392 protein-coding genes, 11 pseudogenes and 4 riboswitches are annotated in these 405,962 nt (G+C 68.0%); of the genes and pseudogenes, 213 read left to right on the top strand and 190 right to left on the bottom strand.

Annotation, left to right across the window (positions count from 1 at the left end):
• The 11 genes from MTAB308_RS02075 to MTAB308_RS02020 form a co-directional block, all read left to right on the top strand.
• On the top strand, nucleotides 1-1,168 hold a 1,168-nt coding region (locus MTAB308_RS02075; RefSeq protein ID WP_157900888.1), incomplete at its 5' end, for a S8 family serine peptidase.
• A 19-nt stretch (nucleotides 1,169-1,187) separates the two neighbouring features.
• Complete coding sequence (eccE, locus tag MTAB308_RS02070) at nucleotides 1,188-2,393, top strand: type VII secretion protein EccE (protein WP_077097373.1); 1,206 nt, start codon at nucleotides 1,188-1,190, stop codon at nucleotides 2,391-2,393.
• On the top strand, nucleotides 2,390-4,222 hold the full coding sequence (eccA, locus tag MTAB308_RS02065; protein ID WP_077097372.1) for a type VII secretion AAA-ATPase EccA: 1,833 nt from the start codon (nucleotides 2,390-2,392) through the stop codon (nucleotides 4,220-4,222). The genes eccE and eccA overlap by 4 nt, the downstream gene beginning before the upstream one ends.
• A gap of 587 nt (nucleotides 4,223-4,809) precedes the next feature.
• Nucleotides 4,810-6,033: a PPE family protein gene (locus MTAB308_RS02060; protein ID WP_077097371.1), complete on the top strand. Its 1,224-nt coding sequence runs from the start codon at nucleotides 4,810-4,812 to the stop codon at nucleotides 6,031-6,033.
• 82 nt (nucleotides 6,034-6,115) lie between these two features.
• A riboswitch (M-box (ykoK) riboswitch) is annotated at nucleotides 6,116-6,292 on the top strand.
• Between the two features lie 451 nt (nucleotides 6,293-6,743).
• Nucleotides 6,744-8,297, top strand: coding sequence for an IS21 family transposase (gene istA / locus MTAB308_RS02050; RefSeq protein WP_077097370.1), 1,554 nt, complete (start codon nucleotides 6,744-6,746; stop codon nucleotides 8,295-8,297).
• A complete protein-coding gene (locus MTAB308_RS02045) occupies nucleotides 8,294-9,106 on the top strand; it encodes an ATP-binding protein (RefSeq protein WP_077097369.1) in 813 nt (270 codons plus the stop codon). Before istA (MTAB308_RS02050) ends, MTAB308_RS02045 begins: the two co-directional genes overlap by 4 nt.
• Before the next feature lie 206 nt (nucleotides 9,107-9,312).
• On the top strand, nucleotides 9,313-10,518 hold the full coding sequence (locus MTAB308_RS02040) for a PPE family protein (protein ID WP_281253059.1): 1,206 nt from the start codon (nucleotides 9,313-9,315) through the stop codon (nucleotides 10,516-10,518).
• A gap of 932 nt (nucleotides 10,519-11,450) precedes the next feature.
• Nucleotides 11,451-12,740 carry a PPE family protein gene (locus MTAB308_RS02035; protein WP_077097366.1) on the top strand — a complete coding sequence of 430 codons (1,290 nt, stop codon included), beginning with the start codon at nucleotides 11,451-11,453 and terminating at the stop codon, nucleotides 12,738-12,740.
• Nucleotides 12,741-12,803: 63 nt separating this feature from the next.
• Entirely contained in the window at nucleotides 12,804-14,210 is a 1,407-nt protein-coding gene (locus tag MTAB308_RS02030; protein WP_077097364.1) for a PPE family protein, read from the top strand.
• 29 nt (nucleotides 14,211-14,239) lie between these two features.
• Nucleotides 14,240-14,563 (top strand): DUF732 domain-containing protein, encoded by a 324-nt coding sequence (locus MTAB308_RS02025; RefSeq protein ID WP_077097451.1) that lies wholly within the window; start codon nucleotides 14,240-14,242, stop codon nucleotides 14,561-14,563.
• A gap of 138 nt (nucleotides 14,564-14,701) precedes the next feature.
• Nucleotides 14,702-15,409, top strand: coding sequence for an MgtC/SapB family protein (locus tag MTAB308_RS02020; protein ID WP_077097362.1), 708 nt, complete (start codon nucleotides 14,702-14,704; stop codon nucleotides 15,407-15,409).
• Between the two features lie 5 nt (nucleotides 15,410-15,414).
• Here the strand turns inward: MTAB308_RS02020 and MTAB308_RS02015 are convergent, their stop codons facing one another.
• A complete protein-coding gene (locus MTAB308_RS02015; RefSeq protein WP_077097359.1) occupies nucleotides 15,415-16,608 on the bottom strand; it encodes an NAD(P)/FAD-dependent oxidoreductase in 1,194 nt (397 codons plus the stop codon).
• A gap of 63 nt (nucleotides 16,609-16,671) precedes the next feature.
• Here MTAB308_RS02015 and MTAB308_RS02010 point away from each other — a divergent pair, with 63 nt between their 5' ends.
• A complete protein-coding gene (locus MTAB308_RS02010) occupies nucleotides 16,672-17,616 on the top strand; it encodes a sterol desaturase family protein (protein WP_077097357.1) in 945 nt (314 codons plus the stop codon).
• Between the two features lie 97 nt (nucleotides 17,617-17,713).
• On the top strand, nucleotides 17,714-18,388 hold the full coding sequence (locus tag MTAB308_RS02005) for an Rv1815 family serine proteinase (protein WP_077097355.1): 675 nt from the start codon (nucleotides 17,714-17,716) through the stop codon (nucleotides 18,386-18,388).
• Between the two features lie 6 nt (nucleotides 18,389-18,394).
• Here MTAB308_RS02005 and MTAB308_RS02000 read toward each other — a convergent pair whose 3' ends face one another.
• Nucleotides 18,395-18,841 (bottom strand): nitroreductase/quinone reductase family protein, encoded by a 447-nt coding sequence (locus MTAB308_RS02000; protein ID WP_077097449.1) that lies wholly within the window; start codon nucleotides 18,839-18,841, stop codon nucleotides 18,395-18,397.
• A 108-nt stretch (nucleotides 18,842-18,949) separates the two neighbouring features.
• Between MTAB308_RS02000 and MTAB308_RS01995 the strand changes: the two genes are divergently transcribed.
• The 3 genes from MTAB308_RS01995 (at nucleotide 18,950) to MTAB308_RS01985 (ending at nucleotide 21,720) form a co-directional block, all read left to right on the top strand.
• Nucleotides 18,950-19,633 (top strand): TetR/AcrR family transcriptional regulator, encoded by a 684-nt coding sequence (locus MTAB308_RS01995; protein ID WP_216823636.1) that lies wholly within the window; start codon nucleotides 18,950-18,952, stop codon nucleotides 19,631-19,633.
• A gap of 114 nt (nucleotides 19,634-19,747) precedes the next feature.
• Complete coding sequence (locus tag MTAB308_RS01990; RefSeq protein WP_077097350.1) at nucleotides 19,748-20,251, top strand: VOC family protein; 504 nt, start codon at nucleotides 19,748-19,750, stop codon at nucleotides 20,249-20,251.
• Nucleotides 20,248-21,720, top strand: a complete 1,473-nt coding sequence (locus MTAB308_RS01985) for an FAD-binding protein (RefSeq protein WP_077097348.1) — start codon at nucleotides 20,248-20,250, stop codon at nucleotides 21,718-21,720. The genes MTAB308_RS01990 and MTAB308_RS01985 overlap by 4 nt, the downstream gene beginning before the upstream one ends.
• Nucleotides 21,721-21,810: 90 nt before the next feature.
• On the opposite strand, the gene bacA is transcribed toward MTAB308_RS01985, so the two are convergent.
• Entirely contained in the window at nucleotides 21,811-23,730 is a 1,920-nt protein-coding gene (gene bacA, locus MTAB308_RS01980; protein WP_077097347.1) for a vitamin B12 ABC transporter pemease/ATP-binding protein BacA, read from the bottom strand.
• Between the two features lie 92 nt (nucleotides 23,731-23,822).
• On the opposite strand from bacA, the gene MTAB308_RS01975 reads away from it, so the two are divergent.
• The 12 genes from MTAB308_RS01975 (at nucleotide 23,823) to gcvP (ending at nucleotide 37,419) form a co-directional block, all read left to right on the top strand.
• Nucleotides 23,823-25,466, top strand: a complete 1,644-nt coding sequence (locus MTAB308_RS01975; RefSeq protein WP_077097345.1) for an acetolactate synthase — start codon at nucleotides 23,823-23,825, stop codon at nucleotides 25,464-25,466.
• A 106-nt stretch (nucleotides 25,467-25,572) separates the two neighbouring features.
• On the top strand, nucleotides 25,573-27,897 hold the full coding sequence (gene secA2 / locus MTAB308_RS01970; RefSeq protein WP_077097343.1) for an accessory Sec system translocase SecA2: 2,325 nt from the start codon (nucleotides 25,573-25,575) through the stop codon (nucleotides 27,895-27,897).
• 89 nt (nucleotides 27,898-27,986) lie between these two features.
• Complete coding sequence (locus tag MTAB308_RS01965) at nucleotides 27,987-28,616, top strand: CDP-alcohol phosphatidyltransferase family protein (protein WP_077097341.1); 630 nt, start codon at nucleotides 27,987-27,989, stop codon at nucleotides 28,614-28,616.
• The gene (locus MTAB308_RS01960; RefSeq protein WP_077097339.1) at nucleotides 28,609-29,532 is read left to right on the top strand and encodes a DUF881 domain-containing protein; all 924 of its coding nucleotides are present in this window, start codon (nucleotides 28,609-28,611) and stop codon (nucleotides 29,530-29,532) included. The genes MTAB308_RS01965 and MTAB308_RS01960 overlap by 8 nt, the downstream gene beginning before the upstream one ends.
• A 52-nt stretch (nucleotides 29,533-29,584) precedes the next feature.
• Nucleotides 29,585-29,917, top strand: a complete 333-nt coding sequence (locus tag MTAB308_RS01955) for a small basic family protein (RefSeq protein WP_066960535.1) — start codon at nucleotides 29,585-29,587, stop codon at nucleotides 29,915-29,917.
• A 124-nt stretch (nucleotides 29,918-30,041) separates the two neighbouring features.
• Complete coding sequence (locus MTAB308_RS01950; RefSeq protein ID WP_245831199.1) at nucleotides 30,042-30,806, top strand: DUF881 domain-containing protein; 765 nt, start codon at nucleotides 30,042-30,044, stop codon at nucleotides 30,804-30,806.
• A gap of 37 nt (nucleotides 30,807-30,843) precedes the next feature.
• Nucleotides 30,844-31,242, top strand: a complete 399-nt coding sequence (gene gcvH, locus MTAB308_RS01945) for a glycine cleavage system protein GcvH (RefSeq protein ID WP_077097337.1) — start codon at nucleotides 30,844-30,846, stop codon at nucleotides 31,240-31,242.
• Nucleotides 31,243-31,497: 255 nt separating this feature from the next.
• Nucleotides 31,498-31,983, top strand: a complete 486-nt coding sequence (garA, locus tag MTAB308_RS01940) for a glycogen accumulation regulator GarA (protein ID WP_066912535.1) — start codon at nucleotides 31,498-31,500, stop codon at nucleotides 31,981-31,983.
• Nucleotides 31,983-32,729 carry a transcriptional regulator FtsR gene (gene ftsR, locus MTAB308_RS01935; protein WP_077097335.1) on the top strand — a complete coding sequence of 249 codons (747 nt, stop codon included), beginning with the start codon at nucleotides 31,983-31,985 and terminating at the stop codon, nucleotides 32,727-32,729. Before garA ends, ftsR begins: the two co-directional genes overlap by 1 nt.
• 64 nt (nucleotides 32,730-32,793) lie before the next feature.
• Nucleotides 32,794-33,288: a bifunctional nuclease family protein gene (locus MTAB308_RS01930; RefSeq protein WP_077097333.1), complete on the top strand. Its 495-nt coding sequence runs from the start codon at nucleotides 32,794-32,796 to the stop codon at nucleotides 33,286-33,288.
• Nucleotides 33,289-33,595: 307 nt separating this feature from the next.
• Nucleotides 33,596-34,225, top strand: a complete 630-nt coding sequence (locus tag MTAB308_RS01925) for a MerR family transcriptional regulator (RefSeq protein WP_077097331.1) — start codon at nucleotides 33,596-33,598, stop codon at nucleotides 34,223-34,225.
• Between the two features lie 114 nt (nucleotides 34,226-34,339).
• Nucleotides 34,340-34,437, top strand: a riboswitch (glycine riboswitch).
• Nucleotides 34,438-34,562, top strand: a riboswitch (glycine riboswitch). It begins immediately after the preceding riboswitch.
• Nucleotides 34,563-34,596: 34 nt separating this feature from the next.
• Nucleotides 34,597-37,419, top strand: coding sequence for an aminomethyl-transferring glycine dehydrogenase (gcvP, locus tag MTAB308_RS01920; protein ID WP_077097329.1), 2,823 nt, complete (start codon nucleotides 34,597-34,599; stop codon nucleotides 37,417-37,419).
• Between the two features lie 22 nt (nucleotides 37,420-37,441).
• On the opposite strand, the gene MTAB308_RS01915 is transcribed toward gcvP, so the two are convergent.
• The 10 genes from MTAB308_RS01915 to MTAB308_RS01870 form a co-directional block, all read right to left on the bottom strand.
• On the bottom strand, nucleotides 37,442-38,302 hold the full coding sequence (locus tag MTAB308_RS01915; RefSeq protein ID WP_077097326.1) for a haloalkane dehalogenase: 861 nt from the start codon (nucleotides 38,300-38,302) through the stop codon (nucleotides 37,442-37,444).
• 72 nt (nucleotides 38,303-38,374) lie between these two features.
• On the bottom strand, nucleotides 38,375-39,034 hold the full coding sequence (locus MTAB308_RS01910) for a cation efflux transmembrane domain-containing protein (RefSeq protein WP_077097324.1): 660 nt from the start codon (nucleotides 39,032-39,034) through the stop codon (nucleotides 38,375-38,377).
• Between the two features lie 65 nt (nucleotides 39,035-39,099).
• The gene (locus MTAB308_RS01905; RefSeq protein ID WP_077097322.1) at nucleotides 39,100-41,163 is read right to left on the bottom strand and encodes a substrate-binding domain-containing protein; all 2,064 of its coding nucleotides are present in this window, start codon (nucleotides 41,161-41,163) and stop codon (nucleotides 39,100-39,102) included.
• Nucleotides 41,164-41,285: 122 nt separating this feature from the next.
• Entirely contained in the window at nucleotides 41,286-43,475 is a 2,190-nt protein-coding gene (locus MTAB308_RS01900) for a malate synthase G (protein WP_077097319.1), read from the bottom strand.
• A 289-nt stretch (nucleotides 43,476-43,764) separates the two neighbouring features.
• A complete protein-coding gene (locus MTAB308_RS01895) occupies nucleotides 43,765-44,850 on the bottom strand; it encodes a hemolysin family protein (protein WP_077097317.1) in 1,086 nt (361 codons plus the stop codon).
• Nucleotides 44,847-46,217 carry a hemolysin family protein gene (locus MTAB308_RS01890; protein ID WP_077097315.1) on the bottom strand — a complete coding sequence of 457 codons (1,371 nt, stop codon included), beginning with the start codon at nucleotides 46,215-46,217 and terminating at the stop codon, nucleotides 44,847-44,849. Before MTAB308_RS01890 ends, MTAB308_RS01895 begins: the two co-directional genes overlap by 4 nt.
• A gap of 174 nt (nucleotides 46,218-46,391) precedes the next feature.
• A complete protein-coding gene (locus MTAB308_RS01885) occupies nucleotides 46,392-47,828 on the bottom strand; it encodes a GuaB1 family IMP dehydrogenase-related protein (protein ID WP_077097313.1) in 1,437 nt (478 codons plus the stop codon).
• Nucleotides 47,829-47,874: 46 nt separating this feature from the next.
• Nucleotides 47,875-49,341 (bottom strand): NADP-dependent phosphogluconate dehydrogenase, encoded by a 1,467-nt coding sequence (gndA, locus tag MTAB308_RS01880; protein WP_077097311.1) that lies wholly within the window; start codon nucleotides 49,339-49,341, stop codon nucleotides 47,875-47,877.
• A 105-nt stretch (nucleotides 49,342-49,446) separates the two neighbouring features.
• Entirely contained in the window at nucleotides 49,447-50,397 is a 951-nt protein-coding gene (locus MTAB308_RS01875; RefSeq protein WP_077097309.1) for a M56 family metallopeptidase, read from the bottom strand.
• Nucleotides 50,398-50,411: 14 nt separating this feature from the next.
• Complete coding sequence (locus tag MTAB308_RS01870) at nucleotides 50,412-50,831, bottom strand: BlaI/MecI/CopY family transcriptional regulator (protein ID WP_077097307.1); 420 nt, start codon at nucleotides 50,829-50,831, stop codon at nucleotides 50,412-50,414.
• 294 nt (nucleotides 50,832-51,125) lie between these two features.
• Between MTAB308_RS01870 and MTAB308_RS01865 the strand changes: the two genes are divergently transcribed.
• The 12 genes and pseudogenes from MTAB308_RS01865 to MTAB308_RS01810 all read left to right on the top strand — a co-directional run bounded on the left by MTAB308_RS01865 (nucleotide 51,126) and on the right by MTAB308_RS01810 (nucleotide 62,601).
• Nucleotides 51,126-51,542 carry a PaaI family thioesterase gene (locus tag MTAB308_RS01865; protein ID WP_077097305.1) on the top strand — a complete coding sequence of 139 codons (417 nt, stop codon included), beginning with the start codon at nucleotides 51,126-51,128 and terminating at the stop codon, nucleotides 51,540-51,542.
• A 343-nt stretch (nucleotides 51,543-51,885) separates the two neighbouring features.
• Nucleotides 51,886-51,953: riboswitch (guanidine-III (ykkC-III) riboswitch) on the top strand.
• A 120-nt stretch (nucleotides 51,954-52,073) separates the two neighbouring features.
• Nucleotides 52,074-53,237: an agmatinase family protein gene (locus MTAB308_RS01860; protein WP_077097303.1), complete on the top strand. Its 1,164-nt coding sequence runs from the start codon at nucleotides 52,074-52,076 to the stop codon at nucleotides 53,235-53,237.
• Nucleotides 53,238-53,926: 689 nt separating this feature from the next.
• Nucleotides 53,927-54,440: pseudogene (locus MTAB308_RS30190) on the top strand (PPE family protein); the annotation flags it as partial.
• A gap of 204 nt (nucleotides 54,441-54,644) precedes the next feature.
• Nucleotides 54,645-55,187: a PPE family protein, SVP subgroup gene (locus MTAB308_RS29560; RefSeq protein WP_342744135.1), complete on the top strand. Its 543-nt coding sequence runs from the start codon at nucleotides 54,645-54,647 to the stop codon at nucleotides 55,185-55,187.
• Between the two features lie 8 nt (nucleotides 55,188-55,195).
• Complete coding sequence (locus MTAB308_RS01845) at nucleotides 55,196-56,596, top strand: PPE family protein (protein ID WP_077097445.1); 1,401 nt, start codon at nucleotides 55,196-55,198, stop codon at nucleotides 56,594-56,596.
• 50 nt (nucleotides 56,597-56,646) lie between these two features.
• Entirely contained in the window at nucleotides 56,647-58,245 is a 1,599-nt protein-coding gene (locus MTAB308_RS01840; RefSeq protein ID WP_245831185.1) for an APC family permease, read from the top strand.
• 45 nt (nucleotides 58,246-58,290) lie between these two features.
• Nucleotides 58,291-58,593, top strand: a complete 303-nt coding sequence (locus tag MTAB308_RS01835; RefSeq protein WP_077097301.1) for an urease subunit gamma — start codon at nucleotides 58,291-58,293, stop codon at nucleotides 58,591-58,593.
• Nucleotides 58,590-58,904, top strand: coding sequence for an urease subunit beta (locus MTAB308_RS01830; protein WP_077097299.1), 315 nt, complete (start codon nucleotides 58,590-58,592; stop codon nucleotides 58,902-58,904). Before MTAB308_RS01835 ends, MTAB308_RS01830 begins: the two co-directional genes overlap by 4 nt.
• Entirely contained in the window at nucleotides 58,901-60,628 is a 1,728-nt protein-coding gene (locus tag MTAB308_RS01825; protein ID WP_077097297.1) for an urease subunit alpha, read from the top strand. The genes MTAB308_RS01830 and MTAB308_RS01825 overlap by 4 nt, the downstream gene beginning before the upstream one ends.
• Nucleotides 60,628-61,269: an urease accessory protein UreF gene (locus MTAB308_RS01820; protein ID WP_077097295.1), complete on the top strand. Its 642-nt coding sequence runs from the start codon at nucleotides 60,628-60,630 to the stop codon at nucleotides 61,267-61,269. Before MTAB308_RS01825 ends, MTAB308_RS01820 begins: the two co-directional genes overlap by 1 nt.
• A gap of 10 nt (nucleotides 61,270-61,279) precedes the next feature.
• A complete protein-coding gene (gene ureG, locus MTAB308_RS01815; RefSeq protein ID WP_077097293.1) occupies nucleotides 61,280-61,951 on the top strand; it encodes an urease accessory protein UreG in 672 nt (223 codons plus the stop codon).
• Nucleotides 61,951-62,601, top strand: a complete 651-nt coding sequence (locus MTAB308_RS01810; RefSeq protein ID WP_077097291.1) for an urease accessory protein UreD — start codon at nucleotides 61,951-61,953, stop codon at nucleotides 62,599-62,601. The genes ureG and MTAB308_RS01810 overlap by 1 nt, the downstream gene beginning before the upstream one ends.
• Here the strand turns inward: MTAB308_RS01810 and MTAB308_RS01805 are convergent.
• The 3 genes from MTAB308_RS01805 to MTAB308_RS01795 form a co-directional block, all read right to left on the bottom strand.
• The gene (locus tag MTAB308_RS01805; RefSeq protein WP_077097288.1) at nucleotides 62,598-63,983 is read right to left on the bottom strand and encodes an NAD(P)/FAD-dependent oxidoreductase; all 1,386 of its coding nucleotides are present in this window, start codon (nucleotides 63,981-63,983) and stop codon (nucleotides 62,598-62,600) included. The genes MTAB308_RS01810 and MTAB308_RS01805 overlap by 4 nt on opposite strands.
• A gap of 176 nt (nucleotides 63,984-64,159) precedes the next feature.
• Nucleotides 64,160-65,077 (bottom strand): LLM class F420-dependent oxidoreductase, encoded by a 918-nt coding sequence (locus MTAB308_RS01800; protein ID WP_077097286.1) that lies wholly within the window; start codon nucleotides 65,075-65,077, stop codon nucleotides 64,160-64,162.
• 64 nt (nucleotides 65,078-65,141) lie between these two features.
• Complete coding sequence (locus tag MTAB308_RS01795; protein ID WP_077097284.1) at nucleotides 65,142-65,819, bottom strand: SDR family oxidoreductase; 678 nt, start codon at nucleotides 65,817-65,819, stop codon at nucleotides 65,142-65,144.
• Nucleotides 65,820-66,001: 182 nt separating this feature from the next.
• Here MTAB308_RS01795 and modA point away from each other — a divergent pair, with 182 nt between their 5' ends.
• From modA to MTAB308_RS01765, 6 genes and pseudogenes are all read left to right on the top strand, one after another.
• Entirely contained in the window at nucleotides 66,002-66,775 is a 774-nt protein-coding gene (gene modA / locus MTAB308_RS01790; RefSeq protein WP_077097282.1) for a molybdate ABC transporter substrate-binding protein, read from the top strand.
• A 3-nt stretch (nucleotides 66,776-66,778) separates the two neighbouring features.
• Complete coding sequence (locus MTAB308_RS01785) at nucleotides 66,779-67,573, top strand: ABC transporter permease (protein ID WP_108637164.1); 795 nt, start codon at nucleotides 66,779-66,781, stop codon at nucleotides 67,571-67,573.
• A 5-nt stretch (nucleotides 67,574-67,578) separates the two neighbouring features.
• Nucleotides 67,579-68,676 (top strand): sulfate/molybdate ABC transporter ATP-binding protein, encoded by a 1,098-nt coding sequence (locus MTAB308_RS01780; protein WP_077097278.1) that lies wholly within the window; start codon nucleotides 67,579-67,581, stop codon nucleotides 68,674-68,676.
• Nucleotides 68,677-68,772: 96 nt separating this feature from the next.
• Nucleotides 68,773-69,764 (top strand): annotated as a pseudogene (locus MTAB308_RS01775) (alanine and proline-rich secreted protein Apa).
• 145 nt (nucleotides 69,765-69,909) lie between these two features.
• Entirely contained in the window at nucleotides 69,910-70,212 is a 303-nt protein-coding gene (locus MTAB308_RS01770) for a GlsB/YeaQ/YmgE family stress response membrane protein (protein WP_077097441.1), read from the top strand.
• Nucleotides 70,213-70,239: 27 nt separating this feature from the next.
• Entirely contained in the window at nucleotides 70,240-71,268 is a 1,029-nt protein-coding gene (locus tag MTAB308_RS01765) for a zinc-binding alcohol dehydrogenase family protein (RefSeq protein ID WP_077097276.1), read from the top strand.
• 7 nt (nucleotides 71,269-71,275) lie between these two features.
• Here MTAB308_RS01765 and MTAB308_RS01760 read toward each other — a convergent pair whose 3' ends face one another.
• The 3 genes from MTAB308_RS01760 to MTAB308_RS01750 form a co-directional block, all read right to left on the bottom strand.
• The gene (locus MTAB308_RS01760) at nucleotides 71,276-72,016 is read right to left on the bottom strand and encodes a CPBP family intramembrane glutamic endopeptidase (RefSeq protein ID WP_077097274.1); all 741 of its coding nucleotides are present in this window, start codon (nucleotides 72,014-72,016) and stop codon (nucleotides 71,276-71,278) included.
• A 277-nt stretch (nucleotides 72,017-72,293) separates the two neighbouring features.
• Nucleotides 72,294-74,693, bottom strand: a complete 2,400-nt coding sequence (locus tag MTAB308_RS01755) for a phosphoketolase family protein (RefSeq protein WP_077097272.1) — start codon at nucleotides 74,691-74,693, stop codon at nucleotides 72,294-72,296.
• 38 nt (nucleotides 74,694-74,731) lie between these two features.
• Nucleotides 74,732-75,580, bottom strand: a complete 849-nt coding sequence (locus MTAB308_RS01750) for an SDR family oxidoreductase (protein WP_077097270.1) — start codon at nucleotides 75,578-75,580, stop codon at nucleotides 74,732-74,734.
• A gap of 108 nt (nucleotides 75,581-75,688) precedes the next feature.
• Here MTAB308_RS01750 and MTAB308_RS01745 point away from each other — a divergent pair, with 108 nt between their 5' ends.
• A complete protein-coding gene (locus MTAB308_RS01745) occupies nucleotides 75,689-76,210 on the top strand; it encodes a GNAT family N-acetyltransferase (RefSeq protein WP_077097268.1) in 522 nt (173 codons plus the stop codon).
• A 168-nt stretch (nucleotides 76,211-76,378) separates the two neighbouring features.
• Here the strand turns inward: MTAB308_RS01745 and MTAB308_RS01740 are convergent, their stop codons facing one another.
• Nucleotides 76,379-76,876 (bottom strand): DUF427 domain-containing protein, encoded by a 498-nt coding sequence (locus tag MTAB308_RS01740; protein ID WP_077097266.1) that lies wholly within the window; start codon nucleotides 76,874-76,876, stop codon nucleotides 76,379-76,381.
• Nucleotides 76,877-76,901: 25 nt separating this feature from the next.
• Nucleotides 76,902-77,804: an undecaprenyl-diphosphate phosphatase gene (locus MTAB308_RS01735; protein WP_077097265.1), complete on the bottom strand. Its 903-nt coding sequence runs from the start codon at nucleotides 77,802-77,804 to the stop codon at nucleotides 76,902-76,904.
• Between the two features lie 149 nt (nucleotides 77,805-77,953).
• Here MTAB308_RS01735 and MTAB308_RS01730 point away from each other — a divergent pair, with 149 nt between their 5' ends.
• The 3 genes from MTAB308_RS01730 (at nucleotide 77,954) to MTAB308_RS01720 (ending at nucleotide 84,162) form a co-directional block, all read left to right on the top strand.
• Nucleotides 77,954-80,359 carry a CoA transferase gene (locus MTAB308_RS01730; protein ID WP_077097264.1) on the top strand — a complete coding sequence of 802 codons (2,406 nt, stop codon included), beginning with the start codon at nucleotides 77,954-77,956 and terminating at the stop codon, nucleotides 80,357-80,359.
• Nucleotides 80,360-80,452: 93 nt separating this feature from the next.
• Complete coding sequence (locus MTAB308_RS01725) at nucleotides 80,453-81,937, top strand: acetyl-CoA acetyltransferase (RefSeq protein ID WP_077097263.1); 1,485 nt, start codon at nucleotides 80,453-80,455, stop codon at nucleotides 81,935-81,937.
• 110 nt (nucleotides 81,938-82,047) lie between these two features.
• Nucleotides 82,048-84,162 carry an NAD-dependent epimerase/dehydratase family protein gene (locus MTAB308_RS01720; protein ID WP_077097262.1) on the top strand — a complete coding sequence of 705 codons (2,115 nt, stop codon included), beginning with the start codon at nucleotides 82,048-82,050 and terminating at the stop codon, nucleotides 84,160-84,162.
• 6 nt (nucleotides 84,163-84,168) lie between these two features.
• Here MTAB308_RS01720 and MTAB308_RS01715 read toward each other — a convergent pair whose 3' ends face one another.
• The 5 genes from MTAB308_RS01715 to lon form a co-directional block, all read right to left on the bottom strand.
• Nucleotides 84,169-84,894 (bottom strand): DUF72 domain-containing protein, encoded by a 726-nt coding sequence (locus MTAB308_RS01715; RefSeq protein ID WP_077097261.1) that lies wholly within the window; start codon nucleotides 84,892-84,894, stop codon nucleotides 84,169-84,171.
• Nucleotides 84,891-85,526, bottom strand: coding sequence for an HhH-GDP family DNA glycosylase (locus tag MTAB308_RS01710; protein WP_077097260.1), 636 nt, complete (start codon nucleotides 85,524-85,526; stop codon nucleotides 84,891-84,893). The genes MTAB308_RS01715 and MTAB308_RS01710 overlap by 4 nt, the downstream gene beginning before the upstream one ends.
• A gap of 44 nt (nucleotides 85,527-85,570) precedes the next feature.
• Entirely contained in the window at nucleotides 85,571-85,903 is a 333-nt protein-coding gene (locus tag MTAB308_RS01705; RefSeq protein ID WP_077097259.1) for a TfoX/Sxy family protein, read from the bottom strand.
• Nucleotides 85,904-86,008: 105 nt separating this feature from the next.
• Entirely contained in the window at nucleotides 86,009-86,401 is a 393-nt protein-coding gene (locus tag MTAB308_RS01700) for a nitroreductase family deazaflavin-dependent oxidoreductase (RefSeq protein WP_108637163.1), read from the bottom strand.
• Nucleotides 86,402-86,589: 188 nt separating this feature from the next.
• Entirely contained in the window at nucleotides 86,590-88,908 is a 2,319-nt protein-coding gene (lon, locus tag MTAB308_RS01695) for an endopeptidase La (protein ID WP_173842102.1), read from the bottom strand.
• 91 nt (nucleotides 88,909-88,999) lie between these two features.
• On the opposite strand from lon, the gene MTAB308_RS01690 reads away from it, so the two are divergent.
• Nucleotides 89,000-90,130, top strand: a complete 1,131-nt coding sequence (locus MTAB308_RS01690; RefSeq protein WP_077097256.1) for a phytanoyl-CoA dioxygenase family protein — start codon at nucleotides 89,000-89,002, stop codon at nucleotides 90,128-90,130.
• Nucleotides 90,131-90,132: 2 nt separating this feature from the next.
• Here the strand turns inward: MTAB308_RS01690 and MTAB308_RS01685 are convergent, their stop codons facing one another.
• Nucleotides 90,133-91,383, bottom strand: a complete 1,251-nt coding sequence (locus MTAB308_RS01685; RefSeq protein WP_077097255.1) for an alpha-hydroxy acid oxidase — start codon at nucleotides 91,381-91,383, stop codon at nucleotides 90,133-90,135.
• A 19-nt stretch (nucleotides 91,384-91,402) separates the two neighbouring features.
• Here MTAB308_RS01685 and MTAB308_RS01680 point away from each other — a divergent pair, with 19 nt between their 5' ends.
• Both MTAB308_RS01680 and MTAB308_RS30185 read left to right on the top strand, forming a co-directional pair.
• Nucleotides 91,403-91,840, top strand: a complete 438-nt coding sequence (locus tag MTAB308_RS01680; protein WP_077097254.1) for a DUF1810 domain-containing protein — start codon at nucleotides 91,403-91,405, stop codon at nucleotides 91,838-91,840.
• Nucleotides 91,841-92,057: 217 nt separating this feature from the next.
• Nucleotides 92,058-92,183 (top strand): hypothetical protein, encoded by a 126-nt coding sequence (locus MTAB308_RS30185; RefSeq protein WP_281253058.1) that lies wholly within the window; start codon nucleotides 92,058-92,060, stop codon nucleotides 92,181-92,183.
• Between the two features lie 149 nt (nucleotides 92,184-92,332).
• Here MTAB308_RS30185 and MTAB308_RS01675 read toward each other — a convergent pair whose 3' ends face one another.
• The 3 genes from MTAB308_RS01675 to MTAB308_RS01665 are packed head-to-tail and all read right to left on the bottom strand — an operon-like array spanning nucleotide 92,333 to nucleotide 94,757.
• Nucleotides 92,333-93,619, bottom strand: a complete 1,287-nt coding sequence (locus MTAB308_RS01675) for an alpha-amylase family protein (protein ID WP_077097252.1) — start codon at nucleotides 93,617-93,619, stop codon at nucleotides 92,333-92,335.
• Nucleotides 93,616-94,161 (bottom strand): alkylhydroperoxidase, AhpD family, encoded by a 546-nt coding sequence (gene ahpD, locus MTAB308_RS01670; RefSeq protein ID WP_077097249.1) that lies wholly within the window; start codon nucleotides 94,159-94,161, stop codon nucleotides 93,616-93,618. Before ahpD ends, MTAB308_RS01675 begins: the two co-directional genes overlap by 4 nt.
• An 8-nt stretch (nucleotides 94,162-94,169) precedes the next feature.
• Nucleotides 94,170-94,757: a peroxiredoxin gene (locus tag MTAB308_RS01665; RefSeq protein WP_077097247.1), complete on the bottom strand. Its 588-nt coding sequence runs from the start codon at nucleotides 94,755-94,757 to the stop codon at nucleotides 94,170-94,172.
• 101 nt (nucleotides 94,758-94,858) lie between these two features.
• Between MTAB308_RS01665 and MTAB308_RS01660 the strand changes: the two genes are divergently transcribed.
• From MTAB308_RS01660 to MTAB308_RS01645, 4 genes are read left to right on the top strand one after another with little or no spacing between them, the layout of a single operon-like run.
• A complete protein-coding gene (locus MTAB308_RS01660; RefSeq protein ID WP_077097245.1) occupies nucleotides 94,859-95,803 on the top strand; it encodes a hydrogen peroxide-inducible genes activator in 945 nt (314 codons plus the stop codon).
• 26 nt (nucleotides 95,804-95,829) lie between these two features.
• A complete protein-coding gene (locus MTAB308_RS01655; protein ID WP_077097243.1) occupies nucleotides 95,830-96,531 on the top strand; it encodes an EthD domain-containing protein in 702 nt (233 codons plus the stop codon).
• Between the two features lie 9 nt (nucleotides 96,532-96,540).
• On the top strand, nucleotides 96,541-96,984 hold the full coding sequence (locus MTAB308_RS01650; protein ID WP_077097241.1) for a PPOX class F420-dependent oxidoreductase: 444 nt from the start codon (nucleotides 96,541-96,543) through the stop codon (nucleotides 96,982-96,984).
• A 41-nt stretch (nucleotides 96,985-97,025) separates the two neighbouring features.
• Entirely contained in the window at nucleotides 97,026-97,778 is a 753-nt protein-coding gene (locus MTAB308_RS01645) for an enoyl-CoA hydratase/isomerase family protein (RefSeq protein WP_077097239.1), read from the top strand.
• Between the two features lie 12 nt (nucleotides 97,779-97,790).
• Here the strand turns inward: MTAB308_RS01645 and MTAB308_RS01640 are convergent, their stop codons facing one another.
• The gene (locus MTAB308_RS01640) at nucleotides 97,791-97,970 is read right to left on the bottom strand and encodes a (2Fe-2S)-binding protein (RefSeq protein ID WP_077097439.1); all 180 of its coding nucleotides are present in this window, start codon (nucleotides 97,968-97,970) and stop codon (nucleotides 97,791-97,793) included.
• Nucleotides 97,971-98,206: 236 nt separating this feature from the next.
• Between MTAB308_RS01640 and bfr the strand changes: the two genes are divergently transcribed.
• The 11 genes from bfr to MTAB308_RS01585 all read left to right on the top strand — a co-directional run bounded on the left by bfr (nucleotide 98,207) and on the right by MTAB308_RS01585 (nucleotide 108,414).
• A complete protein-coding gene (bfr, locus tag MTAB308_RS01635; protein WP_066912671.1) occupies nucleotides 98,207-98,686 on the top strand; it encodes a bacterioferritin in 480 nt (159 codons plus the stop codon).
• Between the two features lie 77 nt (nucleotides 98,687-98,763).
• Nucleotides 98,764-100,860, top strand: coding sequence for an MDR family MFS transporter (locus MTAB308_RS01630; RefSeq protein WP_077097237.1), 2,097 nt, complete (start codon nucleotides 98,764-98,766; stop codon nucleotides 100,858-100,860).
• Entirely contained in the window at nucleotides 100,857-101,351 is a 495-nt protein-coding gene (locus MTAB308_RS01625; protein ID WP_066912675.1) for a carboxymuconolactone decarboxylase family protein, read from the top strand. Before MTAB308_RS01630 ends, MTAB308_RS01625 begins: the two co-directional genes overlap by 4 nt.
• A gap of 37 nt (nucleotides 101,352-101,388) precedes the next feature.
• Nucleotides 101,389-102,270, top strand: a complete 882-nt coding sequence (locus MTAB308_RS01620) for a TIGR03854 family LLM class F420-dependent oxidoreductase (RefSeq protein WP_077097235.1) — start codon at nucleotides 101,389-101,391, stop codon at nucleotides 102,268-102,270.
• A gap of 22 nt (nucleotides 102,271-102,292) precedes the next feature.
• Nucleotides 102,293-103,645 (top strand): type I glutamate--ammonia ligase, encoded by a 1,353-nt coding sequence (locus MTAB308_RS01615; RefSeq protein WP_077097233.1) that lies wholly within the window; start codon nucleotides 102,293-102,295, stop codon nucleotides 103,643-103,645.
• 13 nt (nucleotides 103,646-103,658) lie between these two features.
• Nucleotides 103,659-104,765 carry an amidohydrolase family protein gene (locus tag MTAB308_RS01610; RefSeq protein WP_108637171.1) on the top strand — a complete coding sequence of 369 codons (1,107 nt, stop codon included), beginning with the start codon at nucleotides 103,659-103,661 and terminating at the stop codon, nucleotides 104,763-104,765.
• Between the two features lie 31 nt (nucleotides 104,766-104,796).
• The gene (locus tag MTAB308_RS01605; RefSeq protein ID WP_077097229.1) at nucleotides 104,797-105,630 is read left to right on the top strand and encodes a lysophospholipid acyltransferase family protein; all 834 of its coding nucleotides are present in this window, start codon (nucleotides 104,797-104,799) and stop codon (nucleotides 105,628-105,630) included.
• A complete protein-coding gene (locus MTAB308_RS01600; protein ID WP_077097227.1) occupies nucleotides 105,630-106,064 on the top strand; it encodes an SRPBCC family protein in 435 nt (144 codons plus the stop codon). Before MTAB308_RS01605 ends, MTAB308_RS01600 begins: the two co-directional genes overlap by 1 nt.
• A 130-nt stretch (nucleotides 106,065-106,194) precedes the next feature.
• Nucleotides 106,195-107,511: a cytochrome P450 gene (locus MTAB308_RS01595; RefSeq protein WP_077097225.1), complete on the top strand. Its 1,317-nt coding sequence runs from the start codon at nucleotides 106,195-106,197 to the stop codon at nucleotides 107,509-107,511.
• A gap of 35 nt (nucleotides 107,512-107,546) precedes the next feature.
• Nucleotides 107,547-108,083: a hypothetical protein gene (locus MTAB308_RS01590; RefSeq protein ID WP_077097223.1), complete on the top strand. Its 537-nt coding sequence runs from the start codon at nucleotides 107,547-107,549 to the stop codon at nucleotides 108,081-108,083.
• A 112-nt stretch (nucleotides 108,084-108,195) separates the two neighbouring features.
• Nucleotides 108,196-108,414, top strand: a complete 219-nt coding sequence (locus MTAB308_RS01585; protein WP_077097221.1) for a hypothetical protein — start codon at nucleotides 108,196-108,198, stop codon at nucleotides 108,412-108,414.
• A 32-nt stretch (nucleotides 108,415-108,446) separates the two neighbouring features.
• On the opposite strand, the gene MTAB308_RS01580 is transcribed toward MTAB308_RS01585, so the two are convergent.
• The gene (locus MTAB308_RS01580; protein ID WP_077097219.1) at nucleotides 108,447-108,905 is read right to left on the bottom strand and encodes a nuclear transport factor 2 family protein; all 459 of its coding nucleotides are present in this window, start codon (nucleotides 108,903-108,905) and stop codon (nucleotides 108,447-108,449) included.
• 65 nt (nucleotides 108,906-108,970) lie between these two features.
• Here MTAB308_RS01580 and MTAB308_RS01575 point away from each other — a divergent pair, with 65 nt between their 5' ends.
• The 3 genes from MTAB308_RS01575 (at nucleotide 108,971) to MTAB308_RS01565 (ending at nucleotide 110,479) form a co-directional block, all read left to right on the top strand.
• Nucleotides 108,971-109,885 (top strand): dienelactone hydrolase family protein, encoded by a 915-nt coding sequence (locus MTAB308_RS01575; protein ID WP_077097217.1) that lies wholly within the window; start codon nucleotides 108,971-108,973, stop codon nucleotides 109,883-109,885.
• Complete coding sequence (locus MTAB308_RS01570; protein ID WP_077097215.1) at nucleotides 109,885-110,232, top strand: hypothetical protein; 348 nt, start codon at nucleotides 109,885-109,887, stop codon at nucleotides 110,230-110,232. The genes MTAB308_RS01575 and MTAB308_RS01570 overlap by 1 nt, the downstream gene beginning before the upstream one ends.
• 61 nt (nucleotides 110,233-110,293) lie before the next feature.
• On the top strand, nucleotides 110,294-110,479 hold the full coding sequence (locus MTAB308_RS01565; protein WP_077097214.1) for a hypothetical protein: 186 nt from the start codon (nucleotides 110,294-110,296) through the stop codon (nucleotides 110,477-110,479).
• A 7-nt stretch (nucleotides 110,480-110,486) separates the two neighbouring features.
• Here MTAB308_RS01565 and MTAB308_RS01560 read toward each other — a convergent pair whose 3' ends face one another.
• The 6 genes from MTAB308_RS01560 to MTAB308_RS01535 all read right to left on the bottom strand — a co-directional run bounded on the left by MTAB308_RS01560 (nucleotide 110,487) and on the right by MTAB308_RS01535 (nucleotide 114,755).
• Entirely contained in the window at nucleotides 110,487-111,809 is a 1,323-nt protein-coding gene (locus tag MTAB308_RS01560) for a cytochrome P450 (protein ID WP_077097211.1), read from the bottom strand.
• A 48-nt stretch (nucleotides 111,810-111,857) separates the two neighbouring features.
• Nucleotides 111,858-112,277: a lipoprotein LpqH gene (locus MTAB308_RS01555; protein ID WP_077097208.1), complete on the bottom strand. Its 420-nt coding sequence runs from the start codon at nucleotides 112,275-112,277 to the stop codon at nucleotides 111,858-111,860.
• 13 nt (nucleotides 112,278-112,290) lie between these two features.
• Nucleotides 112,291-113,124 (bottom strand): SDR family oxidoreductase, encoded by an 834-nt coding sequence (locus MTAB308_RS01550; protein WP_077097205.1) that lies wholly within the window; start codon nucleotides 113,122-113,124, stop codon nucleotides 112,291-112,293.
• A 6-nt stretch (nucleotides 113,125-113,130) separates the two neighbouring features.
• Nucleotides 113,131-113,604, bottom strand: a complete 474-nt coding sequence (locus tag MTAB308_RS01545; protein ID WP_108637162.1) for an SRPBCC family protein — start codon at nucleotides 113,602-113,604, stop codon at nucleotides 113,131-113,133.
• Nucleotides 113,605-113,640: 36 nt separating this feature from the next.
• Complete coding sequence (gene rpfC / locus MTAB308_RS01540; RefSeq protein WP_077097201.1) at nucleotides 113,641-114,063, bottom strand: resuscitation-promoting factor RpfC; 423 nt, start codon at nucleotides 114,061-114,063, stop codon at nucleotides 113,641-113,643.
• 122 nt (nucleotides 114,064-114,185) lie between these two features.
• Nucleotides 114,186-114,755, bottom strand: coding sequence for a chorismate mutase (locus tag MTAB308_RS01535; protein ID WP_077097435.1), 570 nt, complete (start codon nucleotides 114,753-114,755; stop codon nucleotides 114,186-114,188).
• Between the two features lie 43 nt (nucleotides 114,756-114,798).
• Here MTAB308_RS01535 and MTAB308_RS01530 point away from each other — a divergent pair, with 43 nt between their 5' ends.
• The gene (locus tag MTAB308_RS01530; RefSeq protein WP_216823635.1) at nucleotides 114,799-115,422 is read left to right on the top strand and encodes a hypothetical protein; all 624 of its coding nucleotides are present in this window, start codon (nucleotides 114,799-114,801) and stop codon (nucleotides 115,420-115,422) included.
• A gap of 60 nt (nucleotides 115,423-115,482) precedes the next feature.
• On the opposite strand, the gene ag85B is transcribed toward MTAB308_RS01530, so the two are convergent.
• Nucleotides 115,483-116,475: a diacylglycerol acyltransferase/mycolyltransferase Ag85B gene (ag85B, locus tag MTAB308_RS01525; RefSeq protein ID WP_077097199.1), complete on the bottom strand. Its 993-nt coding sequence runs from the start codon at nucleotides 116,473-116,475 to the stop codon at nucleotides 115,483-115,485.
• Between the two features lie 598 nt (nucleotides 116,476-117,073).
• Here ag85B and MTAB308_RS01520 point away from each other — a divergent pair.
• A complete protein-coding gene (locus MTAB308_RS01520; RefSeq protein WP_077097197.1) occupies nucleotides 117,074-118,204 on the top strand; it encodes a DUF7159 family protein in 1,131 nt (376 codons plus the stop codon).
• Between the two features lie 16 nt (nucleotides 118,205-118,220).
• Here the strand turns inward: MTAB308_RS01520 and MTAB308_RS01515 are convergent, their stop codons facing one another.
• The 3 genes from MTAB308_RS01515 to MTAB308_RS01505 are packed head-to-tail and all read right to left on the bottom strand — an operon-like array spanning nucleotide 118,221 to nucleotide 121,089.
• The gene (locus MTAB308_RS01515; RefSeq protein ID WP_077097195.1) at nucleotides 118,221-118,766 is read right to left on the bottom strand and encodes a YceI family protein; all 546 of its coding nucleotides are present in this window, start codon (nucleotides 118,764-118,766) and stop codon (nucleotides 118,221-118,223) included.
• Between the two features lie 13 nt (nucleotides 118,767-118,779).
• Nucleotides 118,780-119,793: an alcohol dehydrogenase catalytic domain-containing protein gene (locus MTAB308_RS01510; RefSeq protein ID WP_077097193.1), complete on the bottom strand. Its 1,014-nt coding sequence runs from the start codon at nucleotides 119,791-119,793 to the stop codon at nucleotides 118,780-118,782.
• 24 nt (nucleotides 119,794-119,817) lie between these two features.
• The gene (locus MTAB308_RS01505; protein WP_077097191.1) at nucleotides 119,818-121,089 is read right to left on the bottom strand and encodes a cytochrome P450; all 1,272 of its coding nucleotides are present in this window, start codon (nucleotides 121,087-121,089) and stop codon (nucleotides 119,818-119,820) included.
• Between the two features lie 187 nt (nucleotides 121,090-121,276).
• Between MTAB308_RS01505 and MTAB308_RS01500 the strand changes: the two genes are divergently transcribed.
• From MTAB308_RS01500 to MTAB308_RS01485, 4 genes are all read left to right on the top strand, one after another.
• The gene (locus MTAB308_RS01500) at nucleotides 121,277-121,864 is read left to right on the top strand and encodes a dihydrofolate reductase family protein (RefSeq protein ID WP_077097433.1); all 588 of its coding nucleotides are present in this window, start codon (nucleotides 121,277-121,279) and stop codon (nucleotides 121,862-121,864) included.
• A gap of 81 nt (nucleotides 121,865-121,945) precedes the next feature.
• Nucleotides 121,946-122,350: a hypothetical protein gene (locus MTAB308_RS01495; protein ID WP_077097431.1), complete on the top strand. Its 405-nt coding sequence runs from the start codon at nucleotides 121,946-121,948 to the stop codon at nucleotides 122,348-122,350.
• Between the two features lie 12 nt (nucleotides 122,351-122,362).
• The gene (locus tag MTAB308_RS01490) at nucleotides 122,363-122,653 is read left to right on the top strand and encodes a hypothetical protein (protein WP_077097189.1); all 291 of its coding nucleotides are present in this window, start codon (nucleotides 122,363-122,365) and stop codon (nucleotides 122,651-122,653) included.
• Between the two features lie 114 nt (nucleotides 122,654-122,767).
• The gene (locus MTAB308_RS01485) at nucleotides 122,768-122,998 is read left to right on the top strand and encodes an Rv1893 family protein (protein WP_077097187.1); all 231 of its coding nucleotides are present in this window, start codon (nucleotides 122,768-122,770) and stop codon (nucleotides 122,996-122,998) included.
• Between the two features lie 3 nt (nucleotides 122,999-123,001).
• Here MTAB308_RS01485 and MTAB308_RS01480 read toward each other — a convergent pair whose 3' ends face one another.
• Together MTAB308_RS01480 and MTAB308_RS01475 are read right to left on the bottom strand one after the other, a co-directional pair.
• On the bottom strand, nucleotides 123,002-124,132 hold the full coding sequence (locus tag MTAB308_RS01480) for a nitronate monooxygenase (RefSeq protein WP_077097185.1): 1,131 nt from the start codon (nucleotides 124,130-124,132) through the stop codon (nucleotides 123,002-123,004).
• Between the two features lie 143 nt (nucleotides 124,133-124,275).
• Complete coding sequence (locus tag MTAB308_RS01475; protein ID WP_077097183.1) at nucleotides 124,276-124,737, bottom strand: hypothetical protein; 462 nt, start codon at nucleotides 124,735-124,737, stop codon at nucleotides 124,276-124,278.
• A 165-nt stretch (nucleotides 124,738-124,902) separates the two neighbouring features.
• Between MTAB308_RS01475 and MTAB308_RS30180 the strand changes: the two are divergent.
• The 3 genes and pseudogenes from MTAB308_RS30180 to MTAB308_RS01460 all read left to right on the top strand — a co-directional run bounded on the left by MTAB308_RS30180 (nucleotide 124,903) and on the right by MTAB308_RS01460 (nucleotide 128,781).
• A pseudogene (locus MTAB308_RS30180) lies at nucleotides 124,903-125,677 on the top strand (PE family protein).
• A 127-nt stretch (nucleotides 125,678-125,804) separates the two neighbouring features.
• Nucleotides 125,805-127,739, top strand: a complete 1,935-nt coding sequence (locus MTAB308_RS01465; RefSeq protein WP_077097179.1) for a flavin-containing monooxygenase — start codon at nucleotides 125,805-125,807, stop codon at nucleotides 127,737-127,739.
• Nucleotides 127,740-127,755: 16 nt separating this feature from the next.
• A complete protein-coding gene (locus MTAB308_RS01460; protein ID WP_077097178.1) occupies nucleotides 127,756-128,781 on the top strand; it encodes an alcohol dehydrogenase family protein in 1,026 nt (341 codons plus the stop codon).
• Here MTAB308_RS01460 and MTAB308_RS01455 read toward each other — a convergent pair.
• From MTAB308_RS01455 to dtd, 3 genes are all read right to left on the bottom strand, one after another.
• Nucleotides 128,778-129,533 (bottom strand): HAD-IB family hydrolase, encoded by a 756-nt coding sequence (locus tag MTAB308_RS01455; RefSeq protein ID WP_077097175.1) that lies wholly within the window; start codon nucleotides 129,531-129,533, stop codon nucleotides 128,778-128,780. The two genes, MTAB308_RS01460 and MTAB308_RS01455, sit on opposite strands and share 4 nt — an antisense overlap.
• Nucleotides 129,534-129,538: 5 nt before the next feature.
• Nucleotides 129,539-130,456, bottom strand: a complete 918-nt coding sequence (locus MTAB308_RS01450; RefSeq protein ID WP_077097173.1) for a class I SAM-dependent methyltransferase — start codon at nucleotides 130,454-130,456, stop codon at nucleotides 129,539-129,541.
• Between the two features lie 66 nt (nucleotides 130,457-130,522).
• The gene (dtd, locus tag MTAB308_RS01445; RefSeq protein WP_077097171.1) at nucleotides 130,523-130,954 is read right to left on the bottom strand and encodes a D-aminoacyl-tRNA deacylase; all 432 of its coding nucleotides are present in this window, start codon (nucleotides 130,952-130,954) and stop codon (nucleotides 130,523-130,525) included.
• 51 nt (nucleotides 130,955-131,005) lie between these two features.
• Here dtd and MTAB308_RS01440 point away from each other — a divergent pair, with 51 nt between their 5' ends.
• The gene (locus MTAB308_RS01440; RefSeq protein WP_077097169.1) at nucleotides 131,006-131,311 is read left to right on the top strand and encodes an MTH1187 family thiamine-binding protein; all 306 of its coding nucleotides are present in this window, start codon (nucleotides 131,006-131,008) and stop codon (nucleotides 131,309-131,311) included.
• Here MTAB308_RS01440 and MTAB308_RS01435 read toward each other — a convergent pair.
• Complete coding sequence (locus MTAB308_RS01435) at nucleotides 131,308-131,802, bottom strand: macro domain-containing protein (protein ID WP_077097168.1); 495 nt, start codon at nucleotides 131,800-131,802, stop codon at nucleotides 131,308-131,310. The genes MTAB308_RS01440 and MTAB308_RS01435 overlap by 4 nt on opposite strands.
• A gap of 398 nt (nucleotides 131,803-132,200) precedes the next feature.
• Here MTAB308_RS01435 and MTAB308_RS01425 point away from each other — a divergent pair, with 398 nt between their 5' ends.
• Nucleotides 132,201-133,469, top strand: coding sequence for a competence/damage-inducible protein A (locus tag MTAB308_RS01425; RefSeq protein WP_483869895.1), 1,269 nt, complete (start codon nucleotides 132,201-132,203; stop codon nucleotides 133,467-133,469).
• 3 nt (nucleotides 133,470-133,472) lie between these two features.
• On the opposite strand, the gene MTAB308_RS01420 is transcribed toward MTAB308_RS01425, so the two are convergent.
• Complete coding sequence (locus MTAB308_RS01420) at nucleotides 133,473-134,735, bottom strand: MFS transporter (protein WP_173842101.1); 1,263 nt, start codon at nucleotides 134,733-134,735, stop codon at nucleotides 133,473-133,475.
• Between the two features lie 52 nt (nucleotides 134,736-134,787).
• On the opposite strand from MTAB308_RS01420, the gene MTAB308_RS01415 reads away from it, so the two are divergent.
• Both MTAB308_RS01415 and MTAB308_RS01410 read left to right on the top strand, forming a co-directional pair.
• On the top strand, nucleotides 134,788-135,855 hold the full coding sequence (locus MTAB308_RS01415) for an amidohydrolase family protein (RefSeq protein WP_077097161.1): 1,068 nt from the start codon (nucleotides 134,788-134,790) through the stop codon (nucleotides 135,853-135,855).
• A gap of 22 nt (nucleotides 135,856-135,877) precedes the next feature.
• Complete coding sequence (locus MTAB308_RS01410; RefSeq protein ID WP_077097159.1) at nucleotides 135,878-136,270, top strand: phage holin family protein; 393 nt, start codon at nucleotides 135,878-135,880, stop codon at nucleotides 136,268-136,270.
• Nucleotides 136,271-136,283: 13 nt separating this feature from the next.
• Here the strand turns inward: MTAB308_RS01410 and MTAB308_RS01405 are convergent, their stop codons facing one another.
• The 7 genes and pseudogenes from MTAB308_RS01405 to MTAB308_RS01375 all read right to left on the bottom strand — a co-directional run bounded on the left by MTAB308_RS01405 (nucleotide 136,284) and on the right by MTAB308_RS01375 (nucleotide 141,441).
• The gene (locus MTAB308_RS01405; protein ID WP_077097157.1) at nucleotides 136,284-137,066 is read right to left on the bottom strand and encodes an enoyl-CoA hydratase/isomerase family protein; all 783 of its coding nucleotides are present in this window, start codon (nucleotides 137,064-137,066) and stop codon (nucleotides 136,284-136,286) included.
• Nucleotides 137,063-138,046, bottom strand: a complete 984-nt coding sequence (locus MTAB308_RS01400; protein ID WP_077097155.1) for an FAD-dependent oxidoreductase — start codon at nucleotides 138,044-138,046, stop codon at nucleotides 137,063-137,065. The genes MTAB308_RS01405 and MTAB308_RS01400 overlap by 4 nt, the downstream gene beginning before the upstream one ends.
• 16 nt (nucleotides 138,047-138,062) lie before the next feature.
• On the bottom strand, nucleotides 138,063-138,527 hold the full coding sequence (locus MTAB308_RS01395; RefSeq protein ID WP_077097153.1) for an Rv1352/Rv1906c domain-containing protein: 465 nt from the start codon (nucleotides 138,525-138,527) through the stop codon (nucleotides 138,063-138,065).
• A 318-nt stretch (nucleotides 138,528-138,845) separates the two neighbouring features.
• Nucleotides 138,846-139,295: pseudogene (locus MTAB308_RS29540) on the bottom strand (Fur family transcriptional regulator); the annotation flags it as partial.
• A gap of 496 nt (nucleotides 139,296-139,791) precedes the next feature.
• Complete coding sequence (locus tag MTAB308_RS01385) at nucleotides 139,792-140,286, bottom strand: SRPBCC family protein (RefSeq protein WP_077097151.1); 495 nt, start codon at nucleotides 140,284-140,286, stop codon at nucleotides 139,792-139,794.
• Nucleotides 140,286-140,927 carry a nitroreductase family protein gene (locus MTAB308_RS01380; protein WP_077097149.1) on the bottom strand — a complete coding sequence of 214 codons (642 nt, stop codon included), beginning with the start codon at nucleotides 140,925-140,927 and terminating at the stop codon, nucleotides 140,286-140,288. The genes MTAB308_RS01385 and MTAB308_RS01380 overlap by 1 nt, the downstream gene beginning before the upstream one ends.
• Before the next feature lie 31 nt (nucleotides 140,928-140,958).
• Nucleotides 140,959-141,441, bottom strand: a complete 483-nt coding sequence (locus MTAB308_RS01375) for a carboxymuconolactone decarboxylase family protein (protein ID WP_077097147.1) — start codon at nucleotides 141,439-141,441, stop codon at nucleotides 140,959-140,961.
• 173 nt (nucleotides 141,442-141,614) lie between these two features.
• On the opposite strand from MTAB308_RS01375, the gene MTAB308_RS01370 reads away from it, so the two are divergent.
• Genes MTAB308_RS01370 through MTAB308_RS01360 form a run of 3 tightly spaced genes read left to right on the top strand, consistent with a single transcriptional unit; the run spans nucleotide 141,615 to nucleotide 144,523 of the window.
• The gene (locus MTAB308_RS01370; RefSeq protein ID WP_245831183.1) at nucleotides 141,615-142,331 is read left to right on the top strand and encodes a hypothetical protein; all 717 of its coding nucleotides are present in this window, start codon (nucleotides 141,615-141,617) and stop codon (nucleotides 142,329-142,331) included.
• Nucleotides 142,332-142,339: 8 nt separating this feature from the next.
• Complete coding sequence (locus MTAB308_RS01365) at nucleotides 142,340-143,782, top strand: class I adenylate-forming enzyme family protein (RefSeq protein WP_077097144.1); 1,443 nt, start codon at nucleotides 142,340-142,342, stop codon at nucleotides 143,780-143,782.
• 27 nt (nucleotides 143,783-143,809) lie between these two features.
• A complete protein-coding gene (locus MTAB308_RS01360) occupies nucleotides 143,810-144,523 on the top strand; it encodes a hypothetical protein (protein ID WP_077097427.1) in 714 nt (237 codons plus the stop codon).
• On the opposite strand, the gene MTAB308_RS01355 is transcribed toward MTAB308_RS01360, so the two are convergent.
• Together MTAB308_RS01355 and MTAB308_RS01350 are read right to left on the bottom strand one after the other, a co-directional pair.
• A complete protein-coding gene (locus MTAB308_RS01355) occupies nucleotides 144,509-145,492 on the bottom strand; it encodes an NAD(P)H-dependent flavin oxidoreductase (protein ID WP_077097142.1) in 984 nt (327 codons plus the stop codon). The genes MTAB308_RS01360 and MTAB308_RS01355 overlap by 15 nt on opposite strands.
• Nucleotides 145,489-145,881 carry a tautomerase family protein gene (locus tag MTAB308_RS01350; protein ID WP_077097140.1) on the bottom strand — a complete coding sequence of 131 codons (393 nt, stop codon included), beginning with the start codon at nucleotides 145,879-145,881 and terminating at the stop codon, nucleotides 145,489-145,491. The genes MTAB308_RS01355 and MTAB308_RS01350 overlap by 4 nt, the downstream gene beginning before the upstream one ends.
• 92 nt (nucleotides 145,882-145,973) lie before the next feature.
• Between MTAB308_RS01350 and MTAB308_RS01345 the strand changes: the two genes are divergently transcribed.
• The gene (locus MTAB308_RS01345; RefSeq protein WP_077097139.1) at nucleotides 145,974-146,843 is read left to right on the top strand and encodes a LysR family transcriptional regulator; all 870 of its coding nucleotides are present in this window, start codon (nucleotides 145,974-145,976) and stop codon (nucleotides 146,841-146,843) included.
• Here MTAB308_RS01345 and MTAB308_RS01340 read toward each other — a convergent pair.
• Nucleotides 146,760-147,692: an alpha/beta fold hydrolase gene (locus MTAB308_RS01340; RefSeq protein ID WP_077097137.1), complete on the bottom strand. Its 933-nt coding sequence runs from the start codon at nucleotides 147,690-147,692 to the stop codon at nucleotides 146,760-146,762. The genes MTAB308_RS01345 and MTAB308_RS01340 overlap by 84 nt on opposite strands.
• 85 nt (nucleotides 147,693-147,777) lie before the next feature.
• On the opposite strand from MTAB308_RS01340, the gene MTAB308_RS01335 reads away from it, so the two are divergent.
• Together MTAB308_RS01335 and MTAB308_RS01330 are read left to right on the top strand one after the other, a co-directional pair.
• Entirely contained in the window at nucleotides 147,778-148,122 is a 345-nt protein-coding gene (locus MTAB308_RS01335; protein ID WP_077097136.1) for a DUF962 domain-containing protein, read from the top strand.
• Nucleotides 148,119-148,661 (top strand): TetR/AcrR family transcriptional regulator, encoded by a 543-nt coding sequence (locus MTAB308_RS01330; RefSeq protein ID WP_077097134.1) that lies wholly within the window; start codon nucleotides 148,119-148,121, stop codon nucleotides 148,659-148,661. Before MTAB308_RS01335 ends, MTAB308_RS01330 begins: the two co-directional genes overlap by 4 nt.
• A gap of 10 nt (nucleotides 148,662-148,671) precedes the next feature.
• Here MTAB308_RS01330 and MTAB308_RS01325 read toward each other — a convergent pair whose 3' ends face one another.
• Genes MTAB308_RS01325 through MTAB308_RS01300 form a run of 6 tightly spaced genes read right to left on the bottom strand, consistent with a single transcriptional unit; the run spans nucleotide 148,672 to nucleotide 152,401 of the window.
• A complete protein-coding gene (locus MTAB308_RS01325) occupies nucleotides 148,672-149,529 on the bottom strand; it encodes a lipase family protein (RefSeq protein WP_077097131.1) in 858 nt (285 codons plus the stop codon).
• Nucleotides 149,529-150,125, bottom strand: coding sequence for a YbhB/YbcL family Raf kinase inhibitor-like protein (locus MTAB308_RS01320; RefSeq protein ID WP_077097129.1), 597 nt, complete (start codon nucleotides 150,123-150,125; stop codon nucleotides 149,529-149,531). The genes MTAB308_RS01325 and MTAB308_RS01320 overlap by 1 nt, the downstream gene beginning before the upstream one ends.
• Nucleotides 150,126-150,162: 37 nt before the next feature.
• The gene (locus MTAB308_RS01315) at nucleotides 150,163-150,606 is read right to left on the bottom strand and encodes an SRPBCC family protein (protein WP_077097127.1); all 444 of its coding nucleotides are present in this window, start codon (nucleotides 150,604-150,606) and stop codon (nucleotides 150,163-150,165) included.
• 36 nt (nucleotides 150,607-150,642) lie between these two features.
• Complete coding sequence (locus MTAB308_RS01310) at nucleotides 150,643-151,647, bottom strand: zinc-binding dehydrogenase (protein WP_077097125.1); 1,005 nt, start codon at nucleotides 151,645-151,647, stop codon at nucleotides 150,643-150,645.
• A 20-nt stretch (nucleotides 151,648-151,667) separates the two neighbouring features.
• A complete protein-coding gene (locus tag MTAB308_RS01305; RefSeq protein ID WP_077097123.1) occupies nucleotides 151,668-152,090 on the bottom strand; it encodes an SRPBCC family protein in 423 nt (140 codons plus the stop codon).
• Nucleotides 152,087-152,401, bottom strand: a complete 315-nt coding sequence (locus MTAB308_RS01300; RefSeq protein ID WP_077097121.1) for an ArsR/SmtB family transcription factor — start codon at nucleotides 152,399-152,401, stop codon at nucleotides 152,087-152,089. The genes MTAB308_RS01305 and MTAB308_RS01300 overlap by 4 nt, the downstream gene beginning before the upstream one ends.
• An 86-nt stretch (nucleotides 152,402-152,487) precedes the next feature.
• Between MTAB308_RS01300 and MTAB308_RS01295 the strand changes: the two genes are divergently transcribed.
• Together MTAB308_RS01295 and aceA are read left to right on the top strand one after the other, a co-directional pair.
• Complete coding sequence (locus tag MTAB308_RS01295) at nucleotides 152,488-153,207, top strand: MBL fold metallo-hydrolase (protein WP_077097425.1); 720 nt, start codon at nucleotides 152,488-152,490, stop codon at nucleotides 153,205-153,207.
• Nucleotides 153,208-153,423: 216 nt separating this feature from the next.
• Complete coding sequence (gene aceA / locus MTAB308_RS01290; RefSeq protein WP_077097423.1) at nucleotides 153,424-155,712, top strand: isocitrate lyase ICL2; 2,289 nt, start codon at nucleotides 153,424-153,426, stop codon at nucleotides 155,710-155,712.
• A 14-nt stretch (nucleotides 155,713-155,726) separates the two neighbouring features.
• Here aceA and MTAB308_RS01285 read toward each other — a convergent pair whose 3' ends face one another.
• On the bottom strand, nucleotides 155,727-158,510 hold the full coding sequence (locus tag MTAB308_RS01285) for a PPE family protein (protein ID WP_077097119.1): 2,784 nt from the start codon (nucleotides 158,508-158,510) through the stop codon (nucleotides 155,727-155,729).
• Nucleotides 158,511-158,886: 376 nt separating this feature from the next.
• On the opposite strand from MTAB308_RS01285, the gene MTAB308_RS28800 reads away from it, so the two are divergent.
• The 4 genes from MTAB308_RS28800 (at nucleotide 158,887) to MTAB308_RS01265 (ending at nucleotide 161,304) form a co-directional block, all read left to right on the top strand.
• Nucleotides 158,887-159,093 carry a hypothetical protein gene (locus tag MTAB308_RS28800; RefSeq protein WP_157900886.1) on the top strand — a complete coding sequence of 69 codons (207 nt, stop codon included), beginning with the start codon at nucleotides 158,887-158,889 and terminating at the stop codon, nucleotides 159,091-159,093.
• Nucleotides 159,094-159,253: 160 nt separating this feature from the next.
• Nucleotides 159,254-159,556 (top strand): hypothetical protein, encoded by a 303-nt coding sequence (locus MTAB308_RS28795; protein WP_077097117.1) that lies wholly within the window; start codon nucleotides 159,254-159,256, stop codon nucleotides 159,554-159,556.
• Nucleotides 159,557-159,709: 153 nt separating this feature from the next.
• Entirely contained in the window at nucleotides 159,710-160,873 is a 1,164-nt protein-coding gene (locus MTAB308_RS01270) for an LLM class flavin-dependent oxidoreductase (RefSeq protein WP_077097115.1), read from the top strand.
• Between the two features lie 110 nt (nucleotides 160,874-160,983).
• The gene (locus MTAB308_RS01265; protein WP_077097113.1) at nucleotides 160,984-161,304 is read left to right on the top strand and encodes a hypothetical protein; all 321 of its coding nucleotides are present in this window, start codon (nucleotides 160,984-160,986) and stop codon (nucleotides 161,302-161,304) included.
• Here MTAB308_RS01265 and MTAB308_RS01260 read toward each other — a convergent pair whose 3' ends face one another.
• Nucleotides 161,305-161,772: an SRPBCC family protein gene (locus tag MTAB308_RS01260; protein ID WP_077097110.1), complete on the bottom strand. Its 468-nt coding sequence runs from the start codon at nucleotides 161,770-161,772 to the stop codon at nucleotides 161,305-161,307.
• 161 nt (nucleotides 161,773-161,933) lie between these two features.
• Between MTAB308_RS01260 and MTAB308_RS01255 the strand changes: the two genes are divergently transcribed.
• The 9 genes from MTAB308_RS01255 (at nucleotide 161,934) to MTAB308_RS01215 (ending at nucleotide 169,850) form a co-directional block, all read left to right on the top strand.
• Complete coding sequence (locus tag MTAB308_RS01255) at nucleotides 161,934-162,833, top strand: SDR family NAD(P)-dependent oxidoreductase (protein WP_245831181.1); 900 nt, start codon at nucleotides 161,934-161,936, stop codon at nucleotides 162,831-162,833.
• Nucleotides 162,830-163,573 (top strand): SDR family oxidoreductase, encoded by a 744-nt coding sequence (locus tag MTAB308_RS01250; RefSeq protein ID WP_077097106.1) that lies wholly within the window; start codon nucleotides 162,830-162,832, stop codon nucleotides 163,571-163,573. Before MTAB308_RS01255 ends, MTAB308_RS01250 begins: the two co-directional genes overlap by 4 nt.
• A 53-nt stretch (nucleotides 163,574-163,626) precedes the next feature.
• On the top strand, nucleotides 163,627-164,367 hold the full coding sequence (locus MTAB308_RS01245) for a DUF899 domain-containing protein (RefSeq protein WP_077097421.1): 741 nt from the start codon (nucleotides 163,627-163,629) through the stop codon (nucleotides 164,365-164,367).
• Nucleotides 164,368-164,379: 12 nt separating this feature from the next.
• Nucleotides 164,380-165,366 carry a sigma-70 family RNA polymerase sigma factor gene (locus tag MTAB308_RS01240; protein WP_108637161.1) on the top strand — a complete coding sequence of 329 codons (987 nt, stop codon included), beginning with the start codon at nucleotides 164,380-164,382 and terminating at the stop codon, nucleotides 165,364-165,366.
• Nucleotides 165,367-165,377: 11 nt separating this feature from the next.
• Nucleotides 165,378-165,959: a TIGR03086 family metal-binding protein gene (locus MTAB308_RS01235; protein ID WP_077097102.1), complete on the top strand. Its 582-nt coding sequence runs from the start codon at nucleotides 165,378-165,380 to the stop codon at nucleotides 165,957-165,959.
• Between the two features lie 94 nt (nucleotides 165,960-166,053).
• The gene (locus MTAB308_RS01230) at nucleotides 166,054-167,889 is read left to right on the top strand and encodes a fatty acyl-AMP ligase (RefSeq protein WP_077097100.1); all 1,836 of its coding nucleotides are present in this window, start codon (nucleotides 166,054-166,056) and stop codon (nucleotides 167,887-167,889) included.
• Nucleotides 167,890-167,938: 49 nt separating this feature from the next.
• Nucleotides 167,939-168,616: a hypothetical protein gene (locus MTAB308_RS01225; protein ID WP_077097098.1), complete on the top strand. Its 678-nt coding sequence runs from the start codon at nucleotides 167,939-167,941 to the stop codon at nucleotides 168,614-168,616.
• 45 nt (nucleotides 168,617-168,661) lie between these two features.
• Nucleotides 168,662-169,030 carry a SpoIIAA family protein gene (locus MTAB308_RS01220; RefSeq protein WP_077097419.1) on the top strand — a complete coding sequence of 123 codons (369 nt, stop codon included), beginning with the start codon at nucleotides 168,662-168,664 and terminating at the stop codon, nucleotides 169,028-169,030.
• Between the two features lie 22 nt (nucleotides 169,031-169,052).
• Complete coding sequence (locus MTAB308_RS01215) at nucleotides 169,053-169,850, top strand: YqjF family protein (protein ID WP_077097096.1); 798 nt, start codon at nucleotides 169,053-169,055, stop codon at nucleotides 169,848-169,850.
• Here the strand turns inward: MTAB308_RS01215 and MTAB308_RS01210 are convergent.
• Complete coding sequence (locus tag MTAB308_RS01210; RefSeq protein ID WP_077097094.1) at nucleotides 169,822-170,589, bottom strand: SDR family oxidoreductase; 768 nt, start codon at nucleotides 170,587-170,589, stop codon at nucleotides 169,822-169,824. The genes MTAB308_RS01215 and MTAB308_RS01210 overlap by 29 nt on opposite strands.
• Before the next feature lie 58 nt (nucleotides 170,590-170,647).
• Between MTAB308_RS01210 and MTAB308_RS01205 the strand changes: the two genes are divergently transcribed.
• A complete protein-coding gene (locus MTAB308_RS01205) occupies nucleotides 170,648-171,124 on the top strand; it encodes a nuclear transport factor 2 family protein (protein ID WP_077097092.1) in 477 nt (158 codons plus the stop codon).
• 214 nt (nucleotides 171,125-171,338) lie between these two features.
• On the top strand, nucleotides 171,339-173,771 hold the full coding sequence (locus MTAB308_RS01200) for a plasma-membrane proton-efflux P-type ATPase (RefSeq protein WP_083746398.1): 2,433 nt from the start codon (nucleotides 171,339-171,341) through the stop codon (nucleotides 173,769-173,771).
• 172 nt (nucleotides 173,772-173,943) lie between these two features.
• Here the strand turns inward: MTAB308_RS01200 and MTAB308_RS01195 are convergent, their stop codons facing one another.
• Genes MTAB308_RS01195 through MTAB308_RS01170 form a run of 6 tightly spaced genes read right to left on the bottom strand, consistent with a single transcriptional unit; the run spans nucleotide 173,944 to nucleotide 177,363 of the window.
• Nucleotides 173,944-174,282 carry a hypothetical protein gene (locus tag MTAB308_RS01195; RefSeq protein WP_077097090.1) on the bottom strand — a complete coding sequence of 113 codons (339 nt, stop codon included), beginning with the start codon at nucleotides 174,280-174,282 and terminating at the stop codon, nucleotides 173,944-173,946.
• The gene (locus MTAB308_RS01190) at nucleotides 174,279-174,746 is read right to left on the bottom strand and encodes an SRPBCC family protein (protein WP_077097088.1); all 468 of its coding nucleotides are present in this window, start codon (nucleotides 174,744-174,746) and stop codon (nucleotides 174,279-174,281) included. Before MTAB308_RS01190 ends, MTAB308_RS01195 begins: the two co-directional genes overlap by 4 nt.
• Complete coding sequence (locus tag MTAB308_RS01185; RefSeq protein WP_077097086.1) at nucleotides 174,743-175,057, bottom strand: ArsR/SmtB family transcription factor; 315 nt, start codon at nucleotides 175,055-175,057, stop codon at nucleotides 174,743-174,745. Before MTAB308_RS01185 ends, MTAB308_RS01190 begins: the two co-directional genes overlap by 4 nt.
• Entirely contained in the window at nucleotides 175,054-175,611 is a 558-nt protein-coding gene (locus MTAB308_RS01180) for a TIGR03086 family metal-binding protein (protein WP_077097084.1), read from the bottom strand. The genes MTAB308_RS01185 and MTAB308_RS01180 overlap by 4 nt, the downstream gene beginning before the upstream one ends.
• 31 nt (nucleotides 175,612-175,642) lie before the next feature.
• Nucleotides 175,643-176,395 carry a DJ-1/PfpI family protein gene (locus MTAB308_RS01175; RefSeq protein ID WP_077097082.1) on the bottom strand — a complete coding sequence of 251 codons (753 nt, stop codon included), beginning with the start codon at nucleotides 176,393-176,395 and terminating at the stop codon, nucleotides 175,643-175,645.
• A gap of 17 nt (nucleotides 176,396-176,412) precedes the next feature.
• Nucleotides 176,413-177,363, bottom strand: a complete 951-nt coding sequence (locus MTAB308_RS01170; protein WP_077097080.1) for a GlxA family transcriptional regulator — start codon at nucleotides 177,361-177,363, stop codon at nucleotides 176,413-176,415.
• A gap of 110 nt (nucleotides 177,364-177,473) precedes the next feature.
• Here MTAB308_RS01170 and tpx point away from each other — a divergent pair, with 110 nt between their 5' ends.
• Together tpx and MTAB308_RS01160 are read left to right on the top strand one after the other, a co-directional pair.
• The gene (gene tpx / locus MTAB308_RS01165) at nucleotides 177,474-177,968 is read left to right on the top strand and encodes a thiol peroxidase (RefSeq protein WP_077097078.1); all 495 of its coding nucleotides are present in this window, start codon (nucleotides 177,474-177,476) and stop codon (nucleotides 177,966-177,968) included.
• A 73-nt stretch (nucleotides 177,969-178,041) separates the two neighbouring features.
• On the top strand, nucleotides 178,042-178,347 hold the full coding sequence (locus MTAB308_RS01160) for a DUF4333 domain-containing protein (RefSeq protein ID WP_245831180.1): 306 nt from the start codon (nucleotides 178,042-178,044) through the stop codon (nucleotides 178,345-178,347).
• On the opposite strand, the gene MTAB308_RS01155 is transcribed toward MTAB308_RS01160, so the two are convergent.
• Nucleotides 178,328-179,296, bottom strand: coding sequence for an NAD(P)H-dependent flavin oxidoreductase (locus MTAB308_RS01155; protein WP_077097076.1), 969 nt, complete (start codon nucleotides 179,294-179,296; stop codon nucleotides 178,328-178,330). The two genes, MTAB308_RS01160 and MTAB308_RS01155, sit on opposite strands and share 20 nt — an antisense overlap.
• Nucleotides 179,293-179,673, bottom strand: coding sequence for an NYN domain-containing protein (locus MTAB308_RS01150; RefSeq protein ID WP_077097074.1), 381 nt, complete (start codon nucleotides 179,671-179,673; stop codon nucleotides 179,293-179,295). Before MTAB308_RS01150 ends, MTAB308_RS01155 begins: the two co-directional genes overlap by 4 nt.
• A 291-nt stretch (nucleotides 179,674-179,964) precedes the next feature.
• On the opposite strand from MTAB308_RS01150, the gene MTAB308_RS01145 reads away from it, so the two are divergent.
• A complete protein-coding gene (locus tag MTAB308_RS01145) occupies nucleotides 179,965-181,149 on the top strand; it encodes an acyl-CoA dehydrogenase family protein (protein ID WP_077097413.1) in 1,185 nt (394 codons plus the stop codon).
• A gap of 262 nt (nucleotides 181,150-181,411) precedes the next feature.
• Here MTAB308_RS01145 and MTAB308_RS01140 read toward each other — a convergent pair whose 3' ends face one another.
• The gene (locus MTAB308_RS01140; protein WP_077097411.1) at nucleotides 181,412-181,702 is read right to left on the bottom strand and encodes a hypothetical protein; all 291 of its coding nucleotides are present in this window, start codon (nucleotides 181,700-181,702) and stop codon (nucleotides 181,412-181,414) included.
• Nucleotides 181,703-181,791: 89 nt separating this feature from the next.
• Here MTAB308_RS01140 and MTAB308_RS01135 point away from each other — a divergent pair, with 89 nt between their 5' ends.
• Complete coding sequence (locus tag MTAB308_RS01135) at nucleotides 181,792-182,694, top strand: NAD-dependent epimerase/dehydratase family protein (protein ID WP_077097072.1); 903 nt, start codon at nucleotides 181,792-181,794, stop codon at nucleotides 182,692-182,694.
• 14 nt (nucleotides 182,695-182,708) lie between these two features.
• Here MTAB308_RS01135 and MTAB308_RS01130 read toward each other — a convergent pair whose 3' ends face one another.
• Nucleotides 182,709-183,530 (bottom strand): alpha/beta fold hydrolase, encoded by an 822-nt coding sequence (locus tag MTAB308_RS01130; protein WP_077097070.1) that lies wholly within the window; start codon nucleotides 183,528-183,530, stop codon nucleotides 182,709-182,711.
• 66 nt (nucleotides 183,531-183,596) lie between these two features.
• A complete protein-coding gene (locus tag MTAB308_RS01125) occupies nucleotides 183,597-184,178 on the bottom strand; it encodes a TetR/AcrR family transcriptional regulator (RefSeq protein WP_077097068.1) in 582 nt (193 codons plus the stop codon).
• An 80-nt stretch (nucleotides 184,179-184,258) separates the two neighbouring features.
• Between MTAB308_RS01125 and MTAB308_RS01120 the strand changes: the two genes are divergently transcribed.
• The 4 genes from MTAB308_RS01120 to MTAB308_RS01105 all read left to right on the top strand — a co-directional run bounded on the left by MTAB308_RS01120 (nucleotide 184,259) and on the right by MTAB308_RS01105 (nucleotide 186,903).
• Nucleotides 184,259-185,071: a class I SAM-dependent methyltransferase gene (locus MTAB308_RS01120; protein WP_077097066.1), complete on the top strand. Its 813-nt coding sequence runs from the start codon at nucleotides 184,259-184,261 to the stop codon at nucleotides 185,069-185,071.
• Nucleotides 185,064-185,918 carry a lysophospholipid acyltransferase family protein gene (locus tag MTAB308_RS01115; RefSeq protein WP_077097064.1) on the top strand — a complete coding sequence of 285 codons (855 nt, stop codon included), beginning with the start codon at nucleotides 185,064-185,066 and terminating at the stop codon, nucleotides 185,916-185,918. Before MTAB308_RS01120 ends, MTAB308_RS01115 begins: the two co-directional genes overlap by 8 nt.
• Nucleotides 185,919-186,032: 114 nt before the next feature.
• Nucleotides 186,033-186,488, top strand: coding sequence for a helix-turn-helix transcriptional regulator (locus tag MTAB308_RS01110; protein ID WP_077097062.1), 456 nt, complete (start codon nucleotides 186,033-186,035; stop codon nucleotides 186,486-186,488).
• A gap of 4 nt (nucleotides 186,489-186,492) precedes the next feature.
• Nucleotides 186,493-186,903 carry a VOC family protein gene (locus MTAB308_RS01105; protein ID WP_077097060.1) on the top strand — a complete coding sequence of 137 codons (411 nt, stop codon included), beginning with the start codon at nucleotides 186,493-186,495 and terminating at the stop codon, nucleotides 186,901-186,903.
• 66 nt (nucleotides 186,904-186,969) lie between these two features.
• On the opposite strand, the gene MTAB308_RS01100 is transcribed toward MTAB308_RS01105, so the two are convergent.
• Nucleotides 186,970-187,224 (bottom strand): hypothetical protein, encoded by a 255-nt coding sequence (locus MTAB308_RS01100; RefSeq protein ID WP_077097058.1) that lies wholly within the window; start codon nucleotides 187,222-187,224, stop codon nucleotides 186,970-186,972.
• A gap of 103 nt (nucleotides 187,225-187,327) precedes the next feature.
• On the opposite strand from MTAB308_RS01100, the gene MTAB308_RS29535 reads away from it, so the two are divergent.
• On the top strand, nucleotides 187,328-187,468 hold the full coding sequence (locus MTAB308_RS29535) for a limonene-1,2-epoxide hydrolase family protein (RefSeq protein WP_245831178.1): 141 nt from the start codon (nucleotides 187,328-187,330) through the stop codon (nucleotides 187,466-187,468).
• Between the two features lie 25 nt (nucleotides 187,469-187,493).
• Here MTAB308_RS29535 and MTAB308_RS01090 read toward each other — a convergent pair whose 3' ends face one another.
• Both MTAB308_RS01090 and MTAB308_RS01085 read right to left on the bottom strand, forming a co-directional pair.
• Entirely contained in the window at nucleotides 187,494-188,966 is a 1,473-nt protein-coding gene (locus MTAB308_RS01090) for an amino acid permease (RefSeq protein ID WP_077097056.1), read from the bottom strand.
• Nucleotides 188,967-189,070: 104 nt separating this feature from the next.
• The gene (locus MTAB308_RS01085) at nucleotides 189,071-190,093 is read right to left on the bottom strand and encodes an NADP-dependent oxidoreductase (RefSeq protein ID WP_077097054.1); all 1,023 of its coding nucleotides are present in this window, start codon (nucleotides 190,091-190,093) and stop codon (nucleotides 189,071-189,073) included.
• A gap of 52 nt (nucleotides 190,094-190,145) precedes the next feature.
• Between MTAB308_RS01085 and MTAB308_RS01080 the strand changes: the two genes are divergently transcribed.
• From MTAB308_RS01080 to MTAB308_RS01070, 3 genes are read left to right on the top strand one after another with little or no spacing between them, the layout of a single operon-like run.
• The gene (locus tag MTAB308_RS01080) at nucleotides 190,146-190,829 is read left to right on the top strand and encodes a hypothetical protein (RefSeq protein ID WP_077097052.1); all 684 of its coding nucleotides are present in this window, start codon (nucleotides 190,146-190,148) and stop codon (nucleotides 190,827-190,829) included.
• A 29-nt stretch (nucleotides 190,830-190,858) separates the two neighbouring features.
• Nucleotides 190,859-191,704, top strand: a complete 846-nt coding sequence (locus MTAB308_RS01075; protein WP_077097050.1) for a class I SAM-dependent methyltransferase — start codon at nucleotides 190,859-190,861, stop codon at nucleotides 191,702-191,704.
• An 8-nt stretch (nucleotides 191,705-191,712) separates the two neighbouring features.
• Nucleotides 191,713-192,546, top strand: coding sequence for a class I SAM-dependent methyltransferase (locus MTAB308_RS01070; RefSeq protein WP_173842099.1), 834 nt, complete (start codon nucleotides 191,713-191,715; stop codon nucleotides 192,544-192,546).
• A 13-nt stretch (nucleotides 192,547-192,559) separates the two neighbouring features.
• Here the strand turns inward: MTAB308_RS01070 and MTAB308_RS01065 are convergent, their stop codons facing one another.
• The 4 genes from MTAB308_RS01065 to MTAB308_RS01050 all read right to left on the bottom strand — a co-directional run bounded on the left by MTAB308_RS01065 (nucleotide 192,560) and on the right by MTAB308_RS01050 (nucleotide 196,862).
• Nucleotides 192,560-193,402 carry a glycoside hydrolase family 16 protein gene (locus MTAB308_RS01065; protein ID WP_077097048.1) on the bottom strand — a complete coding sequence of 281 codons (843 nt, stop codon included), beginning with the start codon at nucleotides 193,400-193,402 and terminating at the stop codon, nucleotides 192,560-192,562.
• Nucleotides 193,403-193,591: 189 nt separating this feature from the next.
• On the bottom strand, nucleotides 193,592-193,780 hold the full coding sequence (locus tag MTAB308_RS01060) for a hypothetical protein (RefSeq protein ID WP_077097046.1): 189 nt from the start codon (nucleotides 193,778-193,780) through the stop codon (nucleotides 193,592-193,594).
• Between the two features lie 755 nt (nucleotides 193,781-194,535).
• Nucleotides 194,536-195,135, bottom strand: coding sequence for a RelA/SpoT domain-containing protein (locus tag MTAB308_RS01055; RefSeq protein ID WP_077097044.1), 600 nt, complete (start codon nucleotides 195,133-195,135; stop codon nucleotides 194,536-194,538).
• On the bottom strand, nucleotides 195,132-196,862 hold the full coding sequence (locus MTAB308_RS01050; RefSeq protein ID WP_077097042.1) for a metallophosphoesterase family protein: 1,731 nt from the start codon (nucleotides 196,860-196,862) through the stop codon (nucleotides 195,132-195,134). The genes MTAB308_RS01055 and MTAB308_RS01050 overlap by 4 nt, the downstream gene beginning before the upstream one ends.
• A gap of 248 nt (nucleotides 196,863-197,110) precedes the next feature.
• Between MTAB308_RS01050 and MTAB308_RS01045 the strand changes: the two genes are divergently transcribed.
• From MTAB308_RS01045 to MTAB308_RS28785, 3 genes are all read left to right on the top strand, one after another.
• Nucleotides 197,111-197,389 (top strand): hypothetical protein, encoded by a 279-nt coding sequence (locus tag MTAB308_RS01045; RefSeq protein WP_077097040.1) that lies wholly within the window; start codon nucleotides 197,111-197,113, stop codon nucleotides 197,387-197,389.
• Nucleotides 197,390-197,930: 541 nt separating this feature from the next.
• Nucleotides 197,931-198,287, top strand: a complete 357-nt coding sequence (locus MTAB308_RS28790; protein WP_157900885.1) for a hypothetical protein — start codon at nucleotides 197,931-197,933, stop codon at nucleotides 198,285-198,287.
• A gap of 35 nt (nucleotides 198,288-198,322) precedes the next feature.
• Nucleotides 198,323-198,520, top strand: a complete 198-nt coding sequence (locus tag MTAB308_RS28785; RefSeq protein WP_077097038.1) for a hypothetical protein — start codon at nucleotides 198,323-198,325, stop codon at nucleotides 198,518-198,520.
• A gap of 71 nt (nucleotides 198,521-198,591) precedes the next feature.
• Here MTAB308_RS28785 and MTAB308_RS01040 read toward each other — a convergent pair whose 3' ends face one another.
• Nucleotides 198,592-199,761, bottom strand: coding sequence for a PPE family protein (locus MTAB308_RS01040; RefSeq protein ID WP_077097036.1), 1,170 nt, complete (start codon nucleotides 199,759-199,761; stop codon nucleotides 198,592-198,594).
• A gap of 26 nt (nucleotides 199,762-199,787) precedes the next feature.
• Entirely contained in the window at nucleotides 199,788-200,087 is a 300-nt protein-coding gene (locus MTAB308_RS01035; protein ID WP_077097034.1) for a PE family protein, read from the bottom strand.
• A 729-nt stretch (nucleotides 200,088-200,816) separates the two neighbouring features.
• On the opposite strand from MTAB308_RS01035, the gene MTAB308_RS01030 reads away from it, so the two are divergent.
• Complete coding sequence (locus tag MTAB308_RS01030; protein ID WP_077097032.1) at nucleotides 200,817-201,776, top strand: GAF and ANTAR domain-containing protein; 960 nt, start codon at nucleotides 200,817-200,819, stop codon at nucleotides 201,774-201,776.
• Here MTAB308_RS01030 and MTAB308_RS01025 read toward each other — a convergent pair.
• Entirely contained in the window at nucleotides 201,773-202,369 is a 597-nt protein-coding gene (locus MTAB308_RS01025; RefSeq protein ID WP_245831192.1) for a cutinase family protein, read from the bottom strand. The genes MTAB308_RS01030 and MTAB308_RS01025 overlap by 4 nt on opposite strands.
• A gap of 139 nt (nucleotides 202,370-202,508) precedes the next feature.
• Here MTAB308_RS01025 and MTAB308_RS01020 point away from each other — a divergent pair, with 139 nt between their 5' ends.
• Entirely contained in the window at nucleotides 202,509-203,201 is a 693-nt protein-coding gene (locus tag MTAB308_RS01020) for a class I SAM-dependent methyltransferase (protein WP_077097031.1), read from the top strand.
• Here MTAB308_RS01020 and mmpH read toward each other — a convergent pair.
• Genes mmpH through manT form a run of 3 tightly spaced genes read right to left on the bottom strand, consistent with a single transcriptional unit; the run spans nucleotide 203,182 to nucleotide 206,226 of the window.
• Nucleotides 203,182-204,258: an MMP endo-(1,4)-3-O-methyl-alpha-D-mannosidase gene (mmpH, locus tag MTAB308_RS01015; protein ID WP_077097028.1), complete on the bottom strand. Its 1,077-nt coding sequence runs from the start codon at nucleotides 204,256-204,258 to the stop codon at nucleotides 203,182-203,184. The two genes, MTAB308_RS01020 and mmpH, sit on opposite strands and share 20 nt — an antisense overlap.
• Nucleotides 204,245-205,003, bottom strand: coding sequence for a class I SAM-dependent methyltransferase (locus tag MTAB308_RS01010; protein WP_077097026.1), 759 nt, complete (start codon nucleotides 205,001-205,003; stop codon nucleotides 204,245-204,247). The genes mmpH and MTAB308_RS01010 overlap by 14 nt, the downstream gene beginning before the upstream one ends.
• Nucleotides 204,997-206,226, bottom strand: a complete 1,230-nt coding sequence (manT, locus tag MTAB308_RS01005) for an MMP alpha-(1->4)-mannosyltransferase (RefSeq protein WP_077097024.1) — start codon at nucleotides 206,224-206,226, stop codon at nucleotides 204,997-204,999. Before manT ends, MTAB308_RS01010 begins: the two co-directional genes overlap by 7 nt.
• Before the next feature lie 408 nt (nucleotides 206,227-206,634).
• Here manT and MTAB308_RS01000 point away from each other — a divergent pair, with 408 nt between their 5' ends.
• On the top strand, nucleotides 206,635-207,402 hold the full coding sequence (locus tag MTAB308_RS01000; protein ID WP_077097022.1) for a DUF1906 domain-containing protein: 768 nt from the start codon (nucleotides 206,635-206,637) through the stop codon (nucleotides 207,400-207,402).
• Between the two features lie 167 nt (nucleotides 207,403-207,569).
• Here MTAB308_RS01000 and katG read toward each other — a convergent pair whose 3' ends face one another.
• The 3 genes from katG to MTAB308_RS00985 all read right to left on the bottom strand — a co-directional run bounded on the left by katG (nucleotide 207,570) and on the right by MTAB308_RS00985 (nucleotide 211,724).
• The gene (gene katG, locus MTAB308_RS00995; protein ID WP_077097020.1) at nucleotides 207,570-209,810 is read right to left on the bottom strand and encodes a catalase/peroxidase HPI; all 2,241 of its coding nucleotides are present in this window, start codon (nucleotides 209,808-209,810) and stop codon (nucleotides 207,570-207,572) included.
• Between the two features lie 48 nt (nucleotides 209,811-209,858).
• Nucleotides 209,859-210,308, bottom strand: a complete 450-nt coding sequence (locus MTAB308_RS00990) for a Fur family transcriptional regulator (protein WP_216823634.1) — start codon at nucleotides 210,306-210,308, stop codon at nucleotides 209,859-209,861.
• 141 nt (nucleotides 210,309-210,449) lie between these two features.
• Nucleotides 210,450-211,724: a L,D-transpeptidase gene (locus MTAB308_RS00985; RefSeq protein WP_077097403.1), complete on the bottom strand. Its 1,275-nt coding sequence runs from the start codon at nucleotides 211,722-211,724 to the stop codon at nucleotides 210,450-210,452.
• A gap of 65 nt (nucleotides 211,725-211,789) precedes the next feature.
• On the opposite strand from MTAB308_RS00985, the gene MTAB308_RS00980 reads away from it, so the two are divergent.
• Nucleotides 211,790-212,530, top strand: coding sequence for a hypothetical protein (locus tag MTAB308_RS00980; protein WP_077097018.1), 741 nt, complete (start codon nucleotides 211,790-211,792; stop codon nucleotides 212,528-212,530).
• 74 nt (nucleotides 212,531-212,604) lie between these two features.
• On the top strand, nucleotides 212,605-214,095 hold the full coding sequence (locus MTAB308_RS00975; protein WP_077097401.1) for an FAD-dependent oxidoreductase: 1,491 nt from the start codon (nucleotides 212,605-212,607) through the stop codon (nucleotides 214,093-214,095).
• Between the two features lie 12 nt (nucleotides 214,096-214,107).
• On the opposite strand, the gene MTAB308_RS00970 is transcribed toward MTAB308_RS00975, so the two are convergent.
• Nucleotides 214,108-215,115 carry a class I SAM-dependent methyltransferase gene (locus MTAB308_RS00970; protein ID WP_425436167.1) on the bottom strand — a complete coding sequence of 336 codons (1,008 nt, stop codon included), beginning with the start codon at nucleotides 215,113-215,115 and terminating at the stop codon, nucleotides 214,108-214,110.
• Nucleotides 215,116-215,369: 254 nt separating this feature from the next.
• Here MTAB308_RS00970 and MTAB308_RS00965 point away from each other — a divergent pair, with 254 nt between their 5' ends.
• From MTAB308_RS00965 to MTAB308_RS00950, 5 genes are all read left to right on the top strand, one after another.
• Nucleotides 215,370-216,725: a PPE family protein, SVP subgroup gene (locus MTAB308_RS00965; protein WP_077097014.1), complete on the top strand. Its 1,356-nt coding sequence runs from the start codon at nucleotides 215,370-215,372 to the stop codon at nucleotides 216,723-216,725.
• 211 nt (nucleotides 216,726-216,936) lie between these two features.
• The gene (locus MTAB308_RS00960) at nucleotides 216,937-217,422 is read left to right on the top strand and encodes a hypothetical protein (RefSeq protein WP_245831176.1); all 486 of its coding nucleotides are present in this window, start codon (nucleotides 216,937-216,939) and stop codon (nucleotides 217,420-217,422) included.
• Nucleotides 217,419-217,619, top strand: a complete 201-nt coding sequence (locus MTAB308_RS29530; protein ID WP_245831174.1) for a papain-like cysteine protease family protein — start codon at nucleotides 217,419-217,421, stop codon at nucleotides 217,617-217,619. Before MTAB308_RS00960 ends, MTAB308_RS29530 begins: the two co-directional genes overlap by 4 nt.
• A gap of 100 nt (nucleotides 217,620-217,719) precedes the next feature.
• Nucleotides 217,720-218,043 (top strand): DUF732 domain-containing protein, encoded by a 324-nt coding sequence (locus MTAB308_RS00955; RefSeq protein ID WP_077097012.1) that lies wholly within the window; start codon nucleotides 217,720-217,722, stop codon nucleotides 218,041-218,043.
• Nucleotides 218,044-218,119: 76 nt separating this feature from the next.
• The gene (locus MTAB308_RS00950) at nucleotides 218,120-218,932 is read left to right on the top strand and encodes an MOSC domain-containing protein (RefSeq protein WP_077097399.1); all 813 of its coding nucleotides are present in this window, start codon (nucleotides 218,120-218,122) and stop codon (nucleotides 218,930-218,932) included.
• 6 nt (nucleotides 218,933-218,938) lie between these two features.
• On the opposite strand, the gene MTAB308_RS00945 is transcribed toward MTAB308_RS00950, so the two are convergent.
• From MTAB308_RS00945 to MTAB308_RS00915, 7 genes and pseudogenes are all read right to left on the bottom strand, one after another.
• Nucleotides 218,939-220,201: a cytochrome P450 gene (locus MTAB308_RS00945; RefSeq protein ID WP_077097010.1), complete on the bottom strand. Its 1,263-nt coding sequence runs from the start codon at nucleotides 220,199-220,201 to the stop codon at nucleotides 218,939-218,941.
• Nucleotides 220,201-221,608: pseudogene (locus tag MTAB308_RS00940) on the bottom strand (NAD(P)/FAD-dependent oxidoreductase). The gene MTAB308_RS00945 and the pseudogene MTAB308_RS00940 overlap by 1 nt, the downstream one beginning before the upstream one ends.
• Nucleotides 221,605-221,820 (bottom strand): ferredoxin, encoded by a 216-nt coding sequence (locus tag MTAB308_RS00935; protein ID WP_077097008.1) that lies wholly within the window; start codon nucleotides 221,818-221,820, stop codon nucleotides 221,605-221,607. Before MTAB308_RS00935 ends, MTAB308_RS00940 begins: the two are co-directional and overlap by 4 nt.
• A gap of 164 nt (nucleotides 221,821-221,984) precedes the next feature.
• Nucleotides 221,985-222,533 (bottom strand): thioredoxin family protein, encoded by a 549-nt coding sequence (locus MTAB308_RS00930; RefSeq protein ID WP_077097006.1) that lies wholly within the window; start codon nucleotides 222,531-222,533, stop codon nucleotides 221,985-221,987.
• 18 nt (nucleotides 222,534-222,551) lie between these two features.
• Entirely contained in the window at nucleotides 222,552-223,202 is a 651-nt protein-coding gene (locus MTAB308_RS00925) for a DUF1345 domain-containing protein (RefSeq protein WP_066912886.1), read from the bottom strand.
• A gap of 41 nt (nucleotides 223,203-223,243) precedes the next feature.
• Nucleotides 223,244-223,915 carry a cutinase family protein gene (locus MTAB308_RS00920; protein ID WP_077097004.1) on the bottom strand — a complete coding sequence of 224 codons (672 nt, stop codon included), beginning with the start codon at nucleotides 223,913-223,915 and terminating at the stop codon, nucleotides 223,244-223,246.
• Between the two features lie 45 nt (nucleotides 223,916-223,960).
• Complete coding sequence (locus tag MTAB308_RS00915) at nucleotides 223,961-224,734, bottom strand: class I SAM-dependent methyltransferase (protein WP_077096993.1); 774 nt, start codon at nucleotides 224,732-224,734, stop codon at nucleotides 223,961-223,963.
• Between the two features lie 170 nt (nucleotides 224,735-224,904).
• Between MTAB308_RS00915 and MTAB308_RS00910 the strand changes: the two genes are divergently transcribed.
• From MTAB308_RS00910 to MTAB308_RS00890, 5 genes are all read left to right on the top strand, one after another.
• Nucleotides 224,905-226,518, top strand: coding sequence for a PecA family PE domain-processing aspartic protease (locus MTAB308_RS00910; protein WP_077096991.1), 1,614 nt, complete (start codon nucleotides 224,905-224,907; stop codon nucleotides 226,516-226,518).
• 169 nt (nucleotides 226,519-226,687) lie between these two features.
• Nucleotides 226,688-228,268, top strand: a complete 1,581-nt coding sequence (locus tag MTAB308_RS00905; protein WP_077096989.1) for a PecA family PE domain-processing aspartic protease — start codon at nucleotides 226,688-226,690, stop codon at nucleotides 228,266-228,268.
• An 81-nt stretch (nucleotides 228,269-228,349) separates the two neighbouring features.
• On the top strand, nucleotides 228,350-229,309 hold the full coding sequence (locus MTAB308_RS00900) for a DMT family transporter (protein WP_342744134.1): 960 nt from the start codon (nucleotides 228,350-228,352) through the stop codon (nucleotides 229,307-229,309).
• The gene (locus MTAB308_RS00895; protein WP_077096985.1) at nucleotides 229,299-230,219 is read left to right on the top strand and encodes a lytic transglycosylase domain-containing protein; all 921 of its coding nucleotides are present in this window, start codon (nucleotides 229,299-229,301) and stop codon (nucleotides 230,217-230,219) included. The genes MTAB308_RS00900 and MTAB308_RS00895 overlap by 11 nt, the downstream gene beginning before the upstream one ends.
• Before the next feature lie 52 nt (nucleotides 230,220-230,271).
• Complete coding sequence (locus MTAB308_RS00890) at nucleotides 230,272-231,519, top strand: HNH endonuclease signature motif containing protein (protein WP_077096983.1); 1,248 nt, start codon at nucleotides 230,272-230,274, stop codon at nucleotides 231,517-231,519.
• Between the two features lie 52 nt (nucleotides 231,520-231,571).
• Here the strand turns inward: MTAB308_RS00890 and MTAB308_RS00885 are convergent, their stop codons facing one another.
• Nucleotides 231,572-232,570, bottom strand: coding sequence for a GGDEF domain-containing protein (locus MTAB308_RS00885; RefSeq protein ID WP_077096981.1), 999 nt, complete (start codon nucleotides 232,568-232,570; stop codon nucleotides 231,572-231,574).
• 279 nt (nucleotides 232,571-232,849) lie between these two features.
• Between MTAB308_RS00885 and MTAB308_RS00880 the strand changes: the two genes are divergently transcribed.
• Nucleotides 232,850-234,364, top strand: coding sequence for an FAD-dependent monooxygenase (locus tag MTAB308_RS00880; protein ID WP_077096979.1), 1,515 nt, complete (start codon nucleotides 232,850-232,852; stop codon nucleotides 234,362-234,364).
• Here MTAB308_RS00880 and MTAB308_RS00875 read toward each other — a convergent pair.
• Both MTAB308_RS00875 and MTAB308_RS00870 read right to left on the bottom strand, forming a co-directional pair.
• A complete protein-coding gene (locus MTAB308_RS00875) occupies nucleotides 234,331-234,612 on the bottom strand; it encodes a hypothetical protein (protein WP_077096977.1) in 282 nt (93 codons plus the stop codon). The genes MTAB308_RS00880 and MTAB308_RS00875 overlap by 34 nt on opposite strands.
• Nucleotides 234,609-235,193: a TetR/AcrR family transcriptional regulator gene (locus tag MTAB308_RS00870; RefSeq protein WP_077096975.1), complete on the bottom strand. Its 585-nt coding sequence runs from the start codon at nucleotides 235,191-235,193 to the stop codon at nucleotides 234,609-234,611. The genes MTAB308_RS00875 and MTAB308_RS00870 overlap by 4 nt, the downstream gene beginning before the upstream one ends.
• A gap of 165 nt (nucleotides 235,194-235,358) precedes the next feature.
• On the opposite strand from MTAB308_RS00870, the gene MTAB308_RS00865 reads away from it, so the two are divergent.
• The gene (locus MTAB308_RS00865) at nucleotides 235,359-236,189 is read left to right on the top strand and encodes an LLM class F420-dependent oxidoreductase (RefSeq protein WP_077096973.1); all 831 of its coding nucleotides are present in this window, start codon (nucleotides 235,359-235,361) and stop codon (nucleotides 236,187-236,189) included.
• Between the two features lie 10 nt (nucleotides 236,190-236,199).
• On the opposite strand, the gene MTAB308_RS29175 is transcribed toward MTAB308_RS00865, so the two are convergent.
• Nucleotides 236,200-236,370, bottom strand: a complete 171-nt coding sequence (locus MTAB308_RS29175) for a hypothetical protein (RefSeq protein ID WP_173842098.1) — start codon at nucleotides 236,368-236,370, stop codon at nucleotides 236,200-236,202.
• Between the two features lie 164 nt (nucleotides 236,371-236,534).
• Here MTAB308_RS29175 and zwf point away from each other — a divergent pair, with 164 nt between their 5' ends.
• Entirely contained in the window at nucleotides 236,535-238,034 is a 1,500-nt protein-coding gene (gene zwf / locus MTAB308_RS00860; RefSeq protein ID WP_077096971.1) for a glucose-6-phosphate dehydrogenase, read from the top strand.
• Here zwf and MTAB308_RS00855 read toward each other — a convergent pair.
• Nucleotides 238,031-239,272, bottom strand: a complete 1,242-nt coding sequence (locus MTAB308_RS00855) for a lipase family alpha/beta hydrolase (protein ID WP_077097397.1) — start codon at nucleotides 239,270-239,272, stop codon at nucleotides 238,031-238,033. The genes zwf and MTAB308_RS00855 overlap by 4 nt on opposite strands.
• Nucleotides 239,273-239,596: 324 nt before the next feature.
• On the opposite strand from MTAB308_RS00855, the gene MTAB308_RS00850 reads away from it, so the two are divergent.
• Nucleotides 239,597-240,376: a PE family protein gene (locus MTAB308_RS00850; RefSeq protein WP_077096969.1), complete on the top strand. Its 780-nt coding sequence runs from the start codon at nucleotides 239,597-239,599 to the stop codon at nucleotides 240,374-240,376.
• 65 nt (nucleotides 240,377-240,441) lie between these two features.
• Nucleotides 240,442-241,341, top strand: coding sequence for an HpcH/HpaI aldolase/citrate lyase family protein (locus tag MTAB308_RS00845; protein ID WP_216823633.1), 900 nt, complete (start codon nucleotides 240,442-240,444; stop codon nucleotides 241,339-241,341).
• Here MTAB308_RS00845 and MTAB308_RS00840 read toward each other — a convergent pair.
• Entirely contained in the window at nucleotides 241,338-241,913 is a 576-nt protein-coding gene (locus MTAB308_RS00840; protein ID WP_077096967.1) for a cyclic nucleotide-binding domain-containing protein, read from the bottom strand. The genes MTAB308_RS00845 and MTAB308_RS00840 overlap by 4 nt on opposite strands.
• 161 nt (nucleotides 241,914-242,074) lie before the next feature.
• Between MTAB308_RS00840 and MTAB308_RS00835 the strand changes: the two genes are divergently transcribed.
• Nucleotides 242,075-243,310 (top strand): osmoprotectant NAGGN system M42 family peptidase, encoded by a 1,236-nt coding sequence (locus MTAB308_RS00835; RefSeq protein WP_077096965.1) that lies wholly within the window; start codon nucleotides 242,075-242,077, stop codon nucleotides 243,308-243,310.
• Nucleotides 243,311-243,323: 13 nt separating this feature from the next.
• Here the strand turns inward: MTAB308_RS00835 and MTAB308_RS00830 are convergent.
• The 3 genes and pseudogenes from MTAB308_RS00830 to MTAB308_RS00820 form a co-directional block, all read right to left on the bottom strand.
• Nucleotides 243,324-244,578, bottom strand: a pseudogene (locus MTAB308_RS00830) (PE family protein).
• A 123-nt stretch (nucleotides 244,579-244,701) separates the two neighbouring features.
• Nucleotides 244,702-245,016 carry a hypothetical protein gene (locus MTAB308_RS00825; protein ID WP_077096963.1) on the bottom strand — a complete coding sequence of 105 codons (315 nt, stop codon included), beginning with the start codon at nucleotides 245,014-245,016 and terminating at the stop codon, nucleotides 244,702-244,704.
• Nucleotides 245,017-245,058: 42 nt separating this feature from the next.
• Nucleotides 245,059-247,821: an AAA family ATPase gene (locus tag MTAB308_RS00820; RefSeq protein WP_077096961.1), complete on the bottom strand. Its 2,763-nt coding sequence runs from the start codon at nucleotides 247,819-247,821 to the stop codon at nucleotides 245,059-245,061.
• Between the two features lie 58 nt (nucleotides 247,822-247,879).
• Here MTAB308_RS00820 and MTAB308_RS00815 point away from each other — a divergent pair, with 58 nt between their 5' ends.
• Entirely contained in the window at nucleotides 247,880-248,524 is a 645-nt protein-coding gene (locus MTAB308_RS00815) for a limonene-1,2-epoxide hydrolase family protein (protein ID WP_245831171.1), read from the top strand.
• On the opposite strand, the gene MTAB308_RS00810 is transcribed toward MTAB308_RS00815, so the two are convergent.
• A complete protein-coding gene (locus tag MTAB308_RS00810) occupies nucleotides 248,521-249,726 on the bottom strand; it encodes an FAD-dependent oxidoreductase (protein ID WP_077096957.1) in 1,206 nt (401 codons plus the stop codon). The genes MTAB308_RS00815 and MTAB308_RS00810 overlap by 4 nt on opposite strands.
• A 294-nt stretch (nucleotides 249,727-250,020) precedes the next feature.
• On the opposite strand from MTAB308_RS00810, the gene MTAB308_RS00805 reads away from it, so the two are divergent.
• Nucleotides 250,021-251,316: an NAD(P)/FAD-dependent oxidoreductase gene (locus tag MTAB308_RS00805; RefSeq protein WP_077096955.1), complete on the top strand. Its 1,296-nt coding sequence runs from the start codon at nucleotides 250,021-250,023 to the stop codon at nucleotides 251,314-251,316.
• 29 nt (nucleotides 251,317-251,345) lie between these two features.
• Here MTAB308_RS00805 and MTAB308_RS00800 read toward each other — a convergent pair whose 3' ends face one another.
• From MTAB308_RS00800 to MTAB308_RS00790, 3 genes are all read right to left on the bottom strand, one after another.
• A complete protein-coding gene (locus MTAB308_RS00800) occupies nucleotides 251,346-252,434 on the bottom strand; it encodes a diguanylate cyclase domain-containing protein (protein ID WP_077097393.1) in 1,089 nt (362 codons plus the stop codon).
• A gap of 225 nt (nucleotides 252,435-252,659) precedes the next feature.
• Nucleotides 252,660-253,136: an SRPBCC family protein gene (locus tag MTAB308_RS00795; protein ID WP_077096953.1), complete on the bottom strand. Its 477-nt coding sequence runs from the start codon at nucleotides 253,134-253,136 to the stop codon at nucleotides 252,660-252,662.
• Nucleotides 253,133-253,840 carry a DUF899 domain-containing protein gene (locus MTAB308_RS00790; RefSeq protein WP_077096951.1) on the bottom strand — a complete coding sequence of 236 codons (708 nt, stop codon included), beginning with the start codon at nucleotides 253,838-253,840 and terminating at the stop codon, nucleotides 253,133-253,135. The genes MTAB308_RS00795 and MTAB308_RS00790 overlap by 4 nt, the downstream gene beginning before the upstream one ends.
• A 98-nt stretch (nucleotides 253,841-253,938) precedes the next feature.
• On the opposite strand from MTAB308_RS00790, the gene MTAB308_RS00785 reads away from it, so the two are divergent.
• A complete protein-coding gene (locus MTAB308_RS00785; protein ID WP_077097391.1) occupies nucleotides 253,939-254,169 on the top strand; it encodes a DUF167 domain-containing protein in 231 nt (76 codons plus the stop codon).
• A 12-nt stretch (nucleotides 254,170-254,181) separates the two neighbouring features.
• Here MTAB308_RS00785 and MTAB308_RS00780 read toward each other — a convergent pair whose 3' ends face one another.
• Together MTAB308_RS00780 and MTAB308_RS00775 are read right to left on the bottom strand one after the other, a co-directional pair.
• Complete coding sequence (locus tag MTAB308_RS00780) at nucleotides 254,182-255,027, bottom strand: alpha/beta fold hydrolase (RefSeq protein ID WP_077097389.1); 846 nt, start codon at nucleotides 255,025-255,027, stop codon at nucleotides 254,182-254,184.
• A gap of 107 nt (nucleotides 255,028-255,134) precedes the next feature.
• Nucleotides 255,135-255,584 carry a YybH family protein gene (locus MTAB308_RS00775; RefSeq protein ID WP_077096948.1) on the bottom strand — a complete coding sequence of 150 codons (450 nt, stop codon included), beginning with the start codon at nucleotides 255,582-255,584 and terminating at the stop codon, nucleotides 255,135-255,137.
• Nucleotides 255,585-255,669: 85 nt separating this feature from the next.
• Between MTAB308_RS00775 and MTAB308_RS00770 the strand changes: the two genes are divergently transcribed.
• Nucleotides 255,670-255,990, top strand: coding sequence for a hypothetical protein (locus MTAB308_RS00770; RefSeq protein ID WP_077096946.1), 321 nt, complete (start codon nucleotides 255,670-255,672; stop codon nucleotides 255,988-255,990).
• Between the two features lie 77 nt (nucleotides 255,991-256,067).
• Nucleotides 256,068-256,256 carry a hypothetical protein gene (locus tag MTAB308_RS29170; RefSeq protein WP_173842097.1) on the top strand — a complete coding sequence of 63 codons (189 nt, stop codon included), beginning with the start codon at nucleotides 256,068-256,070 and terminating at the stop codon, nucleotides 256,254-256,256.
• 20 nt (nucleotides 256,257-256,276) lie between these two features.
• Here MTAB308_RS29170 and MTAB308_RS00765 read toward each other — a convergent pair whose 3' ends face one another.
• From MTAB308_RS00765 to MTAB308_RS00750, 4 genes are all read right to left on the bottom strand, one after another.
• Nucleotides 256,277-256,819, bottom strand: coding sequence for an FKBP-type peptidyl-prolyl cis-trans isomerase (locus MTAB308_RS00765; protein ID WP_077097387.1), 543 nt, complete (start codon nucleotides 256,817-256,819; stop codon nucleotides 256,277-256,279).
• 74 nt (nucleotides 256,820-256,893) lie between these two features.
• A complete protein-coding gene (locus MTAB308_RS00760; protein ID WP_077096944.1) occupies nucleotides 256,894-258,069 on the bottom strand; it encodes a serine hydrolase domain-containing protein in 1,176 nt (391 codons plus the stop codon).
• Nucleotides 258,066-259,538: a biotin carboxylase gene (locus tag MTAB308_RS00755; protein ID WP_077096942.1), complete on the bottom strand. Its 1,473-nt coding sequence runs from the start codon at nucleotides 259,536-259,538 to the stop codon at nucleotides 258,066-258,068. Before MTAB308_RS00755 ends, MTAB308_RS00760 begins: the two co-directional genes overlap by 4 nt.
• Nucleotides 259,535-259,744: a hypothetical protein gene (locus tag MTAB308_RS00750; protein WP_077096940.1), complete on the bottom strand. Its 210-nt coding sequence runs from the start codon at nucleotides 259,742-259,744 to the stop codon at nucleotides 259,535-259,537. Before MTAB308_RS00750 ends, MTAB308_RS00755 begins: the two co-directional genes overlap by 4 nt.
• A gap of 167 nt (nucleotides 259,745-259,911) precedes the next feature.
• Between MTAB308_RS00750 and istA (MTAB308_RS00745) the strand changes: the two genes are divergently transcribed.
• The 3 genes from istA (MTAB308_RS00745) to MTAB308_RS00735 all read left to right on the top strand — a co-directional run bounded on the left by istA (MTAB308_RS00745) (nucleotide 259,912) and on the right by MTAB308_RS00735 (nucleotide 263,672).
• Nucleotides 259,912-261,429 carry an IS21 family transposase gene (istA, locus tag MTAB308_RS00745; RefSeq protein ID WP_077096938.1) on the top strand — a complete coding sequence of 506 codons (1,518 nt, stop codon included), beginning with the start codon at nucleotides 259,912-259,914 and terminating at the stop codon, nucleotides 261,427-261,429.
• Nucleotides 261,426-262,205, top strand: coding sequence for an ATP-binding protein (locus MTAB308_RS00740; protein WP_077096936.1), 780 nt, complete (start codon nucleotides 261,426-261,428; stop codon nucleotides 262,203-262,205). Before istA (MTAB308_RS00745) ends, MTAB308_RS00740 begins: the two co-directional genes overlap by 4 nt.
• Before the next feature lie 324 nt (nucleotides 262,206-262,529).
• On the top strand, nucleotides 262,530-263,672 hold the full coding sequence (locus tag MTAB308_RS00735) for a GGDEF domain-containing protein (RefSeq protein WP_245831168.1): 1,143 nt from the start codon (nucleotides 262,530-262,532) through the stop codon (nucleotides 263,670-263,672).
• A gap of 62 nt (nucleotides 263,673-263,734) precedes the next feature.
• Here MTAB308_RS00735 and MTAB308_RS00730 read toward each other — a convergent pair whose 3' ends face one another.
• Nucleotides 263,735-264,553, bottom strand: coding sequence for an alpha/beta fold hydrolase (locus MTAB308_RS00730; RefSeq protein WP_077096934.1), 819 nt, complete (start codon nucleotides 264,551-264,553; stop codon nucleotides 263,735-263,737).
• Between the two features lie 233 nt (nucleotides 264,554-264,786).
• On the opposite strand from MTAB308_RS00730, the gene MTAB308_RS28780 reads away from it, so the two are divergent.
• Nucleotides 264,787-265,827, top strand: a complete 1,041-nt coding sequence (locus tag MTAB308_RS28780) for a hypothetical protein (RefSeq protein ID WP_157900884.1) — start codon at nucleotides 264,787-264,789, stop codon at nucleotides 265,825-265,827.
• On the opposite strand, the gene MTAB308_RS30535 is transcribed toward MTAB308_RS28780, so the two are convergent.
• From MTAB308_RS30535 to MTAB308_RS00715, 3 genes are all read right to left on the bottom strand, one after another.
• Nucleotides 265,757-266,065, bottom strand: coding sequence for an FAD-binding oxidoreductase (locus tag MTAB308_RS30535; RefSeq protein ID WP_077096932.1), 309 nt, complete (start codon nucleotides 266,063-266,065; stop codon nucleotides 265,757-265,759). The two genes, MTAB308_RS28780 and MTAB308_RS30535, sit on opposite strands and share 71 nt — an antisense overlap.
• Nucleotides 266,066-266,260: 195 nt before the next feature.
• Nucleotides 266,261-267,874 carry a benzoylformate decarboxylase gene (mdlC, locus tag MTAB308_RS00720; protein WP_077096930.1) on the bottom strand — a complete coding sequence of 538 codons (1,614 nt, stop codon included), beginning with the start codon at nucleotides 267,872-267,874 and terminating at the stop codon, nucleotides 266,261-266,263.
• A 37-nt stretch (nucleotides 267,875-267,911) separates the two neighbouring features.
• Nucleotides 267,912-268,310, bottom strand: coding sequence for an alpha/beta fold hydrolase (locus tag MTAB308_RS00715; protein ID WP_077096928.1), 399 nt, complete (start codon nucleotides 268,308-268,310; stop codon nucleotides 267,912-267,914).
• Between the two features lie 100 nt (nucleotides 268,311-268,410).
• Here MTAB308_RS00715 and MTAB308_RS00710 point away from each other — a divergent pair, with 100 nt between their 5' ends.
• Together MTAB308_RS00710 and MTAB308_RS28775 are read left to right on the top strand one after the other, a co-directional pair.
• On the top strand, nucleotides 268,411-268,998 hold the full coding sequence (locus MTAB308_RS00710; protein WP_077096926.1) for a TetR/AcrR family transcriptional regulator: 588 nt from the start codon (nucleotides 268,411-268,413) through the stop codon (nucleotides 268,996-268,998).
• 62 nt (nucleotides 268,999-269,060) lie between these two features.
• A complete protein-coding gene (locus MTAB308_RS28775) occupies nucleotides 269,061-269,498 on the top strand; it encodes a nuclear transport factor 2 family protein (protein WP_157900883.1) in 438 nt (145 codons plus the stop codon).
• Nucleotides 269,499-269,625: 127 nt separating this feature from the next.
• On the opposite strand, the pseudogene MTAB308_RS00700 reads toward MTAB308_RS28775, so the two are convergent.
• Nucleotides 269,626-270,308 (bottom strand): annotated as a pseudogene (locus MTAB308_RS00700) (class I SAM-dependent methyltransferase).
• Nucleotides 270,309-270,523: 215 nt separating this feature from the next.
• On the opposite strand from MTAB308_RS00700, the gene MTAB308_RS00695 reads away from it, so the two are divergent.
• The 3 genes and pseudogenes from MTAB308_RS00695 (at nucleotide 270,524) to MTAB308_RS00685 (ending at nucleotide 273,619) form a co-directional block, all read left to right on the top strand.
• On the top strand, nucleotides 270,524-271,447 hold the full coding sequence (locus MTAB308_RS00695; RefSeq protein ID WP_077097383.1) for an alpha/beta hydrolase fold domain-containing protein: 924 nt from the start codon (nucleotides 270,524-270,526) through the stop codon (nucleotides 271,445-271,447).
• 223 nt (nucleotides 271,448-271,670) lie between these two features.
• Nucleotides 271,671-273,204, top strand: a pseudogene (locus tag MTAB308_RS00690) (GMC family oxidoreductase).
• Between the two features lie 43 nt (nucleotides 273,205-273,247).
• Nucleotides 273,248-273,619 carry an aldo/keto reductase gene (locus MTAB308_RS00685; protein ID WP_245831166.1) on the top strand — a complete coding sequence of 124 codons (372 nt, stop codon included), beginning with the start codon at nucleotides 273,248-273,250 and terminating at the stop codon, nucleotides 273,617-273,619.
• A 129-nt stretch (nucleotides 273,620-273,748) separates the two neighbouring features.
• On the opposite strand, the gene MTAB308_RS00680 is transcribed toward MTAB308_RS00685, so the two are convergent.
• On the bottom strand, nucleotides 273,749-274,237 hold the full coding sequence (locus MTAB308_RS00680) for a DUF3237 family protein (RefSeq protein ID WP_077096920.1): 489 nt from the start codon (nucleotides 274,235-274,237) through the stop codon (nucleotides 273,749-273,751).
• 120 nt (nucleotides 274,238-274,357) lie between these two features.
• Here MTAB308_RS00680 and MTAB308_RS00675 point away from each other — a divergent pair, with 120 nt between their 5' ends.
• The 5 genes from MTAB308_RS00675 (at nucleotide 274,358) to MTAB308_RS00655 (ending at nucleotide 277,375) form a co-directional block, all read left to right on the top strand.
• Nucleotides 274,358-274,984: a TetR family transcriptional regulator gene (locus MTAB308_RS00675; RefSeq protein WP_216823632.1), complete on the top strand. Its 627-nt coding sequence runs from the start codon at nucleotides 274,358-274,360 to the stop codon at nucleotides 274,982-274,984.
• Nucleotides 274,981-275,280, top strand: coding sequence for an SH3-like domain-containing protein (locus tag MTAB308_RS30175; RefSeq protein WP_077096918.1), 300 nt, complete (start codon nucleotides 274,981-274,983; stop codon nucleotides 275,278-275,280). Before MTAB308_RS00675 ends, MTAB308_RS30175 begins: the two co-directional genes overlap by 4 nt.
• The gene (locus MTAB308_RS30170) at nucleotides 275,280-275,564 is read left to right on the top strand and encodes an SH3-like domain-containing protein (RefSeq protein ID WP_077096917.1); all 285 of its coding nucleotides are present in this window, start codon (nucleotides 275,280-275,282) and stop codon (nucleotides 275,562-275,564) included. The genes MTAB308_RS30175 and MTAB308_RS30170 overlap by 1 nt, the downstream gene beginning before the upstream one ends.
• The gene (locus MTAB308_RS00660; protein WP_077096915.1) at nucleotides 275,561-276,205 is read left to right on the top strand and encodes a nitrile hydratase subunit alpha; all 645 of its coding nucleotides are present in this window, start codon (nucleotides 275,561-275,563) and stop codon (nucleotides 276,203-276,205) included. The genes MTAB308_RS30170 and MTAB308_RS00660 overlap by 4 nt, the downstream gene beginning before the upstream one ends.
• Nucleotides 276,206-276,394: 189 nt before the next feature.
• Nucleotides 276,395-277,375, top strand: coding sequence for a threonine ammonia-lyase (locus tag MTAB308_RS00655; RefSeq protein ID WP_077096913.1), 981 nt, complete (start codon nucleotides 276,395-276,397; stop codon nucleotides 277,373-277,375).
• A 428-nt stretch (nucleotides 277,376-277,803) separates the two neighbouring features.
• On the opposite strand, the gene MTAB308_RS00650 is transcribed toward MTAB308_RS00655, so the two are convergent.
• The 4 genes from MTAB308_RS00650 to MTAB308_RS29520 all read right to left on the bottom strand — a co-directional run bounded on the left by MTAB308_RS00650 (nucleotide 277,804) and on the right by MTAB308_RS29520 (nucleotide 281,206).
• The gene (locus MTAB308_RS00650) at nucleotides 277,804-278,445 is read right to left on the bottom strand and encodes a hypothetical protein (RefSeq protein ID WP_157900882.1); all 642 of its coding nucleotides are present in this window, start codon (nucleotides 278,443-278,445) and stop codon (nucleotides 277,804-277,806) included.
• 30 nt (nucleotides 278,446-278,475) lie between these two features.
• A complete protein-coding gene (locus MTAB308_RS00645; protein ID WP_157900881.1) occupies nucleotides 278,476-279,159 on the bottom strand; it encodes a hypothetical protein in 684 nt (227 codons plus the stop codon).
• An 806-nt stretch (nucleotides 279,160-279,965) separates the two neighbouring features.
• A complete protein-coding gene (locus MTAB308_RS00640) occupies nucleotides 279,966-280,589 on the bottom strand; it encodes a GAP family protein (protein WP_157900880.1) in 624 nt (207 codons plus the stop codon).
• A gap of 419 nt (nucleotides 280,590-281,008) precedes the next feature.
• Entirely contained in the window at nucleotides 281,009-281,206 is a 198-nt protein-coding gene (locus MTAB308_RS29520; RefSeq protein WP_077096905.1) for a hypothetical protein, read from the bottom strand.
• Here MTAB308_RS29520 and MTAB308_RS29515 point away from each other — a divergent pair.
• Nucleotides 281,163-281,474, top strand: a complete 312-nt coding sequence (locus MTAB308_RS29515) for a hypothetical protein (protein WP_245831203.1) — start codon at nucleotides 281,163-281,165, stop codon at nucleotides 281,472-281,474. The two genes, MTAB308_RS29520 and MTAB308_RS29515, sit on opposite strands and share 44 nt — an antisense overlap.
• A 766-nt stretch (nucleotides 281,475-282,240) precedes the next feature.
• Here MTAB308_RS29515 and MTAB308_RS00630 read toward each other — a convergent pair.
• The 3 genes from MTAB308_RS00630 to MTAB308_RS00620 form a co-directional block, all read right to left on the bottom strand.
• Nucleotides 282,241-282,444 (bottom strand): cold-shock protein, encoded by a 204-nt coding sequence (locus MTAB308_RS00630; protein ID WP_066969694.1) that lies wholly within the window; start codon nucleotides 282,442-282,444, stop codon nucleotides 282,241-282,243.
• Nucleotides 282,445-282,547: 103 nt separating this feature from the next.
• Nucleotides 282,548-283,825 carry a DEAD/DEAH box helicase gene (locus tag MTAB308_RS00625; protein WP_077097381.1) on the bottom strand — a complete coding sequence of 426 codons (1,278 nt, stop codon included), beginning with the start codon at nucleotides 283,823-283,825 and terminating at the stop codon, nucleotides 282,548-282,550.
• Nucleotides 283,826-284,242: 417 nt separating this feature from the next.
• A complete protein-coding gene (locus MTAB308_RS00620; protein WP_077096901.1) occupies nucleotides 284,243-284,821 on the bottom strand; it encodes a carboxymuconolactone decarboxylase family protein in 579 nt (192 codons plus the stop codon).
• 121 nt (nucleotides 284,822-284,942) lie between these two features.
• Here MTAB308_RS00620 and MTAB308_RS00615 point away from each other — a divergent pair, with 121 nt between their 5' ends.
• Entirely contained in the window at nucleotides 284,943-285,374 is a 432-nt protein-coding gene (locus MTAB308_RS00615) for a cupin domain-containing protein (protein WP_077096899.1), read from the top strand.
• 23 nt (nucleotides 285,375-285,397) lie between these two features.
• Here the strand turns inward: MTAB308_RS00615 and MTAB308_RS00610 are convergent, their stop codons facing one another.
• From MTAB308_RS00610 to MTAB308_RS00600, 3 genes are read right to left on the bottom strand one after another with little or no spacing between them, the layout of a single operon-like run.
• Nucleotides 285,398-286,063 (bottom strand): nitroreductase family protein, encoded by a 666-nt coding sequence (locus tag MTAB308_RS00610; RefSeq protein WP_077096896.1) that lies wholly within the window; start codon nucleotides 286,061-286,063, stop codon nucleotides 285,398-285,400.
• A gap of 28 nt (nucleotides 286,064-286,091) precedes the next feature.
• Entirely contained in the window at nucleotides 286,092-286,805 is a 714-nt protein-coding gene (locus tag MTAB308_RS00605) for a 2OG-Fe(II) oxygenase (protein WP_077096894.1), read from the bottom strand.
• The gene (locus tag MTAB308_RS00600) at nucleotides 286,805-287,317 is read right to left on the bottom strand and encodes a methylated-DNA--[protein]-cysteine S-methyltransferase (protein ID WP_077096891.1); all 513 of its coding nucleotides are present in this window, start codon (nucleotides 287,315-287,317) and stop codon (nucleotides 286,805-286,807) included. Before MTAB308_RS00600 ends, MTAB308_RS00605 begins: the two co-directional genes overlap by 1 nt.
• A gap of 167 nt (nucleotides 287,318-287,484) precedes the next feature.
• On the opposite strand from MTAB308_RS00600, the gene MTAB308_RS00595 reads away from it, so the two are divergent.
• Both MTAB308_RS00595 and MTAB308_RS00590 read left to right on the top strand, forming a co-directional pair.
• Nucleotides 287,485-287,991: an RNA polymerase sigma factor gene (locus MTAB308_RS00595; protein WP_077096889.1), complete on the top strand. Its 507-nt coding sequence runs from the start codon at nucleotides 287,485-287,487 to the stop codon at nucleotides 287,989-287,991.
• Nucleotides 287,988-288,602 carry a methylated-DNA--[protein]-cysteine S-methyltransferase gene (locus MTAB308_RS00590; protein WP_077096887.1) on the top strand — a complete coding sequence of 205 codons (615 nt, stop codon included), beginning with the start codon at nucleotides 287,988-287,990 and terminating at the stop codon, nucleotides 288,600-288,602. The genes MTAB308_RS00595 and MTAB308_RS00590 overlap by 4 nt, the downstream gene beginning before the upstream one ends.
• A gap of 49 nt (nucleotides 288,603-288,651) precedes the next feature.
• Here MTAB308_RS00590 and MTAB308_RS00585 read toward each other — a convergent pair whose 3' ends face one another.
• Nucleotides 288,652-290,004 carry an aldehyde dehydrogenase family protein gene (locus tag MTAB308_RS00585; RefSeq protein WP_077096885.1) on the bottom strand — a complete coding sequence of 451 codons (1,353 nt, stop codon included), beginning with the start codon at nucleotides 290,002-290,004 and terminating at the stop codon, nucleotides 288,652-288,654.
• 109 nt (nucleotides 290,005-290,113) lie between these two features.
• Here MTAB308_RS00585 and MTAB308_RS00580 point away from each other — a divergent pair, with 109 nt between their 5' ends.
• The 4 genes from MTAB308_RS00580 to MTAB308_RS00565 all read left to right on the top strand — a co-directional run bounded on the left by MTAB308_RS00580 (nucleotide 290,114) and on the right by MTAB308_RS00565 (nucleotide 295,286).
• A complete protein-coding gene (locus MTAB308_RS00580) occupies nucleotides 290,114-291,043 on the top strand; it encodes an alpha/beta hydrolase (RefSeq protein WP_077096883.1) in 930 nt (309 codons plus the stop codon).
• Between the two features lie 57 nt (nucleotides 291,044-291,100).
• Complete coding sequence (locus tag MTAB308_RS00575; RefSeq protein WP_077096881.1) at nucleotides 291,101-291,739, top strand: TetR/AcrR family transcriptional regulator; 639 nt, start codon at nucleotides 291,101-291,103, stop codon at nucleotides 291,737-291,739.
• A 218-nt stretch (nucleotides 291,740-291,957) separates the two neighbouring features.
• The gene (locus tag MTAB308_RS00570; protein ID WP_173842095.1) at nucleotides 291,958-292,392 is read left to right on the top strand and encodes an MmpS family transport accessory protein; all 435 of its coding nucleotides are present in this window, start codon (nucleotides 291,958-291,960) and stop codon (nucleotides 292,390-292,392) included.
• Nucleotides 292,389-295,286: an MMPL/RND family transporter gene (locus MTAB308_RS00565; protein WP_077096879.1), complete on the top strand. Its 2,898-nt coding sequence runs from the start codon at nucleotides 292,389-292,391 to the stop codon at nucleotides 295,284-295,286. Before MTAB308_RS00570 ends, MTAB308_RS00565 begins: the two co-directional genes overlap by 4 nt.
• An 84-nt stretch (nucleotides 295,287-295,370) precedes the next feature.
• Here MTAB308_RS00565 and MTAB308_RS00560 read toward each other — a convergent pair whose 3' ends face one another.
• From MTAB308_RS00560 to MTAB308_RS00535, 6 genes are all read right to left on the bottom strand, one after another.
• The gene (locus MTAB308_RS00560; RefSeq protein WP_077096877.1) at nucleotides 295,371-296,153 is read right to left on the bottom strand and encodes an SDR family oxidoreductase; all 783 of its coding nucleotides are present in this window, start codon (nucleotides 296,151-296,153) and stop codon (nucleotides 295,371-295,373) included.
• A gap of 95 nt (nucleotides 296,154-296,248) precedes the next feature.
• A complete protein-coding gene (locus tag MTAB308_RS00555; RefSeq protein ID WP_157900879.1) occupies nucleotides 296,249-296,758 on the bottom strand; it encodes a DUF732 domain-containing protein in 510 nt (169 codons plus the stop codon).
• Nucleotides 296,759-296,865: 107 nt separating this feature from the next.
• Nucleotides 296,866-297,738, bottom strand: a complete 873-nt coding sequence (locus MTAB308_RS00550) for a hypothetical protein (protein WP_077096873.1) — start codon at nucleotides 297,736-297,738, stop codon at nucleotides 296,866-296,868.
• Entirely contained in the window at nucleotides 297,735-298,982 is a 1,248-nt protein-coding gene (locus MTAB308_RS00545; protein ID WP_077096871.1) for an acyl-CoA dehydrogenase family protein, read from the bottom strand. Before MTAB308_RS00545 ends, MTAB308_RS00550 begins: the two co-directional genes overlap by 4 nt.
• 87 nt (nucleotides 298,983-299,069) lie before the next feature.
• A complete protein-coding gene (locus MTAB308_RS00540) occupies nucleotides 299,070-299,435 on the bottom strand; it encodes a DUF1801 domain-containing protein (protein ID WP_077096869.1) in 366 nt (121 codons plus the stop codon).
• A gap of 19 nt (nucleotides 299,436-299,454) precedes the next feature.
• On the bottom strand, nucleotides 299,455-300,474 hold the full coding sequence (locus MTAB308_RS00535) for a zinc-dependent alcohol dehydrogenase family protein (RefSeq protein ID WP_077096867.1): 1,020 nt from the start codon (nucleotides 300,472-300,474) through the stop codon (nucleotides 299,455-299,457).
• Between the two features lie 190 nt (nucleotides 300,475-300,664).
• Between MTAB308_RS00535 and MTAB308_RS00530 the strand changes: the two genes are divergently transcribed.
• The 3 genes from MTAB308_RS00530 (at nucleotide 300,665) to MTAB308_RS00520 (ending at nucleotide 303,167) form a co-directional block, all read left to right on the top strand.
• Nucleotides 300,665-301,474: an acyl-CoA thioesterase gene (locus MTAB308_RS00530; RefSeq protein ID WP_077096865.1), complete on the top strand. Its 810-nt coding sequence runs from the start codon at nucleotides 300,665-300,667 to the stop codon at nucleotides 301,472-301,474.
• A gap of 67 nt (nucleotides 301,475-301,541) precedes the next feature.
• Nucleotides 301,542-302,060, top strand: coding sequence for a nuclear transport factor 2 family protein (locus MTAB308_RS00525; protein ID WP_077096863.1), 519 nt, complete (start codon nucleotides 301,542-301,544; stop codon nucleotides 302,058-302,060).
• Nucleotides 302,061-302,066: 6 nt separating this feature from the next.
• Nucleotides 302,067-303,167 carry an NAD-dependent epimerase/dehydratase family protein gene (locus MTAB308_RS00520; protein ID WP_077096861.1) on the top strand — a complete coding sequence of 367 codons (1,101 nt, stop codon included), beginning with the start codon at nucleotides 302,067-302,069 and terminating at the stop codon, nucleotides 303,165-303,167.
• Between the two features lie 5 nt (nucleotides 303,168-303,172).
• Here the strand turns inward: MTAB308_RS00520 and MTAB308_RS00515 are convergent, their stop codons facing one another.
• The gene (locus MTAB308_RS00515; RefSeq protein ID WP_077096859.1) at nucleotides 303,173-304,171 is read right to left on the bottom strand and encodes an NAD-dependent epimerase/dehydratase family protein; all 999 of its coding nucleotides are present in this window, start codon (nucleotides 304,169-304,171) and stop codon (nucleotides 303,173-303,175) included.
• Nucleotides 304,156-305,127 carry an aldo/keto reductase gene (locus MTAB308_RS00510; RefSeq protein ID WP_077096857.1) on the bottom strand — a complete coding sequence of 324 codons (972 nt, stop codon included), beginning with the start codon at nucleotides 305,125-305,127 and terminating at the stop codon, nucleotides 304,156-304,158. The genes MTAB308_RS00515 and MTAB308_RS00510 overlap by 16 nt, the downstream gene beginning before the upstream one ends.
• 54 nt (nucleotides 305,128-305,181) lie before the next feature.
• Between MTAB308_RS00510 and MTAB308_RS00505 the strand changes: the two genes are divergently transcribed.
• From MTAB308_RS00505 to MTAB308_RS00450, 12 genes are all read left to right on the top strand, one after another.
• A complete protein-coding gene (locus MTAB308_RS00505; RefSeq protein WP_077096855.1) occupies nucleotides 305,182-306,504 on the top strand; it encodes an acyltransferase family protein in 1,323 nt (440 codons plus the stop codon).
• Nucleotides 306,505-306,672: 168 nt separating this feature from the next.
• Nucleotides 306,673-306,990: a hypothetical protein gene (locus tag MTAB308_RS00500; protein WP_077096853.1), complete on the top strand. Its 318-nt coding sequence runs from the start codon at nucleotides 306,673-306,675 to the stop codon at nucleotides 306,988-306,990.
• Nucleotides 306,991-307,143: 153 nt separating this feature from the next.
• On the top strand, nucleotides 307,144-307,926 hold the full coding sequence (locus MTAB308_RS00495) for a TetR/AcrR family transcriptional regulator (protein WP_245831164.1): 783 nt from the start codon (nucleotides 307,144-307,146) through the stop codon (nucleotides 307,924-307,926).
• A gap of 449 nt (nucleotides 307,927-308,375) precedes the next feature.
• Nucleotides 308,376-309,089 carry an MlaE family ABC transporter permease gene (locus MTAB308_RS00490; RefSeq protein ID WP_369829138.1) on the top strand — a complete coding sequence of 238 codons (714 nt, stop codon included), beginning with the start codon at nucleotides 308,376-308,378 and terminating at the stop codon, nucleotides 309,087-309,089.
• Between the two features lies 1 nt (nucleotide 309,090).
• Entirely contained in the window at nucleotides 309,091-309,963 is an 873-nt protein-coding gene (locus MTAB308_RS00485) for an MlaE family ABC transporter permease (protein WP_077096847.1), read from the top strand.
• Nucleotides 309,964-309,969: 6 nt separating this feature from the next.
• Nucleotides 309,970-311,286 (top strand): MCE family protein, encoded by a 1,317-nt coding sequence (locus tag MTAB308_RS00480; protein ID WP_077096845.1) that lies wholly within the window; start codon nucleotides 309,970-309,972, stop codon nucleotides 311,284-311,286.
• Complete coding sequence (locus MTAB308_RS00475) at nucleotides 311,283-312,323, top strand: virulence factor Mce family protein (RefSeq protein ID WP_077096843.1); 1,041 nt, start codon at nucleotides 311,283-311,285, stop codon at nucleotides 312,321-312,323. Before MTAB308_RS00480 ends, MTAB308_RS00475 begins: the two co-directional genes overlap by 4 nt.
• A complete protein-coding gene (locus MTAB308_RS00470) occupies nucleotides 312,320-313,879 on the top strand; it encodes a virulence factor Mce family protein (RefSeq protein ID WP_077096841.1) in 1,560 nt (519 codons plus the stop codon). The genes MTAB308_RS00475 and MTAB308_RS00470 overlap by 4 nt, the downstream gene beginning before the upstream one ends.
• Complete coding sequence (locus tag MTAB308_RS00465) at nucleotides 313,876-315,435, top strand: virulence factor Mce family protein (protein ID WP_077096839.1); 1,560 nt, start codon at nucleotides 313,876-313,878, stop codon at nucleotides 315,433-315,435. The genes MTAB308_RS00470 and MTAB308_RS00465 overlap by 4 nt, the downstream gene beginning before the upstream one ends.
• Complete coding sequence (locus tag MTAB308_RS00460) at nucleotides 315,432-316,607, top strand: virulence factor Mce family protein (RefSeq protein WP_425436161.1); 1,176 nt, start codon at nucleotides 315,432-315,434, stop codon at nucleotides 316,605-316,607. Before MTAB308_RS00465 ends, MTAB308_RS00460 begins: the two co-directional genes overlap by 4 nt.
• Nucleotides 316,601-318,151 carry an MCE family protein gene (locus MTAB308_RS00455; RefSeq protein ID WP_077096837.1) on the top strand — a complete coding sequence of 517 codons (1,551 nt, stop codon included), beginning with the start codon at nucleotides 316,601-316,603 and terminating at the stop codon, nucleotides 318,149-318,151. The genes MTAB308_RS00460 and MTAB308_RS00455 overlap by 7 nt, the downstream gene beginning before the upstream one ends.
• A gap of 209 nt (nucleotides 318,152-318,360) precedes the next feature.
• A complete protein-coding gene (locus tag MTAB308_RS00450; protein ID WP_157900878.1) occupies nucleotides 318,361-318,858 on the top strand; it encodes a type II toxin-antitoxin system Phd/YefM family antitoxin in 498 nt (165 codons plus the stop codon).
• Nucleotides 318,859-319,194: 336 nt separating this feature from the next.
• Here MTAB308_RS00450 and MTAB308_RS00440 read toward each other — a convergent pair whose 3' ends face one another.
• Nucleotides 319,195-319,839, bottom strand: coding sequence for a TetR/AcrR family transcriptional regulator (locus tag MTAB308_RS00440; protein WP_425436160.1), 645 nt, complete (start codon nucleotides 319,837-319,839; stop codon nucleotides 319,195-319,197).
• A 105-nt stretch (nucleotides 319,840-319,944) separates the two neighbouring features.
• On the opposite strand from MTAB308_RS00440, the gene MTAB308_RS00435 reads away from it, so the two are divergent.
• Genes MTAB308_RS00435 through mhpA form a run of 3 tightly spaced genes read left to right on the top strand, consistent with a single transcriptional unit; the run spans nucleotide 319,945 to nucleotide 323,551 of the window.
• Nucleotides 319,945-321,072, top strand: coding sequence for a VOC family protein (locus tag MTAB308_RS00435; RefSeq protein ID WP_077096831.1), 1,128 nt, complete (start codon nucleotides 319,945-319,947; stop codon nucleotides 321,070-321,072).
• Complete coding sequence (locus tag MTAB308_RS00430) at nucleotides 321,069-322,019, top strand: fumarylacetoacetate hydrolase family protein (protein ID WP_077096829.1); 951 nt, start codon at nucleotides 321,069-321,071, stop codon at nucleotides 322,017-322,019. Before MTAB308_RS00435 ends, MTAB308_RS00430 begins: the two co-directional genes overlap by 4 nt.
• Nucleotides 322,016-323,551, top strand: coding sequence for a bifunctional 3-(3-hydroxy-phenyl)propionate/3-hydroxycinnamic acid hydroxylase MhpA (mhpA, locus tag MTAB308_RS00425; RefSeq protein WP_077096827.1), 1,536 nt, complete (start codon nucleotides 322,016-322,018; stop codon nucleotides 323,549-323,551). Before MTAB308_RS00430 ends, mhpA begins: the two co-directional genes overlap by 4 nt.
• A gap of 26 nt (nucleotides 323,552-323,577) precedes the next feature.
• Here the strand turns inward: mhpA and MTAB308_RS00420 are convergent, their stop codons facing one another.
• From MTAB308_RS00420 to MTAB308_RS00375, 10 genes are all read right to left on the bottom strand, one after another.
• Nucleotides 323,578-324,462: a universal stress protein gene (locus MTAB308_RS00420; protein WP_077096824.1), complete on the bottom strand. Its 885-nt coding sequence runs from the start codon at nucleotides 324,460-324,462 to the stop codon at nucleotides 323,578-323,580.
• Nucleotides 324,463-324,643: 181 nt separating this feature from the next.
• A complete protein-coding gene (locus tag MTAB308_RS00415) occupies nucleotides 324,644-325,546 on the bottom strand; it encodes a formate/nitrite transporter family protein (protein ID WP_077096822.1) in 903 nt (300 codons plus the stop codon).
• Nucleotides 325,543-325,812 (bottom strand): hypothetical protein, encoded by a 270-nt coding sequence (locus MTAB308_RS00410; protein ID WP_077096819.1) that lies wholly within the window; start codon nucleotides 325,810-325,812, stop codon nucleotides 325,543-325,545. The genes MTAB308_RS00415 and MTAB308_RS00410 overlap by 4 nt, the downstream gene beginning before the upstream one ends.
• A complete protein-coding gene (locus MTAB308_RS00405) occupies nucleotides 325,809-326,438 on the bottom strand; it encodes an RNA polymerase sigma factor (RefSeq protein ID WP_077096817.1) in 630 nt (209 codons plus the stop codon). The genes MTAB308_RS00410 and MTAB308_RS00405 overlap by 4 nt, the downstream gene beginning before the upstream one ends.
• Before the next feature lie 10 nt (nucleotides 326,439-326,448).
• Nucleotides 326,449-327,516 (bottom strand): acyl-CoA dehydrogenase family protein, encoded by a 1,068-nt coding sequence (locus MTAB308_RS00400; protein ID WP_077096815.1) that lies wholly within the window; start codon nucleotides 327,514-327,516, stop codon nucleotides 326,449-326,451.
• Nucleotides 327,513-327,998 (bottom strand): cyanase, encoded by a 486-nt coding sequence (cynS, locus tag MTAB308_RS00395; protein WP_077096813.1) that lies wholly within the window; start codon nucleotides 327,996-327,998, stop codon nucleotides 327,513-327,515. The genes MTAB308_RS00400 and cynS overlap by 4 nt, the downstream gene beginning before the upstream one ends.
• Before the next feature lie 21 nt (nucleotides 327,999-328,019).
• A complete protein-coding gene (locus MTAB308_RS00390; protein WP_077096811.1) occupies nucleotides 328,020-328,544 on the bottom strand; it encodes an OsmC family protein in 525 nt (174 codons plus the stop codon).
• Between the two features lie 325 nt (nucleotides 328,545-328,869).
• A complete protein-coding gene (locus MTAB308_RS00385; RefSeq protein ID WP_077096809.1) occupies nucleotides 328,870-329,709 on the bottom strand; it encodes a DUF3097 domain-containing protein in 840 nt (279 codons plus the stop codon).
• Nucleotides 329,710-329,788: 79 nt separating this feature from the next.
• Nucleotides 329,789-331,879, bottom strand: a complete 2,091-nt coding sequence (gene glgX / locus MTAB308_RS00380; RefSeq protein ID WP_077096807.1) for a glycogen debranching protein GlgX — start codon at nucleotides 331,877-331,879, stop codon at nucleotides 329,789-329,791.
• Nucleotides 331,879-332,574, bottom strand: a complete 696-nt coding sequence (locus MTAB308_RS00375) for a rhomboid family intramembrane serine protease (RefSeq protein WP_077096805.1) — start codon at nucleotides 332,572-332,574, stop codon at nucleotides 331,879-331,881. Before MTAB308_RS00375 ends, glgX begins: the two co-directional genes overlap by 1 nt.
• 272 nt (nucleotides 332,575-332,846) lie before the next feature.
• Here MTAB308_RS00375 and MTAB308_RS00370 point away from each other — a divergent pair, with 272 nt between their 5' ends.
• Complete coding sequence (locus MTAB308_RS00370; protein WP_077096803.1) at nucleotides 332,847-333,134, top strand: DUF3349 domain-containing protein; 288 nt, start codon at nucleotides 332,847-332,849, stop codon at nucleotides 333,132-333,134.
• Between the two features lie 30 nt (nucleotides 333,135-333,164).
• Here MTAB308_RS00370 and MTAB308_RS00365 read toward each other — a convergent pair whose 3' ends face one another.
• From MTAB308_RS00365 to MTAB308_RS00345, 5 genes are read right to left on the bottom strand one after another with little or no spacing between them, the layout of a single operon-like run.
• On the bottom strand, nucleotides 333,165-334,235 hold the full coding sequence (locus MTAB308_RS00365) for an ABC transporter ATP-binding protein (RefSeq protein WP_077096801.1): 1,071 nt from the start codon (nucleotides 334,233-334,235) through the stop codon (nucleotides 333,165-333,167).
• Between the two features lie 2 nt (nucleotides 334,236-334,237).
• Complete coding sequence (locus tag MTAB308_RS00360) at nucleotides 334,238-335,080, bottom strand: carbohydrate ABC transporter permease (RefSeq protein ID WP_077096799.1); 843 nt, start codon at nucleotides 335,078-335,080, stop codon at nucleotides 334,238-334,240.
• A complete protein-coding gene (locus MTAB308_RS00355; protein ID WP_108637157.1) occupies nucleotides 335,067-335,987 on the bottom strand; it encodes a carbohydrate ABC transporter permease in 921 nt (306 codons plus the stop codon). Before MTAB308_RS00355 ends, MTAB308_RS00360 begins: the two co-directional genes overlap by 14 nt.
• Nucleotides 335,988-335,998: 11 nt before the next feature.
• Nucleotides 335,999-337,321 carry an ABC transporter substrate-binding protein gene (locus tag MTAB308_RS00350; protein WP_077096795.1) on the bottom strand — a complete coding sequence of 441 codons (1,323 nt, stop codon included), beginning with the start codon at nucleotides 337,319-337,321 and terminating at the stop codon, nucleotides 335,999-336,001.
• Nucleotides 337,311-338,315, bottom strand: coding sequence for a sigma-70 family RNA polymerase sigma factor (locus tag MTAB308_RS00345; RefSeq protein WP_077096793.1), 1,005 nt, complete (start codon nucleotides 338,313-338,315; stop codon nucleotides 337,311-337,313). Before MTAB308_RS00345 ends, MTAB308_RS00350 begins: the two co-directional genes overlap by 11 nt.
• 167 nt (nucleotides 338,316-338,482) lie before the next feature.
• Here MTAB308_RS00345 and MTAB308_RS00340 point away from each other — a divergent pair, with 167 nt between their 5' ends.
• Entirely contained in the window at nucleotides 338,483-338,833 is a 351-nt protein-coding gene (locus tag MTAB308_RS00340; protein WP_077096791.1) for a DoxX family protein, read from the top strand.
• Between the two features lie 5 nt (nucleotides 338,834-338,838).
• Here MTAB308_RS00340 and MTAB308_RS00335 read toward each other — a convergent pair whose 3' ends face one another.
• Both MTAB308_RS00335 and pncA read right to left on the bottom strand, forming a co-directional pair.
• Complete coding sequence (locus MTAB308_RS00335) at nucleotides 338,839-339,636, bottom strand: ketosteroid isomerase family protein (RefSeq protein ID WP_077096789.1); 798 nt, start codon at nucleotides 339,634-339,636, stop codon at nucleotides 338,839-338,841.
• Nucleotides 339,636-340,196 carry a pyrazinamidase PncA gene (gene pncA, locus MTAB308_RS00330; protein ID WP_077096787.1) on the bottom strand — a complete coding sequence of 187 codons (561 nt, stop codon included), beginning with the start codon at nucleotides 340,194-340,196 and terminating at the stop codon, nucleotides 339,636-339,638. The genes MTAB308_RS00335 and pncA overlap by 1 nt, the downstream gene beginning before the upstream one ends.
• Before the next feature lie 97 nt (nucleotides 340,197-340,293).
• On the opposite strand from pncA, the gene MTAB308_RS00325 reads away from it, so the two are divergent.
• Nucleotides 340,294-341,289 (top strand): DoxX family protein, encoded by a 996-nt coding sequence (locus MTAB308_RS00325; RefSeq protein ID WP_077096785.1) that lies wholly within the window; start codon nucleotides 340,294-340,296, stop codon nucleotides 341,287-341,289.
• An 18-nt stretch (nucleotides 341,290-341,307) separates the two neighbouring features.
• On the opposite strand, the gene MTAB308_RS00320 is transcribed toward MTAB308_RS00325, so the two are convergent.
• The 3 genes and pseudogenes from MTAB308_RS00320 to MTAB308_RS00310 form a co-directional block, all read right to left on the bottom strand.
• The gene (locus MTAB308_RS00320) at nucleotides 341,308-341,826 is read right to left on the bottom strand and encodes a gluconokinase (protein WP_077096783.1); all 519 of its coding nucleotides are present in this window, start codon (nucleotides 341,824-341,826) and stop codon (nucleotides 341,308-341,310) included.
• Nucleotides 341,802-343,799, bottom strand: a complete 1,998-nt coding sequence (locus tag MTAB308_RS00315; protein WP_077096781.1) for a DUF7064 domain-containing protein — start codon at nucleotides 343,797-343,799, stop codon at nucleotides 341,802-341,804. Before MTAB308_RS00315 ends, MTAB308_RS00320 begins: the two co-directional genes overlap by 25 nt.
• Before the next feature lie 18 nt (nucleotides 343,800-343,817).
• Nucleotides 343,818-345,283 (bottom strand): annotated as a pseudogene (locus MTAB308_RS00310) (carboxylesterase/lipase family protein).
• Between the two features lie 79 nt (nucleotides 345,284-345,362).
• Between MTAB308_RS00310 and MTAB308_RS00305 the strand changes: the two are divergent.
• Both MTAB308_RS00305 and MTAB308_RS00300 read left to right on the top strand, forming a co-directional pair.
• Nucleotides 345,363-346,052 carry a hypothetical protein gene (locus tag MTAB308_RS00305; protein WP_077096779.1) on the top strand — a complete coding sequence of 230 codons (690 nt, stop codon included), beginning with the start codon at nucleotides 345,363-345,365 and terminating at the stop codon, nucleotides 346,050-346,052.
• Nucleotides 346,053-346,172: 120 nt separating this feature from the next.
• A complete protein-coding gene (locus MTAB308_RS00300) occupies nucleotides 346,173-346,970 on the top strand; it encodes a hypothetical protein (RefSeq protein ID WP_077096777.1) in 798 nt (265 codons plus the stop codon).
• 3 nt (nucleotides 346,971-346,973) lie between these two features.
• Here the strand turns inward: MTAB308_RS00300 and MTAB308_RS00295 are convergent, their stop codons facing one another.
• Nucleotides 346,974-347,939: an SDR family NAD(P)-dependent oxidoreductase gene (locus MTAB308_RS00295; RefSeq protein WP_245831160.1), complete on the bottom strand. Its 966-nt coding sequence runs from the start codon at nucleotides 347,937-347,939 to the stop codon at nucleotides 346,974-346,976.
• Nucleotides 347,936-349,168, bottom strand: a complete 1,233-nt coding sequence (locus MTAB308_RS29510) for a cytochrome P450 (RefSeq protein WP_077096773.1) — start codon at nucleotides 349,166-349,168, stop codon at nucleotides 347,936-347,938. Before MTAB308_RS29510 ends, MTAB308_RS00295 begins: the two co-directional genes overlap by 4 nt.
• A gap of 92 nt (nucleotides 349,169-349,260) precedes the next feature.
• Here MTAB308_RS29510 and MTAB308_RS00285 point away from each other — a divergent pair, with 92 nt between their 5' ends.
• Nucleotides 349,261-349,890: a TetR/AcrR family transcriptional regulator gene (locus MTAB308_RS00285; RefSeq protein WP_077096771.1), complete on the top strand. Its 630-nt coding sequence runs from the start codon at nucleotides 349,261-349,263 to the stop codon at nucleotides 349,888-349,890.
• A gap of 15 nt (nucleotides 349,891-349,905) precedes the next feature.
• Here MTAB308_RS00285 and MTAB308_RS00280 read toward each other — a convergent pair whose 3' ends face one another.
• The 3 genes from MTAB308_RS00280 to MTAB308_RS00270 all read right to left on the bottom strand — a co-directional run bounded on the left by MTAB308_RS00280 (nucleotide 349,906) and on the right by MTAB308_RS00270 (nucleotide 352,643).
• Nucleotides 349,906-350,706: a mycofactocin-coupled SDR family oxidoreductase gene (locus tag MTAB308_RS00280; RefSeq protein ID WP_077096769.1), complete on the bottom strand. Its 801-nt coding sequence runs from the start codon at nucleotides 350,704-350,706 to the stop codon at nucleotides 349,906-349,908.
• Nucleotides 350,707-351,789, bottom strand: coding sequence for an NAD(P)H-dependent amine dehydrogenase family protein (locus tag MTAB308_RS00275; RefSeq protein WP_077096767.1), 1,083 nt, complete (start codon nucleotides 351,787-351,789; stop codon nucleotides 350,707-350,709).
• Nucleotides 351,790-351,854: 65 nt separating this feature from the next.
• Nucleotides 351,855-352,643, bottom strand: coding sequence for an SDR family NAD(P)-dependent oxidoreductase (locus MTAB308_RS00270; protein ID WP_066913148.1), 789 nt, complete (start codon nucleotides 352,641-352,643; stop codon nucleotides 351,855-351,857).
• A 210-nt stretch (nucleotides 352,644-352,853) separates the two neighbouring features.
• Between MTAB308_RS00270 and MTAB308_RS00265 the strand changes: the two genes are divergently transcribed.
• Nucleotides 352,854-353,456: a TetR/AcrR family transcriptional regulator gene (locus MTAB308_RS00265; RefSeq protein WP_077096765.1), complete on the top strand. Its 603-nt coding sequence runs from the start codon at nucleotides 352,854-352,856 to the stop codon at nucleotides 353,454-353,456.
• Nucleotides 353,457-353,625: 169 nt separating this feature from the next.
• Here the strand turns inward: MTAB308_RS00265 and MTAB308_RS00260 are convergent.
• Nucleotides 353,626-353,952 (bottom strand): annotated as a pseudogene (locus MTAB308_RS00260) (NAD(P)H-dependent amine dehydrogenase family protein); the annotation flags it as partial.
• 357 nt (nucleotides 353,953-354,309) lie between these two features.
• Between MTAB308_RS00260 and MTAB308_RS00255 the strand changes: the two are divergent.
• The 7 genes from MTAB308_RS00255 to MTAB308_RS00230 all read left to right on the top strand — a co-directional run bounded on the left by MTAB308_RS00255 (nucleotide 354,310) and on the right by MTAB308_RS00230 (nucleotide 359,394).
• Nucleotides 354,310-355,017, top strand: a complete 708-nt coding sequence (locus MTAB308_RS00255; RefSeq protein WP_077097377.1) for a hypothetical protein — start codon at nucleotides 354,310-354,312, stop codon at nucleotides 355,015-355,017.
• Nucleotides 355,018-355,238: 221 nt separating this feature from the next.
• Complete coding sequence (locus tag MTAB308_RS00250) at nucleotides 355,239-356,768, top strand: nitric oxide reductase activation protein NorD (RefSeq protein ID WP_077096763.1); 1,530 nt, start codon at nucleotides 355,239-355,241, stop codon at nucleotides 356,766-356,768.
• Between the two features lie 18 nt (nucleotides 356,769-356,786).
• Nucleotides 356,787-357,575, top strand: a complete 789-nt coding sequence (locus tag MTAB308_RS00245; RefSeq protein ID WP_077096761.1) for a CbbQ/NirQ/NorQ/GpvN family protein — start codon at nucleotides 356,787-356,789, stop codon at nucleotides 357,573-357,575.
• A 30-nt stretch (nucleotides 357,576-357,605) separates the two neighbouring features.
• On the top strand, nucleotides 357,606-357,734 hold the full coding sequence (locus tag MTAB308_RS30165; RefSeq protein WP_255361372.1) for a hypothetical protein: 129 nt from the start codon (nucleotides 357,606-357,608) through the stop codon (nucleotides 357,732-357,734).
• The gene (locus MTAB308_RS00240; RefSeq protein ID WP_077096759.1) at nucleotides 357,731-358,429 is read left to right on the top strand and encodes a hypothetical protein; all 699 of its coding nucleotides are present in this window, start codon (nucleotides 357,731-357,733) and stop codon (nucleotides 358,427-358,429) included. Before MTAB308_RS30165 ends, MTAB308_RS00240 begins: the two co-directional genes overlap by 4 nt.
• A 15-nt stretch (nucleotides 358,430-358,444) precedes the next feature.
• Nucleotides 358,445-358,885: a hypothetical protein gene (locus tag MTAB308_RS00235; RefSeq protein WP_077096757.1), complete on the top strand. Its 441-nt coding sequence runs from the start codon at nucleotides 358,445-358,447 to the stop codon at nucleotides 358,883-358,885.
• An 86-nt stretch (nucleotides 358,886-358,971) separates the two neighbouring features.
• On the top strand, nucleotides 358,972-359,394 hold the full coding sequence (locus tag MTAB308_RS00230; RefSeq protein WP_077096755.1) for a hypothetical protein: 423 nt from the start codon (nucleotides 358,972-358,974) through the stop codon (nucleotides 359,392-359,394).
• A 19-nt stretch (nucleotides 359,395-359,413) separates the two neighbouring features.
• On the opposite strand, the gene MTAB308_RS00225 is transcribed toward MTAB308_RS00230, so the two are convergent.
• From MTAB308_RS00225 to MTAB308_RS29400, 3 genes are all read right to left on the bottom strand, one after another.
• Nucleotides 359,414-361,993: a sugar epimerase family protein gene (locus MTAB308_RS00225; RefSeq protein ID WP_077096752.1), complete on the bottom strand. Its 2,580-nt coding sequence runs from the start codon at nucleotides 361,991-361,993 to the stop codon at nucleotides 359,414-359,416.
• Between the two features lie 22 nt (nucleotides 361,994-362,015).
• Nucleotides 362,016-374,531 (bottom strand): type I polyketide synthase, encoded by a 12,516-nt coding sequence (locus MTAB308_RS00220; RefSeq protein WP_077096750.1) that lies wholly within the window; start codon nucleotides 374,529-374,531, stop codon nucleotides 362,016-362,018.
• Between the two features lie 289 nt (nucleotides 374,532-374,820).
• The gene (locus tag MTAB308_RS29400) at nucleotides 374,821-375,183 is read right to left on the bottom strand and encodes a hypothetical protein (protein ID WP_077096747.1); all 363 of its coding nucleotides are present in this window, start codon (nucleotides 375,181-375,183) and stop codon (nucleotides 374,821-374,823) included.
• A gap of 172 nt (nucleotides 375,184-375,355) precedes the next feature.
• On the opposite strand from MTAB308_RS29400, the gene rbpA reads away from it, so the two are divergent.
• The gene (rbpA, locus tag MTAB308_RS00210) at nucleotides 375,356-375,691 is read left to right on the top strand and encodes an RNA polymerase-binding protein RbpA (protein WP_077096745.1); all 336 of its coding nucleotides are present in this window, start codon (nucleotides 375,356-375,358) and stop codon (nucleotides 375,689-375,691) included.
• Here the strand turns inward: rbpA and lnt are convergent.
• The 3 genes and pseudogenes from lnt to MTAB308_RS00190 form a co-directional block, all read right to left on the bottom strand.
• Nucleotides 375,669-378,504: pseudogene (gene lnt, locus MTAB308_RS00200) on the bottom strand (apolipoprotein N-acyltransferase). The gene rbpA and the pseudogene lnt overlap by 23 nt on opposite strands.
• Nucleotides 378,497-380,029 (bottom strand): amidohydrolase, encoded by a 1,533-nt coding sequence (locus tag MTAB308_RS00195; RefSeq protein ID WP_077097376.1) that lies wholly within the window; start codon nucleotides 380,027-380,029, stop codon nucleotides 378,497-378,499. The pseudogene lnt and the gene MTAB308_RS00195 overlap by 8 nt, the downstream one beginning before the upstream one ends.
• Before the next feature lie 177 nt (nucleotides 380,030-380,206).
• Entirely contained in the window at nucleotides 380,207-380,737 is a 531-nt protein-coding gene (locus MTAB308_RS00190; RefSeq protein WP_077096739.1) for an FxsA family protein, read from the bottom strand.
• A 73-nt stretch (nucleotides 380,738-380,810) separates the two neighbouring features.
• On the opposite strand from MTAB308_RS00190, the gene MTAB308_RS00185 reads away from it, so the two are divergent.
• Both MTAB308_RS00185 and MTAB308_RS00180 read left to right on the top strand, forming a co-directional pair.
• Entirely contained in the window at nucleotides 380,811-381,518 is a 708-nt protein-coding gene (locus tag MTAB308_RS00185; RefSeq protein WP_077096737.1) for a dienelactone hydrolase family protein, read from the top strand.
• A 23-nt stretch (nucleotides 381,519-381,541) separates the two neighbouring features.
• Entirely contained in the window at nucleotides 381,542-382,159 is a 618-nt protein-coding gene (locus MTAB308_RS00180) for a hypothetical protein (RefSeq protein WP_077096735.1), read from the top strand.
• 11 nt (nucleotides 382,160-382,170) lie between these two features.
• On the opposite strand, the gene MTAB308_RS00175 is transcribed toward MTAB308_RS00180, so the two are convergent.
• Nucleotides 382,171-383,025, bottom strand: a complete 855-nt coding sequence (locus tag MTAB308_RS00175; RefSeq protein ID WP_077096732.1) for a type 1 glutamine amidotransferase domain-containing protein — start codon at nucleotides 383,023-383,025, stop codon at nucleotides 382,171-382,173.
• A gap of 5 nt (nucleotides 383,026-383,030) precedes the next feature.
• Nucleotides 383,031-383,417, bottom strand: a complete 387-nt coding sequence (locus MTAB308_RS00170) for a PPOX class F420-dependent oxidoreductase (protein ID WP_077096730.1) — start codon at nucleotides 383,415-383,417, stop codon at nucleotides 383,031-383,033.
• 210 nt (nucleotides 383,418-383,627) lie between these two features.
• On the opposite strand from MTAB308_RS00170, the gene MTAB308_RS00165 reads away from it, so the two are divergent.
• From MTAB308_RS00165 to MTAB308_RS00150, 4 genes are read left to right on the top strand one after another with little or no spacing between them, the layout of a single operon-like run.
• Nucleotides 383,628-384,860 (top strand): DUF1214 domain-containing protein, encoded by a 1,233-nt coding sequence (locus tag MTAB308_RS00165; protein ID WP_077096728.1) that lies wholly within the window; start codon nucleotides 383,628-383,630, stop codon nucleotides 384,858-384,860.
• Nucleotides 384,857-386,002 (top strand): sulfotransferase family protein, encoded by a 1,146-nt coding sequence (locus tag MTAB308_RS00160; protein ID WP_077096726.1) that lies wholly within the window; start codon nucleotides 384,857-384,859, stop codon nucleotides 386,000-386,002. The genes MTAB308_RS00165 and MTAB308_RS00160 overlap by 4 nt, the downstream gene beginning before the upstream one ends.
• Nucleotides 385,989-386,645 carry a TetR/AcrR family transcriptional regulator gene (locus MTAB308_RS00155; RefSeq protein WP_077096724.1) on the top strand — a complete coding sequence of 219 codons (657 nt, stop codon included), beginning with the start codon at nucleotides 385,989-385,991 and terminating at the stop codon, nucleotides 386,643-386,645. The genes MTAB308_RS00160 and MTAB308_RS00155 overlap by 14 nt, the downstream gene beginning before the upstream one ends.
• Nucleotides 386,646-386,677: 32 nt before the next feature.
• Nucleotides 386,678-387,481 carry an SDR family NAD(P)-dependent oxidoreductase gene (locus MTAB308_RS00150; RefSeq protein WP_077096721.1) on the top strand — a complete coding sequence of 268 codons (804 nt, stop codon included), beginning with the start codon at nucleotides 386,678-386,680 and terminating at the stop codon, nucleotides 387,479-387,481.
• A 15-nt stretch (nucleotides 387,482-387,496) separates the two neighbouring features.
• Here MTAB308_RS00150 and cobN read toward each other — a convergent pair whose 3' ends face one another.
• Both cobN and MTAB308_RS00140 read right to left on the bottom strand, forming a co-directional pair.
• Nucleotides 387,497-391,072 carry a cobaltochelatase subunit CobN gene (gene cobN, locus MTAB308_RS00145; RefSeq protein ID WP_077096719.1) on the bottom strand — a complete coding sequence of 1,192 codons (3,576 nt, stop codon included), beginning with the start codon at nucleotides 391,070-391,072 and terminating at the stop codon, nucleotides 387,497-387,499.
• Nucleotides 391,073-391,075: 3 nt separating this feature from the next.
• Nucleotides 391,076-391,744: an alpha/beta hydrolase family protein gene (locus MTAB308_RS00140; protein WP_077096717.1), complete on the bottom strand. Its 669-nt coding sequence runs from the start codon at nucleotides 391,742-391,744 to the stop codon at nucleotides 391,076-391,078.
• Nucleotides 391,745-391,856: 112 nt separating this feature from the next.
• On the opposite strand from MTAB308_RS00140, the gene MTAB308_RS00135 reads away from it, so the two are divergent.
• Nucleotides 391,857-392,678, top strand: a complete 822-nt coding sequence (locus tag MTAB308_RS00135; RefSeq protein WP_425436158.1) for an SDR family oxidoreductase — start codon at nucleotides 391,857-391,859, stop codon at nucleotides 392,676-392,678.
• A 7-nt stretch (nucleotides 392,679-392,685) separates the two neighbouring features.
• On the opposite strand, the gene MTAB308_RS00130 is transcribed toward MTAB308_RS00135, so the two are convergent.
• The gene (locus tag MTAB308_RS00130) at nucleotides 392,686-394,473 is read right to left on the bottom strand and encodes a nuclear transport factor 2 family protein (RefSeq protein ID WP_077096713.1); all 1,788 of its coding nucleotides are present in this window, start codon (nucleotides 394,471-394,473) and stop codon (nucleotides 392,686-392,688) included.
• Between the two features lie 127 nt (nucleotides 394,474-394,600).
• Here MTAB308_RS00130 and cobG point away from each other — a divergent pair, with 127 nt between their 5' ends.
• Genes cobG through MTAB308_RS00115 form a run of 3 tightly spaced genes read left to right on the top strand, consistent with a single transcriptional unit; the run spans nucleotide 394,601 to nucleotide 397,866 of the window.
• Nucleotides 394,601-395,716, top strand: coding sequence for a precorrin-3B synthase (gene cobG, locus MTAB308_RS00125; RefSeq protein WP_077097375.1), 1,116 nt, complete (start codon nucleotides 394,601-394,603; stop codon nucleotides 395,714-395,716).
• Nucleotides 395,717-395,725: 9 nt separating this feature from the next.
• A complete protein-coding gene (locus MTAB308_RS00120) occupies nucleotides 395,726-396,352 on the top strand; it encodes a precorrin-8X methylmutase (RefSeq protein ID WP_077096710.1) in 627 nt (208 codons plus the stop codon).
• The gene (locus tag MTAB308_RS00115) at nucleotides 396,349-397,866 is read left to right on the top strand and encodes a precorrin-2 C(20)-methyltransferase (RefSeq protein WP_077096708.1); all 1,518 of its coding nucleotides are present in this window, start codon (nucleotides 396,349-396,351) and stop codon (nucleotides 397,864-397,866) included. Before MTAB308_RS00120 ends, MTAB308_RS00115 begins: the two co-directional genes overlap by 4 nt.
• On the opposite strand, the gene MTAB308_RS00110 is transcribed toward MTAB308_RS00115, so the two are convergent.
• The 5 genes from MTAB308_RS00110 to MTAB308_RS00090 form a co-directional block, all read right to left on the bottom strand.
• Nucleotides 397,841-400,789 (bottom strand): MMPL/RND family transporter, encoded by a 2,949-nt coding sequence (locus tag MTAB308_RS00110; RefSeq protein ID WP_425436166.1) that lies wholly within the window; start codon nucleotides 400,787-400,789, stop codon nucleotides 397,841-397,843. The genes MTAB308_RS00115 and MTAB308_RS00110 overlap by 26 nt on opposite strands.
• A gap of 38 nt (nucleotides 400,790-400,827) precedes the next feature.
• Nucleotides 400,828-401,259, bottom strand: coding sequence for an MmpS family transport accessory protein (locus tag MTAB308_RS00105; RefSeq protein ID WP_077096704.1), 432 nt, complete (start codon nucleotides 401,257-401,259; stop codon nucleotides 400,828-400,830).
• A 437-nt stretch (nucleotides 401,260-401,696) separates the two neighbouring features.
• Nucleotides 401,697-402,920, bottom strand: a complete 1,224-nt coding sequence (locus MTAB308_RS00100) for a class I SAM-dependent methyltransferase (protein WP_077096702.1) — start codon at nucleotides 402,918-402,920, stop codon at nucleotides 401,697-401,699.
• Nucleotides 402,921-403,238: 318 nt separating this feature from the next.
• A complete protein-coding gene (locus MTAB308_RS28770; protein WP_245831158.1) occupies nucleotides 403,239-404,585 on the bottom strand; it encodes a TylF/MycF/NovP-related O-methyltransferase in 1,347 nt (448 codons plus the stop codon).
• A 237-nt stretch (nucleotides 404,586-404,822) separates the two neighbouring features.
• On the bottom strand, nucleotides 404,823-405,962 hold a 1,140-nt coding region (locus MTAB308_RS00090; RefSeq protein WP_077096699.1), incomplete at its 5' end, for a glycosyltransferase.

The raw sequence follows: 405,962 nt of genomic DNA, 5'->3' as shown, positions 1-405,962 counted from the left end.
GGCGGGGGGGGGCGGGGCCCCCGCCGCGAGCCACTCCGGCGGCACGGTGACGATACCCAGCTATTCCGGCGGTCGGCAGGTGGTCGGCGTTGACAACCCGGTCAACCCGACCGCGCCGCGCCCCCTCGACCCGCCGAAGCCGCCGCCGCCCCCGGCGCCGCCGCCGGGAGCCCCGTCGTCGCAGGCCCCCGACGCCTACAGCGGCATCGCGCCGGACGTCGACATCCTCTCGATCCGGCAGTCGAGCCAGGCGTTCGGCCTCAAGGACGCCTACACCGGAGACGAGGATCCGCAGACGCGGGCAAAGATCGACGACGTCGAGACCATGGCGCGGGCGATCGTGCACGCCGCGAACCTGGGCGCCACGGTGATCAACATCTCCGACGTGACGTGCATGAGCGCGCGCAACATCATCGACCAACGCACGCTGGGTGCCGCCGTGCGGTACGCCGCGGTCGACAAGAACGTCGTCATCGTGGCCGCGGCCGGGGACACCAGCAAGAAGGACTGCAAGCAAAACCCGGCCTTCGACCCCATGCAGCCCAAGGACCCCCGCGGCTGGAGCGGTGTGAGCACCGTGGTGACTCCGTCCTGGTACAGCGACTACGTCCTGACGGTCGGCGCGGTCGACACCGAGGGCCGGCCGCTCACCCAGGGCGGCGGCCAGGGTTCGTCGAGTGTCGCGGGACCGTGGGTCGGCATCGCCGCGCCGGGCACCGACGTCATCGGGCTCTCGCCGCGGGACGACGGCCTGATCAACGCCATCGACGGCCCGGACAACACGCTGCTGGTCCCGGCCGGCACCAGCTTCTCGACCGCGATCGTGTCCGGCGTGGCCGCCCTCGTGCGCGCCAAGTACCCGCAGCTATCGGCGTACCAGATCATCAACCGGCTGGAGCGCACCGCCAGGGCGCCGGCGCGCGGGGTGGACAACCAGGTCGGATACGGCGTGATCGACCCGGTGGCGGCGCTGACCTGGGATGTGCCCGACGGTCCGGCAAAGCCGCCGCAGCAACTGTCGGCGCCCCTGAACATCCCGAAGCCGGCCCCGCACCGCGATATGGTGCCAATATGGGTGGCAGCCGGAGGGCTGACCGCGGCTCTCTTGATTGGCGGCGCGGTGTTCGGGATCGCGGTGTTCATCAAGCGAACACGAAAGCAGCAATGAGGTCGGAGCAGCGATAGTAATGAAGGCTCAACGCAGTTTTGGACTGTCCTTGTCGTGGCCGCGCGTCACGGCCGTGTTTCTGGTCGACATCTTGATCCTCTTGGTGGCCAGCCACTGCCCGGCCTCCTGGCAGGGTGACCACCACATCGCGTTCTGGGTGGGTGTGGGCCTGGCGTCCTTGGTGACGCTGCTGTCGCTGGTCACCCACCACGGGCTGACCGTGACCTCCGGCCTGGCCACGTGGCTGTGGGACTGGTCCGCCGACCCGGGCACCGCGCTGACGGCGGGTTGCACGCCCGCGATCGATCACCAGCGCCGCTTCGGGCGCGACAAGGTCGGCGTACGCCAGTACGAAGGCCACCTGGTGAGTGTGATCGCGGTCGACGGCGGGGAAGAGGACGCCTCCGGGCGCCACCGGCACCGGACGACGGCCGGCATCCTGCCGGTGCAGGCCGTCGCTGATGGCTTGCGCCAGTTCGATATTCACCTCGACGGCATCGACATCGTCTCTATGAAGGTTCGCCGCGGCGGCCCCGAGGTGCGGGCGGCCGAGAAGTCCAAGCTCGATGACTGGGGCCCCGAAGAGTGGGGGGTGGTGAGCGACGAGCCCACCTCCTACGTGCGCCGGACCTGGCTGGTGTTGCGGATGAACCCGCAGCGTAACGTCGCCGCCGTCGCGGCCCGCGATTCGCTCGCGTCGACGTTGGCAGCGGCGACCGAGCGGCTCGCCCAGGATCTCGACGGGCAATCGTGTGTGGCCAGGCCGTTGACCGCCGACGAGCTCGCCGAGGTCGACAGCGCGGTGCTGGCCGACCTGGAACCGACCTGGAGCCGCCCCGGATGGCGGCACCTGAAGCACTTCAACGGGTTCGCCGCGAGCTTCTGGTTGACGCCGTCGGACATCTCCACCGAGACCCTCGAGGATTTGTTGCTGCCCGACGTGGGGGCCGCCGTGATCACGGTCCGGCTCGGCACCAGCGGCCGCCGGCCCCAGCTGGCGGCGTGGGTGCGCTACCACAGCGAAGGCCGGCTCCCGCGAAACGTCTCGTCCGGCCTCAACCGGCTCACCGGCCGCCAGCTGGCGGCCGTGCGCGCCAGCTTGCCCGCTCCGGCGGCCCGCCCGCTGCTGGTCGTGCCCAGCCGTCCGTTGCTCGATGACGAGGATCTAACGCTGTCGCTCGGTCAGATTCGGGAAAGCGCGGCGAGCGTATCCGCAGCGCAATGACGCGGTCGCAATCCACCGCCGAAGACGCCCGTAATGCCATGGTCGCCGGTCTTCTGGCGTCCGGAATATCGGTCAACGGGCTGCAGCCAAGCCACAACCCGCAGGTGGCGGCGCAGATGTTCACCACGGCGACCACCCTTGATCCGGGAATGTGCGACGGCTGGCTGGCGCGGATGCTGGCGGGGGAGCAGACCATCGAGGTGCTCGCCGGCGCGTGGGCCTCGGTCCGGACGTTCGGCTGGGAAACCCGCCGCCTCGGCGTCACCGATCTGCAGTTCCGGCCCGAGGTGTCCGACGGGTTGTTCTTGCGCCTGGCCGTCACCAGCGTGGAGTCGCTGGCGTGTGCCTATGCCGCCGTCCTCGCCGAGGCGAAACGGTACGAGGAGGCCGCGAAGCTGCTCGACGGCGTCGAGCCCCGCCACCCCTTTGACGAGGAAGTGGTCAACTACGTGCGGGGTGTGCTGTACTTCCGCACCGGGCGCTGGCCCGACGTGCTGGTCCAATTCCCCGAGGGAAAGACCTGGCGGCACCCCGAGCTGAAGGCCGCGGGCGCGGCGATGGCGACTACCGCGCTGGCGTCCTTGGGCGTCTTCGAGGAGGCCTTCCGGCGCGGCGAGGCCGCCGTCGAGGGGGACCGGGTTCCGGGGGCGGCCAACATCGCCCTCTACACGCAGGGCATGTGCCTGCGGCACGTCGGGCGCGAGGAGGAGGCCGTCGAGCTGCTGCGACGGGTGTACTCGCGGGATCCGAAGTTCGCCCCGGCCCGGGAAGCGCTCGACAACCCCAATTACCGGCTGGTGCTGACCGATCCCGAGACGATCGAGGCTCGCACCGACCCGTGGGATCCGGACAGCGCGCCGTCGCGCGCGCAGACCGAGGCCGCCCGCCACGCCCAGGAGGCTGCCAAATACCTGGCCGAAGGCGACGCCGAGCTCAACGCGATGCTGGGCATGGAACGGGCCAAGCGCGAAATCAAGCTCATCAAATCCACCACCAAGGTGAACTTGGCCCGGGAAAAGATGGGCCTTCCGGTGCCGGTGACTTCGCGCCACACCTTGCTGCTGGGGCCGCCCGGGACCGGCAAGACGTCGGTGGCGCGCGCCTTCGCCAAGCAGCTGTGCGGGCTCACGGTGTTGCGCAAGCCCGTGGTGGTGGAGACGAGCCGCACCAAGCTGTTGGGCCGGTACATGGCCGACGCCGAAAAGAACACCGAGGAAATGCTCGAGGGCGCGTTGGGCGGAGCGGTGTTCTTCGACGAGATGCACACCCTGCACGAGACCGGGTATCACCAGGGCGACCCCTACGGCAACGCGATCATCAACACCCTCCTGCTCTACATGGAGAACCATCGCGACGAGCTGGTGGTTTTCGGAGCGGGTTATGCCAAGGCCATGGACAAGATGCTCGAGGTGAATCAGGGTCTGCGACGGCGCTTTTCGACCGTGATCGAATTCTTCAGCTACACCCCGGACGAGCTGATCGCCCTCACCAAGCTGATGGCGCGCAACAACGAGGACATCGTCGCCGACTCCGAGGTCGAGGTGTTGTTGCCGTCGTACACCAAGTTCTACCTCGACGAGACCTATTCAGAAGACGGGGACCTGATCCGCGGCATCGACACGCTCGGCAACGCCGGCTTCGTCCGCAATGTGGTGGAGAAGGCCCGGGATCACCGCAGCTTCCGCCTGGACGACGAGGACCTCGACGCGGTCCTGGCCAGCGATCTCACCGAATTCAGCGAGGCCCAACTGCTCCGGTTCAAGGAACTGACCCGCGACGACCTGGCCGAGGGGCTGCAGGCGGCGGTGGCCGAGAAGAAGACCGGATAGTAGCGCCGCCGCCCGTCGCGGCTGCTGACCCGCGCGGTTACTCCTTCGCGGCGCCCGGGCCGAGCAGTTCTGGAATTCGCTGTGCGGCCGCGGCCATTCAGCGATTTCTATGAGTTTTCTATCAATCGGCGACGGCTGCGCGCCTCCGTTGGCGCTGAGTCATTCGTGGTGCAAGCATCATTCTGCGTGCTCGTCACCGAGCGCACTTCCCCACGGAATCGGTTTTGAGAAGGGGATTTAGGTCGATCGCCGCAAGCCGCCCCAAGGTCAGGACGGCCCCTGCCCTCTGATGGGCGACACCCGACCCTCGCCGGTCGCGCCTTGTCGCCTCGCGTCCCGGTCGCCGAGGTGAGCCACCACCGTCGCGGCACGCCCGGGCGTGCCGTGCGCCCCCGACGGGAGGTGGGCGAACTGGCCGAGCTGACAGCGCATGCGGGAAAACTATGACCGTTTCGTTCCGATCCGGTCGCTGCCGGGTCGGACTATTCGTTAAGGAGAAGTCCGATGTCTTTCGTTGGGGCACAACACGAATCACTGGCCGATGAAGTCACCGACGTCACCGCGGTTGGTTAAGGGAGGTGTTGGCAATGGATTTCGGAGCGTTACCACCGGAAGTCAATTCCGCCCGGATGTACGCCGGACCCGGCTCGGCGCCGATGATGGCCGCCGCGACCGCTTGGGCGGGCATCGCCGCGGAGCTGCATACCGCGGCATCGTCGTACCAGACCGTGATTTCGAGGCTGGCCGGGGAAGGATGGCTGGGGCCGGCGTCGGCGTCCATGGCCACCGCGGTCACTCCCTACCTGGCGTGGATGAGCGCCGCCGGAGCGAAGGCCGACCAAACCGCCGGCCAAGCGTCGGCGGCGGCGGCCGCCTTTGAGTCCGCGTTTGGGCTGACGGTTCCGCCGGCGGAGGTCGCGGCCAACCGGGCTCTGTTGACGACGCTGCTCGCGACCAACTTCCTTGGTCAGAACACGCCGGCGATCGCGGCCGCCGAGGCCCAATACGGCGAAATGTGGGCACAGGATGCGGCCGCGATGTATGGCTACGCCGCCAATTCGGCGGCGGCGTCGTCACTCAAGCTGTTCGCGGCGCCGCCGCAGACAACCAATCCCGCCGGCCAGTCCGGCCAGGCCGCGGCCGTCGCCCAAGCCACCGGTGCCCCCGCGGCCTCGGGCGCGCAGGAAACGCTGGCTCAGGTGACATCCGCGATTCCTGCCGCGCTGCAACAACTGACGACTCCCGCGGCGGCCGGCTTTCCGACCAACCTCTGGGACTTCCTGGACTCCAACTTCGTCAACGGGTTCGTCTCGGCCGGATATACCAGCCCCGCCATCCTCCAACAGACGGTTACGGCGGCGATGGCCGACATCAACGCGGTTGCGGTGGGCGGAGCACCGGGGACCACGGCGCTGCCACCCATGGGCGCCGGCTCCGGGAACGCGGGGTGGACGCCGTTGATCACACCGAATGTGCCCTTCAGCTCGACCGGCGCGGCGTTCGACGCAACAGGTTTGCCGGGCGCCGCCCCGATTTCGGCCGGCGCGAACCAGGCCGCGCTGGTCGGGCGCCTGTCTGTACCGCAGAGCTGGACGGCGGCCGCGCAGGTGGCGAACCCGGCCGGCGCGACGTTCGCCGGCGGCGGGTGGACCAACGCCGTCGGCCCCGGCGCCGGCGCTGCGGAAGCCGTCCCGCCGGGCGTTCCCGGCATGCCCGGGATGCCCGCGTCCACGGCCGGCGGCGGGATGGGACATGGGCCTCGCTACGGGTTCCGGGTGACCGTCATGCCGCGCCCTCCGGCGGCCGGATAGCCGCGAGGAAAGGCCGATTTGTTGCAAGCGTGTGGCAGCTAGGCTTGACTGCCCCTACGCTCTGATGCCACGATGGCCCCTGCAAGCACCTCGCTAGGTGAGGCGTCTGCACGGACACAGGCCACTGACCTCGAACGTCGAAAGACGCCCAGGGTCAGGACAGCTCTTCCCGGATTAAGGGTTGAGCCCAAGTGGCTTTCAGCTCGAGTCGAGCCGGATACGCCGTGCGGTGCCGAAGCTCTGACGAGAGGGGTGCGATCGGGCGTCCCGTCCTGACCCTCCTCCCCGTGTGCGAGCCGCGCAGGTAAAAAGGCATCCCCGTGTGCCAAGGCCGTGAGGAGGTGAGAGCGAAATGAGTCTCGACGATATTCCGTATGCCAGATCGACCGTTTCGTTTCCATCCGACCCCGGCTCCTTTCTGACAGTCTGAACGGCTCGCCCCGACAGGCCTCGTCCGCACGCGTCCGCTTCGCGGATTGCGGCTTTGGCATGCGCGGAAGTAACCGGCACTGGCCAGGCGCCCCGGGATCGGCCCTATCCCGTGATGTCGGCTGCCAGGTGAATGGGACCACTTCAGAGCTGGTTTTGCCATGAGCATGGGACCACCTGTTTGCCATTGATGGGACCACTCGACTGGCTGGTTTGCCAGTTATGGGACCACCCGGCGTGGTGTCGGGTTCTTCCGGTAGTTGGGCCGCTGTATTGGCCTGATGAGCTACCGGGAGGTGTCGGTGATCGAGATCGTGGAGATGCTGCGGCTGTGGCTGCAGGGGTTGGGGTTGCGGGAGGTGGCCCGGCTGTCGGGCACCGACCGCAAAACGGTGCGACGCTACGTCGACCGAGCCCGTGCTAGTGGGCTGGACCGCGATGGTGGAGACGGTCAGCTCACTGATGAGTTGATCGCGGCGGTGATTGCCGGAGTGCGTCCGCACCGGCCCAGCGGCAAGAGCCTGGCGTGGGAGACGATCGCTGCAGAGCATGAGCAGATCAAGGCCTGGCTCAAAGACGGATTGACGCTGACCAAGATCCACACGCTGCTTGGGCGCCGCGGTGTGGTGGTGTCCTATCGGACGCTGAATCGTTACGCCACAACCGAATTGGATTTCGGACGCCGTCAAGCCACGGTGCCGGTGGCCGACTGCGAACCGGGTGCGGAGGTGCAGGTCGACTTCGGCCGCCTCGGGATGCTCACCGACGCCAGCGATGGTCGGCGCCGAGTCGTGCAGGGGTTGATCTTTACCGCGGTGTATTCGCGGCACATGTTCGTCTGGCCCACCTACCGCCAGACCCTGAACGATGTGATCGCCGGGTTCGATGCGGCGTGGGCGTTCTTCGGCGGGGTGTTCGCGGTGGTGATCCCTGACAACATGAAAGCCATCGTCACCACCGCGCATGCGACCGAGCCTCGGCTCAACGATGCGTTCCGCGAGTATGCGCAGGCTCGTGGGTTTGCGGTCGACCCGGCGCGGGTGCGTAGCCCGAAAGATAAGCCACGGGTGGAACGCATGGTGCAGTATGTGCGATCGAATTTCTTTGCCGGAGAAGATTTCCGGGATCTCAATGACTGTCGCAGCCGCGCCGAACATTGGTGCGCTCAGACCGCCGGTATGCGCATTCACGGCACCACCCGCCTGCGGCCGGCCGAGGTGTTCATCGGCGATGAGCTGCCCGCACTAGGGCCCGTATCCGACACCGCCTTCGACGTTCCGATCTGGACGCGCCCGAAAGTGGCCCCGGACCGCCACGTCCAGGTCGCCAAAGCCCTCTACAGCGTGCCCGGAGAGCTGGTCGGCAAGCGCATCGAGGCCCGTGCTGATGCACACTCGGTCAAGCTCTATTGGCGTGGTGAGCTGATCAAGGTGCATCCGGTCGTGGCCCCGGGTCGCCGCCATACTGATCCGGCCGATCTTCCCTCTGAGGTGTCGGTCTATGCGATGCGTGATCTGAATGCCCTGCAGCGCAAGGCAGCCGCCCACGGCACCCATGTCGGCACCTACGCGGCAGCGGTGCTCGAGCATCCGCTGCCGTGGACCAAGATGCGTCAGGTCTACCGGCTGCTGGGGCTGGTGCGCCGCCACGGCGCCGAGGAGGTCGACGACGCGTGCCGGCGTGCCCTGGACGCCGAGGTGATCGACGTCGGGCTGATCGAGCGGATCTTGACCCGCGGCGGCGGTGAACAACTGCCCCTGCTACCGAAACCGCCCGGGGCAGCGTCGCGGTTTGTCCGAGAAAGCTCTGATTTCGCGGTGCGGAGGCCTTCATGAGCCCACAGCGCCCCGACGCCACGCCGGCGGTCAAGCCAATCGAGGTGTCCGGCGAGCTCAAAGCGTTGATGCGCCGCCTCAAACTCGGCCAGCTGCTCGACACGCTGCCCGAACGGCTGGCGCTGGCCCGTACCAACCGGCTACCACACCACGACTTCCTGGAACTGTTGTTCGCAGATGAGGTCACCCGCCGCGACCGCGAATCCGCGACCCGGCGCGCCAAGGCCGCCCATCTCGATCCGGCCATGCAGCTACAGGCCTGGGATTACTCCGCCGCCGTGGCTTTCGATCAACAACTATGGGCCGAGCTGACCTCACTGCGGTTCCTCGCCGACGCCTACAACGTGCTCGTCATGGGACCGGTAGGAGTGGGAAAGACGTTCTTGGCCAACGCATTAGGTCACATCGCGGTACGCCGGCATCACAGCGTGCACACCGAACGGGCCGACAAAATGTTCAAACGCCTTCGCGGGGCACGCCTGGACGGCAGCTACGAAGACGAGATGCGCAAACTGCACCGCGTCGAACTGCTGATAATCGATGACCTCGCGCTGCACCGCCTGGCGGCCACCGAGACGACCGACTTCTACGAGATCATCGTCGAACGCCACCGCGCCGCATCGACCGTCATCACCAGCAACCGCGAACCACCCGAGATCCTGACCATGATGGCCGACCCGCTGCTGGCCCAATCCGCGATGGACCGACTGCAATCAGCGGCCTACGAACTCGTCGTCGAAGGCGAGTCCTACCGGCAACGCCAGAAGCCAGGAAACCGAAAGCCGGCCTCTCCGACTGCGTCGGATTGACCGGCAACCACCCCTTCCGCCACTATCAACACACGGCCTACAACCGGAACAACCCGGTCCCATGCTCATGGCAAACCAGAGGTCCCATCACCCTGGCAGGCGACAGTGAGGAGAACTGCGATGTCGTTTATCCATGCGCGCGTATCGGGCTTGGCCGCAATGCAATTCGGCGCGCCCGCCCAGACCGCAACGAGCCGGGAGGGAGGCTGGCGATGATCCTGGACTTCGCGATGCTTCCGCCCGAGGTGAACTCCGGCCGAATGTATTCCGGGGCGGGTTCGGGCCCGATGCTCGCCGCCGCGTCGGGCTGGCATGGACTGGCCGCCGAAATGCGTACCACTGCAACGTCTTACGGCTCGGTGCTGGCGGCCCTGACCGGTGAAGAATGGCACGGCCCCGCGTCGGCGTCGATGGCGGCGGCCGCGGCGCCCTACGTTGCCTGGTTAAGCACGACGGCCGAGCAAGCCCAGCAGGCCGCCACCCAGGCCGAGGCCGCCGCGGCGGCCTACGAGGCCGCGTTCGCCGCCACGGTGCCCCCGCCGGTGATCGCGGCCAACCGTGCCCAGCTCATGGCGTTGATCACCACCAACATCCTGGGTCAAAACACCCCGGCGATCGCGGCCACCGAGGCGCAGTACGCCGAGATGTGGGCCGAGGACGCCGCGGCGATGTACGGCTATGCCGCCTCCTCGGCGATCGCCACCCAACTGAGTCAGTTCATCGACCCGCGGCCGACCACCGACCCCGGCGGGCTGACCGCGCAGTCGACCGCGGTGGCGCAGGCCGTCGCCGCCCCGGCCGGTACCCAGCAGGACGCGCTGTCGCAGCTGATGTCGGCCTTGCCCGCGACGCTCCAGGGCCTGGCCTCGCCGGCGTCGTCCTCGTCGCCGGCGGCGGAGATCGTGGGGCTGCTCAGCGGGTCGGGGTCGGGATCGCCGGCCCTGGACAACCTCTGGGCAGCGTGGGGTCCCAACTCCAACGTGTGGAACACCGTCTTCTCCTCGGGGTTCTACATGCCCAGCAACACCATCGCCCCGTTCCTCGGGTTGGCGGGCCAAGCCGCAGGCGACGCTGCCGGTGACGCGGCCGCGCAGGCCGGCGGCGCGCTCGGTGAGGCCCTGACCGGGCCTGTCGGCGGCATCGGCGGTCTCGGCAACGCCGTGTCGGCCGGCCTCGGCCGCGCCCCGATGGTCGGCGCGATGTCGGTGCCACCCAGCTGGACCGCGTCCGTGCCACTGGCCGGCCCATTCGCGTCGTCACTGGGCGGCACGCCCATGGTGCCACCGCCGGCCATGGCGGCCGGCATGCCGGGAATGCCGATCGGGGCGGCGGGCGCACAACCGTATGGGCGCGCCGTTCCGCAGTACGGGTTCCGTCCCACCTTCGTCGCACGCCCCCCGGCCGCCGGATAGCGCGGCACTGTACGCCACCTCACAGCCGGTGAGTCGGCGGATTGAGCTTTCGGCAACCTGTCGGACACGCCCGGCACACGCAGCGGCGGGACGGGCGGGGCCCCTAGCACGATCAACGGCCGCGCCCGCCTCACAGAAAACTTTCAGCAGCTAATCAGCGGTGTGGCAGCGATCGATGCGTACGCTAGGTGAAATTTAGGGGAGCACGACATGACGATCAACTGTCCATTCGGCGTCGCCGAGGCCCGCGGGCCCACGGCGCGGGCCACCGCCAGCAACATCGGCTGCTCCGGTGGCGCCACCGACTCCGGCCGCGCGTAATTGGCGATTCGGCCAGAATGGCGGACACCGCACTGCGTACACTCAGGACACATATTGGCAAACGCAAATGCGTCCTTCCCGCGGGGTAATGTCGTCCGCGGCCATTAATTAATTCGGCGATCGCACAATAGCAACGCGGGTCGCCGCGGTCATCAACCACGCCAGTTTTAAGCACGCGCGCGGTCAATGTCATGTACGCAAATCGGATAAATTACCGTAGCTTTCTGAAAAGTTGCTGAGTGGTGGCTACTAACCCGCTGCACAACATCTTTAGCACAGCGAGGCGTTAGCTGACCGTCAGCGTACTCACAGCGATAGCGTCCTGATGACATATATTTTTTACGTTAGCCTTACACTCCAGGAACCCGCTCCAAATACGTTTCAATCACGATGATCCAGACATTGGTCAGCGGGGCCCAATGGCGGGGCAGTTGCGCGCCCGGCTTCATTTTCCAGTTAGCGGAGTGGGTCTGTTGGCTTTAAACAAGTTATATCGATCCGTGGATCCGGCGACGGATTCCATGGATTCCATAAGAGCTACGGGGCGGTTGCGGCCGGAGCTAACGAGCCGCGCCTACCATGGCGGCCACTGAGGGGACCGGAGGGCATAGATGTTCGATTTCGGGGCGCTACCACCGGAGATCAACTCCGGCCGGATGTATGTCGGCGCCGGGGCGGGGCCGATGCTCGCAGCCGCGGCGGCCTGGGACGAATTGGCAACCGGGTTGCAGTCGACCGCTGCCGCCTACGGCTCGACGATCGAGGGCCTGGCGGCCGGACCGTGGACCGGGCCCTCGTCCATCGCGATGGCGGCGGCCGCCGCCCCCTACGTGGCGTGGATGAGCGCGACGGGCGCGCAGGCCGAAGAGGCGGCCAGCCAGGCCAAGATCGCCGCGGGCGCCTACGAGACGGCGTTCGCGGCCACGGTGCCCCCGCCGGTGATCGCGGCCAATCGCGCGCTGCTGATGACGCTGATCGCCACCAACTTCCTGGGCCAGAACACCCCGGCGATCGCGGCCACCGAGGCGCAGTACGCCGAGATGTGGGCCCAGGATGCCGCCGCGATGTATGCCTACGCGGCCTCCTCGGCGGCGGCGACCCAGCTAGAGACGTTCGTCGAGCCGCCGCAGACCACCAGCGGCTCCGCTCAGGCCGCGGCGGTCAGCCAGGCCACGAGCACCCCGGCCGCGTCGGTCAGTTCCCAGATCTCCCAGCTGATCAACTCGATCCCGACGGCGCTGCAAAGCCTGGGATCCGGTCTGGCCTCGTCGCCGACCACCGGCTCCACGAACCTGTTGTCGGGACTCTCGTTGCCGCAGTTGGCCAACGTTTCCATGCCGGCCGGGCTCTCCAGCGACCTGGCGAACTGGAACACGATCATGTCGACCGTTGCCTCCGGGCCGTACTCCCTGCAGGGCCTGACTTCCATACCGGGCGGTCCGTTCCTGTCCTTCGGCCAGGTCTACTCCTACGCGCAGAATGGACAGGGCCTCGCCTTGTTCAACACGGTCAAACCCGTCACCGGGGCGCTGGCGCCGCTCACCAGCGGCGCCACCACCCACTTGAGCTCGGCGGTGGGCGGAGCGTCGGCGTCCGGAGCGATGGGCAAAGCCGCGCTCGTCGGAAGCATGTCAGTGCCGCAGGGCTGGACCGAGGCCGCCCCGGCGGTCAGGACGCTCGCGCAAGTGCTGCCCGCCAATGCGGCCGCGCCGGCCGCCGCCTCGCTCGTCGGCGAGGAAGGCGTCTTCAGTCAAATGGCGCTGTCCAGCCTGGCGGGGCGGGCGGTGGCCGCGGCCGGGGTCGGCTCCAGTGCCGGCGGCGCGGCCGGTTCGCTCGGGGGTGTGGTCGCGGCGGATGCCGGCACGGCCACCATCATCGTGATCCCGGCGCTCGAGGAGTGACCGCGATGAGATCGGCAACGGACCACACCACCCAGGCGCGCCCGACCAGGCAAGGGGACTGACATGATTTACGCAGCTTTTCCGCCGGAGTTCAATTCGGGCCGGATGTACGCCGGCCCCGGTTCGGGGTCGATGCGGGCCGCCGCCGCGGCCTGGGACGGGCTGGCCAGCGAATTGCAGTCCACGGTTTCCTCGTATACCGCGGTGATCGACGGCCTGACCAGCGGGGCGTGGACGGGTCCGTCGTCGGTGAGCATGGCCGCGGCCGTGACGCCCTACCTGAGTTGGATGCAGGGCACCGCCGCGCAGGCGGCCGAGGCCGCGACCCAAGCCACCGCGGCGGCAACCGCCTACGAGACGGCCTTCGCCGCCCACGTGCCACCGGAGGAAATCGCGGCCAATCGCAGCCAACTGGCGTCGCTGGTGGCCACCAACGTCTTCGGGCAGAACACCGCCGCGATCGCGGCGACCGAGATCCAGTACGCCGAGATGTGGGCCCAGGACGCCCTCGCGATGGACACCTACGCGAGTTCCTCGGCGGCCGCCTCCAACGTGACGCCGTTCACCGAGGCCCCACAGATCACGAACGCGGGCGGGCTGGCCAGCCAGGCAGCCGCGGTGACGCAAGCCGCGGCCACTCCGGCCGGCAGCGCCGCCTCACTGGTGTCAGCGGCGGCCCAGCCGCTGACGACGGCCAACCCCCTGCTGCAAACCCTCGCCAATCTCAGCAGCGACTACACGAGCACCCTAAACGGCCTGGTGAACTCGCTGTTCGGCCCAACCGGGGCATCGACATACACCGCCCTCTACAACGCCATCAAGACCCCGCTCGGGTTCACCACCGGGTTCAATGACATCGGGTTGCTGATCAACCTTCCCGCGTCGCAGTTCCTCAAATTCGCTCCGCACGCGGCAGCGGCGGGCGCGCTGCCGCGAGATGCGCTGGGAGCCGGGCTCGGGGCGGCCAACTTTGGCCGCGGCACATTGTTCAACTCGGTATCGGGAAGTATGGGCAATGCCGGCACGCTGGTCGGGAAGCTGTCGGTCCCCCCGAGCTGGGCAACGGCCACGCCGGCGATCAGGACCGTGGCCGCGGCGCTATCGGCCGCGGGCCCCGACGCCGTGCCGGCGGCCGCGCTCGGCGAGGGCGGGCTGCTCAGCTCCATGTCCGTGGCGGGAATGCTGGGCAGCGCGCTGGGCGCCGGAGCCCCCACGGTGGTCGGCGGTGCGGGCGTTCGCGGGCGCGTCAAACCGATCAAGGACCTCAAAGACGCCAACTCGCCGGAGCACCTCAAGCGTCTGGTGGCCCAAATATCGGAGAAGCCCGAATGTGTGCAGCACCACAACGTCGATCAAGAGGGTCTGGACGCCTTGCTCGATCAGCTGTCGAAGAAACCCGGCATCCACGCGGTGCACCTGAGAAAGGGTGACAAGCCGCAGGTGGTGCCCTCCGATGCGCAAATGGGCTAGGGCACAAGTCAATTGGGAGAGGAATGAAGATGAGAGTGCTACTGGCTGCCCTCGGCGTCGCGGCCGCACTGGGGTTCGCCGCGCCGGCATATGCCGATCCGCCCCCACCGCCGGAGGGGGACGACGGGGGATTCCTCGCCGCTTTGCAGCAGGTAGGCATCCACTATTCCAGCCCGGACGCGGCGGTCGCGTCCGGCAAGGCCGTGTGCACCTGTCTGAACAACGGCGAATCGGGGCTGGAGCTCGTCCACGACGTCAAGACCCACAACCCCGGGATGGACATGGAGAACGCGTCGAACTTCGCGATGATCGCCGCGAAGTTCTACTGCCCTCACCAACTCTCCAAGGCGTAACGCAGGGCGGCACGCCCGGCCCGCGGTGACGTGGACGTGGCCGCGGGACAACCGGATTGGCTCGGGTCCACCTGCTGTTCACCTGCGCGTGGTTAGCTGCCGCCGACCGGCGCGCGGGCGGGGAAGGAGGGCGCTGCCATGCAGACGTTGAGCGTCGCGGACTTCGCGCTTCGCCTCGGCGTCGGGGTGGGCTGTGGCGCCTTGATCGGCGTGGAGCGGCAATGGCGCGCGCGGCGCGCAGGCCTGCGCACCAACGCGCTGGTGGCCGCCGGGGCGACGCTGTTCGTGCTGTACGCGGCCGCCACCGAGGACAGCAGCCCGACGCGGGTCGCGTCGTATGTGGTGTCCGGCATCGGGTTTCTCGGCGGCGGGGTGATCCTGCGCGAGGGTGTCAACGTCCGAGGGCTCAACACCGCGGCCACCCTGTGGTGCTCGGCGGCAATAGGCGTGCTGGCCGCGTCGGGGCACCTGGTCTTCACGGTGATCGGCACCGGGACTGTCATCGCCATCCACCTTTTCGGGCGCCCACTGGGTCGCCTGATCGACCGCGACAGCACCGATGAGGAAGACGAAGACCTGCAACCCTTCCTGGTGCAGGTGATTTGCCGACCGAAAACCGAAAAGTACGCCCGCGCGCAGATCGTGCAACACGCCAGCGGCAACGACATGACGCTGCGCGGCATCCATACCGGACCCGCCGGCGACGACGAGATCACGTTGACCGCGCATCTGTTGATGGACGGCCACACCCCGGCGAAACTGGAGCGGTTGGTCGCCGAGCTGTCGTTGCAGCCGGGCGTGCGCGCGGTGCAGTGGTACGCCGGGGATCACGCGCAGTCGGATTGACCCGATCAGGGGCGGGCCTGCAACTCCGGCGCGGCGGCCGCGAGCAGCTCGGCGCGGTCGCGGCTCAGCGGCGGGTAAATCCGGCGGGTATTGATCGTCTGCTTGGTGGCCTTGGCCTCCGCGCCCGTCGAGACCACCACCCGCTCCCAGCCCTCGGTGTAGACGGCGCCGGCCGCACCCAGGTCGAGAACCGTGACGTACCAAGGTATTCGAAGGGCCAGCATCGGCTCGCCGAACAGGTCGCTGACGACGTTGTAGCCGGCATAGCGGCCCATCGGGCGCCCGTGTTGACACGACATCACCGACAGGTGCGCGTCGTCCATGCGGGCCGCGGCAACGTCACCCGCGGCGAAGACCGAGGGCACACCGACCACCCGCAGGTAGTCGTCGACCTGCACACGGCCCAGCCGGTCGCGCGGCACCGGTAGCTGCTCGGTCAGCGAGCTGGCCCGCATGCCCGCGCACCACACCACGGTGGCCGCCTCGAGGTGTTCGCCCGACGACAGCGACACCCCGCGCCGGGTGACCTCCGTGACACCGACCGCCGTCCGGGTCTCAACGCCGTTGCGCGACAAGGCTTCTTCGATCACCGGACGCGCCGAGGGGCCCATGTCGGACCCCACCGCGGGGTTGCGGTCGATGAGAATCACCCGCGGGGCTCCACGAGAGAACAAGGCGCGCAGCCGCTTTGGCAGCTCGCAGGCCGCCTCGATGCCGGTCAATCCGGCCCCGACCACGACGACGGTGGCCGCCGCCTGCGTCGCCGCGCCGTCGGCGAGCGTGCGCAGGTGGCGCCGCAACGCGAGCGCCCCGTCGTGAGTGTCGACGTCGAAGGCGAACTCCGGCAGGCCCGGTATGTCGGGTTTGAGCACGTGGCTGCCCGCCGCGAGCACCAGCCGGTCATAGCCGAACACCGCACCGCCCGATGTGGCGACCGAGCGGGCGCCGGTGTCGATGGCGGTCACCTGGGTGGCGACGTGCGCAATACCGACGGGATCGAGGAGGTCCGCGAGCGGGATGCGGCAGTCGCTCAAGTCCGCCTCGTAATTGCGCACCCGGATGTCGTGGAAGCGCTGGGCGCTCAACACGGTGATCTCGACCGTGTCCGCCGGCACGCCGAGCTCGTCGAGGCGCCGGGCGGCGCCGAGCGCCGCCCACAGCCCCGCGAACCCGGCGCCTACTACCACCACAGCGGTCACGTGCTCAACACCTCATTGGTACGGGCCGTTACCAACCTCGGCCGGTGGTCGTAATCTATCCGTGTGAATGCTGTCACCGGGTTCTGGTTCGCGCTGCCACCGCAGATGCGGGATCCCGTGCTGTTCGCCATCCCGTTTTTCCTGTTTTTGCTGACCATCGAGTGGACCGCGGCCCGCAAAGTGCAACGCATCGCGGCAGAGGAGTCGGGCGCGCCACGGACACCCGCGGGCGCGTATCTGACCCGCGATTCCTGGACCAGCATCTCGATGGGCCTGGTCTCGATAGCCACCAGCGCCGGCTGGAAGGCCCTGGCCCTGCTGGGTTACGCCGCGATCTACGCCTACCTGGCACCGTGGCACCTTTCGCCGACCAAGTGGTACACCTGGGTCGTCGCGCTCATCGGCGTCGACCTGCTGTACTACGGCTACCACCGCATGGCCCACCGGGTGCGGCTGGTCTGGGCGACACACCAGGCGCACCACTCCAGCCAGTACTACAACCTCGCCACGGCGGTGCGCCAGAAGTGGAACAACAGCGGCGAGGTCCTGATGTGGGCTCCGTTGCCGCTGCTGGGGCTGCCGCCCTGGATGGTGTACTTCAGCTGGTCGCTGAACTTGATCTACCAGTTCTGGATCCACACCGAGCGGATCGGCAAGCTGCCGCGGCCGTTCGAGTTCGTCTTCAACACCCCGTCGCACCACCGGGTGCACCACGGCATGGACAAGATCTATCTGGACAAGAACTACGGCGGCATCCTGATCATCTGGGACCGGCTGTTCGGCACCTTCCAGCCCGAGCTGTTCCGCCCGCACTATGGCCTCACCAAGCAGGTCGACACGTTCAACATCTGGAAGCTGCAGACCTACGAATACGTCGCCATCGCCCGCGACTGGCGATCGGCAAAGCGCCTGCGTGACCGGCTCGGCTTCGTCTTCGGGCCCCCGGGATGGACCCCGCGCATGGCGGGCACACCCGCCGACGCCGTCCCGCTGGTCACGCCGGGGTAACGCCAGCGCCGTCACGTGCGAAAAGATCAACGAGGGGCGAGACTAAGTCGTAACGTCACCCTTCGGATCGGCAGTTTTCACGGACGGACGGGGGCTCATGGTGCACCGCCTGGTAACGCGCGCATTCGCCGCGTCGGCTTCCGTTGCGGCGTTGGCCGCGTGGCTACCGCCGGTGCCCGCCAAGGCGGACCCGGTGGTATTTCCCGGGATGGAAATCCATCAGGACAATCGCGTCTGCACGCTGGGCTACGTCGACCCGGCGCTGAAGATCGCGTTCACCGCGGGGCATTGCCGGGGCAGCGGGGTCGTTTACGACCGGGAACACAACGTCATCGGCCGCCTCGCCACCTTCCGCGACAACACGCCCAGCGGCACCACCGTGGCCACCGACCAGGTGATCAACGACTACGAGGCGATCGTGCTGGACAGCGGCGTCACCGCCAACAACGTCCTGCCGGGCGGGCGTCCTCTGGAATCCAACCCCGCCGCGACGCTGCAGCCGGGCGAAGCGGTATGCCATTTCGGCGTCGTCACGGGTGAGACGTGCGGGACCGTGGAAAGCGTGAACAACGGGTGGTTCACGATGTCGCACGGCGTCCAGAGCCAGCGGGGCGACTCCGGCGGGCCGGTGTATTTGGCACCCAGCGGCGGTCCGGGGGAGATCGTCGGAATTTTCAACAGCGTGTGGGGAGATCTGCCCGCGGCGGTGTCGTGGCGGGCCGCCTCCGACCAGGTCCGCCAGGACCTCGGGGCGACGACCAATCCGCGTTGACGCGCCCTAACGGGCGGGTTCGAGCACGAACACGGGGATCGCCGGCGCGCCCGTGAGCAGCTGCTCATCGGTGGAGTCCGGCGTCAACCCGCCGACATAATCCTTGACCTGCCAGTACCACCTCCCCAGGTAGCGCCTCAGCACTGCGGGCTTGGCGGCATCGTCGAGCTCGCTGACCCGAGCGCGTCGCCTGCGCCAGCGCGGGCCGACCTCGATGACGCCCGCCGCCCTGACGTTGCGCGCCCACTGTGTGTTCCCCCGCGGTGAGACGAGATAGTCGACGCCGTCGACGGTCAACAGGTTGATCACCACCGCCCGCACTTTTCCGCTTTTGCGGCCGCGGACGCGCAGCGCCCGGGTCCCGGCGATGCTGATTCCCAGCTCGGCAAGCCAGCGGATCACGGTGTTGGCGGCGCGGGCCACCCGGTTCGGTTCTTCGTAGCGCGTGGCCATGGCGTCCTCTCGAAGCATCATGAGAGCGGTGCTCTCGTTGCCGAACACGCTGCCACAGCCCGTTTCGAAAAGCAAGAGCGGTGATCTCGGTTGTGTCAGACTGGCCGCGTGGGCAAACGCCAGGAGTCGCGGGAGCAGATCGAGGCGCGGATCGTCGAACTGGGCCGCCGCCAGCTGGTGGATCGCGGTGCGGCGGGATTGTCGGTGCGTGCCATCGCCCGCGATCTGGGCATGGTGTCCTCGGCCGTGTACCGGTACGTGTCCAGCCGCGACGAGTTGCTGACCTTGCTGCTGATCGACGCCTATTCCGACCTGGCCGACGCCGTGGACCGGGCCCGCGAGACGGTGGGTGACCTGTGGAGCGACGACGTCATCGCCATCGCGCGGGCGGCGCGGCGGTGGGCCGTCGCCCATCCGGCCCGGTGGGCGCTGCTCTACGGCAGCCCGGTGCCCGGATACCACGCGCCGCCCGACCGCACGGTCCCGGCCGGCACCCGCGTGGTGGGAGCCATCTTCGACGCCGTCGCCGCCGGAATCGCCACCGGGGACATTCGGTTGACAAACGACCTTGCGCCACAACCGATGTCGTCGGACTTCGAACGCATCCGCCACGAGTTCGGGTTTCCGGGGGATGACCAGGTCATCGCCAAGTGCTTTTTGTTGTGGGCCGGGGTGCTCGGCGCCATCAGCCTCGAGGTGTTCGGGCAATACGGCGCCGACACCCTGACCGACCCGTCGGCGGTGTTCGACACCCAGCTTCGAATGCTGGTGGACGTGTTGGGCCAACATTGACCCGCGGGAATTAGAACGTGTTCATCGCCCCGTTGCGGGGCCGGCGGGGGCTGTCACGGCAAAGTTTCGTTGGCCCTTTCTGGCGGCGACCGCCCTGGGCTATCCTGCGAGACGATGACCCCTTCGCCTCAAACGCCGACGCAGATCGCATGGGTCACCCCGGACCTGGACGCCACCGAAACGGCCCTCACCGGGCTATTAGGCGTCCGGAAGTGGGTGCGCATACCCGACGTACACTTTGCTCCGGAGACGTGCAGCTACCTTGGCAAGCCCGCCGATTTCGTCGCCAGCATCTCCCTGAGCTACCTCGGGGACATGCAGTTGGAGCTGATCCAACCGGTCCGCGGGGAGAACATCTATAGTGACTTCCTCCGGGACTCGGGGGCGGGGTTGCATCACATCTGCGTGGAGGCGGCGAGCCCCGAACAGTTCGACGCGGTCCTGGCCGAGGCCGCGGGCCAGGGGGCGCCGGTCGTGCAGCAGGGCGTGATGGCCGGCGGCATCCGGTTCGCCTACGTGTCGGCGCGGCAGGCGGGAGTGCCATTTCTTGAAATCGCCTACATCGCGCCCGAGATGAGGGCCTTCTACGACTACATCAAACAGGAGCAGCAGCGGTGAGCACCGAGATTCCAGCGACGATCAGCGCGAGCACGGTGACGTCGTGGTCGGACGACGTCGACGTGGTGGTGATCGGTTTCGGCATCGGCGGCGGCTGCGCGGCGGTCAGTGCGGCCGCCGCGGGTGCGCGGGTGCTGGTGCTCGAGCGCGCGGCCGCGGCGGGTGGCACCACTTCCCTTGCGGGAGGCCACTTTTACCTTGGGGGCGGCACCGCCGTCCAAGAGGCGACCGGGCACCCCGATTCGCCCGAGGAGATGTACAAGTACCTGGCCGCCGTGTCGCGGCAACCGGACCACGCCAAGATCCGCGCGTATTGCGAGGGCAGCGTCGAGCATTTCAATTGGCTGGAAGACTTGGGTTTTCAGTTTGAGCGCAGCTACTTCCCGGGCAAGGCGGTGATCCAGCCCAACACCGAGGGGCTGATGTTCACCGGCAACGAGAAGGTGTGGCCCTTCCTGGAGAAGGCCGTGCCGGCGCCGCGCGGCCACAAGGTGCCCGTACCCGGCGACACCGGCGGCGCCAGCATGGTGATCGACCTGCTCCTCAAGCGCGCCGCGAGCCTCGGCGTGCTAGTCCGCTACGAGACGGGCGCCACCCAGCTCATCGTCGACGATTCCGGCGCGGTGATTGGCGTGGCGTGGAAGCACTTCACCGAAACCGGTGCGATCAAGGCAAAGTCGGTGATCATCGCTGCGGGGGGGTTCGTGATGAACCCGGAGATGGTCGCCAAGTACACCCCCAAGCTGGGGGAGAAGCCGTTCGTGCTCGGCAATACCTATGACGACGGCCTGGGCATCCGGATGGGTGAGTCCGCGGGCGGCGCCACCCAGCACATGGATCAGATCTTCATCACCGCTCCGCCGTACCCGCCGTCGATCCTGCTGACCGGCATCATCGTGAACAAGCTCGGCCAGCGGTTCGTCGCCGAGGACTCCTACCACTCCCGGACCGCCGGCTTCATCATGGATCAGCCGGACAGTGCGGCGTTTTTGATCGTCGACGAGGCGCACCTGGAGCATCCCAAGATGCCGCTGGTGCCGCTGATCGACGGCTGGGAGACCGTCGCCGAGATGGAAGCCGCGCTCGGCATCCCGCAGGGCAACCTTGTCGCGACGCTCGACCGCTACAACACCCATGCCGCGCGCGGCGAAGACCCCGACTTCCACAAGCAACCGGAATTCCTTGCGCCGCAAGACAAGGGCCCGTGGGGCGCGTTCGACATGTCGCTGGGCAAGGCGATGTACGCCGGTTTCACCGTCGGCGGGCTGGCCACGTCGGTGGACGGCCAGGTGCTGCGCGAGGACGGCTCGGCGGTGGCCGGCCTGTACGCGGTCGGGGCATGCGCGTCCAACATCGCCCAGGACGGCAAGGGCTACGCCAGCGGGACGCAGCTGGGGGAGGGGTCGTTTTTCGGGCGCCGCGCCGGAGCGCACGCGGCCCGCGGGGCCGGGGGCGCGCAGGCGCGTTAGGACACCGCGCCGGAGCGCACGCGGCCCGCGGGGCCGGGGGCGCGCAGGCGCGTTAGGACACCGCGCCGGAGCGCACGCGGCCCGCGGACGCTAGACCGGCGCGGGCTCCTTTTCGACCGGGCCCAGCCGCCATTCGCCGCCGCCCAGTAGGTGGAGCTGTTGGTCGTGGTGCTGTTCGACGGTGGGTCGGTGGCTCACGCTGACCAGGACGGTATCCGGCAGCTCGGCGCGCACCAGCTGGTAGAGCGCGAATTCGAGGCCCTCGTCCAGCGCCGAGGTGGCCTCGTCGAGGAAGACGGCTTTCGGCTTGGTGAGCAGGATCCGCGCGAACGCGACCCGCTGCTGCTCACCCGGGGAAAGCACCTTGGCCCAGTCCTGCTCCTCGTCGAGCCGGTCGATCAGCGGGGCGAGAGCCACCTTGGTCAGTACGTCGCGGAGCACATCCTCGGGGACGTCATCCGGCGAGTTCGGGTAGCACACGACGGTGCGCAGGTTGCCCAGCGGCACGTAGGGCAACTGCGACAGGAACATCGTCGCGTTGTCGCCGTCGGGACGGCAGAGCGTCCCCGACGCGTAGGGCCACAGCTCGGCCAGGCTGCGCAGCAGCGTGGTCTTTCCGGCGCCGGACCGCCCGGTGATCACCAGCGCGTCGCCCTCGTCCAACCGCACGTCGAGCGGATCGATCAGCTGATCACCGCCGGGCGTGCGCACCTCGACACCGCGAAGCTCGACCGCTGCCTCCTCGCTCGGCTTGACCAGAATGGTCGGCAGCGCGCGGCCCTGGCTGTTGGCGTCGACGAGCCCGTGCAACCGGATGATCGCCGCCCGAAACGCCGCGAACGCGTCGTAGTTGTTGCGGAAGAACGACAGCGAATCCTGAATGTTGCCAAAGGCCGTCGCGCTCTGGCCGACATCGCCGAAGTCGATCTTTCCGGCGAACAGCCGCGGCGCCTGAATCACCCACGGCAGCGGAACGATGATCTGCGACACCGACCAGTTCCACCCGTTGAAGATGATCGTGCGGCGCACAAACTTGCGGTAGTTGCCGATGATCGGCGTGAATCGCCGCCACAGTTGCGCGCGCTCGACTCGCTCGCCGCGGTAGAAGCCCACCGCCTCGGCCGCGTCGCGCAACCGCACCAGGGCGTAACGGAAGGCGGCGTTGAGTTTCTCGTTGTTGAAGCTCAGCTGGATCAGCGGATGGCCCAGCCAGATCGCGACCAGCGTGGCGACCAGCACGTAGACGAGGACCGTCCAGAACATGGCGCGCGGCAACACCACGCCGAAAACATCCAGATTGCCGGACAGCTGCCACAGGATGGCCGCGAACGAGATGACCGAGGCCACCGCGTTGACCGCCCCGAACAGCAAGGTGCTGCCCGTGCCATTGGACGGGATATTCGGCGTGCCCCCGGCATTGGCGGTGAAGATGTCGATGTCCTGCTGGATGCGCTGGTCCGGGTTGTCGATCGTGTTGTCGATGAACAGGTCCCGGTAATAGGCCTTGCCGCCCAGCCAGTCATCGGTGAGGTGGGCGGTCAGCCAGATGCGCCAGGCAATGATGAAACGCTGCGTCAGATAGATGTCGATCATGAACCGGATGACATACAGCGTCGCCAACACGGAAAAGATCGCGATCGACATCCAAAAGCCATGAATCCCGGACTGTTTGACGTTGTCGTCATCCGCCGCGATGCCCTGGACCGCTTTCTGCACCCCCGTGTAGAGGTCATTGCCCTGATAGCTGAGCAAAACCGTGAGACGCACCGACAGGAGCACCGACAGCAACAACACGCCGAGCATCAACCACACCTTGATGCTCCCCGGACCGACGAAATATCCGCGGGTGATCCGCCAGAACTGCCGGCCCCACGGCGTCAGAAAGCGGAAGGCGACGAGCACGGCCAGCAGACACACCGCCCCTATCGCCCAGGCGATGGCGATCCAGCGCAGCGAATCCATGGGTGCCGCCGACCAGTCGATCGACGGCTTGAACGGCTTTGGGCCCATGGTCGAGGTCTCCTTACGGCCGAGGTGTCCAGCCTGTGCTCAACGAAAATCCTTCGGCGAAGGTACCCGAAGGATCTGGATAGGCTGCGGTAATGAGTACCGACACCATCCCCACACAAACATTGCACGCCGGCCGGCTCATCGCGCGGCGGCTCAAAGCCGGCGGCGTCGACACCGTCTTCACGTTGTCGGGCGGCCACCTGTTTTCCATTTACGACGGGTGCCGCGACGAGGGTATCCGCCTGATCGACACCCGGCATGAGCAGACCGCCGCCTTCGCCGCCGAGGGCTGGTCGAAGGTGACGAGGCTGCCGGGCGTGGCTGCTCTCACCGCCGGGCCGGGCGTCACCAACGGGATGAGCGCCATGGCGGCGGCGCAGCAGAACCAGTCGCCGTTGGTGGTCCTGGGGGGCCGGGCTCCCGCGGGGCGCTGGGGCATGGGCTCGCTGCAGGAGATCGACCATGTGCCGTTCGTGGCGCCGCTGGCGCGATTCGCCGCGACGGCGCAGTCGGCCGGGGACGCCGGCCGGTTGGTCGACGAGGCGTTGCGGGCGGCGGTGGGCGCCCCGTCCGGGGTGGCCTTCGTCGACTTCCCCATGGATCACGCCTTTTCGATGTCGGAGGACGACAATCGGCCGGGCGCCTTGACGGCGCTGCCGCAGGGCCCCGCCCCCGATGCCCAAGCGCTGGACCGCGCCGCCGACCTGCTGGCGGCGGCGCAGCGGCCGGTGATCATGGCGGGCACCAACGTCTGGTGGGGACACGCGGAGGCGGCGCTGCTGCGCCTCGCCGAGGAACGACAAATCCCGGTGCTGATGAACGGGATGGCCCGCGGCGTGGTGCCCGCCGACCACCCGATGGCGTTTTCGCGCGTCCGCGCCAAAGCGCTGGGAGATGCCGACGTGGCGCTGATCGTCGGCGTGCCAATGGATTTCCGGTTGGGCTTCGGCAAGGTGTTCGGGCCGGAAACCCAGCTGATCGTGGCCGACCGCGCCGAACCCGGCCGCGACCATCCGCGGCCCATCGCCGCCGGCCTGTACGGCGATCTCACCTCGATCCTGTCGGCCCTCGCCGGGACAACCGGCACCGCACACCAGGATTGGGTCGCCGGGCTGCGAACGGCCGAGACCGCGGCACGCGCCCAGGAGAAGGCCGAGCTCGGCGACGACCGGACCCCGCTGCACCCGATGCGGGTCTACGCGGAGCTGGCGCCGCTGCTGGACCGGGACGCGATCGTCGTCATCGACGCGGGCGACTTCGGCTCCTATGCCGGCCGGGTGATCGACAGCTATCTACCGGGCTGCTGGCTGGACAGCGGCCCGTTCGGCTGCCTCGGGTCGGGCCCCGGCTATGCCCTGGCCGCGAAGTTGGCCCGCCCCGACCGCCAAGTCGTGCTGCTGCAGGGCGACGGGGCGTTCGGCTTCAGCGGCATGGAGTGGGACACCCTGGCGAGGCACGGCGTGCCGGTCGTGTCGGTGATCGGCAACAACGGGATCTGGGCCCTCGAAAAGCACCCCATGGAGGCGCTGTACGGCTATTCGGTGGTGGCGGAGTTGCGTCCCGGCACCCGCTACGACGAGGTGGTGCGCGCCCTGGGCTGCCACGGCGAGCTGGTCTCCGCGCCGGTCGAGCTGCGGCCCGCGCTGGAACGCGCCTTCTCCAGCGGCCTGCCGGCGGTCGTCAACGTGCTCACCGACCCGTCGGTCGCCTATCCACGCCGGTCGAACCTGGCGTGACGGGCGCCGCCGGGCCGCGACGGTGCGCGGATTGCCACGGATTAGGGCGTGTCGCGGTACAGACACGCGCCCTCGCGCGCGACGCTGGCTCGCGTACCGTTGACCTGTGTCAAAGACCTCCCGGACCCAACCCGGACGCCTGAGTAGCCGGTTCTGGCGACTGCTGGGCGCCAGCACCGAAAAAAACCGCAGCCGGTCCCTCACGGACGTCACCGCCTCCTCGGAGTACGACAAGGAAGCCGCCGAGCTCAGCGACGAGAAGCTGCGCCAGGCGACCGGGCTACTGAAACTCGACGACCTCGCGGAGTCCGCCGACATCCCGCAGTTCCTTGCGATCGCGCGCGAAGCGGCCGAGCGGGCGACCGGGTTGCGGCCGTTCGACGTGCAGCTCCTCGGGGCGCTGCGCATGCTTGCCGGCGACGTGATCGAGATGGCCACCGGGGAGGGCAAAACCCTGTCGGGGGCGATCGCGGCCGCCGGATACGCGTTGGCGGGGCGGCACGTGCACGTGGTGACCATCAACGACTATCTGGCCCGCCGCGACGCGGAATGGATGGGCCCGCTGCTGGAAGCGATGGGGCTGACCGTCGGCTGGATCACCGCGGACTCGACGAGCGAGGAGCGCCGGGCCGCCTACGGCTGCGACGTCACCTACGCCTCGGTCAACGAGATCGGCTTCGACGTGCTGCGCGATCAGCTGGTCACCGACGTCGACGACCTGGTCTCGCCGAACCCCGACGTCGCGCTGATCGACGAGGCCGACTCGGTGCTGGTCGACGAGGCGCTGGTGCCGCTGGTGCTGGCCGGCACCACGCACCGCGAGACCCCGCGACTGGAGATCATCAAGCTGGTCGGTGAACTGGACGCCGGCGCCGACTACGACACGGACTCCGACAGCCGCAACGTCCACCTGACCGACGTCGGCGCCCGCAAGGTGGAAAAGGCGCTCGGCGGCATCGACCTGTACTCCGAGGAACACGTCGGCACCACTCTGACCGAGGTCAACGTGGCGCTGCACGCGCACGTGCTGCTGCATCGCGACGTGCACTACATCGTGCGGGACGACGCGGTGCACCTGATCAACTCCTCCCGCGGGCGCATCGCGCAATTGCAGCGGTGGCCGGACGGGCTGCAGGCCGCCGTCGAGGCCAAGGAGGGCATCGAGACCACCGAGACCGGCGAGGTGCTCGACACCATCACGGTGCAGGCGTTGATCAATCGCTACGCCACCGTCTGCGGAATGACCGGCACCGCGCTGGCCGCCGGTGAGCAGCTGCGCCAGTTCTACAAGCTCGGTGTGTCGCCAATCCCGCCGAATAAACCCAACATTCGCGAGGACGAGTCCGACCGCGTCTACATCACCGCCGCCGCGAAGAACGACGCGATCGTCGCGCACATCGCCGAGGTGCACGAGACCGGGCAGCCGGTGCTGGTCGGCACGCGCGACGTCGCCGAGTCCGAGGAGCTGCACGAGCGGCTGCTGCGCCGCGGCGTGCCGGCGGTGGTGCTCAACGCGAAGAACGACGCCGAGGAGGCCAAGGTGATCGCCGAGGCCGGCGAGTTCGGCACGATCACGGTGTCGACCCAGATGGCCGGGCGGGGCACCGACATCCGCCTCGGCGGGTCCGACGAGGCCGATCACGACCGGGTGGCCGAGCTGGGCGGGCTGCACGTGGTCGGTACGGGCCGGCATCACACCGAGCGGCTCGACAACCAGCTGCGCGGACGCGCCGGGCGCCAGGGCGATCCCGGGTCGTCGGTGTTCTTCTCGAGCTGGGAGGACGACGTCGTCGCCGCCAACCTCGACCACAACAAGCTGCCGATGCAGACCGACGAGGACGGGCGGATCGTGAGCCCCAAGGCGGCGGGGATGCTCGACCACGCGCAGCGGGTCGCCGAGGGCCGGATGCTGGACGTGCACGCCAACACCTGGCGCTACAACCAACTGATCGCCCAGCAGCGCGCCATCATCGTCGACAGGCGAAACACGTTGTTGCGCACCGCAACCGCGCGCGAGGAACTTGCCGAGCTGGCGCCGGACCGGTACGAGGAACTGTCCAAGGACATCTCCGAAGAGGACCTGGAGAAGATCTGCCGGCTGATCATGCTGTATCACCTCGACCGGGGATGGGCGGATCACCTGGCATACCTGGCCGACATCCGCGAAAGCATCCACCTGCGCGCGCTGGGCCGGCAGAATCCGCTCGACGAATTCCACCGGCTGGCGGTCGACGCCTTCGCGTCGCTGGCCGCCGACGCCATCGAGGCGGCCCAGCAGACGTTCGAAACCGCGAACGTGCTCGAAGAGGAGCCGGGCCTGGATCTGTCCAAGTTGGCACGGCCGACGTCGACGTGGACGTACATGGTCAACGACAACCCGCTGTCGGATGACACGCTGTCGACCCTGAGCCTGCCCGGGGTCTTCCGCTGAGTTGAGCCGACGAGTGTGCGGCCAGCCGCGCGCTCGAGGGCGAGTGCGCGGCCAGCCGCACAGTCGGCGTTCGACTAATGTCACGGCTCATGGAGCAGGTGCTTCCGCCCGATCGGGTGCTGACAGTGCCCAACGCCCTGAGCGCCATCCGCCTGGTGCTCATCGGAGTCTTCATCTACGTGCTGCTGTTCGCGCACGCCAACGGCTGGGCGGTGGCGATCCTGATGTTCAGCGGGGCCTCCGACTGGGCCGACGGCAAGATCGCCCGCACGCTCAACCAGTCCTCGCGGCTCGGCGTGCTGCTGGACCCGGCGGTGGACCGCCTCTACATGGTGACCGTCCCGATCGTCCTGGCGGTCGACGGAATCGTGCCCTGGTGGTTCGTCATCACGCTGCTGGTGCGGGATGGGCTGCTCGCGGCGACGCTGCCGCTGCTGCGAAGTCGCGGGCTGTCGGCGCTGCCGGTGACCTACATCGGTAAGGCCGCCACCTTCGCGTTGATGTCCGGCTTCCCGTTGGTGCTGCTGGGAACGGGGGGCGCGGTCTGGAGCCGGGTGCTGAGGGCCTGCGGCTGGGGCTTTCTGGGTTGGGGCTTGTACTCGTACCTGTGGGCATTCGTGCTGTACGCGGTGCAGATGGCGGTGGTGGTGCGCCGCATGCCCAAACTGAAACACGCTGCCCCCCAGCCGGTCGCGCCCGAGGCGGGTGAGCATGGCTGACGCCGACCGCCTGCTCGGCGGCTACGACCCGAACGCCGGCCGCAGCGCCCACGCCGCGGCCCGGCCGCAGCTGATCCCGGTTCCCTCGCTGCTGCGCGCGCTGCTGTCGGAGCACCTGGATCCGGGGTATGCCGCGGCCGCCGCCCGGCGCGGCGGCGCCGATGCACCGCGGCGCGGGCGGGAAAGGGCTTTCGGCTGGCTATGGGAGGCGCTGGCGGCGCTGTTGATCGCCGCGGTATTCGCCGCCGCGGTCGCCCAGGCCCGCTCGGTTGCCCCCGGCGTGCGCGACGCGCAGCAGCTGCTGTTGCAAAGCGTGCGGTCGTCCGAAAGCACCGCGGCCAGGCTGGGCAAGGAGCGCAGCGCGCTGACCGCGAGGGTCGACGACGTGCAGCGCCGGGCGCTGGCGGAGAACGCCGAGGGCCGGCGGCTGCTGACCCGGCTCGACGCGCTCAGCCTGGCGGCGGCCAGCACCGCGGTCATCGGTCCCGGCCTGACGGTCACCGTGACGGATCCCGGTGCCGGGCCGAACCTTTCCGACGTGTCCAAACAGCGGGTCAACGGCAGCAGGCAGATCATCCTGGACCGCGACCTGCAGCTGGTCGTCAACTCGTTGTGGGCCAGCGGCGCCGAAGCCATCTCCGTCGGTGGGGTCCGGATCGGGCCGAACGTGACCATCCGGCAGGCCGGCGGGGCGATCCTGGTCGACAACACCCCCACCAGCAGCCCGTACCAGATCCTTGCGGTCGGGCCCCCGCACGGGATGCGGGACGTCTTCGACAGCAGCCCCGGCCTGCAGCGCCTGCGGCTGCTGGAGGCCTCCTACGGTGTCGTCGTCGCGGTGGACGTCGCCGACGGTCTGTCGCTGCCCGCCGGATCGATCCGGGATGTCAAGTTCGCCAAACAGATTGGGCCCTAGTGAGACGACCTCTCTCCAGACCGCTCCCGCCCGCCGGGTTGGGGTGGCGCGCATGATCGGCATCGCGGCGCTCGCCGTCGGCATCGTGCTCGGTTTGATCTTCCACCCCGCCGTCCCCGAGGCCATCCAGCCCTATTTGCCGATCGCGGTGGTGGCCGCGCTCGACGCGGTGTTCGGCGGGCTGCGCGCCTACCTCGAACGGATCTTTGACCCCAAGGTCTTCGTCGTGTCGTTCGTGTTCAACGTCTTCGTGGCCGCCCTGATCGTCTACGTCGGCGACCAGCTGGGCGTCGGCACCCAGCTGTCCACCGCCATCATCGTCGTCCTGGGCATCCGCATCTTCGGCAACGCGGCCGCGCTGCGGCGCCGGCTGTTCGGGGCATGAGGCCAGCGTGAGCCAGGACCCGCCCGATCGCCCCGGCCTGCAGGACGGGGCCCAAGACAAGGCCCAAGACAGGGAGGGTCGCGAACCCAAGGCGGCCGAAGGTGCGCCGCATGGGCGCCACGAGTTGCCCGCCAAACGCCCGCGCCCCGAGATCGGGCCGGTTCGCCGCACGGGGCTGTCCGGCCTGCTGCGAGGCGGTCGCTCCCGTCTGGGCTTCGGGATCTTGGCGACCGTGCTGTGCGTGCTCCTCGGAATCGCGATCGTCACCCAGGTGCGCCAGACCAAGTCGGGCGATTCGCTGGACACCGCCCGCCCCGCGGACCTGTTGGTGCTGTTGGATTCGCTGCGGCAGCGCGAGGCCACGCTGAACACCGAAGTCGGGGAGCTGCAGAACACGCTGAATTCCCTTCAGGCCTCCGGCAACACCGATCAGGCCGCCATCCAGAGCGCCCAGGCCAGGCTGGCCGCGCTGTCCATCTTGGTCGGGGCCGTGGGCGCCACCGGGCCGGGCGTCACGATCACGATCGATGACCCCGGCCCCGGGGTGTCACCGGAGGCGATGCTCGACGTGGTCAACGAGTTGCGCGCGGCCGGGGCCGAAGCGATCGAGGTCAACGACGCGCACCAGTCGGTGCGGGTGGGTGTCGATACCTGGATCGTGGGTACGCCCGGCTCGTTGACCATCGACACCAAGAACCTGTCGCCCCCGTATTCGATTCTGGCGATTGGCGATCCGCCCACGCTGGCCGCGGCCATGAACATCCCGGGCGGCGCGGAAGACAGCATCAAGCGGGTCGGCGCGCGGATGTCTGTGCAGCAGACCGACCGCGTGGAGGTGACCACCTTGCGACAATCAAAACCGCACCAATACGCTCAGCCCGTCAAGTGAAGTTGCCGTGTGAGAAGCGACCAGAACAGGATCCCCCGTGAGCGATATTCCGTCCGATCTGCACTACACCGCCGAACACGAGTGGGTTCGACGAAGCGGTGAGGACACCGTCCGGGTCGGCATCACCGACTTTGCGCAGTCGGCCCTGGGCGACGTCGTTTTCGTCCAGCTGCCCGACGTGGGCAGCCAGGTGAGCGCGGGCGAATCCTTCGGCGAGGTGGAATCGACGAAATCGGTGTCGGACCTGTTCGCGCCGGTCTCGGGGACGGTGTCGGCGGTCAACGGCGACCTCGACGGCAGTCCGCAGCTGGTCAACTCCGACCCCTACGGCGCCGGCTGGCTCGTGGATGTCCAGGTTTCCGACGGCGCCGAACTTCAGTCGGCGATCTCCGCGCTGCTCGACGCCGAGGCCTACCGCGGGACGCTGACCGAATGACGGTTGCTAATGTGCCTGCCAGCCCCGCTCGCCGACGCGGGCGGCGCACCCGGTCGGGATTTCGATCATCAGGTGGTGGGGGCATCGCGGACCGGTGCGCGGTACGGTCGACAGATCGACACTTGATCGACACGCGAAGGCACTAGACAGTCAAGTAATAAGCAGTACGGGGCCGAGAAAACTCAGGAAACCCAGAGGAGAACCGGGCGTGCCGCCCGGTCGGATAACGCCACAGCGGCCAGTGAGGAGCAGCGCGTGACGGACATGGACTCGGATATGGGCAAAGACCAGACCTCTGACGAAGTCACGGTAGAGACGACTTCGGTCTTCCGTGCCGACTTCCTCAACGAACTGGACGCCCCGGCCCAAGCGGGGACCGAGAGCGCGGTATCCGGGGTCGAGGGCCTCCCGGCCGGCTCGGCGTTGCTGGTCGTCAAGCGGGGACCGAACGCCGGATCGCGGTTCCTGCTCGACCAGCCCATCACGTCCGCCGGTCGGCATCCCGACAGCGACATCTTCCTCGATGACGTCACCGTGAGCCGCCGCCACGCCGAATTCAGGTTGGAAAACAACGAATTTCACGTCGTGGATGTCGGTAGCCTGAACGGCACGTACGTCAACCGCGAGCCCGTCGATTCGGCGGTCCTGGCCAACGGCGACGAGGTACAGATCGGCAAGTTCCGGTTGGTGTTTTTGACCGGACCCAAGCAGGGTGACGACGATGGAGGTTCCGGAGGGTAGTGAGCGCGCCCGATAGCCCGGCTCTCGCCGGGATGTCGATTGGGGCGGTCCTGGATCTGTTGAGACCGGATTTCCCCGATGTCACCATCTCCAAGATCCGCTTCCTGGAGGCCGAGGGGCTGGTGACGCCGCAGCGCGCCGCGTCGGGATATCGGAGGTTCACCGCGTACGACTGCGCGCGGCTGCGCTTCATCCTCACGGCCCAGCGCGACCACTACCTCCCGCTCAAGGTGATCAGGGCGCAACTGGACGCCCAGCCCGACGGCGAGCTGCCCCCGATCGGATCGCCTTACGGCGTACCGCGATTGGTATCGGTGCCGGACAGCCGGGACGACACCGAGACCGGGCCCGACCCGGCGGCGGTGGCCCCGACCCGGATCCGGCTGAGCCGCGAAGACCTGCTGGAACGCTCCGGGGTGGACGAGAATCTGCTGACGGCGCTGCTCAAAGCCGGGGTGATCACCACCGGTCCGGGCGGCTTCTTCGACGAGCACGCCGTGGTGATCCTGCAATGCGCGCGGGCGCTGGCCGAATACGGCGTCGAGCCGCGGCATCTGCGCGCCTTCCGTAACGCGGCCGACCGGCAGTCCGACCTGATCGCCCAAATCGCGGGGCCGGTAGTCAAAGCGGGCAAGACCGGCGCCCGCGACCGCGCCGACGATCTGGCGCGTGAGGTGGCTGCGCTCGCCATCACACTGCATACCTCCCTGATCAAGTCTGCCGTTCGCGACGTTCTGCATCGCTGAGGATTAGACTTCGTTGGACAGCTTGGTGTTCGACGGGCTGAAGACATGCGGAGGGCAGACACAGATGGGCGAAGTTCGTGTTGTCGGCATTCGCGTCGAGCAGCCGCAGAACCAACCGGTGCTGTTGCTGCGCGAAGCAAACGGTGACCGATACCTGCCAATTTGGATCGGTCAGTCCGAAGCCGCCGCCATCGCGCTGGAGCAGCAAGGCGTCGAACCGCCTCGCCCGCTGACGCACGACCTGATCAGGGATCTCATTGCCGCACTGGGGCATTCGCTGAAAGAGGTGCGGATCGTCGACCTGCAGGAGGGCACGTTCTACGCCGACCTGGTCTTCGACCGCAACATCACCGTGTCGGCCCGCCCGTCGGACTCGGTGGCGATCGCGCTGCGGGTCGGCGTCCCGATCTACGTCGAGGAAGCCGTGCTCGCCCAGGCCGGACTGCTCATCCCCGACGAGACCGACGAAGAGGGCAACACCGCCGTCCGGGAGGACGAGGTGGAGAAGTTCAAGGAGTTCCTCGACAGCGTCTCGCCGGACGACTTCAAGGCGACCTAGCGCTCGCCCACCCCCGTCGCGAGCAGTCCCCGGCAACCGCACGAGGTGCGCCCGAACCACGCGATTCTGCGACCGCTCGGCGAAGCACTACGCTGGGACTCGACATCACGGATCTATCTCATCTGGCACCGCGATGTCGACACGCTGGCCGATAGTGCGGCCACACAGCCCCGCAGCGGCCATACTTTCATCACGACTTAAAGGCGCGGCGGCTATCGAAAAGCGTAAGCTCACTAGCACTCGGGCCTGAGCAAACGTGGCTGCGGTGCAGCCAATGAGGACAGCGCGATCGGCGAGAGGAACCACCGTGAGCGAGCAGCCACGTCAAGAGCAGCTGGATCTAGCTGACGGCGCGAACGCCGCGAGCAGCGACCAGGCCGTCACCGCAGCCAGCGCGCCCGTGCAGCCGGGGCTGTTTCCCGACGATTCCGTGCCCGACGAGCTGGTGGGTTACCGGGGGCCCAGCGCTTGCCAGATCGCCGGGATCACCTACCGGCAGCTGGACTACTGGGCGCGCACGTCGCTGGTCGTCCCGTCGATCCGCAGCGCGGCCGGCTCCGGCAGCCAGCGGCTTTACTCGTTCAAGGACATCCTGGTTCTCAAAATCGTCAAGCGGCTGCTCGACACCGGCATCTCGCTGCACAACATCCGGGTCGCGGTCGACCATCTGCGCCAGCGCGGCGTCCAGGACCTGGCCAACATCACCTTGTTCTCCGACGGCACCACCGTTTACGAGTGCACCTCGGCCGAAGAGGTCGTGGACCTGTTGCAGGGCGGGCAGGGCGTGTTCGGCATCGCCGTCTCCGGGGCCATGCGCGAGCTGACCGGTGTCATCGCCGACTTCCACGGCGAGCGCGCCGACGGCGGCGAATCGATCGCCGCCCCGGAAGACGAGCTGGCCTCCCGGCGCAAGCACCGCGACCGCAAGATCGGCTAGCCACCCGTCCTTTGGCGCGAGCGTGCGCGGTTGTACCCGTTTTGCGGCGTGTCGCTGCGCAGACACGCACGCTCGCGGGGGACTGACGAGGGCCGGGTAAACTGGCCTACGCGTCGCACTCGAGCGGGAGAGTTCCGTGGCCGCCAGTCACGGACGCCGAAGGAGCAATACCTCTCCGTCAACCTCTCAGGCACCCGGACCGCGCGAGTTAACGACGCCTCTGGAAAGCGGTGGAGATCCGTAGCGGTCCACACCCGCCGATGGGGAAAGGCGTTCGGGCAGCACCCGGCGCCGAATCTCTCAGGCGCCCGGCGAACGGGTGAAGACAGAGGGAGAGGGCCGCCGCTCCCTCGACCTCAGGAGTTTCGCCCGTGCCCGACCAATCAACGTTCGCCCTTCGGCACATCGGCCCCGACGGCCAGGCCGTTGCGGCGATGCTCAACGTCATCGGTGTCGCCTCGTTGGACGAGTTGGCATCCAAGGCGGTTCCCACCGGCATCCTCGATCGGCTCGACGGCGGCGCCGCGCCCGGCCTGGAGCAGTTGCCGCCACCGGCCAGCGAGGCCGAGGCGCTGGCCGAGCTGCGGCGGCTGGCCGACGCCAACACCGTGGCCGTGTCGATGATCGGGCAGGGCTACTACGACACGCTCACGCCGCCGGTGTTGTTGCGCAACATCCTGGAGAACCCGGCCTGGTACACCGCCTACACGCCGTATCAGCCGGAGATCAGCCAGGGCCGGCTGGAGGCGCTGCTGAACTTTCAGACGATGGTGGCCGACCTCACCGGCCTCGAGGTCGCCAACGCGTCGATGCTCGACGAGGGCACCGCTGCGGCCGAAGCCATGACCTTGATGCACCGCGCCACCCGCGGCGGCGCAAACCGGCTCGCGGTGGACACCGACGTCTTCGCCCAGACCGCGGCCGTGCTGGCCACCCGGGCCAAGCCGCTGGGCATCGAGATCGTCAGCGCCGATCTGCGACAGGGCATGCCGGACGGTGACTTCTTCGGGGTCATCACGCAGCTGCCCGGGGCCAGCGGGCGGGTCACGGACTGGTCGGCGCTGGTTTCCGAAGCCCATGAGCGTGGGGCGCTGGTGGCCGTCGGTGCGGACCTGCTGGCGTTGACGCTGATCACGCCGCCCGGGGAGATCGGCGCCGACGTCGCGTTCGGCACCACCCAAAGGTTCGGCGTGCCAATGGGATTCGGCGGTCCACACGCCGGCTACCTGGCGGTGCACGCCAACCACGCGCGCCAGCTGCCGGGGCGGCTGGTCGGGGTGTCGCTGGATGCGGACGGCTCGCCGGCCTACCGGCTGGCGCTACAGACGCGCGAACAGCACATCCGTCGCGACAAGGCGACCAGCAACATCTGCACCGCGCAGGTGCTGCTGGCCGTGATGGCGGCGATGTACGCCAGCTACCACGGCGCCGACGGCCTGACGGCGATCGCGCGCCGGGTGCACGGTCACGCCGAGGCGATCGCCGCCGCGCTCGGCGACGCGCTGGTGCACGACGAGTACTTCGACACGGTCCTGGCCCGGGTGCCCGGACGCGCCGGGGAGGTCGTCGCCGCGGCCAAGGCCAAGGGCGTCAACCTGTGGCGCGTCGACGACGATCACGTGTCGGTGGCCTGCGACGAGGTCACCACCGACGAGCACGTCGCCGCGGTGCTCGAGGCCTTCGGCGTGGCGCGCGCCGCACCCGTGTGCGCCGGCATCAGCACCCGGACATCGGAGTTTTTGACCCATCCCGCGTTCACGCAATACCGCACCGAAACGGCGATGATGCGCTACCTGCGCACGCTCGCGGACAAGGATATTGCGTTGGACCGCAGCATGATTCCGCTCGGTTCCTGCACGATGAAGCTCAACGCCGCCGCCGAGATGGAGCCGATCACCTGGCCGGAATTCGCCCGCCTGCATCCGTTCGCGCCGGCGGCCGACACCGCGGGTGTGCGCCGTCTCATCGCCGACCTGGAGAACTGGCTGGTGCAGATCACCGGGTACGACGCCGTCTCGCTGCAGCCCAACGCCGGCTCGCAGGGCGAGTACGCCGGCCTGCTGGCCATCCACGACTACCACGCCAGCCGGGGTGAACCGCACCGTGACATCTGCCTGATCCCCTCCAGCGCGCACGGCACCAACGCGGCGTCGGCCGCGCTGGCCGGGCTGCGGGTGGCCGTGGTCGCCTGCCGCGACAACGGCGACGTCGACCTCGACGATCTGCGTTCCAAGGTGGCCGAGCACGCCGACCGGCTGGCGGCGCTGATGATCACCTACCCGTCCACCCACGGCGTCTTCGAGCACGACATCACCGAAATCTGCGCGGCCGTGCACGACGCCGGCGGCCAGGTCTACATCGACGGCGCCAACCTCAACGCGCTGGTCGGGCTGGCCCGCCCGGGCAGGTTCGGCGGCGACGTCAGCCACCTGAACCTGCACAAGACGTTCTGCATCCCGCACGGCGGCGGCGGCCCCGGCGTCGGCCCGGTGGCGGCGCGCGCCCACCTGGCCCCGTTCCTGCCGGGCCACCCCTACGCCCCGGACCTGCCCGGCGGCCACCCGGTGTCCTCGGCGCCGTACGGGTCGGCATCGATCCTGCCGATCACCTGGGCCTACATCAGGATGATGGGTGCACAGGGTCTGCGGGCGGCCTCGCTGACCGCGATCGCCTCGGCCAACTACATCGCCCGGCGGCTCGACGAGTACTTCCCGGTGCTGTACGCCGGAGAGAACGGCATGGTCGCCCACGAGTGCATCCTGGACCTGCGCGGCATCACCAAGTCGACCGGGGTGACCGTCGACGATGTGGCAAAACGGCTGGCGGACTACGGCTTTCACGCGCCCACCATGAGCTTCCCGGTGGCCGGCACCCTCATGGTGGAGCCCACCGAGAGCGAGACCCTGACCGAAGTCGACGCCTTCTGCGAGGCCATGATCGCCATCCGCGGCGAGATCGACCGCGTCGGCGCGGGCGGGTGGTCCGCCGACGACAACCCGTTGCGGGGCGCGCCGCACACCGCTGAGTGCCTGTTGGTCTCCGACTGGGACCACCCGTACACCAGGGAGGAGGCCGCCTACCCGCTGGGCAAGGACTTCCGGCCCAAGGTGTGGCCGCCGGTGCGCCGCATCGACGGCGCCTACGGCGACCGCAACCTGGTCTGCTCCTGCCCGCCGGTGGAGGCGTTCGCGTAGCGCCGGGCGCGCGCCCGTCGGGTCAGCCGAAGCGCTCGATGATCGCCGCCGAGATCCGGTCCGGCGCGTCCTCCTGGATGAAGTGCTTGGCGTCGGGCAGCTCGACGACGACGTGATCGGGAAATGCCGTGCGCATCCGCGGCAGCGTCGGACCGGGCCGAAACGCGAAATCCTTCATGCCCCAGACGAACAGCGCGGGCTTGGCGCCCAGTTTGGCGGGCACCTCGCGGGCGAGCCGGGCCAGCAGGGGATGGGCGGCGAGGATCTGCTTGGGCATCTCGGCCACGCCTTTGCGCGCCTCGGCGCTGGGCTGCACGGCCCGGTAGTGCTCCATCACCGCAGCGCTCGGCCGGTCCCGGGTGCCCGCCGGGATCAGCCGTTCGACGAAGAAATTGCGGTGCAGGACGGCGTATTGCATGGGCGGGCTGGACATCACCCGGCTGAAGGCCTTGGTCGAGAACGTGTCCGCCGGCCAGAACCAGGTGTTGCCCAGCACGACGCCGCGCACCCGCTCGGCGCGCTCGACCGCGACGGCCATGCTGATGGGGCCGCCCCAGTCCTGGCCCATCGTCAGGTAGCCGTCGAGCCCGAGGTGATCGACGAACTCGCCGACCACTTGGGCGTGCTCGTCGATCTTGTAGCCGAACCCCGCGGGCCGCTCCGACAGCCCGAAGCCGAGGTAATCGGGTGCGATGCAACGGAACCGGTCGCGGAGCGCGACGATGATGTCCCGATACAGAAAGCTCCACGTCGGGTTGCCGTGACACAACAGGATCGGCGGCCCGTCACCCTCGTCGAGGTAATGCAGGCGTCCGCGCGAGCCGTCGAACCAGCGCGACTGAAACGGGTAGAGCCGGGGATCCGGGGTGAAATCGATTTGCATGACGCTCCCTTCGGCAACGCCCACGATGCTATGCCGGAGGACTGACGGCGCCTCAGCGTCAACGGGAGTCGGTCAGCATGTGCAGGTTTGGCCGCGCCAGGACTGCACGCCTTGCCAGCCGGCGGCGGCGGCGATGCCCAGGCCGATGACCGGGTCGACCCACCAGGCGCCGGGCCGCGCGGCCGTGACCGCCAAACCGAAGAGCACTCCGGCGGCCTGGGCGGCGCAGAGGTAGTTCTGGGTTCCTTCGCCCGCGGTGGCCCCCGAACGAAGCTCGACAGCGAGCCGGCGCTTGGCGCGGCCGAGGATTGGCATCGCCACCACCGCGGCGGCGGTGAGCGCGATGCCGATCGCGGTGGTTCCTGCGTGGTCGGCGCGCAGCAGGTGGTGGAGGGACTCGGCGGCGACGTAGGGGGCCAGCAGCCAAAACGACAGGGCGACGGCGCGCTGCGCGTTGCGTTCGGCGGTCGGGGAGTGGGTGCGGTCACCGGTGAACCGCCAGATCACGATGACGCTGGCCACCCCCTCGACACCGCTGCCCAGCGCCCATCCGGTCAGGGCGATCGAGCCGGCCGCCAGCCCTTGCCAAAGCCCAACGGCGGCCTCGGTGAGCATCCAGGCCAGGCTGACCCACGACAGCCGCCGCGCCCACCGCGCCGCGCGGAGCCACCGCGAGTCGGGCGCGAGTGGCGGCGACTGACACGCGTCGCAGCAGGGCTCGATAGCGGTCATCGGCAAATGCTATCGCCGCCCCCGGCCGATGCCGTGCCACCTGCGGCGGCCCGGCGGTATCGGCGTCAGCTCAAAAACGTGTTGAGGGCCGCGGCAAGGTCGGGGGACGCCGACGTCGCGAGGTTCTGGTAGCCGCCGCCGCTGAGCTGCGCGACGCCCTCCCACGTCGAGCGGTCGGGGTCGCCGCCGAAATCGATGACGTTGACCGCGATCGGCTTGGCCGGGTCGGCGCTCTTGCGGATGAAGTCCTGCAGGCCGGCGCCGTCCAGGGTCTGATCGGTGTGCGGCCCCGAGGTGATCACCAGGATCGAATTCGCCTGTCCCGCATGGTAATTGGCCTGCATCTCCTGGTAGATCATGCGCAGGGTGGTGAACGACACCGCGCCGCCGGCCGACGAATACTGCTTGTCCAGCGCCGCCGCCAGCGCTGCCGAGCGGGGCTGGCCGTTAACCGGGTCACCCAGCGGTCCGCCGGGCACCTCCGAGCGACCCTCGTGGCCGTCGAAGGTCCACAACGCCACGCTGGCGGTCGGCGGCAACGACTTGATCTTGTCGCGCAGCGCACCGATGACGTTGGCGAGCCGGGTCTTTCCGCCTTCGTCGGCGGGCATCGACTGGTCCAGCATGATCGTGGCGGCCAGTCCGCTCGACGGGGCGGCCATGGCTTCGGCCAGCGTGGCGCGCATCGCGTCGTCACCCACCGACAGGGTGGCGGGCAGCGCCGGGAACGAGGTGACCGGGCTGCTGGGCGGCTTGACGCCGTTGACCCGGAAGCCGGCCTTGGCCAGCTTCGCGAGTTGCTCAGGCTTTTGCAGGAAGCGGGCGAATCCGCTGGCCGCGGAGGTCTGCTCCTGCGTCAGCCACGAGCCGTTCAGCAGCACCGCGGGGTAGTCGGCGACGGGCGCCGGCCCCGGCGGCAGCCAAGAGGCCAGCGTGCCCTTGACATCGGAGAGCGACTGGCCGCGCGCGAACAGCTGCTGCTCGGTGGTGACCACCGCGTGCACCGGCGCGCTCGCCGCGTCGCCGGGCTTCAGCAGCGCGTTCATCGCCTCGGTCAGCGAGTTGTCGGCCAGCTTGGGCTGCGCGCTCAACAACGTGCGCACGGCGCCGGTGCCCTGCGTCGGCGGCGCACCGGCCGGAACCGATGCGGCCGCGACGGCCTCGCCCGCCAAAAGCGCGGCGTCGGCGTTGCCGCTCGTGGGCAGTGCCAGCCGCAGGGACCCCCAGGCCGGCAAGTTCAGGCCGGCCAGCGCGTTGGGGTTGGTTTGCAGGCCGGGCAGCGCCGCCCAGTTCTGGTTGGCCAGGGCCTGCCCGAGTTCGGGCCGGACGCCGAGCATGACCGGCGACGTCACCAGCGAATGGCTTTCGGTGATGGTTTTCTGGCCCGCGGAAGCGGCGAGCCGCGCGGCGGAAACGGAGCTGCCCGGGATCCACAGGGCCGGCTGGCCGCCCAACTCGGCCGGCCACTTGCCGGCGAATCCGTTGAGCACGGCGTCGGAGCCGGCAGGTTTGACGCCGACGACCATGCAGTGATCGCCGACCGGGCCGGCCGTGGAGTTGTAGCTCTCGGCGAGCTGCTGCACGGGCTCGGAGATCGACGGGTCGGCGATGACGGCGACCGACTCCTTGCCGCCGACGCAGCGCGCCGCGGCGCTGTGCGAGCGGTGCGACAACGCGTCGCCGAAAAAGCTCCACAGGATCACGGTGCCCACCACGACGACCACGGCGACGAGCGCGACGATCACCCCGATGCTGACCCCGCGGCGCCCGCCCTCGCTGCGGTGGCCGCCGAGGCGCTCGCCAAGGCCCCGGTGCCCGCCGCGGAACCGGGACGACAGCGACGGCGGGGAGACCGGCGGCTCGGCGCCCGCCGAACCCGGGCTGCGCGGCGGGAATTCCGGATAGTCGTCGGCGGCAGGCGCGAACGTGTCGTCGGCGGGATAGGGATTATCGCCCTCGGCGGGAAAGCCCTCATCGACGTAATCGTCTGCGCGCCAATAATTGCCGTCGGCCGCGGCATCGCGGTGGTGGTGACCCGTGTCGTCGGACGCGTCCTGGTCGTCGGCGAAGTCTTCGTCCGCTGGCTGGTCGACGGCCTCATCCGGGTCGGGCATGCTGTGCCTACCCATACCGGTGCCCGCCGCCTTCCCGTCGACTCATCATGTGAATTGTTTTCATCATGTGAGATGTTGTGGACTCGGCCCAGATTCTAGTCATCGGCCGCGCTACTCACCGCATTGTCGAGCCGGTTTCACCCAGCGGCGGCGCGGGCTTTGAACTCGCGCCGGCGCCGATGCAGGATCGGCTCGGTGTAGCCATTGGGCTGCTGGGTTCCGGACAAGATCAGCTCCTGGGCCGCCAGGAAGGCGACGCTGTCGTCGAAGTTGGGCGCCATCGGCAGGTACTTCGAGTCGCCGGCGTTCTGCTGATCCACCATCGGGGCCATCCGCTCCAGGCTGGCCCGGACGTCCTCGGCGGTGATCACGCCGTGCCTCAGCCAGTTGGCCAGCAGCTGGCTGGAGATGCGCAGCGTGGCACGGTCCTCCATGAGCGCGACGTTGTGGATGTCAGGCACCTTCGAGGACCCGACGCCCTGGTCGATCCAGCGCACCACGTAGCCCAGGATTGACTGGCAGTTGTTGTCGACCTCCTCGCGGATCTCCTCGGGGGCCCAGGCCAGCTCCTTGGCCAGCGGGATGGTGAGCAGTTGATCGATGCTCGCCCGCTTCTTGCCGGCCAGCTCGTTCTGCACTTCGATGACGTCGACCTTGTGGTAGTGCATGGCGTGCAGGGTGGCGGCCGTCGGCGACGGCACCCACGCGGTGCTGGCGCCCTGCTTCGGCTGGCTGATCTTCTGCTCGACCATGTCGGCCATCAGCTCGGTCATGGTCCACATGCCCTTGCCGATCTGGGCGTGCCCGGCGAAGCCGGCGGCCAGGCCGGTGTCGACGTTGTTGTCCTCGTAGCCCAGGATCCACGGCTGGGTCTTCATCGCGCCCTTGCGGACCATCGGACCGGCCTCCATCGAGGTGTGGATCTCGTCCCCGGTGCGGTCCAGGAACCCGGTGTTGATGAACACGATCCGGTCGGCGGCGGCCTTGATGCACGCCTTCAGGTTGACGGTCGTGCGCCGCTCCTCGTCCATGACGCCGACCTTGAGCGTGGTTTGCGGCAGGCCGAGCACGTCCTCGACCCGGCTGAACAGCTCGGTGGTGTATGCCACCTCGTCGGGGCCGTGCATCTTGGGCTTGACGATGTAAATGGAACCGGTGCGGCTGTTGAGCAGCGGGCCGTTGGCGTCGGTGGCCTTCAGCCCGTGGACGGCGCACAGCCCGGTGAAGAGCGCGTCCTGGATGCCCTCGAAGATTTCGTTGCCGTCGGCGTCGAGGATCGCGTCGTTGGTCATCAGGTGCCCGACGTTGCGGACGAACAGCAGCGCGCGTCCGGGCAGCACCAGCTCGCCGCCGTCGGGGGTGGTGTAGTGGCGGTCATGGTTGGGCACCCGGGTGAACGTCTTGCCGTCCTTGTCGACCTCGGCGGCCAGATCGCCCCGCATCAGGCCCAGCCAGTTGCGGTAGGCGGCGGTCTTGTCGTCGGCGTCGACGGCGGCCACCGCGTCCTCGAAATCGATGATCGTGGTGACCGCCGACTCCAGGACGACGTCCTTGATGCCGGCGCGGTCGGTCTTGCCGATCGGCGATTCGGGGTCGATCAGGACCTCGATGTGCAGGCCGTTGTTGGTCAGCAACACCGACCAGGCGGGGGAGCCGAGGTCGCCGCTGTAGCCCACGAACTTCTCGGGCTGGGCCAAGCCGGTGGACTCGCCGCCGAGGTCGACCTGCAGCCGGCCGTCTTCGATGCGCAGGCCGCCGGCGTCCGCCCACGAACCCGACGCCAGCGGCACGGCCTCGTCGAGGAACTGGCGGGCGTAGGCGATCACCTTGTCGCCGCGCACCTTGTTGTAGCTGGTGCCCTGCTCGGCGCCGTCGGTTTCCGGGATCACGTCCGTGCCGTAGAGGGCGTCGTACAGCGAGCCCCACCGGGCATTGGCGGCGTTGAGCGCGAAGCGGGCGTTGGTCACCGGCACCACGAGCTGGGGGCCCGCCGTCGTGGTGATCTCGGGGTCGACGCCAGACGTGGTGATGCTGAAGTCGGCGGGCTCGGGCAGCAGGTAACCGATCTCGGTCAGGAACTCGCGGTAGGCCTCCGTGTCGATCGGCTCGATGACCCGCTGGCGGTGCCATTTGTCGATCTGGGCCTGCAGCTCGTCGCGACGGTTCAGCAAATTCTGGTTCTGCGGAGTGAGGTCGGCGACGACTTTGTCGACGCCCGCCCAGAAGCTGTCCGGGTCGATATCGGTGCCAGGCAGGGCCTCGTTGTTCACGAAGTCGTAGAGCACTTTGGCGACGCGCAGGTTCCCCACCGACACGCGATCAGTCATGTTTCTCCTCCATAAGGGGCTCCGTACTGGGGCACGCGGAACCTCACCGGCCTCAACAGGTATTGACGTCAGCCTACCGACCGGCAACCTGACGACCGTCACCCGGCCGACCCACAACTGCAGGTCACCCGGGTTCCAGCCGCAGCTGTGGCGCCGCGGCGGTCCATGAGGGCCGCTGCTGGCAACGCATGTTCCGCGGGCCGGGACCCTCTGCTTTCCAGCATTTCTTGACTGGTAGCCGTTGGAGATCATACGGCCTCCGCGGGGCCGCACCCGCCGCCCAGGCCGACTATGCGTCGCGCATCGCGCCGACGAGGTCCTCCACCAGATCTTCCATCGCCACCATCGCCACGACTGCTCCAGAGGCGCCGCCGGCCCCCGCGGTCCCGCTGGCCCCGGTGGCCCCGCTATCGGCGGTCACCAGCGCCAGGTGGCTGTTGCTGCGGCGCATCCGCGACAGCGCGTCGGCCAGCGGCAGCGACCGCGGGACCCGCGGCAGCGGTCGCACCAGCGCAAGGTCGATCACCGTCTGCGGATCGTCGCCGAGCGTCAGCACATCCTTGATGTGGACGTAGCCGATGAACTCCGCGTCGAGGTTCACGACGGGAAACCGCGAGTACCCGGTCCGGGCCAGGGCGTGTTCGACCGCGGCCACGGTCGGCCCGGAGTCCGCCGCGGCCACCGGTACCGCCTGGATCTCGGCCAGCGGCCGCGCGACCTGGCCGACCGTGCGGTGGCGCAGCTGCAGCGCCCGGGTCAGCCTGCCGTGCTCCTCGGCATCCAGCAGGCCCTCGGACACCGATTCGGTGATCATCACCCTCAGCTCCGTCGTCGAAACCGCCATGCTGAGGTGCGACTTGGGCTCGACACGCAGCGCGCGCAGCACCACGTTGGCGCACTTGTCGTAGAAGGCAATGAACGGCCGCGCCGCGCGCACGTAGGCCAGGTAGGGCGGAACCAACAGCATCGCGGCGCGCTCGGGGCCCGCCAGCGCGATGTTCTTCGGCACCATCTCGCCCAGCAGCACGTGCAGCGTCACCACGATCGCCAGCGCGATCACCAGCGACACCGTGTGCAGCAGCGCCGCCGGCATGCCGGTCAGCTCGAACGCGCCGCGCAGCAGGTTGGCGACCGCGGCCTCCCCGACGCGGCCCAGCAGCAGCGAGGCGACCGTCACCCCGAGCTGCACGCCGGCCAGCATGGACGGAAGATTCTGGCCGGCGCGGATCACCGTGACCGCGCGCGCCTTGCCCTGTTCGGCCAGCGCTTCGAGGCGGTCGCGGCGGGCCGAGATCAAGGCGAACTCGGCCGCGACGAAGAACGCGTTCACCCCGATCAGCAGGATCGCCAGCAACACTCCCAGCGCGTCGCTCATCGGGGGCCCTGTCCCGCGGCGGTTTCGGCCCGGCTGTCCTGCTCCTGCAGCTCGAGGACGTCGATCCGGCGACCGTCCATCCGAACCACCGTCGCGCGCCAGCGCATCGACGAATCCAGCAGGCCGTCGGCGTCCAGGGCCGTCAGCTCCACCGTCTCCCCGGCCACCGGGATGTGGCCGATCTCGCGCAGCACCAGGCCGCCGATCGTCTCGTAGGGGCCTTCGGGGGCCCGATATCCGGTGGCGGCGGCGACCTCGTCGATGCGCAGCAGCCCGTTCACCCGCCAGCCGGTGCCGGCCGCGACGACGTCGGGGGTGGCGTCGTCGTGTTCGTCGCGGACGTCGCCGACGATCTCCTCGATCAGGTCCTCGACGGTCACCATGCCGGCCGTGCCGCCGTATTCGTCGACGACCATCGCCGTTTGCAGGGGATTGGCGCGGATTTCGGCCATCACCGCGTCGCCGTCCAGCGTCGACGGCACCACCGGAACGTGCTGCGCGAGCGTGGTCAGCAGGGTTTTCGGGCGGTCGGCCGGCGCGATGGCGAAAACCTGCTTGACGTGCACGATGCCGACGGTCTCGTCGAGATCGCCGTCGACGATGGGGAACCGGGAGAACCCGGACTCGGCGGCGGCGCTAACCAGGTCGGCGACGGTGTCGTCGGTTTGCAGCGCGACGATCTTCGACCTCGGCGTCATCAGCTCCTCGGCTGTCAGTTCGCCGAACTCCAGCGAACGCCGCAGCAGCACGGCGGTGGCCGCGTCCATGGTGCCGCTGCGCGCCGAGTTGCGTACCAGCGACGCCAGCTCCTGCGCCGACCGGGCCGAGCGCAGCTCCTCGGCCGGCTCGATGCCCAGCTCGCGAACGATCCAGTTGGCCACGCCGTTCGTCAACCGGATGGCCGGGGTGAACAGCAGCGAGAACAGCAGCTGAAAGCCCACGACGGTGCGGGCGCTCGACAGCGGGCGCGCGACGGCGAGGTATTTGGGAACGAGCTCACCGAACACCATCGACACCGACGTCACGACCACCAGCGCCAGGAACGCGATGATGCCGTCGGCCAGCCGGTCCGGGACACCGATCGAACTCAGCGCCGGATGCGGCAGGTCCGCCACCAGGGGCTCGGTCAGGTACCCCGTGGCCAGCGTGGCGGTGGAGATGCCCAGTTGGGCGCCCGAGAGCTGAAACGACAGCCGCTGCTGGGCGCGCTGGATGAAGCGGTCGCGGCGGCCGCCGGCGCGCGCGTTGGCGTCCACCACGCTGCGGTCGAGCGCCGTCAGCGAGAACTCGGCCGCGACGAAGACCCCATTGGCGAAGATGAGCAGCGCGATGGCCAGCAAGCTGACCACGGTGAGGGCGACGTTCACGACGGCTTCCTGCGGAAGGCCCGGGTCGGTGGCGGGGCCTCGACGCGTGCCTGCGGCACGTCATCCCTTTCCTTCGAGGCGGCGCAGCGGTTTGCTGCCAGCCGAAAACTCACGTGAATTCACATGGTAGCCAAGACGTCCAGCGGGCAGAACGCCGTCGGCGGCTTAGCGCGCTCACCAGCCCAGGGGCAGCGGATGGCCCTCGGCGAACCCCGCGGCCGACTGCACCCCCACGACGGCGCGCTCGTGCAGCTCGGCCAGGGTGGAGGCGCCGACGTAGGTGCAGGTGCTGCGCACGCCCGACGTGATGTGGTCGATCAGGTCCTCGACGCCACCGCGGTCGGGGTCCAGGCCCATCCGCGCCGTCGAGATGCCCTCCTCGAAGAGCGCCTTGCGGGCGCGATCGAACGCGGTCTCGTCGCCGGTGCGCGCGACCACCGCCCGCTTGGACGCCATGCCGTAGCTCTCCTTGTAGGGCTGGTCCTCGCGGTCGCGCATCAGGTCGCCGGGCGACTCGTAGGTCCCGGCAAACCACGAGCCGATCATCACGTTCGATGCGCCGGCCGCCAGCGCCAGCGCCACGTCGCGGGGATGGCGGATGCCGCCGTCGGCCCACACGTGGCCGCCGGCTTCCCTTGCGGCAGAAGCGCACTCGAGTACGGCGGAGAACTGGGGGCGGCCGACGCCGGTCATCATCCGGGTGGTGCACATCGCGCCCGGCCCGACGCCGACCTTGACGATGGTCGCCCCGGCGCCCAGCAGATCCCGGGTGCCCTCCGCCGACACCACGTTTCCGGCCGCCAAGGGCAGACCGAGCTCCAGCTCGGCCACCAGCTTGATCGCGTCGAGCGTCTTGACCTGATGCCCGTGCGCGGTGTCGATCACGAGCAGGTCCACACCGGCCTCGGCCAGCGACCGGGCCTTGGCGCCCACGTCACCGCTGATGCCGACGGCCGCGCCGATGCGCAGCCGCCCGCGGGCGTCGGTATTCGGGGTGTAGAGCCCGGCGCGGATCGCGCCGGTGCGGGTGAGCACCCCGGCCAGCGTGCCGTCCGCGTTGGTCACCGTCGCGACGCCGATCGGCGAGTGCTCGAGCAGGTCGAAGACCTTGCGGGGTTCGGTGCCCACCGGGGCGGTGACGAAGTCGGTCGCGACGACGTCGCGCACCCGGGTGAACCGGTCCACGCCCAGGCAGGAGGATTCGCTGACCACACCGATGGGACGGCCCTCGAACAACACGACGGCGACGCCGTGCGCGCGCTTGTGGATCAGCGCCATCGCGTCGGACACCGAGTCGTCGGGCTCCAGCACCACCGGCGTGTCGAGAACCAGGTCGCGGCTCTTGACGAACTGCACCGTCTGCTGCACCGCGGTGATCGGGAGGTCCTGGGGCAAGATCACGATGCCGCCCCGCCGGGACACGGTCTCGGCCATCCGCCGGCCGGCGACCGCGGTCATGTTGGCGACCACCACGGGAATGGTGGTGCCGGAGCCGTCGGTGCTGGACAAGTCGACGTCGAAGCGCGACGCCACCTCGGACCGGTTCGGCACGATGAAGACGTCGTTGTAGGTCAGGTCGTAGCCCGGCCGGTGCCCGTCCAAGAACCTCATGTCAGTCGGCTTGCCCCCTTTGCGCCCCTTCTATACACGCGAGCCGCTACGCGGGCACTTCGCTGCGGTCACCGCTCCACAGCGTATGGAAGCGCTTGTCCGGGTCGTCGTCAATGCGCCCGTAGGTGTGCGCGCCGAAGAAGTCGCGCAGCCCCTGGGTGAGCGCCGCGGGCAGCCGCTCGGTGCGCAGCGCGTCGTAGTAGGACAGCGCCGAGGAGAAGCCCGGGATCGGGATGCCCAGCTGGGTGGCGGTCACCACGACGCGCCGCCAGCCGTCGATCGCCGCCTCGATCGCGCTGCGGAAGTACGGCGCGACGACGAGCGTCGGCAGGTCGGGGTCTTCGTCGAACGCGTCCTTGATCCGGTTGAGGAATTTCGCCCGGATGATGCAGCCGCCACGCCAGATGGTGGCCAGGTCGCCGGGCGTGATGCCCCAGTCGTATTCGGCGCTACCGGCCTGAATCTGGTTGAAGCCCTGGGCGTAGGCGATGATCTTCGACGCGTACAGGGCCTGCCGGACGTCCTCCACGAATTGCTTTGCATCGCTTGGGTTTTGGCCGAGCTGCCCGGAGGCCAGCCCGGTGGTGGCCTTGCGTTGGGTCACCGAACCCGACAGGGCGCGGGCGAACACGGCCTCGGCGATCCCGGTCACCGGGACACCAAGGTCCAGGGCCGACTTCACGGTCCAGCGGCCGGTGCCCTTCTGCTCGGCCTCATCGAGGATGACGTCGACGAGCGGCTCGCCCGTCCTCGCGTCCTTCTGGCGCAGGACCTGGGCGGTGATCTCGACCAGGAAGCTGTCCAGGTCGCCTTTGTTCCAGTCGTCGAACACGTCGGCGATCTCGTCCGCGCTCTTGCCGAGCCCGTCGCGCAGCAGCTGGTAGGCCTCGCCGATCAGCTGCATGTCCGAGTACTCGATGCCGTTGTGCACCATCTTCACGAAGTGCCCGGCGCCGTCGGGCCCGATGTGCGTGCAGCACGGCACCCCGTCGACGTGGGCGGAGATCTCCTCGAGCAGCGGACCCAGCGACTTATACGACTCGGCGGGTCCGCCCGGCATGATCGACGGCCCGTTGAGCGCGCCCTCCTCGCCGCCGGAGATGCCGGCGCCGACGAAGTGCAGGCCCCGCTCGCGCATCGCCTTCTCGCGGCGAATGGTGTCGGTGTAGAGGGCGTTGCCGCCGTCGATGATGATGTCGCCTTCCTCCATGGCGTCGGCGAGCTCGTTGATGACGGCGTCGGTGGGGTCGCCGGCCTTGACCATGATGAGCACCCGCCGCGGCTTCTCCAGCGCGTCGAGGAACTCCGCGATGGTTTCCGAGCGCACGAACTTGCCCTCGTCGCCGTGTTCTTTGAGCAACGCGTCGGTCTTGGCGACGGTTCGGTTGTGCAACGCGACCGTGTAGCCGTGGTGGGCGAAATTGCGGGCGATGTTCGATCCCATTACCGCCAGGCCGGTGACGCCGATCTGCGCGGTACCGGTCTTGGCGTCCTTGGAAGTCGGGGCACTCATCTGTGGGCCTCTCAGTGTCGGGTAACTACTTCCGAAAAGCTTTCGGTCACACTGTGGCACAGCGGTCACGCATCCGCCCGGGCTGATTGCTCTTCGCGGCGGGCGTCAGAGGTTGAACAGCCGCCGCAGCTCGGTGAGCCACGGGACGACGAGCGCGACGGTGGGCACCACCATGACGGCCGCCGCGGCCAGGTACGCGGCCGCCGAGAGCGTCAGGCTGTTGCCGCGCCCGGACAGCCGCCGCACCCGCAGCACGGTGCTGGGGCCGCCGACGGCCAGGGCGCCCGAGGGCGCCCGCCCCGATGCGCAGGCCACCAGCGCGCGGGCCAGGGGAGTGCGACCGGTTGCGCGTACCGCCGCGTCGTCGGCCAGAAGCTCGACGAGCAGTTGCACCGCGCGCAGCGCGTTGGTGCTGCGCACGAGCCGCGGGAAGGCGGCGTGCACGGCGGTGAACGCCTCCAGCACCAGATCGTGGCGGGCCCGCAGGTGGGCTCGCTCGTGGGTGAGGATCGCCGCGACTTCCTCATCGGCGAGCGTGGTCAGCGCTCCCTCGCTGACCACGACCCGGCTCCGGACGCCGGGCAAGCAGTAGGCCAGCGGCTGCCGGACGTCCAGGATGCGAAGGTCGCGCGTGCGGGCGCAGGGCTGGGCCGCGGCCGCGTCGTGCCCGACCCCGACCAGATCGACGACCATGCGGTGGTGGGCCCGCCGGCGGCGATTGGCGATGGCCACCCGCAGGATGGCGATCATCAGCCGGGCGCCGACTACCACGGTCAACGCGAAGACTGCGATGTAGGCCGCCCACAGCGGCCAGCCGAGCCGGCCGGCGGCGCCGATGACGCTGGCCGTGGGCCGCCCGTCGGGGCCGGGCACGAGCAGCCTGCTGGCGATCGCGATGCCGGCACTGAACGCCGACAGGACGGCGGCCAGTGCGACGGCCTGCCACAGCACCATCGCGGCGCGGGGAGCGCGCAACGGCCACGTCGCGCGTGCCAACAGGGCCGGCGCCGGGCCGACCAACAGCACCGCGAGAACGGTGAAGGCCAGCGCTGACACGCTGCCAGTCTCCCTCAGTCCTCCGCCGCCGCGCCAGCCGACGGCGTGGTGTGGCGTTGATTGGCTTCCAGTTCGGCGAGCGCGCGCCGCAGCGCCTCGGCCTCGTCGGCGCCGACCCGCTCGACGAAGTGGACCAGGGCCGCCTGCCGGTCCCCCGAGTCCTCCGCCTGGGCCAGCGCGTCGACCATCAGCCCGGCGACCAGCTCATCGCGACCGTGCACCGGCGCGTAGCGGTGGGCACGGTCGTCGCGGATCTGGGAGACCAGGTTCTTTTTGGCCAGCCGCTGCAGGACGGTCATGATCGTCGTGTATGCCAGGTCGCGTCGCGCCGACAACGCTTCGTGGACTTGGCGGACGGTTTGGGGCTCGGCCGTGGACCACAAATGATCCATCACGGCACGTTCCAGATCCCCCAGCCGGGTCAGCTTGGCCATAGTGCGTTCATCTCCTGAGCGTCGAAATAAGCGTACTCCGCTTACTACTGACGGTCGTACCAACACGATTCCGAGGCGACTTGTTTCGGTGAAAACGTACCTTGCGAAATTAGGGCAGCCTTGCCTATGCTGGTCTCGGTCGAGCGACAATGACCGCGGCAGGGTCCTGAGGGCTGCAGTGACCCCCGGTCTACTCGATCGGCGAGCCCCGCGCCCCTGCGCGGGGCTCGCCCGTTTTATCCGCAGGCGTTCCGCCCCGGCGGCGCGGGGTCGCCAATGGTGTAGACACATAACGTGCCACCGCCGCCCGACCCGACGTTGCCGCCGAACTTCACCGCGCCGTTCGACACCGAGCTGGGGCTGCGGTTCACCGAGCTGGGTCCCGACGGCGCCCGCGCGCAGCTCGAGGTCACCCCGAAACTGTTGCAGCCGATGGGCCTCGTGCACGGCGGCGTGTACTGCTCGATGATCGAGAGCATGGCCAGCGTGTCCGCCTACACCTGGCTCAACGCGAAAGGCAACGGCGGGAACGTCGTGGGCGTCAACAACAACACCGACTTCCTGCGCTCGATCGGCTCCGGGACGGTGTACGGCAGCGCCGAGCCGATTCATCGCGGCCGGCGCCAGCAGCTGTGGCTCGTGACGATCACCGACGACAACGATCGGGTGGTGGCCCGCGGCCAGGTGCGGCTACAGAACCTCGACGCGTAATTCCCAGCAAGTTCCCAGCAGTCGGCCAGTCGTTACCGAGGCCTTACGGCGACGAGGTTCCCGGTTCCCGAAAATGCCTGTTCCGCAAGGCAATCCCGGCGCCCCCCGATCCGTTCCCGGCCGGGCGCGCATTCGTTGCGTTCGGTCGAGGCTCCTTGGACGCCACGTGCCTGCGGGCGGATGCTCGGACAGCTTCCTGCACTAATCGCGTTGCCCTGCAACGTCTTTGAAGAACGCAGCGGGGGCGCATCCGGATGGCCCACCACGCCCGGGCGGAGCCGATCGCCGCGGCGCGACACGACCCCCGCCGAAGTTGCGGTCGCCGAACGAGCCGGTACCTTCAATAGCGGCGCGCCGCAGGGGCCGCCCGGACGAGTTCGCCGTACCCGGAAAGCGAAAAGACGGCGACCGCGGGATGATGCCTGGCGCGCCGGGTCATTTCAAAGATGGCTCCTGTATCTGCCTTCCGCTTAGACTTCGGTCGCCGGGGCATCCTCCGCCGTGAATTCATTCGCGACGAGAGGAAGTTTGATGTTCAATCCGTTCGCCGGACAGGCTGACATCCCCAACCGGGAAGGCAGCTGGGCGCAGCAGGCGGAGGCGGAACTGTCCACCCGCCGCCATCGCGACGAGATCGAGCGCTGCCTCGCCCACGGCCTGGAAGCGGCCCCCACGATCAACGACCGCACGTTGTCGACCTTTTCGCGCGGCGAGCTGCCGCACTTCGCCGGGGAGCGCGGGACATTCCTGAAGTGCCCGTTCCTGGAAGACGTCAACGATGTGGGCGACGCCGAGGTGGCCGTCTTCGGGGCGCCGCTGGACGCCGGGACCACCTACCGCCCGGGTACTCGGTTCGGGCCGATGGGAATCCGCCGCTCGACCAACCTGTTCGGCACCTATTGCTACGAACTCGGGGTGGACCTGCGTGAACAACTCAACATCGTCGACATCGGCGACGTGGTCACCATTCCGGCCAACATCGAGAAGTCGTTCGACCAGATCAGCACGGCCATGTCCCATGTGGTTTCCAAGGGCGTGTTCCCGGTGATCCTCGGCGGCGACCACTCGATCGGGTTCCCGACGGTGCGAGGCCTCGCCCCGCACATGGACGGCAACGTGGGCATCATCCACTTCGACCGCCACGTCGACACTCAGGAAACCGATCTCGACGAGCGGATGCACACCACACCGTGGTTCCACGCCACCAACATCAAGAACGCGCCGGCCACCAATCTGGTCCAGATCGGCATCGGCGGCTGGCAGGCGCCGCGCGCGGGCGTGCAGGTGGGCCGGCAGCGCGGCAGCACGGTCATCACGGTGGGCGACGTCGAACGCGTCGGTATCGAAAAGATCGCCGAGATCGCGCTCGAAACGGCGTGGAAGGACGCCAAGGCGGTCTATCTGTCGTTCGACATCGACGTGATCGACGCCGGCTTCGTGCCCGGCACCGGCTGGCCCGAGCCCGGTGGCCTGTTGCCGCGCGAAGCGCTGAACCTGATCCGGATGATCTCCGAGCCGGGCCTCAACGGCATCGAGGTGGTGGAGTGCTCACCGCCCTACGACTGGGCCGAACAGACCGCGCTGATGAGCAGCCGGGTCATCCTGGACAGCCTGGCCGTCATGGTTCGGGCCGGAAAACTCGGCAAGAAACCGGCCGCCCTGAAGCGCCACGCGTGGGGGCCGTTTAACGACTAGGTCCCGGATCCGGCAATCCACTGCCTTGGCTGGCAACTAACGCTTGCTGATTGACTCTCTGGCAAAGCCATCGGGGTGTGAATGGGGTCGGCGCCGCAACCGTACTCCGGCGTGCGTCGCAGCACCCACCGCGCGCCGGCTCGGCAACCACCGGCGGTGACCGCGGGGACGCGGACCTACCGGCCAGGCCGTCGGCGACGCAAAGCCTTTCATCGCCGTATCGCTCTGCAGCACAGGCTTTTCCACGACATGACGGCCGCAATCGCGGACGCGACGAAACGGACAGCCGGCCGCCGCGAACCGGCCGGACGCCCGTTGACCCTTGCCGGTTTTGGCGCTGTCCGCGACAGAGCCTCCAGCGGATGCCCGGCCATTCGGTCCACGTCAAAGTCGGCTTTCAGTTAATTCTCAGTGATTAGCCAGCCCCGTTACAGCGAGCTGCGTCACTATGGAGTAATTGTGCGGCGATCTGGACGTGGGTACGGCGAAGTGCACATCGGTGCGGTGTTGTACACGTCGCGGGGGGCACCATATCGCGCGCATTGCCGGGCGTTCAACAGCGTGCGCCTCACCATCGTTCGCGCGGGCCTGGCGCCGGGGACAGCGTGCGCTTGCGCCGGGTCGGCCCACTAGGGGGACTTGTGACGCTGGATTTTGCGGGATTGCCGCCGGAGATCAACTCCGGGCGCATGTACGCCGGGCCGGGCCCGGGGGCGATGGCGGCCGCCGCGGCGGCATGGGATGGGTTGGCCGCGGAGCTCAGCCTTGCGGCGGGTTCGTATCGCTCGGCGGTGGCCGAGCTCACGGGCGGTCCCTGGGCGGGCCCATCGTCGGCCTCGATGCTCGCGGCGGTGACCCCGTACATGTCCTGGATGAGCGCCACGGCCGCGCAGGCCGAGCAAACGGCCGGCCAGCTCAAGTCGGCGATCGCGGCTTACGAGGCCGCGTTCGTGGCGACCGTGCCGCCACCGGTGATCGAGGTGAACCGGGCCCTCTTGGCCGCGCTGGTGGCCACCAACTTCCTCGGCCAGAACACCCCCGCGATCATGGCCACCGAGGCTCAGTACGCCGAGATGTGGGCCCAGGATGCCGCGGCGATGTACGGCTACGCCGGCGCGTCGGCGGTCGCGACCAAGCTGAATCCCTTCGCCCCGCCGCCGCAGACCACCGACCAGGGCGGTACGGCCGCGCAAGCCTCCGCGGTCAGCCAGGCGGCCGCCGCGGCCGGGCCGAGCGCGCGGTCCGGCCTGACGCAGGCGATGAACCTGGTGCCGGCCGCGCTGCAGGGCCTCGGGTCCGGGGGATCGTTCGACCCGATCTCGTTCGTGGAGGACGTCCTCGGCACCACGACCGGCCAGGCGCTGAACACCTTCACCACGGACGCGGGCAACTGGGCCCTGGTCATCAGTGGGCCGTTGTTCACGGCCTCCGGCATCACGCCGCTGCTCGGCGGCCTGTACGGGCTCGCGCTGCCGCAGGCCGCGGCGGTGGCCGGCGACGTGGCACCCGACGCGGGCCTCGGGGCGGGCGGCCTCGATCGGCAAGCTGTCGGTGCCGCAGTCGTGGGCTTCCGCCGCCGGGATCCGGCTGGCCGGCAGCGCGTCCCCGTTGCCCGCCGCCGAGCTGGGTGGCGTCGCCCCGGGCGGGGCCGCCGGGCCGGGGGGCTTCTTCGGCGGCCTCCCGCCGATCGGCAGCCTGGTCAACGCGCCTCGGGGCGAGCAGACGCGGGCACGATCCGGGCCGGGTCAGAAGGTCATCCCCACGATGCCGGGCGAGCAGGGCGCCGACGCGGCCGGCCACACCGCGCCTGCGCAACCGGCTCGCCAGCACGTCGCCAGCGCGCTGAGCGACCGTGAGCGCGAAGAGCTCAGCAAGCTGCGCAAGGAGATCTCCGAAGCCGCGATGGAGCGCGATGCGGCGGCGCGCCTGATCAAGGAGGCGATGCTGTGATCGGCGTCCTGGATTTCGCGGGGCTGCCGCCGGAGGTCAATTCCGCCCGGATGTACGCGGGGCCGGGGGCGGAATCGCTGACGGCGGCCGCGGCGGCCTGGGAGGCGCTGGCGGCGGAGTTGGGTTCGACCGTGAGTTCGTATCGGGCGGTGCTGTCCGGGCTCATCAGCGGCCCCTGGGCGGGCCCGTCGTCGGGATCGATGGCCGCGGCGGTCGCCCCCTATCTGTCCTGGATGACCGCGACCGCAGCGCAGGCCGCGCAGACCGCCGGCCAGCTCGGGTCGGCGGTCGCGGCCTACGAGGCGGCGTTTGCGGCCACGGTGCCCCCGGGGGAGATCGAGGTGAACCGGGCGCTGTTGGCATCGCTGGTGGCCACCAACACTTTTGGTCAGAACACGCCCGCGATCGCGGCCACCGAGGCGCGGTACGCCGAGATGTGGGCGCAGGATGCCGCGGCGATGTACGGCTACGCCGGGGCCTCGGCGGCCGCGACGAGGTTGACGGCGTTCGGGTCCCCGCCGCCGACCACCGACCAGGCGGGCACCGCGAGTCAGGGCCCCGCCGTCAGCCAGGCCACCGCCGCGGCGACCGGCTCCAGCACCCAATCGGCGCTCGCCAACGTGCCGAACCTGCTGCAGGGCATGTCGGCGCCGGCGGCCTCGACCCCCGCGGCAAATCCGCTCATCGACTACCTCAACGGCCCAAATCCGATTCTGAACACGCTGAACAGCTATCCGTTCCAGACGTTCCACACGCTCAGCTCCGGGACGGTCGGATACCAGATCCTCTCCGAGGGGCTGAACTTCGACGCCTCCGGCGCCATGCTGACCCTCGCGCCGCCGGTGGCCGCGGCCTGGAATCCGGTGGTGAACTCGCTGTCGGCACCGACGGCGGCCGCGCCGGCGGCCGGAGCGGCGGCCGGCGCCGGGCTCGCGTCCAACGTCGCGGGGCCGTCCGGCGTGGGCGCCGCCGCGGGCCTGGGGGAGGCGGCCACGGTCGGCAACCTGTCGGTGCCGCCGTCGTGGGGCACCTCCCCGGCGATCCGGCTGGCGGCGACGGCATTACCGGCCACCGCCCTGGACGGCTCGCCGCTGGCCGGGCTTGGCGCGCCGGGAACGTTCTACGGCGGCATGCCCCCGATGGGCCCGGTGGCCAGCGTCGTCAACGCGCCACGCGGCGAGGGGCCACGGGCCCGGTCGCGCCACAAGGTGGTCGCGACGCTGCCCGGAGAGCACGAGGATCCCGCGGCCCCCTGGGTCAAGCCGGGCGCGCCCGGCGACGGTGACGGCGCGATCAGCGAACGCGACGAACTCAACCAGCTCCGCAAGGCGGTCGCGGACGTGACCAGGCAGCGCGATGTGCTCAAGCGCACGGCCGCGACGCTGATCAAGGAGGGCACGCAGAAGTAGTCGCGAAAATCGGATTGTCACAACAGGTTTCGATGATTGGGGTCGGTTCAATGTTTTTCACGAAGTTTGCCGGGTCTGACCAACGCTTGGCGGGCGACCCGGCCGTCGACGGGAGTCCAACGGTCGGGCACGACGGCGCGGACCAGCCCGGGCTGCGCGCGGGTGCGGCCACCGAAATGGCGCCCGATATCACGCACGAGGACGAGGACCTCGCCCAGCTGAAGGCGTTGGGATTCTCCTCGGAGTTCAAACGCGACATGAGCCCGTGGGCCAACTTTTCGCTCGGCTTCACCTACCTGTCGCCCGTGGTCGGCATCTACACGGTGTTCGCGTTCGCGTTGGCCACCGCCGGCCCGCCGATGATCTGGAGCCTGCTGATCGTCGGCGCCGGGCAGATGCTGGTGGCGCTCGTCTTCAGCGAGGTGGTCGCGCAGTTCCCCGTGGCCGGCGGCGTCTACCCCTGGGCGCGACGGCTGTGGGGGCGAAAATGGGCATGGATGACCGGGTGGGTCTACATGTTCTGCCTGCTGGCGCTGATCGCGGATGCTGCCTTCGGCGCGGGGCCCTACCTGGCCGCCATGGTCGGCTTCCGCCCGACGGCCCTGGCCAAAATCTTTTGCGCGCTGGCGGTTTTGGCGGTGGCCACGCTCATCAACCTCACCGGGACGAAGATCCTCGGCTACTTCGCGATCTTCGGCTTCACCGCGGAGCTGATCGGCGCGCTCGTCGTCGGCATCTGGCTGCTCATCACGCACCGCGCCCATGGCCTGGGTGTGCTGTTCCACAGCTTCAACGCCCAAGGCAGCCACAGCTTCCTGTACGCGTTCCTCGCCGCCAGCCTCATCGGCTTCTATCAGTTCTTCGGCTTCGAGGCGTGCGGCGACGTGGCCGAGGAGGTCCGCAACCCCGGCATCCAGATTCCGAAAGCGATGCGCCGCACCATCTACGTCGGCGGGGCCGCGTCGACGTTCGTGTGCCTGAGCCTGATCCTGTCGGTGACCGACTTCGGCGCGGTCATCCGCGGCGAGGACACCAACCCCATCTCGACCGTCCTGCAAAGCGCCTTCGGCGACATCGGGTCCAGGGTCGTGCTGGGCATCGTGTTGATCTCGTTCGTGTCGTGCGCACTGAGCCTGCAGGCGGCCGCCAGCCGGTTGATCTTTTCCTACGGCCGGGACGGGATGATCTTCGGCTCGCGGTTGCTGGCGCGCTTCGATCACAAGAGGCACGTGCCGCCGTTCGCGCTGCTGGCCGCGGTCCTCGTCCCGGCGGCGCTGATCGCCGGGACCATCGTCTCCGAGCACCCGCTCAACAAGCTGGTCAGTTTCGGCACCGTCGGCGTCTACCTCGGGTTTCAGATGGTGGTGTTGGCCGCCCTGCGGGCCAGGCTGAAGGGCTGGACGCCGTCCGGGAAATACCGGCTGGGCCGGTGGGGAATGCTCGTCAACGTCAGCGCCCTGGCCTACGGGGTCGCGGCCATCGTCAACATCTGCTGGCCGCGCACGCCCGACGCCCCCTGGTACGACAACTACGTCGTCCTGTTGATGGCCGGCCTCATCATCGGCTTCGGCCTGCTGTACATGGTGTTGGCGCGCGCCCACGCCAACAGCGACGCCCCCTACGCCGACGCCATCCCGCAGCGGGCCTGACTCGCCGCATCGACCGCGTTGCGGTAATGGCAGGATTTAACGGACATGCTTCTCACGCCGCACGAGCAAGAGCGACTGCTGTTGTCCTACGCCGCCGAGCTGGCTCGGCGGCGTAGGGCGCGGGGGTTGCGGCTCAACGTCCCCGAGGCCATCGCCGTCATCACCGACCACATTCTCGAAGGCGCGCGGGACGGCCGCAGCGTCGCTGAGTTAATGGCCAGCGGCTGTGGGGTGCTCGGCCGCGACGACGTGATGGAGGGGGTACCGGAGATGATCGACGACGTGCACGTCGAAGCGACGTTCCCGGACGGCACCAAGTTGGTCACCGTCCATCACCCGATCTCATGATTCCCGGCGAAATCCTCTATGGCGCGGGCGATATCGAGATCAATGCCGGCGCGCAGCGGCTCGAGATGCAGATCGTCAACACCGGCGACCGTCCGGTGCAGGTCGGCAGCCACGTCCATTTGCCACAGGCCAACGCGGCGTTGTCATTCGACCGTGCCGCGGCCCACGGGCACCGGCTCGATGTCCCCGCGGCCACCGCGGTCCGCTTCGAACCCGGCATTGCCCAGACGGTTCGACTGGTCCCGCTGCGCGGGCGGCGCGAAGTGCACGGCCTGGACCTGAACCCGCCCGGACGGCTCGACCCGTCATGACGCGGCTGTCCAGGGAGCGCTACGCCGAGCTGTTCGGCCCCACCGCCGGGGATCGAATCAGGCTGGCCGACACCAACCTACTGGTAGAGATCACCGAAGACCGCAGCGGCGGACCGGGTTTGGCGGGTGACGAGGCGGTGTTCGGCGGCGGCAAGGTGCTGCGCGAATCGATGGGTCAGGGTCGCGCCAGCCGGGCCGACGGCGCGCCCGACACCGTGATCACCGGGGCGGTGATCATCGACTACTGGGGAATCATCAAGGCCGACATCGGGATTCGTGACGGTCGCATCGTCGCCATCGGCAAGGCAGGCAACCCCGACACCATGTCGGGCGTGCACCCGGGCTTGGTGGTCGGGCCATCCACCGAAATCATCGGCGGCAACGGCAGAATCGTCACCGCGGGCGCCATCGATTGTCACGTGCACCTGATCTGTCCGCAGCTGATGCCCGAGGCGCTGGGGTCCGGCATCACCACCATCATCGGTGGCGGCACCGGGCCCGCCGAGGGCACCAAGGCCACCACCGTCACCCCCGGCGAATGGCACTTGGCCCGGATGCTCGAGGCGCTGGATTCGTGGCCGGTGAACTTCGCGCTGCTCGGCAAGGGAAACACGGTCAACGCCGAGGGCTTGTGGGAGCAATTACGCGGCGGGGCTTCGGGTTTCAAGCTGCATGAGGACTGGGGATCGACACCCGCGGCCATCGACGCCTGCCTGACCGTGGCCGACGCGGCGGGCGTGCAGGTAGCGCTGCACACCGACACCCTCAACGAGATGGGATTCGTCGAGGACACCCTCGGCGCGATCGCCGGCCGTTCGATCCACACCTACCACACCGAGGGCGCCGGCGGTGGGCACGCTCCCGACATCATGAGGGTCGCCGCCGAACCGAACGTGTTGCCCAGTTCCACCAACCCGACGCGCCCGCACACGGTCAATACTCTCGACGAGCACCTGGACATGCTGATGGTCTGCCATCACCTCAATCCCGCGGTGCCCGAGGACCTTGCGTTCGCCGAGAGCCGGATCAGGCCGTCGACGATGGCCGCCGAGGACCTGCTGCACGACATGGGCGCGATCTCGATGATCGGCAGCGATTCGCAGGCGATGGGCCGCATCGGCGAGGTGGTGATCCGCGCCTGGCAGACCGCGCACGTGATGAAATCCCGCCGCGGCGCGCTGCCCGGCGACCCGTCTGGTGCGCACGCCGCCGACAACAACCGCGCGCGACGCTACGTCGCGAAATACACGATCTGCCCGGCCATCACGCACGGCCTCGATCACGAGATCGGCTCGGTGGAGGTGGGCAAGCTCGCCGACTTGGTGCTGTGGGAGCCCGCGTTCTTCGGGGTGCGGCCGCACGCGGTGCTCAAGGGCGGCATGATCGCATGGGCGGCGATGGGCGACGCCAACGCGTCGATCCCCACCCCGCAGCCGGTGCTCCCGCGCCCGATGTTCGGCGCCGCAACGGCTCCCGCCACCTCGGTGCACTTCGTGGCGCCCCAGGCGATCGAAGCGGGCCTGGTCGAAAGGCTGGCCGTCAACCGGCGATTGGTCCCGGTCAAGGACGTCGGCGCCGTCGGCAAGGCCGACCTGCCGCTCAACGACGCCATGCCGAGCATCGAGATCGATCCCGACACCTTCACCGTGCGCATCGACGGCGAGGTCTGGCAGGAGGAGCCGGCGACGGAACTTCCCATGGCACAACGATATTTCCTGTTCTGATGGTCCAGCCAGCTTTGGCCACGCTGCTCGCACTGGCCGACTCACGACTGCCCACCGGCGCGCACGTGCACTCCGGTGGCGCCGAAGAGGCCGTCACCAGCGGGATGGTGACCGACCTGGCCACGCTCAAAGCGTTTCTGGTTCGCCGGATTCGCACGCAGGGGCTGGTCACCGCCTCGGTGGCGGCCGCGGTGCATCGGGGCGATATCTCCCTGGACGCCGCGGACCGCGAAACCGACGCCCGCACCCCGGCCCCCGCGGCCCGGCAGGCCTCGCGCGGCCAGGGGCGAGGGCTGGCACGTCTGGCGCGTCGGGTCTGGCCCGACGCGCACTGGGACGAGCTGGGCCCGCGGCCGCACCTCGCGGTGGCCGCCGGGCTCGTCGGAGCGATGAGCGGCCTGGGGCCCGAGCACACCGCGCTGCACGTGGTCTACACGACGATGGCCGGTTCGGCCACCGCCGCCCAGCGGCTGCTGGCGCTGGACCCCGCCGCCGTCGCCGCCGTCACGTTCGGGCTGTCCGATCTCTGCGAGCGCACCGCCGCTGCAGCCGGCGCCGGGCTGGCCGACCTGTCCGATCCGGTGCTCGACACGCTGGCCCAGCGCCACGCCGAACGCGAGCGTCCCCTCTTCGTGTCCTGAAAGGCTAACCATGTCAACGCATCTGCACGCTCACCCGCACACCCACCACGATCGGCCGAAACGGGACCGGCGGCCGGGAGAACCGCTGCGCATCGGCGTCGGGGGACCGGTCGGCTCCGGCAAGACCGCGCTCGTCGCCGCGCTGTGCCGGCAGTTGCGTGACGAGAAGTCGCTGGCGGTGCTGACCAACGACATCTACACCACCGAGGACGCCGACTTCCTGCGCCGCAACGCGGTGCTGCCCGACGACCGGATCGCCGCCGTGCAGACGGGCGGCTGCCCACACACCGCGATCCGCGATGACATCACCGCCAACCTGGACGCGATCGACGACCTGGTCGCCGGCCACGGCGACCTGGACCTCATCCTGGTCGAGTCCGGTGGCGACAACCTGACGGCCACGTTCTCGTCGGGCTTGGTGGACGTGCAGATCTTCGTCATCGACGTGGCCGGTGGCGACAAGGTGCCGCGCAAGGGCGGCCCGGGGGTGACCTACTCGGATCTGTTGGTGATCAACAAGGTTGACCTGGCACCGTTGGTGGCGGCCGACCTACAGGTGATGGCCCGCGACGCGGACACCGTGCGCGAGGGCCGGCCCACGATCATGCAGTCGCTGACCAAAGATCCGGCGGCCACCGAGGTGCTGGCCTGGGTGCGCGCCCAGTTGGCCGCTGTGACCTGATGCGCTCCGAGGTCGTGCTGGTCGCCTCCCGTGACCGGTCGCCGCGCATCGAATGCCGCGGCGGCGGCATCCAGGCGCGCCGCACCGCGGCCGACACGGTGCACTTGGTGTCCGCGGCCGCCATGCCGCTGGGCGGCGACACCATCGACATTCGGCTGATCGTGGAACCGGGCGCCCGCCTGAAGTTGCGCAGCGCCGCCGCCACCGTGGCGCTGCCCGGGGCCGGCACGCCGACGTCGCACGCCGACTGGGTGATCGAGGTGGCCGGCAGCCTCGACGTCGACCTGGAGCCCACCGTGGTCGCCGGCGCCGCCCGGCACCTGTCCAGCGTGGCGCTGTTCCTGCACGACGGGGGCCTGCTCCGGTTTCGCGAGCGGGTGCAGATCGGCAGATGCGGTGAGCGCGAGGGGTTCTGGTCCGGGTCGCTGCGCGCCGACCGCGACGGCCTCCCGCTGCTGCGCCACCGGGTGGAATTGGGCGCGGGATCGCTGGCCGACGACGACATCTCGGCACCACGCGCCGCCATCAACGAATTGCGTTACCCCGCTACGTGTTTCGAGGCCACCCCCATCGACGCGGGATCGACCGTGCTGGCGTTGGCCGGCGGCGGGACGCTGAGCACCTGGCAGGCCGACCGGCTGGGAGGTTAGCTGGCCCGCCTGGCCGCCGGGCGCTTGGCCTCGGCGGCGAGTACCGCCAGCTGTTCGAGGCGGGGGCGGGCAAACGCCTGCTGCTCGGTGATGGTGAGCTGGCCGCGCCGAGTGCTCAGGAATGTCACCGTCCACGACAGCAGCGTGCTGACCTTGGTCTTGAACCCGACCAGGTAGACCAGGTGCAACACCAGCCACATCAGCCAGGCGATGAAGCCGCTGAACTCCAGCGGACCGATCTTGGCCACCGCGGAAAACCGCGACACCGTGGCCATGGAGCCCTTGTCGAAGTACTGGAACGGCTCGCGGTCCGCCGGGTCGGCGCCGTCCAGTTCGGCCTTGATCGCGGCCGCGGCGTATTTGGCGCCCTGGATGGCGCCCTGCGCCACGCCCGGCACGCCCTCGACGGCGGCCATGTCGCCGATGACGAACACGTTGGGATGCCCGGGGATCGACAGGTCGGGCAGCACCTTGACCCGTCCGGCCCGGTCGATCTCGACCGAACACTGATCGGCGAGGTCTCTGCCCAGCCCGCTGGCCTGAACCCCGGCGGACCACACCTTGCACGCGGACTCGATGCGCCGGGTGGTCCCGTCGGAGTCCTTGACCGTGATCCCGTTGCGGTCGACGTCGGTGACCATCGCGCCCAACTGGATCTCGACGCCCATCTTCTCCAGCCGCGCCGCCGCGCGCTCGCCGAGCTTTTCGCCGAACGGCGGCAGCACCGCGGGGGCGGCGTCGAGCAGGATCACCCGCGCCTTGGTGGAGTCGATGTGCCGGAAGGAACCCTTCAGGGTGTGGGAGGCCAATTCGGCGATCTGCCCGGCCATTTCGACGCCGGTGGGTCCGGCGCCGATCACCGTGAACGTCAGCAGCTTGGCGCGTCGTTCGGGGTCGCGGGACCGCTCGGCCTGCTCGAAGGCGCTCAAGATCCGTCCCCGTACCTCCAGGGCGTCGTCGATCGATTTCATGCCCGGCGCGAACTCGGCGAACTGGTCGTTGCCGAAATACGACTGGCCCGCGCCGGCGGCGACGATCAAGCTGTCATACGGGGTTTCGTAGGTGTGGCCGAGAAGGTCCGAGACGACGAACTGGCCCTCCAGGTCGATGTGCGTGACGTCGCCGAGCAGCACCTGGACATTGCGCTGCCGGCGCAGCACGACCCGGGTGGGCGGGGCGATGTCGCCCTCGGACACGATGCCGGTGGCCACCTGGTACAGCAGCGGCTGGAACAGGTGGTGGGTGGTGCGCGCGATCAGCTTGATGTCGACGTCTGCGTGCTTGAGCTTCTTTGCCGCGTTGAGCCCGCCGAATCCCGAACCGATGATGACGACTTGGTGACGACGCTCGGGTGCAGCAGTGGTTTCTGCCTGCGTGCTCATGTTCGGGCTGCTCCTGATCGGTGGCTCCTGGTCGCGCGAATTCAGTTAGCTACCACGCTAATGAAATCGATACCCGCAAGCCCAGATCGTAAGCATGTGTAATCAAGCACATTGCGCATCGGGCCTGGTCGAGTGAACGTGATACTCGTCATACCCGGCGCACAATGCGTTGTGCGTTACAGCCCGACCAGGGGGCGCAGCGCTTCGCCGGCCGCGCTGATGACGCCCGGCGTGTAGAAGGGCAAATTGATGATCACCCCGTCGATGCCGGCGTCCAGCACCTTGGTCTGGATTTGTTCGGCGACCGACTCGGCGCTACCGACCACCATGCGCTGGGTCATCTCGGCGGGGATCTGGTCGGCCTTGAAGTTCTCGTCGATGACCGCCGTGGTCAGCGTGCTGGTCTCCAGCGTGGCCGGGTCGCGGCCGATCTCCTCGCAGCGCTGCTGCACGACCTTCAGCTTCGCCGGCAGCTCGTCGAACCCGGCGATGACGTTGAGGTGGTCGAAGTGCCGCGCGGCCATGGGGATCGTCTTCTTCTCGCCGCTGCCGCCGATCATCAACGGAATGTGGTCGCGGAAGCGGGGATTGGCCATCGCCTGGTCGACCTGATACCACTTGCCGGAGAAGGTCGGCCGCTCGCCCTTGAGCATCGGCAGGATGATCTGCAGCGCCTCGTCGAGCCGGTTGAACCTGTCGGTGAAGGTACCGAATTCGAAGCCCAGCTGGTTGTGCTCGAGCTCGAACCAGCCGGCCCCGATGCCCAGGATGGCCCGCCCCTGGCTCACCACGTCCAGCGTCGTGATGATCTTGGCCAGCAGGGTCGGGTTGCGATAGGTGTTGCCGGTCACCAGGGTGCCCAGCTGCACGCGTTCGGTTCCGGTGGCCAAGGCGCCCAGCGCGGTGTAGGCCTCCAGCATCGGCTGATCGGGATCGCCCAGCATGGGCAGTTGGTAGAAGTGGTCCATCACGAAGACCGAATCGAATCCGGCCGCTTCGGCCTCGCGGGCCTGAGCCAGGACGGTGGGGAAGAGCTTGTCCACCCCGGTGCCGTAGGAGAAGTTGGGAATCTGCAAACCGAGTCGAATAGCCACGCTAGCTACCGTAGCCACCGCCCCGGCGTCCGAACCAGAGCGTCAACGCGATTTGGATTCAGCCTCAGGCGAAATGAGCCAGCGCGCCGTGGCTGACGTGCAGCGTCTGGCCGGTGATGTGGCGCGCCGCCGGGGTGGTGAGGAACAGCGCCAAGCGGGCCACCTCCGCGGCGGCCGGTGGCGTGGTGCGGGACAGGCCCTCGTAGCCGGGCTGGACGCTGCGTCCGCTGGCCACGGCGTTGATCGTGATGCCGCGCGTGCCGAAAATGCCCGCCTGCCCGGTGATCCAATTGGCCAGTGCCGCTTTGATTGCGGCGTCGACGCTGCCGGCGGGAGGGTTCTCGGCCACCACGCCGATGATGGAGCCACCGGAGCGAAGGTTATCGCCGACGGTCTGCACGGTCAGCACTGCCGACAGCACCGTCGCGTCGAGGGCATGGCGCCATGCGGCGGCCGTGTCGGATGTCGAGTAGGTGCGCGGGTCGCCCTGGTCCCGGGTCGGCGCCGGCACGTTGACGATGGTGTCCAGGTGATGCGGGAACAACCCGCGAACCGATTCCAGGCTGGCCGGGTCGGTGGTGTCGCAGACGATCGCGTCCGCATCGAGCTCCTTGGCGGCGATCTCGAGGTCGTCGCGGCGCGCACCCACCAGGGTCACCTTGTGACCGTCATCGCGGAAGCCCTCGGCAACCGTGCGCCCCAGGTCTGTGTCCCCGCCCGTGACCAGCACTTCCACTGCCATGCCCTCCCTGTCTCGGCCCGCTATGGCATCAATCCACGGTCCATGTTACTGGACAGTAGCTGGCGATGAAATTCCGGACGCGCACGACGCGCGGATAAATTTGCATAACGCTTCGGCCGCCACTTTTTTGCGCCGATTCGTCCGCCAAGCGGACCGCATCCTCGGCGGGATAGGGTGCACCCATGCGGCGGATCGGGATCCTGGCCGGTGCGGTTTCGGTGATGCTGGCCGCGGGTCTGGTCGGGTGCGGTTCGAAATCGCCCTCGGCCCCCTCTCAGGCGTCCGGAAAGGTGGTGGTGTTCGGCGCCGCCTCGCTCAAGCCGGCGTTCACTCGGATCAGTCAGCGGTTCACCGGCGAAAACCCGGGCAGCACAGTCGATTTCGAGTTCGCGGGTTCCTCCGAGCTCGCCACCCAGTTGACCCAGGGCGCGACGGCCGACGTGTTCGCGTCGGCCGACACCGCGCAGATGGACGCCGTCGCCAAGGCCGGGCTGCTGGCCGGCAATCCGGCCAACTTCGCCTCCAACACTTTGGTCATCGTCACCGCGCCCGACAACCCGAAGAGGCTCGGATCCTTCGCCGACCTCGCCAGGCCCGGGCTGGGCGTGGTGATCTGCCAGAACCCGGTGCCGTGTGGGGCGGCGACCCGGCGCATCGAGGACAGCACGGGGGTGCGCCTCAACCCGGTCAGCGAGGAGCTCAGCGTGACCGACGTCCTGAACAAGGTCACCACGGGCCAGGCCGACGCCGGGCTGGTGTACGTCACCGACGCCCGCAGCGCCGCGAACAAGGTGGCGACCGTGGACTTCCCCGAGTCCGCGGCGGCGGTGAACGTCTATCCGATCGCGGTGTTGAAGAACGCGCCGCACCCAGCGTTGGCGCAGAAGTTCGTGGCCACGGTGACCGGTGACGCCGGGCAGAACATCCTGGCCCAGTACGGCTTCGCCAAACCCTGAACCGTGCACCGGCCTAAGGATCTGCCGCGGTGGGTGTACGTCCCCGCCGCCGTTGGGGCCGCGTTCGTGGCGCTACCGCTGCTGGCGCTCGCGATCAAGGTCGACTGGCCGAACTTCTGGTCGCTGGTCACCAGCCCCTCGTCGCAGACGGCGCTGCTGCTGAGCCTGCGGACCGCCGCCGCCAGCACCGCCCTGTGCGTGCTGCTGGGGGTGCCGATGGCCCTGGTGCTGGCCCGCAGCACGGCACGCCTGGTGCGGGTGTTGCGGCCGCTGATCCTGCTGCCGCTGGTGCTGCCGCCGGTGGTGGGCGGCATCGCGTTGCTTTACGCCTTCGGCCGGCTCGGCTTGATCGGGCACTACCTGGAGGCCGCCGGCGTCAGCATCGCCTTCAGCACCACCGCGGTGGTGCTGGCCCAGACGTTCGTCTCGCTGCCGTTTCTGGTGATCTCCCTCGAGGGCGCCGCGCGCACCGCGGGAGCCGACTACGAGGTGGTGGCCGCGACGCTGGGCGCGCGCCCCAGCGCGGTCTGGTGGCGGGTGACCCTGCCGCTGCTGCTGCCGGGCATGACGTCGGGAGCGGTGCTGGCGTTCGCCCGCTCGCTCGGGGAGTTCGGCGCGACGCTGACCTTCGCCGGATCCCGGCAGGGCGTCACCCGGACGCTGCCGCTGGAGATCTACCTGCAGCGGGTGAGCGATGCGAACGCCGCCGTGGCGCTGTCGATCCTGCTGGTGGTGGTCGCGGCGTTGGTGGTGTTGGGGCTGGGCGCGCACCGGCTGGCCGGGTCGGACGCGAGGTAGCCGCGATGAGCCAGTTGCAGCTGCGCGCCGTAGTCGCCGACCGCGATCTGGACGTGGAGTTTTCGGTGTCCGCGGGCGAGGTGCTGGCCGTCCTGGGGCCCAACGGCGCCGGCAAATCCACCGCGCTGCACGTGATCGCGGGACTCGTTCGTCCGGACGAGGGAGTGGTGCGGCTGGGGGATCGGGTGCTGACCGACACCGCGGCCGGGGTGAACGTGGCGACGCACGATCGCCGGGTGGGGTTGCTGCTGCAGGACCCGCTGCTGTTCCCGCACCTGAGCGTCGCGGCCAACGTGGCCTTCGGACCGCACTGCCGCCGCCGATGGTTCCGGTCGACTCGTGCCACCGAGAGGTCGACCGCGAAGCGCTGGCTGCGCGAGGTGGACGCCGAGGGCTTCGCCGACCGAAAACCGCGGCAGCTGTCGGGGGGCCAGGCCCAGCGGGTGGCGATCGCCCGCGCCCTGGCCGCCGAACCCGATGTGCTGCTGCTCGACGAGCCGCTGACCGGGCTCGACGTCGCCGCGGCCGCCGGCATCCGCGCGGTGTTGCGCACCGTGGTCACCCGAACCGGCTGCGCGGTAGTACTGGTCACCCACGAGCTGCTCGACGTGTTCACGCTGGCCGATCGCGTGCTGGTCCTCGAATCCGGCAAGATCGCCGAATTCGGGCCGGTCGCAGACGTTCTCACCGCGCCGCGCAGCCATTTCGGCGCGCGCATCGCCGGCGTCAACATCGTCAACGGCACCGTGGGTTCCGACGGCTCGCTGCGCGATCGCTCCGGCGCCCGCTGGCATGCGACCCCGGCGCAGCGGCTGGAGGCCCACGTCGTCAACGCCGTCGCGGTCTTCCACCCCGCGGCGGTGGCCGTGTATCGGGATCACCCGCACGGCAGCCCGCGCAATACGGTCGAGGTGACGGTGGCCGAACTCGATGTCCGCGGGTCCGGGGTCCTGGTGCGGGGCCGAGAACAGCCGGATGGCGCGCCGGGGCTGGCCGCGGAGATCACCGCGGAGGCCGCCACGGAGTTGCGGCTGACGCCCGGGGAGCGGGTGTGGTTCTCCGTCAAGGCGCACGAGGTGACGCTGTACCCGGCACCGCAATGACCTGCACGGACCCGGCAAGGTTGCACATCGGCAACATCGGCAAAACTGCCGCAAGGCACCCTTGCGTCACAGCCGTAACACGGTAGGTTCGTCGCCATGGAGCAGGTGGACGCGAACTCGACACGTCGCAAGGGATTCTGGGCGACGCTGGCGATCGCCACGGTGACCAGCGCCAGCGCGGTCGCCATCGCATTGCCGGCGACCTCCAGCGCCGATCCCGAGACCCCGACCCCGGTCCCGCCGAGCACGACGGCGGCGCCCGCGCCCGCTCCCGGGCCGGCGACCGCCACCACGCCACCCCCGCCCGGTGCCCCGGGGGCACCGGGCGGGGGTGGCGTGGTGGCGGTCGCCGGCCCAACCGGTCGACCCGAACGCTCCGCCGCCGCCGCCGGTCGATCCGAACGCTCCGCCACCGCCGCCCGTCGACCCCAACGCGGGCCGGATCGGCAACGCCGTCGGCGGCTTCAGCTTTGTGCTGCCGCCCAGCTGGGTCGAGTCCGACGCGTCGCACCTCGACTACGGTTCGGAATTGCTCAGCAAGACCACCGGCCAACCGCCGGCGCCGGGGCAGGCGCCGCCGGTCGCCAACGACACCCGCATCGTGATGGGCCGGCTGGACCAAAAGCTCTATGCCAGCGCCGAAACCACCGACGCCAAGGCCGCGGTCCGGTTGGGCTCCGACATGGGTGAGTTCTTCATGCCCTATCCCGGCACCCGGATCAACCAGGCCAGCACCCCGCTGACCGGCGCCAACGGGATCACCGGAAGCGCCTCTTACTACGAGGTCAAGTTCAGCGACCCGTCCAAGCCGAACGGACAGATCTGGACCGGCGTGGTCGGCTCGCCCGCGGCCGGCAACGCGCCCCCGCAGCGCTGGTTCGTGGTGTGGCTGGGGACCTCGAACGACCCGGTGGACCAGGGGGCGGCGAAGGCGCTGGCCGAGTCGATCCAGCCCTGGACGCCACCGGCCCCCCGCTCCCGCCCCGGCCGCTCCGGCCCCGGGTGCGCCGGCGCCCGCTCCCGCTCCGGGCCAGGCGCCCGCGGGAGAAGTCACCCCGGGCGCCGCGCCGACGGAGCAGCGGGCCTGATCGGACCGACGCTCACTCTGGGATAGGACCCGCGCGCCCAACCGGTGGTAATTGGGCACACGTTTGATAAGCGAAAATGGGGTATTCCCAGAGCACGGCCCAGCGGTCCCGCTTGGGCCGTGCCAGCGATCGCAAGGAGACCCGCATGGACGTCATCGCAGCAACCGAATTTCTCGCCCGCTCATCCACCCTGACCAGCGTCGGATGGATCGGCTACATCATCATCGGCGGTCTGGCGGGCGCGCTCGCCAGCAGGATCATCAGGGGCAGCGGCGCCGGAATCCTGATGGACATCGTGATCGGCATCGTCGGCGCGCTGATCGGCGGCTTCATCCTGAGCTTCTTCGTCAACACCGCAGGCGGCGGCATTATCTTCACCTTCTTCACCGCGCTGCTCGGTGCCCTGATCCTGCTCTGGGTCGTCGGCATGGCGCGGCACCGGACCTGAGCTTGGCGAACCCGGCATGATGGGGTGATGTCCTCGGCGGTGACGACCACGACGATGCGCGCGTGGCGAGTGCGCCGCCCGGGGCCGATGGATACCGGCCCGCTCGAGCAGGTCACCACCCCAGTGCCGCGGCCGGAAGCGTCGGAGCTGCTGGTCGCGGTGCGCGCGTGCGGTGTGTGCCGCACCGACCTGCACGTCACCGAGGGTGACCTTCCGGTGCACCGCGAAAGGGTGACGCCCGGGCACGAAGTGGTGGGGGAGGTCGTCGAGGTGGGCGCCGAGGCCGGTGACGAGTTCAAACCGGGGGACCGGGTGGGCATCGCCTGGCTGCGCCACACCTGCGGCGTGTGCAAGTACTGCCGCCGGGGCAACGAGAACCTGTGTCCGCAATCCCGCTACACCGGCTGGGACGCCGACGGCGGATACGCCGAATTCGCCACCGTCCCAGCGGCTTTCGCACACCACCTGCCGAACGGTTACAGCGACAGCGAGCTGGCGCCGCTGCTGTGCGCCGGCATCATCGGATACCGCTCCCTGCTGCGCGCCGAGCTACCGCCGGGCGGGCGGCTGGGGCTCTACGGCTTCGGCGGCAGCGCCCACATCACCGCGCAGGTGGCGTTGGCGCAGGGCGCCGAGGTGCACGTGATGACCCGCGGCGCCGAGGCGCGCAAGCTGGCGCTGGAACTCGGCGCGGCGTCGGCGCAGGGAGCCGCCGACCCGCCACCGGTGCCGCTGGACGCCGCGATCCTGTTCGCGCCCGTCGGCGAGCTGGTGCTGCCCGCGCTGGAGGCGCTGGACCGCGGCGGCACGCTCGCGATCGCCGGCATTCACCTCTCCGACATCCCGACCCTGAACTACCAGCGGCACCTGTTTCAGGAGCGCCAGGTCCGGTCGGTCACGTCGAACACGCGTGCCGACGCGCGGGCTTTCCTCGACTTCGCCGCGCAGCACCACATCGAGGTCACCACGCCGGAGTACCCGCTGGGAAGGGCCGACGAGGCCCTGTCCGACCTCAGCGCCGGGCGCATCGCCGGCGCCGCAGTGCTACTCGTGTAACCGGGGCTCAGGTCGACAGGTGCCAGACCAGCGCCGCGGCCAGGGCACCGAGCCCGTTGAGCGACCAGTGCAGCGCGATCGGCGCGATCAGGCTGCCGCTTCGCCGGCGCAGCCAGCTGAAGACGAAGCCGGCTGCCCCGGTGGCCAACACCGCCAACGTCACCCCGGCCACCATCCCGGCGAACCCACCGCCGAACAACCGGGTGAAGCCGACGTTGTTGCTGGTGAGCCCCAGCGACGTGGCGACGTGCCAGAGACCGAACAGCAGCGACCCGCCCAGCGCCACGCCCCGAAAGCCCCAGGCCCGGTTCAGCGCGCCGTGCAGCACGCCCCGAAACGCGAGCTCTTCGGGAATCACGGTCTGCAGCGGGATGACGATCATCGAGGCGATCAGGGCGCCGGAGATCGTGGCGTAGTGGTTGTTCAGGAACATCGGCCGGGTCATCGGCAACAGGATGCCCACCGCGATCACCGCCGCCACCGCGCCGACGGCGCCCAGCGCATACCCCAGCCCGGACCTCCAGTGCGCGCGGCCAAGGCCGAGGTCGGCCCAGTCCAGCCCCCTGGCCCGCATCAGCATCACCAGGCCCACGGCGGCGGCCGGAACGGTGGCGATGCTGGCCCACGGCGTGGTGAAGTGCGCGATCAGGTTGGTCAGCACCAACACCGCGACGACCACGGCGATGTCGAGGTGGACGTGGAACAGATGCGGCGCCGAAGGCTGTGCGGCAGCGACGGCATCGGGCATCCGGCAAGTTTACCTGCGCCCGCCGTCGGCCCAGCTCAGTCCTTCTCAGGCCCGCTCGCTCGACTCCCAGGCCTCATCGGTCGTCTCGCTCCCGTCACTCACTGCGCTCGTTCCGCTCGCTCGACTCCCAAGCCTCATCGGTCGTCTCGCTCCCGTCACTCACTGCGCTCGTTCCGCTCGCTCGACTCCCAAGCCTCATCGGTCGTCTCGCTCCCGTCACTCACTGCGCTCGTTCCGCTCGCTCGACTCCCAGGCCTCATCGGTCGTCTCGCTCCCGTCACTCGCTGCGCTCGTTCCGCTCGCTCGACTCCCAGGTCCATCCCGAGATCGCCGGGTCGTCCTCGCCGTGCTCGCGGGTGTAGGCGCGGGCGGCCAGGCGGGCGTCGACCATGCGCTGCCGCAGCACCGCGGCCTGGCTGGCCAGCCCGTCCACCCGGTCGATGACGTCCATCACCAGGTGGAACCGGTCGAGGTCGTTGAGCATCACCATGTCGAACGGCGTCGTCGTGGTGCCGCGCTCCTTGAAGCCACGCACGTGGACGTGCGGGTGGTTGGTGCGCCGATAGGTGAGCCGGTGGATCAGCCACGGGTAGCCGTGGTAGGCGAAGATCACCGGCTTGTCGCGGGTGAACAGCGCGTCAAACTCCCTGTCCGGCAAGCCATGCGGGTGCTCGGACTCGGGTTGCAGCCGCATCAGGTCGACGACGTTGACCACCCGGACGGCCAGCCCGGGCAGCTCGCGGCGCAGGATGTCGGCGGCGGCCAGGGTCTCCAGCGTCGGGATGTCCCCGGCACAGGCCAGGACCACGTCGGGTTCGGCGGTGGCGGTGCTCGCCCACTGCCAGATGCCCAGGCCGCGCGCGCAGTGCGCGATGGCCTGGTCCATGTCGAGGTAGGCCAGCGCCGGCTGCTTGCCGGCGACGATGACGTTGACGTAATTGCGGCTGCGCAGGCAGTGGTCGGCCACCGACAACAGCGTGTTGCCGTCCGGCGGCAGGTACACCCGGGTCAGCTCGGCCCGCTTGTTGGCGACCAAGTCGATGAACCCGGGGTCCTGGTGCGAGGCGCCGTTGTGGTCCTGGCGCCACACGTGCGAGGTCAGCAGGTAGTTCAGCGACGCGATCGGGCGCCGCCACGGCAGTTCCCGGCTGGTGGCAAGCCACTTCGCGTGCTGGTTGAGCATCGAGTCGACGATGTGCACGAACGCCTCATAGCAGTTGAACAGGCCGTGCCGGCCGGTCAACAGGTAGCCCTCCAGCCAGCCCTGGCACAGGTGCTCGGAGAGCACCTCCATCACCCGGCCCTCGGGCGCGAGGTGCTCGTCATCGGGCTCGATCTCCGACATCCACACCTTGGCGGTCGACCCGTACACGGCGTCGAGCCGGTTGGACGCGGTCTCGTCGGGCCCCATCAGGCGAAACCGGTCGGCGTTGCGGGCGATCACGTCGCGCAGGAAGGTGCCCAGCACGCGGGTGGCCTCGTGCGTCCCGGTGGCCGGGCGCGACACCGGCACCGCGTAATCGCGGAAGTCGGGCAGGTCGAGATCGTGCAGCAGCAGGCCACCGTTGGCGTGCGGGTTGGCGCTCATCCGGCGATCGCCGCGGGGCGCCAGCGCGCGCAGCTCGGGGCGCAGCGCGCCGGTGCCGTCGAACAATTCCTCGGGCCGGTAGCTGCGCAGCCATTCTTCCAGCTGCGCGCGGTGGGTCTGATTGTCGTGGGTCTCGGCCAGCGGAACCTGGTGCGCGCGCCAGGTGCCCTCGACCTTCTTGCCGTCCACCACCTTCGGGCCGGTCCAGCCCTTGGGGGTGCGCAGCACGATCATCGGCCAGACGGGTCGTTCGGCCCGGGTGCCGGCGCGCGCCGCGCTCTGGATCGCCGCGATGCCGTCGAACGCGTCGTCGAGCGCGGCGGCCAGTTGGCGGTGCACGTCGGCCGGGTCGTCACCGGCGACCGTGATCGGCCGGTAGCCGTACCCGCGCAGCAGCGCTTCCAGCTCGGGGTGCGGGATGCGGGCCAGCACGGTCGGGTTGGCGATCTTGTAGCCGTTGAGCTGCAGGATCGGCAGCACCGCGCCGTCGGTGACCGGGTTGAGGAATTTGTTGGAGTGCCAGCTGGCGGCCAGCGGGCCCGTCTCCGCCTCGCCGTCCCCGACCACGCAGGCCACCACCAGGTCCGGGTTGTCGAACGCCGCGCCGTAGGCGTGCACCAGCGCGTAGCCCAGCTCGCCGCCCTCGTGGATCGACCCCGGGGTCTGGGCCGCGACGTGGCTGGGGATCCCGCCGGGAAAGGAGAACTGCCGGAACAACTTTCGCAGCCCTTCGGCGTCTTCCTCGATGCCGGTGTACACCTCGCTGTAGGTGCCCTCCAGGTAGGCGTTGGCGACCAGCCCGGGGCCGCCGTGCCCGGGTCCGGTGACATAGATGACGTTGGCGTCGCGGTTGCGGATGACCCGGTTCAGGTGGGCGTAGATGAGGTTGAGCGCGGGCGTGGTGCCCCAGTGCCCCAACAGCCGGGGTTTGACGTGTTCGGGCGACAGCGGTTCGGCCAGCAGCGGGTTGTCGAGCAGGTAGATCTGTCCGACCGACAGGTAATTGGCGGCGCGCCAGTACGCATCGATGAGGGCGAGTTCGTCGTCGGCAAGGGAAGCGGTGGTCGGGGTTGCGGTTTCTGCGGTCACCCGGCCGATTGTCCGCGCCTCAGGTGAACGACGCCCGTCTACTCCTCGCCGCGGGCGCGCGCCTCGTAGGCCCGGCGCTTTTCGACGTCGACGTCGTCGGTGAAGACGTGGTCACCGCCGAGGACGCGGTTGAGCCCCTCGGCGAGGCGGCGCGGCCAGAATTTCTGCGACACCACCATCGCGCCCGCCGTTTTGGTGATCCGCACCCGCGGCTTCGGGTGGGCCACCAGGCTGACGATCGCGTCCGCGATCTCGGCCGGCTCGGCGTTGCGGAAACCCTTCATCCCGGGGGTGCCGGCGACGAGCTCGGTGTTGACGAACGTCGGCAACACCATCGAGAACTTCACGCCGGTCGAGTGGTACTCCAGCCGGGCCGAGTCGGTGAACCCGACCACCGCGTGCTTGCTGGCGCAGTAGGTGGCCAGGCCGACGACGTTGAGCTCCCCGGCCAGCGATGCGACGTTGATGACGTGGCCGGCGCCGCGGGGGACCATGCGCTGCGCCGCCAGCTTGCTGCCCAGGATGACGCCGTAGACGTTGATGTCCAGGATGCGGCGGGTGACGGCGTCCGGCTCGTCGACGATGCGGCCGACCGGCATGATGCCGGCGTTGTTGATCAGCACGTCGATCGGGCCGAGCTGGCGCTCGACCTCGTCGAGGAACTCGGCAAACGAATGCGCGTCGGTGACGTCGAGCTTGCCGTAGACGTCCAGCCCGAGCGCGGCCCCCGACTCCTTCACCCGCACCTCGTCGATGTCGCCGATCGCCACCTTGGCGCCCAGGTTGTGCAGCGCGGTCGCGGTGGCCAGCCCGATGCCACGCGCACCGCCGGTGATCACGATGACCTTGCCGCGGACCTTCAGGCCGATCGATGCCGTGTCTGCCATGGCGGGTCCTCCCCAGAAAAGTTGACGGGTGTCAGGTTGGCGATGGGGTAAGCACAGCACTCGCCGCCACGCCGCGCAAACAGCGCCGCGGAAGCCGATACTGCAACGGTGACCGAGCTGCGGACGGCGGTCCCTGCGGACGCCTACGAGGTGGCCCGGGTGCAGGTGCGGTCATGGCGGTCGGCCTACCGGGGGCTGATCGCTCAGGAATTTCTCGACGGGCTTGAGCCGGAATTCTTCGCTAGCCGCTACACCTTCGGTCGGGTGGGCCTCCGGCTGCCGTCGACCGTGATCGCCGTCGACGGCGCCGCGATCCTCGGCCTGGCGACCACGGGCCTGTGCCGCGACGACGACTGCCCGAATTTCGGTGAGCTGATGGCGATTTACGTCGATCCCGCGCACGTGCACCGCGGAGTCGGGCGGTCGCTGCTGGCCGCAGCCCGGGAGCGGCTGCGCCGCCTCGGCGTGGCGGGCGCGTTGTTGTGGGTGCTCGACGGCAACGCGCCGGCCCGGCGGTTCTACGAACGCGACGGGTGGAGGTCCGACGGAGCTTGCCGCACAACGACTTTAGGCGAGACTTTCGGTTGCGCACTGGTGCGGCAGGTCCGCTACCGGTGCCAGCCACTCTAATCGGCACCCACGACGTTGGGCATGCCGCCCGTTGCCCGGCGCCCTGGTATGCGAACGGCGATAACATTTCAGGAAGGTGCGCGGCGGTGCCCCGACGCCTTCGCAGCGAGATCCTCGGGAGCGTGAATCGCCGGATGCGGACCGCGCCCGCACCGGCCCCCAGCGTTCTCACCAACCAGCGGAGCCCGGGACGCCTTTGAACGGCCCGGTGATCCAGCTCGTGATCCAGCCCCCGTAAAAGCCGCCCGGTTGTGGCACCACGACCTCGCCGCTGACGGTGCAGCGGTCGACTTTCGCCGCCAGCACCGCGACCGCGCCGCGTATCGACGCAAACCCGGGCGACGGGTGCAGGTAGCTCCAGGCGGCCTTCGCTGCGACGGTGGTGGCGGTCACCAAGTCGTAATAGGTGGCCTGCCCTTTCCATTCACACCACGAGCTTCCGGACGCCTGACGCAACGTTCCGCCGGCAAAGGCTTCCCGCGGGAGGTAATAGGTCGGCGGATGACTGGTCTCGAGCACCCGCCATGCCTGCTGTGTCGACGCGATCACCTCGCCGCCCAGCTCCACGGTGATCAGCCCCTTGAACGGCTCCACCCGTGGCGGCCGCGGGTAATCCCACACCGATTCCCGTTCGGACGCGCCCCCTGGGGCGTCGACACGGCTCATGCGCAGTCTCCGACCCGTCGAACCCTCAGTGCAGGGTGAGCCACACCAGGCTACCGGCGCCGACCAGCGTGCAGTAGACGGCGAACGGCGTCAGGGTGCGGGTCTGGAAGTACCGCGTGAGGAAGCGCACGGCCAGGTAGGCGGCCACGAAGGACGCGACGCTGCCGGCCAGCACCTGGCCGCCGATTCCGGCCCCGAGCGGCCCGAACAGGTCCGGGATCTTGTAGACCCCGGCGGCCAGGATGATCGGTGTGGCCAGCAAGAAGGAGAAGCGGGCGGCGTCCTCGTGCGACAGGCCGCGCCACAGCCCGGCCACCATGGCGATGCCGGAGCGGCTGATGCCGGGCAGCAGCGCCAGGATCTGGGACGCCCCGATCAGCAGGCCGCGACGCATCGGCAGCTGGGCCAGCCGGTTGTCGATCGCCTCGCCGCGATGGTCCTCGTGCTCTTCGTCACCCACCGGGGAAACCCGGCGGCGCAGCACCTCGCCGGCGTACAGCACGATGCCGTTGAGCAAGAGAAACGCCGCCGCGGGTACCGGCTTGCCCAGCGTGGTTCGGAAGAGGTGCTCGAGGGCCAAACCGGCCAGCCCCACCGGGATGGTGCCGACCACGATCAGCCAGGCGAGCCGCTCGTCGGGCGCCTGGATCCGGCGGTGCCGCAGCGACGACACGAAGCCGGCGACGATACGCAGCCAGTCCCGCCAGAAGAACACCAGCAGGGCGGCGGCGGTGGCGACGTGCAGGCCAACGATGAACGCCAAGTAGGGCGATTCGGGGGTGGAGACGTTGAGGTCGCGGGCCCATTGCCCGCCCACCAGGGCCGGCACCAACACCGCATGACCCAGGCTGGAGACCGGGAACAGCTCGGTGACGCCCTGGAACGCGCCGACGATCACGGCCTCGACGTAGCTCAGGTGGGCGCTCATCGGCTGGGGTCCTCCATCGGCGGATCGTCGGCAGAACTAACGAGCGTAGCGGGTCCGGATTTCCGCCCGAACCGGCTTGGGTGACTGGGCATTTGGTCACCGCGCGAACACGCGCGGTTAGCTGTGCACGCTCCGGGTACCGTGGGCGGATGGCCGACCCGCTGCTCGAGGGCGTGCGCGTCCTCGACCTGTCGAGCGGCGACGCCGACGCCGTGACCCGGCTGTTCGCCGACCTGGGCGCCGACGTGCTCAAGGTGGAACCCCCCGGCGGCAACCTGGGGCGCGACGAATTGCCGACGCTGGCCGGCGCGAGCATCCCGTTCGCCGTGCACAACGCCAACAAGCGCAGCGCCGTGCTGGACCCGTTCGAGGAGGACGACTGCTACCGGTTGCTCGACCTGGCCGGCGAGGCCGACATCGTCGTGGACAGCGGCCTGGACGGCCTGGCCGGTGCGTTCGGCGCGCCCGGCCCGGACTTGGCCGCCCGCTACCCGCACCTGGTGGTGCTGTCGATCACCGACTTCGGCGCGACGGGCCCGCGGTCGTCGTGGCGCGCCACCGACGCGGTCTTGTACGCGATGTGCGGCTCGCTGTCGCGATCCGGCCCCACCACCGGCACCCCGGTGTTGCCGCCCGACGGTATCGCCTCATCCACCGCCGCCGTGCAGGCGGCGTGGGCGGCATTGGTCGCCTACTACAACCGATTGCGTTGCGGGACGGGAGATTACATCGATTTTTCGCGGTTCGACGCCGTGGTCATGGCGCTCGACCCGGCGTTCGGCGCGCACGGGCAGGCCGCCGCCGGCGACCGCGGGGCCGGGCGGTGGCGGGGACGGCCGAAAAATCAGGACGCGTATCCGATCCTGCCGTGCCAGGACGGCTACGTCCGGTTGTGTGTCATGGCGCCGAGGCAGTGGCGCGGCCTGCGGCGCTGGCTGGGCGAGCCCGACGAGTTCCAAGACCCCAAGTACGACGGTATCGCCGCCCGGTTTGCGGCCTGGCCCGAGATCAGCGCGCTGGTGCGGGCCCTGTTCGCCGAGCAGACCATGAAGGATCTGGTGGCCGCCGGACAGGCGCACGGGGTGCCCATCGCCGCGGTGCTGCCGCCGTCGTGGGTGCTGGGCTCCGAACACTTCCAGGCCGTGGGCGCGATCACGGAGGCCGAACTCGTCCCCGGGGTGACCACCCGCGTCCCCACCGGTTATTTCGTCGTCGACGGCCAGCGCTCGGGCTTTCGCGCGCCGGCCCCCACCGCGGGCGCGGACGACCCGTACTGGCGCGGCAATCCGGTCGTGGTCCCGGCCCCGTCGGGCAGGGTGGGCGACCGGCCGTTGGCGGGGCTGCGGATTCTCGACCTCGGCATCATCGTCGCCGGCGGCGAGCTGGGGCGGCTGTTCCGCGACCTGGGCGCCGAGGTCATCAAGGTCGAAAGCGCCGATTACCCGGACGGACTGCGGCAGGCCCGCGCCGGCGACGCCATGAGCGAGTCCTTCGCGTGGACCCACCGCAATCAGCTCGGGCTCGGGCTTGACCTGCGCAGCGAGCCCGGCAAGGACCTGTTCGGCCGCCTGGTCGCACAGGCCGACGCGGTATTCGCCAATTTCAAGCCGGGAACCCTTGCCGCCCTTGGATTTCCATACGAAACTCTGCGCCGGCTCAACCCGCGGATCGTGCTCGCCGGCAGCAGCGCGTTCGGTGACACCGGGCCGTGGAGCACCCGGCTGGGCTACGGGCCGCTGGTGCGGGCCGCCACCGGCGTCACCCGGCTGTGGACCTCCGACGATCCGGGCGAGGGCGCCGACGGCGCGCGGCATTCCTTCTACGACGCGACGACGATCTTCCCCGATCACGTGGTCGGGCGGGTGACCGCGATCGCGGCGCTGGCCGCGGTGATCCACCGCGATCGGACCGGCCACGGCGCCCACGTGCACATCTCGCAGGCCGAGGTCGTGCTCAATCAGCTCGACACCCTCTACGTCGCGGAGGCAGCGCGGGCCGCGGGCATCGGCCCGATGCGCGACGACACCAGCCTGCAGGCGGTGTGCCCGTGCGCCGGCGACGACGAATGGTGCGTCATCTCGATCGGTTCCGACGACGAATGGCGCTGCGTGGCAAACCTTTTCGACCACCCGCACTGGGCCGACGACCCGCGCTTCGCCACGGGCGAGTCGCGCCTGGCCAACCGCCGCGAGCTGGTGGAGCTGCTATCCGCCCTGACCCGCACCCGCACCCCGGTGCGCGTCGCCGAACTGCTGCAGTCGTCCGGGGTTCCGGCGGGGCCGATGAACCGCCCGCCCGACATCCTGGAAGACCCGCAGCTTCTCGAGCGAAACCTGTTCAGCGACATGGTTCATCCGCTCGTCGGGCGGCCGCTTCCGGCGGAGACGGGTCCGGCGCCGTTTCAGCACATTCCGCCCGCCCCGCAACGCCCGGCGCCGCTGCCCGGCCAGGACACCCGGCAGATCTGCCGAGACGTGCTCCGCATGGGACCGGACGAGACCGAGCGCCTGATCGACGACGGCGTGCTGTTCGTGACCACCCCTGAGAACGCCTGAGCGGTCCGTCAACACCCCGGTGTGCGGCTGTCCGCACGCTCGGGCCCGAATGTGCGGCCTGCCACACACTCGGCGTCCGATAGGTTCAGTCGTGTGACCGTCGATCCCAGGACACCGGTGTTGATCGGCTACGGCCAGGTCAATCACCGGGGCGACATCGACCCCGCGACGCGGTCGGTCGAGCCCGTCGACCTGATGGCCGCCGCGGCCCGCGAGGCCGCGGACCCCCGGGTGCTGGAGGCCGTGGATTCCATCCGCGTGGTGAACGTGCTCTCGGCGCAATACCGCGATCCCGGGCTGTTGCTCGGCCGGCGGGTCGGCGCCAAAGACGTCAACACCCTGTACAGCCCGGTGGGTGGCAACGTGCCGCAGTCGCTGGTCAACCAGGCCTGCCTGGACATCCAGCGGGGCCGGGCCGGGGTCGTGCTGCTGGCCGGCGCCGAAACCTGGCGCACCCGCAGGGGGCTGCGGGCCAAGGGCGGCAGGCTCGAGTGGACCGTGCAGGACGAGTCCGTGCCGTTGGCGCCGGTCAGCGGCGACGACGTCCCGATGGCAGGCGACGCGGAGATCCGGATCGGGCTCGACCGGCCCGCCTACGTCTACCCGCTCTTCGAACAGGCGCTTCGCATCGCCAACGGCGAGTCCGTCGAGGACCACCTCGAGCGCGTCGGCGAGCTGTGGGCGCGGTTCAACGCCGTCGCGGTCGGCAACCCGCACGCGTGGATCCGCAAACCGGTGACCGCCGAGGAAATTCGGCGGCCGGGACCGCAGAACCGGATGATCAGCTGGCCGTACACCAAGCTGATGAACTCCAACAACATGGTCGACCAGGGCGCCGCGCTGCTCCTGACCTCGGTCGAGCAGGCGAAGCGCTTGCAGATCCCCGCCGACCGATGGGTGTTCCCGCACGCCGGCACCGACGCCCACGACACCCCGGCCATCGCCGAGCGCGACGAACTGCACCGCTCGGCGGCGATCCGGATCGCCGGCGAGCGGGCGCTCGAGCTGGCCGGCCTGGGCGTCGACGACGTCGACTACGTCGACCTGTACTCCTGCTTTCCCTCCGCCGTACAGGTCGCGGCCGCCGAGCTCGGACTGAGCGCCGACGACCCCGCCCGCCCGCTCACCGTGACCGGCGGGCTGACATTCGCCGGCGGCCCGTGGAGCAACTACGTGATGCATTCCATCGCCACCGTGGCCGAGTTGCTGGTGGCCAATCCCGGACGCCGGGCCCTCGTCACCGCCAACGGCGGCTACCTGACCAAACACAGCTTCGGCATCTACGGCACCGAGCCTCCGGCCGAATTCCGTTGGGAGGACGCCCAACCGGCGGTCGACCGCGAGCCCACCCGCGACGGCCTGGTCGAATGGGAGGGCGTCGGGACCGTGGAGGCGTGGACGACACCGTTCGACCGCGACGGAAAACCCGAGAAGGCCTTCGTCTCGGTCCGCACGCCCGACGGGTCACGCACCCTGGCCGTCATCGCCGATCTCGCGGCCGCCGAAACGACCGTGCGCGAAGATATCGCTGGCGCCAAAGTTGCCGTCACCGCCGACGGCGCCGCGACGCTGCAGTAGCCGGCCGAATACATCAGCGCAGGCCAGCGCGCCGTCGCCGGGGTAACGGTCGCGTAAGTGCTAGCAACTTGCCTATTGTCGAGACTGGACGTTGGGGGAGGTGGACCCAGGTGCAGATCCTGGTTACCGACGCCACCGGCGCAGTCGGGCGGCTGGTCTCACGGCAGTTGATCGCTGCTGGGCACACGGTCACCGGGATTGCTGGGCGCCCCCACCCCTACCTGGATCCCGGCGTCGAATTCGTTTGCGCGCCGCTGCGCCACCCCGTCCTGCAAGACCTCGCCGACGAAGCCGACGCGGTGGTCCACCTGGCCCCGATCGACGCCGGCGCACCCGGCAGCGCGGACATCGACGGCGTCGCGCGCGTCACCCACGCCGCCGCCCGCGCGGGCGCCCGGCTGCTGTTCGTGTCCCAGGCCGCGGGCAGGCCCGAGCTGTATCGGCCCGCCGAGGAGCTGGTGTCCACCGGCTGGGCACCCAGCCTGGTCGTCCGCATCGCGCCGCCGGTCGGCCGCCAGCTCGACTGGATGGTGTGCCGCACCGTGGCCACGCTGCTGCGCGCCAAGGTCTCCACCCAGCCGGTCCGGGTCCTGCACTTCGACGACCTGGTGCGCTTCCTGGTCGCGTCGGTGAACACCGACCGCACCGGCGTGGTGGATCTGGCCACCCCCGACACCACCAACGTCGTCACCGCGTGGCGTCTGCTGCGGTCCGTCGACCCCCGGGCGCGGCTGAATCGGGTCCGCAGCTGGCCGCAGTTGGCCCCGGCGATGGATATCGCTGCGCTGCAAGAGGATTGGGATTTCGAATTCGGCTGGCATGCGCTCGACGCGATCGCCGACACCGCGCGTGGACTCGTCGGGCGCCGGCTGCACGCCACGGGCGCCGTCAGCCACGACCGCCAGCTGGCCCTCCCGGTGGAGGTCTTTCCGCGCCGTCGACCGTCCGACGACCTGCGCAGCGCGGCCCCCGAAGGCATGGAGGGGGAGTTCGACGACCGGATCGATCCGCGGTTCCCCGTCTTCAGTGCGGCCAGGCTCGCCGGCGCGCTGCCCGGGCCGCTGACCCCGATGACGCTCGACGTCCAGTTGAGCGGTCTGCGCGCAGCCAGCCGGGTCATGGGTCACGTGCTTGCCCTGGGCGGGGTGGTCGACGACGAATGGGGCAGCAGGGCCATCGCGGTCTTCGGCCACCGCGCCTACGTCGGGGTGTCGGCCAACGTGGTGGCCGCCGCGCAGCTGCCCGGCTGGGACCAGGACGCCATCGCGCGCCACGCCCTGATCGACCAGCCGCAGGTGGGCGACGTCTTGCCGTTCGGGCAGCCGAAGCTGGCGGAGGGAGCGCTCGGTTCGATCGCCAAGGCCGTCGTCGCGGCGCGGTCCCTGGCGCTGATGCGCCGGCTGGGGCCCGACACCCGCGCCTACAGCGCGGCCGCTGCGGTGGAACACCTCGATGCCGCGCAGCTGGCCGCGCTGCCCGACGCGGCGCTAGAAGTTCGGGCGCGGCTGCTGCGGGATCGCATCCACCAGGGCTGGATCCTCACGGCGCTGTGGCTGATCGACTCCGGCGTCACCGCCGCGGCGCTGGACCACACCCGGGCCGCGCCCAGGATTTCCGGGCTCGGCACGATCATGGAAAGCACCCGCGTCGCAGCCGAAACCGCCGAGCTGGCGGCGGCGTTGCGCGAAGACCCGCCGCTGCGGGCGCTGGCCGCCGAAGGCAACGTCGGCAGCATCCGCGCGCTGTCACCAGGTACCGCCGGCGCGCTCGATGCCGCCCTCGCCCGGATCGGGCACCGCGGGCCCGGTGAGGCCGAGCTGGCCGGCCGGGTGTTCAGCGACAATCCGGCGATGTTGCTCGTGGCGGCCGCCGAGGTGGCCGAGGCCCCAGCCGCCGCCGGGCCGGCCGCGCCGAGGACGCTGGCACGACGAATGGCCGCCAACGCCCGCGAGGCACGGGAGCTGGCCCACGACAGCACCATCCGATTCACCCATGAACTGCGGATGACGTTGCGGGAGTTGGGGTCTCGCCGGGTCGCGGCGGATCTATGCGACGCCGACGACGATGTCTACTACTTGACCTGTGACGAGCTGGTCACCATGCCGGCCGACGCCCGGTTGCGGATCAAGCGCCGACGCGCCGAACGGGACCGCTTGCAGGCGCAGCGACCGCCCGACGTCATCGACGGGGCGTGGACCCCGGTCGACCCGGTCGGCGGCGCCTGACCCGGATCAACCCAACAGCCCGCGCAGGTACAGCGCGTTGCGTACGGCGTGGCCGCCGAGGTCGTTGTTGAAGTACATCCAGACGTCCCTGCCGTCGCCGTCCCATTCGGTAATCCGGTCGGCCCACTGCCGCAGCTGGTCATCCGAGTAGCAGCCGGCGTAGATCGCGTCCTGATCCGGGCCGTGCATCCGGACGTACACCAGGTCGGTCGTGGCCCGCGGCACGCATGCCAGGCCGGCGCCGCTCATCACCACGTACGCGGCGCGGTGCCGTTCCAGCAACTCGTACACCGCGGGGTCGTTCCAGGACGCATGCCGCAACTCGACGGCCACCCGGATCGACGCCGGCACCAGCGCCAGGAACCCGTCCAGGCGCGCGTCGTCGCGCTGTTGCTCGGGGTGCAATTGGACCAGCAGCACCCCGGCCCGATCGCCCAGCAGCTGCCAGCAGCGTTCGAACCGCTCGATCCAGGGCTCGGGGGAGGACAGCCGGCGGTAGTGCGTCAGCCCCCGATGCGCCTTGACCGACATCTTGAACCCGTCGGGAAGCTGGCCGCGCCATCCGGCGAACGTCGATTCCTTGGGCCACCGATAGAAACTGGCGTTCAGTTCGACGGTGTCGAAAACCTCGACGTAGCGGGCCAACCTGCGCGCGGACGGCAGGCCGGGGGGGTACAGCACATCCGCCCAGTGGTTGTAGGACCATCCCGATGTGCCGATCCGTACGGTCAAGCGGCCACCCGCCGGCGCAGGTCGTCGTCGAGTGCCGCTCGCACGAGTGCGGCCGCCAGCCGCGCATTGGCGCGCGGGGCCAGGTCTCCCAGCCTCGCCGGCTGCGTGGGCAGGCCCAATTGCTTTGCGGCCGCGATGGCGCGGCCGTCGAAGTGCGGACGCACCCAGGTCCAGACGTCCTGCACCTCGCGGAGGAAGATGTCGGCGCCGGTGTCCCCAATTCCCTTGAATGCCTTCAGCATCCGTCTGGCCGCCGCGACGTCATGCCGGCTGCGTTCGGCGATGCCGCGCAGGTCGCCGGCGTACTCGTCGCGCACGAACTCGGCCATGTCGGTCAGGCGGGTGGCCGAGCTTTCGTCGTAGCGCACATAGTGGGCGCGGCCGAAAGCGCTGATCATCGTCTGCCGGTCGGATGCCAGGACGGCTTTCGGGGTGCGCAGTCCCGCCCGGAACAGTTCGTGGGCGGCGCGCACGGCGATGGCGGCATCGATCGGCTTACTGGCCAGCATGCACAGCACCAGCAACTGGAACAGCGGCATCGGCTTGTCGCTGATCTTGATGCCGGCCTCGGCGGCGTAGGTCGTCCCGGCGACCTTGAGCAGCCGCCGCACCAGTCGCTCGCGCTCGTCCATACCGCACCGCTTACCCGGCCCGCGTTGGGGCTAACCGAGCGTGGTCATTTCGGGGGCAGGCTGCGGGCGTACCCGACGCCGCGGGTGACCCTGCCCTGCAGCAGGCGTTTGGTTCGCAGCCCGTCGGCGTCCACGCGTATCCAGCCGCGGGCCTCCCGGCCCGCCATCACCATCGGGCTGACGTAATCCCGCGCCAGCAGCGTGTCGGTATCGTCCGGCGCTACCCGCACCAGCAGGCCGCCCTGGCCGCTGGCGGCCACCGACATGTTGCCGTTGATCAGGAAAGCCAGGCCGCCGAACATGCGCTTTTCCTCGACGCCCCGCTCCGAACCGAGCAGTTCGCGGATGCGGTTCGCCAGGTCTTCGTCGTAGGCCACGGGCCGACCTTAGCCCCGAAGGCCGACAGACACCGAGCCTGTAATTTCGCAGGCCTCTGCCCGCACTTCTCCTGCAGATTTACAGGCTCGACGAATTGCCATGGGTCATCGGTCCAGATCGACCCGGATGGTCAGCAGGTCACTGCCCATCAGCCGCACCACCGCGCTGTTGAGCCGCGGTAGGTTGCCCAGCCGCCGCAGCGGGTCATCGTCGGGCAGCAGGTGAGCGGTTCCGCTGCGCCACTGGCCGTTGATGCGCACCCGGACGGCGGGATCGGCCTGGATATTGCGGACGTAGTCCGAGTGCTCGCCGTGCTCGGAGACCATCCAGAACTGGCCGTCGACGACGCGCCCGCCGACGGCCGTGCGCCGCGCCTGCCCGCTTTTGCGCCCCGTGGTTTCGAGCATGGTCACCGGCAACTGCCGGCCCACCGGGTTGACCACCAGCCGTTGAACGCTGTGCACGAACCGCCGTTTCAGACTCATGCCGCTATTCAACGCCGCCCCTTCCACCGATGTCACGCGCAACGGGAACAGGCGCCGCGCCGCCGGCGGGCGGGTACGCCTGGAAACCGGCGGACGTGTTGGCGCCCAACGGGTCCCCGCGGCACAGTCAGCGCCGAGCGTGACCCCACTGTCACGCTCGGCGCTGAACGTGACGGCAGCGTCACGTTCGCGGCTTGGAACTAGGCCGCCGCCGTCACCGCCTGCGACACCGGTTCCAGCGCCTGCGCGACGATCTCGGCGACATCGACCATCGGCTTCACGTCCAGCGCGTCGAGCACCTCGGCCGGCACGTCGTCCAGATCCGGCTCGTTGCGCTGCGGAATGAAAACCGTTGACAGGCCGGCGCGTTGGGCGGCCAACAGCTTCTGCTTGACGCCGCCGATCGGCAGCACCCGGCCGTTCAGCGTGACCTCGCCGGTCATGCCGACATCGGCGCGCACCTGGCGCCCGGTCGCCATCGACACCAGGGCGGTCACCATCGTGACACCGGCCGACGGGCCGTCCTTGGGCACCGCGCCGGCGGGCACGTGCACGTGGATGCGCCTGTCGAGCGATTTGGGGTCGACGCCCAACTCGGCGGCGTGCGAGCGCACGTAGGACAGCGCGATCTGCGCCGACTCCTTCATCACGTCGCCCAACTGACCGGTCAGCTGTAAGCCCGGCTCACCGTCGGTGGCGCCGGCCTCGATGTAGAGCACGTCGCCACCCAGGCCGGTGACGGCCAGGCCGGTCGCCACGCCGGGCACCGCGGTGCGTTCGGCCGACTCCGGCGTGAACCGCGGACGGCCAAGGTAATCAACCAGGTCCGGCTCGTCGACGGTGATCGGCTCGGGGGTTTCCGCCAGCTTGGTGGTCACCTTGCGCAGCGCCTTGGCCAGCAGCCGCTCGAACTGGCGCACGCCCGGCTCGCGGGTGTAATCGGCCGCGATCTTGCGCAGCGCGGCGTCGGTGACGGCGACCTCGTCGGTGGTCAGCGCCGCCCGCTCCCGCTGCCTCGGCAGCAGGTAGTCGCGGGCGATGGCGACCTTGTCGTCCTCGGTGTAGCCGTCGATCTGCACCAGCTCCATGCGGTCCAGCAGCGCCGACGGGATGTTCTCGATCACGTTGGCGGTGGCCAGGAACACCACATCGGACAGGTCGAGGTCCAGGTCCAGGTAGTGGTCGCGGAACGTGTGGTTCTGCGCCGGATCCAGGACCTCCAGCAGCGCCGCGCTCGGATCGCCCCGATAGTCGGAGCCGACCTTGTCGATTTCGTCCAGCAGCACAACGGGATTCATCGACCCGGCCTCGCCGATCGCTCGCACGATCCGGCCCGGCAGTGCGCCGACGTAGGTGCGCCGGTGCCCGCGGATCTCGGCCTCGTCGCGCACGCCGCCCAGGGCGACGCGGACGAACTTGCGGCCCAGTGCTCGGGCCACGCTCTCGCCCAGCGACGTCTTGCCGACGCCGGGGGGACCGGCCAGCACCATCACCGCGCCGGAGCCGCGGCCGCCGACGACCTGCAGCCCGCGCTGGGCGCGACGCGAACGCACGGCCAGATACTCGACGATGCGGTCCTTGACGTCTTCCAGCCCGTGGTGGTCGGCGTCCAGGATCTCCCGCGCCGCCTTCAGGTCCGTCGAATCCTCGGTCCTGACGTTCCAGGGCAGGTCCAGCACGGTGTCCAGCCACGTCCGGATCCACCCGGATTCCGGGCTCTGGTCGCTGGCGCGTTCCAGCTTGCCGACCTCGCGCAGCGCGGCCTCGCGCACCTTCTCGGGCAGGTCGGCCTCCTCGACGCGGGCCCGGTAGTCATCGGATCCGTCGGGCTCGCCCTCGCCCAGTTCCTTGCGGATGGCGGCCAGTTGCTGACGCAGCAGGAACTCCTTCTGCGTCTTCTCCATGCCCTCGCGCACGTCCTCGGCGATCTTGTCGTTGACCTCGACCTCGGCCAGATGCGAGCCGGTCCAGTCGATCAACACGCGCAGCCGCTCGGCGACATCGACGGTCTCCAGCAGCTGCCGCTTCTGCACATCGGTCAGGTACGACGCGTAGCCCGAAGTGTCGGCCAGAGCCGACGGATCGGTCAGGCTGTTGACGTAGTCGACGATCTGCCAGGCCTCGCGCCGTTGCAGCATCGCCAGCAGCAGCTTCTTGTACTCGGCCGCCAGGGCCTTGACCTCGTCGGTCGCCTCGGCCGCAGGAACCTCGGTCACCTCGACCCACAGCGCCGCACCCGACCCCGACGCGCCGGCCCCGATGTGGGCCCTGCGCTCACCGCGCACGACGGCGGCGGTCCCCCCGCCGGCGATCCGCCCGACCTGCAAGATCTTGGCGATCACGCCGTGCGTCGCGTATCGGTCGTCCAGCCGGGGCGCGATCAGCAGCTCCCCGGATTCGCTGGCCTGCGCGGCGTCGATCGCCGCCCGTGCGGCGTCGTCCAGCTCGATCGGCACCACCATCCCCGGCAACACGATCGTGCCGGTGAACAACACAGGCACTGACTTGGCTTCAGCCATCAATTCCTCCAAAAGTTGAGTCTGATGCGCTTAACCCAGCCCGGTACCCGTTTGTTCCCCGGCGGGGATTCGCTGCGCGCATAATCGGTGCGTGGCACTGTCCTGTCCGGTCGCGGATTCCATCGACCCGGGCATCCTCGAAGCCGCGGTCCAAGAGCTGGTTGCCGGGGCGATCACGTTCCTCGTCGGCGACGACGCGGTCACTTACGCCGTCGACGGCTCGACGATTCGCGTGGAGGAAGGACGCGCCACGCACGGCGACGTCGTCGTGCGCCTGTCCCGGCGGGCCTGGGACGACATGGTGGACCAGGTCCGCACGGTCATCAACCTGTTGCTCAGCGACGACCTCGTCTTCGAGCGGGGAGGATTCGAGCGGCTGGCCGACTGGGATCCGGTGCTTCGCTATCTGCACGCCGGCGTCCCGCCGTACGACCCCGCCCGGGCCGACCTGCAGGGGCGCGACCCACGCGCGGTCTTCACGCTCGACGCCGGCGACGACGAACTGGCGGCTCAGCTACAGACGATGGGCTACCTGCACGTCAGGGAGGTCTTCGCGCCGGAGGAGATGCGGGCCGCCAACCGCGAGGTCGACCGCCTTGCGGCGCAAGCCCGCCCGGGCGACGACCAGTCCTGGTGGGCCACCGCCGAGGACGGCACCAGCGTGTTGTGCCGATTGGTCTACGCGACGTTGCGCTCACCGGTGCTGGCCGCTCTGGAAAACGACCCCCGGGTGCGCCGGCTCGGTACCCTCACCGACCCCGCCCTGCGCGCGGCCCCCGATCGGATGGAAGGCAGCGCGGTGCTGCTCAAAGCGCCGGGAAACACCAGCGGGCTGTCCAATATCCCCTGGCATCAGGATTGCGGCATGGGCGGCCACGGCATCATGTGCCCCGCGCTCAGCGTCGGCATCCAACTCACGGGCTCGGATTCGTCGACCGGCAACCTGCAGGTCGTTCCGGGCAGCCACGGTCAGGCGATGCATTACCGGTGGGAACGGCGGCTGCAGCGGGTGCCGGTCGTGAGCATCGACACCGCGCCCGGCGACGTCACGGTTCACGTCCAGGACCTGATGCACGCCTCGCCGCGGCCGACCGGCGCCGGCGGCCGCCGGACCATGTACGTCAGCCACTACCCGCCGCAGCTCTTCGAACACATCGGACCGGGCCAGGCCTTCAACGACCTGGTGCGCAACCGCACCGAGCAGGTCGCCCGCCTGCAGTAGTGCTACACGGGCCCCAGCCGCCGCAGCTGGGTGACGTGCTTGGGGGAGAGCTCCTCGAGGCAGGTGACGCCGAGCAGTCCCATCGTCCGCAGCACCCCGCCCTGCAGGATTTCGATCGCGCGCGCCACGCCCGCCTCGCCGCCGGCCATCAACCCGTAGAGGTAGGCCCGGCCGATCAGCGTGCACCGGGCCCCCAGCGCGATCGCCGCCACGATGTCGGCGCCCGACATGATGCCGGTGTCCACCAGGATCTCGGTGTTCTTGCCCAGCTCGCGCGCAACCACGGGCAACAGGTGAAAGGGCACCGGGGCCCGATCCAGCTGGCGCCCACCGTGATTGGACAACACGATGCCGTCCACGCCGCGGTCGACGACGGCGCGGGCGTCGTCGAGCGTTTGGATCCCCTTGACCACCAGCTTGCCGGGCCATTGCGCCTTGATCCAGTCCAGGTCGTCGAAGGTGAGGCTGGGGTCGAACATCGTGCTGAGGTACTCGCCGACGGTGCCCGACCAGCGATCCAGCGACGCGAACGCCAGCGGCTCGGTGGTCAGCAGGTCGAACCACCACCTGGGGTGGGGCACCGCGTCCAGGACGGTGCGCAGGGTCAGCGTCGGCGGGATCGTCATCCCGTTGCGGTTGTCGCGCAGCCGCGCGCCGGCGACCGGGACGTCGACGGTGGCCAGCAGCGTGTCGAAGCCCGCGTCGGCCGCGCGCTGCACCAGGGCCATAGATCGCTCGCGGTCGCGCCACATGTACAGCTGAAACCACTTGCGGCCCTGGGGAACCGCGGTGACCAAGTCCTCGATCGCGGTGGTCCCCAGGGTGGACAGCGAGAACGGGATCCCGGCCCGCGCCGCCGCCGCCGCGCCGGCGATCTCGCCTTCGGTGTGCATCAGCCGGGTGAATCCCGTGGGCGCGATCCCAAACGGCAGCACGACCGGCTGGCCCAGGACGTTCCATCCGGCGGTCACGTTGGAGACGTCGCGCAGGATCGTCGGGTGAAACTCGATGTCGCGGAACGCTTGTCGGGCCCGTCTGATGGACAGCTCGTCCTCGGCCGCGCCGTCGGTGTAGTCGAATGCCGCCCTGGGGGTGCGCCGTTTGGCGATGCGGCGCAGGTCCTCGATCGTGAACGCGCTGTCCAGCCGGCGCTTGGTCGCGTCGAGCTGCGGTCGTTTGAACTGGATCAGGGGCGCGAGGTCGCGCACCTTGGGCACTCGTCGCTTGACCGCCTCCCGTCTTTTAAATTCCATACTGTGCCACCGTAGTCGTATGGCATCGGCGAACGACCCCTTCGATCTGAGACGTTTCGTTGCGGCGCAATCCGGGATCTACCGCAATGTCGTGGAAGAGCTGCGCAGTGGGCGAAAGCGGGGGCACTGGATGTGGTTCGTCTTCCCGCAGCTGCGCGGTCTGGGTAGCAGCGCGATGGCGGCCCGTTACGGCCTCTCGTCGCTGGAGGAGGCCCGCGCGTATCTGGCGCACGACGTGCTCGGACCGCGGCTGCGCGAATGCACTCGGCTGGTCAACGAGGTTCAGGACCGCTCGATCATCGACATCTTCGGTTCGCCCGACGACCTCAAGCTGCGCTCGTCGATGACGCTGTTCGCTCACGCGACCGACGACAACCAGGACTTCGTCGCACTGCTCGACAACTACTTCTACGGCCAGGAGGACCCTCTGACCCTGGCGCGGCTGACGGGTCCCTAGTCGCGCTTTCGGTGAAGAACGCGTGCCGCGGTGGTCGGTGAAGCCGGAGAACGGGCGCCGTCACCATCCGCCACAACGGCGGCTGCATTCGTCACCGCCGGCGACAACGTCGTCTTCCTCGGCCGTGGCGGTGAGGCAGCACTCGCGCCCACATCGGAGATCTCGACTAAGGTTCATGAGCGCCATGAAAGGCGACTTGAAGTGAGGAGATTTGCGTATGGCCGACACAGATTGGCTGCTCGAGGCGAAGACGGCGTATGAGCGGGGCAATGCCGCCGCCGCGGCGGCGGCCGCGCTGATCGACATCGCCAACTCACTGAGGACCCAGAAGAAGCACGACTAGGCTTGCCATCCCGCCGTGTTGCCCCTCGTGGTCCGGTGAACTGGCTCGACTCGACCAGAAAACCATTCGCCTCCGACCAAATGTGCGTCGCCTTAGGGTCTTTGAGCTCAATGCCGAGCACGCGCCAGTCGGCGGACGTTATGGTGCGCCTAGGCGGGGCTCAGTATCCGCCAGCCGTGGGGTTCCACAACGACTGTCTCCACGACCTCCTGCGCCGGGGCCGACGATCCCGCGACCACCTGAGCGCAGTCAACCCCGATTTCCGGCAGCGCCACCCGCAGCGGCTCGTCGTCGATGTTCAGCGCGACCACCAGCGCGTCGTCGCCGCTACGGGTCTCGTAGACGTAGTTCCGGTTGGCCTTGCGCAGGGCGGTGGTGGATGCCGCGTGCAGCCATGGGTGTCGGCGGCGCAGGCCGACGAGGAACTGGTGCAACCTCCACATCTCTGCCCCGAACGCGTCCAATTCCATTGGGGGAGAGCCGAACTCCGGACGCACGGCGTCGTCGCCGCCGTATCGCTCCTCCTTGACTCCCCGGAACCCGAGCTCGTCACCGGCGTACACGCTGGGCACCCCGCCGACGGTCAGCAGGATCACCAGCGCGTGCGACACGTGCTCGGGGCGCCCGAGCCGGCTGGCGATGCGGGTGACGTCGTGGTTGCCGATGAAGGTCAGGGGGGCGAAGCTGCCCAGAAACGCGTTGTGCCGCTGCAGCGCCCAGTCCAGCTCGAAGAAGTTGCCGTCGTTGAGGCCGCTCCAGATCGCCTTCCACAGCTCGTATTGGGTCGCCGAGTCGAATTTCGCCGCCTCGACCACCGCGGCGTAGTCGCCGTGGATGAGCTCGCCGACGAACCATGCATCCGGGTACCGCTCGCGCACCCTCGGTAATGTCGCGGCCCAGAACTGCTGCGGCACAATGTAGGCCGCATCCAAGCGCCAGCCGTCGGCGCCGCGCCCAAGCCAGTGCGCCATCACGTCCACGGTGTAGTCGACGACCTCGGGGTTGTCGTGGTTGAGCGTGATGAGCTCCGAGTGGCCCTCGAACGTGTCTCCGCTGAACCAGCCGGGCGCCGCCTCGCGATAGCGCGCGAAATCCACGCCGACGTGGTTGAACACGCCGTCGAGCAGCACGCGCAGCCCGCGGCGGTGGGCCTCGGCCACCAGGTAATCGAAGTCGGCGTCGTCCCCGAGCCGCGGATCGATGCGGAAGTGGTCGGTGGTGTCGTAACCGTGGGTGCGCGAGGAGAAGATCGGCCCGAGGGCGATCCCGGAGGCCCCCAGCGCGATGGCGTGGTCGAACCAATCGACGAGCCGCCGCAGCCGGTGTTGGCTCGGCTGCGGCGGCTCAGACGACCGCGGCGCGGGAAACGCGCCGACGAACCCCAGCGGATAGACCTGCCACCAGATCGCGTGTGCTACCCAGCCCGGCGCCGTCACCGCGAACAGCCGACGGCGGCTGGGGTCTGTGCGGTCACGATCGCCTGTGCCACACCGGAAACGATCGCCGCGGTCTTGAGTGCCTCGTTGATGCTCTCCCGGCTCACTCCCGCCTCTCGCAGCGCACGTTCGTGCGCCGTAACGCAATCCGGGCAACCGTTGATCGACGAGACCGCGAAGCACCACAGCTCGAAGTTCGCCTTCGCCACACCCGGATTCGCGATGATGTTCATCCGGAGCCCGGCCCGCAGGTCGTCGTACTCCCCATTGAGGAAGCCCCGGCCCCGGTAGAACACGTTGTTCATGGCCATGATCGAGGCGGCCCCCAATGCCGCCTGGTACGCCTCGGCCGACAGATAGTCGGCCGCCTCGGCGCCAATCTCGGCCAGCACCTGAGCATTCCGCGTGGCCGCGGCGCTGGCCAGCAGGGTGCCCCAGAGCTGCTCCTCGTTCAGCTCGGTGCTCCGGGTGATCGATCCCAGGTTGAGCTTGAGGTCCTTGGCGTACTCGGGCAGCGCGGCCTTGAGGTTTTCTACGCTCATGTCCCCTCCTAAGCGGAAGCCTTGAGCAGCTCGCCGGCGTCGATCGTCGGGTCGCCCTTGCGCCAGTTGCACGCGCACAGCTCGTCGGATTGCAGTGCGTCAAGGACGCGCAGCACCTCGTCGACATTACGCCCCACGGATCCGGCGGTCGCCGAGACGAATTGGATTTCGTTGTTCGGATCGACCAGGAAGGTCACCCGGTCCGCAACGCCCTCGTTGTTGAGCACGCCGGTCGCCAGCGCGAGCTCCCGCTTGATGTCCGAGAGCATCGGGAACGGCAATTTCTTCAGGTCCTCGTGCTGCGCGCGCCACTGGAAGTGTACGAACTCGCTGTCGATCGAGACACCGAGGATCTGCGCGTCGCGGTCGGAGAACTCGTCGTTGAGCTTGCCGAACGCGGCGATTTCCGTCGGGCACACGAAGGTGAAGTCCTTGGGCCAGAAGAAAACCACGCGCCACTTGCCGGGGTGGTCTTCGTTGGTGATGGTCGTGAAGTAGTCGCCGGGCTGCTTGGCGTCGACCTTCGACAGATCGCCACCGATCAGCGCGGTGAGCTGGTAGGCGGGGAATTGGTCGCCGATCGTCAGCAGGGACATACCACTCCTTATTTGGAATCATTCAAGATTGGCCGTCTGCCACCATGATGCCGCTCGGCCGGTTTGAAGTAAAGGTGATATATCACACTATACTTATAGGCATGTCCGATAAGAGCTATCAGCCGACCATTGCCGGGGTTCGCGCATTCGTCGCGGTCGCGGAAAAGCAGCATTTCAGCAGCGCCGCAACGACTCTCGGCGTGAGCCAGTCGACGTTGTCGCAGGCGCTGGCGGCGCTGGAGGCCGGCCTCGGCACGCAGCTGTTCGAGAGGTCGACGCGGCGTGTCTTCTTGACGACGGAGGGCGCGCAGCTCTTGCCCCGCGCACTGGCCGTGGTCGAGGCCGTAGACGCGTTCACCGCCGCCGCCGCGGGCGCATCCGACCCGCTGCGGGCCGGCGTGCGGCTGGGACTGATACCCACCGTGGCGCCCTACGTGCTGCCGACGGTGCTGGCCGGCCTGGCCGAGCAATTGCCCGCGCTGACCTTGCGGGTGATCGAGGACCAAACCGAACGGCTGCTGCGGCTGCTGCGAGAGGGGGCGCTGGATGCCGCGCTGATCGCGTTGCCGGCCTCGGGCGTGCCGGCGGTCGGGATGACCGCGGTCCCGATTTACGACGAGGACTTCGTGCTCGCGCTGCCACCCGGGCATCGGCTCTCGGGCAAACGCCGGGTGCCGGCGGCCGCGCTGGCCGAACTGCCGCTGCTGTTGCTGGACGAAGGCCACTGCCTGCGCGACCAGGCGCTGGACGTCTGCCAGAAGGCGGGCGTGCGGGCGGACCTTGCCAACACCCGTGCGGCATCCCTGGCGACTGCGGTGCAATGCGTGACGGGCGGGTTGGGGGTGACGCTCATTCCGCAGAGCGCGGTGCCGGTCGAGGCCACCAGAAGCCGGCTGGGGCTCGCGCAGTTCGCGTCGCCGCGCCCGGGACGACGGATCGGCCTGGTGTTTCGCTCCTCGAGCGGCCGCGACGAATCCTATCGGCAGCTGGCCGCGGTGATCGGCACGTTAATCAGCCAGGAACACCAGGTACGGCTGGTTAAATAGCCGCGCTCCGGCGGTAAGTTCGGCCCATGGAAAAAGTCATCGCGGTGCTGATGCGCTCGGAGGCGGACGACGACTGGTGCGCCCGGCAACGGGGCCATGTCGCCGACGCCCTGCTGGAACTTGGCCTGCTCGGGCTGCAGGTGAACGTCCGCGACGGCGCGGTGCGCCATTCGCTGATGACGCTGACCACGATGGACCCGCCGGCGGCCGCGGTGGTGAGCATGTGGACCCAGCAGTGCTATGGCGACCAGATGACGGCGGCGCTCAAGTTCCTCGGCCAGGAATGCGAGCAGCTCGCCGCCTACCTGGTGACGGAGTCGGTCCCGCTTGCCGCGCCACCCACCGAACCCGGTTGCCGGACAACGGGTCTGGCCAACATCGCGTTGCTCCGCCGCCCCGCCGATCTGGACCAGGCGACCTGGCTGGCCCGGTGGCAGGGTGACCACACCTCGGTGGCCATCGAAACCCAGTCGACGTTCGGCTACACCCAGAACTGGGTGGTACGCGCCCTCACCCCGAACGCGCCGGGAATCGCCGGCATCGTCGAGGAGTTGTTCCCCGAGGAGGCGATCACCGACCTGAAGGCGTTTTTCGGTGCCGCCGACGACGACGACCTGCAACACCGGCTCGGCCGGATGGTCGCCAGCACAACCGCATTCGGCGCCAATCAGAACATCGACACGGTGCCGACCAGCCGCTACGTGTTCAGGACACCATTCCGGGATTGAGGACCGCTCATGACAACACTCGACGAGGCAGTCGCGCTGGCCAAGGGGGAAAGCGGCCTGGCGGTCGTCTCGACGATCCGCGCCGACGGAACCGTGCAGGCGTCGCTGGTCAACGTCGGCCTGTTACCGCACCCGGCCGGCGGCGAACCCGCCCTGGCTTTCACCACGTACGGCAGGATCAAGCTCGCCAACCTGCGGGCCCGGCCGCAGCTGGCCGTCACGTTCCGCAACGGCTGGCAGTGGGCGACCGTCGAGGGCCGCGCCGAGCTGGCCGGGCCGGATGACGCGCAGCCCTGGCTGAAAGACGCCGACCAGTTGCGCCTGCTGCTCCGCGAGGTCTTCACCGCCGCCGGCGGCAGCCACGACGACTGGGACGAATACGACCGCGTGATGGCCAAGGAGCGGCGCGCGGTGGTGCTGATCGCCCCGACCCGCGTCTACAGCAACGGCTGAGCCCGGCGAACCGGGGGCACCGCACCCGTTAGGCTGCAGCCGTGACGCTGCAGATCGACGACAACAACCGGGTCCGCACCCTGACGCTGAACCGGCCCGAGGCGCTCAACGCGTTCAACGAAGCCCTCTACGACGCGACGGCCGACGCGCTGCTCGCCGCGGCCGAGGATCCTGAGGTCGCCGTCGTCCTGCTGACCGGCGCGGGCCGCGGCTTCAGCGCGGGCACCGACCTGGCCGAGATGCAAGCACGCATCACCGACCCCGACTTCACGCCGGGCAAGCACGGCTTCCCCGGCCTGATCGATGCGCTCAGCGCGTTTCCCAAGCCGCTGATCTGCGCCGTCAACGGTGTGGGGGTGGGCATCGGCGCGACCATCATCGGCTACGCCGACCTGGCGTTCATGTCGTCGGCGGCCCGCCTGAAGTGCCCGTTCACCAGCCTGGGCGTGGCCCCCGAGGCGGCCTCGTCATACCTGTTGCCGCAACTGGTGGGCCGGCAAAACGCCGCCTGGCTGCTGATGTCCTCGGAGTGGGTCGACGCCGAGGAGGCGTTGCGGATGGGTCTGGTCTGGCGGGTCTGCGACCCCGAGGAGCTGCTGCCCGAGGCCCGTCGGCACGCGGAAGTCCTTGCCGGGCGGCCGATCTCGAGCCTGATGGCCGTCAAGCACACGATGATGGAGCCGATACGTCCCGAGATCACCGCGGCGAGCGCGCGGGAGAACGCTCACTTCGCCGAACTGATGGGCGCCCAGGCCAACGCCGCCGCGCTGGCCGACTTCACCAACCGACGCTGACGGAGAGCCCGACTACTGAGCGGGCTCGAAATCCCGTGAGGCCGCGATGATCGCGCGCAGCGTGCGCCTGCAGCGCCCGCAGTCACCGCCGGCGCCGCACGCTTCGGCAACTTCCTTGGACGTCGAGGCGCCCCGCGCGACGGCGTCGCAGACGGTCTGGTTGGTGGCCCCGACGCACAGGCATACGTACATCAGCACACCCCCCGGGGGCGGACGTAGGCCGAGCGAACATGCCGCATGTTAGTGAAGTCTACCCTAAGTAGGTTAGCGATGCCTAACCCCCGCTGCGTGACTCACGCGACACACTGAGCACAGCCATACCTTCCTGGAAGATTCCAAACCGGCATGGCAAAGTGCTGCTACAGCCCGGTGTTTCAGCCCAAGCCGCCGGGGCCAGCCATGCCAGCCTTCACACCGTAGGAGCGATCATGCAAGGCGATCCGGACGTTCTGCGCCTGCTCAACGAGCAGCTGACCAGCGAGCTCACCGCGATCAACCAGTACTTCCTGCATTCCAAGATGCAGGACAACTGGGGCTTCACCGAGCTGGCCGAAAAGACCCGCGAAGAGTCCTTCGACGAGATGCGCCACGCGGAGGAGATCACCGATCGCATCCTGCTGCTCGACGGGTTGCCCAACTACCAGCGCCTCTTCTCGCTGCGCATCGGCCAGACGCTGCGCGAGCAGTTCGAGGCCGACCTGGCCATCGAATACGAGGTGCTGGACCGGCTCAAGCCCGGCATCATCATGTGCCGCGAGAAGCAGGACAGCACCAGCGCGAACATCCTGGAAAAGATCGTGGCCGACGAGGAAAAGCACGTCGACTACCTGGAGACCCAGTTGGAGTTGATGGAGAAGCTGGGCGAAGAGCTGTACTCGGCGCAGTGCGTGTCGCGGCCGCCGAGCTGACCCGGTCGAGGTAGCGCTTGGTTGCCATCGGTTAACCCTGGGCATTCATAGGCAGCGAACGCCCAGGGAAGGCAGGCATGACGAGCACGACACCAGCGGCGGTTCCGACCGGCCAGCCCGCCGAGTCGCGACCGGGCGACGTCGCGGTCAATCCGCAGCGACGCAATTTCATCTTCGTGGCGGTGCTGCTCGGCATGCTGATGGCAGCGTTGGACCAGACGATCGTGGCGACGGCGCTGCCGACCATCGTCGCCAATCTTGGCGGGGCGGGCCATCAGTCGTGGGTGGTCACCAGCTACCTGCTGGCGTCGACCATCAGCACCGCCCTGGTGGGCAAGTTCGGTGACCTCTTCGGCCGCAAGAGGGTCTTCCAGGCGGCGGTGGTGTTCTTCGTCGCCGGGTCGGTGCTGTGCGGGCTTTCGACGTCGATGGGCATGCTGGTGGCGTCCCGCGCGCTGCAGGGCATCGGGGGCGGCGGGCTGATGGTGACGGCCATGGCGCTGATCGGCGAGGTGATCCCGCTGCGCGACCGCGGCCGCTACCAGGGCGCGATGGGCGCGGTGTTCGGCGTGACCACGGTGATCGGCCCCTTGCTCGGCGGCTACTTCACCGACCACTTCACGTGGCGCTGGGCGTTCTGGATCAACGTGCCGATCTCGGTCGTCGTCTTTTTCGTGGCGGCCGCCGCCATCCCGGCGCTGGCCGCACGAACCAAGCCGGTGATCGACTACACCGGGATCGCGTTCGTCGGCCTGGGCGCCGCCGGCCTGACGCTGGCCACCAGCTGGGGCGGGACCACCTACCCGTGGGGGTCGCCGATGATCGTCGGGCTGTTCGCCGCCTCCGTCGCCGCGCTGGGCGTGTTCGCCTGGGTGGAAAGCCGCGCCGCAGCGCCGATTCTGCCGACGCGGCTGTTCGGCAGCCCCGTGTTCACGGTGTGCTGCGTGCTGTCCTTCGTCGTCGGGTTCGCGATGCTGGGCGCGCTGACGTTCCTGCCGACGTACATGCAATTTGTCGACGGCGTCTCGGCGACCACGTCGGGCCTGCGCACGCTGCCGATGGTGGTGGGGATGCTGATCACCTCGATGGGCAGTGGTGTCCTGGTCGGACGCACGGGCAGATACAAGGTCTTTCCCGTCGCCGGCACCGCGGTGATGGCGCTCGCGTTTTTCCTGATGTCGCGGATGGACCCGTCGACCTCGGCCGTGCTGCAGTCGCTGTTCCTCGTCATCCTCGGCGCTGGCATCGGGATGTGCATGCAGACCCTGGTGCTGATCGTTCAAAACACCTCGAGCTTCGACGACCTCGGCGTCGCCACCTCCGGAGTCACTTTCTTCCGGACGATCGGAAGTTCGTTCGGGGCAGCGATATTCGGTTCGCTGTTCACTAACTTCCTGCACAGCCGCATCGGTCCGGCCCTGCTCGCCAGCCGCGCCCCGGCCGCCGCGGCGGCGTCGCCCGAGGCCCTGCACCGGCTGCCGCGCGCGGTGGCGGCCCCGATCGTGGCCGCCTACGCCGACTCGCTCACCCAGGTCTTTCTCTGGGCGGTGCCGGTCGCGTTGCTCGGGTTCGTGCTGGCGCTCTTCCTGCGGGAGGTTCCGCTGCGGGACATTCACGACAGCACAGTCGATCTCGGCGATGCGTTCGGGATGCCGAACAGCGAGACACCCGATCAGATGCTGGAGGCGGCCATCGCGCGCATGCTGCGCAGCGAGCCGGGCATGCGCCTGCGGAGCATCGCCATGCGCCCCGACTGCCGGCTCGACGTCGCCGGACTGTGGGGCGTCCTGCGCATCAACCGCTACCGGCAGATGTACGGGTCGGCGCGGCTCACCGACATGGGCGAGTACTTGCGCATACCGTTCGAGGTGCTGGAGCCCACCTTCTCCCGGCTCGTCGCCGCCGGGTATGCGCAGGGCGACGGGGACGAATTGTGGCTGACCCCCGCCGGAATGCAGCAGGTCGATTACGTGCATTCGCTGCTGCTGGCGTGGCTGACCGACAAGCTGGCCCGCTCACCCAGCTTCGAGGGCCGGCCCGACCTGCGCCAGGTGCAGGCCGCGCTGGAACGCGTTGCGGGCCGGGTGCTGGCCCAACGCGATTGGCACGAGGAACACCCGACCATGGCGATCAACACCGTGGGTTCTGGGGCTGGGCGTACCATCTCGCCATGAGCCGAATCGGAACGTTCGCTGACGACGACATCTACAGCTGGGCCGCGAAGTCGCCTGACCTCGGCGGCGCCATCGCCAACTTCAGCCAGGCGGTCTACACCAAGAACCGGCTGCCCATGCGCACCCGCGAACTGGCCCGGGCGGTGATCGCCCACGACAACGAATGCACCGTGTGCATGAACACCCGCGACGCCGACGGGCCCGCCGCCGGGGTCGACGAGGAGCTGTACGAGCACGCGCTGGAGTGGCGCACCTGGCCGGGGTACAGCGAGCAGGAGCGCCTGGCCGCCGAGTTTGCGCACCGCTTCGGCACCGAGCACACCAAGCTGCGTGACGACGAAGACTTCTGGAGCCGGTGCAACGAGCACTTCTCCGAGGAGCTGCTCGCCGACCTCGCCATGTCGTGCGCCCTGTGGGTGGGCATGGGGCGGATGCTGAGGACCCTCGACATCGGCCAGTCCTGCATGCTCACCCTGCCCAGCCGCGCCTGACCCGCCGCGCCCATCGCGCCGCGACGCTTAACCATTCGTGAAGATTCGCTTCGGCGTCGGGCTGGGCGCCGACACCGCACCGGATCGGCTCGCCGGCATTGTCGACCACCTGGAGAGCAGCGGGGTGGACTCGCTGTGGTTCTCCGAGCTGGTGTATTCCCCGGCGGTCGACCCGATGGTCGGCATGGCCTACACGCTGGCCCGGACGACCCGGCTGAAGGCGGGCACGTCGGTGGCCGTGCTGCCCGGGCGGCATCCGGTGCTGGTGGCCAAACAGCTGGCGTCGCTGGCGGCGATCGCGCCCAAGCGGGTGTTGCCGGTCTTCGGTCTGCGCCCGGCGATCCCGGCCGAGCGTGAGCTGTTCGTCGTCCCCGACGGGGAGCGCGCCGCGGTGTTCGACGAGTCCCTGCGGGTGCTGCGCGCGGCCCTGGTCGACGACGCGGCCAGCTACGACGGCCGCTATTTCACCGTCAACGGGGCGGCGGTCGCTCCCCGTCCGACGCCGCCGCTGGACATCTGGCTGGGCGGATCGGCGCCGGCGGCGTTTCGTCGCATCGGGGCGCTCGCCGACGGCTGGCTGGGCAGTTTCCTCACGCCGGCCGAGGCGCGCGCCGGGCGCGAGGCGATCGAACGGGCCGCGGCGCAGGCCGGGCGGCGCATCGAACCCGATCACTTCGGCATCTCGCTGGCCGTCACCGACGGCGAGTTGCCCGCGGAGCTCGTGGCGGCGGTCCGCCGCCGTCGTCCGGAAGTCGATCCCGGCGCGCTGATCGCCGCGGGCTGGGAGCAGCTGCACCGACAGCTCGACGCCTACATCGACGCGGGGCTGACGAAGTTCGTCATCCGGCCGGCGGGTAAGGCGCCGCTGGACGCCTTCATCGACCGGTTCGTCGGCGAGCTGATCACCCGCCAGAACTGAGCGAGTTGCCACAATGGCAGCCATGACAGCCACCCCGCTTGCCGCCGCCGCGATCGCGCAGCTCGAGGCCGAAGGCGTCGACACGGTGATCGGCACCGTCGTGAACGCCGCCGGGCTCACGCAAGCCAAGACGGTCCCCATCCGCAAGACCAACACGTTCGCCGATCCCGGCCTGGGCGCCAGCCCGTCGTGGCATGTCTTCGCCATCGACCGGAGCGGCATCGCGTTCACCGACGACGTCGGGGTGATCGGCGACCAGCGCCTGCGCCTCGACCTGGCCGCGTTGCGGATGATCGGCGACGGGCTGGCCTGGGCGCCCGCGTCGTTCTTCGAGCAGGACGGCACGCCCGTCGCCGCGTGCGGCCGGGGCACGCTGGGGCGAATCGAGGCCGCCCTCACCGACGCCGGCCTCGACGCGGCGATCGGCCACGAAATCGAATTCCTGCTGGTCGGCCCCGACGGGGGACGGCTGCCGGCCGTGCTGTGGGCGCAGTACGGCCTGGTGGGCGTGCTCGAGCACGAGGCGTTCGTGCGCGACGTCAACGCGGCGGCCACGGCGGCGGGCGTCGGGATCGAGCAGTTTCATCCCGAGTACGGGGCCAACCAGTTCGAGATTTCGTTGTCGCCGCTGCCGCCGGTGGCCGCCGCCGACCAGCTGGCCCTGACCCGGCTCATCATCGGGCGCGCCGCCCGCCGCCACGGGCTGCGCGTCAGCCTGTCGCCGGCGCCGTTCGCGGACAGCGTGGGATCCGGTGCGCACCAGCATTTTTCACTCACGACGTCGGAGGGTCCGCTGTTTTCCGACGGAACGGGCCAGGCGGGTATGACCCCGGCGGGGGAGAGTGCCGTCGCCGGGGTCATCGGTGGGCTCCCTGAGGCCCAGGGCATCCTGTGCGGTTCGATCGTGTCCGGTCTTCGAATGCGGCCCGGCAACTGGGCCGGGGCGTACGCGTGCTGGGGCACCGAAAACCGCGAGGCGGCGGTGCGATTCATCAAAGGCGGTCCCGGCGCCCCGCGCGGCGGCAACGTCGAAGTCAAGATCGTCGATCCGTCGGCCAACCCTTACCTCGCATCGGCGGCGATTCTTGGCCTCGCGCTGGACGGGATCAGGCGCGAGGCGACGCTTCCGCCGGAGATCACGGTGGACCCGGCAAAGCTCTCGGATTCGGATCGCGACGGCGCGGGCATCGCGGCGCTGCCCGAGTCCCAATCGGAAGCCATTGCCGCCCTTGAGGGATCGGCGCTGCTGCGGGGCATCCTGGGCGACGCCGCGGTCGACATGGTGGTCGCCGTCCGGCGCCTCGAGCATGAGCGCTACGGCGACCTCGACTCGGAGCAATTGGCGGACAAGTTCCGCATGGCCTGGAGCCTGTGACGGGCCGGTCATGGTGTCCGACTCGTCCGCGCTGGCGCAACACCTCGACGAGGTGGCCCTGATCGACCAGCACGCGCACGGATGCTGGTCGACGGCGGGGGACCGGCAGCGGTTCGAGAACGCCCTCAACGAGGCCAACACCGAACCGCTGGTGGGCTCTGGCTTCGACTCCCAGCTCGGCTTCGCCGTGCGCGCCCATTGCGCGCCGATTCTGGGCCTACCCAAACACGTTGAACCGCAAGCCTACTGGGAAAGGCGTCGGCAACTCGGCGAGACCGAGCTGGCGCGGCTATTCCTGCCCGCCGCCAAGGTGAGCGACTGGCTGGTCGACACCGGAATCGGCGCGGATACGGCCGGCACGGCCGAGATGGCCGAATGGTCCGGTAACCGCGCGCACGAGGTGGTCCGGCTCGAGCAGGTCGCCGAGCAGGCCGCCCAGGCGCCGGGCGACTACGCCTCGGCGTTCGAGGAGATTCTGCACCGGCGCGCCGCCACTGCCGTCGGCACCAAATCGATTCTGGCCTACCGCGGCGGGTTTCAGGGAGACCTGAGTGAGCCGTCGGCGGTGCAGGTGGCCGAGGCCGCCGGGCGGTGGCGCGACCAGGGCGGCACCCGGCTGCAAGATCGGGTGCTGCTGCGCTTCGGGCTGCACCGGGCGTTGCGGCTGGGCACGCCACTGCAATTCCACGTCGGCTTCGGCGACCGCGACTGCGACCTGCACCAGGCCAATCCGCTTTTCTTGCTCGACTTCCTGCGGCAGTCCGGCGGTACCCCGATCGTGCTGCTGCACTGTTATCCCTACGAGCGCGAGGCCGGATACCTCGCGCAGGCTTTCAACAACGTCTACCTCGACGGCGGATTGAGCGTGAATCATCTGGGCGCGCGCGCCCCGGCGTTCATCGCCCGGCTGCTGGAGATGGCGCCGTTCCGCAGGATCCTGTATTCGTCGGACGGGTACGGCCCGGCGGAACTGCACTTTCTCGGTGCCGCGTTGTGGCGCAACGGGATTCACCGCGTGCTGCGCGGGTTCGTCGAGAACGGGGATTGGAGCGAGGCCGACGCCGTCCGGGTGGTCGACCTCATTGCCCGGGACAACGCCGCCCGCCTCTACCGCGTTTGACGCCGGGCAACACCGGGGTATACCCGCACTTATGCCGAGCGTTGGGGGTGTCTTGGAGTGGGCCCGCGAACAGGTCGTGTCGCGGGTCCCCAAGGCCGACCTCGATCAGCGGGATCCCGATTACATCCGCGACCAGCTGCCGGGCACCTGGCTGCTGGCGTCACTGTACTTCCGGGCGGACGTGCGGGGCCTGGACCGGATTCCGCCTGAGGGGCCGGTGCTGCTGGTCGGCAACCACAGCGGCGGCAACGTGCCGCCGGACACGTTCGTCTTCACGCTCGCGTTCTGCTCCTACTTCGGGGTCGAGCGGCCCTTCTACCAGCTCGCCCACAACCTCGTCGTCTCCGCGCCGCCGCTGGGCTGGCTGCGCAAATTCGGCACCGTCGCCGCCAACCCCGACAACGCCCGGCTGGCATTGGAGTCCGGGGCGGCGCTGCTCGTCTATCCCGGGGGCGACTACGAGGTCTTCCGCCCGTCCTGGGAACGCCACAAGGTCGACTTCGGCGGGCGCATGGGTTACGTGCGGCTGGCCCGGGAAACCGGCGTGCCGATCGTCCCCGTTTCCAGCGTCGGCGGCCAGGAAAGCGCGCTTTTCCTCAACCGCGGGCAATGGCTGGCCAAGCTGCTGATGGCGGACAAGTTGTTGCGGCTCAAGAGCATCCCGATCTCGCTGGCGCTGCCGTGGGGCATCAACATCAGCGACCTGGCCGGGCACATCCCGCTGCCGACGAAGATCGTCATCGAGGTGCAGGAACCGATCGAGGTCGACGGTGACGACCAGGCGGTGCACGACAAGGTGATGGCCAGCCTGCAGGGCGGCGTCGATCGCCTGGCCGCCCAACGCCGATTCCCGGTGATCGGCTGATGCGCGTCGAACGCCACTGCGTGATCAACGCCGACCGCGACGCGGTCTGGAAGATCGTCAGCGACCCCGACTGCTACCCGTCGTTCATGACGAGCCTGGAGCGATGGGAGTCGTCGAACGACCAGCCCGCCGGCGTCGGCGCGCGCTACACCGTGCACTGGAAGATCGGGTCGGTCCCGGTCGGCGGCCTGGTCGAGGTGGTCGAATTCGACGACCGTCGCGACCTGGCGTGGGTGGGCATCACCGGCGTGAGCCTGCGTGGACGGATCCGGCTGCGCGACGCCACGGACGGCAGGACGAAAGTGACCTTCCGGCTGTCCTACCAGGCGCCCGGCGGCTTGATCGGCTACATCGCCGACCGCATCGCGGTGCGTCAGGTGGGCCGCAACCTCTCGGAAACCCTGAAGTGCCTCAGGAGGCTGGCCGAGTCCTAGCCGTGCCTGCCTCGCCCGCGACGGTGCGCAGAATGTCAGCCGTACCGGCGTGTCGCCGTGCAAACACGCACGCTCGCGGCCGGCGAGAGCCATTACGCTCATGGGCAACCAACCAGGGAGTGTGAGCGCCATGGAGGTCCCCGTCCGGGAGTGGACACACTGGGTGACGGGGTATGGACTCTCGCGCGTCTCGCTGAGGCTCATGGCGCGCCGGGGCGATCCGTTGGCGCAGCTGCTGTCCATCGACAGCAAGCCGGTGCGCGATATTTATCCGCTCGTCGAGCGAGTCCGTGAGCGCGGACGCATGTCGCCGGTGCAGGGGGCCGGCTGGGTCAGCGCCGACGCGCGGATCGTCCGCGAGGTGCTGCGCGACGGCCGGTTCAGGACGCTCAAGCAACGGGATCGCTCGCCCTTCCGGATCGGCCAGTGGATCCTGGCCAAAACCGATCCGTACGTGCTGAATCTCCTCGAACCGCCCTCGATGCTGGTCACCGATCCGCCGGATCACACGCGCTTGCGTCGGCTGGTGTCGCGGTCGTTCACGCCCCGGGCGCTCGACGGACTCCGCGCCCGGGTTCACGAAGTCGCCGACGATCTGCTGCGCGGGCTGGACGGCCGCGCGGAGTGCGACTTGATCGCCGAATACACCACCCGGATCCCCATCGCGGTCATCGCCGAGATGCTGGCGATTCCGCGCGATGAGATCAGCTACCTTTTTGCGGTCAGCGAATGGATCACGTCATTGATCGGCAACGCCGCCGCATCCTGGAAGGACTTCCACACGGCGACGAAGGCCCTGCTCGGGTTCGACCGATACCTCGCCGAACATATCGAGCGGGTGAGGCGAGGCGACGCCGCCGACAGCATCCTGTCCGACGTCGTGCACAACGGGGACCTCACCCAGGTCGAGAACAAGCTGCTGGCCGGGCTGGTGCTCGGGGCGGGGTTCGTCACCACCACCCATGTCCTCGGCAAGGCGGTCGTCGCGCTGCTCCGTCACCCGGATCAGCTGGCCGCGCTGCGCGCCAACCCCGAGGGATGGCCGAACGCGGTCGAGGAAATCCTGCGCTACGACACCACCGGTCAACTCGCGGGACGGGTTGCCACCGAATCCGTTGACATCCAAGGCTATTCCGTGCAGGCGGGCGAAGCGATATTTCTTCTGGTGGGCGGGGCCAACCGCGACCCCGCGGTGTTCGAACGCCCCGAAATCTTCGACACGACCCGCGCCAACGCCCGCGAGCACATCAGCTTCGGCTTCGGTGTGCACGCCTGCCTGGGCGCGGCACTGGCTCGCATGGAGCTGCACATCGGCCTGCAGTCGTTGTTCGAGCGCTTCCCGCAGCTGGCGCTGGCCGGCGACCCTGCCTACAACGGCAGCATCGGTCTGCACGGGCTCACTCACCTACCCGTGTCGCTTCGAGGGGGGAGCGTCGTGGCTTCGTAGGGCTACCCTCGAGGAGTACGAGGGAAAGGCACGCGATGCTCGCAGCGTTCGGATTCGAAGCCCTAGGCGTCGTCATCGGCGACATGTATTTCGTCGACCCGACCCCGCTCGCCGGTCAGGAAACGCCGGAGCGGGGGGTCAGGCTGGAACTGCGGCTCATCGACCGGGCCGCACCACGGGGATCGATCTACGCCGGCATCCCGATCGCCTTCACCCGCCCGGTGTGGCGGGTCGACCTGTTCGGATCGACCGAGAGCCCACCCGGAACGCTGGACCGCGCCCACCACCACCCGCGCTTCAACGGTTGGGAGCCCGGACGCCGGCATTTCGTCCCCGAGTTGTCGGCCGACCCGCTGTCTTGGCTGGCCGATCAGTTGGCGGACCCGGCGGCCGTACTGGCGCGGGCGGGGATCGAAGCGGACGACTTCACCGAAGCCGACGTGACGGGACTCGCCGCCGCGGCCCCGGAGATCGTCGCGGTCGTGAAACGCATGCTCGACGGTGTGCGGGACGGGCAACTGGCTCCTGCCCCCGCCGAGCCCGTTGCCGCCGCCCGCACCGGTTGGCTCTGACCGGCGGGTTGCGGCCTTCCGGAATATCGCCGGCGTCATGGCGGTTACCTAACATGTGTCTAATAGCCGTGACTTCCGGTAGGAGCCACTGACCGTCCCGAAGGCATCCGCCATGTTGCACTTACTGCCCAAGTCCCACTCACTACCCGATAGCCCGGCGCGCGATGTCGAGCCGGCGGCGTCATCCCAACATCACTGGCCCGGCGCGGCGTTCCTCAAGGCAATCGGGCACATTCACCTCGGCACCTCCGAGCCGCGACGGCTTTACCCGCTGCACGAGGCCAGCTATCTCGAGACGGAGCTGATGTCCCGTCTCATGGAGCACCTGTAACCGGCTCGCGATTCGGCGCAGCCGGGTGCGCTTCAGACCAGGCTTGACGCGTCGAACACCCAGCTGGTGTCCGCCGTCGCGAGCGCTTCGAAGTGGTTGGGCGGCGCGAAGCTCACGAGGCTTTGCATGTCCCAATAGTCTTTCCACACCGTGATCTTGCCGTCCTCGACTCTGTGGACGGTGACAAACCGCAGCACGCCCTGCTCGCCGGTCGCGAAAGTCCAAGTCTCCGAGTGCTCGTAGATGACGTCGGAGCCGTTGGACACCAGTACGCCGTCGTGGTTTTCGTAGCCGGCCAGCGGCTCGAGCCCCATCTTGAGCCGCTTCACGATGTCCTCGGGACCGCGCGCCGACAACGCGGGGACCGGCATGTCGACGTAGAGGCAGTCGTCGGCGAGGAACGTCTTGATTGCGTCCCAGTCCCGCCGCGATAGCGCCTGCCACATCCCGACGACGACGTCCTCGACCGCGATCTCAGAAACCTCTGTCATAGCGGCAAATAAACTAGGTTGCTCAACGCGTGTCAACCACGGCTCTGCGGCGGATACTCCTGAGGGTGACCGCGCTGCAGCGCTACCTCGCCGAGGAGATCGCGACCGACCACGTCGACGGCCTGCTCACCCGGCGTGAAGCCCTCCGACGGCTCGCCCTGCTGGGTATCGGCGCCGCCGCCGCGGGCGAGCTCATCGCGGCCTGCGCCAAACGGGAGGACGCGACGAATGCCCCCAAGCCCCCTGCCGGCGAAAGTCCAACCGGCGCAGCGCAACCGCCGGGAGCCAACAACACGCTGCCGACCGCCGCGATCGGCTGGGCCGGGCCGCAGGGCCGGCTGCAAGGGGCGTGGGCCCAGGCATCCGATTCCAGGGGCTGCGTGCTGGTCGTCCACGAGAACAAGGGATTGAACGACTGGGTGCGCTCGGTGGCCGGGAGGCTGGCCGGGGCGGGCCATTCGGCGCTGGCCATCGATTTGTTGTCCGAGGAGGGCGGAACCGGCGCCTTTCAGGACCCGGCGCAGGCCACCGCCACCCTGGGCAAGGTCCCGCCGGACCGATTCACCCATGACCTGAATTCCGGCGTCGCGGAACTGAAGCTGCGCGCGCCGGGGCAAGAGGTGGGCGTGGTCGGCTTCTGCTTCGGCGGGGGACTGGTGTGGCACCTGCTGGCCTCCGGCGCTTTGGGGGTCTCGGCCGCGGTGCCGTTCTACGGTCCCTTGCCCGCCGACCCGGACTTCGCCGGATCCAAGGCGGCGGTGCTGGCGATCTACGCCGCCCGGGACTCCCGCGTCACGGGCTCGCAGGCCGCCGCCAAAGCGGCCCTCGACCACGCCGGGCTGGTCAACGAGATCGTCGTCGAGCCCGACGCCGACCACGCGTTCTTCAATGACACCGGTCCCCGCTACAACGCCGGCGCATCGGCCGACGCGTGGCAGCGGCTGCTGGATTGGTTCGGCCGTTATCTGGCCGGGCAATGATGAGCCTGCGCGCGAAGGTTCTGATCGCAGTCGCGCTCGCCGGGATCTTGGCCGGCGGCTGCGGGGCGCTCGTCTTCGGCTATTGGGGGACCAGCCGCGATTGCCATGCTTGGGTGGACGCGCACGGCTACCAGTTGGTGCGCAACGACTGGTGGGCCAAGACCCGTGGCTGCATCGCGAGAACGCCCGCGGGTGGGGAGCTCTACCACGACGAAGGGTTTCGGAGTAAAGCGGTCGGGTGGGCCTGGCAATTGGGGATTTTCGCGGCCGGCACATTGCCCGCGGTGGTCATCGTCGCGTCCAGTGCGATCCGATGGCGGGGCGGTTCCTCCGGCGCCGACCCCTAGGCGCCGACCATGCCGGCGGAAATCTCGGTGCTGACCACGAGTTTGCTGCATACTTGGCGACGTGACCTTGCAGCGCGATAACTCCGAGGAGACTGCGGCCGACCGGGTCAACCGCCCGCTGACCCGGCGCGAGGCCATCCGGCGACTGGCGCTCGTCGGTGTCACCGCGAGCCCCACCGCGCTCATCGCGGCCTGTTCGTCCGGCCGGGGAGGCTGGCCGAGCCGGCGACGACGCCGCCGCCGCTGAGCCGCCGTTAAGCGTCGACCGGGGCCATCGACCGCGCCGGGCCGAGCGTCACCGGCAGCGTCGACCAACCCCGCAGCACCCGGGTGTCCCGCCTGCTTCCGGTGCCCGCCGACCGCGCTTGCGGAAAGCGGTCGAAGAACGTCCGCAGCCCGACTTCCCCCTCGGCGCGCGCGAGCGCGGCCCCCAGGCAAAAGTGACGGCCCCCGGAGAACGCGAGATGCCTTCCCGCGTTGGGCCTTTCGATGTCGAAGCGGTGCGGATCGGGAAACACCGACGGATCGCGATTGGCGGCGGCCAGGTAGATGACCACCAGATTGCCGCGTGGGATCTGCATGCCCGCCACCTCGACATCCCTGAGCGTCATTCGCGCGGTCAGCTGCACCGGCGAGTCCAGGCGCAAAATCTCCTCGACGGCGTTGGGCCACAGCTCGGGTCGTTGACGCAATGTCTCGAGGTGCTCGGGCGTGTCCAGCAACATGCGAATCCCGTTGCCCAGCAGGTTCACCGTGGTCTCGAACCCGGCCGCCAACACCAGGCCGGCGATCGCCTGCAACTCCTGCGGATCGAGACGCGTTTCGGCGGAACCGCTCTCGGCCATCTGGATCAACTGGCTCATCAGGTCGTCACCGGGGGTGCGCCGCAATTCGCGGAGATGACCGGTGAGCCAAGTGTCGAACCCTTCGATCCCCTCCTGCACGTTCCGGTACTGCCACCACGGCAGGCCGACATCCAGGCTCGGTGCGCCCAATTCACCGAACTCGAGAACGCGGCGCCGGTCCCGCTCGGGCACCCCCAGGATGTCGCTGATGATCGCGACCGGAAGCTGCGAGCAGTACCCGTCGACGACGTCGATAATGCCGTCTCGGACGGCCAGCGTGTCCAAAAGACTGACGGCGGTCTGCTCCACCCGGTCACGCAGCGCGGCGACGGCCCTTGGCGTAAAAACCGCCGACACCGTCTTGCGATAGCGAGTGTGGTCGGGCGGCTCGACGGCCAGCAGCGACGGCGCGCGCAGCGGATGCAGAAAGTCGTCGCGGGTGCGGCGCTCCAGCCAGCGCAGCGGCGCCGGCAGGTTCGAGCCCATGTTCACCACGCGGAAATCGTCGGATCGCAGCAACTCGTGGGCCAGCGCATGATCGGTCGTCAGGTAGTTGATGCGCCCTTTCACGAGCGGGCCGAGGCCACGCAACTCCTCGTAGAACGCCACCGGATCGGCGGCCACCGTGGGATCGGCGATCAGCCTCGCCTGGGGGTCGCCGCGCCGTGCCCCGAACGCCGCGGCGCCTCGGATGAAGCCATGCATCGCAAGCCAGTGCAACCGCTCTTTCACCGCGCCTCCCTCACCTCGGGCCTTCACCCAGGGTAAGCCGCGAAAGGCTCAGCACTCGGCCGTGATCTTGAAGTCCGTGGTCACCGTTTTGTTGGGATTGCTGTTGTTGATGCCGTAGGCGCTGCCGGTGATGGTGTAGGCGCTATTGGTGATTTCGGCGTGCGCATCGCCCACCCCGCCCTGCCAGTAGCTGCCCGTGAACCCGTCGACGTTGCGGATCTTTACCCACTGCGGGATGACCCGGTAGCCGCTGAGCACGACCACCGCTTCGACGTGGCCGTTCTCGTCGCCGATGTCGAGCGTCCGATACGACTGGGCCTGGCTGCAGGCCGCCGGGCGGGCGGTGTGCGTGGTGCCGTCGATGGTGACGCGGGCGGCTTTGCGCGGCATGGTCTGCGCCTGCCCGCACCCGGCGATGCCGGTCGTGGCGATCAGGATGAAAGCGATTGCAAGCAAACGGTTTTGCACCGAGCCATCTCCTTCACTGCCGCTTCGGCATCAGCGCCGGTAGGGACTTGACGATGCGACCCCGCACAAACTCCGGGCTCAGGCCCTTGAGCAGGTCGATCACCCGGATGCTCTTGGGCACGTACCAGTGCAATCGCTTCGGGTGGTGATAGGCCTGCCACGCCGCCTCCGCCACGCTGCTCGCCGGCATCAGCCGCATCATGCCCTTCCTGGGTGCGCTCGCGCGGAGCTCCTCGCCGGACATCGCCGGGCCGCCGTCATCGGAGTGGTTGGCCGTGGTGGTGAGGATGGCGGTGTCGATCAGACCCGGCAGCACGTCGGCGACCCGGACCCCATGTCGCTGCCACTCCACGCTCAGCGCCTCGGTGAGGCCCTTGACCGCGTGCTTGGTCGACGAGTAGACCGCGATGCGCGGCATTCCGTAGGTGCCCGAGGATGACGACGTCGAGAACATCAGGCTGCCGGGAGTCTTCTTCAGGTAGGGCAGCGAGGCGTAGGCGCCCGTCAGCACCGCTTTGAAGTTGACCTCGACGACGCGCATCGCGGCGTCGTACGGAACGTCCTCGAACCAGCCCGATTCGCCGATGCCGGCGTTGTTCCACATCATGTCGAGCCCTCCGCCGGCGTTGCCGGCGCAGAAGTCCGCCAGGGCGCCGTCCAGGGCGCCTTTATCCGTCACATCGACCGCACGCGTCCAGAGCCGCTCGTCACCCAGCTCCTGGCGCAGCGTCGCCAGGCCGTCGGCGTTGCGGTCCACGGCGCCGACCCGCCAACCCTTGGCATGAAAGAGCTTCGCACCCTCGCGGCCCATGCCGCTGCCCGCGCCGGTGATGAAGACCGATTTCACGGCGTGTCAGCCCGCCTCGACCACATCTTTGATGCGGTTCAGGGTCTTGGTCATGTCGCGAACGTTGCGCCGCATGCGCAGGAAGCCCCCGAACAACCAGTAGACGCCGAGCCACGGGGCCGGGCTGAGCCGGAAGGACTCCGTCACGTCGGTGCCGCCGCCACTCGGCGCCAACCGGTAATGCCAGTTGTTCACCGGCCTGTCGCCCAGCATCACCGAGAACCCGAACTCGCGGCCGGGCTCGCACGCGGTGACCTCGCATGTCGTCCAGTACACCGGTCCTAGCTCGTTGCGCCGGACGTGGCCGCGAAACTTTGCGCCGAGGGCCGGGCCGGTCGCGTCACCCAGCCACTCCGCCTCGAACACTTCGGGGGAAAACCGTCCGGTGTTACGAACGTCCGCGATCAGATCCCAGATCTTGTCCGCGGGCGCCGCCATGTGAACCGTCGCCGAACCTTCCATGGGCTGATCCAAACACAGCTCTGCCCTGGGTCATAGGGCGCGGGCCCGAAGTGATCAGTGCGGTACGGCCGCCTGAATGAGCCCGTTGATCATCTGCTTGATGCCCTGAGCCGGATGCGAATACCACGCGATGGGAAGCCCCGAGGCGCTGCCGCACTTCGGCCATGGCTCCAGCCCCTCTTCGGCGAAGACGCGGTTGGCCACGGCGATCTGTTGGTCCCTGGAGGCGGCCGCCGGGTTGCCGACGCCGCCGTATTGGGCCCACGTGCCCGGCTTGAATTGCAGCCCACCGTATTCCCCGTTGCCGGTGTTGGCCTGCCAGTTGCCACCGGATTCGCATTGCGCGACGGCGTCCCAGTTGGGGGCCGTGGGGGCGGCGTTCGCCACACCGGTGGGGAAAGTCAGCGACGCTGCAACGAACCCGCCGACCATCGCGGACTTGACGAGAGGCTTGCAGAGTTTTCTCATGCCAGGCATTTCGCGGAGCGTGTCCGAAGCGTTACCGATTCGAAAATGTCGCGAGATATGCCCTCTAGCAGCGAAATCAGCCCTGTGAGCAGGGAATTCGCAGGTTTAGAAAATCGTGAGAGTTAAATAAATTAGCCCTGGCAATACGACCGGGTCGCCAGCGATAGCGCTTGTTGATAAAGGTCATCCAGTCGTCGGACGCGCGCCACGTCGGCCTTGGCGGCGTCCAGCTCCGGGCCGCAGGCCGGCGAGTGCAACAGGTCCCAGCGGGCCACGATCTGGGCCAGCATCGTCCGGTTGAAGCCGTCGATGGCCGCCCGCGAAGCCGACAGGTCCGGCGCCGCGGACGGCGCGCCGGCCGGCTTCAGCTTCCATCCCGCGAACCGGCTGTACTCGATCGCCTCCGTGGCGTTGATCTGATCGCCGAACACCCGGGCGACGTAATCGGCGTCGATGCCCGCGGCGTCAGCCTCGCCGCGCGCCTGCCCGAGCTCTCGCTCGACGCGATCCGGGTCCTCAATGGCGCCGTGGGTGATCCACTTGGACGCGGCGACCGGCTCGGCGACCTGTAGCCGCTGCGCGGCGGCGTCAACCAAGTCGGTCAGCGCGCCGGCGGGCTCGGCTCGTGCGTGCGTCGCCAGCACCGTCGCCGCCGCCCAGCAGCCGATCAGGACAGCTCGCCCGCAACCCATGGAGACGATTCTGGCCTGACGCCTGCGATTCCCGGAGCTAGCCTGGCCGCTGATGCCACTGATAGCTTCGGCCGCCGCGAATCGCCGCCCCGGCGACCACGGCGCCAACCGCGGCGAATGGTTGCGCTCGACGCCGGTCCGCGCGCTGATCGCCGCCGCGCTGACGGCCTCGCTGCTCCTGGGCGGGGCTTTCCTGGCGGTGGACAGGCTGCACACGACGTCCGGCGACGTGGTGGACCACCCCGCCCACCCGGTCGGCGACGACCAGTCCCAAGCTCAGGTCGTCGAATCGGCCCAACAGATCGTCGCACTGGCCGGGTTGCGGACGGCGTCGGCGGGCTACACCCTGATGTCGTGCAAAAACCGGGACGAGCCGCCGTATCAGGGCGCGATCTATCTGACCTTCGCGCTGCCCGCGGGCGCCCGGCCCGAGGCTTTCTTCCCCACGGTCGCGGCGACGTTGGCCGCCCATGGCTGGACCCGCGGCCTGCCGCCGAACGATCACGCGTTCGCCGAGTCGCTCACCACGGATGCCGCCACGGCGATCGTCTATCTGCAAAACGAAGAGCCGAGCCTGGGTGTGCTCCGCGTTTACGGTCAGTGCCGGGACATGACCGACCACCGCCGCGACGCGACGGCCTGGGTCGACGTCACCGACCCGCTGAGGGCCCCTTGACGCGCTACTGCGCCTGACATTGTCGTCGAGCGCAGTAGCGACCTCAGGTTGGGTGGGTGGTTAGCCGCCGCCCCCGGGGGTGGCGCCGAGGCTGCCCTGCAGGTCGGGCTTCATGGCGTTGAGCTGGGCACCCCAGTACTCCCAGCTGTGCGTTCCGTTGGCATCGAAGTTGAACACGGCGTTGTGGCCGCCGGCGGCGTTGTAGGCGTCGCGGAACTTCAGGTTGCTGCTGCGCACGAAGTTCTCCAGGAACTCGGCGGGCATGTTGGCCCCACCCAGCTCCGACGGCGTGCCGTTACCGCAGTAGACCCACAGGCGGGTGTTGTTGCCGACCAGCTTCGGGATCTGAATGGTGGGGTCGTTGCGCTGCCAGGCCGGGTCGCTCGAGGGGCCCCACATGGCGTCGGGCTTGTAGCCGCCGGCGTCACCCATCGCCAAACCGATCAGGCTGGGCCCCATCCCCGACGACGGGTCCATCAGGGCCGACAGCGAGCCCGCGTAGACGAACTGCGCCGGGTGGTAGGCGGCGAGGATGAGCGCCGAGGATCCGGACATCGAGATGCCGACCGCGGCGCTGCCGGTGGGCTTGACGCTGCGGTTGGCGTTCAGCCATTGCGGCAGCTCGCTGGTGAGGAAGGTCTCCCACTTATACGTTGAGCAGCCGGCCTTGCCGCAGGCCGGGCCGTACCAGTCGGCGTAGAAGCTGGACTGGCCGCCGACCGGCATGATGATCGACAGGCCCGACTTGTAGTACCACTCGAACGCGGGGGTGTTGATGTCCCAGCCGTTGTAGTCGTCCTGGGCCCGCAGACCGTCGAGCAGGTACACCGCCGGGGAGCCGTTTCCGCCGCTTTGGAATTGGACCTTGATGTTGCGGCCCATCGCCCCGGACGGCACCTGCAGGTACTCGACCGGCAAACCCGGGCGCGAGAACGCGTTCGCGGTCGCCGCGCCGCCGGCAAGGCCGATCAGGCCCGGCAGGGTGACAGCCGCAGCTGCACCGACCAAAAGCCGGCGCCCCCAGGCCCGGATCTTCTCGCTCACGTCTGTCATGCCTGCCCCTTGTCCGTGTGTGATCGCGATCTCAGCTGGAATTTACCGGGTTATTCGGCCAAATGTCGATTGGGACGCGGTGTTGTCGCAGTTTCATATCGGTTTCCGACCGAATTTCGCATTGTGGACAAAAGCCGCATCGAGCGGCCATCCCGCCCGAAGCGCCAGGCAGCGGGCCCGCGACGACAAACGCAAGGTGGCGCGGCGACCGCTGTGACGCGCGATGTAAAGGACAGCTCTCGAATGGCGGGGCGATTTGCTCGACACGCCCGACTGGACGCCGATCAGCCGCGCCAGCGCGGCGAACCCCGGTCGGTCATGCGTTTTTTTCGGCGGCCGCAAACGGCGATTTCGGGGTCCGGCGGGCACGGCTGAAGCGCGCTGCGCCGGGCGGGCACGCGCGTGGCCTGCGAGTTCTACGCGAATTCAATACCAGGGCAGCCAGACTTGCGCGGACCGCGTAGGCTCTCACGGAGCAAGCCGATGGAGACCACACATTCCGGTCCATTCCGGCCCTCACGAACTGCCGCGCCAGCGAGCTTTTGGTGCGCAATCGCAGGTGAGGGCGACGGAGGGCCGGGCCGATTGAGGTGCAAGTTTGGACACGGTACTAGGGCTATCACTGACGCCGACCACCGTCGGGTGGGTCCTCGCCGAGGGACACGGCGCAGACGGCACGATCCTGGACCATCAGGAATTGGGCTTGCCCGCCGGCCGCGGGGTGCGCGCCCTGAGCACCGCGGAGCTGGTGGCCGACGAAGTTTTGCGGGTCGACGCGCTGGCGGCCACGAGCGACCGTCGAGTGCGCGTCATCGGGCTGACCTGGAGCGACGAAGCGTCCGCTCAGGCGGCGCTGGTGTTGGAGGCGTTGACCGACGCCGGCCTGGACAACGTCGTGCCGGTCCAGATGCTCGAGGCGGTCGAGACCCTCGCCCGCGCCATCGCACCGGTCATCGGCCACCAGCGGACCGCCGTCTGCATCCTCGAGCATGAATGGGCGACCGTCGTCATGGTCGACACCCATGACGGCGACACGCGAACCGCCGTCAAGCAGGTGCGCGGCGGGTTCGACGGGCTGCGATCCTGGCTGAGCGGGATGTTCGAACGGCCGACTGGCTGGCGCCCCGGCGCGGTGGTGGTCGTCGGCGCGGACAGCGACCTCAACGGGTTCTCGTGGCAGCTCGAAAAGGCTTTGCCCGTACCCGTTTTCGCCCAGACCATGGCGCAGGTGACCATCGCGCGGGGCGCGGCGCTCGCCGCGGCCAACAGCACCGAGTTCACCGATGAACAGCTGGTGGCGCACGTCAGCGAACCCGTCGCCGCGCCCGCGGCGCGGACCCGGAAGTTGTCCTACACCGGCGCCGCGACGGCATTGGCCGCCGGTGCAATCACTTTCGTCTCGTCGCTGTCGCTCGCTTTGGGTATCCAACTCGCCCCGACCAGCGAGTCCGGGCCGGCGAAGCGCGTCGTGCACGCGCCGCCCCCGCAGATCGCCGAGGCCGTCGCGCCGGCCGTCGCGGCACCGCCCGAGGTGGGCCCGCCCGCGCCGAAGCCGAAGGTCCCCGCGGGCGAACCCGCCCCGGAGTCCGGGGCGGGGGGAGAGCAGCAGGGCGCTCCCGACGAGCCGCAGCCGGATGCGAGCGGCCGCCAGACCTACTTGACCCGGGTGCTCGAGCACATCCCGGGCGACGCCGGTGATTCGGCGCCGCCCGCCGCGCCGACGCCCTAGCGGAGCGCGGTGGAGCTCAGGCCTTGGGGTGCACCGCGGTGAAGGACACCGCCACTTCGTCGGCAACCTTCACCGAGCCCATCAGCAGCGAGTAGGGCTTGACGCCGTAATCGGTTTGCCGAACGGTGGATTCGACCGACATTCGCCAATCATCGCCGAGATCCTCTGTGCGCAAGTCGATGACGTGCTCGCGGGACTTGCCGCGAATGTGCAGCTTTCCGGTCAGGCGGTAGCCGTCGCCGGCCTTGTCGATCGTGTCGGCGGCGAAGCGGATCTCGGGATAGCGCTTGGCGTCCAACGATTTCAACGCGTTCGACTTCACCAGGACCTTCTCCGGCCCGGACAGCCCTTTGACCCCGCCCTCGCCGTGCAGCACCTCGAACGAATCGACCTCGACCGTCAGCTCCGCGGTGACCGGTTCGGCGCCGGCCCACGCCACGGTGGCCTCCCAGCGCGTCATCGCGATGGTGAGCCAATGTCCCATTCGCGCCGCCCTCCCCGTGACGCCGGTGCGGATCGACAATTCACCGTCGGATGCGGTCAGGGTCCATAGGTCGGTCACAGACCGACTGTAGTCACATCGTCAAAACGGTCCGGTAGTGCGCTCGCCCCTGTTCCAAGGCCGCATAGCCTTCGGCCGCCTGCGCCAGCGGCAACTCCTCGATCCACGCCCGAACGCCGGACAGGACCGCGAAATGCATAGTGTCCTCGACGTCTTTGGCCGTGCCGGAGGGGTGGCCGACGATGCTCAGCCCCGGCGTGATCAGCTGCACGGGACTGATGGGCAGCGGGTCCGGGGTCACGCCGATGGTCACCAGTTCGCCCTGCGGCGCCAGCCCGCCGACCGTGTCGGCCATGGCCTGGGAGTTGCCGGCGGTGCCCAGGACGACGGTCGCCCCGCCCAGGGCCTGCAGCGCCTCGGCGACGTCACGGCTGGTGGAGTCGATGTAGTGATGGGCGCCCAATTTCTTTGCGTCCTCGGCCTTGCCGGTGCCGCGCGCGATCGCGATCGTCTCGAACCCCATCGCGCGGGCGAACTGCAGGCCAAGGTGGCCGAGTCCGCCGACGCCGAGGATCGCCACCCGATCACCGGGCAACGCCTTGGTGTGGCGCAGCGCGTTGTAGGTCGTGACGCCGGCGCAACCCATGGGGGCGGCTTCCGCGTCGGTGAGCTCCGCAGGAATCCGGGCCAGCGCGTTGGCCGGGGCCGTCACCGATTCCGCGTAGCCGCCGGGATAGTGCCAGCTCGGCACCTTGCCGTTGACGCAGTGGATGAAAAGGCCCTTGCGGCACGGGTCGCAGTGGTAGCAGCACCCGCCGAACCAGCCGACGGCGACGCGATCGCCGACCGCGAAGTCGTCGACGCCGTCGCCGAGTTCGGCTATGGTTCCGGCGATTTCGTGTCCCGGGGTCAATGGCCACGACATGTTGGGGAAGCCGTCGTTGACGAAGGCGCGGTCGGTCCCGCATACGCCGCAGGCGGTGACCGCTATGCGCACCTCGTCGCGCCCCGGCGGCCGCGTCTCTACTTCGGCAAGCTCCAGCGGGCCGCCCGCGGACCGGACCCGGACGGCTTGATGTGTCGGCATTGGCTTAGCGTAATGCGCGACAGGTCATTTGGCGGCGCCGTCGGTGTGGTAGTCGACCTGCCAGTGCTTGATCCCGTTGAGCCAGCCCGACCGTAGCCGCTCGGGCTTTCCGACCGATTCCAGGTTCGGGATGCCGTCGGCGATCGCGTTGAACATCAGGTCGATGGTCATCCGCGCCAGGTTCGCCCCGATGCAGTAGTGCGCACCGGTGCCGCCGAATCCCACGTGCGGGTTGGGGTCGCGCAGGATGTTGAAGCTGAACGGGTCGTCGAACACGTCCTCGTCGAAATTGGCGGAGCGGTAGACCATTACGACCCGCTGGCCCTTCTTGATCTGCACGCCGGACAGTTCGTAGTCCTCCAGGGCGGTGCGCTGGAAGGACGTGACCGGGGTGGCCCACCGCACGATCTCGTCGGCCGCGGTGGCGGGACGCTCCTTCTTGAACAGCTCCCACTGATCGGGGAAGTCGGTGAAGGCCATCATGCCCTGGGTGATCGAGTTGCGGGTGGTCTCGTTGCCGGCCACCGCAAGCAGAATGACGAAGAAGCCGAACTCGTCGTCGGAAAGCTTGTGCCCGTCGATGTCCGCCTGGACCAGCTTGGTGACGAGGTCTTCCCCCGGGTTCTTCGCCCGGTCGGCGGCCATCTGCATGCCGTACATGATCAGCTCTACCGAGGCGGTGATGGCGTCGTTGTTGGCGAACTCGGGGTCCTGGTCGCCGACCATCTCGTTGGACCAGTGGAAGAGTTTCTTGCGTTCTTCCTGGGGCACACCCATCAACCCGGCGATGGCCTGCAGCGGCAGCTCGCACGAGACCTGCTCCACGAAGTCACCGCGCCCCTGGGCGGCCGCTTCCTCGACGATGTGCCGGGCGCGCTCGGCGAGGTCGTCGCGCAGGCGCTCGATGGCCCGGGGAGTGAAGGCGCGCGAGACGATCTTGCGCAGCCGGGTGTGCTGCGGCGCATCCATGTTGAGCAGGACGAACTTGCCGCGCTCGACCTGCTCGCCGACCGTGCCGTCCTTGTAGCGCGGCAGCGCGGTCTTCTCCAGGCTGGAGAAGACGTCGCTGCGCAGCGAGATCTCTTTGACGTCCTTGTGCTTGGAGACCACCCAGAAGCCCCCGTCGTCGAACCCGCCCGCGCCGAGCGGCTGTTCGTTCCACCAGATCGGCGCGGTCCGGCGCAGCTCGGCCAGCTCTTCCACCGGCAGCCGCTCCGCGTGGACGTCCGGGTCGGTGAAATCGAATCCGGGCGGCAGATTGGGGGCCGGCTTGGCCGTCGGCTCTGCGGTTGACATGGCGCACTCCTCGATACGAAGTCCTCTAGGCATCCTTAATGCAAGGAAACCATTGCTACACCACGGTTGGGAAGGACTGGAGCAAGATCGACGACCCGAATTGCAACACGTTCAGCCTCGATGAGTTTCGCGGGCTCGGCCGGTCGGTATGGGAAGCAAGGGCACCGACCGACCGAAAGGGGAGCACATGCGCATAGTTCTCAGCCACTTCATGAGCCTGGACGGCATCGTCCAGGCCCCGGGCGGCCAGGGTGAGGACACCGACGGGGGATTCGCGCACGGCGGCTGGTCCATGCCGTACTTCGAACCGGAGACCATGGGACCCGCCGTCGCCGAAACCATGGCCGAAACCGAGGCGCTGCTGTTCGGCCGGCGCACGTGGCAAACGATGGCGGCCGCCTGGCCGGACCGCGGCGGGGACGCGTTCGCCGACCGCATGAACGAGATCCCCAAATACGTGGCGTCCCGCACGCTCACGCACGACGAACTGAGCTGGACCGGCTCGGCCCTGCTACCCCCCGACGATGCGATCGGCGCGATACGCGAGCTGCGCGCCCGCGACGGCCGGGCGATCCAGGTGATGGGCAGCCCGTCGCTGGCCGCACAGCTGATCGAACACGACCTGGTCGACGAATACCGGCTGATGATCGAGCCGATCCTGCTCGGCGGCGGCAAGCGGCTGTTTCCCGGCGACGGCCGGGCCCGCGCGCTGGAGTTGGTGTCGACGACGGCAACCGGCACCGGGGTGTTGATCTGCACCTACCGGCGTCGCTGACGATCCCTGGCAAACGCGCTTGTGGCTCCCGGTGCAATCGATATGCTTTGTGCAGGTCACCGGCGACAGGTGGGGTGGAACATGATTCGGGAACTGCTCAGCGCCGCTTCGATAGCGGGCATCACGATCGGCATGGCGCCGTCCGCCGCGGCCGATCAGCATTACAACGGTGACGTGCCGGGGATGAACTATCAGGCGTCGCTGGGCGCGCCCTGCGACAACTACGAGCGCTTCATCTTCGGACGCGGCCCCAGCGGACAGGCCGAGGCCTGTCACTTCCCGCCGCCCAACCAATTCCCCGCGGCCACCACCGGCTACTGGGTCGTCTCCTATCCGTTGTACGGCGTGCAGCAGGCCGGTGCGAAGTGCCCGGGCCCGCAGGCGGCCGCACAGTCGGAGGCCGGCCTTCCGATGCTCTGCCTGGGGGATCAGGGCTGGCAAGAGGGCTGGTTCACCGGGGCGGGGTTCTTCCCCCCATCGGGATAGCCGGCTGACGCCATGAACCCGGCTCAGCCCGCCCAGGCGCCGATCCCGCGCTGGCTGCGCTTCGTCCTGGCCTCCGATCGCGCCGGCTCGGCGTGGTACATCGGGGCCGGCTTCTTCTTCGCGCCCGTGCTTGCCGTGCTGTCGCCGTGGCCGGCGGTCACCGCCGCGCTCTGGGCCGTCATCGGGCTGGCCGGGCTGTGGCTGGGGCTGCTCGGCGTCGCGATGGCCGTGGGACTGGCGCGCGTCCTGCGGTCCGGCGCCGAGATTCCCGAGGAGTACTGGCGCACCCTGGTGAACTACTAGGTCGATGGCGGCGACCCGCAGCGCTCGGTCCCCGCAAGCGGGAGGTGCCCCCAACGCGCGCTTGCGATCGCCACTAGAGTCGTACCAAAGGTCCTGCGACAAAAGGAGATTCCGATGGGCTTCAATCCGAAAGACGCAGTCGACGCCGCCCGCGACATCGCCACCAATGCCGTCGAAAAGGCCTCGGACATCGTCGAGCACGCCGGCGACATCCTCCGGGGTGACCTCGCCGGCGGCGCCAGCGGCATCGTCCAGAACTCGATCGACATCGGCACCTACGCGGTGGACCGCACCAAGGAGGTCTTCACCGGCGCGGAGGACGTCGACGACGTCGACGACGAGTAGCCGCTATACGGCGGCGGCCTCGTTCAGCTCGTCCAGCCTGTTGGTCGCTTCCAGGTACTCCTGCACCCACCGCTCGATGACGGTCGCCGTCTTCTCCACCTTGCTGAACTGCCCGACCACCTGACCGACCGGGTTGAACGCAACGTCGACGGACTCGTTCGGGTACCGGTTGGTGGCCCGCACCGCCATACCGGAAACCATGTACTGCAACGGCATACCGAGCGGCTTCGGGTTGTCCGGCTGCTCCCAGGCCTCGGTCCAGTCGTTGCGCAGCATCCGGGCCGGCTTGCCCGTGAACGAACGGCTCCGGACGGTATCGCGGCTGCCCGCCTTGACGTACGCCTGCTGCTGCACCGGCGTGTTCGAGGATTCCTCGACCATCAGCCACTGCGAGCCCGTCCACGCGCCCTGGGCGCCCAACGCCAAGGCGGCCGCGATCTGCTGACCGCTGCCGATGCCTCCGGCCGCCAGCACCGGCACCGGGGCGACCTCCTTAACGACCTGCGGCCACAACACGATTGAGCCCACCTCGCCGCAGTGTCCGCCCGCCTCGCCGCCCTGGGCGATGATGATGTCGACGCCCGCGTCGGCGTGCTTGCGGGCCTGCGACGGTGAACCACACAGCGCGGCCACCTTGAGTCCGGCGTCGTGGATGTGCTTGATCATGTCGGCCGGGGGCGTGCCGAGCGCGTTGGCGATCATCTTCACCTTCGGGTGCTTCAACGCCACTTCGACCTGTGGGGTGGCCGTCGCCTCGGTCCACCCGAGCAGCTGCAGGCTGTCCCCGTCGCTGTCCTCGATCGGCACCCCGTGGTCCGCGAGGATCTTCTTGCCGAAGTCCAGATGCTCCTGAGGCACCATCTTGCGCAGCGTCTCGGCCAGCTCCTCCGCGGAGAGGTGGGAATCCATGCCCTCGTACTTGTTCGGGATCACGATGTCGACCCCGTAGGGGTGATCGCCGATGTTCTCGTCGATCCAATTGAGCTCGATCTCGAGCTGTTCGGGCGTGAAGCCGACGGCGCCGAGCACGCCGAAACCACCGGCCTTGCTGACAGCGACCACGACATCACGGCAGTGGGTGAAGGCGAAAATCGGGAACTCGATACCAAGCTCGTCGCAAATCGCGGTGTGCATGCCTACTCCTGTGGAAGCGTCGCGGTAGAAAGAATTGAAACGTGTTCTAGTTTAGTACGTAGAGCGTTGACGTGGCCAGCCGCCCCCGGCCAGCTCCTCGGCACTACGACGTTTCAGGCGTTTGTCGACGTTTCAGGCCTTTGTCAGATGCCCGCGCGGGCCATCCACAGGATGAGGAACCCCAGCATGCCCGCGACGCAGATCAGGTGATCGCGGCAGATGGCCCGCGCCAGACGGGTCTGTTCGGCCGGACCGCCCGCCCGGTGCCCGAGCCGAACGGCGCTCGGCACCGTGTGCGTCAGCGCCAGCACCACCGGCACCCCCGCGAGCGCGGCCGAGGCCCCCAGCAGCCATGCCGGGTCGTCGCCCTGAGCGGCCTGAAACCCCAACGCGCCCAACAAGATGAGCATGACAATGGCGATGACGTGGCCCATCGGTCGCGACGTGGTGGTCGCGCGGTGGTAGTAATCCGCGATCGAAGAGAGCGCGGACTCGGGCAATTCCTCACCCGCACTCCGATATTGGAGGACCTGGACGTCGAAGATCAGATCCATCCACAAGACCGCGAGCAAAAAGCCGCTGCAGGCCGTCAGTATCGCGGCCACGACGCTCCTTACCTCCGGTTCGGCCGAGCGCCGCAAAACGGATCGAAAATATTTTTCCCCGATTAGCTGCTGCTGGGAAACAGCTTTGAATTGTTGTAAACGTGTCAAATTAGGCGCCCCGGATGCCTACGATCCGGTGAGGGCGGGTTACCTGGAGGTTGACGGATGTCGTTCTTGGTTGCAGTACCCGAGGCCGTCGCGGCGGCGGCAGAGAACGCCGCGGGCATCGCTTCGTCGTTGAGCGCCGCCAATTCGGCGGCGGCCATCCCGACCACCGGATTGCTGGCCGCTGCCAGTGATGAGGTGTCGACGGCGATCGCTTCCCTGTTCGCCAGCCACGGGGCGCAATACCAGGCGCTCAGCGCCCAAGCGGCGGCCTTCCACGCGCAGTTCGTGCAGGCCCTCAACGCCGCGGGCGGCGCCTACGCGGCCGCCGAAGCGGCCAACGCGTCGCCGTTCCAGACACTGGGGCAAGACGTGCTTGGGGTCATCAACGCGCCGACCAACGCGTTGTTGGGTCGCCCGCTGATCGGCCCTGGCACCGACGGCGCGGCGGGGACGGGGCAGAACGGTGGTCCGGGCGGGATCCTGTGGGGCCGCGGCGGCAACGGGGGCTCGGGCGGGGCCGGGCAGGCCGGCGGCGCCGGAGGGGCGGCCGGGCGGCGCCGCTCCCGCCGGCAACGGCGGCAACAACGGCGGCGCCGGCGGCGCCGGCCTCGGGTTCTTCGGCTACGGCGGCGCCGGCGGCGACGCCGGCACCGGCGGCGGTCCGGCCAGCGGCGGCAACGGCGGCAACGCCGGGACCCTAGACATGGGCTCCTACACCCCGTCGATATTCGGCATCGGCGGCAACGGCGGCAACGGTGTCGCCGGCGGGCCCGGCGGCACCGGCGGCCTCGGCGGCTACTTTGGCGCCCCCGGCGCGAACGGAAACCCCTAGCAGCGCACCGGCCGGCGGCGCACTGATCCTTGATCCTCTGCGGCGCAACGGGGTAGCGTGGTGCCGGCAATTACGAAACGCTCGGTAGCGTAATTCGCAGGCCCCGCCTACCGGAAGGATCGGCTTGATGCGCAGCCGCTATGCCGGCCATCCCTTCACCACGCCGACTGACGAGATCGAGGCCGCGCTCGAGGATGTCAGCATCCCGACCCTGCTGCTCTCGCTCGTCCATATCACCGGCGACCCGCGCTTCATCCGTGAGTTCAAGCCCATGGGCATCTTCCTCAACGAGGTTCAGGGCTTCATGTCCGAGGAGGACAAGGCGCGAGCCCGCGCGGCGGCGCTACCCGTGCTCGCCGAGTACCGGGACCGCGGTTGCCCCGAACCCGAACCGCTGAGCCTCGAACTCATACGGGAGATGATGGACTGGGCCGCCTGCGAACACGTCACCGACGACTACTTGCCGCTGATCCTGGAAGAGATGGATCTCGATGGCGCCGACCCGCGGCGTCCGGCCGCCCTTCCGACGGAGTCCGCCGCCAAACTGCCGGTGCTGGTGGTCGGATGCGGGGAGTCCGGGCTGCTGGCCGGGATCCGGCTCAAGCAGGCCAACATTCCCTTCACTATCGTCGAGAAAAACGCCGGGCCCGGCGGAACGTGGTGGGAGAACAGTTATCCCGGCGCCCGCGTGGACGTCGCAAACCATTTCTATTGCTACAGCTTCGAACCCAACAACGATTGGACCCACTTCTTCGCCGAGCAATACGAGCTGCGGGACTATTTCACCCAGGTGATGAACAAGCACGGGCTGACCGAGCACATCCGGTGGAGCACCGAGGTCGTCGAGGCCGAATGGAACGACGCCGACGGGTTGTGGAGCGTCTCGCTGCGCGGCCCGGACGGCCAGACGAGCACGATCGCCGCGCGGGCGGTCCTGACCGCGGTCGGTCAGCTGAACCGGCCCAGTATCCCCGAATTCGACGGCGCCGACACCTTCGAGGGACCGTCATTTCACTCGGCGGCCTGGGACCACTCGGTGGATCTGACGGGCAAGCGGGTCGCGCTCATCGGCGCCGGCGCCAGCGGCTTCCAAATCGCACCGGCGATCGCCGGCCAGGTCGAGAAGCTCACGGTTTTCCAGCGCACCGCCCAGTGGATGTTCCCCAACCCCATGTATCACGATGAGGTCGGCGACGGGGTGCGCTGGGCGATGCGCCACCTGCCCTTCTACGGCCGGTGGTACCGGTTCCTGGTGCTCTGGCCGGGCGCTGACAAAGGCCTCGACGCCGCAGAGGGCGACCCTGACTACGCCGATCAGGACTACGCCGTCAGCGACATCAACGCCGCCGCCCGAATGATGTTCGCGCAGTGGATCACCAGTCAGGTCGGCGAAGGCCCCAACTCCCAAGAGTTGTTGGACAAGGTGTTGCCCGACTATCCCGCCACCGGGAAACGGACGCTGCAGGACAATGGCAGCTGGCTGCAGACGCTGCAACGCGACAACGTCGAGTTGGTGCGCACGCCGATCCAGAAGATCACACCGCACGGCGTCGTCACACAGGACGGCGTGACGCACCAGGCCGATGTCATCGTGTACGCGACCGGGTTTCGCCACACCGACGTGTTGTGGCCGCTGAAAGTGATCGGCCGCAATGGGATCGACCTGCACCGGATGTGGGGAAGCCGGCCGTACGCCTACCTCGGCATCACGGTGCCGGGATTCCCGAACTTCTTCATCATCTACGGGCCTGGAACTCATCTCGCCCACGGCGGCAGTTTGATCTTCCAGTCCGAGCTCCAGATGCGCTACGTCGGCCAGTGCCTGCAGCGGCTGGCCCAGGAGAACCTGCACTCGGTGGAACCAACGGCGGACGCCGCCACCGAATGGCATCAACGAACGCAGACCAAGATCAAGAAGATGGTGTGGTCACACCCCGCGGTCAAACATTCCTACTTCAAGAACGCCGACGGCGAGATCCACACCGTCAGCCCGTGGCGCCTCAACGAGTACTGGGCCGCCGTGCGCCAGCCCGACTGGTCCCAATTCGTTCTGCGGCAATGAAAGTGAGCACACCACCATGCGAACGGTAGTCCTCGACGGGCCACGCAACATCGAGGTCGACACGCGCCCCGATCCGGCACTCCCGGGTCCCGACGGGGCGATCGTTTCGGTCACCGCCGCCGGAATCTGCGGATCCGATCTGCACTTCTACGAGGGGGACTATCCGCTGGCCGCGCCCATGACGCTCGGCCATGAAGCGGTCGGCACCGTCGTCGAAGTCGGACCCGACGTGCGCACCGTCGCGGTCGGCGACCAGGTCATGGTGTCGTCGGTGACCGGCTGCGGCGCCTGCCCCGGATGCGCCACGCGCGACCCGGTGATGTGCTTCTCCGGGTTTCAGATCTTCGGTGGCGGTGTCCTGCCCGGCGCGCAGGCCGACCTGCTCGCCGTGCCCGCGGCCGACTTCCAGCTGCTCAAGACGCCCGAAGGGATCAGCACCGAGCAGGCGCTGTTGCTGACCGATAACCTGGCCACCGGCTGGGCGGCGGCCCAGCGAGCAGACATTCCGCCCGGCGGCACGGTGGCGGTGATCGGCCTGGGAGCGGTGGGCCTGTGCGCCCTGCGCTGCGCATTTTTTCACGGCGCCGCAACGGTTTTCGCCATCGATCGCGTCGATGGGCGGCTGGACCGCGCCGCCGCGTGGGGAGCGACGCCGATCAAGCCGCCGGCCGTAGCGGCCATCCTGGCGGCCACGGGCGGACGCGGCGCCGACTCGGTGATCGACGCCGTCGCCACCGACGCATCCCTGACCGACGCGCTGAACGCGGTGCGGCCGGGAGGCACCGTCTCGGTTGTCGGTGTGCACGATATGAACCCGTTTCCGCTCAACGCGCTGGGCTGCCTGATTCGCAGCATCACACTGCGGATGACCACGGCGCCGGTGCAGCGCACCTGGCCGGAGTTGATCCCGCTGTTGCAATCCGGGCGACTCGACGTCGACGGCGTCTTCACGACGACGCTGCCGCTGGACGAGGCCGCCAAGGGCTACGCGACCGCCGAGTCGCGCTCCGGCGACGAGGTGAAGGTCCTGCTGACGCCCTAACGCCGCATCCGCACTCGGCGGCGGCGGCCCGACGTGAGGCACATCACCGGCCACCCGTGCGCAGCTGCCGCCGCGGCGAGCCCCGAGCGGGGATTCACCGGCCGCGGACACCCGACGACTGACATCGACGCCGCATCCTCGTCACCGTCGGCATAGAAGTAACTGCGCTGCGCCGCAACGCCGTTGGCGGAACAGAATTGCTGTACCGCGGCGGCCTTGGTGGCCCCCCACACGATCGGCTTGACGATCCCGCCGGTCAGCCGCCCGTGCTCGTCGAGCTCGAAGTGGTTGCACTGCACGTTGGAAATGCCGAGGAAGCGCGCCACGGGCACGGCCTGAATGGACAGCGCCGACGAGCTCAGCACGACCGTGTGCCCGCGCTCCTGATGCGCCTGCACGATGTCGTGCATGTGCGAATACAGCCGCGCGGCAACGCGTTCGACGAACAGGCGATCGCCCAGCTCGTTCAGCTCGGTGAGCGACTCCCCACGCAGGTAACCGGCCGCCCGCACGATGAGGTGTTCGAATTCCAACCGACCGAAGCGGTACCGCAGCGCGGCTTCGAACACGCCGAGGAGCTCGCCGAGCCCGGCCTGGCGGCGACGGATCCGATCACCGACGTGAACCGCCGCCGTGAAGCCGTCGACCAACGTGCCGTCGAGGTCGAAGAAGGCGCCGATCCCGGGCCCCGGTGTGCTGGCGCCGATCTCCGCGATGGCGTCGGCGGGCGAGAGCCACGTGAGCGGTCCCATTCGGCTCACCCAGACCGCGTCGCCGTGATGTATTGGGACCGCATGAACGCGTCGATCTTGACGTCCACCGGCGGCGGGGTCATCCCATAGCCGGCCTGCAGGTCGAGCGTGTTGCGGACGGGTTCGACGGCCCAGCCGTGCGCGGCGAGCCATTCCGCGGGGTCGCCCTTGGGCTCGTAGGTGAGGGCGGAGAAGTCCACATCGCCGGACATGTTGACCCCGGGATGGTCGGTCTCGAGGGCGGCGAGTTGCCCACGGTCCAAGCGGGATCCCAGCGCGCCTACGGCGATTCGACTGCCCGGCGCGCTGAGCCCGCTGATCCGGGTGAACAGCGCGCTCTGGGCTTCGTCGGTCAGATAAGGCAACACTCCCTCCACCGACCAGGCGCTGGGAGCCTCGGTGTCGAAGCCTGCCGCTTCCAACCGCCGGGACCAGTCGGTGCGCAAATCGGCCCCGACCTCGACCCTGCGGGCTTTGGGCGTAGCGCCATACTCGCCCAGCACGCGCCCCTTGAATTCGAGTACCTTCGGCAGATCAATCTCGAAAACCGTTGTGCCATCGGGCCAGTCAAGGCGGTACGCGCGGGAGTCCAATCCCGCGGCGACGATCACCGCCTGTCGGATGCCCACCTCGCAGGCCGAGACGAAGAAGTCGTCGAAGAACCGGGTCTGCACACCGTAGAGGCGCGGGAAAGCCGTCTCGTCCTCCGAGGTGCCCGGATTGGCAAGCACGCCCGCCAGATACGGGTCCTGCGCGGCGGCGATGAAAACCTGCGCGTATTCGTCGCGGACCAGCGGCCGCGGGCTGATGGCGTGCAGCGCCCGCCATCCCGCCACCAGCAGCGCGGTGTAGCCCACGCCGCTGACGATGTCCCACTGGTCGTCGTCGGAGCGAAGCGACCCGAATTCGGGCGAAGTGCTCATGGTCGCCCCCTCACGTCAGAGCCGGCCACCAAGCCGACATCAACCAAGGTACCTGCGGTGCCGTCGTCAAATCTCGAGAATCACCGTGACCGGTCCGTCGTTCACCAATTCGACCTGCATATTCGCGCCGAACACGCCCGTCTGCACGTCGGCACCCAGCGCGTTCAGCGCCGCGGCGAACGCGTCGACCAGGGGTTCGGCCACCGCGCCGGGGGCGGCCGCGTTCCAGGACGGCCGCCGGCCCTTCGCGGTGTCGGCGTACAAAGTGAACTGGCTGACCACCAATATCGGCGCGTGGGCATCGGCGGCGGACCGCTCATCGGCGAGAATGCGGAGATACCAGAGCTTTTCGGCCAGCCGTCGCGCCTTGCTGGGGTCGTCGTCGTGGGTGACGCCGACGAAGGCCAACAAGCCCTGGCCAGTTGGCCGGATAGCGCCCACCACTTGGCCGTCGACCGACACCGATGCCGACGAGACTCGTTGCACCAGAACCCGCATGGCCCTCGATGCTGCCAGGCCGGGCTCGAAAACGGTGGGTAGGCTCGTGACGTGTCCGTGCTCGTCGCGTTTTCCGTCACCCCGCTGGGCGTGGGCGAGGGCGTCGGAGAGATCGTTGCCGAAGCGGTTCGGGTGGTCCGCGAATCCGGCCTGCCCAACACGACCGATTCGATGTTCACCGTGATCGAGGGCGATACCTGGGAGGAAGTGATGGCCGTCGTCCAGCGCGCCGTCGAGGCCGTGGCCGCGCGGGCCCCCAGGGTCAGCACCGTGATCAAGGTGGACTGGCGGGCTTCGGCCCGGGACGCGATGACGCAAAAGGTCGCCTCCGTCGAGCGTCACCTGTCCGCCGGCTAGCCCCGCACGGCGTCCCGAAACGCCAGCTCCGCCGCGCCACCGTGGACGGCGAAGACCACCTTTTCCAGCGAGATCCCGCGGTGTTGCCGCACGACCCCGACCATCAGCCGCGCCGCGTCGTCGAGCGGGAAACCGCCTACGCCGGTGCCGAACGCCACCAGGGCCAGCGAGCGGCAGCCAAGTTCGTCGGCCTTGCGCAGCGTGGCACCGGTTGCCCGGGTGATGATCTCGGCCGAGGTCGGGCCGCCGAGCTCCATGGTCGCCGCGTGGATGACGTACCGCGCAGGCATGTCGCCCGCGGTGGTCTCCACGGCTTCCCCGAGCCCGATCGGCGCCTTGGCGGTCGATTCGCGCTGCACGTCGGGGCCGCCGGCGCGGGCGATAGCCCCGGCGACGCCGCCGCCGTGCCGCAGTTGGGTGTTGGCGGCGTTGGCGATCGCGTCGACTTCGAGCTTGGTGATGTCGGCCTGCACCACCTCTAACTCGATCATTCGTTCATTGTCGCGCGACGCGGGCAGCGCGGCGGGCCGCGCGGCGGACGGCGGTGCGGGGACCCGACCGGATCTGGTCCATTTCCGCAGCTCAGGCCAGCTTCATACGAACGGGGAGGGCCAGGCTGGCCTGGCTCCGCGAAAGGCAGGCGCGACCCGTATGACTAGCGAAACACGCGGGGCCGGCGGCCACGGCGGAGCCGGAGGAGCCGGGGGAGCCGGAGGTGCGGGCGGTCAGCCCGGTGCGGGTGGTCAGCCTGGCGAGGGCGGAGCCGCGGGCACATCCGGCCGCGGCGGCCGATCCGGACAACCGGGACGGTGGGCGGCCCGGCCCGATCGGCGTAACGAGGCTGCGGAGCCTCGCGGCGGCCTGAGGCCCGTTCAGTAGGCTCGTGCCGGTGAGCGCACGCGCGGGCATCGTTGTCACCGGTACCGAAGTCCTCACCGGACGCGTCCAAGACGCCAACGGCCCGTGGATCGCCGATCGCCTGCTGGAGCTGGGCGTGGAGCTGGCGCACATCACCATCTGCGGCGACCGCCCGTCGGACATCGAGGCGCAGCTGCGTTTCATGGCCGACCAGGGCGTGGACCTGATCATCACCAGCGGCGGCCTGGGCCCGACTGCCGACGACATGACCGTCGAGGTGGTGGCGCGCTTCTGCGGTCGCGACCTCGTGCTCGACGAGGCAACCGAGAACAAGATCGCCGACATCCTCAAGAACCTGATGGCCCGCTTCGAGGGCGTCGACTTCGAGGCCGTCCGCGCGGCCAACCGCAAGCAGGCCATGATCCCCGCCGGCGCGCAGGTGCTCGACCCGGTGGGGACCGCGCCGGGCGTGGTGGTGCCCGGCAAGCCGGCGGTGATCGTGCTTCCGGGACCCCCGCGCGAGCTTCAGCCGATGTGGCGCAGGGCCATCGAAACCCCGGCCGCGCAAGAAGCTATCGCGGGCCGAACGACTTACGAACAAAAGACGATTCGCATGTTCGGCCTGCCCGAGTCGGGCCTGGCCGAAACGCTGCGTGACGCCGAGAAGTCCGTCGCCGGCTTCGAGCGCCTGGAGATCACCACCTGCCTGCGGCGCGGTGAGATCGAAATGGTCACGCGCTACGAGCCGGACGCCGCGGACGCCTACACGCGGCTCACCGGGGCGTTGCGACAAAGGCACGGGCAGCAGATCTACTCCGAAGACGGCTCGAAGGTGGACGACCTGGTGGCGCGGTTGCTGACCGGCCGGTGGATAGCGACGGCGGAATCCTGCACCGCGGGCCTGTTGGCGGCGCGGCTGACCGACCAGCCCGGCTCGTCGGACTACGTGGCGGGCGGGGTGGTGTCCTATTCCAACGACGCGAAGTCGCAGCTGCTCGGCGTCGACCCGGCGCTGATCGAGAAACATGGCGCCGTCTCCGAACCGGTGGCCCAGGCGATGGCGGCGGGCGCGCTCGAGCGGTTCGGCGCCGACACCGCCGTCGCGATCACCGGGATCGCCGGCCCGGGCGGGGGAACCCCCGAAAAGCCGGTCGGCACAGTCTGTTTCACCGTGATGCTGGCGGACGGCCGCACCGATACCCGAACGCTGCGGCTGCCCGGCAACCGCTCCGACGTCCGCGAGCGGTCCACGACGGTCGCGATGCATCTGCTGCGGCGGATCCTCACCGACGCCGGCTGAGGATCACGCCATTTCGGTTGGCAGGAAGGCGCTTTCGGCGGTGCCGAAGCGAATACCCGTGGCGTCCTTACCGATCAGCGTCAGGAACGCCACGGCGATCAACACCGGCACGATCGTCGCCGCCAGCGCGAAGGGATAGCCGTGCGACTCCGCCAGGCGTTCCTGAATCGGCAAGTTGAAGGCGGCCAGCAGGTTTCCCAGCTGGTAGGTCACGCCGGGGTAGAGTCCGCGGATCGCGTCGGGCGACATCTCGGTCAGGTGGGCGGGGATCACCCCCCACGCGCCCTGCACGCAGATCTGCATCAAAAACGAGCCGAGGCACAACATGGCCGCGCTGTGGGAGTAGGCGAACAGCGGCACGATCGGCAGGCCCAAAAAGGCGCAGAACATGATGGTGTGGCGGCGGCCGAATCGCTGTGACAGCGACCCGAAGAACAGCCCGCCGATGATGGCGCCGGCGTTGTAGACGATCACGATCCACTTGACGGTGACGCTGGACAGACCGGCGCCGTGGTTCGCGGTCGCCCCCAGGAAGGTGGGGTAGACGTCCTGGGTGCCGTGGCTCATCCAGTTGAACGCGGTCATCAGCAGCACGAGATAGATGAATCGACGGACGATCGCGGCGTCGCGCAGCACGTCGCGGATCCTGGTGCTGGTGAGCTTCATTCGATCCTGCGCGGCCTCCCAGACCTCGGACTCCTCGACGCGGTAGCGGATGATCAGGCTGACCAACGCCGGGACGATGCTCAGCCCGAACAACCACCGCCACGACAGGCCCAGCCAATTCATCACCACCAGTGAGGCGACGCTCGCCAGCAGGTAGCCGAAGGCGTATCCCTCCTGCAGCAACCCGGAGAAGAAGCCGCGCCGCTCGACGGGAACCTTCTCCATGGCGAGCGCGGCGCCCAGCCCCCACTCGCCGCCCATCCCGATGCCGTAGAGCACGCGCAGGATCACCAGGACCGTGAAGTTCGGCGCGAACGCGCACAGGAACCCGACGACGGAGTAGAAGATCACGTCCACCATCAACGGAAGCCGCCGCCCGACGCGGTCGGCCCACAACCCGAATATCAACGCGCCGACGGGGCGCATCAGCAGGGTGGCCGTCGTGACGAACGCGACCTCGGCCTTGCTGATATGGAAAGTCTTTGCGATGTCGGCGTAGACGAGCACGACGATGAAGTAGTCGAAGGCGTCCATCGTCCAGCCCAACAGCGCCGCGATGAAGGAGTTTCGCTGGTCGGCGGTCAAGCGTTGTGTGGTCACTTGAGCATCGTGCAGTACCAGTCGGCGATGCGCGAGAGTAAGTTCCGCATACATGCGAATCATCGATGCCGATGGACACGTCGCCGAGAACTCCTCGCTGGCGATCGAAGCGATCAAGCGCTGGCCCGACCACGTCAAGCCCAGCAGCGACGGGCGGCTGCGCTTGACGCTGGAGGGCCGCAACTACCCGGAGGACCAAGGCCCGGGAGCCGGTTGCCCGCCCGAGCACGGCATCAGCAAGGCGCCCGACATCAATTGCCGCTCACCCGAGGGCGTGCTCGGCGACGCCGACCGCGACCACATCGACACGATGGTGCTGTATCCGAGCATGGGGCTGTGCGCGCCCAGCCTCGAGGACCCCGAATTCGCCGCGGGATTCTCGCGGCTCTACAACCAGTGGATCGCCGATTACTGCGCCTCGTCCGGTGGCCGGTTGCGCGGCGTCGCCGTGACCCCGATCGAACACGGCCAGGCGGCCATCGACGTCATGACCGAGGCCAAGGAGCTCGGCCTGGTGGCGACCCTGGTACCGCCGGCGCTCAAGAGGCGCAACCTCGACCACCCCGACCTCGATCCGTTCTACGCGGCCGCCGTCGAGCTGCAGATGCCGCTGGGCGTTCACGGCGCCCCCGGCATCCACCTGCCGAAGATCGGCGTTGATCGCTTCACCAATTACATTCAGGTGCACTGCATCAGCTTTCCGTTCGACCAGATGACGGCGATGACCGCGATGGTGTCCGGCGGCGTGTTCGAGCGCCATCCCCAGTTGCGGGTCGCGTTTCTGGAGGCGGGCGCGGGGTGGGTGCCGTTCTTCATCGACCGGCTGCACGAGCATTACGAGAAGCGGGGGGACTGGGTGGAGCGCGGCTGGCGTCGCGACCCGCACGAATACCTGGCGGCGGGCAACATCTTTGTGACCTGCGAGCCGGAGGAGCCGATCCTGCCCGGCGTGATCGATGTGCTCGGCGCCGACTTCATCATGTTCGCCAGCGACTACCCGCACTGGGACGGCGAATGGCCGGAGAGCACCAAGCACCTGCGCACCCGCGCGGACATCAGCGAGGAGGCCCGCGAAAAGATCGGCGGGCTCAACGCGCAGCGCTTCTACAACCTGAACTGAGCCGGGTGGGAGGATTCACTCTATGGGCCCTTTTCTGCTTCGCGCCGCACTGACCGGACTCGCCATGTGGATCGTCACCCTCTTCATGCACGGGATCAGATTCGTCGGTGGCAGCACCACGCTGCAAACCGTCGCCATCATCTTCGTCGTCGCCGTAATCTTCGGTCTGGTCAACGCGTTCATCAAGCCGGTCGTCCAGATCCTGTCGATCCCGCTCTACATCCTGACGCTGGGGCTCATTCATATCGTGATCAACGCCTTGATGTTGTGGATCACCGCGTGGATCACCGCGCACACCACGCACTGGGGGCTGCAGATCGACCATTTCTGGTGGACGGCGATCTGGGCCGCCATCCTGTTGTCGATCGTGAGCTGGGTGCTGTCGCTGGTGATCCGCGACGTCACCCGCGCCTGAGGCGCCTAAATCTCTAGCGGCCCTGCCAGCGCGGCGACCGCTTCTCGGCGAAGGCGCGGGGACCCTCCTTGGCGTCCTCGGTCTCGAAAACCCGGTCGCTGTGCCGTGTTTCGTTGTCGTAGGCCGCCCCGAGGTCAAGCGCCAAACCCTCGACGGCGGATTGTTTCGTCGCGAAGACGGCGAGCGGTGCGTTGGCCGTGATGCGCTCGGCGTAGTCATACGCGGTGTCCATCAGCCGGTCGGCGGGGACCACCCGGTTGATCAGCCCCATGGCCAGGGCGCGTTCCGCGTCGACCATGTCGGCGGTCAGCAACAGCTCCATCGCGAGCGGGTACGGCATCTGACGGGGCAGCCGGACGGTGCTCCCACCCCCGGCGAACAGGCCGCGCTTGGGCTCCATCACCGCGAAGCGTGCCTCGGGCACGGCGACGCGAATGTCGGTTGAGGTCAGCATCTCGAAGCCGCCCGCGACGCAGGTGCCGTTGACGGCCGCGACGATCGGCTTGTACACCGGGAACCGGTGCAACACGGCGTGGATCGCGTCGTCCTTGTTCCAGCCCTCGGGCTTGGGCAGGTCCCCGGTGAGTTCCGGGATGAATTTCTTGAGGTCGGCGCCCGTGCAGAAGTCCCGGCCGACGCCGGTGATCACGGCGACCCAGGCGCGATCGTCGTCGCGGAACGCCGCCCACGCGCGGGCCAGATCGCGGAAGTGCCCCATGTCCAGCGAATTGCGAGTCTCGGGGCGGTTGATCGTGATGGTCGCGACGTGGGCCTGCAGCGCGTAGTCGATGCTCATCGCCCCTCCGAGTGGCTGACCAAGCGCAGCACGTCGCGCGCGCAACCCCACGACAGGGTCACGCCGTTGCCGCCGTGTCCGTAGTTGTGGATGCAGCGGGCCCGCCCGAGCGGCTCGGCCTGTACCCGCACCGCCGGCCGGTCCGGCCGTAGCGCGGTGATCGTCTCGATCACCTCGGCCTCGCGCAGCCGTGGCTCGATCCGCCGGCACCGCCGCAGGATGCGGTCGGTCACCTCCGGATCCGGGGTCATGTCCCAGCGGTCGGGAATGCTGATCCCACCGCACACCACCCGCTGCGGGTGGGGGAAGAAGCAGGTCCATTCCCGGCCGTGGGTCAACTCGATAAACAGTTGCCGCACACCGGGGTTCGCCAGGACGACGTGCTGGCCGAACAGCGGCCGCACCGAGTCGTCGCCGGTCAGGGCTCTTGCGCCGAGCCCGGCACAGTTGACGACGACCGGAGCGGCGTCGGCGGCCTCGGCCAGCGACCGGACCGGGCGCAACTCGATCTCGCAGCCCGCGGCGGCCAGCCGGCGGGTCAGGTAGTCGAGATAGTGCGGCATGTCGATCATCGGCATCCTGGCGCGGAATCCGGCGCCGAAGCCGTCCGGCACATCCGCCGGATCGGCGGGCCGGAGGTCAGGGATCAGCGTGGCCGCGGGCGAGGCCGCCTCGGCCCCGATGAAATCCCCGACGGCCAGCGCCGGCGCCAGGAGAACGCCCGTGTCCGCGTCGTCGGCCAGTTCGCGAAACACCCGCAGGGAATGCGCGGTCCAGTCCAGAGTCGCCGCGGCGCGTTCCGCCGGGCGAGGCGGTGCCCATACCGCACCCGCCACCACCGAGGTCGTCTCCTGTGGCAGCGCGGCCGTCCACACCCGCACCGGCCAACCCGCCTCGGCCAGGCAGATGGCCGAGGTCAAGCCGCTGACGCCGGCACCGATGACGACAATCTGGTGCGGGTCACCCGCGTCACTTGCCAATCGCGCCGAGCTCCCGTCAGGGATGGGGGGGTGGCGGGCTGTTCTGGCCGCCGAGCAGCCCGTTGAGGATGCCGAGAGTGCCCTGCACACCCGCAGGTGGCGCAGTGGGCGGTGGGGTGGCGTCGGGCGTGAGCTGCCAGGGCTGGCAGCCCGTAGTCTTGAACGCCTTGTCGGTGGGTTCGATCTGCACTACCTGTGGCTTTTTGCTCAGGGCGTTGTCGACGAGGTTGCCGTCGGGGTTGCCCGTCCGCTTCCAGTAGCAGGTGCCGTCGCCGACGGGTCCCGCCGAGCTGTAGATGCCGGGCGCGATGTCGCTTCCCACCGCGAACGTGCCGTCGTGGTCCATCGTGGTCTTCGGCCCGGGTGGCGGCGTCGGCTCCGGATCGGCGCCGGCGACGACCGCCGATGCCGCCCAGCCGGCAAGCAGCACTCCAGCGGCAACAGATCGTGCCGCCACGGATGCTTTAACCTTGAACCCCACGAGGCAGCAGCCTACCGGTGCGAGCGACCCATTTCATCTAGACGTCGACGGGGGCGAAACGGAAGGCTCAATGCGAGGCTCGTTGCTAGCCACTGTGGCATCAGCGATGTCGTAGCGAGCCCCCCCGGCTTTGGCTCCCACCCCGCCTGTCCCAATTCCGGCCGCCTTCAACCCGGTAATGGGCGTGAGCGGGCCGGGGACAAGCCATTCCCCCGGTCCCGGGGCTGGCGCTGGCGTCGGCAACGGCTGGGCATCGCTCGGCGGCGGGTTGCCGCTATCGCCCGAGCAAAGCATGCCGTTGGGGAGTTGCTCTGTGGGACTGTGATCTCCGATGGCTTCAGACACCTCTGACACCGAGCAGCTGGGACAGCGACCCCAGTAAATGACCTCGGCCCCGTCGAGGTGGAAGCCGTTGGTGTCCGAAACGGTCATGCAGGGTGCCACGCCGACGGCACAGTCGACGTCGGCGATGGCCCCGCAACTCCGGCAGACCATGTGATGGTGGTTGTCGCCGACGCGAGTTTCGTAGCGCGCTACCGAGCCCGGGGGCTGAACCCGTCGCAACAGACCGACGTCGGTCAGCGCGTGCAAGATGTCGTACACCGCCTGCCGGGACACGTCGGGCAGGCAGGCGCGCACGGCTTCGATGATCGTTTCCGTGTCGGCGTGCGGGTTCAGGTGCACCGAATGCAGCACCGCGATCCGCGGGCGGGTAACGCGCAGATCGGCCGAACGAAGACGCTCCGCATAGCGCGCCACCGAGGGCACCTGTACGAGGTGAAGATCTTTTCTGGAATTGATCACGCCTCTGCCCTTCTCGTCGGATCGCGAAACCCGTCAACCTCGCAGCGCGAGAACGCACTAGAGCGGTACTGTCGCGGCGCAGCCAAGATTAGGGTCCTTGGGCACCTTGCGGCGCGTTTTGAACCAAAAAGCGACACCCATTTTCGGCGCACGATACTAGTGTTAACCAAACCTTGGGTCCGCGCGACCGGGGGCCTCTGGGTAGCGCAAAGCGCGCTTCGCCGGGTGCGCTGCTGCCGCTGGCGGGCGGCTGATCCGTCGGCGGTCCGCACGACGCGTATGAGTAACGCGGTGCGCCCGCGTCCTCGACGGATTGCACCGTCCCACCTCGGCCGCGAACCTTGCCGCGGATCACCTCGAGATCATCGTCCACGGTGCAGCCCGGGTGGTCACACATCCAGCAGATGTTTGGCCGCACACGACCCGCGGATAGCGGAAAGCGTTGTCAGGGAAGGGATTGTTACGTCAGACGACGTACTTTGCCGGCGTAGCCCAGCGCGTGCTCGTAGGTGTCGAGGTTGTCGCGGGAAATCCTCGCGTGCACCGGACGCTCGAGGAAGAAGCGCAGCACGGGGTTGTAGGCGTGGTAGGTCTCGTGGAAGGTCAGCACGGTGGTGCCGTCGGGCTGCTCCTCGAGTTGGTGATAGCCCTCGGCGCGCGACCACAGCGGCGCGCCGACCGCGACGTATCGCGACAGCTTGTTCATCTCCGCCTCGGTCACGGTTTCCCACGACCGCGCTCTGCCGCCCGACAGCAGGTACTTGGGGACCGGGAAGACGCAGGTGCGGACCAGGCCCTCACCGGCCTCGTTGCCCTCGTTGAGGATCTCCATGCTGCCCGTCGGCCACGTGAGCACCCGCGGCTTCGGCGCGTTCGGCGGAACCGGCGGATGCAGCACCCGCCACACCTTCCTCGGCGGCGCGTCGACGTGGAATCGCACGGTGTAGGACTGCATCAGCGTTCTCCAACCAGATGTCCCCAGGTATCCCAATAAGTGATGGTCTCGGCGGGCGGCCGCCTGGCCGGCCGGAAGTCGGTGCCGATCGTGTAGGCGACGGGGAAAAGCGCGGCCTGGGTTGCCGTGTCCGGGATGTCGAGCAACTCGGCCACCTCGCGTTCCCTGGCCAGGTGCATCGTCGTCCACACCGACCCCAGGCCGCGGGACCGCAGCGCGAGCAGGAAGCTCCAGCCGGCCGGGATGATCGACGCCCAGGCCGAGGCGGCCGTCAGCAGGTTCGAGTTGTCGATGCGGTTGTCCAGGCAGGGGATGACGTGAACGGGAACGCGAGCCAGCGTCTCGGTCAGGGCCAGCGCGCCGGCATACACGCGCCGGGTCTGCGGATCGGACGCCTCCTTGGCCGCATACGCCAGATATTCAGCGCCGACGCCGCGATAGATCTCCGCGATCGCGGCGCGCTTGTCGGCATCGGTGACCACCAACCAGCGCCAGTCCTGGGCGTTGCTCGCGGTGGGCGCCTGCATGGCGAGTCGTATGCATTCGAGGATCACCTCGCGGCCGACGGGTCGGTCGAGGTCGAGGCGGTTGCGAACGGCGCGCGTGGTGCTCAGCAACTCGTCGACCGTCGCGATGTCCATCGGATCCTTACTCGTGTTGGTCGAAGCCCGATCAGAGCTCGATGGCGCAGGACTGGTCGACACCGAGCACCGCCAGGGAGCGGCCCAGGCCAAGGAACACCGCGACGCAGAGCGTCAGATCGAGGATCTCCTCGTCGGAGAACACCCCGCGCAGCCTCTCGAAGAACCCGTCGTCCATCGACGCGTGGTCGTTGGCGAAGCGCTCCGCAAACTCGATGGCAAGGCGCTGACGCGGGGTGTAGCCCGGGTAGCTGGCGTAGGCGGCGACGTTGTCGTAGAGCTCGGGGGCGACGCCGGCGTCCAGCACGGACTGGGCGCGGAAATCCGAGCAGGCGACGCAGTCGTTGATCTGGGCGATTCGCATCCGCGCCAGCTCCCGCTCCTCGGCCGGCAGAATGCTTTGCTCGTATGCGCCCCGGATCATCCGCTCGACCATGCCGCCGAGTTGCGGCCGCAGCGTCCAGATCATGGCGGGTTCGCCGCCGGGACCATCCGGCACATCGAGTCGGGCCATCCGTGAACTCCTGCCCGGTGAAGGTCGTTACCGTATCGAAGCAAACCAGATTCTCGACTCGGCTGTCTAGGTCGGCCAACGCCCCTCATTGTGCGTATGTAGACCCGGCGCGGCGACCGAAGAGCAGCCGGGCTACCGTCCGTCAAACGTGGGCGTTTAAAGCAGAGCGCCCCGTGTTTGGAGGTCTCGGCGTGCTGTACATGCACGAGGTACACAAGGTGCGCGGCCGCGCCGAAGACGAGTTCGAGGCCGCGTTTCGGGACGGCTGGATGCCCATGCTCGGCGCCGACGGGGATGCCCGGCTGCTGTGGTATGCCGATCACGCCCAGGGCAGCGGGCCGGCCTACACCGTCGTCACCGTCACCGCAGTGAAGGACGGGGCGGCGTGGGAAAGGCTCGCCCTGCGGGTGCAGCAGGGCGATTTGCAGAAGTGGATCCGCGGCCTCGACGAACTCCGCCACGAGGTCGAGGCCAAGCTGTTGGTCCCGCTCACGTGGTCGCCCCTGCAGGAAGTGTCGTTCGACGAGGTGCCGACCGACGGCCGGGAGCACGAGCTGACCCTCTACATGGAAGACACCATGTGGCCCTACCAGGACAAGTTCGAGGAATACATCGACCGCTGCGGCGACGTCTACGCCCGCAGCCTGGAGCGGCCGGGTTCCATGCTGACGATCCAGGCGGCCTTCCAGCCCGCCCTGGGCAGCCACCTGCGCCGCGAGGTCATCCTGATGCAGCGCATTAGACGGCCGGAGCAACTGCTCGAACTGCTGCGTACCCACATTCCGTCCGAATACCGGGCACCGGGCACGTGGATGCACGACGCCCTGGATCTGCGCGACCAGTGGACCAGCCGGCTGCTGCGTACCTCCGCGTGGTCACCCCTGTATTAGGCCCGCAGATGAACACCGGGACCATCCTTGACGCCGCCGCGACAGGCGACCCGACCCGGACCGCGCTCATCATCGACGGGCGCTTCATCAGTTACGGCGACCTGGCGGCGACGGTGCGGCGCTGCGCCGCCGCCCTGGCCGCTCGCGGGGTCGTGGCCGGCCAGCGCGTGGCCGTCGTCGACAACGGAAGCCTGCTGTCGGTCGCGACGCTGCTCGGCGCTGCGCGCATCGGCGCCGCCGCCGCGTTGATGAATCCCGCGCTGACGCCGCCCGAGTTGCAAGGGCTCCTGACGAACGCCGGCTGCGCCGCGGTGGCGGTAGCGGGGGAGCCGTATGTCGAGCGGCTCCGTGACGCGGGCGCGCCGACGGTATTGACGGTATCCGACCTCGCCGACGAAGAGCCCGAGCCGGCCCCGCCCACCGACGACTCCGACGCCCGGGACGCCCTGGTGCTGTTCACCAGCGGCACGACGGGGCTTCCCAAGGCCGTCGGCATCACGGGCCGGCGGCTCACCGCGCGGATCACAGGAATGGCGGCTCCCTTCCGGGCCGGAGCCAAACCCGCGATCGGGATGATGTGCGTCCCCTTCTTCCATGTCGGCGGCGCACTCGGCACGCTCGGCGGTCTGTACTCGGGCAATACCTCGGTGGTGCAGCCCCGGTTCGACGCCGGCGAATGGTTGCGTCTGGTCTCGGAGCACCGGGTGGCGACCACCTTCATGGTGCCGACGATGCTGCAGCGCATCCTCGACCACCCGGACTTTCCGAACACCGATCTGACGTCCTTGGTTGCCATCGCCTACGGGGCCGCCGCCGCGCCAATCACCTTGGTGCGCAGGGCGATGGCCGCGCTGCCGCACGTCGCGTTCGCCAACGTGTTCGGCCAGACCGAGACACTCGGGGCGTACACGACCCTGCTGCCCGACGACCACCGCGACCCGTCCCGCGCCGGTTCGGTCGGCCGCCCGCTACCCGGGGTCGAGGTGCGAGTGGTCGATCCCGCCACCGGCGACGACGTTGCGCCCGGAACGGTGGGGGAGCTATGGGTGCACACCACCCAGAACGTGACCGAAGGCTGGCTGCGCACCGGTGATCTCGGGCGCCGAGATTCCGACGGCTATATCTTCCCGTCCGGCCGGCTCAGCGACACCATCAATCGGGGCGGCGAGAAGTTCGGGCCGGTCGAGGTCGAGGAGGCGTTGCGTTCCCATCCCGCGGTGAGCGACGTCGCGGTCGCCGGGCTCGCCGACGAGGAGCTGGGCCAGCGGGTCGGGGCGGCCGTAGTGGCTTGCGCGCCAGTGACACTGGAGCAGCTGCGAGCGCATTGTCGTGAGTTGGTCGCGTACTTCAAGCTGCCCGAGCGGCTGGCGATCGTCGAGGAGATTCCCTACAACGCGACCGGCAAAGTCAGCCGGCACCAGATCGCCGCGCTCATCGTGGGCGAGACCTGAGCCAAACCTGAAAACCCGGGAGTGCCAGTGCTGTTTCTTCATGAGACCCACAAGGTGATCGGCGCGCGGCAGGAGGCGTTCGAGGCCGCCTACCGCGACGGCTGGATGCCGATGCTGGCCAACGAGGACAACGCGCGGCTGCTCTGGTACACCAACCACGCCCATGGCAGCGGGGCGTCCTACACCGTCGTCACCATCACCGGGATCAGCGACGGCGCCGCCTGGGAGAGCCTGGCCCGCCGGGCCCAGACCGGCGACCTTCGGCCGTGGATGCGCGAACTGGACAACCTGCGCCACGAGGTGACGGGCAAGCTGCTGCTGCCGGTCGCGTGGTCACCGCTCCAGACCGTCGACCTGGCCAGCGTGCCCACCACGGCTCAGACCCACCCACTGACCATGTTCATGGAGGACACCGGCTGGCCTCATGCGCCGCTGGACGACTACATCCGCTCCTGGGATGAGATCTATTACCGGCCGCTGTCCCGGGCGCCGGCCAGGATGCGCATCCTGGATATCCAGGCGTGCTTCCAGGTGGCCCACGGCAGCTATCGCCGCCGAGAAGCCATGCTGTGGCAGAAGATTGACGACTCCAACAACTATGCCGCCCTCGTCCACCTGCTCACCAAGGAAGTCCCCGCCGAGCACCGGGCGCCCGGCAGCTACATGTTCGAGGCCCTCAAGTTCCGCGATCAGTGGGAGAGCCGTCTGCTGCGGACCTCGGACTGGTCACCCCTGTACTGAGCTGGGCGCCCGGGGTTTCAGGATCCCGGCGGCCTCACCGACCATCTCGGCGACGACGTCAGCGACGGGTTGGACTCGGCGAACGCGCCCGACCGACTCGCCGACGATTATCGCCGCTGTGTCGAAATCCTCCTCAGCCGTTGCCGTTTCGAAGGCTGCCACCGCCTCTGCGACCGAACCCGACAATTGCTCCTCCTTGCCGTGCCAGGTGTCGAGGAAGGAGTTGCCCAGCGCACGCACCGTGTACTCGCCGGGCCAATCCAACCGCCGCACAACGTCATAGACCCGGGTGCGAACGGTTTCGTCGCCGCTTGCTCCGATGGCGCGCTGCTGGGCCAGCGGCGACACCGACGCCTCCGGAGTCGCCCAGAACCTGGTGCCCACCAGCGCCCCGTCGGCGCCGAGCGCCAGCGCCGCCGCCAGGCCCCTGCCATCGGCGACGCCGCCCGCGGCCACCACCAACGTCTGGGGCGCGCGTTCGGCGACGAGGTCGACGACGTCCGGCACCAGCGTGAAGGTCGAACGGACGGCCATCCCGTGTCCGCCCGCCTCGCCACCCTGAGCCACGATGACCTCCGCGCCCGCGTCCAGGGCCCGGCGCGCGTGCTCGAGGTTTTGTACCTGGGCGATGAGCGGAACGCCCGCGGCGTGAATGCGGTCGCCAAACGGCGCCAGCTCGCCGAACGACAACATGATCGTGGCGGGCCGCCGCGCCAGGGCCTCCTCGAGCAGCCCGGGCTGGCGCGCGATGCTCCACGTGATGAAGCCGCACCCGACCCGCGCCGCGCCGGCCCGGTCGAATTCGCTCTGCAGCCAGTCTCTTTCGCCGTAGCCACCGCCGATGAGGCCCAGGCCGCCGGCCGATGTCACCGCAGCCGCGAGGCGGCCCCCCGAGATTCCGGCCATCGGCGCGAGCAGGATCGGGTGTTCGATCCCGAAGAATTGGGTGAGGCGGGTGTCCAGGGTCATGTCAGCTCCCCGGTAAGGAACTGCGCGCGGCCGTGCCCGAAAGACCAATCCTCATCGCCGTTTTCGGTGATCGAGACGATCAGATCGGCAGGGTCGATCCCGCACCTCTCGGAGAGGCTGAGCGCCAGCAGCTCGTAGAACTTCTCCTTCAACGCCCGGGTGCGTCGCCGGCTCACCATGTGCACGATCACCTGCTGCGCCGACCGGGTGATGCCAAGGCCGGTGTCCCAGGCGACGATTTCGTGGGCCGGATGGGTGCGCACCACCTGGTAGCGGTCGCGCGGCGGCACGCCGAACGCCTCGACCACCGCCTCGTGGACGGCGTCCAGCAGCGCCCGAACCTGCGCCGGCGTGCGGCCCTCGATGAGGTCGATGTACAACAACGGCATTTTGTGTCCCTCTTTCTGTGTCCTGCCTCGACGCTACGACCGGAGAAATCGGCTGTGAAATGCCTGCTGTCATCGATCTATGCTTGTCAGGCATGGGTGCGCTGGACGGTGGCCGAGTCGAGTTGCGCCACCTCCGGGCGTTCGAGGCGGTGGCGCGGCTCAAGTCGTTCACCCGCGCCGCAGACGAACTCAGCATCACCCAGCCGGCGCTCAGCCGTACCATCCAGCAGTTGGAAGACGCGCTGGGCGTGACGCTGCTCGATCGCAGTTCCCGGCACGTCGAGACGACCCGGGCCGGACGGACATTCCTTGATCATGTCGAGCGGGCCCTGGCCGAGCTGGAGCTCGGGTTCGGCGCGGTCCGCCGGCAAGCCAGCATCCGCCTGGGGTTCAGCTGGTTGTTGCCCGACCCCTGGGCCCAGGACACCGTCGCCAGCTTCGAGCGGGCCACCGGGACGGCGGTCCGGTTGGTCCGCACCGACAACACTCTGACGGCGGTGCAGCAGGGAAAGGTCGACGTCGCGGTGGTGCGCGGGCAGGTGGCCTCGACCGCGGTGCGGGTCGTCCACCTGTTCAACGAGTCGAGGGTGGCGGTGTGCTCGGTTCACTCGGCCCTGGCCGAGCTGCCGGAGCTGGCCTGGGCCGAGGTGCCACGGTGGCCGTTGGTGGTCAACACCGCCAGCGGCACCACCGGACCGTGGTCGTGGCCCGCGGGCGCGGGCCCGGAAACCATCGTCGAGACAACGAATTTCGACGAGTGGATCGAATCCGTCGCGGCCGATCGGGGCATCGGCGTGATTCCCGACGTAGCCGTCAGGCGCAACATTCACCCCGGCGTGCGGTTTATCGCGCTGCGGGGGGCGCCCGAAAGCCCCGTCTCACTCGCGTTTCTGCCCCGCGCCCGCAACGCCGTGCTGCGCCGCTTCGTCGAAGCCGCCCTGGAAAGTGCTCAAGCGATCTGAGTGCGCACCCACGGCCGGTTGCCGCGGCGTGTCGTCGCCGTGAGCGCACGCCGCACCGGCGACCGATTGCAGGAATGGCTCCACGACGGCGAGAAAGCCCTGCGGATCGGAGGAGAACACCACATGCCCGGTGTCGAGGATCTCGAGGCGGGAATGGGGGATCGCCGCATGGGTTGCGCGCCCGGCACTCAGCGGTATGGCGATGTCTTTCTTGCCCCACACGACGAGAGTGGGCGCGGACAGGCCGGCCGCGCGGCCACGCAGGTCGTGCTCGGCGGTGGCGAAGCTTCGCCACAGGGCGGCGCCCGTCCGGACGCCCTCGGCCGTCTTGGCCGCCGCGACCGCGCGGGCGGCGATCTCGCGATCGCTGTCGGTCTGGGCCTTCAGGTAGCCACGGACGAACAGCGGAGCGGCCCGGCGGAACACCGCCGGCCTCCCAAGCACGCGACAGGACGCGCGCGACAACGGGTTCCACGGGACAAACCCGCCCGAGTTGACCAGCACCAATCCCGCCACCAACGCGGGTCGGTTGATCGCCAGCCGCGCGGACGCGAACCCGCCGACCGAGTTCCCGATCAGCACGGCGCGCTTCAGGCCAAGGCCGTCGACGACGTCCTCGAGCACGTCCGCGAACAGCGGTGCGCCGGCCTGAAGGGCGGCGTCCACGGGATCGGATTCCCCATGCCCGGGCCAGTCCACCGCGATGGTGCGGTAGCGGCGGGCCAGCGCCTCCACGATCGGGTCGAAGTCGTGCCGGTCATGCAGCGTGGCGTGCAGCAACAAAACGGTTGGGCCACTGCCCAATTCGCGATAGGCAACGCGTCCGGCCCGGGTTCGGATGGTCGTCATGCGGGTCCCTCTCGATGATTGACCGACTGGTCGGTCATCCGTTACGCTACAACGGCGCCACCGCCGTGACAAGGAGGCAATCGACATGCAAACGGCCCCGCCGCCGGAAGCGCCATTCGCCGACAAGATGGCCTACTACCGAACCCAACACACGTCAACCGGGGTCAGGGCAACCCATCTCGTCGGCACGCCGATCATCGCCGCCGGCATGCCGCTCCTGCTCGCCAAGCCGAGAGTCGGCGCCGCGATGTTCGCCGGGGGGTGGGTCATGCAGATCCTCGGGCACCGGCTGTTCGAGAAGAACCTGCCGTCGACCCACCAGGGGTGGATCACCTACCAACTCGCCGGCGTGATCCACGTCTGTGAGCAGTACGGCGAACTGCTGGCCCGCCGCAGCCGACGCAAAGCCGGCCGGGCGGTCACGCGGTGAGGCCCCCGGAGCCGGGACGCAATGCGCTGCTGGACGCGGGCCAGCGGCTGCTGGGCTCGGCCGACCTGGCCCGGATCTCGGTCAACGCGATCGTCGCCGAGGCCGGCATGGCCAAAGGCAGCTTCTATCAGCACTGGCCCAGCCGGTCGGAATACCTGCGGGCCTTGCACGCCCGGTTCCATGACGACCTGCAGGAGTCGATCACCGCGGCGATGGGCGACCTGCCGCCGGGCCGCGACCGGCTCGAAGCCGGGATGAACGCCTACCTCGACGGCTGCTTGGCCGACCCGGCCACCAAGGCCCTACTCGTCCAATCACGCACCGAGGCCGGGCTGAGCGATTTGGTGGCCGCGCGCAACCAGAGTTCGGCCACGCTGATACTGCCGGACCTGGCCGCGCTCGGCTGGGCCCCGCCGGAGCCGGTCGCGGTGCTCCTCGTCGCGGCGGTTGCGGAGATCGCCCTGATCGAGCTGGCCGGCGGGAAGCGCGACAAACAGCTACGCCGCGGTCTGCTTCGGCTCGCGACCCGAACGGGCTAGCAAGTACCCGTCAGGGCTTGCAGGCGGGCTCCAGCGGAAGCACCGGCCCGCCCGATTGCAGGGACAGCAGGTACAGGTAGGTCGCCAGCGAATGTTCGCACAGCACCGAGTATTTCACCAGCACACGCGGCGGAAGCGGCGCCAGCCGTATCGGGTTCAGGTCGTAGCGGGTGAGCACATGCTCATAGTCGACCGGAGGCGGCAACGCGGTAACGACGTCCAGCCGGTTCGCGACGCGAAAGGAATTCTTGACCACCTGGTCGAAAGTGCTTGCAAACAGCGAATCCCCGGTGCGCGGACTGGCATAGGTGTAGACGGCCGGGTCGGTGAATGTCGTGTTCGCCGCGACGTCGAGCGCGAGCAGCGTCGCCAGGGCACCGCCCAGGCTGTGCCCGCAGATCGTGATGGCGCCGACGGGCTGTGAAAATGGAAGCGTCGCAAGCGCTTTGACGAGCGATGGCACCCCCGGGACGGTGGCGGCCCGCAGGGACTGGTACATCTCGGTGAAGCCGTCTTCGGTATGGCCGGCGCCGGCCAGGAAGGGGCAGGGCACCTGGAGAAATTCGGCGTCGTGAATCCATTCCAGCGTTCCCTCGGTGCCGCGGAGCGCGATTGCCACGTCGCCGGTCTTGTTCTCCTGGCAGACCAGTCCGATGGACACCTCGACGTCTGCTCGGGCCGGGTTCATGTCCGTCGCAAGGTCATTGGCGTAGATCGTGGTGACCACGGTGTAGTCGGTGCCGCCGGCGGTCAAGGGCTGGCCCGCCTTGTTCGTCAGATCGCCCGGCGAAATCCCGTAGGTGGCGTTGACGAGCTGGCCGAATTCGATTGCGGTGGTTACATCGAACGCCGGCGGTGTCGAAGGCATCAGCCCGCGAAAGTTCCGGTGAACTGCGCCTGTCCGGACGCGGCCCGAGCGATCGCCTGAGCCGCCCGCGGCCCGGCGAGTCCCGGCGGGAGCTCGTATGTGGCGGGAAGCTGGTAGAGGGTGAACCGGTAGTGGTGCACGCCGGTGCCAGCGGGCGGGCAGGGCCCGCTGTACCCGGCCTGGCCGGCCGAGTTCGGCAGGCCGATCCCGCCGGCGGGCGTCTGACCATCCGCGGTGCTACCGGCGCCGGGAGGGATTCCGACGACAAGCCAGTGCACGTAGGGACCGCGCGGGGCGTCGGGGTCGTCGACAACGAGCGCCGCGCCCAACGGCGCCGACCATGTCAGCGGCGGCGCGACGCCGGCCCCCTTGCAGGTGTACTGCGCGGGAATGGGCGCACCGTCGGCGAACGCCGGGCTGCTGATGAGCAGCGGTCCGTCGGCGGGCGCCTGGGCGACGGTGCGACCAAGGGTGGTCACCTTGAGCGTCGACGAACCCGTCATGCGGCCGCCATCGCTGCCGCCGCACCCGGGCAGTGCCGCCAGCAGCGCCAGACCAGCCGTGATCGATGCGATGCGGTGAAATGTCGATTCCATAGGGGACAGTGTCGCTCCCGAAGCGTGGGTCCGGAAGCTACTTGCCACCCTTGACTTCGAGCACACGCCTGCGCAATCCGTCGGTCGCCGTCTCCATCAGCCCTTTGGCGCCCCGCTTGACGAGGAACCCCGGGACCGGCGCGGACAGGTCGACGGTGAGGTCGAAACGCACCCGGGTGGAATCGCCCTCGGGCGTCAGCGTGTAACGGCCCTCCTGCGCGCGTTGCTGCTTGGAGCTCTCCAGCGTCCAGCCCACGCCGTCGTCGTGGACGGAGTAATCGAGCACCTGCTCGTCGGCGACGCCCACGATCTTCACCGTCTGTCGCGATTTGCTCGGACGGCCCTCGTCGTCGCGCTCCAGGATTTCGACCTTCTTGTGAATCGAGGACCATTCGGTCAGCGACTCGAGGTCGAACAGCACGTGCATGATCTCGTCGGGCGTCGCGTCGATGACGACTTCGCGGGATTCGGTGATAGCCATGACCGACTATGTAGCCACTGTCGCGGTGACAAAAACTCAGGGCACCAGGACGACCTTGCCGACGTTCTCCCGGGCGGCGAGGATGCGGTGGGCTTCGGGCGCCTCGGCGAACGGCACCGCCGCGTGCACGACCGGGGCGATCGTGCCGTCGTCGAGCGCCTTGGCCAGGGGAGTGATCCAGGGCTCGAGCGTGCCGCGGTCGTCCCACAGCCGCAGCATGTTGATGCCGATCACGGCCTTGGACTCCGAGAGCTGGTCCAGCAGGTTGAACCCGCGCAGCATCGCCAGCGCGTGCGGCGCGGCCACGCGTAGCGAGCGCTTCTCCCCGTGCTGCATCGCCGAAACCCCGTAGCCCACCAGCCTTCCGCCCGGGCGCAGCAGGGCATACGACCGTCGCAACGACGTGCCGCCCAGCGCGTCGAGCACCACGTCGTAGGGGCCCAGGCCCTTCCACCAGCCGTCGCGGCGGTAGTCGATGGCCCGGTCCACGCCCAGCTCGGCCAGCTTCGCGTGCTTGGCGGGCGACGCGGTGCCGTGCACTTCGGCCCCGGCGGCCTTCGCGAATTGCACCGCGGCGATGCCGACACCGCCGGCGGCGGCGTGCACCAGGACCCGCTCGCCGGCGCGCAACGACCCGTAACCGTGCAGCGCGGCCCATGCTGTCGCGTAGTTGACGGGCACGGCCGCGCCCTGTTCGAAGCTCAGCGCGTCGGGAAGCCGCACGGAATCGTTTGCCGCGACATTGACGACCTCGGCGTAGCCACCGAATCGCGTGCCCGCCAGCACCCGTTCGCCGACTCGGCCGGCGTCGACACCGTCGCCGACCGCCTCGACCGTCCCGGCCACTTCGTAGCCAACCACCGTGGGCAGTTTCGGAGCATCGGGGTACATGCCGACTCGGGCGAGGTGGTCGGCGAAGTTCACCCCGGCCGCGCGCACGGCGACCCGCAGCTGGCCCGGGCCCGGCGGCGGCGGGTCGGGGCGCTGTTGGACCTCCAAGACCGAAGGGCCGCCGTGCTTGGTGATGACGATAGCGCGCATCGTAATTCCTCCTCGCGGATTCAGGCCTGGGCGGCGGCGTCGGAAAGGCGGGGAAGAACGACGTCGCGCCAGCCGGGACCCATGCGATCGAAGGCCTCGGCCATCCTTTTGTCGTTGAGGTCAAAACCGCTGTGTTCCAAGAACACTCGGGTTCCGGAACCTTCGGGCTCCAGGCGCCAGGTGAGCGTCCAGGCCGCGGTGAAGGTATAGACGAAGCGGTGCGGGGGATCGACCTCGAGCACCTGGCACGGCTGCCTGCCGTAGCCGGGCATGTCCAGGGTGAACTGGTGGCCGACCACCGCGGCCACGTCCCCCTGGGCCCACCACCGTCCCAGCAGCTCCGGTTCGGTCAAAAGCCGCCACACCTTCGCCGGTGGCGCGGCGACGAATTGGTCGACCCGGATGACGGCGGGCGCCCTGCCTGCCACGGGTGTCTCGGTCATTCCAGCTCCTCGGCCGCCTCGGCGAGCCCGACCAGTCGAGCGCGCCAGAACTTCTCGAACGGATGCAGCCACTCGCCGAGCTGCGCCAGCGGTTCCGCGGTCAGACGGTAGATGCGCCGGCGCCCTTGCGGCTCGTCGGCCACCAGCCCGGCGTCGCGCAACACCTTGAGGTGCTCGGCGACGGCCGGGCGGCTGAGCTCGAACCGGTCGCTGAGTTCCCCCGCGGACAGCGGCTGTGCGGTGAGCAGCTCCAGCAGCTCCCGACGCACCGGGTTCGCCAGGGCAACAAACACGCGATCGGCCGCGGCCACCCGGCCACGATATGTCGGGCATTCCCGACATGTCAACTTTTTCCGACATGTCCCACCGCGGCCCCGCTGCGGCTACCGTCCTGTTTGTGCACTTCGTTTGGGAACGACTGACCGACACCGTGCATCGCTGCCGGTTGGCGTTCTGCGACGTCACGATCGGGCTGGTGCGCGGCGCCGACGGAGCGCTGATCATCGACACCGGCACCACCCTCGCCGAAGCCGCCGCGATCGAGGCCGATGCACGACAAATCACCGGGCGCCACGTGACGCACGTTGTGCTGACGCACAAGCACTTCGACCATGTATTGGGTTGCTCGGCGTTCGGCGCCGCCGAAATCTATTGCGCGCCTGAGGTTGTCGAATATCTGACCTCGCACACCGGTCACCTTCGCGAACACGCGCTCAGCTACGGCGCGAAAGCCGCCGACGTCGATCGCGCGATTGCGGCGTTGAAGCCACCCCGGAGCGGGCTCTACGACGCCGCGATCGATCTCGGCGGCCGCACCGTCACGGTGACGCACCCGGGGCGCGGCCACACGACAGCGGACCTGGTCGTGGTGGTGTTGCCCGCCCGGGACGATCAACGCGACCCGGTCGTGGTGTTCACCGGTGATCTGGTCGAGGAGTCCGCCGATCCGTACATCGACGCCGATTCCGATGTGGCGGCCTGGCCGGCAACCCTTGATCGAGTCCTCGAGATTGGTGGTCCCCAAGCCGTGTACGTGCCGGGCCACGGCAAGGTGGTCGACGCCGAGTTCATCCGGCGCCAGCGGGATTGGTTGAGCGCCCGCGGCAGCCCGCGATGAGCGCCGCCGGCGAATGGCGTTGCGGCGCTTGGTGTTGGATGACGGCGCCGACAGGGGATGGCGGTGGGACCGGCCCAACGGGCGCCGCGGGCGCGAAACGCCGGAGTACGGCGGGGCTACAGTTTCGGTTCGGGACTATTTACCCCTGATTGAACCGCTATGTCCGGGGATAAACTCACGGTCAGCGGATTCGTGCTGAAAGAGGAGCGTAACCCCATGGCCATCATCGAAACGGACACCGAGGTCCGCACGCCGTTCGAGCAGGACATCGAGGCTACGCAGCGATATTTCGAGGGCTCCCGATTTGCCGGGATCACCCGCCTCTACACGGCCCGCCAAGTCGCCGAGCAGCGCGGCACGATCCCTACCGACTACACCGTGGCGCGGGAAGCGGCGGCGGCGTTTTACGACCGGCTGCGCGAACTCTTCGCGGCGAAGAAGAGCATCACGACGTTCGGCCCGTATTCGCCCGGCCAGGCGGTCAGCATGAAGCGGATGGGGATCGAGGGCATCTACCTCGGCGGGTGGGCGACCTCGGCCAAGGGCTCAACGACCGAGGACCCCGGACCCGACCTCGCCAGCTACCCGTTGAGCCAGGTGCCCGACGACGCGGCCGTCCTGGTGCGGGCCCTGCTCACCGCCGACCGGAATCAGCAGTACCTGCGTCGGAACATGAGCGAACTGCAGCGCGCGACCGCACCGGAGTACGACTACCGGCCGTTCATCATCGCCGACGCCGACACCGGCCACGGCGGGGACCCGCACGTGCGCAACCTGATCCGCCGGTTCGTGGAGGTCGGCGTGCCCGGCTACCACATCGAGGACCAGCGCCCCGGCACCAAGAAGTGCGGCCATCAGGGGGGCAAGGTGCTGGTGCCGTCGGACGAGCAGATCAAGCGCCTCAACGCCGCCCGCTTCCAGCTCGACATCATGCGGGTGCCGGGCATCATCGTCGCGCGCACCGACGCCGAGGCGGCCAACCTGATCGACAGCCGCGCCGACGAGCGCGACCAGCCGTTCCTGCTCGGCGCCACCAACCTGAAGATTCCGTCCTACAAGGCCTGCTTCCTGGCGCTGGTTCGACGCTTCTATGAGCTGGGAGTCAAGGAACTCAATGGCCACCTGCTCTATGCGATGTGCGACTCCGAGTACGCCAGCGCCACCGCGTGGCTGGAGCGCCAGGGCATTCAGGGCCTGATCTCCGACGCCATCAACGCGTGGCGGGAGGACGGCAAGCAATCGATCGACGACCTCTTCGACCAGGTCGAGTCGCGGTTCGTCGCCGCCTGGGAGGACGACGCCGGGCTGATGACGTACTCCGAGGCCGTGGCGGAGGTCCTCGCGTTCGGCGAGAGCGAGGATGAGCCGACGGGCATGACCGCCGACGAGTGGCGCCACTTCGCCGAGCGAGTCTCGCTCTACGAGGCGAGGGAGAAGGCGAAGGAACTGGGCGTCGACCCTCCGTGGGACTGCGAGCTGGCGAAGACCCCGGAGGGCTACTACCAGATCCGTGGCGGCATTCCGTACGCCATCGCCAAGTCGCTCGCGGCGGCGCCGTTCGCCGACATCCTCTGGATGGAAACGAAGACAGCGGATCTCGCCGACGCGCGGCAGTTCGCCGACGCCATCCACGCCAAGTTCCCCGACCAGATGCTGGCCTACAACCTCTCGCCGTCGTTCAACTGGGACACCACCGGCATGACCGACGAGGAGATGCGGCGCTTCCCCGAAGAGCTCGGCAAGATGGGCTTCGTCTTCAACTTCATCACCTACGGCGGACACCAGATCGACGGTGTCGCCGCCGAGGAGTTCGCCACCGCCCTGAGGCAGGACGGCATGCTGGCGCTGGCCCGCCTGCAACGGAAGATGCGCCTGGTCGAGTCCCCCTACCGCACACCGCAAACCCTGGTCGGCGGGCCGCGCAGCGATGCGGCGCTGACCGCCTCCTCGGGCCGGGCCGCGACCACCAAGGCGATGGGCGAGGGTTCGACCCAGCACCAGCACCTGGTGCAAACCGAGGTGCCGAAGAAGCTGCTCGAGGAGTGGCTGGCGATGTGGAGCGAGTACTACCAGCTCGGCGAGAAGCTGCGCGTGCAGCTGCGGCCCCGCCGCGCGGGCTCGGACGTGCTCGAACTCGGCATCTACGGCAACGGCGAGGAGCAATTGGCGAATGTCGTCGTCGATCCGATCAAGGACCGGCACGGCCGCAGCATCCTTCAGGTGCGCGACCAGAACACCTTCGCCGAGAAGCTGCGGCAGAAGCGGCTGATGACCCTGATCCACCTGTGGCTGGTGCACCGCTTCAAGGCCGACGCGGTGATCTACGTGACGCCGACCGAGGACAACCTCTACCAGACTTCGAAGATGAAGTCCCACGGCATCTTCAGCGAGGTCTATCAGGAGGTCGGCGAGATCATCGTCGCCGAGGTGAATCGCCCGCGCATCACCGAGCTGCTGACGCCCGACCGCGTGGCACTGCGCAAGCTGATCACCAAGGAGGGGTAGGACGCCCTCGCCGATCAGTCCTGGAAGAAGACGCCTGACAGCTCGTAGCCTGCGTTTTCTGCCCCCGAGACCAGGCTGCTCACCGAGAGCGGCAGCGCGCCTGTGTTGAGGAATCCCGAGACACCACCGCCCAGATTGTTGAAGCCGGAAATCAGGTTGCCGTAGTTCTGGTAACCGGAGCCGCCGAGGACCCCGCCCATCGGGTTCGCGTTGAACCAGCCCGACAGCGCCGCGCCGTTGTTGCCGAAGCCCGAGTCGCCGCCGGCTCCCGTGTTGAAGAACCCCGAGGACGGAGCGGTGCTCGAGTTGAAGAAGCCCGGGGCCGACGGGATGTCGATGCCCACGATGGTGGTGCTGGGCAGGTGGATGCTCGGGACAGTGAGCGCCGGGGTGGTGAAGCTGCCGAGCCCGACCGGCGGGACGGTGAAGGGCTGCGTCGTGACCGGAGGGACGCTGACCTGGGGGAGGGTAAACCCGCCCAACCCGATCGAGGGCACCGTGTAAGGCGTCGTCGTCACCGCCGGAGAGCTCACCTGCGGCAACGTGAACCCACCCAACCCGATCGACGGCACCGTGTACGGCGTCGTGGTGACCGCGGGGGTGGAGACCTGCGGCAACGTGAACCCACTCAACCCGATCGAGGGCACCGTGTACGGCGTCGTCGTCACCGCGGGGGTGGAGACCTGCGGCAGGGTAAAGCCACTCAGGGCGATGGGGTCGATGGTGACGCTGGGGATGGTGATAGCCGGCAGGTTCAATGCCGGGAAGGTGAACGACTCTATGGCCACGGGAAAATAAAATCCGCTGACGTGACCGCCGCCGATCGTAATATATGCATCGGGCGCCCCTGAGTAAATGGGATTTCCGTTGATGTCGAAGCCGGAGATGTAGTTACCACCGATCATGGGGTACAGCCCGCTGACACCCGTTTGCAAGAAAGTAATATTGTTGGGAATAAATATGTGAATGTTGTCGATTTCAATCTCGGGCAGGCCGAAATATCCGAGGGTGATTGTCGTGAGTATTCGTGGAGTAGTGAATGGGGCTGTGGTTATCCCGTTTATCGTAATTGATGGAGTTTGTATCGTGGGCAGGCTGAATCCTCCCACGGTCACGCCAGCCGGCGAGACAAGCGGCGGAATCGTCAACGGCGGCAACGTAATCTCCGGCAAACTAAACCCACCCACCGCAACATTCGCCGGCGACGTCAACGCCGGAAAAGTAAACGACGGCAACGTAATCTCCGGTAAACTAAACCCACCCACCGCAACATTCGCCGGCGACGTCAACGCCGGAAAAGTAAACGACGGCAACGTAATCTCGGGCAAACTAAACGCGCCTACCGTTACGTTCGGCGGCGACTGCAACGCCGGAATGGTGATGGGCGGGAGGCTGATGGCGGGCAGATTGAATGCGGGAATGGATATTCCGGGTACTTCGAGCGGCGGCAGCGTCAGGTCGGGCGTCGTGAACGCCCAGTGGAGTCCGCCCTGGCCGATGCCCCGGTAGAGGACGCCGGTATTCAGATCGCCGCCGTTGTATAGGCCGTTATTCATGTTGCCGGTGTTGAAGGCACCGGTGTTGACGTTGCCGGTATTGAAGAAGCCGGTGTTTGCGCTACCCGTGTTGAAGCTTCCGGTGTTGGACGCGCCCGGGTTGAAATTGCCGCTGTTGTAGTTCCCGGTGTCCAGGGTGCCGGTGTTGGCCAAGCCTGCGTCGAACACGCCGGTGTTGACCGAGCCCGCATTGAAAAAGCCCGTGTTGGCCATGCCCGAGTTGCCGATGCCGGTGTTATAGCTGCCGGAGTTCCCGATGCCGAAGTTTCCCGTGCCGGAGTTGAAGAAACCGATGTTTCCAGTCCCGGAGTTGAACAAGCCGAGGTTGCCGCTGCCCGAATTGAGGCCGCCGATGTTGAACTGGTCGATGCCCGCGGGCCCAAGGCCGATGTAGGTGTTGCCGATGCCGATCCGGTTGTTGCCCGTGAGACCGATGCCGAGGTTGTTGTTGCCGGTGTTCCCGATTCCCAGGTTGGCGCTGCCGGCGTTCCCGACACCGAAGTTGCCGGCGCCCGCGTTGCCGACGCCGACGTTGCCGAACCCCAGGTTGCCGAGGCCGACGTTGGAGTTGCCGGAGTTTCCGAAGCCGCCGTTGGAATCGCCCAGGTTGGCTCCGCCGAGGTTGCCAAGGCCCACGTTGGCGTTGCCCACGTTGCCCCCGCCGACGTTGGCGAGGCCCAGATTGAGAGTGGTCGTCTTGGGCGTGGCGGCGGCCGCATTTGCGCCCGGCGGCCGAGTGAACGGCGCCAGGGCCGCGACGGCCTCCGACGCCTCGGCGTGGTAGTTGGACATGGTGGCTACCGCGTGGGCCCACATCTGCTCGTATTCGCCCTCGGCGATCGCGATCGCGTGCGCGTTTTGCCCGAAAAGGTTCGACATCACCAACGTCACCAACTGAGAACGGTTGGCCGCCACCAGAGCTGGCTGCACCATCGCCGCCTGTGCCGACTCGAACCCGTTCGCGATTGCCCGGGCCTGCGCGGCCGCCCGCTCGGCGCCGGTTGCCGCCGAGGCTAGCCAGCTCGCGTGCGGACTGGCCGCGGCCGTCATCGCTGCCGATGACGCGCCCTGCCACGCGCCGTCTGCGAGCCCGGACGTGACCGCCCCGAAGGAGGCTCCGGCCGCGGCCAACTCGGCGGCCAGGCCGTCCCACGCCGTCGCTGCGGCCAACATCGGCGCCGACCCCACACCGGTGAACAGGTTGGCCGAGTTGACCTCCGGCGGCAGCACTAAGAAGCTCATTTATTTCATCCTTTCCCGTCGGATCGGGACAACGAAGCGCACGGCAATATGGCGACGGCCGAGCCCGGCCCGTCGTCAGAGAGCTTTTGGTTGCGCATACGCTAAGCGCATTGGCCCTGGCAGACGAGGCACGTTATTAAATAAATATCTAATCGTTATATAACCGTGATTATATATCGGTCGTCCTGTAAAATTTGTTTACACGGAGCCAAGCCTCTCGAATTCGCGCGATCAGCGTCAATTACTCGGAGATTGTTTGCAAGCGCGATTCGCCAGTGTCCGAGAGGGGCGGCCGCAACCGGACGAAACCTTCGCCCTAGCAATAGTTGCATAGGTGTATAATTGCGGTATTACTCCACGTTGAGAGGAGTGGCTGATGAAGGCACCAACTAAGGCGGCCATCGCGATGTTCGGCGGCGCGGCTGCGGTCGCTGTGACGGTCGGATTCGGTGGCGTAGGCATCGGCCCGGTGGGCAGCGCATCGACGACGACCCAGCCGTCGTCCGTCGCGCCGGCTCCGGCACCTCACGCCGGGGTCCATGCGGCGACCCTGACCGGCTGCATTTCCGGCTCGAACTGCTAGGCCCCGAATCCCCGGCAGCCGCTGGATCGCTCGATCCGGCGGCCCCGTGCATTCCGGGCCGCCGTCGCCATCGGCGGTGTTTCCACCCGTTTGCCGCCGCGCGTGCCCGGGTACGGAGAAGTGGACTGCAAACCAGTGGTGCGAGGGGATTGGGGAAGCGATGAGATCAGGAGCCAGGAACGCCGTCGCGCTGTTGGGCGGTTCGGCGATGCTCGTGTTGGCGGTCGGATGCGGCGGCGGCAACAAGGGGCCGAGCAGCAGCAGCACGACGCCGTCGACCACCACCACTCCCACGTCGAGCGTCGCGCCGTCCACAGCACCCGGTGGGGGCGGCGGGTCGACCACCACCACTCCCACGTCGAGCGTCGCGCCGTCCACAGCACCCGGTGGGTCCGCCGGGGGCGGCGGCGGTGGACCGGGCGGCGGCGGCGGGTGCGTCGGCAACCTCTGCGGCGGCTACTGATCGCTCACCGTCGATGACGACTTGCTCCGATAGCCGGTGGGGCCACGTGAATCTGGCCCCACCGGCTGAGCAGCGTTGTGGGTCGTCCCTTTTGGCCTAACCCAAACGGGAGTTGAGTTATGGTTCTCCGCAACTCGACTGCAAGGGGACACCATGGCCAAGCTCAGGTTTGGATACTTCATCGCCCCGTTCCACCGTGCGGGCACCAACCCCACCCTTGCGCTGCAACGCGATCTCGAGTTCGTCGAACATCTCGACGCGCTCGGCTTCGACGAAGCGTGGATCGGCGAGCATCACTCCGCCGGCAGCGAGATCATCAGCTCCCCGGAAGTCTTCATCGCGGCGGCCGCCGAACGCGCCAAGCGCATTCGTTTTGGCACCGGGGTCATTTCGCTGTCGTATCACAACCCGCTCTGGGTCGCCGATCGGTTGATGCTGCTGGATCACCTCACCCATGGGCGCATCATCGGCGGGGTGGGTCCCGGTTCACTGCCCACGGATTCCTCGATGATCGGGCTGAATCCGACCGACACGCGCGAGCTTCTCGAGACCAACCTCGACATCGTCGTTCGGTTGCTGGCGGGGGAGACGGTGAGCGCGAAGACGCCCACGCACCAGCTCTTTGACGCCAAGTTGCAGCTGGCCCCGTACTCCGAAGGCGGGATACCGCTGGCGGTCGCCGCGGTCGCCTCGCCGACCGGTGCCCGGCTGGCCGGAAAGCACGGCATCGGGCTGTTGTCCATCGGTGCGACGCTCATTGTCGAAGGCTTCGACGCGCTGTCCTATCACTGGAACATCGTCGAGGAGCGCGCCGCGGCATTCGGCACGCAGGTCGATCGCAAGGACTGGAGCCTGGTCGGGCCGATGCACATCGCCGAGACCGACGAACAGGCCCGCGCCGACGTGAAATTCGGCATCGAGTCGTGGTTCAACTACTTCCAGAAGGTGGCGGCCTTCCCCCAGATGACCATGCCGGGCGAACAGCTCGACGAGATGATCGACATCATCAACGACAACGGGGCGGGCGTCATCGGCACGCCCGAGCGGGCCCGCGCCCAGGTGCAACGGCTGTGGGATCAGTCCGGCGGCTTCGGCTGCTTCCTGCAGATGGGCCACGAGTGGGCGAATCCCGCGGCCACCAAGCGATCGGCCGAACTGTTCGCCGCCGAGGTCATGCCCCACTTCCAGGGCCTGGCGCAGCCGACGCTGGACGCCGCGGCGCGGGCCGGGCAGGTGCGCGACGACCTGGCGCAGTCCCAGCTGCAGGCCGTCGAGCACATGGCCAAGAAGTATCAGGACGAGGTCGGTTCGAAGTAGCGGCTCAAGGGCCGAACCACCGCGTGCGGCCGCCCCCGCGCGGGTGATCTCATATTGCGGCGACAGCGGCTTCTCAGCTCGCAGCTAGTCACGGGCGCAAACCTCAGTGCATGACAATCCGGGAAGTCGGCACGCCGCGTCGGCAATGGCAGCGCCTCCAACTGATTTTCGCCGGGGCCGCGGCCCTTGCGACGCTCGCGCTCTTCGGCACGGCGCACCCCGACGTGGCCGTGGCCGCTCCCGCCAGCGGCCCCGTCGGGGGATTCGCCGCCGACGACGGCGACGACCAGGCCCAGTTGCAGCAACAGCTGGCGCAGCAACAGCTGCAGCAGTCCATGCAACAGGCCGAGGAACAAAACGAACAGGCTCAACAGCAGGCTCAGCAAGCCGAGCAGCAAGGTCAATGGGTCGAGGATCACCCCGGCCCGTAGCTACCTGTCGCCGGCCGACTGGCGCTCGGCCGCCTGCACCAGCCGGCCCGAGAAGAACCGGACCGCCCCGCCCATCGCGGCCCGCATCACCGGACCCGTTCCGCGGACTCCTTCGACGAACTCGCCCGTCCAGCGGATGTCGGTGCCGCCCGACTGATTCGGGGTGAAGACCACCTCGCCGAAGTAATCCTTGGCGGGGCTGGGCGGCCCGACCAGCTTGTAGGCGTGCCGGCGGTCCTGCTCGTAGGCGACGGTTTCCTCCTGCACGAGCAGCGGCCACATCCCGACCTTGCGGACGGCCCCGACGCCGCCCGGCGCCGGATCCCCCTGGCGCGTCCAACTCGACTGAAGAACGATGGGCTTGGCCCACTTCGACCAGTTGGCGCCGTCGGCGACCAGCCGGAACAACGTCGCCGCGGGCGCGCTGCTGGTGCGGTTGATTTCGAACGAAAACTTACGGCCCGACATGCCGCGTACCCTACGCGTCGGGTATGGAGCTTCTGCGAGTGCGGTCACGGTGCGGCCGTCCTCGAGCTTGAGCCTGCAGCTGGCAAACCCGGCTCCAGGCAACCCCAAATCTATTCAGGCCGGGTGAATCCAGAGGGACTCGTCGGCGATGACAACCTCGGTTGCCGGCGATCGCCCGCCGCCCCGCGATGAATTTTGGCGTCGAGGATTGTCTATACGTGTATCCGTCGGACTCGATCGCTCGATGGGTCAACGTAAGCCGCCCCCGCGCCTCCCGCGGGGGCTTTTGGTTTGGGAAGGGGTTTGTCGTGAGTGAGATCGCCGACAAGGCAGTCTTGATCACGGGCGCCAACCGCGGCATCGGCCGGGCGCTCGTGGACGAGGCGCTGCACCGAGGGGCGCGGCGGGTTTACGCCGGCACCCGGGATCGTTTTACCGCACCGGACGAGCGCGTCGTGCCGGTGGCACTGGACGTGACGAATCGTGCGCAGATCCACGACGCCGTCGGCGCGGTCGAATCGCTCGACGTGCTGATCAACAACGCGGGCATCGCGCGCTACGACGACCTGAACGATCCCTCGGTCCTCGAGCGGCACCTTGCCGTCAACCTGTTCGGCACGCACGCGGTCACGCGCGCATTCCTGCCGATGCTGATGCGCTCGAGCGGAGCGGTGGTCAACAACCTGTCGATCAACGCGCTGGCGCCGCTGCCGCTCATCCCCGCGTACTCGATTTCGAAGGCGGCCGCGTTCAACCTCACGATGTCGCTGCGCGCGTTCCTCGCGCCGGAGGGCGTGCGCGTCCACGCCGTCCTGACCGGCCCCGTGGACACCGACATGACCCGCGAGCTCGACATCCCGAAATCGACCCCGCGATCCGTGGCGTCGGCCATCTTCGACGCCCTCGCGCGCGACGAGCAGGACATCTTCCCCGACCCCGTGTCGCAATCGCTCGCACGGGGGTGGACCAGCAGCCCGACCAAGGCGCTGGAGCGTCAGTTCGCCGAGCTCGTCGCCGCGGCACCGATGGCCCACCGATCACCAACCAGGAGCACACCATGAACGACCTATCCGGCAAGACCGCACTCGTCGTCGGCGCCAGCCGCGGCCTGGGGCGGGGCATCGCACTGGCTACGGCCGCGGCAGGCGCCTCCGTGATCGCGTTGTCCCGCAGCGCCACCACGTTTCCCGAGCCCGGCGGCGCCGGCAGCATTCAGGCGGTCGTCGCCGACGCCGCCGACTCCTCGGTGCCGGGCAGCCTTCTGGACCGATACGATCCGCAGCTGCTTGTGTTGGTGGCCGGGGCAACCCCACTGATTCGCCCTCTGCAGCACCACACCTGGGAGACGTTCTCGGCCAACTGGAACACCGACGTGCGTATCGCCTTTCATTGGCTGCGGGAGGCCCTGCTCAGACCGCTGCGGCCCGGCAGCACGGTGGTGGTCGTCAGCAGCGGCGCCGCGCTGGCCGGCTCGCCGCTCAGCGGCGGGTACGCCGGCGCCAAAGCCACCCAACGCTTCATCAGCGGCTACGCCCAAGAGGAGGCCGACCGCGCGGGACTCGGCATCACCTTCACCGCGGTGTTGCCGCGGATCACTCCGTTGACCGACCTCGGCCGCCCCGCCGTGCGGGCCTACGCGGCCCGCAATGGTCAATCCGAGGAGGAATATGTCAGGCAGCTCGGCGAACCGCTCAGCCCGGAATCGGCCGGTGCGGCCGTCCTCGAACTGGCGCGGGCGGACACCGCCGGCGTCGCTCCCGGCTACCTGCTTACCGGCGCGGGGCTGCAGCAGCTCGCCTGACGCACCCAAGCGTCGAAAAACACTGCACCACAACCGAAAGGCCAACGATGAACATGCAGGCACCCCCGCTCGTATCGGCGCAGGACTGGGAGACGGCGCGCCGGCAGCTGCTGGTCAAGGAAAAAGAGCTCTCCCGGGCGCGGGACGCGCTGGCCGCCCAGCGCCGCCGCATGCCGTGGCTGCCGGTGGACAAGCCCTACCAATTCGACGGGCCCGACGGCAGGGTCACCCTGCTGGACCTGTTCGCCGGCCGCCGCCAGCTGATCGTCTACCGGGCGTTCTTCGAACCCGGGGTGGAAGGGTGGCCCGACCACGCCTGCCGGGGCTGCTCGATGATCGCCGATCACATCGGCAACCTGGCCCACCTGAATGCCCGCAACACCACGTTGGTGTTCGCCTCCCGCGGCGGTCAGCCCGACATCGCCCGGGTGAAGGCCCGGATGGGCTGGCACATGCCCTGGTACACGATCACCGACGACTTCGACCGCGACTTCGGTGTCGACGAGTGGCATGGCACCAACGCCTTCATCCGCGGCGGCGACCGGGTGTTCCGCACCTACTTCATCAACAACCGCGGCGACGAGGCGCTGGGCACCACCTGGAGTTACCTCGACATGACCGCCCTTGGGCGGCAAGAGGATTGGGAGGATTCCCCGGCCGGCTACCCGCAGAGCCCCGCCTATGCCTGGTGGAACTGGCACGACGCCTACGGCGAGCAGCAACCGCAGTGGTGGGACGACCCCGAACCGGGCGCGCGCAACCCCAACGATCCCCGGCCCCGCCGCGACGCGTGAAAGGCTCTGAGCATGGCGGACGCCGGCATCGATGATTTCGCACAAGTCGCCGAACGGTACCGGCCCGAGCTGCGGGCGTACTGCTACCGCATGCTCGGATCGGTCGACGAGTGCGAGGATCTCGTGCAGGACACCTACCTGCGGGCGTGGCAGGCCTACGCCGGGTTCGAGGGCCGATCCTCAGTCCGGCTGTGGCTCTACAAGATTGCCACGAACACGTATTTGAACGTGTTGCGGACGCGCAAGCGGCGACCGCTTCCCTCCGGGCTCGGCGCCCCGGCCGACGGCGCGGCGGTTGCGCTGGCGCCGGCGCAATCGGACATCCCGTGGTTGCAGCCCGCGCCGGACAGCCTGTTGTACGGCGCCACCGACGACCCCGCAGTCGTCGTGTCGGTTCGCAGTAGCGTCCGCTTGGCATTCGTCGCCGCCCTGCAGCATTTGTCGCCCTTGCAGCGCGCGGTCCTGGTGCTGCGCGACGTATTGGGTTGGCAGGCCGGCGAAGTCGCCGAAATGCTGGAGACGTCCGCCGCCGCGGTCAACAGCGCCCTGCAACGCGCACGCGCGCGGTTGGCCGAGGCCGGCCCGAGGCTCGACGAGCTCGGCGAACCCACCGAACCCGAAGTGCGCGGCGTGCTGGACCGCTACATGGCCGCCTTCGAAAACGCCGATGTCGATGCATTGGCGGAACTGCTACGCGCCGACGTCGATCTCGAAATGCCGCCCATTCCAACGTGGTTCACCGGGCGGGAAGCGGTGTGCGCGTTTTTGGCCCGGGTCGTGCTGCACACTGCGGACCAATGGCGGCTCGCGCCCACCCAGGCCAACGGCGCCCCGGCCCTGGCCATGTACAGGCGGGCACCGGATGGTTCCTATCAAGCCCACGGGCTGGACGTGCTGTCCCTGGTCGGCGGGCGCATCTCGCGCATCGTTGCGTTCAACGACGCGGCGCTGGTCGCAAAGTTCGGCCTGCCCGAGGCCTTCGCGGCGCCGGGGAGCTGAAGGCACCGAGCGTGTCCGACACCGACGAGCGGGCCGTGCTGACAGAAGCGGCCCGCTATCTGTTCCAGAATCTCCTTCTGGTCCGCGCGTCCGACCTCGCGGCGCCGACGCCCTGCCGGGGGTGGGACCTGCGCCGGCTGCTGCACCACGTCTGCGCCTCGTTGGCGGAGGTCGCCGACGTGCTGGCCGCGCGCGACTACGACGAGGGGACCCGGCCGGCGGCGGCCGCGGATCCCGTGAGCGCCGTGCGGGCCGCGATCGTCGACTGTGTGCTCGCAGCCCGGGCGCACAACGCCGCTGCCGGCGTTGCCGGCCGGTGGTGCGAAATCCAGGGCCGGCCGATACCCGCCAAAACCGTTGCCCACGTTGGTGCCATCGAGATGGCCGTGCACGCGTGGGACATCGCCCAGGCTTGCCGAATCGATCGGCCCATACCCTCGGATGTTGCTTCGGCCCTGTTGTGCGTTTCGCCACCCCTGGCCCGCGCCGGGCTGGCCGGGCACGTGTTCGCCGAACCGCTGCCGGCACCGTTGACCGCCACACCGAGTGAGCAGCTACTTGCCCTCTTTGGCCGTCGACAGGCCCCTCGCTGAGCGCGGGCCCGGGCGCAGCTCGTCGTCGCGGGCGTGCAGTGCGTCGCCCCGCGCGGGCGACCGACGGCCCGCGGCGGGCACCTAGACTGCGCTCATGGATTGCGGTTCGGAGCACGGCGCCGCGGCTCCACAGGGCCTGCTACTGATCGAGGACTGCCTGGACGCCGAGGGCGGCGTCGAGTTGCCGCCGGGCACCACCCTGATATCGCTCATCGAGCGCAACATCGCCAATGTCGGTGACGCCGTGGCGTATCGCTTCCTGGACTACGCCCGCTCCGAAGGAAACGCGGTAGAAGTGACCTGGGCCCAATTCGGGGTCCGGTTGCGGGCGATCGCCGCGCGGGTGCAGCGGTTCGCCGGCGAGGGCGACCGGGTGGCGATCCTGGCGCCGCAGGGCATCGACTACGTCGCCGGGTTCTACGCGGCGATCAAGGCCGGGACCATAGCGGTGCCGTTGTTCGCGCCCGAACTGCCCGGCCACGCCGAGCGTCTTCAGACGGCGCTGCGCGACTCCCGGCCGGCCGCGGTGCTCACCACGGCGAACGCGAAAGGGGCGGTGGAGAGCTTTCTCGCCGGTCTCCCGGACCTGGGGAAGCCACAGCTGATCGTCATCGACCGGATACCCGACTCGGCGGGGGAGCTGTACGTGCCCGTCGAGCTGGGCATCGACCGCGTTTCGCACCTGCAGTACACGTCGGGCGCGACGCGGCCCCCGGTCGGGGTGGAGATCACCCACCGCGCCGTCGGCACCAACCTGGTGCAGATGATCCTCTCGATCGACCTGCTGGACCGAAACACCCACGGCGTCAGCTGGTTACCGCTCTACCACGACATGGGCCTGTCGATGATCGGCTTTCCCGCCGTGTACGGCGGGCATTCCACCCTGATGTCACCCACCGCCTTTGTCCGCAGGCCGCTGCGCTGGATCCAGGCGCTGTCCACCGGGTCGAAGCAGGGCCGGGTGGTGACCGCCGCCCCGAACTTCGCCTACGAGTGGACGGCGCAGCGCGGCCTGCCCGCGCCCGGCGACGACGTCGACCTGCGCAACGTCGTGCTGATCATCGGTTCCGAACCGGTCAGCATCGACGCGATCCGGACCTTCAACAAGGCCTTCGCCCCGTATGGATTGCCGCGCACGGCATTCAAGCCCTCGTACGGCATCGCGGAGGCGACCCTGATGATCGCGACCATCGACTCCTCCGCGGAGGCATCCGTCGTGTATCTCGACCGCGGACAGCTGAGCGCCGGTCACGCGGTACGTGTCGCGGCGGACGCCCCGAACGCGGTGGCGCAGGTGTCCTGCGGCCGGGTCGCCCGCAGCCTATGGGCGGTGATCGTCGACCCAGAGAGCGGATCCGAACTGCCCGACGGTGAGGTCGGCGAGATCTGGCTGCAGGGCAACAACGTGGGTCGCGGGTATTGGGGGCTGCCCGACGAGACCCGCCTGGCCTTCGGCGCCACGCTGCGGTCGCGCTTGGCCGACGGCAGCCACGCCGAGGGCTCGACGGCCGGACGGCCCTGGCTGCGGACGGGGGACCTGGGCGTGTACCTCGACGGCGAGATCTACGTCACCGGCCGCATCGCCGATCTGATCACCATCGCGGGCCGCGACCACTACCCGCAGGACATCGAGGCCACCGTCGCCGAAGCCTCGCCGATGGTGCGCCGGGGATACGTGACCGCGTTCTGCGTCCCGGACGGCCGCGAACAGCGTCTCGTGGTGATCGCCGAACGCGCCGCCGGCACCAGTCGCGAGGATCCCCAGCCGGCGATCGAGGCGATCGGGAAGGCGGTGTCGCACCGGCACGGCGTCCCGGTCTCCGACGTGCGCTTCCTGCCGGCCGGTGGCATCCCGCGCACCACGAGCGGCAAACTGGCCCGCCGAGCCTGCCGCGCGCAATACCTCGGCGGCACGCTGGGAGCGCACTAACCAGCGGATGCGAGGCCGCCGGGAGGCGCAGCGGTGGCATCCTGGCGGGGTGGGTTTGCTCATCCGGTTGGCCGAGCTCCTGATCGTGATCCTGCCGCTGACGGGCATGGTGGTCGCCGCGGTGCGGGCGTTCACCGCCAACAAGCGGCGCGCCGAAGAGCCGCGGGAGCTGGATCATACGCGCCCGGCGGAAGCTGTCGGCGCGCCGGTCGGTAGCGCGAATAGCCAAGCGGCGCAATGGCGTTCACTCCGGCGCGTCATCGACGAGCACAACCGCACCGACGCGCGCTGGCTCGAGTACGAACTCGACGTGGCCAAGCTGCTCGACTTCCCGCTGATGACCGACATGCGCGATCCGCTCACGATCGGCTTTCACAAAGCCAAGCTCCGGGCGGACTTCCTGCGCCCCGTCAAGGCCGAGGACCTCCTGGACGATCGGGAGGGCGCGGCGCGGTATCAATCCGCCGTCGAGGACTACGTGACCGCGTTCAACGTCGCCGAGGCCGAGGCCACGCGCAGGCGCCGCAGCGACTTCTCCGCCGAAGGCCGGCAGCGGATCGCGCGCGCCCAGAGCCTGCTGCGGGTGGCCGCGGATCCCGCCGCGGCGCCGCAGGAACGACAAAAGGCATTCGACCTGGCCCGCAAAGAACTCGACGGTCTCATCGTGTTGCCCCCCACGACGCAGGCCGGCATCGAGCGGGGGATCTCCGGCCAGCTGGAGGGATGACTTTCGCCTCTTATCTGTGCAAGCGGCTCGGTGCACCATGACGGCATGATCGCTTACGAGCTGGACAGCGAGCACAACATCCTGCTGGTCCACCCGCAGTCCGCCCTCGACGAGAACGACTTCACCGAACTCGCCAAGGCCGTCGACCCGCAAATCGAGGCCAACGGCGACCTTGCCGGCCTCATCATCAGCGCGCCGTCGTTCCCGGGCTGGGACAGTTTTTCAGCGGTGGTCACCCACTTCCGCTTCGTCCGGGATCACCAGAAACACATCAAGAAGGTCGCGGTGGTCACCGACTCGCACCTCGCGGATGTGGCCGAGCATCTGGGCTCGCACTTTGTGTCAGCCACGATCCAGCACTTTCCCGCCGGGCAAGTTGAGCAGGCGCGGCAGTGGATTATCAACGGATCGTGAGGCGCCGGTCTACCGTTCTCGAATGGCCGTCCCGCCCGACCTCCCCGACGCGCAACCGAGTCTCGCCGGGTACCCGGTCGCGCCGCCGCCGCTTCCGGGTCGAGTCACGTTCGAGCAGCGCTGGGCCGATCTGACGTTCCTGCACTGGCCGGTGCGCCCGGAAGGCGTCGAGGCCCTCTACCCGCCCGGCACCCGCCCGGACGTCTTCGCCGACGGGATGACCTACGTGTCGCTGATCCCGTTCGTGCTGGCCGGCACCCGAGTCGGCACCGCGTTGCCGCTGCCGTACTTCGGCCGATTTGCGGAGACCAACGTGCGGCTCTATTCGATCGACGACGCCGACCGGCACGGCGTGTTGTTCCGCTCGCTCGAAACCTCGCGGCTGGCCGCCGTGCCCGCGATCCGGATGGGCCTAGGCGTGCCCTACACGTGGTCGAAGATGCGGGTGACGCGCCGCGGCGACCACCTCACCTACGACAGCGTGCGCCGCTGGCCCCGCCGCGGCCTGCGCAGCCGCGTGACGGTCGCCGTCGGTGAGGTGGTCGACCCGACACCGCTGGAGGTCTGGCTCACCGCGCGGTGGGGCGCGCACACCCGCAAGGCCGGCCGGACCTGGTGGGTGCCGAACGAGCACGATCCGTGGCCGATGCGCGCGGCCGAGGTCGTCGAACTGAGCGACGAATTGCTGGGCGCGAGCGGGGTGCGACCCGCCGGCGCGCGTCTGCGCGCCCTGTTTTCGGAGGGCGTGCGGGCGCGCTTCGGTCGCCCGCGCCCGCTGGAGGGATCCGCGTTCACGGGCAGGAGTAGCCGCCGTCGATGACGATGTCGGAGCCGGTCATGTAGCTGGACGCCTCGCTGGCCAGATACACATACAGGGCGGTGAGCTCCTCGGGCCGGCCCAGGCGGCCCATCGGGATCTTCGGCTCCCACAGCGCGTGGTACTCCGACAGGGGCTCGACGAGCTCGGTGAGGATGTAGCCGGGGCTGACGCTGTTGACCCGGATTTGGTGCGGCGCAAACTCGACGGCCATGGCCTTGGTCAGGTGGATGACCGCCGCCTTGGAGGCGCAGTAGTGGCCGACCTGCTGCGGAATGTTGATGATGTGGCCGGACATCGAGGCGGTGGTGATGATGACCCCACCCCGGCCCCGCGCGACCATCGCCCGCGCCGCGGCCTGGGCGGTGAGGAACACGCCCGTCACGTTGGTGTCCTGGATGCGCTGAAATTCCTCGGGCGGCATGTCCAGCATCGGTGTGACGGTGATGATTCCGGCGTTGCAGACCGCTATGTCGATGCCGCCCAGCTCCGCGGTCACCCGGTCCACCATGGCGTCGACCTGGTCTGGCCGGGTCACGTCGCAACCGACGGGCACGACCCGGCCGCCGGCCGCCGTGAGCTCCGCGGCGACCTCCTCCAGGGTGTCGGAATGACGGGCCGCGATCGCCACCTCCGCGCCGGCTTGGATGTAGGCCAGCGCCACTTCCTTACCGATGCCGCTGGACGCCCCGGTGATCAGAGCCTTCTTGCCGTGCAGGTCGAACAAGTTCAGCACGCCCATGCGATATCCCCATTCAGAGCAGTCACCTTGAATCGAAACACGTTCTAGTGTGTCCGCTATGGGCAAATTCAGCAGGGCCGAAATCGAGCAAGCCGTCGCGAACTACACGACCGTCGTCGAGGGGTGCAGCGCCTCGGGCGACTGGCGAGCCTTCGCCGATCTCTTCACCGAGGACGTCGTCTACACCGAGCATCACTACGGCGTCTTCCACGGCCGCGAGGCGGTGCGGGACTGGATCGTCGCGGTGATGGCCCCGTTCCCGCACATGCGGTTTCCGAATGACTGGATCGCCTACGACGACGACAACGACGCCGTCGTCATCATGATCAAGAACCTGCTGGACCACCCGACCGACCCGGACGGGGAGCCGTTCTGGTTCCCCAACTGGACCCGGCTGGTCTACGCCGGCGACGGCCTGTTCTCCAGCGAGGAGGACATCTACAACCCGAACCGCGACGCGCCCCGGGTGGTGGCCTCCTGGATGCAGGCCGGCGGGCGGCTCGCGTCGGAGGAGATCCTGCAGCCCAACGCCTAAACCCGAAGGGCGCGAACGCTTGCGGCGCAAGTAATGCCTCTCGGACCCGCGCTGCGCCCCAAATTACGCCTTCTGGCGTCACTAGCATTGTGCAATAATTGCACCCGCCTACTGTATTGGGTCAGTACGCACGGTGTCGGGTTGTGACCGTTCGCGAAGTTCCGCAGCCCGCACAAGAGCCCAAATCGCCGGACCGGAGGCGAAGGAGGCAGCGGTGCAGACCGATGACGAATTGGCGAAAGTGCCGCTGCCGCAGGCATTGATCGAGCTGGACAGCTCCACAGCCGGTTTGACCGCCGCCGAGGCGTTGCGACGGCTCCAGCGTTGTGGCCCGAACGAAATCGTTGAGCGCCACCGCAATCCGGTGCTCGAGTTTTTGGGTTATTTCTGGGCGCCGATCCCCTGGATGATCGAGGTCGCGCTGGCGTTGTCGATCGCCGCCCGGCACTGGACCGACGCGGTGATCATCGGCGTGCTGCTGGCGGTGAACGGCTTGGTCGCATTCTTCGAGGAGCACCAGGCGGCCAATGCGATCGCCGCGCTCAAGCAACGGCTGGCGTCCTCGGCACGGGTGTTGCGTGACGGCGGGTGGGTGACGGTGGCGGCCCGCGAATTGGTGCCCGGCGACGTGGTGCGGGTGCGGCTCGGTGATGTGGTACCCGCCGATCTGCGGGTGCTCGACGACGTCACGCTCGAGGTGGATCAGTCGGCGCTGACTGGGGAATCGCTGGCCGTGAGCCGCGGGCAGGGCCAGGGTCTGTATTCCGGGTCGGTGCTGGTGCGCGGGGAGGCCGACGCCCTGGTGTGTACCACCGGGGCGTCGTCCTATATGGGCAAGACCACGGCGCTGGTGGAGACTGCGGGTACCGTCAGCCACTTCCAGCGCGCGGTGTTGCGCATCGCCAACTACCTGATCGTGATCGCGGTCGCGTTGGTGACGTTGACGATCGCTGTCTCGCTGGTCCGGGGTAATCCCGTGCTGCAGACCCTGGAGTTCGCGCTGGTGGTCACGATCGCCTCGATCCCGGTGGCGCTGCCGGCGGTCTTGTCGGTGACCATGGCAGTGGGTGCTCGCCAGCTGGCGCACCGGCAGGCCGTCGTCAGCCACCTGCCCGCGGTCGAGGAACTCGGCGGCATCGACCTGTTGTGCTCGGACAAGACCGGCACCCTGACGCAGAACCGCCTCGCGGTCGCCGCCCGCTGGACCACCCCGGGCACCTCCGAGGACGACCTGCTTACGGTCGCCGCGTTGGCCTCACGGGCCGAAGACAACGACCTCATCGATCTGGCGATCATTGCCGCCGCGGGTCGACGACCGTCGCTTCAGGTCGAGGAGTTCATCCCCTTCGACCCGGTCCGCAAACGCACCGAGGCGCTAGTGCACGACGGCGACGGTCAGACATTTCGGGTCAGCAAGGGCGCACCCCAGGTCATCGCCGCCCTGTGCGAAGGCGACGGCGCCACCACCCGGCTCAACGATGTGGTCGAACGCTTCGCCACCCACGGGCATCGATCCCTCGCAGTGGCCAGGACCCACGGCGACGGTTCTTTTCGGCTGATGGGCGTGCTGGCGCTGGCCGACCCGCCGCGCGACGACTCCGCGGCCACTGTCACCGCGGCACAGCAGTTGGGCATTGACGTCAAGATGGTCACCGGTGACCAAGTCGCCATCGGCCGCGAGATCGCCCGCCAGGTCGGCCTGGGCGACCAGATTCTCGATGCGGCCACCCTTGACGTCGACGCCGCCGACGACGAGCTTGGCGCCCGAGTGGAGGCCACCGACGGTTTCGCGCAGGTCTTTCCCGAACACAAATACCGCATCGTGCGGCTGCTGCAGGCCCGGGGCCACATCGTCGGGATGACCGGCGACGGGGTCAACGACGCGCCCGCTCTCAAACAGGCCGACGCCGGCATCGCGGTGGCCGGGGCCACCGATGCGGCCCGGGCGGCCGCCGACGTGGTCCTGCTGGCGCCCGGGTTGTCGGTGATCGTGGCTGCGATCGGGCAGGCCCGCGAAATCTTTGCCCGGCTGACCAGTTACGCCACCTACCGCATCGCCGAAACCATCCGGGTGCTGCTGCTGATCACCCTCGCGGTCGTGTTGATGAACTTCTTCCCGGTCACCGCGGCGATGATCGTGTTCCTCGCGCTGCTCAACGACGGCGCGATCCTGTCCATCGCCTACGACCACGTGCGCGGTTCACCCAAGCCCGTCAAATGGGACATGCGCGTCGTGCTGACCATCGCCACGGTGCTCGGCGTCATCGGCGTCGTCGCCACCTTCACGCTTTTCTTCCTCGCCGACAAGGTCTTTGGCCTCAGCCACGACATGATCCGCACGCTGATCTACCTCAAGTTGTCCGTCGCCGGGCAGCTCACCATCTTCCTCGCCCGCACCCGCGGCCCCTTCTGGTCACGGCCCGCACCCGCACCACTGCTGCTGGGGGCCGTCATCACAGCGCAAACGATCGCCACCCTGATTTCCGTCTACGGGGTGGCGATGACACCGATCGGATGGCGGTGGGCCGGTGTCGTGTGGGCCTACGCCGTGTTGTGGTTCCTAATCAATGACCGGATCAAGCTCGCGGCCTACCGCTGGCTCGACCACCGCCGATCCCGTGCTTCCGCAACACCTGACCGCCGTTGAACTCATGGACTCCGAGCCGGAAAATCGTCAGGGCGGCGGACTTTGGCCGGAAATCGCGGCTCGCGTCTATGACGGGATCGGCCGGTTCCAAGACACCCAGAACCCATTTGAACGCCCCGCGCTTGACCGGCTCATCGCCACCGCTCGCGCGTGAGTGTGCCCTTCCTGCTTGCTAAGAATCTGAAACTTGCTGGGCTGCAACGAATGCCAGGGCTTCGCGTAAAAGCGCGGGCCACGTTTCCGGGCGCCCTGACCCGATGGCGGCCCACTCGCGAAACCGCCGACCGGACGGCGCGAATGGCTCGGCCCCACCCGATTCCATCAGCTCGTTGACCCTCGACGCCGGCAGCTTGACGATGAGCGCGGCGTTGCGCCGGTCGAACGAGGCGAAGAATCGGCCGTCGGCCCGCAGGCAGGGGAGGCCCATCATCGTCGAGCGGGTGACCGTGGCGTCGGCCAGCAATGGTTCGGCGACCGCCCAGAAGCGGGCTTCGGTGGAATCGCCGCTCACCGGCGTAGCTCCGCGCGACTTGGCACCCGGCGGTCGGCCCACGGATCGGCGCCGACGTGCTCGCCCTCGGCGGTGCGGCACAGCCGATCGAGGTAGTGGGTCCAGCCGCCGTCGTGAGCCTCCGCGGCCCCGTCGTCGAGGCCGCGATGCACCAGTTTGACGAGCGTGGTGCCGTCGGGCTGCGGTATGAGGTCGACCTCGACTGTGGTTGAGCCGGGCGGGATCCCGACGTCGGCGCGCTCCCAGCCGTAGGTGAACACGATCCGGCGCGGTGGGTCGACTTCGACGTAGCGGCCCGATACGGTGTCGCCGTTGGGATGGGTCCAGCGGACGACGCCGCCCGGCGTGGCGTCCAGGGTTGCGCCCGCGGCCATCCATTGCCCGAATTGCGCCGGGTCGGTGAACAATTCGAAGACACGCTCGGGGGTCGCCCGCACCACAATCTGCTGAATGACCAGCTTCATCGAGCTTCGCCTTCGGCGGCGACGCGCAGCCGTTGCAGAGGCGCGGCCCAGAAGTCATCGAGCAAGGCCGCGACCTCGGCGACGCGCGCCAGGTCGGCGCGATACAGCCGGCGCGTCGCATCGGCACGGACATCGACCAATCCCGCGTCGCGCAAAATCTTGAGGTGCTGGCTCGCAGCCGATTTCGACAGCCCCGCGGCCTCGGCCAGGGCGGAGGCGGGCCGCTCCCGATCCCACACCAATTGCAGCATCGTGCGCCGGCCGGGGTGGGCCAGTGCCCTGATGGCATCCTCGACGGCCGGCTCGGTCATGGTGCGCGGCCCATCGCCGCCAGCAGCCGATCCTGCGCCGAGGCGCCCTCGCCGACCTCCACCTCTGGGCCGATTATCCCGGCTTCCCTTCCGCGCCTTGGCATTTCGGGGAGAAACATTGCCACGCAGGCCTCCACCAGGCCCACATCGAGCCGTTCATCCTGGCCCGTCGCCCGGGCCAAGTCCCAGGTGTGGATCAGCACGTCCATAAAGGTGCCGGCAACGGCGTCCGACACCGGCCAGTCGAAGCCGAGCGGTGACACACAGACGCGCTCCAGCGCGCCGGGGGAGTCCAGGGCGGCCAGGACGCGGTCCACGCGGTCTCGGTAGTCGGTGCCGAGCGCACCCGCCGACGGGCCCGGCTCGACACCCGTCGCCGCCGCGAGCAGGTAGTCCGCGCCCCCGACGAGGTGATCGATCAGCTGCTGCACCGACCACTCCGAGCACGGTGTCGGCCGCCCGAGCTGATCGGGTCCGACCGCCTCGACGACCGCAACCGCGCGATCCGTCGCGGCGCGATAGAGAAGCACGGGAGCGGGCTGGTTGTTAAGCACCCGCTAAATTTAGGGCTCGCTAAATAAGGCGTCAAGCCCCGGCCGCGGCGGGTGCGACGCGCCTGCGCCGGCGCGACCGGACCGCACCCAGCGCCTGATCCCAGGCCAGTAACGTGGTGGCCTTCAGGTTGGCCGGCTTGACGCTGTCCCTCGACAGCAGCGCGGTGGCGGCGGCCTTCGTGGTCGCCGACGCCTTGGACATGTGACCGGAGTCGAACGGCGGCTGCGGGTCGTATTCGATCGCGAGCTGGATCGCCTTGGCGCGGCCTTCCCCGCCGATCTGGCCGGCCAACCACAGCGCCAGGTCCAACCCGGCGGACACCCCTGCGCTCGTGATGACGTTGTCCTCGTGCACGATCCGCTCGTCGGACACGGGGATGACGCCGAAGGCCTTCAGCGCGGGAAGGGCGATCCAGTGCGAGGTGGCGCGGCGGTCCTTGAGCAGGCCGGCGGCCGCCAGGATCACCGAGCCCGAGCACACCGACGCCGTCCAGTCGGCGCTCGAATGCGCCCGGCGCAGCCACTCGAGCAGCGCCTCGTCGCGTGCGTGCACCGGCGTCGACGGTCCGCCCGGCACCAAAATCACGTCGGGGGAAGGGGTTTCGGCGAGCGAGTGGGTGGCGCCGATGACCAGCACGCCGGAGTCGGCGGTGATCGGTCCGGGTTCGTGCCACACGAATCGCACGTCGGCGCCGGGCAGGTTGCGCAGCACCTCGTACGGGCCGATCATGTCCAGCGCGGTAAAACCCGGATAGGCCACGATGGCGATTTGGGTCTGGGACATCGTTGATCCTTTCTCGATCAGGCGAAGGCTTTGCGGTACTGATCCGGCGAGATGCCAACGCGCCGGAGGAAGTTGCGTCGCATCGTTTCCGCGGTGCCGAAGCCGCACCGGGCCGCGATCGCGACGACGGTGTCGTCGGTCTCCTCCAACTGCCGGCGCGCGGCCTCGGTGCGGATGCGTTCGACGTAGTGGCCGGGCGCCTCACCCACCTCGTCGGTGAAGACTCGGGTGAAATGGCGCGGGCTCATCGCCGCGCGGCGGGCCAGGTCCCCGATGCTGTGCTGCCCGCCGGGTTCGGCCTCGATGGCCTCCTGCACCTGGCGGATCGAGGTGCGTTTGGCGCGCGGCATCCACACCGGCGCCGCGAATTGCGTCTGCCCGCCCGGGCGGCGCAGGTACAACACGAGCCAGCGGGCAACCGTCTGCGCGACCTCGGTGCCGTGGTCGTCCTCGACCAAGGACAGCGCGAGATCGATTCCGGCGGTGACACCCGCCGCCGTCCACACCGTCTCCGAGCTGCGGACGAAGATCGGGTCCGGATCGACGTCGACGGCGGGGAACTCGCGGGCCAATCGCCCGGCGAAGGCCCAGTGCGTGGTCACCCGCCGGCCGTCCAGCAGCCCCGCCTCGGCGGCGAGGAACGCGCCGGTGCAGACGGTGACCACGCGCCGGGCTTTCCCGGTGACCCTCTTGATCCAGCCCACCAGCTCGGGATCGGTTCGCGCCTCGTCGACGCCGCCGCCACCCGGCAGCACGACGGTGTCGATGGCGTCGCTCGGGTCGGGCAGCGGTTTCGCCAGGAATCCCAGCCCGGTCGCGGTGGTCACCGGCCGGCCGCCGACCGAGGCCATGAGGACGTCGTACCCACCGCCGGTCAGCAGCGACGCGCCGGTGAACACGTCGTGGGGTCCCACCACGTCGAGCGCCTGAACGCCGGGGAAGCCGACGATCACCACCCTGCGAGTCATGCACTCAGTCTCGGCCCGCACCCGTCATGGCGTCTACGCCCAGTACCCCACGAATTAGGACATGGCGACCTGACCCCAGGCCCCGGTACCGGGCTTGGCAGACTGTGCCCATGGCACAGATAACCTTGCGTGGAAACCCGATCAACACCGTCGGCGAGCTTCCTGCCGTCGGATCCCCGGCCCCGGCCTTCACCTTGGTCGGCACGGACCTGGGCGCGGTCAGCAACGACCAGTTCAGCGGTAAGCCCGTGGTGCTGAACATCTTTCCGTCCATCGACACACCGGTGTGTGCGACGAGCGTGAGGACCTTCAACGAGCGCGCGGCCGCGAGCGGCGCGTCTGTGTTGTGCGTGTCGAACGACCTGCCGTTCGCGCAGGCGCGATTCTGCGGTGCGGAAGGCATCGAGAACGTCAAGACGGGGTCGGCGTTCCGCGACAGCTTCGGCCAGGACTACGGCGTCAGCATCGTCGACGGCCCGATGGCCGGCCTGCTGGCGCGCGCCGTGGTCGTGGTCGGCGCCGACGGCAAGGTCGCCTACACCGAGCTGGTGCCCGAGATCGCGCAGGAGCCCGACTACGACGCGGCGCTGGCGGCGGTCGGCTGACGCCTGTTTGCAGTGCATCGCGGCGGCGGGCTCTGAGCTGGTAGATCGGTGGCTTTGCGTGTTAGCCTCGACGATGGCAAACCGCAGCGCGCCCCTTATCGCGGGCATGGTCGCAATCGTGATCGCGCTGACCGCGTGCAGCCCGAAATCCACGGTCAAACCCGAGGGCGCGGCGCAATCCGTCGTCGACGTCGTCTCCGGCCAGACCGGCTTTCACCCGACCGATGTGCACTGCCCGTCGGGGGTGGAGGCCAAGGTCGGCCAGGAGTTCGACTGCCATTTCACCGGTCCCGAGGGCAAGCCCTACACCGCGCACCTGCGCATCACCAAGGTCGACGGTGAACGGGTCGACTTCGACGTCAGAAGCCGTCCGTCGTAACCGGCCCCAGCCGGTCGGCCGTGGCGGCCAGGACCTCGCGGCACCCGGTCCACATCCGCGCGATGATGTCGGCGGCCGGCGCAATGTCGAGAATGCGGCCGGCCACCTGGCCGGTGTTGGCGACGCTGGCGTCCATGTCGCCGTCGAAGTAGAGGCGCTGGACGCGTTGCAGCGCCTCCGCGCCTGCCGCCAAAGACGCTGAGGCCTCCAGCCTTTCGGCGGCTGGGGTGCGGATCACCCGCATCATCCGTTTCCCGTCGAGGGGCAGTAGCACGGTCGCCGTCTCGTCGGCACGCACGACCGCTTGCTTGAGGTTGCCGTGCACCGGCGACTCCGCCGAGGCCATCAGCCGGGTGCCCATCTGCACGCCCTCGGCGCCAAGGACCAGCGCTGCGGCCATCGATCGGGCGTCGCAGATGCCGCCCGCGGCCACGATGGGCACGTCGACCTGGGCCGCCACCAACGGCAGCAGCACCATGGTCGACGCGCCGAAGCGGTTCTTGAACCCGCCCCCCTCGACGCCCTCCACCACCAGCCCGTCCACGCCGGCGTCGACGGCCTTCTTGGCCGCCGCCAGGGTGCCCACCACGTGGAACACGGTGATGCCCGCGTCGTGCAACCGGTCGGTGAACAGCGCCGGATCGCCGGCCGAGGTGGTGACGAACCGGATGTCGTTGGCGACGAGGAGATCCACCACGGCCGGATCGCGGTTGAACAACAGCGCGATGTTGGCGCCCACGGAACGGTCGGTGAACTCCCGGACCCGCCGGATGTCGGCCCGGCCCTGGTCGGAGGTGGTTTCGATGATCCCCAGCGCCCCGGCGCTGGAGACCGCCGCGGCGAGCTGGGCGCCGGCGATGTAGGTCATCGGCGCCTGGATGATCGGGACGTCGATCCGCGCGAGCTCGCAGACCCGGTTGGGGGCGGGGCCACCGCCGTCGGCGCTCATCGGCCGCGCGGGTCGATCAGGTCGCGGAAGCCGGCCGCGGGGGAGACGGAGGCGCCCAACGCGGCGACCCGATCGGTCAGGCCCTTGTCCGATGTCACCACCCGAATGTCGTGCGGCCGCGGGTCGGCCCGCACCAGCCGGACGATCTGGTCGTCGGCGGAGTTCGCGGCCGCCCTGGGGGCGTACGCGACCTCGATCACCGACGAACCGATGGGGGTCGCCGGCGGCCGCTCAAACACCACGGTCACGTGCTCTCCCTGCGTCGCCGCCCACCGGTCCAGCCTTTCCACCAGCGCGACCATGGCGCGGCCGCGGTCCTTCCACCACCCGTCGGGGCGACTGCCGATCACGTTCATGCCGTCGACGATCCACCGCACAGGCACACGGTAGGGCACACCGGTTGCGGGGCGGTCCCCGAGAGCCGCGGCAAGGCCCGGTGTCCGGCCGTCGCGGTGTGAATCCTGGGCGGTGCGTGTGCACTCACGGCGGCGACACGCCGAGGAACGGCCGCCCAGAACGCACGCTCAAAGCCCTCGGCGCACACTCGACCGGGAAATCGGCGGGCAAGTTCCACGACGGCGACGGTCGCGATGGTATTAATTACGGTCACCGGCACCGGTTTTCTCCACGGGGTGCCGGCGCACCGTAACCGATGAATGGGAACGCCGATGACGTCGTTAGCCGACACGGAGGACCGGGTGGTTTCGCTGGCCCGCGGCATGCGGGACCTGGTGCAGGCGCAGGCCGCCGAGTCCGAGCGGGCGCGCACCCTGACCCCGGCGATCGTCGACGAAATGTGGGCCAGCGGGTTGATGTCGTCGTTCAACCCCGTCGAGGCCGGTGGCGTCGAGCCGTCGTTCACCGAGATGATCGAAACCTGGATCGAAATGGCTTGGCAGGACGGATCGTTCGGGTGGATCGGCATCGCCAATCTGCCGTCGTCCTTCGCCGCCGCGACGTACCTGCCCGACGAGGGCTTCGCGGAGGTGTTCACGGCCCACGACAACCGGGTCACCCTGGGCGGGCAGTTCTTTCCCAACGGGCAGGGCGCCGCGGTCGACGGCGGTTACCGGGTGACCGGGGCGTGGCAATTTGGCTCGGGCATCGGCCACTCCGAATACGTCGCGGCCGGGTTCCTGCCGATGGACGACGGCGAAATGCGCTGGATCAGCGAGGGCTTCCCGGAGATGCGCGTCGCCGTGCTTCCGCGCGAACAGGTCAGCTTCGACGACGGCTGGCACGTGCAGGGCCTCAAGGGAACCGGCTCCTACGACTACAGCGTCCAGGACGTGTTCGTGCCGTCGGCCCGCACCTTCGAGCTGTTCGTCCGGGAGCCGCACCGCGGCCGCTCACCGGCCACGCGGATGGGGCTGATGCCGGTCACCGCCGCCGGCCACGCCTCGTGGGCGCTCGGCGTCGCCAAGAGCATGCTCGACGACGTCCAGGAACTGGCGGCGACGAAGTTCCGGATGAGCGACATGGCCTCGCTGGCCAGCCGCCCGACTTTCCAGAAAGGGCTGGCGCACCACCGCGCGGCGTGGCGCGCCGCGCGCCTGCTGGTGATCGACGCGTTCACCACCGCCGAGGCCGCCGTCGCGGCCGGCGACGACCTGACACCGGCCCTGCGCGCCGACATGCGGGTGGCCGCCGTCTATGCGACCGACACCGCGCGGGCCTGCGCCGAGTGGGCGCATCTGGTCGCGGGCACCAGCTCCATCCGCGAGGGCAGCCGCCTGGAGCGCGCCTTCCGCGACATCTACACCGGAACCCAACACGCCTTCATCAGCGAGAAGGTGGCCATCGACGTGGCGCAGATATGGCTGGGCATCATCGACGACCAGCCCGGTCTGTGACTCACTGACCCCCGCCGGCGTCGGCTCCTTTGGACGTCGAGATCGACGCCACCGTGCTGTCCACTCGAAGTTTTTCGCGCCGGCGTCGATTTCGACGAAGAGTTCACGACGCCAGCTACTGCCATGCAGGGCTGACCGATCCCCCGAGCACAATGCGCAAAACCGGGTAATCGTCGCTTATCCAGACCCTACCGCGCGAATGAGCACAATGCGCGAAAGTCGGGCGGCGTCGTTGTCGCGAAGGCACTTTCGTGCCGTGGCGTCAGACCGACGGCTTCTCGCGCAGCCTCGGCGCGGCCGCCGCCGCTTCCACGTACTCGGTGACGGCCTCGGGCGCGACCAGCCCGAAACGGACCTGCAGGTCGATGGGGTTCAGCCCGAAGTACTCGGCGGCCCTGATCAGGTTGTCGGCCGTGATCAGCCTGCCCTCGCGAGCGGCCTTGTAGTAGGCCGACTTGCGATAACCGAACGCCTCGTAGACCTCGGTGGCGGCGAGGGGCCGGCCCACCAGGTACCGCAAGACCACCGTCGGGTCCTTGTCGCGGTCGTCCATAATCCGAAAACAGTAGCCGACGGCGGTGGACGGCGCCTGCCGTGCGAACACCATCGCTTCGGCCGGAGCGCAGCGCCTACTATCAGCGGATGCGCGGCTCAAAGATCTTGATCACCGGCCCGACCGGTCAACTCGCCACCCCCATCGCTTTGGCGCTGGCGCCCGAAAACGAAGTGTGGGGCATCGCCCGTTTCAGCAACCCCGCCGCACGAGAAGGCCTCGAAAAAGCCGGGATTCGGTGTCAGACCGTCGACCTGGCGGCCGGGGACTTCACCGGCGTCCCGGATGACTTCGACTACGTGCTCAACCTGGCGGTCGCCAAGAGCGGACATTGGGACAAGGACCTCGGCGCCAACGCGGAGTCGGTCGGCCTGCTGATGGCCCACTGCCGCGGGGCGAAGGCCTTCCTGCACTGCTCCTCGGCGGCCGTCTACGACCCGCCCGACGACGAACCCCGGACCGAGCAAGCCGCCCTCGGCGACAACCACAAGTTCCTGTTCCCCACCTATTCGATCTCCAAGATCGCCGGGGAGGTGGTGGCACGGGCGATGGCGCGCATCCTCGACGTGCCCACGACCATCGCCCGCCTCAACGTGCCCTACGGCGACAACGGCGGCTGGCCGTACTACCACATGGAGATGATGCTGGCCGGCATCCCGATCCCCGTCCCGCCCGGCGGACCGGCCCGCTACAACCCGATCCACGAGGACGACATCATCGCCACCGTGCCCAAGCTGCTCGAGGCGGCCTCGGTCCCGGCGACCACCGTCAACTGGTGCGGCGACCAGGTCGTCAGCCTCCAGGAATGGTGCGGCTACCTCGGTTCGCTTGTCGGCAAGGAGCCGGTGTTCGAGGAAAGCCAGCACGCGTTGCGGGGCAACCCCACCGACGGGGAGCGGATGCACGAGCTCATCGGCGGCACGACGGTCGACTGGCAGGACGGGTTGCGGCGCATGGCGGCCAAATTCCACCCCGAGCTGGTCGGCGCGTAGGGACAACGCCGGGGTCACAGATGAGCGAAGAGCCGCTCGGCGAACGCCTCGGGGTGCTCCCGGTGCATGAAGTGACCGCCGGGGACTTCCTCGACGACGTACTCGTTCGCGAACATCCGCGCGGCGCCCCGGTAGTCGGATGGCTCGGCGATCGGGTCGTCCAGCCCGGCGAAGACGACCGTCGGCACCGTGATCTTCGCCTTCAGCGACGGGCTGGGGATGGGCGAGAGCTTTCGGTAGTAGCCGAACGCAGCGTTCAGGCTGGCCGGGTTCGCGAAGCTGACGCGGACCGCGTCGAACTCCTCCGGGCCGGGGTTCCACGTCGGGGACCAGCGCCGGCAAATGGCGGGTAGCGCCGCGAAGTCGTTGCGCGCGAAGCGGTTTGCCGCCCCCGGCAATTTGTACGCCGCGAAGTGGCGAACGCCCCAGAGCTTTTTCAGCGTCGGCTTGAGCGCCGCCGGATGCGGAATGCCGACGACGAACAGCTTTTTCACTCGATCCGGTCCGAGCGCGGCGGCGCCGTACGCGGCCGAGGCTCCCCAGTCGTGCCCGATCACGACGGCATCGTCGGCGCCGAGCGCTTCGATCAGCGCGAGCGGATCGCGCGCCAACGTCTCCTGATCGGCATCCCGGTCGGGAATCGCGCTGGGGTGGTAGCCGCGCATGAACGGGCTCACCGCGCGGAAGCCGCGGGCGGCGAGGCGCGGGCGAAGATCGTCCCAGGTGTGCGCGGTGTCCGGGAACCCGTGCAGCAACAAGACGAGCGGCCCCGAGCCGTCCTCCAGATAGGCGAATCGCAACCCGTTGGCTTCGACGAAACGGATCTCATCGACCATGGCTTGGGACACTACGCGCCGGCGGGCATCGCCGCCGAAAGTGAAAGCGCCGTTCGCCTTCGGATCTTATGCCCCGACCCGCTCGACCGGTTCGACGATCCGGGTCGCCGCCTCGACGGCCGCGGCGCGGCGGCGGGCGACGACGTTCGCGTCCGTGGTCGCGGCGGCCGGGTCCGGCCAATGCGCCCAGGCCAGTCCGATCGCGAACAGGAGCACCAGCAGCTGCTGCGGTTCCCAAGCGGGGTCGACGTGGCCGTCGGCTTGCGCCTGTTCCAGTGCGGCGAGGGCCTTTTCGGGTGGATGCTCTCCGTCGAACTCCGGCTTGTCGAGCGGAAAGCCTTCCAGCTGGGCCCAGGTGATCATCCGCAGGTGTTCGGGGCGCCGCTGCGCCAGGTCGAAGACGCCGCCGACGAACTCGGGCACCGCGTCGGGGCGCAATTCGACGGCGTGGAAGAACTCGGCGCCGTCGGTGGCGACCACGTCCCGAAAGAGGGCCTCCTTGTCGCCGAAGTGCGCGTACAGCCGCTCCTTGCTGGCACTGGCGGCGCGAGCGATGCGGTCGATGCGCGCTCCGGCCAGGCCGTACTGCGCGAACTCGGCGCGGGCGGCCGCGAGTATCTCGCCGCGCAGCTCGGTCTTGGTCCTCACGGGAATATCATAGACAGACGAACTGGTTCGTTTGTTATGGTGGTACCAACAACGCGCTGACGACGACGAAGGAGGCCGTGATGGCCACAACCGATGTGCTGTACGAAGACGTAGCCACGATGCCCAGGGGCGGCCCCGCTGCGTCGTGGCTGGACCGCCGATTCCAGACATTTGCGCTGGAATACCTGGATCGCGACGACGTGCCCGACGACGTCAAGCAGCGGGTGATCGGGATGCTCGACCGGATCGGCACGCTGACCAAGCAGCACGAGAAGTACGCGCGCACCGCGCTCGACGTCGTCGCCGGCATACCGAATCCGCGCATCCTGGAGATCGGTGCCGGGCATGGAAAGCTCTCGGCGCAGATCCTGCGGCTCCATCCGACCGCCACCGTCACGGTCAGCGACCTGGATCCGACCTCCGTGGCCAACATCGCCGCGGGGGAGCTTGGGAAGCACCCGCGGGCGCGCACGCGAGTGATCGACGCGACGGCGATCGACGCCGCCGACGACAGCTACGACCTGGTGGTGTTCGCGCTGGCGTTCCATCACCTGCCGCCGGCGGTCGCCAGCCGTGCCATCGCGGAGGCCACCCGGGTGGGCAAGCGCTTCCTCGTCATCGACCTCAAACGGCAGAGCCCGTTGGCCATGATGCTGTTCCCGGTGATGGCGCTGCCGATCAACCTGGTCCTGCTGCGATGCTCATGGAACTGGCCGGGGCTGCACGACGGGTTCATCAGCGCCCTGCGCGCCTACAGTCCCTCGGCGCTGAAGGCTCTTGGCCGCGCAGCCGATCCACAGATGAACGTCGAATTGCTTTCCAGCCCAACGCGGCTCGGCCCGCCTTCGCTCACCGTCGTGTTCTCCCGTTTGGGGGTCGACGACCGTGGCTGACAACGCGGCCCTGGCCGGCCTCACGGAGCCCAGCGCGCGGGTGCAGACACTGCGCCGGCTGCTCGACAGGGTGAGCGACCGGCTGCATCCGGTCCTCGCGGTTTCCCGACCCTACGTTGACGGCCTGGAAAACCTCCCCGGCGACGGACGGTTCCTGTTGGTGGGCAACCACACCCAGTTCGGCTCCGAGGTCTTCCTGATCTCCGATTCGGTACGGCGCGCGATCCGTACCCGGGTGCGTCCGCTCGCGGAACGCGGTTTTGGGCGGATGCGTGGGCTGCCCGCCGACCTGGTCGAGGCGTTCGGCGCGGTGGTCGGCGCACCGGAGACCGCGCGGCAACTCATGCGCGACGACCAAACCATCCTGGTGTTCCCCGGGGGCGGCCGCGAGATCGCGAAGTTCAAAGGCGAGGAGTACACCCTGCGCTGGCGGGGACGCGCGGGGTTCGCGCGGCTCTCGGTGGAAAACGGCTACCCGATCGTGCCGGCCGGTCTCGTCGGCGGCGACGACGTCTACCGCAGCTGGACTGCCCGCGACGGCGCGTACGGAAAGTTCAGCGAGGCGTTGGGCCGCAGGCTGAACGGGCGATCGGACATGGCGATGCCGTTGCTGCGGGGGATCGGTCCGACCCTGATTCCACGCCCGCAACGCATGTACCTCCGCTTCGGCGCGCCGATCGATACCAGCAGACCGCTGGGTGTCAGCGAGCAGCAGTGGGTCGAGGCCGTCAAGGACCAAACGCAACGAGCGCTGGAAAAGATCCTGGCCGACCTGCGGGCGCTGCGCGCCGCCGACCCGTATCGCAACCTCAACCCGCTGGCGTGGCGCGGCGCGGCCACCCCCTAGGGGCGTCGATTGCCCCGCGCGGCGCTCGCTTCCGCGACACATAACCAGTTGCGAAGACACGCCGACGGGGCTCGCAACAGTTAATGTTTCGCGGCTCGCAGGGCCGGTGGCAACATGGCCGAAGTGACCGCCGGCTCGGCCGAACAGCGACTGCGTGACCTGGCGCTGCTGCGCCGCGTCCGCGACCGGATCGACCGGGACTACGCGCGGCCCCTGGACGTCGAGGCGCTCGCCCGCGGGGTGCACATGTCCGCCGGGCATCTCAGCCGAGAATTCCGGCGCGCCTACGGCGAATCGCCCTATTCGTACCTGATGACGCGGCGCATCGAGCGGGCGATGGCGCTGCTGCGCCGCGGCGACCTCACCGTCACCGAGGTCTGTTTCGCGGTCGGCTGCTCATCGCTGGGCACGTTCAGCACGCGGTTCACCGAACTGGTCGGCATGCCCCCCAGCGCCTATCGGCGCCAGGCGAGCGACGCGACGGCCGGCATACCGCCGTGCGTCGCCAAGCAGGTGACCAGACCGATCAGGAATCGAGAAGCGCGGGTCCGCGGGCCGCACCTAGCCTGACGCCATGGACATCACGATTCACTCGAGCTTCCTCCCGCACGACGACCCGGAAGCCTCCCTGGCCTTCTATCGCGACACCCTCGGCTTCGAGGTCCGCCTCGACGTCGGACAGGGCAAGATGCGCTGGATCACGGTCGGCCCCCCGGGTCAGCCCGGCACGTCCATCGTGTTGAACCCGCCGGCCGCCAACCCCGGCATCACCGACCAGGAGCGCCGCACCATCGCCGAGATGATGGCCAAGGGCACCTACGCGATGCTGCTGCTGGCCACCAACGACCTGGACGGGGCCTTCGAGCACCTGCAGGCCGCCGACGCCGAAATCGTCCAGGAACCAACCGAACAGCCCTACGGGCTTCGCGACTGCGCCGTGCGCGACCCGGCGGGCAACCTGCTCCGCATTCAGCAACTGCGCTGAGCCCGGCAACGGGAAAAGTCCCGAATCCCAAGCGGATTCGGGACTTTCCACTTCCAGCGGGCCGGTTCAACTCCCCTTGGAGTAACGGGTGAGGAAGCCGATGCTCGCGATCCCCGCGACGGCGCCGACCACGGCCCACAGCACCACCTGGAACGCCATGGCCCCGAAGAACCAGCCGAACGTCAACCCGAGGTAGAGCACCCAGATCAGCCGGATCAGGCTCCAGGCCGCAACCAGGCCGGTGGCGATCCCGATGTACAGGCTGCGCTGCCGGTCGACGCGGTTGATCTGCTCTTCGATGCTGGCGGGTACGAGCTTCATTTGTCTGAATTCCTTTCGCGTGGCGCCGCCGGGTTGCCGTCGTCGTTGCGCTAAGTACAGAGCGCCCGATTGGCTACCGATCCCAAGAAAATCTGCGGGATGTGTGGTCCCCACCGAGCGCGTCGACCACGTTGTGTACGACGGCAGGCCGATCCGTGCCCGTGTCAGGGGAGCCTTCGAAATTAGCGGCGACAAGATCGCGGCCTGGCGCAACCACTTCGACGTGCCCAAGGGCGTGTCGTAACGTCACGGCGGTCGGCAGGCGCCGATCAGGGGGCGACGGTCGTCGTCTCGGTGTCGTCTTCGACCGCGTGATTCATCCCCGTCCGGAACCGCCGATACCGCTCGCTGCGTCCGGGCCGGCGCCGCACCGTCAGCCAACCGGCCGCCAGGACCCCGAACCACAGCGGAAACCAGCCCAGGGCGATCGCGGTCTCCCGCTCGGTGCACAACGTCCAGATCACGAACACGAAGAAGACCAGCACGGCCCAGCACATCGCCACGCCGCCCGGCATCTTGTAGGACGACGCGGCATGGCGCGCGGCGTCACGGCGGCGGTAGACGAGGTAGCTGACGATGATCATCGCCCACACGAACATGAACAGCAGCGACGCGATGGTTGTCACGAGCGTAAAAGCGTTCATCACGGAACCGCCGACGTAGAGCAGCGGGATGGACGTCAACAGCAGCGAAGCGGTGAGCAACAGCGCGAGCGCCGGCACCCCGCCCCGGTTCAGCCGGCGGAAGGGGGCCGGGGCGCTGCCCTCGTCGGCCAGACCGAAAAGCATGCGGCCGGTGGAGAATAGGCCGGAGTTGGCCGAGGACGCGGCCGCGGTGGTCACGACGAAGTTGACGACGGACGCCGCGGCGGCGAGCCCGGCCAGCGAGAACATCGTCACGAACGGGGACTCGCCGCTGGGTAGCCGCCGCCAGGGGATGACGGTGAGGATCGCCAGGAGCGCGCCGATGTAGAAGATCGCCACGCGCAGCGGAACGGCGTTGATGGCCCGGGGGAGGGTGCGGCGCGGATCGGCCGTCTCGGCCGCCGCCGTGCCGACGAGTTCGACGCCCACGAAGGCGAAGAACGCGATCTGAAACCCGCCGACCACGCCCATGAACCCCGTCGCGAAGAAACCGCCGTCATTCCAGAGGTTCGCAAGAGTCGCGGGATTGCCTTGCGGCGAAATGAAATTCGTCGCGACGAGGACGGCGCCGACGACGATGAAGCACAGGATCGCGGCGACCTTGATCAACGCGAACCAGAACTCGATCTCCCCGAAATGGCGCACGTTGAACAGATTGAACAGCAGGATCAGTCCGACGGTGACCACGGCCGGCAGCCACCCCGGCAGACCCGGCCACCAGAATTTCGCATACCCGGTGATCGCAACGATCTCCGCGATCGCGGTGACGACCCAGGCGAACCAGTACGACCATCCGATGAAAAAGCCTGCCGCGGGGCCCAATAGATCGGCGGCGAAATCGACGAATGACTTGTACTTCAGGTTCGACAACAGCAGCTCGCCCATCGCGCGCAGCACGAAGAACACGAAGAAGCCGATGATCCCGTACACCACCAGGACCGCCGGCCCGGCGTGCGAGATCGTCCGCCCCGAACCCATGAACAGGCCGGTGCCGATCGCGCCGCCGATCGCGATCAACTGGATATGCCGGTTGGCAAGACCTCGGCGCAACTGCGGGACGGCATCGGCGTCATCGGGACCGGCGACATCGTTTGCCATGGGCGAGGTCCTCGTCAGTTAGGAACCGTTGCTGTCCCGCGCTGGGCGCGGACACCACATGTTTCCTCATTTCCCCGCACCGCGGGTGACGACGGCCGTTGTATCTACGCCGGGTGATCGCCGACCTTGACCACGAGCTTGCCGACGTTCTTGCCGTCGAACAGCATGTTGATCGCCGTGGGCAGCTGCTCGAAGCCCTCGACGACCGTCTCGAGCGGCGTGAGCTTGCCCTCGGCGATCAGGCCCGCGATCTCGGCGTTCGCCTCCGGCGCGCGGCCGAGGTGGTCGAGGACGATGAACCCCTGCACCGTCGCGCGCTGGATGAGCAGATTTCCGAACGCGCGCGGTCCCGGCGCCGGATCGGCGGAGTTGTAGCCGGAGATCAGGCCGCAGAGCGCGACGCGGGCGCCGATGTTCAGCCGCGCGAAGACGGCATCCATGATGTCGCCGCCGACGTTCTCGAAGTCGACGTCGATGCCGTTGGGGGTCGCGGCGGCGAGCTGGGCGGCCCAGTCACCGGCGCGGTGGTCGACGGCCGCGTCGAAGCCGAGCTGCTCGGTGAGCAGCGCACACTTCTCGGGTCCGCCGGCGATCCCGACGACCCGCGCGCCGGCGGCCTTGGCGAGCTGCCCGGCGACCGACCCGACGGCGCCCGCCGCCGCCGAGACCACGACCGTCTCGCCTTCCTTCGGCGTGCCGATGTCGCGGATGCCGACCCACGCGGTCAGCCCGGTCGAACCCAGCGCGCCCAGGTAGGCGCTCGGCGAAATGCCCGCGGCGACGTCGACGGGCATCACGAACGCCGCGGGGGAGACGACCGCGTACTCCTGCCAGCCCAGCAGGCCCTGCACGGTCTGACCGACCGCAAAATTGGGATTCTTCGACGCGACGACCTGGCCCAGGCCGGCCGCGCGCATCACCTCGCCGATGCCCACCGGCGGCAGGTATGTCGGCGTGTCGTTGATCCACATGCGGTTCGTCGGGTCGAGCGATATCCAGTCGACGCGCACCAGCGCCTCATCGTCGCCGATCTCTGGCACCGCCTCCTCGCTCAGTTCGAAGGTGCCCGGGCCGATGCGGCCGGTGGGGCGTTCGCGGAGCAGAAAACGGCGGTTTCTATCGGACATATGCGCACCGTACCCTTCAACAAACGGACCGCCGAGCGAAAGGTTTTGCGCGGTGAACGTGATGTCGCGAATCGTCGTTGTCCCCATCGCCACGCTGACAGCGTTGACGGCGGCCCTGTCGCCGGCCGGGTCGGCCGCCGCGGACCCGCCGCCCACCCAGCAGATCACCGTCGTGGCCGTCGGGCCCGACGGCCAACCGATCAACGGCTACCAGGTGGCGTCCGGACCGGGCAACGTCGGCCAGGCCAGCGACTGCACGACGCCGTCGCCGTCGGCGGTGGCCGACAACGTCTATTACTGTTCGCCAACCGCGGCCGGTGCCGGCACCTGTTGGCCGTCCACGCCCGGATCGCTGTTGTGCGTGGACAATCCCTGGGATAAGAGCATGCACCGGGTGACCTATGACGGTCCGCTCCCGCCCGTGCAGCCGACCGCGACCCCGGACCCGTTCGCGCTGACCCTCGACGACGGCACCCATTGCCTGTTCCGCAACGGCGGCGCCTGGGGTGGGCGGGCCGACGGATACGTCGGCGTCTACGGGTGCGGCCCCCACGGCGGCTCCAATCCCGCGGTGCTGTGGCTGCCCAGCCAGGGCGCCGGAAGTTGCATCGACCGCTCGTCGCCGGCGTGGACGGTCAAGGTCGGTCAGCTCGGCAGCCCCGACGCCGCCCTCCCGCCGCCCCAGACCCGGACGGTGATGGGAGCGTGGTTCGCCGGAGGCAAGGCCGGTCAATAGCCTGGCGCGGGTCCTGCTATAACGCACGTATGTCAGCCCCCAGACACACCATCACCCACGTCTCGGATACGGCCCGTTGGACGGCGTTGCATCGGGCGACCGAATCGGCCCGTCCCGACGCGCTTTTCAGCGACCCACTCGCCGAGCGCCTCGCGGGCGAACACGGCCGCGAAATCGTAGCCAACGTGCCGCGGTCGACCCGCAACGGCTGGTGGCTCGTCGCGCGCACCAAGATCATCGACGACGCCATCGCCGAAGCGATCGCCGCCGGCTGTGACCGGGTGCTGAACCTGGCCGCCGGCCTGGATACCCGGCCGTACCGTTTGGAGCTGCCGGCCGACCTGACCTGGGTCGAGGCGGATCTGCCGAAGTTGCTCGAGGAAAAGACGCAGCTGCTGGCCGACCAGACTCCGCGATGCCGCCTGACGCGGACCGCCGTCGATCTGGCCGACGCGTCGGCCCGAGCCGCGTTCCTCGATGAGGCACTCGCCGGCGCCGGTAAAGCGCTGGTGCTGACCGAAGGCCTGTTGATGTACCTGGAAGCCAGCGACGTCGTCGCGCTGTCGGCGGCGTTCACGCGACCCGAAATCGCCTGGTGGATGCTCGATTTCGCGGGCCCCGGCCTGAAGAGGATGATGAACAAGAAGATGGCCGGCATGCTGCAGAACGCGCCGTTCAAGTTCGCGCCCGAGAACGGCTTGGCCTTTTTCGAGGACCTCGGCTGGCGCACGGTCGAGGTACAAGCGCTCTACGTCGCCGCCCATCGGTTCCATCGCTTGCCGCTGTGGATGCGGCCGATGACCTGGCTGCCCCAGCCGGACCCGCGTCACCCCGGCGGCAGGGTCTGGAGCGCGACCGCGCTTCTTACGCACTGACAGCGTCGATGAGTCGAGCCAACGACAAGGTGGACGCCAGGCTGCTGACGGGCGTTTCGGAGACCGCACTGTTGACCCTCTATGGCAGGGCCGATCAGGCGCGCCGCCCACACCCGATCATCGAGGACCCAATGGCCGTCAGGCTTGTCGAGTCAATCGACTTCGACTTCGAGAAATTCGGTCGCGAAGGCCAGGAGATGGCGTTGCGCTCACTGGCCGTCGACCGGTGCGCGATCGGGTACCTCACCAACCATCCCGAGGCAACGGTCGTCGCACTCGCGGAAGGCTTCCAAACGAGCTTCTGGCGTTTGAACAGCGCACTGCCACGAGCGCAGTTCCATTGGCTATCAGTAGATCTGCCACCCGTCATACAACTTCGACAGCGCCTGTTGCCGCACTCCCCACGGATCACCCACCTGGCGCAGTCGGCTCTCGATTACAGCTGGATGCCCAAGGTCGACACCAGCAACGGTGTATTCATCACCGCCGAGGGCCTGTTGATGTACCTGCAACCGCACGAGGCGATGGGACTGATCGCAGCATGCGCCGCACGGTTTCCCGGCGGCCAGATGTTCTTCGATCTGCCGCCGATCTTCGTCAAGAAGCTGGCTCCGAGGGGGCTGCCGTCGTCCCGCCGCTACCGGGTGCCGCCGATGCCGTTCAGCCTGTCGGCCGGTCAACTGGCGGATCTGGCGAACACCATGCCCGGCGTTCGAGCGGTGCACGACATCTCGATGCCGAAAGGTCGGGGCTTGTTTTTCGGGACCCTGTTCCCCGCGTTCTGGCATTTCGGTCCCACGAAGCCGTTCCGCGGGGCGTACACCCTGCTTGAATTCGGCTGAGCCGCAGCGCGCCCTACCAGACGCGTATCCAGTCGATGAGCATGTCGGCGGGATAGGTCCCCGGCCCGGGGTCACCGCCGCCGGAACCGGCGACCGCGAGGTTGAAGACCGGGAAAACGGTGTAACCGGGCCGGTTGAACGGCCAATCCGGTAGGGAACTCGCCGGTACGTCGAAGTAGGGCTGCGCCCCGTCGGTGTAGTCCTTCCAGAACCGGATCCCGGCGTCGTCCCATTGGGTGCGCCAGGTGTGCCAGGCGCTGTCCACGGCGATGTTGTGGGTCTTCCATTCGCCGCCGTTCGCTTTGGCGTGCACGGTGGTGGCCGAGGGCCAGTTGCCGTTGCCGTACCACTCCATGACGTCGATTTCGCCCTGATCCTCGTTACCCAGCCAGTAGGCGGGCCAAGCGCCGGCGGTCAGGCAGTTGAGCTTGATCCGGGCCTCCCACGTGTGGCCCACGCCGCCGCGCCACAGGCTTTGCACCTTGCCGCTGTAGTAGGTGGGTCCATCCTTGGCGGCGCGCAGCACCAGGTTGGAGTTGCCGTCGAGGAATACGTTGCGGCGATCGTCGCGATACTGCCCGATGTGGTCGGGCTGCTCCCAATATGTCGGGTCCTTGATCGTCTCGCGGGCTTTCGCCACTGACCATTTCGACGCGTCGGGGGCCGAACCGGCCGGGCCGTCGAATTCGTCCTGGAAGATGTAGTTCCCGGCCTGGCCACTGGGCGCGGCGGGCGGTGGGGTCACGGGCGATCCCGGTCGGGGCGGGTAGGCCTGGGCCTTGGGAAGCGGCAGCGCGGCTGCCAGCACTCCGATCCCGGCCGTCAGCATCGCGCGGCGGCGGTCGATCTCTGGCATAAGCAACGCACGATAGCAGCCGGCGCCGTCCGGGCGCGAAACGGGAAATCTTGTCGGTGGCCGTCGTTACCGTGTGGTTCGCCGCCGGACGCGATCGGACGACGGCAGGTAGTGGTTTTGGATTACGCCGAAATTCATGGCCAATTCGGATTCCCGGGCTGGTTAAGCCGCTGACCTGCGGTGAATGTCTCACGAGGCCCCTTCCGTCCGCAGTCCGTCCGCAGGAGTGTCCGCAGTCATCCGTTCTTTGAAGACTTTGGCCACTCTCGCCCTGGTTTTCTCGTCGGCTTTCGGCCACAGCTTCGCGTAGGTGTTCAGGGTGGTGGTGGCGTCGGCGTGCCGCAGCCGGGCCTGCACCGTCTTGATGTTGAATCCCAACGGCGGGCAGCTCCTCACCGTCAGCGACGGCGAGGGCGAGGGCACCCCCGCACCCGCCTGATCCAGCTTCGCGCTCTAAAGCCGAATCGGCAGTGCCTTTTTCGCGCAGACGCCGACTACCGCCGCGGCGATGTCCGTGTCTCTAGGTCTTCAACCGTCAGCGAGCCCTTGTCGGTGCGGTGCTGGGCAGCCACCCGAGGATCGCGCAATCGCCCGGCGGCCGGACGCCCGGCGTGAAGCCGTTACCGGCGATGGTGCGCCCCCGAGGCCCCGGCTGGCAGTCAGAAACGCGGACCACTGAAACCTGCGAGTGACTATTGAGACTCTCGAAACTCGTCTGATTTGAGACATGTTCGGCATCGCGAAAAGCGCCAGGCCGCATGAGGCGTTTGAGCCTGAATCAATCCCAGTATCGCTCCAGCGCTTACGCAGGTCAGCGTGGTATTTAGACCGCAAAGCGCATTTCGTGGCCAAAAATGCCCCATCAGACAGGGGGCGCGGACCGACGCGGGGGGTCACGCCCTCTTAGGGAGGCGAAGCATGCGTCAGAGGCCGCCTAGCGTGAGCCATCCCCAAAAGCCGTGACGCCGACTCGTCGCGCAAGTTCCAGACCGCCGCGAGCCGAGTCCACGTCGTCCTTGTACGCTGCGGATTTTACTTCGCAAATTGCTGTCGCCTGATAATCAGTGAGCCGGACTAGTTTGCCTCAGAAATAACCCCGTACACCATCCCGGCCTAGTTCGGGGCGGTCGCCGTTAGTTTGCGGTGATCATCGTGAAGTCGCGTTCGATCTCCTCGTCGAGTTGGTGCAGTCGGGCGGCCATCTCCCTGAGAGTCTTCAGCGTTCGCGTGTTCGCCTGGTAGGTGGGGTAGGCCAATTCCCGGGAGGCGTTCGCGTGCAGGCGCATGAGCCATGTCGTGATCTGAAGTTCGACGCCCATCTCGGTGGGCAGCTTCCAGGCGTTGTCCGGTAGAGGCCGATAGTCGAAGTGCAGTGCACGGTAACCCGATTCATCGGGCTGCTCGAAGCGGTCGTCACGTTTCACCTGTACCAGTTCCCAGTCGGCAGCCCAGCCAGGTAGCAGGCAGCTAACCTCCTTCAGCAGCCCTTGGTGCGTAACGATGAGCCTCATCCCGATTACATCGTTCAGCGCGTCCTGTGATCTATCCGGGCGTGTGTTGGACTGCTTGCGAACGAGGGACTCCCGGGTCTTGATACGTGTGCTGACGCCGTGACTGTGATCGACGGCGACGGGGAAGAGCGCTGTCAGTCGGTCACGCATCTCGGCGACTGCATTGTCAGCGAAGCGCTGCGCCTGCGCGATCACCTCGGGCGAGAATGTGATCGCGTTCATCCCGCGTTTGAGCCCGTCGCGACTATCGCGGCAATTTCCTCGGCTGTGAAGTGGTGAGCCCTGACGTCCAGCCAGTTGGCATCGATCGCGGGCGCGAACCACTCACGCAGCTTTGTGATGCTTTTGTCGATTTCCTCATGATCCGTCGTCTGGGCTAGCGCCGTACCTCCGAGGTTACCGATCAACAGGATCACCTTATTTTTCAGCCCGTCGGGCTTTAGGGGCAGGTTCTTGACGTCCGTCAACAGCCAGTAAACCCGGGCGCGCTGGCGAAAGCGCAGCCGAGCGGTTGCAAGGATCACGTCGAAGAAAAGCCTCTCGGCCTTGGTCTCGACGATACGGTTCAGCCGATACGACGTCTGCGGGCCGACAAGTTCGGGGTCGCCGGGCGGAAGCGTGGCACAGTCGCCCCACGAGACTGACCACTTCCCAGGTTCGAGTTCTGGCGCACACTTTGTCCGCACGACGTCGTCCAACTGCTCCTTAACCCGCTTGAAGTCGTGCACCTCAGCGACTGGGCTAGCTAGCGTCACCTGATAATGTCGGGACTCGTTGAGCATGACGTTCTTTGGAGCCGCGTCCTGCAACAGTGGCACTTCTGCGATGGTGGCGTTGCCGCGGGGACCACGTTCCTCGGCGAGGTTGAGCACCTTGAATGACTGCTTGTCACCGGTTCGCGGATAGCCGGAGATCGTGCCGCCGGACACAACGCACAATGGGGTGAGGGCAGGGTTCTGCCCGATAGGGATGACTGTGCCGTCAAGCCCGACGTGATTCTGGTGTTTGTGCCCGTGTAACACGAACTGGAAACCGTAGGTGATGAGGTGGTGCTTTAAGTCCGCGGCATCGATGACAGACTCGAAGCGCTTTAACTCAAGCTGTTGGCGCCATAGATGCCCGACATGGTGATGTAGCACGGCTATCTTTGTCAGGTTCCCAAACCCGGATTCGCCGAGTTTTTGCTCTAGCCGTTTCATTAAGGCAGCGAAATAATTCAGCTGGTCTTCGCCGATGCGGCCCGCGTCGACCAGCAGAGAGTTGGCGTAGTTCTCCTCGATTTCCTTAAGCAGCCCTGCCGACGGGTCGGGTGGTTTGTACAGTCCGCGAAGTGTGGCCAACGGCGCTGACAATGCTGGGTCGTTTTCTAGGTAGACGCCGCAGGAAAGGGTCGAGTTGAACGCGAACAGAAGGAGATCTCGTTCGAGGTCGAGGATGAAGGGTTCGCTGGACGTCAGACGCGGTGAGCCGTTTGCATCTAGCGACGCCTTGATGCCCCCAAGTGGTCCTTTGACGTTTAGTTTCACCTTGGCGGCATTCAGGGCGGGGTCATGGTCTGGAATATGGGCATGCGGGAAGGCGTAGATGAAGGCTTGTGCAAAGGCCGCATACCGCTCTCGGTGCCAGCCAGGGCTTTCGTGCACCTTCCACTTGACGTCATGGTTGCCCGGCACTACGAGTATGTGACTCTTATTCGGGAGGACATGCTCGTCGATCCTGTCGTTGAGCCACGAATGGAACGCGTTCATGCCTTCCGGGTTCCCGCGGATTGTGATGTCGCCTGACACGATCACATAGTCCGGAACTGAGGGCAGTTCGCGTAGGTAGGTCGAGAGCCGGGCCAGCATGGACTTGCGTTCCGCTTCCGGAACTTTGTCCTTCAAGTCTTCGTCCCGCAACTCACCAGGACCCGTGTGAATGTCTGTTAGATGGAGGATGGAAAGAGCCATTTTTCCCTCATATCTGACCCATGCCTCGGCCGCGCTTAGCGGCTCACCACGTGATGCGAAGCCTAACTGTTCAGCTTGATTGCGTCACAGGGTTTCGGAAGTCTCTTACGTGGTCGTTTTCGGGGCAATCGTTTGTATTTTAGGTGGGTCGTTCTGACCAGGAGCGCTGATGACGCGCGTTGAGAGCAATGATCAGAATCTGTGGATGTGCCTCGGCGAGGCGTAGGAATGGGCGCACCTTCGCGAGGATGATCATCACGAATCAGGTATTCGATCAAGACCGGCGTTGGCGCGCGGGTTCGGAAGGTAAGCCCTTGCTCACGGTACTGCACGACGCGGAATCGGCCAACGACAAGGACAGCGGTTCGGGTCGTTCATTGTTCGATGAGATCGTGCGTGATGGCGCCCGCAGGATGCTGGCGGCGGCGCTGGAGACCGACACGGTCCGCGCCTGCGCCAGTGTGGTGCGGGTCGGGGTATCGGGCCGACTGACGATGCCCAAAATGCAGCGGTGGAGAAGTCGATGACCGGCTTCCCTCAGACTTGAAGCCGAGCGATTTGTCCGCGTTCAAGCCGGACATCGGCGCGACGTAAGAGCCATCGGCGCCAGAGTCAACTACGCGCAGGCCATCGTCCAGCCCGCCGACGCGATGCAGCACGTCACCGGCGAGCGCCGCGCACTCGATCAATCCCCTGAGGAGTTCCACATACGGCACCCGGCAACACCGAGCGCATAGGAGAGTGGTGTCTGCGCCCGCAAGCCAGGTGAGAACATCGCCGTTTAGCTGGTGCCGCACTTCACACGGCATTTCCGCTTGAGTCGACTAACCATGAAACTCCGGGTCGCGTCTGCGAGTACACGGTTGCTGGCCTTTCATCGCAAACCCCGCTGGGCCCCTGAACGCGCCCGGCAGCAATCTGCGAACTGGGCGGGTGCGACCTCCGCCGTAGGTGGAACGGAAAAGGGTTTGACAGCGGCGCCGCCGTTGGTGCCGAACCCAACCAACCTCAGCAATTTCGCAGGCTCCGTGGTGCGCCCAGGCGACCAGCAACACCAGGAGCACGGTGATGATCACCACCAGCGGCAGCCGGGTGGTCGTATCTGCCCGGCTTGCCGAGCCGTGCTATGCGCCAGGTGCTTGTCGGTGGTCTCCGTTATGGTCACGGCTGGCTGGTTCCTTTCCGGAGGTGGTGGATGTGGTGGTCGTGGTTTTGAGCGTCCGCAGCGCGTCCGCAAAACTGCTGAGCCAGCTCGAACTGCTTGAACGGCCCGAAACCGCTGACCAGGGGGTTTTCGCGCCGCTTGAACAGCTAACGGAGCTAAAGCCCCAGGAAGAAATTCATGGCCAATTCTCACCTTGGCGTGTGGTTTGGTCTCAGGATTGGCAGGGCATTCTGGAATCACGAACCGATAACCGCTGTTGATAGCTTTTGGCAGTTGCTCGGGAGGAGTTGGAATCGTGGCGGATGCACCGGGGGCGACGGTTATTTTCCTTCACTCTCATCCGGCGTGGCTTGCTGCTCGCCGCCTTGAACGAGAGCGCCACGCGGCGATGCGCCGCCATCCGTCTTTTTCGGCCCGTCGGCACGCCGCCGCGTCGGGCGGCCAGGTCACCCGCGACTTCAAGCTGTATTCGAGCACCGACACCCCCGCCTGAATTCGGCTGGCTCAGAAGATATCTCGGCGCGATAACTAATTCGCTCGGGCCATTTCCGGGCAGCCATTTTTCTATCCGGCGGCCGGCGGCTTTGCCATCACCGCGGGCTTGAAACCGTAGGTGGGAAGAATGCGCCCGTATCGGTTCCCGCCTGGCTGCCCGAAGGGGGCCATCGGAAGGGCATTCATGCCTTCCGCCGGGGCCACCGCATTGGTCAGCGCTCCCACCGCGGGATTGGTGATGGCGTTCACCGGCGCCCAGCTCGGCGGCACCGACAACGACCCCAGCGGAAGCGCGCGCCCCAGGCCCGCCGCGACGCCCCCGGCATTCGAGGCGGCATTGGCCGTGCCCGTCCCCGCGGCCGACGCCGCGCCCTCTAGCGCCTTGGCCGCCGGGGCCAATCCCTTCGCGAAACTGGTCATCGCCGTAATACCGTTGCTGACCTGCCCGAAAGACTGCGTCGACTGAATCATCGCCGCCAGTGACGAGACGTACGGCGAGAGATACTTGCCGAACAGGGTCACTACGTCATCGAGCGGGGTGTTCGCCACGATCCAGTCGTCGATCGGCTTGGCCTGCAGCGGTGCGGACAGAGTTTTCAGGATGTCGGAAACCCTGGGGTTGACGACGGAGGCCAGATTGGCGGCGCTCCGCTGCACGACGTCGTTTTCCGCCTTGAAGACGGCGATGGCCTGGTCGACCAACCCGATCGGGTCCACCACCTCGGCCGGCTCCCCGAATTCGCCCAACCGCGACGCCGCCGCCGCGGACGCCGCATAGCCATACATCGCGCCGGCATCCTGAGCCCAAAATTCGAAGTACTCCGCCTCGGTGGCCGCGATCGCCGGGGTGTTCTGCCCGAGCAGGTTGGTTGCGATCAATTCCGCCAGCAGAACCCGGTTGGCCGCGACTACCGGCGGGGGGACGGTCGCGGCGAATGCCGCCTCGTAAGCGGCCGCGGCGGCGCCCGCCTGGCTTGCGGCTTGGGCGGCCTGTTCGGCACTGCCGTGCAACCACGCCACGAACGGTGTGGCGGCCGCTACCAGCGACGCCGACGACGGGCCCAGCCAGGGACCGCTGGTCAGGCCGGAGATCACCGACCGATGACCCGCCGCGGCCAGGTCCAAATCGCCGGCCAGGCCGGCCCACGCCACCTCGGCGGCGACCAACGAACCCACCCCGGGGCCCGCATAGATGCGCGCCGAGTTGATCTCCGGCGGCAACGACCCGTAGTCGACCATCGTCTTTCTCCTAAGTCCCTGGCCGCTCAGCCGGCCGATGCCGCGTTCGCCGCCTCGGTGGCCGCGTATGACGCCGCACTCGTCGCCAGGGTCGCCGCCAGGGCCGCCTGAATCCTGGCCGCGCGCGCACTCAGTTCCTGGAACCGCGCGCCATGGGCGGCGAACTGTGCGGCCGTCAGCAGCGAAACCTCGTCGGCCGCGGCGGGAACAACCCCGGTCGTGGGCGCTGCGGCAGCGTCGGTTCCGGAGTTCAACGCAGCGCCGACCGACTGCAGGTTGCCGGCGGCGGCCGCGAGCGCCGCCGGATATGCGTTTACGAAAGACAATGGATTTTCCTTCCGGGAACAGTGGACTGGGTCGAACATAAACCGGGCGTCGACGGTTGCCGACGCGACTCCTGTCGCATAAATGCCTGATCTTTGCTTTTGCCGAATATTCACGCTGATTTTTACTCCCGCCCGCAATTTTGCGCCAAAGCCTCGGCGCCCTAATCGGCTTTGCTGCTGGCACGGGTGGGCGTCGCACCAGCGGCTTGGGGGCCGATGCGGATCCGGCGGCCGCCGCGCGCCGCCGGCCCCCAAAGCTCGGCGCTCTAGCTGCTCTTTTGCTCAAAGAAAGGGCGTTCGGGCCCGTCGGGAGGCCCCGCGCGACCGCGACCGAGAGCAGGCTGCCGCCCCGTCGATCGGCCGTAACGGGCATTGCCAGCCGCGTCGCCGCCGTCGCCATTGCCAGCGGAAGGTTCGCCGCGGCAGAATATGTGAATTCGACGTGAAGTTTGGGCCCCTTAATAGCGAGACGGAATTAATTTCGGTTTGAAGATATTATTTCTATGAATTAAGCGTGGATGTCTAAAGGAGTTTATGAATTCGGCATGACGTTGGTGGCCCGTTTGTCGCAGGGAAGGGCATGCCCGGGGCTGCCCTGGCACCCGGAACCGGAAATGTCACCAACGACATGGTGACCATGGTGTATGGTCCCAGCCAGTTCGAGGGGTTGATCAAGCAGTCGGTCCACCACGTTCTTTGGCGCGCTCCACGCGGAGCGAGGGGGACCCGATGGCTCTGACTGCCGGCGACGCACCCACTGCAGCGACCCTTTCCCTGGGCGCCAGGCTGTCGCGAACCACCATTCACCTCGCCATCACGGCGCTTGAGCAGAGGCACGGCCTGGATGAGCGGGTCGCCTTCGAAGTGTTGCGGGACGTCTCTCAGCGTCGCAATGTGAAGCTGCGCGCCGTGGCCGCCGAATTGCTGTCGCCCAGCAGCGACGGGCGATCGGGCCCCGCCGCGCCACCGCCGCCCTTGCCGTTCACGATCGGGGGCCGCGCGTGCTCGAACCGCAGCGAGGTGCTGGTGCAGCTGATGCGTGCCGCCGTTACCCGCTGCGGCGCGGAGCGGGGGACCGTTCAGCTCCGTGACCCGGTGCACGGCGGGCTGCAAATCGAAGGCAAGCGCGGCTTCGGCCAGGACTTTGTCGATGCCTTCAGCTACCTGGACGAACCAGGGACTGCGTGCGGGCACGCGTTTGACGATGCCCGACAAGTGGTGGTCGCCGACGTGGACAGCTCGCCGTTGTTCAGCGAATCCGCCCGGGAAATCCTGCGGGCGCACGAGGTCCGGTCGTGCGTGTCGACCCCGATCGTCGACGCCGACGGGAAGGTCCGGGGCATCGTCTCGACCCATCGGCGTGAGCGCGACGCCGTTCCGGACGAGGCCGACCTACACCACGTGAGGATGCTGGCCAACCAATGCGGTCGCTGGCTGCAGTGGTACGACGCCGCGGTGCTGCCCGCGATTGTCGGCGAGGTTCATCAGGCCGCGGCCGCCCAAGCCAAGCGCGCCGGCGCCCGCCGGGCCGCGGACCGTGTCGAGCCGGCGGTCACCATCGCCGCCGCCGCCCGGCTGCTCTCCGACCGCTACGGCGTCGAACCGAGTCATGCCGAGGCGGTGCTTGCGTCGCTCGCCGCCCAGCGCGGCGTCGTACTGGAGGAGCTGGCCGCCCAACTGATCGGCTAGAGTTTGCCCGCGACGAAGTCGGCGGCCTGGTTGGCCATGCCCGCATCGATGTACGCGCTGGCCAGGTGTTGCGGCCAGTTTTCTTTCCAGGTGTTCGGGTCTGCCGGGTTGCAGATGGGATCCGCGCCGTGGCACAGCTCGATGGTCCTGTCGTTGTAGGTCGGGTTGAAGTTCGTGATCGGACCGACCCACTGGCTTCCGTTGCCGAACAGCGCGACGGCGGCGATGTGCTCGTCGATGCCCGGCGGCAGGGGGCTGTCGAAGCCGAACGCGCTGATGGGCGCCGCCAGCACCACGTCGGTGACCGCCGCGCCCAGCGAGTAGCCGCCCAGCACCAGGCGGGTGTTCGGGCAATTGTTGACCATGTCCTGGATGTGATGGCTCATGTCGTTGGCGCCGATGTCGATCTGCGTGTCGGCGGGGTAATTCACGGCGTAGACGCCGATGTTCTTCGACACTTTGGACCGCAGCGAGCTGATGAACGCGTTGCCGAGCGCGCCCACCCCGGGGGACTCATATCGGCCGCGGGCGAAGACGACCTGGACCGGCGGACAGTTCGCCGCGGCTGCCGTCGGCGTCGCGGAGGGCAGCATCGTCAGCCCGGCCGCGATCACGACCACCGCCAGGCCGGCATCAACCCATTTGCGGGCAGACACGCGCACAGCATGATCGTAAAGCGATCGCGACGATCCCGCTGGCCGGAGGCGTGAAGGGGCCAGATAGGTTCGGCTCATGAGCCGCGCCGACGTCAGTCCAACCGAGCGCCTGTTTGCGATGGCCGAGCGGGTGCAGGGCTTCATGCCGCCCGACGAGGGACGCGCGCTCCACGACGCCGCGCTGCGGTACCTCAGGGGCGGCGTCGGCGTCGAGATCGGCACCTACTGCGGCAAATCCACCCTGTTGCTGGGCGCGGCGGCGCAACAAACCGCCAGCGTGCTTTACACGATCGACCATCACCACGGCTCCGAGGAACACCAACCGGGCTGGGAGTACCACGACGCCACGATGGTCGATGACGTCACCGGGCTTTTCGACACGCTGCCCACCTTCCGTCGCACGCTCGACGCCGCCGGGCTCGACGAGCACGTCGTCGCCGTCGTGGGCAAATCACCGGTGGTCGCCCGCGGCTGGCGAACACCGCTGCAGTTCTTGTTCATCGACGGCGGCCACTCCGAAAAGGCCGCGACCGAGGATTTCGACGGCTGGGCGAAGTGGGTGGAGGTTGGCGGGGCGCTGCTCATCCATGACGTGTTCCCGGACCCGCGCGACGGCGGTCGCCCGCCCTACTACCTCTATTGCCGCGCGACGGATTCCGGTCAGTTCCGCGAAGTATCGGCCACCGGGTCGCTGCGGGTGCTCGAACGCACCGGCGGGCAGGCGGGTGCCGCCATCGGCCAGGGCGGGGTCACCAGCCCGGACCGGTAGCCACACATTCGCAGTCGCAGTCCGTCTGCAGCCCCATCGGCAGTCCATCGCCGCGGAAAATGCCGGCGCCTGCCGTGGTGTCCGACAAGGCGTCGGCCGCCAGGATCATCGCCGCGCCGGTCCAGGTGGTGCGCTCCTCGGGCCAGCGCTTCCCGTCGGCGAAAACCAGGCCCGTCCAATAGGACCCGTCCTCTTCGCGCAGGTGCTGCATCGCGGCGAACTGCCGCTGCGCGGCGGTCCGGTGGCCGATGGCATCCAGGGCCATCACCAGTTCGCAGGTTTCGGCGCCGGTCACCCACGGCCGGTCGCCGACGCAGCGAATGCCGAGATCGCCGACCACGAAGTCGTCCCAGCGCTCCCTGATTCGCGCGGCGGCCGCCGGGCCGCGCAGCGCCCCGCCGAGGATCGGGTAGTACCAGTCCATCGAGTAGCGGTCCTTTTCGGTGAACGCCTCCGGATGCGCGGCGATCGCGTGGCCCAGGCGCCCCAGCGCCAGTTCCCACTCCGGTTGCGGTTCACAGACCAGCACCGCTAGCGCCAGCGCGCAGCGGATGCTGTGGAACACGCTGGCGCATCCGGTCAGCAGGGCTTCGGGCAAGGGCCCGTCTTCGCCTCGGGCCCAAGCAATCTCGCCGTAGCCGAACTGTAGGTCGATCACGAAATCGATCGCCTTGTGTACCAACGGCCACATCCGGGCGGCGAAGGACTCGTCGCCGGTGATCAGCACGTGGTGCCATATCCCGGTGGCGATGTATGCGCAGAAGTTGCTGTCGCTGTTGTGGTCTTCGATGACCCCGGCGCGGGTCTGCATGGGCCAGGAGCCGTCGGTCCGCTGCGTGCGGCGACTCCAGTCGAACGCGGCCCGCGCCGGCTCCAGCAGCCCGGCGGCCGTCAGCGCCATCGCGCATTCCACGTGATCCCACGGGTCGGTATGCCCACCCTCGAACCAGGGGATGGCGCCCGACGGCTCCTGGGCGGCGGCTATTGACAGCGCGGTCTGGCGGCATTGTTCGGGTGTGAGAACACCCGGAACGGCCGGCGCGTTACCCCGATGCAACTGAATACCCCGGGGCCGCTTCGCTTTCCGTAGGTCGCGACTTGGTGAAATACATCGCCACGCTCTTGCCGACGAGCGGGTTGAGCAGCGATTCGGCCAGCTGCGTGACCTTGGGCCGTCGCATCAGGTCCCACACCAGCAGCTTGTGGTAGGCGGCCACCGCGGGATGGTCGGGGTTCGACACACCGACAGCACATTTCAGCCACCAGAACGGCGAGTGCAGCGCGTGCGCGTGATGGGTATGCGTCAGCTCCATGCCGCCACCGACGATCTTTCCTCGCAGCTCGCTCGCCTTGTAGATGCGCACGTGGCCACCCTCGTTGGCGTGGTATTCGTCGGAAAGCAGCCAGCAGACCCGCTCGGGAAGCCAGCGTGGCACGCTGACCGCCAGCGTGCCACCGACTTTGAGGACCCTGACCAGTTCGGCGATCGCGGCGTCGTCCTGGGGGACATGTTCGAGGATTTCCGAGGCGATGACGCAGTCGAACGTCTCGTCGGCGTAGGGCAGGCTCAGCGCGTCGCCGAGGACGACCTTCGCCGACGCCGCCGCCGGCGCCTCTCCGGTTTCGGCCATCGCACGCAGAATGGTTTCGACGGAACGCAATTCGGACCCGTCGCGGTCGAAGGCGACCACGTCGGCGCCGCGCCGATAGGCTTCGAACGCGTGCCGGCCCGCCCCGCAACCGACGTCGATCACCTTCGTGGACGGCCCGATAGCGAGGCGGTCGAAATCGACGGTCAGCATCGGGCGATCGCCCGCTCGTAGACCCGCACGGTTTGCGCGGCCACCGCCTCCCAGCTGAACACGCTGATCGCGCGGTCGCGGCCCGCCTTGCCCATGGTGCGGCGCTTCTCCGGCGAGTCCAGGACGTCTCCGAGCGCGCGGGTCAGGGCGTCGACGTCGGCGGGCGGCACCAGCTCGGCGCAGGCGCCGTCGGTGCCCAGCACCTCGGGCAGCGCGCCCACCCGGCTCGCCACGATCGGTGTTCCACTGGCCATGGCTTCCACCGCGGGCAGCGAAAACCCTTCGTAGAGCGACGGAATGCAGGCGACCTCGGCCGAGGCGAACAGCGCGGCGAGCGCCTCGTCGGAAAGCCCGCTGGTGATGTGGACGATGTCGGAGATTCCGAGTTCGGCGATGAGTTTGTGGGTGGGGCCGTTGGGTTCCACCTTGGCGACGAGCCGCAACTCGAGGTCGCGCCGCGTGCGCAACTTGGCGATCGCGTGCAGCAACGTGCGGACGCCCTTCAGCGGGGTGTCGGCGCTGGCGATTGCGATGACCCGGCCCGGTTGCCGCGGCCGCGAACTCGGCTGGAACAGTTCGGTGTTCACCCCCAACGGCACGACGTGCAGTTGTTCCGGGGAGACGCCGAAATCGGCGACGATGTCCGCGGCCGACGACGACGAGACCGTCAACAAGTCGGGGATCCGGCGCGCCACCTGTTCCTGCATCTTGGAAAAGCCATACCAGCGGTGCACCAACGGCTTTCGCCACCACCGCGCGGCCGCTACGTCGAGCACCCGGTCGCGGGTGATGGGATGATGCACGGTGGCCACCACCGGAAGCCCCGTGTCGGCGATCGCCAGCAGTCCGGTGCCCAGGCTCTGGTTGTCGTGCACGAGGTCGAAGTCGTCCGCCCGTTCGGCCAGCAGCCTCGCGACGCGCATGGTGAACGTCCGCGGTTCGGGAAAGCCCGCCGTCCACACCGTCAGGAGTTCCAGCAGGTCGATGGAGTCGCGGATCTCGCTGGGACGCGGCACCCGAAACGGGTCGGGCTCGCGATAGAGGTCCAGGCTGGGCACCTTGGTCAGCCGCACCCGCGGATCGAGCAGCTCCGGATAGGGCTGGCCGGAGAAGACCTCGACGTCGTGGCCCAGGTCGACCAGGCCGCGGCTGAGGTGGCGCACGTAGACGCCCTGTCCGCCGCAATGGTCCTTACTGCGATAGGACAGCAGGGCAATTCGCATACTCAACTCTTATCCGCCGACCAAACAACGCGGGCGACCGCCCCCCAATCCATCGCTCTCAACGGACTCCCGAACCCCGCGACAGCAAACTGGACATGTGTCCAGACTATAGTTCGCCCACCTAAATGACGCAATTGAGGGGGGGAGCGCGGCGTTCGGGTGTGCGCCGATGGCTTCCCGCGTGAGCCGAAGGCGCGATCAGGCGCTGAATCTCGCCCTGGACGCACACTCGAAGCCGCCAGCGCACAAGGGCGTGAACCGTGCGGCTCACCAATTCGCGCAGCCAGGCGCGACCGAGGAGCAATCGGTGGGTGCCGGTTCGAGGCGCCACCACGACGGCCCCCGCACGGTCGGGCCGTCCAATTCATCAAGGCCGAGCACCGAATCTGACTTTGTTACCATCGCGCCGTGCGATCGCTCTCACGGCGCGACGTCCTCAGAGTCGCCGCACCGGTTTTCCTGGGCTTGGGCGCGGCGGCCGCGGCCGTGAACGAGCCCAGGGCGCGGGCCGCCGACACGCGGCTCATCGACTTCGCCGAAAAGAGGATCGCGCCCGAGGAGATCAAAGGCGCCGGCTACGCCGGGGTGGTGAACTACGTGTCCGCCTCGCGGCCGGGCGCGAACTTCGAGGCGAAGCCCATCACCCGCGAGTATGCGGACGCGCTCCGCGCGGCCGGCCTTCAAATCGTCAGCAACTTCCAATACGGCAAGCCCGGCTGGCCCGACCCGTCCGATTACACCCGCGGGTATGACGGCGGCGTGGCTGACGCGCACACCGCCGAGCAACTGCACAACGCGGCGGGCGGGACGGCCTCGGCCCCGATCTTCTTCAGCGTCGATGACAACATCGACGAGAACACCTGGAATGGCCCTGCGGTGCAATGGTTTCGGGGCATCAACTCTGTCTTGGGCGTGGGCCGCGCCGGGATCTATGGCCACGCCCGGGCGTGCGGGTGGGCCATCCGCGACGGCGTCATCGGAAACTCGACCACCCCGGGCCATCGCTGGGCCTGGCAGACCAGGTCGTGGTCGAACGGGGAGCGCGAACCGGCCGCGGTGCTCTATCAGACCGTGGTCAACAGCCCGTCGAACCCGAGTCCGCTGCTGGGCGGGATCAACGTGGATATCGACGACGTCCTGGCGCCCGATTACGGCCAGTGGGACTTCCCGCGCTGAACCGAGCGGCGCGTCACCCCCGCCGCTGCGCCGAGACATAAACGGCTGCGACCTCCAGCGGCGTGTCGTGTGCGTAGGTTATGTGTCGCGCAACGCCCTGGCGCGCCGCCCCAGCAACGCACGACACCCCGCGGACCGATGGCCCACGGGGTGTCGCTTGCCGGCTGTTACTTCAGGTCGAACCGGTCGGCGTTCATGACCTTGACCCAGGCCGCGACGAAGTCCTCGACGAACTTCCCCGCGTTGTCGTCCTGGGCATAGACCTCGGCCAGTGCCCGCAGCACCGAGTTCGACCCGAACACAAGGTCGTTGGCGGTGGCCGTCCACTTCTTCTGGCCCGACTTGCGGTCGACGACGTCGTAGACGTTCTCCGCCGTCTCGGACGCCTTCCACGCGTTGTCCATGTCGAGCAGGTTGACGAAGAAGTCGTTGGTCAGCGTGCCGGGCCGATCGGTGAACACACCGTGCTTGCTGCCGCCGTGGTTGGCGCCCAGCGCCCGAAGGCCACCGACGAGCACCGTCATCTCCGGACCGGTCACGCCCAGCAAGTAGGCCCGCTCCTGCAGCAGCTGCTCCAGCGGCGCCTTCTCGCCGGCGCGGATGTAGTTGCGGAACCCGTCGGCCCGCGGTTCGAGCACCGCGAACGACTCCACATCGGTGCTCTCCTGGGAGGCGTCGGTGCGCCCGGGCGCGAAGTGCACCTCGATCTCGTAGCCGGCGTCCTTGGCCGCCTTCTCCACCGCAGCGGATCCGGCCAGCACGATCAGGTCGGCCAGCGAGACCTTCTTGCCGCCCGACGCCGACGCGTTGAAGTCCTGCTGGATCTTCTCCAGCACGGGCAACACCTTGTCCAGCTCCGAGGGCTCGTTGACCTCCCAGTTGCGCTGCGGCTCGAGGCGCAGCCGCGCCCCGTTCGCGCCGCCCCGCTTGTCGGTGCGCCGGAAGCTGGATGCCGCGGACCATGCCGTCTTGACCAGCTGCGGCACCGACAGGCCGGAGTCGAGCACCTTTTGCTTCAGCGCCGCGACGTCGTTGGCGTCGACCAGCTCGTGGTCGACGGCCGGAACGGGGTCCTGCCACAGCTGCGGCTCGGGAACCCACGGCCCGAGGTAGCGGCTGATCGGGCCCATGTCGCGGTGCAGCAGCTTGTACCAGGCCTTGGCGAACGCCTCGGTCAGCTCCTCGGGGTGGTCCAGCCAACGTCGCGTGATGTCGCGATAGATCGGCGATTCGCGCATCGAGATGTCGGTGACCAGCATCGTCGGGGCGCGACCCGGCCCGCCGAACGGATCGGGGATGGTGCCCGCGCCGGCGCCGTGCTTGGCGACGAATTGCCAGGCATCGCCGGGGCTCTTGGTCAGCTCCCACTCGTAGCCGTACAGCGTCTCCAGGAAGGTGTTGTCCCACTTGGTCGGCGTCGGCGTCCAGACCACCTCCAGGCCGCTGGTGATCGCGTCCTTGCCCACGCCGGTGCCATAGGAGCTCTTCCAGCCCAGGCCCTGTTGCTCGATCGGGGCGGCCTCCGGCTCGGGGCCCACCAGATCGCCGCTGCCGGCGCCGTGGGTCTTGCCGAAGCTGTGCCCGCCGACGATGAGTGCGGCGGTCTCCTCGTCGTTCATCGCCATGCGCCCGAACGTCTCGCGGATGTCGATCGCGGCGGCGATGGGATCCGGCTTGCCCTCGGGGCCTTCCGGATTGACGTAGATCAGGCCCATGGTCGTCGCGCCGTAGGGCTGGGCGAGGCTACGCTCGCCCGAGTAGCGCTTGTTGGTGCCCAACCATTCGTCCTCTTCGCCCCAGAGGATTTCCTCGGGCTCCCAGACGTCCTCGCGACCGAAGGCGAAGCCGAAGGTCTTGAATCCCATCGACTCCAGGGCGCAGTTGCCGGCGAAGATGATCAGGTCCGCCCAGGAGACCTTGTTGCCGTACTTCTTCTTGACCGGCCACAGCAGCCGGCGCGCCTTGTCCAGGCTGACGTTGTCCGGCCAGCTGTTGAGCGGGGCGAAGCGCTGCATGCCCTGGCCGCCACCGCCGCGGCCGTCCTGAATGCGGTAGGTACCTGCGGCGTGCCAGCTCATCCGGATGAACAGGCCGCCGTAGTGGCCGTAGTCGGCGGGCCACCAGTCCTGCGAGTTGGTCATCACCGAGATGACGTCGGCCTTGAGCGCGTCGACGTCAAGCTTGGCGAACTCCGCGGCGTAGTCGAAGTCGTCACCGAGCGGGTTGGCCTGCGGCGAGTGCGGGTGCAGCGTCGATACGTCGATCTGATCCGGCCACCAGTCCCGGTTCGTCAGGGGCGCATGCGATTTCGGCTTGGGGGAGGGGATTGCCGGGTTTTCGCTTTCACTGGTGCTCGCCGTCTTGGCGTCGTCCTGGGGCGGACGGCTTTCAGATGTATCGGATGACACAGTGTTCCTTTCCAGTGGTTGTGATGCGGGCTGCGATCACGGGAGTGATCAAGAATCTGCGGTCGAGCAATCGGGGCACATGCCCCAGTAGATGACTTCGGCCTCGTCCAGGACGAAGCCCTCCAGCACGTGGTTGTCGTCCGACGGGGTCAGACACGGCGCCTCTCCGACCGCGCAGTCGACGTCGGCGATGACACCGCAGGCGCGGCACACGACGTGGTGGTGGTTGTCGCCGACCCGTGCCTCGTAGCGCGCGACCATCCCAAGCGGCTGGATGCGGCGCACCAGGCCCACCGCGGTCAGCGCGCTGAGCACGTCATAGACCGCCTGGCGCGAAACGTCGGGCAAACCGTCGCGCACCGCGTTGAAGATCGTGTCGGTGTCGGCATGGGGATTGGCGTGCACGACATCCAGGACGGCGAGCCGGGGCCTGGTCACCCGCAGATCGGCCATGCGCAGCCTGTCCGCGTTGCTCGCCGATGAGGACACGTGGTCCATATCACTCCCTTATTTGGAATCAGTCAAGACTTTCCCGGGAGAGTGTTGTGCGAATACGCGGTGAACGTTCACCGTCGGGGCGTCGAGCGGCGCGCGGTGCGACGAATAACGTTGAGTGCGAAAACAACTCGGCCTCAAGGCCTAGGACGCCGGCTGCAACGCGCTGCCCTTGCGCCACTGGTCCCAGCTCAGCGTCCAATCGCCGTTCTGGGCCAGCGTCAACGGCGGTCCGCCGCTGTTGCGGACCTCGACCACGTCGCCGGGCACCGAGAAGTTGTAGAACCACTTTGCGTTGTCGGCGTTGAGGTTCAGGCAGCCGTGCGAGGTGTCCCGGTGGCCCTGCGCCCATACCGTCGCATCGAGCTCATGCAGGTAGATGCCGTCGGTGCTGATCTTGGTGGCCCAGTTGATGGTCACGCGGTAGCCGAGGCGCGAATTCTTGGGCAGCCCGAACGTCGAGGAGTCCATCACGACGGGGTTGCCCTTGGAGAGCACGGTGTAAATGCCCGGCGGGGTCCACAACGAGATGGCGTGCCCCGCGACGTCGTCGGTGCCGCCCATCCCCATGGATGTGGGCATGGTGCGGACCAGGGCCCCGTTGTTGAACACGCTGACCTGATGGGTGGCGTCGTCGGCGATGGATACGTGCGCGTCGCCGATCCGGAACGACACTCGCGTGTCGTCCTGCCCGAATAGGCCATCGCCCAGCGCGATTCCGTAGATCTTGGCCTCGGCGGTGACGGTGGTTCCGGGGGCGTAGTAGCGCTCGGGACGCCAGTGCGCGTTTTGCCCGTCGACCCAGAACCACGAGCCCGGCACCGGTGGGTTGGTCGTCACCTTGAGCTGCCGCTCGGCGGCGGCCCGGTCGGAGATCTGCTCATCGAAGTGCGCGACGACCACCGTTCCGACGCCGTAAGTGCCGCCGTCGTGCAGCGCGGCCTCGGCCGTCGTGGTGAAGGAAACCTTGGTCTGGTTGGACGGCCGCAGCGTAGAGAACGACGAAACCTGCTTGGCCGCAACGCCGTTGGACCCCTGTCCGGTGGCGATCAACGTATAGGTGCGCCCGTACCCCAGCGGGACCGTGGGCTTCCAGACGGTGTTATCCGGGGTCATCACGCCCTGCACCGACTTGCCGCTGTCGTTGACCATGCGCACGTCGGTCAGCGTCCCCCCGTCGACCTTCACCAGCACCGGTGCGAGCGGGTCGACGTCGTGTGCGCCCGCGCCCGGCGTGATCGTTATTTGCGCGGCGGCAGGCGTTTTCGCGGAGAGGCCGTGGCGCGGGCAGACGCCGTGCGGGCACCGGGTCAACGACGCCGTCTCGATCGCGCCCATCAGCCCGACGAAGACGAGCACGGCCAACACGAACCGGCGAGGCCAGGCCGCCGAATCGCTGCTTGCGTCGCGTGCGGGCATGCGAATCATGTAGCCCACCGCGTTCGCCCTGAAACGTGAGGCGGCCCGCGAGGGATCATGGCGTCATGGCCGACGACGAACTCGACAGTCTGTACGGTGCGGAGCCCGCCGCCTTCACGGCGCTGCGCACCGAATTGGTCGCCGAGGCGAAGGAGCGCGGCGACGCGGCGGCCGCCAAACGGATCGCGGCGGCGCGCAAGCCGACGACGGCGGCCTGGATCGTCAACCGGCTCGCGCTGCGGCGCAAGGACACCAAAAAGCGCCTGTCCGACCTCGGCGACCGCCTGCGGGCCGCGCACGCCGAGATGGACGGCGAACGCATCCGCGACCTGTCGGCCGAGCAACACAAGCTGATCGACGAACTCACCCGGGCCGCGTTGCAAGCCGCCGACGTGCAGCGGCCGTCGGCATCGGTGCGCGAGGACGTGACCGGCACGCTGCAAGCCGCGGTCGCCGATCCCGACGTCACCCGGCGACTCGGCCGGCTGACCAAGCCCGAGCGCTGGTCGGGTTTCGGCGTCGGGGAAGCGGCGCCCGCATCGGCGCCAGTCAAGCGTTCCGGCACGGCCGCGCAGCGGCGCCTGGACAAGCTGAAGGCGGCCGTCGCCGACGCCGAGCGGGAGAAGGCCGAAGCCGACGACGCCCTGTCGCTTCGTAAGGCCGAACGCGACGACGCGCGCGCGGCCCTGCGCGAAGCCCAGCGCCGACTCGAACGGTCCGAAGCCGCGTATGACAAAGCGGAGGGGGCCAACCGCGCGGCCGCGGAATCGCTCAAAGAGGCGAAAGCGCAGCTCAAACGGGCGTGATCGCCGCCGCGCCGGCGGCGGCGACGTTTTCCCGGCTCCTTCGCGGGTATCAGCCAGCGGTGACTTCTTTGTGGATGGCTGACCGGGCCGAACAGCCTTGGGCCGCAAGCCGGCTTGACGACGGTCCCCGTTCGGCCGACATCATCGTCGTCGGCGCCGGGATCACCGGGCTGATGACCGCCGTCCTGCTGACCCGCGCCGGCATGGACACGTTGGTGCTGGAGGCGCGCACGGTCGGTGCCTGCGCCACCGGAAACACCACCGCCAAGATCAGCTTGCTGCAGGGCACCCAGCTGTCGAAGGTCCTGCCCCGGCACGGCAGGGACGTGGCGCGGGCCTACGTCGACGGCAACCGGGAGGGCCAGGACTGGGTGCTGCAACACTGCGAGTCGCACGGCGTCGCGGTGCAGCGCGAGGACGCCTACACCTACGCCCAATCGGCAAAGGGCGTCTTGTCCGCGCGCGCTGAGCTCAAGGCCTGCGAGGCGGTGGGGCTGCCCGCGGTGTGGGACGACGACGCGGACGTGCCGTTTCCGTACCACGGCGGCGTGCGGCTGCCCGACCAGGCGCAGTTCGACCCCATGAGGTTCCTGGACTCGCTGGCCACCGAGCTCCTGGATCGCGGGGGACGGCTGGTCGAGCACGCCCGGGTCCGGCGGGTGTCCTGGCGCGGCAAGGGCGTGCGCGTGCACGTCAACGACGCCGCAGCGCGCGATGTCGAACTCGAGGCCGGCCAGCTGGTGCTCGCCACGGGGATCCCGATCCTGGATCGCGGCGGCTATTTCGCGCGGGTCAAGCCGAGCCGGTCCTACTGCCTTGCCTTCAAGGTCCCCGGCAACGTCACCCGGCCGATGATGATCTCCACCGACTCGCCGACGCGTTCGGTGCGCTACGTGCCCGTCACCGACGGGGAACGCCTGATCGTGGGCGGGGCGGGCCACACGGTGGGTCGCAAGAAGAGCCCGTCGCAATCGCTGGCCGAACTCTCGGACTGGGCGCGCAAGCATTACCCGGGTGCCGTGCAGACCCACTTCTGGTCGGCGCAGGACTACACGCCCATCGACCATCTGCCGTACGTGGGGCCCATCCTCCCGAACACCGAAACCATCTTCGTCGCAACGGGTTTCAACAAGTGGGGCATGACGAACGGCGCCGCCGCCGCGCTGGCGCTGTCGAGCCGCATCCTGGGCGGGCGGATGGACTGGTCCAGCGCGTTCGCGAGCTGGAGCCCGCACGAACTGTCGGGTCTGCTGACGGCCCTGCAGGCCAACCTCGAGGTCGGGTTCGACCTGGCTAAGGGCTGGATCACCCCGGCACTACGCACCGGCCGCCGCAGCCCGGTCAACGGCGAGGGCGGCGTGGTGAGCGGGCCCCCCTGGCATCTGGAGGCCCGCTGCCGCGTCGACGGCACCGAGCACCGCGTCTCGCCGGTGTGCCCGCACCTGGGTGGGATCGTGAACTGGAACGACGCCGACAACGCGTGGGAATGCCCGCTGCACGGGTCGCGCTTCGCACCGGACGGCACCCTGCTGAAAGGACCGGCCACCCGCGACCTGACGGCCTAGGACAAATCCGATTCAGCCCGACTTCTGATAGACGAGCCAGCGCAACTCGATCGGCGACTCGTCACGCGGGACATCGAACACGTCGAGGCCGCTGGCCCAGCCCTCGAACCAGCCCGTCGGGGGCCAGGCCCCCTCGGGGAGGTGGGCCTTCTCGTACTCGTAGGCCGAATCGTCGGCGATGAGCTCGAGGGGCAGTTGCGCCGCGGCGCCGGTCACCTCGTCCCGGGTGAAGATCATGGTGTTGCACTGCTGCCCGAGTTCCCGCGCGGCGTTGTCGGGGGTGTAGCCCGGTCGCGCCAGGAAGGTGTTGAACACCAGGCGTCCGCCGGGGGCCAGGCAGTCGGCGGCGAGTTCGAACAGGCCGCGCAACTCGTGGGTCGTCCGGAAGTCGGGCACCACCTCGGAGAGCAGCATCAGCTGATATTCGTCGTGGACACCCTCCACCGCGGTGAAGACGTCGCTCTGGATGACGCGCACCCCGAGCTCTTCGCGTTCGGCCTCCGAGCGCATGACGTCGGCGAACTTCGGCGCCATCTCGACCGCGTCGACGGGGTGCCCGAGCCGGGCCAGGGCCAGCGCGTTACGGCCGGTCCCCGCGCCGACGTCGAGCACCCGAAACGTCGCGGGATCGGCCGCTTCGCGCGCCAGCGCCACCACGCGCGCGTCGGGCTCGCTGCCGAACAGCGGTGGCGGCCGGGTGGCGACCCAGTTGTCGTAGTCGGCCTCGACCGTCCGCCATTCGGCTTTGACCTGGTAGTTCAGGCCGGTGCCGAAGGGAAGCTGAAACGAGATCGCGATGTCCGACCGCTGGGAGGCCTTGAACGCCTTCGCCAACTCGCCTTCCAGCACCTTCCTGAGCTGAATCGATTGTTCCGGCGTGTAAGGAACGCCCAGGGTCGCGCAGAGGTTGGCGCACAACTGCACGTACTCGTCGATCATGCCCGGGACGGCCGGCACCGTGATCTGGCCCTCGGCCAACGATCGGCGATACAGCCGCCTGACCATCGCTTCGTGCAACATCGACCGATCGAACGATTTAGGTGGCTCGTCCACCAGACTCTTCTACACGACCCGGTCCGTGGCCGCACGGTGGCTGCCTCCGACACCGAGCCTTAACACGTCCGTCGGCGCGGTATTGGCAACGTTTGGGTACCGGACATGTACTACTGAAGTAAGTGCGACGTTTGCTGGCGCGGTCCTGGCTGTGCCGCCGAGTACACGTCACCGGAGCCGGCCAAATGCGCGGCGGTTCTGAACCGATCGGAGGGAACGACATGGACTACGCAGCGCTGCCGCCGGAGGTCAACTCCGCGCGCATGTACGCCGGTCCCGGATCGGGGCCGATGCTGGCCGCGGCGTCGGCTTGGGACGGATTGGCCGCCGCCCTGCACTCGGCGGCGAGCTCGTATCAGTCGGAGCTCGCGGCGTTGACCGCCGGGCCATGGCTCGGCCCGTCGTCGGCGTTGATGGCCGCCGCGGCCGCCCCCTACGTCACGTGGACGAGGGTCTCCGCCACGCAGGCCGAGCAGGCCTCGAACCAGGCGGCGGCCGCGGCCGCCGCCTATGAGACGGCGTTCGCGGAGACGGTGCCGCCACCGGTGATCGCGGCCAACCGCAGCATGCTGCTGGCCCTGATCGCGAGCAACATCTTCGGCCAGAACACGCCGGCGATCGCGGCCATCGAGGCGCAGTACGCCGAGATGTGGGCCCAGGACGCCGCCGCCATGTACGGCTACGCCGCCGCGTCCGCGCTGGCGACGGTGCTGACGCCGTTCGCGCCCCCGCCGAGGAGCACCAACGCAGGCGGCTCGTCCACCCAGGCGGCCGCCGTGGCGCAAGCCACCGGCACTTCGGCGGGCAACGCGCAGAGTGCGTTGTCGAGCGTCCCGCAGGCGATGTCCGCGGTGCCCAGCACCCTGACCAGCCTGGCGGCGGCACCGGCCCAAGGGACGCCGCTCGACGCGCTCGGCCTGATAAGCGATCTCATTGCGGTCTTCCTCGACGCGCCGGCCAGCGTGGCCGGGCTTGGTATCGACTCGCCAGGGACGCTCGTGGCCCTGCCGTTCGACGTCGTAGGTGCCCTGACCGGTTTCCACACCGACGACATCGTCAGCGGCTGGGCGGGGATCCAGGCGTGGCCGGGCAACGCGGCGGTGCCGCCAACGCCGTTCCCGGTGATCACCAACCTGGCCGGCGGCTCGGCCGTGACGGCCGGCCTGGCCGAGGCGAAAACGATTGGGGCGCTGTCGGTTCCACTGGCCTGGACCTACGAAACCACGATGATCCGGCCCCTGGCCGTCGCGTTACCGGCGGCCACCGCGGCCGCCGCGGACGCCTCCGCCGGAAGCGCGGGAAGCCTGTTCAGCCAGATGGCGCTGGCCGGCATGGCCGGGCGCGCGATGGCGGGTACCACCGGCGGCGCCGGCGGTGGCCCCGGCCGCCGGGAGCGCATCGGGATGCCCACCACGAGCGGGAAGACCGATGGAAAGGAGCCGCCGCCCGAAGCCCCGGCCGGCGGCCCGGTCACCAGCATCGCCGCCGAGCTGCGCGAGCTGGCCTCGCTGCGCGACGCGGGCGTGCTTACCGAAGAGGAATTCACCGAGCAGAAAAAGCGCTTGCTGGCCCATTGAGCCCGTAGCAAATTGTGGATCAGGGCAATAGTTACCATTTGATGGCAAATAGCCTTGGGTATTCGATAGCGTAGAAATGCTGCCGCTGGGTTAACCACGCGTTGCCACTCGCAATATGAGGGGCGGCTGTGCGATTTTCCGCCGACGGCCCCGCCCCCGGGTGCTACGTTTGCATGCAATTCGAATCTACGACTGGCTTTCCCGAGCGATCATGTTCAATTACCGGATCGAGGCCGCGGCGCGCGCCGCGGTGGCGTCCGTGTGCATGGCCGCGGCCTGCCTTCTCGCGGGGGGAAGCCCGGCGGCGACGGCCGCCGACGGCGTCTACGGCGACCCCGCGGCGGCGGCCAAGTACTGGCAGCAGCAGTCTCTCGAGGACAACTGCGGTCTGGTGGCCGTGGCCGACGTGGTCGGCGAGGTCACTGGCCAGTCGCCGTCGGAGCGCCAGATGATCAAGCTGGCCCAGAACACACCGTCGGGGACCAACCCCGGCCCCATTTATGCGCCCCGCGGCGACCCGAGCCACACCAACGGCAACGGCGGCATCGAGATGGCGGACGAGGTCGTCCTGCTCAAGCACTTCGGCATCAAATCGACCATGTTCTGGGACAAGCAACCCGACGACCGCACCGGACTGCCCGCGCTGGAGCACTACCTCAGCGACAACCGCAAGATCATCGCCTATGTGAATTTGTGAATTACGCGTTCATCTGGCGCACCGAGGACCAACGCAAAGACGCCGATCACTTCGTGGTCGTCACCGGGATCGACACCAGCAAGCAGATCGTCCACCTCAACGACCCGGCCGCCGAATCCGCCGACGAGCAGGTTCCCGTCTCCGCCTTCACCGACGCCTGGCGCACCGGCGAGGACTCGATCGTCGTGACGTCCTAATCGGCCCGCCCCAAGTTTCGATATTTTTCATATCCGGTTATCGTGAACACCCATATACTGGCGACACACTCGACGCGGATAACAAAAGAAGGGGTACGCAATGTTTGCACCTCGCTGGCTGGCCAAACTGACTATCCCGGTGATGGTCGGCGCCGCCCTCACCGCAAGCACCGCTATTGCGGCTGCCGACTCCACTGACGACGCATACTTGGCGAAACTGAAAAGCCTTGGATTCAGTTGGCCCTCGGCGAGCGACTCCGACATGATCGCGATGGGACACGCGGTCTGCGCCGACCGGATGGCCGGCAAGACGCCGGATGCGATCGCCGCCGACTTGCACTCCAGCATGAGCTCTAAGGGTTTCTCGTTCGCGGACATGACCGGCTGGGTCAGCGCCGCGGAGTCGACCTACTGCCCGGGCTAGTCACCTCGCTCCACCTGCAGAACACATACTGTTTCCATAACGGTGTGTGCGATGTGCGCTGGGTAGAGAGGTGCAGATGCGGGTGGAGAGTTTGCGCCGGTACCCGGTGAAGTCGATGCTCGGCGAGAGCGTGGACAGCCTGTTCGTCGACGAGGGCGGGGCCGAGGGCGATCGGCGACTGGCCCTGATCGACACCGAGACCGGGCACGTGGCGAGCGCCAAACAGGCGCGACTTTGGCGCGGGCTGCTGAAGTGCACCGCCAGCGCGGACACCGGGCGGGTGCGCATCGAGCTACCGGACGGGACGAACCTGGTGTCCGACGACCCCGTCGTCGATGACACGCTGTCGCGGCTGCTGGGACGGACGGTCCGGCTGGTCAGGCAGCGCCCGGCCGGCGCGACGCTGGAACGCCCGGATCCGGAGAAGCTACTGGAGTTCGGGTTGGACGCATCCGACGCCGAGGTCGGGGGCCGTATCCTCGAGATCGCTCAGGCGACCCCGGGTGACTCGTTCACCGACGAGGCCCCGCTGCACGCGATCACCACGGCCACCCTCGACCACATCGGCGTCGAGGCGCTGCGCTACCGGCCGAACCTGGTGATCGCGACGCCACCGGGCTACCCGCCTTATGGCGAAAGCGACTGGATCGGAAGGGAACTCGTGGCGGGGGAGGCGCGACTGCGGGCCCTGAGTTCCACATCACGGTGCGTGGTGCCCACGCTGGAGCACGGGCCGTTACCCCGAGCCCCGCAGGCGCTCCGCACGCCCGCGGCCGAGAATCGTTGGGACACCGGCGGTCACGGTCCGCAGCCGTGCGCGGGCGCGTACCTCGAAGTGCTGTCGGCGGGCGTCATTCGCGTCGGCGACCCCGTCACCCTAGGGCCATAGCGGCTTTCAGTCGGCGACCCCTGCGAAGTCGACCCACAGGTGTCGCGGCCCGCGGAACACCTGGTTGTGCCGATACGGCGGCGGGTCGACGACCAGCTTCGGCGATTCGACGCGGCGCAGAAAGGTCTCCAGCGCCAGGTTGACCTCCAGGCGCGCCAGCGGGCCGCCCATGCAGGTGTGAATGCCGCTGCCCCAACCGAAATGCTCGTTGTCCTCGCGCAGCGGATCGAAGCGGTCCGGGTTGTCGAAGCGCCGCGGATCCCGATTCGCCGCCGCGTAGACGAGGTGCACCGCCGACCCGGCCGGGATCAGCGTCCCGCCGATCTCGATGTCCGCGGTGGCGCTGCGGCTCGGGAAGAACTGCACCGCCGACTGCAGCCGCTGCACCTCCTCGATGGCGCGCGGGATCAGTTCCGGGCGCTGTCGCATCAGATCCCAGGAGCCTGGGTTGCGCAGCAGCGTCATCACGCAATTGGTGATGGTGTTCACGGTGGAGTCGTGACCGGCGACCAACAGCAGCATGGCGTTGGACGTCGTCTCCTGCACCGACATCGGGCCGTCGGGCCCGTCGTCGTGCAGCAGCTTGGACAGCAGGCCGTCGCCCGGTGTTTGCGCGTACTTGCGCACCAGGCCGCCCAGGTAGTCCTGCAATGCGGCGGTGCCGGCGCGGCCCCTTTCGGCCAGGGCCCGGCCCTCTTCGGTGGCGCCCTCCGGGCCGAGGTCGCTGCCCATCATGAAGTCGAAGATCCAGCCGTGAAACGTCGGCTCGTCCTCGACCGGCACGCCGAGAATCTTGCAGATGACCGCAACGGGTATCGGGTAGGCGAAGTCCTCCACCACATCCAGGCGGGTCTTGCCGCGCGCCTTCACCCGGTCGAGCATCTCGTTGGCGAGTTGCACGACGAACGGCTCCATCCCCGGGATCAGGTCGGGTGAGTGCGGCGGACCGAAATGGCGCATGACCTGGCGGCGGGCCCGGTCGTGATCGGGCGGGTCGGAAACGATGATGCTGGGAAAGCGGCCGTAGGCCTCCATGTGTTCGCTGCCGGCAGCGGGCTTTTCGCCGCCCAGGCCCGCCGGGCTTCGGCGGATGTCGGAGCTGACCCGCGGGTCGTGGGCCAACGCGAGCAGCTCGCGGTAGCCGGTGACGACGTAGGTGTCGGCGGAGACCTTGGCCACCGGCGTTTCGCGTAGCTCCCGGAAGAAGGGGTACGGGTTGGGGCGGTTCTCGAACTTCATCGCCTCGGCCCAAGCGGTTTCGGCGTCCATCATCGGCTCCTGGGGCGGAATTCCGCACCGCGAGAGGTGGGGTCATGTCCGGTCAGCACCACGTCGGGAATGGCGGTCGGTTCGCGGGGGTCGGGGAACGAACCGGGCCGGCATCGGCTCGAAGATGACGGGGCGGTCGTAGCCGGGCGGGGGCGGCGGGAACGGCGCGGACCGCTCGATCAGCGACGCGTAGTACGGCAGCCACTTGCCGTGGTTGAACGTCACCGCCCCGACGATGCGGCCGCGGTAGCCGTAGGCCGCCGCGAACCGGCGTTGCGCGGGCGAGCCCTGCGTGAACACGATCTCGTCCCCGAAAGAGCACACCCCGACGCTCTTGATGTTGACGCCGAACTGGCCGGACCAGAACGACGGCAGCGGCAGGTGCGGCCGCCGTCCCATCTCCAGGCTGATCATGTTGTTGGCCGCCACCTCTGCGCCGAAAACCGCGTTGTCCCAATGCTCTTGGGACATGAACTCGTATTCGTAGAGGACGTGCGGGGCGCGGGCCACGTCGCCGGCGACGAAGATGTTGTCGGTCACCACACCGTTGATGTCGAACGCGCGGCACCCGGCGTCGCACGCCACCCCCCAGAACCCGCTCGCCAGCTGCGCGCCGTCGAGCCATTCGACGTTGCGGATCGAGCCCAGGCAGGCCACCACCACGTCGACGTCGAGCACGGTGCCGTCCGACAGGCGGGCCCGGCGGACGTGGTCGTCGGCGTCTCCGTCGAGGGCTTCCACGGCTACGCCGGTGCGCAGGTCCACCCCAGCGTCGAGCTGCATCCGGGCGGCGATGTCGCCGATCACGCCGCCGAGCGCGCCGGTCAGGGGCGCCTTGCCGCGCTCGGCCACGGTCACGGCAAGGTCGAGATCGCGGCACACCGAGGCGATTTCGGAGCCGACGAACCCCGATCCGACGATGAGCACGCGGCGCGGTCGCTCCCGGAGCGCGGCGGCCAGCCGCGCGGCGTCGTCGCACGTGCGCACCGTGAACAGCCCCTGCAGGGCGGCCTCGTGCGCGTTGAACCATGGGCGCGCCCTGGTTCCGGTGGCGATCAGCAGGCGGTCGTAGTCCACCTTCTCGCCGTTGGCGAGCAGCACCTGGCGGTTGGACCGGTCCAGGCCCACGGCCGCCACGCCCAGCCGCCAGTCGGCGTCGACGGGACGCAGGCGGGGGAGCTTCGTGTGATCAGCGGGCACCCAGCCCTTGAGGACCTGCTTGGACAGCGGCGGCCGGTCGTAGGGTTCGTGCGGCTCGTCGCCGATGATCGTGAGCGGCCCACGGAAGCCTTTCTCCCGCAAGGCTTCCGCCGCCCGCAGGCCGGCCAGCGACGCCCCCACGATGACGATGCGGCCCTCGGCCTTGAACGCATCGACGAGCCGGCCGACGAGCGAAGCGGCCGTCATCGGGTGTCTCGGTCGGCCGGCGGATCGAGCTCCAGGACGATGGCTTGCACGGGGCAGGACGCCGCCGCGCGCAGTACGCGCTGGCGCTGGGAGTCGTCGGGGTTGGGGTCGTAGGCCAGAGCCTCCTCGCCGACCATCTCGAGCACCTCGGGCGCGAGCGGCACGCATTGGGCGTAGCCCTGGCACTTGTTGAGATCGACCACCAACCGCATGTCCCGAGCCTTTCGCCCGTGGGCTACCTGACGCCCCTCGCGCGCACAGTACTTGGCCGGGGCGGGCCGCGACAGCCGTCGCCGGAATTCGCCCGGCCGGCGGCGCTGTCGGTCACCCGCAGAGCCCAGCCCCGGCCAAACCGGGATCGCCGCGACCTACCGGCTCAGCGCCACTTGATGCCGCACCCGATCGACGGCCGCTGATCGGGGTCGACCGGCTGCCCGGCGAGCACGGCGTCGACGGCCGCGCGGACATCGGCCGCCGTCACCGGCTTGTCGTTGCCCGGGCGGGAGTCGTCGAGTTGGCCGCGGTAGACGAGCCGGCGCTCGCCGTCGAAGACGAACGTGTCGGGCGTGCACGCCGCGGAGAAGGCGCGGGCGACATCCTGGGTCTCGTCGTAGAGGTACGGGAACGTCCAGCCGTGAGCGCGGGCCTCGGCGACCATCTGCTCGGGCCCGTCCTGCGGGTAGGTGACGACGTCGTTGCTGGAGATGCCGACCATCGCGACGCCCTTGTCCGCGAGGTCGCGGCCCAGCGCGGCGAGCCCGGCGGCGACGTGCTTGACGTACGGGCAGTGGTTGCAGATGAACGTGACGACGAGCGCCGGGCCCGTCAGGTCGTCGAGGCTGACCGTGGCCCCGGTGGCCGGATCGGGCAGCGAGAACGTCGGCGCGGGGGTGCCGAGGGCGAGCATGGTGGACTCGATGGCCATACCGGCCAGACTAGCCCGCTATAGCTTGGAGCCCAGCCCCGCAACCAGATTGATCGTGACGGCCAGCACCACCGCGCCGAGGAGGTAGGACAGCAGCGCCTGCCGCAACACCGTGGCCCTGATCGACGTCAGCCCGATCTCGGTGTCCGACACCTGATAGGTCATGCCGACAGTGAAGGCCACGTACGCAAAGTCGCGGAACCGGGGCGGCTCGGGGTCGTGAAAGTTGATCCCGCCCGGTTCGTCGACGTAGTAGAGCCGCGCGTAGTGCACGGTGAACAGGGTGTGCACCGAAAACCAGGACGCCGCGACGGCCGCGATTCCGAGCAGGGCGGCCAGTACGGCTTTGGGGCCGGAGTGCGACCCCGCCGCCACCACGTAGCCGACGCCGGCGAGGCTCGCGACGCTCGCCGACACGATGACCGCGTCGGCGACCCACCGGGTCGGGTCCTCGCGGGTCACATAGGCGCGGGTTTGGTCGGCGTCCATGCCGGCGAGGAGGAGCCAGGTCCATCCGACATAGACGCCGGCGGTGACGACCCAGCCGATCAGGGCGAACCGCCAGCCGACCGTGTTGCCGACCGTGACGGCGACGGCAACACCGAGCACCGCGGCTACCAGGATCCGGACCGCGACCGTATCGCGGGACAACGCCACGAGGGATTTCACACTTCCGACCTAAGCATCATCGGAAGCGTGCCCGGACGAAACTAGCCGTTCTGGGGCCGTGGCGGCGCCTGCCCGAGCTTGTTGACGGCGAACGTCGCGGCCTGGTTGACCATCCCGTTGTCGATGTAGGACATGTGCGACATGATGTTGCCGCCCGGGGAGCAGATCGGGTCGTCGGGGGCGCACAGGCTGATCGTCTTGCCGACGAGCGCGGGGCTGATCGTGGGCAGCGGCTGGCCGCCCCACAGCATGCTGGAGAAACCGCTGGTGGGCTCGCCGAACAGGGCGACGGCGGCGACGTGGTCGGCCACCGGGGCGGGCAGCGTCTGGCTGGCCAGGTCGATTACCGTCGAGCCCTGCGAGTACCCGCCGAGCACCATCTTGGTGTTGGGGCAGCTGGCGGCGACGTCCTGGATGTGTGCGCTGGCGTCGTTGGAGCCGGCCGTGGCGCTGTTGTGGTAGTCGTCGTTGGCCGGGTAGTTGACGGCATAGGCGCTGATGGACCGCCCGCCGAGCTGTGCGGTGAGCGAGTCGACGAATGCTTGCCCGACGTTGGCAAGGCCGGGTTCCTGATGGGTGCCGCGCGCGAAGACCACCGCGACGTCGGTGCAGGGGTCGGCGGACGCGGCCGGGGCGGCGAAAGGTGCGCTCAGCGCCGCCCACGCCGTCACGGCCGAAACTCCAACGATGCGGGCAAGGCTGCGTGAATTCATTTCCAAATGCTGACACACCGTCGGCGGCGGCGACGCATGCGGGCCTTAGAGCTCGCCGCGCGCGATCCGGTCGGCGCGCCAGCAACGCGCCCGCATGGGGATGTCGATCACGTCGGCCCCGGGGAACCGCGCCGCCAACGTGGCGCGCGCTTCGGCCAGCCGCCGCGCGCGGTCGTCCGGGGACGCGACGATCACCCTGCTGTAGGTGCCCAGCATCGCGACGGCGTCCTCGACCGTCATGGTCCGGACAAATCGGAACCTCTCACGGGCGATGTGGTGGAAGATCGGCGGCTCCGGAAGGACGACGTCCAGGCGCCGGCGTACCCGCGCGGCCACCTCGGCCGCGGCGGCATCGTCCTCCTCCCCGGGCTGGTGGTCGAGGTTGCGCACCCAATCCACCTCGCGGTCGCGGCTTGTCCAGACCAGGCCGAGCCGGCCGCCGTCGCGCAGCACCCGGCCGATCTCCGGAACGGCCCGTTCGTGGTCCATCCAGTGCCACGCCGACGAGACGAACACGGCGTCCGCCGACGCGTCGGGAAGCGGGATCGACTCGCCACGGCCCTCGACGACACGGACGCCGGGGGATCGCGCGGCCAGCACACTCCGCATGCGCGCATCGGGTTCGACTGCGATGACCTGGGCCGCGTTACCGACCAGGGTGCGGGTGAATAGCCCGGTGCCCGCGCCCACGTCGACGGCCACGCCGCAACCGGGGGGCACCAGCCAGCGCACCGCCTCCCGCGGGGGTTGCGGCCGCAGCCCGTCGTAGTCCTCGGCGATCGACCCGAAGGACATCGCGCGCTCTTGGCGATCGGTCACAACGCCACCGTAGTCGCCGTGCCGCTCACGACCGCTGGCGTGGAAACGTTTGGTAAATACCGAGAATTTCGGGCCGGAGTTTCCTAGAGTCGGCATACCGGCCTGTGGCGTGAGCTGCCCGTCCCCGGTATCAGACGTGGTTGTGGGGTAGAGGGGAAGGACACCGGGGGATGAGTTTCCTGACGTCGCCGCCAGAGATCATCTCGGCACTACTCCATGCGGGCGCCGGCCCCGAGCCGATGCTGGCCGCGTCCGCGGCCTGGGACGGGCTGGCCACCGAATTGGGTTCGGCTGCGCAGTCGTTCTCGTCGATCACCGCCGGGCTCGCCGGCGACGCCTGGCAGGGGGCCGCCTCGGCGGCGATGCTGTCGACCGCGGCGCAGTACACCGGAGTGCTCAGCGCGGCGGCGGCGCAAGCGCAAACCGCCGCGGCCCAGGCCCAGGTGGTGGCCGGCGAGTTCGAGTCCGCCCTGGCCGCCACCGTGCACCCCGCGTTGGTCTCCGCCAACCGCAGTCAGCTGATTCAGCTGGTGTTCTCGAACCTGTTCGGGCAGAACGCACCCGCGATCGCCGCGGCCGAGGCCCAGTACGAGCAGATGTGGGCCCAGGACGTGTCGGCGATGGTGGGCTATCACGGCGGGGTTTCGGCCGCGGCGGCCCAGCTGTCGTCCTGGTCGTCGGCCCTCCAGGGCCTGCCCGCCCAGGCCACCGCCGCGATCGCCGCCAGCCCCGCGGCCGCGGCCCTGAGCCCGGCCACCCCGGCGGCCGCCAACCCCATCGTGGGGCTGCTCGGGGGCGTCGAGAACGAGGCGACCAACGTCGTCGCCCAGGTCGAGCACTACGCCGTCAACATCATCAACGCGCCCACCGACCTGCTGTTCGGCTTCCCCCTGATCGGCGGCGGGGCGGCCGCGCCGCTGGGCGGGTCGATTACCGGCGGGACGGCAACCGCTCCGCTGACGATCTTCGGCGGCACCGAGCCGCTGGTGAACGCCTCCGTGGGCACCGGGTCGGGTATGCCGTTGCTGGTCGACACCGGGTCCACGGGCCTCGTCGTCCCCTTCACCAAGGTCGGGGGACTGTTGGGATTGCTCCAACTCGGCATTCCGCACGGCCTGGGGATCGGCGGCTACAGCGGCGGACTGGACTACGTCTACGCCACCTACAACGCCCCGGTGAATTTCGGCGGCGGCCTGGTCACCTCGTCGACCCCCGTCAACGTCGAACTCTTCGCCTGGCCGGTGTCCATCCAGTCCGCGATGAACAGCGGCTTGACGTTCCAGTCCTTCTTCGCGACCGACGGGGCGTCCGGCGTCCTGGGTGTCGGACCGAACGCGGGAGGCCCGGGCCCGAGCATCCCGCTGCAGGCGCTGCCGTCGCCCTACAACCAGGGCCTGCTGATCAACCAAACCGTGGCCAACCCTTACCTGCAGTTCGGTGCTCAGCCGACAATCCAAGGGCACCCAGTGTTGGCAACGCTCAACGGATCGCCCATTACCAACCTGGAGGTGAGCGTCGCTGGTGGACCGATGCAAACCGTTTCGTCGATCGTTGACTCCGGCGGTGTGGAAGGGACGCTCCCGGCGAGCATTGGCGCGTCACCCGGGCAGCTAATTCAGGTCTACGACAGCACCGGCACGCACCTGCTGTACTCGTACACCTACAACTCGGATTACTTCCCCACGCCGATCTCGAGCGGGTTGATGAACACCGGGAACCTGATTTTCGATGAGCACCCGGTGTACGTCAACTTCGGCAACAACACCTCGACCATTTACGACTGATCTGAGGCGTCGCCGTTGCCGGCGAAATGCCACTCGCGCACAGCCGAATTCCGTTGGCGGAAGGGTGTATTTTCAGGTCGGCGCCCGGGCCATTTCCTAGAGTCTGCCGTACCGGTCGACGCCGTTCTCCAGTCAATCGGGCCGGGCGCGGAGGGGAAGGACATCGGGGATGAGCTTTTTGGTCTTGCCGCCGGAGATCAATTCGATGCTCATGTACGCGGGCGCGGGCTCGGCGCCAATGCTGGCCGCCGCGACGGCGTGGGACGGGTTGGCCGCCGAGTTGGGCTCAGCGGCGCAGTCGTTTTCGTCGATCACCTCAGCCCTGGCCGGCGAGGCCTGGCAGGGGGCCGCCTCGACGGCGATGGTGACGGCCGCCGCGCAATACACGGGGGTGCTGAGTCGCGCTGCGGCGCAAGCGCAATCGGCCGCCGCGCAGGCCCAGACGATCGCGAGCGCTTTCGAGTCCGCCGTCGTCGCCACCGTGCATCCCGCGTTGGTGAGCGCCAACCGCAACGAGCTGGTGCAGCTCCTCGTCTCAAACCTGTTCGGGCAGAACGCACCCGCGATCGCCGCCGCCGAATCCGACTACGAGCAGATGTGGGCCACCGACGTCGCCGCGATGGTCGACTACCACGGCGGCGTGTCGGCGGCGGCGTCGCAACTGACCTCGTGGTCGGCCGCGGTGCGCGGTCTGCCGGCCCAGGCGTCGAGCGCGGCCGCCGCCACTCCCGTTGGCGCAGCGCTGAATTCACTGGCCCCCGCGGCCAGCAGCCCGGGACTCGGGGCTCTCGAGCAGTACGCCATCGCCGCGATCAACGGGCCCACCGAGTTTCTGTTCGGCCGCCCGCTGATCAGCACGGCGCCGGCACCGGGCCTCGGCGGCACCGTCAGCGGCGGGACGGCGACCGCCCCGCTGACCCTCTACGGCGGCGCGGAACCGTTGGTGAACGCCTCCGTGGGCGGCGGGGCACCGGTGCCGTTGCTGGTCGATACCGGGTCCACCGGCCTCGTGATCCCATTCCAAAACGCCGGGGGATTACTGGGAACGCTTCAGCTCGGCCTGCCCAGCGGTTTCGGCATCGGCGGCTACAGCGGGGGAATCAACTATTTGTACGCGACGTATAACGCGCCGGTGAATTTCGGCGGCGGGCTCGTCACCTCGCGGACGCCCGTCGACATCGAACTTTTCGCATGGCCGGCATCCATTTCCGCGGCAATGAACCACGGCCTCACGTTCCAGTCCTACTTTGCTCAAGACGGTGCGGGCGGCGTCTTGGGTGTCGGCCCCAACGCCGGGGGACCGGGCCCGAGCATCGCCACCCAGGCATTGCCCGCGCCCTACAACTCCGGCCTGCTGATCAACGAAACCGGGCAGCACCCGTATCTGCAGTTCGGCGCGCCGCCGACGAACCTCAACCCGATCGCCACGTTCTCCGGGTCGCCGATCGCCACCCTGGAAATCGGCACCGGGCCGCTCGGCGCGGTATTCCCGCAATATTCGGTGAACGCGGTCATCGATTCCGGTGGCGTGGAAGGGACCATACCCACGGGCCTCAATGCCGTACCGGGAGAGCTCATCAGCGTCTTCGCCCCCAACGGCGCGCTGCTGTACTCCTACCTCTACGACGGGACGTACTTCCCGACACCGTCGCCGTACATCATGAACACCGGGGCCCTGCCCTTCCTGGAACACCCGGTGTACATCTCCTACAGCCCCGGTGGCGTCGGGACGACGACCTTCTACCAGTGACCGATCGCTCGTCGCGCAGCGTTTTGCCTCACCGAGACCGGGGGTACCTGCAGGGTCATGGGGTGGGTCACGCTGCACGCGGTGGCGATCGTGTCAGCGTTGCTCGCCGCGTTCTGGGCCGCGCTGGGCATCGTGATTCGGCAGCGAGTCGCCCAGCGTGTTCCCGCTGACGACGCCATGTCAACCGCGGTGACGACAACCGTGCTACGCGATCGGTTGTGGTGGGCGGGCACCCTCGCCGCCGTCGCGGGTTACGTCTTTCAAGCGCTGGCGCTGGCGCACGGATCGCTGCTGTTGGTCCAACCCCTGCTGGTGTCCTCGCTGCTGTTCGCCCTGCCGATGAGCGCCAGGCTCTCCCGCCAACGCATCAGCTGGGCCGAGTGGGGCTGGGCGGCCGTGCTGACCGCCGCGCTGGCGGTGTTCGTGCTCGTCGGACAGCCCCGCGAGGGACACAACCGGCCACCCGTACCGGCGTGGACGCTCGCGCTGCTGATGACCGTGCCGCTGGTGGCGGTGTGCGTGGTCGCGGCCCGTCGCACCGCCGGGCGCGGGCGTGCCATGCTCCTGGCGATCCCCGTCGCGGTCCTGCTGGGGATGGTCGCCGTGCTGACCAAGATCTGCACCCACCGTTTTGCCATCGGCGGCTGGCACGGGCTCATGACCGTCCCGGCCCCTTATGTGCTGGTGGCGTTGGCCGTAGCGCTAACGGTGTTGCAGCAATCGGCATTTCATGCCGGCGCACTGCAGGCGTCGGTGCCGATCATGTTGGTGGGTGAGCCGGTCGTCGCCGTGCTTCTCGGGGTGGTGGTGCTCGGGGAGCATGTGGCGGTGCGCGGCGCGGCGGCGCCGGTGCTCACCGTCGCGGTCCTGGCGATGGTGGTGTCGGCCACCGCCCTGGGCCGCGGTGAGGCGCCCGACGTCAATGCGGCGACGCGGCGGCCGTCCCCGTCCTCGCGGGTGCCCCCGCTGGCGGCCGCCGGTGTCGCTAACGTTGACGTACCCCGACTCGGACCGGACCGAGGTGAACGTTATGAGCCGTAACCGTGCAGGCGCCGCGCCCCTGGTCCTGGCAGCGATCGGGCTCGCGCTCGCCGGGGCCGGCCAGGCAGGCGCCGCGGCGGGCGCGACGGGGTTGGCCCCTACCACCGTGCTGGCCGATGCGCCCCGCATGCCCGAGGGCGCGCAGCCGCAGTTGGCGTCCGACCCCGCCCAGCTGGCCGACGACCTGGTCGCCGACGAGCACGCGCTGCGCGACCCGTCGACGGCCGAGCCCGCGCTGACGGCGGCGGCCAAGCGCCAGCAGGCTGCCTATCGCGCCATCGGGCGACACCCCGAATGGGATGCGACCACACGGCCGCGCATCCCGGCGCCGCTGCTCGATGTCTACGACCGCAACGTCGACGCCCGCCGGCAGCTGACCGCCATGACGCCCGTGCGGGACACGCTGCCCGCGTGGCGCATCGAGCCGCCGGCCCCGGCCGACGAGCTGCTGGGCTACTACCACCAGGCGGAGGCGGACTCCGGCGTCGGGTGGAACTACCTGGCCGCGATCAACCTCATCGAAACCCGGCTCGGCAGCATCGTCGGCGTCAGCACCGCCGGCGCGCACGGCCCGATGCAGTTCTTGCCCGCGACGTTCGCCAGCTACGGGCAGGGCGGCGACATCGACTCACCCCGAGACAGCATCATGGCGGCCGGGCGCTACCTGGCGGCCAACGGTTTTGCCAGCGACCGTGATCACGCCATCTACCAGTACAACCACGCGAACGAATACGTCCGCGCGGTCGACCAATACGCGGCGCTGATGGCCGCCGATCCGTCGACGTTCGGCGCGTACTACCGGTGGGACGTCTACTGCCGCACGACCGCGGGCGACGTCTTGCTGCCGATCGGCTACGCCGCGACGTCGCCGATCCCTGCCGCGGACTACGTGGCGAGCCATCCGCAATAACCCGGCCCTCGTGCGGCCGGGATTTGTCGTACCCCGCTGTGACGATGGGGTCATGTCGTCGGTCGCGTCGTCTCCGTTGGGGGTGAACCATAAGAAGCGCCTGGAGGTGCTTTTCGAGGACTTGGCGGAGTTGGCCGGTCAGCGTAACGCCATCGATGGGCGCATCGTGGAGATCGCCGCGGAGATGGAGCGCGACGAGCTGTGCGGGTCCACGGGGGCTCGGTCGGTGGCGGCGCTGCTGGCCTGGAAGCTGGGCTCGTCGTCGGCCAACGCCCACACGATCACCACGGTGGCGCGTCGGCTGGGGGAGTTTCCGCGGTGCGCGGCGGGCCTGCGGGAGGGGCGGCTGTCGCTGGATCAGGTCGGGACCATCGCCGCGCGCGCCGGGCAGGGATCCGATAAGCATTACGCCGAACTTGCCGCGGTCGCCACGGTCAGCCAGCTGCGCACCGCCGTCAACCTCGAGCCGCGACCCGAACTCGAGTCGGGGCCGCCACCGGAGGCATCGATCACCAAGACCCGCGGCGAGGAGGTGACGTGTTGGCGGATCAGGCTTCCCCATGTGGATGCGGCGAAGTTCGACGCGGCGCTGGCCTCGCACCGCGAGGCGCTGATCGCCGAGTGGAAACACGACCGCGGCGACGAAGACCGCGCATCCGATGTGGCGCCGCCGCTGCCGGGCACCCTCGAGGCGTTCCTGCGGCTGGTCGAGGCCGGCTGGGACGCCGAAGCGGCCCGCCGCCCGCACGGGCAACACACCACCGTGCTGGTGCACCTCGACGTCGCCCAGCGCGCCGCTGCCCTGCATCTGGGTCCACTGCTCACCGAGGCTGAACGCCAATACCTGACGTGTGATGCCACCTGTGAAGTCTGGTTCGAACGCGACGGCCAGCCCATCGGCGCCGGCCGAACCACCCGAGCGATCAGCCGGCGGCTGCGCCGAGCCCTGGAGCACCGCCACCGCGGCTGCGCGGTCCCCGGCTGCGGGGCCACCCGCGGCCTGCACGCCCACCACCTGCGGCACTGGGAAGACGGCGGGCTCACCGAGCTGGCCAACCTGGTCCTGGTCTGCCCCTATCACCACCGCCTGCACCACCAAGGCCACATCACCATCACCGGACCCGCAGACGCTCTCACCGTCACCGACAGCGACGGGCAACCCCTGCAGCGCGGATCACTCGCACGCCCACCCACCCAGGCTCCACCCGCCGTCCCGCCATACCCCGGGCCCATCGGCGAGCGCGCCGACTGGTGGTGGTACGACCCCTTCCAACCCCAACCGCCACCAAACAACAACTAGGCGCTGAAACTGGTTGAGGTATAGACGATTTCGTATCTGCCGAAGGTCGGATCTACAGCGCGTGGCGTAGATCCGGATCCCAGGGTTCCGGAGACCTCTTCTGCTTGGCAGCGTAGAGATCGTCGTCGGCTTCGGCGAACAGCGCGGCGACATCCGCGCTTTCACCCGGTGCCGACGCGGCGCCGACGCTGGTGCCCGGGGTGTGCAGCCGCACGCCGGCGACGAACCGCTCGGCCGCCGTCGGCGTCCGGCCCGCGCGCTCCGCGATGCACACGGCGAATTCGTCGCCGCCGAGCCTGGCCAGAACGGCGTTGGCCGGAGCCACTTTTCGCCACACGCTGGCGCGGCTGATCAGGTGTTCGTCCCCGGCGACGTGTCCGTCGGTGTCGTTGATCCGTTTGAAGTTGTCGATGTCGAGCGCGATGACGGTGACCGTGGCCGCTGACGAACGGGCGCGCGCCAGCAGGTCGGCGGTGGCGATCTCCCAGCCGGCCCGATTCAGCAGGCCCGTGAGGGGATCGGTGCAGGCGGCCGCGACCAGGCTGCGCGTCACCAATCCGAAGGACTCGGCGGCCCCGACGATCGCGACGACGAAGATCAGGTAGTCGATATACAGCCTGGCCGTGTGCGAGACGGCCAGGGCAGCGACCGATGCCAGCGTGAGCACGCCGACCAACAGCACCCCGCGGCGCGGTGAGTAGAACGCGCGCAGGTACATCGCCAGGAACATCGGCGCGATCAGGCAGGCCAACTCGGCGCTGATCGCGACATGGAACGCCATCACGATGGGGGTGGCCACGATCGCCACGGCCGTCGCCGGCGCGGTTTTGTCGGGCCGGACAGCGAGCCACACCAGCGCCGCCACCCCGAGGGCGATCGCCACGATGCCCCCGACCGGATTCCCCTTGGCCAGCCCGTGGCGGATCGGAAACACAGTGGTGAACACCACGCCGTAGGTATAGAGGAACGTGGTGGTGCCCAGATAGATCCGGAGCAGCCGAACCTGGTGTGCGGCGTAAAAGCCGCTTCCCGAATCGGCGCGCAGCCGCAATTGGGGTCGGCGAGCGACCCGACGGCCGAAGGGGCCTGCGAGGCGAAGACCCATTCCGTCACTCTCTGGTCAGATGCGGCTGTGCGGAGGAGCCGCCAATTGTCATCTGAACGGTAATGGATGGGTCGAGCAATGTCCGCAAAAGAAAGGGACGTTTTAATCCGTCCCACTTCAACATATTACGCACCCGGGGGCTTGCGGCAAGACCGGGGTCATGCCTCAAAATCGCTGGTCGAAGCCGGAATCGGAGCGAATCGGAGCGAATCGGGGGTTTGCGAAATGAGCGCGTTGTCAGCGGCGGAGGGAAGGCACGCGGTGGTGATCGCCGGGGCAGGCCCGACCGGCTTGATGCTGGCCGGCGAGTTGGCGCTGGCGGGGGTCGACGTCGCGATCGTCGAGCGGCGCGCCAGCCGGGAGTTGATCGGCGCGCGGGCGGGCGGATTGCACTCGCGCACCATCGAGGTCCTCAATCAGCGCGGGATCGCCGACCGGTTCCTCGCGGAGGGTCAAGTGGCACAGGTCGCGGGGTTTGCCCAGATTCGATTGGATATCAGCGACTTTCCCAGCCGCCACCCCTACGGGCTCGCGCTCTGGCAGACCCACATCGAGCGGATCCTGGCCGGTTGGGTCGACGAGCTGACGGTGCCGATCTATCGCGGACGCGAGGTGACCGCCGTCGCCCAAGACGACACCGGCGTCGACGTGGCGCTATCCGACGGCCGCTCCCTGCGCGCCCGCTACGTCGTCGGGTGCGACGGCGGACGCAGCGCGGTCCGCAAGTCCGTCGGCATCGCCTTCCCGGGTTGGGATCCGACAACGAGCTACCTGCTCGCCGAGGTCGAAATGGCGAGCGACAGCGAGCCGGAATGGGGCATCCGCCACGACGGCCTCGGCGTCCATTCGCTCAGCACGCCGGAGGATCGGGGCCCGGTGCGGGTCATGGTGACCGAGCGGCAGGTGGGCGATACCGGTGAGCCCACCCTCCGCGAGCTGGGCGAGGCGCTCGTCGCCGTATACGGCACCGATTACGGGATCCACAGTCCCCGTTGGATTTCGCGGTTCACCGACATGGCGCGACAGGCGGAGGCCTATCGCGCGGGGCGGGTCCTGCTGGCCGGCGACGCCGCACACGTGCATCACCCGATCGGTGGGCAAGGGCTCAACACCGGCGTGCAGGATGCGGTGAATCTGGGATGGAAGCTGGCCCAAGTGGTCAAGGGGATATCGCCCGACGCGCTGCTCGACAGCTACCACGCCGAACGGCACCCGGTGGGCGCGCGCGTGCTGCGCAACGCGATGGCGCAAATGACGCTGCTCCGCCCGGATGACCGGCTGAAGGCGTTGCGCGACAGCGTGTCCGAGCTCCTCAGCATGGACGAGCCGCGCAGACGGTTCGGCGCGATGATGTCTGGCCTGGACATCCGTTACGACCTCGGCGAGGGGCACCCGCTGCTCGGGCGCCGCATGCCCGACCTTGAGGTGCTGACCGCCGACGGCCCGACGCTGGTGTCCAGCTTGCTGCGCGACGCGCGGCCGGTGCTCCTCAACCTCGGTGCGCTCGGCGAGTTCGACGCCACGCCGTGGACGGATCGAGTCCGGTTGCTTGACGCGAAATATGTTGGTGAATGGGAACTTCCGGCGATTGGCGCCGTGCCCGCGCCAACCGCCGCGCTGATCCGGCCCGACGGATACGTTGCCTGGGTGGGGCAGCGAACCGAGGCCGGACTCGCCGACGCGCTCACCGCGTGGTTCGGGGACGCTCAACGCCGCCCGAACGCGCCGGGCCCGGCGTGAAAGAGCCCGATCAGCAGGACCCCGAGCGCCGTTGCGCAAAACGGCCACAGTGGCTCCCGCCCGTGAAATGCGGCGTGCAGCGTCACCGCGGCGAGCACTAAACCGGCCCATCCCGCAACAACATTGGGGACGGGGCCACCGCCCCACGCGTTCGGGTAACGCTGCCGGGTGATGCCACGCACGAAATGGGGAATGGCGTTGCCGGCCAGCAAGCCGCCCAGGAATGCGAGCGCAAGCGTCGGGATCATGACTTCTGGCGGCCTTTCGCATCGCGCGTGAGCACGGGCATCACCACCGCGTCCACGATCCGCGCGATCTCGGCGTCGTCGAGCGCCTGGCCGGTGACCAGGATGCGCGTGAAGACCAGCGCGGAGGCGATCTCCGACGCCAGCTCGTGATCGGCCCGGTCCGGCAGCTCGCCGCGTTCGATCGCGCGCGCGACGAGCCCGCCGATGACCGATCGCTTCGCGCTCAAGACCTGACCGCGGACATGCTCGGCAAGCTCGCCGTTGTCGCGCATCGCGTTGAGCAGACCCAAGATCAACGCGCCATCTTGCGACGCGAGGCTGTCGCGCATCTGAATGATCGCTTGAGCCAGGTCGCCGCGGAGATCACCGGTATCCAGTTCCGCGGTCGCGGCCGTGCCGTGTCGCGACAGCGCCGCCAGCACCAACTCGGGCTTGCCGGGCCAACGACGGTAGATCGTCGCCTTGCTGGCGCCCGCTCGCGACGCGACCGCGTCGATGGTGAGCCGGTCGTAGCCGGTGGCCGCCATCAGCTCGAGGGCCGCATCCAGGATCGCGTCGGTGCGCGCCTCTCCCCGAACCACTCGGCCCCTCCGATGAACGAAACGGTTTCGTACACTTGGCTTCGACGATAGGGGCAGCGAGGCCGGCGGTCAAGGCGGGAAGGAACCGCGCGTTCGCTCAGTTGGTAGTGCACGTGCCCGGCCAGCAGGCCAAGATCGGCTTGCAGACCACGATGAAAGGCAAAGATGACCGACTCAGCCAGCGGGGTTAGGCCCAGCCACGTGAGGATCGGCGTTCAGCTGTGGCCCGGGGGGACTCCCGACTACCGGACGTGGCGACAGGCTGTGCTGCACGCCGAAGAACTCGGCGCCGACGCCATCTTCGGCTACGACCACTTCCACAAGCCGTTCGTCGACATCGTCGACGGTGTCCCGCACCTGCACGATGAACAGCCGGAAGTCAACAACTTCGAGGGCTGGACGGCCCTGGCGTCCTGGGCGGAGATCACCAGCCGAGCCGAGATCGGCCTGCTCGTCACCGGCATGCCCTACCGCAACCCCGACCTGGTCGCGGACATGGCACGCACGGTCGACCACATCAGCGGAGGCCGCCTGATTCTGGGGGTGGGGGCGGGCTGGTACTGGAAGGACTTCACCGTCTACGGCTACGACTACGGCAGCGTGCGAACCCGGATGGACCAATTCGACGAAGGCTTGGCGCGCATCGAGCACCGGCTCGCCCACCTGACGCCCGGCCCGGTGCGGCACATCCCGATCCTCATCGGCGGCGGCGGCGAGCGGCGGACCATTCCCATCGCTGCGCGCCACGCCGACATCTGGCACAGCTTCGAGCCAATCGACGAATTTCGTCGCAAGAACGATCTCCTCAAGCAACTGGCCTCCGAGGCCGGACGCGACGAGGCCGCCATCGAACGGGCAATTGCCTGGACGGACGCCGCGGCCGCCGACGCCTTCGTCGACGAGGGGGTCACGCTGTTCACCACCGAGATCCACCCGGACGGCAACGGCTACGACTTCTCCGAACTGGAGACGATGCTCAACTGGCGCGATCGATAGCCCGTTACAGCTAGTCCGGCGGCTCCTCCTTGGTGCCGCGGGTGGCGGCGTGTTCCCGCTCGCTGGGCTTGCCGGGAACGTCCTCCGCCTCCCGCTCATTGGCGACCTTCTCGCCGAGCTCGTCGACGATGTCCTCCAGCTGCTGGGCGTGGCTCACGGGGTCTTTGTCGGGGTTCGTCATATCGCTTTCCCTTGCCGATCACGGTCGGGCCGCGGTACCCGTCGCTATTCCATACCCAGCCTCGCGATTGGTAACCACGCCGCGGGGGAATGGGGACTGGGACAACATCAACCGGACGCGTCGCGGGGCTGCACACACGGCGCGGCGATGGAAGTATCGCAAGGGTGGCCACCAAGAAACCGCAAACGATCTCGTACCCGGCGCCGGAGAAACGCCCGCGCCGCCATGAAGCCGAAGCACTCGACCCCCACGTCATCGTCCTCTTCGGGGCGACGGGGGATCTGGCCAAACGCAAGCTGATCCCCGGCCTGGCCTACCTGGACCAGTCCGAGCTTGCCCCCGACATCCAGATCGTCGCGACGTCGCTCGAAGACCTCAACGACGACGAATTCCGCGAACTCGCCAAGAACGCAATCGATTCGTTCGGCACGCACAAGCTCACGGACGAACAGTGGGCCAACTTCGCGAAGATCATCACCTACGTCCCACAGTCCGCCGGGCCCGAGGCGCTCGCCGCCGCGGTCGCCGAGGCCGAGAACAATCTGGGGCCCAACGTGTGCCGGCTGCATTACCTGTCGGTCCCGCCGAAGGCGGCGCGCGCCGTCATCACCATGCTGCGCGACGCCAAGCTCGTCGAGCGCTCGCGGGTGGTGATGGAGAAACCGTTCGGCACCGATCTGGCCAGCGCCGTGGCGCTCAACGACTTCGTGCACGAAACGTTCGAGGAATCCCAGATTTTCCGCATCGACCACTTCTTGGGCAAAGAGGCCGCCCAGAACATCCTGGCGTTCCGCTTTGCCAATGGGCTGTTCGAGCCGATCTGGAACCGCAACTTCATCGACCACATCCAGATCGACATTCCCGAGGCCCTGGGGCTGGACCAGCGGGCGGACTTTTACGAAGAGACCGGCGCCTACAAGGACATGGTCGTGACGCACCTGTTCCAGGTCATGGCGTTCGTGGTGATGGAGCCCCCGACCGCACTCGAGCCTTTCGCCATCAGCGAGGAAAAGAACAAGGTGTTCCGGTCGATGCTGCCGATCAAGCCGTCCAACGTGGTGCGCGGCCAGTACAGCGGGTACCGCGACGAGAAGGGGGTGGCCAAGGATTCCGACACCGAGACGTTCATCGCGCTCAAGGTCGGCATCGACAACTGGCGCTGGGCCGGCGTGCCGATCTATCTGCGCACCGGCAAGAAGATGGCCGAGGGCATCCGCATCATCTCGATCGCCTTCAAAGAGGCTCCGCGAACCATGTTTCCGCCCGGATCGGGCGTGGGCACCCAAGGCCCCGACCATCTCACGTTCGACCTTGCCGACAACTCGAAGGTCTCACTGTCGTTCTACGGCAAGCGTCCGGGTCCCGGCATGAAGCTCGACAAGTTGTCCATGCAGTTCTCCTCGCAGGAGATCGACACCGCCGCCGATGTGCTCGAGGCCTATGAGCGGCTCATCCTCGATGCGATGCGTGGCGATCACACGCTGTTCAACACCGCCGAGGGCATCGAATCACTGTGGGAGCGTTCGGAAGACCTGCTCAACGATCCGCCCGCCGCCAAGATGTATCAGGCCGGCACGTGGGGCCCCAACGCGATTCACCAGTTGATCGCGCCCAACGCCTGGCGGCTGCCGTTCGAGCGGGAGTGGCGCGAAAAGAAGGACTAGCCGGTGGGCTCCGCCGGCTCGGGCGACTGGCCCAGCCACTCGCGCAATTTCGCATAGATCTGAGCGTGATTGAGCAGGTCGAAGTGGTGCAGGCCGGTCAGCGTGAGCCCGTGGTCCGGGTCGAACGGAATCCGGCGCGACTTGCCCTTCCCGGATGCGCTGTGGGGGCGCACCAGGCGGTCGCCGAGCACGGCCCCGACCGGCCCCGGGCCCGCGGTCGTCGCCACGAAGTGGTAGACGGCATGGGGCAGGAACGGCACCTCGTTGCAGCGGTCGCGCAGGAACTCGTCGGGGTCGCACTCGCTCCAGTCCTCGTCGAGCAGGGCGCCGTACCGCAAATCCTTCGTGCCCACGCTGCGGGCGTTGAGGAACGAGGCCAGGCCTTTGGTCTCGGGCAGCCGGGCGAGCGCCCAGGACGCGGCGTGGACGCCCTTCTCCAAATCGGCTCCCAGGTGCGGGGAACCGAGGCAGACGACGTGGCGAACGGCGTCGGGCCAGCCGTGGTGGTGCTGGGTTCCGTAGTGGCACGCGCTGCGCGCCACCAGGCCGCCCATCGAATGACCGATCAGCGCGATCTCTTCGACGGGAACCGGCCACAGCGTCCGCAGCCGATCGATCAGGGCGGCAAGGGATTTCCCGTTGTCGGAGATGTGCAGTCCGGTGTTGTAGCGCAGGTAGACCGGGGTGAATCCCAGCTCGCCGCGCAGACGGGCGCCGTACGGGCTCACCTCCTCGCCGTCGCGCGGCCGTCGCCACCACGACCGTTCGGTCATGCACCAGCCGTGCACGAACACCGCGATCCGCCCGGTGGCTTGCGGGAACGCCTCCGCGACGTCGGTGGCGTTTATCGCGACGGGTTTGCCGTGGCGGCGTATCTGCATCTTCAGCGCGAAACCGTTGCCGCGGTTGGTCAGCTCATCGCCGTAGATCCCGTTGAGCGCGGCGACGAAACCGGCCACCCGGGGGTCTGACTCGACGGTCTCGTCGTCGTCGCGGCCGCGCGCCTCGGCGGCCAGCGCACCGGCCCCGCGCAGCGCGGCCCGAAGAGCGCGATCGACGGCGTGGTAGGTCGCCGCGGCGGTCGTGTTGTGGACGACCTCCACTGGTTTGGCCACCGGGCCGATAGAGCTGAAAACCCGCCGCGCGATGCCGCCGTGCGTGTCGCGCACCAGGCTGGTGAGCACCCGGGTGCCCTCACCGGCGAGGTCGGAGAGTGATCGGATCTCCTGTCCCTGCATGAGCTGCTCCTCCCTGTTCCCACCCAGGGTTCCCACTCCGGGCCCGCCTTAGCCCGCGGCGACACTACATCGTTGAGGGCCGGGCGATCGAAGCCTTCGACGACCTGGATAAAGCCGCCTTACAAACCGAGAAAGCTCATTTTCGGGAAATTGACAGCAATTGTTGACGCAATCCAGTTTGTTACCGGCAGTGGCGCAACTCGGCGCCGGCTGACACGACCAATCAACAAACGCTAATTCGGCTCCCGACGGATCACCGGCTGTTACCATTTGCCGATCGCCAAATGTCTCGGCGTTCGCGACTATTCGGTGGAGGGCGGGGTTATGTCGTTGCTGAGCATCGCACCGGACCTGGTGTCAGCAGCCAGCGGGAACTTAGAGAATCTGGGCGCTGCACTGCGCAGCGCGACCGCGGCGGCGGCTGGTCAGACGACCGCGATAGCGCCGCCCGCCGCCGATGAGGTGTCGGCGGCCGTGACGGCGCTTTTCGGTATGCGTGGTCAAGAATTCCAGGCGCTCAGCGCCAAGGCGGCGACCTTTCACGACGAATTCGTGAACCTGTTGAATGGCGGGGCCGCGCAATATGTGAGCACCGAAGCCGCGAATGCCCGGCAAACGGTGCTAAACGCGGTGAATACGGCGAGTACCGGTGCGGCAGCCGCCAGCCCGGCTCAAACGTTCAGCCAGAGTTTCGGCCCGCTGCAGGTCGCGATAAGCGGGGGCGCCACCGGCGTGGTGGAATCGGTGATCCTGAACAGTCCGTTTGGCCAAGTCGGGTCGTTATCCCTCAGTGGGATCCCGTTCGCTGCGCCCGGCGGCGCGGGCGTCGGGTTGGCCGTGAATGGCACGGGGACCCTGAACACCCCGTTGGGCCCCCTGACGTGGTTGTCGGCGACCGGGAGCGAGTACGCCGGTCCCAGCGGCTTCGGGGCAACCATAGGTGGGCTCACGCCGGTCGGCTACCAGGCAATTTCAGTGACCGGAAACGCTTTGGGCCAGATCACCGGCGGGTCGTTCACCACCTTCGGTTTGGAGTTCTTCTTCCAAGGAACCCAGTTCGGCGTTATTCCGCTGTTCGCGAACCTCCCGCCCGTGCTTTTCTAGCCGGGCCACTACCCCCTGACCTTCCGGGCTCGGCCACGCCGATCGGGACCGCCTACCCTTGCCACGTGAACGTCGAACACCACGGGGCACCGACGCTGCGCCCGCGCCGATCGGCCCTTTACCTGCCCGGCAACAACTCCCGGGCGCTGGAGAAGGGCAAGACCCTGCCGGCGGATGTGTTGATCTTCGACCTCGAGGATGCCGTTGGACCGGATGCCAAAGCCGATTCACGGGCGAAGGTGTGCGACGCGATCTCGTCGGAGAGCTACCGGCCTCGCGAGCTCGTGGTGCGCATCAACGGCCTCGACACCGACTGGCACGACGACGATCTGGCCGCCGTGGCGTCTTCGGTCGCCGACGGGGTGCTGGTGCCGAAGGTCGAGACGGGTGAACAGGTCCACGCGTTGGCCGCGGCGCTCGACAGGCTCGGCGCGCCGGAGTCGCTGCGGCTGTGGGTGATGATCGAGACGCCGCGCGCCTTCCTCAGGACGGAGGAAATCGCTTCGGCCAGCGAGCGCTTGGCCGCATTCGTGGTGGGCACCAACGACCTCGTGAACGATCTGCACGCACTGCACGTCCCCGGACGCGCGCCGGCGCTGACCGCGTTGTCGCTGGCGGTGCTGGGCGCGAGGGCGGCCGGAAAGGCCGTTCTGGACGGCGTTTTCAACGACATCACCGACGAAGACGGCTTCCGCGCCGAGGCCCGGCAAGGTCGCGAGTTGGGGTTCGACGGCAAGACCCTCATCCACCCGTCCCAAATCGCTCCGGCCAACGACCAGTTCGGCCCGTCGCAAACAGAGCTGGCGGACGCCCGCAAGATCGTCTCGGCCTACGATCAGGCACGGGCGGCGGGAAACAGCGTCATCACGGTCGATGGCCGGATGGTCGAGAGCTTGCACGTGCGCGACGCCCAGCGGATCCTTGCCCTTGCCGAGCTCATCTCAGAGCGCGAATCCGCTTCCTAGCGCGCAGCGATCCACTGGGTGAGCGCATCCTCAAGCGCCGCAGTAACACTCACGCCGGCGCCGGTGGCGGCCTCCTCGAACCGTTCGACCAGGCCCGCCGGGACCAAGGCGTCAACCCTGCAGCGGTCCGGTTTTGGCTTTGCCTGCGCACGGACCACCGGCTCGTGTCGGGCGACCGTCGCGTCCATCGTCTCGCGCAGGGCGGGCAGCTCCTCGAGCAGGCCGGCGAGCTCGTCGCGTTCGATGCGGAGCACCTCCGACGGGCCGGTCGTCGTCACCGTCGCGGAACGCAGTTGCCCGCGCCGGAGCACGGATTCCCCGATCACCTCGCCCGGGCCCAGCACGGCAATGCGGTCCTGGCCGACGTACACCCCGGCCTCGCCGCTGAGCATGATGTAGCAGGCGTCCGACGGAGTCTGCTCCAGAATCAGCGGCCACGGCTTGGACCGCGCGATGCGGTGTGCCGCTTCGACGAGACGCCGCAACTCACCATCCGAGAATTTGTCGAACGCATTGAATTGACGTAGCCGGCGGACGTCTTCCTCTTGGTGTCCTTCCGCATCTACTTTCATAGCGGGCTCCTCATGCGCGATGTAAACCCGGACATCGAGGAGCCTAACGTGAATTTGCGGCAATGACGGGAAAGTATTTTCGCGGATTCCCCTGCCAGCCGGCCGGGTCTCACCACCCGGTAGGTTGAACGCGAATCCGGACGACACCGAAGGGAGACACCGTGCGTCAAACCGCGGCCATGGCTGAGGCCGACCGCGCGTGGATGATCGACACTCTGCTCGCGCTGCTGCAGACCCCGAGCCCCGCGGGGCGCACGGACGCGGTGATGCAGCTGATCGGCGACATCTTCAACGGATTTGGCGTGCCGTTCACCCTGACCCGCCGCGGTGCGCTGACCGCCGAACTGCCGGGGGAGTCCGCGACCACCGACCGGGCGCTGGCGGTTCACGCGGACACCATCGGCTGCATGGTGCGCAGCCTCAAAGAAAACGGCCGCCTCGAGCTGATTCCGGTCGGCACGTTCTCGGCCCGGTTCGCCACGGGCGCCCGGGTGCGGATCTTCAGCGACGACCCCGACGAGTTCATCACCGGCACCGTCCTGCCGCTCAAGTCCAGCGGGCACGCGTTCGGCGACGAGATCGACACCCAACCCACCGACTGGAAACACGTCGAGGTCCGCGTCGACCGCAAGGTGTCCTCGCGGGATGACCTGATGCGCCTCGGCCTGAACGTCGGCGACTTCGTCGCGTTGATCGCCAGCCCCGAACTCACCGCCGACGGTTTCATCGTTTCCCGTCACCTCGACGGAAAGGCCGGCGTCGCAATCGCACTCGCGCTCGCCAAGAACATTTCGGAGAACAAGCTGGTGCTGCCGCACCGCACCACGATCATGATCACCATCACCGAGGAGGTCGGTCACGGGGCCAGCCACGGCCTGCCCGCGGATGTCGCGGAACTGGTCTCGGTGGACAACGCGGTGTGCGCGCCCGGCCAGCACTCCGTCGAGGACGGCGTCACCATCCCGATGGCCGACATGCACGGTCCCTTCGACTACCACCTGACCCGCAAGCTGTGCCGGCTCGCCGAGGAACACGACATCGCCTACGTGCGGGACGTATTCCGCTACTACCGCTCCGACGCCGCCGCCGCGATCGAGGCGGGCGCGGAAACCCGGGCCGCGTTGGTTGGCTTCGGGGTCGACGGCAGCCACGGATGGGAGCGCACCCACATCGACTCGCTGGAGGCGGCGTACAACCTGCTGCACTGCTGGTTGCAAACGCCGTTGACGTTCGCCAAGTGGGACGCCAAGCCGTCGGGCAATCTTCGTGACTTCCCCTCGTCCAAGCAGCCCGCGCCGACCGAGCAGTGGGTGCCGCTGGCCCGTGGCGAGCACGCCGAGCCCGGCGAAGCGTCGCCCGGCTCGCACTGGCCGCCGTCGGAGGGCCCTCAGGCCTGAGGCGGCAACAGGCTTACGACTGACCGGGCTGACCGTCCAGACCGAGCAGCAATCCGCCTGCGCCCGCGGCTCCGGGAGCGACGCCGGGGTTTGAGGCATTGCCACCGTTGCCGCCGATGCCGACGAGTTGGGCGTCGCCGCCTCGACCTCCGGCACCGTCGTTGTCTCCCGGGCCACCGTCGCCGCCGTAGCCCCCGTTACCGAACAGTCCGGCCTTGCCGCCGGCTCCGCCGGCGCCGGCGGAAATGCTGGCGGCCCCGCCGACGCCGCCGGCTCCGCCGTCGCCGTAGATCAGGCCGGCATTGCCGCCCGCACCACCGTTGCCCGCGATTTCGCCGCCGCCACCGGGCCCGCCGGATCCGCCGGCCCCACCGAGGAAGCCGCCGTTGCCGCCGACGCCGCCGTTGCCGCCGAAGCTGCCGCTCAGTTCGCCGGTCCCACCGGCGCCACCCGCCGCCGGTTCCTCCGAGGGCAAAACCGAAACCGCCGAGGCCACCGGCCGCCCCCGGGGCAAACAATCCGCCGGCGCCGCCCTGACCGCCCGCGCCTCCGGTCCCGCCGCCGCTGGGCCCGCCCATTCCGCCGATACCGCCCGTGGCGAACAGGCCGCCGGCACCACCATTGCCGCCGGCGCCTCCGGTGGTGGCGGCGACGCCGGAACCGCCCGGACCACCCGCGCCACCGACGCCACCGAAGAGTCCGCCGGCGCCGCCGTTTCCTCCCGCCGCGTTGAAGCCGCCGGCGCCCCCAGCCCCGCCGGTTCCACCGAACAAACCGCCGGCGCCGCCGTTGCCGCCGTTATGGCCGGACAGGCCCGACCCGCCGTTCCCGCCGCTGCCGAGCAGCCACCCAGCGTCGCCGCCGTTCGCCCCGGTGCCCGGCACCGCGTTCGCGCCGTTGCCGATCAGCGGACGGCCGGTCAGCAGCTGGCTGGGCGTGTTGATGGCGGAGATCAGTTCCTGCTCGAGGCTCTGCAGGGGGTTGGCGTTGGCGGCCTCGGCGAGGGCATCCCGCGCCGCCCCGCCGTTGAGCAGTTGCACGAACTCCTCATGGAAAGACGCCGCCTGCGCGCTGAGCGTTTGATAGGCCTGCCCGTACTGGCCGAACAGCGACGACACCGCGGCCGAGACCTCGTCGGCTCCGGCGGCCATGATGCCCGTCGTCGGGATGGCGGCGGCCGCGTGTGCGGCGTTGAGCGCCGAGCCCAGATTCTCCAAATCCGCCGCCGCCGAGGTCAACACCCCGGGAGTCGCCACCAGAAACGACATCGTTACTCCTCCGCCCCTCGCCGCGCGCGAACACCTCGCACACCGCGATTGCGAGGGCAAGATGGGTTGGTTCCGTGGGAGAAACGCTACGGAGGGCCGAGGCCCGGAGAATCAGGGAAATCCCTATATTTCAGCTTGCCGGTCAGCGTTCTGCCCGCTCCACCAGCCCACGGCGGCGCTGATCCGTTCCGGAGGCGCGCCGGCGTCGTTGCAGATGCGGGCGACGACTTCGGCCGACGGGGCCACGAATACACCGAACGCGTAATCGTCTGACGGGATGGCCACCGCCATCAGCAATCGGACCTGACCACTGCGAGCCGAGACTGATGACGCCCGCTCGTTGAGACGGCGGGCGGTTTCGCCGATCCAACGCGCGGGCGCATGCGGGCCATACCATTCGACAAGAAACGGCTCTATTCCCTGGTCGACGATCGCCACCTTTGCAGGCTATTGGCGCGGGCGATCGCATTCATCAGGGATTCACCTACTCATATCGGTTTCCGATTTCCACGCCTGCAGGGCTTGGTAGAGCTCCGCGCGAGACCGGATGTTGAGTTTTCGGTAGACACGGCTGAGGGTGACCTCGACCGTTTTCGGGCTGACGAACAGGGCGGTGGCCACGTCGCGGTTGATCATGCCCGAGGCTGCGAGTTCGGCGACGCGCTCCTCGGCCGCGGTCAGCCCCTGCTCGCGCCGCCTGCCGGAGACGCCGCGCGCCAGTTCGGTCTCGGCGCGCTTGGCCCACGCGGCGGTGCCGAGCCGCTGAAAGGTCTGCGCGGCCTCCTGCAGCGTCGCCGCGGCAGCATCCCGGCGACGCTGACGGCGCAACAGCTGCCCGAGCAGCAGCTGTGTGCGAGCGCGCTCGAACGGCATGGGCAGGCGTTGGTGCTCCGCTACCGCCGACTCGGCCGTCGCCACCGCGGCGGTGACATCGCCGCGCGCGGCTTGCAGCATCGCGCGACAGCGCATCCCCACGGCCAGCGTCCACGCGCGGTCAAGCCGACGGCCGTTGCGCTCGAGCGCCGTTACCAGCGGCTCGGCATCCTCCAAACGCCCGAGACCGACCATCGCCTCGACGGCATCGGGAACGAAAGACGACGAAATGATCTCGCTGAGCTCCGGAAGCGCCTGCACCATCGGCAACAGCGGTTCGAGCGCCCCGAGAGCCGCCGAATAGTCGCCGTCCGACACCTCGATAAATCCGGCCAACGTCGCCGGCCACTCGGCCAATCGCGTTGAGCCGCAACGTTGGCCGGCCTCGATCGCCTCAACGACATCGGAGCGAGCGTCATCCAGGCGGCCGGCGTAGGCGGCGACCGCGGCCCGAAGGGTGCGCGCAATAAACAGGGGGAAGTCACCACCCATCTGGGCTGCCCGCTCCGTCGTTGCATTCGCGGTGATGGCTGCGTCCTCTAATCTGCCAAGCCAGATGTCTACCAGAGCGAGATGGAAGGCGACAAAGATCAGCTCACCTTCCTCGCCCACGGCGAGACATTGCTGACCTTGGTCTGCCAGCTCATTTCGGGCCAACTCAAGCTCACCCGTCCATGCACGCAAGAGCGTCATCTGGACGTGAGGTCTGAATGCCAACGGAACCCGCGCGCTTCGATCCTCCATCTCGACGGCGCGGCGCGCGGCGGACTCATCAAATCCCTTCCCACCCATGAAATCCATCACTGCCCGCATTCCGAGGGCGGAGCTGATGAGATCGTCAAAGCCAAGGCGTTCGCCCTCCGCCACGGCTTGCTGCACACGCTCGTAGGCTTGCTGCGACCGCCCCGCGTTGAGCAGAGCGAACGACAAGCTGATCAGGATGCGCGCTCGCAGGCCGGCGTCTGTGCCGCTGTCGCGCACCGCGGCCTCGAGTAATTCCGCGGACTCCAAAAAGCTGTCCTCGTAGAGGCGAACCAACCCCAACTGATGCAAAGCCCGGGCACGATCCGGACCCGAAGGTAGCGCCGCGACAAGCGGGGCGAGAATCTGCCGTGCCCTGGCCGCGTCACCGGCATCGAAATAGTAGGTCGCACAACGAATCCTTCGACCGGGATCGTTCGCTCCCAGGCTGAAGGCAAGCTCTAGCAGTTCGGCGGCAGCGGCCGGTGCTCCTCTGGCGCGAGCGATATCGGCCGCAGTGTCGATGGCAGCGATGGTCTCCGGCTGTCCGGAGGTGTCCGCCAAGGCGAGGTGGCGCGCGCGCAATTCCGGTTCGGTGACCAGCTGGGCCAGTCGCCGGTGCATTTCGCGGCGACGACGCGGCGGTGCCGCGCTGTAGACGCCGTGCGCCAGGATTGGGTGGGTGAACCGGAGCTGGTTCCCGTCAATGGCCACCACCGCTTGGGCCTCGGCCGCGCCCAGCGACTGCACCACCTGCTCCGGCGTCGAGTCGATCGCCCGCGCCACCACCGGTACGGTCGGGTCGGGAAGGCTGGCCATGGCAAGCAAGACGTCGTCGGCGCCGACCCGGTCGACCCTCGAACGAACCAGATCGTTGAGGCTGCTCGGTAGGCTCAACCCGGATGGGCGGCCCTCGGCGCCGAGCTCGCGGGACAATTCCAACGCGAAAAATGGGTTCCCGCCGGCGATTTCGTGAATGCGCAGCAGCGCGGGCCGTGCAACCGATCTGCCCATCCGGCGAGACAAGACTTGGTGCATTTCCCCGACCGTTAGCGGCTGCAACCGGATTCGACGCACGGCGTCGGGGCTGGGCAGTTGCAGCCGTGCCGCCGCCTCCCCGGTACGGGTCGTGCACACCAAGGCGGCGGCGGCCGGAAGCCTGCGCGCGGCATACGACACCGCGTTGGCGCTGGACGTGTCCACCCATTGCAAATCGTCGATCGCGATTACTACCGCTTTTTCGGCGGCGAGGCGGCCGATCACCGTCACAAACGCCGCCGCCACCGCTCGGGGATCGACCTCTGGGGCCTCCCCTCGGTGACGGAGCAGCGCGCCGTCCAAGGCTCGCCGCTGCGGTGTCGGCAGGTCCGCCCAGACTGCGTCGTCGACCTCGGCGAACAGATCCGCCAACACGGTGTACGCCAGCACCGACTCGGCGGCGGCCGCGCGACAGCTCAGTGTGCGAAACCCGCGCGCACGGCCCTGGTCTAGCGCGTCCAACCACAGCGTCGTCTTGCCGATCCCGGGCTCACCCTCGATGACCAGAGCGGACGGCTGGCGGGGCACGACGTCGAGAAAATCCGCGACGGCTCGCTCTTCGGCTTGCCGGCCGACGACCTGGTCCGCCATGGAGAGAATCCGCCTTAACCTTTTGACGAGTACGCGTGCGTGCGCGGAGTCAGCTCGCTTGGATGCCCCCCGCCACCTGCCTGCGACCTCAAGCGGATGGTCATCACGGGACGATTATCCCTTAGCCGGGCTAAGACAGCAGGCCGAATCGTGGCCGCCGGCGGCCTTTACCGAAGCCACCCGGCCGGATAGTGTCGACGAAGCATTAAATCAATCAATTTATTTATCGGGCGAGTATGACCGGGAGGGCGACATGCCGGAGGGCGTTGCCAACAAAAGCGAAACCGAGCAGCTGGTGCTCGACTTCATCCACGCGGCTTACGGCCAGCACATGAACATCGAGGCGATGGCCGCGCTCATGGCGGATGACTTCGCCTGGCAGCTGCATGTGCCGCTCTCACCCGTGGTTGTCGGACGCGACGCGGCACGCGCCGAGCTGGAGAAGCACAACAGCCTCTCCACCGGCATGATCGAGGGAAGCGAAATTCGCACGATTGTGTCGAGCGGCGACACCGTGGTAGTCGAACGAATCGACGTGAATTCCATGAATGGCGTCACCGTAAAGTTCTTCGTCACGGCCATTTTCGAGGTCCGCAATGGCACGATCACGCACTGGCGTGAGTATTGGGACACCAGCCACGTCGCGCGACAACTCGGGATCGACCCGGCGCACATGTTCGATCCGCTGGCCGGCGACTCCTAGCCGGCGTGTACGTCCGGGGTGCGGACGTGCTCCGGGCGGAAGCCGCGGCCGACGATGATCGGCGGGAGGAACTGCAACGGACCGCGACCGACGAATTTGGGAATGCGGATCGGGGACAGGTCACCGGTCAGATTGGGTTCGACCGCCCGGTTCTGGATGAAGACCTGACCGGCCTGGATGATTCGGGTGGGTAGCTCGCGGCGTTGCTGAACCTTGGCGAGGTCCGCATCGGTCAGCCGGTTTTCGCGAAGTGGGCCGCACAGAACATTCGCCGCGGCGACCGCATCGGCGACGGCGAGGTTGATGCCGACCCCTCCGGCCGGCGACATGGCGTGGGCGGCGTCGCCGATGCACAGCAGGCCTGTGCGCCACCACTTCTCGAGCCGGTCCACCCGCACGTCGAGGTAGCTGGTGTCGTCCCAGGAGTGCAGGTCGTTGACGTGTTCGCGCAGCTGCGGTCGCGCAGAGACCAGACGCTCTTTGAACGCCTCCAGCGAACCCTCGCGCGGGTCGGTTCCCTTGGGCATGAGATGCGCGACCTGCCAGTAGTCTCCCCGGTAGATCATGGCCATGAGCAGGCCCCTGCGGATGACCCCGAACAGCTCCTGGGGGTCGCCGGGTCGCCATTTCAGCCGGAACCACAAGACGTCCATCGGGGAGTGCGCGGCGGCGATGGTCAGGCCCGCGGCGTCGCGCACCGCGGACTTGCGTCCATCGGCGCCGACCACCAGCTCGGCGCGCACCTCGAGGTCGGGCGTGCGTACCCCGGCGACGCGTTCGCCGTCGAAGATCACGTCTTTGACTTCCGCGTTGCGGATCAGAGTGAATTCCGGGTAAGCGCTCGCCTTTTCGGCCAGAAAGTCCAGGAAGTCCCACTGCGGCATCAACGCGATGTAGGGCTGTCGAAAGCCCAGCCGCGTGAGCACGCTGAAGTTGCCGAAGGTGCGAAGCGAGCCGTCGGTATCGAAGGCGACACGCGTGATCTTGGTGTGGGGCAGGCGCAAGAACTCGTCAATGAACCCGAGCTCATCCATGATCCGCAGCGTGCTCGGATGCACCGTGTCGCCGCGGAAATCGCGCAGGAAGTCGTTGTGCTTCTCCAGCACGACAACCCGGACGCCGGCACGGGCGAGCAGAAGAGCATGAACGAGTCCGGCGGGACCGCCGCCGGCTACACAGACCTGGGTTCGCAGAACCGTCATGCGCTGACCCTACTCGCCGACGGTGGCGACCTGGCCCGCCGCGGCGCGGCATCTCTAAGAACGGCGGGGGTCCGCTACGCCCCGCCGTCCCGCACCATGCCCATCGCCGCAAGGCGGTCGTCGAGCTGAAACCTACTGCGGCCGAGAGTGTTTCGATGAGCGCGGGCCGCGGGTTCCGCCGCGTGGGCGTGGAAGTAGCCGTGCGCAACTTAAACGTTATTTAAGATCCTCTTACGATTTCCTTATTATTCGGGTAGGGTCGATTCGGGCTGGTCGAACGATTGCGGGAGCGGAATGAAGCGATTCGATGTCGTCGTTGTCGGTGCGCGGTGCGCCGGCTCACCGCTGGCCACGGTGCTCGCGCGGAGGGGCTTGAGCGTCTGCCTCATCGACCGTGCCAGGTTTCCGTCGGACACGCCGTCGACCCACATCATTCAGCCTTCGGGCGTGCAGGTGCTGGAGCGGCTGGGCGTGCTGGAGGCGGTGCTGGCCGCCGGGGCGGTGCCGCTCGATCGCATGACGATGGTGATCGACGATGCCGTCCGAATCGAGGCCACGGCCGACCCGGCGATCACGACCCCCCGCGGGGTGTGCGTGCGGCGTGTGACGCTGGACGCGTTGTTGGTCGACGCTGCGGCTGCGGCGGGCGCCGACGTTCGCACGGGTTTGCGCGTCACGAACCTGCTCATCGAGGACGGACGCGTCACGGGTGTAAACACGGCCACCGGCGCGATCCACGGACGGCTGGTGGTCGGGGCGGACGGCCGGCATTCAACGATCGCCACCCTGGCCGGTGCCCGCGAATACCACGTCGCGGCCCCCGGAAAGATGTTTGCCTGGGCCTATTTCGAGCATGTGCGCGACCGGGAAGGACACGCGCGCCTCGGTCGCCGAGGGGACCTGGCCTTCCTCGCCGGGCCCACCGACGGTGACCTCTACATGGCCGCGATCGGGATCGATATGGCCAAACAAGCCGAGTTTCACGCCAATCGGGACGCCAACTTCACCGCCGGCCTACGGGCATGGCCCGAACTCGCCGACGTCGTCGGGGACGGTCGACGCGTCGGCCCGATCCGGGTGGTGACGAATTGGCACGGCTACTTCCGGGAGGCGGCCGGGCCCGGCTGGGTGCTCGTCGGCGATGCGGGCCACTTCAAGGATCCATCACCTGGGCAGGGGATCGGCGACGCGTTTCGCCAGGCGTGCCGGCTGGCCCGCTCCATTGAGGACGGGCTGGGCGACACCAGTCCCGACGAGGCCACGCGGCGGTGGTGGCAGTGGCGCGACGACGATGCCTATGAGATGCATTGGCTTGCACATGATTTCGGTACCCCAGGCGCTTCGACACCGTTGAATACGCGCCTGATGAAGGAGGTAGCCGCCGATCCCGTGGCGACACAGATGCTTCTCGGTGTGCTCAATCATGACGTGCGCCCATCCCAATTGTTCACGCCTCGACTCGTCCTCCGCGCCGCGGCGCGCGCGCTGCGCGACAGGCCTGACCGGCTGTTGGCAACCCTCAAGGAGATCGTCGGCGCGGGTAAGCGGAACGCGCTCCGTTCCCGGCGGAAGCGGCCTGTTCCGGCGTGAACTCCGCGAAACAGCGAGTCGGCTAGCCGTCAGGACGTCCGGGCCGCCGCCGGGGAGCGATGGTGCCGCGCCTGGTTTCCACCGCATCGCTTGGCTTCGTACATGGCGGTGTCGGCGTCGGCGACCAGTTGGCGGAACGCCCTTTCGACCTCGTTGCACCCCACGCTGCGCAACGGCAGGGTGGCGGTTCCCACGCTGGCCGTCACCGGCGCCGCGATCGCCGCGATCGCGTGACAGAACCGATGACCCCACCCGTGCGGCGGTTCTGTCGTGACGACGTCCGCGATCAGAAACTCCTCGCCGCCGACCCTGCCGATGATCGCGGTGTCCAGGCAGGCGGCGCTGAGCGCCCGCGCCGCCGCCACGAGCGCCTTGTCGCCCGCCGCATGCCCTTGGCTGTCGTTGACCGCCTTGAAACGGTCCAGGTCGACCATGGCGACGGCCAGAAACATGTGGTCTCCGCCGGCAAGCATCCGCCCGATGATGGCGCGGTCGCAGGCGCGCCGATTCAATAGGCCGGTCAGCGGGTCGCGATTGGCGCGCAATAAGTCCACGCCCAGTGCGCGGACGACGATTTGGATGGCGAATGGCACTATCACGTTGAGTTCGAGCACCAGAAAGTAACCGGTGAAGGCCAGCGTCGGCTCGCCGGCGAACACCAGGCGAATAACTTCGAAGGCCCCCACGGCGCCGGCCAGGCAGAAGTTCAGGGCCATATATCTGCCGGTGTGAAAAAACGCGACGTAGCCACCCGGAACGGCTAAAGCCGAGCACGCCATCAGCGCGACAATCGGCTCGGTCTGCCAGAGGCAGCCGGCGGCCACGCTCGCGCTGCCGGTCATTGCGAAAACGATCGATTGACGCCGCGTGGGCCATCGCGACAACCACACCATCGCCATGCCCAGCCCGACCAGGCCGGCCAGCACGGAAACGGTCAGCGCCGCACGCGGGTAAAACGGGGTTTGGCCCCATATGACGTTGACCGGCCAGAGCGCCAGCGACGCGGAGACCCCGGCCAGGACCCGGCGGGTGTTGGCGCTCAGACCGTGGGCTTGCAGGTAGCCGGTCAACCAGTCGAAGTGGTCCGGCTGTCGCCACCACGCCGCCAACCACCTCATTGACTGCCTTCCCAACGTGTGCCCGGCCGCCCGCACGGCGCCGGTTTGGGTCATCGAGATTTACCAAACTAAACCGGATCGCAGCCTGATTCCGACGAATGCTTCTATTCGACCTGAGGAATGCTTCGGGCGAACAATTTGGAATACAAGTCTGATGTGCGGGCGCACTTTTCGTGGACCGAATACGGGCCGCACCGCATTCGTTCGCGCCGTGAAAGCGGAGGATCAGCGCGCGATCGACCGCTCGAGGGCCGCCAGCGATTCCACCAGGTAGTCCGGGCCGAAGATGGGCATCGCGCCCACCTGGTCACGGAAATCCTGCGGCGTGCCGCTCCAGTCATAGGTGAGGGTGACGTCGGTGCGGTCCCCGTTCGGGGCGAGGTCGTAGCGCCAGGACCAGCCGCCGGGACGGTGGTTGCCCGCGTCGTCGAGCTGGCCGGGCATCCACCCGATCCGACGGTCCTTCTCGAACGCGTTCACCAGGTTGTGGACGACGTAGTCACCACCGGCCTGGGCCAGGAACATGTTCATCGCGAACATCTGTCCGGCGCCGGTGATCGGTGCGACGTCCACCGCGTCACGGACCCAGTCGGTGGGCTCGGTGTCGCAGTGGTGGGAGGGGTCCGCGAGGACCGCGAAGATCTGCGCCGGCGTCGCCGCGATAGTGCGGGTGGCGACGTAACTTTCGGCGGCGGCGGTCATGAGTTGGCCTCTTTCTCCGTGGGCCCGTAGGCGGCCGCGATAGCGGGGGAGTCGAGCCATCCCGAGTATGTGGGGCGGGAGGGCCAACCTTCAGGCGAATCGAGCCATTCCTCCTGCCGGCCCCACGGCAGGATGTCGATCAGCCCGAACGAATGGCTGAGCTGCTCGGTGCCCCGCCCGTTCGTCTGCCACGTGCGATACACGGTGTCGCCGTCGCGCAGGAACACATTGACCCCGAATCCCCCGCCGGGAGGTGCGTCCATGTCGGCGCCGAACGTGCTCTTCGACGACGAGTACCACTCCATCCGGTTGCCGACCCTCCGCTGGTAGGCGAGTGCCTCCTCGATCGGTCCGTTGGTCACGATGACGAACCGGGCGTCGTAGTTGTCGAGGAACTCCAGCCGGGTGAATTGCGATGTGAAGCCGGTGCACCCACCGCACTGCCACTCGGCGCCGTCCGACCACATGTGGTGGTAGACGATCAGCTGCGAACGGCCGGCGAACACATCCACCAGGCGGACGGGTCCGTCGGCGCCGATCAGGGTGTAGTCGGGCAGCTCGACCATGGGCAGCCGCCGACGCTGGGCCGCGATCGCATCCAGTTCGCGGGTGGCGGCCTTCTCGCGCTTGCGCAGTTCGTCGAGCGCGGCGCGCCACGTCGAGTGGTCGACGATGGGGGGCAGGGCGTCTTTGTCCAAGGGCATGGGATTCCACCTTTGCGATCGATTCTTCCTAACGGGTCTGACTCGTGGCGTTCCCGAAATTCATCGGTGCGGATTCGGGCGGCGGTAGCCTTCGCGGCATGAGCGACTCCGTCGTCGTCAACGTCAAGCCCGGCAGCCGCAAGGGGCCCCTTGTCGAGGTCGGTGACGAGGGGGAGCTGACGATCTACGTCCGGGAGCGCGCGGTCGACGGCAAAGCCAACGACGCGGTCACCCGGCTATTGGCAGCCCATCTCGAATTGCCAAGAAGCCGGGTCGAATTGATTTCGGGCGCGACGTCGCGGGTCAAGCGTTTCCGGGTCAGCCGTTGAGCGATGCTCGCACTATGCCCTTACCGAATTCAATGCGGCAATCGCTTCGATCACCGCGTGCGGCTGATCCAGCGAGACAAAGGTTCTCGCGTCGGGCACCTCGATCAACCGCCCATTGCTGAACAACCCGGCCAGGCGCCGCCCGAGGCCGGGGGTAAAGCACCGATCCTCTTGGCCCCAGACCAACGTGACCGGCTTGGTGAATAGGGGGAGGCGGGTCGCCACGTCGGTGAGGTCGAAGGCGGTGACCTGACGGAGCAGCGCCGCGAGGTCGCGGCAGATGCGTGGGTCACTGAGGCAGGGCTGCAACCAGGCGGAGGTGAGGTCCGCCTCGGGCCGCTTGATGAGCAGGCCGAAGCCCAGCGGCGAGTGGCGCAGCGCCCGCCACCGCATTTGCGTGCACAGCGCCTTGATCGAGATGGGGCCGCGAAGAAGGCGGAAAGCGACGTCGAACGGGAACGGCGGGCATTTGTCGAAGGCGTCGCAATTGGTGAGCACCAGGCGGCCGATCCGGTCCGGGTGGGCGTCGACGACCAGCTGGCACAGCCCACCTCCGGTGTCGCTACCGACCAGCGTCACATCGGAGAGTTCGAGGGCGACGATCAGGTCGTTGATCAGCTCGGCGACGCCGGGCAGGGACAGCGCGGTCAAGTCGTGGACCGGGATGGTGTGTGAGCCCAGCGGCAAGGTCGGCACGATGCCGCGGAACCCGCGTCGCGCCAGGCCTTCGGCGACCTCGCGCCACAATCCTCCGTCCACCAGGATGCCGTGGACGAACAGCACCGGCGCGTGCGGTGAATCCTTCGGTCCGAACTCCTGGTATTCGATCGTGGCCTGCCGGAGCGCGAGCTGTGCCATGACGGTCATTCCTCCCTAACAGCGTTTGGTGCCGACCCCACCCGCCAGTGCAGCCCCAACGCCACTGCCAGGTCCACGCCGTCAACTGCCAAACACTGCCAACGGCCTCACGGCTGCAGGTTCATCAGCGCCGCACCGGTCGTCAGGTCCAAGGGAACCGACACCTGGTCGTGCGCGATGACCCAGCGGCCATCGAGCTTCCGAAAGCACATCGTCGCCCGGACCCAGAAGCCACCGCTCCGCGCACCGTTCTTCAACGTGCCGCTGAGCCGATTGAGGCTGTGGGCAAACGCCACGTCGTCACCGACGGTGATGGCGAGCCGGCAAACCTCGTAACCGAGGGGGCACTCGTATGCCGCAAAGACGCGTTCCCAGTTCTTCCGTTTTGCTTCTGCACCCACGTGCCGTAGTGGTGGTTCGATGTCGAACGACACGACGTCGGTCGCGTAGGCCGACATCGCCGCATCGAGGTCGTGGGCCCGAAGGGCGCTAGCCAGCTCGTCAATTAGCCGTCGAATCTCGGCTTCGTTGGTCGCGGGGTCCGATTGAGTCGTCACGGACTCGACGGTAGCCGCGCCGCCCTCTTGACCTGTTCGGCCGCGCTCGGTTCGATGTTCCTATGCCACATGGGGGAGGCTTGCAATGAGGACGTTCGTTCGCCGTCTTGTTCCCGCCGTCATGGCGGCGTTGGCATCGATGGCCGCCGTGACGATCGTGACGCCGGCAGTGAGCAAGGCCGACTGTGCGGACGGCGAGTGGTGGGACCCCACGGGCAAGGTCTGCCGACCGCTCGGTGTCGGGCCACAACCCCTGGCATGCGACCCGGGGCAGTGGTGGGACCCCACGGCCAACGTGTGCCGCCCGCTGGGTGTCGGGCCACAACCGCTGGCATGCGACAACGGCTGGTGGTGGGATCCGGGCGCCAACGTATGCCGCCCGCCGCTGGTACCGCCGGCGAGCTAGCCCCGATGGTGACCTCCAAAAGTCGTGTAGTAGACGCTGGCGTTCCTTCAGCACGCCTAGTAAGCTCATAGCAAATAGTGAACGTACTCGTCTATAATTCGCAGAACGAAGGCGCCATGTACACCGCACCATCGCCTTTTGACGACCCGACTACGCCGATCGACGCGGAAGCATTGCGAGCGTGGTGGGCGCGCCAGCTACGCGAGGCGCAAGCAACGCAGCGACGCAAGCCGCAGCGCGTCGCGTTCATCCGTCAGAGATTGTGATGGCGCTGCACCTCCGCAGCTCAGCTCGAGGCGCTCAGGATCTTGATCGCGAAGACAAGCGTGTCGCCCGGCCGGATGCCCGCGCTGGGCTGACCGTCGGGATAGCCGTCCGCGGAGGTCATTGCGACGGCGACCGTGGACCCGACCTTCTGCCCGGCAATGGCTTTCTGAAATCCGGGCACGACGCCGCCGAGCGGGAAGTCGACCGATGCGCCCCGGTCATAGCTGCTGTCGAACACCGACCCGTCGCGTCCGTTGACGCCCATGTAGCAGACGGAAACCTTTGCGGTAGCGGGGACCGCCGGTCCGTCTCCGCCGTGCAGCGTATGCACCTGGGTCTGGGTCACGCCGAAGGGTGCCGTGACGGTCACGCGCGGAGCCGTCGTATCGGTGGACCCGGTGACCGCGACGCTGCCCGTGGTTCCGGCCAGCGTCCAGTCTGGCGCTGCGCCGGTCGGCGGCGCGGCGGTGGGGCAGGCGCCGGCCGCGGTGGCCGTTACCGGCGTAGCGACCCCAAGAACGGTTGCCGCGACGGCGGCCGCGAGCGCGAGGGAGTAGGACACCGGGGAAGATTTCACGCCGTCACGCTACAGACAGCCATCGACGCCGCTCGTGGCGCCCTCCAGCGCCCCTCGGACTAGCTTGTGATTCCAGCCAGTTCGTTCGCCACCGCATCGAAAGCGCGCAGGGTGTCCAGCATGTGCGGCTCGTGGGAATGCGGCTGGCTGGACAACTTGGCGGCGACCACCTCGGTGGCGCGGTTGATGTAGATCATCTGACCGCACATGCCCAGGCACAACGCCACGTTGTTGCCCGGGTAGGGAATCCACACCTGGTTGCGGTACATCCCGCCGGGCAATTCGGTGTCCTCGGGGCAGGCGGCGAAGGCCTGCCGCGAGTCGGGGCCGCCGTCGAGGGTGTCGGCGATCCACGCGGCCGGCAGCGCCTGCCGGCCGGTAAGCGAGACGCCGTCGCGCAAGAACAGGGAACCGAACCGGATCATGTCGGTAAGGCAGGCGTTGATGCCGCCGTCGAAAAATCCGGTGCCGGCCGGGTCTACACCGATGGTGGCGTCGCATTGGGCGCCGATGCGGCTCCACAGCAGTTCTGACATCAGTTCGGGCATGCGCCCGGCGCCGGCGACCTCGCAGATCCAGCCGAGTGCATCCGTTTCGCACGAGCGATATTCGAACGGGCCGCCGTGAGCCGACTTCTGCCGCAAGGTCAGCAGGAAGTCGCGCAGGGTGGCGGGTGCGTCGGCACTACGCGTGGGCGCCCAGCCCATCGCCTGGTCGAGGAGATGAATCTCCGCGCATGGGTCGTCGTAGTCTTCCGAGAACGCGACACCCGACCTCATGTCCAGCAGGTGGCGCACCGTTGCGCCGGCGTAGCCGCAATTCGCCAGGGCGGGAACGTATTTCGTGACCGGCGCCTCAAGCTCGATCGCACCGGCCCCGTGCAGCGAGCCGACGACGGCGCCCACCAACGACTTGCTCACCGAGAACAGCAGGTGTCGGGTGTCGGCTTTCAGCTCGCCGAGGTACTCCTCGGCCACCATTGACCCTCGATGGGCGACGGCCCACCCGTCGGTCGCGGTGGCGGCCATCACCGCGCCGACGCTGGTGGCCATCCCGTCGGTGGTGGTCACCGGGATCTCCGCGAGGGGAGCGGGACCCGGAGGTATCGCCGCGACCGGCCCGGTCCCGCGCGAGATCAGCGCGGTCGGCACCATGTCTTCGACATGCTGGAACGACCAGTGCGAGTAGGGCGGCGAGAGCCAGTTGTCCAGTGAGATGCCGGCCGGGGCGCTCACGCGCGCGCGACGAGCCGAGAGACGATCGGCGCGGCGGGCGTCAGGGGCGTTGAGACGAACTTCGCCTTCATGCCCTTGACCCAGCGCTGGCAGCGGTCGCTGAGCTGATAGTCGTCGGTTTGCAGGTGCGAGCGCGTGACGAGCACGCCCAGCTGGGCGCCCTCGGAGCGCAAGTCTCCGGGCGCCGCGACGCGCAGGTAAAAAGCTTCGGACCCGTCGAGCAGCGTGGCCCAGTCGTTGGCGGTCCGCGAAAAGGAGACCCGGCCTTCGTCGTCGAGGCGCCATACCCCGGTGCGTGGCGTCGCGGTGAAGATCTCCAGATCCGGCGACGTCTCCGTGATGATCACCTGGCCCCAGACCTCGTCCTCGCCGTAGCCGCGCTCCCAGCGAGCGTTGATGTCGTCGATGTCGAGCTCGTAGTCCACGTCCATGTACTCGAGCAGGTGGAAGAGGAACAGCGGCATGTCTGCGTACGCCTCGGTGGTCAAGTTCGTCATCGGGCTGGCGCCGGACAGGCGCGGATTCACCTCGCCGAGGTAAAGCTCGTCGGAGTCGAGGTCGTGCAGAAGGTCAACCTCGAAGTAGCCGAGGTAACCCTCACGGCGCATGACGTCGCCCAGCTTTGTCACCATTTCTCGCGCGGCGTGCGTCTGGGCGGGCGGCAGCACCTCGTGCCAGATGTCATTGCCACACCAGCTGCCCCGGCTCGGAGTCAGCTCCGAATAACCGACGAGGCTCGTCATCGCGGGGCCCACCACGGTGCCATGGCGGGTCACGGCGCCCTCGAGGCACACCTCGACGTTGCGGATGCGCTTCATGACTTTGAGTTCCTGGCCTACCATGTCGCCGCCGTGCTCGTCCCAGTCACGCTGACCGTGCACAAAGAACGTCCCGCTGCCGGCGTTGCCGTAGGCGATCGAGATGACCAGGTCGTCTCCCAATCCGGCGCCTTGGGCGAGCGCCAGCAGCTCGTCGTAGGAGCCGGCCCGCCCGATCGTGTTGGGCACGCTAGGTATCCCCGCCTCGTCGGCCAGGCGCGTCATGACGATCTTGGAGCCCAGGCGATTGCGCAGCTCGATCGGCGGGTGCATGACCTCGAGACCCGCCTGTCGCGCGAGGCCCTGGATTTCCTCGTTCATCATCACAAAGCAGCACTTGCCACCGGGACCTTTACCCCCGATGAAGTCGAGCGTTTCCGGATCGGACAGCAGGTGGCTGCAGACCTCGTCCATCGAGTCGAAGTCGCGGCGGTCGCGTCGCCGCGGCACGAACACGCGCGAGTGGGTGCCCTCGAACGAGTCAAAGTAGGTCAGGTAGAAGAAGTTTCGAATCCAGCGGTCGACACCTAGCAGGTTGAACGGGGTAGGCGAGATGAAGTACAACGGCACCTTGTTCGTGTGAAAGAACGCGCGGATGTCCGACAGGCCGTTCAGGCGGCGCGGCTCGGACCCGCCGGTGGGCGTACTCATGCTGGCCGCGCTGACATCGGCGCTGTGGTTGGTGCGACGGTGATCCGATCACGCAGCTGCATTGCATAATTGTGCGCCCCGCCCATGGCCGATGTCTGTGCGGGGATGAAAATTCCCCGCTGGATCCGCGCGTCGCCAAACTTTGCGATCGCGCGGGTGTCGGCGGACATGAAAAAATGCCCACTGGCGGACATGGAAATGCCCATTCGCGGCCAATAAGTTCTGCCCACCGGCGGACACGAAAGTGCCCGCAGGCGGCCATGAATCTGCCCAGACCTACCTGATGCTGCTCGGCGCGCCAGCGCTGTGGCGGCCTCTCCTGCGGTTTCGATGTCGATGCCTAGTCGAAACGACAACCCCAGGAGAGACCTACTTGAAGTCTGACGGAGAACTCATGGAAATACTCAATGCCTACGACCTGACCGGGTCCTACCGGGCTGCCGCTGAGCTGTGTGGGTGCTCGCATCACACCGTGAAGAAAGCGGTTGAAGACCGCGACGCCGGCTTGCCGCCAGCCACGCGGCGGGCCCGGATGATCGACGATTGGCGCGACGTCCTGGAGGGCTGGGTCGCGGATTCGAAAGGCAAGATCCGCGGCGACAAAGCCCACGACAAACTCGTCGCGCTCGGATACAGCGGCACCGACCGCACCACCCGACGAGCCCTGGCGGAGATCAAAGCGCAATGGCGACTGGGCAATACGCGGGTGCACCGGCCGTGGATCACCGAACCTGGGCTGTGGCTGCAGTACGACTTCGCCGACGGCCCGCTTGTGGCCGGCCGCAAAATTGTCCTGCTGGTGGCGTGGCTGGCGTGGAGCCGATACCGCGTCGTCGTGGCTCTGCGGGACCGCACCGCTCCCAGTGTCTTCGCCGGCCTGGACCGGATTTTCCGCATTGTAGGTGGCGCCCCGACCTACCTGCTGACCGACAACGAGAAGACGGTCACCACCGGACACGTCGCCGGGGTGCCGGTCCGCAACCGCGCCGCGGTCACCTTCGGCCGCTACTACGGCATCTCAGTGCTGACCTGCGAACCCGCCGACCCCGCTTCCAAAGGTGGGGTGGAGAACGCCGTCAAACTCGCCAAAGCAGATATCGTGCCCACCGAGACCAACCTGCTGCCCCAGTACGACACCTTCGCCGACGTCGAAGCCGCGTGCGCTGAGTTCAACGCCGAGATCAACGCCCGGGTCCACCGCACCACGGGTCGACGCCCCGTCGAGATGCTCACCCAGGAACGCCCCGCCCTGCACGCGGTGCCCGACCTGCCCCACACCGCCGCATTGGGGGTGACCCGTCGGGTCCCGGACAACACCCCGATGGTCACCTTCGACCACTGCCAATACTCAGTTCCAGCAACACTATTGGGCCACACGGTGTGGATCCGACATCACGACAGCGCCGACGAAGTGGTGATCTGCGCCCTCGATGACGGCGGCCCCATCGAGGTGGCCCGGCACCGCCGCGCTGCCCCGGGCAGCCCCGCAATCAACGATGATCATTTCCCCGACCACCGTGACAAGGTTCCCGGTGATTATCGCGTCCATGCCCGCACCGTCTCCGAACAGACATTCCTGGCCTTGGGTCCCGGTGCAGCGGTATGGCTCAAAGAAGCCGCCGCCGTCGGCACTGAACGGATTCTGCAGAAAATGGCCCACGCCGTCGAACTCTCAGCACTGGCCGGCTGCGCTGATGTCGACTGGGCCTTGGGTCATGCCGCCGTGCACGGCCGGTTCGCCACCGGCGATCTCGACTCCATCCTTGCCAGCAAGGGGTTGGATCCCACCCGACGTGGCGCCGGCGAGGACACCTCGCTGGCGCAAGGCACCAGCGGGTGGAACCTGTTCGGCCGCACCATCATTGATGCCCCCGAGGCAGGCATCGCATGACCACCACCACTACTACTACCGCGGCGCTGCCCGCCGACGTCGAAACCTTGATGCGTGGGTTGCGATTGCCGCACGCACGAGCGATCGCCGCCGATGTGCTGGCCACTGCCCGCGCGCAGCGCTGGGATCCCACCGAGGTCATCAAAGCACTGCTGACCGAAGAAGCCGCCGGACGCGCCCGCTCCATGCTGGCCGCCCGCCGCAAAGCCGCCGGATTCCCGACCGGGAAGACTTTCGACGCCTGGGATCCGGGCGCCTCGTCAATCCCGTTACCCACCCAACAGGCGCTACAGACATTGGAATGGGTGGGTCGCCGCGAGAACCTGGTGGTCTGCGGGCCTGCCGGCACCGGCAAGACGTTCTTCTTGGAAGCGCTCGGGCAAAAAGTTATCGAAGCCGGTATGCCGGTGGCGTGGTTCACCCTCGAGCAGATCGGGGTGCTGGTGCGTGCGCACCGTGCTGACGATTCCCTGGGCAAGGCGGTGGCCAAGATCGTGCGCGCGGAGCTCGTCGTCATTGATGACGTGGGACTTCTTCCGGTCGGTGCTGATGCCGCTGAGGGGCTTTACCGCATCGTCGAAGCGGCCTACGAACGCAGATCGGTGGCGATCTCGTCGAATCTGCATCCCAGTGGCTTCGATGAGCTCATGCCCAAGACGTTGGCCACCGCCACCGTCGACCGGCTCCTGCACCACGCGCACCTATGCCAAACCAGCGGCGACTCCGTGCGCCTGGCCCAAGCCCTGCACGGGAAAGGAGTCAAACCCCTGACCTGACACCAGCGAACGACCGGTGGCGGACACACCCTCATGGGCAGATTCGTGTCCGCCACTGGGCAGTTCTTATTGGCCACCTACGAGCAGTTCTCATGTCCGCCCATGGGCAGTTACAGCTGTCCATTGACACGCGGGCGAGAGCACGGGCCGAAGGCGTCCGGAATGTCGTCGAGTGGACCGGCCCCTCAGATATTGCGAAGCGCGTCCAATCGCGATATAAAGCACCGCGCGCAATCACCTGTAATATCGGTCGCTGATCTTGGTGCTGCTTTGCATTGGATTCGCGGCAGTGTTCTCAGGACGGTCGAGGAGGCGTCTCTAGAGGTGGCTTCGCTGCCCGAGTCCCGAAGTTTCGCGGTGTTTCGCCGTCTTGCCGGTGAATGGTGGAATGCGCCCGTCGACTACGCCGCACAGGTCCAGTACTTCGCCAAGAGGTCGATGGCTGAGGCCATCCGAGTACTGATCGGGGTGGGTAATGGTCTGACGGTCGTGACTTCCCTAGCGATTCTTCTTCCCTGGGCCGGACCGGAACGTCTCGTATCTCGGATAGTCGTCGCATCGTTCGCCGTCGTCGTGATGTTTTGGGTGATCCGGTGGTGTTTTCGACCATGGCCCTCACTGCCAATGTCGCGCGCGTTCGTCATCTCGTGCGACATCGGGATCGCGACATTGGCGTTGTACGAACCAACTTGGCTCTCGGGTCTGTACGGGTTCAACGCGTTTACGCAACTCTCGGTGTATCTGCTGTTCTTCGACGGACCGAGATTCCTTGCACTGCACACCCTCTGGATCTTCGCATCGACGGCCGTGTTTGCCATGCGGGCAGCTGCAGAGGCACACTTTGACGGCGTAGTCTTCGCCGTCAGCATCCTGGTCGCGACGACACCGGTCCTCGCCGCACCCGTGGGGATTCAGTTCGGGATCCGAACGCTGCGCAACGACGCAAACGAGTCGGGCACCGATCCGCTGACCGGTCTACTCAACCGGCGGGGCCTGCACCTTTATTTCGCCGATTTGTTGAGCGCTCATCACCCCTCCGGGGGGCAGCTGGCCGTGATGGTCGCCGACCTCGACCACTTCAAAGACATCAATGACACCTTCGGCCATCCGATCGGCGATGACGTCTTGATCCGCACCGCTCGGCGGATCGAGTCTGCTGTGCGCGGCAGGGCACTGGTGGCCCGAATCGGCGGAGAAGAATTTGTCGTCATCGATGTCACCGAGCCTGGTGACACCCAAACAGCCGAACAAGTCAGGTGCGCGATTGCCGCACCGGCCGATCACGCTCCAGTCACGGCCAGCATCGGCGTCACCCATGTCGAGCTCGGCATCTTCACTGCGCCAGAGGCTGACCCGATGGCCCTCCTCGACACCAGCCTCAGTCGAGCCGACCAAGCGATGCTCGATGCGAAACGCAAGGGCGGCAATACGACAGTCCACGTCACGCCCGCTGATCAAGACCGTTGAGTCGTCGGACCGCCACGCGGCACAAAGGCGTACGCCCGATCAGTAAGGGGATGGCCGGCGGATCAGGACGCGATGAACGCGAGCAGATCCGGGTTGAGAACGTCCGCGTGCGTGGTCAGCATGCCGTGCGGGTAGCCGGCATAGGTCTTCAACGCGCCGTTCTGCAGTAGGTCGAGCGCTCGGGGCACCGAGCTGGTGAACGGAACGATCTGATCGTCGTCGCCGTGCATCACCAGGACGGGAACGGTGATTGCGCGCAGATCCTCGGTGTAGTCCTGCAGCCAGGAATCCACGGTCTCATAGTGCGCGTGGGCGCTGCCGGACATGCCCTGTCGCCACCAGTTCGCGATGACCGCCTCGGACGGCTCCACCCCTGACCGGTTGAATCCGTAGAAGGGGCCCTCCGCCACCGCGCGGAAGAATTCCGATCGGTTTCCCAAGACACCCGCCCGCACCGCGTCAAACCACTCCTGGGGTTGCCCGCCCGGATTGTCCTCGCTCTGCGCCATATTCGGTGTCGGGGAGGATACTAGTACCGCCTTGGCGACCCGCTCCTGGTGGCGCGCCACATAACGGGCGACCTCGGGGCCGCCGGTGGAGTGCCCAATATGGACGGCCTCGCGCAAGTCGAGCCGCTCGGTCAACGCGGCCAGGTCGGCCACCCAGTGGTCCACGTCGTTGCGGGTCCCCACCTGCTCGGATCGGCCATGCCCGCGCCGGTCGTGAGCGATCACCCGATAACCCTTGTGCAGGAAGAACATCATCTGCGCGTCCCAGTCGTCGGCTGTCAGCGGCCAGCCATGACTGAAGACGATCGGCTGGCCAGAGCCCCAGTCCTTATAGAAGATCTCGACACCGTCCGACGTGGTGATGGTAGGCACCGTCGTTCCTCCCGCAATCGCCGCTCGCGGGCGCTCCCCGCGATGACTGACAGTCAACCGCAAGCCGCAAGTTTTCCTGCGACCAGCCCGACTCATGAAACCCTGACGGCGCAAAGGCTACTCGTGGATGGCGGTGGCGGCCTGGGTCGCCTGCGGATCAGGCCCTGGGGGTCAAATAGATCTCAACATTGTTCCGCTTCATCCCGCTTCCTCCAAGGTGGGATCATTTGCTGATGGTCCAGGACGAGCCCGAGCAATACCTCGCCGAGGTTGAACATCAAAAAGCAGGGCAGCAGCCCGTTACGGATCTCCCACCGGCAGGCCCGGACCGCGCGGCTGAGTCGCGCCGTTTCGTGGCAACCAGCACGCGAATGCAGACGTGGCTCTTCATCTGCACTTTCGGGTTCCTTGCAGCGTTGGCGGCGGTGTTCGCGGTGATGTTCGTGTTTCCTTCTGCTTTTATCACCGGCTGGGTGGTCCTCGGTCTCATCACCCTCGGGCTAATCCTGTTTGGTGTGGTGGCCGTTCGGCGGTGGGGCTGGAGCAGAAAGGTTCCCGTTTGCATCACGAGCGATGGCCTGACTGTCGAAGGCAGGCCGGGGGAGGTCTTTTCGTTCGAGGGCGCACAGCTGGGCCTGTTCAGTTTCGGGCAGGAGGCCACGATGTCGGGTACGGCGCTTCACCTGCGCTGCGGCTCCCGCCGCTTTGTCCTCGGCGGGCGGGATCATCGCCTCGGCACCGCAACGCCGCTCCAAGCGCCGCCCACTGGGCGCGTCGACGGGTGGTTGCAGGCCGCAGAGTTCGACGTGGTGCTGTCCATGGTCGCCCGCCGCTCTGGGTTGGAGGTACGCGGTCCTGCACCGGGTGAACCGCTTCGCTGTCTGCTGTATCCGCCTCCCAAAACATTGGGGCCATTCGCACCGTTCGCATCCGGGCGGAGACACCAACCGCCGCAACCACGCCTGGCGATCGAAGGGCTTGCTGACGCGATCCGGGTGGTCGACCCGAACACCAACGCGGTCATTGCCTCGGCTTCGCGCACGCAGGTAACCGCGACGCCTGCGAGTTACCGGCACGTCGATCCTGAGCAGTCGTACAACGTACCGGTCCTGGTCGTGCACGTTCCTGGTATGCAACCACTGACCATTCAGTGTCATCGCGACTGGCGCGGCGACGTGCCTAAGCAGAAGACGAAACCCGAATTTAGGGTCTCAGCCGCTGATTCGCAGGCGCTCGTCGAGGAGTTCGGGTTGGCCGCGAACTTGAAACCCTAGCTGGTGACTGTCGCCAGGTGTGCCGAGACGGGGTCCGGTGAGGACACCAGCTTGTGGGGGCTAACCGCTCCTGCAGATCGGAGTTGATGACGCCGGGGTGGACTCGGGCGGCGCGGGCCGCCGGGTCGATGTCGAGAACCCGATTCATCTTCGTCAGGTCGATCATCACGCGGTCCGAACCGGCCATGACTCCGGCGCTGCAGTTCGACGCGCCCCCGCGCGTGACCAACGCGACCATCGTGTTCCCCGGCGACTTTCACGATGGCGACGACCTCGTCGCGAGAGTGCGGGCGCAACACCAGAGCGGGCTGTTGCCCGAAACCCCAATACTCTGTTGCGTTTTCGGCCAGGGTCGTGGCGTCAGTGGCCACCGCGTCGCGGCCACTTAAGACGGCGGCAAACGCATACGATCGTGTCATCCGTTGGCATCCTCCTAGCTGCCGAATCCGCCCGTGACGGGCGTGGTGCGCGCGTTGATCAGGGTGGGTCGGTCGCGGTCGGCAATGCCCGCCTTGACCAACTCGAATACCTCATCGGAGCTGTGTGCTTCGTGGGCGTCGACGCCATAGCTGGCCGCGGTTCCCACGATGTCGAGGCCGGGGATGTCGAGCCCGGGGACGTTCGGGGTCTTTTCCCAGACGCCGAATTCTTTGACCACGCCGTACTCGGCGTTGGACGCCACGACAACGGTGACCGGGATCCTGTATCGCGCCGCGCTCCACAGCGCGGTGATCGCGTAGTGCATCGAGCCGTCGCCCATGAGCGCGACCACGGGCCGATCCGGTGCTGCGATTTGGGCGCCCACCGATGCGGGCAGGCCCCACCCGAGTCCGCCGCCGGCCGCGGACAGGTGCGACAGCGGGTTGCCCGGACGGATGCTTTCGGTCATGGGGATCTCGTTGCTGCCGGCTTCGCTGACCCACAGCGTGTCATCGGGTGCGGCGTGACCGACTGCCGTCCACAGGTCCTCGGGCTTCAGCGGCACCTGCGCCGACACCCGTTCGGGAACCGCCGCGCGCGGGGTGGGGGCGGGGCGTTGGGTCGGTTTCACCGTCGTCGCCAGAGCCTGGGCCGCTTTGCGGACGTCGGTGACGATCGCATCGCCGATGGGGGAGCGGGCGGCTTCGTCGGGATCGTTGGTGATTTGGATCAAGCTTGCGCCCTCGGGTAGGTAAGGCCCGGGCACCAATGGGTAGTAGCGGAACACCGCCGTCCCGATCGTGAGGATGAGGTCGTGGCCGGCGAGAATCTGCGAGATCCAGCCCGCACCCGGCGGCAGCGCGCCGTGATAGAGCCGATGATTCTCCGGGAACCCACTCCAGCCGGTCAACGGGGCAGTGAACACCGGCGATTCGGTGCGCTCGGCCAGTTCGATCACCGCGTCGTAGGCGTCGTAGCGGTCGATATCGCCGCCGACGACGATCGCGGGTGATGTGGCGGCGTCCAATCGTGCAGCGACCTGCTCAGCCAACTCGGTCGGGAAACCCGTCGCATGGGTCACGGTGCGATCGCGCACCACCTTGATATCGGCGAGTTGTTCGTCGGTCAGTTCGATAGGCATGTCGTCCATCGGCAGCGAGACGAAAACCGGTCCCATCGGCGGGGTGGTCGCCAGGTGGATCGCGCGGGCCAGCACGGCCGGGGATTCGCTCGCGATCGCGGGCTCGGCGGCCCATTTCACGAAAGGTTTGGGGGTGGTGGTGGGTTCGTGATTAGTCAGCAGGCAGTACTGGTTTTGCATGTTGCGGCGCTGGTTGCCGGCCGTGATGATCAGGGGCGTCTTGTTGACGTAGGCGTTGTAGATCTGGCCTTGCGCGTTACCCATTCCGGGGGCGGTGTGCAGATTGACCACGGCGGGACGCCGGGTAACTTGCGCGTACGCGTCGGCCATTCCGACCGGAATCATTTCCTGAAGGCCTAGGAAGTATCGGAAGTCGTCGGGAAAGTCTTGCAGCAGAGCCAATTCAGAGGAGCCGGGGTTGCCGAACCAGGTGGTCAGATTGTGTGAGCGGAACAGGTCGAGGATGGCGTCGCGCACTGTGGTCATCGGTGGGCATCGCTTTCTTGCGAAGTTACGAAAGGGATCAGTCGAGTTCCCCGCGCACGGGGTTCAGCGCCCAGTTCAAGGCGAAGTCGGCGACTTCTTCCCATCCTGGTGCGCCGCAGGTGAAGTGGTCTCGCTGGGGGAACAGCTTGTAGGCGGTGATCGCGGTCGAGTGTTCGGCGTTTTTCGTGTAGTTCTCGTGCTGCACCGCCGGCGGCAGGATGTGGTCGCGGACACCGGCGATGAACAGCAGCGGCGCGCGATCGTCGTTGGCGAAGTTGTATGTGGTGGCAGCGTCGTGCGCGAAATTGGCCAGTCCGCCCTGAAACAAGATCCGCCCCGGAACCGGGACGGCGTAACGGTCATAGGCGATCTTAGATTGAGGTTCGCCGAGTGTGTTGGTGAACGCATAGTGAAATTGTGCGGCCGTGATCGGCACGACACGAACTGAGACGCCCGGCATCGCCTGATTCGAACCCGAGATCGATCAGGCATAACCATTCTAAGATACCGATGGTTATGCTATAAATGTTCTTGTCATGAGATATCCGGCAGACCAGAAGGTCAAGGCGCGCGCCGCGTTGCTGCGTGCGGGCACGCGATCGATGAAGGTCGCCGGCTTCAACGGGATCGGGGTGGACGCGCTCGCCGCCGCGGCCGACGTGACGTCCGGAGCGTTCTATTCGAACTTCGCCAACAAGGAAGCGATGCTCGAGGCGATCATTGAGACCGCCGTCGGTGAGCCGTTCGTTTCCGACACGGAGTCCGGCAGTAAGAGCGAGCGCCGGTCGAAGCTCACGGAGTTTCTCGCGGAATACCTCAGCGCCTACCACGTGCAAAACCCGGGCGATGGATGCGTGATGCCGACCCTAAGCGCCGACGTGGCACGAGCCGCAGTGTCCACTCGCGAAGCGTACGAACACAAGATCAGCGCGCTGGCGGGGCGGGTGGCCGACGTGCTCGACGGCGCGGATCGGGAGCGCCGGGCGTGGAGCATCGTCGCGCTGATGGTGGGGGCGGTGTCGATCTCGCGCGCGATGGCCGACCCCACCACGCAGGCAGAGGTGCTCGACGCCGCGAGCGAAACCGCGGACAGGCTTGTTTCACCCGGCAAGCGGCGCACTTGAGTGGAGGCCGCATGTGGGCATCGAGTGCTTGGAAAGCCGCCCTGGCGGGCTCGGGTATCGCAATGGCCTTGGTTTGCGTTGTGCCGGGCGGCAATTCGACCGCCGCGCCGGACGACGATCAAACGCAGCGGCAGCGCACCATCGTCGGCGCGTTCGCGACCGCCATCGTGCACGATGACCATGCGGGGATCGCCGAACACGCCACCCCCGACATCGTCTGGACCATCCCCGGCTCGAGCGTGGTGTCCGGCCGGGCGACCGGAATCGACGACGTCACCAGGCTCGCCGACACGTTTGCCCAGTATGGATTGCACATCTCGCCGCAGGGTCTCGCTTTCGGTCGTGACACCGTCGCGGTCACGTTGCACGACACCGGTGAGCACAATGGCAAGCGGCTCGAACAGGACGTGGTCAACGTGCTAACCATCCGCGGCGACAAGATTTCCGAGGTCACGGCGCATCTAACCGACATCGGTTCGTTCGACGCGTACTTCTCCTAATCGACGCGCCGCGGGAGCTAGTCCCGCGCCGCGGCGCCAGATCGAACCCGGCGCCGGTGTGGGCCACGAGGCGCGCAGCAGGCCACGGCCACTCAGCGGAGATCACGGGTTAGGGGTTCTGTGGCGATCAAGCTGGTTTATGCGCCGAGAGCAGGTAGGCGGGAAAAACCAACCTACCCTTTTCGTCGGTGGCCAGTTGCGGCATCGGCACCGCCGCACCATCGCCATGCACCTGTCCGGCCAGCGCGTGGATGGAGGCGGGCTCGATCTCATCGACGGCCCAGTACTTCGACACGGCGGAGCGCAACTCATCCTCGGTGACGGCATTGATTGGAACCGTGAAATCGTCGGGGAAAGCGCCGTGGGCGAAGACGAGGACGAAGAAGGACGCTCCGGGACCGGCGGCGCGGTACATCGCACGCAGATAAGCATCACGGCTTTCGACCGGCAACGAATGAAACAGTGTGCTATCCATCAGCGTTGAGAAGGGCCGTCGAATCCGGTCAAAGACGTGATGTCGGCGCACAGAAACGTTGCATTGACGATGCCGCGGGATTTCGCGGTTGCCGTGGCCGTGTCGACCGCCGCCCGGCTCAGGTCCACCCCGACCACGATGTGACCCTTGGCGGCCAGCGTCAACGACAACTCCGCGTGCCCGCAGCCGGCGTCCAGGACATCGCCGTGGATGCGTCCTTGGTTGATCAGCCGCATGAAAGCGGGTTGAGGTTCGCCGATGTTCCATGGGGGTGGCCCTACGAAGATGCCTTCCTCGCGGTAGGCACCATCCCAGTCGATCAGTTCAGTAGCCATGCACTGATACACGCGCAGATACGCACGCGGGTTCAAAACCATTCGTGCACATGGCCGCTGCCTTCGCGCGGCGGCGATCCGGGCGACGCGGACCGCCTGAGACCGAATCCGGCGCGCTGCCCATCCCTCCACGGCCTCAACCGACCACGCTAGACATGGAATAGCGATCGTTATATAGTGAGTGTTATCCTACGGGCCGGGTGAAAGGAAAATTCATGGCGAGCGAGCAGCCGTTCGAGTTGGCCGAGTTCTACGCGGAGGTCGGCAGGCGGACCTCGAACCCCAACTTCGGGCTGGAGACCATCCGCGATGTCGCCGACAACATCCACCTGGCTACGAAAGAGCCCGAAGGGGTCACCTATGCCGAAGTGGACGCCGGTGGGGTCGAGGCCTTGTGGTGCATTCCCGTCGACAGCGACCCGGAATCGGTGCTGCTGCACACGCATATGGGTGGCAGCGTGCTGATGTCGATGCACTCCGACCGGAAAGCGGCCGCCCATATTGCCAAAGCGGCCGGCGCGCGCTCGCTGGTGTTGAACTTCCGCCGATCCCCGGAGCACAAGTACCCGGCGCAGGTCGAAGACGTGGACACCGCCTACCGCTGGCTGCTCGATCAGGGCTACCGGCCCGACAAGATTGGCAGTGTGGGCCACTCGATCGGTGGCTTCCTCGCCATCGAACTGGCGCTGCGGCTGCGTAATCGGGGAGATGCGCTGCCCGGCGCTGTGCTGTCCATTTCGCCATGGACCGACGTCACGCTGTCGGGCGAATCGATCGAAACCAATGTCGAGCGGGACAAGCTGCTCACGCGGGGACTGCTCGAGCTGTTCCGGTCGTGCTGGCTCGATGGAACCGGCGTGGAATTCACCGACCCGCGGGTACATCTGCTCGGGGCCGACCTGTCGGGGTTACCCCCCATCGCGGTGTATTACGGCGAGCACGAATTGCTCGCGTCAGACGCTGAGGCCTTCGCCCAAAAGGCAAGGCAGGCAGGCAATGACATTGTCGTCCGACGGGTCGACGAGGGTCAGCACTCTTTCATCATGGGGGCGGGCCGTGTTGACGAGGTCGACCGCGCGATTGCCGAAATGGGCCGCTGGCTGAGCTCTGCGTTAGGAGTTCACAGGGCGGTGGCCTAGCCTCGTGCAACCGTTCGAACCGACCTTGGCAGCGGCCGCACAGCAGATCAGTGCAAGGCCGTCGACTTGCGTTCTTGGCGGCCGCGGTTGGATGCGGAGCAATTCTCCGGTGACGAAGAGCCCCGCCACTCGTCGCTTCAAGAGTGATTGAACTGCAGGCCCTTGCCGCCCGAAAATCTAAGTATCGAGACGTATACCTAGCCAAGCGAATCAGGAGACCTTCGTGACTACTGTATTGGAGCCGACGTACGACGTCATTGTGTGTGGTGCGGGGTCGTCAGGGTCGGTGGTCGCGGGCCGGTTGGCCGAAAACCCCGACATCAGGGTCTTACTTTTGGAGGCCGGCGGCAGCGACGACATTCCCAGTGTGACCGACGCAAGCCAATGGCCAGCTAACCTTGGCAGCGAACGCGATTGGGGATTCATCTCCGAGCCGGATCCGCGGCTTCATGGCCGGGCGATCGCGTTTTCGATGGGCAAGGTGCTTGGCGGCGGGTCCGGCATCAACCTGATGATCTGGGCGCGAGGACACCGGAGCGACTGGGACTACTACGCTTCCGAATCGGGCGAGCCGAGTTGGGGATACGGGCCAGTTCGCGATCTCTATCGGCGGATTGAGGACTGGCGCGGCAGCGGCGAGCCAGATCATCGGGGCAGGGGTGGGCCGGTGTTTGTGCAGCCGGCACCTGGGGCGCATCCGCTCGCCGCGGCGACGCTGGAGGCGGCCAGAGCCATTGGTATTCCCACCTATCAGAGCCCCAACGGACCCCTGATGGAGGAGAGCCGCGGTGCAGCCGTGGCCGATCTGCGCTGGCGCGACGAAAAGCGCCTCTCGGTGTTTGGCACTTACACGGCCCCGCATCTGCAGCAGCCGAACCTGACCGTGGTCTCGCACGCGCTGGTCACGCGTGTGATCTTCGACGGCAACCGGGCTACCGGGGTCGAGGTCGTTCATGGCGGCACGGTGCATCGGGTGGCCGTCGACGCTGAGGTCGTCCTGTCGTTGGGCGCCATTCACACACCGAAGGTGTTGATGCAGTCGGGCATCGGAGACGAAGCCGAGTTGCGTCGGGTAGGAATCACCGTTCGGCAGCATCTGCCCGGTGTCGGGCGCAACCTTCAGGACCACTTCGGGTTCGACTGCGTGTGGGAGTTCCCCGAGAACATCCAGGGCAGCACACAGGTGGGTGCGGCATTGTTCTGGGAATCCGGAGTTGCCGATGTCGAGGGACCCGACCTGTTCGCGTGCTTGGGGCCTTTCCCCAAAGCCACGGCGGAAAACGCCACGAAATACGGTCTGCCCCAAAACAGCTGGGTCCTATTCGGCTCGCCCACCCACCCCCACAGCCGGTCCCAACCCGGCCCACCCTGTGCTCATCGAAGCCAACGCGCTTTCGGACCCCGACGACCTCAAGACCGCCATCTCCTGCGTCGAAACCCTGCGCGAGATCGGCAACTCCGCCGAGCTTCGGCCGTTCGTCGCACGCGAGGTCATGCCCGGCGACCTGACCGGCGCCGAGTTGGAGACCTATCTGCGCGACGCCGTCACCACCTACTGGCACGAATGCGGCACCGCGAAGATGGGCCGCGACCCGATGTCGGTCGTCGACGGACACCTCAAGGTCTATGGTGTCGAGGGCCTGCGCGTCGCCGACGCATCCATCATGCCCCGCATCAGCACCGCCAACACCATGGCCCCCTGCGTCGTCATCGGCGAGCGCGCCGCCCAATTCATCGTTGCAGACCATGACAGCTAGTCGGCAATGATGGAGACGACAAGTTAAAGGAGGGGATGACGGCATGGCCATGGCAGAGCCGCGCGACGACAGACCATCCATAGCAGGTTTGGCGCGAGTGAGCCTGGGTCACTCCGAACTGACGGTACGGCCTATTGGGCTCGGATGTATGGGCATGTCGCAATTTTACGGTGCGACCGACGATGCCGAATCAATCGCCACGCTGCGTGCAGCCGTGGACATGGGCGTGGATTTCTTCGATACATCGGACATCTACGGCGCAGCCGACGGGACGCGGGCAGATATCCGCGGCTTCGAACACTTGATTGGCAACGCTTTGGCGGACGCAGGGACGAGGTGGTGCTTGGCGACGAAATTTGGTGCTCGATTGAACGAGGACGTACCGACAGTGGCGGCCGGCGGGCATGCAGCGTGACCGTCACGCGCTCGTCATGCTGTGGCTGGCAGGTAGGCGGATGATGATTCATCTGATGCAATATGCAGGGGGTTTACCGGTAATCCGCTATATTCGATTCCGCCGTATTCGTCGGCAGGGGAGTGTGCATCAGCGCACTTCAAACCACTCGTCGTGAAGTATGCCATTGCCCGCTGCCCCGTCGCCGACGACCACGCCACGAAAGACCGCGTGCACACGGTTGAGCCAGCGGTACCTCTCGCAGCTGGTCTCAAAGTGCACGGCACCGCATAGCATCGTGTCTTGCCCGAACCCGCTCGACAGGTCGCAACGACCGCCGCCGTAAAGATAAATGACGTGGCCTTCCTCGGTTTCAACTGTGCCGCGGTAATCCATCGTCGCGGTGCCGTCCGCACCGATTACCAACCAGTCGGCACACGCGTGGGGCCTCGCCCGCGCACGAATCCCGCGTCCCTCGAGCCGGCCGTCGGTCATCTCGACGATCGCTCGGGTGCCCACTGGAGTGCCCGGCAACACGACGTATGGGGCCAGAGACCACGCTCCCCGAAACAGCGGAACAAGCGCGGCGTCGTCCTTAGACCCGGGCAGGCGGTCCTTGATGTCTTCGACAAGCGACATTGAGATCTCCCCTCTACCTTGAGGTCTCCAGGTATAGATGCCGGTGCCTTGACATGTCAAGGTACGATTCTGATCGTGACTACCACGAGGACGCGAAGGCCTCCGGACGAGGCTCGGCGTTTGATCCTCGACGCCGCGGCATCGCTTCTTGCCGAGGGAGGCGTGGCTGCCGTAGAGGTACGTGCGGTGGCCGCGCGGGTCGGCATGACCGATGCCGGGGTCACCCATCACTTCGGCAATCGCGAGAAGCTGCTCGGTGAGCTTCTGCGACACGGTGGCCGCCAGCTTAGAGCCGCGCTAGCAGACCTCGTCGCAGCGTGGTTGGACCAGGGCGCCGACCTTCTCAGGCTCGTCGAGTCTCTCGAGGGTGTGTATCGGCGCGGCTACGGTGAGCTCGCGGTAGCGCTGCACGCCGCAGGATGGCGCGACACCGGCGGCGGCATCCTTAATCCGGTCGTTGACGCTCTGCATCAGCTTCGACCACCGGGCAGCTCCGTCGGTGACACGCGGCGCGCGGTCGCGGCGGTGCATCAAGCGATGGCAACGGAGGCGCTCTACGGACGTGCGTTTCGGCGCAGCGCTGGCCTGACTGGCGCCGCTGCCAACGACGCATCCCCTCACGTGCGCTGGTGGGCGCGTCAGCTCGAACTTGCACTTGGCGTCGACCCGGCCCAGCAAAGTCGCCTGCAACCCCGAGCACACCACCGATCCCGCAAGCCGCCGATTGCCTCGGGGCGCAGCGCATGAGTTATGTCCACGACGTCGGCGGCATGCGGGCGGGACCGATCCATATCGATGACAGCGTCGAGTTCCACGACGCCTGGGAGACCAAGGTGTTCGCGATGATGCGGGCCTTGGTCTACAACTCGGTATTCACCCTTGACGAGTTCCGCTGCGCCGTCGAACGCCTAGAGCCCACAACGCATCTCGCGGCCCCCTACTTTCATCGCTGGCTGGACGCTATTGAACGGCTTTGTGTCGAAAAAGGAATACTCACCCAGGCCGAACTGGACAGCATCGCACCCTTCGGTAGGGGAGCGTGATGGCTTTCCTACCAGGGCAACAAGTCCGCACTCGAATCACCATCACCGCCGGACACACCCGACTTCCCGACTACGCACGCGGTCGTATCGGCACCATTCACCGCCACCGCGGAAGCTACCCATTGCCCGACGAGCTTGTAGCTCACGGCCACACCAATCCAGAAGCGCTCTACAGCGCCTACTTCGAGGCCAGCGATCTATGGGGCGAGGGCTCCGGTCATCATCGCGTCTACCTCGACCTCTACGAAAGCTATCTGCAGCCCGTGGAAGGCGAGATGCAGTGAGCCGCAACCATAGCGCTCACACCGATGCACAGCGCGCACAAATCACCGCGGGGGTCGCCGTGCTCGAACAGCGGTTGATCGAGCGCGGCGCCATCACCGGCGAACAGCTCGACGACATCCTTGACACATTCACCCACCGCTTAGGCGCCCATCACGGCGCCCGCTACGTTGCCCGAGCCTGGACCGATCCGCAGTTCAAACGCAACCTCCTGAAAGATGCAACCGCTGTCGTGCGCCGATACGGCTATGACCTACGTGGCGCCTCCAACCGCGAATTGCCGTTCCTGCACTTAGAAGTCGTGGAAAACACCGACGACGTCCACAGCCTAGTGGTGTGCACCCTATGCTCGTGCTATCCGACCGCCCTACTAGGTCCACCTCCGTCCTGGTACAAAAGCATCCAATACCGCGCCCGCGCGGTGCGCGAACCACGCGTCGTTCTCGGCGAATTCGGCACCCATCTCGACCCAGCAGTCCAAGTGCGGGTCTGGGACTCCAACGCCGACTGCCGCTACCTCGTTCTGCCCCGCAAACCCAACGGCAGCGAGCAACTGACCGAAGACCAACTCGCTGCACTGGTCACCCGAGACTGCTTGATCGGCACCACACAGCCCGTTGGGCCATCGCCTCGGCCGAGCTAGCATGCCTCGGCTGCGTCTGCCCCCCGGCGGGGGAGCGGCGCGTGACGGCCGGCCCCTGACATAGACCTCGATCAGTGTCGCGATCTGGAGCCGGTCGTTCGCGACCGCGGTGAAGACACGCTCGCGGGTCCAATCGCACGAGAAAGACTCCAGGCCGAACTCGGGCCGGCGTCGCTACGCTGCTGTGTTATGCAGGAGACGCGCCTCGACACCGCCCGGATCCGGGCGGCTCGTGGGGCGATCGACCCAATTTTTCGCGACACGCCGCTGTACCGATGCGAGGCGCTGGAGCCCGACCTGGGCTGCGCGGTGAGCATCAAGCTCGAAACGGCGAACCCGGTCCGTAGCTTCAAGGCTCGCGGCACCGAGGTCGTCGCGAGCCAGCTCGCCGACAAAGGCTCGCCCGTCGTGGTGTGTGGTAGCGCGGGCAACCTCGGGCAAGCCCTGGCTTGGTCTGGTCGCGCCAGGGGTCTCGACGTCACGGTCGTAGCATCCCGGTTTGCACCAGCAGTCAAGCTCGATCGCATCCGCGCACTGGGCGCGAGATTGGAGCTAGTGGACGGCGATAACGAGATGGCCCGTGCCCGGGCGGCAGCCATCGCGCGGCATGAAGGCATCGGGCTGCTCGATGACAGCTTGGACATCGAAACCTGTGAGGGCGCGGCGACCATTGGCCTGGAACTGGTGGAGGCCGAGTCGTCGTTCGACGCTGTGCTGATCGCTCTCGGGGGCGGAGCGCTGGCTACCGGTGTCGGGCATGTGATGAAGGCCCTCGCGCCTGACGTTGAGGTGATCTGTGTTCAGCCGGCCGGCGCACCGGCGATGACACGTTCGTGGCGTCAGCGCCGCGTTGTCACCACCGACTCGACTGACACCATCGCAGACGCTGTCGCCGGCCGGTGTCCAATTCCGGAGGTCCTCAACGACCTCCTCCTGGTCGGCGACGACGCCGTCTTGGTCCAGGAAGCATCGATCATCGCGGGTATGCGGGTACTTCTGGAGAACGCTGGCCTCGTTGTCGAGCCGTCGGCCGCGCTCGGCGTCGCGGCGATCCTCGAAGACCGTGACCGCTTCGCTGGCCGCCACGTAGTCACCATCGTGTGCGGCAGCAACGTCGACATGGACGCCTATCACCGCTGGGTCGATGCGGCTGCCATCCGCAGGCCTTGATGGCCGCGGCTGATACCCATTCCAATCGAAGCTTGGCGCCCTGTTACTCCAGATGTGCTTGGTCGAAACTTCCACTGCGACAGGCAATCCTGGCCGAGCGCGCCCCCGGGGCGGGGGCGGCGAGGCGAGGCCTCGATCCCGCCGTATTCCTCCAAGCCGACCCGAGAGGGTAGCGACCCTAGCGGTCGGTGGCGGCAGGGTTTGTGCTCAGCCGCTGGTCCTGTGATGCGGCAGGTCGGCTAGAAACTGCAACAGTTCTGTGTTGATCCCGGTGGCGCGCTCTTCCTGGAGCCAATGCCCTGCGCCATCGAGTGTCACCTCGCGGTATGGGCCGGGGAGAGGCGCTATTCGATCCCGCCGCATTCCTCATGCCGTAGGTATCCGGTGGCGTGCGTGAGCCGAGGGTCGAGACCTGGCCTAGTCGGGTATCACCGGGTTGACTCCGAATGGCCATCAGTAGTGGCGCCTTTGGCGGCGTCGGCAACGTTGTTCTTGGCGTCGTCGACGTCAGCTCGTGGTTCCGGTGGTGGGGTGACACCACTCTTAGGCGGCGGGGACGCAACGGGGATCGAATCGTGAACCAGTTTGGCGTAGAAGTTGCGATCTGACATCTGAATCAGCAATCGGGTGCGTTCGAAGGGGAGCGCGACGGCGGCGAGAGCCTTGGCAATGCTGGCGGCATCACCTCCGCTGATGATGTTGCCTTTGAGAACGGCCGCCACCGTCCGTGCATCGCCGCCTTGTAGTTCGAGCGGGTTCTCGGGATCGTCACCGTGCCATTCGGTGAAGGGCACGATCTGCACTTCGCTTCGCGCGCCGCGGAGACGGCGTGGCCAGCCCGGATCATCGATCAGGGCGAGGTTGTTGAGCGTCTGCGCCGATTTCTTTCGGTTTTTCAGCCTGATGCGTACCACCAGGGCGGCGAATTCTTCGCTCTTCGCATCGTCTGGTTTCCAGCGGGTCCGATTCCAGGTGGCTTTCGTCTTGAGCGGGTGCAGGACGCCTAACCCGTAGAGCACGGCGCCACCCACTGGAGTGATTCCGCCGACAATCTTGGCTATGGCCAGCAAACCCGCAACTGTTAGCACTCTTTCGACACCTCAGCAGACGCATCCGACAAGGCGCATCTCGCCGCGAACAAGCTTCCAGCTGTCTCCACAATCTCCCTGGCAGGTCCGCCGTAGACATTTCTCTTTTAGATCCCAACCAACTCCGACTACGCCTGGGTCGCATCCCGCTGCCGGGTCTATCAGCGCCGCATGGAGGACCCTTCCCGTCTTCACGTCCAGGCCCGTGTCCAGCGACAGCAGCCGCGTGTCGTCGGCGTCTTGAATTACTGGCAGGATGAGCTGGAATTCGAGGGAAAAAGATGTGTTCTGGGGGTACGCGACCCACGCGTCGTCCTCGGACGGGATCGGCGCGAACTCAAGCCAGGAGCGCACGTATCCTGGATCGCCTTCTCTGACCTCGGCGAGGAACGCCTCGACCTCCGCACGGCCGAACTTGGGAACACCTGCCCGGCCGGACACGACGAAATCGCTCAACAGGACGGGCCGGGCGAATTCCGGAAAGGGATCGACATTCAGATAGTCAGCGATGTCGTCGACGGAAGCACCCTGCGAAATATCGGCAAACGTAAGGCCACCCAAGGCGTCATCCGATTCGCCGCTAGCGCCGGCTAGCGCCGGCAGCGTATTTACCATTTCGTTCAAGCGCGACACGATTGAGTCGGCGTCGAGTAGTCCGTCGGGCATTGCCCGAGCCAAAGCACCGGCGACGTTCATGATCCTCCTCCGAGCGCGTCCAGCCGAAAGCACCGAGATTGGCTGGAGGAAGCGTACCGACTCGGTGAGCCGCGGCCTACCAAATGCGAGTGGAAATTGCTGTGAATTGTCTGCACGAGCGCTCGGCCTGTGCCTTGATCCGCGGACTGAAATTCGGAACGTGACTGAGCAGCTAAATCCGTACATGTTGCAGGTAGTGATTGGTCCCGCAGCCGATCTCGTGCGTTGACTCCCTTGCCGGCGCCCACTGACCACCGCAACATCGAGGCGCAGTCGGCCGTGGTCGATCAGCTGCGCGAATTTGCTGGCACGATCTGGCGACGTCAATCCCCAGCGGGTGAGGGGTAGAGCTGTTCTATTCACCTTGCGCGGCGATGGGCAGCACTCAAACGGTCGCATTCCCTGCGGCTGTATTTCATTCGTCTGATGAATCAGCGGCGCCCGAGAGCCACATGTGTTGAGCACTACGCGAAACTGTTTGAGCCAGTGGGCATGACGCAACGTGCGAGATTATCAGCTAGTCACGCCAACATTGAAAGTGGTAGCGACGACGACTACTCAGAACGAAATACGTTGCGAAGCACAGTATCTCAAGACCGATGGTAATCTGCCGTATTCGATTCCACCGCCGCGAGTCCGCGCCGCAGGTACGGCAAGCGGGAAGTCCTGCGCGGCAACCGCAAACGATGGGAGGAGCGGTGACCGGCAAGGGGGGCGGGCGATGATTCATCTGTTGCAATACGCAGTGGTTCACTGGATATCGGCGGTATCAAGATGTGTCGAATTCATCGGCGGACGGGCTCGTTTCATATGCCGGCGATCCCATAGAGGACCATCGCGCAACCGAATACGACGAGGAGTGTCGCTGTCAACGCCCGGTGCTGGATTTGCATCCAGTGTCGGAGGCGTTTCAGGAGCGGGTCGATCCGTGGTCGGGCAATGAGATAAGCCAGGATGGGTGCGGCGACAGTCGAATTCGCTAACACCGCGTAGTAGGCGACCATGCCTGCTGCACCAAGGATTGGCGAGTGTAGGGCCCCAACGTGGACACCGACGGCTGCACTGACGGCGAGGACTTTCGCATTCAGCCCGGTGAAGATTCCTGCAGCAGCAGAGGTCTTAGGGCCCATCCTTGCGATATTGTCCTCCCAGCTGCGTGTGCGATCAGTTTTGCCGCGCCGCCGCCATTGCCGCACGCCGAGCATGACGAGCAGCGCGCCCGCTACGATGATCGCCCAGCTGGTCCAGGCCGGTCTGGGCCCGTCCAGACCTGCGAGTGATAGCGGGATATGCATAAATGCGGTCGTGAGTACGGCTAGCGCCGCCTCTCGGCCCGACAAGTACGCGATGCTGGACGAATGGGGTCGGTCGTTGTGAACGAGCAGCACCAACGTCACCACGACGGTTACGGGCGACGAGAGCGCAATCACGAGCGCGCATCCGCCCAGTGTTAGTCCCGAATTCCGTTCATTGCAATACCGTCGAGATAGGACATCGCGGACCAGGAGGGACGATCTGGCCGATTCTCACATGGGCGCGGTGACGCCGACGATCGTCAAGCAGGTAGTGCAGCACCGTGGTTTCGGCGTCGTGAGGAGTGTTGGTGATGGTCACTCTCGGCTCGATAGTGCGCAGGATCGTGTGGGTGACAACAGCAGCACACGAGGTTGGGTCGGCATGGTGGTTCCCGGTTTGTAGGGCTGTGTCTCGACAACGTGTTATGTGGTGAAGCGGCAGGGGAGCGTCTGGGGTCCGCGGATGGCTGGGTTGTCTCGCCATGTTGGGTTACCGCACAGAGTGGATCGGCGAGCTAGGACTCCTTGGAGCGCTGTGGCGGTCTCGAGGCGGGCTAGTGCTGCTCCCAGGCATAGTGTGCGCCGTGGCCGAAGGTGAGCGGTGCTGGCCCGGGCCGGTCTGTTTGGAGTTGATCGGGTGAATTGAAGATGGCTGGGTCGCGGTTGGCGGCGGCGAGGACGACGAGGGCGGGTTCGCCGGCGTGGATGGTGACGTCGCTGAACGTGTGGTCGTGTGTGGTCGTGCGTACCACGGCTTGCGGGGCCGTCGAGGCGCAGCAGCTCGGTGACCAGTCGATCGTCGACGGCGTCGATGGTGTCGATTGGTCGGATGCCGTGGCGTTGGGGTGTCAGGAGGCGAATCATTGCCGTGCCGAGGAGATTTGCAGTGGTTTCGTGGCCGGCGATTGCGATGATGATGGCGGTGGCGACGATGTCGTCGAGTTCGAGATTGGCGCCGGCGGACATATAGCTGCTGAGCATGAACCCCGGATGTTTCAGACCACACAGCAGCTTACTTGACATAATGTCGCTTATCGGTACAACGGATTCGCAGCCGGCAGCCCGACCACGCATCCGCACCGAACGATTGGGACCCCGCAAGCACGGCGCGCCCACATCGCCCTGCATCCATAACCGCACACTCGGACCTGAGCCCGGCCGTTCGATCAATCCTTCGACGACCCGGGCCGCGAGCCTGGAACTCGAACGCCCCGCGGCGGCTGGCCGACCCGTCGCCGAGTCCGCCGACCGCTCCTTCTTCTCCCCACCGCACGACCCCAATACGTCACTGTGACGAATTGGGTTGGTGCGCGCGGTCATTGAACTCTCGCACCACACGTCGGAATGCGCGACCGCGTGACCGCGACCGGCGCTCAGTCCGGCCATCGGGTCGCGACCGACGTCATTGACCGACGTCCTTAATCGACCGCATGGCAAGTGCGCCCGGCAGGGACCCGGGCCTCATCGCTTCACTCCTCCGGGGCGACTCCGCGCCCGTGCCGAGCGGAAGGGTACGTGGGCGTGTTTCATCACGTGACGATTTGCCGCCCCACTCCATCGTCGTTGACGCGCTGGTGAAAACAGCGTCGCAAGCCTGAATTCGGCTTCGCCGACAGGTTGTGTGTCCATGTCGCCGTTGTCGCGATGAGCTCTGGAATCGGTACCAGGTGTCGACGGACAGGATCGGGCACCGAAAGGATTTTCGGCGGCCAATCGCAGGCTCCGGAAAGCCCAGTGGGCTGGTGCGAAGCGATCGCACCAGCCCACTGTCACGAGTGTGAGTTTCCTAGACGGCACTCACTCCGATTGCCTGAGGCCCCTTGGCCCCTTGCCCCACCTCGAATTGAACACGCTGGTTCTCCTCGAGCGAGCGGTAACCGCTGCCCTGGATCTCGGAGTAGTGGACGAAGAGGTCCTTCGCGCCGTCGTCAGGGGTGATGAAGCCGAAGCCCTTTTCACCGTTGAACCATTTCACAGTTCCCTGTGCCATTTACTTTCTTCTCTCATCTAAATGCGGGATGTACCTAAAACATCCACACGATCAAATTAGCACGACCGGTCCGTTCATGAGAACCGTTGTGCAGCTGGGACAATTAACGCTGCGCGGCACCGGGTCGACGGCTACGTCTGCGGCCGGCGGGACGCGGCCGACGCGGCTGCGACGGATGCGCCGCAACCGGCTGCCTCGGAGCGGGAGCGCGGTAGGGCGCCATTTCACCGGCCACCGCGTGCACGGCGGCCGAGTCGACGGTGACCTCCTGGGGAGTGACACGGATGCCCGCGCGGCGCATCAGCGCATGGGTGTCCTTGCGCTGCTCGGGCAGGACGACGGTCACGACGTCGCCGGCGTTTCCGGCCCGCGCCGTTCGTCCGGACCGGTGCAGGTAGGCCTTGTGCTCGGCGGGCGGATCGATGTGCACCACCAATTCGATTCCGTCGACATGCACGCCGCGCGCGGCGATGTCGGTGGCCACCAATACCCGTGCCTCACCGGTACTGAACGCGGCGAGGTTCCGATCGCGCGCCGGTTGAGAAAGGTTGCCGTGCAGATCAACTGCCGGCACACCGGATTCGGTGAGCTGCTTGGCGAGCTTGCGCGCTTGATGTTTGGTGCGCATGAACAGGATTCGGCGGCCGCTACCAGCGGCGAGCCGGTGAACCAGCTCCTTCTTGGCTTGCGCGCCAGAGACGTGGAACACATGGTGGGTCATCTCGGACACCGGCGAGTTGGAGCCGTCGACAGAGTGCAGCACCGCGTTGCGAAGGAATCGGTTGACGAGCTTGTCGACGCCATTGTCGAGGGTTGCAGAGAACAGCAGCCGCTGGCCGCCGCTCGGGGTGGCCGCCAAAATCCGAGTGACACCGGGCAGGAAGCCGAGATCGGCCATGTGATCGGCTTCGTCGATCACGGTGATCTCGATCGAGTCCAGGCTGATCACGCGTTGCCTCATCAGGTCTTCGAGGCGGCCGGGGCACGCCACGACAATGTCGACGCCAGACTTCAGCGCAGCCACCTGCTTGCCCTGCGGTACGCCCCCGAAAATGGTGGTCACACGGAGGTTGTTGGCGGCGGCCAACGGTTCCAGCGCCGCGGTTATCTGGCTGGCAAGCTCGCGCGTCGGCGCCAACACCAGACCCGATGGTCGGGACGGACGGCGGGGATGTCCGACGAGCCTGCTGACCATGGGGATCGAGAAGGCGAGCGTCTTGCCGCTGCCCGTCTTGCCGCGGCCGAGTACGTCACGGCCTGAGAGTGTGTCCGGGAGCGTTTCGATTTGGATGGGAAACGGGTGGGTGATCCCCTGCGCGGTGAGCACGTCGGTGAGTGATTCACGCACGCCAAGGTCGGCAAAAGTTTTGCCAGTAGTCAATGTGATGTCTTTCAGCATCGGGTGTGCCGAGTTGGCGGGGAAGTCCGCGCGACTGTCAGCACAGGGTGGCGAGATTGCCGGTGGGCAAAATCGATCGCCGCGATACGAACTGCGCCAGGTTCATTGCGTCCGCCACTGAATCAGGGCGGGCGCCGGAAGGATGAAGAAGCGTTTCACGACGTGCCGGCTGCCGAGTAAGACAGCCAACGTTGTCCCAAGCATAGCAGCACGGCGCTCCAGTTCCCGCCAACCCGCCGACTGGGCCGGCCCCACTGCGGGTCAATTCGGCCCCTTTCTCCGTGGATGTGGCGGCAACAGAGCGATATATCTGCTTCTACGGTTCACCGCTGGGGGCCCCTTGGGAAGAGAACGGTGGTGGACCGAGCTTCCGATGCTGCCGGGCAGCGGACGAGTCAGCTAGCCCGTCGCCACCACCGATTCGGAGTTCCATGGCGCCAGCCGTTCGGGCGACGCCGGCCTATCGGGGAGATCGTCGCTGACGTCCCAGGAAGCGGCGAGGCGTCCGATGCCCAGCGCGACGGCGCAATGCACGCCGAGTTCCACCAACTGGTCTTCGCTGAAGTGCCCGCGCAGCTCGTCGTAAACCGTCTCGTCGATGGCGAGATGGTTGGTGGCGAAGAGCTCGGCGAAGCGCAGGGCGGATCGCTCGGCGGCCGAGAGGTTTTCGGCGTCGGCCGGCCGTTCCAGCGAGCAGACGGCGTCGTCGTCGAGGCCGTCGTCGATGGCGCTTTGGTAGCGCACCGCCATGCAGCTTCGGCATTGGTTGAAAAACGCGATGCGCAGCCGCACCAGCTCGAGCAACCGGGGCGGCAGCGTCCCGGAGTAGCGCAGGGCCGCGGTCAACGAGCCCAGGGCCTCGGCGACCGCGGGGAGGCGACCCATGATCGCGGCCACACCGAGGTTGATCCGATCCCCTTGACCGAGATCCTGTGTCGGCACCGCGGCGAAGGCTTCGGAAGGCGCGATTCGTGTCAATTCATTGACTCCTCTATCCAGCTGGTTTCTGGATGAACACCGTTCACTGGACACTACGACACTTCATTGCTCTGATAGAAGGACTCTTAGAGGCGGCGGAGTCGGAAGAGAGGCCACATTGATGCGTCCACGCACCGTCGGTGTTCTCCCACTTGTCGTCGCGCTGTCATTCGTCACACCGCCCGGCCGAAGCCTTGCGACGCCCGACAGCGGCGTGAATTCGCAAACCCTCAACCAATCCTCGCAAGACGGAAGAGATTTCATCATTCGCGAAAGCACCATCGCCCCCGGCGGCAGCACGGGCTGGCACTTCCACGACGGCACGTTGGTCGGCGCGATCAAGCAAGGGACGCTCACCCACTACTCCGCCAATTGCTCGGTCGACGGCGTCTACAACCCGGGTGACACGATCAACGAACCTGCGGGGCCCGAGCACGTGCACCTTGGCCGCAATCTGGGCGCAACGCCGGTGATCTTGGAGGTCATCTACGTCCTGCCCTCAGGTAAACCCCTGGCCGAGGATGCGGCAAACCCCGGCTGCCCCTTCGCCTGACAACCACGGCGCGACGAGGCCGCCTAGGGCCCGAACGGTGCTCCGTCGAAGCGCTCGCGGGTCGCGAATTCCGGAACCGGCCGTCGTCGCAGCTTCGTGACCTGGCGCACCGGCCTGCCGAGCGGCACGACCGCGGCGATGGCGTACGAGTCGGGCACGCCGAGCAGCTCCTTGACGCGCGGCTCCTCGGCCACGGCCATCGTGGTCAACACCCCGCCGTAGCCCTCGTTGCGCGCGGCCAGCAACACGTTCCACACGAACGGGTACACCGAGGCCCCGGGCACCACGCCGACCCGATCGAGGTCCTGATCGGTGGCGGCGACGACCGCGAGGTCCACGAGGATCACCAGCACCACCGGCGCCTCGCGAATCGGAGCCGACATCTGCGCGGGCGGCTCGGTCGCCTCGATCGTCGACGCGTCGACGCCGCTCGGCTGCAACGGATTCCACGGCGACTCGCCGTGTGCGAGCTGCGCGATGTAGCGACGGGCGGCAGGCAGTCCGAGGTCGGCCAGGGTCGACCGGGTCTGCGCGTCGCGGAGGACGATCACGCGCACGCCCTGCCGGTTGCCGCCGGTCGGCGCAAACCGGGCGTTGTCGAGAATGCGCGCCAGCACCTCATCGGGAAGCGGGTCGTCGGCGAATTCGCGCACGGCGGGCGTCGATCGCATGACGTCGTAGAGCTCCATGGCACCATCGTGCCGCAGGCGCGGGCGGTCAGGCGGCGTCGTGGAAGATCAAGCCGAGCGTGCACCGCTCCCCGGAGCGAACCACCGAAACCCCGTGCCGCACGGGGGCGGCCGACCAGCCCCGTGTCGAGCGGATCGGCCGTTCCCTGGTGGTGAAGACGTAGCCATGCCCCTGCGGCAGCGTGGTCACGGTGCCGCGTGACTGCGCCCGCGGCCGCTGCTCGACGAGCAGAAACTCCCCGCCGGTGTGGGCCACGCCCGGCGCGTTGAGGTTGATCACGACCTGCAACGGAAAGACGAGGTCCCCGTAAAGGTCTCGATGCAACGCATTCCAGTCGCCAGGGCCGTATTTCAGCAGCAAGGCCGTGGGTTTGGTCTGGCCGGCTCGATGGCAGACGTCCAGCCACTCGTCGAGCGTGTCGGGCCAGGGCGGCTCGCGGCGCAGCTTGGTCCACCAGTCGCGGGCGATCGGCAGGAGCCGAGGGTAGAGCGCCTGCTTCAACTCCTCGATCGGCTGCGGATAGGGTCGCTTGAAGTAGCGGTATTCGCCCCGCCCATAGCGGTGGCGCGTCATGTCGATGGTGGCGCGAAACAGGCCGTCGTCGGGGTAGAGACCGAGCACCGCCGCGCACTCGCTGGGAGTGATCAGCCGCGGAAGCAGGGCGCCGCCAACGTCATTCATATCGGCGGCGACCGCCTCCCAGTCTGCGGTGTCCACCCGCCGGTCCCATTTCGAGGGCATCAGAACAATCTGCCCGCCGCCGCGGGTATCGGCGCCTCCAGGTCGAGCAGGAATCGTTTGCGCTTCAGACCGCCCGCATAACCGGTGAGTGCGCCGTTCTTTCCGACCACGCGGTGGCACGGAACGACGATGCTGAGCGGGTTGCGGCCGACCGCCTGACCGACTTCGTAAGCTGTGGCGCCCTCGCCCAATTGGGCAGCAAGCTCGCCATAGGTGGTCGTCTCCCCGTACCCGATGTCGAGCAACAGTTGCCAGATCCGCCGCTGGCGCGGATTCCCGGCCAGCGCGATCGGCAGATCGAACCGAGTGCGCTGTCGGCCCAGGTAGTCACCCAGCTGCTCGACCGCCCGGCCGAACAGAACGTCGGCGCCCGCCTTCACGCAGCGTCCCAGGGCACCAGCCGTCGGCGGATGCCAGTGGTTCCGGAAGTACACACCCGTCAGCGCATCGCCCGCGGCGGCCAGTGTGAGCTCACCGATTGGGCTGTCGGTCACCGTGTGTCGTGTCTGCATCGCTGCACCTCCTCTCACGGTAAACGATGGGCGGCGCGAAAACGTGAGCTCACCAACCCCTGCCGGCACTAGATTCGTTGAATCTCACGTTCGCCAGCGCACCGGCGTCTTCGGAATAGAAGCCGCTGAATGTCAGGAGGAACCCGAATGCCTGCCCGGGCCTGTTGATGGCGGTCGATCGGCACGTCAAGCCACCGTTCGAGGCCGTGGTGGCCCGCCACGGCGCCACGGTGTGGCGGGTCGTGCGCGCGGTGATCGGTCACGCCGACGCCGACGACGCGTGGTCGGAAACGTTCCTGGCCGCCCTGAAGGCGTACCCGCAGCTGCCGGCCGATGCCAACGTCGAGGCGTGGCTGGTGACCATCGCGCATCGCAAAGCCATCGACATCACCCGCGCGGCGTCGCGACGGGCCGTCCCTGTCGCCGATCCCCCCGACTCCCCCGCCCGCGAGCGGGCCGACACCCACGATCTCGACCTCGACGCCGCGGTGGGTGGGCTGCCCCCCAAGCAGCGCCAGGCGGTGGCATACCACTATCTGGGCGGCCTGCCCTATTCCGACGTAGCAGTGATTCTCGGCGGCAGCGTTGCCGCCGCCCGGCGAGCCGCCGCCGATGGGATCGCCACCCTCCGCCGCACCTATCCCCGTCTCGACACCGCGAGGAACCACCAATGACCACACCCGATCTGACCACGCACTACCCCGTCGACCGCGAGCACCTCCGGCGCCTACACGCCCGGCTGGAACTTGCCGCGCAGGCCGGTGACCTCCTCGACATCGCTTACCGCACGGTGGATTCCGCCGTGGGAACGCTGCTGTTGGCGGCCACCCCCCGAGGCCTGCTGCGCGTGGCGTTCGCCAACGAGGACCGCGCCGACGTGCTGCAGGACCTCTCGGAGCGCATCAGCCCGCGGCTACTCGAGTCGCCCACCCGGCTGGATCCCGTGGCGCGGCAACTCGACGAATATCTCAGCGGCCGTCGCCGCCGCTTCGACGTCGCGCTGGATTGGTCGCTGTCCCAAGGCTTTCGGCGCACGGTCCTCGAACACCTCAGCACCGGCATCGGCTACGGCGACACCGCCAGCTATGCCACGCTGGCCGGGCTGTCGGGCTCTCCCAAGGCCGTGCGCGCCGTGGGCACGGCGTGCGCGACCAACCCGATTCCCATTTTTGTGCCGTGCCACCGGGTGATCCGTTCCGACGGAACGATGGGCGCCTACCGCGGCGGTACCGCAGCCAAGCGCGTCCTGCTCGATCTCGAGCGACATGCGCGAGAGTGCAACTAGCGACGCGTTTCTCGAGTAGCGCCGTCGGTGGTTGCACTTTCGCGGGCCATTAAGCGGGCGGCGACCAGTGCACGACCTTCATCGTGGTCATCTCGTCGAGCAGCTCGGGACCGAAGCCGAACCCGGTGCCGCTGGCGCGGCGCGGCTGGGATGCGCCCCCGGGGGCGCCGCCGAACACGTTGTTGATCTTCACGGTGCCCACGGGCAGGCTGTGCCACGCCTCCTGCGCATGCGCCATGTCGGCGGTCAGCACGGTCGCGGCGAGCCCGTAGCGGTCGTCGGCCGCCTCGGCCAGGGCGCTGGCGAAGTCGGGAACCATTCGCACGGCCGCGACCGGACCGAACGTTTCCTCGCTCATCACCAGCATGTCGGGCGTGCAGTCGGTCAGCACCGTGGGTGGATAGAAGGCCCCCGGCCCCGGCCCCGGTTCACCGCCGGCCAAAACGTGGGCACCGCGCCGGACCGCGTCCTCGACGTGCGCGTGCACCTGATCGCGATGACGCTCGTCGACCAACGGCCCGATCCGCTCGGCCCACGAAGCCGCCTCGCCGGCCAGCGCGCCGACGAACGCATCGGCGATCGACTGGACGACATAGATTCGTTCCACCGACACGCAGATCTGACCCGCGTTGGCGAAGGCGCCCAGCGCGGCCTGGCCGGCCGCCCAGGCGGGGTCGACGTCGGCGTCGACGATCAACGCGTCGTTCCCGCCGTTCTCCAGCAGCACCTTCGCGCCGCGTTCGGCGCAGGCCCGGGCGATGTCTCGGCCGGCCGCGCTGCTGCCGACGTGCGCAACCACGTCGACCCGTTCCGCCTCGGCCAGCCGGGTGCCGACCGTTTCGTCGCCGTCGACTATTTGCAGCACACCATCGGGCAGGCGCGCGGCCAACAGTTCGGCGAACCGCCGGCCCGTCTGCGGGCTGCGCTCGCTGGGCTTGTGCACCACGGTGTTTCCGGTCACGAGCGCCGCACCGAGCAGCCCGGCGGCCACCGCCACGGGATCGTTCCAGGACGTGAGCACCGCTACCACGCCGCGTGGCTGGGGAACCATCAGATCCGTCGCCGACCAACCGCCCTGCAGGCCGCGTCCGCGATGCAACGGCCCAAGCTGGGCGTACTGCATGAGAGTGCCGACTCCAGCGTCCACGCCCCCGAGGGCGTCGTCGCGCAGCTTCCCGGTCTCACGCTCGTTCAGTTCGGCGAGTTCACGCGCGACGGCGCGGACATCGGCGGCCGCCGCCGCGATCGCGGCGGCGCGTTCGGCCGGTGGAGTCCGCGCCCAGCCGGGTGCGGCCTCCGCCGCTCTCCGGATCGCCTCGTCGCAGTCGGCGGGCTCGGTGATGGGCACCTGCGTCACTCTGTCGCCGGTGCGCGGATCCAGGACGTTGATGACCTTGGTCATGGTCGAAGCCACGACCCCGTTTACCCTCTCGGCGCGCGGGCCAATCAGTTATACCCCTGGACAATATTCGCCTCATGTATGGTCGGCGCACCGGACCGAAGGGCACGCGATGGCAAACACGTACGCCGACAACGCCTTCACGTCGCGGCAGGCGTTGGACCCCGGTCTGCGTGCGGCGGCCCGATTCTTGCCCCGCGGCTACGCGCTGCACCGGGGCTACAAGATCCAGCGCCGGCTGATGAACCTGATGGGCAACGCGGGCCGGATCCGCCACGTCCCGGTGGCCGCGGTCAACGAGCACGTCACCGTGCGCCTGCACCGTCCGGCCGGCCTTCCGGTCCGGGCGCCGGCGATGTTGTGGATCCATGGCGGCGGCACGATCATGGGTCACGCGGCACAGGACGACAAATTCCTGCGAAAGCTGTCGCATCTCACCGGCGTCGCGGTGGCCGCGGTGGACCACCGGCTGGCGCCCGAGCACCCCTACCCGATCCCGGTCGAGGATTGTTACGCCGCGCTGCGGTGGCTGGCGAACCAACCGTGGGTCGACCCGGATCGCGTCGCGGTCGGCGGTGCGAGCGCCGGCGGTCATTTCGCGGCAGCCCTGGCGCAGCGCGCTCACGATCGCCGGGACGTGAGCCTTGTGTTTCAGATGCTGGTCTACCCGATGCTCGACGACCGCACCGGCGCCAACCGCGGCGGTCACAAGCGGCTCATGTGGACCGAAACCGACAACCAGCAGGCGTGGCGGTGGTACCTGAACGGTGCCGATCCCACCGAGGCCGCGCCGGCGCGCCGGGAAGACCTCGCGGGCCTGCCGCCGGCCTGGATCGGCGTCGGGACGCTGGACCTGTTCTATCAGGAGTGTCTGGACTACGGCCGACGGCTGCGCGAGGCGGGGGTTCGCGTGCACGAGGAAATAGTCCCCGGCGCGTTTCACGCGTTCGACCAGATCGCGGACAAGGCGCCGGTTTCGGTGAAGTTCTTCGCCAGTCAATGCGATCACCTGCGCGACGCCCTCGCCCCCCGGAGTCCGTGAGGGGCGCCATCGCGGCAAGTTGACTGCAAAGTTTGCGGTTCGTGCAACTATTAGCGGATGGGCAATCACCACTGCAACCCGATGGGCCTGCGCGAGCGGCGCCGCCGCCAGACGAGCGCGGACATCCGCGACGCCGCGGTGCGTCTGGCGACCGGCCGCGGTTTCGACAAGGTGACCATCGAAGAGATCTGCGTCGAGGCGGGAATCTCGACGCGGACGTTCTTCAACTACTTCCCCACCAAGGAGTCCGCGATCGCCTACGGCCCCTCCGACCTGCCCGCCGAGCTGGCCGAAGATTTCGTCGCCGCCGGGCCCGGCCCGTATCGGGTGGTTCTGGCGGAGCTGATCACGCTGGCGGCGCATCATCTCCGCGACCTGCCGCCGCGACGCGAACAGGCCGCCGGCATGCTCGAGCTCGCCAAGACCAGCCCCGCCGTGTTGGCGGCGTTCCTCGCCGAGCTGGAGCGGTTCCAGAACCAGTTGACCGACATCGTCGCCCGCCGCCAGGCGATGCGGCCGGACGACGAAATACCCGCCTTGATCGCCGCACTCGCGTTGACGGCGGTGCGTTCGGGCATCGAGCGCTGGGCCAGCGGTGAGCCGAAGGACGCGGACGACACGCCGATGCCCTACGTGGAAAGCGCCGCCGCGCTCGTCAACAGCATCTTCGCCAGTGACCGCTTGATAGTTACCTAGATCACCTTCCTTTGCATTGTCTGCAAATTGTGCAGGCGGTGTATTATGCTCTGGTGGCATCGGGCGGGGGTTCGGGAGGCGGGGACAGGGTTCCCAGGTTCCGACCGCCCAAACCGATCGCGGCGACGTATGAATGTCGTTGTGACGCAACCTAATACGGTGATCACCGCGAAGGCGACGCACCAACGTTGATTTGACGACGAGAGGAATCCACGCAGGTGCAGCTATCCAAGGCCGTGCGCAACGCGTGGTTGCCGCTGTTGATCGTGGCGGTGGTGGTGATCGGCGGGTTCACCGTGGCGCGGGTCAAGTCGTTCTTCACGGCCAACGACACCGGCGTCCTGACGAGCCCCCGGCAGGAGGATTCCAAGCCGTTCAAGCCCAAGGTCGTCAAATACGAGATCTTCGGCTCGGCCAGTCACGCCAACGTCAACTACCTGGATCTGTCCGCCGACCCGAAGCGGATCGACGATGCGCCGCTGCCGTGGACCTTGGTCCTGTCCACGACCGCCCCGTCGGTCTTCCCGAACCTCTCGGCACAAAGCGACGGTGACCGGCTCGGTTGTCGCATCACCATCGACGACGAAGTCAAAGACGAGAAGATAACCAACGGCGTGCACGCCCTGACCTTTTGCTTGGTGAAATCCGCATGAGCGCAAGCGCCGAACACCCGACCGATGTCCTCCCCGTCGCCAGACACTCCGTCCGCCCGGCGATTCCGCGAATCATCCGACGCTTCGCCGTACCCATCATCCTGGGCTGGATTGCGATCATCGCGGTGCTCAACACGATCGTCCCGCAGCTGGACGAGGTCGGAAAGCTGCGCTCGGTCTCGATGAGCCCGGACGACGCGCAGTCGGTCATCGCGACGAAACACATGGGTGAGGTCTTCCACGAATACAAGTCCAACAGTTCGGTCATGATCGTTCTGGAGGGCCAAAATCCGTTAGGCGCCGACGCCCACGCCTACTACGACCAGATGGTCAGGAAGCTCGACGCCGACACCAAACACGTCGAGCACGTCCAGGACATGTGGAGCGATCCACTCAGCGGGGCCGGCGTCCAGAGCAACGACGGCAAGGCCGCGTACGTCCAGGTCTACCTCGCGGGCAACCAGGGCGAGGCCCTGGCCAACGAGTCGGTCGAGGCCGTCCAAGACATCGTCAAGAGCCTGCCCCCACCCAGCGGGGTCAAGGCCTATGTCACCGGACCCGCCGCGGTGCAAGCGGATCAGCACATCGCCGGGGACCGCAGCCTGCAGGTGATCACCACCGTCACGTTCATCGTGATCATCGCGATGCTGCTGATGGTCTACCGGTCCATCGTCACGGTGCTGCTCACGTTGGTGATGGTCGTCCTCGAACTGTCCGCCGCTCGCGGCATGGTGGCCTTCCTCGGCTACTTCAACATCATCGGGCTCTCCACGTTCGCCACGAACCTGTTGGTCACGCTGGCGATCGCGGCCGCCACCGACTACGCGATCTTTTTGATCGGGCGATATCAGGAAGCCCGGTCGATCGGTGAATCGCGAGAAGACGCGTATTACACGATGTTCGGCGGCACCGCGCACGTGGTGGCCGGGTCGGGGCTGACCATCGCGGGCGCGACGTTCTGCCTGCACTTCACCAACCTGCCCTACTTCCAGACGCTGGGCATCCCGTTGGCCATCGGCATGGTGGTCGTGGTCGCGGCGGCCTTGACGCTGGGCCCCGCGGTCATCTCGGTGGCCTCGCGCTTCCGGCAGACACTCGAGCCCAGGCGGGCACAGCGGATCCGCGGTTGGCGCAAGGTCGGCGCCGTCGTCGTCCGGTGGCCCGGCCCCGTGCTGATCGTGACGATCGCGGTCGCGCTCGTCGGCCTGCTCACCCTGCCCGGGTACCGGACCAACTACAACGACCGCAAATACCTGCCCGCCGACCTGCCGGCGAACGCCGGCTACGCGGCCGCCGACCGGCACTTCTCCAAGGCGCGGATGAACCCCGAGCTCCTCATGATCGAAAGCGACCACGACCTGCGCAATTCCGCGGACTTCCTGGTCATCGACAAGATCGCCAAGTCGATCTTCCGGGTGCCCGGCATCTCGCGGGTGCAGGCGATCACCCGGCCGCAGGGTACGCCGATCGAGCACACCTCGATCCCGTTTCAGATCAGCATGCAGGGCGTCTCCCAGCAGATGAATCAGAAGTATCAAGCGGATCAGATGGCCGACATGCTGCATCAGGCCGACATGATGCAGACCACCATCGACAGCATGGTCAAGATGCAGAGCATCACCGCGCAGATGGCCGACAGCATGCACGTCATGGTCAAAAAGATGCACGAGATGACCATCGACATCGCCGAATTACGGGACCACATGGCGGATTTCGAGGACTTCTTCCGACCGCTCCGAAGCTATTTCTACTGGGAAAAGCACTGCTACGACATCCCGGTCTGCTTTTCGCTTCGCTCGGTCTTCGACGCCCTCGACGGCATCGACACGATGACCGACGACATCCAGAGCCTGCTGCCCGTCATGGATCACCTCGACACCCTGATGCCTCAAATGGTGGCGCTGATGCCCTCCATGATCGAGAACATGAAGGCCATGAAAACGACCATGCTGACCATGTATTCGACCCAAAAGGGTCTGCAGGATCAGCAGAACGAGGCCCAGAAGAATTCCAACGCCATGGGCAAGGCGTTCGACGCATCCAAGAACGACGACTCGTTCTACCTGCCCCCGGAGACCTTCAACAACGCCGAATTCAAGAAGGGCATGAAGAACTTCCTGCCGCCCGACGGCCACGCGGTGCGCTTCATCATCAGCCACGACGGCGATCCCATGACGCCGGAGGGCATTTCGCACATCGATGCGATCAAGAAGGCCACGTACGAATCGCTCAAGGGCACGCCGCTGGAAGGCTCCAAGATCTACCTCGGCGGCACCGCGGCCACATTCAAGGACATGCAGGACGGCAGCAACTATGACCTGTTGATCGCCGGAATCGCCTCGCTGTGCCTGATTTTCATCATCATGCTGATCATCACGCGAAGTGTCGTGGCCTCTGCGGTGATCGTGGGCACCGTCTTGCTCTCACTCGGAGCGTCGTTCGGGCTGTCGGTGCTCATCTGGCAGCACCTGATCGGCATCGAGCTGCACTGGATGGTGCTGGCGATGTCGGTCATCATCCTGCTGGCCGTCGGCGCCGACTACAACCTGCTGTTGGTATCCCGGTTCAAGGAGGAGATCCACGCCGGCCTGAACACCGGCATCATCCGGGCAATGGGCGGAACCGGTTCCGTGGTCACCTCGGCGGGGCTGGTCTTCGCCTTCACGATGATGACGATGGCGGTCAGTGAGCTCACGGTCATCGGCCAGGTCGGCACCACCATCGGCCTCGGGCTGCTCTTCGACACGCTGATCGTGCGGTCGCTGATGACCCCGTCGATCGCCGCGCTGCTGGGCAAGTGGTTCTGGTGGCCCCAACGGGTGCGCCAACGGCCGGTGCCGTCGCCGTGGCCCACGCCGGCGAAGGAGCGCGAATCGTTCGCGGTGGCACCCTGACGTAGGCGAGTCCCCGAGCTTGCGCACAGCGCGTGCTGGGCCCTAATTCCGTCGCGCTGGATGCAGTTTCGATGTGGGGTGGGGCTAGGTGACCCAGTCAGGCTGCTGGCTGGCGTCGACCGCGGAGAAGTCCTTGTGCGCAAGGCCGGCGGTGGTCCCACCGTCAACGACGAACTCGGAGCCGGTCGAATAACTCGATTCGTCGCTGGCCAGATACACCACCAGGTTGGAGACCTCCTTGGGCTGGGCGATCCGGCCCAGCGCGGTGTGGAAGATGTCCTCGGGGACCCACTCGGTCATCGGCGTCTTGATGAGCCCGGGATGGATCGAATTCACGCGTATGCCGCTCGGGCCCAGCTCCAGCGCCACCGACTTCGTCAAGCCCCGGACCGCGAATTTGGTTGCGGTGTAACCGTGGCAGGCGATGGTGCCGGCCATGCCCTCGATCGAGGAGATGTTGATGATCGACCCGCGTCCCGCTTCCTTCATCGGTTTCGCCACGGCGCGGATGCCGAGAAACACTCCGGTCAGGTTGACGTCGAGGATCCTGTGCCACTCGGACAGTTCGTAGTCCTCGACGGTGCCGATGTTCAGGATGCCGGCGTTGTTCACCAGCACGTCGATCCCGCCGAACTCGCCCAACGCGGTGGCCACCGCAGATTCCCATTGCTCGGGTTTCGTCACGTCCAGGTGCACGTAGCGGACCGCGTCTCCGAGCTCGGCCGCGACGGCCTTGCCCTCGTCGTCGAGGATGTCACCGAACACCACCTTGGCCCCCTCGGCCGCCAGCGTTCGCACGTGGGAGGCCCCCATCCCCCGCGCGCCGCCGCTGACCAGCGCGACCTTACCCGCCAAGCGTCCTGCCACCGGTCTTCTCCTGTCGTGCAATGGGTTTGTTGCACCATACATATGCACACAGATGTATGACCAGGGTTTCGCCGAGATGGGTCCGCGCCGAGCCGCTACTTACTACTTGGTTTGTTGGCGGGGTGGTGTTGCGGGCAGTAATCCGCGGTGGCAGCGGCGACGAACATCTGGGCTTGGCCCGGCATAAGTCGATGCGCTCCGGTGATCTGGTCCACCTCGTCCCTCTCCGTGTAGCCGGCGTCGAGATCGTGGCACATCGCGTGTGCCGCCTGCACGCTAAAGGCCGGCGTGCCGAGGTTGACGCCATGGGAAGTAAGGAAGTTGGTGAAGTCTTGGTCCGTCTGGTCGGCACGGGCTACGCCCGCCGGTACCAGCATCAGTGCCAGGATCGTGCCGAGCGCGCCCGCGGATATTTTTGTTTTCCCGTGCTTCATCGTTGTCCCCCAATCGCTTTCAAGGCTGCACATCAATTCGGATCGACACTCAGGCCCGACATTTAACGCCCAATATGGTATCCGTAGGTGATGGTTTTTTATGTCGATAGTGTCTGATGTCAATGATTTTGCCGCCCGAGTTGTGCCTTCGTCAATAAGGCTGTCCGGCACGGGCGTAAGTGAACACGAGATTTAACCCGACGTTTGCTTTTAATTCCCGTTGATTGAATCCGGTCGGGACGCCCCCAGGGTCCGCAACGCCGCGAGCGCGGCCCGAATCAACGGAGATCCACGACGTCGAAGATCGCCGCAGCGGACGTGATCGCCTTATCCGCGTTTCCCTCGTCGTGCAGCAGCATGCGCACGCCGACCCGGCCGCCCGCCCCGCCGTGCGCCGTGCCTTCCACGCGGAAGGGACCCACCTTGCCGCGGGACATGAACATGACGTGCCAGCTGATTACCTGGACCTTCCTGGTCCGGGCAAGCTCGGCGGCCAGGTCGGTCGCGGCGGTCTCGAGTACGACGTGTTGGGGTCCGATGTGCAGCGCGGCGTCCGGCGAGGCGAGTTCGGCGCTGAGCGCCGGCAGCACCCAGCGGCCGTCGTCGCGCTTGGCGGCACCGAAGGCTTTCCACAGCGGCGGCAGGTCGGGCGAGTCCTCGACCACCAGCTCGGTGCCCGAAACATCCATCTTGCCAAGACCTTCCGGCGGGACACCAATGACCGCCCCCTGCCCCTCGTTGAAGGCGATCACGCGGTCGGGATTGTCGGCGTCCACGATCTTGCACCGTCCGTAGCCCATGGTCCGGCCCTGGTGCACGATGCCGGACCCGACGATCTCGATTCTCGTGACGTCGTAGCCGGGGTCGACGATCTGTACCGACGCGATGACCGGATTGGGCACCGCGACCATGTCGGTCTGACATCCCTCCGGCGACGAGATCGCCAGCGGCGCGACCATCAGGCCGCCCGCCTCGTTGCGCATGTCGCGGCGGATGGTGACGGTGTCGTCGGATTCCCCCACGTTCATGGCCGAGTGGTTACGGCCGATGTAGCGGTAGCTGAGCAGACCGGTCCAGCGCCGGAACAACTCCTCGCGATAGGCGTCGGTGTCGTTGGCGAGCTCCCGGATATCACGGAGTTGATCGCTCACTTCTGGCCTCCCTCCGCGGCTTTGCCCCGGCGCACCTGGTTGAACGGCACGCCGCGGTCGGCGGCGTACTCGCGAGGGAAATTCAACACCCGTTCCCCGATCACGTTGCGCGCCATCTCCGTCGTGCCTCCACCGATGCTGGCGATCTGGCGGCCCAGGTAACGCGTGCCGACGTCGAGCAGCCGCGCATCGTCCTCAACCACGGCCGCCGACCCGGCGATGGCGTGGGCGGTGTCGTTCTCGACGTTGTGAACCTCGGCCATGTCGAGCCTGATGATCGATCCCGCGGCCGGGGGCAGCGTTCCGGCGGCCACGGCGTGGAAGACGTGCTCGCTGAGCTGGCCGTGCACCGCACGGTGCACCAGCGCCCGGCCGACCAACTCCCGGACGCGGTCGCTGTCGCCCTGCTTCGAGCGGTCGACCAGCGACAGCAGGTCGATCGAAATGTCCTCCGCCTCAGCGATTCCCGGGCCGCTGGTGTATTCCGAGCCGTCGCCCATGGTGCGCCGCTCGTGGTAGAGCTGTCGCGAGGCGACCTCCCACCCTTTGCCTGGCTCACCGACGACGGCGTCGTCGCCCACGTCGACGTCGTCGAAGAATTCCTCGCAGAATTCGACCGAGCCATTGACCTGACGGATGCGGTTGATCGTCACCCCGGGGTGTGCAAGCGGTACCAAGAACATCGTCAGGCCGTTGTGTTTGGGCGCGTCCCAGTCGGTTCGGGCCAGGCACAGGCCATAGTCGGCAGCGAACGCCCACGTGCTCCACGTCTTGGCGCCGTTGATGATCCAGCGTCCGTCCCGGCGGTCGGCACGGGTGATGACGCCCGCGAGATCCGACCCGCCGCTGGGCTCCGACAGCAACTGGACCAGAACTTCCTCGCCGCGCAGCGCCGCCCGGATGTGGCTGCGCTTCTGCTCCTCGCTGCCCATGTCCAGGATCGTCGCGCAGCAGATGGCGAAGGACGGGACGTTGAGCAGCAGCGGCGTCTCGTAGGCCAGCGCCTCCGCATCGAACGCCTTCTTGTACTCGTAGCCCAGTCCCAGGCCGCCGTACTCCCGCGGAAAGCAGATGCCGGCGAATCCCGCGTCGTACAACTTTTGTTGCAGTTCGCGTGCGCGCCGCCACGACGCCAGTTCGTCGCGCTCCAGGACCATCGCGTCGTCGGAGTCCAGCCGCGGCAGGTTCGCGGCCAGCCAGGCCCTGGCCCGGCTGCGGAATTCCCCGACCGACTCGGCGCTCACCGAATTCGCCTGCGCGTCATCGCCGATCGCCTCCTCGAGCTCGTGCTGGGCGACTGTACAGCACCGCTTGGCGACTGTACAAGCCGCCTAGGGTGCGTTCAGCCTCACCGCGGCGCGGATGAGCGCCGTCAGCGCCTTCTCGTCGATCTGGTCGCCCTCGTGGAAGTCGATGGCACGCCTGGTGTTGCCGTCGAGGCTCGAGTTGAAAAGCCCGGACGGATCGTCCAGCGAGGCGCCCTTGGCGAACGTCATCTTGACCACGTTCTTGTACGTCTCGCCGGTGCAGATCATCCCGTCGTGATACCAGACCGGGACACCGCGCCACTTCCACTCCTCGACCACATCGGGATCGGCCTGCTTGATCAATCTTCTGGTCCGAGCGAGGGTTTCGCCGCGCCAATCACCGAGCTCCTTGATTCGGGCGTCGATCAGCTGCGATGGGGAGTCCGTCACGGTGTCGTGCCTTCCTACGTCAGGGGATGGTGAGCGCGATCTTGCCGACGTGCTGGCCGGCGCGCATCACCGCCAGGGCGTCTTCTAGCTTCTCCCAGTCGAAGACGTGGCTGATATGGGGCTTGATGCCCGCGCTCGACATCAACTCGCACAACTCCCGGTGCGCGCGCACGCTGCCCACCGTGATCCCGACGATGCGCAGATTGTTGAGCATGACTTCCGCGACCGAGACGGGCGCCGTGTCGAATCCGGTCAGTACGCCGATCACGGCGACCGTGCCACCCACCCTCGCCGAATGCACCGACTGCGCGAGGGTGGCGGGCCCACCGAGGTCGACGATCAGGTCGGCGCCCCTCCCACCGGTCAGCCGCTTGACCTCGGTCTCCCAGTCCGGTGTCGCGCGATAATTGACCAGATGCGTTGCGCCCAGGTCTGATCCGATCTGTAGCTTCTCGTCGGACGACGACGTCAGGATCACGGTGGCGCCCAGCTGGGTGGCCAGCTGGACCGTGAACACCGATACCCCGCCGGTTCCCTGGGTGACCACGACGTCACCTTCGCCGATGTGGGCTTCCCGCAGGGCACTCCAGGCGGTAACGCCGGCGCAGGGCACGGTGGCGGCTTCGACGTCGCTCAGGTGCGCGGGCGTCGGCACCAGTCCCGAAGCGTGGGCGACGCGGTACTGCTGCAGCCACCCGTCTTCGGTGTCGCCGGGCAGCTCCCGCTTGGACGCCGGTGTGGGCGGCCCATCGAGCCACGCGGGGTGAAACGTCCCCATCACCCGGTCCCCCACCCGCGGCCAGTCGACCCCAGGTCCGACCGCGACCACTTCCCCGGCGCCGTCGCTCATCGGCACGCGTGGCCACGGTCCGGGCAGCAGGCCCATCAGGTTGACGTTGTCGTGAAAGTTCAGGCTCGAGGCACGCACCCTGACCAGCACCTGCCCCGGGCCGGGTTGCCCGACCGGCCTGTCGACGGTCTCGAGGGGTGCGCCGGGGGCGTTCATCACCATCGCTTGCTGGCGATCCGGAATGCTCATCCGAGACCCGCCTCCTAACTCACGTCGGGCCCGGCGCGTCGTCGCGCCGGGCATACAGGTGCCTAGCATGTGCGCGCGACGGCTCGGCCGAGACCCCGAGTTAGCTGCGCCGCTCGATGGCAAGTAATCTGCCGTCGACTCGCATCGCTGTGCGATTACCGCCCGATGCTATGGCGATCAAGGAATCGGCATGACCGGCACGCACCCGTTTGACGACGCGGTCCACCTCGACGCGATCGACGCCGAGGTTTGGCGAGGCAGGACGCATCCGGAATGGGCCAACATGGTGGGCCCGTTCGGAGGAATCACCGCGGCCATCATGGTGCGGGCGATCGATGTGCATCCCGACCGCATCGGTGAGCCGTTGGCGTTGACGGTCAACTTCGCTGCACCCGTCGCCGACGGCGCCTTCGACCTCTCGCTCCGCGTCGTGCGCACCAACCGCACCAACCAGCACTGGTACGTGGAGCTCAGCCAGGAGGGCGCAGTCAAGGCCACGGCGACCGCGGTGTTCGCGACCGCCCGCGACAGCTGGGCCGACACGGAAGCCCGCCCTCCCAACGCGCCGCCGCCGGAAGCGATCGCGCCCACCGGTATGGGCCACGTCGTGCTCTGGGCAGACCTCTACGACATGCGGTTCGTCGAAGGCCCGCTCCCCGGCGCGGACGGGTTACCCGATTCCTCGTCGACGACGACATTGTGGGCGCGCGATAAGGCACAGCGCCCTGTCGACTATCCGGCATTGGCCGCCGTGTGCGACGTCTTCTACCCCCGGGTCTTCCTGCGTCGCGGCGTGATCATGCCGGCCGGGACCATCTCGTTGACGACCTATTTCCTCGCCGACCGGCACCAGCTCGACGCCGTGGGCGGCGACTTCGTCCTGGCCACCGCCCACGCCCACCGCTTCTCGGGCGGCTACTTCGACCAGAGCGCGCAGGTCTGGACCCGGGAAGGTGCCCTGTTGGCCACCACCCATCAGATCGTCTACTTCAAAGGATGACGGGTTACAGTTTCAGCGTGAAATGTCACGCTCTGCGGAACCGCCGGCCGACCAGGACCGAACCCCAATGACGGAGCAGACCACCGACGCCGGCGCCACCGCGCTGCTGGCCATCGAGGCGATCAAGCAGCTCAAGGCGCGCTACTGCCGGTGCCTCGACGCCAAGGACTGGGCGGCGTGGCGGTCCCTTTTCACCGACGATTTCCTGAGCGACACCTCCGAGGCCGGCGGCAAGCTGATTCGCGGAGCCGACGATTTCGTGGCGTTCACCCGCCGGGGCATCGGACGCCCCGCGCAAGCGACCGCCCACCAGGTGCACGCACCCGAGATCGAACTGACGTCGGCGACGACGGCGCGCGGCGTGTGGGCCCTGCAAGATGTGGTCCGCTTCGGCCCGGGGGTGACCTTGGTCGGCTACGGCCACTATCACGAGACCTACGAGAACGTCGCGGGGCAATGGCTTATCAAGAGCTCCAAGCTGACCCGGCTGCGCGAGGACATCGTCACCCCGGTGTTCTCGATTTACATTTCCGACCGGATCCGGCGGGTGGCCGGCAGGCTCGCCGGGCGAATGATCGAGCGGTAGGTATCGATGACCGTTGGCACCATTTTGATCACCGGCGCGTTCGGCCAGGTCGGCAAGCGATGCACGCAGCTCCTGCTGGAGCGGGGGCGCACCGTCGTGGCGATGGATCTGCGCACCGACAAAACCGTTGCGGCCCAAGCCGAATTGGGCGCCGGTGACTTCGCGGGCGCGCTGCTTCCGGCCCACGTCGACCTGTTGGACGCCGAGGCGGTGCGCGATCTTGTCGCGACCCATCGGCCCGAGGCGATCATTCATCTCGCCGCCATCGTGTCGCCGCCGTCCTACCGCAATCCCGGGCTGGCGCGACGCGTCAATGTGGGCGGCACGGAAAACCTGCTGGCGGCGGCGGCGACGCTGCCCCGTCCCCCGCTGTTTTTGATGGCGTCCAGCGCCGCGGTCTACGGATCGCGCAACCCCTACCGCCACCCGGAGCGGATCACCCCGGACACGCCCGTGCAGCCCATCGATCAGTACGGCCAGGACAAGGTGCTGGCCGAGGCGGCGATCCGGGCGAGTGGGCTGCCGTATGCGCTGTACCGATTGGGCGGGATCATCTCGCCGGATACCCAGGCCGACATCAACGGCGACTACCTGACCCTGATGCGCTCGATGCCCGGCGACAACCGCATGCATGCGGTCGATGCGCGCGACGTGGCGCTGGCGTTCGCCAACGGTGTGGATCGCGAAGCGACGATCGCGGGCAAGGTCCTGCTCATCGGCGGCAACGAGACGTACGTGCTGCTGCAGCGCGACCTCGAGGACGACCTGATGACGGCCGCCGGCCTGGGCCCGCTCGGGCAGTCGGCGAGCCTGCCCGGTGACCCCGGCGACGACCGCGGTTGGAGCTTCACCGGCTGGTACGACACCACCGAGGCGCAGGCGCTGCTCGACTTCCAGGTACACGATTGGCACCAGACCCTGGCCTGGATCGCCGAATCGCAGGGCCGCCAGCGCATGGTGTTGCGGGCCCTTGGCCCGATATTGCGGCCGCTCGTGCGCGCGGGGCTGCAGCTGCAGCGCCGCGCCGAGCGCCGGGGCCCGTACGCCGACCCGTGGGCGCTGATCGAGAAGAAGTACGGCGCCGGGGCACTGGCCGCGCCGGACTGAAGCGCCTAGCTTCGGGCGGCGAAGAACACCGCGGCCTTGCGGATCGAATCCTCGACCGGTTCCGGTTTCCACCCGAGCTCGCGTTCGGCCTTGCCGTGATCGAGGGGCGACATCAGCTCCGCCATGCGCATTCCGGCGTAGGCGAAGGGAAGGTCGCGGCGCAGCACGCACGCCAGCGCGTCGTTGGCCCGCGCGCTGGCGAGCAGCGCCGCCATCGGGATGCCGATCCGCGGTGGGCGTCGGCCCACGGCGGCGGCAGCGATCGAGTGTAGCTCCCGGACGCTCATGTACTTGTCGGAGATGATGTAGCGTTCGCCGGGTCGTCCACGCTCCGCGGCCAAAAGCATTGCGCGGGCGGCATCTTCGATGCCCACGACTTCCGACGAGTAACCGAAATAGAACGGGAACCGTCCCTTGGCGACAAGGGCGAGCAACCATCCGTGCGGGGTCGGCGCCCAATCGCCGGGGCCGTACGTGGTGGATATGCACATCGCCACGCCGGGCAGCCCCTTGTCCCGCGCATACGACAGCAACAGGTTTTCACCGGTCACCCGCGCTCGGATGTAGGCGCCGCCCTGGTCCCAGTTGTGCGGATCGTCTTCGGTGACCGGGCCGGTGTCGCTGATCGCCAAAGCGCCTGCGGTGCTGGTGTACACGAACTTGGTGAGGTCGGCCGCCAGGGCGGCGTCGAGGACGTGCCGCAGCCCTTCGACGTTGGTCCGGAACAACGGCGCCGGGTCACGCAGCCACATTCGCGCATCGACGACGCAGTAGTAGACGACGTCACACCCGCTCATGGCGGCGCGCAGGGCGTCGTCGTCAAAGACGTCCCCATAGCAGCGCTCGACGGCCAGGTCGTCGATCCCCTTCGTGGAGCTGCTGCGGCGCAACATGACTCGGACGTCGGCACCCGTCGCGACGAGCCGGCGCGTGACGTGGGACCCGAGGAAGCCGCTGGCGCCGATCACCAGCTTCTTGGGGGTCCCCACTAGCGGTCGATCCATCCCAGTTGCGCGGCGGCGTGGTGGCCGCCGACGGGCGGGGTCAGCCGGTCGAGCCTCGCCAGTTGGTCGGGGCCGAGCTCGACGGTGTCGGCGCCGACGTTTTCCTCCAGCCTTGACACCCGCTTGGTGCCCGGAATCGGCACGATGTCAGGCCCTTTCGCCAGCAGCCACGCGAGTGCGATCTGCGCCGGGGTGGCGCCCGCGTCGGCGGCGATGTCACGCACCTCGTCCGCGCAGCGGAGATTGTGCTCGAAGTTCTCGTCGAAGAAGCGGGGGTTGGTCTTGCGGTAGTCGGTGTCGGGCAGCTGGCCGGTGGAGCGGATCGCGCCGGTGAGGAAGCCGCGGCCCAGCGGCGAGTAGGCGACGAATCCGATCCCCAGCTCACGCAGCACGTCGAGGACCCCGTCCTCGGGGTCTCGGGTCCACAATGAGTATTCGGACTGCACCGCGGTGATGGGGTGCACGGCGTGGGCGCGGCGAATGGTGTTGACGCCGACTTCGGAAAGACCTATGTGGCGGATCTTTCCGGCGGCGACGAGCTCGGCCAGCGCCCCGATCGTGTCTTCGATCGGTGTGCTTCGGTCGAGGCGGTGTTGGTAGTAGAGGTCGATGTGGTCGGTCGCCAGCCTCTGCAGGGACCCGTCGACGGCAATGCGGATGTTGGCGGGGCTGCTGTCAAGCCCGGCACGGCCGGTGTGGGAGATGAGGCCGAACTTGGTCGCCAGCACCACCTGATCTCGCCGGCCCTGCAGGGCGCGGGCGAGGAGTTCTTCGTTGGCGTAGGGACCGTAGACCTCGGCGGTGTCGATCAGCGTGACCCCGAGGTCGATGGCGCGGTGGACGGTGCGGATCGCTTCGGCGTCGTCGGTTCCCGCGCCGGCATAGGCGACGGACATGCCCATCGCGCCCAGACCGAGGCGTCCGACTTCAAGTTCGGCGAGATGAGCCCGTTTCATGGGCCCATTGTGCGCTGCCCAACCACGCGCCGTGGGACGGGTACCGTTGCGCTCGTGCACGACACCGCGCGACCGGTCCGCAATCTGGCCGTCGACTTCTATCGCGCGTCGGGCGTGGTCCTCATCGTGCTGGGGCATTGGCTGGCCGGCTCGGTGACCTACCACGACGGATCTTTCGGTCGCCAGAACCCGCTCGTCGACCTGCCCTGGACCCAGTGGCTGACCTGGCCGTTTCAGGCGGTGCCGACGTTTTTTCTGGTCGCCGGATATGCCAGCGCGTTGTCCTGGAAGCATCGGCATGAGACCGACGGCGTGTCCCGCCAGACCTGGCTCCGGCATCGATTGGCCCGGGTGCTGGGACCGACCGCCGTGTATGTCGCGCTGGTGTCGATCGTCGTGGTGGCGCTGGGGGTCGCCCACGTGGCCGGTTCGGTGCTGGAATACGCGGGCTGGGCGGTGGCCATGCACCTGTGGTTCCTGGCCGTCTACCTGATCGTGGTGTCGTTAACACCGATTGCGATTGCCGCGCAACGACGTTGGGGTCTCCTGGTGCCGGCGGCGCTGGTGGTGGGAGCCGTGGCGGTGGACGCCCTCGCGATCGGCCTCCACCTGCACCGCCTCGGCTGGTTGAACTACCTGCTGTGCTGGGGGACGTTCTACCAGCTCGGAATCGCCTGGCGCGCAGGCCTGTTGACCGGTCGAAGGACCGCACTGCTCGCGGTGTGCTCGGCGATCGCGCTGGCGCTGCTGATCGGCCTGGGACCCTACCCGGTCAGCATGATCGGAGTTCCCGGGCAGACCATCGACAACACGACGCCGCCCAACGCGGCGCTGCTGGCCTTTGGCTGCGCGCAGGCCGGATTGGTCATGACGCTCGCGCCCGCAGTGAACCGCGCGCTGCGAGCAGGTCCGGTCAAGCGGGCGCTGGCCGTCGCGAACGACAACGTGATGGCGCTCTACCTCTGGCACATGATTCCGGTCGTGATCGTCGCGATCGTCGCCTACCCGGCGGGCCTGCTGCCTCAACCGCCGGAGGGCACGGCGGCGTGGTGGCTGGCCCGGTTGGAGTGGGTGCTGGTCCTGAGCGTGGTGACCGCGATCGAGCTGGGGTTGCTGTGGTGGCGGCGACGCTTCTTCGCCGCCGCGCTGCCCATGCGCGGCGTACCCCTCACGGATCGTTGGGGTGAAGTCTGCATGCTGGCCGGGGTCGCGCTGGCCGCCGCCGGTCTGCACTTCTTCGCCTACCTGGGCTTTGCGCCGGACGGGCGTTTCCCCTGGCTGATCGCGGCGCTCTTCGCGCTGGGGGTGCTGCTGGCCGCGCTTCGCCCCACAAAGGTCGGCCGGCGCTCGCCCGACCCGGCACGCACGACCGGATGAATTCTTTGAGTCTTTTCTGAAATCCGTTTGCCGACCGACCTACGACCCCCTGACAGGGGCCGTAATGCCCTGGTCAGGAGCGGTGCATGGGAGGAGACTTCCGGTAGGTTCGGCACCATTTCGAGCGTCCGGGCCAGACGGAGACAACGTCGCCAAGGGAGTACACCGATGTTAAACAGCCTAACGCTCCACAACAACGAGGTCGCCCAGCAGCGTGCGCAGGACACCGAGCTCCTCAAGGACTCGGGTGTGCACAAGCTTGTCGTCACAGATCGCGACGGCAACTGTTTGGCTTTCGTATTGGCCTGGGACAGCTTCGAATACGACGCCGAGACCGACACTTATGTGTGTGTTGCGGACGGCGACGGCAGGGAGCTGATGACCGTGTACGCCGCCGGCGACATCAAGTCCGCGCCCGGTACGAACATGTATGTGATAACCGCACCGGACGGTTCACCGGCCCCGGGGCATCTCAGGCCCTGCTGACCTTCCGGGCATACCGGCAGCTTTGATCTTGAGCGTTCCGCGCGTCCCGGCCTCCCGGCGCCGTTTCGCGTAGAGAGGCTGAGCTCACGCAGCCTTTACGATCCGTCACGCGCGCGGCATTCGATGGCGCCCGATGCCGCATGACCCTTTCCAGTGCCGGACACGCCCGCGGGCCGGACAAAATCGCGGGACGGGTTTCGGCGAACCTCGGGTTATGATAGACCGTTCGTACGGTTAGTCCACGCCGAAGGGTTCGAGTTCAAGATGCCCAGATCGCCTGGAAGACGCGGCGAAATTCTCGACGCTTTTGTCCGCTATGTCGCCGAACGTGGTTACGACAGAACGAATATCGGCGATATCGCAGACGAGCTGGGCATGTCCAAGGGCACCATCGTGCATCACTTCGGAACCAAGGCGCAGATGTTGCGCGAGCTCGAAGAAACACACCTGGCCCGCCAGCTCGATGTGTTGCGAATGGTATGGGACCGACTGGCCGCGCCACACGAGCGGGTCGCCGCGATCATCTACGCCTCCGCACTGCTGCAGGTGACCGAACGCGACGCGACGGTGGCAAGCCAGCGCGAGGTGGTGCAGTTGTCGGACGACCCGGCCATGCAGCAAGTGCGCAAGTTGCGTCATCAATTGCAAACGCTGGCGATTGACGAGATCCGCAACGGCATCGAGATCGAGGTCTTCCGAAAGGTCGACGTCGAACTGGCGGCGCTGCAGCTGTGGGGATCGCTGGAGTGGATGTGGGTGTGGTTCCACCCCGCCGATTCTCGGACACCCGAACAAGTCGGGGCCGCCTTCGTCGACGTGTTCCTCGGCGGGCTGCTGCTCGACCGGTTGGGGCTCAGTAGGTGGGCGAACCCTGCCGCGGACGTCGTTGCGGTGGTGCGCGAAAGCCTAGCCGCGGCGGGCGCTACCACAGATTGACCGTCTAGCGACGGAATATCGTGTGCCGGACGGCAATTGCCGTCACGCGAACGCGCCCCGGCCGCAGGGAGTGCGGCAGGCATTTCGAGGGCGACCCTCGCGGGCGGCCGCTGATCGGGTTTATTGACTGACCGTACGGTCTAGTGCCATAGTTGCTGGGTGGGGCGAGCAGACGCGACATGCAGCATGGAGGCAGAGACCGCCGATCGGCGTCGGGGGCGAAGCGATGCGCCGCAGCGCGCCTCACGCCCATGGTCGTCGCGCCGTAAGTCACCGCAATCCGCGCAACGCTCGAACTGTCTTCTGCGGCATGGTGTTTCGCGGAGTGTGACGTGGACTCCCATCCTCGGTCGCGATGGCCGGCGCCCATGACTGCCTCCAACGCGATTGGCAGCAAAGCACTCCAGCGGATCCGGCCGGGGACCGAAGTGGCCGGCGGTTTCTTCCGCATGTGCGTGCTGACCGGCAAAGCCCTGCGACAGCCGTTCGAATGGCGTGAATTCATCTGGACCGGCTGGTTCCTCATGCGGGTATCGCTGCTGCCCACCATTGCGGTGTCCATACCGGAAACCGTGCTGCTCATCTTCACGCTCAACCTCCTGCTGGCCGAAATCGGCGCCGCCGACGTCTCCGGTGCCGGCGCCGCGATCGGCGCGGTCACCCAGCTCGGCCCGATCGTGACGGTGCTCGTGGTTGCCGGCGCCGGGGGCACCGCGATCTGCGCCGACCTCGGCGCGCGCACCATCCGCGAGGAAATCGATGCGCTCGAGGTGCTCGGCATCGACCCGATCCACCGGCTGGTGGTCCCCCGCGTCGTCGCCTCGACGATCGTTGCGGTCCTGCTCAACGGCCTCGTAGTCGCCGTCGGCCTGGGGGGCGGCTACCTGTTCAGCGTGTACCTGCAGAACGTCTCGAGCGGTGCGTATCTCTCCACGTTGACGGCGCTGACGGGCCTGCCCGAGGTGGTCATCGCGTTCATCAAAGCCGCGACGTTCGGGCTGATCGCCGGCCTGGTCGGCTGTTACCGCGGGCTGATCGTCCACGGCGGGTCCAAAGGTCTCGGCACCGCCGTCAACGAGACCGTGGTGCTCTGCTTCATCGCGCTGTTCGCGGTCAATGCGGCGCTGACCACCATTGGTGTCCGGTTCGGGACGGGGCGCTGACATGGCCGCGACGTCAGTGGCTACGCCGGCGCGTTTCCAATTTCCGCGGGCCACCCTCATCCGATACGGGGAAGCCCCGGTCCGGGGACTGGTCGAGATCGGGCAGATGGTCTGGTTCGCGATGACCGCGGTCGGGCAGATCCCCTTCGCCCTGCACCGCTACCGCAAAGAGCTGCTGCGGATAGTCGCCCAGATGGGAATGGGTAGCGGCGCGATGGCCGTGGTCGGCGGCACCGCCGCCATCGTCGGCTTCATCACCCTGTCCGCTGGCTCCCTGGTCGCCATCCAGGGCTACGCGACGCTGGGCAACATCGGCGTCGAGGCATTCACCGGATTTCTGGCCGCGCTGGTCAACGTCCGGTTCGTGGCGCCGGTGGCCGCCGGTCAGGCGCTGGCCGCCACGGTCGGCGCCGGCGCCACGGCCGAACTGGGCGCCATGCGCATCAGCGAGGAGATCGACGCGCTGGAGGTGATGAGCATCCGGTCGGTCGCCTACCTGGCGTCCACCCGGATCGTGGCGGGTCTCATCGTCATCATCCCGCTCTACGGGCTGGCGATCACCATGGCCTTCGCGTCCCAACAGGTCACCACCGTTTTCTTCTACGGGCAGTCCCCCGGCACGTACAACCACTACTTCCACACCTTCCTGCGCCTCAACGACGTGGGCTGGTCATTCGCGGAGGTGATCCTGGTTGCGGTGGTCGTGATGACCACCCACTGCTACTACGGCTACAACGCCAGCGGCGGGCCGGTCGGCGTCGGCGAAGCGGTCGGCCGGTCGATGCGGCTGTCGCTGATCACGATCGTCGTCGTGGTGGTGCTGACCGCGATGGCGGTCTACGGAAAAAGCCCGAACTTCAACCTCACGGTGTAACCGCCAATGACAATCCCTGCCCCGAAACCCAAGGAGAACCCGCCACGTATCCCGCCGTACAAGACGGCCGCCGTGGTGTTCTTGGTGGTCGCCGCGATGGTGTTGGCGTTGGTGTGGCTGCAGTTCCGGGGCCGGTTCACGCCGAAGACGCCCTTGACGATGATTGCTCCACGGTCGGGTTTGGTGATGGACACGGGGTCGAAGGTCACCTACAACGGGGTGGAAGTCGGTCGGGTGGCCCGGATTTCGGAGATCCAGCGCGATGGCACACCTGCGGCCCAGTTTGTCTTGGATGTCAATCCCAAGTACATCAACCTGATTCCGGCCAACGTGGATGCCAATATCAGGGCGACCACCGTGTTCGGCAACAAGTATGTCTCGTTGACATCGCCGAAAAATCCAACACCACAACGCATCACGCCGCAGCACGTGATCGACGCCAGGTCGGTGACGACGGAGTTCAACACCTTGTTTGGGACGATCACCTCGATCGCGGAGAAGGTGGACCCGGTCAAGGTGAACTTGACGCTGGCCGCGGCCGCGCAGGCACTGACCGGTTTGGGCGACAAGTTCGGGCAGTCGATCGTCAACGCCAACGCCATCCTCGATGACATCAATCCGCAGATGCCGCAGATCCGACATGACATTGCGCAGCTGGCGGCCCTGGGCGACACCTACGCCAGCGCGGCACCGGACCTGTTGGACTCCCTCAACAACGCCGTGATCACGGCGCGCACGCTGCACCGCCAAGAGGCCGACCTGGATGCCGCGCTGTTGGCCGCGGCCGGGTTGGGTAACACCGGGGAAGACATCTTCCGGCGTGGCGGGCCGTACCTGCAACGGGGGGCCGCCGATCTGGTGCCCACCGCCCGACTGCTCGACACCTACAGCCCCGAAATCTTCTGCACCATCCGCAATTACTACGACGAAGAACCCGCGGCCTATGCGACGACGGGTGGCGGTAACGGTTACGCGCTGAGAACCATGACCGAGCTGACGTCGGGATTGGGCGGCATCCTGACACTGCCGGGGCTGGCCGGCACCGTGGCCACGATGGGGCTGCTCGGGCTGGCCGGACTGGTCGGCGGGGCGCCGAATCCCTATGTGTTTCCGGACAATCTGCCGCGCGTGAACGCTCGCGGCGGGCCGGGCGGCGCGCCGGGATGCTGGCAGACCGTCACCCACGACCTGTGGCCCGCGCCCGAACTGGTGGTGGACACCGGCGCCAGTCTCGCTCCGTACAACCACCTGGAAACCGGCTCGCCGTACGCCATCGAGTACGTGTGGGGCCGCCAAGTCGGGGACAACACGATCAACCCATGAAGATCACCGGGTCCGCCATCAAACTCGGCATCGTCTCGCTGGTGCTGCTGCTCATCACCGCGTCAATCGTCGTCGTGTTCGCTCAGATGCGCTTCAACAGCACCAACAGCTATTCCGCCGAGTTCAACAATGCCAGCGGGCTCAAAGACGGTCAGTTCGTCCGCGCCTCCGGAGTGGAGGTCGGCAAGGTCAAAGCGGTGCAACTGGTCGACGGCGGCCGAAAGGCGGTGGTGAAGTTCGACGTCGACCGCTCGATAACGCTCTATCAGTCGACGACGGCGCAGATCCGTTATCTCAACCTGTTCGCCGATCGCTACCTGGAGCTCAAACGCGGCGAGGGAGAAGGCGCCGACCGGGTCCTGCCGCCGGGTGGCTTCATCCCGATGTCCCGCACGTCACCGGCGCTGGATCTCGACGCCCTGATCGGTGGTTTCAAGCCACTGTTCCGGGCCCTCGACCCAGAAAAGGTCAACACCATCGCGTCGGCGCTCATCACCGTGTTTCAGGGCCAGGGCGGCACCATCAACGACATCCTCGACCAGACCGCGCAATTGACCGCGCACATCGCCGAACGCGACCAGGCGATCGGCGAGGTGGTCAAGAACTTGAACGTGGTGCTGGACACCACGGTTCGGCATCGCAAGGAGTTCGACCAGACCGTCGACAACTTCGAGAAGCTGATCACCGGGCTGCAAAACCACGCCGACCCGCTGGCCGCCGGCACCGCGCACCTCAGCAATGCCGCCGGAACGGTGGCCGACCTGCTGGCCGACAACCGCGCCCTGCTGCACAAGGCGATCGACTACCTGCAGGCCCTCCAGCAGCCGCTCGTCGACCAGAAGGATCAACTCGGCGATCTGATCCACAAGACGCCCACCGCGCTCAACCTGATCGGGCGCAGCATCGGGCTCTACGGGGACTGGGTGAACTTCTACCTCTGCGACCTCACGATCAAGTGGAACGGGCTGCAGGCCGGCGGCCCGGTGCGCACGGTCCGGATCTGGCAGCAGCCCACCGGTAGGTGCACGCCGCAATGAGAACCCTGACGGAATTCAACCGCGCCCATGTCGGGCTGATGGGCATCACCGTGCTGGTGCTCGCGGTCGCCGTCGGCCAAAGCTTCACCAGCGTCCCGATGTTGTTCGCCAGTCCGAGCTACTACGGGCAGTTCACCGACACCGGCCAGCTGAACAAGGGCGACAAGGTGCGCATCTCCGGCGTGAACGTCGGCAAGGTGGAGGGGCTCGACATCGACGGCGACCACGTCCTCATCAAGTTTTCCATCGGCGGCAACACCATCGGCACCGAAAGCCGGCTCGCGATCAAGACCGATACCATCCTCGGCAAGAAGGTGCTCGAGATCGAGCCGCGGGGAAACCAGACGTTGCGGCCGCGGGGCGTTTTGCCGCTGGGCCAAAGCACCACGCCCTATCAGCTCTACGACGCGAACTTCGACATCACCAAGGCCGCCGCCGGCTGGGACATCGACACCGTCAAGCGGTCGCTGAACGTCTTGTCGCAGACCGTCGACCAGACCTACCCGCACCTGAGCGCCACCCTCGACGGCCTGGCCAAATTCTCCGACACCATCGGCAAACGCGACGAGCAGATCAAGCACCTGCTCGCCCAGGCCCATCAGGTTGCCAGCGTGCTCGGTGACCGCAGCGAACAGATCAACCGGCTCTTGGTCAACGCGAAGACGCTGCTGGCGGCGTTCAACGAACGCGGACGCGCCATTTCCGCTCTGCTGCAGAATGTTTCCGCCTTCTCGGCGCAGGTGCAGGGATTCATCAACGACAACCCGAACCTCAATCCGGTGCTGGAGCAGCTACGTGCCATCAGCGACGTGTTGGTGGCACGCAAAGACGACCTGGCTCAAACCCTCACGTACGTCAGCCAATTCGCCGCCTCGCTCGGTGAATCCGTCGCGTCGGGACCCTACTTCAAGATCGTCCTTTCCAACCTGCTGCCGTACTGGATCCTGCAGCCGTTCGTCGACGCCGCCTTCAAGAAGCGTGGCATCGACCCCGAGGACTTCTGGCGCAGCGCCGGGCTACCCGAGTTCCGCTGGCCCGACCCCAACGGCACCCGGTTCCCCAACGGTGCGCCGCCGCCCGCTCCCCCGGTGCTGGAAGGCACGCCGGACCATCCGGGCCCGGCCGTCCCCCCGGGCACGGCGTGTTCGTATACGCCGCCCGCCGGGGCGGCACCGCGGCCGTGGAACCCGTTGCCGTGCGCGGGCATAGACACCGGCCCCTTCGGTGGCAGCTTCCCGGCGCCGATCGACGTCCAGGCCTCGCCGCCGAACCCGAACGGCCTGCCACCGACACCGGGGATCGGGATCGCCGGGCGGCCGGGCGCGCCGCCCCCGGAGCTGCCGGGCACACCGGTGCCGCTGCCCACCCAGGCGCCGCCGGGCGCGCGCACCGAGAACCTGCAACCAGCCGGCCCCGTCCCGCCACCGTCGGCGTTCGCGCCCGGGCTGCCACCGGGGCCACCCGCGCCCGCGGGACCCGGCCAGCAGCTACCGGCCCCGTTCATCACACCGGGTGGCACGGGAGGAAGCGGCGCGGCGGGAGGTAGTCAGAATTGAGCACCGCCTTGAGTTTTCGCAACCTGCGGTCCCGGCGGGTCATCGGGGCGGTCGTCGTCGCGCTGGCTCTCCTGGCGGGGTTCGTCGGGTTGCGGCTGTACGACAAGTTCACCACCAACACCGTGGTCGCCTACTTCCCGTCGGCGAACGCGCTCTATGCCGGGGACAAGGTCCAGATCATGGGCGTTCGCGTCGGTTCGGTCGACAAGATCGAGCCGGCCGGCGACAAGATGAAGGTGACGTTTCACTACGACAACAAGTACAAGGTGCCCGCGAACGCGTCCGCCGTGATCGTGAACCCAACCCTGGTGGCGTCGCGCAACATTCAATTGGAGCCGCCCTACAAGGGCGGTCCGGTAATGGCCGACAACGCGGTGATTCCCCTCGAGCGCACGCAGGTGCCGACGGAGTGGGACCAACTGCGCGAAAGCGTCGCCAACGTCATCGACAAACTCGGGCCGACCCCCGAGCAGCCCAAGGGCCCGTTCGGTGAGGCCATCGAGTCGTTCGCGGACGGGCTGGCCGGTAAGGGCAAGCAGATCAACACGACGCTGAACAGCCTGTCGCAGGCGCTGACCGCGCTCAACGAGGGGCGCGGGGACTTCTTCGCGGTGGTACGCAGCCTGGCGCAGTTCGTCAACGCCTTGCACAAAGACGACCGGCAGTTCGTCGCGCTGAACGCCAACCTGGCCCAGTTCACCGACGAGTTGACCGGGTCCGACCGGGACCTCGCCAATGCGCTACAGCAGTTCGACAGCCTGCTGTCCACCCTACGCCCGTTCCTGGACAAGAACCGGCAGGTGTTGGCGCACGACGTCGACAATCTCGCCAACCTGACCACCACGCTGGTCCAGCCCGATCCACTGAACGGTTTGGAGACCGCGCTGCACGTGCTGCCGACGCTGGAGACGAACCTCAGCCAGATTTACCACCCGGCGCACGGCGCGGTCATGTCCATCCCGGCGATCCCGAACTTTGCCAACCCAATGCAGTTCGTCTGCAGCATGATTCAGGCGGGCAGCCGGCTCGGATACCAAGACTCGGCCGAACTGTGCGCCCAATACCTCGGGCCGGTTCTCGACGCGATCAAGTTCAACTACCTGCCGTTCGGGCTGAACCTGTTTTCCACCGCCGAGACGCTGCCGAAGGAAGTCGCCTACTCCGAGCCCCGGCTGCAGCCGCCCAACGGGTACAAGGACACCACCGTGCCCGGGATCTGGGTGCCCGACACCCCGTTGTCTCATCGGAACACCCAGCCCGGCTGGGTTGTCGCGCCCGGCATGCAGGGCACCCAGGTGGGACCGATCACCGGCGGCCTGTTGACCCCCGACTCGCTGGCCGAGTTGATGGGCGGCCCGGACACCGCGCCCCCGCCACCGGGGCTGCAGACGCCGCCGGGACCGCCGAATGCCTACGACGAGAAGCCCGTGTTGCCGCCGATCGGCGTGCAGGCCCCTCAGGTGCCGATCCCGCCGCCGCCACCGGCGCCGGGCGTGGTCCCCGGGCCGGTCGCCCCGACGCCCGCGCAGGTGGCGGCGACAGGGGCGGGATCGTGACCGCGTTGCGCGCGTTGGGAATTCGGGCCCGGCACCGGGCGCGGCAGGCGGTGGCGCTGCTGGCGGCCGCCGTGGCGCTGACGTCATGCGCCAAGTGGCACGGGATAGCGAACGTGCCGATGCCCGGCGGCCCGGGCAGCGGGCCCGGCAACTACACGATCTACGTCCAGATACCCGACACGCTGGCCCTGAACGACAACAGCCGGGTGCGGGTGGCCGACGTGTTCGTCGGCACGGTGCGCGCGATCAGCCTGAAGAACTGGGTGGCGACGCTGACGCTGCGTCTGGACAAGGGCGTCAAGTTACCCAAGAACGCGACGGCCAAGATCGGGCAGACCAGCCTCCTGGGCTCTCAGCACATCGAGCTGGCCGCGCCGCCCAATCCGTCCCCGCAGCTGCTGAAGGACGGCGACACCATCCCGCTGAGCAACGCGTCGGCCTATCCCACGACGGAGCAGACGCTGGCCAGCCTCGCCATGATCTTGCGCGGGGGCGGCATCCCGAACCTCGAAGTGCTGCAGAACGAGGTCTACAACATCGTCAACGGGCGGGCCGAGCCGATCCGCGCCTTCCTGGGCAAGCTGGACACCTTCACCGCCCGACTCGACGAGCAGCGGGCCGACATCACCCGGGCCATCGATTCCACCAACCGCCTGTTGGCGTACGTGGGCCCCCGCTCGGACGTTCTGGATCGGGTCCTCACCGAATTCCCGCCGCTGCTCAAGCATTTCGCCGACAAGCAGAGCCTTCTGATCAACGCCGTTGACGCGACGGGACGGCTCAGCCAGGTCGCGGACCAGTACCTGTCCGCCTCGCGGGGCGACCTCCACCAAGACCTGCTGGCGCTGCAGTGCCCGTTGCGGGAACTCGGCCGTGGCGCGCCGTATCTGATCCGGGCGCTCAAGCTGATCCTCGTCCGGCCGTTCGACATCGACGCCGTGCCGAAGGCATTCCGCGGCGACTACTTCAACCTGTCGCTGACGCTCGACCTGACCATGAGCTCCGTTGACAACGCGATCCTCACCGGGACGGGATTCTCCGGAGCGCTGCGCGCGCTCGAGCAGTCGTGGGGCCGCGACCCCGAAACGATGATCCCCGACGTGCGCTACACGCCGAATCCCAACGACGCCCCGGGTGGCCCGCTGGTGGAAAGGGCGGATCGGCAATGCTGACCCCTTTCATCAAGCGCCAGCTGATCCTGTTCACCGTCCTGTCCGCGATCACGGCGGTGGTGCTGGGCGGCTACTACCTGCAAATTCCCACCGCGGCGGGGATCGGCCAGTACACGCTGCACGCGGACCTGCCCGCGTCGGGCGGTCTGTACGAGACGGCCAACGTGGCTTATCGCGGCGAAACCATCGGCAAGGTCATCGCGGTGGAGCCGACCGAGACGGGCGCGCGGGTGACCATGCGGATCGCCGACCGTTACCGGATCCCGATCGACGCGTCGGCGAACGTGCATTCGGTGTCGGCGGTCGGCGAGCAGTATCTGGATCTGGTGTCGACGGGGAACCCGGGCAAGTACTTCGCGGCCGGACAGACCATCACCCGCGGCACCGTGCCCACCGAGATCGGCCCGGCGGTGGATGCCGCCAACCGCGGGCTGGCCGCGTTGCCCAAGGACAAGATCGCCTCGCTGCTTGACGAAACGGCCCAAGCGGTAGGCGGATTGGGCCCCGCCCTGCAGCGTTTGGTCGATGCGACGCAGGCGATCGCCGGCGACTTCAAGACCAACATCTCCGATGTCAACGACATCATCCAAAACTCCGGGCCGATCATCGACAGCCAGGTCGATTCGGCTGACTCGATCCAGCGCTGGTCGCACAACCTCGACATCCTGGCCGCGCAGAGCGCGGGAAACGACCAGCACGTGCGCAGCATCCTGACGCAGGGTGCGCCGACCGCCGATCAGGTCAACGCGGTGTTCGGCGACGTGCGCGAATCGCTGCCGCAGACGCTGGCGAACCTCGAGATCGTGCTGGATATGCTCAAGCGCTACCACAAGGGCGTCGAGCAATTGCTGGTCGCCTATCCGCAGGGCGCCTCGGAGGGCCAGACGGTGACGACACCCTTCCCGGGCTACGCCTCGCTGGGCACCTCGCTGACGATCAACCAGCCCCCGCCCTGTCTGACCGGGTTTCTCCCGGCCGCCGAGTGGCGGTCGCCGGCGGATACCAACCTGGCGCCGATGCCGTCCGGAACCTATTGCAAGATCCCGCAAGACGAGCCGGCCAACGCTGTGCGCGGGGCACGCAACCTGCCGTGCGTCGACGTCCCGGGTAAACGTGCGGCGACGCCCCGGGAGTGCCGCGACCCCAACCCGTACGTTCCGTTGGGCACCAACCCGTGGTACGGCGACCCCAACCAGATCCTGACCTGCCCTGCCCCGGCGGCGCGCTGCGACCAACCGGTGAAACCGGGTCAGGTGATCCAGGCGCCGTCGGTCGACAACGGGCTCAACCCGGCGCCCTCGGACCGGATCGCGGGCACCCCGCCGCCCGTCAGCGATGTCTTGCAGCGGCCGGGATCGGGGACGGTGCAGTGCAACGGGCAGCAGCCCAACCCCTGCGTCTATACCCCCAACGGGCCTCCCGCCGCCGTTTACAGCCCCCAGAGCGGCGCGCTGGTCGGCCCCGACGGCATCAAGTACGCGGTCGAAAACTCGACCAAAACCGGCGACGACGGGTGGAAGGACATGCTGGCCCCGCCGCGCTGACCCGCGGCGGCTCACTCCCGTTGATTTACAACGCTTTTCACTGCGTTGCAACCCGTCAACGACGGAAGTCGCGCGGCCCACGGGGCGGTCCCGCCTGCCCTGCCCGCCCGCTCGGCCGAAGTTTGACACTGACCGCACGTACAGTCATATACTGGCAGGACCGGTGCCGCGCCGCGGCCGCCGGGGGACCCTGGCAAGATCGGAGCGAAATGCCGGAAGTGATTGGCCTGGGCCAACTCCGGAGCGACGCGTGTGCGTATCTTGAGCGGGTAGTAGCCGGGGAGGCGATCGACGTGGTCCGTCGCGGCAAATTGGTGGCACGCATCGTGCCCGTCGGCGACTGGCGGGTGGCCCCGATCCCGGCGCGATCGATCAAAAGTTCTGCGCCGGAGACTGGTGGCTGGGTTGGGCTCGAGGAACTGCGAACGCGCGCCGGGCGCTGCTTCGATCGGGTTGCCGCCGGCGAGACCATCTATGTCGTGCGTGGCGGCAAGCTACTGGCGCGGATCGTGTCGGCCGGTGCCCCACCGCTGACCCCGCGGCCGGCCGACGCCGGGCGGCGAATCGACCTCGATGAGCTGCGAAAGCGCGCCGGGCGTTATTTCGACCAGGTCGCGGCGGGGCAGACGATCGAGGTCAGCCGCGGCGGCAAGCTGGTTGCCCACATCGTGGCAGCCGGCGGGAACGCCGCGCGCAAAGGGGCCTGAGGGCTCAGTCACCGCCGCGCCGGTGGGCCGCGGCTTGCATTTGGCGACACCGGCACGTCGTGCGCCGATAGATGTGGGTAGGCTACCCTAAGCAATACATAGGAAGGCTTGCTTACCCGTGCCGCTGAGGTTCCCATTTCATCCCCACGCCGATCCGTCCCGCCGCGCCTGGCTGCCATGCCCGAATTGCGGCTGGGGCCGCAACAAGTGCTCCGAATGCCGCAGTCGCCGCAACTGCGGCGCGCACTGGCAATACTTGCTCAGCAATCGCGCGACGCTGGTCAACCTGCAATGCCCGGGCTGCGCCAACGTGTGGTCGACGGATACCCGCAACCGCTAGGGCTGCGCGAATGGGTCGTCGGGCAGCGGGCGCCGGCAGACCGCGCGCGCCTCGTCGGCGCTGAGCCCGAACAGGCGCAGCACGCTCTCGGTGACGCTGTCGGCGTCCCGAGCGTCGTCGCGATCGGGGTTGTCACGCAACAGCTTTCCGAGCCCGAGCAGCGCGCCGCCGGCGGTCGCGAGGGCGAGTTCGGCGTCGTCGATCGTGAATCTCCCGGCGTCGGCGCCGGCCTTGATGTCCCGCAACGCCCGGGGCGCCAGGCCGCGATCGGACGAAAGCAGCGCCGGCCCGTTGGCCAAGAGGATCTCGCTTTCCCGCGGGCGGCGGCGAAACAGGCGGCCGGTCAGCCGGAAACTGGTGGCAAACGTTTCCGCGGGGTCGTCGATCGACTCGGTGAGCCGGTCCAGCATCGCTCCGTAGGCATCCAGCACGTCGGTGACCGCGGCCTCGAACAACTGCTCCTTGCTGTCGAAGTGGTTGTAGAACGATCCCATTCCGACGTCGGCCAGCCGGGTGATCTCCAGGACCGGCACGTTGAGCCTGCCCTCGGCGATCAGCCGCTGGGCGGCCCCGATCAGCGCCGCCCTGGTGCGCTGTTTGCGTCTTTCCAGGCGGCTGGGCGGCTCCGGACCCTCAGGCATCGCGCTCATCCTTAGCAGTATGCCTCACTTCTGAGGATTTCGTCAGTAACTCTTGCCAAGCGGCCTTCCATATGTGACGATTTCGTCAGTTAGTTTGGAGACGGCATGAATTTGACGCATACCCACCGGCACCTGCACAGCGAGCAGGGGGCGCTGCGCGGCGAACACCCCGGGCGGTCCCGCAACCCGGTGATCAAGGTCGCCGACATCGCCTGGCTGGAGTTCGAGAAGCCCGACCTGACGCGCGCGGAAGCGTTCGCCCGCGCCTTCGGGTTCCACACGGCGCGGCACGACCCCGGCGAGCTGCACCTGCGCGGCACCCGGGCGGGCGGTCCGTGCGTCATCCTGCGCCGCGGTCCGCGCACCCGCTTCACCGGCGTGGCGTTCCGGGCCCGCGACGAGGGCGACCTGCTGCGCCTGGCCGACCAATCCGGTGCGTCCCCGCGGCCCCTTCCGGAGAGCATCGGCGGCCTGTCGGTCGACCTGATCGACCCCAGCGGCATGCCGGTCCGTGTCGTCGCGGGCACGCACGAGCTCCCCGAGCTTCCGGGCCAGCAGCCCCACCTCTTCAATTTCGGCGATGAGACGCGGCGCACCAACGCCGGTCAGCGGCCCCCGCGGGTGCCGGCGCGGGTGCAGCGGCTGGGCCACCTGGTGATTCAGTCGACGAAGTACCTCGAGGCGCTGGACTGGTATCTGGACAATCTCGGCCTGATCGTCAGCGACTTCCTGTTCTTCCCGGGCCAGCGCCACCGGGGGCCGACGATGAGCTTCATCCGTTGCGATCGGGGTTCCACCCCGACCGATCATCACACGCTGGCGATGGCGCTGGGCCCGGCCAACCGCTACGTGCACTCGGCATATGAGGTCAGCGACCTCGACGCCCTGGCCGCCGGCGGCGAATACCTCAACGAGCGTGGTTACCTGCGATCCTGGGGAATCGGCAGGCACATCCAGGGCAGCCAGATCTTCGACTACTGGCGCGACCCCGACGGTTTCCTGGTCGAGCACTTCGCCGACGGCGATCTGTTCGACGACACGCTCGAGCCGGGCTGGGCGCCCTTCACCGCGTCCGGACTCGCGCAGTGGGGGCCGCCGGCGACCAAGGACTTCCTTGGGACCGACCTGAAATCCGCTCGCCGCGAACTGGTGTCGATGATCAGCGCGCTGCGTTCCCGCAACGAATTCGATGTCAACCGCCTCGTCGGACTACTGAAAGTGCCCACCTCATGACCGTTTCCGTGCTGCACACCGCGTCTGAAGCCGGCCACTCCTGGTGGGTCAAGACCGCCAACGGCGCCGCGAAGATCGACACCGCCGCCACCACCACGGCCGGGCTGCTGGCCGACCGGGCGGCGATCCAGGCGGCCGCCGCGAGCACCGACACCGTCGCCGTGGAAGGCCTCAAGCCGATCTCACCGGTGACCAGGCCGTGCCGGGTGGTGGCCCAGATGACCAACTTCGAGTCGCATGTCAGGGACGCGGGCATGGACCCGGCGTCGGTTCCGCTCACCTTCTTCCGCAAGGCGTCGGCGTCGATCAACGGGCCTTTCGACGACATCGTCAAACCCGCGCACGTCCGGCTGCTCGACTACGAGGTGGAGATCGGGTTGGTCATCGGGCGGCAGATCCCCATCGGCACAACGATTTCCGACGCCAACCTCGCCGATTACATCGCCGGGCTGGTGGTCACCAACGACGTATCGGCGCGGGATATCCAGCTTCCGCAGACCCAGTTCTACGAGGCCAAGTCCTACCCGACGTTCACGCCGGTCGGACCCGAGCTGGTCCTGCTGACGGCCGACGAACTGAGCCGGTTCGGCGACCTGCGGCTGCGCCTGAGCGTCAACGGCCGCGAGCGCCAGAACGCGCTCGTCGAGGGCGACATGTTGTACCGGCCGCTGGAGGCGCTGCAATCGCTCACCCAGTTCCAGGAGCTCGCCCCCGGCGACCTGATCCTCACGGGCACCCCGGTCGGCACCGCGCTGAGCGCCCCGCCCAAGCCGATGCAAATGGTCGCGAACCTCTTGCCGCCGGCGGTGAAGTGGAAGTTGTTCTTCTCGCGCCAGGCCGGCAACCGGGACTATCTGCAGGACGGCGATGTCGTGGAGGCGTCGGTCGCCACCGATGACGGAGCCATCGATCTCGGAACCCAGCGCGCCAAGGTCCGATTCGGATGAGCGACAACGCCGTCCGGCGTGTCCCGGTCGTCATCGTCGGCGCCGGGCCCACCGGCATCACCGCCGCCACGCTGTTGGCGCAGCACGGGGTGCAGTGCCTCGTCCTCGACCGCTGGCACGGGGTCTACCCACAGCCGCGCGCCGTGCACCTGGACGACGAGATCTACCGAATCGTCGCCCGCCTCGGCTTCGCCGACGAGTTCGCCGCGACGTCATGGCCGACGCTGGGTTTGCGCCTGGTGGACAACCGATCCGGACGTTCGCGGGTACTCGCCGAGTTTCATCGCGACCCGGCCCGAAGCCCGAACGGCTTCCCGCAGGCCAACATGTTCGATCAACCGGAATTCGAAGCGCTGCTGCGCGCCAACCTCAAGCGGTACCCCAACGCCCAGTTACGCGGGGACGCCGAGGTCACCTGGCTGACCGAGGACGAAAGAGGCGTGCGCGTCACCTTTACCGATCGCTCCGATGGCTGCGTGCACCAGATCGACGCCGACTACCTGCTGGGCTGCGACGGGGCCAACAGCCTGGTGCGCGCGCAGATCGGCTCGGCCATGGCGGATTTGAAGTTCGAGCAGCGCTGGCTGGTCGTCGACGTGGCCTGCGATGCGGATCTGCGGCAGTGGGAGGGCGTGCACCAGGTGTGCGACCCGGTGCGCGCGGGGACCTACATGCGTATCGGACCGGGGCGCTACCGGTGGGAATTCCGGTTGTTGGCCGGCGAAAGCGCCGACGACTTCAAGACCCTGGACGCGCTGCGACCGCTGATCGCACCGTGGACCGCGCACGTCGCGAGCAGCGAACTGACGCTGCTGCGGGTCGCCGAGTACACGTTCCGCGCCCAGCTCGCCGACCGGTGGCGCCGCGGGAACATCTTCATCCTCGGCGACGCCGCGCACCTCACTCCCCCGTTCATCGGGCAGGGCATGGGCGCGGGCATGCGCGACGCGGCCAACCTCGCCTGGAAGATCGCCGGGGTGCGGGATGGCACGTTGGCCGCCGACGTCCTGGACACCTATGAGCGCGAGCGCAAACCGCACGCGCAGCACATGATTCGGCTGGCGCTGGGCGTCGGCTGGGCGATGACCGGCGGCGGCCGGTTGGGCGACGTGGCGCGCCGGGTCGTGCTGCCCCGGCTGCGGCTGATTCCCGGCCTGCGCGACAAGGTGGTCGACTCGACCACCCCACCGCTGCGCGCCTCCGCGCTCGTGTGCAGGTCCCGCCGGCCGCGACAGCTCGCCGGCACGCTGTGCCCAAACCCGTTGCTGCCCAGCGGAAAGCGGCTCGACGACGCGATCGGCACCGGTTTCGCGCTGATCGCCACCGGCTGCCCCGGAGCCGCCGACCAAGAGCTGTTACGCCGGCGCGGCGTCGCCGTCGTGCCCGCGGAACCCGGCAGCGCGCTGGAGGCGTGGCTGCGCCGGGGCCGCGCCAACGCCGCGTTGGTGCGGCCCGACCGGACGGTCATGCGCGCCGGGCGCGACCTTGCGGCGCTGTGCGCCTGGACCGGCAGCGTCTTGCACGGCGGCTAGATCGGCGAGCGCCGGCAGGCGAAAGGCTAGGACTCCGACGGCCTGGCGACGATGACCGGTACCCGCACGGAGTGCAGGACGGTATTGCTCACCGAGCCGAGCAGCATGCCGGTCAGACCGCCCCGGCCGTGGCTGCCCAGGACGACGAGCTGGGCGGAGGCCGCCTCGTCGATGAGGTGGCGCGCCGGGCGATCGCGGACGACGAGGCGATGCACCGTCACGTCCGGGTAGCGTTCCAGCCAACCCGCCAGGCTCTCGGCGAGGCTGCGCTGCGCCTCCTCCTCCACCGTCGCCCAATCCAGATACGGAACTTCGGTCGTGACGTCGCTCCAGGCGTGCAGGGCGACGAGGTCGACGCCGCGGCGCGAGGCTTCGTCGAACGCAAGCCCCGTCGCGCGTTCGGAAATGAGGGAGCCGTCGACCCCAAGGAGCACGGGGCCGTCCTGCCGGTCGGCCAGGCCCTCGTCGTGAACGACGGCGACCGGGCTTTTCGCGTGCCGCACCACCGTCGAACTGACCGAACCGAGCACGCCGCGGGCCAACAATCCCCGTCCGGAGGTCCCCACGACGATCATTTCCGCCTCGTCGGACATGTTGATCAGCGCCGGCGCGGGACTCGAATACACCAACTCCCGGCCGATCGCGACCTTTGCGTCGGCCGGCATCGCGTCCTCGGCAATCTTGACCGCGTGCATGATGGCCTTTTTGCCGTCGTCCTCCAGCCGTACCACCAAGGCTTCGGGATACGGCACCGGCGGATAGGTGGCGGTGGGGGTGGCCACCGCGTGGACGACTGTCAGTGGAACGTTTCTCATTGCCGCGTCGCGGGCCGCCCAGGAGGCGGCCGCATCGGCTGCCGGCGAGCCGTCGACCGCGACGACGATGCCCAGCCGCTTCGTAGTTGTCGACACTTGGTTTCTCCCTTCGTCGACAGCGACGCTATCGGGCGGCGGGCCGTCGGTCGTGAGGCTTTAGTCCTCAACCGCTGAGCCGGAGGACCGTCGGTGGAACCCCTTGGGGCAGTTGGTTTGCCCGAGGGCGACGGAAGTCGTCCCGAAGTAACCGTCTCGTCACCGGTGAGTCGGGCAACGTTCAGATCTGGCGCCGTTGCAGCCGCGCGATGATCCAGAACGGTAGCGCCACGAAGAGTGTGCCGCCGATGAAATTGCCCACGGTAGTGATGCCGATGTTGGTGAGCAAGCCGTCGTGCCCGAAGCCCCAGCTGATTCCGGCGCGTGGCGCGCCGGGGTGAAACAGGTTGAGCAGCAGGGGAAGCCCGAGGAAGCCCACGTTCGCGATCACGTGCTGGGTGCCGCCGATCACAAACGCGAACGGCCCGTAGAACGCGAATGCCATCCGCGCCACGTCGCTGCGGGCCTTGAAGAACATGCACATCGCGGTCTGCAGGAACCAGGTGCACACAACGGCGAGCAACAGCGCGGTCCAGAACGGCTGGCCGGCCTTCAGGGCGCCGACGGTCGCCGCTCGCTCGGCGAAGGCACCCAGGTACGGGCCTCCCGCGGCGCCACAGATCGTGACGAACACGAAGGCGCCGAGGATATTGCCGATGAGGCCGACGACGATCAGAAACGCGTACGCGCCGAGGCTCATGCCGCGTTTCAACACGGCGAGCAACCCGGCGGCCATGTCGGCGGTGATCAGCGACGTGCCGGAGACCAGGATCAGGACGAAGGACATCCCGAACGCCAAGCCCATCAGCAGGCTCGCGACGCCCGGTGTCTTGACCCCGGTACTGACGACCAATGCGAGCAGCGCCCCGAAAGCCACCATCGCGCCGCCGACCAGCGAGCGCATGAAAAACGCCCAGGGGTGCGCGGCCTTTTCCACCGCCATGCCGGCTACCCGGTCCACCATGGCGCCCACGCTCAGCGGCTCAAAGGGGTCCTCGGCGGTGAGCTTGGAGGGCAAGGAAACCACCGTGTCCTCCGTCGGCACCCGTGTTTCCAGTTGCGGCGCCCGCGCATCGATTGTCATACCTGTCGGCCCTTCTTGAAGTCGTTGATCGCGTTGATGACTCGGGAAACGTCCTCGTCGCCGAGCTTCTCCCCGTCGAACACATGGTTGAGCAGGATCTTGAGGTCGAGCATTTGTTGCAGATAGACGAGGCACGGCGGGCACTCCTCGAGGTGCTTGGCGACGATCGGTCCCCATCGCTTCGGGTCGGAGTCGACGAGCTCGTCGACGAGCCGGACGAAGTCGACGCAGTCGATGGCGGGGACTGTGTTGTCGTAGACGGTCATCGTCGATACCGCTTTTCCAATTCGTTTCGGAGATTTCCCCGGGCGCGGTAGAGCAGAGCGCGCTGGGCCTCGGCGGACAGCTCGAGGATGTCGGCGGCCTCGTCGGCCGGCATGCCTACGAGGTCTCGCAGGATGACCAGCTGTCGCTGCCGCTCCGGCAACGCATCCAGCGCCGCGCGCACGAATCCGACGACCTCGCTCGCTACGGTTTGGTCCTCGGGCAGAAAGCGCCGCGACGGCGGAGCGCTCCAGTGCCCGGCATCCGGATGCCCCGCGGGGTGCATCCGGCCCGACAGCGGATCGGCGCCTTCGGCGCCCGCGGCGGCGAGCACCTCGTGGTCGCGAATGCGCGACTCGCGCCGCCGGTGCCGCGAGGCGGTGTTCTTGACGATCCCGAACAACCAGGTGCCCACCGAGGAACGCCCCTCGAACGAATCCGATGACTGCAAAACCTGCACCCAGGCCTCCTGCACCGCCTCTTCGGCCACCACCGTCGAATTGACCATGGTCCGAGCGAAATTCACCATCGGGCCGTGGAAGTCGCGGACCAGCCTGGCCAGCGGGATCCCGCCAACCAGGTGTTCGGATTCGGTGCCCTCCGGTGGCACCACCACCGGAGTCACCACCGTCCGACACTCAGGCGCATCCGGCCAGTTCCCAGCGCAGTTGCCCTTCCGACGGAGACTGGACGGGGATGAACGCCGCCTCGCGGTATCGTCGACTCGCCGACGTCCTGCTCGCGTACCCCTTGCCCCCGGCGGTCCGGATCTCCAAATCGGCGCTGGCGCTGGACAGTTCCGCGGCAGCGAGCCGCAGCGACAGCAGCTCTTTCTTCGTGGGCGCCGTCGTCCCACCGACGGCGGCGGCCAGCCGCGCCAACGTTGCCTCCGCGGCGGCGAGCCTTTCGGCGATCCGGTCGACGTCGGTGGCGAAAACGGCGTTAACCCCCGTCAGGCCTTGCCTGCTTTGTTCCACGGTGGTCCTCGTCAGGCCCAGACACATGGCCGATTGCAGCACAAGGAAAGTCGGGCGCACCGCGCGCAGAAACCCGTCGAAGTCTCGCGACAGCACTTGCGCCGCAGGCACGTGCGCCCCCTGCAGCTGCAGGTACGACGAGGCGGTGCTACCCATTGCCAACAAGTCGAAGTGATCCCCCACGACGACGCCGGGTGTGCTCAACGGCAGTGCCACGATCAGCTTTTCACCGCCATCGGCGCGGGCCGCGGTGACCATCATCGAGTCGGCGAAGAGGTTGCTGGCCCACCTGATCGGGCCGGACACCTCGTAGCCGTCGTCGACGGGTGTCGCCGTCAATTCCAGGCTCCCGCAACCCGCGGCTTCCTTGAATGCCGCAGCCATGCCGGTGACCCCGAGCGCGGTCCCGGCAAGCAGCGGCTCTGCGGCTGCCGCGCTGAAAGGTGTTGCGGCGGTGAGCAAGTACTCCACCGCCATCCGGTGGGCCCACAACGAGAAGCCGGTGCTCATGCACTCTCCGGAGATCCGCCGGATGATGTCGGCCATGTCGGGGAGCCTGCCGTCGGCGTTGCCCGGTGCGCCGACACCCAGGAGTCCGGCCGCGCCCAGCGCGGCGAAGCTGCGCCGTGAGTGATGCTCGCCGCGGTCCAGTGCCCCCGCGTGGGCCCGGATGTCCTCTAACAATTCGAGATCCAATTGGCCGGCCTCGGGATCCATGGTCGCCGTCATTTCGTTACCTCCTGGGCCTGCCGGGCAGCGTGCTGCCACGCGTAATCGAGGAACTTTCCGTCGAACGTGACGACCACCCTGTCGCCGGCCGGGTGCGGGCGTCGTTCAACGCTCATCTGGAAGTTGATGGCGCTCATGATGCCGTCACCGAATTCCTCGTGAATGAGTTCTTTGATGGCCGGACCGTAGACCGCCAGCGCCTCATGAAAGCGGTAGATCGTGGGATCGTGGGCGGTCCCCGGTTCGGATCCTCGATACGGCACGAGTTGCAGAACCGCGACCGCCTCATCGTCGAGGTCGAGCAGCGCTGCGACGGTTGCTGCGTCGCCGGCCGAAAGGGGGTGCTGGCCAAGCAGGGCGGCGACCGCCCACACCGGGTCCTTGCCGATCGATTCGGCGATCTTCGCCCAGGTCAAACCGTGCCTGACGCGAGCCAGCGCGATGACCTGCGCGAGGTCACCCTTCGTCAGTGTTGTTGCCACAGTTAATGTCCCCCACGATGCCTATTCGGTGACCGCGGTCGAGACGACGCTCACCGGGTTGCGGAACGTGTTGACCACCGGCGACCACGCGATCGCGTTGTCGTGGATCTCCTTCAGGGTCGCGTCGTCGGCATCGCCCGCGAGGGTTACCTTGCAGCGCACCGCGCTGAAGCCCAGGCGTTTGCCCTCGGGGGTGTCGCCCACCCCCCACACCGCGGAGATGTCGATGTCGCCTTCCATCTCGACCTCGATCTTGGTCAGGGTCACGCCCCGGTGGGTGGCGTTGGCCAGCAGGCCGACCGAGACGCACGACCCCAAGGCCGCCAGGGCGGTTTCGGAGGGGTTGGGCGCCGAGTCGTCGCCCAGCAGCGCGGGCGGCTCGCCGACCAGCATCGGCGCAAGGTCGCGCACGTAGGTCATGTTGCGAAACCCCGCCTCACAAACCGTCGTCGCCTTCAGCGTCTTCTTTCCCGTGTCGGGGTTGGCCTTGGCGTTGCACGACAGCCGGTCGAGCCCTTCGGCATCGATGACGAGCGCGTCGGTCATGAACTTCCTCCGTTCCCGGTGATTATTGGTTCTTCACGGAGTTAGTGCCCAGCGCCGACCGATGCGTGACGGCGGGCGAAATGGTTTTACGTTGACGACACAACACATCACTTGCCCGAAACATCACGGCCCCGCGCCATTACGGGGCATGCTCCGCTGTTGCTCGGGTGAACAGACTCCGCACGCTGTAGTGGCATTCGTTGGCCGCGAGCGGCGCCGCAGGGGTAGCTGATGTGGCTTGGCCCCCGCGACAATCGAGCGGTCGCCGGCGGCGAGTCGCGTCAGCAGGTGAATAAAATCCCGCGGATCTTTTGGTCCGAAGATTCTAGGGACCGGGCGGTTGTGTCACGAAGTCGATGAGTTCCTCGACGCGGCCGATGAGCGCTGGCTCCAAATCGTTCCAGTCGCGCACGCTGGAGCGAATTCTCCGCCAGGCGCGCGCGATGTCCGCCTGGCCGGAGTGCGGCAGGCCCAGCGCCGCGCAGGCACCGTGCTTCCACTCCAGGTGCCGCGGAACGGTCGGCCAGGCCGCCAGTCCAAGCCGCTGCGGCTTGACCGCCTCCCAGATGTCGACATAGGGATGACCAACGACGAGCGTGTCGGGGCCGCCCGGCCCCCTTCGTACCGCCTCGGCGATTCGTGCCTCCTTCGAACCGGCGACGAGGTGGTCGACGAGCACCCCCAGCCGCCGGCCGGGACCGGGCCGGAACTCCGCCACGACGCCGACCAGATCGTCTATCCCGCCGGGGTGCTCGACGACCACTCCCTCGATGCGCAGGTCCGCACCCCACACCTGGGCGATCAGTTCGGCGTCGTGGCGGCCCTCGACGTAGATGCGGCTGGCCCGCGCGACGCGGGCACGCGCGCCGGGCACCGCGACCGAGCCGGATGCCGTCCGCCCCGTCGCAGCAGGCGCCGCGCGACGGGGCGCGGTGAGGATCACGGGGCGTCCCTCGAGCAAAAACCCTGGGCCGAGCGGAAAGCCGCGGGTATGGCCGTGCCGGTCCTCCAGCTCGACGCGACCGTATTCGACCCGCACCACCGCGCCGACGTAGCCCGTCTCCACGTCCTCCACCACCAGGCCGGGTTCGGCCGGCTGCTCGGTCGAGCGAGGCTTGCGCCGCCCCCCGGCGGCCAGCACATCCGTTCCATAGCGATCAACCACCCGGCAATCCTAGGAAGCGTTGCGGCCAAACGCGGTTGCGGCGCGCCCGATACGGCGGGAACGCTTGGGCATCACCCGGCTAACGACCGGATCGCAGCACCACCGCGGACCGCGGTCGCACCTCCAGCTGGTTCCCGGCTTGTCCGGTTCGGGTGGGGTCATACGAGTCGCACACGATCTCCCACGGGCGCAGCGCAAGGTCTCCCGGGGTGGCGAAGGTCAGCGATTCCCACCAGGCGTTGACGAAGATGAGAAAGTCGTCGTCGACCAACGGAGTGCCGTCCGGGGCGACGTCGGGATCCGTTGTGCCGTCGATGAACAACGCGATGCTGCGCGCGACGGGGTCCGCCCACTCCCGGGGCGTCATCACGGCACCCGACGGCGTGAACCAGCCCAAGTCCGCGGCGGCGATCCCGGTGAGAAAGCGCCGCCTGCGGAAAACCGGGTGGCGGCGACGCAGCGCGATGAGCCCGGTGGTGAACCTGGTGAGCTCAGCGTCGGCCGCAGGCCAGTCAAACCAGGTGATCTCGTTGTCCTGGCAGTAGGCGTTGTTATTCCCCCGCTGGGTGCGGCCCAACTCGTCGCCCCCCAGCAGCATCGGGACACCGCCGGACAGCAAAAGGGTGAACAGGAACGCGCGTTTCTGCCGCGCCCGAAGTGCCAGCACGCCGGGGTCGTCGGTCGGTCCCTCCGCGCCGCAGTTCCATGACCGGTTGTCGTCGGTGCCGTCGCGGTTGTTTTCGCCGTTCGCCTCGTTGTGTTTTTGGTCGTAGGAGACGAGGTCGGTCAGCGTAAACCCGTCGTGCACAGTGACGAAGTTGATCGATGCGCTCGGGCGGCGCCTCTCCGCGCGATCACCGTAGATGTCCGACGATCCACACAGCCGCGACGCGAACTCGGCAAGGCGACCGTCCTGGCTGCGCCACCAGTCGCGCACGGTGTCGCGGAAGCGCCCGTTCCATTCGCTCCAAAGCGGGGGAAATCGGCCGACCTCATAGCTGTCCAGCTGGCCGACGTCCCACGGTTCGGCGATCAGCTTTGCCTGCGAAACCACCGGGTCCTGACCGACGAGGTCGAAGAAGGCGGACACCGCGTCGAAGGCGCCGCGCTCGCGGCCGAGGGTGGCCGCCAGGTCGAAACGAAAGCCGTCGACACCCATTTGCAATAACCAGTAGCGGAGGGAATCCATGATCAGCCGGAGCGTCGTGGGATTGTCCGTGTTGAACGAATTGCCGGTCCCGGTCGTGTCGTAGTAGCTGCCGGGGTCGCTCGGCGCCAGCCGGTAGTAGGCGGGGTTGTAGAGCCCGCGGAAGGCCAGAGTGGGCCCGCCGGCTCCGCCCTCGGCCGTGTGGTTGAACACCACGTCGAGGATCACTTCCAAACCGGCGGCGTGCAGGGCATCGACCATTGCACGAAACTCCGCGACCTCTGCGCCCGCTTCGCCGGCTCGGGCCGCCGCAGAGTAATTTGTCTGCGGGGCAAAGAATCCGATCGTGTTGTATCCCCAGTAGTTGGTCAGACCCCGGTCGACGAGGAATTGCTCGGACACGCTGCGGTGTACGGGCAGCAGTTCCACCGCGGTCACACCGAGATCGGTCAGGTGTTGCAGCGCCGCTTCGTGGGCGAGGCCCGCGTAGGTGCCGCGCAGTTCTTCGGGAACGCGCGGATGGGTCGCGGTGAATCCCCGAACGTGAACCTCGTAAAGGATGCTGTCGGCCAGCGCACGCTGCGGTTTGGGCGCGTCGGCGGGCGGCAGCACGGCGGTGACCAGGCTGCGCGGGACGTGCCTGGCCGAGTCCAGAGCGCTTGGCTGCGAAGGGTTTTCCATCGCGTGATCGACGACCTCCGGCCCGAACCGCACGTCGCCGGCGATGGCGCGTGCGTAGGGGTCCAGCAGTAACTTGGCGGGGTTGTAACGTAGCCCGCGTCCGGGGACGAAGGGACCGCTGACCCGAAATCCGTAGGCCTGCCCGGGCCCGATTCCCGGCACGAAGCCGTGCCACACGTCGCCGTCACGGTCGGGCATCACCAGTTGGGTCTCCGCTTCGTCTGCGTCGAACAGGCACAGGGTCACCGCATCACCGCCCGAGGCCACCGCGAAGTTCGTGCCCCCTGCGTGGGGCGTGGCGCCCAGCGGGTTGGGCCGGCCCGGCACGATTTCGGGTGTCATCATCGGATCCCCTCGGGTTGCCGTGCCCCGATCCGGTCCGTGCCGACCAGCACACGCGTTACCAGGAAGCCGAACACAAATCCGCCGACGTGGGCGAAGAAGGCGACACCGCTGCCGCCGGCCTTGGGTTGGAGGAGCGAGTAGTTGCTCTCGAAGAACTGGTACAAAAACCAGCCACCCAAAAACACCCACGCCGGGATGCCCACCGGGATCCATCCGATCAACGTGCTGATGCGCGAGCCGGGATAGAGCACCAGATACGCGCCCAGCACCGCGGCGATCGCGCCGCTGGCACCGAGAGTGGGCACCTGCGCATCGGACGCGGAGCCGACGAGCAGGGTGATTGCGGCCTGCGTCATCGTGGCCACGAATCCCCCGGTTAGGTACAAGAGCAGGTAGCCGAGCCGTCCGAAAGTGTCCTCGACGTTTTTGCCGAAGATGACCAGGAAGAGCATGTTGCCGAGGATGTGGTCCCACCCGGCGTGCAGGAACATGGCCGTGATCCAGCCGATCCCCCAGGGAACACCGAGGTGGCAGGCGCTGTCGAGGTTGCACGGGTAGAAGGACGCTCGGTCAACCGCAGCATCCCCGTTCGGCAATTCATAGAACAGAAACACCGCGAAGTTGATGGCGATCAGCGTGGAATTCACGATGGGAAATCGGCGGGCCGGAATACCATCCGAGTACGGGATCATGGGGTAACTCCCTGTGGCGGTCGGCACGGGTCTTGGCCAGCTAATCGTCGCGCTCGGCCGCTCGGTCGTCATTGTCGCGGATAACAGTATTTGCGCGTCGGACCTCTGGTTGTTCATCGCCCTACAAAGCGTTAAGGATTCGGGCGCAAGCCTGAAAAATCCATAAATTAGTCGTAAGTAACTGCGTGGTCTTACCGGGCTGATGGCGTCACCACTGCTAGGTTGCTAAGTGCCGTTAATGCACAGCGTGTGGCGGTGAGCGAGGTGGACGTATGGACCTGTCCCATTGGGTGTCGAGCATTGTCGCCTTCGTGCGCGCCGGTTACCCCACCGGCATGCCGGTCACAGGGCATGTGCCGCTGGCGGCATTGTCGCGTCGGCGCGTCTCCAACGACGAGATCACCACCATCACAAGAGAACTGATCATGCGCCGGTGCCCGCCGATCAGCACCGCCGATGTCGGGGTGGCCATCACCCACGTCACCAACGACATGCCCTCGCAGGATGACATCGATCGCGTGCAGCGTCGGCTGCAGGCGATCGGATGCGCCCGCGGCTAGGTTCTGGCGCTTCTGACGCGGCCGCACTGATCAAGGGATTCGGCGCCCGTCCGTGCCGAAGAAGTGCAAGTGCCCAGGCGCGGGATGCAGGCGCACCCGGCTGCCCTTTTCCGGCGGGTGACGCCCGTCGGCGCGCGCGACGACGGGCTGACTGATCACCTTGCCCGAGCCGGTGATTCGACCGTAGAGGTACGCGTCGGCCCCGAGCTCCTCGACCACGTCGACCTCCATCTCCACCCCGAGGCCACCCAGTTCGAAGTGCTCGGGGCGGACCCCCACCACGACCTCGGTTGCGGTGTCGGCCATCTCACGCGGCAGCGCGATCGGCCAGTCCCCCAGCGACACTGACGAGTCCACGATCGGCAGGGTGAACAGGTTCATCGCCGGCGACCCGATGAACCCCGCGACGAACACGTTGTCCGGGTTGCGGTAGAGCTCACGCGGCGTCGCGAACTGTTGCAGCACGCCGTCGCACAGCACGGCGACCCGGTCGCCCATGGTCATCGCCTCCACCTGGTCGTGGGTGACGTAAACCGTCGTGGTTCCCAGCCGGCGCTGCAGCGCGGCGATCTGGTTGCGGGTCTGCACCCGCAACTTGGCGTCGAGATTGGACAGCGGCTCGTCCATCAGGAACACCCGCGGCCGGCGCACGATCGCGCGGCCCATCGCCACCCGCTGGCGCTGCCCGCCCGACAGGTCTTTGGGTTTGCGATCCAGATAAGGCTGCAGGTCAAGCAGTTTCGCCGCGGCGAGCACCTGCTCCCGGATCTGTGCCTTCGGGGTCTTGGCGATCTTCAGCGCGAAGCCCATATTCTGCGCCACGGTCATGTGCGGGTAGAGCGCGTAATTCTGAAACACCATCGCGACGTCGCGATCCTTGGGATCGAGGTTGGTGACGTCGCGCTCCCCGATCCGGATGCGCCCGGAGTCCAGCGTTTCGAGTCCGGCCACCATCCGCAGGGAGGTCGTCTTGCCGCAGCCGGACGGCCCGACCAGAACGACGAACTCGCCGTCGCCGACCTCGAGGTCGAGGCCGTCCAGGGCGGGGCGATCCGCGCCCGGATAGCGCCGCGTCGCCCGCTCGAAACTCACCGAGGCCATGGCTATCCGTTCATTCCGGTGACGGCGATGCCGCGCACGAAGGAGCGCTGCGCGACAGCGTAGATGATGACCAGCGGCACCATGATCAGCATCGAGGTCGCCATGATCACCGGCCAGCGCGCGACGTATTCGCCCCGCAGCCGTACCAGGCCCAGCGTCAGGGTGGCGAGGCTGTCGCGCTGGAGCATCAGCAAGGGCCAGAGGAAGTCGTTCCACACGTTGACCCAGGTGAGCACCGCGAGCACCAGCACCGCCGGCCGCGCGTGCGGCAACAGGATCCGCCAGTAGATCTGCCACGGCGAGCAGCCGTCCAGGATCGCGGCCTCCTCGAGATCGGTGGGAAGCGTGCGGAAGAACTGCCGCATCAGGTAGGTGCCGAACGCGCTGCCGAACAGACCCGGCACGATCATCGACCACGGCGTGTCCACCCATCCCAGGGCGCGCATCAGGATGAACTGCGGGATCACCGTGACCGTCAGCGGCACCATCAGGGTGCCCAGGTACAACACGAAGAGCGTGTCGCGACCCCGAAACCGCAGCCGCGCAAACGCGTATCCGGCCAACGAGCAGAAGAAGACCTGTCCGGCGGTGACGCACCCCGCGTACAGCACCGTGTTGAAGAACATCCGCCCGAACGGCATCAGCGAGAACACCTCGGTGTAGTTCGACCACTGCGGATGCGCGGGCAACAGCCTGGGCTCGGTCACCTCGCCTTCCCTTTTCAGCGAACCCGACACCGCCCAGGCGATCGGGAACAGCCAGACCCACGCGATCGCGAGCAGGGCGCTGTAGACCACCACGGCACGAAACACGGTGCGGGTGAACGCCCGCTCAGCCGAGGCCATCGGAAACCTCCAGGGAACGCTGCCGGGTGAGGCGCAGCTGCACGACGGTCAACACGAGCAAGATCGCGAACATCACCCAGGCCAGCGCCGACGCGTAGCCGAATTCCAGGAAGGAGAAGGCGTGCTGGAACAGCATGATGCCCAGCACGTAGGTCGCGCTTTCCGGCCCGCCGTTCGCGCCGTTGAGGACGTAAACCAAGTCAAACGCCTGGAACGCGTGGATGATCGAAATGACCACTACGAACGACATGGCGCCCCGGATCAGCGGCACCGTGATGAACGCGAACTGCCGGATCTCGCCCGCGCCGTCGATTTTGGCGGCCTCGTAGAGACTTTCGGGCACTCCCTGCATCGCGGCCAGCAGGATCACGGTGGCGAACGGCACGCTGCGCCACACGCTGACGACGCACAGCGACACCATGGCCCAGTTGGGGTCCACCAGCCACGGGATCGGGCCGATGCCGACCCAGCCGAGCATGATGTTGAGCAGCCCGTTGTCGGTGTTGAAGACGAACTGCCACACCACCGCCATCACCACCGATGAGATGGCCAGGGGCAAAAAGACGATGGTGCGAAAGACCCCGATGCCCTTGACCTTCCGGTTCAGCAGCCCGGCCACGACGAGGCTGATGACGATGGTCGGCACCACCGTACCCAGCGTGAAGATCACCGTGTTGCGGATGGCGATGAGAAACAGCGGGTCGGAGGTGAACAGTTCGTTGAAGTTCTTCAGTCCCACGAACTTCGGCGGCCTGAACACGTCCCAGCTCTGAAAGCTCATGTACAGCGAGAACACCAGCGGGAAGATCATGAAGACCGCGACCGCCGTCAGGTTCGGCGCCACGAAAAGGCGCCCGGCCCGCGCGCGCCGCCGCAAAGGACCGGATCCTTTGGCGTTGTTGCGCATACGGAGCGACGTCATGGATTGCGCAGCACCTCGTCGAGGGCGGGCGACAGCCCGGTCAGCGAGGTCGCCGGCCGGGATCCGCGCAGCACGGGTCCGAAGCCGCGGTCCATCAGGGCGACGATCTTTTCCCACGCCGGGGTGACCGGCATCCCATCCGAATGGGCCGGGCCCTGGGTCAGCACGGCGAGGTTGCCGATCCTGTGGTGTGATTCGGCGAAGCCGCTCGAGTTCAGCGCGGAGCGCAGCACCGGCACGAAGAGGGTCGATTCACCGGTCAGCGCCTGGCCGACGGGGCCGGCCGCGAATTTCACGAATTCCCATGCCTGGGCCTTGCGTTGACTGCTCGCGGCGATGGCCAGGCCGGTGGACCCGATGTTGGAGCGGGCGGGCTGCCCTTCCCGGCGCGGCCCCACCGGCAACGGGGTGACATCGAAGTCGAGGTCCTCGGCGCGGATGAACGTCTGGTAGCGCCAGTGGCCACCCATCGCCAGCCCCGCCTTACCCGCCGCGAATAGGTCGGGCGTGGACATCGACTGCACCTCGGATGCGTCGGGCGCCACCCGGTGTTTGTTGGACAGGTCGGCGTAGAACTGGACCGCCTCGATAAAGGCGTCGTCACCGAAGTTGAAGTGGGTCGGATTGGTCAGCGGGGTGGACCACGGCACCCCATTGTTCATGGCGAACAACCCGGCGGAGTAGTACGAGAACCACAGGTTGACGAAACCCCACTGCGTGGCCCGCCCGGATCCGTCGCGTTTGGTGAGAGCCTGGGCGGTTTCCAGGAACTCGGCGAAGCTCCACGGCCGCTCCCAGGTGCCGGGCGGCGGCGGCAGCCCGGCCTCGGCGAAAAGCCGCTTGTTGTAGAACAGGTAGTTGCCCGACCACTGTTCCGGGAGCGCGTACTGGCCCCCGTTGAAGGCGAAGGTGTCGTACAGCGAGGGGATGCTGTCCGATTTCAGTTCCGCCGCGAAGGCCTGGTCGCGCGCGAGCATGGTGTTGAGGTCGAGCAACACCCCCCGGTCGGCCAGTTCGGCATACGTCAACTCCCACGCCATCAGCACGTCCGGGCACTTGCCGCCGGCGCAGAACGTCGAAAGCTGCTGCATCACGCCCGGCGCCGACAACACCGCGCGGACCTTGATGTCGGGATGCCGGCGCTGGAATTCCTCGACGATGCGCAACCTGCGATCCCGCTCGTCGGGATTGGCGGCGAAAAAGAAGGTCAACGCGTCGTCGTCGGGAGCGCAGCCGGCGGCCCACGGCGCCAGCGACGCCGCGGTGAGCGCCCCCGCGCCCCGCAGCAGGCTGCGTCGCCCGAACGGCTTATCGAGCATGGCGCTCCCGAGGTTGCCCGGCAGCCGGCGGCCGAGCGGGCTGTCTCCGATGTCCTTGGTACCCGACCCGGCTGTGGGGTTGCTGCGGCGGCCAGGACGGCAGCGCGAGTACGGCGCGCCGCAGCCGCTCCGGATCGCCGGTGATGTCGATGGTGTGGATGCGGTCGTCGGTTCCCACTCCGATCCGCAGGAGGACTTGCGCGCGGCCGCGGGGCGCGAGGACGACCCCCGGAACACCGTCGATGAGCAGCACGACGCCGGCCCGCGCGCGCCGGGTGAAGTGGCGGGGCTCTTCGGCGACGTCTCGCGCGCCGCGCAGCTCTATCGGCACTCCGGCTCCGACCAGCGCCGGGTCGACCCGGCGCAAGACGTCGGGTGCCAGCAACTCGAGCAGGGTGGCGATGTCGCCGCCCTGGGACGCGGCCAGGAAGGCTTCCACGATCTCGAGATGCGCGCCCGCGCGATCGGGTTCCACGGCCGGACCGGCGTGCAACCGGCCGCGCGCCCGGCTCGCGAGTTTCTTGGCGGCCGCCGGCGATCGGTCCAGCAGGCCGGCGATGGTCTCGAACGGCATGGCGAATACGTCGTGCAGCACGAAAGCGACGCGCTGGGCGGGTGACAGCCGGTCGAGCACGATCAGCAGCGCGTTGCTGACCGAGTCCGCCAACAGCGCGGGCTCGTCCGCGGGGGCCGCCGCGGATCCGGCGAGGCGGTCGAGCTCGTCGGGATCGGCGAGCGGTGCCTCGGCGCGCCGCTTGCGCGCTCGGAGTTGGTCGAGCGCCTCATGGGCGGTGATCGTCGTGAACCACCCGGTGAGGTTGGCCACCCCTTCAGCGCCGTCGACTCCGTGCCGGCTGGCCTTCAGCCACGCCGACTGCACCGCGTCGTCGGCGTCGGCCACCGACCCGAGCAGCCCAAACGCGACCGACCTCAGGTGTCGCCGATCCGCGTCGAATCGCTGCGCGAGATCGACGAGATTCTTTGGTGTGCCCATGGGTCACCTTTCCTGCGCGGGAGTCGTCAAGGAGATGAACGCATCCATCGAACTCTCTGTCGCAAAGGAGACCAGGACATGACCCTACCGATTGTGCGCCGCGACGTGCTCCGCGGCCATTCGGCTCGCCGCTGCGGAAACAGCTGTAGGACAAGGGATTGACTCACATGCATACCGCCTATGTCCTCGTCACGCTGACAACCGCCGTCGTCACGGCCGGAATCGCCGTGGCCGACCTCATCCCCGCCGGGTTCGTCCTGGCGAATTCGGCCGAGGTCGGGGTGCCTCGGTCGTGGTTGGCGCCACTGGCGGCCGCGAAGCTGGCCGGGGCCGCCGGGCTGGTGATCGGGCTGCTGGGCGCGAAGGCGCTGGGCATCGCGGCCGCCGTCGGGCTGGTCCTGTTCTTCGTCGGCGCGGTGATCACGCACCTGCGGGCCCACGTCCTTTACAACATCGCGTTTCCCGGCGCCTACCTGTGCCTGTCCGCGGCAACGCTGGCCCTGATGATCGCGCGCTGAGCTCGTCAGGCCGGAAAGTACCGGATCCGGTCGATCGCGTTGCCCGGCGACGCGGCATCGACGAACACGATCCCGCGGCCGTGGGCCGAGTTGACCGAGACCGCGACCGTGGGACCGGCGCCGATCACCTTGGTCCAGTTGGACCCGTCGAGTTGCTCGACGAGCTCGCCGAGGTCGAGCGGGTCGTCGTCACCCAAAGTTATTGGGGCACCGGGCGCTAACGCAGCCACGGCCGCTGACTTGTCTTTCCGCGAGACGGCGCCGAGGAATGCCTCCGCCCGCCTCTTGTGCCGCGCACCGGCCCGCCGGAAACCGGCCAGGAAGCCGGCGGTTCCCCGCAATCCCTGGTTGGCCAACAGGCCACGGGACAACTGCAGGGCGGGTGCCGCCGCATGCGGGCCGGTCCGCAGGAACTGCAGCATCATCGCCGGCAACTCCCAATAGGCGCGCAATATGCCAATCTTCCAGTCGCCGTTGGCTTCTCGGAGGTCGTAGCGCAGCAGTGCGGGGATGTACATCGTCACCGCCGGGCCCATCGACACCTCGAGCTCGAGGTCGCGCAGAACGGTTGTGCCGAACACGATGTCGAGGTCGCGATGAAACGTGATGCCGCGCGGACCGATGAAGGTGTCGTAGAACCGGCCGATCTGGGCGTGCCCCCGGTGCGGCCGGGATCCCACCGGGTCTTCGATGCGCCCGTCGGCGGTGAACAGCCCGACCCACCCGGCGCGGTCGTGCGCGGCGGCGGCCTGCGGTGAGCGCTCCACCGCGGCGAGCAGCTGCTCGCGGCCCACCGCCACCATCAGCGCCCACCCACGAGCTCGACGCCGGCGGTTCTCATCTCCTCCAACGCTGCCGCGCCGGAGTCCGCCGCCACCGCCGCCGTCAGGTCCACCAGCACCCTCGTGGTCAGGCCGGCCCGGGCCGCGTCCTCGGCGGTCTGGCGGACGCAATGGTCCGTGGCGATCCCGACGACGTCGACCTGGTCGACCCCGCGCCGCCGCAACCACTCGAGCAGCGGGGTGCCGGTTTCGTCGACGCCCTCGAAGCCGCTATAGGCCGCGGCGGAGGCGCCCTTGCGAAAGACGGCCTCGATCGGGGCGATGTCGAGGGCGGGATGAAAATCCGCGCCGGCGCTGCCCGCCACGCAGTGCGGCGGCCACGACGACGAAAAATCGGGGCGTTCGGAGAAGTGATCGCCCGGGTCGACGTGGCAGTCCGCAGTCGCCACGACATGGTCGTAACCGGGCTCGGCGGCCAGGTAGTCGTTGATGGCGGAGGCCACGCGCGCGCCGCCGCGAACCGGCACGGAGCCGCCCTCGCAGAAGTCGTTCTGCACGTCGACGATGACCAACGCTCGCACGGGTCCACCCTAGCCCCGGCGGCCCGCGAGCTGGGCGTTCACCCGGGCCGCCGCGCGGCACGGTTTGTTTGCCGGTCCGCCGGGTAATCCAGCTGCCATGTTGATCCGCAGAATCGCGAGGCCCCTGCTGTCGGCGGTGTTCATCGGCCAGGGCATCGACTCACTCCTCAATCCCAAGCCCGCGGCCGAGGCCGCGGCGCCGGCGGTCGACGGCCTTCGCGCCCTGCCGGACCCCGTCGGCAGCGCCATTCCCAGCGACCCCCAGACGTTCGCTCAAATCAACGCCGCCGTTCAGATCGGCGGCGGACTGCTGCTTGCCACCGGCAAAGCGCCGCGGATCGCCTCGGCGGCACTCGCCTTCACGGTGCTGCCGGCCAACCTCGGCGCCCACATGTTCTGGAGCGAAAGCGACCCGGCGCTCAAGGCCCAGAAGCGCAAAGACTTCCTGACCGACCTGAGCCTGCTGGGCGGGCTGATGATCGCGTCCGCCGACACGGCCGGCAAGCCGTCGCTGGGCTGGCGCGGACGCCAGGCGGCCGAACGGCTCTCCGAACGGGTTTCCTCGGCGCTGCCCGGTTCCTCTGACGGGTCGGACACGTTCGACGAGCTCGGCGAGCGGATCGTGCACGGCCTGCAGGTCGGCGCCGAACGCGGCCGCGAACTGGCCAGCACCGCCGCCGAACGGGGCGCGCCCTACGCAGAGGCCGCCCTCGAACGCGGCCGCGAACTGGCCAGCACCGCCGCCGAACGGGGCGCGCCCTACGCAGAGGCCGCCCTCGAACGCGGCCGCGAGCTGGCCAGCACCGCCGCGGAGCGGGGCGCCCCCCTGGCCAAGAAGGCACGCAAACGCGGCGAGGAACTGGCCAGCACGGCGGCGGAAAAGGGCGCGCCGCTGGCCAAGAAGGCACGCAAACGCGGCGAGGAGTTGGCCGACACGGCCCTAGACCGCGGGGCGGAACTTGCCGAGATCGCGCGGCTGCGGGGCAGCGAGTTCGCCAACACGGCGGCCGCGCGCGGCAGTCAACTGGCCGACGCGGCCCGCGAACGGGTCGCCGACGGGGTCCCCACCCGTCGGCGCCGCCGCCCCTGGTAGTCGCCGCGATCGAGCGCGCTACGGCCCGGCCCGCACCACGAAGGCGTCGACGATGGCGTCGACGGCCTGGCCGGCATCCGCGGTGATACCGGCCTCGTCGGGTCCGAGGGGTTCCAACGCGTCGAATTGCGACCGCAGCAGGCCAGCCGGCATGAAATGGCCGGGCCTGGCGGCCAGCCTGCCGCCGATGAGTTCCGGTGAACCGCGCAGGTGCAAGAACTGCACCCGCGGGCAGTGCGCCCGCAGCCGGTCGCGGTATTTGCGCTTGAGCGCCGAGCAACTCACCACCCCGCCGCCGCGATGGTCGCCCAGCCAGGCGCCGACGGTTTCCAGCCAGGGATAGCGATCGTCGTCGTTCAGCGGTTCACCGGCGGTCATCTTGGCGATGTTGGCGGGCGGGTGCAGGGTGTCGGCGTCCACGAAGGGCACGTTCAGCCGCCGCGCCAACGCCGCGCCCACCGTCGACTTGCCCGATCCCGAGACACCCATCACCACGACGGGCGAGCCGGCGGCTACTTTCGTAGGTTGCGGTTCCATTCCACCCAACCCACGCCGGCGCGGCCGTCCGCCGTGCTGACGCTGACCCACGCGCGCGGAAACTGGCTCACCCGCCCGTCGGCGGCGACCAGGCGCACCGGCGCCTGGCCACGCACCTCGATGTCCGCGGTGATGCCGCCCGGGTTGAGGTCGAGCGTCGCTTTCAGCGGTAATCCGTTGTCGCCGAAGGCTTCCCGGGAGGCGACGGTATCCAGCTCAACGATGTTTCCGCCGGCGTCCTGGGTGTAGCCGATGCTGAACGCCGGCGCGCCCGGGATGCGGATGTTCACGCCGTGCAGGTGGGTGCCGTCGTCGAGGTGCAGCGCGCTCCAGATCCAGTCCATGCTCCACCAGTCGCGCACCCCCCAGGAGTGGTCGCGCTGCCCGGGCACCGCGTCGACGCGGTAGCTCTTGTCGTCGACCGTGACGGTTCCCGTGACGGTGCACGGGATTTCGTAGCGCGTCGTGACGCGATACTGGTACGGGGTGCCGTCGGTGGCCCACACCAGATTCATCGTCATCTCGACCGGGGTTCCCGGCTCGCCGCGCAGCAACGCCGACGGGTCGGGGTACGCCTGGGCCCGCGCCCGCACGTCGACGCGGTAGGCCTCCAGCGGCGCGGCGGCACCGTGGCCGACCTCGAGTTCGTCGGTGCGCAACAGCCACGGGTCCTCCGGCAGCGGCACTTCGGCATCGACGGCGACGGTCGGCAGGCCGGGCCCGCATAGCAGCGCGTGCACCAAAGCCGTGCGCCGGTTGGCGATCAGGCCGATGCGGAACCAGCCGCCCAATCCCTGTGCCGCATCGGCGAAGTCGGCATACCAGCTTTCGCTCCACAGCGGTTCCGCGGTCGGGCTGTGGGCGAGTTCGTCCTCCTCCGCCGGCCGCAGCGGCTCCGCCGTTGCCGCGTCGGGCAGCGTCGCCAGCGCGTCGGTGTCGAGCACGTGGTCGCAGTTGCGTTCCAGCATCGTCATGAACATCCGGTCGCCACGGTCGGTGCGCTCCACCAGCATCGACGAGACGATCGCCATCATCACGCCGAAAAAGCTTTGGCGCCGGACCCCTTCGGCGACGTCGGCGAGGCTGATCGGCGCCGCCGGCCCCAGCGCCTCGTGGTAGGCGTGCAGCAATTCGTCATAGCGCTCCCGGCGGTCCTGCGTACGCAGCGCGCAGCCGAGGAAGTACGCCAGGTCCGTCAGCGCCGGCCCCCAGGACACGGTCTGCCAATCGACGACGGTCAGCGGGCGGTCGGCCCCGGCGGTGCCGAACAACATGTTGTCCAGCCGGTAGTCGCCGTGCACCAGGCCCCGGATCCGGTCCTCCACAGACTCCTGCGCGAGGTAGCCGTCGAACGCGGCCACCAGGCGTTCGCACACGACGCGGTGCTCGGGCGCGATCTCCTCGCCGTAGCGCTCGATGAAGCCGGCGTACAACGGGGCGATCATCGCCTGGTTGAGCGGCGAGTCGCGGTTGAGCCACGGCGCGTCGGCCAGCGACGCGTCGCCGAGCAGCGGGCCGTGCAGCCGCCCCAACTCGACTACGCCGAGGCGGGCCTGTTCGCTTGTCGCACCGGCGATTTCGTCGCCGACAACGGCGGGTCCCGCGTCGCCGAGCAACAGGTCGAACGCGCCCGTCGCGGTGTCGACAGCGGCGTGATAGCAGGGCGCGATCGGCCCGCCCAGGCGTGGCGCGACGTCGCCGTAGAAGCGGACCTCGCGTTCGTAGAGCCCCAGCGCCGACCCCGTCTGCCGGCTCACCGGGTCGGACGCCGCGACCTTCAGCACCACCGACTCGGGCCCCCCGGGGTCGGCGTCGGCGTAGGTGAGCCGGACGCGGTAGCACTCGCTCATCTGGCCGGTGCCGATGCGGTCCACGGCGAAGTCGGCCAGGGGCCCCGTGCCGATCGCGGCGGCCAACCAGGCGGCCGTGAGGTCGCCGGGTCGTTCGATGACTTGCTCAGTGTCGGCATGCATGACGGACAGCGTGCCAGTTCAACGCGCCAGTGAGAAGCCGTCCCACGCCATCCGGCGATGGGGGTGCGGATCGAACTCGATCCGGCTCTTGTGGTCGAACACCATGACGGCGCGGTCGTCCGGGGTGTAGGCCGGCCAGTCGTCACCCGGCGACCCGGTGCGGCTGAAGGACCGCCACCGCCGCTGCACGTGGTTGCTGACCCGCAGCGCCGCGCGTCGATCCGCGGCCGCGGTCAGCAGCGCACCGAACCGGGTGCGATAGACGTCGAAGACCGCCAGCAGCTCGGTGGCATGCGTGGCGCCCAGGCCCGACCAGCGCAGCGTCCGCGGGGCGTAGTCGTACCGGTACAGATACGTCGGCGCGTGCCGGCCGTGGGCCTCGGCGATCTGCCAGGCCGCCGAGCTGAACGCGAAGTCGCCGCCGAGCTGGATGCAGGCCGACGGTGCCGGGTAGTCGGGGTACGCGGCGGTGATGCGTTCGCGGGCAGCGGGTTCCGTGTCGGCCAGCAGCTCTTCGATCATCGACTCGTTCGTCGGCAGCATGCGCAGGAAGCGGGTGAACAGGCGGCCCTCTTCGGCGTTGGTGCCCACGATCAGCGGCACCCGATGCGCGCGGCCGGTCCGCATCGCCTCGACCGGGTCCACGGGCAGCACGTCGTCGCCGAAAACCGGGCCGATCGGGAAGGCGCCGAGCCTGTTCTCCATGCCCTGGTCGATCAGCCGGTGCTGGGTCTCGACAAACTGCGCCGCGGACGCGCGCAGCAACGCGGTGGCCGCGTCCTGCCGGCGGGCGCCGAGCAGGCGGGCGAAGCGCGTCGCGAACTCGGCCGCCGTTTCCCGCGACCGCACCATGCCCGAGGCCGGGCTTTCCGAAATGGCCTGGGCGAACAGGCCTTCGGCCGCGGGCACCGCCAGCAGGGTGGCGGTGATGTGCGCGCCCGCACTCTCCCCGAAGATGGTGACCTTGGCCGGGTCCCCGCCGAATTCGGCGATGTTATCGCGGACCCACTGCAGCGCCAGCACCAGGTCTCGTAGGTAGAGGTTGCTGTCGATGGTGATCTCGGGGGTCGACAGCGACGACAGGTCCAGGCATCCCAGGGCGCCCAGTCGGTAGTTGACCGACACGTACACACAGCCGCGGCGCGCCAGCGCCGCCCCGTCGTACAGCGGCGTGGCCGAGCTGCCCAGGATGTAGCCGCCGCCGTGGACGAAGACCATCACCGGTAACGGCTTGTCGGAGGGGACTTCCGGCGTGACGACGTTGAGGGTGAGGCAGTCCTCGCTCATGGGCTGGTAGCGCCCGACGCCGAGCAGCGTGTAGCGGCGTTGCTGGGGCGCGCAGCTGGTGAAGCCGTGGCAGTGCCGCACACCCGACCACGGCGGCGCGGGCTGCGGGGGATGGATCGCCAGCGGTTTACGCCATCGCGGGTGAAGCCTTCGACGGTGCCGGCGGTCGTACGGGCGCGGATGGTGCGCTCATGCATACCAGTGACGGTAGCTGACAGTGTGCCCGTATCGCGCGGGCAGCGGCCGAACCCCGGGCGTGGCGGTTAGCCTGGCGGGATGCGGATCGCCGCGCTGGTCGCAGTCACGTTGCTGGTCGCCGGATGCTCTCACCCGGCCGGCGACAACGCGGGACGGCCACAAACCACCCCAGAGAGCTCGGCAGGCGCCGCCCCGACGACCACCGCGCCGTCGGGCAGCAAACCGCCGGCACCGGCCGGTGCGCCGGCCTCGGGCGCCGCGATCTCCGACGTCGTCGCCTGGATCGAGGCAGGTCACCCCGCCGACCCGAGCGGCTATCACAGCGCGACGCGGGAGGGCGCCACCACTCCGCTCGGCAACGACATCGCCCTGACCGCCCAGGGCGGCAAAGTTTCCTGCATGACCGATGTCAAGCACACCGGCGGTGCGCTGGCCTGCCTGGTGAGCCTGACCAATCCCCCGCCGCGCCCCGACACCGCCTACGGCGACTGGAAGGGCGGCTGGGTCGACTTCGACGGAACGAACCTGCAGGTCGGGTCGGCGCGCGCCGATCCGGGTCCGTTCCTCAACGGCAATGGACCCGAGCTGGCGGGCGGGGATTCGTTGTCGTTCGGCGACTACCGGTGCCGCGCCGACCAATCCGGGCTGCTCTGCGTGAACTACGCCCACCAGTCGGCGGTGCGGTTCGCGACCGCCGGCATCCAGCCGTTCGGTTGCCTGAAGTCGGCGCCGCCACCGGACGGTGTCGGCGCGGCGTTTCGCTGCTGAGCGGGATCCCTGGCCCAACGACGACTTGTTGCGTGAAATCACGAAGATTTGGCGCAACAACCCGACGCTGGCGGCGCTGAATTTGCCGCACCCGTGGTGTGTGCGTGCGACGATTTGCCGATGGACGCCGACGATCCCGAAAAGCGCATCGCCGACCTGGAACGTCAGCTCGCCGAGCAGAAACGCATCGCCGAGCTGGAACGTCAACTGGCCGAAGCCAAGGCGGCCGCGGGGCACGATCCCGACGACCGCGCACGCCAGTACGCGCAGTCGTTGTGGGAGGGCCTGCGCACCGGCGGACCGGTGGGGCCCGGAGGGCCGTCCGCCCCCGAGATGGCGCAGCACCGAGAGGCTTTCATGCAGGCCGCTGCCCAGGCGGGCCTGTCGCCAGAACAGATCGACAACATCTTCAAGCACGGCAAGGCGACGTTCAAGGTGGGGCATTCGGTCGTGTATTCCGGGCAGGGCGCCACCGCGGACTACGGCACGCTCGCCGGCATCCGACAGCCACCCGGCTTCCCGCACCAGGTCGGCTCGAAGCGCCAAGTCGCGCAGGGCCGCCGCCGGCCGTGGGGCATGCGCGGGTGGCCGGATCGCATCGGGGCGATCATCGGGGCCCTGGGCCTGTGCATCGGGGCCGCCGCGTCGTTGACCGCGACGATGCCGGCGAGCGCGATGTGGACGAGCCCCTTCGTGTGCGACAGCGGATACCAGCTGGCGTACGACACCACCAACTACAGCTACAAACCCGGCCAGTCGGGGACCAGCGTGAGCTTCGAATGCGTCGGCGCCACCGGCTCGTACGAGCCCAGCTGGATCGCGATCGACGCGCTGCAGACGATCCTGGCCGCCGCGGTGTTGGGCGCCGCGGTGGGCGTCGGCTTCCTGATCTGGCGCGCCTTCCGCAGGCAGAGCTGACCGTCAGCCGGGCCGGGTGGCGACGGCGGCGAACAGCTCGCTCATTTCGTCGGCGGGCCCGCGCGGAACGGTGTAGCCGGCTTCGTCGCGAATCTCCTCGAGGTGATCGCGCACGTCCTCGACGGACAGCCCGGGACTGTAGAAACCCGTTGTCCTGCCGATGAAGAACCGTGCGACGTGTCCCGCGCCGGCGGTGTAGATCTCGCCCGAGACCGGACAGTCCCGGTGGGTCAGGAAGGCCGCGACCGGAGCGACGAGCGACGGGTCGAGTTGCGCAAGGTATTGGCCGACAAGGTCATCCAGCACCGCCTGCGCCGCCGCCTCACCGGGCTGCCCGGCGCTCTTCAGGGATTGCTCGAGCATCCGCGTGTATGCGATCGGGGCGATGGCGTTGACCTTGATGTCGTGGGCGGCCCCTTCGGCGGCCAGCACCCGGGTGAAGCCGATCAGCCCCGTCTTGGCCGCCCCGTAGTTGCTCATGCGTTCGGCGCCAAGGATTCCCGCCGCCGAGCAGGTGTTGAGGATCCGGCCGTAGCCGCGCTCCCGCATCACCGACCAGGCGGGCCGCGTCACGTAGAACGCGCCCCTCAGGTGCACATCGATGAGGGGTTCGAGCCGTTCGGCGGTCATGTCCTCGAACGGTGCGTCGCCGACGATCCCGGCGTTGTTGATGACGATGTCCAGCCGCCCCCAGGCGCTCAGGGCGGTGTCGACGATGGCCTGTCCACCGGCGGGATTCGTCACGCTGTGACTGTCGGCGACGGCCTGGCCGCCGGCGCGACGGATCTCGTCGACGACGGCGCTCGCCGCCGCAGCGTCGGAGCCGTCGCCGGTCACCGAACCCCCGACGTCGTTGACGACGACGCGCGCGCCCCGCGCCGCCAGCAGCAGCGCGTACTGCCTGCCCAAACCGCCACCGGCGCCGGTGATCACGGCGACCTGGTCGTCGAACCGCAGGTCTTTGCTCACCAACTGACCGGCAACTCTTTCATGCCGTAGATGTTGGCGTCTTTGAACCTCAGTTCCCCGGGCGCCACGGCCAACTTCAGCCCGGGTAGCCGGCGCGCCAGCGTGGCGAACGCGACCTGCATTTCGACGCGAGCCAGGTTCGCTCCGATGCATTGATGCACGCCGTATCCGAAACCCAAGTGCCCGCGGGGGTTTCGGCCGCACTCGAAGGATTCCGGGTTGTCGACGAATTCGGGGTCCCAGTTTCCGGCGGGCAGGTTCATCATGACGAACTCCCCCGCCCGAATCAGCTGACCACCGATCAGCAGATCTTCGGTTGCCACGCGATCGACCTGACTGTGCACGATGCTGAGGTAGCGCATGAGCTCTTCGACGATGTTCGCGATCACGGCGGGGTCGTCGGTTTGCCCGAGTCGTTCGAACACCTCGGGATGTTCCAGCAGCGCAACGGTTCCCAGCGAGATCATGTTGGCGGTCGTTTCATGTCCCGCCTGCATCATGATCACGCAGTTCATGGCCGTAGTGGCATGGTCGAGTTGGCCGGTAGCCACATAGTCTGTGACCAGGCGGCTGATCAAGTCGTCGCCGGGTTCGCGCAGCTTGCGCTCCACCAACTCCTCGATGTAGGCGTACATGGCCCCGAACGCCTGCCCCTTTTCTGCGTCGGTGGACTTCTGGTCGAGCCCCTTCGTCGTGTTGCGTTGGAAGAGCTCGAGGTCTTCGGGCGGGACCCCCAGCAGCAGCGCGATCACCATTGACGGCACCGGCAAGGCGAATTCGCGCACCAAATCGGCCGGCGCACCGTTGTCGACCATCTGGCCGAGATAGTGATCGACCATCTCCTGGATGTGGTGCCGCATCGATTCGCAACGCCGAAACGTGAAGTTGGCGGTCATCATGCGCCGCAACCGGTGATGCTCGGGATCGTCGGTCCGCGCGAACATCACCGGGACCTTGTTGTCGGCGTCCGTCGGCATGATGGAGTCCGGAATGGTCTTCGCGGACAAGCGCGGATCGACCAACGCCGCCCTGATGTCGTGGTAGCGGCTGACCACCCAGACCGGGTTGCCCTGGAACATGGCCCTTTGCAGGCCGGGTTGTTCTCGCCACTGCGCGAACTCGGACGGGGGCGCGAGCGGGCATTGCCCCGGCCGCGGGACGGGCAGCACCGGAAGATCGGCATCGGGGCAGGGTTCGGCTGTTCCGAGAGATGTGGAAGTTGTTGCCATAAGCCGCGTTTCCCATTAAGTGTCAGACGACTGCCAGTTGTAGAGCCTAAAGCCCGGCCTGGTGGCAGTCAACTGTCGGTTAGGCTGTCCACATGTCCGGCGTTGAAGACCGGCCATTGCGGGCGGACGCAGTACGCAATGTCGAGCGCATATTGCGCGCGGCGCGGGACGTCTATGCCGAATTCGGGCCCGACGCACCGGTGGAGGCCGTCGCGCGCCGTGCGGGGGTGGGTGAGCGAACGCTCTACCGCAGGTTTCCCACCAAGGCCGACCTGGTCCGGGCGGCCCTCGATCAGAGCATCGCCGAGGACCTCACTCCGGTAATCGACAAGGCCCGGCGCGCCGAGGACCCACTGCGCGGCCTCACCCAACTGATCGAAGCGGCAATCTCGCTGGGCGCCCGCGAACACAGCCTGCTGACCGCGGCACGCCGGGCCGGGTCACTCACATCCGATATCTCGGTTTCGCTCAACGAGGCGCTCGACGAGCTTGCCCGCGAAGGCCAGCGAGCCGGCAGCATCCGCGCCGACCTGGTCACCGAGGACCTACCGCGCCTGATCGCGATGCTTTTCAGCGTGCTGGCGACGATGGATACGGACTGCGACGGCTGGAGACGCTATGTCGCCCTTGTCGTCGATGCGGTGGCGGTCAACGAGCGGCAGCCGTTGCCGCCGGCCGCGCCGCTGCGTTATGAGGTCGGGCCCGATAGCTGGCCGCTGTAGGGCCGGGCGAGCGGTTCAGTTGATGGTGACCCCGGCGTCGACCTTGAACTGCAACCCCGTCACGTATCGGGACTCATCGGAGAGCAGGAACAGCACGGCGCTGCTGACGTCGGCCGGCTCCACGGCCGGGGTGGGCATCGCGTTGACGAAGATCGGGATCAGGTCGGACCGTTGCTCACCCAACAGGGGCCCGAACGACGGCGGCACCATCCCGGTGAGTACCCCGGTGGGCAGCACGGTGTTGACGCGCACGTTCTGTGCCGCCAATTCATTCGCCAAGGCCAGCGTCAAGCCGACGACGCCGTACTTCGCCGAGGTGTAGGGCGTCTGCAGCGGAAAGCCTTTGATGGCGCCGGCCGAGCTGACGGTGACCAGGCTGCCGCCACCCTGGTCGAGCAGGTGCGGTATCGCGGCCGCGCAGGTGTTCCACACGCCGATGAGATTGACGTCGACCACCGTGCGCCACTGATCGGCGGTTGTCCTGTCCCAGGGCGCCACCGTGAGCACACCGGCGTTGGCGACCGCCCCGTCGAGACCCCCAAGCTCGCCGGCGCCGTCATCGACCGCGGAGCGCAATTGCGCCTCGTCGCGGACATCGACGATGCGACTCACGCAGCGGCGGCCGAAATCTTCGACCATCCTTGCCGTTTCGGCCAGGTCGTCTTCGGTGGCGAGGGGATACTCGATCTGCGGCAGGGACTGGCAGATGTCGACCAGGACGAGGTCCGCGCCTTCCTCGGCGAGTCGCAGCGCATGGCTGCGTCCCATGCCGCGGGCGGCGCCGGTGATCAGGATGCGCTTGCCCGCGACGCGCACCTACCGCTCGTTCCACATCAGGCCGCGCATCGTCGCGGAGAGCGGGATCTCCTCCACGCCGATCAGTCCCTGCGGCGCGCGGCACACCCAGTCGATCGCATTGACGGCCCGGCCCGCCGTCGAGATGCAGCCGGCATCGGTCGAATCGAAGACAGGGTGCGAAACATGGGTGTTGATTTCCACCCGCGGTTCACCCTCCACGACCACACGGTGCACGCCGGTGTGGCCCTCCGGCGGGAATTCCCAATCCGGCGCCGCCGCCTGGGTGAGCCTGGTGACGTGCTCGAGAGTGATCACCGGCGTGCCGTCACGGACACCCTCAGTGGCGAACCGCACCGCGGCCATCTGTCCGGGCTGCACCGTCATCATGGTGCAGTCGATGCGCTCGGGGGTGAACCAGCGTTCGATGCGCTGGCGCACTTCGTCGAGCTTGATGTCCAGATGGTCCGCCAGGCTGCGGACCTGGCCTCCCCACATCGCCACGATCACGCCGGGCAAGAACATCATCGGCGAGTCGTCGTCGGCTGCCGTTCCGAATCCCATTGCAGCGCCGGTGAACTCGGCGTCGTCGTAGTTTCCGTAGTCGAAAATCTCCTGCACGGTGATCGAATCGACCCGCGTGGTCAGACTGGCCGCCGAGTGCACCAGCGTGTCGCCGGAGAAACCGGGGTCGATGCCGTTGACGTAGAGCGAGGTGTCGCCGGCCGCGCAGGCGCGCTCCAGGGGCTCCCGCAGCCAGTCGTCGGCATGGCGGGGTGTGACCAGCCAGACCATCGAGGTACCCACGACATTGGTGCCGGCCGCGAGGAACGTGGCCATCTGCTCGATGGCCTCCATCGGCCGGGTTTCCCCTTGGGATGTGTAAACCACGCAGTCCGCGCCGAGGGCCACGAGGGCGTCCATGTCGTCCGTGGCGATAATGCCGGTCGGCTGGTCCAGCCCGCAGAGTTCGGCGGCGTCCCGGCCGATCTTCGCGGCGCTGGCGGCGTGCACCCCGACCAGTTCGAGGTCCGGCCTGCCGATGATGGCCCGCAACGAATGCCGGCCGACGTTTCCGGTGGAGAACTGAATGACTCTGCGCACGGTTACCCTCGTCCTTCCAGCGGCGGGTGATGTCCCATCATGACGCGTACGGTCGCGGCACCGGGTCAGTAGTCGGGTATCGGCAGCGGCGAATTGTTCGAGTCGATGCCGCCGTCGACGTGGAAGGTCGCGTTGGTCGCGTAGCAGTCGCGGGTGCACAGGTACACCGCGAGCCGCCCGAGGTCCTCGACGTCGCCCAGCCGATGCAGGGGTGTGGCCTCCTGCATCTTCTCCAGTGACCCGGGCATCAGATCCAGGCTGCCCCGCAGACCGTCGGTGGCGAACGAACCCAGGGCGATCGCGTTGACGCGAATCTTGGGGGCGAGTTCCTGCGCCATGGCGCGGGTCAGCGCTTCGAGACCGCCCTTCGCCACGCAATAGGCGGTCAGCGCCCGGATGCCAAAACGCGCAGAGCCCGAGGAGATGTTGATGATGGACCCGTGTCCGGCACTGAGCATGTGCGGCGCCACCAGCTGACTCATGATGAAGGCGGAGGTCACACACCAGTCGAACGTGTGCCGGAAATCTTCGTCGGTGATGTCCAGGAACCGCGCGTAGGTCGACCCACCGACATTGTTGACGAGAATATCGATGCGGCCGAGGCGCTCCATGGCCGTGTCCACGACGCGTTCTGAGTCCGGACGACTCATCGCGTCGGCAACGATCGCGACGCCCTTGCCGCCCGCGGCCTCGATACCGTCAATCGTGCCAACGATATCCGCCTCGGTACGTGCGGTGCCCACAATCGTGGCCCCGGCCTCCGCCAAGACCCGGGCAATGCCGGCCCCGACACCCTTCCCGGCCCCCGTGACGATGGCCACCTGTCCATCCAGGCGGAACTGCTCCAACGCCATGGCGGGCTCCTTCGATCGTGCGCAATGAGTGCGCGTTCAATCTAGGAACGCTGCTGACTAAAGTCAATGAATATGCCGGATGGGAATCCCTGACGGACGGTGCGGTCTTAGAATGATCAAGTTGTGCAAGCCTTTCTGACGCGGAGGCGGCATAATGGTCTGGTTAGCCTCGGAACTCTTGCATGAGTCAGGTCAATCGTGAGGTAAGAAATGGCTGTGACGGATCGGCTGTCTGCGCGAGAAGCCAAGCGTCTGCAGACGAGAGAGCGTTTGATGGGCGCCGCGATCGCGGAGTTCACCCGAGCCGGGATGGCCGAGGCCGACGTCAGCGCCATCGTGTCGGCGGCAGGAGTCGCCCACGGCACCTTCTTCTTCCACTTCCCCACCAAGGAGCATGTGCTGCTGGAGCTAGAGCACCGCGAAGAGGAACGCATAGCCAAGCAGTACGCCCAATTCCTGATGAAGTCCAAGCACGACCTTGCTTCGGCGTTGAACGAGGCGGTCCGGCTGGTCGTCGGATTGGAACGCCGACTGGGCGATCTGCTCTTCAATGACTTTCTCGCGCTGCACTTCTCCCAAACCCGTCCGCAGACCGAAGACGGCAGGGATCACCCCTTGATCGTTTTGGTCGCCCAGGAAATCGCGCTTGCCCAAGAACGCGGCGAGGCGGATTCACAGGCCAATCCCATGAACAGTGCGGTGTTCTTCCTCTTGGGTCTCTACGCCCTGTTGATCACCACCAACCACTGGCCGACTGGCCACGCCCTGCTCGAAGACTACGTCGCAAGGACATTGCGCGGCCTAAAGCCCTGACCTGCAACGCCTTACACCACTAGCGCACCACACCGCGCAACGGCACCAAACCAAGCTCTTTGTGGGTCAAAAAGCCCGGCGCGGCCTCGCATACGGCCGGAACCGTATTCGCCGGGCCCATAGCGGTCCAGGTGTAGCCGGGCTTGGGGTAATTTCCCTGTGGATCGGCCCAGGCGCCACCCGAGGCGACGACGTTCTTGCCCGAGCGCAACAGGCGGCAGACTTCGTCGGGATCCGACCAGAGCGGCGCGTAGAACACGCAGTCCGCATCCAGCGCTTCGATCTCGGCGTTGTCGGTGGTGGCGAGCACCCCGATCGGCCGGGTTCCCACGAGCTCCCCGGCGTCCTTGCCCACCTTCTCCGGACGGTTACAGAGCACGCCGACCACCTCGAAGGCGGGGTTGTGCGCGAAGTGACGGAGCGCCACCGTCCCGACATTGCCCATGCCCCACTGGATCACGCGGTATTTCTTGTCGGCCGGCGACTCGAGCGTCATTGCTCCTCCTTTGCGTGCACCGAGTGCGCGATGACCAACGGACGGTTCCCAGCCGGCCGCACACCAGGCCGCAACGGGTGAGCGCTCGCTGAGCGTAGGCGTGCCCCGAACGGCCTGTCAACGATACAGAGCTGACTTTCGTCAGTGGAAATTGCAGCGCCATCTACGGGAACTGTCGCAGTACCAGCTAATAGCCCTATGCGATAGCGAGAGCCACGGGATGCCACTGTGGCCGGCCAGCGACTCGAAATGACTTCTGCTGACTATAGTCAGCCTGTTATAGTGCACGGGCCGATCCAATCAGCATGACGGGGAGGGCTCGTGAATCTGCCGAAGCTGCGGCAGCGTGACGCCGGCATGGGCACGGCCGCCGGGTCAACCGGCGCCGCCGCACCGAGCCTGACGATCGACGAACACCTGGAGCGGTCGCAACTCGCGCAGCGTCAGGCCGACAAGTGGCTCGTCGCCGGCAGTCTGTTGATCGGCACCGCCGCCCTCGGCGTTTTCGGCTTGCCGCTATTCGGATGGGGAGTGCGGTTGCAGCGCCGTGCCCAGCGGGACGGCCTCTCTGTACGCCCGATGCTGGTCACGTTGCTCGGCTACCTGGTCATCATCGACGCCGCGATCAACACCGTCGGGTGGGCGCTCGACCTGGTGGCAAGCCACACGCTGCTGGCCCGAGTGCTGCTCAACGGGTGGGGCAACATGTTCGACGCCGGCTACTTCTGGCACTACAACGAACTGTGGATCGGTGGGGCGGCCGGCCCTGGTGAAAAGGCCATGGAAGTCGGTCTCATCCTGACCGTCTTCACCATGCGCATTGCCGCAGCCATCGGCTTCCTGCAAATGAAACGCTGGGGCCATCAATGGATGGTCATCACCTGCTGGATGGGCGTGGTGATCTGGATTACCTACGTGTTCAACATGACCATGTTCGCCGACGTGCGCTTCGCCGGCGTCGTGCTGCCGGTCGTCGGCTGGTGGCTCTACGACATCTTCTACATCACCCCGTTCCTCGCCATCCCGTACCTGCACACCGTCAACCGCGAACTCTTCACCGACTGAGCGTGGCGCGATGAGCATCCTCACCGAATTCACACAGCGACCGGCGGTCGATTCATTAGCAAGGAGGTCAAATCGTGGGCTATGTGTGGGAGATCCTTCGCTACGTCGCCGCCTGGGGTGGCACCGGACTGATCATCTGGTTCTGGTACTGGCTGTTCTCCAACATCGGCACGTTCTGAACCGCGGACCGGGCAAAAGGCGCAGCACGCCGGATTCGGCCCATGGCTGAGTATTCCGATGCCCATGCGATGGCGCTGGAACGGAGCTGCGCCGTCACGGCGGTCGCGCTCAGCGAGCAGCGCCGCGAGGGCGTCCGGCTCATCACCGGCGAACGACGCGGCTTCGGTTTGGACGCAGCGCTCTCCTTCGTCCATGTCCCCTATCCCGCCCCCAATGGCTGGACACGTAGAACGCTGACATGCGGTGTGGCCCTGCAGTGTGCACCCTCGAAAGAACGCATCACCGAATATCGCCTCAACGAGCTATCTGCGCGCGAACTGCGCGCGCTCACGCTTGTCGAAGGTGGCGTCGCCCTCGGCTGGATGGCGTCGCGGTGCCCCGGGCTGCTGCCCGAGGTTCACCGGCTGCTCCCCGAGATCCGCGCCGAAGCCGGTGACATGGATGCCGCCGAAATGCTCAACCGGGCAATCGCATTGGCAGCTACCGGCCAGGCGTTGGCGGTTCATCCGCTGCTGGGCACTTTGCCGCCGGCCCACACAGCACCGCACGGATTGGCCGACAGGTTGCGGCGCAGCTTTGGCAGGATGCCATGGACGACGATGCAAAAACGTCTTCCACGGCCGTATTCGGTTCCCGTCGGCGGCGACGGGGGCGTCCGCAATCCCAACCTGCCGCCACCGAGCCGGCCGCAGGACAACGATCTCGACATCACACCGGACCACCGTCCCGGTATCCCCTATCCCGAATGGAACATGTGGACACAGCGATTCATGCGCGATCACGTCGCCGTGATCGAGACTGCCGACGCCCAACGCATCGGCCGCACGGTGCCCGTCGCCGTCGACGTCCGCAAGTGGTTCGAAGAACACACCCATCGTGCGATGACAAACCGCCTCGAAGACGGGGCCGACGTCGACGTCGACCAATACGTCAGCCATTACATCGACCTGACGACCGGAGCGGCCAAGGAGCCGAGGATATTTCGCGACCTGTTGCCCAGCGGACGCGACGTCACCACGGCGTTGCTGCTCGACGGCAGTTCTTCGCTGGGTGTACACGGCGGCCGGGTTTTCGAGCTCGAACTGGCCTGCGCCGATGCGCTTTCGCGCGCCATGACGCAGGCGCGTGAGCGTCATGGCATCTTTGTATTCACCGGCAACACCCGCCATCGGGTCGAAGTGCACCGTCTGAAGGACTTCGAAGACCGCAGGTTTGTGCCGCCGAGCGGGCTGGGCCTGTCCACCCGCGGGTACACCAGACTCGGTGCACCACTTCGCCATTTGACGAGCCGGCTCCTGGAGCAGCCCTCCGAGCGCCGCCTGCTGATCGTCATAGGCGACGGTCTGATCTCTGATGAGGGCTACGAAGGCCGTTATGCCTGGGCCGATGCCGCGCATGCCGTCGAGGAGGCGAACGATGCCGGGGTGTCGCTGTACTACGTGGGCGTGGGACCGACTCGAGTCGATCCCCTTCCCGAGGTATTCGGGCCTCGCCGGTCGCAACGGATCCGGCGCATAGAGGAGCTGCCCCGGGTGCTGGCCCATGTCCACCGTGAACTCGTCGCCGCGTGACCACCGACTGGGGAAGAGATGACCACCGAGACATATTTCGCTCACGGCAACGAAGTTCAGCTGTTCGAACAGGCCTTCCGCCGGCGCATTCCGGTAATGCTGACCGGCCCGACCGGGTGCGGCAAGACGCGTTTCGTCGAACACATGGGCTCACTGTTGCAACGACCTGTGGTCACCATCAGTTGCCACGACGATCTCACGAGCTCCGATCTCGTCGGCCGCTTCATGGTGACCGGAGGCGACGTGGTCTGGACGGATGGCCCGCTGACCCGGGCCGTGAAAGCCCGTGCGATCTGCTACCTCGATGAAGTCGTCGAAGCTCGGCACGATTCGTTGGCGATCCTGCACTCGCTCACCGACCACCGGCGGTCGCTCTACCTCGACCGCGCCGGCGAGGTGGTGAAAGCACCGGAGGAGTTCATGCTGGTGTGTTCGTACAACCCGGCATATCGCAGCTCGCTGAAGGAACTCAAACCGTCGTTCCGCCAGCGGTTCGTCACGCTGGCGATGCAGTATTTGCCGCCGGACCGCGAGGCCCAGGTGATCGTCGCCGAATCCGGGGTTCCCCTTGCCACGGCCCAACGGCTGGTCGGATGCGCGGTCGCGGTCCGCACCGCCGACGAAGTCTTTCACTTCGAGCCGCCGTCGACCAGGCTGCTGGTTACGGCCGCTCAGCTGATCGCCTCCGGCGCTAGCGAATTGGATGCGGCCGACGCGTGCATACTCGCGCCACTGAGCACCGACGGCGCGGTCACCGACGGTTTACGCGAGGTCGCGGCCGCCAGCCTGGCCGCCTCGAACGCCTAGAGCAGTTGGCCACAGAAAGGAGCAACCGGAATGGACCGACAGGAACAGAAGCGCAAGAGGGCGCTCATCGTCTTCCAAATCTTCATCTACGGCTACCTGCTGGCGATGTTCGGCATCCAGCTCTACATGTCATTCGCCCGCGGGTGGTGGGACCTGTGAATCCTGTTGCCGCGCAGGCGGCAAGGTCAGCCAGCCTCGACGATCACCACGACGAATCCCGCCACGCGCAGCGCCGCGCCGACAAGTGGATGATCGTCGGCGCGGCCCTGATGGGCATGTGGGCGCCGGGCCTGATCGGGTTTCCCATTTTCATGCGTGGGGTATGGCTGCAGCGCCAGGCCCTGCGCGCCGGCCTGTCGGTGCGGCCCATGATCGTGACGCTGATCGGCTATCTGGTCCTGATCGACGGCATGCTCAACAGCCTCGGCTGGGCCCTTGACCTCGTCGCCAACCACACGTTGATCAATCGCGTGCTGATGGTCGGGTGGGGCAACATGTTCGACGCCGGCTATTTCTGGCATTACAACGAGCTTTGGGTCGGGGGCGCGGCGGGGCCTGGCGAGAAAGCCTATGTGGCGGGATTGATACTCACGGTGTTCTCCATGCGGGTGGCCGCGGCGATCGGGTTTCTACAGATGAAGCGGTGGGGCCATCAATGGATGGTCATCACCTGCTGGATGGGCGTGGTGATCTGGTCGGCCTACGTGTTCAACATGACCATGTTCGCCGACGTGCGTTACGCCGGAGTCGTATTCCCGGTGGTCGGCTGGTGGCTCTACGACATCTTCTACATCACCCCGTTCCTCGCCATTCCGTATCTGCACACCGTCAACCGCGAAATCTTCACCGACTAACCAGGGAGCACTGCGATGACCGAAACGTCAGCAACCGAGGCAAAGAACCCGACCGGGGATTCCGGGGATCTCGAGCCGGGGACGACGCCGTACTACGCACGAATGCACAAGTGGATCAAGCGCGCCGTCCTGGTGTGCCTGGTTGCACTGGTCATCGAAGGCGCGTTCACGTTGCCGTTCATGGCGGTCTATTACGGCTACCCCACGCTGAGCCTCACCGAAATCTGCAGTGAGCTGCTGAAGATCCGATACTCGAACGACACCCTGGAGTGCAAGTACCCGTACCCGCCGTTCGGGCCTCCGGAAGGCGCCGAGGGTAAGGCCACAGCACAGGATGTGTGGGGCATCCAGCCGATACCGAAATACCACAGGCTTGGGTTTCGCGAACTCGTCAGGATTCACGACGAAAGGCTCGCCCGGCAGGCCGCGCATCAGCAGCCGGTGCCGCATCCATGATCCCGGTGCCGAGTGTGGACGCCCTCGGCGCTCGGGAGTAGTGCATACTGCCACGCGGGGCGTTGCGGCCAGCTGAAGGAAATGACATGACGGCGGACAATCAATCGTCGCTTCATCACGTCGTATTCGCGGTGGCGCCCGAGCGGCATGCCGCCGCCGCGCAACTGTTCACGGACCTAGGATTCGTCTTCGAGAATTTCCAGCTGACCGAACTCGGCTTGGACATTCACCTCGACTGGAGTCGCGGTATCGAGGTGATCAGCCCGATTCCGGGATCGCCCGGTCCCGTGGCCGCTTCGGTCAACGAGTTCCTCGACAGTCGCGGCGACGGCGTGTACAGCGTGGTAGTCCGTGTCCCGGAGGCCTCGGCGGCCGAAGCCGTGGCCGAGCGCTACGGGGCGACAACGCGGTTCCGGCAGAGCATCGCGGGCGAGGGCTCCCATCTCGACGAAATCGACCTGTCGGTTCTGGGCCTGCCACTGACATTCCTGGCGACGGACATCCCGTAATCGACACCCGGCGCCGAGGTCAGGCTTCGAGCACGCGGATCTCCCCGGTCGTCCCGTCGACCTCGACGAGGGCGCCCGGCGGCAAGGATCTCGTCGCCCCTTGGACGTCCACCACGCAGGGGAAGCCGAACTCGCGAGCCACCACCGCCGCGTGCGACATCGGGCCGCCCAGCTCCGTCACCACGGCCGCGGCGTAGCAGAACGCGGCGGTGTAGCCGACGTCGGTGACCTCGGCGACGAGGATCTCGCCGGGTTGCAGGTCGTCGATGGTCTCGGGTCGCACGATCCGCACCCGTCCCCGCACCCGTCCGCCGCAGACGCCCACCCCGCGCAGGGTGTCCCCGCCGGCCAGCGCCGGCGCCGAGGTCTCCGACGGCTGCCAGCTCCCGCTGAATACCGTCGGCGGGACGACACCGGCCAGCCGGCGCTGTTCGGACCGCCGCCCGGCCACCAGCCTCGCGACGTCCGGTGGGAGACCGTCGAGTTCGTCGACCAGGAGAAAGAACACGTCGTCGGCGCTTTCTAAGATCGCGGCGTCGACCAACCGGCGGCCGTACTCCCGCAGCAGGCCACGCAGCACCCAGTTGGCCCGCACCACTTTGTCTCGCCGCATTTCGCGGTCCCGCAATTGGCGCACCGCCAGAGCCGCAACAGGCTTGGCGCGCAACGGAATCGCCGGGTGCACCGGTTGTGGCGCGGCGGCGGCGCTGAGGGTCTTGGTCACCATGCGGACCAGCAACTCCGGATCGTCGGCATAACTCGTCGACAGCATCTCGAGCTCCGCCGGGCCACGATGGCCGATCAGCGCCAGCTCGGCGAGCACGGCGGCGTGAAACTCGGGCGCGTCGACGGCCAGCTTGCCGATGCGCTCCCCCGGTTCGGCCAGCACGCGCAGCACGTTCGGGTCTCCTTGCGCCGCCGATACCAGCCGCTGCATCGCCTCGACCGACCGCGCGCTGACCAGTTCCGGGCCGGCCGACGGCGCGGTGTCGCGCCCACACAGGCCGCGCAACAACACGTTGTAGGCCGCGCAGAGCAGGAACGACCCCGCCGCCAGCACCCAGCCGTGTACCACGTGGTCACGCGCCAACAGGATCAGGCTGAGCAGCCGGCGACGGTCGAGTTCGGTGAGGTCATCGCCGGCGAGCCGCTCCAACCGATCGACGTCCGCGACGAAGGCCTGGGTGTCTGCGGCCGAACCGGCGCTCAGCCCCACCAGGTTGACGCCGAACACCCCGATGTTGCGCAGGGTCCGCAATTGCCCTCGGATACGGCCGGATTCCAGTGGCGGACGGTCCTCACCGAAGACCGGCAGGGACGCCATGCTCGGGCCGAAGAACCCACTGTTGCTGACCACCGTGGCCGGCTTGATGAACGGCACGGTCTCGGCCATGAAATGCGCGGTCGTGATGGCGCCGTAGAGCCGGTGGGCGAATACCGCGACCATGCGCATGGCGATCTCGCGTTGGATCATTCCCCCCGGCCGCAGCCGTTCGGCGACGCACACGGCGCTGGCCCGCAGCCCGCGCACGGTCGCCGACGCCGACGACGGCGAGAACGGGCCCGGCAGCGCCTCGGACAAGTTGGTCGCCAGGAACGTCGGGAATCGCGGGTCTATCGGTGTATCGAATTCCCCGTTAACCCCTTCCGGCCCGGCCAACGCCGGCGCCACGCCGTCGTTCGCGGGCGCGTCGACGGCGGGCAGATCCTGGATATGGGCCAGCCGCCAAGGCAGCGATATCACCCGCTTGCCCAGCGTCACCCGCCCGCGCACCGCCAGCGCCAGGTCTTCGAGGCATTCGTCGGCGTGCCACGCCGGCTGATATGCCCATTCGTCGTGCAGCCGTGAGGTATCCATCAACGGCGCGGTCCGCACCAGTTCCAGTTCGGCGAACGACGGCAAGCGCGGCCCGCGCAGCGGCACGATGCGACGCCCGAGAGCGGCGGCGATGCCCCGGAAAGTCGGCGCGCCGGGCGCGGCGAGATTGAGGACACCGCCGGGGATCTCGGCGTCAACGACCGCACGGATCAGCAGCCGGAGGGCGTCGTCGAGATGGACCAGCTGCACGCGGCGGTCCGAGGATCCGTTGGGAAAGACCGGCAGCGCCAGCGCCCGGCGCACCCAATTGTCGACGCCGCGACCGACGATGAGCGCGCAGCGGATCGCCACCGATTCGACGTCGGCGCCCGACAGCAGCTCTTCGACGCGGGCGCGGTGCAGGCCCTCGGCGGATGTCGGGTTCGGCGTGGCGGACTCGGCCTTCGGGCCGTCCGCCCCGCCGTAGACGTGTGCCGACGACGGGAAAACAATGCGCCGCGTGCCGCTTCCGGCGATCGCCTCGAGGACGTTGAGCGTCCCGCCGATGTTGACCTGCTCGCTGCCCCTGGCCCAGGCGCAATGCGCGACGACGTCCGCACCGGCGACGGCGCGCCCGACCGCGGCGGTGTCACGGATGTCGGCCACGACGAATTCGGCGGCACTGGGCCAACTTTCGGGCCGGCGCCGGGCGATGCCGACCACATCGTGGCCCTGGGTGAGCAACCGGGCGGCGAGGCCGCGGCCGAGCACGCCGCTGGCCCCGGTGACCGCGACTCTCACGGACTGCTCATCCCGAACATGGCTATTCGTCGTCGTCCTCGTTCAGCAGCGCCGCATTGACAAGCGCGTCGAGGTCCATGCCCGCGATGTCCGTTTCGGTGGTCGCCGCAGGGGCCGCGGCACCGCTGGTGTCGGCCTCGTTCGCCAGCGCGAGCAGCAGTTCGAGCACCCCCGCCTGGCGCAGGCGCTTGACGGGAATGGATGCGACGACGCGCTGGATTTCGGCCTCTCCGGGCGCGACCGCCGGAGCCTGCTGCTCCGACGAACCGACGAGTTCCCGGTACATGTAGCCGGCCAGCGCCGCCGAGTTCGGATAGTCGAAGATCAGAGTCGGCGAAAGCGCAAGGCCCGTAGCGGATTTCAAACGGTTCCGCATCTCGACGGCGGTCAGCGAGTCGAAGCCCAGCTCCTGGAACGCCCGGTCCGGATGGATGGACTCGGGGCTGGAGTTGCCCAGCACGGTGGCGATATTGGACCGCACCAGGTCCAGCAGCACCTCCTGCTGCTCGTCTTCGGGCAGCCCTTCGAGGCGCTGCAGCAGTGCCGATTTCGACTTGGCCGCGGCCAGTGAGTCGTCCACCTGCCGTCGCGTCGGCGCGTTGATCAAATCGACGAACATGGGCGGCAACGTGCCGTTGTCGAACTTGACGCGCAGTGCCGCCAGGTCGATGTGGGCGGGCAACATGAACGGCTCGTCGACGATCAGGGCGGTGTCCATCAACTCCAGCGCCTCGTCGGAGGACATCGCGACGATCCCGTCCCGGCCGAACCGGGCGCGGTCCGCGGTGCCCAGCGCGCCGGTCATCGCGCTGGCCTGATCCCACAGGCCCCAGGCCAGCGAGATCGCCGGCAACCCTTGCCGCCGCCGGTGCACGGCTAACCCGTCGAGGAAGGAGTTGGCCGCGGCGTAGTTGGCCTGACCGGACGCGCCCGCCAGCCCGGCCATCGACGAAAACATCACGAACGCCGACACATCGAGGTCGCGGGTGAGCCCGTGCAGGTTCCACGCCGCGTCGACCTTGGCCCGCAACACCGCGTCGACGCGCTCCGGCGTCAGCGACGAGATGACCGCGTCGTCGAGGACCCCCGCCGCGTGGATCACCCCGGACAGCGGTCGTTGCACCGGGATATCGGCGAGCACCTTGGCGACGGCCTCGCGGTCCGCCGCGTCGCAGGCGATCACCTGCACCTGGGCGCCGGCCGCGGTCAGCTCGGTCACCAGCTCCGCGGCGCCCGGTGCGTCCAGCCCGCGCCGGCTGATCAGCACCAGGTTGCGCGCACCGTGCCGCGCCACGACGTGGCGCGCCAGTGCCGAACCCGCCATGCCGGTGGCGCCGGTGATCAGGACCGTGCCCGCCACCCAGGCGTCGGGCATGCTCATCACGACCTTGCCGACGTGGCGGGCCTGGCTCAGGTAGCGCAACGCCGCGGGCGCGCGCCGCACGTCAAACCTGGTGACCGGCAACGGTTGCAGCGCGTCCTCGCCGAACAGCGCCACCAGCTCGTCGAGCAGCTGCGCGATGCGCTCCGGTCCGGCCTCGAAGAGGTCGAAGGCGCGATAGCGCACCCCGGCGTGGTCGCGGGCGACGGCCGCGGGCTCGCGGATGTCCGTCTTGCCCATCTCCAAGAACACCCCACCGGGGGCAACCAGCCGCAGGGACGCGTCGACGAAATCGCCGGACAGCGAGTCGAGCACCAGGTCCACGCCTCGCCCACCGGTGACCGCGCGGAACTTGTCCTCGAATTCCAGGCTGCGGGAGTCCGCGATGTGGTCGTCGTCAAAGCCCATGGCCCGCAGCGTGTCCCACTTGCCGCGGCTGGCCGTCGCGAACACCTCAAGGCCGAGGTGACGGGCCAGTTGCACGGCCGCCATCCCGACCCCACCGGCGGCGGCGTGCACCAGCACCCGCTGGCCGGGCCGCGCGGCCGCCAGGTCGACCAGCGCATAGCGGGCCGTCGCGAACACGACCGAGGCCGTCGCGGCGGCGGTGTGCGACCAGCCGGCCGGAACCTTGGCGAGCAGTCGCTGGTCGGTGGTGGCGATCGTCCCGGTGCCGTCGGGGAAGAGGCCCATGACGCGGTCGCCGACCGCGAAACGCCCGCCGCCCGAGGCGATCTCGACCACGACGCCGGAGCCCTCGATGCCCATGACGGCGTCGGGATCGGGATACAGGCCGAGCGCGATCATCACGTCGCGGAAGTTGGCGGCGATGGCCGACATGGCAACCCGCACCTGACCGGGGCCCAGCGGCGCGTCGGCATCTCCGATCCGCTCCAGCCGCAGGTTCTCGATGGTGCCGTAACTGCTCATGCCGAGCCGCCATGGCCCGTCGTCGGGCGGCACCAACAGGCCGCTGACGGCGCGGCTGCCGTGCACCCGCGCCGAGTAGACCGTCGCGTTGCGCAGCACCACCTGCGGCTCGGCGGCCGCCAGCACCGCCGCGACCGCGTCGGCATCCAGCGGAGCATCGGTGTCGACGAGCACGATTCGGCCGGGATGCTCGGTCTGCGCCGAGCGCACCAGACCCCACACCGCGGCGCCCGCGAGATCGGTGACGTCCTCCCCCGGCAACGCCATCGCGCCGCGCGTCGACACCACCAGCGTCCCCGCCCCGTCGCGGGCCAACCACGACTGCAGCACCGGCAGCACCGCGCGCGTGGCCGCGTACACCTCCGTCACGACGTCACCGGCCACCGGTGCCGATTCGAATACCACCGCCGTAGGCTCGGCCTCGGCGCCGTCGAGTTCCGCTGTCCCCCAGGCCGACACCGAGACCGGCTGCACCGCGGACAGCGGCTGGGCCGACCAGATGACCTCGAAGAGCCGGTCCGGCCCCGAGTTCGACACCGCCGCCAGCAGCTGCTGATCGGTCACCGGCCGGGCGACCATCGACCCCACCGAGAGCACCGGCAGCCCCAGCCCATCGGCCAGCTCGATCGACACGGCCGACTGGCCCACCGGCATGATCCGCGCCCGCACCGCGGCGGCGCCGGCGGCATGCAGCGACACCTGCTGCCAGGAGAACGGCACCAGCATCGAACCTGCTGGGAGCTCGCCGTCGTCCGACGCCAGGATCACCGCGTGCAGTGCGGCGTCGAGCATCGCGGGGTGAACCCCGAACCCGGTCACCGACACTCCGGCGTCCTCGGGCAGTGCGACCTCCGCGAACACTTCGTCGCCGCGGCGCCACATCGACGTCAGGCCGCGGAATGCGGGTCCGTACCCATAGCCGCGCTCGGCCAGTTGCTCGTAGCCGTCGCCGATATCCAGCGGCACGGCGCCCACGGGTGGCCACGCCGACAGGTCCGCGCCCGGCCGCACCGACCCCGCCCGCAGGAGGCCCTCGGCGTGCAGCGACCAACCAGACCCCGCCTCCGCGCGTGAGAACACCGACACCGCGCGGGCGCCCGCATCGTCCGGGCCGCCGACCACGACCTGAACCGCGACCGAGCCACCCGCCGGCAACACCAGGGGCGCAGCCAAATTCAGCTCGTCGACTATTCCGCAGCCCACCTCGTCGCCGGCGCGGATCGCCAGCTCCACAAACCCCGCGCCGGGGAACAGCACGACGCCACCGACGGCGTGATCGTTGAGCCAGCCCTGCGCGGTGGGCGACAATCGGCCGGTCAGCACCACGCCGCCGGAGCCGGGCAGCTCCACCACCGCGCCCAGCAAGGCGTGTTCGCCGGCGGCCAGACCCAGACCTTCGGCGTCGGCCGGGGCACCGTCGCCGGAGAGCCAAAAGCGCCGCCGTTCGAAGGCGTACGTGGGCAATTCGACGAACCTGCCGGTCCCCAATGCGGCGCGCCAGTCGACGTCCATCCCGGCGACGAATCCTTGCGCGACGGCATTGACCAGTGTCGCCGGCTCCGGGCGGTCCTTGCGCAGCGCCGACATGGTGGTGATCGGGGCGTCCGGGAGCGACTCCTCGATCGCCGCGGTCAGCCCGCCGCCCGGGCCGACCTCAAAGAAACGGTTGGCGCCGGCCGAGTGTACGAAACGCACGCTGTCGGCGAATCGCACCGCCTCCCGAACGTGCCGCTTCCAGTACGCCGCGGAGGCGAAGTCGTCGCCCGCCAGCTGCCCGGTGACGTTCGAGACGATCGGGATGATGGGCTTGCCGACGGTCAGTCCCGCCGCGACGGTGCCGAATTCGTCGATCATCGGGTCCATCAACGGGGAGTGGAAGGCGTGGGACACGGCGAGTCGGTGCACGCGGCGCCCGTCGGCGCGGAGCCGATCGGCGACCGCGGCCGCCGCCTCTTCCGCGCCCGAAATCACCACCGCGGCCGGCCCGTTGACCGCCGCGATACCCACGCCGGGGGGCAGCAGCGGCCGCACCTCCTCTTCGGTGGCCTGCACGGCGATCATCGCCCCGCCCGCCGGCAGCGCCTGCATGAACCGGCCCCGGGCGGCGACCAGGACCGCCGCGTTCTCTAGCGACAGCACGCCGGCAACGTGGGCGGCGGAGATCTCACCGATCGAGTGGCCCAGCACGAAGTCGGGCCGCACCCCCCAGGATTCGAGCAGCCGGAACAGGGCGACCTCCACGGCGAACAGGGCCGGCTGCGCGAATTCGGTCGTGTTGAGCAGGGTTTCGTCGCGGCCCCACACGACGTCTCGCAGCGGCCGCAACAGGTGCTGGTCCAGCTCGGCCAGCACGGCGTCGAACGCCTCGGCGAAGACCGGGTATGCGGCGTGCAACCCCGCTCCCATGCCGAGGATCTGGGAGCCCTGGCCGGGGAAGACGAAGACCGTCTTGCCGGGCGTCGCCGTGCCTTGGACGACGGCGGGGGCCTCGCCGGCGGCCAGCCCGTCGAGGCCGTTCAGCAATTGTTCGCGGCCGGCACCGACGACCACGGCCCGATGCTCGAAGTTGGAGCGGCCGGCCAGCGACCACGCGACGTCGGCGACGTCGAGCTCGCTGCGTTGGCGCAGGTGTCCGGCCAGCCGAGCGGCCTGAGAGCTCAACGCCGCCAATGACTTTGCCGAGATCGCCCACGGCACCACCGGTAGGTCGGGCCGTGGGGCGGCGGGCGCCGCCTCGAGGGGGGCCGCCTCGATGATCACGTGGGCGTTGGTGCCGCTGATGCCGAAGGACGAAACGCCGGCGCGGCGCGCCCGGGTGGCCGGCCAGGGTTGGGCCTCGGTCAGCAACGACACCGAGCCCACCGACCAATCCACGTGCGGGCTGGGCTCGTCGACATGCAGCGTGGCGGGCAGCAGTTCGTGGCGCATCGCCAGGACCATCTTGATCACCCCGGCGACGCCCGCGGCGGCCTGCGTGTGACCCATGTTCGACTTGATCGACCCCAGCCGCAGCGGCTCACCGCGATCCTGCCCGTAGGTCGCCAACAACGCCTGCGCCTCGATGGGATCGCCCAAAGTCGTTCCGGTGCCGTGGCCCTCGACCGCGTCGACCTCGGCCGCGGACAACCCGGCGTTGGCCAGCGCCGCGCGCACCACCCGCTGCTGCGAGGGACCGTTGGGGGCGGTCAACCCGTTGGAGGCGCCGTCCTGGTTGATCGCCGAACCCCGCATAAGGGCCAGCACGGGATGGCCGAGCCGCTGCGCGTCCGACAACCGCTCCACCACCAGCATGCCGCCGCCCTCGGAGAATCCGGTGCCGTCGGCCGCGCCCGCGTAGGCCTTGCACCGGCCGTCCGCCGACAACCCGCGCATCCGGCTGAACTCCACGAAGATGTCGGGCGTCGCGTTGACCGTGACCCCGCCCGCCAGGGCCAGGTCGCATTCGCCCGAACGGAGCGACTGTGCCGCCATGTGCAACGCCACCAACGACGACGAGCACGCCGTGTCCACCGAGACCGCGGGGCCCTCCAGCCCCAGCGCATACGAAATACGCCCCGACGCCACGCTCGACGACTGCCCGGTCAGCCGGAACCCCTCCGCGGCCGGCGCGGCGCCGATGCCGTAGCCCTGCGTGTATACCCCGGCGAATACGCCGGTGGCGCTGCCGCGCAGGCCGCCGGGCTCAATTCCCGCGCGCTCCAGGGCTTCCCAGGACAGCTCGAGGAACAGCCGTTGCTGCGGATCCATGGCCAGCGCCTCGGTCGGGGCGATGCCGAAGAAGGCGGGGTCGAAATCGGCGACGCCGTCCACGAAGCCACCGGTGCGGGTGTAGCAGGTGCCCGGAACGTCGGGGTCGGGGTTGTACAGCCCGGCCAGGTCCCAACCGCGATCGCTCGGGAATTCGGAGAGCACGTCGCGACCCTCGGTGAGCATGTCCCACAGGTCGTCGGGGGTATTCACCCCGCCCGGATAGCGACACGACATGCCGACGATCGCGATGGGATCGTCGCCGGTGGCACGAATCACGGGGGCCTGCTTGATTTCCTGCGGCACCCCGGCGAGTTCGGTGCGCATGTAGCTGGCCAGGCCGTTGGGCGTCGGGTAGTCGAAGATGAGCGTCGGCGACAGGGCCAACCCGGTCGCGGTTTTGAGCCGGTTGCGCATTTCGACCGCCGTCAGCGAATCAAAGCCCAACTCCTGGAACGCCTTGTCCGCGTCGATCGCGTCGGCGCTGGTGTTCCCCAGCACCGTGGCGATGTGCGAGCGCACCAGGTCCAGCAACACGGCGTGCTGCTCGGCTTCCGCCAGCCCCTGCAGGCGTTGCGCGAGAGCCGATTTCGACTTCGCGGCGGCCAGCGTGTCGTCGACCCGGCGCCGGGTCGGCGCGTTGAGCAGGTCGGCGAACATGGGGGGTACCGCGACGGCGTGCGCGCGCAGCGCCCCGAGGTCGATGCGGGCGGGCGCCAGGAACGGTTCGTCGACGATCAACGCGGTGTCGAACAATTCCATCGCCTCGGCCGAGGACAGCGCCAGGATTCCGTCGCGGCCGAGCCGGGCGAGGTCGGCGGCGTCCAGCTCACCGGTCATGGCGCTGGCTTGATCCCACAGCCCCCACGCCAGCGAGATCGCGGGCAGTCCGTGTGCCCGCCGATGCGCGGCCAGCCCATCCAGGAACGAGTTGGCGGCCGCGTAGTTGCCCTGGCCCGACGAACCCACCAGCCCGGCCATCGACGAAAACATCACGAACGCCGACAGATTCAGATCGCGGGTCAATTCGTGCAGGTTCCACGCCGCGTCGACCTTGGCCCGCAACACCTCGTCGACGCGCTCCGGCGTCAGCGAGGTGAGCATGGCGTCGTCCAGCACGCCGGCGGCATGGATGACGCCCGAGAGCGGCCGTTGCGTCGTGATGTCGGCGATCACCGCCGCCAGCGCGACCCGGTCGGCCGCATCGCACGCGACCGCCCGCACCCGGGCCCCGGCGGCCTCCAGCTCGGCGACCAGTTCGGCGGCGCCGGGCGCGTCCGCGCCCCGGCGGCTCAGCAACGCCAGGTCCCGAACGCCGTGGTGCGCCACCAGATGACGGGCCAGTGTCGAACCGGCCATCCCGGTTCCGCCGGTGATCAGCACGGTGCCGCCGGCCAGCCCGGCACCCGGCCCAGTGGGCACGGTCATCACGACCTTGCCGATGTGGCGGGCCTGGCTCAGGTAGCGCAATGCGGTGCGCGCGCGCCGAATGTCAAACGTCGTGACCGGCAACGGCTTAAGGATCCCGGCGTCGAACAGGCCGGCCAGCTCCAGCATCCACTCGTGCATCCGCGGGCGGCCGGGCTCGAACAGGTCGAAGGCCCGGTAGCGCACACCGGGGTATTCCTGGGCGACGGCGTCCGGGTCGCGGATGTCGGTCTTGCCCATCTCCAGGAACGTGCCGCCGGGGGCGACCAGCCGGAGCGAGGCGTCGACGAATTCGCCGGCCAGCGAGTCCAGCACCACGTCCATCCCGGCCACGCCGGTCCTGCCCGTGACCGCCCGGAACTTGTCCTCGAAGTCCAGGCTGCGGGAATCAGCGATGTGGTCGTCGTCAAAGCCCATGGCCCGCAGGGTGTCCCACTTGCCGCGGCTGGCGGTGGCGAACACCTCCAGGCCCAGGTGGCGCGCCAGCTGAACCGCGGCCATCCCCACGCCGCCGGCGGCGGCGTGCACCAGCACCCGCTGTCCCGGCTTGACGTCGGCCAGGTGGATGAACGCCATGTACGCGGTGGTGAAAACCGCTGAGATGCCGGCGGCTTCGGCGTAGGACCAGTCGGACGGCATCGGCACCAACAGCCGCACATCGCCGGGCACCAGCGTGCCGCTGCCGTCGGGGAAGAATCCGTACACCGAGTCGCCGACCGCGAACTCGGTGACCCCGGGCCCGACCTCGACCACCACGCCGGCACCCTCGCCGCCGAGCAGGGCCTCGTGGGTGAACATGCCCAGCGTGATCATGACGTCGCGGAAGTTGGTGGCGATGGCGCGCAGGGCCACCCGGACCTGGCCCGGCTCCAGCGGGGCGTCGGCATTGGGAACCGGCTCCAGTTGCAGGTTTTCGAAGGTACCCGCGGTGCTGATGCCGAGGCGCCAGGGCCGATCGGCGGGGGGCGTCATAATCCCGTCGACCGCGCGGCTGCCCCGCACCCGCGGGCAATGCGCCGCGCCGCCACGCAGCACGATTTGCGGCTCGCCGACCGCCAGCGCGGTGGCTATCGCGCCATCGTCCAGCGGCGCATCGCAATCAACCAGCACGATGCGGCCGGGGTGCTCGGTCTGGGCAGACCGCACCAGCCCCCACACCGCGGCGCCGGCCAAATCGGTGACGTCCTCCCCCGCCAAAGCCACCGCGCCCCGGGTGGCGACCACCAGCACCCCGGAGTCGTGCTCGGTCAACCACGACTGCACGGCGGTCAGCGCCCGGCGGGTGCGCTCATGCGCTCCCCCCACCGGATCATCCTCGGCCGCAACGGATTCGAATACTTGGTGAACGGCCGGCTCGGCGTCGGTGGCGATCGTTGCCGGCGACCAGTTCACCTCGAACAACCGGTCCGGGCCCGCGCCGGACACGGCCGCGCGCAGCTGCCGCTCGCTCACCGGACGGGCCGCCATCGCCCGCACCGACAGCACCGGCAAGCCGAGTCCGTCGGCGAGCTCGATGGAGACCGTCCTGGAGGCCGCCGAAGCTGCCGCCGGCGCGAAGCGGGCGCGCACCGCCGATGCGCCGGCGGCATGCAGCGAGACGCCCTGCCATGCGAACGGCAACACCACTTCCTCGGCCTGGCCGTCGGTTTGGTGACCCACCACCAAGGCATGCATCGACGCGTCGAGCAGGGCGGGGTGCAGGCCGAAACCGGTGACGGCCCCGGCGGAGTCGGGCAGCCGCGCCTCGGCGAACACCTCGTCGCCGCGGACCCAGGTTGCGGTCAATCCCCGGAACGCGGGGCCGTAGTCGTACCCGCGCGCGGCCAGCCGTTCGTAGCAGTCGCCGGGATCGACCGCGACCGCGCCGGTCGGCGGCCACACCGACAGGTCCACACCGGGCTCGATCGACCCGGTGCTCAGCGTGCCCTCCGCGTGGCACACCCAGCCCGAACCGGCGTCGGCGCGCGAGAAGATCGATACGCCCCGCCGGCCGCCCTGTTCCTCGGCGCCCACCACGACTTGCACCGCGACAGAGCCGGACGCGGAATCCTTGGCGGGCAACAGCAACGGCGCCTGCAGCGTCAGTTCGTCGACCGTCGAACATCCGACCTCGTCGCCGGCGCGGATCGCCAACTCCACAAACCCCGCGCCGGGGAACACCGCCACTCCGGACACGGCGTGGTCGGCCAGCCACCACTGCAGGCTCGGTGCCAGCCGGCCCGTCAGCGCCACCCCGCCCGAGGCCGGCAGCTCCACCACCGCACCCAGCAGAGGGTGCTCGCTGGTCGCCTGCCCCAAGCCCGCGGCGTCGGCGGCGACGCCTTCCCCGGACAGCCAAAACCGCCGGCGGTCGAAGGCGTACGTCGGCAGTTCCACGAAGCCCGCGCCGTCGAGCACGCCTCGCCAATCCACGCCCACTCCCGCGCAGAACGCGGTGGCCGCGGAGGTGAGGAACCGCTCGAGCCGGCCGTCGTCGCGACCCAGGGTGGGGACGACGATGGCCTCGGTGTCACCGGCGGCGCAATCATTGGCGGTGTCTTCGATCCCGGCGATCAACGCGGGATGTGGGCTGGATTCGATGAAAGTGCGGTACCCGTGCTCGCACGCGCTGCGCACCGCCTGGTCGAACTGAACGGTCTGCCGGATGTTTCGGTACCAGTATTCGGCGTCCAATCCCGCCGTGTTCAAACGGTTTCCGGTCACGGTGGAAAAGAAAGCCGTGCGCGACGAGCGCGGCTCGAGACCGGCCAGCGCCTCGGCGAGCTCACCGCGGATCGCCTCGACCTCGACCGAATGCGACGCGTAGTCGACGTCGATGCGCCGCGTGCGCAACTCCAGGTCGGCGCAGAAGGCGACGAGTTCGTCCAGGGCCGCCACGTCACCCGACACCACGACGGCCGACCGGCCGTTGACGGCGGCGATGCTGACCCGGTTGCCGTAGGGCGCCAGCAATTCCCGGGCACGTTCGGTGCTGCAGGCGATGGACAACATGCCGCCGGGGCCGGCCAGCGACCTCAGTAGCTTGCTGCGCAGCGTGACCACCCGGGCGGCGTCGCGCAACGACAACGCGCCGGCGACATAGGCCGCGGCGATCTCGCCCTGCGAGTGCCCGATCACCGCATCGGGGCTCACTCCGACCGACTTCCACAGTTCGGCCAGCGACACCATCACCGCAAACAACACCGGCTGCACGACGTCCACCCGGTCCATGCCCGGGGCGCCCGGAGCGCCACGCAGGACATCGGTCAGCGACCAGTCGACGAACTCGGAGAAAGCCCCGGCGCAAGCCTCGATCTGTTGGGCGAAAACCGGTGCGGTATCGAGCAATTCGATGCCCATGCCCAGCCACTGGGAGCCTTGTCCGGGGAAGACGAAGACGGTCTTTCCCGCGGGCGCGGCGGTGCCGCGAACGACCGACACGGGCTCGTCGGCGGCCAGCTCGTCGAGGCCCGCGAGCAACCGGTCCCGATCGCTCCCGACAACGACGGCCCGATGCTCGAAGCTCGACCGGCCCGCCAGCGTCCACGCCACGTCGGCGGCATCGAGCTCGCCGTGGGCGCGCAGATGCGCCGCCAGCCGAGCGGCCTGAGATCGCAACGCCGAGGCCGACTTTGCCGACACGGCCCACGGCAGCACCCCGGGCCTGGGACCGGCCTGCGGTTGCTCGACGGCGGTCCCCGAAACCGGCACGCCCTCCACGATCACGTGCGCGTTGGTGCCGCTGATCCCGAACGACGACACGCCCGCCCGGCGAGCCCGGCCGCCGGCCGGCCAGGGGCGCGCCTCGGTCAGCAGCGACACCGACCCCGCCGACCAATCCACGTGCGGGCTGGGCTGATCGACGTGCAGCGTCGCCGGCAACGTCTCGTGGCGCATCGCCTGCACCATCTTGATGACGCCGGCGACGCCCGCGGCGGCCTGCGTGTGGCCCATGTTCGACTTGATCGATCCCAGCCACAACGGCTCGGTGCGGTCCTGGCCGTAGGTGGCCAGCAGCGCCTGTGCCTCGATCGGGTCGCCCAACGTCGTGCCGGTGCCGTGGCCCTCGACCACGTCCACGTCGGCGGTCGACAATCCGGCGTTGGCCAACGCGGCGCGCACCACCCGCTGCTGCGACGGGCCGTTGGGTGCGGTCAACCCGTTGGACGCACCGTCCTGGTTGACCGCCGAACCCCGGACCACCGCGAACACCGGATGACCCAACCGCTGGGCGTCCGACAACCGCTCGACGACCAGCATCGCGCCGCCCTCGGACCAGCCCACCCCGTCGGCGGCGCCGGCGTAGGCCTTGCAGCGGCCGTCGGGCGCCAGCCCGCGGTGCCGGCTGAATTCGACGAAGACGGTCGGCGTCGCGTTGACGGTCGCACCCCCGGCCAGGGCGAGGTCGCACTCCCCGGACCGCAGCGACTGCACCGCCATGTGCAACGCCACCAACGACGACGAGCACGCCGTGTCCACCGACACCGCCGGGCCCTCCAGGCCGAGCACGTAGGAGACCCGCCCCGACGCGACGCTGGATGTCATGCCGGTGAGCCGATAGCCCTCGATCTCCTCGGCCAGCATCCCGTAGCCCTGCACGATGAGGCCGGCGAACACGCCGGTGGCGCTGCCCCGCAGGCCGGTCGGATCGATCCCGGCCCGCTCCAGCGCCTCCCAGGACAGCTCCAGCAGCATCCGGTGCTGGGGATCCATCGCCAGCGCCTCGCTGGGCGCGATCCCGAAGAAAGCCGGGTCGAAGTCCGCGACGCCGTCGACGAAACCCCCGGTGCGGGCGTACGTCTTGTGGCGCGCGTCGGGGTCCGGGTCGAACAGCCCCGCCACGTCCCACCCGCGGTCGGTGGGAAACTCGGTGATCACGTCGCGGCCGTCGGCAACCATCCGCCACAGGTCTTCCGGGGTCTCGACCCCGCCGGGGAACCGGCACGACATGCCGACGATGGCGATCGGTTCGCTCGACCGCTCCAGCAGCGCACGATTGGTGCGCTTCAGGCGTTCCACCTGAACCAGCGCTTTGCGCAGCGCCTCGGTCGCATGCTGGAGTTGGTCCACCATCTACTAACCTCGCCTAACCCTCACCCGGCATGCGGCCGTTGCCGAGCGTCCGGCCGAGTCACGGAAGTTGCTGCACGAATCGGTCTCGTGGATTTTTCGACCAGCGTCGTGCTGCTCTCCGACCCAGGAATGTCGCTCGTGAGTATGGCCAACTCCGGCACGATTTCAAAAACGTCCGACACTCCCGGCTGCTAGAGGGGACCGGCTTCGCTGGTACGCCCGAGTACGGCTGGTCCGCCGCCCATGGCGCGACTGTACTCGGCTGCCCATCGCTGGTGGTCAAACCGGGTTAGACGGCCGCTCGGCGCCATCCGTCGGCGGCTCGGGCGGCCCGGACCAACACGTCGCACAGGTCGCGCAGTTCCCTCGCCCCGGCCCCCTCGTCCAGCGCGGTGGCGACGTCCTCGGCGGCGCATCGCACCTGGTAGACGCGGTCGGACAGGTCGGCTGCGTCCTCGGCCGACAGCACCACCGCGTCGGCGGGCAGGGCCCCCGCCCCCTCCCGATGCAGGCCACGGGTCAGCGAGGCGCGTTGCTCATAGGCGCGTTGGCGGCACGACTGCCGGCAGTACTGGCGGCGGCGGCCCATGCCGGCGTCGGTCACGTCTCGACCACACCAGCGGCACGGTTGGGGGTGGGAGCGGCGGGTCACGCCTGCCGACTGTAGTCGGCCGCCTATCGCATCCCCGGTATCATTGGGGGTCGCGTCGCGTACGCCGCGTGTCGGCCTGGGAACTACGCCGACCGTCATATCGTTTTCTCAAGCGGAACAGAATTGCACCCCATATCAACGCAGACCCGCAGGACCTGAAGGAGTAGCACGCATGGCCGATCGCGTTCTGAGAGGCAGTCGCCTTGGAGCCGTGAGCTACGAGACCGACCGCAACCACGACCTCGCGCCGCGCCAGATCGCGCGGTATCGCACCGAGAACGGCGAGGAGTTCGAGGTCCCGTTCGCCGATGACGCCGACATCCCCGGCACCTGGCTGTGCCGCAACGGCATGGAGGGCACCCTCATCGAGGGCGACCTGCCCGAGCCGAAGAAGGTCAAGCCGCCGCGTACCCACTGGGACATGCTGCTGGAGCGCCGCACGGTCGAAGAGCTCGAAGAGCTGCTCAAGGAGCGCCTCGACCTGATCAGGTCGCGCCGCCGCGGCTGACCCGCGCCCCCGTCGCCGCTAGCCGCGGTTGTTGGCCCGGATCGCGCGGGGACGGTTCGTTCGCCCCTCGACGCCCCAGCGGGTGACCTTGACCAGCGCCTCGCGGATGTTCGATCCGCTCATCTTGGAGACACCGAGCTCCCGTTCGGTGAAGGTGATCGGCACCTCGGCGATGACGAATCCGCTGCAGACGGTGCGCCAGGTCAGGTCGATCTGGAAGCAATAGCCCTTGGAGTCCACGCCGTCGAGACCAATCGTCTCGAGGACTTCGCGGCGGTAGGCCCGGTAGCCGGCGGTGATGTCGTGGACGCCGATGCCCAGCGCCAGCCGCGCGTAGGTGTTGGCCGTCCAGGACAGCGCCCAGCGCCGCCACGGCCAATTCCGCACCGCGCCCCCCTCGACGTAGCGCGAACCGATGGCCAGGTCGGCGCCGGCGTCGACGGCATCCAGCAGCAGGTGCAGCTGTTCGGGCGCGTGGCTGCCGTCGGCGTCCATCTCGACGAGAACCGAATAGTCCCGGCTCAAACCCCAGGCGAATCCCGCCAGGTACGCCGCCCCCAGGCCGTCTTTCGCGGTGCGGTGCATCACATGCACGCGGTCGGGGTCGGCCGCCGCGAACTCGTCGGCAAGCTGCCCGGTGCCGTCGGGGCTGTTGTCGTCGACGATCAGCAGGTACACGCCCGGGCACGCGGCCTTGAGCCGCCGATGGATCACCGGCAGGTTCTCCCGCTCGTTGAACGTCGGGATGATCACCAGGACGCGCTCGCTGGGACGGCTGCCCGGGACCCGGGGCGCCGGCTGGCCGGTGGTCATGTAGCTCCTCTGTGTTGCCCGAAATCAGGTTGCCCGCCCTCGTCGGACGGAGTGTCGTCATCGTCGCCCTGGTCCGGCGCAGCGTCTTGCGCGGTCGGGACGTCGCCCTCGTCGGGCGGGGGTTCGCCCGGGGGCGTACCGGCGTCTTCCGATCCACCGCGGGGCCTGGACCTCAGGCGAACCGGACGCACGAACCATCCATTGTGCCGTATCCCTACCAGAATGGCCGCTCCGGCCGCCAGCACCAAAACCCACTGCAGGATCGGAGCCCACCGCGTCGCCGGCGTCAGCTTGGTCTTCAGGCGCACCTGCATGTCGAGGTAGCTGGGCTCGAAGAAGTCGGTGCGCACCAGCTCCGCGCCGTCGGGGGCGATGACCGCGCTGATCCCGGTGGTGCCGGCGACCACGACGTAGCGGTCGTGCTCCACGGCGCGGACCTTGGCGAACGCCAGCTGTTGTTCGCTCATCGTCTTGTTGAAGGTGGCGTTGTTGCTGGGGACCGCCAGCAGCTGGGCCCCGCCCAGGACCGCCTTGCGCGGCGCCCGATCGAAGATGACCTCCCAGCAGGTGGACACCCCGACCGGCACCCCGGCGATGTGCACCACCCCGCTGCCCGTGCCGGGCACCATGTGACCGGCCCGGTCGGCGTAACCGGAGAGGTGCTTGAACAGCCACGGCATCGGCAGGTACTCGCCGAACGGCTGCACGATTTCCTTGTCGTGGCGGTCGGCCGGCCCGCTGACCGGGTTCCACACGATGACCGTGTTGGTGTAGGCGGAGGTGTCCGGCGTGCGGCCGGGCACCTCGAGCACCGTGCCGATCAATATCGGCGCGCCAATCGCCGCGACGGCCCGCGCGACCTGCTCGGCGGCGTCGGCGTTGGTGAGGGGGTCGACGTCGGAGGAGTCCTCCGGCCAGATCACGAACTGGGGTTGCGGGGCCACGCCGGAACGCACGTCCTCGGCCAGCCGCAGGGTCTCCCGCACGTGGTTGTCGAGCACCGCGCGGCGCTGCGCGTTGAAGTCCAGGCCCAGCCGCGGGACGTTGCCCTGCACCGCCGCGACGGTGACCGAGGGGTCCCCACCCGCCCCCGCGCCGGCGTGCCGCACCTGTGGCCAGACGAGGACCGCGGCGAACAACACCACGCAGATGCAGAGGCCCGGCAGCACCACGGCGGGCGGCGGCCCCGGGGCTTCGGTGGCCGTGGGGGCGTGACCGGTTTTCCACCACTTGGCGATCTCCACCGCGATCGCGGTGGCGCTGAACCCCACCAGCATGACCGCGGTGGACAGCAGCGCGACGCCACCAAGCTGGACCAACGGCAACAACGGGCCTTGGGCTTGGCCGAACGCCACCGCACCCCAGGGAAAGCCGCCGAACGGAAAGACCGACTTGAGCCACTCCTGGCCGGCCCAGACCAGCGCGAACCAGACCGGCCAGCCGGGCAACCGCCGCACGATGACGGCGCCCAAGCCGAAGAGACCGGGAAAGAGGGCGCACGTCGTCGCCAGCACCAGCCAGGGCACGGCGCCCACCAGCAAGCTGATCCACGGCAGCAGCGGGACATAGCAGGCCAGCCCGAACACGAACCCGTAGCCAAAACCACCCGCCGTTGTGGTGGCCGGACGCGTGAGCACCCACCCCAGCAGCGCGGCGGCGACGACGGCGCCCCACCACCAGTTCAGCGAAGGGAAGCTGGCGAACAGCAGCAGGCCGCCCCCGGCGGCGAGCACCAACCGCGGCAGCCGCGGCACCAGCGCGGCGCGAGCCCCCGGCAGCCGCGCGGCCGTCGCCGTCGCCAGCGCCGCCAGCGCACGACGGGTGAGCGCCCCCAGCCGATGGGCCGGCCCCGGCGCCGCTTCCTCAGGCTCGACGCGGACCTCGAGGGGCTCTTCGTCGCGGTCGGCCTCGGCCTCCTCGCTGATCGGGTCCTCGGAGGCCGCCGTGGGCTCCGGGTCCTGGTCGGATCGCTCCTCGCGTCCGAACCACTCCCTAGCCATGAACGACGGCGCCTCGGTGGACGGTTCGACGGCAGCGCGGCAGGGCGTCCGACGGCCCCAAGCGCGGCAACGCGGGCACCCGGGAGCGCGGATCGGTCGACCAGCGCTGGACGGCGTCGCGGGGCGCGTGGACGTCCAGGGTCCCGGCGTCCCACACGGCGTACGAGGCCGGCGCGCCGGGCACCAGGGTGCCCGTCTGCCCGTCGCGGACGCCGGCCGCCCGCCAGCCGCCGCGGGTGGCGGCGGCGAATGCGGCCCGCGGCGACACCGCGCTGCCAGGGGTGTGGTGATTGACCGCCGCTCGCACGCTCGCCCACGGGTCAAGGCCCGTTACCGGGGCGTCGGAACCTAGCGCGAGGGGCACGCCTTGGGATGCTAACAGCGCAAGCGGGTTGAGCAGCCTGGCTCGTTCGGCGCCGAGCCGCCGCCCGTACATGCCGTCGGCGCCGCCCCACAGCGAATCGAAATTGGGCTGCACGCTGGCGATGACGCCCCACGCGCCCAGTTTCGCGGCCTGCTCGGCGTCGACCATCTCCACGTGCTCGAGGCGGTGCCCGCAGCGCGCGACGGCGGCGACCCCAAGGTCCGCGACGACCCGCTCCAGAGCCGCGACCGCCGCCGAGACCGCCGCGTCGCCGATCACGTGGAAACCGGCCGTCACCTCCGCCTCGGTGCACGCACGCAGATGGGCCTCGACGGCCTCGGGATCCAGGTAGCAGGTGCCGACGCGGTCCGGCGCGTCGGCGTAGGGCTCGTGCAGCCAGGCTGTGCGCGACCCGAGCGCGCCGTCGACGAACAGGTCGCCGGCCAACCCGCGCGCCCCGGTCTCGTCTCTCAGCGCCCGCGCCTCGGCGGCCGTGGTCACCGCTTGACCCCAGTAGCCGATCACCTCGACGCCGTGCCCGAGTTCGCGCAGCCGCAGCCAGTCGTCGAGCCCGCCGATCTCGGGGCCCGCGCATTCGTGCACCGCGACGATGCCGGCCGCCGCGGCGGCCTGCAGGGCGGCGGCCCGGGCTTCGGCCAACTGTGCGGGCGTCAGCAGGTCGCGGGCGACGGCCCGGACCAGGTGGTGCGCGTCGCCGACCAGCGGCCGCTCGGGGGTGAAACCGTCCGCCGCCGGCAGGTCCGCGACCAGCCGCCGCAAAGCCGTCGAGGCCAGCGCGGAGTGGACGTCGACGCGGGCCAGGTAGGCCGGCCGGTCGCCGAGCACCGCATCCAGTTCGGCGGTGGCCGGCGGGGCGTTCTCCGGCCACGACGATTCGTCCCAGCCGTGCCCCCAGACCGGTTGCCCGGGGTGGGCCGCGGCGTAGTCGGCGACCATCCGGATGCACTGGGCGCGCGACGTGGCGGTGCGCAGGTCCAGGCCGCTGAGCGTGAGGCCGGTCGCGGTCAGGTGGATGTGGCTGTCCACGAATCCCGGCGCCACGAAGCCGCCGTCCAGGTCCTCCACCTGGGCGCCCGGGAACTGGCCGCGCCCGACGTCGTCGGTGCCCAGCCAGGCGATGACGCCATCGCGCACGGCCATCGCGGTCGCGTCGGGGTGGGTCGGGCTGTGCACCCGGCCATTGACCAGCAGCGTGGTGGGCGCGCCGGGCTGACGATCGGCAGATGTCACAGGCCAAAACTACGTGCAGCGACCGGCGTCGCGGTCACGGCGATCGCGGGGGCGGGGCCGCCGGTCGAAGCGGTCGCCGCCAACGGGCTAATCCCACCCCGGGTGCCCGGGGAATCCCCCGCGCATCTCGTTCGGCAGGGCGGGTGGCCGGAACTCGCGCACGTCGACGACCTCGCCGTCGATGTAGTCGGCGGGATGCGAGTCGTCGCCCGGATAGCCCCGGCGGGCGTCGGCGCCGAACAGCCTCGCGTCGGTGATCAGCGGCATCCGCCGCCGCAAACCGCGCACCCCGAGCGCGGTCAAGCCGGGGCGGGCGAGCGAGCGGATTCGCGGAACCAGGAGCAACAGCCCCAACGCCGTGGTCACCAGCCCCGGGACCAGGATCAGGACGGTGGCCAGCGTGACCATCGTCCCCTCGCTCACCGCGCCCGGGTCCGTGCGCAACTGCCGGATCTGGCGGACGAGCTGCGAACCCGCCATCGGCGCCAGCACACCCCACCCGAGCAGGAAGGTGGCCAGCAGCACCAGCAGCGTCCAGCCCCACCCGACCGTCGAGACCAGGGCGATGACCGCCGCCAACTCGACGACGGCGTAAATTAACAACAGCCGCGACAACATGTCACGGAAACGTCCGCGGGCGGCCTCCGAGTTCCCCTGGTGGCGTCCGTCCCGGCTGCAGTTAGATGACGCTATGACAACGATTGAGATCGACACGCCCGACGGACCGATCGACGCGCTGCTGGACGTCCCGCAGGGACAAGGCCCGTGGCCAGGCGTGGTGGTGATCCACGACGCGTTCGGCTATGGCCGGGACAAGCAGGCGACCAACGCGCGCATCGCCCGCGGCGGGTACGTGGCCCTCACCCCGAACATGTACGCCCGCGGTGGCCGCATCCGCTGCATCACCCGGGTCATGCGGGAGATGCAGGCGCAGCGGGGCCGCGCCCTGAACGACATCCTGGCGGCGCGCGATTACCTCAAGGCGATGCCCGAGTGCTCGGGGCAGGTCGGCATCGCGGGCTTCTGCATGGGCGGCCACTTCGCCCTTGTCATGTCGCCCAAGGGTTTTGGCGCCTCGGCGCCGTTCTACGGAACTCCCCTGCCGCGCAACCTCGACAAGACCCTGGACGGGGCATGCCCGATCGTCGCGAGCTTCGGCGGCCGCGACCCGCTGGGCCGCGGCGCGCCGGAGAAATTCCGGGAGGTGACCGAGGCCAAGCACATCACCACCGACACCAAGGTCTACCCCGGAGTCGGGCACAGCTTCGCCAACACCCTTCCCGCCCAACCGTTGCTTCGCATCACGGGTTTCGGCTACGACCAGGCCGCCACCGACGACGCATGGAACCGCGTCTTCGCGTTCTTCGGCGAACACCTGGCGGCCGGGGCGGCGACGTAGCCCGCCGGCCTTAAGGTACGACGATGCGCGGGTTGGCGATTCGGCGGCGCGCCGTGTGGGTGGGAGTCGGCGCAAGCCTGGTTGTGCTTGCGGTCCTGATCGGCGTCGGACGCGTGGCCCTCTCCGACCGGGACGCCCGTGCGCCCACCCGGGACGCCGCGAGAACGGTTGCTTCCCAGGCCGGTTCGGCGACGACCTTCAACCCGTCCGAGCAACGGATCGTGGGTTTGCTGCCGCCGGGCTACAGCGCCGCCGCGTGCGCGCGCGCCACCGACCCGTTCCCGACCGCCGTCGCCAGCCTGGACTGCAGCCAAAGCACCGACTCGGGCACCCCGACCTACGCGCGCTTCACCCTCTACGACGACCTGGACGCGCTGACCGGCGATTTCCAGACGACGGCGAGCGGCATGCTGGTCTCACCGTGCCCGGCCGACGACACCTTCCCGTTGCCCGGCACCTGGAGTTACGGACCCAACGCCAACCAGATCGGCGGCAAGGTGGTGTGCGGCAGCATCGCGGACCGCGCCAACATCGCCTGGACCCGCGACGCCCAGCTGCTGTTGGCCACCGTCAACGGCGGGCCGAACCTCGACAGCCTGTACCAGTGGTGGCAGCGCTACGGGATCCTGACGCAGCACTGAAAACCGCTGCGTCACTGCAGCTTCCGCGATACGACCGTCGCGAAGGTGTGCGTGTCACCGGGCCAGCGTGCCGACACGTAGCGGCCGTCGTCGACGACGAACGCCGGGCGCGAGTCGGTGGCGGTGTCACGCACCAGCCCCGATGACTTGAGCCAGCGGTGCGGCGAGCCGCGTTCCACGTCACGGAAATCGGCCGGATCCGCAAGGGCGCGAGTGACTTCCGACTGAACCGACATGTACCCGGCGGGCTGGCCCGGCTCCTCGGTGTAGGTGCGGTAGTAGTTGCGATCCCAGAATCGGATGAGGCGGGTGAGATTCCAGGCGGTGCGCTCCATCGCCCAGGTCAGCGCCGTCGTCTTGCGCCCGTACAGCACCGAACGACCGGTGGCGGGATCGATGCTGCGCGCGGCAAGCAGCACGCCGTGACAGATCGCGGCCACGACCAGCCCGCGGGCAAAAGCGTCCACCACGAGCCGTTGGAGTATGCCGCTGTCGACGTAGCTGCGCATCCCGCGGGCGCGATGGCCGCCCGGCAGCAGCAACGCGTCGATCCCGTCGAGCCCGGCCTGCGACCAGCTGACCGGATGCCGGTATTCGGTCGATGCCACCATGTCCCGATACGCGCGGCGCCCGTCCTTGTTGGCCCGCAATGCCAGCCCGACGAGCGGCACGGCGCCCAGCACGGGCAGCGCCGACCAGATGTCGAGTCCGCGACCGGTCACCATGATGTCGTCGGCGACGCCGGGGGTGCCGCTTTCGGTGGCGAAGACCACCCGATGCCCGCCGTGGGTGAGCACGCGCCAGCTGACGGCGACCTCGGTCGGGTCGAAGTCGCGATCCGGGATCGGGATCAGCACGGTGCCCATTTGTGTTAGCTGGAGACCACTTTCAGCGCGAGGCCGACGTTGTTCTGCATGCCCCCGCGCAGCTTGCTGGCGAAATTGAAGACCTTGCCCATGATGCCGTACCGCCGCCCGATCGCGTCGTAGACGGCGGCGGTTTCCGACTTGTCGAGGATGGCCGCGGTGCCCTCGACGGCCTCGCTGGTCGGGCGGCCGCGCACGGTGCAGGTGGCCAGCGTCACCCGGGGCGTGTTGCGGATCCGCTTGACCTTCCACGATTTTGCTTCGGTGATGACGAGCAACCGGTCGCCGTCGGCCGCGGCCCAGAGGGGAACGGGCTTCGGCCTGCCGTCCTTGGTGAAGGTGGTCAGCAGGATGTACTGCGCCTTGGCGAGGTCGGCGAAGGTGGGCGTCACGGTGTGAGCCTACCTCGCGAGCTGGGGGCCCTCCCGGTCGCGAGCAGGCACAAAGCCGCACGGGAAGGGCCCCCGTGACGCAATTCTGCGTCTGCTCGGCGGGCTCGGCGTTGACATTCGCCTCCGTTAACTGCGATAGTCAGCGGACCTTAACCGTAAATCAGGTTTTCACTTAAAGGGCGTCGTGACGCCGACCGAAGCGGGGACAACGTGAGCGACCCGAGGAAGCCAACGGCGTGGTTGCCGTTCTCCATTGCCGAAGCGGCGCTATCCGGGGACCGCGGCGACGTCGACCTGGCACAGGCCTGGTCGTATCTCATCGAAAGGCTTCGCGAGGCCGGGCGCTCCGTGGAATCCGAGCCGGCCAGCCGAAATCGAGTCGATCTCGCCGCCGGGCTCCGGCATCTGCTGGTCTTGCTCACCGCGGGTATCGACGAGGTGTTGCGCTTCGATCCGGATCCGATCCTGGCGGTGCGACGGACGAGCACCGATGACGTCGTGACTTGGGGAATGGAGTGTCCGGACTGCGTTTACGCCCGCGCCGTGCTGCGCGGCGGGGAAAGTTACCGACTGTTCGGCAATCGCGGCACCGCCCGCTACGTCGGATTACAGACGATGAACGGCATCGCGGCAACGGCGAACGAACTGGTCGACGAGCTCGAGGTGGATGCCGACGGAAACTTCGAAGTGGTGCTGTCAGCCTCCGAACAGACGGGGCGAAAGGGCAATTGGATGCGCATCGACGGCGAGCATCCCACGCTGACGGTGCGGCACTTCTTCTACGACTGGGACACCGAGGTGGCGTCTTCGCTGCGCATCGAGCGGCTCGGCCGCGCGGTGAAAGCGACCAGCCGTCCGGTCGATACGGACCGGGCGGTAGGGAGGCAACTGGTCGCCCTCGGCGACTTCGTCCAGGACAACCTGGCGTTCTTTTTGCAGTTCGGCGCGGCGGCCCCGTCGAACGGGTTCCTGCCACCCATCGACCGCACCGATATCGGAGCCGCCGCAGAGAACAGGCCGGTGATCGGCCGGTGGGAGCTGCTCCCGGGCGAGGCACTCATCGTCGAAGTGCAACCGCCGGAAGGGATTTACTGGAGCTTTTCGGTCGGCAATCCGTGGTGGGAAACCATTCACTACGGGCGCCACCAATCCAGCCTGAACGGCCATCAGGCCGTGGTGGATCCCGACGGCCTCGTCCGAATGGTGTTGAGTGCGCAGGATCCCGGGGTCGCGAATTGGCTCGACACCGCCGGCCACAGCAACGGTCCCATCATCCTGCGCTGCGTGCGCACCAACACGGCGCCGACACCGACGACGCGGGTCGTGCCCGTCGGCGACATTCGGGCGGAATTGCCTTCGGACACCGCGATGGTCAGCCCCGAACAGCGGAAATCCATCCTCGCGGCGCGCCGCCGCGCTGTGCACGAAAGGTTCGGACGATGACGTTCGACGCAGACGAGTTGGAGGAGGGCGCTTGCGCCGCAACCGGTCTCGATGATTTCGGTTCGCCCTACTATCGCGAGGGCCTCGAACGCATCGTTGCGGCGTTGAACACCGAGGCCGACCTCAACGACATGGGCCGCGTCATCCAGCACGCCACCATCAGCAACGCCCTGATCCAACGCCTCAAGATCGAGGCCGCCTACGCTCAGCACCCCGAGATCGACGACCAGGTAGTCGGCGGACCGGTGTTCGTCATCGGATTACCCCGCACCGGGACCACCGCGCTGAGCCAACTGGTGGCCGCCGACCCCCAGTTCCGGTCGTTGCGCATGTGGGAATCCCAAGCACCGACCCCGCCGCCGGAGGCCGCCACCGAGCACACCGACCCGCGAATCGCGCAGGCCGAGGCCGGACTGAAGATGCTCGACGAGATGTTCCCGCTGATGAGAACGATGCACAACTCCGAGCCGACGGCTCCGACCGAATGCCAGGACCTGATGGGAATGAGCTTTCGTACCTTCCATTTCGACGGCGCCGTCCGCGCACCCGAATACCTGGCATGGCTGATGGATTGCGACATGCGCGAGACGTACACATTCCACCGGCGAGTGCTCAAGCTGCTGCAGTGGCACTGCCCACCGAGCCTGTGGCACCTCAAGACACCCGTGCACATGTTTGCCCTCGACGCGCTCGTCGAGGCCTACCCGAACGCCAAATTCCTCTGGAGCCACCGTGATCCGGCCAGGGTGATGGCCTCAGTCTGCAGTCTGATCCAGTACGTGCGCAGCTGGAGTAGCGACCGCAACGACGCCAGGGAACTCGGCGCGGAGCAGGTCGACAGCTGGGTTGAAGCTGTACGGCGCGCCATGGATTTCCGCACCCGGCACGGCGACGAGCGGTTCGCCGACGTTTCCTTCGCCGATTTGCAAACCGATCCGGTACGCGCCCTGCAAACCAGCTACGAATCTTTGGGTCTGAGCTTCACCGACGCCACCTTGCAGTCGGTCACGCGATGGGCTCAGGGACATCGCCCTGGTTCACGCGGTACCCACGAATACGACCTGGCCGACTACGGCCTCACGCCCGACGGTGTTCGGGAGCGGTTCGCCGACTACCTCGCCACCTACGATGCAACCGCCTGATCCCCTCGGCGGTCGTCGCACGCGGCGGCGCGACAAGCTGGCCCCCGACCCAGCGGTGCGCCGCGAGCTCCTGGCCGCCGCGGCAAAGACACTGCGCGAGCAGGGCTTTCAAGGCCTCAGCATCGCCGCGGTTCTCGACGAAGCGGCAGTGGGCACCCGCGCGTTCTATCGGCATTTCGGCTCCAAAGACGAACTGGTGGCCGCGCTCCTCCTTGAAATGGCGCGCGTCGAGGAGCGGCGACTACGACGCCGAATGGCTTTAGCCACCACCGAGATCGGCGCGGTCGCGGCGTGGATCGATGGACGACTCGACTTGGCATTCGACGACAGCATCAGATCAGATTTGCGCCGCGTATCGCTGGAGGCTCAATCGCAGATGTTCGCCTCCCCCAGCCTGGTCCAGCCGGCGTACGAGCAGTTGCTCAAGCCGCTGGGTGCAGCTTTGCAACGCGGGCTGGACGAGGGGGTGTTCCATCACATCGATCCGGTGGCCGACGCGCAAGCTATCCATGCGGTGGTGTGGGCGGGCATCGAACGGCAATGGGCGACCGGCGATTGCGACCGCGACAACGTCCGCGCACGCATCCTTCGCTTCTGCCTGGGCGGGCTGGGCGTGACGGCGCAAGCCATCGCAGAGGTTTGACCAGTCACACACCAACCAGATGGGAGACGCGCATGGACCTGGGTTTCGCGGGATCGACGGCCGTGGTCACGGGCGGCAGCAAGGGTATGGGGCTGGCTATCGCCGAAACCCTTGCGGCCGAGGGAGCCCGCGTGGCGGTGATGGCCAGAAGCCGGGAAGCGCTCGACGCCGCCGTGCTTTCGCTGCGCGAGGCGGGCGCCCCGGATGCCGTCGGGATCAGCGTGGATATGGCCAATGCCCAGTCGATCGCCGATGGCTTCGCCAACGTCTCGGAGCGTTGGGGCCAACTCAACAGCCTCGTTCATACGATCGGGCCGGGCGACGGCTATTTCGAGCAGATGGACGACACGCAATGGGACGAAGCGTTCACGCTCGGCACGATGTCGGCTGTGCGGTCGATCCGCGCCTCGTTGCCATTGTTGCGCTCCGCGGATTGGGCCCGCATCGTGACGCTGTCCGCGCACTCGATTCAGCGTCAAAACCCGCGCATCGTCGCCTACACGGCGTCGAAGGCGGCGTTGGCCAGCATCACCAAGAACTTGTCCAAAAGTCTTGCCAAGGACGGCATTCTGGTCAATTGCGTCTGTCCCGGAACCATTGTGACCGCCAGCTTCACCGAAGTGCTCAAAGACATCCTCGCCGCCGACGGCCTCGACGCCACCAATCCGGTCGACGTCATGACCTGGATCGACAACAACTTCCACCAGCCCTGCGACCTGGGCCGCGCCGGGCTCCCCGAAGAGGTAGCCTCCATTACCGCCTACCTGGCGTCGCGGCGCAACGGTTACGTCACCGGCGCCACGGTCAACGTGGACGGCGGGTCGGATTTCATTTAGCGGCGAGCAACGGAACTAGCCCTCCAGGTCGCCCTCGGTGTCCAGCAGGGCTTGGCGCAAGCCGTCGAGGGTTTCCGGCTGCGGCTGCGCCCACATGCCGCGGCCGGCGGCCTCCAGCAGCCGTTCGGCCATGCCGTGCAGCGCCCAGGGGTTGGATTCGGCCATGAACTTGCGGTTCTCGGGATCCAGCACGTAGCGCTCGGTCAGCTGCTCGTACATCCAGTCGGCCATCACCCCCGCGGTCGCGTCGTACCCGAACAGGTAGTCCACGGTGGCCGCCATCTCGAACGCACCCTTGTAGCCGTGCCGGCGCATCGCCGCCATCCAGCGCGGGTTGACCACGCGGGCGCGAAACACCCGGGTGGTCTCCTCGGACAGCGTGCGGGTGCGGATCGCGTCGGGCCGGGTGTTGTCGCCGATGTAGGCGGCGGGCGCCTGGCCGGTCAGCGCGCGCACCGTGGCGACCATGCCGCCGTGGTACTGGAAGTAGTCGTCGGAGTCGGCGATGTCGTGCTCGCGGGTGTCGGTGTTCTTGGCGGCCACCGCAATCCGCCGGTACTGGCGGTTCATGTCGTCGACGGCCTCGCGCCCGTCCAGGCCGCGCCCGTACGCGAAACCGCCCCAGGCGGTGTATACCTGCGCGAGGTCGGCGTCGTCGCGCCAGTTGCGGCTGTCGATCAATTGCAGCAGCCCGGCGCCGTAGGTCCCCGGCTTGGACCCGAAGATCCTGGTGGTGGAGCGGCGTTGGTCGCCGTGCTGGGCCAGGTCGGCCTGGGCGTGCGCGCGCACGTAGTTGTCCTCGGCGGGTTCGTCGAGATCGGCGACCAATCGCACCGCGTCGTCGAGCATGGTGACGACGTGCGGGAAGGCGTCGCGGAAGAAGCCCGAAATGCGCACCGTGACGTCGATGCGGGGGCGGCCCAGCTCGGCCGGCGGAATCGGCGTCAGGCCCACGACGCGCCGCGACGCGTCGTCCCAGACCGGCCGGACGCCCAGCAGAGCAAGGACTTCGGCGATGTCGTCGCCGGCGGTGCGCATCGCCGAGGTGCCCCACACCGACAGTCCCACCGATTGCGGCCACCGCCCGTGGTCGGTGCGGTACCGGCTCAGCAGCGAATCCGCCAGGGCCACACCGGCTTCCCACGCCAGCCGGGACGGCACCGCCTTGGGGTCGACGGAGTAGAAGTTGCGCCCGGTGGGCAGCACGTTGACCAGGCCGCGCAGCGGCGACCCCGACGGGCCGGAGGGAATGAACCGGCCATTCAAAGCCCGCAGCACCTGGTCGATTTCGGCGGCGCTGCCGGCCAGCCGGGGCACCACCTCGGTGGCCGCGAACCGCAGCACCGCCGCGACGTCGGCGTCGTCGGTGATCCGATCGGCGGTGTCCGCATCCCAGCCGCTGGCCTGCAGCGCGCCGACCAGCCCCCGGGCCGTCGCCTCGGCGCGGTCGACCGCCGAGCGTTCGTCGGTGCCGTCCTCGGCCAGGCCCAGGGCCTGCCGCAGGCCGGGAATGGTCTGCTCGCCACCGAACAGCTGGCGCGCCCGCAGGATGGCCAGCACGAGGTCGAGTTCGGCCTCGCCCGTGGGCTTTTGGCCGAGGACGTGCAGCCCGTCGCGGATCTGCACGTCCTTGATCTCGCAGAGCCACCCATCGACGTGCAGGATCATGTCGTCGAACGCGTCCTCGGGGGGCCGTTCGGACAGCCCCAGGTCGTGGTCCATCTTGGCGGCGCGGATCAGCGTCCAGATCTGCTGGCGGATGGCGGGCAACTTGCCTGGATCCAGCGCGGCCACGTTCGCGTGCTCGTCGAGCAGTTGCTCCAAACGTGCTATGTCGCCGTAGGATTCGGCGCGCGCCATGGGCGGGATGAGATGGTCGACGAGCACGGCGTGCGCCCGCCGCTTGGCCTGGGTGCCCTCGCCGGGGTCGTTGACCAAAAACGGGTAGATCAGCGGCAGGTTGCCCAACGCGGCATCGGGTGCGCAGGCCGCTGACATGCCCAGCGTCTTGCCGGGCAGCCATTCGAGGTTGCCGTGCTTACCGAGGTGCACGACGGCGTCGGCGTGAAACCCGGCATCCAGCCAGTGGTAGGCGGCCAGGTAGTGGTGGCTGGGCGGCAGGTCCGGGTCATGGTAGATGGCGACCGGGTTTTCGCCGAAGCCGCGGGGCGGCTGCACCATCAGGACCAGGTTGTCCGCTTGCATTGCGGCGATGACGATCTCGCCGTCGGGGTCGTGTGTGCGGTCGACGAACAGGTCGCCGGGCGGCGCGCCCCAATGCTTGACCACGACATCGGTGAGTTCGGCGGGCAGGGTCGCAAACCAGGCGCGATAGTCCTTGGCGGACACCCGGATCGGGTTGCCGGCCAGTTGGCCGTCGGTGAGCCAGTCGGGGTCTTGGCCGCCGCGTTCGATCAGCGCGTGGATCAGGGCGTCGCCGTCCTCGGCTTCCACCCCGGGCAGATCACCCACCCGATAGCCGCGTTCGCGCATCGCCCGCAGCAGCGCCACCGCGCTGGCCGGCGTGTCCAGCCCGACCGCGTTGCCGATGCGGGCGTGCTTGGTCGGGTAGGCCGAAAAGACCAGTGCCACACGCTTGTCGGCGGGAGCGACGTGCCGCAGGCGCGCGTGCCGCAGCGCCAGGCCCGCGACGCGCGCGCAACGTTCCGGGTCGGCGGCGTAGGAGATCAGCCCGTCGTCATCAATCTCCTTGAATGAGAACGGGACCGTGATGATGCGGCCGTCGAACTCGGGCACCGCGACCTGGCTGGCGACGTCGAGCGGGCTCAGGCCGTCGTCGTTGTCCCGCCATTGCTCGCGCGGGCTCGTCAGGCACAGGCCCTGCAGGATCGGGATATCCAGGGCCGCAAGGTGTTCGACGTTCCAGCTGTCATCCTGACCGCCGGCGGCAGCGGTCGCCGGTCGGAGTCCCCCGGCGGCCAGCACGGTGACCACCATGGCGTCGGCCTCGCCGAGTCGGTGCAGCAGCTCGGGTTCGGCCGTGCGCAGCGAGGCGCAATAGACGGGCAGCGCCCGCCCGCCGGCGTCCTCGATGGCCCGGCAGAGCGATTCGATGTAGGCGGTGTTGCCGGCGAGGTGCTGCGCGCGGTAGTAGAGCACCGCGACGGTGGGGCCTTCGCTGTCTTGGGCGTCGGGCCGATGCAGCTCTCCCCAGGTCGGCGTCACCACCGGCGGGGTGAACCCGAACCCGGTCATCAGCACCGTGTCGGAGAGGAAGGCGTGCAGCTGGCGCAGGTTGTCCACGCCGCCGTGGGCCAGATAGATGTGCGCCTGCACCGCGATGCCGGCCGCCAGCGTGGACAGGCCGGTCAGCTCGGCGTCGGCGGCCTGCTCGCCGCTGACGAGCACCGTCGGGATCCCGCTGGCGATCACCGCGTCGATTCCGTCCTGCCAGGCGCGATAGCCGCCGAGGATCCGCACGACGACGATCTCTGCGCCGGCGAGCAGGTCGGGCAATTCCTCGTCGGACAGCCGCGACGGGTTGGCCCACCGATAGTTTTTGCCGCTGGAACGGGCGCTGATCAGGTCCGTGTCGGACGTCGACAGCAGCAGGATGGTCGGCTCAGCCACCCGTCATTCGTACCCCAGCGTCGCCGCGATGCGCGCGGCGACCTCACCGGCCACCTCGAGCGCCGGTCCGCCCGTCGCCGGCACGTAGCGATCCGCAACCGGGTCGTAGTCGGCGCCGGCGATCGACCCGTGATCGGCGCCCAGCTCCACCAGCTCGACCGGCCAGCCGATCCGCTGCAGGTCGGCGGCGAAGTCCCTGCTGGCGGCGACCGGCACGGCGTCGTCGGCCAGCCCGTGCAGCAACAGAAACGGCGACCCGATGCGGTCGGCGGACAGCATGTCGCTCGGCGCTCGACCGGAGATCGGATCGGGAACCATGAAGGCGCCGGCCAGGCAGACCGTATGCGCCAGGGCGAGGTCGAAGCGCGCGAGCGTCAGGCCCGCGGCGGCGCACCCGCCCAGCGACCACCCGACGAGCACCAGGGCGGCGCCGGTTGCGAGGTCGCGCGCGAAGTCGAGCGATCCCAACAGGTCGGCGCGCCCGCCGTCGTCGGCGTGGGAATTCCAATCGGGCGCCACGACCGTCGCACCGCGATCGGCGAGCATGCCGGCCAGGGGGCGGACGGCGGCGCGGGCGTCGGTCTGCATGCCGTGCCACAGCAAGACCGTCGGTTGCGATGAGTCGCCGAACACGTCGACCAGACGACCCGGGGCGTATTCCTGCGTCCTCACGGGGACGAGTGTGCCCGGGCCGACGCGGATCCAATCGCGCCGAAGGTGCACCGCTCGCGAAAAATTCGCGCGAACCCCGCCGCGGATGCACGCGCGGCGCAAGACTGTGGGGATGAAGGTCTCCGGAAAAACCGTTGCCGTCACCGGCGGTGCCCGAGGAATCGGACTGGCCATCGCCACCGCCCTGCACGGGTTGGGCGCCAAAGTCGCCATCGGGGACATCGACGAAGCGGCCGTGCACGAGGCGGGTGGCCGGTTGGGTCTGGCCGTGCGCCGCGGGCTGGACGTGACGGAGCGCCAGTCGTTCGCCGCCTTCCTCGACGCCGTCGAAGTCGAGCTGGGGCCCCTCGACGTGCTGGTGAACAACGCCGGCGTCATCGCCGCGGGCAGCGCGGTCGACGAGCCCGACGCCGTCACCCAGCGGGTGCTCGACGTCAACATCGGCGGCGTCATCCTGGGGACCAAATTGGCTGCCCAGCGGATGCTGCCGCGCGGTCGCGGTCACATCGTCAACATCGGGTCGATGGGTAGCGTGCTGCCGTGTGCGGGCATCGCGACCTATTGCGCGACCAAGCACGCCGTGCTCGGGTTCACCGACTCGGTTCGCATGGAAACCCGTGGCCGCGGCCTCCACTTCTCGACGATCATGCCGACCCTGACGAACACCGAAATGATCGCGGGTGTCGGACACGCCCGGGGCTTCAAGAACGCCGAGCCGCAGGACGTCGCCCGGGCCGTGGTCGGCGTGATCGCCAAACCCACACGGCGCGTGGTCGTTCCGCGTTCGATGGGCATCATGGCGTCGGCCCAGCGGCTGATGCCGCAAGGCCTAGCGGAAGCGATCGGACGCGCGGTAGGCACGGACCGCGTCTTCACCAGCGACCTGCAAACCGACAAGCGCCGGGATTATGCGCGGCGGACGGGAACGTCCTGAGCGGCACCTATCCGGTCGCCACCCGCCTGCTGCCGAACACGCGTTCCTGCATGGCGGTGTCGCCGAACGAGTGGGCCTTGACGACCTTGCCGTTACGGAACTCGAACACGTCGGCCTCGTCGGCGCTCTCGTCGCCGACGCTGACTCGGGTCAGGACCATGACGACGTCGCCGTCAGCGAGGTAGCGCTTGGTCTCCACCTTGGTCGCCTTCTCCCACAGCCGCATGAACAGCTCGGTGAGCTCGTTCTTGCCCCGATACGTCCCGCCAATCATGCTGTCGCCGTTGATGGTCCACTCGGCGGAGTCGCTGAAGACATCCGACGCGGCTTCCAGGTCACCCGCGGTAAATGCCTCGTAGCCCTTCCTCGTCGCCTCGATGTTGGCGTTCGACATCCGACTTCCCTTCTCTTCCTCGCGATTAACTTCGACCCCGTCGTCGACGGGGTGGACACCCGTCGGCCGACGGCCGCGGGCTCGAGCGACGCGCCGCAAAATCGACGGGCGGAACAACCGGGCCGGCGGGGCGACCATCGCCGTGACCCGCATGAACTGCCCGGCCACGACGGGGTCGACCTCGACGGCGCTCAGCACCCGCTCCAGGAAGGCGTTGCTGATGCGCATCGACACGGGCCGGCGCCCGTGCACTTCGGGCAGGGCCAAGTCGGAGCCGACGGCGGTCTGCCAGGCCACCCGGACGGTTTTTGCCGACGAGCGGAAGAAACGCCGCGGCAGGCCACGCTCCCCGCGCGACAGGCAGTCCCGCAGCACCGTCGCCTCGATCGCGGCGACCGTCATGCCCTGCCCGTAGATGGGATTGAAGCTGCAAATCGCGTCACCGACCACCAGCAGGCCCTCGGGCGTGCGCCGCATCTTGTCGTAGCGCCGCCAGCGGTTGGAGGGCACGCGATGGTGTACCACCGCGCCCAGCGGTTCCGCCGCGCGCAACGCGTCCAACACCCGAGCGGGCACGAAATCCGCCGCGTACTCGATCATTTCGGCGGTCGCACCCGGCGGTTGCAGCCCGGCCATGGCTCCGACCCCGAACATCCAGGTGTTGTTCTCGTTTCTGATCAGCCCGAACATCTTGGGCCGCCCGGGCTCGGGGAAAAGGGCGATCATGTGTTGGCGGATCGCGCCGGGCTCCAGGCGCAGCAGCTGGCACGCGTAGGCGAGCTGCACCGTCAGCTCGTCCTCGCGCGGACGGCCGTAGCCGAGTTCTTCCAAGAAGGCCGGCGTGCGAGACCCCCGGCCGGTCGCGTCGACGACGAGGTCGGCGGGCAGCGCCTTACCGCGCTCCAGAACGCGGTCGACGACCCTGGCCCCGATGACGCGGTCGCGGGCCGGCGTGGTGATCAGGCCGACCAGGTCGTGGCATTCGAGGAACGTAATGTTCGGAAACGACTTCACCCGCCGGCGCACGTTCCATTCCAGCAGCGGCCGGCTCGGGAAGAGGACCACGGGCGGATTCGGCGCCCTGCCGGATCGCGGCGTGGTGTGCCCGCCAACCGATATCGACACCTTCGAGAAGTCGCCGTCGTCCCAGATGCCGGCGCCGTTGGCCGTGAGTTCGTCCACGAACCCGGGGAACAGCTCGTCGAGAACCTGCGTGCCGCGCGCGGCCAGGGCGTGGATCAGCCTGCCCTGCGGAACGCCGCGGCGGTTGATGGGATGCAACGGCAGGATGTCGCGCTCGACCACCGTGACCCGGTCGTAGAACTCGGCGAGCACGCGGGCCGCCAGCAGGCCGCCCATGCTTGCTCCCAACACCACCGCATGACCACCGCGCTGTCCCATGCCACGCTCCTGACCTGGAAGAAATGGGCCAATCGCAGTGTCCGGCGCGGCGTTGCCGGGCGGCTAGCGTAGTCGGCTACTCAACTGTCGCGGCCGGCCCCTCGCCCCGCGGTCGTACCGTGTGGTGGTGGCCCGAGCCCGTGACACCGACGCCTGCCCGGGTGCGCTGCAGGTCCATCAGGCCGCCGACGGCGCGCTCGCGCGGGTCCGGCTGCCCGGTGGCAGCATCTCCCCCGCCCAGCTGGCGACGCTGGCCGGCGTCGCGAGCGGGTTCGGCTCGGGAACGCTCGAGCTCACCGCGCGGGGCAACGTGCAGGTGCGCGGCATCACCGACGTCGCGGCGGCCGCCGAGGCGATCGCGGGCGCCGGGTTGTTGCCGTCGCCGACGCATGAGCGGGTCCGCAACATAGTCGCGTCACCGCTGTCGGGCCGCGTCGGCGGCGCCGTCGACGTGCGCGGGTGGGTGGCCGAGCTCGACGCGGCGATTTGTGCCGAGCCGAGGCTCGCGGAGCTGGGGGGCCGGTTCTGGTTCAGCGTCGACGACGGTCGCGCCGACGTCGCCGGACTGGGCGCCGACGTCGGCGTGCATGCGCTGGACGACGGCGTCGCACTGCTGGTGACGGGCCGGGACACCGGCGTCCGGCTGGCCGCCGGCGACGTGGCGCAAGCACTGGTCGCGCTGGCCGTGCGGTTCGTCGAGATCCGCGGAAAGGCATGGCGCGTCAGCGAATTGGCCGACCTGACCGAACTGCTGCCCGATGCCGACCTGAGCGCCGCACCGTTCCCGCCCGTCACGAAGGGCCCGGTGGGGTGGATCAACCAGCGCGACGGCCGGGTGGCGCTGGGCGCGGCGGTGCCCTTGGGCGTGCTGCCCGCGCGGGTCGCGGAGTTCCTGGCCGCCATCGAGGCCCCGCTGGTGGTCACGCCGTGGCGGTCGGTGCTGGTGTGCGATCTCAACGAAGAGGTCGCGGACACCGCCCTGCGGGTGCTGGCGCCGTTGGGGCTGGTCTTCGACGAGGACTCCCCCTGGCTGAGCGTCAGCGCCTGCACCGGCAGCCCGGGGTGCGCGCACTCGGCGGCCGACGTGCGGGCGGACGCCGCGCAGTCGCTGCACGCGCGGGATGCCGACGCCGCGGGGCACCGCCATTTCGTCGGCTGCGAGCGGGCGTGCGGCAGCCCGCCGGCCGGTCAGGTGCTGGTCGCTACCGGACAGGGATACAGACCGCTTCGCGACCAGCCTTAAGGTGAGCGGGTGCTCGAGTACATCCGCGACGCGGCCGAGATCTACCGGCAGTCGTTCGCGGCGATCCGCGCCGAAGCCGACCTGGCGAGGTTTCCGGACGACGTCGCGCGGGTGGTGGTCCGGTTGATCCACACGTGCGGTCAGGTCGACGTCGCCGATCACGTCGCCTACACCGACGACGTCGTCGCGCGGGCCGGCGCCGCGTTGCGCGGCGGCGCCCCGGTGCTGTGCGATTCGTCGATGGTGGCCGCCGGCATCACCGCCGCCCGGCTTCCCGCCGGCAACCAGGTCGTGTCGCTGGTGGCCGATCCGCGCGCGGTGCAGCTGGCCGCGCGCCGGCACACCACCCGTTCGGCGGCCGGGGTGGAGCTGTGGGCCGAGCAGCTGCCGGGCGCCGTCCTGGCCCTCGGCAACGCCCCGACCGCGCTGTTCCGGCTGCTGGAGCTGATCGACGAGGGCGTTGCCCCGCCGGCGGCCGTGCTCGGCGGCCCGGTGGGGTTCGTCGGGTCGGCGCAGTCCAAGCAGGAGTTGATCGACCGCCCGCGGGGGATGTCCTATCTGGTGGTGCGCGGCCGCCGCGGCGGCAGCGCGATGGCCGCGGCCGCCGTCAACGCGATCGCGAGCGACGCCGAATGAGCGCAGCAGGCACCGCGCGAAGCGCCCCAAGGGGCACACTATGGGGCGTCGGGTTGGGGCCCGGCGACCCGGAATTGGTCACGGTCAAGGCCGCCCGGCTGATCGGCGAGGCCGACGTGGTGGCCTACCACAGCGCCCGGCACGGCCGCAGCATCGCCCGCGGGATCGCCGAACCGTACCTGCGGCCCGGCCAGATCGAGGAGCACCTGGTCTATCCGGTGACCACCGAGGCGACCGACCATCCCGGCGGCTACGCGGGCGCGCTCGAAGACTTCTACGCCGAGGCGACGCGGCGCATCGCCGCGCACCTCGACGCCGGTCGCAACGTCGCGCTGCTGGCCGAGGGAGACCCGCTGTTCTACAGCTCCTACATGCACCTGCACACCCGGCTGACGGAGCGGTTCAACGCGGTCATCGTCCCGGGCGTCACGTCCGTGAGCGCCGCGTCGGCGGCCATTGCCACGCCGCTGGTGGCCGGCGACGAGGTGCTTTCGGTGCTGCCGGGCACCCTGCCGGTGGCCGAGCTGACCCGCCGGCTCGCCGACACCGACGCCGCGGTCGTGCTCAAGCTGGGCCGCTCCTATCCGGCTGTGCGCGAAGCGCTTTCGGCAACGGGGCAGCTGGACGACGCGTTCTACGTCGAGCGGGCCAGCACGTCCGGGCAGCGGATACTGCCCGCCGCGCAGGTCGACGAGACCGGGGTGCCGTACTTTTCGCTGGCGATGCTTCCCGGTGGCCGTCGCGGCCAGCGGCGCCCCCCGGCGGCCGGCACCGTGGCGGTCGTCGGCCTGGGGCCCGGCGACAACGACTGGATGACGCCGCAGAGCCGGCGGGAGCTGGCCGCCGCCACCGACCTGATCGGCTACCGGGGTTACCTGGATCGTGTCCCGGTCCGCGAGGGGCAGCGGCGACACCCCAGCGACAACACCGACGAACCCGCGCGTGCGCGGCTGGCGTGCGCGCTGGCCGAGGAGGGCTGCGCCGTCGCGGTGGTGTCGTCGGGCGATCCGGGGGTGTTCGCGATGGCGACCGCGGTGCTGGAGGAGGCCAAACAGTGGCCGGCGGTGCGGATCCGGGTGGTTCCGGCGATGACGGCCGCGCAGGCCGTCGCCAGCCGGGTCGGCGCGCCGCTGGGCCACGACTACGCGGTGATCTCGCTGTCCGACCGGCTCAAGCCGTGGGACGTCATCGCGCAGCGCCTGGCCGCCGCGGCCGCCGCCGATCTGGTGCTGGCCATCTACAACCCGGCTTCCAAGGCCCGGACCTGGCAGGTCGGCGCGATGCGCGACGTGCTGATGGCCCACCGCGAACCCGGGACGCCGGTGGTGATCGGCCGCAATGTTTCCGGGGGTGTCCCGGGCCCAGAGGAAGACGTCCGCGTGGTGCGGCTGGCCGATCTCGACCCCGCCGAAGTCGACATGCGCTGCCTGCTGATCATCGGCTCGTCGCAAACGCAGTGGTACGCCGACGATCTCGGCGACCGGGTGTTCACCCCCCGGCGTTACCCGGGGTGACGCCGGAGCCGACAGCGCCCGCATACGCCATCCCGTCGGGAGCGGGTTCCCTCCCGTGCGATCGCTGGGGCCTGCTTGCGCCCCCAGCCACTTCCTCGCCCAGCAGCAGGGAGCGCACCAATCTGCGCGGTCCGTACGGTCGAAGCATAAAGCTGGCCGGGCGCGGCCGCACGCGCATCGGCCACCAGAACCAGCGCCCCAGCAGCGCGGCGATCGACGGGGTCATCAACGAGCGCACGACGAGGGTGTCGAAGAGCAGGCCGAGTCCAATCGTGGTGCCGGCCTGCCCAATCGAGCGCAGGTCGCTGGCGGCCATCGACATCATGGTGAAAGCGAACACCAGCCCCGCCGCGGTGACGACACCACCGGTCTCCCCCATCGAGCGGATGATGCCGGTCCGCAGCCCCGCCCCGATCTCCTCCTGGAACCGTGACACCAGCAGCAGGTTGTAGTCGGATCCCACGGCCAGCAGGATGATCAATCCGAACACCGGCGCGATCCAGTTCAACTCCAGGCCGAAGAGGTGCTGCCACACCAGCACCGACAGCCCGAACGCGGCACCCAGCGACAGCAGCACCGTTCCGACGATCACCAGGGACGCGACCAGCGCGCGCGTGATGATCACCATGACGGCGAAAATCAGTGTCAGGGCGGCGATCCCGACGATCAGCAGGTCGTATTGCGAGCCGGCCTGGATGTCGCGGTAGATCGCCGCCGTCCCGGCAAGGTAGAACCTGGCGCCGGTGAGCGTCGTTCCCTTCACCGCTTGATGCGCGGCATCCAGCGCGGGCTTGACCGCGGCGATGCCCGCCGGAGTCGCCGGGTCCGCGTCGTGGGTGATGATGAAGCGCGCGGCCTTGCCGTCCGGCGAGAGGAAGAGCTTCAGACCACGCTGAAAGTCGGCATTCTGGAACGCCTCCGGGGGCAGGTAGAAATAGTCACCACTCCTGGACGCGTCGAACGCCTGACCCATCGCGCTCGCCGTCTCGGTCATCTGGGCCATCTGCGTCACCAGGCCCGAGAAGCTGCTGTGCATCGTGAGCAAGGTGCCCTGCATGGACTTCGCGACGGCGATCATCGGCGGGAACTGCGCCATCATCTGGGGCACGATCGCGTCGACGTCGTTCATGTCCTTGACCAGCGTGCTCATGTTCGCGCTGAACTTGTCCACGCCGTCGGTCGCCTCGAACACCGACCTCGAGGCCCAGCAGACCGGGATGTTGAAACAGTGCGGTTCCCAATACAAGTAGCTGCGGAACGGCCTCGCGAAATCGTCGAAATCCGCCAGATGGTCCCGCATCTCGTTCAGCGTGGATTGCATGTCGCCCATGTCGCCGACCATGCGATGAGTCGCGCCGCTCATCTGTCCGAGCAAGCCCTGCATCCGCTCCATCGAGCCGATCATGGCGCCGAGATCGTCGCTCATCTTGAGCATGTCCGCGGTGCGGTCCTTCATGAACTGAAGGTTCTGCTGGATGGGAATCGATTGGGCACTGATCTGGAACGGTATCGATGTGTGCTCGATAGGGCCGCCCAGCGGCCGGGTGATGCTTTGCACCATCGCGATTCCCGGTGATCGGAAGACGTCTTTGGCGAGCCGGTCGAGAATGATCATGTCGCCGCTGTTGCGCATGTCGTGATCGCTCTCGATCATCAGGATGTCGGGATTCATTGTCGCGGCGCTGAAATGGCGCTCCGCGGCCGCATATCCGACATTCGATGGCACGTTGGCGGGTGTGTAGTAGCGGTCGTTGAAGCTGATCTTCATGCTGGGCATGACCAGGATGCCCACGATCGCGATGGCCAGCGAGGCCGCGAACACCGGACCGGGCCAGCGCACCGTGGCCGTGCCGATGCGCCGCCACCCACGCGTCTTGATCATCCGCCTCGGGTCGAGCAAACCAAACCGGGTGGCCACCGCGACAATGGCCGGCGCCGCGGTCATCGCCCCCGCGACGACGACGAGCAGCCCCAGGGCGGACGGGATGCCCAGCGCCTTGAAATACGACAGCCGCGCCAGGTGCAGGCAGAAGGTGGCTCCGGCGATGGTCAACCCCGACCCCAGGATGATGTGCGAGGTCCCGCGGAACATCGTGTACCAGGCCGCTTCTCGGTCCTGGCCGGCCTGGCGAGCCTCCTGGTAGCGACCGATCAGGAAGATCGCGTAATCGGTTCCCGCCGCGATCGCCAGCGACGACAGCATGGCGACGACGAACGTGGAAAATCCCAACAGCTCGTTGTTTCCGAGCAGCGCGACGAGCCCCCTGGCCGTGCCCATCTCGAAACCGACCATGACGAGCACCAACAGCACCGTGCTGATCGACCGATAAGCGATGAACAACATGATCATGATGACCACGCCGGTGACGCCCATCATCGTGAACATGCTCTTATCGGCGGCCTCGTTCATGTCCGTCGTCAGCGGTGCCGGGCCGGTGACGTAGGCCCTGAGCCCCTTGGGGGGTTCTGACCTGTCGACGATCTTGCGCACCACGTCGACCGATTCGTTGCCCGGCGTGCTGCCCTGGTTGCCGGCCAGGTTGAGCTGGACGTACGCGGCTTTGCCGTCGCGGCTTTGGACGCCGGCGGCCGTGAGCGGGTCTCCCCACACGTTCTGCACGTGCTGCACGTGCTTGGGGTCGGCCCGCAGTTGTTGCACCAGGCCGTCGTAATAGCGGTGCGCCTCGTCGCCGAGTTGCTGATCGCCCTCGAGGACGATCATCGCGATGCTGTCGGAGTCCGACTCGTGGAAGGTCGCGCCGATGCGCTTGGCCGCGATCATCGCGGGCGCGTCTTGGGGCGACATGGTGACCGCGTGCTTGCGCGCGACCGACTCGATCGGCGGCACAAGCACATTCAGGGCGACGGTCAGTAGGAGCCAGCCGATGATGATGGGCCACGCGAACGTGCGGACGAACCGCATGAATTTCGGGCGGGCTTGATTGTCTGGGTTGTCGGTGTTCATGCGGCCTTCACCAGACAGGAAGTCTGCGCGTGACGGCCGGCGGTGGACCGTTCGTCCTTGAGCTCACCGTTGACCGTGATGCGGCACCCGAGGTTGTCGCTGTTGCCCTGTGCGACCACGCTGGCGATCACGGCCGGCACCGTCGCCGTGATCGTGAGGGTCCAGGGCAGGCTGGTGAAGTTCGCCTGTTCCGGCTGGGCCTTGACGTCTAAATAGCTCACGCTTCCCGCCGTGTCGCCGGGGCCGTAAACCTCGTAGGTCACCCGCTTGAGATGCGACGGCTCGAGCGGTTCGGCGCTGCTGCCGGTGGCGGTGAAGATCGCATCGGAGCCGAAAACGCCGCGGAGCCGATTGACGGTGATGCCACCGAGGACGACCGCCACCACGACGACGAGCGGCACCCACGCCCGCTTGAGAAAGATCAACACTGGTGTCTCCTTCCTCTGGCGGCCACTAGTGTCCACTCGTGGCCTGGTCGTTCTGGCGCAGTGTCATCACCACGCCGCGACGCCGGGTAGGGCCGATCGGCCCCCGAAGTCATCCGGCACAACGCCTTGGTGGCAGCAGTCCGCATTCAGTTATACCATACCCCCTAGGGTATTAGCTACTGCAGCCGCGGAACGCAGTCGAAAAACGCTGATTTACGCACCGGGCCGAAAACGATCATCGCCGCTCGGGCGTTAAGGCATGGATTAGGTTGTCGCGCTTCGCTATCCGGTCGAGCCGGCGTCCCGACTACTGGACATCATCGGGCGGGTCAGGGCAACCGTCGGCGGCAATGGTGGGGCCGGCGGCGTCGGTCACCGAGTGCTCATGCCTCGCCGCTACCCGCGCAGCGGCCGATCGGCACACTCAGCCGACCCAGCTATGCGGACGGCTTTTCCTTCAGCATCATCGCAGTGAAGTCCAGACGCCAGAGCGACTCGAACAGGTTGCGACCGAACTCCTCCAGGTCACGCTTGCTCGCGCCCTGCGACTCCCCGCTCTTGGCGACCCGGTCGGCGATCTGACGAATCGTGCGCCGGCCATCGACCTGTTGCAGGAAATGCATCTGAGCCGGTGTCACCTTCGTGCGCCAATTCGGCCGAAAGATCTCCTCCCCCTCGATACCGCAGCGCATCCGCATCCGCGGAACGTACTCGAGGCACTCGAGAGTGGAGAAACTGATTTCGTAGCTCTTCTTCGGCCGGTCGGAACGGCATGCCATGAAGAAATGCGCGCCGTTCATCACGTGAAGACGCTCTATGAAGGACCAGAGCCTGGCCTCGGGCAACGCGCTCACCGCCCGATGGAGTGAAGTCCCGGGTCTGAACCAATCATGCGGGTAGTACGGCGCCTTGATGAACCACCCCTGAAATGCCAACCCAGCCGACGTCACGAGCTCGATGCAGTCATCGACGCTGTAATTGCGCTCAGGGCCATGCAGGAAGGTGTCCGCCAGGGCGGCATCGGACTGGGCGGAAACCGGCGCGATCTTGAAGTAATTGTGGACGGGGTGTTCTGTCGGGAGCGCCGAGATCACTTCTTTCACCATTTGGACCGATGCGTCGTCGTGACCCATGCCCAAGTCTTGGAAGGCCGACTGCAGCATTTCGACGCCCATCCGGCCGGACTTCGCATAAAGCATCACGCCCAGCGCGCCATCTCGCCGCAGACAACCCCTCAGTGCCTTCATGCCCGCCAGTGGGTCCGGCAAGAGGTGCAACACGCCGGTCGACACAATCAGGTCGAAGTTGCGCTTAAGCGATGACAGCTCCTCTATCGGGACTCGATGCAATTCCAGGTTCGACAGCCCGTACTTGTCTTTCAGATATTGCGCATGTTCCAGCGACGGTTGACTGATATCGACCCCCACCACTTTCGCGGAACGGTTGTTATACGCGAAAACCGCGGCCTGGTTGGTACCGCAGCCGGCGATCAAAACATCGAGATCGGGCTTATAGTCCCGGTCGGGCCACAAAATCGAGTGAGCGTGGACAGGATCGAACCACTCCCAATTGCTATCGGTCCATGCCTCAAGGTCTTGTATGGGTTCTGGGTACGCCTCGTACCGGCGCGAGACGATGGCTGCGTTCGATTCCTCGTTCATTGCGGACGTAGGCCCTTCCGGTCGAGTCTTGATCGAGGACCCCCGTTCCGTGGTCAGCCGGGAGCTGCATCACGGGGCGAGCCCCATCGTGGGGATTATCCGTTACCGCCGGTTCTGCCCGCAAGGAAACGGTGTCATTCCGTCTGGGTAAGTTCCGGGTGGTCCATCAGCGGTCCGCCGTTGGCGGACAGGAAGAGTGGTCTGTGGACCCAGGCCGTAGCGTCGTCGGGTAGGCGGTGTGGACGAAGTGCTTTGCATCATCGCCACACTCTGACCGCCAGCCATGGGCTCCCATCCGGATGGGCGATCGAGGCAGAATTATCGGATCGGCGCGTGATCGATACGCCAGTACGTACCCCATCCGTCAATCGGCAGTATGGGCGATGTGATCGCGTAACGTTCACGAAAATCGTGGACGGCCTTCGCGCAAGCCGGTATCTGATAATCGTCCACTATCACGAAGCCGCCATATGGCACTTTGTGATAGAGCGCGTCCAAAGCTTCAATCGTCGATTCGTACATATCGCCATCAAGCCGCAATACAGCTAACCGATCGATCGGAGCGGCTGGCAACGTATCCTTGAACCAACCTTCAAGAAAAACCACCCGTTCGTCCAATAATCCGAAACGCCGGAAATTATCCTCAACATCGGCACGCGACACCTTGAGTTGACTATGGGTATGGTGCTGATCGCCGGCATCGGCGGGGAACTTTTCGGGGTCTGGCGGTGGAAGTCCAGCAAAGCTGTCAGCCACGAAGACACGTCGCGCGCCATCACCGTATGCCTCCAAAATTCCCCTCATCAGAATGCAGGCGCCGCCTCGCCAAACGCCGGTCTCTACAAAGTCACCCTTGACGCCATCAAGTATCACCGTCTCGCAGGCGTAGCGTAGATTTCGCATGCGAACACTCCCGATCATGGAAAAGGAAAGTGAGGGCCAGTCCCTGCCCAAGAGACGGTTGTTGGGATCGAACTTGCCGTCCGACCAGAAGTCGCAGGGCGCATCTTCGACAAGCATGCCGGTCAACGACGCCTCGAGAAGATTGAGGTATCGCTGGACCAATCTGCCGCGGCCCGATCCTTGGTATGCCGGCTCTTGAACCCGGATGGAGGGGGTTAGGGACGGGGATACCTGCTGCGTGCCGCGTATCTCCGCGATTACGTCCCGGCGTCCATCCTCGAAGACGACCCTCACCTCGAGGGTGAATACCGGTGCGAGTCCGACCGTTCCGATCGCCTTCCAGAACCCCACTGGTGAGGAACTGCCATACACTTTGTCCACATCGGGCCGCGAAAGAGTGAGCTCGCAGCGCGCGACCACGCTTTGCTCGTGGACGAACTCCAACCTGGCCACGGGGGCCTTGCATACGACCCAGCCATAGACCTGGAACGCGCATCCGTCGACCGGACCCTTCCGCGGGTATTCGAGATTAGCAGCGGTGATCAGGTCATTGCTAGGGCGCAGGGTGACCCCGGATATCTCCACTTCCATGCGGCGATCCCGTCCCTCCTCGCCGAGGGCGGCCGCCATATCCACGGCAGTGCCCTCGTCGGCAACCCCTCGGCCGCCATCGGCAACACCCTCGCCCGCGTCACCTGCCGCTGCAGCGCGGTCTGCGACGCCAGCTTGTCCAGTGTCCAAGGCTTCCTGGCATGACACCATGTCAGAAATTCTGGTGTCAAGAAGCCGCGTGGGCTCATCAAAAGTGCCCCGTAATCCGATCGTTGCATCATTTGAGGATGGTCCGTTGGGTCGCTGTCGCCCACCCACTCACCTGGTCATTTTCCGGTCAGCCAGGGAAGACGCCAGAATTGGTCGGAATACGTCGATGCCGCCCTGGGAGCGGATCCCGATGCCGACCCGAGTGCGCGATTTCTTTCACGACAAACCAAAAGATCGTTATCGCGAATTCGATAGCCGCGCCGGTCGGCGGGACGGTCTCTGCGCTTTCGTTGGTGCATCAGTTCTTTTTGCGACCTTTTCCCGGCTGACCGATCGCCTGACTGATGAGCCGTTTCGCTTTTGTTTAAGGCCATAAACGTCGAGGAATCCCGCTACCATTGCCGCAAGAGACGGCGGTTCAGGGATCGCGCTGGAAAGGCGCTCCCACAGGCCGGTTTCCGTCGATCCTCTCAGTATGGCTGCGGCCAGGGCGTCGGGGTCGCCCCGGGTAAAGTGGATGCCATCGACGTCATCGATGACGCGCTCGGCCATAGCCCCGACATCGGAACAGATGACCGGGCGGCGGAACGCCCCCGCCTCCGACACCACGAGGCAAAAGGCCTCTTCCCAGAGGGAAGGCACAATGCACCAGTCAACGCGTGCCATTCGGCTGGCCAGTTGATCTACTGAGTAGGAACCATTGTTGTGCACGATTCGCTGCGCAAAAGGGCGCTCGTTCTCTTCGGCGAAGAAATCTTCGATTTCCTTTGCGAGCGCCGGCGTGCCATAGCGGAGGTTGTCGCCATTCAACTCAACCTTGAAATTCGTGAAGCCCTGCTCCCGAAGGATTCCCACCGCCCGGAGGATTATTTGAATACCCTTGATGTCGACCATCTGCCCAAAGAAGCCGAAGCGGTTCTTTGGACCGTCAAAAGCGGGAAGCGTTGAACCGCCGGTGCAGTCAGCCAGACCGTTCGTTACGTGACGGATCTTTCTCGCATCGAGTCCCCACGCGACATAGCGGTCGACCATGAAACTGCTGGGACAGGTAAAAACGTCCACATCCTGCAGGTGGCGCATGAACCACATCTTCCGCAACGAAAAGTGTTCGGGCGGCAGGTGGGGGAAGCACTGATGACAACGAACGGAGCTCGCTTGCGAGCACAGCGATTGATCGCTCAGTCGCACCATGTATCCGTTCGCGTCGCAGATGCTGAGAAATTCATGAAACGTGTAGACAAGGCGCGCATTGGGCAGAACTCGCCTAGTCAAGCTGAGAAAATCAATGCCATAAGTCAGGAAATGATGAAAATGAACGATATCGGGCCGAACGGTGGTAAGAAATTCGCAGTAGGCCTCGACCAGACGGACTGAGGA

This window comes from Mycobacterium terramassiliense, from assembly GCF_900157385.1.
GTDB lineage: Bacteria > Actinomycetota > Actinomycetes > Mycobacteriales > Mycobacteriaceae > Mycobacterium > Mycobacterium terramassiliense.
The sequence above is the reverse complement of the archived record's forward strand: the minus strand, read 5'-3'. Positions and strand labels throughout refer to the sequence as shown.

Coding starts and splice junctions, on each gene's coding strand:
- MTAB308_RS01655 (WP_077097243.1), top strand. CDS start 95,830: ATGGAAAAAGTCATCGCGGTGCTGATGCGCTCGGAGGCGGACGACGAC.
- MTAB308_RS01260 (WP_077097110.1), bottom strand. CDS start 161,772: ATGTCGGGCCGTAAGTTTTCGTTCGAAATCAACCGCACCAGCAGCGCG.
- MTAB308_RS01190 (WP_077097088.1), bottom strand. CDS start 174,746: ATGAAGCTGGTCATTCAGCAGATTGTGGTGCGGGCGACCCCCGAGCGT.
- MTAB308_RS30170 (WP_077096917.1), top strand. CDS start 275,280: ATGGCTTTCCTACCAGGGCAACAAGTCCGCACTCGAATCACCATCACC.
- MTAB308_RS00490 (WP_369829138.1), top strand. CDS start 308,376: ATGTGCGTGCTGACCGGCAAAGCCCTGCGACAGCCGTTCGAATGGCGT.
- MTAB308_RS00115 (WP_077096708.1), top strand. CDS start 396,349: ATGAGCGCAGCAGGCACCGCGCGAAGCGCCCCAAGGGGCACACTATGG.
- MTAB308_RS00340 (WP_077096791.1), top strand. CDS start 338,483: ATGCATACCGCCTATGTCCTCGTCACGCTGACAACCGCCGTCGTCACG.
- MTAB308_RS01355 (WP_077097142.1), bottom strand. CDS start 145,492: ATGACCCTGGACACCCGCCTCACCCAATTCTTCGGGATCGAACACCCG.
- MTAB308_RS02025 (WP_077097451.1), top strand. CDS start 14,240: ATGAGAGTGCTACTGGCTGCCCTCGGCGTCGCGGCCGCACTGGGGTTC.
- MTAB308_RS01485 (WP_077097187.1), top strand. CDS start 122,768: ATGGGCTTCAATCCGAAAGACGCAGTCGACGCCGCCCGCGACATCGCC.
- MTAB308_RS01830 (WP_077097299.1), top strand. CDS start 58,590: ATGATTCCCGGCGAAATCCTCTATGGCGCGGGCGATATCGAGATCAAT.
- MTAB308_RS00795 (WP_077096953.1), bottom strand. CDS start 253,136: ATGACCGCCGCCGCCGAAAGTTACGTCGCCACCCGCACTATCGCGGCG.
- MTAB308_RS00235 (WP_077096757.1), top strand. CDS start 358,445: ATGACCGAAACGTCAGCAACCGAGGCAAAGAACCCGACCGGGGATTCC.
- MTAB308_RS01110 (WP_077097062.1), top strand. CDS start 186,033: ATGGCCGAAGTGACCGCCGGCTCGGCCGAACAGCGACTGCGTGACCTG.
- MTAB308_RS01510 (WP_077097193.1), bottom strand. CDS start 119,793: ATGCCGACACATCAAGCCGTCCGGGTCCGGTCCGCGGGCGGCCCGCTG.
- MTAB308_RS00880 (WP_077096979.1), top strand. CDS start 232,850: ATGAGCGCGTTGTCAGCGGCGGAGGGAAGGCACGCGGTGGTGATCGCC.
- MTAB308_RS01895 (WP_077097317.1), bottom strand. CDS start 44,850: ATGAGCGACGCGCTGGGAGTGTTGCTGGCGATCCTGCTGATCGGGGTG.
- MTAB308_RS00155 (WP_077096724.1), top strand. CDS start 385,989: ATGCAACCGCCTGATCCCCTCGGCGGTCGTCGCACGCGGCGGCGCGAC.
- MTAB308_RS00480 (WP_077096845.1), top strand. CDS start 309,970: ATGACAATCCCTGCCCCGAAACCCAAGGAGAACCCGCCACGTATCCCG.
- MTAB308_RS01765 (WP_077097276.1), top strand. CDS start 70,240: ATGTCCTCGGCGGTGACGACCACGACGATGCGCGCGTGGCGAGTGCGC.
- MTAB308_RS01345 (WP_077097139.1), top strand. CDS start 145,974: ATGGGTGCGCTGGACGGTGGCCGAGTCGAGTTGCGCCACCTCCGGGCG.
- MTAB308_RS00965 (WP_077097014.1), top strand. CDS start 215,370: ATGGACTACGCAGCGCTGCCGCCGGAGGTCAACTCCGCGCGCATGTAC.
- MTAB308_RS00525 (WP_077096863.1), top strand. CDS start 301,542: ATGACGGAGCAGACCACCGACGCCGGCGCCACCGCGCTGCTGGCCATC.
- MTAB308_RS01585 (WP_077097221.1), top strand. CDS start 108,196: ATGTTGCACTTACTGCCCAAGTCCCACTCACTACCCGATAGCCCGGCG.
- MTAB308_RS00485 (WP_077096847.1), top strand. CDS start 309,091: ATGGCCGCGACGTCAGTGGCTACGCCGGCGCGTTTCCAATTTCCGCGG.
- MTAB308_RS01990 (WP_077097350.1), top strand. CDS start 19,748: ATGACCCCTTCGCCTCAAACGCCGACGCAGATCGCATGGGTCACCCCG.
- MTAB308_RS00195 (WP_077097376.1), bottom strand. CDS start 380,029: ATGGCCGTGCGCGATGGCGTCATCGCCTGGCTGGGCACCGACGACGTC.
- MTAB308_RS01140 (WP_077097411.1), bottom strand. CDS start 181,702: ATGGACGACCGCGACAAGGACCCGACGGTGGTCTTGCGGTACCTGGTG.
- MTAB308_RS01405 (WP_077097157.1), bottom strand. CDS start 137,066: ATGAGCATCGACTACGCGCTGCAGGCCCACGTCGCGACCATCACGATC.
- MTAB308_RS01910 (WP_077097324.1), bottom strand. CDS start 39,034: ATGACCGCTATCGAGCCCTGCTGCGACGCGTGTCAGTCGCCGCCACTC.
- MTAB308_RS01410 (WP_077097159.1), top strand. CDS start 135,878: ATGGGCCCTTTTCTGCTTCGCGCCGCACTGACCGGACTCGCCATGTGG.
- MTAB308_RS00470 (WP_077096841.1), top strand. CDS start 312,320: ATGAGAACCCTGACGGAATTCAACCGCGCCCATGTCGGGCTGATGGGC.
- MTAB308_RS00515 (WP_077096859.1), bottom strand. CDS start 304,171: ATGGATCGACCGCTAGTGGGGACCCCCAAGAAGCTGGTGATCGGCGCC.
- gndA (WP_077097311.1), bottom strand. CDS start 49,341: ATGAGTGCCCCGACTTCCAAGGACGCCAAGACCGGTACCGCGCAGATC.
- MTAB308_RS01465 (WP_077097179.1), top strand. CDS start 125,805: ATGCGCAGCCGCTATGCCGGCCATCCCTTCACCACGCCGACTGACGAG.
- MTAB308_RS00400 (WP_077096815.1), bottom strand. CDS start 327,516: ATGACGGCGACCATGGATCCCGAGGCCGGCCAATTGGATCTCGAATTG.
- MTAB308_RS30185 (WP_281253058.1), top strand. CDS start 92,058: ATGGCCGACACAGATTGGCTGCTCGAGGCGAAGACGGCGTATGAGCGG.
- MTAB308_RS01315 (WP_077097127.1), bottom strand. CDS start 150,606: ATGGCTATCACCGAATCCCGCGAAGTCGTCATCGACGCGACGCCCGAC.
- manT (WP_077097024.1), bottom strand. CDS start 206,226: ATGCGAATTGCCCTGCTGTCCTATCGCAGTAAGGACCATTGCGGCGGA.
- MTAB308_RS01210 (WP_077097094.1), bottom strand. CDS start 170,589: ATGGGCGTGCTGAACTTGTTCGACCTGCACGGCAAGAAGGCTCTGATC.
- MTAB308_RS00435 (WP_077096831.1), top strand. CDS start 319,945: ATGAATTTGACGCATACCCACCGGCACCTGCACAGCGAGCAGGGGGCG.
- MTAB308_RS01105 (WP_077097060.1), top strand. CDS start 186,493: ATGGACATCACGATTCACTCGAGCTTCCTCCCGCACGACGACCCGGAA.
- MTAB308_RS01065 (WP_077097048.1), bottom strand. CDS start 193,402: ATGCCAGAGATCGACCGCCGCCGCGCGATGCTGACGGCCGGGATCGGA.
- MTAB308_RS01365 (WP_077097144.1), top strand. CDS start 142,340: ATGAACACCGGGACCATCCTTGACGCCGCCGCGACAGGCGACCCGACC.
- ureG (WP_077097293.1), top strand. CDS start 61,280: ATGTCAACGCATCTGCACGCTCACCCGCACACCCACCACGATCGGCCG.
- MTAB308_RS01915 (WP_077097326.1), bottom strand. CDS start 38,302: ATGCAAATCGATTTCACCCCGGATCCCCGGCTCTACCCGTTTCAGTCG.
- MTAB308_RS00410 (WP_077096819.1), bottom strand. CDS start 325,812: ATGACCGTCTACGACAACACAGTCCCCGCCATCGACTGCGTCGACTTC.
- MTAB308_RS00325 (WP_077096785.1), top strand. CDS start 340,294: ATGTTGATCCGCAGAATCGCGAGGCCCCTGCTGTCGGCGGTGTTCATC.
- MTAB308_RS00285 (WP_077096771.1), top strand. CDS start 349,261: ATGTCCGGCGTTGAAGACCGGCCATTGCGGGCGGACGCAGTACGCAAT.
- MTAB308_RS00535 (WP_077096867.1), bottom strand. CDS start 300,474: ATGAGCATTCCGGATCGCCAGCAAGCGATGGTGATGAACGCCCCCGGC.
- MTAB308_RS00945 (WP_077097010.1), bottom strand. CDS start 220,201: ATGGACGCCGAAACCGCTTGGGCCGAGGCGATGAAGTTCGAGAACCGC.
- MTAB308_RS01665 (WP_077097247.1), bottom strand. CDS start 94,757: ATGTCCCTGCTGACGATCGGCGACCAATTCCCCGCCTACCAGCTCACC.
- MTAB308_RS02005 (WP_077097355.1), top strand. CDS start 17,714: ATGGTGCACCGCCTGGTAACGCGCGCATTCGCCGCGTCGGCTTCCGTT.
- MTAB308_RS02035 (WP_077097366.1), top strand. CDS start 11,451: ATGTTCGATTTCGGGGCGCTACCACCGGAGATCAACTCCGGCCGGATG.
- MTAB308_RS00875 (WP_077096977.1), bottom strand. CDS start 234,612: ATGATCCCGACGCTTGCGCTCGCATTCCTGGGCGGCTTGCTGGCCGGC.
- MTAB308_RS00970 (WP_425436167.1), bottom strand. CDS start 215,115: ATGTTGCACGAAGCGATGGTCAGGCGGCTGTATCGCCGATCGTTGGCC.
- MTAB308_RS29510 (WP_077096773.1), bottom strand. CDS start 349,168: ATGGCAACAACTTCCACATCTCTCGGAACAGCCGAACCCTGCCCCGAT.
- MTAB308_RS00300 (WP_077096777.1), top strand. CDS start 346,173: ATGGACGCCGACGATCCCGAAAAGCGCATCGCCGACCTGGAACGTCAG.
- MTAB308_RS01680 (WP_077097254.1), top strand. CDS start 91,403: ATGGCATCGGCGAACGACCCCTTCGATCTGAGACGTTTCGTTGCGGCG.
- MTAB308_RS01770 (WP_077097441.1), top strand. CDS start 69,910: ATGGACGTCATCGCAGCAACCGAATTTCTCGCCCGCTCATCCACCCTG.
- MTAB308_RS00610 (WP_077096896.1), bottom strand. CDS start 286,063: ATGGAGCTCTACGACGTCATGCGATCGACGCCCGCCGTGCGCGAATTC.
- MTAB308_RS01245 (WP_077097421.1), top strand. CDS start 163,627: ATGCAGGCACCCCCGCTCGTATCGGCGCAGGACTGGGAGACGGCGCGC.
- MTAB308_RS30535 (WP_077096932.1), bottom strand. CDS start 266,065: ATGGTCGCGTTGGTCACGCGCGGGGGCGCGTCGAACTGCAGCGCCGGA.
- MTAB308_RS01760 (WP_077097274.1), bottom strand. CDS start 72,016: ATGCCCGATGCCGTCGCTGCCGCACAGCCTTCGGCGCCGCATCTGTTC.
- MTAB308_RS01975 (WP_077097345.1), top strand. CDS start 23,823: ATGAGTACCGACACCATCCCCACACAAACATTGCACGCCGGCCGGCTC.
- MTAB308_RS01010 (WP_077097026.1), bottom strand. CDS start 205,003: ATGCTGACCGTCGATTTCGACCGCCTCGCTATCGGGCCGTCCACGAAG.
- MTAB308_RS01570 (WP_077097215.1), top strand. CDS start 109,885: ATGAGCCTGCGCGCGAAGGTTCTGATCGCAGTCGCGCTCGCCGGGATC.
- MTAB308_RS01825 (WP_077097297.1), top strand. CDS start 58,901: ATGACGCGGCTGTCCAGGGAGCGCTACGCCGAGCTGTTCGGCCCCACC.
- MTAB308_RS00685 (WP_245831166.1), top strand. CDS start 273,248: ATGGCCATGGCAGAGCCGCGCGACGACAGACCATCCATAGCAGGTTTG.
- MTAB308_RS01870 (WP_077097307.1), bottom strand. CDS start 50,831: ATGGCCAAGCTGACCCGGCTGGGGGATCTGGAACGTGCCGTGATGGAT.
- MTAB308_RS00655 (WP_077096913.1), top strand. CDS start 276,395: ATGCAGGAGACGCGCCTCGACACCGCCCGGATCCGGGCGGCTCGTGGG.
- mhpA (WP_077096827.1), top strand. CDS start 322,016: ATGAGCGACAACGCCGTCCGGCGTGTCCCGGTCGTCATCGTCGGCGCC.
- MTAB308_RS28770 (WP_245831158.1), bottom strand. CDS start 404,585: ATGGTGTCATGCCAGGAAGCCTTGGACACTGGACAAGCTGGCGTCGCA.
- MTAB308_RS01020 (WP_077097031.1), top strand. CDS start 202,509: ATGAGCCGCGCCGACGTCAGTCCAACCGAGCGCCTGTTTGCGATGGCC.
- bfr (WP_066912671.1), top strand. CDS start 98,207: ATGCAAGGCGATCCGGACGTTCTGCGCCTGCTCAACGAGCAGCTGACC.
- MTAB308_RS00150 (WP_077096721.1), top strand. CDS start 386,678: ATGGACCTGGGTTTCGCGGGATCGACGGCCGTGGTCACGGGCGGCAGC.
- MTAB308_RS00605 (WP_077096894.1), bottom strand. CDS start 286,805: ATGCCCTCGAAATGGGACCGGCGGGTGGACACCGCAGACTGGGAGGCG.
- MTAB308_RS01805 (WP_077097288.1), bottom strand. CDS start 63,983: ATGAGCACGCAGGCAGAAACCACTGCTGCACCCGAGCGTCGTCACCAA.
- MTAB308_RS01710 (WP_077097260.1), bottom strand. CDS start 85,526: ATGGACGAGCGCGAGCGACTGGTGCGGCGGCTGCTCAAGGTCGCCGGG.
- MTAB308_RS28780 (WP_157900884.1), top strand. CDS start 264,787: ATGGTCCAGGACGAGCCCGAGCAATACCTCGCCGAGGTTGAACATCAA.
- MTAB308_RS00180 (WP_077096735.1), top strand. CDS start 381,542: ATGCGCGGGTTGGCGATTCGGCGGCGCGCCGTGTGGGTGGGAGTCGGC.
- MTAB308_RS01310 (WP_077097125.1), bottom strand. CDS start 151,647: ATGCGCGCTATCGTCATCACCAAGCACGGCGGCCCTTCGGTCTTGGAG.
- MTAB308_RS01270 (WP_077097115.1), top strand. CDS start 159,710: ATGGCCAAGCTCAGGTTTGGATACTTCATCGCCCCGTTCCACCGTGCG.
- MTAB308_RS02060 (WP_077097371.1), top strand. CDS start 4,810: ATGGATTTCGGAGCGTTACCACCGGAAGTCAATTCCGCCCGGATGTAC.
- MTAB308_RS01325 (WP_077097131.1), bottom strand. CDS start 149,529: ATGCCTTCGACACCGCCGGCGTTCGATGTAACCACCGCAATCGAATTC.
- MTAB308_RS00500 (WP_077096853.1), top strand. CDS start 306,673: ATGTTAAACAGCCTAACGCTCCACAACAACGAGGTCGCCCAGCAGCGT.
- MTAB308_RS30165 (WP_255361372.1), top strand. CDS start 357,606: ATGGACCGACAGGAACAGAAGCGCAAGAGGGCGCTCATCGTCTTCCAA.
- dtd (WP_077097171.1), bottom strand. CDS start 130,954: ATGCGGGTTCTGGTGCAACGAGTCTCGTCGGCATCGGTGTCGGTCGAC.
- MTAB308_RS00935 (WP_077097008.1), bottom strand. CDS start 221,820: ATGCGGTTGGTGGTCGATCTCAACAAGTGCCAGGGCTACGCCCAATGC.
- MTAB308_RS01615 (WP_077097233.1), top strand. CDS start 102,293: ATGACAGCCACCCCGCTTGCCGCCGCCGCGATCGCGCAGCTCGAGGCC.
- MTAB308_RS00185 (WP_077096737.1), top strand. CDS start 380,811: ATGACAACGATTGAGATCGACACGCCCGACGGACCGATCGACGCGCTG.
- MTAB308_RS00755 (WP_077096942.1), bottom strand. CDS start 259,538: ATGAGTACGCCCACCGGCGGGTCCGAGCCGCGCCGCCTGAACGGCCTG.
- MTAB308_RS00305 (WP_077096779.1), top strand. CDS start 345,363: ATGCGGATCGCCGCGCTGGTCGCAGTCACGTTGCTGGTCGCCGGATGC.
- MTAB308_RS00415 (WP_077096822.1), bottom strand. CDS start 325,546: ATGACAATCGATGCGCGGGCGCCGCAACTGGAAACACGGGTGCCGACG.
- MTAB308_RS00370 (WP_077096803.1), top strand. CDS start 332,847: ATGGACCTGTCCCATTGGGTGTCGAGCATTGTCGCCTTCGTGCGCGCC.
- MTAB308_RS00910 (WP_077096991.1), top strand. CDS start 224,905: ATGAGTTTCCTGACGTCGCCGCCAGAGATCATCTCGGCACTACTCCAT.
- MTAB308_RS01500 (WP_077097433.1), top strand. CDS start 121,277: ATGCGCATAGTTCTCAGCCACTTCATGAGCCTGGACGGCATCGTCCAG.
- MTAB308_RS01215 (WP_077097096.1), top strand. CDS start 169,053: ATGGCCGTCCCGCCCGACCTCCCCGACGCGCAACCGAGTCTCGCCGGG.
- MTAB308_RS01340 (WP_077097137.1), bottom strand. CDS start 147,692: ATGACGACCATCCGAACCCGGGCCGGACGCGTTGCCTATCGCGAATTG.
- MTAB308_RS00695 (WP_077097383.1), top strand. CDS start 270,524: ATGGCGAGCGAGCAGCCGTTCGAGTTGGCCGAGTTCTACGCGGAGGTC.
- MTAB308_RS01660 (WP_077097245.1), top strand. CDS start 94,859: ATGTCCGATAAGAGCTATCAGCCGACCATTGCCGGGGTTCGCGCATTC.
- MTAB308_RS01840 (WP_245831185.1), top strand. CDS start 56,647: ATGTTTTTCACGAAGTTTGCCGGGTCTGACCAACGCTTGGCGGGCGAC.
- MTAB308_RS00595 (WP_077096889.1), top strand. CDS start 287,485: ATGGCGGTCGATCGGCACGTCAAGCCACCGTTCGAGGCCGTGGTGGCC.
- MTAB308_RS01135 (WP_077097072.1), top strand. CDS start 181,792: ATGCGCGGCTCAAAGATCTTGATCACCGGCCCGACCGGTCAACTCGCC.
- MTAB308_RS00315 (WP_077096781.1), bottom strand. CDS start 343,799: ATGCATGCCGACACTGAGCAAGTCATCGAACGACCCGGCGACCTCACG.
- MTAB308_RS01955 (WP_066960535.1), top strand. CDS start 29,585: ATGATCGGCATCGCGGCGCTCGCCGTCGGCATCGTGCTCGGTTTGATC.
- MTAB308_RS01305 (WP_077097123.1), bottom strand. CDS start 152,090: ATGACCGAGACACCCGTGGCAGGCAGGGCGCCCGCCGTCATCCGGGTC.
- MTAB308_RS01530 (WP_216823635.1), top strand. CDS start 114,799: ATGCCACTGATAGCTTCGGCCGCCGCGAATCGCCGCCCCGGCGACCAC.
- MTAB308_RS00590 (WP_077096887.1), top strand. CDS start 287,988: ATGACCACACCCGATCTGACCACGCACTACCCCGTCGACCGCGAGCAC.
- MTAB308_RS00615 (WP_077096899.1), top strand. CDS start 284,943: ATGCGTCCACGCACCGTCGGTGTTCTCCCACTTGTCGTCGCGCTGTCA.
- MTAB308_RS00475 (WP_077096843.1), top strand. CDS start 311,283: ATGAAGATCACCGGGTCCGCCATCAAACTCGGCATCGTCTCGCTGGTG.
- MTAB308_RS00455 (WP_077096837.1), top strand. CDS start 316,601: ATGCTGACCCCTTTCATCAAGCGCCAGCTGATCCTGTTCACCGTCCTG.
- MTAB308_RS00355 (WP_108637157.1), bottom strand. CDS start 335,987: ATGCGCAACAACGCCAAAGGATCCGGTCCTTTGCGGCGGCGCGCGCGG.
- MTAB308_RS01750 (WP_077097270.1), bottom strand. CDS start 75,580: ATGGCAGACACGGCATCGATCGGCCTGAAGGTCCGCGGCAAGGTCATC.
- MTAB308_RS00805 (WP_077096955.1), top strand. CDS start 250,021: ATGAAGCGATTCGATGTCGTCGTTGTCGGTGCGCGGTGCGCCGGCTCA.
- MTAB308_RS01265 (WP_077097113.1), top strand. CDS start 160,984: ATGACAATCCGGGAAGTCGGCACGCCGCGTCGGCAATGGCAGCGCCTC.
- tpx (WP_077097078.1), top strand. CDS start 177,474: ATGGCACAGATAACCTTGCGTGGAAACCCGATCAACACCGTCGGCGAG.
- bacA (WP_077097347.1), bottom strand. CDS start 23,730: ATGGGCCCAAAGCCGTTCAAGCCGTCGATCGACTGGTCGGCGGCACCC.
- MTAB308_RS01075 (WP_077097050.1), top strand. CDS start 190,859: ATGTCAGCCCCCAGACACACCATCACCCACGTCTCGGATACGGCCCGT.
- MTAB308_RS01730 (WP_077097264.1), top strand. CDS start 77,954: ATGGCCGACCCGCTGCTCGAGGGCGTGCGCGTCCTCGACCTGTCGAGC.
- MTAB308_RS28790 (WP_157900885.1), top strand. CDS start 197,931: ATGATCACCACCAGCGGCAGCCGGGTGGTCGTATCTGCCCGGCTTGCC.
- MTAB308_RS01630 (WP_077097237.1), top strand. CDS start 98,764: ATGACGAGCACGACACCAGCGGCGGTTCCGACCGGCCAGCCCGCCGAG.
- MTAB308_RS00580 (WP_077096883.1), top strand. CDS start 290,114: ATGGCAAACACGTACGCCGACAACGCCTTCACGTCGCGGCAGGCGTTG.
- MTAB308_RS00920 (WP_077097004.1), bottom strand. CDS start 223,915: ATGAATTCACGCAGCCTTGCCCGCATCGTTGGAGTTTCGGCCGTGACG.
- MTAB308_RS01045 (WP_077097040.1), top strand. CDS start 197,111: ATGATCATCACGAATCAGGTATTCGATCAAGACCGGCGTTGGCGCGCG.
- MTAB308_RS01335 (WP_077097136.1), top strand. CDS start 147,778: ATGCAAACGGCCCCGCCGCCGGAAGCGCCATTCGCCGACAAGATGGCC.
- MTAB308_RS00375 (WP_077096805.1), bottom strand. CDS start 332,574: ATGATCCCGTACTCGGATGGTATTCCGGCCCGCCGATTTCCCATCGTG.
- MTAB308_RS01810 (WP_077097291.1), top strand. CDS start 61,951: ATGCGCTCCGAGGTCGTGCTGGTCGCCTCCCGTGACCGGTCGCCGCGC.
- MTAB308_RS01055 (WP_077097044.1), bottom strand. CDS start 195,135: ATGAACGCGATCACATTCTCGCCCGAGGTGATCGCGCAGGCGCAGCGC.
- MTAB308_RS00390 (WP_077096811.1), bottom strand. CDS start 328,544: ATGACCGACGCGCTCGTCATCGATGCCGAAGGGCTCGACCGGCTGTCG.
- MTAB308_RS00220 (WP_077096750.1), bottom strand. CDS start 374,531: ATGGTGGACCAACTCCAGCATGCGACCGAGGCGCTGCGCAAAGCGCTG.
- MTAB308_RS01120 (WP_077097066.1), top strand. CDS start 184,259: ATGGCCACAACCGATGTGCTGTACGAAGACGTAGCCACGATGCCCAGG.
- MTAB308_RS01435 (WP_077097168.1), bottom strand. CDS start 131,802: ATGATCGAGTTAGAGGTGGTGCAGGCCGACATCACCAAGCTCGAAGTC.
- istA (WP_077097370.1), top strand. CDS start 6,744: ATGAGCTACCGGGAGGTGTCGGTGATCGAGATCGTGGAGATGCTGCGG.
- MTAB308_RS01050 (WP_077097042.1), bottom strand. CDS start 196,862: ATGGCTCTTTCCATCCTCCATCTAACAGACATTCACACGGGTCCTGGT.
- MTAB308_RS01490 (WP_077097189.1), top strand. CDS start 122,363: ATGAACCCGGCTCAGCCCGCCCAGGCGCCGATCCCGCGCTGGCTGCGC.
- MTAB308_RS01625 (WP_066912675.1), top strand. CDS start 100,857: ATGAGCCGAATCGGAACGTTCGCTGACGACGACATCTACAGCTGGGCC.
- MTAB308_RS01130 (WP_077097070.1), bottom strand. CDS start 183,530: ATGGTCGATGAGATCCGTTTCGTCGAAGCCAACGGGTTGCGATTCGCC.
- MTAB308_RS01650 (WP_077097241.1), top strand. CDS start 96,541: ATGACAACACTCGACGAGGCAGTCGCGCTGGCCAAGGGGGAAAGCGGC.
- MTAB308_RS01590 (WP_077097223.1), top strand. CDS start 107,547: ATGCTCGCAGCGTTCGGATTCGAAGCCCTAGGCGTCGTCATCGGCGAC.
- MTAB308_RS00785 (WP_077097391.1), top strand. CDS start 253,939: ATGAGCGACTCCGTCGTCGTCAACGTCAAGCCCGGCAGCCGCAAGGGG.
- MTAB308_RS00645 (WP_157900881.1), bottom strand. CDS start 279,159: ATGAACGTCGCCGGTGCTTTGGCTCGGGCAATGCCCGACGGACTACTC.
- MTAB308_RS01175 (WP_077097082.1), bottom strand. CDS start 176,395: ATGTCCCAGACCCAAATCGCCATCGTGGCCTATCCGGGTTTTACCGCG.
- MTAB308_RS01450 (WP_077097173.1), bottom strand. CDS start 130,456: ATGAGCACTTCGCCCGAATTCGGGTCGCTTCGCTCCGACGACGACCAG.
- MTAB308_RS01285 (WP_077097119.1), bottom strand. CDS start 158,510: ATGAGCTTCTTAGTGCTGCCGCCGGAGGTCAACTCGGCCAACCTGTTC.
- MTAB308_RS01905 (WP_077097322.1), bottom strand. CDS start 41,163: ATGGGTAGGCACAGCATGCCCGACCCGGATGAGGCCGTCGACCAGCCA.
- MTAB308_RS01205 (WP_077097092.1), top strand. CDS start 170,648: ATGGGCAAATTCAGCAGGGCCGAAATCGAGCAAGCCGTCGCGAACTAC.
- ag85B (WP_077097199.1), bottom strand. CDS start 116,475: ATGACAGACGTGAGCGAGAAGATCCGGGCCTGGGGGCGCCGGCTTTTG.
- MTAB308_RS02045 (WP_077097369.1), top strand. CDS start 8,294: ATGAGCCCACAGCGCCCCGACGCCACGCCGGCGGTCAAGCCAATCGAG.
- MTAB308_RS00950 (WP_077097399.1), top strand. CDS start 218,120: ATGCGGGTGGAGAGTTTGCGCCGGTACCCGGTGAAGTCGATGCTCGGC.
- glgX (WP_077096807.1), bottom strand. CDS start 331,879: ATGACACCCGAAATCGTGCCGGGCCGGCCCAACCCGCTGGGCGCCACG.
- MTAB308_RS00680 (WP_077096920.1), bottom strand. CDS start 274,237: ATGTCGCTTGTCGAAGACATCAAGGACCGCCTGCCCGGGTCTAAGGAC.
- MTAB308_RS01780 (WP_077097278.1), top strand. CDS start 67,579: ATGAGCCAGTTGCAGCTGCGCGCCGTAGTCGCCGACCGCGATCTGGAC.
- MTAB308_RS28800 (WP_157900886.1), top strand. CDS start 158,887: ATGAAGGCACCAACTAAGGCGGCCATCGCGATGTTCGGCGGCGCGGCT.
- MTAB308_RS00565 (WP_077096879.1), top strand. CDS start 292,389: ATGAGCGCAAGCGCCGAACACCCGACCGATGTCCTCCCCGTCGCCAGA.
- MTAB308_RS00790 (WP_077096951.1), bottom strand. CDS start 253,840: ATGCCCTTGGACAAAGACGCCCTGCCCCCCATCGTCGACCACTCGACG.
- MTAB308_RS01860 (WP_077097303.1), top strand. CDS start 52,074: ATGTTCAATCCGTTCGCCGGACAGGCTGACATCCCCAACCGGGAAGGC.
- eccE (WP_077097373.1), top strand. CDS start 1,188: ATGAAGGCTCAACGCAGTTTTGGACTGTCCTTGTCGTGGCCGCGCGTC.
- MTAB308_RS00750 (WP_077096940.1), bottom strand. CDS start 259,744: ATGGGCATTTCCATGTCCGCCAGTGGGCATTTTTTCATGTCCGCCGAC.
- MTAB308_RS01185 (WP_077097086.1), bottom strand. CDS start 175,057: ATGACCGAGCCGGCCGTCGAGGATGCCATCAGGGCACTGGCCCACCCC.
- MTAB308_RS00800 (WP_077097393.1), bottom strand. CDS start 252,434: ATGAGGTGGTTGGCGGCGTGGTGGCGACAGCCGGACCACTTCGACTGG.
- MTAB308_RS00270 (WP_066913148.1), bottom strand. CDS start 352,643: ATGGCGTTGGAGCAGTTCCGCCTGGATGGACAGGTGGCCATCGTCACG.
- MTAB308_RS01740 (WP_077097266.1), bottom strand. CDS start 76,876: ATGAGCCGTGTCGACGCCCCAGGGGGCGCGTCCGAACGGGAATCGGTG.
- MTAB308_RS30175 (WP_077096918.1), top strand. CDS start 274,981: ATGAGTTATGTCCACGACGTCGGCGGCATGCGGGCGGGACCGATCCAT.
- MTAB308_RS00975 (WP_077097401.1), top strand. CDS start 212,605: ATGGCTGACCGGGCCGAACAGCCTTGGGCCGCAAGCCGGCTTGACGAC.
- MTAB308_RS00245 (WP_077096761.1), top strand. CDS start 356,787: ATGACCACCGAGACATATTTCGCTCACGGCAACGAAGTTCAGCTGTTC.
- MTAB308_RS01380 (WP_077097149.1), bottom strand. CDS start 140,927: ATGGACATCGCGACGGTCGACGAGTTGCTGAGCACCACGCGCGCCGTT.
- MTAB308_RS00855 (WP_077097397.1), bottom strand. CDS start 239,272: ATGCAGGGACAGGAGATCCGATCACTCTCCGACCTCGCCGGTGAGGGC.
- MTAB308_RS01025 (WP_245831192.1), bottom strand. CDS start 202,369: ATGCTGCCCTCCGCGACGCCGACGGCAGCCGCGGCGAACTGTCCGCCG.
- MTAB308_RS01960 (WP_077097339.1), top strand. CDS start 28,609: ATGGCTGACGCCGACCGCCTGCTCGGCGGCTACGACCCGAACGCCGGC.
- MTAB308_RS00510 (WP_077096857.1), bottom strand. CDS start 305,127: ATGAAACGGGCTCATCTCGCCGAACTTGAAGTCGGACGCCTCGGTCTG.
- MTAB308_RS01240 (WP_108637161.1), top strand. CDS start 164,380: ATGGCGGACGCCGGCATCGATGATTTCGCACAAGTCGCCGAACGGTAC.
- MTAB308_RS00335 (WP_077096789.1), bottom strand. CDS start 339,636: ATGGTGGCGGTGGGCCGCGAGCAGCTGCTCGCCGCGGTGGAGCGCTCA.
- MTAB308_RS00190 (WP_077096739.1), bottom strand. CDS start 380,737: ATGTTGTCGCGGCTGTTGTTAATTTACGCCGTCGTCGAGTTGGCGGCG.
- MTAB308_RS00980 (WP_077097018.1), top strand. CDS start 211,790: ATGGCCGACGACGAACTCGACAGTCTGTACGGTGCGGAGCCCGCCGCC.
- MTAB308_RS01965 (WP_077097341.1), top strand. CDS start 27,987: ATGGAGCAGGTGCTTCCGCCCGATCGGGTGCTGACAGTGCCCAACGCC.
- MTAB308_RS01605 (WP_077097229.1), top strand. CDS start 104,797: ATGCCGAGCGTTGGGGGTGTCTTGGAGTGGGCCCGCGAACAGGTCGTG.
- MTAB308_RS01735 (WP_077097265.1), bottom strand. CDS start 77,804: ATGAGCGCCCACCTGAGCTACGTCGAGGCCGTGATCGTCGGCGCGTTC.
- MTAB308_RS00895 (WP_077096985.1), top strand. CDS start 229,299: ATGAGCCGTAACCGTGCAGGCGCCGCGCCCCTGGTCCTGGCAGCGATC.
- MTAB308_RS01220 (WP_077097419.1), top strand. CDS start 168,662: ATGATCGCTTACGAGCTGGACAGCGAGCACAACATCCTGCTGGTCCAC.
- MTAB308_RS00440 (WP_425436160.1), bottom strand. CDS start 319,839: ATGCCTGAGGGTCCGGAGCCGCCCAGCCGCCTGGAAAGACGCAAACAG.
- MTAB308_RS00770 (WP_077096946.1), top strand. CDS start 255,670: ATGAGGACGTTCGTTCGCCGTCTTGTTCCCGCCGTCATGGCGGCGTTG.
- MTAB308_RS00930 (WP_077097006.1), bottom strand. CDS start 222,533: ATGGCCATCGAGTCCACCATGCTCGCCCTCGGCACCCCCGCGCCGACG.
- mdlC (WP_077096930.1), bottom strand. CDS start 267,874: ATGACCACAGTGCGCGACGCCATCCTCGACCTGTTCCGCTCACACAAT.
- MTAB308_RS01320 (WP_077097129.1), bottom strand. CDS start 150,125: ATGGAATCGACATTTCACCGCATCGCATCGATCACGGCTGGTCTGGCG.
- MTAB308_RS00160 (WP_077096726.1), top strand. CDS start 384,857: ATGACGTTCGACGCAGACGAGTTGGAGGAGGGCGCTTGCGCCGCAACC.
- MTAB308_RS00360 (WP_077096799.1), bottom strand. CDS start 335,080: ATGGCCTCGGCTGAGCGGGCGTTCACCCGCACCGTGTTTCGTGCCGTG.
- MTAB308_RS01640 (WP_077097439.1), bottom strand. CDS start 97,970: ATGTACGTATGCCTGTGCGTCGGGGCCACCAACCAGACCGTCTGCGAC.
- MTAB308_RS02000 (WP_077097449.1), bottom strand. CDS start 18,841: ATGGCCACGCGCTACGAAGAACCGAACCGGGTGGCCCGCGCCGCCAAC.
- eccA (WP_077097372.1), top strand. CDS start 2,390: ATGACGCGGTCGCAATCCACCGCCGAAGACGCCCGTAATGCCATGGTC.
- MTAB308_RS00450 (WP_157900878.1), top strand. CDS start 318,361: ATGCCGGAAGTGATTGGCCTGGGCCAACTCCGGAGCGACGCGTGTGCG.
- MTAB308_RS01155 (WP_077097076.1), bottom strand. CDS start 179,296: ATGAGCGCCGACGGCGGTGGCCCCGCCCCCAACCGGGTCTGCGAGCTC.
- modA (WP_077097282.1), top strand. CDS start 66,002: ATGCGGCGGATCGGGATCCTGGCCGGTGCGGTTTCGGTGATGCTGGCC.
- lon (WP_173842102.1), bottom strand. CDS start 88,908: ATGGCTGAAGCCAAGTCAGTGCCTGTGTTGTTCACCGGCACGATCGTG.
- MTAB308_RS01385 (WP_077097151.1), bottom strand. CDS start 140,286: ATGCAGTCCTACACCGTGCGATTCCACGTCGACGCGCCGCCGAGGAAG.
- MTAB308_RS00575 (WP_077096881.1), top strand. CDS start 291,101: ATGGGCAATCACCACTGCAACCCGATGGGCCTGCGCGAGCGGCGCCGC.
- MTAB308_RS01250 (WP_077097106.1), top strand. CDS start 162,830: ATGAACGACCTATCCGGCAAGACCGCACTCGTCGTCGGCGCCAGCCGC.
- MTAB308_RS01100 (WP_077097058.1), bottom strand. CDS start 187,224: ATGAAGCTCGTACCCGCCAGCATCGAAGAGCAGATCAACCGCGTCGAC.
- MTAB308_RS00110 (WP_425436166.1), bottom strand. CDS start 400,789: ATGCGGTTCGTCCGCACGTTCGCGTGGCCCATCATCATCGGCTGGCTC.
- MTAB308_RS00520 (WP_077096861.1), top strand. CDS start 302,067: ATGACCGTTGGCACCATTTTGATCACCGGCGCGTTCGGCCAGGTCGGC.
- MTAB308_RS01885 (WP_077097313.1), bottom strand. CDS start 47,828: ATGAGGTTCTTGGACGGGCACCGGCCGGGCTACGACCTGACCTACAAC.
- MTAB308_RS01030 (WP_077097032.1), top strand. CDS start 200,817: ATGGCTCTGACTGCCGGCGACGCACCCACTGCAGCGACCCTTTCCCTG.
- MTAB308_RS00530 (WP_077096865.1), top strand. CDS start 300,665: ATGACCGGCACGCACCCGTTTGACGACGCGGTCCACCTCGACGCGATC.
- MTAB308_RS00230 (WP_077096755.1), top strand. CDS start 358,972: ATGACGGCGGACAATCAATCGTCGCTTCATCACGTCGTATTCGCGGTG.
- MTAB308_RS00630 (WP_066969694.1), bottom strand. CDS start 282,444: ATGGCACAGGGAACTGTGAAATGGTTCAACGGTGAAAAGGGCTTCGGC.
- rbpA (WP_077096745.1), top strand. CDS start 375,356: ATGGCCGATCGCGTTCTGAGAGGCAGTCGCCTTGGAGCCGTGAGCTAC.
- MTAB308_RS00865 (WP_077096973.1), top strand. CDS start 235,359: ATGACCGACTCAGCCAGCGGGGTTAGGCCCAGCCACGTGAGGATCGGC.
- MTAB308_RS00985 (WP_077097403.1), bottom strand. CDS start 211,724: ATGCCCGCACGCGACGCAAGCAGCGATTCGGCGGCCTGGCCTCGCCGG.
- MTAB308_RS01505 (WP_077097191.1), bottom strand. CDS start 121,089: ATGTCAACCGCAGAGCCGACGGCCAAGCCGGCCCCCAATCTGCCGCCC.
- MTAB308_RS01795 (WP_077097284.1), bottom strand. CDS start 65,819: ATGGCAGTGGAAGTGCTGGTCACGGGCGGGGACACAGACCTGGGGCGC.
- MTAB308_RS01415 (WP_077097161.1), top strand. CDS start 134,788: ATGCGAATCATCGATGCCGATGGACACGTCGCCGAGAACTCCTCGCTG.
- MTAB308_RS01595 (WP_077097225.1), top strand. CDS start 106,195: ATGGAGGTCCCCGTCCGGGAGTGGACACACTGGGTGACGGGGTATGGA.
- MTAB308_RS01495 (WP_077097431.1), top strand. CDS start 121,946: ATGATTCGGGAACTGCTCAGCGCCGCTTCGATAGCGGGCATCACGATC.
- MTAB308_RS01580 (WP_077097219.1), bottom strand. CDS start 108,905: ATGACAGAGGTTTCTGAGATCGCGGTCGAGGACGTCGTCGTCGGGATG.
- MTAB308_RS00250 (WP_077096763.1), top strand. CDS start 355,239: ATGGCTGAGTATTCCGATGCCCATGCGATGGCGCTGGAACGGAGCTGC.
- MTAB308_RS01480 (WP_077097185.1), bottom strand. CDS start 124,132: ATGCACACCGCGATTTGCGACGAGCTTGGTATCGAGTTCCCGATTTTC.
- MTAB308_RS01685 (WP_077097255.1), bottom strand. CDS start 91,383: ATGGAATTTAAAAGACGGGAGGCGGTCAAGCGACGAGTGCCCAAGGTG.
- MTAB308_RS28795 (WP_077097117.1), top strand. CDS start 159,254: ATGAGATCAGGAGCCAGGAACGCCGTCGCGCTGTTGGGCGGTTCGGCG.
- MTAB308_RS01835 (WP_077097301.1), top strand. CDS start 58,291: ATGCTTCTCACGCCGCACGAGCAAGAGCGACTGCTGTTGTCCTACGCC.
- MTAB308_RS01090 (WP_077097056.1), bottom strand. CDS start 188,966: ATGGCAAACGATGTCGCCGGTCCCGATGACGCCGATGCCGTCCCGCAG.
- MTAB308_RS01085 (WP_077097054.1), bottom strand. CDS start 190,093: ATGTCCGATAGAAACCGCCGTTTTCTGCTCCGCGAACGCCCCACCGGC.
- MTAB308_RS01820 (WP_077097295.1), top strand. CDS start 60,628: ATGGTCCAGCCAGCTTTGGCCACGCTGCTCGCACTGGCCGACTCACGA.
- ahpD (WP_077097249.1), bottom strand. CDS start 94,161: ATGAGCGTAGAAAACCTCAAGGCCGCGCTGCCCGAGTACGCCAAGGAC.
- MTAB308_RS28775 (WP_157900883.1), top strand. CDS start 269,061: ATGGCCTTGGTTTGCGTTGTGCCGGGCGGCAATTCGACCGCCGCGCCG.
- MTAB308_RS00710 (WP_077096926.1), top strand. CDS start 268,411: ATGAGATATCCGGCAGACCAGAAGGTCAAGGCGCGCGCCGCGTTGCTG.
- MTAB308_RS02030 (WP_077097364.1), top strand. CDS start 12,804: ATGATTTACGCAGCTTTTCCGCCGGAGTTCAATTCGGGCCGGATGTAC.
- MTAB308_RS00345 (WP_077096793.1), bottom strand. CDS start 338,315: ATGGGCACACCAAAGAATCTCGTCGATCTCGCGCAGCGATTCGACGCG.
- MTAB308_RS00840 (WP_077096967.1), bottom strand. CDS start 241,913: ATGAAAGTAGATGCGGAAGGACACCAAGAGGAAGACGTCCGCCGGCTA.
- MTAB308_RS00430 (WP_077096829.1), top strand. CDS start 321,069: ATGACCGTTTCCGTGCTGCACACCGCGTCTGAAGCCGGCCACTCCTGG.
- aceA (WP_077097423.1), top strand. CDS start 153,424: ATGGCCATCATCGAAACGGACACCGAGGTCCGCACGCCGTTCGAGCAG.
- MTAB308_RS00740 (WP_077096936.1), top strand. CDS start 261,426: ATGACCACCACCACTACTACTACCGCGGCGCTGCCCGCCGACGTCGAA.
- MTAB308_RS01375 (WP_077097147.1), bottom strand. CDS start 141,441: ATGGCCCGACTCGATGTGCCGGATGGTCCCGGCGGCGAACCCGCCATG.
- MTAB308_RS00600 (WP_077096891.1), bottom strand. CDS start 287,317: ATGCAGACACGACACACGGTGACCGACAGCCCAATCGGTGAGCTCACA.
- MTAB308_RS00955 (WP_077097012.1), top strand. CDS start 217,720: ATGTTTGCACCTCGCTGGCTGGCCAAACTGACTATCCCGGTGATGGTC.
- MTAB308_RS00780 (WP_077097389.1), bottom strand. CDS start 255,027: ATGGCACAGCTCGCGCTCCGGCAGGCCACGATCGAATACCAGGAGTTC.
- MTAB308_RS01070 (WP_173842099.1), top strand. CDS start 191,713: ATGAGTCGAGCCAACGACAAGGTGGACGCCAGGCTGCTGACGGGCGTT.
- MTAB308_RS02020 (WP_077097362.1), top strand. CDS start 14,702: ATGCAGACGTTGAGCGTCGCGGACTTCGCGCTTCGCCTCGGCGTCGGG.
- MTAB308_RS00265 (WP_077096765.1), top strand. CDS start 352,854: ATGGCTGTGACGGATCGGCTGTCTGCGCGAGAAGCCAAGCGTCTGCAG.
- MTAB308_RS00905 (WP_077096989.1), top strand. CDS start 226,688: ATGAGCTTTTTGGTCTTGCCGCCGGAGATCAATTCGATGCTCATGTAC.
- MTAB308_RS01170 (WP_077097080.1), bottom strand. CDS start 177,363: ATGACTCGCAGGGTGGTGATCGTCGGCTTCCCCGGCGTTCAGGCGCTC.
- MTAB308_RS01040 (WP_077097036.1), bottom strand. CDS start 199,761: ATGGTCGACTACGGGTCGTTGCCGCCGGAGATCAACTCGGCGCGCATC.
- MTAB308_RS00320 (WP_077096783.1), bottom strand. CDS start 341,826: ATGGAACCGCAACCTACGAAAGTAGCCGCCGGCTCGCCCGTCGTGGTG.
- MTAB308_RS01600 (WP_077097227.1), top strand. CDS start 105,630: ATGCGCGTCGAACGCCACTGCGTGATCAACGCCGACCGCGACGCGGTC.
- MTAB308_RS00990 (WP_216823634.1), bottom strand. CDS start 210,308: ATGGACCACGTGTCCTCATCGGCGAGCAACGCGGACAGGCTGCGCATG.
- MTAB308_RS01145 (WP_077097413.1), top strand. CDS start 179,965: ATGACGTCGTTAGCCGACACGGAGGACCGGGTGGTTTCGCTGGCCCGC.
- MTAB308_RS01930 (WP_077097333.1), top strand. CDS start 32,794: ATGGGCGAAGTTCGTGTTGTCGGCATTCGCGTCGAGCAGCCGCAGAAC.
- MTAB308_RS00810 (WP_077096957.1), bottom strand. CDS start 249,726: ATGACGGTTCTGCGAACCCAGGTCTGTGTAGCCGGCGGCGGTCCCGCC.
- MTAB308_RS01230 (WP_077097100.1), top strand. CDS start 166,054: ATGGATTGCGGTTCGGAGCACGGCGCCGCGGCTCCACAGGGCCTGCTA.
- MTAB308_RS00135 (WP_425436158.1), top strand. CDS start 391,857: ATGAAGGTCTCCGGAAAAACCGTTGCCGTCACCGGCGGTGCCCGAGGA.
- MTAB308_RS00850 (WP_077096969.1), top strand. CDS start 239,597: ATGTCGTTGCTGAGCATCGCACCGGACCTGGTGTCAGCAGCCAGCGGG.
- MTAB308_RS01350 (WP_077097140.1), bottom strand. CDS start 145,881: ATGCCGTTGTTGTACATCGACCTCATCGAGGGCCGCACGCCGGCGCAG.
- MTAB308_RS00960 (WP_245831176.1), top strand. CDS start 216,937: ATGTTCAATTACCGGATCGAGGCCGCGGCGCGCGCCGCGGTGGCGTCC.
- MTAB308_RS01900 (WP_077097319.1), bottom strand. CDS start 43,475: ATGACTGATCGCGTGTCGGTGGGGAACCTGCGCGTCGCCAAAGTGCTC.
- MTAB308_RS00365 (WP_077096801.1), bottom strand. CDS start 334,235: ATGGCCTCGGTGAGTTTCGAGCGGGCGACGCGGCGCTATCCGGGCGCG.
- MTAB308_RS01460 (WP_077097178.1), top strand. CDS start 127,756: ATGCGAACGGTAGTCCTCGACGGGCCACGCAACATCGAGGTCGACACG.
- MTAB308_RS00255 (WP_077097377.1), top strand. CDS start 354,310: ATGGGCACGGCCGCCGGGTCAACCGGCGCCGCCGCACCGAGCCTGACG.
- rpfC (WP_077097201.1), bottom strand. CDS start 114,063: ATGCCTGGCATGAGAAAACTCTGCAAGCCTCTCGTCAAGTCCGCGATG.
- MTAB308_RS00130 (WP_077096713.1), bottom strand. CDS start 394,473: ATGGGACAGCGCGGTGGTCATGCGGTGGTGTTGGGAGCAAGCATGGGC.
- MTAB308_RS01455 (WP_077097175.1), bottom strand. CDS start 129,533: ATGGGACCGCTCACGTGGCTCTCGCCCGCCGACGCCATCGCGGAGATC.
- MTAB308_RS00100 (WP_077096702.1), bottom strand. CDS start 402,920: ATGAACGAGGAATCGAACGCAGCCATCGTCTCGCGCCGGTACGAGGCG.
- MTAB308_RS00175 (WP_077096732.1), bottom strand. CDS start 383,025: ATGGGCACCGTGCTGATCCCGATCCCGGATCGCGACTTCGACCCGACC.
- MTAB308_RS00585 (WP_077096885.1), bottom strand. CDS start 290,004: ATGACCAAGGTCATCAACGTCCTGGATCCGCGCACCGGCGACAGAGTG.
- MTAB308_RS00820 (WP_077096961.1), bottom strand. CDS start 247,821: ATGGCGGACCAGGTCGTCGGCCGGCAAGCCGAAGAGCGAGCCGTCGCG.
- MTAB308_RS00350 (WP_077096795.1), bottom strand. CDS start 337,321: ATGCTCGATAAGCCGTTCGGGCGACGCAGCCTGCTGCGGGGCGCGGGG.
- MTAB308_RS29175 (WP_173842098.1), bottom strand. CDS start 236,370: ATGACGAACCCCGACAAAGACCCCGTGAGCCACGCCCAGCAGCTGGAG.
- MTAB308_RS00890 (WP_077096983.1), top strand. CDS start 230,272: ATGTCGTCGGTCGCGTCGTCTCCGTTGGGGGTGAACCATAAGAAGCGC.
- MTAB308_RS01160 (WP_245831180.1), top strand. CDS start 178,042: ATGGCAAACCGCAGCGCGCCCCTTATCGCGGGCATGGTCGCAATCGTG.